This is a genomic window from Natrinema salsiterrestre (genome assembly GCF_029502005.1).
GTDB classification, from domain to species: Archaea; Halobacteriota; Halobacteria; order Halobacteriales; family Natrialbaceae; genus Natrinema; species Natrinema salsiterrestre.
Genome location: NZ_JAMQOT010000001.1, coordinates 448,756 through 900,451, shown reverse-complemented (window position 1 = coordinate 900,451; position 451,696 = coordinate 448,756). Strand labels below are relative to the sequence as shown.

The 451,696-nt window shown below is 65.2% G+C and carries 441 protein-coding genes, 2 tRNA genes and 2 pseudogenes (2 of these 445 running past the window's edge); 231 read left to right on the top strand and 214 right to left on the bottom strand.

Translation table 11 applies throughout. The features are described from left to right. The 3 genes from pyrH to NDI89_RS04480 form a co-directional block, all read left to right on the top strand. Positions 1-201, top strand: partial view of a UMP kinase gene (pyrH, locus tag NDI89_RS04490; RefSeq protein ID WP_277520312.1) — the 3' portion only. Its footprint begins 525 nt before the window's first position; the window shows 201 of its 726 coding nt (coding positions 526-726); its start codon lies beyond the left edge, outside the window; the stop codon is at positions 199-201. Then, the gene (lysS, locus tag NDI89_RS04485) at positions 198-1,904 is read left to right on the top strand and encodes a lysine--tRNA ligase (protein ID WP_277520311.1); all 1,707 of its coding nucleotides are present in this window, start codon (positions 198-200) and stop codon (positions 1,902-1,904) included. Before pyrH ends, lysS begins: the two co-directional genes overlap by 4 nt. Positions 1,905-1,966: 62 nt before the next feature. Continuing rightward, a complete protein-coding gene (locus tag NDI89_RS04480; RefSeq protein WP_277520310.1) occupies positions 1,967-3,808 on the top strand; it encodes a site-2 protease family protein in 1,842 nt (613 codons plus the stop codon). Positions 3,809-3,877: 69 nt separating this feature from the next. Here the strand turns inward: NDI89_RS04480 and NDI89_RS04475 are convergent, their stop codons facing one another. Continuing rightward, positions 3,878-4,402: a PadR family transcriptional regulator gene (locus NDI89_RS04475; RefSeq protein ID WP_277520309.1), complete on the bottom strand. Its 525-nt coding sequence runs from the start codon at positions 4,400-4,402 to the stop codon at positions 3,878-3,880. 178 nt (positions 4,403-4,580) lie between these two features. Between NDI89_RS04475 and NDI89_RS04470 the strand changes: the two genes are divergently transcribed. After that, the gene (locus NDI89_RS04470; protein ID WP_277520308.1) at positions 4,581-6,113 is read left to right on the top strand and encodes a heme-binding protein; all 1,533 of its coding nucleotides are present in this window, start codon (positions 4,581-4,583) and stop codon (positions 6,111-6,113) included. 44 nt (positions 6,114-6,157) lie between these two features. On the opposite strand, the gene NDI89_RS04465 is transcribed toward NDI89_RS04470, so the two are convergent. From NDI89_RS04465 to NDI89_RS04455, 3 genes are all read right to left on the bottom strand, one after another. Beyond that, a complete protein-coding gene (locus NDI89_RS04465; protein ID WP_277520307.1) occupies positions 6,158-6,346 on the bottom strand; it encodes a hypothetical protein in 189 nt (62 codons plus the stop codon). A 270-nt stretch (positions 6,347-6,616) separates the two neighbouring features. Further along, a complete protein-coding gene (locus NDI89_RS04460) occupies positions 6,617-7,000 on the bottom strand; it encodes a DUF5611 family protein (RefSeq protein WP_277520306.1) in 384 nt (127 codons plus the stop codon). Between the two features lie 196 nt (positions 7,001-7,196). Beyond that, complete coding sequence (locus NDI89_RS04455; RefSeq protein WP_277520305.1) at positions 7,197-8,234, bottom strand: DUF7093 family protein; 1,038 nt, start codon at positions 8,232-8,234, stop codon at positions 7,197-7,199. A gap of 212 nt (positions 8,235-8,446) precedes the next feature. On the opposite strand from NDI89_RS04455, the gene NDI89_RS04450 reads away from it, so the two are divergent. Further along, entirely contained in the window at positions 8,447-8,743 is a 297-nt protein-coding gene (locus NDI89_RS04450; RefSeq protein WP_226004404.1) for a DUF6432 family protein, read from the top strand. Positions 8,744-8,782: 39 nt separating this feature from the next. Further along, on the top strand, positions 8,783-9,874 hold the full coding sequence (ygfZ, locus tag NDI89_RS04445; protein WP_277520304.1) for a CAF17-like 4Fe-4S cluster assembly/insertion protein YgfZ: 1,092 nt from the start codon (positions 8,783-8,785) through the stop codon (positions 9,872-9,874). Between the two features lie 65 nt (positions 9,875-9,939). On the opposite strand, the gene NDI89_RS04440 is transcribed toward ygfZ, so the two are convergent. Together NDI89_RS04440 and NDI89_RS04435 are read right to left on the bottom strand one after the other, a co-directional pair. Beyond that, a complete protein-coding gene (locus NDI89_RS04440) occupies positions 9,940-10,755 on the bottom strand; it encodes a TrmB family transcriptional regulator (RefSeq protein WP_277520303.1) in 816 nt (271 codons plus the stop codon). 393 nt (positions 10,756-11,148) lie between these two features. Next, a complete protein-coding gene (locus tag NDI89_RS04435) occupies positions 11,149-11,466 on the bottom strand; it encodes a DUF7344 domain-containing protein (RefSeq protein WP_277520302.1) in 318 nt (105 codons plus the stop codon). A gap of 179 nt (positions 11,467-11,645) precedes the next feature. On the opposite strand from NDI89_RS04435, the gene pdhA (NDI89_RS04430) reads away from it, so the two are divergent. Further along, positions 11,646-12,773, top strand: a complete 1,128-nt coding sequence (gene pdhA, locus NDI89_RS04430; RefSeq protein WP_277520301.1) for a pyruvate dehydrogenase (acetyl-transferring) E1 component subunit alpha — start codon at positions 11,646-11,648, stop codon at positions 12,771-12,773. Between the two features lie 77 nt (positions 12,774-12,850). Next, positions 12,851-13,354 carry a hypothetical protein gene (locus tag NDI89_RS04425; RefSeq protein ID WP_277520300.1) on the top strand — a complete coding sequence of 168 codons (504 nt, stop codon included), beginning with the start codon at positions 12,851-12,853 and terminating at the stop codon, positions 13,352-13,354. Positions 13,355-13,365: 11 nt separating this feature from the next. On the opposite strand, the gene NDI89_RS04420 is transcribed toward NDI89_RS04425, so the two are convergent. After that, the gene (locus tag NDI89_RS04420; protein ID WP_277520299.1) at positions 13,366-13,884 is read right to left on the bottom strand and encodes a gamma carbonic anhydrase family protein; all 519 of its coding nucleotides are present in this window, start codon (positions 13,882-13,884) and stop codon (positions 13,366-13,368) included. A gap of 190 nt (positions 13,885-14,074) precedes the next feature. Between NDI89_RS04420 and NDI89_RS04415 the strand changes: the two genes are divergently transcribed. Next, positions 14,075-14,920 carry a helix-hairpin-helix domain-containing protein gene (locus NDI89_RS04415; protein ID WP_277520298.1) on the top strand — a complete coding sequence of 282 codons (846 nt, stop codon included), beginning with the start codon at positions 14,075-14,077 and terminating at the stop codon, positions 14,918-14,920. Between the two features lie 43 nt (positions 14,921-14,963). Here the strand turns inward: NDI89_RS04415 and NDI89_RS04410 are convergent, their stop codons facing one another. After that, positions 14,964-15,233: a hypothetical protein gene (locus NDI89_RS04410; protein ID WP_277520297.1), complete on the bottom strand. Its 270-nt coding sequence runs from the start codon at positions 15,231-15,233 to the stop codon at positions 14,964-14,966. A gap of 153 nt (positions 15,234-15,386) precedes the next feature. On the opposite strand from NDI89_RS04410, the gene NDI89_RS04405 reads away from it, so the two are divergent. Then, positions 15,387-16,031: a metallophosphoesterase family protein gene (locus NDI89_RS04405; protein ID WP_277520504.1), complete on the top strand. Its 645-nt coding sequence runs from the start codon at positions 15,387-15,389 to the stop codon at positions 16,029-16,031. A 48-nt stretch (positions 16,032-16,079) separates the two neighbouring features. Here NDI89_RS04405 and NDI89_RS04400 read toward each other — a convergent pair whose 3' ends face one another. Then, positions 16,080-17,435, bottom strand: a complete 1,356-nt coding sequence (locus NDI89_RS04400) for a glutamine synthetase family protein (RefSeq protein WP_277520296.1) — start codon at positions 17,433-17,435, stop codon at positions 16,080-16,082. Positions 17,436-17,561: 126 nt separating this feature from the next. Here NDI89_RS04400 and lrp point away from each other — a divergent pair, with 126 nt between their 5' ends. Next, a complete protein-coding gene (gene lrp, locus NDI89_RS04395; RefSeq protein ID WP_226004394.1) occupies positions 17,562-18,026 on the top strand; it encodes an HTH-type transcriptional regulator Lrp in 465 nt (154 codons plus the stop codon). A gap of 316 nt (positions 18,027-18,342) precedes the next feature. Here lrp and thsB read toward each other — a convergent pair whose 3' ends face one another. Further along, positions 18,343-20,010, bottom strand: coding sequence for a thermosome subunit beta (gene thsB / locus NDI89_RS04390; RefSeq protein ID WP_277520295.1), 1,668 nt, complete (start codon positions 20,008-20,010; stop codon positions 18,343-18,345). 451 nt (positions 20,011-20,461) lie between these two features. On the opposite strand from thsB, the gene NDI89_RS04385 reads away from it, so the two are divergent. Next, positions 20,462-21,214: a hypothetical protein gene (locus NDI89_RS04385; RefSeq protein ID WP_277520294.1), complete on the top strand. Its 753-nt coding sequence runs from the start codon at positions 20,462-20,464 to the stop codon at positions 21,212-21,214. 116 nt (positions 21,215-21,330) lie between these two features. On the opposite strand, the gene NDI89_RS04380 is transcribed toward NDI89_RS04385, so the two are convergent. The 3 genes from NDI89_RS04380 to cysK all read right to left on the bottom strand — a co-directional run bounded on the left by NDI89_RS04380 (position 21,331) and on the right by cysK (position 23,260). After that, a complete protein-coding gene (locus NDI89_RS04380) occupies positions 21,331-21,645 on the bottom strand; it encodes a HalOD1 output domain-containing protein (RefSeq protein WP_277520293.1) in 315 nt (104 codons plus the stop codon). Between the two features lie 209 nt (positions 21,646-21,854). Next, entirely contained in the window at positions 21,855-22,184 is a 330-nt protein-coding gene (locus tag NDI89_RS04375) for a DUF7577 domain-containing protein (RefSeq protein ID WP_277520292.1), read from the bottom strand. 134 nt (positions 22,185-22,318) lie between these two features. After that, positions 22,319-23,260: a cysteine synthase A gene (gene cysK / locus NDI89_RS04370; protein ID WP_277520291.1), complete on the bottom strand. Its 942-nt coding sequence runs from the start codon at positions 23,258-23,260 to the stop codon at positions 22,319-22,321. Positions 23,261-23,389: 129 nt separating this feature from the next. Here cysK and NDI89_RS04365 point away from each other — a divergent pair, with 129 nt between their 5' ends. Both NDI89_RS04365 and NDI89_RS04360 read left to right on the top strand, forming a co-directional pair. Then, on the top strand, positions 23,390-24,139 hold the full coding sequence (locus tag NDI89_RS04365) for an SIMPL domain-containing protein (RefSeq protein WP_277520290.1): 750 nt from the start codon (positions 23,390-23,392) through the stop codon (positions 24,137-24,139). A gap of 135 nt (positions 24,140-24,274) precedes the next feature. Next, entirely contained in the window at positions 24,275-25,462 is a 1,188-nt protein-coding gene (locus NDI89_RS04360; protein ID WP_277520289.1) for an ABC transporter substrate-binding protein, read from the top strand. A gap of 207 nt (positions 25,463-25,669) precedes the next feature. Here NDI89_RS04360 and carA read toward each other — a convergent pair whose 3' ends face one another. Then, entirely contained in the window at positions 25,670-26,749 is a 1,080-nt protein-coding gene (gene carA, locus NDI89_RS04355) for a glutamine-hydrolyzing carbamoyl-phosphate synthase small subunit (protein WP_277520288.1), read from the bottom strand. 102 nt (positions 26,750-26,851) lie between these two features. Between carA and NDI89_RS04350 the strand changes: the two genes are divergently transcribed. Beyond that, positions 26,852-27,265, top strand: a complete 414-nt coding sequence (locus NDI89_RS04350; protein ID WP_226004385.1) for an Lrp/AsnC family transcriptional regulator — start codon at positions 26,852-26,854, stop codon at positions 27,263-27,265. A gap of 18 nt (positions 27,266-27,283) precedes the next feature. On the opposite strand, the gene NDI89_RS04345 is transcribed toward NDI89_RS04350, so the two are convergent. Then, complete coding sequence (locus NDI89_RS04345) at positions 27,284-28,795, bottom strand: amidase (RefSeq protein ID WP_277520287.1); 1,512 nt, start codon at positions 28,793-28,795, stop codon at positions 27,284-27,286. A gap of 92 nt (positions 28,796-28,887) precedes the next feature. Between NDI89_RS04345 and NDI89_RS04340 the strand changes: the two genes are divergently transcribed. Further along, positions 28,888-29,166 (top strand): hypothetical protein, encoded by a 279-nt coding sequence (locus NDI89_RS04340; protein ID WP_277520286.1) that lies wholly within the window; start codon positions 28,888-28,890, stop codon positions 29,164-29,166. An 11-nt stretch (positions 29,167-29,177) separates the two neighbouring features. Here NDI89_RS04340 and NDI89_RS04335 read toward each other — a convergent pair whose 3' ends face one another. The 3 genes from NDI89_RS04335 to NDI89_RS04325 all read right to left on the bottom strand — a co-directional run bounded on the left by NDI89_RS04335 (position 29,178) and on the right by NDI89_RS04325 (position 30,989). Continuing rightward, entirely contained in the window at positions 29,178-29,402 is a 225-nt protein-coding gene (locus NDI89_RS04335) for a ribbon-helix-helix domain-containing protein (RefSeq protein WP_277520285.1), read from the bottom strand. Positions 29,403-29,599: 197 nt separating this feature from the next. Further along, positions 29,600-29,770 (bottom strand): hypothetical protein, encoded by a 171-nt coding sequence (locus tag NDI89_RS04330; protein ID WP_277520284.1) that lies wholly within the window; start codon positions 29,768-29,770, stop codon positions 29,600-29,602. Between the two features lie 499 nt (positions 29,771-30,269). Beyond that, positions 30,270-30,989, bottom strand: a complete 720-nt coding sequence (locus tag NDI89_RS04325; protein WP_277520283.1) for a PHP domain-containing protein — start codon at positions 30,987-30,989, stop codon at positions 30,270-30,272. Positions 30,990-31,031: 42 nt separating this feature from the next. Between NDI89_RS04325 and NDI89_RS04320 the strand changes: the two genes are divergently transcribed. The 5 genes from NDI89_RS04320 (at position 31,032) to NDI89_RS04300 (ending at position 36,047) form a co-directional block, all read left to right on the top strand. Further along, positions 31,032-32,003 (top strand): diacylglycerol/lipid kinase family protein, encoded by a 972-nt coding sequence (locus NDI89_RS04320; RefSeq protein ID WP_277520503.1) that lies wholly within the window; start codon positions 31,032-31,034, stop codon positions 32,001-32,003. A gap of 83 nt (positions 32,004-32,086) precedes the next feature. Next, the gene (locus tag NDI89_RS04315) at positions 32,087-32,647 is read left to right on the top strand and encodes an NUDIX hydrolase (RefSeq protein WP_277520282.1); all 561 of its coding nucleotides are present in this window, start codon (positions 32,087-32,089) and stop codon (positions 32,645-32,647) included. Positions 32,648-32,900: 253 nt separating this feature from the next. After that, positions 32,901-34,271, top strand: coding sequence for a glycosyltransferase family 4 protein (locus NDI89_RS04310; RefSeq protein WP_277520281.1), 1,371 nt, complete (start codon positions 32,901-32,903; stop codon positions 34,269-34,271). 1 nt (position 34,272) lies between these two features. After that, a complete protein-coding gene (locus tag NDI89_RS04305) occupies positions 34,273-34,995 on the top strand; it encodes a class I SAM-dependent methyltransferase (protein ID WP_277520280.1) in 723 nt (240 codons plus the stop codon). After that, positions 34,992-36,047, top strand: a complete 1,056-nt coding sequence (locus tag NDI89_RS04300) for a prenyltransferase (protein WP_277520279.1) — start codon at positions 34,992-34,994, stop codon at positions 36,045-36,047. The genes NDI89_RS04305 and NDI89_RS04300 overlap by 4 nt, the downstream gene beginning before the upstream one ends. A 458-nt stretch (positions 36,048-36,505) precedes the next feature. Here the strand turns inward: NDI89_RS04300 and NDI89_RS04295 are convergent, their stop codons facing one another. From NDI89_RS04295 to NDI89_RS04285, 3 genes are all read right to left on the bottom strand, one after another. After that, on the bottom strand, positions 36,506-37,000 hold the full coding sequence (locus tag NDI89_RS04295) for a hypothetical protein (RefSeq protein ID WP_277520278.1): 495 nt from the start codon (positions 36,998-37,000) through the stop codon (positions 36,506-36,508). A 661-nt stretch (positions 37,001-37,661) separates the two neighbouring features. Further along, positions 37,662-37,928, bottom strand: coding sequence for an ArsR family transcriptional regulator (locus NDI89_RS04290; RefSeq protein ID WP_277520277.1), 267 nt, complete (start codon positions 37,926-37,928; stop codon positions 37,662-37,664). Between the two features lie 78 nt (positions 37,929-38,006). Then, the gene (locus NDI89_RS04285) at positions 38,007-38,264 is read right to left on the bottom strand and encodes an ArsR family transcriptional regulator (RefSeq protein ID WP_277520276.1); all 258 of its coding nucleotides are present in this window, start codon (positions 38,262-38,264) and stop codon (positions 38,007-38,009) included. Between the two features lie 255 nt (positions 38,265-38,519). On the opposite strand from NDI89_RS04285, the gene NDI89_RS04280 reads away from it, so the two are divergent. Next, the gene (locus NDI89_RS04280) at positions 38,520-38,978 is read left to right on the top strand and encodes a helix-turn-helix domain-containing protein (RefSeq protein WP_277520275.1); all 459 of its coding nucleotides are present in this window, start codon (positions 38,520-38,522) and stop codon (positions 38,976-38,978) included. Here the strand turns inward: NDI89_RS04280 and NDI89_RS04275 are convergent. Further along, complete coding sequence (locus NDI89_RS04275; RefSeq protein WP_277520274.1) at positions 38,975-39,703, bottom strand: class I SAM-dependent methyltransferase; 729 nt, start codon at positions 39,701-39,703, stop codon at positions 38,975-38,977. The two genes, NDI89_RS04280 and NDI89_RS04275, sit on opposite strands and share 4 nt — an antisense overlap. Beyond that, on the bottom strand, positions 39,700-40,770 hold the full coding sequence (locus NDI89_RS04270; RefSeq protein WP_277520273.1) for an alkaline phosphatase family protein: 1,071 nt from the start codon (positions 40,768-40,770) through the stop codon (positions 39,700-39,702). The genes NDI89_RS04275 and NDI89_RS04270 overlap by 4 nt, the downstream gene beginning before the upstream one ends. Positions 40,771-40,999: 229 nt before the next feature. Between NDI89_RS04270 and NDI89_RS04265 the strand changes: the two genes are divergently transcribed. Further along, complete coding sequence (locus NDI89_RS04265; protein ID WP_277520272.1) at positions 41,000-41,317, top strand: DUF7853 family protein; 318 nt, start codon at positions 41,000-41,002, stop codon at positions 41,315-41,317. 72 nt (positions 41,318-41,389) lie between these two features. On the opposite strand, the gene NDI89_RS04260 is transcribed toward NDI89_RS04265, so the two are convergent. Further along, a complete protein-coding gene (locus NDI89_RS04260) occupies positions 41,390-41,710 on the bottom strand; it encodes a DUF7977 family protein (RefSeq protein ID WP_277520271.1) in 321 nt (106 codons plus the stop codon). A 111-nt stretch (positions 41,711-41,821) separates the two neighbouring features. Continuing rightward, a complete protein-coding gene (locus tag NDI89_RS04255) occupies positions 41,822-42,847 on the bottom strand; it encodes a zinc-binding dehydrogenase (protein ID WP_277520270.1) in 1,026 nt (341 codons plus the stop codon). Positions 42,848-43,088: 241 nt separating this feature from the next. Here NDI89_RS04255 and NDI89_RS04250 point away from each other — a divergent pair, with 241 nt between their 5' ends. Together NDI89_RS04250 and NDI89_RS04245 are read left to right on the top strand one after the other, a co-directional pair. Continuing rightward, positions 43,089-43,697 (top strand): MogA/MoaB family molybdenum cofactor biosynthesis protein, encoded by a 609-nt coding sequence (locus NDI89_RS04250; RefSeq protein ID WP_277520269.1) that lies wholly within the window; start codon positions 43,089-43,091, stop codon positions 43,695-43,697. Position 43,698: 1 nt separating this feature from the next. Continuing rightward, positions 43,699-44,442, top strand: coding sequence for a 5-formyltetrahydrofolate cyclo-ligase (locus NDI89_RS04245; protein WP_277520268.1), 744 nt, complete (start codon positions 43,699-43,701; stop codon positions 44,440-44,442). Between the two features lie 474 nt (positions 44,443-44,916). On the opposite strand, the gene NDI89_RS04240 is transcribed toward NDI89_RS04245, so the two are convergent. The 4 genes from NDI89_RS04240 to NDI89_RS04225 form a co-directional block, all read right to left on the bottom strand. Beyond that, on the bottom strand, positions 44,917-45,249 hold the full coding sequence (locus NDI89_RS04240; RefSeq protein WP_277520267.1) for a DUF7126 family protein: 333 nt from the start codon (positions 45,247-45,249) through the stop codon (positions 44,917-44,919). Next, positions 45,246-46,163 (bottom strand): glutamine-hydrolyzing GMP synthase, encoded by a 918-nt coding sequence (gene guaA / locus NDI89_RS04235; RefSeq protein WP_277520266.1) that lies wholly within the window; start codon positions 46,161-46,163, stop codon positions 45,246-45,248. Before guaA ends, NDI89_RS04240 begins: the two co-directional genes overlap by 4 nt. After that, a complete protein-coding gene (pyrG, locus tag NDI89_RS04230) occupies positions 46,163-47,842 on the bottom strand; it encodes a CTP synthase (RefSeq protein WP_277520265.1) in 1,680 nt (559 codons plus the stop codon). Before pyrG ends, guaA begins: the two co-directional genes overlap by 1 nt. A gap of 156 nt (positions 47,843-47,998) precedes the next feature. Further along, on the bottom strand, positions 47,999-48,424 hold the full coding sequence (locus NDI89_RS04225) for a hypothetical protein (protein ID WP_277520264.1): 426 nt from the start codon (positions 48,422-48,424) through the stop codon (positions 47,999-48,001). 135 nt (positions 48,425-48,559) lie between these two features. Between NDI89_RS04225 and NDI89_RS04220 the strand changes: the two genes are divergently transcribed. Beyond that, on the top strand, positions 48,560-49,474 hold the full coding sequence (locus tag NDI89_RS04220; protein WP_277520263.1) for a PH domain-containing protein: 915 nt from the start codon (positions 48,560-48,562) through the stop codon (positions 49,472-49,474). A 571-nt stretch (positions 49,475-50,045) separates the two neighbouring features. Beyond that, positions 50,046-50,588: a hypothetical protein gene (locus NDI89_RS04215; protein ID WP_277520262.1), complete on the top strand. Its 543-nt coding sequence runs from the start codon at positions 50,046-50,048 to the stop codon at positions 50,586-50,588. A gap of 188 nt (positions 50,589-50,776) precedes the next feature. Here the strand turns inward: NDI89_RS04215 and infB are convergent, their stop codons facing one another. Further along, entirely contained in the window at positions 50,777-52,576 is a 1,800-nt protein-coding gene (gene infB, locus NDI89_RS04210) for a translation initiation factor IF-2 (protein WP_277520261.1), read from the bottom strand. A 280-nt stretch (positions 52,577-52,856) separates the two neighbouring features. On the opposite strand from infB, the gene NDI89_RS04205 reads away from it, so the two are divergent. Then, the gene (locus tag NDI89_RS04205) at positions 52,857-53,102 is read left to right on the top strand and encodes a PRC-barrel domain-containing protein (RefSeq protein ID WP_226004359.1); all 246 of its coding nucleotides are present in this window, start codon (positions 52,857-52,859) and stop codon (positions 53,100-53,102) included. A gap of 4 nt (positions 53,103-53,106) precedes the next feature. Continuing rightward, positions 53,107-53,565 (top strand): NOB1 family endonuclease, encoded by a 459-nt coding sequence (locus NDI89_RS04200; RefSeq protein ID WP_277520260.1) that lies wholly within the window; start codon positions 53,107-53,109, stop codon positions 53,563-53,565. A gap of 66 nt (positions 53,566-53,631) precedes the next feature. Here NDI89_RS04200 and NDI89_RS04195 read toward each other — a convergent pair whose 3' ends face one another. Together NDI89_RS04195 and NDI89_RS04190 are read right to left on the bottom strand one after the other, a co-directional pair. Beyond that, positions 53,632-54,753, bottom strand: coding sequence for a CPBP family intramembrane glutamic endopeptidase (locus NDI89_RS04195; protein ID WP_277520259.1), 1,122 nt, complete (start codon positions 54,751-54,753; stop codon positions 53,632-53,634). Between the two features lie 64 nt (positions 54,754-54,817). Then, the gene (locus NDI89_RS04190) at positions 54,818-56,113 is read right to left on the bottom strand and encodes a glucose-6-phosphate isomerase (RefSeq protein WP_277520258.1); all 1,296 of its coding nucleotides are present in this window, start codon (positions 56,111-56,113) and stop codon (positions 54,818-54,820) included. A 158-nt stretch (positions 56,114-56,271) separates the two neighbouring features. On the opposite strand from NDI89_RS04190, the gene NDI89_RS04185 reads away from it, so the two are divergent. The 4 genes from NDI89_RS04185 to NDI89_RS04170 all read left to right on the top strand — a co-directional run bounded on the left by NDI89_RS04185 (position 56,272) and on the right by NDI89_RS04170 (position 59,888). After that, entirely contained in the window at positions 56,272-56,724 is a 453-nt protein-coding gene (locus tag NDI89_RS04185) for a response regulator (RefSeq protein WP_277520257.1), read from the top strand. Positions 56,725-56,791: 67 nt separating this feature from the next. Then, positions 56,792-57,265, top strand: coding sequence for a DUF5812 family protein (locus NDI89_RS04180; RefSeq protein ID WP_277520256.1), 474 nt, complete (start codon positions 56,792-56,794; stop codon positions 57,263-57,265). Positions 57,266-57,375: 110 nt separating this feature from the next. Beyond that, positions 57,376-58,260: a protein translocase subunit SecF gene (secF, locus tag NDI89_RS04175; protein WP_277520255.1), complete on the top strand. Its 885-nt coding sequence runs from the start codon at positions 57,376-57,378 to the stop codon at positions 58,258-58,260. Continuing rightward, positions 58,257-59,888, top strand: coding sequence for a preprotein translocase subunit SecD (locus tag NDI89_RS04170; RefSeq protein WP_277520254.1), 1,632 nt, complete (start codon positions 58,257-58,259; stop codon positions 59,886-59,888). The genes secF and NDI89_RS04170 overlap by 4 nt, the downstream gene beginning before the upstream one ends. Positions 59,889-59,909: 21 nt before the next feature. Here the strand turns inward: NDI89_RS04170 and NDI89_RS24040 are convergent, their stop codons facing one another. The 3 genes from NDI89_RS24040 to NDI89_RS04160 form a co-directional block, all read right to left on the bottom strand. Next, positions 59,910-60,017: a DUF7563 family protein gene (locus tag NDI89_RS24040; RefSeq protein ID WP_425607745.1), complete on the bottom strand. Its 108-nt coding sequence runs from the start codon at positions 60,015-60,017 to the stop codon at positions 59,910-59,912. 141 nt (positions 60,018-60,158) lie between these two features. Continuing rightward, positions 60,159-61,055: an acyltransferase gene (locus tag NDI89_RS04165; protein WP_277520253.1), complete on the bottom strand. Its 897-nt coding sequence runs from the start codon at positions 61,053-61,055 to the stop codon at positions 60,159-60,161. A gap of 114 nt (positions 61,056-61,169) precedes the next feature. After that, entirely contained in the window at positions 61,170-61,379 is a 210-nt protein-coding gene (locus NDI89_RS04160) for a hypothetical protein (protein WP_277520252.1), read from the bottom strand. 128 nt (positions 61,380-61,507) lie between these two features. On the opposite strand from NDI89_RS04160, the gene NDI89_RS04155 reads away from it, so the two are divergent. Beyond that, positions 61,508-62,614, top strand: a complete 1,107-nt coding sequence (locus tag NDI89_RS04155; RefSeq protein ID WP_277520251.1) for an aldo/keto reductase — start codon at positions 61,508-61,510, stop codon at positions 62,612-62,614. A 34-nt stretch (positions 62,615-62,648) separates the two neighbouring features. Here the strand turns inward: NDI89_RS04155 and NDI89_RS04150 are convergent, their stop codons facing one another. Beyond that, positions 62,649-62,918 carry a hypothetical protein gene (locus tag NDI89_RS04150; protein ID WP_277520250.1) on the bottom strand — a complete coding sequence of 90 codons (270 nt, stop codon included), beginning with the start codon at positions 62,916-62,918 and terminating at the stop codon, positions 62,649-62,651. 270 nt (positions 62,919-63,188) lie between these two features. Here NDI89_RS04150 and NDI89_RS04145 point away from each other — a divergent pair, with 270 nt between their 5' ends. From NDI89_RS04145 to NDI89_RS04135, 3 genes are all read left to right on the top strand, one after another. Further along, a complete protein-coding gene (locus tag NDI89_RS04145) occupies positions 63,189-63,356 on the top strand; it encodes a DUF7560 family zinc ribbon protein (RefSeq protein ID WP_277520502.1) in 168 nt (55 codons plus the stop codon). Between the two features lie 212 nt (positions 63,357-63,568). Then, complete coding sequence (locus NDI89_RS04140; protein ID WP_277520249.1) at positions 63,569-63,823, top strand: hypothetical protein; 255 nt, start codon at positions 63,569-63,571, stop codon at positions 63,821-63,823. 189 nt (positions 63,824-64,012) lie between these two features. Continuing rightward, a complete protein-coding gene (locus NDI89_RS04135; protein WP_277520248.1) occupies positions 64,013-64,198 on the top strand; it encodes a hypothetical protein in 186 nt (61 codons plus the stop codon). A 9-nt stretch (positions 64,199-64,207) separates the two neighbouring features. Here NDI89_RS04135 and NDI89_RS04130 read toward each other — a convergent pair whose 3' ends face one another. The 3 genes from NDI89_RS04130 to NDI89_RS04120 form a co-directional block, all read right to left on the bottom strand. After that, positions 64,208-65,647 carry a ribonuclease FAU-1 family protein gene (locus NDI89_RS04130; RefSeq protein WP_277520247.1) on the bottom strand — a complete coding sequence of 480 codons (1,440 nt, stop codon included), beginning with the start codon at positions 65,645-65,647 and terminating at the stop codon, positions 64,208-64,210. Beyond that, entirely contained in the window at positions 65,644-66,021 is a 378-nt protein-coding gene (locus NDI89_RS04125; protein WP_277520246.1) for a DUF7532 family protein, read from the bottom strand. The genes NDI89_RS04130 and NDI89_RS04125 overlap by 4 nt, the downstream gene beginning before the upstream one ends. Before the next feature lie 73 nt (positions 66,022-66,094). Beyond that, entirely contained in the window at positions 66,095-66,904 is an 810-nt protein-coding gene (locus NDI89_RS04120; RefSeq protein ID WP_277520245.1) for a formate/nitrite transporter family protein, read from the bottom strand. A 169-nt stretch (positions 66,905-67,073) separates the two neighbouring features. Here NDI89_RS04120 and NDI89_RS04115 point away from each other — a divergent pair, with 169 nt between their 5' ends. Further along, positions 67,074-68,096, top strand: a complete 1,023-nt coding sequence (locus NDI89_RS04115) for a PrsW family intramembrane metalloprotease (RefSeq protein WP_277520244.1) — start codon at positions 67,074-67,076, stop codon at positions 68,094-68,096. A gap of 46 nt (positions 68,097-68,142) precedes the next feature. On the opposite strand, the gene NDI89_RS04110 is transcribed toward NDI89_RS04115, so the two are convergent. Next, complete coding sequence (locus NDI89_RS04110) at positions 68,143-69,066, bottom strand: NAD-dependent epimerase/dehydratase family protein (RefSeq protein ID WP_277520243.1); 924 nt, start codon at positions 69,064-69,066, stop codon at positions 68,143-68,145. 75 nt (positions 69,067-69,141) lie between these two features. Then, on the bottom strand, positions 69,142-69,747 hold the full coding sequence (locus tag NDI89_RS04105; protein WP_277520242.1) for a riboflavin synthase: 606 nt from the start codon (positions 69,745-69,747) through the stop codon (positions 69,142-69,144). A 136-nt stretch (positions 69,748-69,883) separates the two neighbouring features. On the opposite strand from NDI89_RS04105, the gene NDI89_RS04100 reads away from it, so the two are divergent. The 3 genes from NDI89_RS04100 to NDI89_RS04090 all read left to right on the top strand — a co-directional run bounded on the left by NDI89_RS04100 (position 69,884) and on the right by NDI89_RS04090 (position 72,052). Then, a complete protein-coding gene (locus NDI89_RS04100) occupies positions 69,884-70,138 on the top strand; it encodes a DUF7533 family protein (RefSeq protein ID WP_277520241.1) in 255 nt (84 codons plus the stop codon). Positions 70,139-70,382: 244 nt separating this feature from the next. Then, entirely contained in the window at positions 70,383-71,459 is a 1,077-nt protein-coding gene (locus NDI89_RS04095; RefSeq protein WP_277520240.1) for a DUF7972 family membrane protein, read from the top strand. Positions 71,460-71,611: 152 nt separating this feature from the next. Then, entirely contained in the window at positions 71,612-72,052 is a 441-nt protein-coding gene (locus tag NDI89_RS04090) for a hypothetical protein (RefSeq protein WP_277520239.1), read from the top strand. A 232-nt stretch (positions 72,053-72,284) separates the two neighbouring features. Here NDI89_RS04090 and NDI89_RS04085 read toward each other — a convergent pair whose 3' ends face one another. The 3 genes from NDI89_RS04085 to NDI89_RS04075 form a co-directional block, all read right to left on the bottom strand. Then, positions 72,285-72,704 (bottom strand): desampylase, encoded by a 420-nt coding sequence (locus NDI89_RS04085; protein WP_277520238.1) that lies wholly within the window; start codon positions 72,702-72,704, stop codon positions 72,285-72,287. Continuing rightward, on the bottom strand, positions 72,701-73,681 hold the full coding sequence (locus NDI89_RS04080; protein ID WP_277520237.1) for an ABC transporter substrate-binding protein: 981 nt from the start codon (positions 73,679-73,681) through the stop codon (positions 72,701-72,703). Before NDI89_RS04080 ends, NDI89_RS04085 begins: the two co-directional genes overlap by 4 nt. A 92-nt stretch (positions 73,682-73,773) precedes the next feature. After that, a complete protein-coding gene (locus NDI89_RS04075; RefSeq protein WP_425607749.1) occupies positions 73,774-74,118 on the bottom strand; it encodes a DUF7718 family protein in 345 nt (114 codons plus the stop codon). Between the two features lie 160 nt (positions 74,119-74,278). Here NDI89_RS04075 and NDI89_RS04070 point away from each other — a divergent pair, with 160 nt between their 5' ends. Then, the gene (locus NDI89_RS04070; protein WP_277520235.1) at positions 74,279-74,569 is read left to right on the top strand and encodes an HVO_A0114 family putative DNA-binding protein; all 291 of its coding nucleotides are present in this window, start codon (positions 74,279-74,281) and stop codon (positions 74,567-74,569) included. Between the two features lie 176 nt (positions 74,570-74,745). Here the strand turns inward: NDI89_RS04070 and NDI89_RS04065 are convergent, their stop codons facing one another. Beyond that, positions 74,746-76,662 (bottom strand): molybdopterin biosynthesis protein, encoded by a 1,917-nt coding sequence (locus NDI89_RS04065; RefSeq protein WP_277520234.1) that lies wholly within the window; start codon positions 76,660-76,662, stop codon positions 74,746-74,748. Between the two features lie 209 nt (positions 76,663-76,871). On the opposite strand from NDI89_RS04065, the gene NDI89_RS04060 reads away from it, so the two are divergent. Then, positions 76,872-77,999, top strand: coding sequence for a serine hydrolase domain-containing protein (locus tag NDI89_RS04060; protein WP_277520233.1), 1,128 nt, complete (start codon positions 76,872-76,874; stop codon positions 77,997-77,999). 84 nt (positions 78,000-78,083) lie between these two features. On the opposite strand, the gene NDI89_RS04055 is transcribed toward NDI89_RS04060, so the two are convergent. Continuing rightward, positions 78,084-79,406 (bottom strand): molybdopterin molybdotransferase MoeA, encoded by a 1,323-nt coding sequence (locus NDI89_RS04055; RefSeq protein ID WP_277520232.1) that lies wholly within the window; start codon positions 79,404-79,406, stop codon positions 78,084-78,086. 677 nt (positions 79,407-80,083) lie between these two features. On the opposite strand from NDI89_RS04055, the gene NDI89_RS04050 reads away from it, so the two are divergent. The 7 genes from NDI89_RS04050 (at position 80,084) to NDI89_RS04020 (ending at position 88,001) form a co-directional block, all read left to right on the top strand. After that, a complete protein-coding gene (locus tag NDI89_RS04050) occupies positions 80,084-80,446 on the top strand; it encodes an Hsp20/alpha crystallin family protein (RefSeq protein ID WP_277520231.1) in 363 nt (120 codons plus the stop codon). Between the two features lie 76 nt (positions 80,447-80,522). After that, positions 80,523-82,169: an ABC1 kinase family protein gene (locus NDI89_RS04045; protein WP_277520230.1), complete on the top strand. Its 1,647-nt coding sequence runs from the start codon at positions 80,523-80,525 to the stop codon at positions 82,167-82,169. A 121-nt stretch (positions 82,170-82,290) separates the two neighbouring features. After that, a complete protein-coding gene (locus NDI89_RS04040) occupies positions 82,291-83,367 on the top strand; it encodes an enolase-like domain-containing protein (RefSeq protein WP_277520229.1) in 1,077 nt (358 codons plus the stop codon). 63 nt (positions 83,368-83,430) lie between these two features. Continuing rightward, a complete protein-coding gene (locus tag NDI89_RS04035; RefSeq protein WP_277520228.1) occupies positions 83,431-85,422 on the top strand; it encodes an AAA family ATPase in 1,992 nt (663 codons plus the stop codon). Between the two features lie 194 nt (positions 85,423-85,616). After that, a complete protein-coding gene (locus NDI89_RS04030) occupies positions 85,617-85,991 on the top strand; it encodes a translation initiation factor IF-5A (RefSeq protein ID WP_277520227.1) in 375 nt (124 codons plus the stop codon). Further along, positions 85,991-86,881 (top strand): agmatinase, encoded by an 891-nt coding sequence (gene speB, locus NDI89_RS04025; RefSeq protein ID WP_277520226.1) that lies wholly within the window; start codon positions 85,991-85,993, stop codon positions 86,879-86,881. Before NDI89_RS04030 ends, speB begins: the two co-directional genes overlap by 1 nt. Positions 86,882-87,464: 583 nt before the next feature. Beyond that, positions 87,465-88,001, top strand: a complete 537-nt coding sequence (locus NDI89_RS04020) for an 8-oxo-dGTP diphosphatase (protein ID WP_277520225.1) — start codon at positions 87,465-87,467, stop codon at positions 87,999-88,001. Positions 88,002-88,005: 4 nt separating this feature from the next. Here NDI89_RS04020 and NDI89_RS04015 read toward each other — a convergent pair whose 3' ends face one another. From NDI89_RS04015 to NDI89_RS04005, 3 genes are all read right to left on the bottom strand, one after another. Continuing rightward, entirely contained in the window at positions 88,006-88,521 is a 516-nt protein-coding gene (locus NDI89_RS04015; RefSeq protein WP_277520224.1) for a PIN domain-containing protein, read from the bottom strand. Further along, on the bottom strand, positions 88,521-88,811 hold the full coding sequence (locus NDI89_RS04010; protein ID WP_277520223.1) for a UPF0175 family protein: 291 nt from the start codon (positions 88,809-88,811) through the stop codon (positions 88,521-88,523). Before NDI89_RS04010 ends, NDI89_RS04015 begins: the two co-directional genes overlap by 1 nt. Positions 88,812-88,910: 99 nt before the next feature. Then, the gene (locus tag NDI89_RS04005) at positions 88,911-89,885 is read right to left on the bottom strand and encodes a quinone oxidoreductase family protein (protein ID WP_277520222.1); all 975 of its coding nucleotides are present in this window, start codon (positions 89,883-89,885) and stop codon (positions 88,911-88,913) included. A gap of 246 nt (positions 89,886-90,131) precedes the next feature. Here NDI89_RS04005 and proS point away from each other — a divergent pair, with 246 nt between their 5' ends. From proS to gltB, 3 genes are all read left to right on the top strand, one after another. Beyond that, positions 90,132-91,613 carry a proline--tRNA ligase gene (gene proS / locus NDI89_RS04000; RefSeq protein ID WP_277520221.1) on the top strand — a complete coding sequence of 494 codons (1,482 nt, stop codon included), beginning with the start codon at positions 90,132-90,134 and terminating at the stop codon, positions 91,611-91,613. A gap of 108 nt (positions 91,614-91,721) precedes the next feature. Next, positions 91,722-92,240 (top strand): hypothetical protein, encoded by a 519-nt coding sequence (locus NDI89_RS03995; RefSeq protein ID WP_277520220.1) that lies wholly within the window; start codon positions 91,722-91,724, stop codon positions 92,238-92,240. Between the two features lie 541 nt (positions 92,241-92,781). Next, positions 92,782-97,341: a glutamate synthase large subunit gene (gene gltB / locus NDI89_RS03990; RefSeq protein ID WP_277520219.1), complete on the top strand. Its 4,560-nt coding sequence runs from the start codon at positions 92,782-92,784 to the stop codon at positions 97,339-97,341. Between the two features lie 133 nt (positions 97,342-97,474). Here the strand turns inward: gltB and NDI89_RS03985 are convergent, their stop codons facing one another. Genes NDI89_RS03985 through NDI89_RS03975 form a run of 3 tightly spaced genes read right to left on the bottom strand, consistent with a single transcriptional unit; the run spans position 97,475 to position 98,744 of the window. After that, positions 97,475-98,095: a peroxidase-related enzyme gene (locus NDI89_RS03985; protein WP_277520218.1), complete on the bottom strand. Its 621-nt coding sequence runs from the start codon at positions 98,093-98,095 to the stop codon at positions 97,475-97,477. Positions 98,096-98,145: 50 nt separating this feature from the next. Further along, a complete protein-coding gene (locus NDI89_RS03980) occupies positions 98,146-98,556 on the bottom strand; it encodes a GIY-YIG nuclease family protein (protein ID WP_277520217.1) in 411 nt (136 codons plus the stop codon). Continuing rightward, the gene (locus NDI89_RS03975) at positions 98,553-98,744 is read right to left on the bottom strand and encodes a hypothetical protein (RefSeq protein ID WP_277520216.1); all 192 of its coding nucleotides are present in this window, start codon (positions 98,742-98,744) and stop codon (positions 98,553-98,555) included. Before NDI89_RS03975 ends, NDI89_RS03980 begins: the two co-directional genes overlap by 4 nt. On the opposite strand from NDI89_RS03975, the gene NDI89_RS03970 reads away from it, so the two are divergent. Next, a complete protein-coding gene (locus tag NDI89_RS03970; protein WP_277520215.1) occupies positions 98,743-99,732 on the top strand; it encodes an NAD-dependent epimerase/dehydratase family protein in 990 nt (329 codons plus the stop codon). The two genes, NDI89_RS03975 and NDI89_RS03970, sit on opposite strands and share 2 nt — an antisense overlap. Here NDI89_RS03970 and NDI89_RS03965 read toward each other — a convergent pair whose 3' ends face one another. After that, positions 99,733-100,818 carry a M48 family metalloprotease gene (locus NDI89_RS03965; protein WP_277520214.1) on the bottom strand — a complete coding sequence of 362 codons (1,086 nt, stop codon included), beginning with the start codon at positions 100,816-100,818 and terminating at the stop codon, positions 99,733-99,735. A gap of 179 nt (positions 100,819-100,997) precedes the next feature. Between NDI89_RS03965 and NDI89_RS03960 the strand changes: the two genes are divergently transcribed. After that, entirely contained in the window at positions 100,998-102,059 is a 1,062-nt protein-coding gene (locus NDI89_RS03960; protein WP_277520213.1) for an NAD(P)-dependent glycerol-1-phosphate dehydrogenase, read from the top strand. 27 nt (positions 102,060-102,086) lie between these two features. Here the strand turns inward: NDI89_RS03960 and NDI89_RS03955 are convergent, their stop codons facing one another. After that, positions 102,087-103,958: a S9 family peptidase gene (locus NDI89_RS03955; RefSeq protein WP_277520212.1), complete on the bottom strand. Its 1,872-nt coding sequence runs from the start codon at positions 103,956-103,958 to the stop codon at positions 102,087-102,089. 143 nt (positions 103,959-104,101) lie between these two features. Here NDI89_RS03955 and NDI89_RS03950 point away from each other — a divergent pair, with 143 nt between their 5' ends. Continuing rightward, positions 104,102-105,163 carry a glycosyltransferase family 4 protein gene (locus NDI89_RS03950; RefSeq protein WP_277520211.1) on the top strand — a complete coding sequence of 354 codons (1,062 nt, stop codon included), beginning with the start codon at positions 104,102-104,104 and terminating at the stop codon, positions 105,161-105,163. 66 nt (positions 105,164-105,229) lie between these two features. Further along, positions 105,230-105,640 (top strand): HIT family protein, encoded by a 411-nt coding sequence (locus NDI89_RS03945; RefSeq protein ID WP_277520210.1) that lies wholly within the window; start codon positions 105,230-105,232, stop codon positions 105,638-105,640. Between the two features lie 50 nt (positions 105,641-105,690). On the opposite strand, the gene trpB is transcribed toward NDI89_RS03945, so the two are convergent. Both trpB and NDI89_RS03935 read right to left on the bottom strand, forming a co-directional pair. Beyond that, positions 105,691-106,842: a tryptophan synthase subunit beta gene (gene trpB, locus NDI89_RS03940; RefSeq protein WP_277520209.1), complete on the bottom strand. Its 1,152-nt coding sequence runs from the start codon at positions 106,840-106,842 to the stop codon at positions 105,691-105,693. A gap of 139 nt (positions 106,843-106,981) precedes the next feature. Continuing rightward, positions 106,982-108,673: an NADH-quinone oxidoreductase subunit D gene (locus tag NDI89_RS03935; RefSeq protein WP_277520208.1), complete on the bottom strand. Its 1,692-nt coding sequence runs from the start codon at positions 108,671-108,673 to the stop codon at positions 106,982-106,984. Between the two features lie 231 nt (positions 108,674-108,904). On the opposite strand from NDI89_RS03935, the gene NDI89_RS03930 reads away from it, so the two are divergent. Beyond that, entirely contained in the window at positions 108,905-109,813 is a 909-nt protein-coding gene (locus NDI89_RS03930) for a phosphatase PAP2 family protein (protein WP_277520207.1), read from the top strand. 92 nt (positions 109,814-109,905) lie between these two features. Here the strand turns inward: NDI89_RS03930 and NDI89_RS03925 are convergent, their stop codons facing one another. After that, positions 109,906-111,237, bottom strand: coding sequence for a cation:proton antiporter (locus NDI89_RS03925; protein ID WP_277520206.1), 1,332 nt, complete (start codon positions 111,235-111,237; stop codon positions 109,906-109,908). Between the two features lie 34 nt (positions 111,238-111,271). Beyond that, a complete protein-coding gene (locus tag NDI89_RS03920) occupies positions 111,272-111,766 on the bottom strand; it encodes a cation:proton antiporter regulatory subunit (protein WP_277520205.1) in 495 nt (164 codons plus the stop codon). 215 nt (positions 111,767-111,981) lie between these two features. Between NDI89_RS03920 and NDI89_RS03915 the strand changes: the two genes are divergently transcribed. Beyond that, positions 111,982-113,640 carry a potassium channel family protein gene (locus NDI89_RS03915; protein ID WP_277520204.1) on the top strand — a complete coding sequence of 553 codons (1,659 nt, stop codon included), beginning with the start codon at positions 111,982-111,984 and terminating at the stop codon, positions 113,638-113,640. Between the two features lie 260 nt (positions 113,641-113,900). Here NDI89_RS03915 and NDI89_RS03910 read toward each other — a convergent pair whose 3' ends face one another. Further along, positions 113,901-114,704 carry a hypothetical protein gene (locus NDI89_RS03910; RefSeq protein WP_277520203.1) on the bottom strand — a complete coding sequence of 268 codons (804 nt, stop codon included), beginning with the start codon at positions 114,702-114,704 and terminating at the stop codon, positions 113,901-113,903. 293 nt (positions 114,705-114,997) lie between these two features. On the opposite strand from NDI89_RS03910, the gene NDI89_RS03905 reads away from it, so the two are divergent. Next, on the top strand, positions 114,998-116,587 hold the full coding sequence (locus tag NDI89_RS03905) for a sulfatase (RefSeq protein WP_277520202.1): 1,590 nt from the start codon (positions 114,998-115,000) through the stop codon (positions 116,585-116,587). 75 nt (positions 116,588-116,662) lie between these two features. On the opposite strand, the gene NDI89_RS03900 is transcribed toward NDI89_RS03905, so the two are convergent. Beyond that, complete coding sequence (locus NDI89_RS03900) at positions 116,663-117,403, bottom strand: DUF7847 domain-containing protein (RefSeq protein ID WP_277520201.1); 741 nt, start codon at positions 117,401-117,403, stop codon at positions 116,663-116,665. Positions 117,404-117,572: 169 nt separating this feature from the next. On the opposite strand from NDI89_RS03900, the gene NDI89_RS03895 reads away from it, so the two are divergent. The 3 genes from NDI89_RS03895 to NDI89_RS03885 all read left to right on the top strand — a co-directional run bounded on the left by NDI89_RS03895 (position 117,573) and on the right by NDI89_RS03885 (position 121,957). After that, complete coding sequence (locus tag NDI89_RS03895; RefSeq protein WP_277520200.1) at positions 117,573-117,869, top strand: Hsp20/alpha crystallin family protein; 297 nt, start codon at positions 117,573-117,575, stop codon at positions 117,867-117,869. A gap of 89 nt (positions 117,870-117,958) precedes the next feature. Further along, entirely contained in the window at positions 117,959-119,290 is a 1,332-nt protein-coding gene (locus tag NDI89_RS03890; protein WP_277520199.1) for a hypothetical protein, read from the top strand. A 93-nt stretch (positions 119,291-119,383) separates the two neighbouring features. Beyond that, a complete protein-coding gene (locus NDI89_RS03885) occupies positions 119,384-121,957 on the top strand; it encodes a heavy metal translocating P-type ATPase (protein WP_307729229.1) in 2,574 nt (857 codons plus the stop codon). Positions 121,958-121,967: 10 nt separating this feature from the next. Here NDI89_RS03885 and NDI89_RS03880 read toward each other — a convergent pair whose 3' ends face one another. Beyond that, positions 121,968-122,501: a TIGR03668 family PPOX class F420-dependent oxidoreductase gene (locus NDI89_RS03880; RefSeq protein WP_277520197.1), complete on the bottom strand. Its 534-nt coding sequence runs from the start codon at positions 122,499-122,501 to the stop codon at positions 121,968-121,970. A gap of 108 nt (positions 122,502-122,609) precedes the next feature. On the opposite strand from NDI89_RS03880, the gene NDI89_RS03875 reads away from it, so the two are divergent. Both NDI89_RS03875 and NDI89_RS03870 read left to right on the top strand, forming a co-directional pair. Beyond that, a complete protein-coding gene (locus tag NDI89_RS03875) occupies positions 122,610-123,842 on the top strand; it encodes an MFS transporter (protein WP_277520196.1) in 1,233 nt (410 codons plus the stop codon). Positions 123,843-124,023: 181 nt separating this feature from the next. Beyond that, positions 124,024-125,484, top strand: coding sequence for a lipase maturation factor family protein (locus NDI89_RS03870; RefSeq protein WP_277520195.1), 1,461 nt, complete (start codon positions 124,024-124,026; stop codon positions 125,482-125,484). A gap of 16 nt (positions 125,485-125,500) precedes the next feature. On the opposite strand, the gene NDI89_RS03865 is transcribed toward NDI89_RS03870, so the two are convergent. Beyond that, positions 125,501-125,887, bottom strand: a complete 387-nt coding sequence (locus tag NDI89_RS03865; protein WP_277520194.1) for a DCC1-like thiol-disulfide oxidoreductase family protein — start codon at positions 125,885-125,887, stop codon at positions 125,501-125,503. A gap of 110 nt (positions 125,888-125,997) precedes the next feature. Here NDI89_RS03865 and NDI89_RS03860 point away from each other — a divergent pair, with 110 nt between their 5' ends. The 6 genes from NDI89_RS03860 (at position 125,998) to NDI89_RS03835 (ending at position 129,824) form a co-directional block, all read left to right on the top strand. After that, the gene (locus tag NDI89_RS03860; RefSeq protein ID WP_277520193.1) at positions 125,998-126,192 is read left to right on the top strand and encodes a hypothetical protein; all 195 of its coding nucleotides are present in this window, start codon (positions 125,998-126,000) and stop codon (positions 126,190-126,192) included. Positions 126,193-126,338: 146 nt separating this feature from the next. After that, positions 126,339-126,635, top strand: coding sequence for a hypothetical protein (locus tag NDI89_RS03855; protein WP_277520192.1), 297 nt, complete (start codon positions 126,339-126,341; stop codon positions 126,633-126,635). A gap of 119 nt (positions 126,636-126,754) precedes the next feature. Continuing rightward, positions 126,755-127,615, top strand: a complete 861-nt coding sequence (locus NDI89_RS24035) for a S8/S53 family peptidase (RefSeq protein ID WP_425607744.1) — start codon at positions 126,755-126,757, stop codon at positions 127,613-127,615. A 79-nt stretch (positions 127,616-127,694) separates the two neighbouring features. After that, complete coding sequence (locus NDI89_RS03845) at positions 127,695-128,945, top strand: hypothetical protein (RefSeq protein ID WP_277520190.1); 1,251 nt, start codon at positions 127,695-127,697, stop codon at positions 128,943-128,945. 127 nt (positions 128,946-129,072) lie between these two features. Then, on the top strand, positions 129,073-129,426 hold the full coding sequence (locus tag NDI89_RS03840; protein WP_277520189.1) for a toxin-antitoxin system TumE family protein: 354 nt from the start codon (positions 129,073-129,075) through the stop codon (positions 129,424-129,426). Further along, positions 129,423-129,824, top strand: a complete 402-nt coding sequence (locus NDI89_RS03835; RefSeq protein ID WP_277520188.1) for an HVO_A0114 family putative DNA-binding protein — start codon at positions 129,423-129,425, stop codon at positions 129,822-129,824. The genes NDI89_RS03840 and NDI89_RS03835 overlap by 4 nt, the downstream gene beginning before the upstream one ends. 433 nt (positions 129,825-130,257) lie before the next feature. Here the strand turns inward: NDI89_RS03835 and NDI89_RS03830 are convergent, their stop codons facing one another. Beyond that, positions 130,258-130,521, bottom strand: coding sequence for a helix-turn-helix domain-containing protein (locus NDI89_RS03830; RefSeq protein ID WP_277520187.1), 264 nt, complete (start codon positions 130,519-130,521; stop codon positions 130,258-130,260). A gap of 222 nt (positions 130,522-130,743) precedes the next feature. On the opposite strand from NDI89_RS03830, the gene NDI89_RS03825 reads away from it, so the two are divergent. Further along, positions 130,744-131,187 (top strand): hypothetical protein, encoded by a 444-nt coding sequence (locus NDI89_RS03825; RefSeq protein WP_277520186.1) that lies wholly within the window; start codon positions 130,744-130,746, stop codon positions 131,185-131,187. Between the two features lie 161 nt (positions 131,188-131,348). Here NDI89_RS03825 and NDI89_RS03820 read toward each other — a convergent pair whose 3' ends face one another. Further along, on the bottom strand, positions 131,349-132,791 hold the full coding sequence (locus NDI89_RS03820) for an HNH endonuclease (RefSeq protein WP_277520185.1): 1,443 nt from the start codon (positions 132,789-132,791) through the stop codon (positions 131,349-131,351). Positions 132,792-132,919: 128 nt separating this feature from the next. On the opposite strand from NDI89_RS03820, the gene NDI89_RS03815 reads away from it, so the two are divergent. Beyond that, positions 132,920-133,285 (top strand): 4a-hydroxytetrahydrobiopterin dehydratase, encoded by a 366-nt coding sequence (locus NDI89_RS03815; RefSeq protein WP_277520184.1) that lies wholly within the window; start codon positions 132,920-132,922, stop codon positions 133,283-133,285. A gap of 465 nt (positions 133,286-133,750) precedes the next feature. On the opposite strand, the gene NDI89_RS03810 is transcribed toward NDI89_RS03815, so the two are convergent. The 8 genes from NDI89_RS03810 to NDI89_RS03775 form a co-directional block, all read right to left on the bottom strand. Beyond that, entirely contained in the window at positions 133,751-134,977 is a 1,227-nt protein-coding gene (locus NDI89_RS03810) for an orc1/cdc6 family replication initiation protein (protein ID WP_277520183.1), read from the bottom strand. Between the two features lie 350 nt (positions 134,978-135,327). Further along, complete coding sequence (locus NDI89_RS03805) at positions 135,328-135,639, bottom strand: HalOD1 output domain-containing protein (RefSeq protein ID WP_277520182.1); 312 nt, start codon at positions 135,637-135,639, stop codon at positions 135,328-135,330. A gap of 169 nt (positions 135,640-135,808) precedes the next feature. Continuing rightward, entirely contained in the window at positions 135,809-136,708 is a 900-nt protein-coding gene (gene gnd, locus NDI89_RS03800) for a phosphogluconate dehydrogenase (NAD(+)-dependent, decarboxylating) (protein WP_277520181.1), read from the bottom strand. A 113-nt stretch (positions 136,709-136,821) separates the two neighbouring features. After that, positions 136,822-139,512 carry a PAS domain-containing sensor histidine kinase gene (locus tag NDI89_RS23915; RefSeq protein ID WP_277520180.1) on the bottom strand — a complete coding sequence of 897 codons (2,691 nt, stop codon included), beginning with the start codon at positions 139,510-139,512 and terminating at the stop codon, positions 136,822-136,824. Between the two features lie 80 nt (positions 139,513-139,592). Further along, on the bottom strand, positions 139,593-140,027 hold the full coding sequence (locus NDI89_RS03790) for a hypothetical protein (protein ID WP_277520179.1): 435 nt from the start codon (positions 140,025-140,027) through the stop codon (positions 139,593-139,595). A gap of 106 nt (positions 140,028-140,133) precedes the next feature. Beyond that, the gene (locus tag NDI89_RS03785) at positions 140,134-140,598 is read right to left on the bottom strand and encodes a copper resistance protein CopD (RefSeq protein WP_277520178.1); all 465 of its coding nucleotides are present in this window, start codon (positions 140,596-140,598) and stop codon (positions 140,134-140,136) included. 99 nt (positions 140,599-140,697) lie between these two features. Beyond that, entirely contained in the window at positions 140,698-141,249 is a 552-nt protein-coding gene (locus NDI89_RS03780; protein WP_277520501.1) for a metal-dependent hydrolase, read from the bottom strand. 86 nt (positions 141,250-141,335) lie between these two features. After that, positions 141,336-141,818, bottom strand: a complete 483-nt coding sequence (locus tag NDI89_RS03775; RefSeq protein ID WP_277520177.1) for a deoxyuridine 5'-triphosphate nucleotidohydrolase — start codon at positions 141,816-141,818, stop codon at positions 141,336-141,338. A gap of 271 nt (positions 141,819-142,089) precedes the next feature. Between NDI89_RS03775 and NDI89_RS03770 the strand changes: the two genes are divergently transcribed. Next, positions 142,090-144,063, top strand: a complete 1,974-nt coding sequence (locus NDI89_RS03770) for an aconitate hydratase (RefSeq protein ID WP_277520176.1) — start codon at positions 142,090-142,092, stop codon at positions 144,061-144,063. 181 nt (positions 144,064-144,244) lie between these two features. Continuing rightward, entirely contained in the window at positions 144,245-145,168 is a 924-nt protein-coding gene (locus NDI89_RS03765; RefSeq protein WP_277520175.1) for a TIGR03571 family LLM class oxidoreductase, read from the top strand. 9 nt (positions 145,169-145,177) lie between these two features. Here NDI89_RS03765 and NDI89_RS03760 read toward each other — a convergent pair whose 3' ends face one another. Together NDI89_RS03760 and NDI89_RS03755 are read right to left on the bottom strand one after the other, a co-directional pair. Next, positions 145,178-146,101, bottom strand: a complete 924-nt coding sequence (locus NDI89_RS03760) for a hypothetical protein (RefSeq protein ID WP_277520174.1) — start codon at positions 146,099-146,101, stop codon at positions 145,178-145,180. A 67-nt stretch (positions 146,102-146,168) separates the two neighbouring features. Further along, positions 146,169-146,789: a DUF7344 domain-containing protein gene (locus tag NDI89_RS03755; RefSeq protein WP_277520173.1), complete on the bottom strand. Its 621-nt coding sequence runs from the start codon at positions 146,787-146,789 to the stop codon at positions 146,169-146,171. Positions 146,790-147,288: 499 nt separating this feature from the next. Here NDI89_RS03755 and NDI89_RS03750 point away from each other — a divergent pair, with 499 nt between their 5' ends. From NDI89_RS03750 to NDI89_RS03730, 5 genes are all read left to right on the top strand, one after another. Continuing rightward, positions 147,289-147,828 (top strand): DUF1102 domain-containing protein, encoded by a 540-nt coding sequence (locus tag NDI89_RS03750; RefSeq protein ID WP_277520172.1) that lies wholly within the window; start codon positions 147,289-147,291, stop codon positions 147,826-147,828. A gap of 15 nt (positions 147,829-147,843) precedes the next feature. Then, positions 147,844-148,443, top strand: a complete 600-nt coding sequence (locus tag NDI89_RS03745) for a hypothetical protein (RefSeq protein ID WP_277520171.1) — start codon at positions 147,844-147,846, stop codon at positions 148,441-148,443. Between the two features lie 2 nt (positions 148,444-148,445). After that, positions 148,446-148,571 (top strand): hypothetical protein, encoded by a 126-nt coding sequence (locus NDI89_RS03740; RefSeq protein ID WP_277520170.1) that lies wholly within the window; start codon positions 148,446-148,448, stop codon positions 148,569-148,571. A 249-nt stretch (positions 148,572-148,820) separates the two neighbouring features. Further along, on the top strand, positions 148,821-149,984 hold the full coding sequence (locus NDI89_RS03735) for a signal peptidase I (RefSeq protein WP_277520169.1): 1,164 nt from the start codon (positions 148,821-148,823) through the stop codon (positions 149,982-149,984). A gap of 2 nt (positions 149,985-149,986) precedes the next feature. Next, positions 149,987-151,543 carry a DUF5305 domain-containing protein gene (locus tag NDI89_RS03730; RefSeq protein WP_277520168.1) on the top strand — a complete coding sequence of 519 codons (1,557 nt, stop codon included), beginning with the start codon at positions 149,987-149,989 and terminating at the stop codon, positions 151,541-151,543. Between the two features lie 44 nt (positions 151,544-151,587). Here NDI89_RS03730 and NDI89_RS03725 read toward each other — a convergent pair whose 3' ends face one another. The 5 genes from NDI89_RS03725 to NDI89_RS03705 form a co-directional block, all read right to left on the bottom strand. Next, complete coding sequence (locus NDI89_RS03725) at positions 151,588-152,808, bottom strand: serine/threonine protein kinase (RefSeq protein WP_277520167.1); 1,221 nt, start codon at positions 152,806-152,808, stop codon at positions 151,588-151,590. A gap of 84 nt (positions 152,809-152,892) precedes the next feature. Beyond that, a complete protein-coding gene (locus NDI89_RS03720) occupies positions 152,893-154,569 on the bottom strand; it encodes a protein phosphatase 2C domain-containing protein (protein ID WP_277520166.1) in 1,677 nt (558 codons plus the stop codon). A 2-nt stretch (positions 154,570-154,571) separates the two neighbouring features. Then, the gene (locus NDI89_RS03715) at positions 154,572-155,840 is read right to left on the bottom strand and encodes a protein kinase domain-containing protein (protein WP_277520165.1); all 1,269 of its coding nucleotides are present in this window, start codon (positions 155,838-155,840) and stop codon (positions 154,572-154,574) included. A gap of 82 nt (positions 155,841-155,922) precedes the next feature. Continuing rightward, on the bottom strand, positions 155,923-157,131 hold the full coding sequence (locus NDI89_RS03710; protein ID WP_277520164.1) for a vWA domain-containing protein: 1,209 nt from the start codon (positions 157,129-157,131) through the stop codon (positions 155,923-155,925). 187 nt (positions 157,132-157,318) lie between these two features. Continuing rightward, the gene (locus NDI89_RS03705) at positions 157,319-158,284 is read right to left on the bottom strand and encodes a double zinc ribbon and FHA domain-containing protein (protein ID WP_277520163.1); all 966 of its coding nucleotides are present in this window, start codon (positions 158,282-158,284) and stop codon (positions 157,319-157,321) included. Positions 158,285-158,661: 377 nt separating this feature from the next. Here NDI89_RS03705 and NDI89_RS03700 point away from each other — a divergent pair, with 377 nt between their 5' ends. Next, positions 158,662-159,936, top strand: coding sequence for a zinc ribbon domain-containing protein (locus NDI89_RS03700; RefSeq protein WP_277520162.1), 1,275 nt, complete (start codon positions 158,662-158,664; stop codon positions 159,934-159,936). Between the two features lie 141 nt (positions 159,937-160,077). Here the strand turns inward: NDI89_RS03700 and NDI89_RS03695 are convergent, their stop codons facing one another. The 4 genes from NDI89_RS03695 to NDI89_RS03680 form a co-directional block, all read right to left on the bottom strand. After that, complete coding sequence (locus NDI89_RS03695; RefSeq protein ID WP_277520161.1) at positions 160,078-160,512, bottom strand: BAR domain-containing protein; 435 nt, start codon at positions 160,510-160,512, stop codon at positions 160,078-160,080. A 123-nt stretch (positions 160,513-160,635) separates the two neighbouring features. Next, complete coding sequence (locus NDI89_RS03690) at positions 160,636-161,865, bottom strand: MBL fold metallo-hydrolase (RefSeq protein WP_277520160.1); 1,230 nt, start codon at positions 161,863-161,865, stop codon at positions 160,636-160,638. 269 nt (positions 161,866-162,134) lie between these two features. Beyond that, positions 162,135-163,424: an MFS transporter gene (locus tag NDI89_RS03685; RefSeq protein WP_277520159.1), complete on the bottom strand. Its 1,290-nt coding sequence runs from the start codon at positions 163,422-163,424 to the stop codon at positions 162,135-162,137. Positions 163,425-163,427: 3 nt separating this feature from the next. Continuing rightward, the gene (locus tag NDI89_RS03680) at positions 163,428-164,540 is read right to left on the bottom strand and encodes an MBL fold metallo-hydrolase (protein ID WP_277520158.1); all 1,113 of its coding nucleotides are present in this window, start codon (positions 164,538-164,540) and stop codon (positions 163,428-163,430) included. Between the two features lie 88 nt (positions 164,541-164,628). Here NDI89_RS03680 and NDI89_RS03675 point away from each other — a divergent pair, with 88 nt between their 5' ends. Then, positions 164,629-165,363 carry a helix-turn-helix domain-containing protein gene (locus NDI89_RS03675; RefSeq protein ID WP_277520157.1) on the top strand — a complete coding sequence of 245 codons (735 nt, stop codon included), beginning with the start codon at positions 164,629-164,631 and terminating at the stop codon, positions 165,361-165,363. A gap of 29 nt (positions 165,364-165,392) precedes the next feature. Here NDI89_RS03675 and NDI89_RS03670 read toward each other — a convergent pair whose 3' ends face one another. Further along, entirely contained in the window at positions 165,393-165,716 is a 324-nt protein-coding gene (locus NDI89_RS03670; protein WP_277520156.1) for a DsrE family protein, read from the bottom strand. A 142-nt stretch (positions 165,717-165,858) separates the two neighbouring features. Here NDI89_RS03670 and NDI89_RS03665 point away from each other — a divergent pair, with 142 nt between their 5' ends. From NDI89_RS03665 to NDI89_RS03650, 4 genes are read left to right on the top strand one after another with little or no spacing between them, the layout of a single operon-like run. Next, positions 165,859-166,644, top strand: coding sequence for a cysteine desulfurase family protein (locus NDI89_RS03665; RefSeq protein ID WP_277520155.1), 786 nt, complete (start codon positions 165,859-165,861; stop codon positions 166,642-166,644). Continuing rightward, on the top strand, positions 166,568-166,975 hold the full coding sequence (locus NDI89_RS03660; RefSeq protein WP_307729225.1) for an aminotransferase class V-fold PLP-dependent enzyme: 408 nt from the start codon (positions 166,568-166,570) through the stop codon (positions 166,973-166,975). Before NDI89_RS03665 ends, NDI89_RS03660 begins: the two co-directional genes overlap by 77 nt. Before the next feature lie 53 nt (positions 166,976-167,028). Further along, positions 167,029-167,577: a class I SAM-dependent methyltransferase gene (locus NDI89_RS03655; RefSeq protein WP_277520153.1), complete on the top strand. Its 549-nt coding sequence runs from the start codon at positions 167,029-167,031 to the stop codon at positions 167,575-167,577. Between the two features lie 39 nt (positions 167,578-167,616). Beyond that, positions 167,617-168,426: a nucleoside phosphorylase gene (locus NDI89_RS03650; RefSeq protein WP_277520152.1), complete on the top strand. Its 810-nt coding sequence runs from the start codon at positions 167,617-167,619 to the stop codon at positions 168,424-168,426. Positions 168,427-168,966: 540 nt separating this feature from the next. Here NDI89_RS03650 and NDI89_RS03645 read toward each other — a convergent pair. The 4 genes and pseudogenes from NDI89_RS03645 to NDI89_RS03630 form a co-directional block, all read right to left on the bottom strand. Continuing rightward, a pseudogene (locus NDI89_RS03645) lies at positions 168,967-169,424 on the bottom strand (MBL fold metallo-hydrolase); the annotation flags it as partial. A 93-nt stretch (positions 169,425-169,517) separates the two neighbouring features. After that, complete coding sequence (locus NDI89_RS03640; RefSeq protein ID WP_277520151.1) at positions 169,518-169,940, bottom strand: SHOCT domain-containing protein; 423 nt, start codon at positions 169,938-169,940, stop codon at positions 169,518-169,520. Positions 169,941-170,042: 102 nt separating this feature from the next. Further along, complete coding sequence (locus NDI89_RS03635; RefSeq protein ID WP_277520150.1) at positions 170,043-170,384, bottom strand: hypothetical protein; 342 nt, start codon at positions 170,382-170,384, stop codon at positions 170,043-170,045. 53 nt (positions 170,385-170,437) lie between these two features. Next, on the bottom strand, positions 170,438-170,716 hold the full coding sequence (locus tag NDI89_RS03630) for a WNWW family protein (protein ID WP_277520149.1): 279 nt from the start codon (positions 170,714-170,716) through the stop codon (positions 170,438-170,440). 367 nt (positions 170,717-171,083) lie between these two features. On the opposite strand from NDI89_RS03630, the gene NDI89_RS03625 reads away from it, so the two are divergent. Together NDI89_RS03625 and NDI89_RS03620 are read left to right on the top strand one after the other, a co-directional pair. Beyond that, a complete protein-coding gene (locus NDI89_RS03625; protein WP_277520148.1) occupies positions 171,084-171,485 on the top strand; it encodes a 30S ribosomal protein S6e in 402 nt (133 codons plus the stop codon). 31 nt (positions 171,486-171,516) lie between these two features. After that, positions 171,517-171,954 (top strand): DUF7112 family protein, encoded by a 438-nt coding sequence (locus NDI89_RS03620; RefSeq protein ID WP_277520147.1) that lies wholly within the window; start codon positions 171,517-171,519, stop codon positions 171,952-171,954. A 15-nt stretch (positions 171,955-171,969) separates the two neighbouring features. Here NDI89_RS03620 and NDI89_RS03615 read toward each other — a convergent pair whose 3' ends face one another. The 9 genes from NDI89_RS03615 to NDI89_RS03575 form a co-directional block, all read right to left on the bottom strand. Then, positions 171,970-172,101 (bottom strand): hypothetical protein, encoded by a 132-nt coding sequence (locus tag NDI89_RS03615; RefSeq protein WP_277520146.1) that lies wholly within the window; start codon positions 172,099-172,101, stop codon positions 171,970-171,972. Positions 172,102-172,120: 19 nt separating this feature from the next. After that, on the bottom strand, positions 172,121-172,621 hold the full coding sequence (locus tag NDI89_RS03610; RefSeq protein ID WP_277520145.1) for a helix-turn-helix transcriptional regulator: 501 nt from the start codon (positions 172,619-172,621) through the stop codon (positions 172,121-172,123). A 338-nt stretch (positions 172,622-172,959) separates the two neighbouring features. Beyond that, the gene (locus NDI89_RS03605) at positions 172,960-173,421 is read right to left on the bottom strand and encodes a FlaD/FlaE family flagellar protein (protein ID WP_226004261.1); all 462 of its coding nucleotides are present in this window, start codon (positions 173,419-173,421) and stop codon (positions 172,960-172,962) included. Between the two features lie 167 nt (positions 173,422-173,588). Further along, positions 173,589-175,316 carry an archaellar assembly protein FlaJ gene (flaJ, locus tag NDI89_RS03600; RefSeq protein WP_277520144.1) on the bottom strand — a complete coding sequence of 576 codons (1,728 nt, stop codon included), beginning with the start codon at positions 175,314-175,316 and terminating at the stop codon, positions 173,589-173,591. Positions 175,317-175,320: 4 nt separating this feature from the next. After that, positions 175,321-177,000, bottom strand: a complete 1,680-nt coding sequence (locus NDI89_RS03595) for a type II/IV secretion system ATPase subunit (RefSeq protein ID WP_277520143.1) — start codon at positions 176,998-177,000, stop codon at positions 175,321-175,323. A 2-nt stretch (positions 177,001-177,002) separates the two neighbouring features. Continuing rightward, complete coding sequence (arlH, locus tag NDI89_RS03590) at positions 177,003-177,731, bottom strand: archaellum protein ArlH (protein WP_277520142.1); 729 nt, start codon at positions 177,729-177,731, stop codon at positions 177,003-177,005. Next, entirely contained in the window at positions 177,728-178,192 is a 465-nt protein-coding gene (gene arlG, locus NDI89_RS03585) for an archaellum stator protein ArlG (protein ID WP_277520141.1), read from the bottom strand. The genes arlH and arlG overlap by 4 nt, the downstream gene beginning before the upstream one ends. Before the next feature lie 3 nt (positions 178,193-178,195). Beyond that, positions 178,196-178,624, bottom strand: a complete 429-nt coding sequence (gene arlF, locus NDI89_RS03580; protein ID WP_277520140.1) for an archaellum stator protein ArlF — start codon at positions 178,622-178,624, stop codon at positions 178,196-178,198. Positions 178,625-178,661: 37 nt separating this feature from the next. Then, positions 178,662-179,759, bottom strand: coding sequence for a FlaD/FlaE family flagellar protein (locus NDI89_RS03575; protein ID WP_277520139.1), 1,098 nt, complete (start codon positions 179,757-179,759; stop codon positions 178,662-178,664). 451 nt (positions 179,760-180,210) lie between these two features. Between NDI89_RS03575 and NDI89_RS03570 the strand changes: the two genes are divergently transcribed. The 6 genes from NDI89_RS03570 (at position 180,211) to NDI89_RS03545 (ending at position 185,107) form a co-directional block, all read left to right on the top strand. Next, positions 180,211-180,798 (top strand): archaellin/type IV pilin N-terminal domain-containing protein, encoded by a 588-nt coding sequence (locus NDI89_RS03570; RefSeq protein ID WP_277520138.1) that lies wholly within the window; start codon positions 180,211-180,213, stop codon positions 180,796-180,798. Between the two features lie 25 nt (positions 180,799-180,823). Further along, complete coding sequence (locus tag NDI89_RS03565) at positions 180,824-181,342, top strand: hypothetical protein (protein WP_277520137.1); 519 nt, start codon at positions 180,824-180,826, stop codon at positions 181,340-181,342. Then, positions 181,339-183,363, top strand: coding sequence for a hypothetical protein (locus tag NDI89_RS03560; RefSeq protein ID WP_277520136.1), 2,025 nt, complete (start codon positions 181,339-181,341; stop codon positions 183,361-183,363). The genes NDI89_RS03565 and NDI89_RS03560 overlap by 4 nt, the downstream gene beginning before the upstream one ends. Further along, a complete protein-coding gene (locus NDI89_RS03555; RefSeq protein ID WP_277520135.1) occupies positions 183,360-183,758 on the top strand; it encodes a DUF7500 family protein in 399 nt (132 codons plus the stop codon). Before NDI89_RS03560 ends, NDI89_RS03555 begins: the two co-directional genes overlap by 4 nt. A 125-nt stretch (positions 183,759-183,883) precedes the next feature. Beyond that, entirely contained in the window at positions 183,884-184,309 is a 426-nt protein-coding gene (locus tag NDI89_RS03550) for a DUF5807 family protein (RefSeq protein ID WP_277520134.1), read from the top strand. 102 nt (positions 184,310-184,411) lie between these two features. Continuing rightward, positions 184,412-185,107, top strand: coding sequence for a hypothetical protein (locus NDI89_RS03545; protein WP_277520133.1), 696 nt, complete (start codon positions 184,412-184,414; stop codon positions 185,105-185,107). 48 nt (positions 185,108-185,155) lie between these two features. Here NDI89_RS03545 and NDI89_RS03540 read toward each other — a convergent pair whose 3' ends face one another. The 3 genes from NDI89_RS03540 to NDI89_RS03530 all read right to left on the bottom strand — a co-directional run bounded on the left by NDI89_RS03540 (position 185,156) and on the right by NDI89_RS03530 (position 187,586). Next, entirely contained in the window at positions 185,156-185,626 is a 471-nt protein-coding gene (locus NDI89_RS03540) for a carotenoid biosynthesis protein (protein WP_277520132.1), read from the bottom strand. Between the two features lie 106 nt (positions 185,627-185,732). Further along, positions 185,733-187,007, bottom strand: a complete 1,275-nt coding sequence (locus NDI89_RS03535; RefSeq protein ID WP_277520500.1) for a DHH family phosphoesterase — start codon at positions 187,005-187,007, stop codon at positions 185,733-185,735. 111 nt (positions 187,008-187,118) lie between these two features. Continuing rightward, positions 187,119-187,586 carry a universal stress protein gene (locus NDI89_RS03530; RefSeq protein ID WP_277520131.1) on the bottom strand — a complete coding sequence of 156 codons (468 nt, stop codon included), beginning with the start codon at positions 187,584-187,586 and terminating at the stop codon, positions 187,119-187,121. A gap of 209 nt (positions 187,587-187,795) precedes the next feature. On the opposite strand from NDI89_RS03530, the gene NDI89_RS03525 reads away from it, so the two are divergent. Beyond that, positions 187,796-188,254, top strand: coding sequence for a universal stress protein (locus NDI89_RS03525; RefSeq protein ID WP_277520130.1), 459 nt, complete (start codon positions 187,796-187,798; stop codon positions 188,252-188,254). A 102-nt stretch (positions 188,255-188,356) separates the two neighbouring features. On the opposite strand, the gene NDI89_RS03520 is transcribed toward NDI89_RS03525, so the two are convergent. The 3 genes from NDI89_RS03520 to NDI89_RS03510 all read right to left on the bottom strand — a co-directional run bounded on the left by NDI89_RS03520 (position 188,357) and on the right by NDI89_RS03510 (position 190,476). Continuing rightward, positions 188,357-189,376 (bottom strand): DHH family phosphoesterase, encoded by a 1,020-nt coding sequence (locus tag NDI89_RS03520; protein ID WP_277520129.1) that lies wholly within the window; start codon positions 189,374-189,376, stop codon positions 188,357-188,359. A gap of 144 nt (positions 189,377-189,520) precedes the next feature. Next, positions 189,521-190,102 (bottom strand): GNAT family N-acetyltransferase, encoded by a 582-nt coding sequence (locus NDI89_RS03515; protein WP_277520128.1) that lies wholly within the window; start codon positions 190,100-190,102, stop codon positions 189,521-189,523. A 2-nt stretch (positions 190,103-190,104) separates the two neighbouring features. Then, positions 190,105-190,476: a universal stress protein gene (locus NDI89_RS03510; protein WP_226004243.1), complete on the bottom strand. Its 372-nt coding sequence runs from the start codon at positions 190,474-190,476 to the stop codon at positions 190,105-190,107. Positions 190,477-190,623: 147 nt separating this feature from the next. Here NDI89_RS03510 and NDI89_RS03505 point away from each other — a divergent pair, with 147 nt between their 5' ends. From NDI89_RS03505 to NDI89_RS03490, 4 genes are all read left to right on the top strand, one after another. After that, positions 190,624-192,063: an ATP-binding protein gene (locus NDI89_RS03505; protein ID WP_277520127.1), complete on the top strand. Its 1,440-nt coding sequence runs from the start codon at positions 190,624-190,626 to the stop codon at positions 192,061-192,063. 72 nt (positions 192,064-192,135) lie between these two features. Further along, a complete protein-coding gene (locus NDI89_RS03500) occupies positions 192,136-192,531 on the top strand; it encodes a DUF2237 family protein (RefSeq protein ID WP_277520126.1) in 396 nt (131 codons plus the stop codon). A 55-nt stretch (positions 192,532-192,586) separates the two neighbouring features. Beyond that, positions 192,587-193,018, top strand: coding sequence for a hypothetical protein (locus NDI89_RS03495; RefSeq protein ID WP_277520125.1), 432 nt, complete (start codon positions 192,587-192,589; stop codon positions 193,016-193,018). Between the two features lie 72 nt (positions 193,019-193,090). Beyond that, positions 193,091-193,915, top strand: a complete 825-nt coding sequence (locus NDI89_RS03490; RefSeq protein WP_277520124.1) for an MBL fold metallo-hydrolase — start codon at positions 193,091-193,093, stop codon at positions 193,913-193,915. Positions 193,916-193,948: 33 nt separating this feature from the next. On the opposite strand, the gene NDI89_RS03485 is transcribed toward NDI89_RS03490, so the two are convergent. Continuing rightward, positions 193,949-194,953, bottom strand: a complete 1,005-nt coding sequence (locus NDI89_RS03485; protein WP_277520123.1) for a DUF5787 family protein — start codon at positions 194,951-194,953, stop codon at positions 193,949-193,951. Between the two features lie 156 nt (positions 194,954-195,109). Here NDI89_RS03485 and NDI89_RS03480 point away from each other — a divergent pair, with 156 nt between their 5' ends. The 6 genes from NDI89_RS03480 (at position 195,110) to NDI89_RS03455 (ending at position 199,334) form a co-directional block, all read left to right on the top strand. Further along, complete coding sequence (locus NDI89_RS03480) at positions 195,110-196,342, top strand: translation initiation factor IF-2 subunit gamma (RefSeq protein ID WP_277520122.1); 1,233 nt, start codon at positions 195,110-195,112, stop codon at positions 196,340-196,342. 4 nt (positions 196,343-196,346) lie between these two features. Beyond that, positions 196,347-196,739 carry a type II toxin-antitoxin system VapC family toxin gene (locus NDI89_RS03475; RefSeq protein ID WP_226004236.1) on the top strand — a complete coding sequence of 131 codons (393 nt, stop codon included), beginning with the start codon at positions 196,347-196,349 and terminating at the stop codon, positions 196,737-196,739. Next, on the top strand, positions 196,740-197,309 hold the full coding sequence (locus NDI89_RS03470) for a DNA-directed RNA polymerase (protein ID WP_277520121.1): 570 nt from the start codon (positions 196,740-196,742) through the stop codon (positions 197,307-197,309). It begins immediately after the preceding gene. A gap of 2 nt (positions 197,310-197,311) precedes the next feature. Further along, on the top strand, positions 197,312-197,509 hold the full coding sequence (gene spt4, locus NDI89_RS03465; RefSeq protein WP_006180733.1) for a transcription elongation factor subunit Spt4: 198 nt from the start codon (positions 197,312-197,314) through the stop codon (positions 197,507-197,509). Positions 197,510-197,514: 5 nt separating this feature from the next. Continuing rightward, a complete protein-coding gene (locus NDI89_RS03460) occupies positions 197,515-198,084 on the top strand; it encodes a GTP-dependent dephospho-CoA kinase family protein (RefSeq protein ID WP_277520120.1) in 570 nt (189 codons plus the stop codon). 596 nt (positions 198,085-198,680) lie between these two features. Continuing rightward, on the top strand, positions 198,681-199,334 hold the full coding sequence (locus NDI89_RS03455; RefSeq protein ID WP_277520119.1) for a helix-turn-helix domain-containing protein: 654 nt from the start codon (positions 198,681-198,683) through the stop codon (positions 199,332-199,334). Here NDI89_RS03455 and NDI89_RS03450 read toward each other — a convergent pair. The 5 genes from NDI89_RS03450 to NDI89_RS03430 form a co-directional block, all read right to left on the bottom strand. Then, positions 199,317-199,766: a DUF6114 domain-containing protein gene (locus tag NDI89_RS03450; protein WP_277520118.1), complete on the bottom strand. Its 450-nt coding sequence runs from the start codon at positions 199,764-199,766 to the stop codon at positions 199,317-199,319. The genes NDI89_RS03455 and NDI89_RS03450 overlap by 18 nt on opposite strands. Beyond that, on the bottom strand, positions 199,763-200,536 hold the full coding sequence (locus tag NDI89_RS03445) for a DUF6230 family protein (RefSeq protein ID WP_277520117.1): 774 nt from the start codon (positions 200,534-200,536) through the stop codon (positions 199,763-199,765). The genes NDI89_RS03450 and NDI89_RS03445 overlap by 4 nt, the downstream gene beginning before the upstream one ends. Positions 200,537-200,732: 196 nt before the next feature. Then, entirely contained in the window at positions 200,733-201,539 is an 807-nt protein-coding gene (locus tag NDI89_RS03440; protein ID WP_277520116.1) for a hypothetical protein, read from the bottom strand. 147 nt (positions 201,540-201,686) lie between these two features. Then, the gene (locus NDI89_RS03435; RefSeq protein ID WP_277520115.1) at positions 201,687-202,682 is read right to left on the bottom strand and encodes a fumarylacetoacetate hydrolase family protein; all 996 of its coding nucleotides are present in this window, start codon (positions 202,680-202,682) and stop codon (positions 201,687-201,689) included. Beyond that, positions 202,679-203,527 carry a cyclase family protein gene (locus NDI89_RS03430; protein WP_277520114.1) on the bottom strand — a complete coding sequence of 283 codons (849 nt, stop codon included), beginning with the start codon at positions 203,525-203,527 and terminating at the stop codon, positions 202,679-202,681. The genes NDI89_RS03435 and NDI89_RS03430 overlap by 4 nt, the downstream gene beginning before the upstream one ends. A gap of 87 nt (positions 203,528-203,614) precedes the next feature. Between NDI89_RS03430 and NDI89_RS03425 the strand changes: the two genes are divergently transcribed. Continuing rightward, positions 203,615-204,700, top strand: coding sequence for a geranylgeranyl reductase family protein (locus NDI89_RS03425; RefSeq protein WP_277520113.1), 1,086 nt, complete (start codon positions 203,615-203,617; stop codon positions 204,698-204,700). A 6-nt stretch (positions 204,701-204,706) separates the two neighbouring features. Here the strand turns inward: NDI89_RS03425 and NDI89_RS03420 are convergent, their stop codons facing one another. Continuing rightward, positions 204,707-205,267 carry a DUF8173 domain-containing protein gene (locus NDI89_RS03420; protein WP_277520112.1) on the bottom strand — a complete coding sequence of 187 codons (561 nt, stop codon included), beginning with the start codon at positions 205,265-205,267 and terminating at the stop codon, positions 204,707-204,709. Positions 205,268-205,376: 109 nt separating this feature from the next. Between NDI89_RS03420 and NDI89_RS03415 the strand changes: the two genes are divergently transcribed. After that, positions 205,377-206,807 carry an MATE family efflux transporter gene (locus NDI89_RS03415; RefSeq protein WP_277520111.1) on the top strand — a complete coding sequence of 477 codons (1,431 nt, stop codon included), beginning with the start codon at positions 205,377-205,379 and terminating at the stop codon, positions 206,805-206,807. Positions 206,808-206,897: 90 nt separating this feature from the next. Continuing rightward, positions 206,898-207,104: a dodecin family protein gene (locus NDI89_RS03410; RefSeq protein WP_277520110.1), complete on the top strand. Its 207-nt coding sequence runs from the start codon at positions 206,898-206,900 to the stop codon at positions 207,102-207,104. A gap of 116 nt (positions 207,105-207,220) precedes the next feature. On the opposite strand, the gene NDI89_RS03405 is transcribed toward NDI89_RS03410, so the two are convergent. After that, a complete protein-coding gene (locus NDI89_RS03405; RefSeq protein WP_277520109.1) occupies positions 207,221-207,628 on the bottom strand; it encodes a hypothetical protein in 408 nt (135 codons plus the stop codon). Positions 207,629-207,794: 166 nt separating this feature from the next. Between NDI89_RS03405 and NDI89_RS03400 the strand changes: the two genes are divergently transcribed. The 4 genes from NDI89_RS03400 to NDI89_RS03385 all read left to right on the top strand — a co-directional run bounded on the left by NDI89_RS03400 (position 207,795) and on the right by NDI89_RS03385 (position 210,092). Continuing rightward, positions 207,795-208,454, top strand: a complete 660-nt coding sequence (locus tag NDI89_RS03400) for a helix-turn-helix domain-containing protein (RefSeq protein ID WP_277520108.1) — start codon at positions 207,795-207,797, stop codon at positions 208,452-208,454. Between the two features lie 91 nt (positions 208,455-208,545). Next, complete coding sequence (locus NDI89_RS03395) at positions 208,546-208,827, top strand: 4a-hydroxytetrahydrobiopterin dehydratase (RefSeq protein ID WP_277520107.1); 282 nt, start codon at positions 208,546-208,548, stop codon at positions 208,825-208,827. A 496-nt stretch (positions 208,828-209,323) separates the two neighbouring features. Next, entirely contained in the window at positions 209,324-209,542 is a 219-nt protein-coding gene (locus tag NDI89_RS03390) for a MarR family transcriptional regulator (RefSeq protein ID WP_307729224.1), read from the top strand. Then, a complete protein-coding gene (locus NDI89_RS03385; protein WP_277520106.1) occupies positions 209,529-210,092 on the top strand; it encodes an HTH domain-containing protein in 564 nt (187 codons plus the stop codon). The genes NDI89_RS03390 and NDI89_RS03385 overlap by 14 nt, the downstream gene beginning before the upstream one ends. Positions 210,093-210,208: 116 nt before the next feature. Here the strand turns inward: NDI89_RS03385 and NDI89_RS03380 are convergent, their stop codons facing one another. Further along, entirely contained in the window at positions 210,209-210,670 is a 462-nt protein-coding gene (locus tag NDI89_RS03380) for a VOC family protein (RefSeq protein WP_277520105.1), read from the bottom strand. Between the two features lie 75 nt (positions 210,671-210,745). Beyond that, positions 210,746-211,108, bottom strand: a complete 363-nt coding sequence (locus NDI89_RS03375) for a cupin domain-containing protein (protein ID WP_277520104.1) — start codon at positions 211,106-211,108, stop codon at positions 210,746-210,748. An 83-nt stretch (positions 211,109-211,191) separates the two neighbouring features. Here NDI89_RS03375 and NDI89_RS03370 point away from each other — a divergent pair, with 83 nt between their 5' ends. Genes NDI89_RS03370 through NDI89_RS03360 form a run of 3 tightly spaced genes read left to right on the top strand, consistent with a single transcriptional unit; the run spans position 211,192 to position 214,127 of the window. Continuing rightward, positions 211,192-212,085: an ABC transporter substrate-binding protein gene (locus NDI89_RS03370; RefSeq protein WP_277520103.1), complete on the top strand. Its 894-nt coding sequence runs from the start codon at positions 211,192-211,194 to the stop codon at positions 212,083-212,085. A gap of 42 nt (positions 212,086-212,127) precedes the next feature. Continuing rightward, complete coding sequence (locus NDI89_RS03365; protein ID WP_277520102.1) at positions 212,128-213,150, top strand: ABC transporter substrate-binding protein; 1,023 nt, start codon at positions 212,128-212,130, stop codon at positions 213,148-213,150. After that, entirely contained in the window at positions 213,147-214,127 is a 981-nt protein-coding gene (locus NDI89_RS03360; RefSeq protein WP_277520101.1) for an ABC transporter substrate-binding protein, read from the top strand. Before NDI89_RS03365 ends, NDI89_RS03360 begins: the two co-directional genes overlap by 4 nt. 121 nt (positions 214,128-214,248) lie before the next feature. Here NDI89_RS03360 and NDI89_RS03355 read toward each other — a convergent pair whose 3' ends face one another. Continuing rightward, entirely contained in the window at positions 214,249-214,725 is a 477-nt protein-coding gene (locus tag NDI89_RS03355; protein WP_277520100.1) for a DUF7344 domain-containing protein, read from the bottom strand. 204 nt (positions 214,726-214,929) lie between these two features. Between NDI89_RS03355 and NDI89_RS03350 the strand changes: the two genes are divergently transcribed. Together NDI89_RS03350 and NDI89_RS03345 are read left to right on the top strand one after the other, a co-directional pair. Further along, positions 214,930-215,565 carry an HAD family hydrolase gene (locus NDI89_RS03350; protein ID WP_277520099.1) on the top strand — a complete coding sequence of 212 codons (636 nt, stop codon included), beginning with the start codon at positions 214,930-214,932 and terminating at the stop codon, positions 215,563-215,565. 153 nt (positions 215,566-215,718) lie between these two features. Further along, positions 215,719-215,916 (top strand): hypothetical protein, encoded by a 198-nt coding sequence (locus tag NDI89_RS03345; protein WP_277520098.1) that lies wholly within the window; start codon positions 215,719-215,721, stop codon positions 215,914-215,916. 35 nt (positions 215,917-215,951) lie between these two features. Here NDI89_RS03345 and NDI89_RS03340 read toward each other — a convergent pair whose 3' ends face one another. Beyond that, positions 215,952-216,215: a glutathione S-transferase N-terminal domain-containing protein gene (locus NDI89_RS03340; RefSeq protein ID WP_277520097.1), complete on the bottom strand. Its 264-nt coding sequence runs from the start codon at positions 216,213-216,215 to the stop codon at positions 215,952-215,954. Between the two features lie 146 nt (positions 216,216-216,361). On the opposite strand from NDI89_RS03340, the gene NDI89_RS03335 reads away from it, so the two are divergent. Beyond that, a complete protein-coding gene (locus NDI89_RS03335) occupies positions 216,362-216,694 on the top strand; it encodes a hypothetical protein (protein ID WP_277520096.1) in 333 nt (110 codons plus the stop codon). Between the two features lie 159 nt (positions 216,695-216,853). On the opposite strand, the gene hemA is transcribed toward NDI89_RS03335, so the two are convergent. The 4 genes from hemA to NDI89_RS03315 form a co-directional block, all read right to left on the bottom strand. Beyond that, positions 216,854-218,200: a glutamyl-tRNA reductase gene (gene hemA / locus NDI89_RS03330; RefSeq protein WP_277520095.1), complete on the bottom strand. Its 1,347-nt coding sequence runs from the start codon at positions 218,198-218,200 to the stop codon at positions 216,854-216,856. Beyond that, positions 218,200-218,856, bottom strand: coding sequence for a precorrin-2 dehydrogenase/sirohydrochlorin ferrochelatase family protein (locus tag NDI89_RS03325; protein WP_277520094.1), 657 nt, complete (start codon positions 218,854-218,856; stop codon positions 218,200-218,202). Before NDI89_RS03325 ends, hemA begins: the two co-directional genes overlap by 1 nt. Positions 218,857-218,884: 28 nt before the next feature. Next, positions 218,885-219,985 (bottom strand): siroheme decarboxylase subunit beta, encoded by a 1,101-nt coding sequence (ahbB, locus tag NDI89_RS03320; RefSeq protein ID WP_277520093.1) that lies wholly within the window; start codon positions 219,983-219,985, stop codon positions 218,885-218,887. A 212-nt stretch (positions 219,986-220,197) separates the two neighbouring features. Then, complete coding sequence (locus NDI89_RS03315) at positions 220,198-220,617, bottom strand: DUF5778 family protein (protein WP_277520092.1); 420 nt, start codon at positions 220,615-220,617, stop codon at positions 220,198-220,200. A gap of 157 nt (positions 220,618-220,774) precedes the next feature. On the opposite strand from NDI89_RS03315, the gene uppS reads away from it, so the two are divergent. Continuing rightward, positions 220,775-221,707 (top strand): polyprenyl diphosphate synthase, encoded by a 933-nt coding sequence (gene uppS / locus NDI89_RS03310; protein WP_277520091.1) that lies wholly within the window; start codon positions 220,775-220,777, stop codon positions 221,705-221,707. On the opposite strand, the gene NDI89_RS03305 is transcribed toward uppS, so the two are convergent. Continuing rightward, a complete protein-coding gene (locus tag NDI89_RS03305; protein WP_277520090.1) occupies positions 221,704-222,309 on the bottom strand; it encodes an undecaprenyl diphosphate synthase family protein in 606 nt (201 codons plus the stop codon). The two genes, uppS and NDI89_RS03305, sit on opposite strands and share 4 nt — an antisense overlap. Positions 222,310-222,471: 162 nt before the next feature. Here NDI89_RS03305 and NDI89_RS03300 point away from each other — a divergent pair, with 162 nt between their 5' ends. Beyond that, positions 222,472-223,797 carry a DUF92 domain-containing protein gene (locus NDI89_RS03300; RefSeq protein ID WP_277520089.1) on the top strand — a complete coding sequence of 442 codons (1,326 nt, stop codon included), beginning with the start codon at positions 222,472-222,474 and terminating at the stop codon, positions 223,795-223,797. Between the two features lie 116 nt (positions 223,798-223,913). Beyond that, positions 223,914-224,894 carry a hypothetical protein gene (locus tag NDI89_RS03295; protein ID WP_277520088.1) on the top strand — a complete coding sequence of 327 codons (981 nt, stop codon included), beginning with the start codon at positions 223,914-223,916 and terminating at the stop codon, positions 224,892-224,894. Between the two features lie 16 nt (positions 224,895-224,910). Here the strand turns inward: NDI89_RS03295 and NDI89_RS03290 are convergent, their stop codons facing one another. Beyond that, entirely contained in the window at positions 224,911-225,114 is a 204-nt protein-coding gene (locus tag NDI89_RS03290; RefSeq protein ID WP_277520087.1) for a hypothetical protein, read from the bottom strand. Between the two features lie 71 nt (positions 225,115-225,185). Next, positions 225,186-226,676 (bottom strand): DNA primase DnaG, encoded by a 1,491-nt coding sequence (gene dnaG, locus NDI89_RS03285; protein WP_277520086.1) that lies wholly within the window; start codon positions 226,674-226,676, stop codon positions 225,186-225,188. A gap of 842 nt (positions 226,677-227,518) precedes the next feature. Here dnaG and NDI89_RS03280 point away from each other — a divergent pair. Continuing rightward, positions 227,519-228,847, top strand: a complete 1,329-nt coding sequence (locus NDI89_RS03280; protein WP_277520085.1) for a hypothetical protein — start codon at positions 227,519-227,521, stop codon at positions 228,845-228,847. Between the two features lie 85 nt (positions 228,848-228,932). After that, positions 228,933-230,141: a PQQ-binding-like beta-propeller repeat protein gene (locus tag NDI89_RS03275; protein ID WP_307729222.1), complete on the top strand. Its 1,209-nt coding sequence runs from the start codon at positions 228,933-228,935 to the stop codon at positions 230,139-230,141. Here NDI89_RS03275 and NDI89_RS03270 read toward each other — a convergent pair. Further along, entirely contained in the window at positions 230,132-230,938 is an 807-nt protein-coding gene (locus NDI89_RS03270; protein WP_277520083.1) for an ArsR/SmtB family transcription factor, read from the bottom strand. The genes NDI89_RS03275 and NDI89_RS03270 overlap by 10 nt on opposite strands. Positions 230,939-231,113: 175 nt before the next feature. On the opposite strand from NDI89_RS03270, the gene NDI89_RS03265 reads away from it, so the two are divergent. The 6 genes from NDI89_RS03265 to NDI89_RS03240 all read left to right on the top strand — a co-directional run bounded on the left by NDI89_RS03265 (position 231,114) and on the right by NDI89_RS03240 (position 240,288). After that, a complete protein-coding gene (locus tag NDI89_RS03265; RefSeq protein ID WP_277520082.1) occupies positions 231,114-231,395 on the top strand; it encodes a DUF3311 domain-containing protein in 282 nt (93 codons plus the stop codon). Beyond that, on the top strand, positions 231,392-232,867 hold the full coding sequence (locus tag NDI89_RS03260; RefSeq protein ID WP_277520081.1) for a sodium:solute symporter family protein: 1,476 nt from the start codon (positions 231,392-231,394) through the stop codon (positions 232,865-232,867). The genes NDI89_RS03265 and NDI89_RS03260 overlap by 4 nt, the downstream gene beginning before the upstream one ends. A gap of 51 nt (positions 232,868-232,918) precedes the next feature. Next, entirely contained in the window at positions 232,919-233,575 is a 657-nt protein-coding gene (locus NDI89_RS03255; RefSeq protein ID WP_277520080.1) for a DUF6517 family protein, read from the top strand. Positions 233,576-233,734: 159 nt separating this feature from the next. Further along, positions 233,735-235,909 (top strand): bacterio-opsin activator domain-containing protein, encoded by a 2,175-nt coding sequence (locus NDI89_RS03250; RefSeq protein WP_277520079.1) that lies wholly within the window; start codon positions 233,735-233,737, stop codon positions 235,907-235,909. A gap of 113 nt (positions 235,910-236,022) precedes the next feature. Then, complete coding sequence (locus NDI89_RS03245; protein WP_277520078.1) at positions 236,023-236,925, top strand: HFX_2341 family transcriptional regulator; 903 nt, start codon at positions 236,023-236,025, stop codon at positions 236,923-236,925. Between the two features lie 699 nt (positions 236,926-237,624). Further along, positions 237,625-240,288 carry a valine--tRNA ligase gene (locus NDI89_RS03240; RefSeq protein ID WP_425607743.1) on the top strand — a complete coding sequence of 888 codons (2,664 nt, stop codon included), beginning with the start codon at positions 237,625-237,627 and terminating at the stop codon, positions 240,286-240,288. Between the two features lie 62 nt (positions 240,289-240,350). On the opposite strand, the gene NDI89_RS03235 is transcribed toward NDI89_RS03240, so the two are convergent. Continuing rightward, complete coding sequence (locus tag NDI89_RS03235) at positions 240,351-241,064, bottom strand: DUF1405 domain-containing protein (protein WP_277520077.1); 714 nt, start codon at positions 241,062-241,064, stop codon at positions 240,351-240,353. A gap of 191 nt (positions 241,065-241,255) precedes the next feature. On the opposite strand from NDI89_RS03235, the gene pdxS reads away from it, so the two are divergent. Further along, complete coding sequence (gene pdxS / locus NDI89_RS03230) at positions 241,256-242,164, top strand: pyridoxal 5'-phosphate synthase lyase subunit PdxS (protein WP_277520076.1); 909 nt, start codon at positions 241,256-241,258, stop codon at positions 242,162-242,164. A gap of 339 nt (positions 242,165-242,503) precedes the next feature. On the opposite strand, the gene NDI89_RS03225 is transcribed toward pdxS, so the two are convergent. The 4 genes from NDI89_RS03225 to NDI89_RS03210 form a co-directional block, all read right to left on the bottom strand. After that, positions 242,504-244,027: a DUF7289 family protein gene (locus tag NDI89_RS03225; RefSeq protein WP_425607742.1), complete on the bottom strand. Its 1,524-nt coding sequence runs from the start codon at positions 244,025-244,027 to the stop codon at positions 242,504-242,506. Between the two features lie 124 nt (positions 244,028-244,151). Next, complete coding sequence (locus NDI89_RS03220; protein ID WP_277520074.1) at positions 244,152-244,493, bottom strand: hypothetical protein; 342 nt, start codon at positions 244,491-244,493, stop codon at positions 244,152-244,154. Between the two features lie 4 nt (positions 244,494-244,497). Then, positions 244,498-245,376 carry a homoserine kinase gene (locus tag NDI89_RS03215; protein WP_277520073.1) on the bottom strand — a complete coding sequence of 293 codons (879 nt, stop codon included), beginning with the start codon at positions 245,374-245,376 and terminating at the stop codon, positions 244,498-244,500. Between the two features lie 131 nt (positions 245,377-245,507). Further along, positions 245,508-248,555 (bottom strand): methyl-accepting chemotaxis protein, encoded by a 3,048-nt coding sequence (locus tag NDI89_RS03210; RefSeq protein WP_277520072.1) that lies wholly within the window; start codon positions 248,553-248,555, stop codon positions 245,508-245,510. A 477-nt stretch (positions 248,556-249,032) separates the two neighbouring features. On the opposite strand from NDI89_RS03210, the gene NDI89_RS03205 reads away from it, so the two are divergent. Next, the gene (locus NDI89_RS03205) at positions 249,033-250,376 is read left to right on the top strand and encodes an ABC transporter substrate-binding protein (protein ID WP_277520071.1); all 1,344 of its coding nucleotides are present in this window, start codon (positions 249,033-249,035) and stop codon (positions 250,374-250,376) included. A 273-nt stretch (positions 250,377-250,649) separates the two neighbouring features. Here NDI89_RS03205 and NDI89_RS03200 read toward each other — a convergent pair whose 3' ends face one another. Further along, a complete protein-coding gene (locus tag NDI89_RS03200) occupies positions 250,650-251,198 on the bottom strand; it encodes a DUF6149 family protein (RefSeq protein ID WP_277520070.1) in 549 nt (182 codons plus the stop codon). Positions 251,199-251,489: 291 nt separating this feature from the next. Here NDI89_RS03200 and NDI89_RS03195 point away from each other — a divergent pair, with 291 nt between their 5' ends. The 5 genes and pseudogenes from NDI89_RS03195 (at position 251,490) to NDI89_RS03175 (ending at position 255,123) form a co-directional block, all read left to right on the top strand. Beyond that, on the top strand, positions 251,490-252,728 hold the full coding sequence (locus tag NDI89_RS03195; RefSeq protein WP_277520069.1) for an NAD(P)/FAD-dependent oxidoreductase: 1,239 nt from the start codon (positions 251,490-251,492) through the stop codon (positions 252,726-252,728). A gap of 207 nt (positions 252,729-252,935) precedes the next feature. After that, positions 252,936-253,163: pseudogene (locus tag NDI89_RS03190) on the top strand (DUF7979 domain-containing protein). Between the two features lie 75 nt (positions 253,164-253,238). Beyond that, the gene (locus NDI89_RS03185; protein ID WP_277520068.1) at positions 253,239-253,649 is read left to right on the top strand and encodes a DUF7124 domain-containing protein; all 411 of its coding nucleotides are present in this window, start codon (positions 253,239-253,241) and stop codon (positions 253,647-253,649) included. A 542-nt stretch (positions 253,650-254,191) separates the two neighbouring features. Further along, the gene (locus tag NDI89_RS03180; RefSeq protein WP_277520067.1) at positions 254,192-254,728 is read left to right on the top strand and encodes a DUF5815 family protein; all 537 of its coding nucleotides are present in this window, start codon (positions 254,192-254,194) and stop codon (positions 254,726-254,728) included. 29 nt (positions 254,729-254,757) lie between these two features. Beyond that, on the top strand, positions 254,758-255,123 hold the full coding sequence (locus NDI89_RS03175; RefSeq protein ID WP_277520066.1) for a hypothetical protein: 366 nt from the start codon (positions 254,758-254,760) through the stop codon (positions 255,121-255,123). A gap of 24 nt (positions 255,124-255,147) precedes the next feature. Here NDI89_RS03175 and NDI89_RS03170 read toward each other — a convergent pair whose 3' ends face one another. Further along, positions 255,148-257,583, bottom strand: a complete 2,436-nt coding sequence (locus NDI89_RS03170) for a PAS domain S-box protein (protein ID WP_277520065.1) — start codon at positions 257,581-257,583, stop codon at positions 255,148-255,150. A gap of 267 nt (positions 257,584-257,850) precedes the next feature. Between NDI89_RS03170 and carB the strand changes: the two genes are divergently transcribed. Both carB and NDI89_RS03160 read left to right on the top strand, forming a co-directional pair. Beyond that, positions 257,851-261,027, top strand: a complete 3,177-nt coding sequence (gene carB, locus NDI89_RS03165; RefSeq protein ID WP_277520064.1) for a carbamoyl-phosphate synthase large subunit — start codon at positions 257,851-257,853, stop codon at positions 261,025-261,027. A 138-nt stretch (positions 261,028-261,165) separates the two neighbouring features. Further along, positions 261,166-262,320 carry a beta propeller repeat protein gene (locus NDI89_RS03160; RefSeq protein ID WP_277520063.1) on the top strand — a complete coding sequence of 385 codons (1,155 nt, stop codon included), beginning with the start codon at positions 261,166-261,168 and terminating at the stop codon, positions 262,318-262,320. A gap of 64 nt (positions 262,321-262,384) precedes the next feature. Here the strand turns inward: NDI89_RS03160 and NDI89_RS03155 are convergent, their stop codons facing one another. The 3 genes from NDI89_RS03155 to NDI89_RS03145 all read right to left on the bottom strand — a co-directional run bounded on the left by NDI89_RS03155 (position 262,385) and on the right by NDI89_RS03145 (position 266,662). Then, positions 262,385-263,626, bottom strand: a complete 1,242-nt coding sequence (locus NDI89_RS03155; protein ID WP_277520062.1) for a TrkA C-terminal domain-containing protein — start codon at positions 263,624-263,626, stop codon at positions 262,385-262,387. Continuing rightward, the gene (locus NDI89_RS03150) at positions 263,623-264,849 is read right to left on the bottom strand and encodes a potassium channel family protein (RefSeq protein WP_277520061.1); all 1,227 of its coding nucleotides are present in this window, start codon (positions 264,847-264,849) and stop codon (positions 263,623-263,625) included. Before NDI89_RS03150 ends, NDI89_RS03155 begins: the two co-directional genes overlap by 4 nt. 145 nt (positions 264,850-264,994) lie before the next feature. Further along, entirely contained in the window at positions 264,995-266,662 is a 1,668-nt protein-coding gene (locus tag NDI89_RS03145; RefSeq protein ID WP_277520060.1) for a hypothetical protein, read from the bottom strand. Between the two features lie 195 nt (positions 266,663-266,857). On the opposite strand from NDI89_RS03145, the gene NDI89_RS03140 reads away from it, so the two are divergent. Together NDI89_RS03140 and NDI89_RS03135 are read left to right on the top strand one after the other, a co-directional pair. Then, positions 266,858-267,640: an ABC transporter ATP-binding protein gene (locus NDI89_RS03140; RefSeq protein ID WP_277520059.1), complete on the top strand. Its 783-nt coding sequence runs from the start codon at positions 266,858-266,860 to the stop codon at positions 267,638-267,640. 189 nt (positions 267,641-267,829) lie between these two features. Next, on the top strand, positions 267,830-268,072 hold the full coding sequence (locus NDI89_RS03135; RefSeq protein ID WP_277520058.1) for a DUF8015 family protein: 243 nt from the start codon (positions 267,830-267,832) through the stop codon (positions 268,070-268,072). Positions 268,073-268,244: 172 nt separating this feature from the next. Here the strand turns inward: NDI89_RS03135 and NDI89_RS03130 are convergent, their stop codons facing one another. Then, positions 268,245-268,616, bottom strand: coding sequence for a cupin domain-containing protein (locus tag NDI89_RS03130; RefSeq protein WP_277520057.1), 372 nt, complete (start codon positions 268,614-268,616; stop codon positions 268,245-268,247). 187 nt (positions 268,617-268,803) lie between these two features. On the opposite strand from NDI89_RS03130, the gene folP reads away from it, so the two are divergent. Then, positions 268,804-271,395: a dihydropteroate synthase gene (gene folP, locus NDI89_RS03125; protein ID WP_277520056.1), complete on the top strand. Its 2,592-nt coding sequence runs from the start codon at positions 268,804-268,806 to the stop codon at positions 271,393-271,395. A gap of 112 nt (positions 271,396-271,507) precedes the next feature. On the opposite strand, the gene NDI89_RS03120 is transcribed toward folP, so the two are convergent. From NDI89_RS03120 to NDI89_RS03110, 3 genes are read right to left on the bottom strand one after another with little or no spacing between them, the layout of a single operon-like run. After that, positions 271,508-275,260 (bottom strand): UvrD-helicase domain-containing protein, encoded by a 3,753-nt coding sequence (locus NDI89_RS03120; protein WP_277520055.1) that lies wholly within the window; start codon positions 275,258-275,260, stop codon positions 271,508-271,510. Next, positions 275,253-276,311, bottom strand: coding sequence for a hypothetical protein (locus NDI89_RS03115; protein WP_277520054.1), 1,059 nt, complete (start codon positions 276,309-276,311; stop codon positions 275,253-275,255). The genes NDI89_RS03120 and NDI89_RS03115 overlap by 8 nt, the downstream gene beginning before the upstream one ends. Next, the gene (locus tag NDI89_RS03110; RefSeq protein WP_277520053.1) at positions 276,304-278,565 is read right to left on the bottom strand and encodes a hypothetical protein; all 2,262 of its coding nucleotides are present in this window, start codon (positions 278,563-278,565) and stop codon (positions 276,304-276,306) included. Before NDI89_RS03110 ends, NDI89_RS03115 begins: the two co-directional genes overlap by 8 nt. A gap of 195 nt (positions 278,566-278,760) precedes the next feature. Here NDI89_RS03110 and NDI89_RS03105 point away from each other — a divergent pair, with 195 nt between their 5' ends. The 3 genes from NDI89_RS03105 (at position 278,761) to NDI89_RS03095 (ending at position 283,204) form a co-directional block, all read left to right on the top strand. Further along, complete coding sequence (locus tag NDI89_RS03105) at positions 278,761-279,933, top strand: MFS transporter (protein WP_277520052.1); 1,173 nt, start codon at positions 278,761-278,763, stop codon at positions 279,931-279,933. Positions 279,934-280,467: 534 nt separating this feature from the next. Continuing rightward, complete coding sequence (locus tag NDI89_RS03100) at positions 280,468-280,872, top strand: CBS domain-containing protein (protein ID WP_277520051.1); 405 nt, start codon at positions 280,468-280,470, stop codon at positions 280,870-280,872. Between the two features lie 277 nt (positions 280,873-281,149). Beyond that, positions 281,150-283,204, top strand: a complete 2,055-nt coding sequence (locus NDI89_RS03095; RefSeq protein WP_277520050.1) for a histidine kinase N-terminal 7TM domain-containing protein — start codon at positions 281,150-281,152, stop codon at positions 283,202-283,204. Between the two features lie 26 nt (positions 283,205-283,230). On the opposite strand, the gene NDI89_RS03090 is transcribed toward NDI89_RS03095, so the two are convergent. The 4 genes from NDI89_RS03090 to uvrA form a co-directional block, all read right to left on the bottom strand. Then, positions 283,231-283,596 (bottom strand): hypothetical protein, encoded by a 366-nt coding sequence (locus tag NDI89_RS03090; protein WP_277520049.1) that lies wholly within the window; start codon positions 283,594-283,596, stop codon positions 283,231-283,233. 90 nt (positions 283,597-283,686) lie between these two features. Further along, complete coding sequence (locus tag NDI89_RS03085) at positions 283,687-284,703, bottom strand: DUF7972 family membrane protein (protein WP_277520048.1); 1,017 nt, start codon at positions 284,701-284,703, stop codon at positions 283,687-283,689. Positions 284,704-284,785: 82 nt separating this feature from the next. Next, entirely contained in the window at positions 284,786-285,202 is a 417-nt protein-coding gene (locus tag NDI89_RS03080) for a DUF7994 family protein (protein ID WP_277520047.1), read from the bottom strand. A 118-nt stretch (positions 285,203-285,320) separates the two neighbouring features. Beyond that, positions 285,321-288,284, bottom strand: a complete 2,964-nt coding sequence (uvrA, locus tag NDI89_RS03075; protein WP_277520046.1) for an excinuclease ABC subunit UvrA — start codon at positions 288,282-288,284, stop codon at positions 285,321-285,323. Between the two features lie 340 nt (positions 288,285-288,624). Between uvrA and NDI89_RS03070 the strand changes: the two genes are divergently transcribed. Continuing rightward, positions 288,625-288,858, top strand: coding sequence for a DUF7385 family protein (locus NDI89_RS03070; RefSeq protein WP_277520045.1), 234 nt, complete (start codon positions 288,625-288,627; stop codon positions 288,856-288,858). Positions 288,859-288,980: 122 nt separating this feature from the next. Here the strand turns inward: NDI89_RS03070 and NDI89_RS03065 are convergent, their stop codons facing one another. Then, on the bottom strand, positions 288,981-289,253 hold the full coding sequence (locus NDI89_RS03065; RefSeq protein WP_277520497.1) for a HalOD1 output domain-containing protein: 273 nt from the start codon (positions 289,251-289,253) through the stop codon (positions 288,981-288,983). Positions 289,254-289,512: 259 nt separating this feature from the next. On the opposite strand from NDI89_RS03065, the gene NDI89_RS03060 reads away from it, so the two are divergent. Together NDI89_RS03060 and NDI89_RS03055 are read left to right on the top strand one after the other, a co-directional pair. Beyond that, positions 289,513-290,019 carry a hypothetical protein gene (locus NDI89_RS03060; RefSeq protein ID WP_277520044.1) on the top strand — a complete coding sequence of 169 codons (507 nt, stop codon included), beginning with the start codon at positions 289,513-289,515 and terminating at the stop codon, positions 290,017-290,019. A gap of 119 nt (positions 290,020-290,138) precedes the next feature. Beyond that, positions 290,139-291,068, top strand: coding sequence for a ferritin family protein (locus tag NDI89_RS03055; protein WP_277520043.1), 930 nt, complete (start codon positions 290,139-290,141; stop codon positions 291,066-291,068). A 35-nt stretch (positions 291,069-291,103) separates the two neighbouring features. Here NDI89_RS03055 and NDI89_RS03050 read toward each other — a convergent pair whose 3' ends face one another. Then, positions 291,104-292,210 carry an aminotransferase class V-fold PLP-dependent enzyme gene (locus NDI89_RS03050; protein WP_277520042.1) on the bottom strand — a complete coding sequence of 369 codons (1,107 nt, stop codon included), beginning with the start codon at positions 292,208-292,210 and terminating at the stop codon, positions 291,104-291,106. A gap of 313 nt (positions 292,211-292,523) precedes the next feature. On the opposite strand from NDI89_RS03050, the gene nirK reads away from it, so the two are divergent. Further along, positions 292,524-293,582 (top strand): copper-containing nitrite reductase, encoded by a 1,059-nt coding sequence (gene nirK, locus NDI89_RS03045; protein WP_277520496.1) that lies wholly within the window; start codon positions 292,524-292,526, stop codon positions 293,580-293,582. Between the two features lie 270 nt (positions 293,583-293,852). Continuing rightward, on the top strand, positions 293,853-294,644 hold the full coding sequence (locus tag NDI89_RS03040; RefSeq protein WP_277520041.1) for a hypothetical protein: 792 nt from the start codon (positions 293,853-293,855) through the stop codon (positions 294,642-294,644). 20 nt (positions 294,645-294,664) lie between these two features. Here the strand turns inward: NDI89_RS03040 and NDI89_RS03035 are convergent, their stop codons facing one another. Then, on the bottom strand, positions 294,665-294,904 hold the full coding sequence (locus NDI89_RS03035) for a hypothetical protein (protein WP_277520040.1): 240 nt from the start codon (positions 294,902-294,904) through the stop codon (positions 294,665-294,667). 186 nt (positions 294,905-295,090) lie between these two features. Here NDI89_RS03035 and NDI89_RS03030 point away from each other — a divergent pair, with 186 nt between their 5' ends. From NDI89_RS03030 to NDI89_RS03020, 3 genes are all read left to right on the top strand, one after another. After that, the gene (locus tag NDI89_RS03030; protein ID WP_277520039.1) at positions 295,091-295,240 is read left to right on the top strand and encodes a DUF7557 family protein; all 150 of its coding nucleotides are present in this window, start codon (positions 295,091-295,093) and stop codon (positions 295,238-295,240) included. Between the two features lie 145 nt (positions 295,241-295,385). Beyond that, complete coding sequence (locus NDI89_RS03025) at positions 295,386-295,802, top strand: universal stress protein (protein ID WP_277520038.1); 417 nt, start codon at positions 295,386-295,388, stop codon at positions 295,800-295,802. Positions 295,803-296,026: 224 nt separating this feature from the next. Beyond that, positions 296,027-297,277 carry a digeranylgeranylglycerophospholipid reductase gene (locus tag NDI89_RS03020; protein WP_277520037.1) on the top strand — a complete coding sequence of 417 codons (1,251 nt, stop codon included), beginning with the start codon at positions 296,027-296,029 and terminating at the stop codon, positions 297,275-297,277. Positions 297,278-297,326: 49 nt separating this feature from the next. Here NDI89_RS03020 and NDI89_RS03015 read toward each other — a convergent pair whose 3' ends face one another. Continuing rightward, positions 297,327-298,967 carry a potassium channel family protein gene (locus tag NDI89_RS03015; protein WP_277520036.1) on the bottom strand — a complete coding sequence of 547 codons (1,641 nt, stop codon included), beginning with the start codon at positions 298,965-298,967 and terminating at the stop codon, positions 297,327-297,329. A gap of 175 nt (positions 298,968-299,142) precedes the next feature. Here NDI89_RS03015 and NDI89_RS03010 point away from each other — a divergent pair, with 175 nt between their 5' ends. Then, a complete protein-coding gene (locus NDI89_RS03010; RefSeq protein WP_277520035.1) occupies positions 299,143-299,940 on the top strand; it encodes a ZIP family metal transporter in 798 nt (265 codons plus the stop codon). A gap of 35 nt (positions 299,941-299,975) precedes the next feature. Here NDI89_RS03010 and NDI89_RS03005 read toward each other — a convergent pair whose 3' ends face one another. Beyond that, the gene (locus NDI89_RS03005) at positions 299,976-300,443 is read right to left on the bottom strand and encodes a phosphopantetheine adenylyltransferase (RefSeq protein WP_277520034.1); all 468 of its coding nucleotides are present in this window, start codon (positions 300,441-300,443) and stop codon (positions 299,976-299,978) included. Positions 300,444-300,713: 270 nt separating this feature from the next. Beyond that, a complete protein-coding gene (locus NDI89_RS03000) occupies positions 300,714-301,028 on the bottom strand; it encodes a hypothetical protein (protein ID WP_277520033.1) in 315 nt (104 codons plus the stop codon). Between the two features lie 93 nt (positions 301,029-301,121). Between NDI89_RS03000 and NDI89_RS02995 the strand changes: the two genes are divergently transcribed. Continuing rightward, positions 301,122-301,463, top strand: a complete 342-nt coding sequence (locus NDI89_RS02995; protein WP_277520032.1) for a hypothetical protein — start codon at positions 301,122-301,124, stop codon at positions 301,461-301,463. Positions 301,464-301,711: 248 nt separating this feature from the next. Here NDI89_RS02995 and NDI89_RS02990 read toward each other — a convergent pair whose 3' ends face one another. Beyond that, on the bottom strand, positions 301,712-302,452 hold the full coding sequence (locus tag NDI89_RS02990) for an SDR family NAD(P)-dependent oxidoreductase (RefSeq protein WP_277520031.1): 741 nt from the start codon (positions 302,450-302,452) through the stop codon (positions 301,712-301,714). Positions 302,453-302,555: 103 nt separating this feature from the next. Here NDI89_RS02990 and NDI89_RS02985 point away from each other — a divergent pair, with 103 nt between their 5' ends. Together NDI89_RS02985 and NDI89_RS02980 are read left to right on the top strand one after the other, a co-directional pair. Continuing rightward, positions 302,556-303,008, top strand: a complete 453-nt coding sequence (locus NDI89_RS02985; RefSeq protein WP_277520030.1) for a universal stress protein — start codon at positions 302,556-302,558, stop codon at positions 303,006-303,008. Positions 303,009-303,157: 149 nt separating this feature from the next. Then, a complete protein-coding gene (locus tag NDI89_RS02980) occupies positions 303,158-303,622 on the top strand; it encodes a universal stress protein (RefSeq protein WP_277520029.1) in 465 nt (154 codons plus the stop codon). 64 nt (positions 303,623-303,686) lie between these two features. On the opposite strand, the gene NDI89_RS02975 is transcribed toward NDI89_RS02980, so the two are convergent. Next, entirely contained in the window at positions 303,687-304,118 is a 432-nt protein-coding gene (locus NDI89_RS02975; RefSeq protein ID WP_277520028.1) for a hypothetical protein, read from the bottom strand. A 140-nt stretch (positions 304,119-304,258) separates the two neighbouring features. Here NDI89_RS02975 and NDI89_RS02970 point away from each other — a divergent pair, with 140 nt between their 5' ends. From NDI89_RS02970 to NDI89_RS02915, 12 genes are all read left to right on the top strand, one after another. After that, the gene (locus NDI89_RS02970) at positions 304,259-305,236 is read left to right on the top strand and encodes an ROK family protein (RefSeq protein WP_277520027.1); all 978 of its coding nucleotides are present in this window, start codon (positions 304,259-304,261) and stop codon (positions 305,234-305,236) included. 165 nt (positions 305,237-305,401) lie between these two features. Further along, complete coding sequence (locus NDI89_RS02965; protein ID WP_277520026.1) at positions 305,402-306,892, top strand: LVIVD repeat-containing protein; 1,491 nt, start codon at positions 305,402-305,404, stop codon at positions 306,890-306,892. Between the two features lie 60 nt (positions 306,893-306,952). Beyond that, complete coding sequence (locus tag NDI89_RS02960; protein ID WP_277520025.1) at positions 306,953-307,318, top strand: NifU family protein; 366 nt, start codon at positions 306,953-306,955, stop codon at positions 307,316-307,318. 157 nt (positions 307,319-307,475) lie between these two features. After that, positions 307,476-308,045: an amino acid-binding protein gene (locus tag NDI89_RS02955; protein WP_277520024.1), complete on the top strand. Its 570-nt coding sequence runs from the start codon at positions 307,476-307,478 to the stop codon at positions 308,043-308,045. Beyond that, positions 308,045-308,992, top strand: coding sequence for a homoserine dehydrogenase (locus tag NDI89_RS02950; protein WP_277520023.1), 948 nt, complete (start codon positions 308,045-308,047; stop codon positions 308,990-308,992). Before NDI89_RS02955 ends, NDI89_RS02950 begins: the two co-directional genes overlap by 1 nt. A 378-nt stretch (positions 308,993-309,370) precedes the next feature. Beyond that, positions 309,371-310,636, top strand: a complete 1,266-nt coding sequence (gene tuf, locus NDI89_RS02945) for a translation elongation factor EF-1 subunit alpha (RefSeq protein ID WP_277520022.1) — start codon at positions 309,371-309,373, stop codon at positions 310,634-310,636. Next, the gene (gene rpsJ / locus NDI89_RS02940) at positions 310,637-310,945 is read left to right on the top strand and encodes a 30S ribosomal protein S10 (protein WP_004215311.1); all 309 of its coding nucleotides are present in this window, start codon (positions 310,637-310,639) and stop codon (positions 310,943-310,945) included. Positions 310,946-311,157: 212 nt separating this feature from the next. Beyond that, positions 311,158-311,856 (top strand): rhomboid family intramembrane serine protease, encoded by a 699-nt coding sequence (locus NDI89_RS02935; protein WP_277520021.1) that lies wholly within the window; start codon positions 311,158-311,160, stop codon positions 311,854-311,856. A gap of 99 nt (positions 311,857-311,955) precedes the next feature. Next, positions 311,956-312,027, top strand: a tRNA-Ala gene (locus tag NDI89_RS02930). A 354-nt stretch (positions 312,028-312,381) separates the two neighbouring features. Continuing rightward, complete coding sequence (locus tag NDI89_RS02925; protein WP_277520020.1) at positions 312,382-312,870, top strand: hypothetical protein; 489 nt, start codon at positions 312,382-312,384, stop codon at positions 312,868-312,870. A gap of 130 nt (positions 312,871-313,000) precedes the next feature. Further along, complete coding sequence (locus tag NDI89_RS02920) at positions 313,001-313,747, top strand: hypothetical protein (protein WP_277520019.1); 747 nt, start codon at positions 313,001-313,003, stop codon at positions 313,745-313,747. Positions 313,748-314,385: 638 nt separating this feature from the next. After that, a complete protein-coding gene (locus NDI89_RS02915; RefSeq protein ID WP_277520018.1) occupies positions 314,386-315,501 on the top strand; it encodes a hypothetical protein in 1,116 nt (371 codons plus the stop codon). A 56-nt stretch (positions 315,502-315,557) separates the two neighbouring features. Here NDI89_RS02915 and NDI89_RS02910 read toward each other — a convergent pair whose 3' ends face one another. The 5 genes from NDI89_RS02910 to NDI89_RS02890 form a co-directional block, all read right to left on the bottom strand. Continuing rightward, entirely contained in the window at positions 315,558-315,950 is a 393-nt protein-coding gene (locus NDI89_RS02910) for a ribonuclease HI family protein (protein ID WP_277520017.1), read from the bottom strand. A gap of 81 nt (positions 315,951-316,031) precedes the next feature. After that, a complete protein-coding gene (locus NDI89_RS02905; protein WP_277520016.1) occupies positions 316,032-316,802 on the bottom strand; it encodes a hypothetical protein in 771 nt (256 codons plus the stop codon). A 180-nt stretch (positions 316,803-316,982) separates the two neighbouring features. Next, positions 316,983-318,161 carry a PH domain-containing protein gene (locus NDI89_RS02900; RefSeq protein ID WP_277520015.1) on the bottom strand — a complete coding sequence of 393 codons (1,179 nt, stop codon included), beginning with the start codon at positions 318,159-318,161 and terminating at the stop codon, positions 316,983-316,985. A 243-nt stretch (positions 318,162-318,404) separates the two neighbouring features. Next, the gene (locus NDI89_RS02895; protein WP_277520014.1) at positions 318,405-320,072 is read right to left on the bottom strand and encodes an FG-GAP repeat protein; all 1,668 of its coding nucleotides are present in this window, start codon (positions 320,070-320,072) and stop codon (positions 318,405-318,407) included. A gap of 231 nt (positions 320,073-320,303) precedes the next feature. Further along, positions 320,304-321,032 carry a hypothetical protein gene (locus NDI89_RS02890; protein WP_277520013.1) on the bottom strand — a complete coding sequence of 243 codons (729 nt, stop codon included), beginning with the start codon at positions 321,030-321,032 and terminating at the stop codon, positions 320,304-320,306. Positions 321,033-321,573: 541 nt separating this feature from the next. Here NDI89_RS02890 and NDI89_RS02885 point away from each other — a divergent pair. Continuing rightward, positions 321,574-322,128, top strand: a complete 555-nt coding sequence (locus NDI89_RS02885; RefSeq protein ID WP_277520012.1) for a hypothetical protein — start codon at positions 321,574-321,576, stop codon at positions 322,126-322,128. Positions 322,129-322,166: 38 nt separating this feature from the next. Here the strand turns inward: NDI89_RS02885 and NDI89_RS02880 are convergent, their stop codons facing one another. After that, a complete protein-coding gene (locus NDI89_RS02880; RefSeq protein WP_277520011.1) occupies positions 322,167-323,180 on the bottom strand; it encodes a tyrosine-type recombinase/integrase in 1,014 nt (337 codons plus the stop codon). Between the two features lie 1,564 nt (positions 323,181-324,744). Between NDI89_RS02880 and NDI89_RS02875 the strand changes: the two genes are divergently transcribed. Together NDI89_RS02875 and NDI89_RS02870 are read left to right on the top strand one after the other, a co-directional pair. Continuing rightward, entirely contained in the window at positions 324,745-325,860 is a 1,116-nt protein-coding gene (locus NDI89_RS02875) for a lipid II:glycine glycyltransferase FemX (protein WP_277520010.1), read from the top strand. Positions 325,861-326,099: 239 nt separating this feature from the next. Beyond that, positions 326,100-326,819 carry a helix-turn-helix domain-containing protein gene (locus NDI89_RS02870; protein WP_277520009.1) on the top strand — a complete coding sequence of 240 codons (720 nt, stop codon included), beginning with the start codon at positions 326,100-326,102 and terminating at the stop codon, positions 326,817-326,819. Positions 326,820-326,863: 44 nt separating this feature from the next. Here NDI89_RS02870 and NDI89_RS02865 read toward each other — a convergent pair whose 3' ends face one another. After that, complete coding sequence (locus tag NDI89_RS02865; protein WP_277520008.1) at positions 326,864-328,384, bottom strand: ATP-binding protein; 1,521 nt, start codon at positions 328,382-328,384, stop codon at positions 326,864-326,866. A 220-nt stretch (positions 328,385-328,604) separates the two neighbouring features. Between NDI89_RS02865 and NDI89_RS02860 the strand changes: the two genes are divergently transcribed. The 5 genes from NDI89_RS02860 (at position 328,605) to NDI89_RS02840 (ending at position 332,482) form a co-directional block, all read left to right on the top strand. Beyond that, the gene (locus tag NDI89_RS02860) at positions 328,605-329,681 is read left to right on the top strand and encodes a WD40/YVTN/BNR-like repeat-containing protein (RefSeq protein WP_277520007.1); all 1,077 of its coding nucleotides are present in this window, start codon (positions 328,605-328,607) and stop codon (positions 329,679-329,681) included. Positions 329,682-329,752: 71 nt separating this feature from the next. After that, positions 329,753-330,079, top strand: a complete 327-nt coding sequence (locus NDI89_RS02855; RefSeq protein ID WP_277520006.1) for a 30S ribosomal protein S24e — start codon at positions 329,753-329,755, stop codon at positions 330,077-330,079. Beyond that, complete coding sequence (locus tag NDI89_RS02850) at positions 330,080-330,214, top strand: 30S ribosomal protein S27ae (protein ID WP_222917139.1); 135 nt, start codon at positions 330,080-330,082, stop codon at positions 330,212-330,214. A gap of 71 nt (positions 330,215-330,285) precedes the next feature. Further along, positions 330,286-332,094 (top strand): bifunctional N(6)-L-threonylcarbamoyladenine synthase/serine/threonine protein kinase, encoded by a 1,809-nt coding sequence (locus NDI89_RS02845; RefSeq protein ID WP_277520005.1) that lies wholly within the window; start codon positions 330,286-330,288, stop codon positions 332,092-332,094. 97 nt (positions 332,095-332,191) lie between these two features. Next, the gene (locus tag NDI89_RS02840) at positions 332,192-332,482 is read left to right on the top strand and encodes a DUF5808 domain-containing protein (RefSeq protein ID WP_277520004.1); all 291 of its coding nucleotides are present in this window, start codon (positions 332,192-332,194) and stop codon (positions 332,480-332,482) included. A gap of 55 nt (positions 332,483-332,537) precedes the next feature. Here the strand turns inward: NDI89_RS02840 and NDI89_RS02835 are convergent, their stop codons facing one another. Further along, positions 332,538-334,208, bottom strand: a complete 1,671-nt coding sequence (locus NDI89_RS02835; RefSeq protein ID WP_277520003.1) for an NADH-quinone oxidoreductase subunit D — start codon at positions 334,206-334,208, stop codon at positions 332,538-332,540. An 83-nt stretch (positions 334,209-334,291) separates the two neighbouring features. Here NDI89_RS02835 and NDI89_RS02830 point away from each other — a divergent pair, with 83 nt between their 5' ends. After that, the gene (locus tag NDI89_RS02830; protein WP_277520002.1) at positions 334,292-334,942 is read left to right on the top strand and encodes a helix-turn-helix domain-containing protein; all 651 of its coding nucleotides are present in this window, start codon (positions 334,292-334,294) and stop codon (positions 334,940-334,942) included. Between the two features lie 127 nt (positions 334,943-335,069). Then, a complete protein-coding gene (locus tag NDI89_RS02825; RefSeq protein ID WP_277520001.1) occupies positions 335,070-335,621 on the top strand; it encodes an XTP/dITP diphosphatase in 552 nt (183 codons plus the stop codon). Between the two features lie 16 nt (positions 335,622-335,637). Here NDI89_RS02825 and NDI89_RS02820 read toward each other — a convergent pair whose 3' ends face one another. The 6 genes from NDI89_RS02820 to NDI89_RS02795 form a co-directional block, all read right to left on the bottom strand. Continuing rightward, on the bottom strand, positions 335,638-336,768 hold the full coding sequence (locus NDI89_RS02820) for a guanosine monophosphate reductase (protein WP_277520000.1): 1,131 nt from the start codon (positions 336,766-336,768) through the stop codon (positions 335,638-335,640). Positions 336,769-336,901: 133 nt separating this feature from the next. Next, complete coding sequence (locus tag NDI89_RS02815) at positions 336,902-337,381, bottom strand: DUF7384 family protein (RefSeq protein WP_277519999.1); 480 nt, start codon at positions 337,379-337,381, stop codon at positions 336,902-336,904. Between the two features lie 167 nt (positions 337,382-337,548). Then, positions 337,549-338,652: a putative sulfate/molybdate transporter gene (locus tag NDI89_RS02810; RefSeq protein WP_277519998.1), complete on the bottom strand. Its 1,104-nt coding sequence runs from the start codon at positions 338,650-338,652 to the stop codon at positions 337,549-337,551. Positions 338,653-338,737: 85 nt separating this feature from the next. Next, positions 338,738-339,637, bottom strand: coding sequence for a dihydrodipicolinate synthase family protein (locus tag NDI89_RS02805; RefSeq protein ID WP_277519997.1), 900 nt, complete (start codon positions 339,635-339,637; stop codon positions 338,738-338,740). 106 nt (positions 339,638-339,743) lie between these two features. Continuing rightward, positions 339,744-341,369, bottom strand: coding sequence for a methyl-accepting chemotaxis protein (locus NDI89_RS02800; protein ID WP_277519996.1), 1,626 nt, complete (start codon positions 341,367-341,369; stop codon positions 339,744-339,746). After that, positions 341,362-342,021 (bottom strand): heme NO-binding domain-containing protein, encoded by a 660-nt coding sequence (locus tag NDI89_RS02795; RefSeq protein WP_277519995.1) that lies wholly within the window; start codon positions 342,019-342,021, stop codon positions 341,362-341,364. The genes NDI89_RS02800 and NDI89_RS02795 overlap by 8 nt, the downstream gene beginning before the upstream one ends. A 255-nt stretch (positions 342,022-342,276) precedes the next feature. Here NDI89_RS02795 and NDI89_RS02790 point away from each other — a divergent pair, with 255 nt between their 5' ends. The 5 genes from NDI89_RS02790 to NDI89_RS02770 all read left to right on the top strand — a co-directional run bounded on the left by NDI89_RS02790 (position 342,277) and on the right by NDI89_RS02770 (position 348,311). Next, on the top strand, positions 342,277-343,317 hold the full coding sequence (locus NDI89_RS02790; protein WP_277519994.1) for an AIR synthase family protein: 1,041 nt from the start codon (positions 342,277-342,279) through the stop codon (positions 343,315-343,317). A 427-nt stretch (positions 343,318-343,744) separates the two neighbouring features. Further along, on the top strand, positions 343,745-345,106 hold the full coding sequence (gene thiD, locus NDI89_RS02785) for a bifunctional hydroxymethylpyrimidine kinase/phosphomethylpyrimidine kinase (protein WP_277519993.1): 1,362 nt from the start codon (positions 343,745-343,747) through the stop codon (positions 345,104-345,106). Then, positions 345,103-346,077, top strand: a complete 975-nt coding sequence (locus NDI89_RS02780) for a TIGR03560 family F420-dependent LLM class oxidoreductase (RefSeq protein ID WP_277519992.1) — start codon at positions 345,103-345,105, stop codon at positions 346,075-346,077. The genes thiD and NDI89_RS02780 overlap by 4 nt, the downstream gene beginning before the upstream one ends. Positions 346,078-346,173: 96 nt before the next feature. Continuing rightward, positions 346,174-347,595: an APC family permease gene (locus tag NDI89_RS02775; RefSeq protein WP_277519991.1), complete on the top strand. Its 1,422-nt coding sequence runs from the start codon at positions 346,174-346,176 to the stop codon at positions 347,593-347,595. Next, complete coding sequence (locus tag NDI89_RS02770; RefSeq protein WP_277519990.1) at positions 347,595-348,311, top strand: universal stress protein; 717 nt, start codon at positions 347,595-347,597, stop codon at positions 348,309-348,311. The genes NDI89_RS02775 and NDI89_RS02770 overlap by 1 nt, the downstream gene beginning before the upstream one ends. Positions 348,312-348,326: 15 nt before the next feature. Here the strand turns inward: NDI89_RS02770 and NDI89_RS02765 are convergent, their stop codons facing one another. After that, complete coding sequence (locus NDI89_RS02765; protein ID WP_277519989.1) at positions 348,327-349,121, bottom strand: universal stress protein; 795 nt, start codon at positions 349,119-349,121, stop codon at positions 348,327-348,329. A 104-nt stretch (positions 349,122-349,225) separates the two neighbouring features. Here NDI89_RS02765 and NDI89_RS02760 point away from each other — a divergent pair, with 104 nt between their 5' ends. Both NDI89_RS02760 and mutS read left to right on the top strand, forming a co-directional pair. Continuing rightward, entirely contained in the window at positions 349,226-349,555 is a 330-nt protein-coding gene (locus tag NDI89_RS02760) for a tRNA-binding protein (RefSeq protein WP_277519988.1), read from the top strand. 107 nt (positions 349,556-349,662) lie between these two features. Beyond that, positions 349,663-352,359, top strand: a complete 2,697-nt coding sequence (gene mutS, locus NDI89_RS02755; RefSeq protein WP_277519987.1) for a DNA mismatch repair protein MutS — start codon at positions 349,663-349,665, stop codon at positions 352,357-352,359. A gap of 81 nt (positions 352,360-352,440) precedes the next feature. On the opposite strand, the gene NDI89_RS02750 is transcribed toward mutS, so the two are convergent. Beyond that, positions 352,441-352,635, bottom strand: a complete 195-nt coding sequence (locus NDI89_RS02750) for a hypothetical protein (RefSeq protein ID WP_277519986.1) — start codon at positions 352,633-352,635, stop codon at positions 352,441-352,443. A 198-nt stretch (positions 352,636-352,833) separates the two neighbouring features. Here NDI89_RS02750 and NDI89_RS02745 point away from each other — a divergent pair, with 198 nt between their 5' ends. The 3 genes from NDI89_RS02745 (at position 352,834) to mutL (ending at position 358,041) form a co-directional block, all read left to right on the top strand. Then, entirely contained in the window at positions 352,834-354,789 is a 1,956-nt protein-coding gene (locus NDI89_RS02745; RefSeq protein ID WP_277519985.1) for a PAS domain-containing protein, read from the top strand. A gap of 95 nt (positions 354,790-354,884) precedes the next feature. Continuing rightward, a complete protein-coding gene (locus NDI89_RS02740; RefSeq protein ID WP_277519984.1) occupies positions 354,885-355,685 on the top strand; it encodes an SDR family NAD(P)-dependent oxidoreductase in 801 nt (266 codons plus the stop codon). A gap of 139 nt (positions 355,686-355,824) precedes the next feature. Then, complete coding sequence (mutL, locus tag NDI89_RS02735; RefSeq protein ID WP_277519983.1) at positions 355,825-358,041, top strand: DNA mismatch repair endonuclease MutL; 2,217 nt, start codon at positions 355,825-355,827, stop codon at positions 358,039-358,041. Between the two features lie 52 nt (positions 358,042-358,093). Here the strand turns inward: mutL and NDI89_RS02730 are convergent, their stop codons facing one another. Both NDI89_RS02730 and NDI89_RS02725 read right to left on the bottom strand, forming a co-directional pair. Further along, positions 358,094-359,416 carry an MFS transporter gene (locus NDI89_RS02730; protein WP_277519982.1) on the bottom strand — a complete coding sequence of 441 codons (1,323 nt, stop codon included), beginning with the start codon at positions 359,414-359,416 and terminating at the stop codon, positions 358,094-358,096. A gap of 152 nt (positions 359,417-359,568) precedes the next feature. Beyond that, positions 359,569-359,952 (bottom strand): DUF7522 family protein, encoded by a 384-nt coding sequence (locus NDI89_RS02725; RefSeq protein WP_277519981.1) that lies wholly within the window; start codon positions 359,950-359,952, stop codon positions 359,569-359,571. A gap of 157 nt (positions 359,953-360,109) precedes the next feature. Between NDI89_RS02725 and rtcA the strand changes: the two genes are divergently transcribed. After that, on the top strand, positions 360,110-361,186 hold the full coding sequence (rtcA, locus tag NDI89_RS02720; RefSeq protein WP_277519980.1) for an RNA 3'-terminal phosphate cyclase: 1,077 nt from the start codon (positions 360,110-360,112) through the stop codon (positions 361,184-361,186). A gap of 143 nt (positions 361,187-361,329) precedes the next feature. On the opposite strand, the gene NDI89_RS02715 is transcribed toward rtcA, so the two are convergent. Both NDI89_RS02715 and NDI89_RS02710 read right to left on the bottom strand, forming a co-directional pair. Then, the gene (locus tag NDI89_RS02715) at positions 361,330-361,614 is read right to left on the bottom strand and encodes a type II toxin-antitoxin system RelE family toxin (RefSeq protein ID WP_277519979.1); all 285 of its coding nucleotides are present in this window, start codon (positions 361,612-361,614) and stop codon (positions 361,330-361,332) included. Next, the gene (locus NDI89_RS02710; RefSeq protein ID WP_277519978.1) at positions 361,604-361,900 is read right to left on the bottom strand and encodes a ribbon-helix-helix domain-containing protein; all 297 of its coding nucleotides are present in this window, start codon (positions 361,898-361,900) and stop codon (positions 361,604-361,606) included. The genes NDI89_RS02715 and NDI89_RS02710 overlap by 11 nt, the downstream gene beginning before the upstream one ends. A gap of 403 nt (positions 361,901-362,303) precedes the next feature. Between NDI89_RS02710 and NDI89_RS02705 the strand changes: the two genes are divergently transcribed. The 4 genes from NDI89_RS02705 (at position 362,304) to NDI89_RS02690 (ending at position 366,299) form a co-directional block, all read left to right on the top strand. Beyond that, positions 362,304-362,528: a hypothetical protein gene (locus tag NDI89_RS02705; RefSeq protein WP_277519977.1), complete on the top strand. Its 225-nt coding sequence runs from the start codon at positions 362,304-362,306 to the stop codon at positions 362,526-362,528. A 667-nt stretch (positions 362,529-363,195) separates the two neighbouring features. Continuing rightward, positions 363,196-364,155: a bifunctional 2-dehydro-3-deoxygluconokinase/2-dehydro-3-deoxygalactonokinase gene (kdgK1, locus tag NDI89_RS02700; RefSeq protein WP_277519976.1), complete on the top strand. Its 960-nt coding sequence runs from the start codon at positions 363,196-363,198 to the stop codon at positions 364,153-364,155. A gap of 163 nt (positions 364,156-364,318) precedes the next feature. Continuing rightward, positions 364,319-365,563: a PGF-CTERM sorting domain-containing protein gene (locus NDI89_RS02695; protein ID WP_277519975.1), complete on the top strand. Its 1,245-nt coding sequence runs from the start codon at positions 364,319-364,321 to the stop codon at positions 365,561-365,563. Positions 365,564-365,759: 196 nt separating this feature from the next. Continuing rightward, positions 365,760-366,299, top strand: coding sequence for a GNAT family N-acetyltransferase (locus tag NDI89_RS02690; RefSeq protein ID WP_277519974.1), 540 nt, complete (start codon positions 365,760-365,762; stop codon positions 366,297-366,299). Between the two features lie 19 nt (positions 366,300-366,318). Here NDI89_RS02690 and NDI89_RS02685 read toward each other — a convergent pair whose 3' ends face one another. Then, positions 366,319-366,606, bottom strand: coding sequence for an amphi-Trp domain-containing protein (locus NDI89_RS02685; RefSeq protein WP_277519973.1), 288 nt, complete (start codon positions 366,604-366,606; stop codon positions 366,319-366,321). 175 nt (positions 366,607-366,781) lie between these two features. Here NDI89_RS02685 and NDI89_RS02680 point away from each other — a divergent pair, with 175 nt between their 5' ends. Both NDI89_RS02680 and NDI89_RS02675 read left to right on the top strand, forming a co-directional pair. Beyond that, complete coding sequence (locus NDI89_RS02680; protein ID WP_277519972.1) at positions 366,782-367,060, top strand: amphi-Trp domain-containing protein; 279 nt, start codon at positions 366,782-366,784, stop codon at positions 367,058-367,060. Between the two features lie 22 nt (positions 367,061-367,082). Beyond that, positions 367,083-367,973 carry a universal stress protein gene (locus NDI89_RS02675; protein WP_277519971.1) on the top strand — a complete coding sequence of 297 codons (891 nt, stop codon included), beginning with the start codon at positions 367,083-367,085 and terminating at the stop codon, positions 367,971-367,973. A 21-nt stretch (positions 367,974-367,994) separates the two neighbouring features. Here NDI89_RS02675 and NDI89_RS02670 read toward each other — a convergent pair whose 3' ends face one another. Continuing rightward, positions 367,995-369,293: an RNB domain-containing ribonuclease gene (locus NDI89_RS02670; protein WP_277519970.1), complete on the bottom strand. Its 1,299-nt coding sequence runs from the start codon at positions 369,291-369,293 to the stop codon at positions 367,995-367,997. A gap of 210 nt (positions 369,294-369,503) precedes the next feature. Here NDI89_RS02670 and NDI89_RS02665 point away from each other — a divergent pair, with 210 nt between their 5' ends. Beyond that, positions 369,504-371,579: a sensor histidine kinase gene (locus tag NDI89_RS02665; protein WP_277519969.1), complete on the top strand. Its 2,076-nt coding sequence runs from the start codon at positions 369,504-369,506 to the stop codon at positions 371,577-371,579. Positions 371,580-371,671: 92 nt separating this feature from the next. Here NDI89_RS02665 and NDI89_RS02660 read toward each other — a convergent pair whose 3' ends face one another. Further along, positions 371,672-371,965, bottom strand: coding sequence for a DUF7562 family protein (locus tag NDI89_RS02660; RefSeq protein ID WP_277519968.1), 294 nt, complete (start codon positions 371,963-371,965; stop codon positions 371,672-371,674). Positions 371,966-372,097: 132 nt separating this feature from the next. Between NDI89_RS02660 and NDI89_RS02655 the strand changes: the two genes are divergently transcribed. Beyond that, complete coding sequence (locus NDI89_RS02655) at positions 372,098-372,577, top strand: RNA-binding protein (RefSeq protein ID WP_277519967.1); 480 nt, start codon at positions 372,098-372,100, stop codon at positions 372,575-372,577. A gap of 53 nt (positions 372,578-372,630) precedes the next feature. Here NDI89_RS02655 and NDI89_RS02650 read toward each other — a convergent pair whose 3' ends face one another. The 6 genes from NDI89_RS02650 to NDI89_RS02625 form a co-directional block, all read right to left on the bottom strand. Continuing rightward, positions 372,631-372,771: a hypothetical protein gene (locus NDI89_RS02650; protein WP_277519966.1), complete on the bottom strand. Its 141-nt coding sequence runs from the start codon at positions 372,769-372,771 to the stop codon at positions 372,631-372,633. After that, positions 372,768-372,959 (bottom strand): hypothetical protein, encoded by a 192-nt coding sequence (locus NDI89_RS02645; protein ID WP_277519965.1) that lies wholly within the window; start codon positions 372,957-372,959, stop codon positions 372,768-372,770. Before NDI89_RS02645 ends, NDI89_RS02650 begins: the two co-directional genes overlap by 4 nt. Positions 372,960-373,542: 583 nt before the next feature. Further along, positions 373,543-373,809, bottom strand: a complete 267-nt coding sequence (locus tag NDI89_RS02640) for a hypothetical protein (RefSeq protein ID WP_277519964.1) — start codon at positions 373,807-373,809, stop codon at positions 373,543-373,545. 255 nt (positions 373,810-374,064) lie between these two features. After that, positions 374,065-374,370, bottom strand: coding sequence for a HalOD1 output domain-containing protein (locus tag NDI89_RS02635; RefSeq protein ID WP_277519963.1), 306 nt, complete (start codon positions 374,368-374,370; stop codon positions 374,065-374,067). A gap of 65 nt (positions 374,371-374,435) precedes the next feature. Further along, entirely contained in the window at positions 374,436-375,227 is a 792-nt protein-coding gene (locus NDI89_RS02630; protein ID WP_277519962.1) for a TrmB family transcriptional regulator, read from the bottom strand. Between the two features lie 99 nt (positions 375,228-375,326). Continuing rightward, positions 375,327-376,094, bottom strand: coding sequence for a DUF1028 domain-containing protein (locus NDI89_RS02625; protein ID WP_277519961.1), 768 nt, complete (start codon positions 376,092-376,094; stop codon positions 375,327-375,329). 191 nt (positions 376,095-376,285) lie between these two features. On the opposite strand from NDI89_RS02625, the gene NDI89_RS02620 reads away from it, so the two are divergent. Then, positions 376,286-376,648, top strand: a complete 363-nt coding sequence (locus tag NDI89_RS02620; protein WP_277519960.1) for a cell division protein SepF — start codon at positions 376,286-376,288, stop codon at positions 376,646-376,648. Positions 376,649-376,860: 212 nt separating this feature from the next. Here the strand turns inward: NDI89_RS02620 and NDI89_RS02615 are convergent, their stop codons facing one another. Continuing rightward, the gene (locus NDI89_RS02615; protein ID WP_226004048.1) at positions 376,861-377,055 is read right to left on the bottom strand and encodes a cold-shock protein; all 195 of its coding nucleotides are present in this window, start codon (positions 377,053-377,055) and stop codon (positions 376,861-376,863) included. Positions 377,056-377,493: 438 nt separating this feature from the next. Between NDI89_RS02615 and NDI89_RS02610 the strand changes: the two genes are divergently transcribed. The 4 genes from NDI89_RS02610 to NDI89_RS02595 all read left to right on the top strand — a co-directional run bounded on the left by NDI89_RS02610 (position 377,494) and on the right by NDI89_RS02595 (position 382,380). Further along, positions 377,494-379,881, top strand: coding sequence for a rhodanese-like domain-containing protein (locus NDI89_RS02610; RefSeq protein WP_425607748.1), 2,388 nt, complete (start codon positions 377,494-377,496; stop codon positions 379,879-379,881). Next, entirely contained in the window at positions 379,882-381,126 is a 1,245-nt protein-coding gene (locus NDI89_RS02605) for a Coenzyme F420 hydrogenase/dehydrogenase, beta subunit C-terminal domain (protein ID WP_277519958.1), read from the top strand. It abuts the gene before it with no gap. Between the two features lie 130 nt (positions 381,127-381,256). After that, positions 381,257-381,916 (top strand): helix-turn-helix domain-containing protein, encoded by a 660-nt coding sequence (locus tag NDI89_RS02600; RefSeq protein ID WP_277519957.1) that lies wholly within the window; start codon positions 381,257-381,259, stop codon positions 381,914-381,916. 89 nt (positions 381,917-382,005) lie between these two features. After that, entirely contained in the window at positions 382,006-382,380 is a 375-nt protein-coding gene (locus NDI89_RS02595; RefSeq protein ID WP_277519956.1) for a VOC family protein, read from the top strand. 37 nt (positions 382,381-382,417) lie between these two features. Here the strand turns inward: NDI89_RS02595 and NDI89_RS02590 are convergent, their stop codons facing one another. Next, positions 382,418-383,623, bottom strand: a complete 1,206-nt coding sequence (locus NDI89_RS02590; protein ID WP_277519955.1) for an MFS transporter — start codon at positions 383,621-383,623, stop codon at positions 382,418-382,420. A gap of 352 nt (positions 383,624-383,975) precedes the next feature. Between NDI89_RS02590 and citZ the strand changes: the two genes are divergently transcribed. Further along, positions 383,976-385,124 (top strand): citrate synthase, encoded by a 1,149-nt coding sequence (citZ, locus tag NDI89_RS02585; RefSeq protein ID WP_277519954.1) that lies wholly within the window; start codon positions 383,976-383,978, stop codon positions 385,122-385,124. A 110-nt stretch (positions 385,125-385,234) separates the two neighbouring features. Here citZ and NDI89_RS02580 read toward each other — a convergent pair whose 3' ends face one another. Both NDI89_RS02580 and NDI89_RS02575 read right to left on the bottom strand, forming a co-directional pair. Further along, entirely contained in the window at positions 385,235-385,612 is a 378-nt protein-coding gene (locus tag NDI89_RS02580; protein ID WP_277519953.1) for a DUF8060 family membrane protein, read from the bottom strand. Beyond that, positions 385,609-386,661 (bottom strand): DUF7490 domain-containing protein, encoded by a 1,053-nt coding sequence (locus tag NDI89_RS02575; RefSeq protein ID WP_277519952.1) that lies wholly within the window; start codon positions 386,659-386,661, stop codon positions 385,609-385,611. The genes NDI89_RS02580 and NDI89_RS02575 overlap by 4 nt, the downstream gene beginning before the upstream one ends. A gap of 113 nt (positions 386,662-386,774) precedes the next feature. Here NDI89_RS02575 and NDI89_RS02570 point away from each other — a divergent pair, with 113 nt between their 5' ends. Beyond that, positions 386,775-387,191: a gamma-glutamylcyclotransferase family protein gene (locus tag NDI89_RS02570; RefSeq protein WP_277520495.1), complete on the top strand. Its 417-nt coding sequence runs from the start codon at positions 386,775-386,777 to the stop codon at positions 387,189-387,191. A gap of 257 nt (positions 387,192-387,448) precedes the next feature. Continuing rightward, positions 387,449-388,660 carry a threonine ammonia-lyase gene (ilvA, locus tag NDI89_RS02565; RefSeq protein WP_277519951.1) on the top strand — a complete coding sequence of 404 codons (1,212 nt, stop codon included), beginning with the start codon at positions 387,449-387,451 and terminating at the stop codon, positions 388,658-388,660. Between the two features lie 33 nt (positions 388,661-388,693). Here the strand turns inward: ilvA (NDI89_RS02565) and NDI89_RS02560 are convergent, their stop codons facing one another. The 4 genes from NDI89_RS02560 to NDI89_RS02545 form a co-directional block, all read right to left on the bottom strand. Continuing rightward, a complete protein-coding gene (locus NDI89_RS02560; protein WP_277519950.1) occupies positions 388,694-389,383 on the bottom strand; it encodes a YqjF family protein in 690 nt (229 codons plus the stop codon). A 127-nt stretch (positions 389,384-389,510) separates the two neighbouring features. Next, a complete protein-coding gene (locus NDI89_RS02555) occupies positions 389,511-390,605 on the bottom strand; it encodes a sensor histidine kinase (protein ID WP_277519949.1) in 1,095 nt (364 codons plus the stop codon). Between the two features lie 242 nt (positions 390,606-390,847). Next, positions 390,848-390,991, bottom strand: a complete 144-nt coding sequence (locus NDI89_RS02550; protein ID WP_277519948.1) for a hypothetical protein — start codon at positions 390,989-390,991, stop codon at positions 390,848-390,850. After that, positions 390,988-391,182, bottom strand: coding sequence for a hypothetical protein (locus NDI89_RS02545; protein ID WP_277519947.1), 195 nt, complete (start codon positions 391,180-391,182; stop codon positions 390,988-390,990). Before NDI89_RS02545 ends, NDI89_RS02550 begins: the two co-directional genes overlap by 4 nt. A 403-nt stretch (positions 391,183-391,585) precedes the next feature. Between NDI89_RS02545 and NDI89_RS02540 the strand changes: the two genes are divergently transcribed. The 6 genes from NDI89_RS02540 (at position 391,586) to NDI89_RS02515 (ending at position 394,924) form a co-directional block, all read left to right on the top strand. Next, entirely contained in the window at positions 391,586-391,903 is a 318-nt protein-coding gene (locus NDI89_RS02540; RefSeq protein WP_277519946.1) for an RPA12/RPB9/RPC11 RNA polymerase family protein, read from the top strand. A 421-nt stretch (positions 391,904-392,324) separates the two neighbouring features. Further along, positions 392,325-392,618: a hypothetical protein gene (locus NDI89_RS02535; RefSeq protein WP_277519945.1), complete on the top strand. Its 294-nt coding sequence runs from the start codon at positions 392,325-392,327 to the stop codon at positions 392,616-392,618. A 62-nt stretch (positions 392,619-392,680) separates the two neighbouring features. Further along, entirely contained in the window at positions 392,681-393,070 is a 390-nt protein-coding gene (locus tag NDI89_RS02530; protein WP_277519944.1) for a Rid family detoxifying hydrolase, read from the top strand. A gap of 7 nt (positions 393,071-393,077) precedes the next feature. Next, positions 393,078-393,323, top strand: a complete 246-nt coding sequence (locus tag NDI89_RS02525; protein ID WP_277519943.1) for a DUF7981 family protein — start codon at positions 393,078-393,080, stop codon at positions 393,321-393,323. Positions 393,324-393,370: 47 nt separating this feature from the next. Beyond that, positions 393,371-393,451 (top strand) — tRNA-Ser (locus tag NDI89_RS02520). 771 nt (positions 393,452-394,222) lie between these two features. Continuing rightward, positions 394,223-394,924, top strand: coding sequence for an SOS response-associated peptidase (locus NDI89_RS02515; protein ID WP_277519942.1), 702 nt, complete (start codon positions 394,223-394,225; stop codon positions 394,922-394,924). A gap of 38 nt (positions 394,925-394,962) precedes the next feature. Here NDI89_RS02515 and NDI89_RS02510 read toward each other — a convergent pair whose 3' ends face one another. After that, a complete protein-coding gene (locus tag NDI89_RS02510; RefSeq protein WP_277519941.1) occupies positions 394,963-396,597 on the bottom strand; it encodes an ABC transporter permease in 1,635 nt (544 codons plus the stop codon). 211 nt (positions 396,598-396,808) lie between these two features. On the opposite strand from NDI89_RS02510, the gene NDI89_RS02505 reads away from it, so the two are divergent. From NDI89_RS02505 to NDI89_RS02495, 3 genes are all read left to right on the top strand, one after another. Continuing rightward, positions 396,809-397,354, top strand: coding sequence for a gluconate 2-dehydrogenase subunit 3 family protein (locus NDI89_RS02505; protein WP_277519940.1), 546 nt, complete (start codon positions 396,809-396,811; stop codon positions 397,352-397,354). Continuing rightward, entirely contained in the window at positions 397,351-398,988 is a 1,638-nt protein-coding gene (locus NDI89_RS02500; protein WP_277519939.1) for a GMC family oxidoreductase, read from the top strand. The genes NDI89_RS02505 and NDI89_RS02500 overlap by 4 nt, the downstream gene beginning before the upstream one ends. Positions 398,989-399,053: 65 nt before the next feature. Then, positions 399,054-399,803, top strand: a complete 750-nt coding sequence (locus tag NDI89_RS02495) for a dolichyl-phosphate hexose transferase (protein WP_277519938.1) — start codon at positions 399,054-399,056, stop codon at positions 399,801-399,803. Positions 399,804-399,884: 81 nt separating this feature from the next. Here the strand turns inward: NDI89_RS02495 and NDI89_RS02490 are convergent, their stop codons facing one another. From NDI89_RS02490 to prf1, 9 genes are all read right to left on the bottom strand, one after another. Then, on the bottom strand, positions 399,885-402,095 hold the full coding sequence (locus tag NDI89_RS02490) for an ArnT family glycosyltransferase (protein WP_425607747.1): 2,211 nt from the start codon (positions 402,093-402,095) through the stop codon (positions 399,885-399,887). 21 nt (positions 402,096-402,116) lie between these two features. Next, positions 402,117-403,250: an extracellular solute-binding protein gene (locus NDI89_RS02485; protein ID WP_277519936.1), complete on the bottom strand. Its 1,134-nt coding sequence runs from the start codon at positions 403,248-403,250 to the stop codon at positions 402,117-402,119. A gap of 25 nt (positions 403,251-403,275) precedes the next feature. Further along, on the bottom strand, positions 403,276-404,442 hold the full coding sequence (locus NDI89_RS02480) for an alpha-1 4-glucan-protein synthase (protein WP_277519935.1): 1,167 nt from the start codon (positions 404,440-404,442) through the stop codon (positions 403,276-403,278). A gap of 7 nt (positions 404,443-404,449) precedes the next feature. Continuing rightward, positions 404,450-405,628 carry a lysylphosphatidylglycerol synthase transmembrane domain-containing protein gene (locus NDI89_RS02475; RefSeq protein ID WP_277519934.1) on the bottom strand — a complete coding sequence of 393 codons (1,179 nt, stop codon included), beginning with the start codon at positions 405,626-405,628 and terminating at the stop codon, positions 404,450-404,452. A gap of 113 nt (positions 405,629-405,741) precedes the next feature. Further along, positions 405,742-406,671: an NAD-dependent epimerase/dehydratase family protein gene (locus NDI89_RS02470; protein WP_277519933.1), complete on the bottom strand. Its 930-nt coding sequence runs from the start codon at positions 406,669-406,671 to the stop codon at positions 405,742-405,744. Positions 406,672-406,772: 101 nt separating this feature from the next. After that, the gene (locus NDI89_RS02465; RefSeq protein ID WP_277519932.1) at positions 406,773-406,919 is read right to left on the bottom strand and encodes a hypothetical protein; all 147 of its coding nucleotides are present in this window, start codon (positions 406,917-406,919) and stop codon (positions 406,773-406,775) included. After that, positions 406,919-407,110 carry a hypothetical protein gene (locus NDI89_RS02460; RefSeq protein ID WP_277519931.1) on the bottom strand — a complete coding sequence of 64 codons (192 nt, stop codon included), beginning with the start codon at positions 407,108-407,110 and terminating at the stop codon, positions 406,919-406,921. The genes NDI89_RS02465 and NDI89_RS02460 overlap by 1 nt, the downstream gene beginning before the upstream one ends. 357 nt (positions 407,111-407,467) lie before the next feature. Further along, positions 407,468-407,983, bottom strand: coding sequence for a hypothetical protein (locus NDI89_RS02455; protein ID WP_277519930.1), 516 nt, complete (start codon positions 407,981-407,983; stop codon positions 407,468-407,470). 219 nt (positions 407,984-408,202) lie between these two features. After that, positions 408,203-409,462 (bottom strand): peptide chain release factor aRF-1, encoded by a 1,260-nt coding sequence (gene prf1 / locus NDI89_RS02450; protein WP_277519929.1) that lies wholly within the window; start codon positions 409,460-409,462, stop codon positions 408,203-408,205. A 189-nt stretch (positions 409,463-409,651) separates the two neighbouring features. Here prf1 and minD point away from each other — a divergent pair, with 189 nt between their 5' ends. Both minD and NDI89_RS02440 read left to right on the top strand, forming a co-directional pair. Then, positions 409,652-410,539, top strand: coding sequence for a cell division ATPase MinD (gene minD, locus NDI89_RS02445; RefSeq protein ID WP_277519928.1), 888 nt, complete (start codon positions 409,652-409,654; stop codon positions 410,537-410,539). Positions 410,540-410,848: 309 nt separating this feature from the next. Then, entirely contained in the window at positions 410,849-411,382 is a 534-nt protein-coding gene (locus NDI89_RS02440; protein WP_277519927.1) for a DUF8159 domain-containing protein, read from the top strand. A gap of 68 nt (positions 411,383-411,450) precedes the next feature. Here the strand turns inward: NDI89_RS02440 and argS are convergent, their stop codons facing one another. The 7 genes from argS to NDI89_RS02405 form a co-directional block, all read right to left on the bottom strand. Next, complete coding sequence (gene argS, locus NDI89_RS02435) at positions 411,451-413,229, bottom strand: arginine--tRNA ligase (protein ID WP_277519926.1); 1,779 nt, start codon at positions 413,227-413,229, stop codon at positions 411,451-411,453. 84 nt (positions 413,230-413,313) lie between these two features. Next, positions 413,314-413,991, bottom strand: coding sequence for a uridine kinase (gene udk, locus NDI89_RS02430; RefSeq protein WP_277519925.1), 678 nt, complete (start codon positions 413,989-413,991; stop codon positions 413,314-413,316). A 79-nt stretch (positions 413,992-414,070) separates the two neighbouring features. Next, the gene (locus tag NDI89_RS02425) at positions 414,071-414,607 is read right to left on the bottom strand and encodes an NUDIX hydrolase (protein ID WP_277519924.1); all 537 of its coding nucleotides are present in this window, start codon (positions 414,605-414,607) and stop codon (positions 414,071-414,073) included. A 25-nt stretch (positions 414,608-414,632) separates the two neighbouring features. Beyond that, complete coding sequence (locus tag NDI89_RS02420; RefSeq protein ID WP_277520494.1) at positions 414,633-415,790, bottom strand: pyridoxal-phosphate dependent enzyme; 1,158 nt, start codon at positions 415,788-415,790, stop codon at positions 414,633-414,635. A 1-nt stretch (position 415,791) separates the two neighbouring features. Next, entirely contained in the window at positions 415,792-416,751 is a 960-nt protein-coding gene (locus NDI89_RS02415) for a succinylglutamate desuccinylase/aspartoacylase family protein (RefSeq protein WP_277519923.1), read from the bottom strand. Between the two features lie 244 nt (positions 416,752-416,995). Then, positions 416,996-417,832 carry a proline dehydrogenase family protein gene (locus tag NDI89_RS02410; RefSeq protein ID WP_277519922.1) on the bottom strand — a complete coding sequence of 279 codons (837 nt, stop codon included), beginning with the start codon at positions 417,830-417,832 and terminating at the stop codon, positions 416,996-416,998. Positions 417,833-418,013: 181 nt separating this feature from the next. Then, a complete protein-coding gene (locus NDI89_RS02405) occupies positions 418,014-420,311 on the bottom strand; it encodes an amino acid permease (RefSeq protein ID WP_277519921.1) in 2,298 nt (765 codons plus the stop codon). 532 nt (positions 420,312-420,843) lie between these two features. Between NDI89_RS02405 and NDI89_RS02400 the strand changes: the two genes are divergently transcribed. The 6 genes from NDI89_RS02400 (at position 420,844) to NDI89_RS02375 (ending at position 428,527) form a co-directional block, all read left to right on the top strand. Then, positions 420,844-422,226, top strand: a complete 1,383-nt coding sequence (locus NDI89_RS02400; protein WP_277519920.1) for an aspartate aminotransferase family protein — start codon at positions 420,844-420,846, stop codon at positions 422,224-422,226. 22 nt (positions 422,227-422,248) lie between these two features. Next, positions 422,249-422,638, top strand: a complete 390-nt coding sequence (locus tag NDI89_RS02395; RefSeq protein ID WP_277519919.1) for a Rid family detoxifying hydrolase — start codon at positions 422,249-422,251, stop codon at positions 422,636-422,638. A gap of 273 nt (positions 422,639-422,911) precedes the next feature. After that, a complete protein-coding gene (locus NDI89_RS02390; protein ID WP_277519918.1) occupies positions 422,912-424,192 on the top strand; it encodes an amidohydrolase in 1,281 nt (426 codons plus the stop codon). Positions 424,193-424,333: 141 nt separating this feature from the next. Then, positions 424,334-424,981 carry a DUF8102 family protein gene (locus NDI89_RS02385; RefSeq protein WP_226003969.1) on the top strand — a complete coding sequence of 216 codons (648 nt, stop codon included), beginning with the start codon at positions 424,334-424,336 and terminating at the stop codon, positions 424,979-424,981. Positions 424,982-425,368: 387 nt separating this feature from the next. Further along, the gene (locus tag NDI89_RS02380) at positions 425,369-427,009 is read left to right on the top strand and encodes a BCCT family transporter (RefSeq protein ID WP_277519917.1); all 1,641 of its coding nucleotides are present in this window, start codon (positions 425,369-425,371) and stop codon (positions 427,007-427,009) included. Between the two features lie 156 nt (positions 427,010-427,165). Next, positions 427,166-428,527: an aminotransferase class III-fold pyridoxal phosphate-dependent enzyme gene (locus tag NDI89_RS02375; RefSeq protein ID WP_277519916.1), complete on the top strand. Its 1,362-nt coding sequence runs from the start codon at positions 427,166-427,168 to the stop codon at positions 428,525-428,527. Positions 428,528-428,882: 355 nt separating this feature from the next. On the opposite strand, the gene ilvA (NDI89_RS02370) is transcribed toward NDI89_RS02375, so the two are convergent. Beyond that, positions 428,883-430,115, bottom strand: a complete 1,233-nt coding sequence (gene ilvA / locus NDI89_RS02370; RefSeq protein ID WP_277519915.1) for a threonine ammonia-lyase — start codon at positions 430,113-430,115, stop codon at positions 428,883-428,885. Further along, positions 430,112-431,440, bottom strand: coding sequence for an amidohydrolase (locus NDI89_RS02365; RefSeq protein ID WP_277519914.1), 1,329 nt, complete (start codon positions 431,438-431,440; stop codon positions 430,112-430,114). The genes ilvA (NDI89_RS02370) and NDI89_RS02365 overlap by 4 nt, the downstream gene beginning before the upstream one ends. 111 nt (positions 431,441-431,551) lie before the next feature. Between NDI89_RS02365 and NDI89_RS02360 the strand changes: the two genes are divergently transcribed. Next, positions 431,552-432,529, top strand: a complete 978-nt coding sequence (locus tag NDI89_RS02360; protein ID WP_277519913.1) for an NAD(P)-dependent oxidoreductase — start codon at positions 431,552-431,554, stop codon at positions 432,527-432,529. Positions 432,530-432,531: 2 nt separating this feature from the next. After that, the gene (locus NDI89_RS02355; protein ID WP_277519912.1) at positions 432,532-435,681 is read left to right on the top strand and encodes an FAD-binding and (Fe-S)-binding domain-containing protein; all 3,150 of its coding nucleotides are present in this window, start codon (positions 432,532-432,534) and stop codon (positions 435,679-435,681) included. A 15-nt stretch (positions 435,682-435,696) separates the two neighbouring features. On the opposite strand, the gene NDI89_RS02350 is transcribed toward NDI89_RS02355, so the two are convergent. From NDI89_RS02350 to NDI89_RS02340, 3 genes are all read right to left on the bottom strand, one after another. Further along, positions 435,697-436,365 (bottom strand): DUF502 domain-containing protein, encoded by a 669-nt coding sequence (locus tag NDI89_RS02350; RefSeq protein WP_277519911.1) that lies wholly within the window; start codon positions 436,363-436,365, stop codon positions 435,697-435,699. Between the two features lie 103 nt (positions 436,366-436,468). Next, positions 436,469-437,755, bottom strand: a complete 1,287-nt coding sequence (gene gdhB, locus NDI89_RS02345) for a glutamate dehydrogenase GdhB (protein WP_277519910.1) — start codon at positions 437,753-437,755, stop codon at positions 436,469-436,471. Between the two features lie 63 nt (positions 437,756-437,818). Continuing rightward, on the bottom strand, positions 437,819-439,000 hold the full coding sequence (locus NDI89_RS02340) for a M24 family metallopeptidase (RefSeq protein WP_277519909.1): 1,182 nt from the start codon (positions 438,998-439,000) through the stop codon (positions 437,819-437,821). A gap of 206 nt (positions 439,001-439,206) precedes the next feature. On the opposite strand from NDI89_RS02340, the gene NDI89_RS02335 reads away from it, so the two are divergent. Together NDI89_RS02335 and NDI89_RS02330 are read left to right on the top strand one after the other, a co-directional pair. Then, positions 439,207-439,752: a CDP-2,3-bis-(O-geranylgeranyl)-sn-glycerol synthase gene (locus NDI89_RS02335; protein ID WP_277519908.1), complete on the top strand. Its 546-nt coding sequence runs from the start codon at positions 439,207-439,209 to the stop codon at positions 439,750-439,752. Positions 439,753-439,931: 179 nt separating this feature from the next. Next, the gene (locus tag NDI89_RS02330) at positions 439,932-440,372 is read left to right on the top strand and encodes a hypothetical protein (RefSeq protein WP_277519907.1); all 441 of its coding nucleotides are present in this window, start codon (positions 439,932-439,934) and stop codon (positions 440,370-440,372) included. Positions 440,373-440,443: 71 nt separating this feature from the next. On the opposite strand, the gene NDI89_RS02325 is transcribed toward NDI89_RS02330, so the two are convergent. Continuing rightward, complete coding sequence (locus NDI89_RS02325; RefSeq protein ID WP_277519906.1) at positions 440,444-441,403, bottom strand: alpha/beta hydrolase; 960 nt, start codon at positions 441,401-441,403, stop codon at positions 440,444-440,446. A 184-nt stretch (positions 441,404-441,587) separates the two neighbouring features. Between NDI89_RS02325 and pyrE the strand changes: the two genes are divergently transcribed. Beyond that, a complete protein-coding gene (gene pyrE / locus NDI89_RS02320) occupies positions 441,588-442,112 on the top strand; it encodes an orotate phosphoribosyltransferase (protein ID WP_277519905.1) in 525 nt (174 codons plus the stop codon). Between the two features lie 25 nt (positions 442,113-442,137). Here pyrE and NDI89_RS02315 read toward each other — a convergent pair whose 3' ends face one another. Beyond that, positions 442,138-442,779: a ribulose-1-phosphate aldolase gene (locus tag NDI89_RS02315; protein ID WP_277519904.1), complete on the bottom strand. Its 642-nt coding sequence runs from the start codon at positions 442,777-442,779 to the stop codon at positions 442,138-442,140. Next, on the bottom strand, positions 442,776-443,486 hold the full coding sequence (locus tag NDI89_RS02310; RefSeq protein WP_277519903.1) for a ribulose-1,5-bisphosphate 5-phosphatase: 711 nt from the start codon (positions 443,484-443,486) through the stop codon (positions 442,776-442,778). Before NDI89_RS02310 ends, NDI89_RS02315 begins: the two co-directional genes overlap by 4 nt. A 169-nt stretch (positions 443,487-443,655) precedes the next feature. Here NDI89_RS02310 and NDI89_RS02305 point away from each other — a divergent pair, with 169 nt between their 5' ends. Both NDI89_RS02305 and thrS read left to right on the top strand, forming a co-directional pair. Next, the gene (locus NDI89_RS02305; RefSeq protein ID WP_277519902.1) at positions 443,656-445,797 is read left to right on the top strand and encodes a DEAD/DEAH box helicase; all 2,142 of its coding nucleotides are present in this window, start codon (positions 443,656-443,658) and stop codon (positions 445,795-445,797) included. A 206-nt stretch (positions 445,798-446,003) separates the two neighbouring features. Then, positions 446,004-447,950 carry a threonine--tRNA ligase gene (thrS, locus tag NDI89_RS02300; RefSeq protein WP_277519901.1) on the top strand — a complete coding sequence of 649 codons (1,947 nt, stop codon included), beginning with the start codon at positions 446,004-446,006 and terminating at the stop codon, positions 447,948-447,950. A gap of 7 nt (positions 447,951-447,957) precedes the next feature. Here thrS and NDI89_RS02295 read toward each other — a convergent pair whose 3' ends face one another. After that, positions 447,958-448,083 carry a hypothetical protein gene (locus NDI89_RS02295; protein WP_277519900.1) on the bottom strand — a complete coding sequence of 42 codons (126 nt, stop codon included), beginning with the start codon at positions 448,081-448,083 and terminating at the stop codon, positions 447,958-447,960. A 24-nt stretch (positions 448,084-448,107) separates the two neighbouring features. Between NDI89_RS02295 and NDI89_RS02290 the strand changes: the two genes are divergently transcribed. Together NDI89_RS02290 and glmS are read left to right on the top strand one after the other, a co-directional pair. Further along, complete coding sequence (locus NDI89_RS02290) at positions 448,108-448,818, top strand: phosphoribosyltransferase family protein (RefSeq protein ID WP_277519899.1); 711 nt, start codon at positions 448,108-448,110, stop codon at positions 448,816-448,818. 193 nt (positions 448,819-449,011) lie between these two features. Further along, positions 449,012-449,458, top strand: coding sequence for a methylaspartate mutase subunit S (glmS, locus tag NDI89_RS02285; protein WP_277519898.1), 447 nt, complete (start codon positions 449,012-449,014; stop codon positions 449,456-449,458). Positions 449,459-449,582: 124 nt separating this feature from the next. Here the strand turns inward: glmS and NDI89_RS02280 are convergent, their stop codons facing one another. Both NDI89_RS02280 and pdhA (NDI89_RS02275) read right to left on the bottom strand, forming a co-directional pair. Further along, positions 449,583-450,017 carry a universal stress protein gene (locus NDI89_RS02280; RefSeq protein ID WP_277519897.1) on the bottom strand — a complete coding sequence of 145 codons (435 nt, stop codon included), beginning with the start codon at positions 450,015-450,017 and terminating at the stop codon, positions 449,583-449,585. Between the two features lie 59 nt (positions 450,018-450,076). Next, positions 450,077-451,696, bottom strand: the 3' portion of a protein-coding gene (pdhA, locus tag NDI89_RS02275; RefSeq protein ID WP_277519896.1) for a pyruvate dehydrogenase (acetyl-transferring) E1 component subunit alpha. The gene runs 507 nt beyond the window's last position; 1,620 of the gene's 2,127 nt are visible here — the last part of the coding sequence; the start codon falls outside the window, past its right edge — the gene reads right to left on this strand; its stop codon occupies positions 450,077-450,079.

The following is a 451,696-nucleotide window of genomic DNA, read 5'->3' as shown; positions in this document are numbered from 1 at the left end:
ATGAACGCCGGTGCCTCGGCACCCGTCGACCTGCTCGCGGCGAAGATCATCGAGCGCTCGGGGATGCGAACGATCGTGCTCGACGGCACCGACCCGGAGCGGATCGCGCGTGCGGTCCGATTCGGCGACCACGAGGGGACGGACATCGTCCCCGAGGGTGCCGGCGCGGAACCGACCTACTGGGCGAGTGACGAAGAATGAGTTCCGACGGCGACGCCACCGAGGAGACGGCAGACGCCCCCGAGTCGGACGCGATCAGCCCCTACACCCTTCAGCGCGAGGAAGCGAGCGAAACGCGCCACGCGTTCTGGGCCGATACAGTTGCTGATCGGGTAGAAGAACGAAACCCGGACGAACCGATCGTCATCAAGGGCGGCATCTCGCCGTCGGGCGTTCCCCACCTCGGGAACGTCAACGAAATCATGCGCGGCTACTTCGTCGCCGAGGTGCTGCGCGACCGCGGGTACGAGGTCCGGCAGGTCTTCACTGCCGACGACCGCGACCCGCTCCGGAAGCTCCCGCGGACCCTCTGTGACCTCGAGGGGAACCTCGTCGACCTCGGCGAGGTCGATGCCGGCGCACTCGGCCGGAACCTGGGTGCACCATACACGGACATTCCGGACCCCTTCGGCTGCTGTGACTCCTACGGCGACCACTTCGCGACGATCATTCAGGACAGCGCGGACGCGGTCGACGTCCCGATCGACATGGTCTCGAACACCGACCTGTACGAGTCCGGCGAGTTCGAGGACGTGATCCGGTTCGTCCTCGAGCACCGAGACCGCGCACGCGAGGTCCTCTCGACGTATCAGGACAAAGTCGACGAGGACTACGTCCCGTTCAACCCGATCTGCGAGGAGTGCGGGAAGATCACGGAGACCGTGACGAGCATTGATCTGGACGGCGAGACGCCGACCGTCGACTACCGCTGTACCGACATGGACGCCGGCGATCAGACCGTCGACGGCTGCGGTCACGAGGGCACCGCGACGCTGCGCGAGGGCAAACTTCCCTGGCGCTTCGAGTGGCCCGCCCAGTGGCAACTGCTGGGCGTCGACTTCGAACCCTTCGGCAAGGACCACGCCGAGGGCTCCTGGCCGAGCGGGCAGGACGTCGCCCGCAACGTCCTCGAGATCGAGCCGCCGGTCCCGATGGTCTACGAGTGGTTCACCCTCGACGGGGAGCCGTTTTCCTCCTCGGAGGGGAACGTCATCCTCGTCTCGGACGTCCTCGAACTGCTCGAGCCCGAGGTCTTGCGCTACTTCTTCGCGAAGGACCCCGCGAAGGCCCGGGACTTCAGCATCGAGCGACTGGACCAGCTGGTCGACGAGTTCGACCGGCTCGAGGCGACGTACTTCGGCGAGATCGAGGCCGGCGAGGACGAGCAGGCCTTCGCCGACCGCGTCTACCCCTTCGTGGTCGAAGAGCCGCGGGAAGAGCGCATCCGACTCCCATACACCTTCGCCGCGGTGCTCGGGATGACCGACGATCCCGCCCTGCGCGAGGAGATCGCCCGCCGCGAGGGACACATTCCCGAGGACGCCCCCGAGTGGGCCGTCGAGGGTGCCCTCGAGCGGGTCGAGCAGGCCCGGAACTGGGCGCGCCGGACGGGCAACGAATTCGATTACGAACTCAAGCGGACTGCGATCCCGGAGCACGACTTCGATGCGGACACCGAGGCCGCGCTCGCGGACCTGGCGGATTTCATCGAGGAGGGCCACGACCCCGAGGAGATTCAGGGCGAGATCTACGAAGCCGCGAGGCGCCACGACGTCGACGTCGGTGACTTCTTCGCGGCGGGCTACCGGCTCTTCTTCGACGAGGAGCAGGGCCCGAAGCTCGGTCCCTTCCTCGCGAAGGTCGATCGAGAGTTCGTCGTCGGGCGGCTTCGCCGCGAACGCTAACCCCTCGATCGACGGCCGGACAGACAAAAGCCATTTGAGAACGCCACCCGGAGGTAGTAGCAATGGATCACGGTTCGTTCGCGTTCGTCTCACCGCCCGAAATATTCGGCTCGGAACTCGTGACGTGGGTTCTGGTCGGTCTCCTCCTCTACTGGGTCGCGATAATCGCCGTCCGGAACGCCGGCTATCTCCCCGACTACATCGGTACGCAGGGGCCGATCCTCACGTTCCACACCAAACGCGGACGAGTGCTGCTCGATCGCCTCGCTCGTCCGAAGCGGTTCTGGCGGGCGTGGTCGAACCTCGGCGTCGGCATCGCGCTGGTCGTGATGGTGGGGATGTTCGCGTTTCTCATTCAGGCGGCGATGACCGCACTCTCGACGCCACAGATGACGTCGTCCGCGGTTCGACAGCCGCGAAACGTCCTCGTCATCCCCGGCGTCAACGACTTCCTCCCGCTCGCCGCCACGCCCGGCATCGTCTTCGGACTCCTCGTCGGGCTCGTCGTCCACGAGGGCGGGCACGGCCTGCTCTGTCGCGTCGAGGACATCGACATCGACTCGATGGGGATCGCGATGCTCGCCGTCCTTCCGGTCGGCGCGTTCGTCGAACCCGATCAGGAGAGCAGCAAGTCGGCCTCCCGGGGCGGCCAGACGCGGATGTTCGCCGCCGGCGTCACGAACAACTTCGCGATCACGCTGCTGGCCTTCGCCCTCCTGTTCGGGCCGGTCGTCGGGGCCATCGGCGTCGCACCCGGCGCGGCCGTCGGCGGCGTCGCTCCCGATTCGCCCGCCGCCGACGCCGGCATCGAACCGAACGACCGCATCACGGCGATCGACGGTACCGCAGTCGAGGGGAACGACGACCTCGCCGATCGGCTCGAGGCCGCTGACGGCGAGGAAGTGACGGTCGAACTCAACGGCGAGGAAACGGTACCCGTCGATCGATCGCTGCTCGTGACCGCGGCGATGAACGACGGCCCGACGGGACTCACCGCCGGTGACGAGATCCGTGCGGTCGACGGCCGGACGATCGCGACGGAACGGGGGTTCATGGACGCCGTCGGTGACGACGAGCGAGTGACGCTGACGATCGACCCCGCGAGCGGTGACGAGCGCGTCGAACGCGAGGTAGCGATCGGCGCAGCCGTCTCGGTCGCCGCCGACGGGCCGCTCGAGCGCGAAACCGGGCCGACCGACGAGACCTTCGTCATCACCCGCTTCGACGGCGAGCGCATTCACAACTACGGAGACCTCGCGCCCATCCTCGAGGATAGCGAGCCCGACCAGCAGGTCGAGGTGGCGGGGTACTTCGGCGACGAACGCGAGACTTACACCGTGACGCTCGACGAACATCCGCGAGCCGATAGCGGGTTCCTCGGAATTCAGGGGCAGCCGGGAACGTCCGGCGTCGCGATGAACGATATCGGCGTCCAGCTCTATCCCACAGGCGAGTATCTGGGACTGCTCGGCGGCGAGGGCGAGACCCGGTTCGGTCCCATTACCGACACCTTCCTCGGAAAGATCGGGATCGCGATCATGCTGCCGGTCCTCGGGGTCAGCGGCGCGATGCCGTTCAACTTCGCCGGCTTCACCGGCGGGATCCAGAACTTCTACGAGGCACAGGGGGCGCTCGGTGCGTTCGGCGACGGGACCGTCTTCCTGCTGGCGAACCTGCTGTTCTGGACCGGCTGGATCAACATCCAGCTCGGCTTTTTCAACTGCATCCCGGCGTTCCCGCTCGACGGCGGGCACATTCTCCGGACGAGTACCGAGGCGATCGTCTCCCGGTTACCGATCGACGCGACCCGCGGAATGGTCCGCGTGGTGACGACGGCGATCGGCGTGACGATGCTCGTGAGCTTCCTCATGTTGCTGTTCGGCCCGGAACTGTTCGCGGGCTGATCGGAATCGGCCGACCGTGTGCGACGAGCCAGGCGCCATCTTTTCGAGACGGCCCGTCACCCTCTCCGACTACTCGTCCGTCTCGATCCCGTGGCGGTCGTAGAACTCCTCGGGCGTCTCCTCGATGCGTTCGAACTCGGTCTCGAAGTAGTGCTCGTAGTGGCGGACGACCTGTTCGACGACCCAGCGGCTGAACTCCTCGTCGAAGCGCCACTCGCCCTCGATCTCGGGGATCTCGAACCGATCGTCCGTCGAGAAGGCCGCGTAGACGTGGCAGAAGCCGAGGATCACGTCGGCGAAGTCGCGGGCCTTCTCCGACCCGCTCTCGCGGCGCTCCTCGAGTTCCGCGCGGCCGTCGTCGGTGAGCTCGAAGTACTTCCGGTCGGGCTCGTCTTCGCGTTCGATGCGTTCGGTCCAGCCTTTCTCCTCGAACTTGTAGAGGATGGGGTAGACGGAGCCGTAGGAGGGTTCCCAGTGACCGCCGCTGATCTCGCGGATCTCCTTGAGGATCTCGTAGCCGTAGCGGGGCTTCTCCTCGAGGAGCTCGAGTACGAGGTAGGCGATCAGCCCTTTCGGCGGCCCGCTCTTTCGCATACGAGTGGTGGGTTAAACGGACGGATGTAAAGCGTTTCGGTCACGGTAGAAATCGACGTTCTGATGGCCGGAGACGACGGATCCGACGGGTTCCCGGAGACGAGTCGACGCCAGCGGGCGCGACCGGGAGCCGACCGAAACCCGGCCCTTCTTAGCGATCCCGCTCCAACCCGCGCCCATGGAACGACGGCGACCGCCACAGACCGACGAGGGCTGGTACGTCCTGCACGATTTCAGGTCGATCGACTGGGACGCCTGGCGAGGCGCACCCGAGCGACGCCGCTCGCGGGCGATCGACGAGGGTATCGACTATCTGACCTCCTGCGAGGCCGTCGCGGACGCCGAGGCGGGCGATTCGGCCGTCTTCTCCGTGCTGGGCCACAAGGCCGACCTGCTCGTCCTCCACCTCCGACCGACGCTCGCGGATATCGACACGCTCGAGCGGCGGTTCGAGCACACCGCACTCGCCGAGTTCACCGAACGATCGGATTCCTACCTCTCGGTGACGGAGGTCTCGGGGTACATGTCGGAGGAGTACTTCGACGAGGACAGCGAGGTCGAAGACAGCGGCATGGAGCGCTACATCGAATCCCGTCTGAAACCCGAAATTCCCGACAGCGAGTTCCTGAGTTTCTATCCGATGGACAAGCGCCGCGGGCCGGAGGACAACTGGTACGATATGCCCTTCGACGAGCGCGCGGAGCACCTGTCGTCCCACGGCGAGATCGGCAAGGGGTACGCCGGGCGGGTCACGCAGATCATCTCCGGCAGCATCGGTCTCGACGACTTCGAGTGGGGCGTCACCCTGTTCGCCGACGACCCGACCGACGTGAAGGAACTCCTCTACGAGATGCGCTTCGACCCCTCGAGTTCCCGCTTCGCCGAGTTCGGCCGGTTTCTCTCGGCGCGCCGGTTCCCGTCCGAACAGCTCGGGGCCTTCCTCGCCGGCGAGGCGGTTCCACGGGAGGGAGGCGCTCACGGGGAGCACGGACATCCACACGGGACCGACTCCGAAGGCCATCACGGCGGTTCCGACGGCCATCACCACGGCGACGACGCGGACTCGAGCGACCGCGGCGACGACGGGGCCGACCACGGACACGGCAGCGATGACGAGGACCTCCGCAGCGAGCTCGAGGACATCGGCGTCTACGCGGGCCAGCCCCACGGCGAGGACGTCCACGCGGTCGTGCTCTACTCCGCGGCCGACCCCGACGAGCTGTTCGAGGAGGTCGACGGTCTGCGAGGGAACTTCGATCACTACGACACGCACGTGAAGACGGCGGTCTACGAAGTACGCGACGGCGGCGACGACGCGGAAACCGCCGTCGTCAGCCTCTGGGATACCGAACGCGCGGCGAGTACGGCGGCCGGATTCCTCGCCGACCTCCCCGAGATCGTCCGGCAGGCGGGCGACGACGAGGACGATTCGTGGGGGACGATGGGGATGTTCTACACCGTCGAACCCGAGCATCGGACCGACTTCGTCGACACGTTCGGCGATGTCGCCGGCGTCCTCGCGGACATGGACGGCCACCGCAAGACCGACCTGCTGGAGAACCGCGAGGACGAGAACGACATGTTCATCGCCAGCCGGTGGGACTCCCGCGAGGACGCCATGGCGTTCTTCCGGAGCGACGCCTTCTCGGAGACCGTCGAGTTCGGCCGCGACGTCCTCGCGGACCGACCGCGACACGTCTTCCTCGCCTGAGAACGCGCCGGCCTTTTCCTGTCGGCTCGAGGCGATACCCGACTTCAGAGCCGACCGGAGTCGGTCGTCTCGTCGTAGAAGAAGTAGGCGGCGATCCCGGCCAGTCCGAACGCCAGCGTCACGAACGGCCACTTGTCGGCGTCCCGACCAGTCATGTGCGCGTGAATAGTGACGAAGATCGCGAACCCGATATGAGCGACGAGCGTCGCGGCGAGAAACGACTGTGCGTCCATTGTCGCGATGTTCGACGCCTCGAGCAAAGCCGTTACGAAGCCGACCGAAAACGTCGTGGCCGGGAGGACGGCTCGAGCAACGCGAGAGCCGTTCGACTCGGGGAAGGGCAGGCGGTTACCAGAGACGACCGCGAGCGAGGCCGAAGGCCGAGCGAGCGGGCCGACGACCGATGTGGAAGGCGCTCTCGAGCGCCTGGAACGGAGGGAGGAGTGCTTTTGATCGAAATTTTGCCGAGGGCCGCCGAAGGCGGCCCGCAGAGCAAAATTTCGTTAGAAGTCGTGATCCGGATCGTCTTCGACCGTCCGCTTCATCGATTCGCGACGGGACTTGGCGTCGCGACCGGTCGCCTCGAGCAGGAAGTCGTTCTTCGCGTCGACGGCCTCGCCCGCGGCCTCGAGTTCGTCGGGACCGAGCTCGGTGGGGTCGCGTTCGTAGAACTCGACGCCGAGCTTGTCCTTCTTGCCGGAGTATTCGACGGTGCCGACGACGACTTTCTCGAAGACCGGGTTGTCGGGCTCGCCGATCACGTGGAGGTCGTTGCCCTTGTACTCCTCGGTCTCCGTAATCGGGCCGAAGTAGTCCTCGACGGTGGCCTCCATGTCCGGAATTCGCTCCTCGAGATATTCACCGCGACGCATCTTGTACTCCTTCATGGCTCGAAGAAACACGGCGGAGTGTTTACCTCTTTTCATAGCCGACGTTTCGGGTGTCTGATGGGTCCTCGGGCGGGGGAGACCGCCGATCCGGTCCGTTTTCGCTCGGGGGTCGGATCGAAAAGCGAGAGGGCGTCGACGGGCGGTGGATCCGAACGCACCCGCCACGAATCATCGCTGACTTCAGTCCGCTGCGTTACTGTCGACGTTCGCGCTCGCTGAGATAGCCCTTCCGGCAGTCGGGGCAGATATCGCCGCTGCGAAGCGAACTCCGATTCCCGGGGGCGACGTACTCACACCGCGGGCAGTAGAACTCGGTCGGGACGTCGTCGGCCGGTCCGCCGCTGCTCTCGGCGGGTGTCGGTGCGGACGCGGCGCGCTCGATACCGGTTCCCGAGTCGGCGTCGGTCGCGGGGTCTGACTCGGCGTCGCGCGGGGGATCCGCGGTCACTGACCGCGCGTCCGTTGCGGCCCCGGTCGTCGCTTCCGTACCGCCGGGAGTTCCGGTCTCGGTGCCGCTCGTCGTCTCGTCGTCCTCGAGCAGGACGGCGTCGTCGTCGATCTCCGCCGGATCGGGACCGCCGGTGCCGGCGTCCGGCTCGGCGTCGGCCGCGTCGTCCGGCCAGGTGGTCGGCTCGGACTCGCTGCCGACCGGCGGGCCGACGTCGTCGGAGTCGGGCCACTCGCCGTGATCGCGATCCCGGTCGGGTGAGTCCTCGTCGTCCTCGAGGATTTCGCCGTCGTCGGTGACGGGGTCGGCGGCCTGGTCGCTCGGGAGGTCGATCCCGCCCGCATCGCCGTCAGCCTCGGTTTCCGGGGCAGCGGCGGTCGTCGAGTCCGGGTCCGGGATTGCGGACGGTTCGGTCTCGGGCCCCGTCGACTCGGTGTCGTCCGCGTCGATGAGTTCGGCGTCGTCGCCGTCGGGCGTCTCGGCGACGGCGTCGTCGGCATCGATGAATTCGGTGTCCCCGTCGGGATCGCCGTCGGGCGCGTCGGACTCGAGCGGTGGTTCGGGCGGTTCGGTATCGGGCTCGTCGGGGATCGAGTCGGCGTCCGTTCCGGCGGAGAGGCTGGTGACCTCGGTGTTCTCGCTGATGACGTGTTTCTCGCCACAGCGGGCACACTCTTCGTACTCCTGGACGGTAACGACGACTTCACTGCCCCGTTCTTCGCGCTCGCGTTCGACCTCGGCCTCGCCGAAGTCGTGTCCGAGCAGCGAACATCGCAGGACCATTGTGCGACCGTACCGACCCAGTGCATAAAAAACGTGCTGCCTGTTCGCCTCAGTCGCGTTACACTCTCGCGAACCGGGCGGTTCGATGACGATGCGCCGATCGGTGTTCGGCTCGCCGAACCGTGGTCGGACTCGTTCTCGAGTCCGGGGTGGCCGTGGACGGTCCGCGGAACGGCAAACGTCAAATCCCGGGTGGTCGAATGGACATACAGATGAGAGCAAAGCGGGAGTACCGGAACCGGGAGGGGACGGAGGTAGCGGTACTCGACGCGCTGGTCGATCGCGCCGACGACGGAATGACCGTCTTCGAGCTCCGGGCGGCCGTCGAGGTCGATATCGACGAACTCGAGACGGCGCTGTCGACGCTCAAGGAGGACGACCTGATCGTCGTCGAATCGGGATCGGAGACGGTGATCAAGCCCGCCGAGCGCGTGGTGCCCGACGAGCCGACCGACGAGGACGAGGACCAGTCGTTCGGCGAGTGGATCCGCGAGCGGATCCCTTTTTGAATCGAAACGCCTGAGAGGGTCAGGCCCCAGGGAGTAGGCATGAGCGTCATCGAGTCCATCCACGAGGATCACGGGGCCACGTTCGGCGAGCGCGCCGACCGGCGGATCGTCGAACACTACGGACGGCCGGAGCGAACGCATCGGGCCGTCCGCAACGGCGTCGGGTTGCTCGAGTTCGCCTACGGCGTGATCGTCGTGGAGGGCGACGACCGCGTCGAGTACGTCGATAACGTGGTATCGAACCGCGTCCCCGCGGAGGACGGACAGGGATGTTACGCCCTCGTCCTCGATCCACAGGGCGGAATCGAAGTGGAACTCTACGTTTACAACGCGGGCGAGCGGCTCCTGCTCTTTACCCAGCCCGAAAGCGCCGAGCCCCTCGCCGATGAGTGGTCCGAGAAGGTGTTCATTCAGGACGTCGATATCCGGGTCGCGACGGACGACTACGCGGTCTTCGGGATTCACGGGCCACACGCCACCGAAAAGATCGCGAGCGTGCTCAACGGTGCCGGCTCGCCCGACGAGCGCTATTCGTTCGTCCGCGGGACGATGGGCGACGAGGGCGTCTCCGTCATCCGGACCGACGCGCTCACCGGCGAGGAGAGTTACGAGGTGATCTGTGCCGCCGCCGACGCCGCGGCCGTCCACGACACGCTGCTCAATCAGGGGCTCAACGCCGCTCCCTTCGGCTACCGGACCTTCGAGAGCCTCGCGCTCGAGGCCGGATCGCCGCTCTTTCACACCGAACTCGAGGGGACGCTGCCGAACGTGCTCGGACTGCGCACGGCCCTGGACTTCGAGAAAGGGTGCTACGTCGGTCAGGAAGTCGTCTCGCGCGTGGAAAACCGCGGCCAGCCGAGCCGACGGCTCGTCGGATTGACCCTTTCGGGCGAGGCCGTCCCCGACTCCGGCGCGGCCGTCTTCGACGGCGACGCGTCGGTCGGGGAGGTGACCCGCGCGGGCGAGAGCCCGATGCTCGGGGACGTCATCGCGCTCGCGATCGTCGACTACGGGCTCGAGAGCGACGAACTGACGGTTCGAGTCGGCGGCGACGAAGTCGGTGCGACCCTGACCGACCTGCCGTTCGTCGACGGCTCGGATCGGTCGGATCGGCTGCCACAGTATCGGTAGCTCGGTCGCGCCGCGACGGCTCGCTCAGTACTCGCGTCGACGACGCCGTGACCGAGGCGTCGGAGTCACTGCCCCGGATCCTTGATCTGGGGTAGTCCCGCCGTCACCAGTCGGCGGAGCAGGACGACGATTCCGTTCTCGAGGCCGCGGGCGAAGACGGCTTGCTCTTTCGTCTGACTCCCGGGCGTATTCGGGTAGAACGACCCGATCAGGAGCGTCTCGCGGTCGACGAGCAGTATGCGACTGATCGCGACTTCGTTGTCGCTCTCGGAGCCGGTGAGCCAGCCGAGACCGGTTTCGAACACCCGGGTCGTCGAGGTCTCGGTATCGAGCGTGTCGATGATCGTTTCCGTCTGTCCGCCCAGGACGACCGAGATGTCGTTCCGTGCCGCCGTCCGCAAGCTGTCGAGGAGCGTCTCGGAGAGAATGTCCTCGTCGACGACGAGCAACGCGATCTCGGACTCCGCCTCCCTGATGAGGTCGATCGTTCGCGACTCGATCGCCTCGTGGCCGGTCAGCGACCAGACCTCCTGTACCTGATCGTCCTCCTCGACGTCCTGTACTTCCGTGTTCTCGAGATGCGTCTCGAGGGTCGTGATCCGATCCTCGTACTTCTGTCGCAGGGTCTGCGTCGCCTCGTCGATGCCGACGGCGCGGTACACCTGCGGACTCGTGTGCTGTACCTCGACCAACCCCTGTGACTCGAGGACCCGAATCGCATCGTACACTCTCGTCCGCGGGACCTCGGAGATCTCATGGATCTCCTTTGCCGTCCCGCTGGGAAGTTTGTTCAACGCTATAAAACAGCGAGCTTCGTACTCCTGGAGCCCGAGGTCCTGCAACAGGCTAACCGCTTCTTGTGATGTGTCGTTTGCTGTCATGGCCCAACCACGAATTCGGTAGTCCGAACATGCGGTGTAGAGCGCGCGGGTGCAAAAGCATTCGTGTCGAAATTCGGCGCCTCCCGTTATATTTCCCGGCGACTCCCTCGATAAATACGGCTTTCACTCGGATTATCACACAAGCTACTTGGCGGCACGGTCAATAGAGAGGAGTGGCGAGTCCTGTTAGGCCCAACCACGCGGGACTCGCCGATTCTACTCGTCCGATAGCGACCGCGATACCGATCGCGTGTTCCGTGATCGCAGTTCCTCCGAGGCGTTCGAAGTCGATCGACGATTGCGCGAGGTCGTTGACGCCGTCGGAAAACCGGGGAGAGCGGTCGTTGGACACGAAGTGAGATACCCGCGTGACGTACTCGACGGGCGGGTCGCTTAGTCCGATCCGAACGTCACCACCGCCTGGTGATCGGACAGCTGCTCCAGGATCGGGCGGACGTCCGAGAAGCGAGGTCCCGTTTCCACGGTGTCCGTGCCCGGGGTCCAGTCGATGAGGCCGTAATCGTCTAATTTCGGGAGGTGGACGTGAACGAGTTCGATGCCGGCCGCGGCCCGGCTGGCACCCGCACCCGGAGACACGTCGATAGCGACCGGCGACTCGCCGCGCCTGCTCTCGTCTACGAGATCGAACAGTATCCGTCGACGGTGTTCGTTCGCTAACGCGTCGAATAGATCATTGTTTGGTTGTGACATACCATAGTATGTCCGTCCCGATATCAATCAATACGGGGCATTTTCACTCTGACGTTGTGTTTTGATTAACTGAGTGAATAACCGCGGTCGATCGACCCGGGTTCGCATTCCCCTCGTCGAGTGTCGATCGACGCACATTCGGAGCTACTGTTATATAGGGGGAAACCAAGGAACAATCCATGTCAGGAGACGTCCTCGAGCGGGGACTGCTCGATCGAGCGCCGGACGATCGGATTCGGATACTCGACGCCGACGGGACGGTCGTCGCTCCCGAACTCGAGCCGGCCCTCGAGACGGAGACGCTGCGGTCGATGTACCGGGATATGCGGTTCGCTCGGCAGTTCGACGAGCGGATGATCAGCCTCCAGCGGCAGGGTCGCATGGGGACGTATTCGTCGTTGGCGGGGCAGGAGGGGTCACAGATCGGGTCGACGTACGCGCTCGCGGACGACGACATGCTCTCCTTTCAGTACCGGGAGCACGGGGCGCTGGTCGCACGGGGGCTCCCGTGGGAGTACCTGCTGTACTGGATGGGCCACGAGGACGGCAACGCCGCGCTGACCGACATCGAGGTCTTTCCGCTGAACATCTCGATCGCCAGTCACATTCCGCACTCGGTGGGCTGGGCGTGGGCGGCGAAACTGAACGACGACGACCGCGTCGGGGTCGTCCACTTCGGTGACGGCTCGACCTCCGAAGGCGACTTCCACGAGGCGATGAACTTCGCGGGCGTGTTCGATACCCCGAACATCTTCTTCTGTAACAACAACCAGTGGGCCATCTCGATCCCGCGCGAGCGGCAAACGGCGAGCGCGACGATCGCCCAGAAGGCCGACGCCTACGGCTTCGAGGGCGTGCAGGTCGACGGGATGGACCCGCTCGCGACCTACGTCGTCACCGCGGCCGCCCGGGAGAAGGCGCTCGAGGCGGCGGACGACGGACCGCGGCCGACCCTGATCGAGGCGGTTCAGTACCGCTACGGCGCACACACGACCGCGGACGACCCCAGCGTCTACCGGGACGACGACGAGGTCGAGGAGTGGCGCGAGCGGGACCCCATCGACCGGTTCGAGGCGTACCTCCGGGAGAAGGGTGCGCTGGACGACGACTGGATCGACACGATCGACACCGAGATCGATGACACGCTCGCGACGCTGGTCGACAGGGCCGAGGCGGTCGAGGGAGACCCCAGCGAGATGTTCGAGTACGTCTACGCCGAACCGACCGAGCGACTCGAGGAGCAACGCGACTCCCTCGCCGATCTCCGGGAGCGACACGGCGACGACGCGTTGCTCGAAGACGAGTAACGCGGCCGGAGCGCGTATAAAGGCAGCAGCGGGACAGGCGAAGCGCTATCCGGGCACCGTCTCGAGGTGCAGTCGATATGCAACTCGAGCAGCCGTCCCGGAGCGGGTCGGCGACCTGGAACGGCACGGTACCGAGCGCGATCGACGCGCGGGTGCTCGGGCTGGTCGTCGTGACGGCCGGCCTCGCGGCGTCGATAAACGTCTCTTACGGTGGACTCCCGATGGCAGCCGCCGCGTTCGCGCTGCTCGCGGGCGGCGGCGTCGCCGGCCACCTGCTCGGGGAGCGGAAACTCCGACGACTCACTGACGGCCTCGTCGAGCGGTGGGTCGACGCCGGCGGCGAGATCGACGGCGTCACCCGCTCGTCGAACGGGATGCGGACGGAGTGGCGCGTCCACACCCCCGACGGCGAGATCGTGATCGGGGGCATTGCACTGGTGCCGATCGCCCGACTCTCGGTCGAGTGGCAGGGCGTCGGCGATACGATGGCCGCCAGCGAGGCGTCGGCGAACATCGATCGCGTCGCCGAGAGTCTCTACCGGGAAATATTCGAGATCGGCTCGGCGACGACACGGTCGTAACTGCTCCCGACTCACTCGAACAGTTCGTCGTGGCGCTGTGCCAGGTTCGTGTACTCGCCCGACGCGAACGCGTCGTGGATTGCCGCCGCGTCGATTCCCGTCTCCTCGAGCGGCGTGATTTCCGCGGGAACGCCGCGGACGAACGATTCGGGCGGGATCGAGTACGCGTCGGGGACGACGGTCCCCGCGGCGACGATGCTTCCGCTCCCGATCGTCACGTCGGTGTTGACCGTCGTGTTGAATCCGACCAGCGCTCGCTCCTCGACGGTCGTTTCGTTGAGAACGGCCCCGTGTCCGATCATCACCTCGTTCGCGAGTTCCGAGGCGTGAATCGTCGCGTTGTCCCCGACGTGCGTCTCCCGACCGATTCGGACGGGACCGATGTCGCCGCGGAGGACGACGCCCGGCCAGACGCTGGCGTCCGCCCGAATATCGACGTCGCCGACGAGGGTCGCCTCTCGGCTCACCCGCGCCGTCTCGTCGATCGTCGGTCGCTCCCCCTCGAACTCGTAGGTTCTGCTGTCGACCATGCGTGGACGGACCACGAACCCGTTCATAATACTGAATCACGATACTCGTGACAGTCACCCTCGAGGGGATGCTCCCGAACGGAATCGGAGCCGACTACGCGCCCTCTAGCCCGAATATTGCCATTAAATACCATCTGAAGGTATGCAAGCCCACACATTATACCGTGTCGAGCCGGACGACTAGCCGAACATGAGTCAGTCAGAATCCCCCATTCGAGCGATGTTCGACGCACAGCGAACCGCGGTCAAACAGAGCCAGCAGCTGTTCAAGCACGGGATGGCCACCCAGCGAAACGTCGATACGATGGCGCTCACCGGCCTCAAAGGGCAGGCGTCGCTCCAGCGCCAGCAGCTCGCGCTCGCCCAGGCGGCAACGCACGGCTACGTCAGCGCGACGGCAGCGATGCTGCCCAGCGACGACGCTCCCGAGGCCCACCGAACCATCGACGAGACCTTCGATCAGCTGCAGTCGACCCACACGGAGTTCTACGACGCGCTCGAGCGCGAAGTGGAGCGGGACGTCGAGTCCGCCAACGAGCTCTCCGAGGAGTTCGTCGACGCGCTCGACGAGCAGACCGACCAGCTCCTCGAGATGACGCGATCCGTCGAGGATCAGGCCGTCCAGAACGTCGACGAGTTCTCCGGACAGCTCCGCGAGCAACTCGAGCGGACCCAGGAGCTGCAGGATCAGCTCGAAGACCGGCTCGAGGACCAGACCGGTGACGTCGAGACCCTGCTCGAACGACAGGCCGAGCAGATCGAGCAGTTCCAGCAGCAACTCGAGGAGCAGGCCGAAGCGGTCACTCGAGAGATTCCGGTGCAGGGGACCGACGAACCACACACGAAGATCGAGACCGATGCGGAGCACACGCTCGAGGCCGTCGAGGGAATCGACGCTGACGTCCGCGAACAGCTCTCGGAGGCCGGCATCACGACGATCCAGGACCTCACGCGCGCCGGGGCCGAGAACGTCGCCGAAGCCGCCGACATCTCGGAGAGCCAGGCCGAAGAGTGGATCGAGCAGGCCGAAGCCTAAACCGGTTCACCGAGCGTCGCGATCGTCCGTTCACGACGACAGCTCAGGACTCGATCTTGTCGACGATCTCGCGGGCCTGTTCTTTCGCTTTATCCTCGTCGACGTGCTCGTCGATCAGGACGCTCGTGACCTCCCAGTCGTCTTCCCCTTCGACCTTGCCGGTACGGACTTCGCTGCCCTCGGACACCGACTCCGCCGGCTGCTCCGCCCAGTCGGGCGTTCGGATCTCGTCGTACCGGTCGGGATCGCGAAACCGGACGTGGGTGTAGTCGTCTTCCGTCTCTACTTTGTTGATATCGGGCGTATCAGCCATGTCTGGTTCTCGGCCGTCAGTCCGTCTAAATACCATCCTTGAATGTGCCCGGACGATTTCGGTCGGGACGGCGGCCCCGTCTCGCTGCAGATGCCCGGCGAGCCGCCAGCCCTCGGCGAGACTACTATGCGAGTCGAACCCCTCCGTGATCGCATGCTCGTCCTCGGCGATGCCCACGCGTCCGATCCCGATCGATGCGAGATTCTCCTCGAGCTCTACCGGACCCTCGAGCCCGATCGGGTGCTCCAGCTCGGCGACCTCGAGCACTACGACCTGCCGGCGCCGACGTGGTTCATCGCGGGGAACAACGAGGACTTCGACGTCATCGACGCGCTGCGGTCGGGGAGAGATCTCGACGAAACGAACAACGTCCACCTCCTCGCGAGCACGGCGGCCGCGGTCGACGGGCTCCGCGTGGCCGGCCTCTCCGGGAACTTCGCCCCGACGAGGTACGACCGGTCGCGGGCCGAGCTCACGGGGGAGCGTCGCCGTCACTTCACGCGCGACGACGTCGAGCGGGCGGCTGAGCTCGAGGATATCGACGTCTTCCTCACGCACGAGGCACCGAACGGCCTGCTCTCTTACGGGTACGACCCCGGCTGCGAGCACGTCGACGACCTGCTCGAGGCGATCTCGCCCGACCTCTGTCTGGTGGGTCACCATCATCGCCACCGCGAGGCCGAGATCGCGGGGACGAGGGTCGTCAGTCTCGCGCCCGCCTGGGAGCGATACTACACGCTCGAGCCGGCAACGCTCGAACTCGAGAGTCACGAGCACGACCTGTCGGAAACCGACTGAACGAACGGAAGAAAACGACCGAACTGCTCTCGTCGACGGCGGGTCTCCTCAGAACGTCTCGAGGTAGCGGTCGAGTTCCCAGTCGGAGACGTCGACGAGGTAGTCCTTGTATTCCTGGCGCTTGGCCTCGACGAACTTGGCGCTGACGTGGTCGCCGAGCGCGTCGTAGATCGCCTCGTCCTCCTCGAGGGCGTCGACGGCCTCGCCGAGGTTCGACGGCAGCGTGTCGATGCCGTACTCCTCGCGCTTCGCCTCGTCGAAGTCGTAGATGTTCTCCCGGACCGGGTCCGGACAGTCGAGGTCATTTTCGATGCCGTCGAGACCCGCGTGGATCATGACGGCGAGCGCGAGGTAGGGGTTACACGATGGATCCGGCGAGCGCAGTTCGACGCGCGAGGCGGCCGGAACGCGGGCCGCCGGCTTGCGGATCAGCGCCGAGCGGTTGCGGTCGGACCAGGCGACGTACACAGGCGCTTCGTAGCCGGGCACCAGCCGCTTGTAGCTGTTGACCGTCGGGTTCGCGATCGCCGTGATCGCCGGCGCGTGCTCGAGGATCCCCGCGGTGAAGGCGTGGGCCTCCTCGCTCAGGTTGAACTCGTCGTCCTCGTCGTGGAACGCGTTCTCGCCGTCCTCGGTGAACAGCGAGAGGTGCGTGTGCATCCCCGAGCCGTTGATGCGCGGGATCGGCTTGGGCATGAACGTCGCGTGGAGATCGTGCTGGGCGGCGATCGCGCGAACGACGGTCCGGAAGGTGCCGACGTTGTCGGCCGTCGTCAGGGCGTCGTCGTACTCGAAGTTGATCTCGTGTTGGCCCTGTGCGACCTCGTGGTGGCTCGCCTCGACCTCGAAGCCCATGCTCTCGAGGCCGTAGATGATGTCGCGGCGGACGTCGCTGGCGAGGTCTTTCGGCGCGAGGTCGAAGTAGCCGCCGGCGTCGTTGGTCTTCGTCGTCGCGCGGCCGTCCTCGTCCTCCTCGAAGAGGAAGAACTCCGGTTCGGGCGCGGCGTTGACCGTATAGCCCATCTCGTGGGCGCGGTCCAGCGCGTTCTTGAGAACGCGGCGCGGATCGCCTTCGAAGGGCTCGCCCGTCGAGGTATCGTAGACGTCACAGATCATGCGGGCGGACACGCTCTCCTCCTTCTGGCGCCACGGGAGAATCGCGAAGGTGTCGGGATCGGGCTTGAGCCGCATGTCCGACTCCTGAATGCGCACGAAGCCCTCGATAGAAGACCCGTCGAAGTAGATCCCTTCGGCGAAGGCCTTCTCGGCCTGTCGAGCCGGCACGGAGACGTTCTTGACCGTTCCCAGAATGTCCGTAAACTGCAGTCGGAGGAAGTCGACGTCCTTCTCCTCGATCTCGTCCAATACCGCCCGTTCGGTGTCAGTAAGGTTGCCGCTTGTCATCTTTCTCGTCGTCGTATTCTCGGAACCAGCCTACTAAAACACTGCTGTTCCGAGCAAATCTTCGCTCTCCGCGACCAAACTGTATATTCGTAAACTTCTAAAGCGATCAGTGAGTGGGTATATGTGATGACGTACGAAAATCTCGACGCAAAACTAGTGAATGCACTTCTCGGCGACGGACGAGCGAGCCTCCGCAGCCTCGCCGAGGACCTCGACGTCTCCGTGACGACCGTCTCGAATCACCTCTCGGATCTCGAGGAACAGGGCGTGATCGACGGCTACACGCCGAAAGTCGATTACGATGCGGTCGGCTACGACGTGACCGCGGTCATTCAGCTTCAGGTCGAGGGGAACGCCCTCCCCGACGTCACCGACACGCTGCGCGACCACCGCCAGATGACCAGCGTCTACGAGGTCACCGGCGACTACGACGTGATCGCCATCGGCAAGTTCGAAGACACCGACGGCATGAACGAGCAGATCAAACAGCTGCTGACCGACCCCGATATCAAGGCCTCGAACACGAGCGTCGTCCTCAACGCCGTCAGCGAGAACGAACAGTTCGAACTCGAGGTCGACGAGAACGCGTAAACAGATTCTCCGTTTCGGACGATACTCCCCCTCGAGTAGTGATATCACCGGATTTTCCGTCGCGACCACGCGCGGTGACGAGCAGAAATGGTGGCCCGTCGTTTCTGTAAAGATAAGCAGAGTAGTTGGCGCTCACCGAATCGCCTCACGGGGTTCGTATCGGCGAGCGAGTGGTTCGAAGAACCCGAGCGACGCCGTTCACCGAGCGCGGCGGAGCCGCGCTCGGGCCGACGAGCGACCGTCGGGAGCGAGGAGTGCTTTTATACTAAATTTTGCCGAGGGCCAGCTGCGCTGGCCCGCAGAGCAAAATTTAGTCTCACATCATGCCGCCCATGCCGCCGCCCATGCCGCCCATGCCGCCGGGGGCACCGCCGGGGCCGCCTTCGTCGTCGCCCTTGTCGGTCGACAGGTCGCCGGCGGAGATGATGTCGTCGATTTTGAGGACGAGGTTGGCCGCTTCGGCGGCGGACGTGATAGCCTGCTCCTTGGCGTGAGCCGGCTCGACAACGCCGGCCTCGAACGTGTCCTCGACGTCGCCCGAGAAGACGTTCAGGCCGGCGGTGATCTGGCCGTCGTCGTGAGCGGCGCGCAGATCGACCAGCGTGTCGATCGAGTCCAGTCCCGCGTTTCCGGCGAGGACGCGCGGGACGAGCTCGAGCGAGTCGGCGAAGGCCTCGACGGCGAGCTGCTCGCGACCGGAGACGGAGTCGGCGAAGTCGCGCAGGCGCGAGGCGAGCTCGACTTCGATCGCACCGCCGCCCGCGAGGACGCGGCCGTCGGAGACGGTCTGTGCGACGACGTCGAGCGCGTCGTTGACGCCGCGCTCGAGTTCGTCGACGACGTGGTCGGTCGAGCCGCGGAGCAGGAGAGTGACGCCGTGGGCGTCCTCGCCCTCGACGTAGAACAGTTCGTCGGCCTCGTCGCGGGTGACGTCGCCGAAGCCGAGATCCGCTTCGGTCGCGTTCTCGAGGTCGGAGACGATCGACGCGCCGACGACCTCCTGCAGGAACTCGAGGTCGGACTTCTTGGCGCGGCGCACGGCGAGGATACCCTCTTTCGCGAGGTAGTGCTGTGCGAGGTCGTCGATGCCCTTCTGGCAGAAGACGACGTCAGCGCCGAGGTCGGCGATGCGATCGACCTTCTCGCGGAGCTGTTTCTCCTCGCGGTCGAGGAACTGCTGGAGCTGGTCGGGGTCGGTGACGGAGACCTCGGTGTCGACGTCGGCCTCCTCGACCTCGATGGCCTCGTTGAGCAGCAGGATGTTGGCGTCCTCCGCCGAGCGGGGCATGTTGTCGTGGACGGGGTCCTTGTCGATGATGCCGCCCTCGAGGAGCTCGGACTCGCCGGCGCTGCGGCCGGTCTGGGTCTCGATGTTGAGGAACTCGAGGTCGACGACGTTGTCGCCGTTCTCGTCCTCGACGGTGACCTGCCGGATGGCCTCGACGATCAGCTGTGCGAGGTGCTCCTTGTTGACCTCGGTGCCCTTGCCGGTCATCGAGGTCTCGGCGGTCTTCCGGAGGAGTTCCTCGTCGCTCGTGTCGATGTCGGTCGCGATGTCGTCGATCTCCTCGCGGGCCTGCTCGCTGGCGAGGTGGAAGCCCTTGATGATCGCCGTCGGGTGGATGTCCTGCTCGAGGAGGTCCTCGGCGTTCTTGAGGAGTTCGCCGGCGATCGCGACGGCCGTCGTGGTGCCGTCGCCCGCTTCGTCCTCCTGGGTTTCGGCGACTTCGATGATCATCTCGGCCGTCGGGTTGTCGATGTCCATCTCCTTGAGGATGGTGACGCCGTCGTTGGTGATCGTCACCGATCCCATGGAGTCGACGAGCATCTTGTCCATGCCCTTCGGACCGAGCGTCGACTGGACGGCTTCAGCGACCGCACGGGCGGCGCTGATGTTGTAATCCTGCGCGTCCTTGTCCTTGACGCGCTGGGAGTCCTCGCTCATTACGATCATCGGCTGCCCCTGCTGCATTCGCTGACTCATAGTCGGTCGATTGATTGATTGTGATTCTACATAAACGTTTCCCAATCGCTTCCGATCACGAGCGCGGTGTGACGCCAGAGAAAGAGACGGAAAACGCCATACTGCGCAGTGATCGTGACGGACTGCGTCGACCGAATTCGATCGTCACTCGTTCCCAGTCGGTTGGCGATACGGTGCTTTTATATTGATGTGGGATGGGAACAGGTACCTCGGTGACGACCGAACCCGGCGGGCACGGTCGGTCCGATACGCGGCGATTCCGCTCGGGAGGGACGAGCGAGACGGGACACGACGACCGAATCCGCCGACCGTAGTCAACTCGGAAACGATCGATTTGTCCACGCGAAACGATCCTCATCGCGAATCCGGTCGACAGTCACGAGCCCTGACTCGGTTCCGAGTGAAGACAACAGAAGGGTTATGCCGGTAGTCACGTATTACCACTCGAGCAATGGACGAGTCCCCGTCCCTCGCCGAATCGTTCGACGACCCCCGTATTACGCCGCAGTTCTGTCGGCGGCTCTCCGCACCGGCCGGCGATCTCGTGCTCGTCGGCGTCGTCCACGACCATCCCGCGAGCATCGCGCGCGTCGAGCGCGTCCTCGACGCGGTCGAGCCGGCGACGCTCGCGCTCGAGTTACCGGCCGTCGCGCTCCCGCTGTATCGCGTGTACGCCCGAAAGCGAGACGCGGACGACGCGACGTCGCCGCGCTTCGGCGGCGAGATGAGCGCGGCGATCCGCGCCGCACCCGAGGCCGACCACGTCGGTATCGACGCGCCGAACCTGTCCTTCCTCCGGCGGCTCGTGACGCGGTTGGTCGCGGACCGCGCCTCGCCCGCGACGGCCAGACGCGTCATCGCGAGCGTCGGCGGGGCGACCCGCGAAGCGCTCGCCTGTCGGGTCGCCGCGACGCTGACCCACGCGACCTCGATGACCGTCGTTCCCGGCGACCGGGTCGAGTACGACTGCGATCCGGAGGATTCGCCGGAGCGACAGGCCGCACACGAGCGGTCCCACGTCGCCGGCGTTCAGGCACTGCTCGGGAGCGTCGATACGGACGGCTCCGCGTTAGCCTACAGAGACGACACGCGCGAGCACTGCATGGTCGAGCGGCTCGAGGCGGTTCGGTCGGACCCAGGCGACGTCGTCGCGGTGGTGGGCGTCGATCACATCGACCGCCTCGAGGCGGAACTCTCGACGTAACGGGGGGAGAGTCTCGACGACTGATCGGCCGGCAGCGATCGCGCTCACGGAGACGTAGCGCGGAGCCGATCGCAGACGGTTGTCCGATCGGCGTACGAAGAGTGTCAGTCGTTCCGCTAGCGGTGTGTCGGCGGTTCGATCAGGATCTCGCCGTCGCCCCGGACGGTCACGTGGTGACCGCCGACGACGAACGAGAGCGTCCCGCCGGCTCGAGGCGTGCCGTCGTGTCGCGGTCGGAAGAGCGAATTCAGAGCGTCCGGATCGACGGTGTCGTACAGCGAGACGCGGCTGTCGGTCACGTCGACGCCCATGCAGTCGGCCAGCGCGTGGATCACGGTCGTACTGAGCGTCGCCGGCCCCTCGGGGTCGTGAGTAGCCCGATACAGGGGTGGAGAGCGGGACTGCGAAGCGGGGGGTGCGTATCCGGTCATAGCTGGTCGTCCCTTCCCACTCTCTATTTGAAGACCAAAAGCGTAATCGTTGATTACTGCCGGTATTATTCAGATCGAGTGGATATACTGCTCAGGATAGAAGAATATCGAGGAGAATGAAACGAATCACGAACGTACCCATCCCACTGTGACGCTCGGCGCGCGTGACCGCAACGATCCCGCCCGCTATCGATCCGTCCGAACACTCGTCACTGCCGCAACCCGGAGATACAGTTCCAGCAGTACGTGAACGTCTGGTCGGCCTCGTTTCGCGCGCCGCAGTGCGGACAGCGGACCGTCTCCCCGTCGAACTCGAGTTCGCGATCGATGTCGGCCTGGTCGGTGTCGCGGATGTCGTCGCCACCGCGGGGGTAGCGATCCGGACCGGGCGAGGACCGCATGCTCGCCCGATTCGGGTCGGCGAACGACGGGGTTCGGTCGCCGTCTCCGTCGTCGCGCCGAGCGTACAGGTAGTACAGTAACAGGTGGAGCAGGGCGAACAGCGCGATGTAGCCGACGAGCCAGCCCCAGAGCTCCATCATCGTGTCATACGTTCTCGAGGCACTTGGATATTCCCCGATTCCCACGATGGAGAGAGTCAGGCCGATCGGAACTATCCCCGTGGTTGGAATTCGGGGCAGCGGCGGCCGCAGTCGAGTCAGGCGATCTCGCGCTATTCGAAATCGTAGAGATCCGTCGAGAGGTATCGTTCGCCGGTGTCCGGGAGGACGACGACGGTCAGTTCGTCCGGGTGGTCGGCCGCGTAGTCGGCACCGGCAGCCAGTGCCGCCCCCGCCGAGATGCCGACCAGCACCCCTTCGCTGCGGCCCAGTTTTCGAGCGGCGTCTTTCGCTTCGGACGCCTCGACGGAACGGGTTTCGTCGACGAGCTCGGTCCGGAGGATATCGGGGACGAATCCGGGGCCGATCCCCTGAATGTCGTGTCCGTCGGAGCTGAGCTCCGAGAGGGTGGGCGACTCGGCGGGCTCGACCGCGACCGACGTGAACGCGGTCTTCCCCCGCTCTTCTTTCACGTACTCCGAGACCCCGGTGATCGTGCCGCCGGTCCCGACGCCCGCGACGACCGCGTCGACCGCGCCGTCGGTGGCCGTCCAGATTTCCGGTCCCGTCGTCTCGCGGTGAGCCGCGGGGTTGGCTTCGTTCTCGAACTGGGACGCCAGAATCGCGTTCTCGCGATCGGCGGCGATCTCCGCGGCGCGCTCGTTGGCTCCGCCCATCCCGTCCTCTGCGGGGGTGAGCTCGAGGTCGGCTCCCAGCGCTCCCAGGAGCTGCCGGCGCTCGGTCGACATCGAGGACGGCATCGTCAACACGCAGTCGTACCCGCGCGCGGCGGAGACCGCCGCCAACCCGATCCCCGTGTTGCCGCTGGTCGATTCGACCACCGTTCCGCCCGGCTCGAGCGCGCCGTCTCGTTCGGCGGCGTCCAGAATCGCCCGCGCGATCCGGTCTTTGACCGAGTAGGGGTTGTGCGACTCGAGCTTCCCGTAGCAGTTGTCGGCGAAGGCGTCCAGTCGGAGCAGGGGCGTCTCGCCGATCAGTTCGTCGACGCTCTCGGCGGCATCGATATCGGCCGCGGGTTCGACAGTTCCGTCCATCGGTTCGTACACGCGGGGCGATCGAACTACCAGTTCTCCCGAACCGATTCGGTTCTCGGGACGCTCGAGGGTCAAATAGCCGTTTGAGCTTGGGAGAGGCTTTTTTCCGCTCGTGACGGTCTATCAGGTATGGATCGACGACAGTTCCTCGCGGCATCGACGGTCGGACTCGCGACGGCGGTCGCGGGCTGTGCGGCGAGCCCGCTCAGCACCGACGACGGCGACTCGAACCCCGACGGTAGCGAGAGCGCCGGTCGGGGAGAGATCACGGTCAGCGCCGGCGGCGAGGTGGAGGCGGAACCGGACCGGGCGATCGTCAGCGTCGGCGTCGAGGCGAGCGGCGGGAGCGCCGAGGCCGTCACCGACGAACTGGCGACGGGAGCCGAGCGGCTCCGCGCGGCGTTCGACGACCTCGAGATCCCCGAGGAGAACGTCGAGGAAGGCCAGTACCGGATCTCCCCGGTCCGCAGACGCGACGGCGGCACCGACGGATTCGAGGGGACCCACTCGTTCGAGGTGACGCTGACCGACGTCGACCGCGTCGGCGAGGTCGTCGACGCGGCGGTCGCGGCGGGCGCGGACGACATGGGCTACGTGAATTTCACGCTACAGGAGGAGACGCGGGCTGAGCTCCGAAAGGACGCGATCGACGCGGCGCTCGACAACGCCGACGCGGAGGCGGCCCACATCGCCGACAACCGCGGCGTCAGCCTCGAGGGGACGACGGCCGTCACGAGCGGCGATGTCCAGGTCCATCCGGTTCGACGGGAGGCGATGGCGAGCGGCGACGCGGCGGGCGGCGCGCCGCCGACCGAGATCGACGCGGAGCCGGTCACCGTCAGTGCCAGCGTGACGGTCACCTACGCGTTCGCCGGGTGATCGCGGCGGCGTCGAACGCGGCCCTCAGCCGGCCGACAACTCGCGGCCGATTCCGTCACGGCCGGCGAGTCGACGCGCCGATTCGGCGCGCGAAAAACCGAACCGATTATGTATTCTTAGGCTCGCCTAAATCTCATGTGGAACGATTCGAACGACGCTCCCACGCTGAAACGCCGTGATTACGTGAAGTACGGCGGTATGATCGCTGGCGGTAGCCTGCTCGCTGGGTGTACGGACGAAAGCGGATCGGATGCCGAGCCGGCAGAGACGTCGACGTCGAGTTACACCGCCGACGTGGCGCCGGTCGGGACGGTCGGTCTCGAAGAGCCGCCGGAGGACGTGTTCACACACTTCCCGTGGTTCGCGGACATGGCGAGCGCCGTCGGGCGGGGAGAGAGCATCAACAACGTCTGGTGGGACGGAACCGCGTCGACGCTGGAGTACTTCACCGCCGAGTTCGACGAGTTCGAAATTCCGTGGAAGGACGAGACTGGATCGTACGGCTTCTCGAAGGAGCAGTTGTACGAACTCGACAGCGACCTCCACCTCGTAGATCCCGCCTGGGTGACGACGCAGGACGACTGGGACGAAGACGACGTCGACGAAGTCGCGACCCACGTCGGCCCGTGGGTCGGAAACTACTACAGTAACTTCCACTCGACGCCGCCCGAGACGTGGGCCGATCGGTACCAGTACTACTCCCTGTGGGAGCTGTTCGAGCGCGTCGCTACGCTGTACGGGGAACAGTCGCGATACGAGGCGCTCACCTCCGTCCGGGACGATCTACTCGGAACCATCGAGGAGGGCCTTCCGCCGGAGTCGGACCGACCGACGGTAGCGTACCTCTCCGTCTCGACCGACCTGTCCGCCATCTACCTGCTCCGTCTGAACGCTCCCGGCTACTTCAACGCCCACACCCGACCGCTCGGCGCCGTCAACGCGTTCGGGGACGAGCAGTGGGACGGCGCGTTCACGGAAGTCGATATGGAGGCCCTGCTGGAGGTCGACCCTGACGTGTTACTCGCGCTGTGGACCGTCACCTCGTCCGTCGACTTCGAGGAGATGACGCGGAACCTCGCGGACGACCCCGTCGGAAGCGAGTTATCCGCCGTTCGGAACGACCGCGTGTACGCGCAGGGGACGCGGTGGCAGGGGCCGCTGATGAACCTCTTCCAGCTGGAAATGACCGCCAAGCAGTTGTACCCGGAGCAGTTCGGCGCGTGGCCGGGCTACGAGAACGGCGACGTATACCCGGCGTTCGGTTCGGACGAACAGCTGTTCGACCATCAGCGGGTCGCGGACATCGTCGACGGCGACATCTAACCGACGAACGGCCATGAGTTCCGACGGTCAGTACGCACGTTTCCGGTCACCGGGTTTCGGCTATCGCCGTCCGGAACGAGAACGGCGAGTTGCTGTATACGGTCCCGTACTCGACACCGCGTTTCGATCGGTACCGAACGGTCGAGAGCCGGTCAGGAGAGCTGTCCGAACGGAGACGATTACCGACCGCGAATCGAGGACGGCCGATCAGTCGTCGGCCGGAACCGCTTGCGTGTCCGCTCGCCCGGAAGCCATGGCGAGCACGTCGTCGAAGAAGTCGAGGGTGTCGTGGGGACCGGGGTTCGCTTCGGGGTGGTACTGGCGCGTGATGACGTCGTACTCGATGCCGTCGATCCCTTCGGGCGTGTCGTCGTTGACGTTGATCTGGGTGACCTCGAGGTGCTCGCCGGGTTCGGCGACGGTGTAGCCGTGGTTCTGGGTGGTCATGACGACCTGGTTGGACTCGAGGTCGAGGACGGGCTGGTTGACGCCGCGGTGGCCGAAGGTCATCTTCTCGGTGGTGCCGCCGAGCGCCTCGGCGACGATCTGCTGGCCGAGACAGATGCCGGCGACGGGCGTGTCCTCGACGAACGCCTCGACGAGCGCGATGGCCCCCTCGAAGTTGACCGGGTCGCCGGGACCGTTCGAGATGAAAAGGAGGTCCGGGTCGACGGCCTCGACGTCGGCGGCGGCGGCATCGTAGGGGAACACGTGGACGGTCGCGTTCCGCTCGAGCAGCGAACTGATGATCGAGCCCTTCGCGCCGCAGTCGATCAGGGCGACCGTCTCGCCGTCGTTGTCTTCGCCGTGGACGACCGGTTCGTCGACGCTGACCTGTGCGCCGATGTCCGTGTGGTCGCTCATGGCCTCGCACTGCTCGAGCTCGGCCAGCGCGTCCTCCTCGGTGACGTCCTCGCCGACGGCGATGCCGCACTTCATCGCCCCGCCGTCGCGGATGTCGGTGACGATCTCGCGCGTGTCGAGGTGGTCGACGGCCGGGACACCTTCGCTCTCGAGCCACTCGACGACGTCCTCGGTGAGTTCCCTCGCGACGACGCCGCGGGGGTGGACGCGGTCGTCCTCGAAGCGCTCCTCGCGGACGCCGTAGTTGCCGATCAGCGGGTAGGAAAAGGTTAGGATCTGTTCCTCGTACGAGGGGTCAGTCAGACTCTCTTCGTAGCCCGTATAGGCCGTGGTGAATACGATCTCGCCGCGGGCGGTTCCCGAGGCACGACCACGACCCTCGATCACGTGGCCGCCTTCCAGTGCGACGTAGGCTTCCGTCATTACGAACTACGTATCGGATGGACCATCATAAGTGTTGTCTTCGAAGCTGAGTTACGATTTTCGTAATCGGTAAGTGCGGGTTCGCCGTAGGTACGCATCTCCATGGACGAACTGGACCGACAGATCCTCGATATCCTCCGGCGAGACGCCCGGACGCCGTACACCGAGATCGCCGACGAGGTGGGGACGAGCGAGGGGACCGTCCGCAACCGCGTCGAGCGCATGATGGACGACGACGTCATCGAACGCTTCACGATTTCGACTCGCACGGGGAACGTCCAGGCGATGCTCGAGATCAGCGTCGCGGTCGACGTCGACACCAAGGAGGTCTCCGAGCGGATGGCCGAGTGGGACGAGATCGACTTCGTCTGGATGGTCTCCGGGGAGCAGGACATCGTGCTGGTGGTCGACGCCGCGGACACGCGCGGGGTCAACGATCTCATCACGAAAGCCCGCGATCAGGAGGAGGTCGTGAGCACGAAGACGCGCCTGATTCTCGACGAAGAACTCGGCTAGGATGAGGGGCCGAACGCGTTACTCGAGCTTCCCGAACCGATCCGGCGGCCGCCGGTCGTCGGTCGCTCGCTCGAAAGCGTATGCCAGCTCGAACAGCCGGGGTTCGGCGAATGCCCCGCCGAGCAGTTCGAGGCCGACCGGCAGCCCGTCGTCCGTGAAGCCGGCCGGGACGACGATCGACGGCAGCCCAGTGTGGGCGGCCAGTTCGCAGTTCATCTCTTCGAACGGCTGGTGGTCGGGAATTGCGACCGGTGGGACCCTCGACGGCGGATACAGGAGGGCGTCGAGGTCGTGCTCGACCAGTTTCGAGAGCGTCGTCTCCCTGAGCCGCTCTCGTCGCTCGAGCCGCCGGAGGTACCCCAGATTCTCGTCCAGCGACCCGGCGTCGACGTCGAAGATGCCGGCGGCTTCGATTCGGGACTCGATCGCGGGCGCGACCGTTCCCGTCTCGACGATTTCGGCCAGCGAATCGTAGGGCGTCTCGTCCCCGAGTTCGGATAGGTACGCATCGAAGTCCCGCGCGAACTCGTACTGCAGCACGCGAGCGCTCGCGAGGCGGTCGAGGTCGACGACCTCGACGGGGTCGACGATCGTCGCACCGGCCGCTTCCATCGTTTCGATGGCGTCCTCGATGACCGTCGTGATCGCCTCGGCGTCAGTCTCCGACCCGTTCGCCTCGTTTCGAAGGCCGAAGAACTGCCGGGCGACGCCGATGCGCGCGCCCTCGAGCCCGTCGTCGTCGAGGTGGGAGACGTAGCCATCCGCGGGGACCTGATCCACACCTCTGGCGGTGACCCGGTCCGCCGGGTCGTAGCCGGCCATGGCCTCGAGCAGCCGCGCGGCGTCCGCGACGGTTCGAGTGATGGGACCCGGCGTGTCCTGAGTCTCGCTCAGCGGGACGATACCCGTCCGGCTCACCAGCCCTCTTGTCGGACGGACCCCGACGAGGTCGTTGAACGCGGGCGGCGACCGGACGGACGAGCAGGTGTCGCTTCCCGTTCCGACGGCGGCGAGGTTCGCGGCGACGGCCGCCGCAGTGCCGCCGCTGGACCCCGCCGGCCGCCGCTCGAGGTCGTAGGCGTTCCGCGTCGCGCCGCCGAGCGAGCTGATCGTGTCGACGCCGAACGCGAACTCCTGTAAGTTCGCCTTGGCGATGATGACGGCACCGGCGTCGCGGAGCTGTTCGACGACGAACGCGTCCCGTGGCGGCGTCGACTCGGCGAGCGCTACCGACCCCGCCGTGGTCGGCATATCGTGAGTGTCGTGGTTGTCTTTGAGAACGACCGGCACGCCGTGGAGCGGGCCGACGACCCCCTCGCTCTCGTAGCGCTCGTCGAGCCGGCGTGCGCGCTCGCGAGCGTCGTCGTTGACCGTCAGAATCGCGTTCAGATCGTCGTCGTAGGCGTCGATGCGCGCCAGATATCGGTCGACGAGCGCTTCGGCCGTGACGCGCTCGTCCGCCATGGCCGCGTGGACGTCGGCGACGGTCGCCTCGAGGAGATCGAACGAGTCTGTGGGCTGTGTTGACATGGAATGTGGTGGGTCCGTACAGGGTAGTTCCGAACCAGGACCCTGAATCTGTCGCCCGGCGGTATTTGGGTGCGGCCGTCCTTGACGGACCGATGGCAACCCGGATCGAACTCAGCGACTGGGACGCGGTGGTCGGGGAACTGCGCCGATTCGGCGAGCCCGGGGACGTGACGGCCGGCGACGATCGAATTCGGCTCGAGTTCGGCTCCGCAGCGCTCGCGGTCTCGCGGGCCGGCCGCGTCAGCACGGGAATGCCGCTCCACGACTTCGAGCACCGAGGGGCGGTCGAGCTCGTCGTGGATCACGATGCGGGATCGGTCAGGATCGAAGCCGACGACGTGAGCTACACGTTCAGGCGACCCGGCGGGTGAGGGCGTCGATATCAGGGTGTGCGTTTCCGATCGAGCCGCTCGAGAACCTCGTCGCGAGCCTGCTCGTCGGTGAGCTCGCGGAGGCGCGCTCGTCGTTCTTTGCGGACGATCAGGTGTGCGCCGTGTCGAAGGGCTTCGGACCGCGAACTGAACGCGCCCCGTTCGACCAGCGCGTCGAGTTCGGTTACTAGCTCCGGCGGGAGCGATACCGGAACGGACGTTCTATCACGGCTCATGGATGTGCAAACGTCATCTGATTCAATAAACCCGTTCTCGCTACCCATCGGGATCGAGTCTGATCGGTTCAGGCTCTCGAGCCCCCGCTTACGAACCGACCGCTCGAGATCCCCCCAGTGGCCCCCCTCTCCCAGTGGTGGTTCCGAACGGGCCTCGAGCGGCCGGCTGGCCGCCGGGGACTCGAGCGCGAGGGCGGCTACTCCCCGCTACTGTCCTCGAAGGGGTCCGGCGGGAGGGAACAGCCGCAGGGTTCGACGGTGCCGGTGTCGGGGCCGGTGAGGACGGCGAAGAGGACGGGGTCGCCGCAGTGTGGGCAGTCCCGGAACGGGGAGGAACTGTCGTCGGTGGGCTCGAGGTCGACGTTCATCGGCGGTCACCTGTGGGTTGTGGCGATCGCTGAACTGGGCTCGAGGGTCGTTGCGGCTGGCGATTCGGCTGTCGTGCGGGACGTTTATATCCCGGTAGAATGTACGGAATCATGCTTTCAACTCCCTCTCGGGATTGAAAGCCAGTCTCGGGTGGGCTCAGCACCCGGGACGTTTCAGTGGCGTCCCCGCGGAGACCGGCTTCCGGTCTAACCATTGACTCGTTGTAACTTATATCTACTGCTAACGGTGTAGAATAGAACTGATTGAGTTCGCGAATCGGGATTGCTTCTACTTGAGAAGTGATGACTGAACAGTAAGTATCCTGCTCACGCTGGCAACACGGAATTGCCACGCCCTCCCCAGCCGATTCGCTCGGTCACTCCGTTCCCTCGCTCATCCCTCGCGCAGTGTCGTCGGCCGTCCTCGCGGCGCTCGGCCGGCCGACAGCGCGCGCCACCGCAGGGCGGTTCGTGGGTCGGCCTGATCGCGGTCGGTCCCTCAGTCAGCCTCTTCCTCCTCGCCCGGCGGTTTGCCCACGCCGGGGGTCGGCCGTTCGATCGCGTCGATCACCTGCTTACGCTCGTGGATCTTCCGGTAGGCCCGGCGGAGCAGGCGGTCGCTCCCCGAGCGGGAGACGCGTGCGCTCACTCGGCCGTCGCGGATCGCGTCGACGATCGACTCGGGGGTGAGCCGGTCCGCCTCGACGACCGTGTACGCCCGGCCCACCTCGAAGGGGTAGTGGGCGTCGCTGCCGCCGGTCAGCGGCAGGTCCCGTTGCTTCGCCAACTCCTCGACGAGGGGCTGGGAGCGCGGGTGCTTGCCGTTGACCTCGATCGCGTCGAAGGGGACGTCCTCGAGTTCCCGCACCGTGCTGTTCCGGAACGGGTGGGCGACGATGGCGGCGCAGTCGCGGTCGTGTGCCAGTGCGACCGCCTCTTCGGGGGAGAGCGCGCCGGGTTTCGTCGCCGCGGGCGGGTCGGGGCCGACGACGAGGACGTGGCCGCGGTCGGTCGTGATCTCGATCCCCGGCAGCGTCTCGACGTCCGGAGACGGGTCGAACGCGGTGTAGTAGTCGTGGTTGGTCGTCGCGACGCCGTCGAGGTTTCGCCGCTCGGCCATCGCGGTGAGCAGCCGAACGCCCAGCGGGTCGTACCGATCGCCGAGCGAGCGCCGGCCGTGGAAGAATCGCGTGTGCGCGTGGAGATCGACTCGGTACATACCGGGGCAAACGCCGGCCAGACCCTTTTGGATGCGGCCGGCATGGGCTGTAGTATGTCACCCCCCGAGGCGAGCGATCGCGTTCTCGTCTGCAACCCCGTCAGCGGGAGCGGGGACCACGTCGACGACGTCACCGCGCTCGCGGCCGACCACGGGTTCGAGGTTCGAACGACCGAGCAGGGCGGCGACGCGAAGCGGTTCGCCCGCGAGGCCGCACCCGAGGCCGACCTGATCGCCGCGGCCGGCGGCGACGGCACGCTCAACGCCGTCGTCAACGGGGTCGCAGGGGCGGATGCACTCGAGACGACGACCGTCGCCGTGGTCCCCGCGGGCACGGGCAATAATTTCGCGACGAATATCGGGGTTCAGGGGCTCGAGCACGCTTTTACCGTCATCGAAGACGGCCGCCGACGGGAGATCGATATCGGCACGGCGAACGGTCGGGTGTTCGTCAACTCCTGCGTCGGCGGGATCACCGCCGAGGCGAGCAGCGAGACGACGACGGAGAGCAAGGCGGAACTCGGCGTGCTCGCGTACGTGAAAAACACCGTCGAGACCCTCGGCGAGTTCGACTCGCTCCCGTTGCGGGTGGAGACGGCCCCGCGGCCGAACGGCGAGCGGGCGCGGGCCTGGGAGGGCGAGGCGCTGTTCGTCCTCATCGGGAACTGTCGGCGATTCACCGGCGCGCGAACCGCGCAGGCCCACGTCGAGGACGGCCTGCTCGAGGTCACGATCGTCGAGGACGCCGCGACCGCGAACCTGGTCGGCGGCGCGGCGCTCGAGGGGCTGTTCGGACAGGAGAGCACGCACATCGTCCGCCGGCGGACCCCGTCGCTGGCGATCGAGAGCCGCGAGGAGTCGGTCGCGTACAGTCTTGACGGGGAGATGCTGGAGACCGAGACGCTCCATCTCGAGACGACCCCGAACGCCCTCGAAATCGCGGTCGGCGAGGACTATCGAGCGGATCCGGACGATGGGGAGCTGTGGCCTCTCGAGACGCCCGCGGACCAGTAGGTCGTCAACCCGCCGTCAGTATCGATTCGAAACGGTCGGGACGAGACGATACTGGTTTCAAGAGTCACCGTAATTGTGGTGGTATGAGCACGCCGGAGGAGGACCTCCAACACGAGAACGCCGGACAGGACGTAATCGCCGTCGACGCCGACGACAACGAACTCGAACTGGTCAATCGGCTCGACGCCCACACTGGCGACGGGATTCGCCACCGGGCCTTCACCTCGATCGTCTTCGACGGCGAGGGGAACGTGTTGCTCGCCCAGCGCGCGCCCGACAAGCGCCTCTGGGGGACCTTCTGGGACGGCACCGTCGCCTCCCACCCCGTCGAGGGCCAGAGTCAGGAGGAAGCGACCCGCGAGCGACTCGAGGAGGAACTCGGGATTACGCCCGACCAGTACGACGATCTGGAAGTGACCGACCGCTTCGAGTACAAGCGCTACTTCGAGAACGCGGGCGTCGAACACGAGGTCTGTGCCGTCCTGCAGGTGACGCTGACGGACCGCAGCCTCGATCCCAACGAGGAGGAGGTCGCCGGGCTGATGTGGGTCCCCTACGAGCGGCTCCACGCCAACCCCGAGTGGTACCGCCAGCTCCGACTCTGCCCGTGGTTCGAGATCGCCATGCGGCGGGACGTCCGATAGCGAGCGACGCGAACTGGAACCCGATACCGAAATATATTTTTGCCGACACCACGTCCGACGAGACAGTACGGACCCGACGTCCGGCCGTCGGCTCACGTTCCACTCGAAACGCGGTTCTGGGCGCTGAGACGGTGACTTTCGGTCCCGGAGCCGACGCCGATTCCGATCGTTTTTCGAGACCGAACGGTATCTAACAACAGTACACGAACGGGAGGTTTATGAGGGAGTGCTCACACATGCAGGATAGACTGCGATGGTCACTGGTACGCTCAGACGTCTTCTCCGGGGGAGCCTGCTCACCTCGTCCGCGTCGGCAGGTGGCTCGACCGCCACGGGAGCGACGGCGGAGTCGAAGCCGTCGGCGGAGGCCGAGGGACTCCCCGACGAGCCGCTCGACGTCTGCCTCTTGAGCTATCGATCGAACCCGTATTCGGGGGGACAGGGCGTCTATGTGAAGTATCTGAGCCGTGCCCTGACCGACCTCGGCCACTCCGTCGACGTCATCTCGGGGAAGCCCTACCCCGAGCTCGACGACGACGTCGGACTGGTGAAGCTGCCGGGCGAGAACGTCGTCGACGAACTGGACCGGCTGGGCCAGTTCGAGCCCGCCTACCTCCGAGATCCCCTCGCGCTCTACGAGTGGCTGAGCGCGCTCACCGGCGGCTTTCCCGACCCCTACGTCTTCGGCCGGCAGGTCGTCGACTACTTCGAGGAACATGAACCCGAGTACGACATCGTCCACGACAACCAGTCGCTCTGTCACGGCCTCAGAACCCTCCGCGAGCGGGGCCACCCGGTCGTGGCGACCGTCCACCATCCGATCACGGTCGACCGCGACGCCGCGCTCGAGGCGGCCGGCGGCCGGGGGGAGCGACTGCTGATCCGCCGGTGGTATCGCTTCCTCCGGATGCAACGCGAGGTCGTCCGGGACCTCCCCCACATCCTCACCGTCTCCGAGTCGGCCAAGCACCGCACCGTCACTGACTTCGGGGCCGATCCGGAGTCGATCCGCGTCGTCCACAACGGGATCGACACGGACCTGTTCGAGCCCGTCGAGCGAACCACCGACCGCCCGCGCGTGATGACGACCGTCAGCGCCGACGTCCCGCTGAAGGGTGCTCGACACCTGCTCGAGGCCTTCGCGGCCGTCCGCGAGGAGATCGACGCCGAGCTGGTCGTCGTCGGGGAGTTCGACGAGGGCGGCGAGTGCGACCGGCTGATCTCGACGCTGGGCATCGCGGACGCGATCGAGACGCACAGCGAGATCAGCTACGAGCGAATGGTCGAGCTCTACGGCACCGCGGACGTGGCAGTCGTCCCGTCGCTGTACGAAGGGTTCGGGCTGCCCGCCGGCGAGGCGCTCGCCTGCGGCGTTCCGGTGGTGGCGACCACCGGCGGCGGGCTTCCCGAGGTGGTCGGCGACGCCGGCGTCCTCGTCGAGCCGGGCGACGCCGACGCGCTGGCCGAGGCGGTTCGGGACCTGCTCGAGGACGACGAGCGCCGCCGCCGACTCGGTGAGCGGGGACGGGAACGCATCGTCGAGGAGTTCGACTGGGAGCGGGCCGCCCGCGAGACGGTTCGGGAGTACCGGAACGCCATCGAAACGCGCGCGGGGGAGGGCTGAGATGGAGACGATCGATTTCGACCGGCTGCCGCTGACCCCGGACGTGCGCGTCCTCGACGTCGGCTGCGGCGAGGGCCGCCACGTCCACGCCGCGGCACTCGAGAACGTCGCCGAAGTCGTCGGGCTCGATCTCGGGCGGGAGAACCTGGTCGCGGCCCGCGAGGACCACGAGCAGTACATCGCGCCGGAGTCCGACGTCCCGGTGACCTTTCTCTCCGGGGACGCGTTGCGCCTTCCCTTCGAGGACGGCGCGTTCGACGTCGTCTGCTGTACCGAGGTCCTCGAGCACCTGCCCGACTACGAGTCGGCCATCGACGAGCTTCGGCGGGTCTGTGCGCCGGGTGGCACGCTCGCGGTGAGCGTGCCTCGAGCAGGCCCCGAGCGGATCTGCTGGGCGCTCTCCGACGAGTACCACGAGGTGGAGGGCGGCCACGTCCGCATCTTCGACCGCGAGGAGTTGCGGGCCGCCATCGAGCGGCGCGGGTTCCGGCGGGTCGACGGGCACTTCGCCCACGCCCTGCACGCGCCCTACTGGTGGCTGAAGTGTCTCTGGTGGGACCGCGACGAGCGGGGAGAGTCGCCGCTGCCCTTGCGGGCCTACGACCGCTTTTTGGAGTGGGACGTGCTGGAATCGCCCCGCCCCGTCCGACTGCTCGAGCGGGCGCTGGACCCAGTGGTCGGCAAGAGCGTCGTCTACTACTTCGAACTGGAGGGGCGAGCGTGAGCAACGTCTCGTCGGGACGGTCGCTTTCCGACTGGGGGCTCGAGCCCGCAGTGAACTACATCGAGCGCGTGCAGCGCTCGGACGGCCTGATTCCGTGGTACCCCGACGGCCCGGCGGACCCGTGGGATCACGTCGAGAGCGCGATGGGGCTGTCGGTCGCGGGCCGCGAGACGGCCGCCCGCCGCGCGTACGATTGGCTCGCCGACGCCCAGCACGACGACGGCGGGCTGTGGGCGACCTACGGCGAGGCCGAGCCGGGCGACGGTGCCCACGCCGGCGACGAGCCGCGCAAGGAGACCCACCGCAGCGCCTACGTCGCCGTCGGCGTCTGGCACCACTACCGCTGTACCGGCGACCGGGCGTTTCTCGAGGCCCTGTGGCCGACCGTTCGCGACGCCCTCGAGTTCGCGTGCGTTCGGCAGGCCGCGACCGGTGAAATCTACTGGGCCGTCGGCGCGGACGGCGAGGTGTACGAGGACGCGCTCGTCGCCGGCTGCGCCTCGCTCTACAAGAGCCTGGCCTGCGGGGCGGCGATCGCGGCCGAACTCGGCCACGGGGACGAGCGCGAGCGCTGGCTCGAGGCTCGCGCCGACCTCGGCGCGGCGATCCGCGAGCGGCCCGATCGGTTCGACCGCACGTGGGAGAGCAAGTCCCGCTACGCGATGGACTGGTTCTATCCCGTTCTCTGCGGCGTGCTGACCGGCGAGCCGGCACGACAGCGCCTCGAGGCCGGGTTCGATCGGTACCTCGAGGACGGGCTGGGCTGTCGCTGCGTCGCGGACGAGCCGTGGGTGACCGTCGCCGAGTCCTGCGAGCTCGTACTCTCGTTGGCCGCGGTCGGGGAGCTCGAGCGGGCGCGCGAGATCTACGAGTGGCTCTTCCAGTGGACCGACGACGAGGGCGTCTTCTGGACGGGCTACCAGTTCGAGGACGAGGAGTTCTGGCCGGGCGACCGGCCGACGTGGACCGGCGGGGCGGCGGTGTTGGCTGCAGATGCGTTGTCGGGACTGTCGGGGGCTGCGGGGCTGTTTACTGAGCCGGTGTTCGAATGAACTGATTCGAGCGGGTGTGTCCTGATGTGCCTGAAGGAATAGAATTGCGACAGGGGAATCTGGAACTGATCACTGATCGTTTCCCGACTCACGTCTGTGTCGCCAAATAATTACAGCGGCCAACCCTCACCTCCGTGCGAAAATATCCAGCTGAACCACATGAATCGAGGGTTCGAGTAACTCATAATTCAATATCTCAGTCAGTATTCGATGCTGGAACTCTATTTATCAGAACCGTCTATCCGCTTAGAATCCAGTAAGTCAGCGATCAGGTAGTGAAACCGGAGGCGGTAGCGGGGGACGAGAAGTGTGGGCAACGCGTCCCGCTACCCCCGTGGGAGCACGTAATGGTCACGTGCACCCAGTCCGAGGACCACCTGCCGTCAGTGTCGGTGCCAGAAATAATCCAAGGTAACTGGATCAGGATTGCTCCTAATCCAGTAACGTGGTTACGCCGGTCACTCTGCAGACTGGTAGACGATGTTCGTCTGTTCTGTATTCTGGTCGACGTACTTACTGTCGTCTGCTTTCTGCGTAGTACTGGTCGACTGGGTTGCCGTCTGATGCGTATCGTCCCATGAATCCGCCGTCTGTGTAGTTTTCAGGATCTGGTCACTATCCTGATCAACGTCATATGCGTCCTCGGCGGACTGGTATGCTTCAGCATCCTGATCGCTGTTCTGGTTCACGTCGTCGAACGAATCACCGTGCTGTTCGACCGTGCCTTTTTGATAGATGTCCTGGTAGACATCGTCCTCATCTGCTTCCTGTCCTGCGCCTAAGTATTGGTCTGCACTCTGATCGACATCCCAAGAATTCCAGTCCGCGTCCTGAGTGATGTCGTCCTCTTGCTTAACCTCCTGATCGGCCTCGTCAAGGGCAGCTGCACTCCCGGCGAGTACCAGACTGCCTATTAGTGCCACGGTTAACAGCGTTGCGATTGTACGTTTCATACTTTTATGCACCGGGAACGTACCAAGAAGACGGCGTCACCACCAGATTGGACCGCTGTGGGACGCCCCATTATTGGGACGCGATCACCGTCCTCCGTGTACGTTACCCGGATGAGAGTCCCGACAGGGGACGTATTAGTCGGAAACCATCGTTTCGCGACCTACAGTACGTTTCTGATATAAACGACGACTGAAGCCGAATCTAATACACAGATACAGCAAACACTGTAGAACGGTGATTTTTGATCTACGAATCGAATAGCGACCGATATATTAAGACCTGGGAATATGATGTCCAAAGAAATAACTATTGGTAATGTAATGGGCGAAACAGTATCAAACTACCCTCCAACGGTTTAGCACATACGATATAAAATTGGGATATTAATCACGAAACTGTCTACCGTCATGCGGTACAGGAGAGTAGAGAAATACTATTTTAACAGGTAATAGATAAAATACCGAGAAAAATGAGTTCACATATATTCAGTCAAATAAATCAGTCTTCGTATGCTTCGTCATCATCACGGTCGATAAGATGGTCCTCCGATTACCGAAGTAGTGCTTCTCGGGCAGCCAGTACGTTTCGCTGGGCCAAGTACGAAATATACCGTTCGGCAAGCCGAAAAATAGTATTCCGAGGGTCGTGGGTCCGAATTCGTTACGGTGATTCGAGTTCGTCACTCTCTAACTCGCCCTCGAGATAAGCACGACCCTGATCCGTAATTCTGTAATAACCCCGGTCGTCGTCGACTTTTCGGAGGAGTCCGTGATCTTCTAAGACGGGAAGACGGCGTTTCACTGTCGGATGGGAGACGCCGTCGATGTTGTACGAGACCACCGCTGGTGGCATTGCTATCCCCGTTTCCTCGAAGAACTCGAGCAGGGCGGGATCGGATTTCGTCATCCACGATACCAGCGGGCGCATTTAGCGGTCAACTCTGGTTTGGCTCGAGAATCCGATCGTCGCTCGGCAACTGCATCCATTTCTCTGGACGACGCGCTGTCATTCCTCGTTCAGTTCTAGTTCCTCAGCGTCGAGTTCGCCTTCGAGATACTTCTGACCCTGCTCACTGATCCGATACAGGCCCCGGTCTTCATCATAATACTCGACCAGTCCACCATCCTGCAACGCCCGCAGTCTGCGCCGTACGTGCGAGATCTTGTAATCGATGTTGGCCTCGACAGTGGATGGATTCGCGATGAGAGGTCGGTTTCCCTCGTTGAGAAGGAACTCGAGGATCGCGTCGTCGGCCCGCGTCATCCAGTCCACCCGTGGCCGTCGCATTCGATCGTGAACACACGAAACACCGTGTTAGAACGCTCGATTCGATAGTATTTGTACGCTGTTTACCGTCTTCTAGTACTGTGTTTGATGCACTAGTTCTAAGTGGTGTCCACTCATTATCTGAACCAACGGAAGCCGAACGGACCCACAGCTACCCGAATCGGTCCTCGAAGACGCGGACCCGGTGTCCCAACCACCGGCCCGCGTGGCTTCCGTTACCCACAGAAAGCCATGTCAGACGACGATTCGCGGAGCCTTGAACCCCCCGCTCGAGCAGCCGAATCACCCCACGACGAACACCCACCTGACCGCCACACCTGGATCGAACTCACCGGCTTCCAGCGCGACTGTCTCGAGGCCGTCGCCCGCCGCGAGCGCGACGGCTACGCCGGGTACCCCTCGGGGATCAAGTGGGCCCTCGAGCGCTGGTATCCGGCAGTGGGCCGCGCCCGGCTCGAGCCGAACCTGCGTGCGCTCGTCGGCCGCGGCCTCGTCGCACCGCGGGACGACCAGAGCGGCGGCGTCCCCGCCTATCGCCTCACCGATGCCGGGCGCGCGCTGCTCGGTCGGCAGGCCGACCGGCTCGCCGTCTTCCGTGGCGCTCAAGCCGAGGGCGACGACGCGATGGAGGAGGGGGGCGCTCGAGAGAAGCAGATGGATCGACCGACCGAAACTCGAGACGACCCCTAGCGCGGTCGCCGCGCGATCCCCGTATCGCAGACCACGCACGACCGAAGCCCGTTCGTTTCCGCAAACTGATCGAACAGCCTCGAGAGCCGCACGTCGTGACTCGCGAGCACCCCGCCGGAGGCCAGATGCGACAGCGCCGTCTCGTACTCGAAGCGCATGTGCGGCAGCCGATGGTCCGAATCGTGCAAGAAGAGGTCGACGGGGCCGACCTCCTCGAGCAGCTCCGGCAGAACCTCCCGCGCGTCGCCCCGATGCAGGTCCCATCGGTCGCGACACCGATCAGGAATCAGGTGGCCGTACGCGAACGGCCCCGGCGGCCCGCCCGGTAGATCAACCGCGTGCAGCGTCCCGCCGCCGTTCTCGCACAGCGCGGCGAGGATGTGCGCGTCGAACGAGCCGAACAACACGCCGGTCTCCACGACGGTCTCGATTCCCAGCGCGCGACAGACGACGTAGAGCGTTACCCCGTCGCGCCAGTGGGTCGTGTCGGCCGCGACGCCGGCCGCGTGGATCTCGTCGACCCGGTCGGCGTAGCCGTCGTGGAACCACTCGAGGTCGTCGTACTCCCGCTCGTACCCTCGCAGTTCGGCGGCCGACGCCGGGAGCACCTCGGCCAGCCGGTCGGCCCGCTCGCGCGTCTCCCGGCCGTAATCGAGCCGGCGGCGCTCGAGCCCCAGGCGGGCCTTCCGAACGGCGTAGATCGCGTCCCGGAACGAACTCGTCACCGATACCCCAGCGCCTCGAGGCGCGATTCGATTTCGGTGCCGTCCGTCGCGGTCCCGTCGTCGGTGCCGGTCTCGCGAACGCCCTCGGGAAGGGGGGGCTCGCAGGTCCCCCGATCCCGCCCCTTGCGGACCACCCATGGGACCCGCCGGAGCGAGGGGACCGGCGTTCCGGGCGGGTGCGACCAGACGCCGTACTCCCCGATCGCGTTGCCGTGATCGCTGGTCATCGCGACCCGTCCGTCGCAGTTCGCGAGGAGTCGCGCGACGTCGTCGAGCACCCACTCGAGGTTGTCCCGGTAGGCAGCCCAGACCGCGTCGGGGGCGAGCTCGCCGTTCCGCAGTTTGATCCAGGGGTCGTTCATCGAGTCCGTATCGTCGTCTTCCTTGGCTTCGGCCTCCGCTAACGCCTCGAGCGCCTCGCGTTCCGCCGGCTCGAGGTCCTCGAGGTCGATTTCCTCCTCGTCGTCCCCGTCGGTGAACTGCCCCCAGTGTTCGATGTCGGCCGAGCCGAAGAACCACCCCGGCTGCGATCGGAACGGGGCGTGGGGTTGCATGTAGTGGACGAGCACGCGGTCGATGCCCAGCTCCGCTCGCGCCCGCCAGATCGCGATCGCGGCGTCGGTCAGCGAGTCGGGCGGGATCGTCGAGATGTCGTCGTCGACCCACTCGTCGCGCCAGGCCTCGTGGAAGACGCCGAAGTCGTCGGCCTCGAGCGGGAGCACGTCGTCGGAGGTGATCAGAATGTGTTCGCAGGACTGTGAGGAAAAGGGGTTGCCGGTGACGTAGGCGGTGCGAGCCATCTCCTCGCGGTACTCGGGCGCGAAGGTCCGGTCCATCCACTCGGCGGACTGCGAGCCGACCGACCACAGCGAGTCCACGCCCTCGGGGCCGGGCAGCGCGTCGTGGCCGGCCGCCGCGACCTCGCGCATGAGATCGAGGCGGCAGCCGTCAAGCACGCAGCAGACGTCCCACTCGCGCTCCCAGATCGACGTGGCGGGGACGAGTCGTGAGAGCGCGTGTCCGATGCGTCCGGTCGCGATCTTCCCGGATAACGTCGCGAAATCCATCAGCGTCGGCTCCTGTCAGCCCACTGGGCGCGATTCTGTTAGTAGCTTTTGATCGCCGGGCGAACTGTCCACCGGCGCGAAACGAAGCGCCGTCCCCGACGCGGTTCCCGTATCGCCCCGCCGGCGTCTCCGACCGACCACCGCAAGTATGACATGCGGTAACAAGGCTTATTATGCAGCTGTTCGTAGCGTTGGTTGAGGACCGACGAAACAGGTCCAGACTGACGAAATGAGCTCCTCACCACCGGAAACCGAGACGTACGAAGTCACGCTCTCCAGAGACGAGCAGTGGGTCGTTCACCACGTCCTGTCGAACCGCCTCGACGAGGCGCTCGACGCGGACGAAACACCGCCGGAGTGGGTACTCGAGGGAGTCGAGACGCTCGAGACCGACGGCGACACGGACCGACTCACTGCCCCGCAGGCCGACCGCATCTACGACGTGGTAGCCGCGTACGTCGACCGGGAGGAGACACCCGACCGGGACGTCGCTCCCGGCTCGTCCGTGCTCGACCAGCTCGAACGCGTTCGCAACGCCGAGGCGTAGCTCGCCGGTTCGATTTTTTCCGATCCGTTCGCTGCCGTAGCGTCGGCCTCGAGTCCGAACGTCACTCGCCGGTCAGGGCCGCGTCGTCGCCCAGACGGCCGTAATCGCCAGCAAGAGTGCGGGTGCCAGCGGGAGAATCAACAGCGCGAAGCGATAGCCCTCCGCGCCCGGCGGAACGAGATAGATCGCGATCGGGGCGACGATAAAGGCGAAAAACAGGACGCCGACGAGGATCCAGCCCCGCCAGTCGAACTCGCGGTCGACCGTCGCGGGATGGGCCGGTCCGCCACCCTCGCTGCCGTCGGCCGGCTCCTCGTCCCCCCGTTCACCGCCCGAATCGGCGTCGAAGGCCGATGGATCGTGGACGTACCCGCCGTCGTCGCTCGAGCTCACAGTCGGATCGTTCGAGCGCACAGTAAAAGCCCTCACGGTTGGCCAACCCCTGACTGCCGCCGATCGGCTCGGTCGTCGGTCGGTTCGCGGGCCGGCCGTCGATCGGCCCGACTAGAGTTCGCTGTCCGGCCGGACGACGACCTTCCCGAACCCTTCGCGATTTTCGATGATTTCGTGCGCACGCGCGGTCTCGCTCATCGGCAGCTCCTCGCGGATCGCCGGCTCGAAGGTGCCGTCCCAGACGAGTTCCATGACGTCGTCGACCTGGCCGGGCGTGGCCATCGTCGAGCCGATGATCTGGAGCTGGTTCCAGAAGATGCGCGGAATGTCCGTCTCGGGGTTGCCGCCGCCGGTCCCGCCGCAGGTCACGAGGCGGCCGCCCTTGGTGAGGCTCTTGAGCGAGTTCTGCCAGGTGGGCGCGCCGACGTGCTCGACGACGACGTCGACGCCGCGGCCGTCCGTCTCCTCGAGGACCCAGTCCGCGAAGTCCTCTTCCTCGTAGTTACAGACGTGGTCCGCGCCGTGCTCGCGGGCGTAGTCGAGCTTCTCAGCCGTGCTGCCGGTCGCGTAGACCTCCGCGCCGGCGTAGTCGGCGATCTGGAGCGCCGCGTGGCCGACCCCGCCGCTCGCGCCCAGCACGAGCACGTCCTCGCCGGCCTCGAGCTCCGCGCGCTCGATGAGCATCCGCCAGGCGGTCTGGAAGACCAGACAGCTCGAGCCGGCGACCGACCAGTCGACGTGATCGGGGACGGGAATCAGGTTGTCCTCGGGGACCGCGGCGTACTCGGAGTGGACGCCCGTGACGTGTTCGCCGATGATGTGAAAGCGCGGGTCGAGCGTCGGGTCGTCCATCCGGAGATCGCCGACGCCGGCCGAGACTGCGACGTGATCGCCCTCCTCGAAGCGGGTGACGTCCTCGCCGACGTCCTCGACGACGCCGGCCCCGTCGCTGCCCGGAATGTGGGGCATTTCGAGGTCGATTCCCGGCATCCCCCGCCGCGTCCAGATGTCGAGATGATTGAGTGCGGCCGCTTTGATGTCGACCAGTACCTCGTCCCGCTCGATCTCGGGGTCGGGATACTCGCCGTACTCGATGACGTCCGTGTCGCCGTGCTCGGTGATCTTGACCGCGTCCATGCGTAGACGAAGGAGAGACCCGCTGATAACAGTTGGTGAGACGGATCGTACCACCGCTATCGCGGTCCGCTTCGCTCCGCACTCGCGGCTATCGACTCGTCCCGGCACCGTGAGAGCGACCGAAGCGCCTGCAAGCGAGGTCGAACGAGAGACGACGCTGCATCCGACGCGAATCGGGAGCGACGATAGCGGTGCCACTCGATGCCGGACCGTTTTCCCGCCGGCGCCTCGAACGAGAGGTATGAACGAAACGGACGCGGGCGATGAGACGACCGCCAGCGCGAGCGAGACACTCTGTACCGGCGTCGTCACGATCGCGTCGGATCGGAGCCTCGAGACCGACGATTCCGGCGCGGAAATCACGAGCGCACTCGAGGCCGGCGGCCACGAGATCACGGTGCGAGAACACGTGGTCCCGGATCACGACAACGTCCAGTCGATCGTCTCGCGACTGATCGATCGGACCGACGTCGACGTCGTGATCACCGCCGGCGCGACGGGGGTCGAACCGACCGACATCACTATCGAGGCCGTCGACCCCTTGCTCGAAAAGGATCTCGACACCTTCAGCGAGCTGTTCACCGTGTTGTCCCACGAGCAAGTGGGAACGAGCGCTCTCACCACCCGAACGCTCGCCGGGATCACCGACGGAACGCTGGTCTTCTGTCTGCCGGGCCGGGCCGACGCCGTTCGGCTCGCCCTCGAGGAGATCATCCTGTCGGAAGCCCCCGAACTGATCGAACTCGCACGGGGGGACGAGCCGGACGTCGAGGTCGGCCAGGGCGGGGAAGACAGCGAGGACGGTGACGCGAACCCGACCGAAACCGACGCGGCCGACGGAGGTGTGTGACGTGGGGCCCGTCGACGACGATCCTGACGAAACCGACGGCACCGACAAGCAGTCTCTCCGCGAGCGCGTCTGGGACGACCTCGAGGAGAGCGGCGTCGCCCGGTTTCCGTTTCCGCCCCACGGCCGAATTCCGAACTTCGCCGGGGCGAGCGAGGCCGCCGACCGGCTGGCCGAGCAAGCCGAGTGGGAGGCGGCGACGGCGATCAAAGCGAATCCCGACGCGCCGCAGCTCCCCGTCCGGCGGCGAGCCCTCCGCGAGGGAAAGACGGTCTACATGGCCGTGCCGCGGCTGCGAGACGAGAAGTGCTTCCTGAAACTCGATCCCGAGGAACTCGAGGACTACGACGCGGCGACGACCGTCTCCGGCTCGTCGAAACACGGCGAACAGGTCGGACCCGACGAGATCGACCGCGTCGACATGATCGTCTCCGGCAGCGTCGCGATCACCGACGACGGCGGTCGGATCGGCAAGGGAGAGGGGTACAGCGACCTCGAGTACGCCGTGCTCAGGGAACTCGGACTCGTCGACGACGCGACGCCGGTCGCGACGACGGTCCACGAGCGCCAGCTGATCGACGAGCCGGTCGCGATCGGGCGCCACGACGTCGCGATGGATCTCGTCGTCACGCCCGAGCGGGTGAGACGCCACGACGACAGCGACCAGCCGTCCGGGATCGACTGGCGCCTGCTCACGGCCGAGCGACTCGAGGAGATTCCAGTACTCCGGGCGCTTCGAGACCGATAGCTGCGGTTCGCTCGCGACTCACAGTGTCGGCGGTCGAACTCGCGATGCGGGAGCGCTCGACAGAAAGGGGTCCATCCCCGGCACGCGGCGAGTTCCGCCGCGTGCCGAATGCCAGATTGCAGGGTGCGACGCGAGCGGGTGGGAACGCCCGCGTCGAGGCAAATCGGTTGGCAGTGGTGGGGAAGGGTGCTGTGGTGGGTTGCTGGAAGTCGCGGGAGCAGGTGGTGGTGGTGGATGCCGTTGGTGGGGTCTGCCCGCCGACCTCCAGTAGCCAGTACCCGCCGATCCCACTTGAACGCGGGTGATGGTATACGTGCCTTACGCCGAATTCCACCGAATTCAATCCGATTTTATTTGGCCGAAAAACCGCCCGAGAACGTTTATACCGGCTGTATGGTGCTCGAAACGGGAATCAGGTCGGAGACGCCGTCCGGGGACTCGGGTCACTGCTGTCCCGTCCACGGGCCGGGTCCGTCAGTCGACGAGTTCGTCGGCGACGACGGTCGCGTCCATCAACTGCGGATCGATCGCGATATCGAGTTGCCCTTTGACGAACTCGGGGACGGTCCGCCGGGCGTAGACGACGGTCCGTACGTCCTCGTTCAGGTCGCAGACGATCGGAATCGTCGTCGCCTGCCCGACGTCGGTCAGGACGTACAGGTCTGCCTCGACGACGCCCGCTTCCTCGAGTTGCGGGCGGGAGATGACGCCGTCGATCCGGCTCACGTCGACGCCCTCGTCCTCGAGTGCTACCGCGATGCCGTCCTCGTCGGGGCCGGCGACGACTGCGGTCGTGTGCACACTCATTCGTACTCGATGGTCGCGGGCGGTTTGTGGGTCACGTCGTAGACGACGCGGGCGACGTTCTCGTGGGACCCCGTGATTCGGGACTGGATGCGCTGGAGGGTGTCCCAGTCGATCTCCTGGGCGCGGGCGGTCATGCCGTCGCGCGATTCGACCGAGCGCACGGAGACGACCCAGCCGTGGACGCGGTTATCGCCCTTGACGCCCGTCGCCTTGCCGATGACGGCCGCGAGCGCCTGCCAGGGCTCGTACTCCTCGAGTTCCTCTTCGACGACGTGGTTGGCCTCGCGAGCGACCTCGAGTTTCTCCTCAGTGATCTCGCCGATGATCCGCACGGCCAGCCCGGGGCCGGGGAACGGCATCCGTTCTGCGACGAGTTCGTCGAGTCCGAGGTGGCGCGCGACCTCGCGGACCTCGTCCTTGTAGAGGTCGCGAACCGGTTCGACGATGCCCTCGAAGTCGACGATCTCGGGGAGGCCGCCGACGTTGTGGTGGGATTTGATCCCGCCCTCGCTCTCGATGCGGTCGGGGTAGATCGTCCCCTGGACGAGGTAGTCCGCGTCCGCGTCTTTGGCTTCGCGCTCGAACTCCCGGATGAACTGCTCGCCGATGATCTCGCGCTTCTCTTCGGGATCGGTGGTTCCGCCGAGCGCCTCGAGGAACCGGTCTTTCGCGTCGACGATCCGCAGCGAGTCCATGTAGTCGAACGTCTCGCGGATCTGGTCGGTCTCGCCCTTCCGCATCAACCCGGTGTCGACGTAGACGGGCGTGAGTCGGTCGCCGATGGCCTCGTAGGCCAGGGCGGCGGCGACCGAGGAGTCGACGCCCCCCGACAGGGCGATGACGGCGTTCGCGTCGCCGATTTCGTCGCCGATCTCTGCAACTGCGTCCGGAACGAACGTGTCTGTGTCTACCATCAGTGAGTTACCTCGGTTTCGGTGTCAGCGTCTGCATCCGCGGCCTCGTCCTCGTCGGCGGATTGCTCGAGGACGGCTTCGACGAGCCCGAGGAACGGCGGGCTCGGTTGCCCGGGTCGGGACGTGTACTCGGGGTGGAACTGCGTCCCGACGAAGAACGGGTGGTCCTCGAGTTCGAGGATCTCCATTCGGTTACCCGCGGTGCCGGAGAAGACGAGCGGTTCGTCCTCGAAGGCGTCGAAGTATTCGGGGTTGACCTCGTATCGGTGGCGGTGGCGTTCGGAACAGGACGTGTCGCCGTAGAGCTCGTAGGCCAGCGTCTCGGGCTCGATCACGGTCGTGTGCTCGCCCAGCCGCATCGTCCCGCCCATGTCCTCGACCTCGTATTGTTCGGGCAGGATGTCGATGACGGGGTGGGGCGTGTCTTCCTCCATCTCCGCGGAGTGAGCGCCCTCGAGTTCCAGCACGTTCCGGGCGTACTCGACGACGGCCATCTGGAAGCCCAGACAGAGCCCGAGGAACGGAACGCCGTTCTCGCGGGCGTACTGGACCGCTCGGATCTTGCCCTCGGAGCCGCGCATCCCGAACCCGCCGGGGACGATGACGCCGTCCATCCCCTCGAGTTGGCCGTCGTAGCCTTCGCTCAGTTCGTCGGCCGCCACCCAGTGGACGGTGACGTCGCTGCCGACCTCGAAGCCGGCGTGCTTCAGCGACTCGTGGATCGACATGTACGCGTCCTCGAGGTCGTACTTGCCGACCAGCGCGATGTCGATCTCGCCGGTCTTCTCGGTGGTGACGATGTCGCGCCACTCGTTCGTTCGTTGACCCTCGGGGAGCGCCTCATCGGCGAGCCCGAAGTGCTCGAGGACGTACTGGTCGAGCCCCTCGTCCTCGACCATCAGCGGGACGTGATAGACGTCCTCGACGTCCGGGTTCGAGAACACCGCTTCGGTGGGAATGTCACAGAACAGCGCGATCTTCTCCTTGGTCTGGGGATCCAGCCGATCCTCGCAGCGGCCGACGATCACGTCGGGCTGGAGCCCGATCGAGCGGACCTCCTTGACCGAGTGCTGGGTCGGTTTGGTCTTCTGCTCGCCGTTCTTCGAGTAGGGAACGAGGGTGACGTGTGTGAAGAGGACGTTCTCCTCGGGTTCCTCGTGGGCGAACTGGCGTAGCGCCTCGAGGTAGGGCATCCCCTCGATGTCGCCGACGGTGCCGCCGACTTCGATGATACAGACGTCGGTACCCTCGGCGGCCTCGCGGATCCGGCGCTTGATGTCGTCGGTGATGTGGGGAATGATCTGGACCGTCTTACCCAGGTAGTCGCCCGCCCGTTCCTTCTCGATGACGTGCTGGTAGGTCTTCCCCGTCGTGATGTTGTGGTCCGAGGTCATGTCGATGTCGAGGAACCGTTCGTAGTTCCCGAGATCGAGATCGACCTCGCCGCCGTCCTCGAGGACGTACACCTCCCCGTGCTGGTAGGGGTTCATCGTCCCCGCGTCGACGTTCAGGTACGGATCGATCTTCACCGCGGTGACGTCGAACCCGGCGTTTTTGAGGAGCCGGCCGGTGCTCGCGGCCGTGATCCCCTTCCCGAGCCCCGACATGACGCCGCCGGTGACGAAGATGAACTTGTTCCCCAGCGAGGGGTCATAATGAGTGTCCGATTCCGTCGGCATACCGAGTGTGCGCGCGACCGCTTGAAAACGATTTCGGGACCGCACTGCCACCGACAGCGGTTGTCATTCCCCGTCGGTGGGGTCGCCGCCTGCCGTCTCCCGCTCCGGGAACACGCTCGTCCGATCGGAGGCGGTGTCCGCCGAAGCGTGCGCCGGTCAGGGCTCCTCGTCCATCGATTCCTTGCCGTAGCCTTCGTCGTCCTGAGACGCCTTTCCCTCGGCTTCCCCTTCCTCGACCTCGAGGTCCTGCACCTCGACGATCTCGGCCTGCGCGACGTTCTCGATGCCGCCGCCCATGCGCAGCTGGATCGTCTGCCCGGGGAGGTCCGGGTCGTCAGCGTCGGTCGGCTCCTTCGGGACGGAGACGGCCGTGACCCCGTCGATCGTGAGCGACCGGCGCTGAATCGGATCGTCCTCGTGCTCGACGGTGTCCCACGTCTCGACGTCGAGGTCCGCCATCTCCTCGCCGAAGTAATCGTCTGCGTCCGGGTTGACCGTGTCTTCGGTCTGGGACTCGCCGGTCGTCCTGTTATCGTCGAACTGTACCTCCTCGTGTTTGTACTGCCGGAGCTGTACGAGCATCGCGGAACCCACCACGAGCAGCGTGTTAATGCTTACAGGTACCCGGCAGGACCACCGAGTCTCGAGTTCCGTGACTGTTTAGGGAGTAACAACACCGGATTTATTTTATACGCAGAAACCGAAGTCGCGAACACAGTGGCATCGCACGAACGACGCACGCGCATCGAGATCGGCGAGCCCGATATCGGCTTTCAGGCCGGCTTCGGGTTCTACCTCGGGATCGTCGTCACCGGGATCGTAGCGGTCGCGGGGGTAGTCGCCGACGCGTCCACCGCGACGCTGCTCGGGGTGCTGCCGAGTACCGTAACGGCCGTCGCGATCGTCGGCCACATCTACGCGAAACGCGCGTACGGTCTCCCCGAAGCGATCGGGGGGAGCCGGTGGCGACGGCTGGCCTGTTACGCGCCGGCGGTGGCGTTCGTAGCCCCGTTGTTTATCTCTTCGATCGATACCTCTGCTCCACTCGTCACCGCCACGATCGTCTTCGCCCTCCTGACCGCCGTTTCGGGGTTCGGACTCGAGCAGATGGCCAAGAACCGCTACCTCGATGCGATCACGGCGGACAATCCGGCCGCGACTTGGACGTGGTACAAGACCGGCATCCGGAACGACGAACGCGTGATGAGCGCGTTCATGATCGCCACGATCATCATCGGACTCGGGATGGCGGTGACCGGCAGCGTGGTCGGACTGGTTTGGGTGGTGTACGGAACTATTTTCCTGCTCTCGGCACATTCCGACTTCGGCGGTGATTGGTACGATTTCGACCCGAACGACCGGTGGAACCCGCCGGAAATACGCGCCCACGAGGCCGGCCTCCGCATCGACAAATCGTACCGGAAGTCGTTCGTCCCGTGGAACGCGATCGACGACGTTCGATTGACCGACGACGAACTCGTCCTTGAACGACGCCGGTTCGGCCGCCATTCTCGATGGTTCGACATCCGCTGTGACCGGTCGGGGATCGACGACCCCGAGGGCGTGCTGGCGGATCTCGAGCGGGTTCGGTGTCGAACCGGGAATACCGCTGTCGGACACCGATCGGTCTAGTGTCAATCCGGTTCACTCGAGAGAACAGCGAGGCAGGCGATCATCACTGATCGGTCCGCTCTGCCCTTCGGTTTCCGGCTATCCCGAGTTCTGCAATTAGTTTGATAAGCACCCGGTCTTCACAGTTCAGCATGGATCTCACGAGTGGTACTCGACGGGTCGAGTGCAGTGGTAGCGAGACGCGTGCTCTCGAGGCGAACGGTCACAGCGATGGCGAGAGCGTCGACGGCGTGAGACTATGACGGAGCCGAAACCGATCAGTCGGCGTGAATTCACGGCCGCTATCGGAAGTGGCGGAATCGCAGGTCTCGCTGGTTGCACCGGCGGTGGAGACGATCAGTCGACTGCTGACAGTTCGTCCTCGGTTACCATACACGGATTATCAGAACTAAGCGGTTAGAGGAGCTGCGGTCAGGTGAGGTTTAGAGTGGAAAAGTAGGGGGTTTGGGGCGGATTCTAACCGACTTGTGTTACAACCCGACTTCTCGCCCAGCTTCATTTTCGTCTTTTGTGTTTGACAGAACCGAGACAGTATGGGAGCACTTATGAAACTATACCATAACGAGCTACTGTGAATAGACGCCAATTCCTTGCCATTACTGCCTCATCCAGTACAATCGCTGTTGCAGGTTGCTCAGGTGGTTCTACATCTGACAACGACGGGACGGGAACCCCAACCGACGAGAGCACTCCGACCGACACGGAAACAGCAACTGAAAATGAAACTGAAACTACGGCGGAGACGACGACAGAGGAAGACAGTCCGACGGCAACTGGCGAGCCTGACGACGAAGTTGCTGACGGCGTGATTGAGACGCTTGCTGACTATGAGTATGTTGCAAAGCGCCCAGATGAGTTCGTTGGGACGGAGATTAGCTGTGACGGACTCGATGGCGACCTGCGGTACTACAATGAGTACGGCGAGGATTACTCGGCGTTCCGTGCGCTGTTCGAAGAGGGAACTCGTCCGTTTATGCTGAAGACTGACGATGATGACTTTATGGATACTGCACAAATCGAGTTCTCGGGGACTGTTGAGAAGATTGAAGACCTTCAGAAAACGCCCGTCATCTATGTCGAGAATGTGATGATTGAGTACTGGCGGAATAACTAAATATACTAGAACATCTCCGAGAGTTCCGAACACCCTGCGAGACCGCTTATCGCTCCTGTACTAAGAGCGAGCGCCTGCCGACGGGATGGCGTCAAGCGGTGTATCCTGTCGGGCGCTTCGTCCCGATCATCAGTCATAAACGAATTCGAATCGGGAAGGCGGATATAGATTCTGGGTAGATTACGGGCCTACTTCCCCCAGAAGGGGTCCCGACTGCGCTGCTTGTCGAGGTACATGTTCAGCGCCTCGAGCTCGTCGCCGGGGATCTCGCTCGCCAGTTCCTGCTCGAGGATCTTCGCGTGTTTCTCGGGGATCTCGATCCAGAGTTCGTCGTCCTCCTCGATCTGGCGGCCGACGGTGGGGCCGTCGATGGCGACGGAGACGCGGTTGCCCGCCCGGGCCTCGTCGACGTCCTCGCCCTGTTCCTGAATGCCCTTGACCTGGCCGACGCGGTCGGGCTCGTTCCCCGCGAATTTGACGACGTTCGCGTTGTTCTGGATCGTTCCCGAATTCACCTCGACGCCGACGACCGCGGGGTCGTTCTGGCGGAAGGTGTGATCCGGGAGGATCCGGAACCGGGCGGGCCGGGTGATGTTGTCGAGGATGGTGTCCTGCTGGGCCTGCTCGATCCCCTCGACGTACTCCTCGTACTCCTCGATGAGCTGGTAGATGACCTCATCGGTGAAGATCTCGACGTCCTCGATCTCCGCGCGCTGGTGGGCGTCCTCGAGGGTGTCGACGTTGAACCCGAGGATGGCCTTCTGTTTCCCGTCCTCGGCGGTCGAGGCGACGGAGACGTCGCGCGGGGCGACGTCGCCGACCTCCGCACGGACGATCGGAACCTCCGCGTCATCCAAGGCGTCGGCCATCGCCTCGAGGCTGCCGAGGGTGTCGGCCTTGACGACGACCCCTTCTTCGGCGGTGTCGACGGCGATACTCGCGAGTTCGGCCCGGACTTCCTCGATGACCTCGTCGACGTCGCGGTCGCGAACGACACGGACCGGCGCGCCGGCCATCGCGTCGGCGAGCTCGGGCGCGGCGACCTTGATCCCGGTCGCGGCCGACACCTCGTCGACCTTTTCGAACCGGCTCTCGGTCCGGATCTCGGCCAGCGGCCGCGGCTGGAGCAGCGCGCGGACGTCGGTGACGATGGGTTCGTTCTGGCCGCCGACGACGATCCGATCGTCCGAGCGGATCGTCCCGTCGTACAGCACCGTATCGATCGTCGTTCCGAACCCTTTCTCCTCTTTGACCTCGAGGACGGTGCCCACGCCGGGGCCGGCGACGTCGATCTCCATCTCCTCTTTCATGTAGCGCTGGGAGAGCCCCATCATGACGGTCAGGAGGTCCGGCACGCCTTCGCCGGTCATCGCCGAGACGGGGACGACGCCGACGTTGCGCTGGAAGTTCTGGACCCGCCAGTAGAGGTCGGCGGAGAACCCCTCGTCGGAGAGGTTGCCGATGATCTCGTAGAGGCTCTCGTCGAGGCGCTCGCGCACGCGGTCGGACTGGGACTCGTAGGTGTCGTTGATCGGCGCGTCCTCGTTTGGGTTCCACCCGGGGACGGTGTCGATCTTGTTCGCCGCGACGATGAAGGGGGTCTCCGAGCGCCGGAGAATGTCCAGGGCCTCGAGGGTCTGGGGCTGGAAGCCGTCGTTGACGTCCACGACGAGGATGGCGATGTCGGCCAGCGCGCCCCCGCGGGACCGGAGCGTCGTAAAGGAGTGGTGACCCGGGGTGTCGATGAAGAGGAGGCCGGGGAGGTCGAAATCGTCCGGGTCGACGAGATCGCCCGCGATCGTGGAGATGATGTCCAGCGGCACGGCGGTCGCGCCGATGTGCTGGGTGATCGCGCCTGCTTCGCCCTCGATGACCGCGGAGCCGCGGATCTTATCGAGGAGACTTGTCTTGCCGTGATCGACGTGTCCGAGGACGGCGACGATCGGCGTTCTGAGGGATGTGGGGTCGCGTGTATCCGTGTCCGACATGATGAACCACCCGAGAAGGTCTTACCTAAATCGTCCGTAGCGCCGTAGTTAAACCCATCGTCATCCGCGTTCGGGAGCAGAGGCGAAGCCGGCGATCGAGACGGCGGCGGATCGGTCGCCTCGAGCGGCCGTTGTTGGAGGAGACGAATTCATTTTAACTCATCGTGTGACGTTCCTTTCACCACGACCCGTATTCCGACCGGTCGATACCGGCCGGGTTTCGCCGGCCGTGCGCGAGATCCCCGTGGTTTTTAATACCGATTAGTAAGAACGGGTATGCATGAGTGATATACTCGCTGAAAACCTCTCGGGGAAGTCCGTCATGGGGTCCGACGGCACCGAGCTCGGACTGCTCTACAACATCACCATGGATCTGAAATCCGGCAAACTCCACGATCTCGTCATCGAGCCCGACGAGGAACTGTCCCGGCGCGCCGTCGATTTCGACCGCAACGACGGCGGTCGCTTTCTCGTTCCCGTCAACCGCGTCCAAGCGGTGAAAGACTACATCGTCGTCCAGCGCTAACGGTATGTACGTTCTCGACTCCTCCGCTTTTATCCACGACTTTCACACGACAGAACAGACTGCGACCATCCCGCTCGTCCGCGAGGAACTCGAGGACGAGAGCGCCTATCGCTATGACGCGATGGAGGGCTCCGGGATGCACATCCACATTCCGAACGACGACACCACCGAGAAGGTCGAGCGCGCGGCTCGCGAGTCCGGCGATCTCGACGTCCTCTCGGAGACCGACGTTCGGCTCGTCGCGGCGAGTTTCGAACTCGACGCCACCCTGGTGACCGACGACTACGCGATGCAAAACGTCGCGGAGAAGCTCAACGTCGCGGTCGAGGTGATCGCTCGGGAGGGAATCGACGAACAGCGCCACTGGCAGTACCAGTGTCAGGGCTGCGGGCGGGAGTTCGACGAGGAGAAGGATCGGTGTCCGATCTGCGGCTCCGAACTGGCGCGGAAGAACCCCTCGTAGCCCGCGGTCGCGTTCGATCGCGGGTGGTCGTTTAGTCGAATACCGTTGCGACAGTCGATCGATCAGTCAGCCGTACGTAAAGTAGAGGTTCGCGAAGAGGAGCGCGTTGTACACGCCGTGGATCAGGGCCGGGACGAGGAGGTTGTCGGTCCGCTCGTAGATCGTACCGAGGACGAGCGCGAGTCCGAAGATGGTGCCGAGGCTGGCGATCACCGCGCCCAGCCCGGCGGTGGCGTACGCGAGCACGTGGACCGCCGCGAAGATGACGCTGGCCACGGCGACGGCACCGGGCCGCGAGAACGTCTCGTACAGCGATTTCTGGATCACGTTCCGGTAGAGCAGCTCCTCGAACGGACCGATGATCAGGATCGCGAGCGGGACCAGCACCAGCATGAGCTCGGGGTTGTCCTGTGCCCGCTGGGTCGTCGAGTGCTCCGCGCTCTCCACGCCGGTCGACTGCATCAGCGTGGAGATCACGAACAGCGTCCCGAAGAGCACGAGCAGTCCCCCGACGGTCCAGGCGACGTCCCGCAACGTCGGCCGGCGAACGTCGATAAACGACAGATCGCGATCGGTTAATGCGAGGTAGCCCGCGGTGACGAGCACCGTTCCGATAGCCATGCAGACCTGGGTGAAGACGGTGTTTTCGATCTGCGAGAGCGGCTCGAGGAGCGGCACGACCGGAATCGCGAGGACGACGACCACGATCGGCGTGGCGAGGAGCCCCGCGAGACCGACTGCAGACAGCATGAGCGCCTGCAGACTCCGGCGTTTCAACCCGGCGCTGTCGATCCCGAAGTAGTCCGCGACCCCGATCGCGGCGGTAAACCCCGCCGCGACGAAGGCGACGAACACGATCGGAACCGACACCGATACGGTCGGGACGGCCGCGGGTGCGGTGATTCCCTGATTCAACGCGTAGCCGGCGAGCAGGACGACGGCAACGCTCGAGCCGGCGGCGACCGCGCCGCCGATCCGGCGCTCGAGACCGCCGTGGCGTCGGACCAGAAAGGTGAACACGGCCGCGAGGGCGAACGCCGCTCCGGCGAGGACGATCGGGTCGTCGACGCCGCGTCGGACGGGGACGAGCATGGCCACCATCGTGATTCCGGCGAGCACGGTCCCGATTCCGGGAACCGCGTCGGACGCGACCGGGCCGGCGTCGTCGGCCCGTGCAGTCTCGGTCATACGTGTGTGTTCGTCTGAGGACGCATATGCGCACCGCAACCGGACGACCGGGACTCGCGGACGACTACCGTTCGATGCGGAGCTCCGTCTTGTCCGCGACCGCCTCGGCCTCCTCGAACTCGCCGCCGCCGAGGAGCCCGCGGGTCGCGTTCTTCGCCCACTCGACGGCCGGCTGCTCGAACGTGTTCACGCCGTAGAGTTCGCCCGCGAGCACGCAGGCCGCTTCCATCCCGTACAGGAGCCCGCCGAGTTCGTACTCGTCGACGCGCTCGAGTTCGACGCGGACGTTCGGCCGACCGGCCGCCGCGAGGCTGGCCTCCGTGGCTTCGAACTCGGCCTCGAGCAGCTCGCCGAGCGTCGCGTCGCCCAGATAGGCGAGATCCTCGACGTCGGTGGCCGGAATCGATCGATCCGTGCCCTCCTGCGTGGTGACGAAGGTGACGAGCTTGTCCCGCGGGCCCGCTCGGTAGAGTTGCAGTTGCGAGTGCTGGTCGGTGACGCCGAGCGCCCGTACCGGGGTCTGCCCGAGGTCGTCTTTGCCCAGGCTCTCCGCCCACAGCTGGGCGAACCACTCCGCGGACGTCTCCAGCGACTCCGCGTAGGGCATCACGGCGTTGATCCCGGCTCCGCGCTCGTCCAGCGCGTAGGTCGTCGCGCCGTAGGCGTAGGCCGGGCAGTCGAACAGCGAGCCCGACAGCGTCTCGCGCTCGGCGGCCGCGCCCGCGAGCAGCGCCTCGAGGTCGTGCCCGCAGACCGCGGCGGCGACCATGCCGACCGCCGACAGGGCGGAGAATCGTCCGGGGACGCCGTCGGGAACCTTCAGCGACGGCAGATCGTGACGGTTCGCGAGGTCGCGGAGGGGGCCGGCCTCGCCGGTCGTGACGATCGTCCGCTCGGTCCAGTCGACGCCCGCGTCCTCGAAGGCCTCGCGGACGACGAGGAAGTTCGCCAGCGTCTCCGCCGTCGTGCCCGACCGCGAAACCACGTTGATCGCCGTCTTTTGGAGGGGGAGTCGCTCGAGGTGGCTCGAGACCCACTCGGGATCGACGTTGTCGAGGAAGACCGTCTCGGTGTCCGACTCCAGGGCGTTCGCGATCGTCGCCGCGCCGAGCGAGCTGCCGCCGATTCCCACGGTGATCAGGGCATCGGCGTCCGCGACCGGCTCGACGGCCGCTCGAATCTCGTCGGGATCGGTCCGCTGGGGGAGGTTCAGCGCCTCGTAGCCGTGTTCCTCGTTCGCCATTCCCGCCTCGATTCGCTCGTGGGCGGCCGCGACCTGCTCGTCCAGCCGTTCGAGGGACTCCCTCGAGACGCCCGGCGACGCGACGGACGCCAGCGCGTTCCCGATGTCGACGTTCATACGGGAGCACGCGACCGCCCGGGGTAAATGCGTTCCGTGATCCGTCCCGAATTCACCTGTAATCCGTACGAACCCTCCCGCGTTCGGCGGAGTCTCCCCCGACCCACCACGTGTGTAGGGATCAGCCTTACGCGCCCGTTTCGCCTACCGTGGAACGCATGTCCAGTCATACGCCGTCCGAACCGATCGACGTCTTGCTCGTCGAAGACAATCCGGGCGACGTTCGTTTGACGCGGGAAGCGTTCAAAGCGGTCGACAGCGAGATCGAGTTCCACACCGTGACCGACGGCAGAGAGGCGACGACGTACTTCGACGTCTGCGAGACGGACACCGCGAGCACCGATCCGGACCTCGTGCTCCTCGATCTGAACCTCCCGCGAGTCGACGGGATCAGGGTTCTGGAGCTCCTCCAGAACGAACTCGACTACCCGCCACCGCCGATCCTCGTCCTCTCGAGTTCGAGCGCGGACGAGGACGTCCGCAGGAGCTACGACCGCGCTGCCAACGCCTACCTCACGAAACCCGACGGCCCCGACGAGTTCGACGACCTGGCGCACGCGATCGAGGACTTCTGGATCGAGTCGGCCCACCACCCGCCCGCCCCGTCGTAACGCCCGCCGGAGACGGTGTCGGGCGAAAGCCGAAACCCGGAAACCGATCCGCCCGCTACGATCGCCCATGACCGAAAAGACGGGCACCTTCGTCGTCACCCACGCCGAAGCGGAGTCGGCCGTCGTCCGCGACGTCGAGACAGCACAGGTCCACACCCTCGGGTCGAACCCCGGCCTCGAGGTCCACGACGTCCTCGAGGCGACCGTCGCACCCGAGCCGCCGATGGAGGTCACCTGGGAGGTGATCGACGTCGACGACAGACGCGCGATCGAACTGGTCGACAGCGACCTCGAGCCGACCACGCACGAGAAAGAACTGGCGGCCGAGAGCGACGTCGGCGACCTCGTCCAGGAGGAGCGTGCCGGAACCGGCGAGATCCACGTGTTCCGCCTCCCGGAGGGAGAGGCCGAACCCGCGGCCCGGGACGTCCTCGACGACGAGGAGACGCTCGCTCGCGCGGCCCGGCTCGAGGCGGTCCGCGTGGAAGTACGGCGCTCGGCCGACGACGGCGTGTTGAGCGTTCGCTACCTGCCGGATTGAACGGTATCGATTACGAGACGGACGTGCTGTCGCCCCGCGATCGTGGGACACTGACTCGTATTGGTCGAATTGAGAAGGCTTACTTCGGGGGACTCCGAGTGGTCCGATATATGGCGTATTTCGACGTACCGGAGATCGAGTACACCCGGTACAGTAACCGCCAGCTCGCGGCGGTTCCGCTGGCGGTCCTCGCGGTAGCATTGCTCGTTCTCAGCGGTTCGTTTCTCGTGTACGGCACGCCGGTCCCGCTGGGAATGGACTTCGCCGGCGGGACGGAACTGACCGTCCAGACGACGACGCCGGAAGGCGAGATCGCGGCGTCGTTCGATCAGACTCCCGAATCGGTGACCGGGACGGGGACCGAAAACCAGTATATCGTCCGGTTCTCCTCGACGGACTCCGCGGCGCTGACCGATCAGGCCACGGATTCGGACACCGGACTAGAGCCGGACGGTGACGCCGAAATCGTCCAATCGGTCTCGTCGACGTCGGCGAGTTTCGGTGCGGGGAGCCAGCAGACGGCGATGCTCGGATTGGTCGTCGCCTTCGTCGGGATGAGCGCCATCGCGTTCCTGCTCTTTCGGACGTTCGTCCCGTCGATCGCGATCGTCATCTCGGCGTTCTCCGACCTCGTGATCCCGCTGGCGTTCATGCGCCTCGTCGATATCCCGCTCTCGCTTGGGACGGTCGCCGGTTTGCTGATGCTGATCGGATACTCGGTGGACTCGGACATCCTGTTGAACAACCACGTCCTGCGACGGAGCGGTGACTTCTACGAGAGCACGTATCGCGCGATGCGGACCGGCGTCACGATGACCGTCACGTCGATGGCCGCGATGCTCGTCATGGCGGTCTCGGCATACGTCTTCGGCATCGGCCTGCTCGCCTCGATCGGTATCATTCTCTTCGTCGGCCTCGCGGCGGACCTGATGAACACCTACATGTTGAACCTGTGCCTGCTTCGCTGGTACAAGTTCGAGGGGGTGCGACGATGAACCCGATCGCCGCGGTCAAATCGAACTGGCGGATCCTCCTGCTCGTGGTGTTCGTCAGCTTCGCCGTCGTCGCCCTGTTCGTCCCCGGCGGTATCATGGCCGACGACAGTCTCGGCGGAAACGAGAGCGTCCAGGAAAGCCCCACGAACCTCGAGTTCGGGCTCGGACTCGAGGGCGGCACCCGGATCAGGGTGCCGGTCACCGGGATGACCGCCGAGGACATCGCGTCCGACGCGGTCAGCGAGGAGGGGCAGGTCGATCAGGAGCGACTCGAGGAGATCGAGGGGACGGTGGAGCAGGAACTCGATCTCGATCCGGCCAACGCGAGCGTGGACGTCCAGGAGGACGGGACCGTCACCGCCGAGGTGTTCACCGGCAGCGTGACGCAGGCGGAGTTCGCTGCAGCGTTGCAGTCGGCGAACGTCGACGCGTCGGAGGACGATATCCGTGACGGCGTCACGCAGTCGACCCGCGATCAGATGATCGAGACGATCCAGACGAAGATCAACGCGGCGGGGCTCTCCGGCGGGACGGCCTACGAGCAGACGACGGCGACCGGCGAGCACTACATCGTCGTCGAGGTGCCCAACATGGGCGCCAACGAACTCCGGAACATCCTCTCCGAACGCGGGGTCGTCGAGGTCGTCGCGTACTATCCCGGGGAGAACGGGAATCAGACCAACGAGACGGTGCTGACGGGCGACGACATCGCCACCGTCGACCCGCCACAACAGCGCGAGCAGGGAGACGGATACGTGGTCCCGATACAGGTCCGGGAAGAGTCCGCACAACAGTTCCAGGGGCGAATGAACGACATCGGATTCACCAGCGACGGGGTCGGGATGTGTAACCTCCGTGGTGACGGCGAATCCATCAGTTTCGATCACGAGGGTGAACAATACTGTCTCCTGACCGTCGCCGATGGCGAGGTCGTCGATGCTCACAGTATGGGCGACCGGGGCGGCAACGGACTCGCGACCAATATGAGACAGGGGACCTGGGCAGACGATCCGACGTTCCAGATGGGCGCACAGAACCAGCAGGACGCCCAGTCGCTCTCGGTCAACCTCCGCGCCGGGAGCCTGCGCGCGCCGCTCGACTTCAGCGAGAGTCAGGTCTACTCGATCGAAGCGGCCCACGCCGACCAGTTCAAGCAGTACTCGCTGCTGATCGGGCTGCTCTCGGTCGTCACCGTCAGCGGCGTCGTCTACGGCCGATACACCGACACGCGCGTCGCCCTCCCGATGATCCTCACCGCCGTCGCGGAGGTGGTGGTCCTGCTCGGGTTCGCGGCGGTGATACGCATGCCGCTGGATCTCTCCCACGTCGCCGGGTTCATCGCCGTCGTGGGGACCGGGGTCGACGACCTCGTGATCATCGCCGACGAGGTGATGGACGAAGGCGACGTCAGCTCGGAGCGGGTCTTCCAGTCGCGGTTCCGCAAGGCGTTCTGGGTCATCGGTGCCGCCGCGGCGACGACGATCGTCGCCCTCTCGCCGCTCGCGGTGCTGAGTCTGGGCGACCTCCAAGGGTTCGCCATCATCACGATCCTCGGCGTGCTCATCGGGGTGCTCATCACCCGACCGGCCTACGGTGACATCCTGCGACGGCTGCTGACAGATCAGTAACCGGCGGCTCCGAGCAGTATTTTATCGGTCGTTCCGACACCGCGGACACCAGTCTACGGTTCCGTTCTCACCGTGTGCCCGGACGAAATCGTACGACACGGCGCTCTCACAGGTAGTACAACGCGGCATACACTCACCACGGCAACGCACTCGGTGGACGGTAAATAGCGAACAGCCTGCGATCGCAGCCGTCGCTCGAGGCCCTGACCCAGTCCGTCTGACGGTTACAGGTAGCCGGCTACCCGGTATCGGCAGCGGCCCGCCGCGATGTTACTCCCGCTCGAGATCGCGCTGGAACTCGTCGAAGACCTCGAGGTCGTCGGGGAGGTCGTACTCGAGACGGCGCTCGTCCTGTCGGTTGGTGCCGGCGTCGTCGACGGGCGTGGCGACGTCTTCCCAGCCGGGTTTGATCTTGACGCTCTTGGCGGGCATCCCGATGGCGATGTGGTGGGCGGGGACGTCGTGCTGGACGATGCCGCGCGCGCCGACGATGGCGTTTTCGCCGACCTTGCAGCCGGCGCGGACCATCGCGTCGTAGGTGAGGCGGACGTCGTCCTCGACGACGGTGTGGTAGTTGCGGACTTCGGTCTGGTCGACGACGTCGTGGTCGTGGCTGTAGATGTGAACGCCGTCGGAGATCGAGACCCGGTCGCCGATCGTGAGTTTCCCGCGGTCGTCGAGATGGACGTCGTCGTGGATGATCGTGTTGTCGCCGACCGTGATGTTGTGGCCGTAGGTGAACGAGATGCCCTTGAAGAAGCGGCAGTCGTCCCCGCAGTCCTCGAACAGGTGGTCCGCGAGCATGCGGCGGAACCGGAGCGCGAATTCGACGTTGTCCGCGATCGGGAGGCTGTCGAACTGCCGCCAGAGCCACTGGATGTGTTTCGAGCGGCGGAACTTCTCCTCGTCTTTCTCGGCGTAGTATTCGCTCTCGAGGGTCGTGTTGCAGGGATCGTAACTCTGCAGACGGACGCGTTCGGCCGGCGAGACGGACTCGCCGCTCTGCCAGCGTTCGTACGCCTCGCGGTCTCCCGAGAGATCGATCAGGACGTCTTCGACGACCGAGCAGGTGTCCTCGTCGCTCGAGAGCCGTCGATCGACCTCGTCGATGAACTCGCGCATCCCCGATTCGGCCTCCTCGGGGAGCGACACGTACCGCTTTGTCATACCCCGAGGTATTGCCCGCCGAGTTGATAGGGGTTCGGTTGTGCGTTCCGGGTTGCCGGACCCGCTCGCACGCGGGTTACCCCTGGTTCCAGAGGGCGAACCCGCGGTATCGGCTCACTCGCGCTCGGACTGCCAGGTCGAGAGAATGAGTGCGGGCAACGCGAGTGCGCCGACTACGAGCAGCGCGCCGGCGACGACGGTTCCGACCGTGACGCGGTTGACGGGCGTCTCGAGGAACCGCGTCGCCCAGGCCCCGAGCACGACGACGGCGAGGAGGACGACCAGCAGGAACCGGCTGTGGTTTCGGGAACGGGGATCCGCCATACGGATACGTGTCAGCCACACCCCAAGAACGGTTCGACTCGGACCGGTCGGCGCGATCCCGAACTCGTTCGGACCGGCCGCTCGAGCGTTCCGCACGCCATAAGTTCCCCCGCTACGAAGGGGTCGATATGCAACACAGCGAACTGGGCGACTCGGGCGTCGAGGTCAGCGAGGTCGGCTTCGGCGCGTGGGTCGTCGGCACCGACTGGTGGGGCGACCGGTCGGCGGACGACGCCATCGAGATGGTCCAGTACGCCGTCGATCAGGGGATCACCTACTTCGACACGGGCGACGTCTACGGTCACGGCGACAGCGAAGAACTGCTCGGGCGGGCGCTGGCCGACGTCCGCGACGAAGTCACCATCGCGACCAAGGTCGGCTACGATTTCTACAACAACCCGCAGGCCGGCCACGGCGAACTCCCCAAGGAGATGGACCCGGAATATCTCCGAGACGCCGTCGAGAAGAGCCTCGAGCGCCTCGACGTCGACTCGATCGACGTCCTGCAGCTTCATAACGCCGACGTCGACGAGATCACTCCCGACGTGCTCGAGTTGCTGGACGAGCTCGAGGAGGAGGGGACGATCGACGCGACCGGCCTCGCGCTCGGTCCGTCGATCGGCTGGCTCGCAGAGGGCGACCTCGCGATCGAGGAGGAGTTCGACTCCGTGCAACTGGTCTGGAACATGCTCGAGCAGGAGGTCGGGAACCACTTCCTCGAGACGATCGAGCGAACGGGTTCGTCGACCAGCCTCATTCCCCGCGTCCCGCACTCCTCGGGAATCCTCAACGAGCAAGTCACCCCCGACACCGAACTCGGGGAGGGCGACCACCGCGGGTTCCGTCCCGAAGAGTGGTACGAGACCGGCTGGGAGAAACTCGAAAAATTGCGCTTTTTGGAGCGCGCGGAGCCACGCTCCGCGGCTACCTCGAGCGAGCGAGGCTCGCGAGAGCGAGACGGCGAGCGTACGATGGGACAGGCGTCGATCGCGTGGCTCCTGAGCCACGAGTCCGTCGCGACCGTGACGCCGACCTTCCGCACGAAAGGCGACATCGACGAGTGGACGGCCGCCAGCGACGTCCCGAAGCTCTCCGACGAGGAGATGACCCGCGTTGCGGAGCTCTACGAGACCAATTTCGGCATCGACCGCGACGACGGGATGGACGCGCTGCGCTCGTCCGTCGACGGCGACGACATCGAATCGGCCGGACTCGACAAGCTCGCCGCGGACTGATCGGACCGGGCTCGAGCAGACCGAGGTGAGCGGCTCACTCCGCTTCGGAGTCCGCGAACCTGAACTCGAACCCCAGTTTCCCGTCCGTCTTCACGTTCACGCCGCCGAGCCGGTCCGAGAGCTGTTCGCGCGCTCCGGAGCTCGGTTCGACGGTGACGGAGACGCTGTTGCTGTCGGCGTTGTACGTGATGTTTCCGACGGTGACGTCGAACTCGAAGAACTCCGGAACCTCGTCCCTGAGTCGCGCTCGCACGTCTTCGACCTCCGACTGAACGTCGGACATCTCGTCGTTTAACGTGCTCATTTGTATTGCTAGCAGTTACCACTGCTTAACGATTGACCTGTATTTCGCAACCTGCGAGAGCACTGCGGGGGAGTGAGCCGGACGAGCGCGATGGTCGCCTATATATACGTCCTCTATATCTGGGTCGTCCCCCTAACGGGAAGCGGACCGAACGGTTCTATCGTCGGCTGGATCCCGTCGCGGAATTCGCCGAGACTGTTCGGCGAGTTCACCGCGCCGACGGAGGACGACAGTGAGCCGGCGAGCACCCGAACGAACCCGAACCCCACCATGAAACCGTACGAATTCACCTGCCCGGACTGTCGTCGAGAGATCACGGTAACCGAACCGATGCGCGAGGCGACGCTGGCGAACGGCTGTCCCGTTTGCGGACGGTCGGTAGCCGAGGACCACTTCACGAGCGCTCCATCGCAGGCGGAACACGCAGATCCCGTATAGCGGAGCCGACGGCAGTGCGTTTCCCGACCGATCTCGCACCTACCGGCGCTTCTGATACGGCTATCCACCGGTTCGTGTATCGTGGCGACGACCAGTCGCGCTCTCGAGTCTCGAGCAGCGACTCGACCCCGGATACGGGGCACAGCTGAGACCAGCACACAGCGCGAGCCGTCGGCCAGAAGAGCTATGCGACGGTCAGCGCGTCTCCGGGTATGACCCTTCACCGCCGGACCCGTCTCACCGTCACTGCGGCGGCGCTCCATCCCGGGACGACCGTTCGCTACCACTATCGAACCGGGACCTCGCTGGCTACCGTCGTCGAGCGAACCGACCGCCACGTCGCGTTCATCGGAACGGACTGCGACGGTACCTTCACGCACGGCCAGATCGAGCGACTGATCGACGACGGGCGTCTCGAGGTCGTTCTCGACGACGAGGTCCACACGCCGGATAACCGGTCGGAGTGAGATCACAACTGCCGACGCTCGTCTGTCCGTCCGGTGCTGTTCGATCACGCTATTCACGAATGATAGAGGATGCAGTCGGTTCGTTCATCTGTCGTCCGGTAGAGAGAGTGAGTAGACACGGACGAATATTCGAACGAGGAATCGGTAAAATACATATAGATACAATACAGTATAATATTCGTGAGCTACTTGTTCGTTCCCGGCGGAATGGGTCCTCCCGAACTGCTCGTATTCTTCGTCATACTCGCCGTTTTTTTCGCGGTTCCGATAGCGATTATCGTCAGCATATACGAACTGTTCGCTGGAAGCGGTGACGATGAGCGGGTGAGGGAACTCGAGCGACGCGTCGAGGAACTCGAAGACGAGCGCTCGTAGCGACCCACTCTACTTCGAGAGGGCGCGCTCGACGGCCTCCGCAACGTCCATCGCTTTCTCGGCCAGGTCCTCGGCGACCAGCCCGTCGTCGACGGCGTCCTCGAGTTCGTCCGCGTCGACGATCTCTACCGTTCCGTCGCCCCGCCGGATGACGTCGACGTAGAGGTCGACGTAGCGCGCAGTGTCCGGGAAGAGTTCGACCGGCGTACAGACGTTGACGTACGTTCCCTTCGCCGCGCCGCTCGCGTCCTTGTACGTCGTCGGATACCACCAGCGCCCCTCGCGGAACTTCGTCACGGCGACGTCACCGGACTCCTTCGGCGCGCCGAGCGCGTCGTAGCTCCCGCCGGCGCTCATCGAGCGCTCGAGGGTGACCTTCCCCTCGGGGTCCCAGTCGGTGATCTCACCGCGACCGAGCGAGACGAGTCGCCCGTCGGGTTTGCCGTGGCCGATCTCGAGGCGGTCGCCGCTGGTGGGGCCGAACTGGTGTGCGACTGCGGCGAAGGGAAACGCGCCGTCGTCGCTGTCGGCACCCGCACCGACCGAGCCGTAGACGGCCTCGGCGAAGTCGACCGCCGGGCTCGCGGCCCGATCGGCCGCCTTCGTCCGGTGGTGGCCCGGCATCGTCGTCTCCACGCGCCGTCGAACGCCGTCCAGCGCGAACCGGGTCTCGCGGCCGAACCAGCACCACTCGGTTCGCCGGGGCGCGGCGAGCAGCCCCGGTTCGCCGGGGTCGTCCGGCGCGTCGGCGAGGGCGTCCTCGAGCGCCCGCGCTCGATCGACGGCGGCCTCGAGCGCCGCGCCCATCGCCTCGAGGTCGGCGTCGGCGGCCGCGTGCTGCCACCGAACGCCCCACCCGTCGGGTGCCTCGACGGAGAGCAGGTCGGTCATGCCGACCAGTTCCTCGCCCCGCGTACCGCGAAGCGCCGCGGAGACGCCGGTCCGGTCCTGCGAGAGCGTACAGAGCCCGCCCTGGATCTCGATCGTCGGCCGGACGCGCGGCCGGTCGTCGTCCCACGACGGGGCGGGTTCGTGGACCTGTACTCGGTACCGGTCGCCGGCGTCGACGTACCCGTCGGCGTCGTCGTAGTTGAGGTACCCGCGCCGTCCGTCGCCGAGGTCGACGACCGCGCCGCTGCCGCCGCCCGCCTCGAGAACGTCCGCGTCGAAGACCGCGCCGCGAGGAACGTCGTCCGCCCAGCGGAAGCTATCGATCGCGAGGCCGGCGAGTTCGCCGGCGACCGTCTCGACCGCGTCTCCGTCGCCCGAGAGTTCGACCCCCTGCCGGTCGCGGGTCGTCTCCAGCGTCACGTCGGCCGGCGCGGCGTCGAACGATTGCTCGAAGCGCTCCCGGATCGGCTCGGAGGCCTGCACGATCTCGCAGCCGGCCTCGCTCAGTAGCTGCGTGAGTGCCGTCGTGTAGATGCCGCGGACTCGAGCCGTCGTCATCGCAGGACTTCGCGGTCGGCGGCGAAGCGCACCCGGTCGTCGATCGTCGGCCCGAGCGTCAGTTCGACGTGTCCTTCGTCGAGAATGCGGCCATCCTCGACGTAGACGCCCCACGTCTCGAAGCGCAGCCATCCTCGCATCTCGTCGGCGTGGGTCGTGAGATCGGCGTAGTCGACGTCGTGTTCCGGGTACTCCGAACTCGAATGTGCCATGTCCATGTCGGAGTAGACGGTGTCGTGCTCGTCGAAGAAGGCCTCGAGCGCCGCCGCGTCCTCGGCGACGGCCTCGACGACTGCGTCCGAGGCTGCCCGGAGGTCGTCGGTCTCGAGGCCGACGTCGCGAAGCGCCCGCTGGGTTCGCTGGTCGAAGTGCATACGCGCCGGTTGGGCCGGGAGACGTTTGATAATTCCGAGTTCCCGCTGGCCGCTCCGGGCAGTCGACTCGCAGTCAGCCGCCGCCGCGAACGACGTGTCCGTATTTCAGCAGGCCGACGAAGACGACGCCACCGACGGCGTTGCCGGCGGTCGCCAGCGTGAGGAATTTCACGTAATCGAGTACCGACACGGTAGGCGAGACGAACACGCCGAACAGTACCTCGACGTTCCCCGCGATCGAGTGTGGCAGGTGGAGGATGCCGATCGAGGCGGTCACGAGCCAGATGATGAGCAACCGGCTCGTCGTCTCCTGTGCCGCGGTGATCAGCCACGCCAACAGCCCCATGAGCCACCCCGCGAGGATGGCGGCGACGAACAGCCACCTGAGGTCGTGATCGACCAGCTTGTGGGCGATCGTCCCGAACGCCTCCGGCGCGGCGACCCCGAGATTGGGCATCAGCGTCACGATGAACGCGGTGAACACGGCACCGCCGACGATGTTACTGATCCAGACCAGCCCCCAGACGCGAACCAGGTTGCTCGCGGACGCGCGGCCGTCGAGTACCGGCATCACGGCGAGGGTCGTGTGTTCGGTGAACAGCTCCGAGCGCGCGATGATGACGAAGATGAATCCCACGGCGTAGGCGCTCGCCAGTAACAGCTCCGTGCCGAGGTCACCGTAGCCGCCCTCCGAGAGCGTGAGCAACACTGCCATCAGTAGCGGCCCGAAGCCGATGTCGAGACCCGCCGAAAATCCCGATAGCAAGAGCCCGGTCGGTTCCCGTTCTATCTCGTGGAGCCCGGATTCGATGAGCGACTCGAGGATGTCCGGCGCGGGGGTCTGATCGCCGGAAATCGGTGGTTTTGGATCTGATTCGCCCATGTTACGTTTGTCCGTCGTCCGCGATCTCGAGCGTTCGGTTCTCGGACCCGATCATACGGGACCTACGGAGCAAGGGTGGAAAAAACGTGTTGCGCTCGACCGGCACGAACGGCCCGACCGAGTCGCCGGATGGGGAACCTATACCGGGCGGGCGCGTATACATGTGACCATGCAGCGAAGGCGCGACCCGGTCGAACGGGCCGAGGAGCGAACCGGCGATGGGTCGACTGACCTCTACGACGTCTCGACGTGGGAACCCCGATCGATCGTGGATCTGTTCGCGTACACGATCTACAACGCCGCGAGCTACGGCTTTCGGGGGATCGTCCTGTTGATTACGATCGCGATCACGCTCTCGTTGCTGATCTCGCCCGCGACACTCGTCCGCGAGGATCCGTTCCTCGCCGTCTTCTTCGCGCTCTCGGTGGTTCCCGCGGGATTGCTCGCGGCGTACATCTGGTACGCCGATATCACGACGAGCGAGCCGCTTCGGTTGCTCGTCGCGACCTTCCTGCTGGCGATCCTGTTCGCGACGTTCGCCGCGGTCGTCAATTCCGTGACGCGGCCGATATTCGGTGCCGGATTCGTCGGGAGTCTCCTCTTTTTCTACCTCATCGTGGGCCCCGTCGAGGAGACGGTGAAGCTGCTCGCCGTCCGGGTATTCGCCTACCGGAGCACGAGCTTCAACGCCGTCATCGACGGCGCGGTCTACGGGGCCGTCGCCGGGCTCGGGTTCGCCGCCATCGAGAACGCGATCTACATCAGCCGGGTCGTCGGCGAGGCGGATCCGGAAGCGGGCGTGTTCGTCACCGCCGGCGGGATCGCGACGGTCCGAGCGCTGGCCGGACCCGGTCACGTGATCTACTCGGCGATCGCGGGCTACTACCTCGGACTCGCCAAATTCAACCGCGAGTACGCCGGCCCGATCGTCATCAAGGGGCTGCTCGTCGCTGCCTTCGTCCACGGCACCTACAACGTCACCGTCGGGATCGCCCCCGGTATCCTTACCGAGGTCCTTCCCGTCGGATACGGCATCGCGTTCGTCTGCTACGTCGTCCTCTACGACGCAGCGATCGGCTTCTATCTCTACCGCAAGATCTCCCGCTACCGCCGGCGGTATCAGACCGCCACGAGCGACGTGGACGGCGATTCCCGGCCGGAGCTGACGGAGTTCGAGCCGCCACAGCGCTGACCGTCGGTCTCGATACCGATCGTCCCCTGTTCGAAGCGACGTGGTCTCACACCCAGATCGGTCCCGACGACTCGTCCGTACCGCCGTCGTGCCACGAATAGGCCGGCGTCCAGTCGAGCAGCGCGGCGGCCTTCGCGTTCGAGAGGGCCGACTCCCTGCCCTCGAGGTCGCAGTCGGCCGGCAGCTCGCCGCAGACCGCCTCGACGAGTTCCGCCGTGGGCCGCCCGAGGTAGTTCTCGTCGGCGACCGCCAGCACCGCTTCGTGACCCTCGTGATCGCTCGCGAGCGCTGCCTCCACCGTGCGGGCCACGTCGCGGACGTCGACGTAAGAACCGAAGTTGCCGCCCGTCGCCTCCTCGGAGAGGTCCGCGCCGTCCTCGGACGGCCGCGCTCGATCCCCGTCCGGCGAGAAGATCGTCGCCGGCCGAATCGTCGTCACCGAGATCCCGTACCGGCGCGCGGTCGCCCGTGCGGTCTCCTCGCCGCAGACCTTCGAGAGCCCGTAGGGATCCTCGGGACGCCGGTCGTGAGTCTCGTCGATCGGCAGGGAGTCGGGCGTCCACTCGGTCTCGGAAAACAGCGCCCCGTACGTCGCTTGCGAGGACGTCCAGACGACGTCCGTCTCCGCTCGGCCGGCCGCGACCAGCACGTTGTACGTGCTCGTCACGTTGTTCTCGAAGAGCCGCGTCCCGGGCGTAGCGCGAGGATCGGACATCGCAGCGAGGTGGACGACCGCGTCGGGATCGACCTCGTCGATCGTCTCCCAGGTCGGCCCCTGTTCGGTCAGATCGACGGCCCGGAACTCGGCGTTCGCCCGCACGCCGTCCGGCCGCTCGAGGTCCAGCCCGACGACGTGGACGCCCCGATCCGCCAGTCGATCGACGACCCACGAGCCGACGTCGCCGGTCGCGCCCGTGACGATCGCGGTGTCTACGTCGTGGTCGAACTCGGGCGTCCGTGATTGGGACATAGCGGCGATCCAACGTCTATCCACTAAACAGTGGTTCCGAACACCGTTCGCCGAAACGCAGCCGCAAACGGGTCATCAGTCGAAGCGCGCCTCGAGCAGCCGTTCGACGTACTTGGCGAGGACGTCGACCTCGAGGTGGATCGGATCGCCGGGCTCTTTCTCCGAGAGAGTGGTCAGGTCGTAGGTCGTCGGAATGATCGCGACGGTCACCCGCCCGTGTTCGGCGTCCAGATTCGCGACCGTCAGGCTGATGCCGTCGAGCGTGATCGAACCCTTCTCAACGACGTAGCGGTCGTACCCCTCCGGCAGGTCGAATTCGAAGAACCAGTCTTCGTCCACCGATTCGACGTTCCGAACGGTCGCGACCGCGTCGACGTGGCCCTGCACGACGTGGCCGTCGAATCGGCCGTCCGCCGGCATCGCCCGCTCGAGGTTGACGGCGTCGCCCGCCGCGAGGTCGCCGAGATAGGTTCGATCGACGGTCTCCGTCGCGAGGAAGACCTCGAACCGCTCGCCCTCGACGAACGCCTCGACCGTGAGACACGCGCCGCTGACGCTGATGCTCTGGCCGTGCTCGAGTCCCGTCGCGACCTCGTCGGCGGCGATCTCCAGCCGGAGGCCGTCGTCGGTCCGCTCTCGAGCGACGATCTCGCCGGTCTCCTCGACGATTCCCGTGAACATACCTCGACATACCGGCCGACGAATAAAGGCGCTCCGAATCCGGGACGCGTTCCAGTTCCGTGACGTAGCGCCCTCGAGCCGCGGGCGATCGCTGGCAGTCGTCGTCCTTTTGACAATCCCGGTGCTACTCCACCGTATGACCGGCATCATCGATACGATCAAACTCGCGGGTACCCTGGTCTTCGCCATCCCCGCCGCGCTCGCCGGGCTCGATTTCCTGTTCGTTCGCGGAGAGACGGCGGTCGGCGCGGCGCTCATCGGGCTCGCGATCGGGCTCGTCGCGATTCAACACTTCCTGACGATGCCGACCGATGTCCCGGAACTCCTCGCCAAGCGGGTCGTCAGAACGGTCGCCGAAGAGCCCGAGTCCGAGCCGGACGACGATCGGTAGCGCCGGGAGGCATCGCTCGTCGGTCGTCGCGGTCTTTCGGGCCGAATTCTGGACCGCTCGAAACGAGCTCCCGACAACCGGTATCGTCCGCGAGCGGTCGCTACAGTCCCGAAGCGACGGCCGGCCGGACATCTCTCCCGGAACGGCGGGCCTTCCTCCTCTCGCGGCGAGTCCGGTCCGGAAAGTACGGCGAGCGACACCCGGTAGTAGCTATTTACCCGTCGAGACTGTCGGCCATCTACCGATGACCGACGGCGAGTCACTGCTCCGCTCCGCCCGGGATCGCGTCGGCCCCTCGAGCCGGCGAATCGACCGCTCGAGCGAGAACAGAGTCAAGCGGTGGGTCCTGTTCGACGGGAACCGCGAGCGGGTCGCGGCCGCGTTGCTCGCGGCCGTCTTCACCGTGTTGCTCGTCATGAGCGGGCTCTGGCCGCTCGAGTATCAGGACCTCCTCAGCGAGACGACGATGGTCCAGACGGTGTTCAACACGTTGCTTTCGGGCACGATCCTGCTCGTTTCGATCGTCGTCTCGATCGCCGCGGTCGGCATCTCGCAGGAACTCACCTCGCTGGGCGATCAGTCCGAGCGCGTCGACACGACGATCGACTTCCAGGGCCAGCTCGAGGCCCGGGACATCGTGGACGTGAGCCCGGCGCGGCCGGGCCAGTTCACCGCGGTCGTTCTCCGGTCGATCAAGGAGCGAGCGGACGAGTTACAGCGCCTCGAGGGGGCGGCGGGCCGGGAGTACCGCGAAGAGGTAGATCGGCTACAGGCCGATATCCACGCGAACACGGAGGAAGTCTTGACGACCCTCGCTCGAGTCCCGAACGGCTCGACCGACGAACTCCTCACGGGACTGAACTACGACTCGTCGTGGCAGCTCTACCAGGCGCGGCGGATCCTCGCGAAGTACGGCGAGGAGCTCACCGCCGCCGAGAAGCGAGTTATCGAGGACATCATGGACACGCTGCACACGCTCATGGTCTGTCGGGAGTACTTCAAGACGCTGTACTACAAGCTCGAGCTCTCGGACCTCTCGACGACGCTGCTGACCGTCTCGCTGCCGACGATCGTCTTCATTACCTACGTCCTGCTCGCGCTCGATTCGGGGCTGTTTCCGGACGTCACCGTCCTCGGCTACACGCCGCTAACCGTCTTCATCAGTTTCGCCTACACGATCGCGCTCGCGCCCTACGCCGTCCTCACGTCCTACGTCCTCCGGGCCGCGAACGTAACGAAACGCACGCCCGAGGAAGGGCCGTTCGTGCTGGACGCGACTCGAGAAACGGCGTACGATAGAGAGGGAAGCGACGACGGTTGAAGAGACGGATCCGTCTCGCGACCCGATCGAAACCGGTGAGGCGCGGACGACGATTCTCCGTCGGATCGCGGACCGGAAGCGTACGTTTACGGTCTCCAAGCCGTTACCGTTCGGTATATGATCGCCGACGCCGACGAAACGGGGGAGTCGCGATGACGGGGACCGATTCGGACGAATCACCGGCCGATCTCCGCGAAGAGGCCGCCGAGTACGAGGAAATCGCGGACGCGCTCGAGGACCTGCTCGCGGAACTGCGCGACGAGGAAATCAAAGACTCGCGACTCGAGGGACTGTTCGACGAGGTCAGCTCGAGCGACCCGAACATCTGGAACATCGTGAGCGCGTTCATCGACGTCGAGGACGGCGAGGCGATGATCACGGACGAGTCCAAGCTGGCGCGAGGGAGCTGGGCGCCGGAGATCGTCGAGGGCTGTGACACGATGATCACGCTCGACATCGAGTACGGAATGATGCCCGACGAGTTCACGTACACCGCCGGCAAGGAGCTGCAAAAGCGGATCGAGGAGTTCCGGGAAGAGGCTGCGGACGCGAGAGCGAGGGCGGACGAACTCGAGGACGCCGACGACGAGTGACACCGACTGCTGCGGGAGTCGCTTCGGTATCCGTTCGAACGACGACCGAACGGAGTCCAGTCACACTGTCACTCCGTCGCGACTGTCACTCGCGACCTGCGAAAGAATGACATTCGACGAGTGCCAACCGTCGAGTGACGGGAGCCGGCAACCGTCCGCGTCGCCGGGAGCGGGGGCACCCGGTACGACGCGCTTTTGCTAGTGGATGTCGTCCTGCGAGACCGGTCTCCGATCAGTCGACGACGACCCGTTCCCGCTCGAACTCTCCGTCAGTACCGTCCGCCTGCCACCGCCACGATCCCACCTCGAACGGCTCGAGCGAGACGATCACGTACGACCGATCCGGCCACGCGGCCTGCGCGGCGTCGGTCGCGCTCGGACGGGGCGGGCCACGAGGGTGGGAGTGGTAGAAACCGACGATCTCCTCGCCGCGGTCCTCGAGCCGGTCGAAGATCGCCAGCTGGTCCTCGGGATCGATTTCGTACCGCGTCCGCGGCGTTGCGGCGACGTTTTCGGCCGGATACTGCGAGCGGACGCGGCTCTCGCCGTCCGGTTCGTACTCCCCGCCGAGGACGCCACAGATCTCGTCGGGGTCGCCCTCGCGAGCGCGCTCGAGGATCGTCTCTCGAACGGCGGTCGGCAGGACGATCACGGGCTCGAGTCGACCTCGGCTCGGGACTCGGTGTCGGCGGGGTCGCGGTCCGACTCGACCCCCTCGAGCGCCTCGAACGGCACTGCGACGTCCGCGGCCGGTCCGTCGAACAGCTCCGGCCGGACGATCGGTGCGAGCGCCTCGAGCGTGTCGACGAGCCGCGGGCCGGGCCGGTTGAGGTAGTGGTCGCCGTCCATCGCCCAGACGCGGCCGTCTTGAACCGCGGTGAGGTCGTCCCACCCCTCGCGCTCGGTGAGATCCGTTCGGTTCTCCGCGATCTGCTCGAGGTCGAACCCACAGGGCGCGACGATCACGACCTCGGGATCGTACGTCCGAATATCGTCCCACTCGCGGGGGCGCGAGCGATCGCCGACGTCGGCCAGCCCGTACTCGCCGCCGGCCCAGTCGACGAGTTCGGCAGTCCAGTGACCCGCGATCATCGCGGGATCCGTCCAGTCGAAGATCGCGATGCGGGGTCGGTCCTCGGCGGGGACGTCCGCAGTTCGGTTCCGAACCGCATCGATCCGCGACTCGAGCTCCCGGCGCACCTCGCGGGCGCGTTCCTCGCGGTCGACTGCGCGGCCGATCCGCTCGAGATCGTCCAGCACGTCGCCGACGCTGTGGGGATCGGTCGGCACGATCTCGGGATCCGCCCGAATTCGGTCGACGGCGTCCTCGATGACCGCCACGTCGACCGCACAGACGTCGCACATCCCCTGCGTGACGATCACGTCCGGGTCGAGTTCCTCGAGCGTCTCGATATCCACGTCGTAGACGCCGTCCTCGGTGTCGGCGGTCTCGAGGACCTGCTGGTCGATCTCGCCGCTCGAGCCCGACGCGTCGATTCGCGAGCTGGTGACGGCGGGCACCGATGCGGCGCTCGGCGGATAATCGCACTCGTGGGAGACGCCGACCGGCTCGCAACCGAGTGCGGCGACGGTCTCGGTCGCCGAGGGAAGCGTCGTGACGATTCGCATGACTGCTCGTAGGAGGCGAGCGACCAAAAACAGCGGCCTCGATCCTTTGAAAGAGTTTCGGCTAATTAACCGTTCTATCTATCCTCACGGAGTCACAGGCCGTAAGCATCGTCGTAGCTTTTCGCGTAGCGCCGCCAGTTCTCACGAAGTTCTTCTTCGGCTTTTTGCCAATCCCATTCGACTGGCTCTTTCGGTTGGTCACGGCGGTAGAGTCGATCGAAGTGCGTGAATCCATGTGCTGTATCGACGCGCGCGATCTCGACGTTTTCTCTCGTAGAGAGACTGTAGTAGACCGTGACTGCGAACGCCTCGACGTCGTCCAGTGAGGGAGATGCGGACACACGGAGAGAAAACTCATGGCCTTGAAATGAGGCGAGCTTGTATCCGTACTCTTGCGCCGTTTCTTTAAATAAGCAAGTGCGATGTGGATACTTAATCTTAGCCCCAAAGGATATTTATCGGGGAGTAATAGGATGAGGTGAGAGCCGCAGAGAATCATACAAGGGCAAACATGTATTGAGGTTCAGTACAACGGTATCACATCCGATAGCTTCCACAATGTCTGTTCACCGTTCCACGGAAGAAAAACGCGCTCGCATGGCACGAGCGCTTGCAAAAGAGGGATTCGAGGACGTCTACATCCTCGACGCAGAGAGTGCCACTGAGGTTTTAACACCGAAGCGGCGCGAACTCCTCAGCCGTCTCATCGAGGACGACGACGTTCGGTCCGTTCGTTCACTCGCCGAGGACGTGGATCGCGACAAGGGTGCCGTAAGCCACGATCTGGAACTCCTCGCCGGACACGATCTCGTCACGTTCGAGCGCAACGGCAAACGAAAGGTTCCCAAAGCGAAACACCAGACCGTAGTTGTCGAACCCCTTCTCTGAGAGACGCAGCCTCCCTTTTCATACATCTCCGCCGTTCTCACGGAACTTCGGCTATAGTAGTCCCCGCAACTATTTACACACTGATCGCACAGCTATCGTGCGATCGGGTGTGCAATGACTTGCAATGACGACTATAACACCACAAAGGTAGGATCATCGAACGATGTTCTTCACCGTTATCGCTGTACGGACGACTCGTCCTCGAGCGCTCGCTCGAGCTCCCGCACCCCCTCCTTCCCCGTCCGATCGGGGTTCGCGAGGGCGCGCACCGGCTGCTCGCCGAGGGAGACGAAGCCGAGATCGAGGCGGTCGGCGGTCTCGCGCAGCCCCAGGCCGGCGTCGGCATCGCCCGCGATGACCTTTCGGGCGGGGCTCTCGTGGGCGCGGAGCCCGAGGTCGAAGCCGTCGATCGCGTCGACGATCTCGCGGCGGTCCGTTCCCCGTTCCTCGGCGAGGTCGGCGACCGCACCGCCGAGGCTCGAGCGCAGCCCGGAGTCGGTCGTCCGATTGACGAAGCGGAGGTCGCGATCGACCAGGTCCGCGAGCCCCTCGATCTCGTCGGGATTGCCGGCCCGGACGACGAGGCCCCACTCGCGGTCCCATTGGCCGATATTGTCCGCCTGGACGTCTCTGTCAAGCGGGCCCGCGACCACCGCCACGTCGGGGACGCCCTCGCGGAGCCGTCGCAGGCCGGGTCGGCTGCCGACCGCGAGGTAGCGCGGGTTCTCGAGGCCGTCGAGGACTCGCGAAAACGCGGGGTCGTCCTCGCCGACGCCGAACAGCGTCGGCGGCCGGACGTCGGGCGAAAACAGGGTGACCGTGACGGACTCGCCTTCCTCGAGGTAGTCCGTTTCCGGGCCGATTTCCACGACGCCGTCGGCGTCGGCGAGGCTCGTCGTCGCGCCGCTGCCCTTGTCGACGGGGTAGACGAGCGTCTCGCCGTCGCCGTCCCCTTCGGCGGATTCTCCGCCTCCGTTTCGGGCCGTCTCCGACGGCCCGCTCTCGACCAGCCCGACGGGCATGAGCCGGTGGCGACCCTGGTCGTGGCGCTCCTCTCGAGCCAGGCGTCCCGTGACGGTCGCGGCCGCGGGTTCGGGACGTCCGGCGGCCTCGCGGATCGCCGGCGCGACGAAGGTCCGGAAGACCATCATCGCGGAGACGGGGTAGCCCGGCAGGCCGACGTACGCGCTGTCGTCCAGCCGCCCGATCAGCATCGGTTTTCCCGGCTTGATGCTCACGCCGTGTAACAGTAGCTCCCCCTGCTCCTCGATGACGCGGTAGATGACGTCGACCGCGCTCGCGCTGGTCGAGCCCGAGGAGAGCACGAGGTCGCACTCCGCGGCGGCCTCGCGGAGGATTCGCTCCATCTCGTCCCGATCGTCGCCGGCGTGGGGGTAGAGGACCGCCTCGCCGCCGGCGTCCTCGACGCTCGCTGCGATCGTATAGCTGTTGACGTCGTAGATCTCCCCGCGCTCGCTGTGGAGGTCGTCGCCCGGCCGGACGAGTTCGTCCCCCGTCGAGACGATGCCGACGCGCGGTTTCGCTCGAACCGGGACCTCGTCGACCCCCAGCGCCGACAGCAGACCGATGTCGCGGGGCGTGATCGTCGTGCCGGGACCGAGCGCGCGCTCGCCGGCGGCGACGTCCGCGCCCGCGAACATGACGTTGTCGCCGGGTGCGACTGACGTCCGAATCAGGACCGCATCGCCGCCAGCGTCGGTATCGGTTCGCTCCACCGGAACCATCGCATCGGCGCCGTCGGGCATCACCGCGCCGGTCGAAATCTCCGCCGCCTCGCCCGCCTCGAGCGCGACGTCCGGCTCCGCACCGGCGTGGACCTCGCCGACGATCTCGAGGCGAGCGGGATCGGCCTCGTCCGCGCCGAACGTGTCCCGCGCCCGGAGGGCGTAGCCGTCCATACTCGCCCGGTCGAAGCCGGGGACGTCGAGCTCGGCGTCGAGTCGTGCCACGAGCACCCGACCGCGCGCGTCCTCGAGGGACACGCGCTCGATACCCCCCTCGAGCGAGAGCGAGTCGATCGCCTCGCGCGCCTCGTCGGGGGACGCGAGATCGCGAAACTCCTTGCGGTTCATAGCGGACCTTCGGACGCCGGGGCTATAGTAGTCGTTGAAACGATCACTCACCGCTCCCACTCGAGCGGCCAGCGCGAACGGTACTGGCCGCTGATTCGCGAGCGGGAGTGCGATGACGTTCGACGACTACTCGAGAAACTCGCCGCGTCGTGGCTGTGATATGTTCTCGTACGGCAACCATTAAGCACCAGCCCGAAGAGTACCGACCCATGTCACGAATTTCCGAAACGGACCGCGAGCGCATCGCCGCCCTCTTCGATCGCCACCTCGAGGTCGGGCTTCACCACGGGGCGCAGCTGGCCGTCTACGTCGACGGCGAGCCCGTGATCGACCTCGCGGGCGGCGTCGAATCGCCGGACGGCCCGGATGAGACTCGCGAGACGCGTCACATCCTCTTCTCGAGTACGAAACCCTACGCCGCGGTGACCCTGCACTCGCTCGTCGAGGAGGGGAAGCTCGACTACGACGACCGAGTGGTCGACCACTGGCCCGAGTTCGCCGACGACGGGACGGAAAAGGCCGAGATCACCGTTCGACAGGTGCTCAGCCACACCGCGGGGCTCAATCAGGGCGAGATCGACGACCGACCCGACCTCTGGGGCGACTGGGACGCCGCGGTGGAGAAACTCGAGGAGATGGAGCCCAACTACCCGCCCGGTGAGGTGCCGGCCTACCACGCCCTCACGTTCGGCTGGCTCGTCGGCGAGCTCGTCCGTCGGGTTTCGGGCACGCCGATCGAAGAAGCCGCCGAAGAGCGCGTGTTCGACCCGCTCGGGCTGGACGACACCGGGATCGGGCTCCGGGAGGACGAGGACGACGACGTGGCGACGCTGGTCGGCTTCGAAGCGTTCGACCGCTGTCGCGATCCCGGGGAGGGACTCGGCGAGAACGCCGAGGTCGCGGCCCCGTTCAACGCGGAGGAGATCCACCGCGCCGTGATCCCCGCCGCCAACGGGATCGGCACCGCCGGCGACATGGCCCGGTTCTACGCCTGCCTCGCCAACGGCGGCGAACTCGAGGGCACTCGGGTTCTCGAACCCGAGACCGTCGAGCAGCTGGCGCAAGTACAGGCCGAGACGGACGCGGACGGCACGATCGGTCGCGAGGGGCGATTCGCGCTCGGCTTCTGGAAGGGCGGCACGACGGTCGCGCCGTACGGCTCGCTCTCGCCCGATCACGTGTTCGGGCACGCCGGTCTGGGGAGTAGCGTCGGCTGGGCCGACCCCGAGGAAAATATCGGCTTCTCGTACGTGACGAACGGGGTTCGCGAGGGGTCCTACGAACACGTCGCCCGCGTGAACGGGCTGGCGGACGCGGTTCGGCAGGCGCTTCGGTAGTCCGGGTTCGATCACCGGACCGTAGTCGCGGCTCTCCATTCTGCGCGTCACGAGGTCGCGAGGAAAACACGACGCTCGTCACGGTCAGCCGTTCGGTTCCCAGTCCTCGACGTTAACCGTCTCGCCGGCCGGAATCCCCTCCCGGTCGTCGTCGACGACCACCCAGCCGTCGGCCAGCGCGACGCTCGAGAGCACGCCCGAGCCGCTCGCTCGCGTCGGAATCGCGGCGTATCCCGGTTCGCTGTGATCGTCTCCGTCCCTCTCGTCGCGCGCCTCGAGTTGTACCCGCGCGAACGTTCGCGTCCCGGGTTCGCTCGGAATCTTGCGCTCGAGTCGGGCCCGCGTGGTGGGGTGTGGATCGGGCGTGGTTCCCTCGAGCCAGCGCAGGACCGGCCGGAGGAACTGGACGGCGTTGACGATGCAGGCGACGGGATAGCCCGGTAGTGCGAGCACCGGGGTGTCCTGAACGACTCCGAGACAGACGGGATGGCCGGGCTTGAGCCCGACGCCGTGGACGACGACTTCGCCCAGCTCGTCGATCACCTCCGGCAGGAGGTCGCGTTCGCCCACCGAGGAGCCCCCTGTCGTGACGACGACGTCTTTCGTCAGGTCGCGCTGGATGGCGACCCGAAGCGACTCGGGATCGTCGGTGACGACGTCGCGGTAGGTCGCGCGAGCGCCCCAGCGCTGGGCCAGCCGCGAGACGGTGAGCCCGTTGGTCTCGACGACTTCGCCGGGGTCGGGATCCCCGTCGACGAGTTCCTCGCCCGTCGGGATCACCCCTACTTTCGGCTGTTGGGCCACCGCGACGCGCCCGTAGCCGGCCGAGCGCAGGAGTCCGAGATCCGACGGGCGAAGTCGGTGGCCCGCCTCGTAGAGGTGCTGGCCCTCCTCGATGTCCTCTCCCACCGGTGCGACGTTTTCCCCCTCCGCGACCGCGTCCTCGACCTCGAGCTCGCCGACCGAGTCGACTTCGGTGACTCGTTCGATCATGACGACCGCGTCGGCTCCCTCGGGGAGCGCGCTGCCGGTGTGGACCCGCGCGGCCGTTCCGGGATCGATGCGGTCGGCGGTGGCGTGCTCGTCCCCGTCGAAACCGCCCGCGGGTTCGGTGATCCGCAGCACTTCGGGCGATCGATCGCTGGCCCCGAACGTGTCCGCGGCCCGAACGGCGTAGCCGTCCATCGCCGCCCGCCGGTAGTGGGGCACGTCTCGAGCGGACGCGACCGGCGCTGCGAGGACGCGGCCGTCCGCGCGGTCGACGTCGACGGTTTCGGTCCCGCAGGGCACGTCCGAATCACCGTCCCCGGTCCCCTCGACAGTCTCCCTGAGAATGCGGCGCGCCTCGTCCACCGGCGTCCGTACCTTGAACCCGGCCTCCGTGCGCTCGCGGTCGGCTCCTTCCATACGAGGATGCGAGTCGCCGGACGGCAAAAACGTGGGGGAACCCGCGGTTCGACCGTCCGACTCGAGGGGGCAGCTTGCGGTGGCGCGCGCTGTCGGCGAGGCGCTTCCGATGGTCGCGCCTCGGAAGCGAACGGAGAGCGAAGCGATCCGTGAGCAGGCCGTCTGAGCGCCTCGGAAACGAGCGGTGACCGACGGGAACCGCGAGTACAGCGAAGGCGGCCGATGACACTGCGCGAGGGATGAGCGAACGGAGTGAGCGAATCGGCTGGGGAGGGCGTGGTGACCCCCTGGTGCCACGATGGCGGACCTGTCTACTTTCTTCTGGGGTGGTTTATTACTCGGTTGTCCAAAATAGATCGTTGTACTCGAGGACGGATTCGGCTCGAGAGTGATGGCAACGAAAGCGTCCAACTATCGCGGCAACACGGAATTTCCACGCCCTCCCCAGCCGATTCACTCATTCACTTCGTTCATTCGCTCATCCCTCGCGCAGCATCGTCAGGTGGCCTCGCTCGGCCACCTGACAGCGCGCGCCACTCAACAGTGGCCGGTCGGCTCGACGTGATATGGAATTCCCGCTCTGCGAGGCAGCCGGTGAGAGCCACGGATCGCTCGCAGGCCGTCGACGGATCGCCGCGACCGCGGGGTTTTTCGTATCGGCGTTCGAACCCGTATCCATGTCAGCGCTCCGCGACGCGTTGCGGGACCTCTCCGAGGACGTCTTCTTCGATCTGCTCGAGAGCGAGGACGCCTATTTGCTCGTACTCGACGTCCCCGGCGTCTCCGCCGAGTCGCTTGACCTCGCGATCGAGGACGGACGGATCTTCATCGACGCCCACCGCGAGAAAGAGCCCACCGGCGACTACCAGTACGTCGAGGAGAATCGGTCGCTGTTCCGCGACGTCGACCTCCCGCTCCCCGAGGACGCATCCGACGCGAGCGCCGAGGCGACGGTCACCCGCGGCGTCCTCGAGTTGCGGCTCCCGAAACGCGGTGCCGGCGGGGAGACGACGATCGATATCGTCGACGAGGACGGCTAACACGGGGTGACCGAGACTGGCTTCACTCCGCGCCTATAAGCGATTCGCCATCGTCGCGTGGCACTTCCTCCCGCTATTGCTCGCGTTCGCCCGTGATCGCCGCCGGTTCCTCCTATTCGGCCGTCCCCGGCGAGTCGATCCCGAGACCCACCGCCGTCGGGCCGAACTGTTGCTCGAGTCGCTGTTGACGCTCGGGCCGACGTTCATCAAACTCGGTCAGTTGCTCTCGACCCGGCCGGACGTGCTCCCGCCGGCCTACATCGAGGTCCTCTCGTCGCTGCAAGACGACGTGCCGCCGGCGGCCTGGCCCGGCGCGAAAGCAGTGCTCGAGGAGGAACTCGGACCGGTAGAGGAGCGGTTCGCGGAGTTCGACACCGAACCGATCAGCGGTGCGAGCTTGGGGCAGGTCTATCGAGCCCGCGTCGACGCCGAGACCGAGGCGACACGCGCCGATACGGGTCGGGCGGGCGGTCACGACGTCGCCGTGAAGATCCGTCGACCGGGTATCGAGGACCTCGTCCGGGCCGATCTGCGAGTCATCAAGTGGTCGCTTCCGATCCTGTTGTACTTCGTCGACGAGGCCCGCTCGTTCTCGCTCGAGAACCTGGCCGACGAGTTCTCGAAGACGATCCGCGAGGAGATGGACTACGAGCGGGAGGCGGCGATGCTCACCGAGATCAAATCGAACTTCGCGGACGACGATCGGTTTCGCATCCCCACCGTGATCGAGAGCCACTCCGGGCCGCGGGTGCTCACGATGGAGTACATCGAGGGGACGAAGATCAACGACGTCGAGGAACTCGAGCGCAAGGGGATCGATCGAACGGAGATCGCGGAGAACCTCGAGCGATCGTACCTGCAGATGATCATCGAGGACGGCGTCTTCCACGCCGATCCGCACCCGGGAAACCTCGCGGTGACCGACGACGGGAAGATCGTCTTCTACGACTTCGGGATGTCCGGACGGGTCGACTCCTTCGTGCAGGACAAGATCGTCGACTTCTACATCGCCGTCGCCAATCAGGACATCGACGGCATCCTCGACGCGCTCGTCGAGATCGGGACCCTGAGCCCCGACGCGGATCGAGGCGTGATGGCCGAGGTGATGGAGATCGCCATCCAGGACGCCCGCGGCGAGGACATCGAACAGTACCGGGTCAACCAGATCGTCGGACAGATCGAGGACTCGATCTACGAGTTCCCGCTTCGCCTCCCCAAGAACCTCGCGCTCGTCCTCCGCGTCGCCACCGTCGTCGAGGGCGTCTGCGTCACACTCGACGAGGACTTCGATTTCATCTCGACCGCGACCGGCTTCCTGACCGAGCGGGGCTATCGCGAGGAGACCGTCCGCCAGTACGTCGACGAGACGGGAAAACAACTCCGTCGGACGGGCGAGTCCCTGACTCGAATCGCGCCCAAGGCCGAACGCGCGCTCGACCGGCTCGACCGCGACGACCTCTACGTCCGCATCGGCCTCGAGGACGAGGAGAACGTCTTCGACAAACTCGCGAAGCGACTGGTCTACGGGATGTTGCTCACCATGTCCCTGTTCTCGACAGGCGTCCTGTACGCCCTTGAGGCGCCTCGGGGATCGATCGTCGCGGCGGTCATCGCGGTGATCGTGCTGATTCAGCTCTACCGATCCTTCCGCTCCCCGAAATCGATCGGTGCGAAGCCCCAGTTCACGCGACAGAACCTCCGACAGCGTCGCGGCGAGGAGTAGCGACGACCGCTCGTTGCAGCCGAAGATCGATCGAACGGAGGGATATCTCTCGGGCCGTCGATAGCGGACGGCCAACGGTAGCCTCCAAGCCTCTTTGCATCCCGGACCCGAACCGACCGGTATGGAGTACGATCGGATCGCGGAGCTGCCGGTAGCGATCGACGAGGTGTCGACCGAACGCCTCGAGCGCGAGACCTCGAGCGAGTTCACGCGCGTCACGACCGAGTTCGCGCTGTCCGGTCCCGGTCCGGACGGCGAGCGGGTCGTCGGCCGCGGCGAGGACGTCACCTACGAGGCCGCCGATCACGATGCGCTTGTCGAGTCGGGCCTTCCGGATCTCACCGGCGAGTACACGATTGACTCGTTCTCGGCCAACCTCGAGTCGGTCGATTGCTTCCCGTCGAAGCCCCCGGAGCGCGAGGTCTTTCGAAATTATCGCCGCTGGGGCCTCGAGAGCGCCGCGCTGGACCTGGCGCTCCGGCAGTCCGCCACCGATCTCGGGAGCGCACTCGGTCGATCCGCCGACCCCGTCCGGTTCGTCGCCAGCACCCGGCTCGGCGAGCCGCCGACGACCGACCGGCTCGAGTCCCTTCGCGGAACGGTCTCCGACCTCGAGTTCAAGCTCGACCCGATCCCGGCGTGGGACGACGATCTCGTCGCAGCTATCGACGATACAGTGGGGGCGGAGACGGTCCGAATCCTCGATCTGAAAGGGCAGTACGAGGGCACGGACGTCGACGTGCCGGCGGATCCGGCGCTCTACGAACGGGTCCTCGGGGCGTTTCCCGAAGCCGTCGTCGAGGATCCGGCGCTGACCGACGAGACGCGGCCGCTGTTCGACGATCCGGCCGTTCGGTCCCGCGTCTCCTGGGACGCCCCGATCCACGGGGTCGCGGACGTCGAGACGCTGCCGTGGGAGCCCGATTGGCTCAATATCAAACCCTCGCGGTTCGGCTCGCTCGAGTCCCTTCTCGAGACGCTCGCCTACTGCGACGAGCGTGACATCCGCCTGTACGGCGGCGGCCAGTTCGAACTCGGCGTCGGGCGCGGGCAGATCCAGCTGCTGGCGTCGCTGTGCTATCCCGACGGCCCGAACGACGTCGCACCGCGGGCCTACAACGATCCCGCGGTCGGGGGCGGGCTGCCGGAGAGCCCGCTCGAGCCGCCGGCCGCGCGGGACGGGTTTCGGTGGTCGTAACGGGAGTCGGGATCGCGACCGAGACCAGAATCGTTTTGTCGGATTCGTATCACGTGCTGTGTAATGGTTGCATTACTGACTGTCGCACAGACTGGAGGGTGGAGCGGGGTCGTTCCGGGACCGGACGCGCTTCTGGCCGTCGTACTCGCTTTCGGGACGCTCGCGGTCGTTCTCCGAACGGTATCCTGGGTGGCGACCACCCAGATCGATCGTCTGTTGCTCGGCTCGGCGTACGTCGTCGGCGTCGTCGGCGTCGTCGCGACCGGCGATCTCGCGCTCGCGTTCGCACCGCCGACGGCGACGCTGGCCTGGCTGTTCGTCGGGAATCGGAGCGGTATCGCGGGCGTTCGCAGCCAGTCCCCGGGCGACGGAGCCGGGAACGAATCGGGGGGAAGCGAGGGGGAGGGCGACGACACTGCCCTCGACGCGGACGACCTCAATACGGACCCGCCGGGACACGACTTCTCGGACGTCGGCGGGATGGACGACCTCACGGACACGTTACGCGATCGGGTGATCGACCCGCTGACTCGCCGTGACGTCTACGACCGCTACGGAATCGGTGCGGTCAACGGCGTCCTGTTTCACGGGCCGCCCGGCTGCGGGAAGACGTTCGTCGCGAGCGCGGTCGCGGCCGAAACCGACTACAATTACATCGAGGTCACGCCCGCCGACATCACGAGCAAGTACATCGGCGAGGCCGCCGACAACGTCGCAGAAGTGTTCGACGCCGCTCGCGAGAACGAGCCCTGTCTGGTGTTCATCGACGAGATCGACGCGATCGCCAGCGATCGATCGGGCCGAATGGCCACGAGCGAACAGCAGATGGTCAACCAGCTCCTGACCGAACTCGAGAGTCAGGACGACTCGGAGATCGTCGTCTTCGCGGCGACGAACTACCTCGACGACGTCGACGACGCCATCCTGCGGTCGGGCCGGTTCGACGAGCGGGTCGAGGTGCCGCCGCCGGACCGGCAGGCCCGCCTGGAGATCCTCCGACTCGAGCTGGCCGACGCGCCGGTCGCCGACAACGTGAGCCTCGAGGCGATCGCGGACGCGACCGCCGGCTACGCCTCGAGCGACGTGACGATGCTCGCCGACGTCGCGATCCGCCACGCCATCGCCGCCGAGACGTCGGTCAGGCAGTCGCATCTCCGGCAGGCGGTCGACGAGATCGACACCAGTATTCCGGGCTGGCTCGACCGCTACGAAGATCGGTTCGACGAGGATCTCGGCCGGTCGTCGACCGAGGACCCGGTCTCTTTCGACGACCTGCCGGGGATGGACGATCTCACGGCCGCGATCGAGCGGCGGCTCTTCGATCCGATTCACAACGCCGACGGGTACGAACGCTACGGCATCGCGCCCGTCGACGGTGCGTTACTGTACGGTCCGCCGGACGCGGGGAAGACGACGCTCGCCCGGTCCATCGCCGCGGAACTCGATCGGCCGATCGTCGAGATCAGTCCGGATCGGTTCCGCCGGGAGGGCGTCGACGACCCGGCCGACCGCGTCGCGGAGATCATCGAAGACGCGCGTTCGATCGCACCGAGCGTGCTGATTCTGGACGATCTCGACGAACTCGCACCCGCGTCGGGCGGGTCGAGAGCGATCCGACGCGTCGCCACGCGGCTGGCGACGCTCCTGCCGACGCTCGAGGACGACGTGCTCGTCATCGGGACCGCGCGGGCGGTCGAGCGGGTGAACGTCGACGTGCTCCACGCGGGGACCTTCGACGAGCGGATCGAGGTTCCGCCGCCGGACGGCAGGACCCGCGCTGCGATCCTGGCCGACGCGCTCCCGGACGGGATCGTCGCGGAAGACGTCGATCTCGATGCGGTGGCCGACGCGACGGAGGGGTTCAGCATTCGGGACGTTCGTCACCTCGCGGGCCGGGTCGGCCGCGAGGCCGTCCGTCACGAGGAACAGATCACCACCGACCGCCTCGTCGACGAGGCCGAGGCGGTCGAGGCGACCCTCGACGACTGGAACGGCTCCCGACTCGATGGACTGAGCACTGAGACCATCCCCGACGGGTCCGGTCAGCATCGATAACACGGTGACGGCATGCCTCACCGCCGTGATCCGTCCGTCCGGGACCGCTTGCGCTCGGGTGACGATCCGGCCACCGATCGACGGGTAACTACCGATCTCTCCGCGACGCCGGCCGAGCGAACCCGCAATCGGCCTGAACTCGCCGGAGCGCGCATTCCAAACGGTTTATGCACGTCGATTGATTACCCCGGGACATGGCGAAACAGCAGACCGAAGTTCGCGAGCTCCAGGAAGGAAGCTACGTAATGATCGACGACACGCCGTGTAAGATCAACTCCTACTCGACGGCGAAGCCGGGCAAACACGGCAGCGCGAAGGCCCGCGTCGAGGCCGAGGGCGTCTTCGACGGCCGGAAACGGTCCCTCTCCCAGCCGGTCGACGCGAAGATCTGGGTCCCGATCATCGAGCGCAAACAGGGCCAGGTCGTCTCCGTCGACGGCGACGACATGCAGGTCATGGACCTCGAGACCTACGAAACGATCACGATGCGCGTTCCCGAGGACAAAGACGTCTCCCCCGACGAGAACATCGAGTACCTCGAGATGGAAGACCAGCGAAAGATCGTCTGATGTTTCCCGGGGCGACCGACGGACGCGAGGGGACCGACGCGGGAGGATGCGAGCCCGACCGTGGAGGCGACACCGACACGCGAGGGCGCGAGCCCGACCGTGGAGGCGCGAACTTCGTGGTCGTCGGTGCGCCCCTGGACGCCACGACGACCTTTCAGCCGGGGACCCGATTCGGTCCCGCGCGGATCCGTTCTTTTGCCGAACCGTTCGACGATTACGACCACCGGACGGACCAGCACTTCTCGACGCTCGGCGTCGTCGATCGGGGCGACGTCCGCGCGTGGCCCGACGTCGAGGCCTACCTCGAGTACCTCACGAGCACCCTGCGGGAAGCCGTCTGGAACGATGCCGTCCCGCTCACGTTGGGGGGCGAACACACCGTCTCCCTCGCGGGCGTCCGGGCGGTCGAACCCGAGGTCTTCGTCTGTCTCGACGCCCACCTCGATCTGTACGACGCCTACGACGGCGAACGGCTGTCCCACGCCGCCGTCACTCGCCGGATCCTCGAGGACGTCGACGCCGTCGAAGAGGCGATCGTCCTCGGCGCCCGCACCGGCAGCGAAGCCGAGTGGGAGCGAGCGGCCGCCGACGACGTGACCGTCGTCCCGCCCGAGGCGGTGAGCGAGTGGACGCCCGGCGACCGACTCGCGGACCGCGATGTCTACCTGAGCGTCGACGTCGATGCCGCGGATCCCGGCTACGCGCCGGGGACCGGAACGAAGGAGCCGTTCGGCCTCGAGCCCCGGGAACTCCGCGACGTGGTCCGCGCAGTCGCACCGTACGCAGGCGGGTTCGACGTAGTCGAAGTCAACGACCGCGACGACGGGCAGGCGGCCGCGCTGGCCGGGAAACTGGTTCGCGAGTTCGTCTTTTCGAACGCCGACGGGTGACACGCTGTTTCTGGGCGAACGCTGCGGTGGCGCGCGCTGTCGGGCGACCGAACGATAGTGAGGTCGGCCGCCGAAGCCGTGCGAGGGATGAGCGAGTGACCGACGGGAACGAGCGAATCGGCTGGGGAGGGCGTGGCGATTCCCTGTTGCCACGATAGCAGAACGCGTTGTCTCCGTCTCTTTTGAGTCATATCCAGCTGTCTCATTCTCATGTGGTAATTATAATAATATGATGGTTTTACAAGCCTGCTGTCCTGGCTGTATGGAATTACCACACCCTCTCCAGCCGATTCGCTCACTTCGATCGCTTATCCTCCGGAAGACGCTGTGCGTCTTCCGAGCCGTCGCTCGTTGTACTCGTGACGACCTCGCACGGCTTCGGGCCGCGGTTCGCTACCGCGTGTCGGCTGCTCAATCAGTAGCGATACGTCGCTCCCCCGTACTGCTCAGTCCAATCGGAATGTATGACCTAATCTGTGGCTCCCTGAGGTCGCTCTTTCGAGACCAACGCTCGCATACTAGATAGATCCGTTCGATTCGAGCAATAACCCACGTTTTTTGTCCTCCAAACGAACTGCTGAATATGATCGAAGCGACGCTGTGTTTCCCGCTTCGGGGTGATGATGACCCCACGACTACCAACGAATCCGATGGCGAGGTCCTCCTCATCGAGAAACGCCGCGGACTCGGCGAGGGCTGGTACAACGGCCCCGGCGGCAAGTGCGAACCCGGCGAGACGCCGCGCGAATGCGCCGTCCGCGAAACCCGCGAGGAGGTCGGCCTCGAGGTCCGGAACCTCGAGAAAGCGGGCGAACTCACGTTCCGCCTCGACGGCGAGACGCACACGTTCTGTCACGTGTACCGGACCCGGTCGTTTACCGGCGAGCCGACGTCCTCCGAGGAAGCCCACCCCGAGTGGGTCTCGGTCGAGGACGTTCCCTACGACCAGATGTGGGAGGACGACCGGCTGTGGCTGCCGGGGGTCCTCGAGGGGAACACCGCGGTCGGCGAGTTCCGATTCGAGGGCGGGGAGCCGCTCGACGAAGCGGATTTCGTCGATCACGACCTCGAGTGGGGGGCCCCGCTCGAGACCGATCCTGACGAGAAATCCGCAACGTAAATCGCTACTCGGAACGAATAGTATCCAATTTTTCGAGAATCTTTGCGTAGAGATCCGGTGAGCAGTACCATCCCTTATCCAACATCGTTTCGAGCGTCGTTCGAGCCTCCGAAGTGGAAATGTAGCCGTCTTTGACCAGTGACAGAATTAAAAAGGCCGTTCCGCGCGTCGAAACGGCTTCCGCCTGGGCGACGGCACGGCCGTGTTGTTCGTCCATCACTGCGACCGCATCACGATCCGCAGCGAGTGCGATCACTGCCCGGTCAGCATCGCTCAGCGCCTGATTCGTCTCGAGGCGTTCGAAGAGCGGAGTCGGCTCTATTTGATCTACCTCGAATAAGCCGTCCTCGATGTGCCGTTGAATTCGCCGAGCGTCAGGATACGTTTCCTCGAGTCCGTCGGTAACAACCTCGTCGTAGACGCGTTGGGGGACGAGTCGCGGTTCTTCGAGTGCCGATAGATGTGAGAGACGTTCCGCCTTCGCGAGATAGATCAGTGGCGTTGCGTCGAACACCCACATTAGAGATCCTGGAGGTCCGATTCTAGCCCCTCATCGTCGACCCATGTAATGTCTCGCTCGCGCGCCAACTGCGAAAACTCCCAGACGGACATATCGGCGAGTTCGGCCGCCCGCGAGAACGTGATTTCTCCTGCCTCGAGCCTCTCCAGTGCTTGATCACGACGCCACGTATCGAGTCCCTCTGCAAGGAGTTTTCGAACACCGGTACTCCGGTCCAACCGTTCTGATTCGAGATAGGCCTCGAGGTCCTCCTCGAGATCGTCCGGAACGCGAGCCGAAATCGTGCCCATATGTATGCATAGTTTGCATTGTATACAAACGTTGTGGACGGTGGACAGTCTCGTGGGAGAGTGCAAGCTGGACGGATGGAAAAAGAATTTAAACCTGTTTCAGGGCTTCAGGACGATCTTCCCGGAGCTTTTCCGATCCTCGATGTACTGGTGGGCCTCGGCCGCGTCCTCGAGGTCGAACGACTGCCCGAGGATGATCTCCAGTTCGCCGCTCGCGAAGCCCTCGGTCAGTTCGGGGATGGCCTTCATGACTTTGTTCGGTGCTCGGAAGGCGGCCTGCCCGAGGTGGAACCCTTTGATCGTCTTGTTCTCGAAGAGCAGCCGCCGGTTGCTGACCTCGGCGGGGACGCCGCTGGCGACGCCGTAGGTCACCATGCGGCCGAAGTGGGCCATCGCGTCGAGGCTGCGATCGAAGACGTCGTCGCCGACGCTCTCGAGGACGAGGTCGACACCTTGGCCGTCGGTTTCCTCGTCGACCGTCTCTCGGAAGTCCGTCTCGGTGTAGTTGATCGGGTGGTCACAGCCCAGCTCGGCCGCGAGGTCGAGCTTCTCTCCCGTGCTCGCGGTGCCGAAGACCTCCGCGCCGGCGTTCGACGCCAGCTGGACGGCGGCGGTGCCGACCCCGCCGGCCGCGGCCTGGATCAGGACGGACTCGTCGTCCTCGAGGCCGCCCCACTCGAAGAGGCAGGCGTGGGCGGTGAGGAACTGGACGGGGAAGCCGGCGGCCTCCTCGAAGCTCATCGCGTCGGGAATCGGGAAGAGCATCTCGGCGTCGGCGGTGACGTACTCCGCGTAGCCGCCGCCGTCGAGCATCGCGACGACGCGGTCGCCCTCCGAGAAGTCCTCGACGCCGTCACCGACCGCTTCGACCGTTCCCGCGGCTTCCATGCCGGGGACGTAGGGCGCTTCGGGGCCGCCCGGGTACTGGCCCTCGCGCTGCATGATGTCCGCGAAGTTGATTCCGGCCGCTTCGATGTCGATTCGGACTTCGCCGGCGTCTGGCTCCGGCGTCGGGACGTCGACGACGGATAGCTCGTCGCTCCCGCCGTAGGCCTGAACTTCGATTGCTTTCATATCGGCCGTATATAAATGGCTCAGCCGTATAAAGGTGTGAAAACCGGAGAAAACCAGACAAACGTTTCAAATTTACTCGCGGAGAATCCGCGAATAAGTAGCGAGCGCCGCCGACAGTAGTTCCCGATTCGGTCTCGAGACTCGCTGATAGCCGTTCGAACGGCCGGACGAGTGTCGTTCTCGAGTATCACGAGAGCCGGCCGTCCTTCGTGCCCTTTAAGCCCGCGCTGCCTGCATGTCGACACAATGAGCGACGAGAGTCAAGAACTCGGGATCACCGAGTCGAAATCGCACAAACCCGGCGAGTGGTACGCCGAAGTCGTCCAGAAGGCGGATCTCGCTGACTACGCCCCGATGGGCGGGTTCATCGTCACGAAACCGCGCGGCTACGCCCTCTGGGAGGCCATTCAGGACGCCCTCGACGGCTGGTTCAAGGAAACCGGCGTCGACAACGTCTACTTCCCGATGTTCATCCCCGAGAGCTACCTCGAGCGGGAGAAAGACATCGTCGAAGGGTTCGATCCGGAGGTCGCGTGGGTGACCCAGGGCGGTCACGACGAACTCGAGGAACGGCTGGCCGTCCGCCCGACGAGCGAGTCGATCATCGCGCCGTTCATGGCCGACTGGACGCGAAGTCACCGCGACCTGCCGATGCGGCTCAACCAGTGGTGTTCGGTCGTCCGCTGGGAAGCGACGGAGACCAAGCCGTTCTTCCGGACGAAGGAGTTCCTGTGGCAGGAAGGCCACACCGCCCACGCGAGTAACGAGGGCGCGTGGGAGGAGGTCTGGACCCGTCTCGGCCAGTACGAGCGCGTCTACGAGGACGTGCTGGCGATTCCGGTCCTCCGCGGCAAGAAGCCCGAACACGACAAGTTCCCCGGTGCCGACACCACGACGACGGTCGAGGCGCTGATGCCCGACGGCAAGTCCGTACAGGGAGGAACCAGCCACAACCTCGGGCAGAGCTTCGCCGAGGCGTTCGACATCACCTTCGCCGACGAGGACGAGGAAGAACAAACGGCCTACACCACCTCGTGGGGCCTCTCCTGGCGTGCGATCGGCGCGCTCGTCATGACCCACTCCGACGATCAGGGACTCGTGCTCCCGCCGACGGTCGCACCCACGCAGGTCGCGATCGTCCCCATCTGGCAGGAGGATACCAAAGACGACGTCCTCGAGTACGCCGAGGAGATCGCCGAGGATCTCGAGGACGCCGGCGTCCGCGTCGAACTCGACGACCGCGACGGGCGCAATCCCGGCTTCAAGTTCAACGAACACGAGCTCAACGGGGTGCCGCTGCGACTCGAGATCGGTCCCCACGAGGTCGACGACGAGGAGGTCACGCTGGTCCACCGGCCGGACAACGCCGAATCCGTCGAGGACCGCGACGAGATCGTCGACGCGGTCGACGAGCACCTGGACGACATCTTCGACAAGCTCTACGAGGCGGCCGAGGAGACCCTCGAGGACAACGTCCGCGAAGCCCACAGTCCGGAGGAGATCCTCGGGACGATCGGCAAGCACGGCGGCTACGTGAAGACGCCGTGGTGCGGCGACGAGGCCTGCGAGGAGGTCATCAAGGAAAAGATCGCCGCCGAGATCGTCATGCAGCCGCTGGCCGACGAGGGCGGCTCGACGGCCGGCGAGGTTCCCGAACCTGAGCACGACGAGTGCGGCGTCTGTGGCGATCCCGCCGACGAGATCGCGTACTTCGCGAAGTCGTACTGAGCCTCTCCCGAACTAAACGATTTTGCGACGCGGCCGATCGATTGCATCCGGTCGAACGGATGAATCAAAAGGGTTCCGTTGTTCTCCTATATCTTGTCAGCTATACATATGGAAGCGTCATCAGCGCTGTTTTCCGACGTCCAAACGGTCCTCGAGATAGCTGGCATCGTCGGGATTCTCGTAGCGGGCCTCGGCTACTATTTCCGATCGCGATTGATCGAGTCCAGACGAACGGTTCTCGCTGGCTGTCTCTTCATGGGTACGCTGTTTCTTTTGATATGGATCGAACGACAGCTGCTTGTCGATCCCGATGTGAACGATCTGATGTCCGCGTTCGCCGGTCCGCTCGATGGTCTGCTGTTCGTCGCGACACTCGTCGTATTTTGGCTACTGTTGGCCGGAATGACACTACCGGCACTGTGGTTGTTCGTCCGTGAGCTGTCGGTCAGTCCAACGCTCGGGCTCTTCGCCGTCACGTACAACGTCTTCTGGGCGATGTTCACTGTCAGCCACGAGAGTAACAGTCTCATCATTCACTTCGGCCTCGTCCTCCCCGTCATTCTCGTCGGCACTCTGTTGCTCGCGGGACTCGAGTTCGGAGTACTTCGGATCGTAGGGCACTCGTAAATCGCCATATGACGGTGGAATCAGTTGGTCACGCATTGTTCGATGTCGGAAATAGAACACAGCAGGGCGATACGAGAAGTCAGAGACGAACGCCCTGGACACGCGAGACGGAGGACGGCGATCCGATCGAGCCGTCGATTTTTTCGAACCGAGTGAAATATCAACTAATCCCCCCGGACCGACCGGTCTCGACCGATCGATCTCGGGTGACCGTTTCACACAACCCTAATCGTTTAGCCCGAGATTGTTTACCTGTGGGAACGCATTAGAACCATGTGGTGTTCACTCTGGTGGGTGAACACTACGTGCCTCTGACATTTCCCCGCTACCGGGAAGTTCCCCTTTCCGGACGGGGTTCGACGTGTAGCAGTGACGGACGTCTTTCTCCGAGACGGGTCCCGATTGAGACCAGCGACATCTCTTCCGCTGAGACAATCGTGATTAAGGGTTTTCAATATACCTTATATTGGTATATATGTGTTAATAATACGCTTAGTCATAATGGATTAGCCTCTTATACTGGTTCCGGCTAGGTGCGTGTATGTCACAGCCACATATAGCGTCATCAACCGAGCGGACCGAGGGGCTCGCCGACCCCGGGGACGCGCGGTCTAACTGTGGTGTCGGTGTCGTCATGGACCTCGATGGGGTGGGAGGGCACGACATCGTCGCCGACGGACTCGAACTGCTGCGGAACCTCGAACACCGCGGGACGACCGGAGCCGAAAAGAACACCGGCGACGGTGCCGGAATCATGCTGCAGACGCCCGACTCGTTCTTCGAGAGCGTTCTCGAGACCGATCTCCCCGAAACCTATGCCGTCGGCTCGCTCTTTCTTCCACAGGATCCCGAGGCGCGCGAAGAACTCGTCTCGCTGGCCGAGGAGACGTTCGACACCTACGACCTCGACGTCCTCGAGTGGCGGGACGTTCCGACGAACAACGACGACCTCGGGAAGACCGCCGTCGATTCCGAACCCGACGTCTACCAGGTCGTCGTCGCGCCCGACGACGATATTTCCGGCGACGACTTCGACCGTCGCCTCTACGTCGCTCGACGCGCCCTCGAGAACGCCGTCGAGAACGCCGATATCGAGAACAGAGAGCGCTTCTACGTCGTCTCTCTCGACTCGAAGACGGTCGTCTACAAGGGGCTGCTGAAGGGCGTTCAGGTCCCCGCGTACTACCCCGATCTCACCGACGAGCGCATGGAATCGACGTTCGTGATGGTCCACGAGCGCTTCTCGACGAACACGCTCGGCGCCTGGCACCTCGCCCATCCCTACCGGAACATCATCCACAACGGCGAGTTCAACACCATCCAGGGCAACATCAACTGGATGCGTGCCCGCGAGACGGACATCGAGAGCGAGGTCCTGGAGGACCTCGAGGCGGTCAAGCCGATCATCGACGACCCAGACCAATCGGACACGGCGAGCGTCGATAACGCGCTCGAACTCCTCATGCAGGACGGGCGCGACCTCGAGCACGCGCTGCGGATGCTCGTTCCCGAGGCCTGGCGCGGCGACGACGCGATGGACGCGGACCGCAAGGACTGGTACGACTTCCACGCCTCGCTCGTCGAGCCGTGGGACGGCCCCGCGCTCGTCGCGGCGACGGACGGCGAACGCGTCGGCGCAGTGCTGGACCGCAACGGTCTCCGCCCCTGCCGATACGACGTGACGACGGACAACCGCCTGATCATGGCCAGCGAGGCCGGCGCGCTCGAGACCGACCCCGAAGACATCGACGAGCGCGGCCGCCTCCAGCCCGGCCAGCTGTTCCTCGCCGACCCCAACGAGGGGCGGGTCATTCCCGACGAGGAAGTCTTCGACGACCTCACCGACGACCGCTACGGCGAGTGGGTCGCACGGGAACAGGTTCACCTCGACGACATTCAGACGACGAACGACCGCACGCCCCGGCGGGCGGTCGACGGTCTGCGCGACTATCAGGCCACCTTCGGCTACACCCACGACGAACTCGAGAACCTGATCGAGCCGATGACCCAGAAGGGGAAAGACCCCGTCGGCTCGATGGGCGACGACACGCCGCTGTCGGTCCTCACCGATTTCAACCGACCGCTGTTCTCCTACTTCAAACAGCTGTTCGCACAGGTCACCAACCCGCCGCTGGACTACATCCGCGAGGAACTGGTGACTTCGATGGAGAGCCGGCTGGGCTTCCAGCGCAACCTGCTCGACGAGTCGCCCGAACACGCTCGCCAGCTCGTGCTCGACTCGCCGATCCTGACCGACGCCGAACTCGAGTCGGTCCGCGACTGCTCGGCCAACGGTATCACGACCGCGACGATCGACATCACCTACGAGCCCGAGAGCGAGGAGCTCGGGACGGACCTCCGGGCCGCGATCGAACGCGTCCGCGAGGACGTCGTCGAGGCGATCGAGGACGGCGACCACGACGTCATCGTCCTCTCGGACCGGAGCGTCGACGAGGACCGGGTCGCGATCCCGAGCCTGCTGGCGACCGGCGCCGTCCACCATCACCTCGTTCGCAATGGGCTGCGAAACCACGTCGGGCTCGTCGTCGAGTCCGCCGATCCGCGGACCGTCCACCACTTCGCGACGCTGGTCGGCTACGGCGCCGGCGCGGTCAACCCGTACCTCGCCTACCAGACGATCGAGGACATCACCGCCGGCCCCGACGGCGCCGACACCGAGGTCGCGATCGACGCCTACGTCGGCGCGGTCGAGGACGGCCTCCTGAAGATCATGGCCAAGATGGGCATCTCGACCGTCGAGAGCTACCAGGGCGCCCAGATCTTCGAGGCCGTCGGCCTCGAGTCGGATCTCGTCGAGGAATACTTCGAGGGGACCGAGAACCGCACCGAGGGGATCGGCCTCGCGGAGATCGAGGAGGACCTCCGGGAACGCCACGCGACCGCCTTCGACGGCGACGACGTGGAATCGGACCTCGACCGTCACGGCGAGTTCGAACACCGCTCGGACGGGATCCACCACCAGTGGAACCCCGACACCGTCGGCGCGCTCCAGCAGGCCGTCCGCTCGAACGACTACGAGCGCTACGGCGAGTTCGCGGAGAAAATCAACGACCAACAGCAGAACCTCCAGACGCTTCGGGGCCTGCTCGAGTTCGACTCGGACCGCGATCCGGTCCCGATCGATGAGGTCGAGCCGATCAAAGACATCGTCCAGCGGTTTTCGACGGCAGCGATGAGCCTCGGCTCGCTCTCGCCGGAAGCCCACGAGAACAACTCGATCGCAATGAACCGGTTGGGCGGCAAGAGTAACTCGGGCGAGGGCGGCGAACCGCCGGAACGGTTCGACACCGAACGCGAGTGTAACGTCAAGCAGGTGGCGTCGGGCCGCTTCGGCGTCACCTCGACGTACCTCTCGAACGCCGACGAACTCCAGATCAAGATGGCCCAGGGCTCCAAGCCCGGCGAAGGCGGCCACCTTCCGGGCTCGAAGGTCAACGAGATGATCGCCCACGTGCGCAAGTCCACGCCCGGCGTGGGACTGATCTCGCCGCCGCCGCTGCACGACATCTACTCGATCGAGGACCTCAAGCAGCTGATCTTCGATCTGAAGGCGGCCAACGAGGAGGCAGACATCAACGTCAAGCTCGTCTCCGAAGCCGGCATCGGCACGGTCGCCGCCGGCGTCGCGAAGGCAAACGCCGACGTGGTCCACATCTCGGGCCACGACGGCGGCACCGGGGCCTCGCCGCGCACCTCGATCAAGAGCGCGGGCCTCCCCTGGGAGCTCGGCCTCGCCGAGGCCAACCAGATGCTCTGCGAAACCGGCCTCCGCGACCGCATCCGCGTCTCAACCGACGGCGGGATGAAGACCGGGCGCGACGTCGCCGTCGCCGCCCTGCTCGGTGCCGAGGAGTACATCTTCGGGACCGCCTCGCTCGTCACCGGCGGCTGCGTGATGGCCCGGCAGTGTCACAAGAACACCTGCCCGGTCGGCGTCGCCACCCAGCGCGAGGACCTGCGCAAGCGGTTCCCCGGCGAGCCCGAACACGTCATCAACTACATGACGTTCATCGCCCAGGAGCTGCGCGAGATCATGGCCGAACTCGGCTTCGAGACCGTCGACGAGATGATCGGGCAGGTCGACGTCCTCGAGCAGCGCACCGACGTCGACCATCCGAAAGCCCGGAAGGTCGACCTCTCCGAAGTGCTGGCCGACCCCGGCAGCGACGTCCGCCGCAAGATCCGCGAGCAGGACCACGAACTCGAGGACCAGCTCGACCGCGACCTCATCGAGGCCGCGGCCGACGCCATCGAGGATCAGGATCCCGTCTCGCTCGAGACGGACGTGACGAACGTCGACCGAACCGTCGGCGCGATGCTTTCGAACCGCATCACCAGCCGCTACGGCGAACCCGGGCTGCCCGAGGACACGATCAGCATCGACGCGGAGGGGACCGCCGGCCAGAGCTTCGGCGCGTTCCTCGCCAGCGGCGTCTCGATGCACCTCGACGGCAGCGCCAACGACTACGTCGGCAAGGGCCTCTCGGGCGGGAAGCTCACGATCCGGACGCCCGAGACCGCCGCCTACGACCCGACCGAGAACGTCTCGATCGGCAACGTCGCGCTCTACGGTGCGACCGACGGCCAGATGTACGTCAACGGCGTCGCCGGCGAGCGCTTCGCCGTCCGCAACTCCGGTGCCAAGGCCGTCGTCGAAGGCGTCGGCGACCACGGCTGCGAGTACATGACCGGCGGCGTCGTCGCCGTGCTGGGCGAGACGGGCACGAACTTCGCGGCCGGCATGTCCGGCGGCGTCGCCTACGTCTACGACCCCGACGACGAGTTCGAGGCCAGGGCCAACACCGGCATGGTCTCGCTCCACGACGAGCTCGAGGAGAAAGACGAACGGATGCTGCGCCGACTCGTCGAGAATCACGTCGCCTACACCGGCTCCGAGCGCGGGCAACTGCTGCTCGACAACTGGGAGCGCGCGCTCGAGGCCTTCGTGAAAGTCATGCCCGAGGCCTACTACGAGGCGATCACCGAGCAAGGGAGCGACGACGTGCGCAACGAACTACCCGGTGCGCCCGACGTGGCGGCCGAGGCCGAATCGGCCAGCTTCGCGGCGAGCGACGACTGACGGCCGTTCCTCTCGAGCGGTCGCGATCGGAATTCGTTTCTCGAGGCCGTTTCGACGTTCGATAGCGAAAACGGTCGCGACCCGAACGACTACCGGCGTCAGAAACGGCGGAGAGCGAGGCAGGACTCGCCGGTCACTCGCGACCGAGCGTGTGGAACTCGTCGTTGGGCCGCATCTCGGCGAACGTGGCCATGCGATTGCTCATGTTGTAGTAGGCCGTGACGGCCGCGATGTCCCAGATCGCTTCCTCGCTGAAGCCGGCGTCGCGCAACGCCTCGAGGTCCGCCGGTTCGACCTCGGTCGGCCGTTCGGTGAGCGTGACCGCGACGTCGAGCATCGTTCGATGGGCCTCGCTGATGTCGGCTGTCCGGTAGTTCGCGATCAGCTGATCGGCCAGCGTCGGGTCCTCGGCGTAGATCCGAACGAGCGCCCCGTGGGCGACGTTGCAGTAGTAGCAGTGGTTCACGCCCGAGACGGCGACGATTATCATCTCGATCTCCTCGCGCTCGAGGGCCGTGTCTTCGACGAGCGCGTCGTGATACTGGAAGAACGCCCGGAAGTGCGAGGGTTTGTACGCGAACGCCGAGAACACGTTCGGCGTGAATCCGGCGCGGTCGGTCTCTTCTTCGATACGATCCTGGAGGTCTTCCGGGAGATCGTCGAACGCCGGCACGGAGAACCGCGCCATCGCGTCGTCGCTGAGTTCGGGCTCGGGATCGGTCGCTGACTCGCCGTCGGAACCTGAATTGGCCATGGATACCGTTTCACAGGCATCCCTAATAACTCGGGGGCGAACGTCGGGCGCTATCCGTCGACGATGCCGCCCGTATCGACCGCCGCATCGAGAACGGAGTCATCGGTCGAGACCGCGAGGAGGTGCGAGCCGCAGTCACAGTTCGACGCCCCGAAGTCGGGAACCGGCGTTCCGGGAAGCGATCCCGCGAGTTCACACTCCCGGTCGGCGTCGGGGAACGTGATCGCGGTCTCGAGTCGGGCCGCCGGATCTCCGAGCAGGTAGTCGACGTGCCAGTGACGGGTCTCGCGGTCGCCGGCGGCGAGTTCGCGGTGGCGATCGATGCGGGCGAAGCCGCCGGGACCGAACGCGCTCCCGACGTAGGCGTACGTGCCAGGGGTGAAATTCCGGTCTCCGAGCGCACCGACCTCGATAGTCGTCGCCTCCGTCACCTCGATCACGAGGACGTACGTCCCGGTCATGCGGCACAGTCGGGACAGCGGCGGTAAAACGAGGGTGATTTCGATCGGTGCTCGTCGGCGATCGGCCCCAGTCCGTTTAACTCGTCCTCCTCGTGATCGGCAGCAGGACCGCGTTCTCGGCCGTTCGTCACCGGGTGAAACCGGTCCGTCCGCCAGCGTTTTGCCCCGCAGGCGCGACGGTCGAACATGGACAATACACTCGTTCTCGGCGGCACTCGCTTCATCGGCCGCCACCTCGTCGACGACCTGCTGGACCACGCATACGACGTGACGATCTTCACACGCGGCAATCGCGAGAACCCGTTCGCGGACGACGACCGGGTCGACCACATCGAGGGCGATCGCACGAACGATACCGCGCTCGAGGCGGCGGCGACGACCGCCGATCCCGACGCCGTCTTCGACTGCGTCGCCTACCACCCCAAGGACGTCCGCGCCGCCACCCGCATCTTCGCGGACTGCGAGGCCTACGTCTACGTCTCGAGCGGGGCGGCCTACGGTCGCGAAGTAATCCCGAAGCGCGAAGACGAGACGCCGCTCAATTCCTGTACGGCCGATCAAGCGACCGACGACTCCTTCGAGACCTACGGCAACCGAAAGGCAGAGGGCGACCGGGCAGTGTTCGCAGCGGCCGAGGACGGGATCCGCGCCATGGCGGTTCGACCGCCCATCGTCTACGGCCCGCACGATTACACCGAGCGGCTGGACTGGTGGATCGACCGGGTGAACCGCTTCGACCGCGTCGTGATCCCCGGCGACGGGACGAACCTCCGACACCGCGTCTACGTCGAGGACGTCGCCAGCGCCCTGCGGATCGTCGCCGAAGGGGGGACGGCCGGCGAGGCCTACAACGTCGGCGATCGGCGGCTCGTCACGCTCGAGGAGATGGTCGAGTTGATCGCGGACCGTCTCGACACCGACGTCGATCTCGTTCACGCCGGCCCGCGCGAACTCGCGGCCGGCGAGATCGAACTCGACGACTACCCGCTCTACCGGACGTATCCACACGTCCTCTCGACCGGGAAACTCGCCGCGCTGGGCTGGGAGTCGACGCCGCTCGAGGAGGCGATGGGGCGGTCGGTCGACGCACACCTTGACAGCGACCGGGACGATGACGACACCGGTCCCGATCGGAAGGCCGAGGAGCGCGTTCTCGGGATTCTCGAAACGCTCTGATCAGGACGCCGGTTCCCGGAGCCGCTCGAGCCGCCGCGCGGTCGACGGGCTCGCTGCGAACCGTTCGTGGAATCGACCGCGATCGTCGGCCAGATCGTCGGTAGCCTCGTACGCCCCCGCGAGTTCGTCGACACCGACCGATCGAGCGGCGCGACGATCGGCGGCGAACTCGTAGCGCCGGAGATATCGCGCACAGAGCGGCCAGCAAACGACGAGAACCGCGAGTGCAAGCCACAGGGATAGCCAGACGGTCGCGGTCAGGAACGATCCGAACAGGAGCGCCAGGATGAGGGCCTGTCGCTCGGGCAGTCGACGTTCGCCCGCCGCTTGCAGTCGTGCACACAGCGCCGTCAGTTCGTCGTCCGTGAGAACGTCGACGGCGTAGTCGGTGGCGTACGCTCGCCGATTCCAGAACGGTCCGTCGACGTAGAGGCCGGCGGTCTCCGTTTCGCGGCCCGGAAACACGCCGGCGACCGTCGCGGTCAGATTCGCCCGGTCGGCCGCGGCCTCGAGCCGCCGTCGCTGCTCGCCCGTCGGCTCGGAGAGTCGCTGTGAGAGCCGAACGTTGTACTGTATCCAGACGGAGACGCCGACGGCGAGGACGGCAAAGAGGATCGGGATCAGGAACGGACTCGGATCGGGCAGGCGGAGAAGGACGACGAGCGGGGCGAGCGTACCGAGACAGAGTACCGCTATCGCGAGGAGGTATTTCGCGAGCCGACCGACCGCAGTCGCGGCCGATATCTCGAGATCGCGGCGCTCGCGGGCGTACGGAAAGACGCCGAGGTACGCGACGAGGACCGCGACGATCGTTCCGGCCCCCGTCGGTATCCAGGCGAGGGGTGCGGCCAGCCCACCGGAGAGTGCCGGATGGAGCGTCGAGAGGGTCGCCTCGGTCGTCTCGACGAGACCGGACAGTGTGAGGCCGACGATGGCCGTACAGCCGACGATACCCAGCAGCCGGTACGTCCCGCGCGACTGATGACCGTCGTCACCGTGGCGTCGAACCGTGTACGCGCCGTACAGTCGGCCCGCGACGTGACCGGCGACGAGCAGGGCGAGCCAGAACGCGACCGTCGCGATCATATCTCCCGGATAGGGTTGGAATTTTTATAATCTGTCGAATCCGCCGTTACGGAAGCGAGTGGGTAGCGACGGGAAGCGGGCGCTCGAGCCCCTCGTATCGGGACCGATCGCCGCGAATTCCCGGCGATCGGCGCGCCGACGAGGAAAAGCACATGTCCCGGGGGTGTGTGGGAACGGGTATGTTCGAGAAGTCGACGTGGATCCGCCTTCCGCGAAACGTCGTCGTCGGCCACGGCGTCCGGGACGAGGTCGTCGACGTAGTCGACGATCTCCACCTCCAGGGGCGGCCGCTGTTCGTCACGAGTCCGACGCCCCGAAAAGTCGCGGCAGATCCCATCGCGGCCGATTTCGAGGCCGCCGGGATCGATCCCGCGATCGTCACGATCGAGAAAGCGACCTTCGACGCCGTCGAACGGGTGATCGAGACCGCCGAAGCCGAGGAGGTCTCCTACCTCGTCGGGATCGGCGGCGGGAAGGCCATCGACATCGCGAAACTGGCCAGCCACCACCTCGAGATGGGCTTTCTCTCGGTGCCGACCGCGGCGAGCCACGACGGGATCGTCAGCAATCGCGGCTCCGTCCCGGACGGCGATTCCCGCCACAGCGTCGCCGCCGAACCGCCGCTCGCGGTCGTCGCGGACACCGGGATCCTCGCCGATGCACCGTGGGAGCTGACGACCGCCGGCTGCGCCGACATCATCTCCAACTACACCGCGGTGATGGACTGGCGGCTCGCCCAGCGGCTCAAAGACGTCGAGTACTCCGAGTACGCCGCCGCGCTCTCGGAGATGACCGCCGAGATCCTCGTCGACAACGCCGATCTCATCCGCCCGGGGCTCGAGGAGTCGGCCTGGACCGTCACCAAGGCGCTCATGTCTTCGGGCGTCGCGATGAGCATCGCCGGCTCCTCGCGACCGGCCAGCGGGGCCGAACACCTCTTCTCCCACCAGCTCGACCGGCTGGCACCCGAGGCGGCCCTCCACGGCCATCAGGTCGGCGTCGGCTCGATCATGACCGCCTACCTCCACGGCGGCGATCGGGGCATCTGGCGCGACATCCGCGACGCCCTCGCGAGTATCGACGCGCCGACGACCGCCGCGGAACTGGGGATCGACGACGAGACCGTACTGGAGGCGCTGACGACCTGCCACGAGATTCGCGACCGGTACACGATCCTCGGCGACGGGATGAACGAGCGGGCCGCTCGAGACGTGGCGACGAAGACCGGCGTCATCGACTGATCGCCGAGCGGGATCGCGAGCCGCCGATCAGACGTGTTCGTCGAGGAAATCAGCGATCTCGGAGTACGCCTCGATGCGGTTCTCGAGCTTCGAGAAGCCGTGGCCCTCGTCCTCGAAGATCAGTTTCCGGACTGGAACGCCCTGTTCGGCCGCCTTCTCGGCGATCTGTTCGGCTTCGCCGACCGGGACGCGGGGATCGTTCTCGCCGTGGAGGACGAACAGCGGCGCTTCGATCCGTTCGACGTTATTGATCGGTGAGATCTCCTCGAGGAACTCGCGGTCCTCGGCGAGCGAGCCGTACTCCGCCTCGCGGAGTTCACGCCGCCAGTCGCCCGTGTTCTCGAGGAACGTGACGAAGTTGGCGATCCCGACGACGTCGATCCCGGCGGCCCAGAGGTCGGGGTACTCGGTCAGCGCGGCGAGCACCATGAAGCCGCCGTAGGAGCCGCCCTTGGCGGCGATTCGATCGGGATCGACGGCCGGGTGATCTCGCAGCCACTCGACGCAGGCACGGATGTCGGCGACCGAATCCATCCGGTTTTCGACGTCGTCGAGGCCGGCGTAGTCGGAGCCGTAGCCCGACGAGCCCCGGACGTTCGGTTCGAAATAGGCGTAGCCCCGGTCGAGGAAGTACTGCTTGACGCTCGAGAACGAGGGGCGGCGCTGGCTCTCGGGACCGCCGTGGATGTCGACGATGACCGGCGTTGCTCCCTCCTCGTGGTCGTCGGGAAGGGACAGAAAGCCGGGCACTTCGAGTCCAGCGTGGGACTCCTCTGGAGTCCCACGAGCGGACGGGCTTCGCCCGTCAACGCCGAAGCTCTCGACGCTGACGAGTTCGGAGCCGCCGAACGACTCGCGAGGGATGCCCGCGGTGGGCGCGTTCGTCCACCGGTTCGCGTCGCCGCTCTCGAGGTCGACGACGAAGACGTTCGTGTTGACCGTATCGCCGGACGTCGAGAGGGCGAACCGCTCGGCGTCGGGGTCGAAGCTCACGCCGCCGGAGATTCCGCCCGGCAGGTCGGGCTCCGGAAAGGTCTCGAACGCCGTCGGGTCGTCGGTGTCGAACTCCCCGACGGTCAATTCGGTGTAGCCCTCGACGTTCCGCGAGCAGACGAACCGGCCGGTGTCGTCGTCCAGCGCGATGCCGTCGACGTTCCATCCGTCCCCGTCGATTACGGTCGCCACGTCGCCGCTGTCAAGATCCAGATAGGCCAGATAGAGGGTGTCCGCCTCCCCCACGTCGGTTACGAGATAGATCCCCTCGCCGTCGGGTGCCCAGCTCGCGCTCTGGTAGCGGACGTCGCCTTCGTGAGGCGTGAGGTGCTCGAGGGCCGGTTCGTCGGCCTCGAGGTCGAGGACGTACAGATCCTGGTCGAAGTTGGAGTAGGCCTGCGAGACGAGCAGGCGGGAATCGTCGGGGCTCCAGCCCGACAGCGAGAGCCAGCCGTCGCCCTCGTAGACGAGCTCGGCTTCTTCGCCGGTCTCGTCGCGCCCCTGCACGTAGACGTCGAAGACGGACTCGTCGCGGCGATTCGACGTGAAGGCGAAGCGCTCGCCGTCGTGGCTCCAGCCGCCCCAGCGGTGTTTCGCGTCGGGCATCTCCGTGAGGTTCTCGATCGCGCCCGTCTCGGCGTCGAGGCGGAACAGCTGTGCCCGTTCGTTGCCGCCCTCATCCATCCCGAAGATCAGTTCCGGCCGCTCGGGCGACCACGATGCGAAGCTCACCTGCTCGTCGTAGAAGGTCCGCTGCTCGGGCCAGCCGCGTGGCTCCTCGAGGGTCCAGACCTGCGAGGTTCCGGTCGTGTTCATCAGGAAGGAAAGCCGTTCCCCGTGGGGTCCGAACGAGGCCCCGTAGGCGCTGCGGACGTTGAGATAGCGCTCGATGTCGTAGCCGCTCATGACTGGGCCGTACGGACTCGAGGGAGTAGTCGTTTCGGTCCGTTCGATCGCCGATTCGGGAGTTGTCGGGGAGGTGCCTTCGGTCCCCGCGGTCGACCGAAACAGGGAGGGTTTTTACCCTCCCGCTCGCATTCTGCGAGCAGATGCACGTCGCGTTCGTCTCGTTCGAAACGGCTCATCACCGCGACACCGAGACGAACCGGCGGTTTCGGACCGTCCTCGAGCTCCTCTCAGAACGCGGTCACGACGTTCACTGTTACTGCGCGGGGTTCTGGGCGGGGGAGGAGGCCACCTTCGAACGCGACGGAATCACCTATCACGCGGTCTCGAACGCCATCGAGGCCCGGGGTTCGTTCCTCCTGCGGCTGCCGTTCGTCCTCGCGGCCGCGAATCCGGACGTGATCCACGTCAGCGCGGAGCCGCCGAGTCAGGTCACCGCAGCCAAGTGGGGCGCGAGGCTGTCTCGCTCGCCGCTCGTCCTCGAGTGGTACGGCGACGGCGGCGTCCTGAATACGCGATGGAGCCGGTTCGCCACGGGTCGGCCCGACCGGATCGTCACACCGTCGGAGCTGGTCGGGACGTGGGTCCGGGAACTCGGCGCGAACGGCGAAATTGTCGAGACGATTCCGAATCCGATCGACTGCCAGCGGATCCGGGACGTCGAACCGGGCGCGGACGTCGACGTGATCTACGCCCGCCGGCTCGACGACGGTGCCAACCTCGAGAGCCTGCTGTTGGCGCTGGCCGAACACAGAGGTCGCGACTGGGAGGCGAAGATCGTCGGCGACGGTCCCGAGCGGGAGGCCTACGAGGAACTCGCGAGCGACCTCCGGATCGCGGATCGCGTGACGTTCGCGGGCGATCTCGATCTCGAGGAACGGATCGCGGCCTATCGCGGAGCGCACGTCTTCGCGCAGACGGCCGACCACTGCGTCTTTCCGACGGAGATGCTGTGGGCGATCGCCGCCGGTTGTGTGGGCGTCGTGGAGTACCACGCGAACTCGAGCGCCCACGAACTCGTCGAGGGCTGGGACCGCGGGTTCCGGACGACCAGCGAGGACGAACTCGCGGCGGCGATCGTCGAGGCGGGCGACCTCGAGCACCGCACGTACGACGAGACGTTCGAGGAGTACGACCGGTCGGCGGTGGGTGAGCGGTACCTCGAGCTATACCGGACGTTACAGGACGAACGCGGCGTTCTGTAGGAATCCGACACCGACCGGTCCGTCGGTCGGAGATGGATATATGTCGGTCCGGAATAGAGTTCGGCTATGGACGATGACTGCGAGTTCTGCCAGATCGCGGCCGGGGATCGATCGGCACACGTGCTCCACGAAGACGACCGAACGATCGCGTTTCTCGACGAGAACCCGGCCGTGACGGGCCACAGCCTCGTCGTTCCCCGGATTCACGAAGACGACGTCGTGATGATCGACGAGTCGACGTCGGCGGCCGTCTTCGAGACGGTTCGGACCGTCGCGCGCGCACTGGAGACGACGCTCGAGCCGACCGGGTTCAGCGTGTTCCACACGAGCGGGCCGCTGGTCGGGACCGTCGATCACGCACACGTCCACCTCCTGCCCCGGTTCGACGACGACGACGTGACGCTGTCGCTGTCGCGCGACCGCCTAGACCCGGACGAGGCGGCGGATCTTCGAAATCGGGTTCGAGAACAGCTCTGACTGCGACGCGAGGTCGTGTATCGATCGCGACTCGACACCGGGATCGCGGCTCAGAGATCGAACTTCGCGGCCGCCGTCTCCATGTCCTTGTCGCCGCGACCCGAGAGGTTCACGAGGATGGTGTCGTGCTCGCCGGCCTCCGCGAGCTCGATCGCGCGAGCGATCCCGTGGCTGGACTCGAGCGCGGGGATGATCCCCTCGGTCTCGCTCAGTTCGCGGAAGGCCGCGAGCGCCTCGTCGTCGGTGACGCCCGTGTATTCACAGCGGCCGACGGCCCGAAACATGGCGTGTTCGGGGCCGACGCCGGGGTAGTCCAGTCCCGCCGAAACGGAGTGGACCTCGACGTCGTCGTCGATGACGCGCGTCTTCATTCCGTGGATGACGTCGTCGGTCCCCTTCGCCAGCGGGGCCGCGTGTTTGCTCGAGTCGGCTCCCTTCCCGCCGCCTTCGGCGCCGTAGAAGTCGACGGGATCGTCGCGGAAGGCGTGGAAGAGGCCGATCGCGTTCGAGCCGCCGCCGACGCAGGCGACCGCGGCGTCGGGCAGGTCGCCCGTCCGCTCCTGCATTTGCTCGCGGGCCTCCCGGCCGATGACGCTCTGGAAGTCCCGGACCATTCGCGGGAACGGGTCGGGACCGACCACGCTGCCGACCAGGTAGTGAGTGTTCTCGACGTTCTCGGCGAAGTCCTCGAGGGCCGCGTCGACGGCGTCGGCGAGCCCCTCGTCGCCGCGGGTGACCTCGTTGACCTCGGCTCCCATGAGCCGCATCCGGAAGACGTTCATCTCCTGTCGCTCGACGTCCTTCTTGCCCATGTAGATCTCCGTCTCGAGGTTGAGCAGGGCACCGACCATCGCGGTCGCGGTGCCGTGCTGACCGGCCCCGGTCTCGGCGATGAGGCGGTCGCGACCGGCCCGCTTCGCGAGCAGGGCCTGCCCGAGACAGTTGTTGATCTTGTGGGCCCCGCCGTGGAGCAGATCCTCCCGCTTGAGGTAGATGTCGGCCCCGTAGCGCTCGCTCAGGTTCCGCGCGTAGTACAGCGGCGTCGGTCGCCCCGCGAACTCCTCGAGCAGGCCGCGCAGCTCGGACTGGAACTCGTCGGCGTTCGCGACGTCGTCGTAGGCCGTCGCGAGCTGCTCGAGCGGCTCTCGAAGCGGTTCCGGTACGTGTCGCCCGCCGTATCCCTCGAATCCTCCGTTTTCCATACGCCGGTGAATTGCCCGCTCACCGTCAAATAGGTTCGTGCTACCGGCACCACCGGCCCGACACCGCCGCACCCGATCGGCGAACACCGTGACGAGTACCTCGCAGAGATCGGCGATGACTAGCTCGAGACGGCTCCGTTCACCGATCGACGCTTCCGAGGACGATATCGAGACTGCCCAGCGACGCGATCAGGTCGGCGACGTACTCGCCTTCGGACAGCTCCGGGAGCGCCGAGAGGTTGTGGAAACACGGGCTCCGGATCTTGAACCGGGCGGGCGAGTTCGAGCCGTCAGCGCGGATGTAGATCCCGAGTTCGCCCTTCGCGCTCTCGACGGCGCGGTAGGTCTCGGTCCCGGCGTCCGGTTTCAGCGTTCGGGGGACGTTGCTCTGGACCGTCCGCTCGTCTTCGGGCCACTCCTCGAGCAGGTCGAGACACTGCTCGATGATCTTCGCGGACTCCTCGACCTCGCGGAGGCGGACGAGGACGCGCGCGTGATTATCGCAACTGTCCTCGGTGACGACGTCCCACTCGAGGTCGTCGTAGTAGCCGTAGGGGTCGTCCCGGCGGATGTCGTACTCGATACCGGAGCCGCGGGCGACGGGTCCGGTCACGCCGTAGCTCTTGGCGACTTCCGGCTCTAAGATGCCGGTGTCGATCGTGCGGACCTGAAAGATCTCGTTGCCGGTCAGCAGGTCGTGATACTCGTCGACCTTGGCGGGGAGTTCGTCGAGGAAGTCCCGACACTTCTCGATGAACTCCTCGCGGGGTTCGGGGAGGTCCCAGCAGACCCCGCCCAGCCGGAAGAAGTAGAACATCATCCGCTGGCCCGTGAGGTCCTCGAGGATGTCCTGAACGACCTCGCGGTCGCGCATCCCGTACTGGAAGATGGCGGTGAAGTCGCCGTAGACGTCCAGCGCGAACGTCGAGACCGCGAGGAAGTGACCGAGCATGCGCCCGAACTCGGTGGCCATCGTCCGCAGGACCTGCGCGTACTCGGGGACCTCGATGTCGGCGATGTCCTCGATCGCGCGTGCGACCGCCCACTCGTTGGGGAGGTTCGCCGTGTAGTCCCAGCGGTTCGAGTACGGGATGATCTGGTGGCGATACGTGCCGTTCTGGCACATCTGCTCCTCGCAGCGGTGGAGGTAGCCGATGTCGGGGTCGACGTCCACGACCGACTCGCCGTCCAGCACCGTCTCGAGGTGGAGGACGCCGTGGGTCGCCGGGTGGTGGGGCCCGATGTTGAGGAACATCGTGTCCGACTCGGCGACGCGGTGATCCGCCTGAATCGGGTTCGCGTGTTCGGTGTAGCTGACGACCTGCGGTTTGTCCTGGTCGTAGTCCAGCGCGAGCGGGTGTCCCTGCCACGATTCGGGGAGGAGAATGCGACGGAGATCGGGGTGGTCCGCGTACTCGATCCCGACGAGGTCGTAGGCCTCGCGCTCGTGCCAGTCGGCCGTCCGGAAGACGGGTTCGGCGGACTCGCAGACGGGATCGGAGGTCGGCAGCGGGACGACCAGCGTCACCTCGTGGGTCCGCCGGTCGTACTTCGTCATGTGGACGATCGACTCGTAGCGGTCCTCGTACTGCTGGGCGGTGAGACAGGAGAGGTGATCGAACCCCGCTTCGTCGCGCAGCAGCGAGACCACCTCCTGGACGTCGTCCGGACGGATCACGAACGCAGGCGCGTTCTCGTGGTCGTCCCGGCCCATCGCGTACTCGCCGAGGAGGGCCTCGAGTCGGGCCTCGTCGACGCCGTCCTCGCGGCGGTGGTCGTACTCCGGATCGATGCCGATGCGTTCGCGCTCGGGTTCCGAATGCTCACTCATTGGACACCCTCCTAACGCCAGTCGGTGGCGCGTCCCGATACCCTACAGGTGACGCGGAAATGAGGGTTTTCCCGCGTTAGCGTGACTGTCTCCCGAATCGAAACGCCGCTCGCAGATGGGATTCACGGCTCGTGATCGGCCTCGACGCGACACGCGTGCCCGGGTCGATCTCCGTCGGACGGCTCCGCTCGAGCGGAATCGTTTATGTGGTCGGTCGCACGTAACGTGCATATGGCTCGAGGAATCGGCTGGTTCGACGCGTTCCGCGAGGTCGCCCCGGAGTGGGTCGTCGTTGTGCTCGGGCTGGTGACCCAGCTCGGTGACGTCTGGTTTCTCAGCGCCCTCGTCGGGGCGCTCTACGTGTTCGAAACCGGAAATCGCGACGGGATCGCCGCTATCGCCGGGCTCCTGCTGGCGGGGCTCTCGCTCATTACGGGACTGAAACACCTCTTCGCGCTCCCGCGGCCGGAGCGCGTCCTCGTGGAGGTCGGGGCGCTCCCGGAGGCTCTCCACCCGCTGTACGAGGCCACTGCGACGGCGACCGGCTACGGCTTTCCGAGCGGTCACGCCCTCATGTCGACCATCGTCTACCTGAGTCTGGCCGAGTACAGCGGCGTCAGTACGCGCCGCCGTCGATACCTCGGTGCCGCGGGGCTCGTGACGGCCGTCTGCCTCTCTCGAGTCGGCCTCGGCGTCCACTATCTCGTCGACGTCGTCGCGGGCGTCGGCGTCGGCGTGACCTTTCTCCTCCTCGCGTGGGGGCTCCTGAACCGCTATCCGACCCACCGCGGTACGCTCGGGTTCAGTCTCGCAGTCGTCGTCGGCGCGGCTGCCCTCGTTCCGAGCGGGATGGACGCCGACGCCCTGCTCCTCTTCGGCGCGTCGCTGGGCGCGCTCGCCGGCTGGCAGCTCGCCGCCCTCGCTCGAGCGCTGGACGCGGGCCGCGGCCCGATCCGGGAGGACCGCCCGCTCACCGCGAGAGTCGCCGTAATCGCCGTCGCTCTCGTCTCGCTCGTCGCGCTCATCGGTCTCTTCTGGCCCACCGTGATACTCGCCGGCAGCGGCGCGCTCGGGCTGGTCGTCGCCGCGGTCGTCGCCGCCTCCGAACGCTATCGATCCGGGCAGGCCAGCGGTATCTGAGCACATTCGTCCGCTCGTTCCCGAGAGGCGCACCTCCGAGTCGGGGATGAGGGGGCGACGGATTCCCGTTACCGGGGTTCGGCGCTGACCGCTCAGTCAGTAGCCGGCGGGGGAGTTCCGCTGCGGGCCCGTTCGAGCAGCGACACGGCGACGGGTTCGATGCGGCTCGAGTACTGCATGAGCGACGTGCCGAGAATACTCATCACGAGGACGTAGCCGACGGTAAAGGCGTAGATCGTCTGGGCCGTCTCCGCTGCCATGCCGCTGCCGGCCCCGGAGAGGGCGAGGCTCGCGATGATCAGCGAGAACTCGCCGCGGGTGGTCATTCCGAACCCGACCCGGAGCGAGCGGCGGTCGTCGAGGCCGTATATCCGTCCGCCGAGGTAGCCGCTCACGAGCTTCGTCGGCGTCGTCACGATCACGGCGGCGACGATCATCCCGAGAATCGAGAGCGTGAACAATCCCGGATCGGTGACGAGCCCGATCCAGAAGAAGAAGATCGCCGCGAACGCGTCTCGAAGCGGCTCGAGCAACTGCTCCAGGTCGTGGACGTGATCGGTCGAAGAGAAGGCCATGCCGACGAAGAAGGCGGCGACGGCCTCGCTGACGCCCAGTGCGAGCGCGATCCCGGCGACGAGGATCGTGACGCCGAGCGCCCGGACGACGACGAACTCGTTCGTGTCGGCGTCGAGAAAGCGCTGAAAGAAGCCGGTTCCGAACGCGACGAGCCCGAGCAACGCGACGATGAACCCGACCGCGATCCCGATCTGTCCCGCGGCTTCCCCGACGTCACCCCCGCCCAGAACCAGCGCCGACACGATCGCCAGATAGACCGCGATGAACAGGTCCTCGTAGACGAGCGTGCCGAGCATCGGTTCGGACTCGTCGTTGGCGATCCAGCCCAGGTCGATCAGCGATTTCGTGATGATCGCGCTCGAGGAGATGTAGACGATGCCCGCCGTCAGGAAGGCCGCGAGGAAGCCGCCGAAGACGAGATAGCCGAACACCAGCCCGATACCGAAGTTGATGACGAGATCGACGGACCCCGCTTTGCCGATCCGGTCTTTGCTCGCGATCAACCGGTTCAAATTGAACTCGAGGCCGAGGAAGAACAGGAGGAGGACGATCCCGATCTCCGCGCCGACGACGATGAAGTCGGTTTCGCCGAGCGCGAGCCCGCCGACTGCGGCGAGGAGATCGACGCCGCCGATCGCCACCTCGGGAACGGTGACGGCGACCCCACCGATCCCGACCTCGCTGCCGGCGAGCGCGGGGAGCTCGCCCAGTACGTTCGATCCCAGCAGGACGCCGACGACGATGTAAAACGGGATGACCGACTGATCGATCCGACTCGAGAGGATACCGGCGAGGGCGACCGCGGCGAAGAGGATGCCGACGTCCACGAGCGCGGTTTCAGTCGCCACTACCGCTCACCTCGGACGGGAACATTTGTCGCAATCACTCGTCGAGTCCGGCACCGAGCAGTGTTTCGAACTGGGCACAGTCCTCGCGGTCGCCGATGACGACCAGCGTGTCACCGACCTCGAGGACCGTCTCCGGCGTCGGCGGCGAGATCAACTCCTCGCCGCGCTGAATGGCGACGACGGAGATGCCGGTCTCGTCGCGGATGTTCGCCTCAGCGAGGGTCTGGCCGGCGACCTCGGCGGTCTCGGAGACGCCGTACCACTCGAGGTAGGTGTCGTCGGCGAGCATCGTTTCCACCTGTTCGGCCTGCACCGGCTGGAAGTACGCCCCTTCCAGAATCGTGCCGATCTTTCGGGCCAGGCGATCGGACGCCTCGAACACCTTCTCGCTGTCCGCGTCGGCGTCCGCTTTCAGGTACACTTCCCGTTTCCCCGTGTTGTGGGTCACGATGACGAGGCGCTCCCCGTCATCGAGTTCGATCTCGAACTTCTTTCCGACGCCAGGGAGGTCGCTCTCGTAGACGGTCATACGTCATCAAAGCGAGGGCGCGACAATAAATGGCGTGTCCCGTCGACCGATCGCGTCCGTTTCTGTCGGTGACTCTCCCGACGCCGTCAGCGAACGTGTTACGGGCGTCGTACGCTCCCGATCGAGAGCCGACGCATATTTAAAAGAAAAAGACCGGATAAAACCGGCCACTTAATCTATCAGAGGCGCTATCGACGGTGACTGGAGGACACCAAATGCGCGAACTTCGGGACATCGAGGGACTGCACCCGCGCGATCTGACGCAACGGCAACGACTGTTAGTGGTATTCGTGGTCGGTCTCGCTTCGGTCGTCCTCTTCTACACGGTCGTCTACAACTGGGGAATGCGAGCGCTCGAGAATCGCCCCCAGTCGATCTTCCGGTCGTTCCAGACGGTCGTCGAGACGATGACGACGACCGGCTTCGGAGCGGATGCGCCCTGGGAAACGCCGGTGATGAACGTTCTGATGGTGTCGATCCAGGTGACGGGCGTCATCATCGGGTTCGTCACGCTGCGCGTCTTGGTCATCCCGCTCTTCGAACGGACGCCGCTGGACCTCTCCGACCGCCTCACGACCAAGAACGACCACGTCGTCATCGCGGAGTACCAGCACGATACCGAGTTGCTCCTCGAGGAACTCGAGGAACTCGATATCGACTACGTCCTCATCGAATCCGACGAGGAGGAAGCGAAGCGGCTCTCGGACGACGGCTATCAGGCTATCCATGGCGATCCCGAGGAACGGGCTGACCTCGACCGCGCGACGATCGAGCGAGCGTCGCTGCTCATCACCGACGCCGGCGACGAAACCGCGAGTATCGTCCTGACGGCGCTGGAGGCCAACGAGGACCTGCGGGTGATCAGTTTCACGGAGTCGACGCGCCGCAAGGCGGCGCTCGCCGAAGTCGGTGTCGACCGTAGTATCGCCCCGCACGCGCTGATCGGCCAGCGGCTGGCGGAGAAAGCGACGACGCCGGTCACGGTGCCCGACCGAGCCGACGGCGACGAGGTCGACGTCCGGGAGATCCTCGTCCGGCGGGATAGCCCGCTCCACGGCGTCAGAGTGCGCGACTCGCCGGTCGTGAACCACCCGAACCTGACGCTGGTCGCCGGGTGGTTCGACGGCGAGTTGCACCTGCCGCCGTCACCCGACGACGAACTCACGCCCAACACCGTGCTGGTCGTCGCCGGACCGAGGAGCGAGATCGACGAAATCACGGACGAGATCGCGGGCGCCCGGTCGCGGCGCATCCGGGCCCCCTCGAAACTCGTCGTCGCCGGTTTCGGCGAGGGCGGCACCGCGGCCGTCGACGCGCTCTCGGCGGATGTCTCGGTGACGACGATCGACGAATCGGCGGAACGCGATCCCGACGTCGTCGGCGACGTCACCGAACCGGAGACGCTCACCGAAGCCGGCATCGACGACGCGTCGGCCCTGATCGTCACCGTCGGCACCGATTCGACCGCACTGATGACCATCGCCATCGCCCGCTCGCTCTCGAGCGACGTCGAGATCCTCGCGCGTATGACCGATAGCGAGAAGACGAGGGCGGCGTTCAGAGCGGGCGCTGACTACGTTCTCTCCATCCAGCAGGTGTCCGCTCGACTGGTCGCGGCGGAGGTCCACGGCGAACAGGTCATGTCGCCGACGAATCAGATCCGCCTGATTCGGTCCGACGCGGCGCCGTTCGCCGGTGAGTCGCTGAAGGACGCCCGTCGCAATCCCGAGCGGGGATGGACCGTGATCGGCGTCTCACGCAATGGAACCGTCCATACCGACGAGCAGACCACTATCGAAGCCGACGACAAAGTGATCGTCGCGGGGAGCGACGACGCGATTCAGGAGTTCGAGCGAACGGTCACCACCTCGTGACTGCAGGGCCACGCCGCTGCAGCGATTCCCCGTGGAGTGTCTTGGCTGCGGGTTCGACGAAGGGGCCGGATACGTGAGCTGTCTCTCCTCGACTGACGAGAAGAGTGAGGAGGAGACGGAACGTTCACCCGGGAGGGAACGGTGGAGTCGGAGACGTCTCCGAACCGTCCCACTCCGTTCGGATTGATCACGACAGTCCGGTTCCGTCGGTCGGTGACCGGTGCGAAACTCGGAGCGGAGTCCGTACTCTCGCCGGCGAGTCAGCGGTCACTCTCGTCGGACTCGTCGTTCCCCGTGGCGTCTTCCTCCCCCGCGGTGTCTCCGCCGTCCGATTTGGAATCGGACTCACCCTCGTCGGGCGGCTCGACTTTCATCTCCGAGGCGTCCTGCGCGGGACTCTCTTCCGGCTCCGTATCCGCAGTCTGGGTCGGCTGGGCCTGTTCGGGCGTCGGCCCCGTCGCCTCGCTGGTTTCGTCGGCCATCGCCGAATCCGAGACGTCGATCTCGGTCCCCTCGGCGTCGGTCTCGCGCCGTGGATCCGTCTCTTCCGACTCGTCTAGTGTCGGTCCCGACTGGGTCGGGTCTTCGTCCGGCTCGTCGGTAAAGTTCGGTTCCGAATCCGCCTCCGACGCGGCGTCGATCCCCCGTTCGTCGGAAATCTCGCCGTCGGCTCCGATCTCGGACTCTCGGCCGGAATCGACCCGCTCGGCGGCGGCACTGGCCTGATCCGACATCTCCTTCCCCTCGGTTCCGCCTTCGACGTCCGGGTGACTCTCCCGCGACGACTCGTCGCTCGAGCGACGCCTGTGAAGGCCGAACCCGACCAGCCCGCTGCCCGCGATCGCGAGCGGAATCGCCCGCGATCGGTCGGCGGCCAGCGAACGGATCGCGGCGGCGAGCAGGAGCCCGCCGCCGAGCAGCGACACCGTTTCGCTCCCGATCGCATCGGACGCCACTGTGGCGATCCGTCCGGTCGGTACATCCATCGATTCGAGGTCCTCGATCTCGGTGACTTCGCCCAGTGTACTCTCCGTCGGCGCGTCGGTCTCGTGGTTTGCAGTCATGGAAACCCTCCGAGCGACAGTGCCGGTGCCTGTGCTCGAGTCGCCAGCGGTCGGGCTCGGGAGCCACCGGGACACCGGCGTCCGCTCACGACGTGTACGATCGGCGGCCGGATGAAGATTCGACCGGCAGGAGACGACCCGGTACGACGCCGGCGTCTCCGCCGTCCGCCGAGCGATATCGGATAGTACCGCAATCGGGCGTCTTCGACGCGAAATCGGCGGGTGAATCCGAATAGGGGCCTGCATACTCCGGGCCGATGACCTTCCCTGTCTGCCGTGGAAGTACGGTACCAATGTCGGACGCTAACGGACGTGACGACGAGTCACATAGTACCGTGCGGAACGTCGTTCTCGTGGTTCTCGATACCGCCCGGGCGAAGAGCGTCGGGATGCAGTCGCTCCCGACGGATCGCCCCGCGTCAGGTCCCGCCCGCGCCGGGACGGGAGCCGCCCCGGGCGGGCGAACGGCCTCGAACGACGGATCCGCGGACACACACCCGATGCCGACGCTCTCGCGGCTCGCCGAGGACGGAACTGCGTTCGAGAACGCGTTCGCGACCGCCCCCTGGACGCTGCCCTCTCACGCGTCGTTTTTCACGGGCACTTACCCCTCCGAGCACGGCACGCACGGCGGCCACACGTATCTCGACGACGAGTTGCGAACGCTCCCAGAGGCGTTCGGCGACGCGGGGTTTCAGACGGTCGGCGTCTCGAACAACACCTGGATCACCGAGGAATTCGGCTTCGACCGCGGATTCGAGCACCTCCGCAAGGGGTGGCAGTACATTCAGTCGGACGCGGACATGGGCGCCGTCGTCCGCGGCGAGGACCTCAGGGAAAAGGTCGCAGCGACCCGGAACCGACTCTTCGACGGCAACCCGTTCGTCAACGCCGCCAACATCCTCTACAGCGAACTCCTGCAGCCGGCCGGCGACGACGGCTCCGACCGTTCGGTCGGCTGGATCGCCGACTGGCTCACGAGTCGAACCGACGACCGCCCGTTCTTCCTGTTCTGTAATTTCATCGAGCCCCACGTCCGGTACGACCCGCCGCCGGAGTACGCCGAACGGTACCTTCCCGAGGGTGCTAGCTACGAGGCGGCGACCGCCATCAGGCAGGATCCCCGGGCCTACGACTGCGAGGACTACGACATCTCCGACCACGAGTTCGCGCTGCTCCGGGGTCTCTACCGGGCCGCGCTCGCATACGTCGACCACCAGCTCGGCCGGCTCCGCGCCGCGCTCGAGGCCGCCGACGAGTGGGAGGACACCCTCTTCGTCGTCTGCGGCGACCACGGCGAACACATCGGCGAGCACGGCTTCTTCGGCCACCAGTACAACCTCTACGACACGCTGCTCAACGTCCCGCTGGTCTGTCACGGCGGCCCGTTCACCGACGGGGGACGACGCCGCGACCTTGTCCAGTTGCTCGATCTCCCCGCGACGCTGCTCGAGACGGCCGGCGTCGACGACTCCGAACTCTCAGAACAGTCATCGAGCCGCTCGCTCCATCCCGACTCCACTGCGGCGTCCCGAGATGCGGTCTTCGCCGAATACGTCGCTCCTCAGCCCTCGATCGACCGGCTCGAGGCTCGCTTCGGTGAGATCCCCGATCGCGTCCGGGCGTTCGACCGCCGGCTCCGAGCGGTTCGCACGGCCGACTACAAGTACGTCCGCGGCGACGACGGGTTCGAGCGGTTGCACCGCGTTCGGACCGATCCGTTCGAACGGACCGACATCAGCGACGCGGAGCCGGCGCGAGTTCGAACGCTGCGGCGGCGACTCGAGGACCGATTCGAGCCGCTCGCCGAGGCCGACGCGTCGGACGAACTCGAAATGCGCGAGGGGACGAAAGAGCGGCTGGCGGATTTGGGGTATCTCTGAGCGTTCGACGGGATTGCGCTCGAGAACTGTCGACTCGGTGCGGCGCCAACCGCGGTCGAGTCGAGTTGGCAGCGGTTACCAGCTGGACGAGCTAGCCTGTTCGCCACCGTCGGCGAGTTGCCGATACGCGCCGACCAACACGGCGATCTGAACCATCGTCAGCGATCCGAACATGATCGCCGATAGCACACCGCCGACCGTAGGGGCGAACATACTGGTGAGAGTGGTAATGAGATACCCGACGACAAACACGCCAAATACGATGACACCGAGACCGAAGAGGTGAAAGCGATTTCCGGACGTGAGCTCCCAACTCCGCTTGAGTGACTCGATGACGCCGGCGTCTTCGATGATCACCACGGCGTTGGCGAAAATCAGACTCACAGCGAGAAATATGCCGGGGACCAAGAAGAATATCGATCCGATCCAGACCGCCAAGACGGTGATGATCCCGACGATGAGCGTTACACCGACGGTTCGGACGAGCCGCCGGGTGTGGTCGGCCGTCGGAATGCTATCGATGTCCGCGTAGATCGCTCGCATCGCCACGACACTGAGCACGGAGCCGACGACAACTAACAGCACGAGCAGCCCGCCGCTGATCGAAATCGGAAGGTCGAGAGCGAACGGCAAACTCCGCAACACTTGTTCATTGGCGGCTGAGTCCGGGAGTAGTCCGATGAAGAACGACTGGAAACCCACCTGTGCGGCGAATTGGAAGAGGACGTACGTGGTGAGGAGCACGGCCCCGCCACGCGTTGTTAGTCGGTCGAACCCGTAACTGATCGCACTCCAAATATTGAGTTTAGAGCTCATAGGATTGAATCAATGCTAACATCATATATTACTGTTGTTTCGACGGGTTTGGTCAGTTGATCGATTCGGATCGTCTGATCGATCGTACCGTCCGACGATTTGGTCGAGCATATCAAACGTACACGTATCCATGCGGGGAGGTTTCCGACGGCGGTCGGAACGGGCTCCCGTGTCCTCGAGTGACTCCTCCGACGCGGCGTCGTTTCCGTTCCCGCTCCAGATCGAGTACGACGGGCCGGCCGACAGGCTGCGCGTCGCCGTCGACGTCGACCCCGCTCCCCTCGAGGACGTGACGGTCGAAGTCGGCTCGCGCCGCCTCCGGATCGCGGTCGACCGCGACGACGGGACCGCCGAGCGGACCCTCACGCCGCTTCCCGCCGGGCTCGTGGTCGGTGACGACTGCGAGGCGGTCTACAACAACGGCGTGCTCAGCGTCTCGCTCGAGACCGTTCCTCGAGGGTGGTAGTCGGAGTGTCGCCGTCGGGGCCGTGCCTGCAGCACGTTTTTGCTCGCCAGTCCGATAGGATGACTCGAGCAGGTGCGGGGGTTCGACCAATGGCTACTCAGGACGCGCGTTCCGGCGACGGCTTCCTCTCGTTCTTTCGGCGCTATACCCAGACGTGGGTTCACGCGGTCGCAGCAGCAGGACTGACCGCGTTCGGGACGCTCACCATCTTCCACCGCTGGTTCATCGTCCTCGCGCTCGCCTCGTACGTCGTGCCGCCGATCGTGCTGTACGTCTGGGGAACCCCACCGGACCGAACCGACGGCGAGTCCGCGCCCGACCGAAGCCGCGACGCGACGACGGACGATCGACCGCCGGAGACGAACGCCGGGTCGCTCGAGGGCACTCCCACCGGGAATCTCTCCGAGACCGATGACACGCCGGCCGGTAGCGATACGATACCCGACGGAGAGCGAACGGACGTCTCGCCCGACCTCGACGATGCAGGTCTGATCGAGCAAGAACCCGAGGAAGACCGACCCGTCGGCTGGCAGCTCGTCGACGTCCCGACCGAAGCGACGCTCCGGGACGTCTGCGTGACCGAAGCCGGAGCGGTCCACGCGGTGGGTGAGGACGGACTGGTTCTCACTGGCGAGGCCACGGGCGGCGGCAACGGAACCGAAGCGTGGGCGATCACCCTCGAGGATGGGCCGGCCGCCGAGGGTGAGGAGCTTCACGGGGTCGACGCGACCGCCGAGGGCGAGGCGATCTGGATCGCGGGCGACAGCGGTGCGGTGGGTCGGCTCGAGGCCGACACGGGACTCCACACTGACTATACCGCCCCCGCCGACATCACCGACAACTGGCTGGGGGTCGCCGTCGGCGGGGCGAACGACGACGAGACGGTGTTGCTGATCAACGGCTCCGGCGCAGTCCTCCGGGGCCGCTACCGCGACGGCGCGATCTCGTGGGACGACCCGGTCACGCCGGGGAGCGGCTCGAGCCTGAGCGGCGTCGCCCTCGCCGACGCGTCGGTCGGCTACTGCTGTGACACGAACGACGGGGTCTTCGAGACGACCGACGGCGGGACGTCGTTCGATCGCGTCGGCCTCGAGGATGCCGGTGGCACGCTCGAGACCCTCGCGACGCTGGGACGGGGCGACTGTCTGGTGAGCGCTGACGACGGCGTCGTGCATCGCTACGGTGGGTCGACGTGGACGCCCGAACGGGTCGGCGAAGGGGCGATCTGCGGCCTCGCTCGACGGGAGGGGGAGACGATCGCCTGCGACGCGGACGGCGTAATCTACGAGCGAACCGCCGCGGGCGACTGGGACGACGTCGAGACGCGCGCGCCGGAATCGCTCATCGCCGTCTCGGTCGATCCGGACGGAAATCGGGCGGTTGCGGTCGGCGAGGACGGGACCGTCGTCGAACGCTCGTGACGCGACCCGTCTCGCGGCTCGAGCGGACGCGGGGTGGCGGCCAGACGATCCCGGCGGCTCGCAGTTCGGCGAGCAGTCCGATCGGTCACTGTTATGGCCGTCGAACCCACAGCTATCACTGTGAGCGATCGACACGCGGGGAGCGATCGGGACGACCGCTGTCGGCTGTGTGGGACGCCGCTCCGGGAGACCGACGGCGAATCACCGTCGGCCGGCTTCTGTTCGACCGGTTGTCGAGACGTGGCCGCCGAGTTCGGAACGAACGCCGACAGCGGGCCCGACGACGGAACCGACGGAGTCACCGTCGCGGACGACTCCCGTCCCGGGGACCGACCGACCGACCCGCAGGCGACCGCTGCGACGGACGGCGAGGAGCGACGAAACGGGACCGCCCGGACGTTCTTCCGGATCGACGGGATGCAGTCGGCGATCGACGAGACGTTCCTCGAGTCCGTCGCTCGGGGCCGCGACGGCGTGACCGACGCCGAGGCGAGTTACGTCACGGAGACGGTCCGGGTGGATCACGATCCCGACCGGCTCTCGACGGCCGAGCTCGAGGACGCGCTGAGTACGGTCGGCTACACGGCGTACTTGCGAGAGGAGGCGACCGCCGACGAGGAAACGGGCGGCACCCGGCGCTCGCGGGAGATGACCGGGCTCCGGAAACGGCGGTCGGAGGACATGCTCGAGATGCGCTACGTCGTCGGCGTCGTCTTCGGGACCTTCCTCCTGTTGCCGTTCGTGGCCGTCCTCTACCCGATGTTCCTGACCTCGTTTACCGACTGGGGCGCGATTTCGCACTTCGAGGGCGCTTTTACCGGCTTCAGCGGGCCGCTGTATCTGCCGCTCTTTCTCGTCGGAACGGGGGCGATCCTCTATCTGACCGGGGGTCCGCTCCTGCGGGGCGCGTACGTCAGCCTGAAGCTGCGACGACCCACGACGGACCTGCTCGCGGCGCTAACCATCGTCAGCGCGTACGCCTACAGCGTCCTCGTCTCGGGACTCGGACGCAGCGATCTCTACTTCGATCTGACGATCCTCGTGGCCTCGCTCGTGATGGGGGCGATCTACTACGAGGCGACGGTCAAACGCCGGGCGACGGACCGGTTGACCGACCTCACCGTCTCGCAGGTCGATACGGCTCGGCTGTACGCCGCCGACGGATCGACGACGGAGATCCCCGTGAGCGACCTCGAGTCGGACGATCGGCTCCTCGTCCGCGAGGGAGAGCGAATCCCCGTCGACGGCCGGCTGGCGGAGGGCGAGTGCGCCGTCGACGAGGCCGTGGTAACGGGCGAGTCGCTTCCGGTGACGAAACGCGAGGGCGACGAGCTGGTCGGCGGGTCGGTCGTGACGACCGACGCGGCGATCGTCGACGTCGGCGAACGGACGACGAGCAGTATCGAGCGACTCACGCGGGTCGTCTGGAACGTCCAGAGCGCGGACCACGGCGTCACGCGGCGCGCCGACGAGTTCGCCGCGACCCTCCTGCCGGTCGTCCTCGCCGCTACAGTCGCGGTCGGCGCGGGCTCTCTCCTGACCGGCGCGAGCGCGACGACGACCGTCCTGGCCGCCCTCGTGACGATCATGGTCGCGAGCCCGTGGGCGCTGGGCTTCGCGACGCCGTACTCCGTCGCCGCGAGCCTGCAGGAAGCCCTGGAGCGCGGGATCGTCGTCTTCGACGAGACGGTCTTCGAGCGGCTCCGCGCGGTCGACGTCGTCGTCTTCGACAAGACCGGGACGCTCACGACCGGCGAGATGACTGTCCGCGAGGCCGACGCGCCCGACGACCTCCTGGCGGCGGCGGCCGCCCTCGAGCGGCGGGCCGCCCACCCCGCTGCGGCGGCGATCACGGCGGCGTTCGACGGTAGCACGGACGAAGACGGTCGGCCGGCTCGAGCGGACGGCGGCTCGGCCGCGGCCGATGGACTGACGGTTCGAGACTTCCAGGCCCACGCGACCGGCGTCGAGGGCACCGTCGACGGCCGGTCGATACTGGTCGGTCACCCCGACCTCTTCCGGGAGCGGGACTGGGCGCTCGAAGACGGCCTCGAGTCGCGGATCGATCGGGCGCGCGAGGCCGGTCGGCTCCCGGTCGTCGTCGGTCGAGACGGGGCCGCGGAGGGGATCGTGATCGTCGGGGACGAACCGCGAGCGGAGTGGGACGAGACGGTCTCCGCGCTGTCCGACGACGGAATCGACGTCGTCGTCCTGACGGGCGACGACGGGACGGCGGCCGACGCCTTCGCTCGGCATCCGGGCGTCGATCACGTCTTCGCAGGGGTCTCGCCGGACGGGAAGACGGCGGCGGTGGAACGGATGAAGACCGACGGTCGCGTGGCGATGGTCGGCGACGGAACGAACGACGCGCCCGCGCTCGCCGCGGCCGATCTGGGCATCTCGCTGGGCAGCGGTACCGCGCTGGCCGCCGACGCGGCCGACATCGCGATCGTCGACGACGACCTCGCGGCGGTCGAGAAGGCGTTCGCGCTGGCGAGGGCTGCACGCGGTCGGATCAGGCAGAATATCGGTCTCGCGTTCGTCTACAACGCGATCGCCATCCCGGCCGCCGCACTCGGTATCGTCAACCCGCTGGTAACGACGGTCGCCGTCGTGGCGGGGGCGCTCCTCATCGTCGGCAACGCGGAACGGTCGCTCGTCGACTGAGCGGTCGTTCTCACCCTTCGTTTGCAGTCGCCGCCTCGTCCCCGAGCGCACCCCAGGAGACGGTTCGGCCGACGCGGATCGAGAGAAGCGGGCGCGACTCGAGATCGTGATCGGCGTACTGGTCGTACTTCGACTCGAGAGCGCGGACGGCGTCGAAGCGGACCGATGCGTCGGGGTGGTTGGCAGCGATATCGGGCTCGAGGATTCGGGCGCGACCGCGGACCTGTACCCACGCGAGGCGCGACCAGTCCTCGCGGTAGCGATCGACGAGCAGCGTTACCGTCGGATTCGACCGAATGTTCCGCACGCGCTGGAGTTCTCGAGTCGACTTCGGTTTCTCGTCGATCGCCGATACGAGCCGGGTGTGGTCGCCGTCACCGCTGTTCTCGTGGACCGACCCGTTCGCGGCTGCCGACTCTGGCGAAGCGCTTCGCTCGAGGAACGCGAAACAGATCGGGACCGCGTGCGGTCGCCCCGCGTCGTCGACGGTCGCCAGGGAAGCGACGCGGGCTCGCTCGAGGAAGACGTGCTCTTCGGGCGTCACGGGCTGATATACGGCGGCGCGGGGGAAAGGGGTAGCCCTAACGTCGCTGTGGTGGAGTCGTTCCGGTACGACAAACTACTCGGGCCAGCGTCACCCATCCACGTTCGGATGACTGATCGGATGAGTCGCCGCCGCGCGTACAGCGCCGTCGTGGTGGGGACGATCGGCTACACCTGCCTGATGTTCATCTGGTTCTCGCTGCCGGCGTATCTCTCGACGATTATCGACGAACTCGGGCTCTCGGGCACGCAGGCCGGCGTGGTCGCCGGGGCGGTGCCGCTGACCTACATCCCGATCGCGCTGTTTACGGGACTGGTCGTCGACCGCGTCGGACCGGGCCGGAGCCTCGCGGCCGGCGTGTTGATCTACGGTATCGCGCAGGTCGGTCGCAGCTTCGCGGTCGGCTTTCCGTCGCTGCTCGCGGCGACGCTGCTGATCGGCGTCGGTGCGACCGCGATCACGTTCGGATTACCGAAACTCGTCTCGGTGCTGTTTCCGCCCGAGGAGACCGGCCTCCCGTCCTCGATCTACCTCGTCGGAGCGTCGGCCGGCACGGCGAGCGTCTTCGCAGTCGGCCGGCCGATTCTGGGACCGCTCCTGGGCGGCTGGCGGGGCCTCTTCCTCTGGAGCGGGATCGTCGCGATCGGCTACGGCCTCCTGTGGTTCGTCGTCGCGTGGCGATTGGGAATCGACGCGCGCAATCGCGCGGCCAACGACGCCGATGCGGCGGACTCGTCGCTCTCGCTCGCTGCGATCCGCCGGGATCTCACGCTCGTGTTGACACACCGCGAACTGCAGCTCGTGGTCGTCGTCGGCACGATGTACCTGCTGATCGCCCACGGCATGCAGGGGTGGCTCCCGACGCTGCTCGAGGCCCGGGGCTATTCCCCGGACCGGGCGGGACGGACGACGAGCCTGCTCGTCGCCGCCAACGTCGTCGGGGTGTTGACGGTCCCCGCGGCAGCCGATCGGTTCGGCGCTCGCCGGACCGCGCTGTCGGTCTGCGGGCTGGTCGCCGGGTTCGGTATCTCGGGCGTGATCGCGACCGATATCGGCCTCCTGTTGCTCGGGAGCGTCGTCGTCACCGGGTTCGGCTTCGGCGGGCTCTCGCCGCTCATACGAGCGATCCCGCCCGAACTCGAGGGTATCGGCGCGCGACTGACCGGCACAGCCGTGGGTTTCATCTTCGCCGTCGGCGAGATCGGGGGCTTCCTCGGTCCGGTCCTCGTCGGGACCTTGTACGATCTCACGGGTTCGTACGCGCCCGGTCTGGGGATTCTCGCCTCGGGCGGACTGGTAGTCGCTGTCGCCGGCGGTGTCTTGCGGTTTCGGTACGGTTGATTGACGGAGTCTTACCGAGGGGCGGACGTAGCTATTTGCGGTTCCGTTGCCCGACCCCGTTCTTGCTTGTGACGCAATTCGTTTCCTATCGTGCACCCACAGACACTCGCGAGTAGCCACATCGAAACCGGACGCGGACGACGCGTCACTCCTTTGTCCGTTCGCGGAGTCACACCCGCGTATGTGGCAGGGGGAGAGCTACTGGCTCGTTCGGGTCGTCTTCCAGCGGGGGCTCGCGCTGCTGTACCTGCTCGCCTTCCTGGTTGCAGCCAACCAGTTCCGACCGCTGGCCGGCGAAGACGGGTTGTTGCCCCTCGAGTGGTACGTCGACGGCGTCTCGTTCCGGGAGCGACCGAGCCTCTTCTATCTCGTACCGACGGATCGGGCGATCGGGATCACGGCCTGGATCGGCGTCGCGCTATCTGCGCTGGCGCTGGTGGGGGTACCGTACTGGCTTCCGACGGACCTCGCGACGCCCGCGTCGATGGTCCTCTGGGCGACGCTGTGGATACTCTATCTCTCCTTCGTGAACGCCGGCCAGACGTTCTACGGCTACGGCTGGGAGTCGATGTTATGCGAGACCGGCTTCCTCGCGATCTTCCTGGGTTCGGGGCCGGTCGCACCGCCGTTCGTCGTCATCGTCCTGCTGCAGTGGGTGCTCTTCCGCAATATGTTCGGTGCGGGGCTGATCAAGCTCCGCGGGGACGACTGCTGGCGGGACCTGACCGCGCTGGACTACCACTACGAGACCCAGCCGATCCCGAACCCGGTGAGCTGGTTCGCTCACCACCTCCCGGATCGGTTTCACCGCGTGGAGACCTTTGGCAACCACGTCCTCGAGTTGCTGATCCCATTTCTCTACTTCGCGCCGCAGCCGCTGTCGGCGCTGGCCGGGCTGGCGACGATCGGCTTTCAGGGCTGGCTCGTGGTCACCGGCAACTTCGCGTGGCTGAACGCGCTGACGATCGTGCTGGCGATTCCGACGTTCAGCGACGGCGTGCTCGCGTCCGTGCTCCCGATCTCCGCGCCCGCGACCGCCCCGACGCCGCTCTACCTCGAGGCCGCGGCGATCCTCCTCGCCGTCCTCGTGATCGCACTGAGCGTTCGCCCGGTCAAGAACATGCTCTCGGAGCGCCAGCTGATGAACACCGCGTTCGATCCGCTCCACCTGGTCAACACCTACGGCGCGTTCGGCTCGGTGACGCGAGACCGGTACGAGGTCGTCGTCGAGGGGACCACCGAGGACGAGATTTCGCCCGAGACCGAGTGGCAGTCTTATCGCTTCAAGGGGAAGCCGACGGATCCCGAACGTCGGCCGCCGCAGGTCGCGCCCTATCACCTCCGCCTCGACTGGCAGTTGTGGTTCGCCGCCATGTCGCCCAGCCCGCGGCGGAGCCCCTGGTTTCTCCGGTTTCTGGTGACGCTCCTCGAGGCCGACGACGAGACGCTCGATCTCCTCGCCGAGGACCCCTTCGACGGGGAGCGGCCGACGCACGTCCGCGCGATCCGGTACCGCTACCGGTACACGACGCCCGAGGAACGCGCCGCGAGCGGTCGCTGGTGGTCCCGCGAGCGCGTCGGGACCTACGTCCATCCCGTCACGCTCGAGGAGTTGCGGGGTCGCGGGCCGCGATCGCGGTAATTCGGGCGGCGTACGCTCAGCCCTCGTCGGATCCCCGGCGCGCCGGCGGCGTCTTCGAGAGGTACGTCCCCCAGCGGTCGCGGTTGTCGGCGATCCACCGATAGGATCGTTCGCGGAAGCGCTCGTAGTCCTCGAACTGTCGGAGGAACTCGACGACGTCACCGGCGGGCTCGGCCACGTCGGTGCGGACGACCGCTTCTTCGAGCGAGGCCCCGCAGGAATAGACGCCGTCGTCGGCCACCAGGTGCGAGCACTCCTCGTAGTTCTCGGGCAACCGCTCGCGCAGGTCGTCGGTGAGGTCGCTGAAGCCGACGATGCGGAGGGCCGTCCGTTCGTCGAAGAGGTCGGCCCACCACGTACAGAAGCCGCAGTCGTCGTCGTAGACGAGTATCGCGTCGGTCATACTGGTGTCAACGGGCTCGAGATACAAACGCTTGGCTCGAGCGTGGCCGGTGAGAGCTACAGCCGACTCGAGCGGCGGGATACTTGGGTCGGGGCGACGAACGGACGTCCATGGAGCGGTTCGTCCAGCTGATCGTCGCGGGCGGCGTCGTCCTCGTCGGCGCGCTCTGGCTCGCGGCGCTGGTCGAGTACGGATCGGTGGTGTGGTTCGGCGGCGTCGTTCTCGCACTGCTCGGAACTGGTGCTGTCCTCGCCGGGATCGTCAGCCAACTCGAGTCGGTCGGAATACCAAGTATCGACATGTGAGTAGTGTTCTGCCGATCAATACGGTTCGTGAACTCACGTTCAAAAGCAACAGTAGGTCTAATATCGTTCGCGACGTAACTGCGTGTAGAGACACCGGCGCTCGAGCATCACAAAGGTTTAATTGTTCAGTGGAGGAACCGATATCCATGCCTGAATACGTCGATCCAGCTGTCGAGCAACTCCGCGAGAGTACCGCGGAAACGCCGGTAACGCTGCTGATCGGCGCGGCTGAGGATCGATCGGAACTCGAACGAGCCCTCTCTCGATTTGACGTTACTATCGACAGCACTATTGGCAGGACTGCACTTCGAGTGCAGACGGCGGAGGCCGTCGTTGATGACCTCTGTGAACTCGACGCCGTTTCGTCGATCGAAGTAGACCACGACGATGTCGAGGTCCTCCACGAGGGAAACGCGAATTCCCGCCAGCGTGTGATTCGATAACCGAATTGCGCCGCTTCGTTTTCGAATCGTATCTCCACACGCTCAATGCGGCGGCATCGGAGAACGGCGGATCGCTTATCCGAGTCGGTGTCGTCGATTCGGTATTCTCGCCGTCACCGGTGTTGAAATCCGCGTTTTCTATCAACCGCCGCGAGAACTATATTGCAACTGAACTCGGTGATACGACGGGGCACGGCTCAGATGTTCTCGAAATACTCGGCTATTTTGCCCAGAACGCGGAGTTCAACCTCTATCGAGTAATCGCTCGAAACGGGAAAGCGAAACGGAGCAATATAGCCGACGCGGTCGCGGATGCGAGTCAGCACGGAATCGACCTCCTGAACCTCTCCGTCGGCGTCTTTCACGCGCGAGATGAGGACCACGACTGCGGCGGAAACTGTACGATCGCGAGTGAAACGAAGCTGGCGATCGAAGCCGGAACGACCGTCGTCGTCGCAAACGGAAACCGCGGTTCGGACGATACGAAGGCGTCACACTTCCCTGCCCTGATCGACGAATCGATCGGTGTCGGTGGGTTCGTTTCGCGCTGTACTGCACCCCTTCTGGATCATCGCGACTCGGGCCAATATTGGATTCGGTCGTCCGAACTGGACGGTCCGTATTGCGGTCAGAGAGGGTGTGAATCGTCGCGATCGTGCTCCGAGCATCGATTCGAACAGCCCTGGCGAGGGAACGTTTCGTTCCACAACGCTGCACCGGACGTTCTCGCTCCCGTCCATACCCCTGTTAGAACCGATACCGGACCGCTCTTGCAGAAGGGAACGAGCTTCGGAACGCCGGTCGTCGTCGGACTTCTCGCGTGTATTCTCGGCGACCTTCTCGAACTCGGTGCCCGTCCCTCTCCGTCAGCGATTCGAAACGCTGTCCGTACTGGAGCGACCGAAATCGACGAGGGACCGATTCCGAAATTCGACGCCCAAGAGACGTGGTCGCTTCTCGAGACTGAGCGGTACGAGTAGGGTAATCGGTTCATCGGTGATCGGTCAGTTCGATTCCGGTCGCCAGAACATTATTCAGACCAGTGGCGAATGCTGAGCTATGAGTAGCGCGGCCCGGTCGCTGTCGGAACCGCAGGTGCTGGCCCACGCGAAGCGGCGGCTCTTCCCCGCGGACGACGAGTCGACCGCCTACGCGGTGGCCGACACCCAGTTCTCGAGGGACGAGTGGCTCCCCGGCCGTCCAGTCGACGCGGCCGTCCGGGACTGTCTGGCGCCGTTCAACCACGTGCAGATCGGCGGCGGCTATCCGGATCTGGTGGGCGTTCGAACGCTCGAGTCGGATCTCCTCGCCGTCGAGCGCCTCGGCGACGAGCCGCCGCTGATCGCCATTGAGGCGAAGGGGGTGACGAGCGACGGCGTCGATACCCAGCGCGGGATCCTGCAGGCCTACGACCGGCTCCACGAGGCCAACGCGGCCTACCTCGCCGCGCCGGCGGCGTCGATCTCCGAGACCGATCGGACGCTCGCGCGGGAGCTGAACGTCGGCGTGCTCGGCGTCGATTCCGCGGGGGACGTGGACCCGCTCGAGATCCCCCGCGTCGTCGGCAATCGGACGACGACGGAGGCGACTGCGCTCCGGTTTCAGGCCGGCGCGCAGGGAGTCGCGGACGCGTCGTTCGGCCTGAACCATCCGAAGAACTACCTCGGCTATCCGCTGGCCCACTACGCGGCCGGGGACACCGAGACGTTACTGTCAGAGTACAAGGTCGTCAGCGCCGTCGATAGCGCCCGGCAGGGAGCCGAATTCCTGGGGTTGATTCGGGACGGCATTCGTTCCGAGGGCGTCGAACTGACCTCGCTCGGCGAGGAAGTCGTCCGGTTCGCGACGGCGCGCTACGGGTCCGTCGAGGCGGCCCTCGAGGAGTTCGAGACCTGGTACCGATCGGGAAAACGGTTTATTGATTTCGCGCCGGCGTGGGGCCAGCTGGCCCGCCGCGTGCTGTTCGACTACGAGGCGACGGAGCTGCTCGTCCGCGAAATCCAGCACATGCACGAGGACGGGATCGCGGAGCCGTCGCTCGTGGACGTCGTGGAGTACCTCCACGAGTTGCACCCGTCGTTTACCGTGGAGTTGTTCATCCGCGGGACCGACGGCGTCCGAAGTCGGGTTCTGACTGCGGACGGCGAGCTTCGACCCGCGGCGCTCGAGGACGGATCAGTCTACCACTCGCCGACGGTGTTTCAACTGAAGGCGATGCTGTACCACTGTGGGATACTCACCGAACGTGGAGCAGAGCCGAGTCGGCTCGAGCCGCTCGAGGACGTCTGGGCGCTTCGGGAGCCGGTCTGAGTTGGTTTGTTTCGGAGTACTCGAGACGCCACCGTGCAAAAGCGACTGGAGGTAGCCACCGCCGGGTGTGACTGAATGGACTCCCGTTACATTTTTGCCGTTGGTTAGCGAACCAACGCAGTAGCGGATGGCACCAGTTGCCGACGATCTCGACGGGTACAGTCGCTCGCACGTGTACGAAGATGGGACGCTCGTCCGGCTGTCGATTCGCCGCACGGATGACGGCGCGTATCCGTCGGGGTGGCGGTATACGCTCCACTATGGGAGACTCACGTCCGGGCCGGGGACGCTCGAGGACGGCACGCTCCGTCGATATGACAACGCTCACGAGGACACGAAAGGTCACGAACGGCACATCGCGCCGGATCCGGAACCGCAACTGATCGAATTTCCTGGGATGGCGGCCCTGTACGAGCAGTTCTGGGACGAAATTCCGAAGCAACGGTTTGGACCATCCGAAAACGAGGGTGAGAGGTTATGACAGATACCAACGTACTTCTGGTCACGATCGGGGATGCAGAGTCGCTCTACGAAGAGGGACGCGAAGCGATTCGAACGCTTCAGGGCGGTGACCCCGTCGACCAACCCGCGATAGTAACGTTTACGAACGAACAACAGCTGAGCGACGTGCTCAACGAACGCACGTACACGCTCCTGCGTGTCATCCGCTCTGACGAACCCGACAGCATCCGCGAGACCGCACGTCTCGTCGGCCGCGACGTGAAGAACGTCTACGAGGAGGTGACGACCCTCGAGGCGCTGGGGATCATCCGCTTCGACGAGGACGACCAATCGAAGCGACCGGTCTTCCCCTACGACGACCTCATCATCAGTCCGTTCGCACACGACGACGGCGATACGGCACCCGCGACACCGTAGCGAGTTCTGTTGTTTCGATCTGTTTCGCGCTCCTCGCGATATCACCGTGCGAAAACACGTGTCGCTACCCACCGCTGGGTGGGACTGAAAGGGGCTTCCGCGGTCGGCGAACCCGGACGACGTAAGCACCGCAGTCGAACGGAGTGAGACGAGGAGCGCAGCGAGTCCTGGGAGCCGAGCGCGGAAGGGGCTTTCAGAGTGTTTTTGGGAGGAATAGCGGTGGTTAGACAGAGTCGACAACATCATGAAAGCCCCGACGCCGCTCGAGAACTGCGACTCGCTGCGGTCCTCGGCCTTCGGCCTGCGGTCCTTGCGTCGTCTCGCCTCTCGAGCGGCGTCGCCCCTTTCAGTCCCACCCAGCGGTGGTTTGCTGCACGAGCTATCGCGGCCTCAAGTGAGAATGGGAGCAAGCACGTGGGAATCAGTGTGGTCGTTACTCGTCGGTTGCTTCGAGATCGTCGGCGTCGAGTTCGCCCTCGAGATATTGCATGCCGAGATCGTCGATCTCGTAGTAGCCGCGTTCGACCCGGGTGACTAATCCGTAGTCGACGAGGACGGAGAGACGACGATTCACGTGAACGCGAGATTTGTCGATGTTCTTCGCGATGACTTGCGGCGAGAGAAGCAATCCCGAATCGAGAATCTCGAGAATCCGCTCGTCGGTGGGTAATTGCATCCACTCCCCGGGCTGTCGCATTGTTTCTGGGTGGCAAAACAGACGCTTACGATTATCGATACGGCAAAAATAGGATATCAAACGGCATCTATTGGGATACTAATTAGTAACAAAACTTATCAGCGATCGACCTGTAACTGTTCGCACACGGGAATGTCTGTGGAGTGAGAGACTCCGCTGTAGAAAGCGGCCGGTGTCTGGGCACCGAGCCGCCGCAGCTCCCGTATTCCAGCTACGGAAGCCATGTCCGACCACAATTCGCGGGACCTTGAAGGCCCCGACCGATCAGTGGCATCGACGTCGAACCCTCGAGTCCGCACCGATGGCGGAACACAAAACGATATCGTCCGCGATTGCCTCGCGGCGATCGACTACCTCACGCGCACCTTGCTCTCGGCCATCCGAGACGCGGAGACGGACCTCGAGACCACGACCCACGAAAACCGTCGCGAGGCCGCGCGTCACGTCCGCGGGATCAGAGCGGAGGCCAGCCAAGTCGGCCTGTTGCTGGTCGGCTCCGAGGCGGTGATTCCCTATCGCCCGGGGGACGACCCCGACCGCGGTTCGTCGCAGACTGATCGCCCGCGCTCGTTCACGACGTCCTATCTCGGGCCGGACGCGGAGGCGCTCGAGCGGGAACTCGAGCGCCAGCGCGGGGAGAGTGGTGATGGCTGTGCTGAGGACTGACCTCACCACCGCGGATAGGGTTGAGTGTTCACATTCGAATTGTCACCGAGCGTGGATCCCGATAGAACCGTTACATACAGCGTAAGGCGTTACACGTAGTGTAACAACGGACCGAGAAACGCGTTCGACTTCCGCCTGTACAGCTATTCTGAGTCGAACAATTACGCCGATTCGAACCCGTGCCGTTCCCGATGCGTGGCGAGGAATTTCGCGTGCGGACGGCGGTCCTCGTCCGCCGGCAGCGTCAGCGAGTCCCCTTCGAGCGCCGCGAACTCCTCGTAGCCCTCGAGATCCGGACGATCGGCGACCAGCACTCGGTAGTCGTCGGACACTGCGAGCCAGCCGGTATCGAACGCCCAGTGGTGGAGCCGACAGAGGGCGAGGCCGTTCCGCACGTTGTCGCGGCCGTTCGCCCGCTTCGGATAGATGTGAGCTGCCTCGATGTCGATCGTCCCGTTCGGCGATTCACGCGATTTCCCGCAGATCGCACACTGGCCGTCATAGGCGGCCGTGACCGTCTTCGGGAAGGCGCTCGAGCGGACCCGTCGCTGAACTTCGGTGAACTCCTCTTCATCGTCGGTGAGGGCCGGTTCGTCGGCTTCGTCTTCTCCGACCCCCTCGGAAACCGACTCCGAGAGCGCCTCGAACTCGGCCGGCTCGAGCCCGAGCCGCTCCATCGTGAACTGGTAGACCATCCGCCCGTCCCGCGAGACGTACTCGGCGGCGACGACGTCGACCAGCCCCTCGTACCGGAGCTCGTCGCTGTCCGCCGACTGGTAGAAGAAGTACACCGGAACGGTCGATTCCTCGGCCTGCTCGAGGAGCGCACTGTTCGCCCCGGTCATCTGCTGGTCGCCCTTTTCGGGGACGCCCTCCCCGATGTAGGTGAAGCGATCGCCCTCGATCTCGTCGCCGTAGGGGCCGTCCTCGCGAGCCTTCACGATGACGTACGCCAGCTCCCCGTCGTCGTCCGTTCGCGGACTGATTCCCTTGATGTACGAACCGAAACTGGTGTCGAAGGCGTCCTCGAGGTCGGTCTGCGCGTAGAATTCGCCCCGATCGAGACCCGGATACGCCGAGGACCGACGCCGCGCCAGTTCCCGGCCGCTGTCCGTCAGGGAGTTCATCTCGTCGGAGCGCTCGACGTAACCCAGACTCTGCAGCCAGCCCCTGTGCTGGGCGGGGCCGGACGGATCGGTCCAGTCGAACTCGGGATGGTCGGCCCCGATCGCGTCGCCCAGTTCGGCGTCCGTCTTCGGTCCGTCGAGGAGCGCCTCGAGTATCGTATCGAATCCGCGGACGGTACTCGAGAGCAGGTCGTAGAGCACCGCCGGATCGGTCTCCGAGAGCCACGCCATTCCCTGCCGGGTGAGCCGAACGCTATCGCCGTCGCGCTCGAGCAGTCCGATCCCTTCGAGGAAGGTCAGGCGACGCCGAATGCCGTCGTCGCTCGTCGCTCGCGTGTTCGATTTTGTCCACTGGAGAACCGCCTCCTCGCTCGGATTCTCGGTGAGGACGTACGTGCAGAATTCCTCGAGGACGTCCGTGTAGTTCCCCGCACCGCCGAAAAACCGAACCGCGATGTTGCGTTTGTCCCCTCCCATCGGTGAAATTCTCTGTCTCCCCCGTTGTGATGACGGCAATATAAAACGAGTGGCACGACCGAATACGAACCACGGCACCGGGAGTCACCACGCAAATCTTCACGTCGCTCGCGGTCGTACCCCGACCCATGTCCGAGCAAGCGCTCGCCGATCAGGAGTGTGAGGCCTGTACGAGCGACGACGAACCCCTCGAGCCCGACGAATACGCCGACTATCAAGAGGAAATCCGCGACGACGTCTGGACGGTCGTCGACGACCATCACCTCGAGGGAACCTACGCGTTCGAGGACTTCCGCGACGCCCTCGAGTTCACGTACGAGGTGGGCGAGCTGGCGGAGGAGGAGTGGCACCATCCGGATATCGGACTCGAGTGGGGCGAGGTGACGATCGAGATGTGGACGCACAAGATTGACGGGCTCCACAAGACCGATTTCGTGATGGCCGCCCGGATGGATCGCATCTACGAGGAGTACGAGCCAGAGGGGGACGCGTAGCGCGGTCGGTCGGAGGACTCGGCCGCTGCTGAAGCAATCAGCGCTCGCGTAGTCTCTTTAGGAACCGTTCGCCTACCGAGACACCACTGGTTCAAGTGAATCAGAACGGGTGGGAATCGGGACGGAGACACACCACGGTTACATCTGAACGAGCGAGTTCCGTCGGGGGAATTTCGATCGAGGTCTCGACCCACAGACACCACCACTACATGTGAACACGCGGCACCATCATCGTTCGATAGCCGGAGTGGAAGAGAGGCGAGTGACTGTCCGAGACACCACGGTTTCGCGTGAAGTCGCTCGCCAGTCGTGTGACCAGATCGGGAACGACGTCCGTTCGGAAGTGTGATACGGTGACACCTCACCGATACAAGTGAAACGGCGGTCCGGCGTCGTGTCGCTCGCCGTTCACTTGCAACGGTGGTGTGGGTGGTCACGGACTGACGCTGAGTTCGGAAGACGTCCTCAGACGACGCTGTTCATCCGCGCGATGTCCCGGATCGTCTCGATCTCGTCGTCGAGGTAGAGCACGTCGGCCATCGCGTCGACGGCGCTCGAGAAGGGAACGTCGAGTTCGTAGCTGTAGTAGTTCCCGCGGGAGCCGCTTCTGTTTTCCTTCGCCGAGAGGATGCCCAGCATCCGGAGATCGGAGAGGTGGTTGTGTACCGATCGCTGGGCGAGCGAGTCGGTTCCCGACGATTCACAGAGCGCCTCGTACTCCTGGTAGAGTTCCCGCGTTCGGCAGGGGGTCGACTCCTTGGCGGCTTTCGAGACGACCGCTAGGAGGGCGAGGCGGCCGTGGGTGGTCAGCTCCCGCATCCCTTCCTCGACGCGCTCTTGTTCGAGTTTGGATCGCGCCTGATCGACGTGGTGTTCCCGGATGGCGTCGTCGTCGTTGTTCTCCGCCACCTCGCCGGCCAGTCGGAGCAGGTCCAGCGCCTGCCGAGCGCTCCCGCTGTCGCGAGCGGCGAGCGCCGCACAGAGGTTCAACACGCCGCCGTCGCAGCCGTCCTCGGTGATCGCGACCTCGGCTCGCGACTCGAGGATGTTGGTCAGTTCGGACGCCTCGTAGGGCGGAAACTGCAGCTCGCGCTCACAGAGCGTGTCCTGGACGCGGGGATCGAGCTGTTCGCGGAACTTGAAGTCGTTGCTGATGCCGATGAGGCCGACCTTCGTCGTCTCGAGGTAGCCGTTCGAGCGGGCTCGCGGGAGTTCGTACAGCAACTCGTCGCGGTCGCCGATGGAGTCGATTTCGTCGAGCACGATGACGACGGTTCCGCCGAGTGCCTCGAGTTCGCTGTAGAGTTTCTTGAAGACGGTCTGCTGGGGATACCCGGTCGTGCTGATCTCGGCGCCGGCGGGGCGGAGCGTGTTGACTAACTCGACCGCGACCTGGTACGACGAGTTGAGCGTCTTGCAGTTGACGCTCAGCACCGAGAGATCGACGTCGTCGTACTCGGTGACGTCTTCCTGCAGGACGTCGAGGAGGAAGTCGGTGACGGCGGTCTTCCCCACGCCCGTGTTCCCGTAGAGGAAGACGTTGTTCGGCTCCCAGCCGTCGATGATGGGCTGGAGCGCGTCCATGTACGCCTCGATTTCGTCGTCCCGCTCTTCGATCCGTTCGGGTTGGTACGACTCCCCCAGCGCGTCCTTGTTCCGGAAGATGTTCTGCTTCCGCTCGAACCGAGGCATGTCCGTATCAAGAGAGATGCTATATTTAAAGCCACTCTTTCATCTGATGCAAGTGAACTCAGACACACCACTATTTCATGTGAAGACTAGTCTAGTAGTAGTGTCGGAGAGAACAGTCCGTACTTTCATCTAAAGCGGTGACATTTTGAGCCGTACCATGGACTCGGACCGCGCGTGTTCGATACACAGGTGCAAACTGGCAGTCGGTATCGATCAGTTGCTCGAGAACGGGCCGCTCCGCCACCTCATCTCTCGCATCTTCACTTGTAACAGTGGTGTGTGTCTGTGGGATCCAGTGATCCCTGCGGACCAATCCGGTGCTCGCCGGTTCCGACCGTTCTGGATCAGCCCTACGTCGACGGCTCGCCGCCAATGAGATCGCCAGAGGAGTCGTCGGCCGAAATCCGTCTCCCCTCGAGCGCGACCGTGATTTCGTCGTCGACGGCCGCGACGGAGATCGTATACCCGTGATAGGAAAATTCGAGGCTCGAGAAGCCGTCCGAGTCGGGAAGCGAGTCGAGGAGGTCGGGGTCGATCGCGTCGTACAGCGGGTCGAGCTCGAGCGGATCGGTGTCGGTCGCCCGGGCGACGAGATCGATGACGGCCATGCTCAGTTTGTCATCGGCCGAAACGGAAACTGCCGTCTGCTCGAATGATTTCATAATTCCTGCTGCGAAGGCGGGAATAATGAAGCTGACTCAACATTTCACGCGATTGCATCTGGATAAAAACATATTCTGTCTATAACGAATGTCGGGTCGTGCGGGTGAATGTGCTCTCGCATCACTGCCGAGACACCAACACGCAGGCCGTGTTGGCCCCGAGCGGCCGTTACTCGCGCCGCGGGACGTCGTGTCGACCGAAACCGTACCGGAGTCGGTTCGCCAGTCGCCGCGAGAACCGGCCGTCGTCGGCTCGCGAGCCGAACCGTTCGGACAGCGCGGTGTAGATCAGCGGCAGGGGCACTTCCTGCTCGAGACTCTCCTGGACGGTCCACGTGCCGGTCGAGCCGCCTTCGATCCGATCGGCGACGGTGCCCAGGTCGGTTCCCTCCTCGCGGAAGGCCTCCTCACACAGTTCGAGCAGCCAGGACCGGATGACCGCACCGTTGTTCCAGACGGAGGCCACGTTCTCGAGGTCGAGATCGTACCGCCCCTCGTGGAGCAGTTCGAACCCTTCCCCGTAGGTCTGCATCAGGGCGTACTCGACGCCGTTGTGGATCATCTTGACGTAGTGTCCGGAGCCCGCCGGTCCCATTCGCTCGTGTCCGTCGGGGCCGGTCGCGACGGCGTCGAAGATCGGCTCGAGTTCGTCGTAGGCCCACTGGGGCCCGCCGACCATCAGCGAGAACCCCAGCTCGGCACCCGCGGGGCCGCCGGAGGTCCCGCAGTCGAGATACGCCGCGGGGCAGGACTCGGCTCGCCGGACGGAGTCCTCGAAGTTGGAGTTCCCGCCGTCGACGACGATATCGTCGCCGTCCAGCCGGGGCTCGAGTTCCTCGAGGGTGACGTCGACCGCCTCGCCGGCGGGGACCATCAGCCAGATACGTTTGTCCGATCCCAGCCGGTCGAGGAAGTCGTCGATCGAATCGGCGGGGACGGCCCCGGCATCGGCCGCGGTCGCGACGGCGTCTTCGTCCAAGTCGAAGGCGACGACGTCGTGGCCCGCCGCGAGGCTTCGGTCGACGACGATCTGTCCCATCCGTCCGAGTCCGATCAGGCCCAGTTGCATGGATAGGCGTGCGCCGGCCGCTGTGGTAGTGGTTGCGATTCCGTGCCGGAGACGGTTGCGGCCGAGACGCGACCGCTCGCCCTGTCTGACGGGGAATTCGACCCCGCCTCGAATTACGGTCCGTCCGCTGGCTCCGATATCGCTGCATCCGTCGCGTCTCCCCCTGTGGCGTCCGTCGACTCCGGTGGGGCAGCCTCGAGGACGATGTCGACGCGACTGCCGCCCAGCGGCGACCGTGCGAACGAGACGCTGCCCCCGTAGCTGTCGACCATCCAGCGGACCAGCCAGAGGCCGAGGCCGCTGCTGTGGGTCAGTTGCGTGATGTCGCTCTCGCCGGTAACGACGTCGATCTCGGCGGGCGGAATGCCGGGCCCGTCGTCGTCGATCGAGAGCCGGATCCCCTCGTCGGCGCGCTCGACGGTGACTTCGACGGTCGGTGCCGCTCCCGTGTGCCGAACCGCGTTCTCGAGCAGGTTGTCGACGACGAGTTCCAGCCCGGGGTCGGCCCAGGCGCGGCAGTCGCCGGTCGCGGAGACCGAAATGGTGGCATCTCCGATCTCGACGGTGTCGATAGCGTCCTCGACAGTTGCGGCGACGTCGACCGGTTGGAGGTCGCCGTCTCGGTCGAGGGCGTACTGGATAGCGCGGGTCTTCTCGCTGGTTCGGGCCAGATCGGTCGCGGTCTCCCGTAACGTGGTCGCGGCGGCCGTGAGATCCCGGTCCTCGAGCCGGTCACAGAGGAGTTCCGCGTAGCCGATGACGACGGTCAGATCGTTGCGGAGGTTGTGTCGGAGAACGCGGTTGAGAACCTGCAGGTACTGTTCGCGCTCCTTGCGGCGCGTGATGTCCCTGACGGCGCTGACGATCCCGCGGAACGTCCCGTTCTCGACCTCGGTCTCGCTGCGGGGCAACAGCGAGCACTCGATCTCGACCGGAAACCGCTCGCCGTCGGCGGTGACGTAGGTGGCCTCGAAGGCGTCGCGGTCGCGCTGGGGATCCGAGAGCATGTCTTCGAGGCGGTCGCTCGCGCGATCGGACGAGTCGTCGTCGAAGATGAGCGAGACGGGTTCGCCGAGGAGGTCCTCGCGGTCGTACCCCAGACGCTCGGCGAGCGGGTCGGTCACCAGTGTGAAACGGGCGTCCTCGTCGAGCGCGTACACCATCCCTTCGACGGCTTCGAGGACCTGTTCGTGTCGCAGGAGGTCCTCCCGTCGATCGGCTCGCTCGAGCGCGGCGGTCGCGCTCGCGGTCAGCAGTTGCGCGAGCTGGACGTGACGGTCGTCGAACGCGCCGGTCACTGCCGAGCCGACGTTGAGGATGCCGTGGTCCCCGATCGGGATGCACATCGCACCCCGGAACGACTCGTAATCGTGGACCGTACTGCGTGGGTCGGTCCGCAAGTCGTCGAACACGATCGGCTCCGACTGCCGGAAGGCCTCGCCCATTTTGCTCTCGTAGGTCCCCGCTCGCCTCCGCTCGTCGAACAGATCGCTGACCGTTTCGGACGCGGCCGTCAGGACCAGTTCCTCGGCGTCCGGATCGTAGAAGCGGACGGTGACGATTTCGAACCCGAGGACGCGCTCGGCGGCGTCGACGACGACCTCCGCGACGGCCTCGCGCGACTCACAGGAAAACAGCGCCTGCGTCGTCTCGAGTAACTCCGTAACGACGTCAGCGCGGCGGTTTCGTTCGGTCACGTCGCGGACGACGCAGACGAACGAGACGTCGTCGCTGTCGGTCGATTCCAGCGGGCTCACCCTCGCTTCGATCGGGACGGTCCCGCCGTCGACTCGCTCGAGCTCGGCTTCGATCGTCTCGTGACTCGCGTCGCCGGCCGTCAGCGACATGGCAACGCCCATCCAGTCGTTCCAGGTGGCGTCGTCGACGAACGACGAAGCGTGCATCCCGACGATCGTTTCGGCGTCCGTCCCGACGAGGTCGGCGAAGGCATCGTTGGCGTGGACGAACCGCTGATCCGAGTCGATCACGAGCACGCCGTCGTCGATCGTCTCGACGATCGCCTCGCAGCGCTGCAGATCGGTTTCCCGCTCGTGGCGCTCGGTAACGTCGGTCGCGTACACCGAGAGACCGCCTTCCGTGGGGTCGACCCGAAGCCGCACCCATCGCTCGACCGACGGAGCGTACGTTTCTCGGGAGATCGTCGTTTCCTCCGCCAGCGCGCGACGATACTGCGTTTCCAGTGTCGACCCGATGGCGTCGGGTACCGCCTCCCAGAGCGAGGTTCCCACGGCCGCGTCGCGTGTCAGCAACTCCTCGGACCGATCGTGTACTGCGGTCAGTTCGAAGTCCTCGTCGACGGCGAAGTGCGCATCGTCGAACGTCTCGGGGATCCGCTGGCCGGATGGCCGTGCCTGCTCGCGGTCGCGCCGGCGTGACCGACCCTCGAGGGCGGACGGCGTAGCCGCGAATCCGGTCGTCGAGTCGTCCGTCGCGTCGCCGGTGGGTGCGACGGCCGCGACGCGGTCGGTGACCGTTTCGTCGGCTTCGCGGACGACGTACTCGGTCGCTCCCGCGCGCGTCGCGGCGGCAGCGGCGGCCCCGTCGGCCGTCGCTGTCGTGTAAATAATCGGTACCGATGACGAAGCGTCGCACGCCGCGGCGACGGTCGCGACGCGATCGGTCTGGGACCCGTCGACGACGACACAGCCAGCGGGAGCCGTCTCGAGATAGTCGACGACCGCCGTTCGATCCGCTAAAACGACCACGTCGAACGCCGCTTCGAGGTCGTCGGGCGGTGTCGGGTCGTCCCCGACGAAGACGACGGGCCGACCGGAACTGGTCACTGTCGGGCCAACGGAGGAAGCGGCTAGTGATTAATGTTGTGGCAGTTCGCCGCGAAGCCGGCGGCGATCGGCACTGTCCCCTACGCGAGCGAGTCCTCGAGGTGTGCCCAACCGATCGCGTCGAGCACGACGATTCGGTCGTTGTACCGGACGTAGACGCCGTTGTACTCGTCCCCGTCGGCGTCGTAGTAGGGTAACGTCTGTCGAACGCGGTCGACGACAGACCAGGCACCGTCCCGGTCGAGTGTAATGTGTTCCCATTCCTCGCGCGCGCCGTTGCGGATCGCCCGGTCGAGCGCTCGTCGCGCGCCGGGAATCTCGCCGAGGCGCTGTGCGGATGCGTCGACGACCGTGGCGTCGTCCGGAACGTCATCCGGGCAGATGACGCGTGCACCAAGGTCGGCTTTCGATCGTGATCTCGCGGCTCCCTTGCGTTCCGAACGCAGTACGTAGCCGGCGACGGCGGCAGTCCCCACGACGAAGAGCGACAGTGCCATATCTTTGCCCCGAATCATTAGCGAGTACGTTACAGTAACCGACTAAGTATTTTTCGCAAGAACGTTCGTTTCTGAGAGGTTCGCCCCCGAACTCGGTCGTCGTCGCGGGAAACCGTCACCGTTCTCACACGAGTGCGCCGACGTTGGCCGACAGCAACCCGGCAACGACCAGCAACCCGATCGCCACGATCGCCGCCGCCCGAAACACCGGCAGCGCGTCGCGAGCCGGTTCGCGGATCTTCTTCCCGGCGAGTCCCGTTTCGAACCGTTTCGTCCCGATCTCGACGAGTGCGGTCAGCACGAGCCAGAGCGCGACCATCGCGAGCACCAGCCGCCCGCTGGTCGAGCCGACGAGCGTCCCGGTGGTGTAACCGGTCCCCGCGAGGTGCCCTCCCGTCAGCAAGAGGAGCAGCGAACTCACCCGCGACACCGTCGTGAGCTTCCCCGAGATGACCTCGAGCGGATGGGTCGTGTTGAACGCGCCGTCGCGCACGAGCGGCAGGACGACGGCGGCGACGAAGCAGACGCTGCCGGCCCAGAGGGCGGCAACGACCAGATGGATCGTTCTGGCGGCGAGCTCGTCTATCATACGGGGTCGCTCGGCCACCGACCGTATCAGGGTTCCGACTTCTGGCCGCGAGACAGTCAGGGACGCCGTCACTTTCCGGGGGACGCTTCCGTTTTCCGGTCACTCGAGCCAGTCGGGCGTCCACTCGACCAGTCGCCGCCGGAACAGTGCGTAGAGCAGCGAGACGGCGACACAGGCGGCGATCACGGCGGTGAGCCCGCCGTCGAAGGCGAGGAGCGCCGGGACCGCGAGTACGATGCCGAGGGCGGCGTCCTCGGGAGCGCCGTCGTAGCGGATCCACCGCCGCGGACGGATCCATCGACCGCGAACGTGGTTATAGACCGCGCGCTCGGTGCGTTCCGTCCAGGGGTCCATTTCGGGGCCGCCCCCGATCGCGTCGCTCGCGGCGTGGAGCCAGGCGGTCCCCGCGAACGCGGCCAGCACGAGCGTGAGCGGCGAGGGGAAGAGAGCTGCGACGACGACCGCGGGGACGGCGACCGCGAGCCCGGCCACGGGGAAGTGGAGCGTCCGCCGATGCGTGAGGACGAGATCGAAGTCGGGGGCGATGCCGCCGAGAATCGCACCGATCCCGAGTACTGCGGCGAACTCCGGTGCGAGGACCGCGACCGGTGCGACGGCCGCGAGCCCGGCAAACACGTGGGTGGTCGCCATCATCGATGTGTCGAGAATACGGGACGGACCGGCAAAACGGTACGCGAACCGGCACTCGAGTCGAGGGAGAGGGAGGCGACCGTCGCCTACTCGACGTTTTCGCCCTGATAACTCCCGTCGTAGACGTCCTCGTGGTTCGCCTCGGCGAAGACCAGCTGGGCGATCCTGGCACCGCGCTCGATCTCGACGTCGTGGTGGACCTGCAACAGCCCTTCGCCCCGTCCTTCGTAACCGGCATCCCACACCGCGGTATTGAGCATACAGGAGTTCCGCATGAGCGACGAGCGGGGGTAGACGAAGCCGACGTGCCCCTCCGGAATCGCGATCCGCTCGCCGTAGCGGACGACGTAGGACCCCTCGGGCAGGTAGTACGTGTGGGGATCTCTCTCCTCGAGTTCCTCGAGCGGGCGGGCTACCCGCTCCCCGATCTCCTTCCCGTCTCGGCCGATGCGCCCCGGCTCCAGTTGCTCGAAGACGACGTCGGCGGTCAGATCGACCCCGTTGGGCTGGATCTGCGCGTCGGTCGTCGGCGAGACGTGGTCGGCAACGAACGCACCGGAGCGGAACATGTCTGTTGTCGCAACGCCGCGGCGACGATAAAAGCGTATCCGTTCGACCCGGTTCATCAGTTCGGTACCATTCAACATGCCGGTATCGCGTCGGACGGGCCCGACGCGACCGGACAACGGTCATATGACGGGGACGTATCCCGTTATCGACGAACGATCACTCACTCGGCAATATTTACTCGAAACCTTCCGTTTCCGAGGCCCACGCGGGGGGCGTGGCTCACAGAAACACGCTGGATTTATCAGGACGGAAAGCCGAGTTCTGGGTGCTATGGGACAGACTCTCACCGAAAAGATTCTCGACGACCACCTCGTCGAGGGCGAACTCGAGACCGGCGAGGAGATCGGGATCGAGATCGACCAGGTACTTACCCAGGACACGACCGGGACCATGGTCTGGCTCCAGTTCGAAGCCATGGGGCTGGACGAGATCCAGACCGAGATCGCAGCGCAGTACTGCGACCACCAGACTTATCAGTTCGACTTTAAGAATACCGACGACCACCGTTTCCTCCGCTCTGCGGCCGGCAAATACGGCGCTCACTTCTCCCGACCCGGTAACGGTATCTGCCACAACGTCCACCGCGAGAACTTCGCGGCCCCCGGCAAGACGCTGCTGGGCTCGGACAGCCACACGCCCACGCCCGGCGGCCTCGGCGAACTCGCCATCGGCGCCGGCGGGATCGACGTCACCGTCGCCATGGGCGGCGCGCCCTACTACATCGAGATGCCCGAAGTCGTCAACGTCCGCCTCGAGGGCGAGCTCCCCGAGTGGGCCACCGCGAAAGACGTCATCCTCGAGATGCTCCGTCGCCTCTCCGTCAAGGGCGGCGTCGGCAAGATCCTCGAGTACACCGGTCCGGGCGTCGAGACCCTGACCGCACCCGAGCGGATGACCATCACCAACATGGGCACCGAGCTCGGCGCAACCACGTCGATCTTCCCGACCGACCACCAGACCGAGGACTACCTCGAGCGCGTCGGCCGCGGCGACGAGTACGTCGAGCTCCAGCCCGACGACGACGCCGACTACGACGACGAGATCGTCGTCGACCTCTCCGACCTCGAGCCGCTGATCGCACAGCCCTCGATGCCGGACAAGGTCGTTCCCGTCAGCGAAGTCGAAGGCGAGTCCGTCGAGCAGGTCATCGTCGGCTCCTGTACGAACGGCGGCTACGAGGACATCCTCCCCGTCGCCAAGATGCTCGAGGGTCGCGAGACCTCGATGGAGACCGAGACGATCGTCGCACCCGGCTCCAAGCAGGCCTCCGAGATGCTCGCCCGCGAGGGCTGGGTCGCGGAGATGATGGCCGCCGGCGTCAACTTCTCCGAGGCGACGTGCGGTGCCTGTATCGGCATCGGTCACGTTCCCTCCTCGGATTCGGTCTCCCTGCGAACCTTCAACCGCAACTTCGAGGGTCGCTCGGGGATCGAAGACGACAACGTCTACCTCTGCTCGCCCGAGGTCGCTGCCGCGGCCTCCCTCAAGGGCGAAATCGTCGATCCGCGCAACCTCGCCGACGAACTCGGCGACCTCGAAGCGCCCGGCGTCGAGCTTCCCGACGAGTACGACGGCTCCAAGACGGACCTCATCAGTCCCGACGAGGCAGTCGACGACGAGCTCATCAAGGGCCCGAACATCGGCGACGTCCCGCTCAAGGACCAGCTCGACTCGGACATTCAGGGCGAAGCGCTCCTGAAGATGGAGGACAACATCACGACCGACCACATCATCCCCGCGACGCAGGACATCCTGATGTACCGGTCGAACGTCCCCAAGCTGAGCGAGTTCACGCTCAGCCGCGTCGACGAGACCTTCGCACAGCGAGCACTGGACGCCGACGGCGGCTTCCTCGTCGCCGGCGAGAACTACGGCCAGGGTTCCTCGCGAGAACACGCCGCTCTCTGTCCGATGTACCTCGGTATCGAGGGCGTCCTCGCACAGAGCTTCGCGCGCATCCACCGCGCGAACCTCTTCAACTTCGGGATCGTCCCGCTGACGATCGACGAGGACACCTACGAGAACATCGATCAGGGCGACGACGTCGAGATCGTCGACGACGTCTACGACGCCGTCACCAGCGGACAGGAGGAGTTCACCGTCCGCATCAACGGCGAGGACGAGTACACGGCGACGCTGGACGCCTCCGAGCGCGAACGCGCAATTCTCGCCGCCGGTGGCAAGCTCGCCTGGACGAAAGAGCAGGCCGAAGGCGGCAGCGGCGCGGCGCCCGCCGACGACTGATCGGACACCGCCGACTCGGCAGCCGATTCGAATTTTCGCTTTTTCGCTCGCCGGCGAGTGACGACGCTCTCGATCGGATACCCGTCTCAATCGGCCGTCGACCCGTCTCTCGGGCATCGCTACCGACGACACCGATCGCAAAACGCCATCGTCATACCGCTCCGTCCGATAGCACGACCGAATGCCCGACGGTGGACACGCGAACGCCGGCTATCGCCGCCTGTTCGATCGCGACGGCTTGACCTTCGGTGCCGGCTTTCCGCTCACGGGAGCGAACCGCTTCACGCCGAACGTCGGAGACGAGTTACGACTCGCCCGACACGCCGAGTCCGTCGGATTCGACGGCCTCTGGGCGCGGGACGTCCCGACCTACTGGCCAAAATTCGGCGACGCCGGCCAGACGTTCGACACCTGGCCGTGGCTCTCCCACGTCGCCGCCCACACCGACGACATCGCGCTCGGCACCTCGAGCGTCGTCCTCACGCTTCGCCACCCACTTCACGTCGCGAAATCCGCGGCGACGGTCGACCGACTGTCGGACGGTCGACTGGTCCTCGGCGTCGCATCCGGCGACCGCGACCCCGAGTACCCCGCCTTCGACGTCGACCAGGGGGAGCGCGGGGACCTGTTCCGCGAGAGCGTCGAGGCCCTCCGAACGGTCTGGCGGGAGGACTTCCCCGAACTCGAGGGGCGATGGGGATCGCTCGAGGGGGACCTCGACGTCGTCCCGAAGCCGACGACGGAGACGCTGCCGCTGCTGCCGACCGGCCACGCCCGCCAGTCCCGCGAGTGGATCGCCGAGCACGGCGACGGCTGGCTGTTCTATCACCTCCCCGAATCGACGCTCGAGAGCTACCTCGCGGACTGGCGCGAGGCCGCGGGCGAGAAACCGTTCTCGATCGCGGTTCGCGTCGAACTCGCGGACGATCCGACGGCCGGTCCGGAGCCGCTTCACCTCGGGTTTCACGCCGGCGTCGAGTGGTTCCGGGAGTACTTCGCCCGCCTCGAGGACTACGGCCTCGATCACGCGATCGTCGGGATTCAAAACGACGACAGGGAAGCCGCGCTGTCGACGTTCGCCGACGAGATCATCGATCAACTGTAGCTGCCCCGCCTACGGACGACGCCAGACGCCCTCGACGCGAGTGCTGGCTCCGCCACACTCGAGTTCGAGGACGGCACCGCTCGGCGATCTATTTCCGCCGCCGGGACTCGCGGGCGGCCCGGTGTTTCTCAGGACGATTTCGACCGTGCCGTGATCGATCGGGACCGGCGACTCGAGCGCGATCTCGAGCGTCTCGGGCGTTCGCCGATCGATCGTCGCCGCGTGCTCACTGCCGTCGATCGCGACCGACGCCGACAGCCCGTCCGCGCCGGTGAAGTCGAGCGCGCGGGTCGTCTCGATGCGACCGTAGTCGAACCGGAGCCGCTCGAGTGGGGCCCCGTCGGTATCGACCGAGGAGAGTGACCACACGTGTTCGAAGACGCCGCCGCCGGTCTGGGTCAGCTCGAGCCGAGCCGAGTCGACCGCGATCTCGGGTCGCTCGAGGGCGAGTTCGCGTTCGGCCTCGACCGTCGTCTCGTCACCCGTAGCCTCGATCCCGATCGTTCCCGTGACGGTTTCGCCGCCCGCTCCGTCGCGTTCCGGATCCAGTCCGACGGTAACGTCGGCGATTCGTTCGCCGGGACCCAGCCGCTCGTTCGCGCTCTCGCGACGGATCACCCGGTCGTCGGAAACGGGGTCGCCGTCGGCCGACCGGAACCGGAAGTGCTCGACCGTGAGCGTGACCGCGATCGGTTCCGTGAGCTGATTTATGACGTCGAACGCGGTGGGCGGCCGCCGAGGATCTCCCTCGAACAACACCCCGCCCTCCTCGACGCCGTCCGCAGTCAGCCCGAGATAGGCGTTCGCATCGCCGGCGGTCCGAACCTGTGCGTCTCGCTCGAGCTCCGCCGTCGAGAACCCCATCGTCTCGATCGCGAGGACGCCACTCGAGCCCGTAATCATCGCCAGTGCAGCGCGTCTCGTCCGTTTCATTCGTGTTGTCTCTGGTGTCGTGGGGGCCGTGACGGGGCCCGACCGGAGCCGTCGTACTGTCGTTCGATCACTCGTCCGTCGGCCGATCCCGGTACTCGAGCTCCACGCTCGGGGGCTGCTCCGTGATCCCGAGTCGGTTCCGTCTGGCGTAGTACCGGTGTGCGAGCGCGGAGACGGCGAACGTGACGATGACGAAGACGCCCCACGCGGCCGCGGGGAGCTGGCTGAACGGCAGCAGGTCGAGCGTCGACGTGACGAACAACAGTCCGGACAGCGCCGTCAACCCGAGGTAGTAGTCGCTCCAGGGAATCTCGCGGCCGCGGACGACGTCCATGTAGATCTCCACGTCTTCCAGTGCCGGCGTCGGCTCGATCGTTCCCCGGTCGCGATCGAACTCGACGACGCCCGCTTTGTCCATTTTCGGGAGGTGGGACTGCTGGAGGGCAGTGTAGACCCGCTTCCGATCGGTGCTCGAAACGTCCTCGAAGGCGAGCCCGTCCTCCCATGCGGCGATCTCCTGTGAGAGGTCGCCGATATCGAGCCGCGCGTCCTCGCGCATGAGCGTGTGCATGATGTGTCGCCGTCGCTGGTTCGCCAGGAGCTCGAAGAGTTCGTCTTCGGTCAACCGCTCCCGGTCGGGCTGCGATACGTCGATCTCCCCAGATGGTTCCGCTTGGCTGACCCCCATTCGATTGCTACCTCCACACTTTCGCAAATAAGTCTATTGGTTACTTTCATATCTTAAATTAAAATTACACTTCGAAGTGCCGTATTCCTGCTCGGAACGATGGGTCGTTATCGCGCTGTTGATCGACAGTATTAGCAAATTGACACGAAAATATCGGCTCAGACTGCCGTTGACTGGTAGTCAACTGTTCGCAGACGACGGTCGGGTCTCGGTCTCGAGTCGGTTGACCGCGAGTCAACGGCGGTTGTACCGACGTCTCCGGTTGACTGTTCCGCACCGACAGCGGTCAACCGATCCGATACGCCGTCGCCCGTTCGGTACGCGATCGGTTGACCCGACGGTAACGTCTCACGGACTCGAGTCCACGTCTGTATTACAATACCCCGTCCCGGTCACGGATCTCTCGTGATCCCCGCAGCGGGGATCGGGGCGAGCGCCGAGCCGCCGTCCGAACGCGGCCGTGTGATCGCCCGCGAGCGACACAACGGAGAATCCAACCATGCAACGACGCAAATTCGTTATCGGAATGGGAGCACTGGCATCGGGAACTGCTGCGGCCGTCGGATCGGGCGCGTTCTCGAGCGTGACCGCGTCGCGAGACGTCGACGTCGAAGTCGCCGACGACGCTTCAGCCTACCTGCGCCTCGAAGGCGCGGGTGGCGCGAACTCGGAGTACGTGACGGGCGACGGAAACGGCGGGACGCTGACGATCGACCTCAGCTCGAACAACCCCACCGACGCGGGCGGTGACGGCGTCAACCCGGACGCGATCACGGAGATCGACGGGCTGTTCGTCATCGAAAACCAGGGGACTCAGGAGGTCGACGTCGATCTCTCCAAGACGGGCGACAACGCGAGCCGCGTCTCGTTCTACCCCGACGGCGAGGCCTACGACGGCGATTCGCTGGCGACCAGTCCCGTCACGTTAGGTCCCGGCGATAGCACGACCGTCAGCGTCGAGGTCGACACGGAAGGCAGCGGGCTCGGCGACGGCGACGAGCTGCTCGACTCGGTGACCGTCAGCGCGACGGCGAACTAAACGGAGTAGAACGATATGGAACGACGAAAATTCGTACTCAGTGCCGGCGCGCTCGCCGCGAGCGGTGGCATCGCCCTGGGAACCGGGGCGTTCAGTACCGTCGAGGCCGAGCGAGACGTCGGCGTCGCGGTCTCCGACGACTCCAGCGCGTACCTCGGCATCGAACCCGGCGACGGACCGAACGGCAACTACGTCGATACGACGGACAGCGACGCACTCGCGATCAATCTGACCGGCGACAACGACAACATCGGCTCCGGTCTCGCCGGCGGCGAAGGGTTGAACGCCAACGCCGTGACCGGGATCGCGGACCTGTTCAAGATCCAGAACCAGGGCACGCAGGAGGTTCAACTCGAGGTCGCGCCGCTGGCGTTCGCCGACGCTGACTTCGCTAACTTCGACGGCGTTCTCGGCGTCCTTCTGGTGCCACAGATCGGCGGCGTGGCGCTCGATTACGACATGTCGTGGACTCCGCCGGTGAACCTCATCTCCCTCTCGGAGCTCTCGCCCGGCGACGAGATCGACTTCAGCCTGGCGGCCTTTGCGATCCCCGAAAGCGCGGTGGACTCGGTCGAGATCAGCGACGAAATCGAAATCACTGCGGAGGAACTCTGACAATGACGAACGACACACCGACACTCGGCGACTACGAAGCGGTCGCGGACGTCGATTTCGACCTCGACAGCGAGGAACTGGATCGGGACGCGATCAACGCGGAGCTCGAACGGCTCTTCAACAGCTAACCACACCCACTACGGGGCCGTCGACGGATCGAACCCCTTCGGGGATCGGTTCTCGGAGGAAGCCGATCACCTCACGTTACCGGACTCCGTCCTCGACGAGCGTCTCGAGCACCGAACGTGGCGTACAGGACGCACGCTTCGCATCCTGTTAGCCGGGACGCTCCCGTCGAAAGTGCTATTGGTATAATTAACCAAACTCTTATGGATACATATTTATATGTGAGTTTATCTCGTTGATCTAGTGGAAAAATGATTCGTCGGGGGGTCGGATGGACACTGCGAGGGCTCGTCCTCGTTACCGTTCTCGCGCTGGTCGCGGGGCAACTGCTCGGACAGCCGATACTGCTCAGTTTCGTCGAAACGGGGAGTATGGAACCGACGATCGACACGGGTGACGGATTCATCGCCGTTCCGAGCGAAGTGAGCGGCGAACCGGAGCCGGGCGACGTCATCGTGTTCGAGGCCACGGAAATCCAGGGCGGCGGACTGACGACGCACCGTATCGTCGAAGAGACGCCTCGCGGGTACGTCACGCGCGGGGACGCGAACCCGTTTACCGATCAGGACGGCGACGAGCCCCACGTACAGGACGCTCAGATCGTCGCGACCGCGTGGCGAGTCAACGGCGCGGTCGTGACGATCCCTCACTTCGGGACGGCCGTCATGTCGGTGAGCGACGCGTTCCGTGGTGTTCAGACGACGCTGGCAGCTACGTTCGGAACGCGGAACCTCCTCGGAAACTCGGGCCTGGCGGCGGTACTGCTCGCCCTCTCGAGCGTCCTCTACGTCGCCGAGACGGTCCGCGAACGGCGATCGACGTCGTTCGAATCGCGCCTCGGGAGAGACGACGGCGGCGACGGAATCGATCCGCGAGTGCTCTCGGCCGGGTTCGCGCTGCTGGTCGTCTCCGCGGGAGGGGCGGCGATGATCGCGCCGGCGGGGACGCAGTCCTACGACGTGATCAGCGCGGAGTTCGAGTCGGAGCAACCGCTCGTGATCGAACGGGGAACGACCGACGAGATCCCGTATACGGTCTCGAACGGCGGCTTCGTTCCGACGGTCTCCTACGTCGAATCCGGCGCCGACGACGTGACGGTCACACCGGATCGGGCGACAGTCGGTCCACGGGACGAGACGGCGGTCACGGTCTCGATTACGACGCCCGACGAGACCGGCTACTTCCCGACGTACATCACCGAGTATCGCTACCTGTACGTGCTTCCGGCACCGGTTCTCGACGCCCTCTACGACCTCCACCCGTGGGTGCCGTTCGTCGCCATCCTCTCGTTGCTCGGCGGTGGTACCTACGGTCTCGGCCGGGTACTCGCCGGGCCGGGGGACGCTCGCTCGAGACGACTGGCCGCCCGCAGTCGGCGGTCGACTGTGCGATCGATCATTCGGAGGCTCTACTGAGAATGAGTGGACGTCTGACCGAGACGGACGCCGGCACGGTGGACGACGAGCGCCGACTGCGCTCCCGCGTTCTGTTGGCGGAGTATCGGACGGCGATCATCGTCGCCCTCGTCGTGCTGGTGGCACTGGGTGGATGGGTCAGTTACGGCGCCTACGCGACGCCGGGCGAAGAGACGTCGCGGCAACGGACGACGGCCTGGACCGCGACGGGGGACGTCTCCCACGCGGCTACGGTCACCGAACCGAACACGATCTACGACGAGGGGACGCGCCTCGAGAATGACCCGCTCTACTACACGGCCATCAGCCCGACGGTCGACGGGGAGTTCGTCGCGGGGTACGACGCGCGAACGAGCGACGACGTTCAGGTCGGGCTCACCGTCGATCTCGTGTATCGCTCCGTCGGGTCCGACAACACCACCCACTGGAGCGAGCGCGAACGACTGGCGTCGACCCGCGAAGCGAACGTGCAACCGGGAGAGAACGTCACCGCCGCGTTCTCGGTCAACGTCAGCGAGATCACGGCCCGAGTCGACGAGATCGAGTCCGACCTCGAGGCCAGCCGTGGCGACACGGAGATCGAACTCGTCCTCGAGCGAGAGATCGACGGCACCATCGCCGGCGAACGGCGATCGACGGCGGACAGCTATCGGCTCACGATCGATGCCGATAGCGGAACGTATGAAATCGAGGACGGGGAGTCCTACGACGAGACGCACGAGGAGTACGAGACCGAAACCGTCCCCGCCTCGGTCAGTCCGATTCGGAGCGTCGGCGGGCCGCTGCTGGTCGTCCTCGGCATCGGCGGACTCGCCGGACTCGGATACGTCTCTCGGCGCGTTCCGACCCCGACGACCGCCGAGCGGGAGTGGCTCGCGTACCGTGACGACCGCGCCGAGTTCGAGGGGGTGATCACGACCATGCGGCTGCCCGACGCCGCGCTCGAGGGGCCGCGAGGGGAACTCGAGACGCTGTCGGCGCTGGCCGAATTCGGGATCGACGTCGGATCGGCGATCGTCTTCGATCCGGAGCGGGACCTGTACGTCGTTCGCGGCGACGGGATGGTCTCGGTCTTCGAACCGCCGGCGAAACCGCCGGCGGCCGAGGCTGCCGACGATCGAATTTCGTTTGCCGACGATAGCCCCCAGTCGTCGGTAACTGACGGCGAACCGATCGTCGAGAGCGGGAGCGACCGGCCGGCACTCTCCGACGCGTCCGACACCCCACCAGTGACCGACGAACGGGCGGCGACGACCGACTCGACGGCAGCGTCGGCTACCGACCCGGACGAAGCCTCATCTGCCGACTTGGCGGCCACCTCGCAGGTCGATCCGAACGAAGCGCCGGCTCCCGATTCGGGGGCCATGTCGGAGTCGGACTCTGCCGTCGAAATCGACGACGACGACCTGCTCGGACTCGCCGGGTTACGGGAAGAAGACCTCCTCGAGCCCGCGCCGCTCGGCTGGGAGTCTCGGTCCGAGAACGGATCGAACCCCGACGAAGCGACTGCGAGTGAGCCCGGCGGAGCGACCGCGAGCGACTCGACCGGGGACGACTGAACCGGAGCCCTCCCGGAGCGGTACTCTCGGCGAAAATAGCCGGTTCAGTCCTCGGAGCGAAACACGACGTGACAGCCGTAGTCGGGCGAGACCGGCGAGATCCGATCGCCGTCGGCCAGCCGGACCGACGCCGGCGGATCGGGGCGCGGAAGGGGTGCGTCGGCGTCGCGCCGGCGCTCCCGGCCCTCTCGAGAGAGCACGTACTCCCACGGCCCCTCTCGCCGAACGAAGGTCCCGTTGAGACTCCGGTCTCGAAGCTGCCAGCCCTCCTCGTCGCACTCGAGGGCGGCGTGTTCGGGACAGAGGTATCGCTCGTCGTCCGGGAACACGACGGTCGGCGTCCGTCGGTCCGCCGCCCAGCGGCCGAGGGTGTCCCCGGGACGAACGCGAACGGCGCATCCGGACGGCTCGTGGACCAACTCGGCGGCTCGATCCGGGACCTCGAAGAACGGGACGAGCGCGTCGTAGAGGCCGCCGGCGTCGTCGAACCGGTCGCGGTAGTCGGGTGCGGTCGCGCGACGGATCGGGTCGCTGAGAGCCGCCGGGCAATTCACGCCGCGAGACCGGAGATCGACGGGCTCCCGGCCCTCGTTCGAATCCGCCTCCGCGTTCGCCGTTCCGGTCACCAAAACGGCGAGAAACCGCCCGATGGCGTACACGTCGGACCACGGGCCGATCGGGTCCTTGCGACCGTCCGTTCGCGTCTGTTCGGGCGGTTTGAACGAGTCGCGACCGAAGCGGACGTCGGGTTCTGCCTCGATCGACACCGCGGCGTTCAGATCGATCACCGCGGGCTGGCCGGACCGGCGAACGAGCGCGTTACTCGGCGTCACGTCGAGATGCGCGACGCCGTTCCGGTGGAGGAACTCGAGCGCCTGGCAGACCGGACCGCCGAGTTCGCGAACGCGCTCGAGGGCGGATTCCGGATCCGTCTCGCGGTCCACGACGTCGTCGACCGAGCCGCCCCGAATCAGTTCCGTCGCGATGTACACCGTGTCCCCGTCGACCGCACCGTCGACGAACTGCACGAGCGATCCGGGAACCGGTCCCCCCTCGAACCGGCGGAACCACTGGAGCTCCCCCCGGAAGTGCGCCCGAACCTGCTCCGGGTCGTGCGAGCCGTCGTTCTCGCACTTGAGTGCGACCTGGATCTCTCGCTCGCGGTCGGTCGCGCGCCAGACCGTCCCGAGACCGCCGGCGGCGAGTCGCTCCTCGAGACGGAACCGATCGTCGACGATCGTCCCCGTCCGCTCGCCGTCCGTCATCGCGCTTCGCTCCGGTGCCGGATCGCTGGCCGCTCGCGGCGACTGCCCGTTTCGACGGTCGCGGACGCGGGACCGATCGCGCGACTACGTGGAGAACCCATTGAAGGGCCTCCCGTCGGTCGAGTCGCTCCAGCGCGTCCGGTTCTGGGCGTGATCGACCGACGAGAAGAAGCGAAACGTGATCGGGTCCTCCTTCCGCGGATCCTCGAACGTGAACGCCATTCCCTCTTCCAGCCGGGTCGTCTCCTCGAGGTCGCCGTCGGCGGCGGCGCTCGGGTCGAACCCGTGCTCCCGGTGCAGATCGGCTCCCTCGCTCGAGAGCAACACCGTCCACGTCCCGTCGCCGGTCTCCACGAACGTCCCGACGGCGCTGATATCGCGGACCTGCCAGTAGCCGTCGTCGTCGCACTCCAGCCGGACGTGGTGGGGTTCGACGGACGCGTCGTCGTCGACGACCAGACCGATGTTCGGGCTCCCATCGCCCCCCTCCGTCGTCCGGCCGATGGTGACGCCGTCGACGATCTCGAAGATGGTCTCGTCGCCCGCGATCGTGACCGCGGCCGTCGGCGGGTCGCCCTCGCCGGCCGAAACCACCTTCGCCGTTCCACCGTCCCCTGACGATCGGCTCGAGCCGCCGGACGAGGCGTTCGCCTCGCTGCCGGCTCGCGTGGTCCCGCCGCTATCGCCGGAGTCGGTCGCCGACCCGGACTCGGCGGCCCCCTCGGGCGGATCGATGATCGTCTCCTGATTCGTCAGCTCACGAGTGTCGGTGGCCGCGCCGCGAAGCGGCGGCGAGTCCGGCGACGGCGTCGTCCCTCGGTCCCTGGCAAGCGTCAGGGAGAGGTTGTCCTTGCCGCCGCGGTCGTTGGCGAACGAGACGAGCTGCTCGACTCCCTCCCGGAGATCGTCGGCCCCGAGGACGATATCTCGAATCTCGTCGTCCGTGACCAGCGACTCGCGGATCTCTTCGCGAGCGGCGTCCATGTCCGTCGCCTGCTGGTACGTCTCCCGAAGCGAGCGGTTGTCCGGGAACGCGTCGACCAGGCCGTCGCTCGTAAACAGGATGATGTCGTCGCGGTAGATCTCGGTGGAGCCGAACTCGACGTCGACGCTCGGCTGGCCGTGCGCGGAGCCGCCGACGACGTTCGTGATCGCCGTCGCGTCGGGGTGGATGCGGGCGTACACCTCGTCGTCGATCTCCCCCTTCTCGAGCAGGTCGTTCGTGACGGCGTGATCCCGTGTGAGCTGTTTCGTCTCCCCGTGGCGCTCGTTGATGACGTAGATCCGGCTGTCGCCGACCCAGCCGTAGTGGAGGTGGCCGTCGACGTAGACGCCCACGACGAGCGTCGTCGCCGGTCGGCCGCCGATGCTCTGGGCGAACTCCTGGATGTGCTGGTGGGCGGCGTCGATCCCCTCCTGGATCGCGGTTTTGATCTTCCCTTCGGAGACGGCCCCGTTCGGGTCGGCGTCGGCCGTCGGCGGCGTCGGGTCGTAGGAATCGATGCCGAACCGTTCCGGGACGTCCGTTCCGGGACCGAGGAGGGCGTCCGTGAGCCACTTCCTGACGACGGTCGTCGCTAAGAAGGCGGCGACGTCGCCGCAGTCCTCGCCGCCGACCCCGTCGCCGAGGACGAAGATCCCGACCGGCCGTTCCGTCTGCCGGTGTTGGTTCTCGAAGACCGCCGTCGCGATCCCGTCCTCGTTGATTCCGTCGCGTCGTTGCTTCCGCGCGCCGATATCGATAGTGCTCGCGTGTTCCATAGTCATTCCACGGGTTGGTGATCGAACTGGAAGTAGAACCGCTCGGGGTAGGACGGACTGACCAGCGCGATGGTGTCGCCGCCCTCGAGCGACGTCGACGCCTCGAGGTCGTCGGGAACCGACTCGCCGTGGCGTCGCTGGCGCTCCTGTCCGGCCTCCGACAGCAGGAGGTGCCACTCCTGTTCATCGTGTTTGCTGATGTAGGTGCCGTTGAGACTGGTGTCGATCACACGCCAGTTCCCCTCCTCGTCGGTGTCGAACCGACAGTGCACGGCCGAGAGGGCCTTGTGTCGGTCGTCCTCGAGCATGATCGAGGGCCGGGGTCCGTCGGGGGTCACCCTGCCGATGGTGTCGCCCGGACTGATCGTCCACCGCTCGTCGCGGCCGAGCCAGTGGACCGACGCCTGCGCCGGCATCGTCGCGTCGCGCTTCTCGAGGGATCGCTTGAGCACGGACGCGTTCGGATATCGGTCGACGGTATCGTGCTGGGTGGAGAGTCGGATGATCTCGTCCATGTACGGCGCCGTCTCGATGCCAAAGTCCGAGGGGGCGACGCCGTCGTCGTCGGGGACCCAGCCGACCTTGAGGTAACACAGGATCTTCCCGATGGAGTAGACGTCGCTCCAGGGGCCCTGGCGCTGTTCCGACCCCTGATTCAGTTCCGGCGGTTTGAACTCCCCCGGGACGGTCGAGTCCGCGTTCGACTCCCCCGCCGCGGAACTCGCGGCGCTCTCCGTCGTGAACTCGGCGCCGCCGCGTTCGGGGACGAACCCCTTGGCCGTGGTGAAGTCGATGATCTTCGGGTTCCTGGTCCCGTTGATCATGATGTTGTCCGGCTTGAGGTCACGGTAGATGAGGTCGTGATCGTGGAGGAAGGAGAGCGCGTCGCAGATCCCGATGCCGATCTCGCGGACCTCGTCGTCGTCGGCGATGGGATCGTCGTTCTTGACGACGGTCCCGAGCTCCTCGCCGTCGATCGCCTCGATGACGAGGACCGGCATTCCGAACCCGCGTTCCGTCCGGTAGTACCCCATGATGTTCGGGTGGCCGCCCGCGTCGCGGATGTCCTCGAGGACGTCCCGCTCTCGCTCGAAGTACTTGTCGACGAGGTCGTCCGGCGCGTTCCCGTCGTAGTTGGGGTGTTTCAGTGCGACCGACTGTCCCGTGTCGGTGTCGGTTGCGGCCCACACGACGCCGAAGCCGCCCCTCCCGAGCTGTTCTCGAATCTCGTATCGGCCGGCGAGTTCGTCTCCGGCTGTTGGCTCTGACATTTTGGTTGGTACTTAGTGTCTCTCTGTGTCCGATCGTCCGCGGACGGTATCCGCCGCCACCGGTCGATCGCGTCGACCGCTTTCAGTCGAACCGGCCGGCATCGTAGACGACTGTCGTGTTCTCCTGGATCTCGCGGACCTCCTCCTCGTCGCCTTCCTCGATTCTCGTGACGTTCTCCCGGAGCGCGTCCGTGATCTCCGTCTCGCCGGTGATGACCTCGGTCTCGTCGATCAGATCCTTGACCTCCTCGATCTCGTCTTCGTCGTCGGCGTGGGCGATGCGGGTGCGGAGATCCGTCTCGCGGTAGGAGAGGGTGACGTCCTCGTTCTGGGTCGCCAGTTTCTCCTCGTCGTCGGTGTAGCTGACCGAAATGTCGCTCGATGCCGACGCCGACCCGGCCTGCAGGTCGACGTTAGCGATCGTCGCGGTCGTCCCGAGTTCGCCCACGGGAGCGTCCATGGTCAGGACGACCTTCTGTTGCTCGCGGTCCAGCAGATCCGGCAGTCCGATGATCGCACTCCCCCCGGCGTGCTCGACGTCGACTTCCTGAACCTGCGGCAGCCGGCGGTAGACGTCGCCGACCTCACAGCCCTCCTCCAGATCGATCACCAGTTCGGGGTTGTTCGCGACGACCGTCGAGGCCTCCTGGACGACATCCCCGAAGAACGATCGGATGTCCATCGGGTTCTCCACGTGCGCCCACTGGCCCTGGGAGTGCTCGCCCAGCGTCCGAATGATCCCCTTGTCGTAGTTCGAGCCGATCCCGGCGGAGTAAATCGACGTCCCGCCGTCCGCGGTCGCCTTCGCCAGCGGCTCGAAGTCCGGCTCCTCGAGCCGGATGTCGCGGCCGTCCGAGAGCAGCAGGATCCGCTTCGCGATTCCCTCGCCCTCGTCGAGGCCGCGCAGCGACTTTCGCGCCTCCTCGAGGCCGGCGTAGATGTCGGTCCCGCCGCGGGTTTCGATTTCGTCGAGCTTCGCCTCGGCCTCGCTCCGTTCGATGTCTCCCCACCGGGTCGCTTCCATGATGACGTCGACTTCGGTATCGAACGTGACGATGCTCAGGTAGTCCTGATCGTTCAGGAGCCCGAAGACGAGGTTCGTCGCGTCGCGAACCTGATCCATCTTCTTGTAGGACATCGACCCGCTGCTGTCGATACAGAGCGCGATGTGTCGCTCCGTCGGTTCGTCGGTCCCGTCGTCGTCCGGTTCGATAGTGAGTTCGCAGGTAATTCCGCCCCCGTTCTCCGGCACGTACGGTCGATTCAGTTTCGTTGAGAAGTCGGTCGTCATTGCGGTAACTAATCATACCTCTCAGGATGATCTGATAACTTTTTCGCTGGTATCTAATGTCAGTTGATACGAAACCGACTCGACACGGGCGTGGAAAAAACGGGGTCCCGTTACGCGACGCTGACGCATCCGACCGGGAGAATCCGCGACTATCGCGGCGAACGCGGCCGGCTCGAGCCGTCGGTCGCTACGACAGTTTCACGTCGATCTCCGCGCGACCGGCGAGTTCGAGCGTGTCGCCGTCCTCGAGCTTCTCCTCGGAACCGTCCATGGCAGTTCCGTTGCGCTTCGTCCCGTTCGTACTGACGTCGGTCACGTAGACGCCGTCGTCTTCGACCGCGAACTCGAGGTGCTCGCCCGAGAGGTACCTCGCCTCTTCGCGGCCGCCGCTCGCCGAGACGAGGTCCGCGAGCCACTCCTCGTCGCGTCGACCGAACACGTCACCGTCACCGAACGTGTAGGGTTCGCCGTCGATCTCGAGCGTCACTTCGGTCGGGACGTCGTCGGCGTCGTCGTCGGATGCCTCGTCATCGCTCGCGTCGTCGTCTGCGGTTTCATCGTCGGCGTCGTCGGCTTCGTCATCGCCGATCTCGTCGTCGACGGCCTCGTCAGCGGCTTCCTCGTCGTCGGCGTCGACGCCCCCGCTCTCCCGGATCGCGTCCAGATCCGTCCCGCAGCTCGGGCAGAACGACTCCTCGTCGATCGAGTTCCCGCAGTCCGGACACTCGGTAAGCTCCACCGACTCGTCCGCCTCGCTCTCGTCCGCTTCCTCGAGTTCCTCCCCGCAGTTCGGGCAGAACGCCGCCGACGCGTCGACCGTCGAGTCACACGACTGGCACTCGATCGTCGCCGGCTCGTCTTCTTCCGGCGTGTCTCCGTCGTCTTCGGCTTCCCCGTCGGCATCCGTTTCCGCTTCGTCTTCGTCGTCCGTCTCTGCCTCCTCTCCTTCGTCGTACTCCACCTCGAGGTCGTCTTCGTCATCGGCTGCGTCGTCGGCGGTCTCGGACTCCTCGTCGGAACTATCAGCGTCGTCACCACTCGGCGCTTCGTAATCGGGATGTGGCGTGTTACAGTTCGGACAGAATCCGCCGTTCGGGGACGGATCGAACGTCGTTTCACACGAGACGCAGCTGAATTCGGTTTGTTCTGCCATGGTATTCAGCGCACTTTCTCAGTCATAATAGAAAAAAGTATGCCAGAACTGGCGTGTTTTTTCTCCGGTTTCGGGGCGATGTATCGGACGCACGAAGTCTCTCCACTCGCGGACGACACCCGTAAACATCAAAAACACAACTATGGGCTGGCTGGGAGAACGGGTGCAGTGTGTCGCTCGGTCGGTGGTGACGGTGGAGGGAACGAGGGGAGAAACGCGATTGGTGGCTGTGCACCCGCCGATTTCGGTGCCGATGGAATCCGGCCCGTCGTACTGATCTCGTCACGGGAGTTCCTCGCTCCGCTACCGGTCTCAACAGACACTACAATCAAAACAAACGCTAAGTATTTACGTCAAACAGGAGATGTCGGGATACAATGCGCCCCCCGAACGGATCAGGTACCGACCACGAAACACTCGTTCTCCTGGAACTGGTCGCGGTTCCCATCGCGTTGCTGGCGACGTTCTTCACGCTCGCTCTCGCCGAACTCCTCGCGGTCGCGATTAGCATGGCGATCGACGCCGCGGGTGTCGGTGGCGCCGTTCTCCCGGTCGTCAACGTCGTGATCGGACTCGGGACGCTGCTGGTTCTCTTCGGGGCGGGCGGACTCCTCGTCGTCGGCTATCGCTACTGCTTCGACTCGTGGTTCGACGAAGTCAGCGCGCTTCCCGTGTTACTCGTTCCGGGTATCGGTATCGCCGTTTCAGTCGGGTACTCGATCTGGACCGCCGGTTCGATACGGCTCTCTTCGTGGCTCTTCTTCCCCATCGCTATCTCGGCGTACGCGCTGGCGTATCGGACGATCGCGATCGATTCGCTCCGCCGAGACCGCGAACGCGACGGTCTGGTCGCCGGTGCGCTCACCGGATTCCCGGTCGTCGTCGTGCTGCTCGACCTCGCCAGCCGAATGATCGGTTCGGGACGACCGATCGCGCGGACGCTGGACCCGGTGGCAGTCGGCGGGGGTACCCCGACGGTGCGATCGGTCGTGATCGCCGTTCCGCTCCTCGTCACGGCGCTCTACGGTATCGAGACGCTCTACAGTCGACAATCGCGATGGGACGGGCCCGACTGGTCGGTCCCGGTCTCCCGAAACGCGATTTCGTCCCGTACGCCGTCCGCCAGATCCCTGCCGAATCCCAGAGACGCGATTTCCGATCTCACGTCGCGCGTGCGATCGGACTCGTCGGGTCGCCAACCCACCGGCGCGGGTGCCGGCCGAGCCTCCTCGAAGAAGGCCCGATCCTCCAGCGACGTCGTTCCCTCGAGCCCGGGAACGGGATCCGCTCCTCGCAGCGGGTCGACATCGAACGACGCCTCCAGCTCGACCTCGTCGGCCGAACGTGCCGCGGGCACGTCGGCGGACGACGGGCCGTCCGCGAGCTCCACCGACACGTCGGACGAGGACGATTCGTCTCCGACCACGCAATCCGAAGGCGCTGGCACTGACGACTCATCGCCCGCCGACGCTGTTAACTCGGCGGCCGACTCGAGCAGCGACGGTTCCGGCTCCGACACCCGGATCTTCGTCGACGACTTCGATCAGTACGTTCCCGATGAGACGCCGGTCGAGACGTGCCCCGACTGCGAGAAGGAGATCCCGTCGGACGGCGTCTACAACTTCTGTCCGTTCTGCGGTGGCGACCTGTGATCGATCCGGGATTCCGGTACTCGTCCGATTCGCGGCCGTGAGTACGGCCCCGGTTCCACTGGCCGCGTTTCCCCCGAGCACTGCCGTCCGAATCGCGCACGACGACTCCCTCGAGCGGCCACTCGCCGACTCACACGCCGATCAGCCGTCGTCCTCGGCGCGCTCGCGTAACCGGCGTTTCTGCTGGCGCTCGGTCACGTGATCGACGCCGTCGGCCAGCTCCGCTCGCACGGCGTCCTCGAAGGCGTCGACCTCGTCGAGGAATTCCCCCGAAAACTCCTCGACCAGTTCGAAGGTCCACTGATCGCTGATCGCACCCGCGGGGAGGTGGTCGTCACGGAGTTCGTTCGCCCGCTCCTCGTGACCGGCGTCCCGAAGCCGGTCCTCGGCGTCACCCATCCGGTCCATCGCGTGGCCCAGCTGGTGGTGGAACTCGAGCAAGGTGCCGTAGGCTCGATGGACGTGTTCGATTCCCAGTTGGAGTTCGTGGAGCGCGGCCTGTTCGGCGTCGCTCAGCGCGAGCTCGTCCGGATCGGTCTCCGTGTCGGGGCCGGCGCTCGGATCGGTATCAGTCACGAACCCGACGACGGCAGCCCGGGGGAAAATCCTCTCCGTTGAATCTGCCGGACCATCGGATAGGCGGAATCGACTGCAGTATCGGACGTGATGGAGTCCGTAATCGGCTCCCGCTCCCCGTCGTCAGAGCTCGAGCCGCGCGCCGAGCTCGGGGGCGGCCGCGTCGTACCCGTCGGCTCGGAGTTCCTCGGCGAACGCCTCGCACCGGTCGCCGTGGTTGACCAGCACCCGCGTGTCCTCGTAGGACTCGAGGAACGCCCGGACGCCGTTCCGATCCGCGTGCGCGGAGAAATCGTACTGCTCGACCTGGGCGCTGACCGGCATCACCCGGCCGTCGATCTCGGCGCTGCCGGTCTCGAGTAGCTCCCGACCGGGCGTCCCCTCGACCTGATAGCCGGTCATCGCGATCTTGTTCGTCGGGTGCGCCCGGATCGCGGGGACGTAGGTCATCGCGGGACCGCCGTGGAGCATCCCACTCGTCGTTATGATCGCCGTGTTCTGCTCGGCGATGCGCCTGCGCTGGCCGTCGCGGCCGGTGACGAACCGGGCGTGGGATTTCGCTCGCCGAAGCGCGTCCGCATCGCGGACGAACTCGGGATGTCGCAGCAGCATCTTCGTGATTTGTTTCCCCATCCCATCGACGTAGCAGGGAATTTCCTGTCGCTCGCAGAGCAGTAGCATCTCCTGTGTGCGTCCGATGGCGAACGCGGGGATCACGACGGTGCCACCTTCCCAAAGCGTCCGCTCGACGCTTTCGACGAACCGTTCTTCAACCCTCGGTCGGTCCTCGTGTTCGACGTCGGAATAGGTGCTCTCACAGATCACTACGTCGGCGTCGGGTCGCGCAGTCGTCTTGGACACCAATTGTTGGTCTTCCGTGTGGAAGTCCGCAGTGTAGAGCAGTCGCGTTTCCCCGTCATCGACGAGAACGTGGGCTGAGCCGGGGATGTGGCCCGCGTCGAAAAACGTCACCTCGTGGCCGGCTACCTCGAACGTCTCGCGATAGCCGTGTGTCTTCGAGACCTGCGTGACTCGCTGAACGTCCGTTTCGGTGAAGGGACATTGCATGGTCCCGCCGTGCAGTTTCAAGGTGTCCCGCGCGAGCGTCAGTGCGAGCTCGCGCGTCGGCGGCGTCCAGTGAATCGCCGGGCGGGCGTCGCCGCTGAGCAGCGAGGGGATCGCCCCGACGTGGTCCAGGTGGCCGTGACTCACCACGATCGCGTCGGGAGCTGCGTCGCCCGGGAACTGCGGCGGGTTCCCCGATTTCATTCCGTAGTCGAGCAGGAGGCGATCGTTTATCAGGATCGCGCTCCGGCCGACTTCTCCCGCACCGCCCAGAAACCGAATATCCATTAGCGACTGATAGTCGCTCGTACCGTTTGACAACGTCGAATCGTGCCGCCTCGGTCGAGAGCCGACCGCTCACTATCGCCGGTGGAGAGGAACGAAACGAGGATGACAGCCTACCGCCTCCGCGTCAAGTTCGATCCCGACCCGATGTCGCTGTGACGAGACATAGTCGTCGGCTCGGACCGCTCGTTCGACGAGTTGTTCGAAGACGTGCAACTAGTCTAGGGAAGTCCGTGAAGAAACAACTGGGGCGTCGTTCGAAAACGGGGGCCTCAATCCTCTGGTGTGACGTGCCCGGGTGCTTCCCGGGCCGGAGCCGGAGGCTCGTGAGTGCCGAAGTCGGGATGGGTCTCTTCCATCCACAGGAACACGACTGCCCCCGAGACGAACATCAGGATCGCAGTCATGTAGAACGCAGCTTCGGTGTTCACGAACTGCATCGTGAGGCCGATCAGGATAGCCCCGACGCCGTAGCCGGAGTCGCGCCACATCCGGTAGACGCCCATGCCCGCCGACCGCCAGGTCGGATGGGCCGCGTCGCTCGGGACCGTCATCAGGTTCGGGTAGAGCAGCGCCATCCCGAGACCAGAGACGCCGGCCAAAACGGCCCACGGGAGGTAGCTGTCGACGAATACCATCCCGAGGACGCCAGCACCGGCGATGAACATCCCCACGACGACGGGTGGGCGGCGACCGATGCGGTCGGCGAGGCCGCCGGTCCCGATCTGGAGGAAGTACATCGCGCTGTGAACGCCGACGACGACGCCGACGGCCTCGATCGCGAGCCCCTGACTCGTGAGATACAGCGGGACGGCGATCCAGAACAGCGTGTCCACAAAGTTCTCGATGTGGCCGGCCTGCGCCGCCGCGAACAGCGTCTTGTCGCCGTAGGTCGCGCGCTTCAGGACGTCGACGAACGGGAGATTCGCGTCGTGGTGCTCGTCGTCACCCTCCTGCTGTGCGAGCTGGACCGTCTCCTTGATCAGGAAGATCGAGATGAGGAACGCCAGCACCACCACGATGGCGAGGAAGTAGAACGGCTCGGGCCGGAGATTCCACCGCCCGGCGATGACGCCAGTGATCCACGCGCCCGCTGCGACGCCGGTGTAGCCGAACGCCTCGTCGATGCCGACGGCGAGCCCGCGCTGGTCGGTGCTCGCGAGGTCGATCTTGGCATTGATCGCCATGCTCCAGGTCAGCGCCTGGTTGATCCCCAGCAGGACGTTCCCGACGGTGATCCAGCTCCAGCTCGGCGCGTAGATGAGAATCACCGGGATCGGCAGCGCAGTGAGCCAGCCGAGAACGAGCACTGGCTTGCGGCCGTACTCTTCGCCCCACTTGCCGGCGTAGAGGTTCAGCAGCGCCTTGACGAAGCCGAAGGAGACGACGAACGAGCCGATGACGAAAAACGACTCGACGCCGAGTACCTCCTCGCCCAGCACGGGGACGACCGTACGCTCAGAGCCGATCGTCAGCCCCGTCGCGAACACCAGCAGAACGTGCAGCGAGAACTGTCCGAGGTGCTCGCGAATGCCCTGCGTCAGGTCGGTTTGCCCACTCATCGATTACTCTGCTGCACAGCGGTTAGGGCCCAGTTCGAGTTCGGACAGTTCCTCGTCGGGGACGTCCTCCTGCCCGACGTTCGTGCGCTTGACGCGCTCGAAGTTCGGCGGATGGTCCGGGATGTCCGAGGCGAGCGTCTCGATGAACTCCTCGCGTTCACGACTAAGATCCGCGTTTTGCGCTTTGACGTCACCGAGTGTCGCAGTCACCGGTGGCTCAGGTGATCCGGGATCGTGTGCCGGGAGGACGACGGCGTCGTCCGGCCGATCCAGCAGGCGCTGGAGGCTCTCGTAGAGCGTGGCCGCATTCCCTTCGACGTCGGACTCTTCGATACCGGCTTCGACGCCGAGTTCGACGCGGCCGACGCTCTCGTGGAAGAGCGTATCGCCCGTGAGCAGGGCCTCGCCCTCGAGATCGAACGAGACGCTGCCCTCGCTGTGTCCCGGCGTGTGGATCACGTCGACGTCGACGGTCCCGACTCCGATCGTCGCTTCGTCTTCGACCGGGGTCGCGTCGATCGCGAGCGCGTCCTTCGGGTGGAGGTAGTAGGGAACGTCGTGCCTCTCGGCGAGTTCCGCACCACCGGAGACGTGGTCGGCGTGCGCGTGCGTGTCGAAGACGCCGACGAGGTCGGCGTCGTGCTCGTCGAGGATTGCATCGTACTCGTCGAGGTAGTGGGAGGGATCGAACGCGGCGGCCTCGCCGTCCGAAATCAGGACGTGCGAGAGACAGCCCTTCCCGGGACGGGCGACCTGAACCAGCGTCCCGTCGAGATCGGTCTCGACGGGTGCGCGTCGATGGACACGGCTCCACCCGTTCATCCCATCGGTGAGCGTCGCGGCGTCGTAACCCAGCTCTCGCAGGACGTCCGTCGCCGTCTGCGAGACGACTCCCGCGGCGCAGACGGTGACGATCTCTTTCTCTTCCGGCAGGTCTTCGAGGGCATCCCCTGCCGTTTCCGGATCGTCCTGTAGTTCATCGTAGACGTCGACGTTGACGCTATCCGGGATATGCCATTCGTCGTAGTCCGCCCGGTGCCGAATGTCGAGGACGAGAACGTCGTCCCCGTCGGCCTGCAATCGTCCACTGAGTTCGTCCGGAGTCACTTCTGTCATCGGTGTTCTCCGATAAGAGGCATATCTGCATATGGGTAGTGCCGGTCATGACCGGCACAGCTATTGCGATAGAGATCGAATAGAGCGTATGAGCCTGTACGAGGCCTCGTTCCGGGTGAAACACGAGTGTCCCTATCGGGAGATCTCGGAACGGCAGCCGGACCTCACGATACGCGAGTGGTATCTGAGCGACTGCCAGGTGCTCGAGATCACGTCCTCGGAAACTCCGACGGACGACCTGCTCGAGGAGATCGACAGTCTGGGAACGGTTCTGCACCGATCCGTCGACGACTCCGGGTTGCACGTCGTTACGCAGGCGTGTCTCTGTTCGCTAGAGGGGTCGATCATCGACCGATTCGAGGAGTACAACTGCCTGTACCAGCCGCCGACGATCCACCGGCAGGGCTGGGAGCACTACTCGGTGATCGCGTTCGACGAGGGCGACGTCCGAGCGCTGATTCGGGACCTCGAGTCCGACCGGGACATCGAGGTCCTCTCGAAGACTGCCATCGAGGAACAGCAGATCCCACACAGCATGTTGGCCCCCGTCGATCAGCTCTTCGAGGATCTCACCGACCGACAGCTGGCGGCGCTCCGGTTGGCCCTCGAAAGCGGGTACTACGAACAGCCCCGGAAGACGTCACTACGCGAGTTGGCCGAGCGGACATCCGTTGCTCGCTCGACGTACGAGGAACACCTTCGGAAAGCTGAGAACAAACTCCTCACGAACACGGGCGAGTTCTTGCGGTTGGTGGCGGCGACGTCCACGGGAGACCCACTGCACGTCGAGCAACCACGGGCGCCCGAACAGAGCACCGACTGACCACGCTACGAGTCAACGCCGTCGTAGCGTCAGCCGATGGTCAGCACTTCGTCGGCGTCTTCGACGATGCGAAGGCAGTCACCCATCGTCGAACGGGGCCTGAGGTCGTCGGGGTCGATGTCACGAGAGTCGAGGCAGGTACCACAGGCGAAGAGGTCCCCGCCGTCTTGCGTGTACTTGCGTATGACTCCGTGTGGGTTGAACTTCTCGTGCTCGAGGTCGGGCGCTTCGACGCCATCGCCCAGCAGGAACACCTCGACCGTGTGCTCCGCATCGAGGGCGGTGTTCGCCAGTCGAAATCCGTTCCAGACGCGCTCGGTGTCGTTCGTCTCGATGATGATTCCGAGATGCATGCGGAAGCTGCGGTAGGTGGTAACTTGAGTCTCAGTGATGATTCCTCTCTAGAGGGAATCCAGTCGACCAATTATGGTGGTAGGTCACCTCAGACCGAGACTGAAGCGCTCTAGAGTCGATGTTACGCCTTCGCAACCACTAATGATCTACTTGGACCACGCCGCGACGACGGAACCGCGCGAGGAGGTTATCGCCGCAATGCAGCCGTCTCTCGAAGATCACTACCGCAATCCATCGGCGGTCTATGCGACCACCGAGGCTGACGCGGTTCACAACGCACGAACAGCAGTCGCTGATCTCCTCGGCACGAGTGCTCGAAACATCGTGTTCACGGGCGGAGGAAGCAAAGCGGACAACCTCGCACTCAAAGGGGCCGTCGATGCGGCTGACGGGCAACACGTCGTCATCACGACTATCGAACACTCAGCGGTGGTCGAGACGGCCAACTGGCTGGAAGAACACGGTATCGACGTAACGCGGGTGGCTCCCGGGCGGGACGGCCGCGTCGATCCAGTCGATGTCGCACATGCGATTCAACCGGACACAGCCATCGTCTCTGTCATGCACGCCAACAACGAAACCGGGGTCATCCAGCCGCTGAAAGCTATTGGTGAAATCACTGACGAACGCGACGTGTTGTTCCACTCGGATACGGTCCAGTCCGCGGGGAAGATTCCAATCGACATCGATGAACTCGGACTCGACTTGGCGAGCCTCAGCGCGCACAAGTTCTATGGCCCGAAAGGCGTGGGCGCACTGTACGTCCGTGACGGTATCGAACTGGAGCCGATAATCCACGGAGGCGGTCAAGAACGAGGGTTCCGCAGCGGAACCGAAAACGTCCCAGGGATTGTTGGGATGGGCAAAGCTGCTGAACTTGCCGGAGGACCTGGCAGAACGGAGAGAACGTCTAGCCGAACTCCGTGACGAACTCGTCGCGACACTCCAGACCGAAACCGGTGCAACCCTCGTCGGTCATCCCGATCGGCGACTCCCGGGCTACGCGATGATGGGATTCCCTGAATTGTCGGGGGCGGATCTCGTTCAGGGATTCGCTGACCGCGACATCGCGGTGTCGAGCGGGTCTGCGTGCCACTCCGGTGATCGGTCTCCCTCTCGGGTCCTGATGGAGATGGACATCGATACGAACCTGGCATTTGGCGCGGTTCGGTTCTCACTGGGCCGTGACACGACGAGCGAAGACGTCCAGTACGTCAAAGATCAACTCGGACGCGTTCTCGAGGAGGCCAGGAGATGAGCGACGTAGAGAGTTTCGTTCGATTCTGTGAGAGCGAGTTCGGGACGGCGGTCATGGACCGCGAGGCCGCGTACGTGAAACAGCACGTCGGTACGGACGACCGGATTCTGGACGTTGGATGCGGCATCGGCTCGCTCGAAGAACGCTTTCCCGATCACGAAATGATCGGGGTAGATCGCTCGGAGGCGATGATCCGGGCAGCACGGGATCGAGTTTCTGCACCGCTTGTTCTCGGCGATGCGACCGCGCTCCCTATCGCAACCGCGTCCGTTGATGCTGTCGTCTTCGTCTCGACGCTCGAATTCATTCCCGATAGCGATGCTGTGCTAGCCGAGGCGACTCGTGTCCTCGCGTCTGAGGGTGTCCTCGTGGCACTCGTGTTGAACACACGTTCCGAGTACGTTCGATCGAATCTCCAGCGAGGAGGTTCCTACTTCCAGCGGATGGTCCACCGGGATTCTGAGGCGTTGACAGACACGATTCTGGAATACGTCGAGGGCGAGCAGGAGTTCTTCTTGGGTATCTCTGACGAGCACGTCTTCGAGACCACAGACCCATCGAACGCTGCGATCTCAGCGGTCGTTGGGACTCCGACCGAGTGACCACAATATCCTTGCCTGAGTTCTGTGAACACGAACGATATGACTGACCCGTCCGACCCGGACACGTCTCCGCTTTTCGAGGCGAAAGATTTCGACGAATCATCTGTGTTCGCGCCGGAAGCGCTGCTGGAGAACGCCCGCCGGCAGAAGCATCTCCCGGAACGATCCGTTCCGGAGATCTGTATCCTCGATCCGGACGGAGACATCGTGCGCCAACTGACAGCCACTGGAGAAGCACGTAACGATGAAGCGTGGCCCGGCTATCACACCGACCTCTATCGGTTCGAACGAAACGGGGAGGAATTCGGTATCGTTGGCTGTGCAGTGGGGGCCTCGTTCGCTGTCCTCGTTGCAGAGCAACTGTTCGCCGCCGGCTGTCGATTCCTCGTCAGTGTAACCTCCTCGGGACAGATTGTACCGAAGGACGACCCGCCTTACTTCGTTCTTATCGAACGTGCGCTCCGGGACGAAGGGACGAGTCATCATTACCGATCCACGAATCGCTACGCAGCGCTCGATGACGAACTCAGTGCTGTGGTCGAAGAGGCGTGTGAAGAGGTATCCCGTCCAGTGTATACGGGGGCAACGTGGACGACTGATGCCCCGTTCCGGGAAACGGAGGCTGCAATCGAACGTGCTCGGTCAGAAGGAATCCTCGCCGTCGAAATGGAAGCAGCAGCGCTGTATACGTTCGCGGACGTTCGGGATCGCCCGGTAGTTTGCCTCGCGCACGTGACCAACCAGATGGGGCAGATTGAGGAGGACTTCGAAAAAGGAGAAGCGGACGGAAGCCAAGACGCGTTAGAGGTAATCACCACGACCGCTACCGCCTGGAGATCGCTGAATTGAGTGTTTAATCGCCCGCCCCGAATCCTGTGAATACAGCACGGCTTCTTCCTGTTCAGTGGGCTGGTTCTGGCTAGTTCGAGTGACTTCCGGGTCGCCGTTACACCGCTCTCCCGAAGCTGTCGGTCTTCTGAGTACAGCCTCTGAGTCGGTCACGCAGAGTTCAGCCGGTCAAGAGTCTGCCACGTCAGAAACTGCGAACTCACCGGTAATTTGCTACAGAATTAGTCGATCTCCCTCGCCAGTCGAGCGCGGCAACTGAGCGTGATTCGGACGCGGCTGCTACACGCCGTCAGGCGGCCACCGAGAAAGCCTCGACCGGTCGTTCTCCCACGCCACCAGCTCGAGAATCGACGGGACGAGCGAGAGTCGCTGCTCGAGGACGTTCACCGGATGGCTGTCGTGGAACACGGCCGGTTTCCGAGCGATCGTCTCGTCTCGATAATCAAGTTGGAAGTGACACTTCCCGAGGTCGGGGTGGGTTTCGTCCTGGTGCCACCTGAGCGAGTAGTGCCGTCCCCCGTCGATCCACTGAATCTCGTAGGGATCGTGCTCGGCGTCGAAGAACGTGATCTCGTAGCCCGCAGCCTCGAAGGTGTCCCCGTAGCCGCGGGTCTCGGACACCTGTGCGACGCGAGCGAGCTCGGCTTCGGTAAACGGGCAGTCGTAGCTCCCCCCATGGAGCTTCAGCGTGTCGCGGGCCAGCACCACCGCGAGGTCGTACGTCGGCGGCGTCCTCAGAAATCTTCGATTTCTGATGGGCTCACGAGAGCGGAGCGCTCGTGAACGTCCAGTGGATCGACGGCCGAGAGGAGCGCCGGGACGGAACCGACGTGATCGAGGTGGCCGTGACTGACGACGACGGCGTCGGGGTCGACGTCACCCACCGGAAACGTTGGCGGGTTCCCCGAATCCATGCCGAAATCGAGTAGCAGCGTGTCGTCGACGAGAATCGCGCTCCGGCCGATCTCGCGTGCGCCACCCAGCCACTGGACGTCCATTAGCGAGACGTTCGGCCTCGGTCGGCTTGCCTCCGTTGGTTCGCTACGACCGGGCGAGGGGTCCAAAAACGGGCTTGGGGCCGGACGTCGATGTTACCGATCCCGGAGCCGACGCCGATCGCTCGGACCGTCGCGAGCACCGGAGCGGTTCGGCCGGCTTCGACCACGGCGTTCGTCCGAACTGAGTAGTCGCTCGAGTTCCCGTTCGAACTCCGCGTCGGTGAGCTCGCCGTCGACGTACCGCGAGCGGAGGCGTTCTTCCGGGTCGGTCTCGTCGGTGGAGCGCCGCGGCGCGTGCGTCCCGTCTTCGGTCGTCGACCCGCTATCGAGTACCGAAACCAATCCGATGACGGCCAGGACGAACACGCAGAGGACGGCGAGCGACGCGATCATCGAGAGGACGGCTGTGACGACCCAGAGACCGATTCCGACGATCGTTCCGACGACGCTCAGGACGATCCCCGCGAGTACGAGTGCGCCGAGTGCTTTCAGGAGGACGGAGCTGAGACGTCCCATACGTTCCGTTCGTCGGACGATCACAAAAGTCACGCGTGACCGTAGTAGCGACCGTCACGATTCGCCGGTTTTCAGGCGAGTCGACGGATCACGACAGCGGCGTCAGGACCCGTTCTGCAATTCGTCCGCGCCGGTCGTCCGAGCGGCGGTCCGCTCGGTCAACCCGATGAGGTAGACGTCGAGCAGACAGATCAACAGGATCGCGAGCGGGACCGCCACGTCGGGATAGCTCACTGCATCGAACTGCAGGGCGGTCACGACGAACGGATCGCTCGGCTCGAGGGCACCGGACAGCGATCGCGCGCTCAGGAACGCGAGCGCGAGGCCGTACAGGACGAACCAGATTCCGCCGCGCTTCCACTGACCGAGGTAGCAGTGGCCGAGGCCGGCGACCAGCGCCGAGAGCGGATACGCCGGCCAGACCGGTCGCGACAGCTCGCTCATCGGGCGGGCCTACGTCACGGAAGACAATTTGCGTTGCCATCCCGACCGGTGGGTTATTTCCGGTACTGGTTGATTCCGAACCGATCGTAGCCGCCGTACGCGAGCTCGAGCGACCCGATCCACCAGTTCCACCGCTCCGGCGGAGGCCCCTCCGGGGCGTCCGACAGCTCGTCGATGACGAGGTCGTTCGTCAGGGTCGCTCCCACGTCCCGCTGGTACTGGCCCGAATCCGCGAGATCGACGGCCTGCCGAACGACCACCCGCGACTGCCCCATCGTCCCGCCGAACTCCTCGCGCAGGCGAATCTCGAGCCGCCCCGGATCGATGAACACGGGTTTCCGTAGGCGTTCTACCTACTTGACTGTTCGAGCGGAACGCGTGTCGAAACGATACTGAGCCGGTCGGCCGGGAGGACGGCTCGAGCAACGCGAGAGCCGTCGGACTCGGGGGAGGGCAGGCGCTCGCCCAATACGACCGCGAGCGACCGAAGGGAGCGAGCGGCCTTTTTTGGTCGAGATTTTTTGCGTGAGGGTGAACGCAGTGAACCCGAGCGGAAAAAAGGTCGGTGCGAGTGCTTTTGATCGACCTTTTACCGAGTGACGAGCGGCCGGGAGCGCTAATAGCGCTCCCGGCGCGCTCAGAGCGCAGAGTAAAAGGTCGATCGATGATCTTTTGACCGACGGCCGTCTTCCGTCGGGCATGGCAAGTTTCACTGTCGTTGTCGGCGACCCGGAGTCCGGGTTGGCCCACCAGCTCGAGGCGGAGGAACAGGACGCGAACCGCTTTATCGGCAAGTCGATCGGCGAGGAAGTCGACGGTGGCGCGGTCGGCCTCGACGGCTACACGCTCGAGATCACCGGCGGCTCCGACGAGGCCGGTCGCCCGCTCAACCGGGACGTCGCGGGGGCGAACCTGAAGGAAGTCCTGATGAAAGGCGAGCAGACGGGCTACAAGCCGTCGCGTGACGGCGAGCGCCGCCGGATCACCGTGCGAGGCCGCGAAGTGTCCGACGCCGTCGCACAGATCAACGCGTCGATCGTCGAGCGAGGGAGCACTGACGTCGACGAACTGCTCGCCGACGGCGACGGCGACGACGAGTAAGTCGTCGACCGCCCGTTTTCATTTCGTTTCAATGACTGATAGAATCGCGAGCGACCATCCCTCGGTGCAGACGGTCCGCTCGACGTGTACGGAGACGGCGACCGGCGTCAAACTCGAGGTGCCGGCCGAGGATCGCGAGGCGTTCTCGACCGACGAAGTCGTCCGCGTCGTTCTCGACGGTGACGAACTGTTCGCACGAGTCGAACGCGCCCTCACGGGCGATGCGTTGTCGATTCCGGGGATCTACGACACGCCGGACCTGGCTCGAGACCCGAGCGGCGCGACCGATCGGTTGGCCGAGTGGACCGCGGAGCACGACGTCCCCGCGGGCGGATCGGTGTTGATCGACGTCGTCGAACCGGCCTTTCTCTACGGGCTTCGCTCGCCCGGCGAGACGGCCTACTACGACGCCCGCGAACCGCCAAGCGACAGCCTGAGCGACATCGCGGAGACCCTCGACGACGAATAGCACCGGCGCACAATTTCACCGCGTCTCACCGACGGTGGCCCGGGCTGCGTCGGCGGCTGCGTCGCTGCAGGGATCGGTTTCGAGCGGCCGGTGTCGCAGTCCGTCGGGTGCGGGGTCGAAAACGCGGTCGCTGCTCGCGTCGATCACGGAAGAAATACGCAGCCGTTCAGAGGCGCGGCAGGAAGGCGTACAGCAACAGGCCGAAGGCGAGGTGTTGGACCATCGTCCGTTCGACGGTCGCGCGGACGTACTCCTCGTCGTCGATGGAGTACTCCTTGGTTCGGACTTTCGCGTGCATCGAGAGCACGTCCTCTTCCTCCAGATTGTGCAGGCTCGGGTAGACGGTCCCCGGACTGAGCTGGGCGCCGAAGAGGTGGGTCAGATCCGAGAGGAGCTCTTTCCCGTGGGTTTCCTCGTGCAACGCGATGAGCATCAGGAGGATCTCGTCCAGGTTCTCCTTGATGATGGCCTCGTCGAACTGGACCTCGTCGGTCGGGAGCGCGCTGTTTACCTGCTCCATCAGCTCGTCGAGTTCGCGCTCGACGTCTTTCGTTGCATCGTCGGACGATCCGAGCGAGATGTCGTACGATTCCGACTGGTTGTCCGCAGTCGCCGCTTTCGACAGTTCGTCGAGCACGGAATCGGTGTTTGTTGTGTCCTTACGCATTTCGATCACCAGATGGGTTCGTGATCGATCCCGGTTCGTGCTCCCCAACCACGTATTGCCGACGCACTGCCGAACGCGGGCTCGTTCACGACTACTGATTCCCTGACGCTGGGGGATATTAAGGGACAGGGAACCGAACAGTCTCCCAAATATATAAATCAAATGCCGATGAATGACATAATAACTGACTACTCGTCGACTCGTGTCCTGATCTCGGAGAGTGACTATAGGAAGGTTGCATATGTGCAGGGAAACACTGATAATGATCGAAATACTCCAGTTATCGGGCTGGTACCAAAGGCCTTGATAACTGTTGTGGCCTCGTACCGAATATATGGTCAGTGTGTCGACGGGCCGTCGCGGATGATACTGACCATCTCGTTGGGTTCGTCGGCCTCGTCTTCGTCGTCGTCGATCCGCCGTTCGACCCGGCGTTCGGCCATCCGCGCGATCATCACGTGTTCTTCGAGGTCGTCGCCCCGAATCGTCGCGATGTACTCGAGGCTCTGAGCGTGCGCGCTGAAGAGCGTTCCGCTCAGGGACTCGAGGGGGTACTCGAGGGTGGTCGGTTCGTCGTACCGCTTGTTGTGGATCTCTCCCATCGAGAGTCCGCGCAGGTACGAGACCATCTGCTCGCGGACGAGGGAGCTGATCCATCCCAGGTCCTCGTAGTAGCGCAGGCAGTTCAGCGCGCCCGTCGTGCCGAAGGTTTCGCCGAGAAAGCGGGCCCACTGGATCGTGGCGTCGGTGCGCCCGGCCGATCGTTCGAGCGTCTCGAGGTAGGGCTTTGAGTCTGACATGAGTGGCCGGCGGAACCGGTCTATTGGTGTTCCAGTCGTCCAGCGGTCAAGAAGATTCGCGTCATTACGAACGGTGAGTCGTCGGAGAATCGGACTCGTCCGGTGGCGATCGACGATCAGCGCGATTCGGGCGAGTTCCCTCCCACTTCGGGACGCTGTCGGGGGAATCAGACGCTGATGACCACGTTGACCACGTACTGTGTGACGACGGCGACCACTGCGCCGAGCCAGGTCAAGAAGACGAAGTGAACCAGGGCGCTGATCATGTGGCCGCGGTCGGTGAGCCGGATCATGACAGCCGAGAGCCCGGCGTTGATGATGATCGTCAGGATCAGCAGGAACTCGATGGTCCGGATGTTGTACTGTTCGGTATTGAGTATACTGCCGGCGATGTCGCTCTGTTCGCCGAGGTTCATCTCGCTCGTGATGTCCATCATGATCTCGACGACCTCGAGGCCGACGAAAAACGAGAAGACGGCCGAGGCGGTGATCCCGTAGAGGACGCCGATGAGCGTCATCGTCGCCTGCTGGCGTTGTTCGCGGACCTTGAGTACCTCGTTTTGGTTCTCGCTGATGACCTGTCCGAGCACCTTCGGATCGCCGCCCATCTGGCGGCCGACGACGTACATATCGCCGAACTTCTGGATGAGATAGGAGCCGGTTTCGGCGGCGAACAGTCGCCAGGAGCGGATGTCGTCGATCCGCATGTTGAGTCGCTTGTAGAGCGCGTCGATGTTGTCCGTCAACGCCCCGAAATCTTTCCGGCGCAGGCTCTCGAGGACGCTGCCGGTCGAGGTCTGTTTGACGCTCTCGACCGCCCCGAGCGCGCGAATGAAGCTGGGGAACTCCCCGTCGCGAACCTTGACCTTCTGTTCTTCCTGGCGCATCCGCCAGCCGGGGAGGAGCAGCGGCGTCACGGGAATCGCGGCCATGATCGGCAACGGGGCGCGGTCGGCGATGGGCGGAACGTATCCGAGCATGGCGGCTATCATGACGATCCCGAGAACGATACTACAGCCGATACCGATGGCCATCGCTCGCGGGATCCGATTCAACGGGCCGGTCCCTTCGGTCTCCTCGATGTACCAGAGGGGGTCGTACGGCGAGATGACGTGGATCGCGTAAATGAACGCCACCTGAACGATCGAGAACATGACGATGGTCCCGCCGATGAGGAGGGTCGGGTTCGTGCCGATCAGGATCGGCAGGACGATCGCGAACACGAGGATGAACGCCACCGACAGCATCATCGACATGTACAGCTCCTTCATCACGTCGAGTTTCGCGAGGTCCGCCTCGTATCGGGTGACGAACTGCTGGATAATCGTGTCCTGTTCGTCCATCAGGAAGTCGCTGATCCGCTGGCCGCCGCCGACCGTGTACGCGAGGCGCTCCAGGAAGTCCGTCAGGAGGGGGCTCGTCGTCTGTTTGGCCCGGAGCCGGCAGGCGTCGTCGAGGCTCTGGTTCCAGGTGTCGACCATCGCGACGAGATGGCCCATCTCCTCAGCCAGGGCGTCGTACTCGTCTTCCTCCGCGAGGGTGCGGAAGATCTCGACGCGGTTGATGTTCGTCATCGAGAGGACGGTGATGTGGGTCAGGAACAGGTGAAAGCGCTGCCGGATCTGCTTTCGCTTGCGGTCCTGGGCCAGCTTGGGATAGATGATCGCGACGACCATCGCCAACAGTCCCAGCATGACGACCGGGAGTCCGACCATCAGGGAGAGCCCGAGGACGAGGACCGCCACTCCCGAGCCGACGAAGAACGCGAACGCGGGCGCGATAATGAGCAGCAGATACCGCGACGCGGACATGTCCATGTTCGCGTACGCCATGTTGAGCGACTCGAGCAGCGATCGAGCGCTCATATCCGGCGCTGACTGGGAGTCGGTCGACATGGTCTCAGGCGAATTGATCGATCCCGCTGATCCGAATGGGCAGTCCCTCGAGACCGTCGCGCTGGAAGTCGGCGATCGCCTTGTTGACCTCGTGGTAGCCCAGCACGTCGGCGTCGATGAGCTGTCGGATGATCTCCGCCCGGCGGTCGAGTTCGTCGTAGATCTCGCGGGTGTCCTGATAGCCCAGCAGCGTCGCGATCTGTTCCTCGAGGACGAAGGAGTTGTTCCGCCCCGTGAACGCGACCTCGTCGTCGCGGGGGTCCCACTTGAACGCCTGTCGGGTGACGACGCCGCCCTCGTAGTCGGAGTAGCCTTCGATCTCCTGGACCGAGGTCACCCGACGGAGGACGTCGTCGCCCTGCTTGACCCGATTCTGGAACAGGGCGACGTCGCAGTTGTCCATGAACGTCTCGGGGACGTTGATCGGGGCTCCGGTAAAGCGCTGGATCATCGAGACGATGTCGCTGGCGTGGAAGGTCAGCATGACCGGGTGGCCGGTCTGGGCGGCCTGGAACGCCATCTGTCCCTCCGCTCCGCGGACCTCACCCACGACGATGTAATCCGGGCGCGATCGGAGCGCGGCAGCGACCAGGTCGAACATGTCGACGTCGGCCGACTCGTCGCCGGATCCCTCGCGGGTGAGCAGCTGCTGCCAGGTGTTGTGCGGCGGGACGACTTCGGAGGTGTCCTCCGCCGTGTAGATCTTCGCGTCCCGCGGAATGAACGACAGTGCCGCGTTCAGCGTCGTCGTCTTTCCCGAGGCCGTCTCGCCGACGACGAAGACGGTCTGCTCGTTCTCCAGACAGAGCCACAGGTACGCGGCCAGTTCCGGACTCAGGGTACCCCACTTCGTGATCTGGAAGACCGACAGCGGGATCTCCTCGCCCTGCCGGATGGTCAGCGACGGGCCCTGGACGGAGACGTCGTCGGAGTAGATGATGTTGATACGCGAGCCGTCGGGCAGGGTCGCGTCGATGATCGGGTCGGAGTCGCTGACGGGGTGGTTCATCCGTTCGCCCATGTTCCGCAGCCACTGTTCGAACTCCTCGGGCGTCCCGAAGTCGACCGTCGCCGAGATCATGCCGTACGTGCCGTGATCGAGGTAACACTGTTTCGGCCCGATCACGTGGATGTCCTCGTTCGCCGTGTCGACCATCACCGGTTCCAGCGGCCCGAGTCCGACGATATCGCGCTGGAGCTGGTAGCGCAACCGGGTGAACTGGTCCTGCGAGAGCGAGACCTTGCTCCGCCCGAGCGATTTGAGCCGCCCGATCGACTGGCCGGTGATCCCCGACCCGACTTCGACGACTTCGTCCAGCAGCTCGTCCAAGTGCTCCTCGAACTCCTCATCGTCGCTCGGCGCCGGTCGGGTGACGCTCTTGTCGAGGATGCGCTGTCGGAGCTGGTTGTACAGGGCCTTGTCCTCGTCCTCGAGCGTCGGCTCGACGCAGTAGTAGGTCGTGTCGATCCCCATGTCGCCGTGGACGTGACAGAAGATCGGCGACTCCGCTTCGTAGATGACGTTCGGCCGATCGGACTCCCACTCGCCGCTCGGCTCGTCGATGAGCTTCGGATACTCGCCGTACTCCTCGGAGAACCAGTCGAGGTGTTCCCGCAGGTGGGGGTGCTCGGCCGCCAGTCCGTCCAGTTCGCTCTCGAGTCGTGCAGTGCCGAAATCTGACATCGTTACGCCACCGTCCTGCTGACGATCGAGACGCCACGGCCCTGCTGGACGCTGAAGCCGATGGAGTCGTCGACCGGACTTTTCATGTTCTGGAAGCGCCGGACCAGGATCTTGCGTCTGATCTCCTGGCCGACCGTGTTCGTCTCGATCTGGAAGTAGATGTCGGCCACGTTCCGCAGCGGCCGCAACGCGTCGTCGCGGACGCTCGTCGGGTCGACCGTCAGCACGACGGACTTGTCCCGCATCGTCACCTGCCGCAGGAACGTGACGAGCCGCTGGATGACGTGGTCCTCCTCGCCGTCCTTGCTTCCCGCTTCGTAGTTCGGATCGTTCCGCAACAGCGCGGAGAGCGTATCGACGAAGACGACGTCGGCCTTCCAGAGCGTTTCGGCGCTCGTGAGTCGGCCGAGCAACTGGCGCTCTTTGCCCTCGTTATGGGTATCGACGTTCGCGTGCAGGAACAACAACTGCTCGTCGAGCAGGAGGTCGACGACGTCGTAGGACAGCGAGTTCATCTGCTGGACGAACTCCCAGGACTTCAGTTCCGTCGAGACGTACGTGACGTACGCGTCCTCCGTCGCCAGTCCGTAGGAGAACCGTTGCGAGATCGCACTCTTTCCCGCACCGTCTTGGCCTTCGATAAGCATGATACTCCCCGCTGGAATCCCGCCGCCGATGGCGTTGTTCACGCGATCCCGTCCGGTCAGTCCGATGGAGTGATACTCGGTCATGGGACGTAGAATTCGAACACCTCCTTCGCGCCGTTGGTCGTCACCTGCACCCTGTGTTCTTCGCCCGTCGCGAGCGACCGGTCGATCTCGATCGCGGCGACCGTCCCGTCTCGCCAGGGACCGCCGCCGTCCTGGACCGTGATCGCGAACTCGTCGCTCGAGACGTACGAGCCGTTGACCAGTATGTCGAGGCCGGTGCCGTCGGTCGCGAGCGTCTTCTGGCCGGTGTTTTTGACGAGGAGCGTGATGTTCTCGGCACCGTCGGAGTTGTACACTGCCCCGCTGCCCGGATCGCTGATGATCTCGATATCGGTCTCGATCTTGTCGGTCATCTCGCCGCTCTTCGTATCGACCGAGTTGCTGATCTCGTTGACGTTGGTGACCAGTGTCCCGGCGACGCCGGCGGCGACCAGCATCGCGGCGATGAACAGGATCAGCGTCGAGACCGAGTCGCCGGCCATCGATTACAGCACCTCCGTCGCCGCGATTCCGTGTTCAGTCACGATCTTCACCCTGTTCGGCCGCTCGGTCGAGACCGTCACCGTCAGCGTCTCGCCGGGCTGCCACAGCTCCCGATCGGCGGTTCCGTTCACGCTCGTCTCGTAGGACTCCTGATAGACGCCGTCGAGCAGGAGATCCGTCTCGGAAACCGAGAGCACCGTCGACCCAGTGTTGTTCACGTCCATGGTGAAATTCCCGTTTCCGTTCGCGTCGTAGCTCGTAGACGCGATCTCGATCGCCGTGTTTCGCATCTCGAGCGCGCGATCGTCGTGGTTCTCGATCGCGGTCGTCCGCTCCTCGTAGGCCGTCTGAAACACCGGGTAGGCGATCCCCGCCGCGACGAGCACGCCCACGAAGATGATCGCCGTCGCACCACTGGTACTGAATCCCACGTTCGATCACCGTCCTCCGTCGTCGATCCGCGTCACGTCAGCTCCCCGTTTCGGCGTCCGGCTCGATCTCCCGTTTCGTCTCGTGGATCTCCTGCAGCTTCATGATGTACGTGTAGCTGTCGGCGTGATCCTCGGCGGTCAGTTCGTCCGGCGTCGCCCCGGGGTCGACGTGGATGTCGAGATCCGGGCCGCTCAGCATCGCCTCGAGGTGTGCTTTGACCTCCTCGTCGATCCACCCGATCTCGGCGTAGTAGGAGATCGCGCGCAGCGTCGCCGCCGGACCGGCCGTCCGGACGAGTTCGGTCAGCCACTCCAGGACGATGATGTCCGTCGCGTACGTGTTCGCGAGGCTCTCGAGGGTGACGTCGGACCCACCGTCGTCGTCCGAATCCGCCTCGGTATCCGGCCCGTCGACGCTTTCGGTGGCCTGCACTTCCACGGTGGTGTCGTTGCGCGCTTCCTCACTGGTATCGCCGTCGCCATCGTCGAACGCGATCGTTTCACCGCCGGCGTCGCCGCCGGCCGTGTCGGCCCCCGCCGCCGTCGCGTCTTCGATAGCGCCCTTCAGGTCGCCGAACGAAACCGTCTCGTCGCCGCTCGTCGACCCGCCGTCGGCGACCCCGATCCCGGGTTGCTCGTCGGCCGCCGGATCGTCCTCACCGAAGACGCCGAACCCGTTTCGTTCCTCGCCCGCCCCGGTAAACGGGTTCACGTCGTCGGTCAACATGTCGTAGACCCCGAGCAGCTGACGAACCGTGTCGTTCATCTCCTCGACCTGGTCCGCGACCTGCTGTTGGGAGTCCCGAACCGAGCCCAGCTCCGTGCTCTTGTCCTCGAGTTGCTCCTCGAGTTCGTCGATCCGATAGTAGAGGTCGTCGAGCTCTTCCTCCTCGGCCGACGACGACCCGCGGCCGAACAGGCCACCGCCGCCGCTCTCATTCGCCTCGGACTCGGCGGTGTTGCCGCTCTCCGTCTCGTCGGCCGTTGTCTCCCCTCCCGCCTGTCCGTCGGCCGCATCGTCACCCTGGGCTTCCTGTTGGCGGCGTTGCTGCTCGCGCTGGCGGCCTCGGCGCCCGCCGCTATCGCTCAGGAAGTCTTCGAGGAAAGTGCGGAGGGAATCGAGTCCGAAATCCATGTTACGTCGTTGCGTTCTTGGTTCGACGTCTCGCCGCGCTCCACCGGTGCCGGCGGCGATCTTCGTCGGACGATGCAGTCATACTACTCCCCTGTAGTGGGGGTGCTCCTATAGATGTCCGCTCGAGTTCCGCCGCCGAATCGGCCCGCGTTTCGAATCGTGAGTCGAGTCTCGATACGCGGTCTGAGGTGATACGGAGCTTGATAGTCCGACTAGGCGATGTGTCGGTCGGGGTGCATCCCCAGATACTGTGATGCCAAACCACTCGCCTCACGCCGGAGTTCGACGGGACACGACTGTTGGCCCGTCGCCACGCCCATCGAGGGAGCGACGGGCCCAGCCCGTCGAGCCGGCTGCCGGCGCTCACGCGGGCGTCTCGAGGACCCACGGTGGCGCACGACGTCGCGACGGGTTCGGACGGGCGAGGACGGCACTCAGGGTGTACACATAAATGTTCGAAGCAATTACAGAGAGAGACGAGCGCGGTCAGGTCGGTATCGGTACCCTGATCGTCTTCATCGCGATGGTGCTCGTCGCAGCGATCGCAGCAGGCGTATTGATTAACACGGCCGGGCTCCTCCAGAGCCAGGCCTCGAGTACTGGCGAAGACACGCAGCAAGAAGTTGCGAACCAAATTAGCGTAGTGGATGCAGTCGGTACGACTGGTTCAGACGGTATCACCGAGATACGAATGACTATTAAGAAGTCCGCTGGCTCTAACGCTATCGACCTGACATCTGCAACAGTGCAGTACACGAGTGATACTACTTCTACAACACTCGTGCATGACGATGACTCCGCATCTGCTTCCGCCTTCACGACAGAAGCAGTTGGCGTTGGTGGTGGAACTCAGGACAACTCTCTTACTAGTAGCGAACAGCGTGTTACGCTCACGATTGATGTGGCATCTATCGAAGGTACCTCACTTGCAACTGGATCTGACGCAACGCTAAGTATTGTCGATCAGTCCGGTGCAACGACCGTCTACGGCGTTACCGTGCCGAACACCTTCGGTAACAAAGACTACGTCATCGTCTAATAGGGATCACCTACCCTCGATTTTTATGGACATAGATCACCAGTGCGTCGTCGTTACCGCGCTTTGCATACTACTCGTTACGCTCGCGGCCGGACCGCTGGTGCCCGCAATCGACGCGACCGAACCCGCCGACGAATCCGTCGATCTCTACACGTCTTTCGCCGGGAACGAAGAGAGCGTCTCCGTCGACCGACAGTTGTTCGTCTCGCCGACGCAGGTTCACGCCGAAAACGTCTCGCTCGAGCAAACGAACTCCTCCTCGCATCGACTCGAGATCCCCGACGCGCTGGTCTACGTCGAAACCGGCGCGGAACCGGTCGTATTGACCTACCGCGTTTCGGTTCCCGAACTGAAGTACAACGGGACGACAACCAGCAGCGTCGCCGCTGGAACGGAAAAATCAGTTTCCCTCTCGATCCCCGATGAACAGGTCCAGGGGACCGAAAACTCGAGCGTCGAGGCCACAATTACCATCACCGCCGAATCGGGCGACAACGAGTTCCCGGTGACTACGGAGACTATCCAACTCGAGGTGCCCGAATGAGCACGGCCCATCGCGTCCGCGAGGAATTGACGGGGCTCGAGGTCGACCGAAAGGTGCTGGTTCGACTGCTGTTCGGCGATCGGACCGGACTCACGATCTACCTCGGTGCGCTCGCGCTGTTCGCCCTCTACTGGCGCGTCGACATCTTCATCGTCGACACGTTCGCCATCGGGAACGCGCTCGTCGCCGTCTCGGAGGGCCAGCTCCACATTACGCAGGCCGTCTACGGCCCGACGGATCCGTCGACGCCGGGGATGAACATCGTGGACGGACGGCTCTATGCGCGAAACTACGGCCAGGTCGTCTTCGCGCTGCCGTTCCTCTTGGGGCTCGAGGCGATCGCGCTGGTCGCGGACCCGCGAATCGCGATCGCGGCGGTGTGGAGCTTCCTCGTGCTCGCCTTCTGTATCCAACTCGGCCATCTGTTCGGGCGCGGCCGCCTCGCGACGCTGACCGGCTGTGCGCTCGCGTTCGGCCTCTTTCAGGCGAACCTCGCGACGGCGACCGCCCTTCCGCCGCGATTCTTTCCACTTGTCGCGCTACAGGTGAGCACGATGGTCGCGGCCGGGTTCGTTCCGGTCGTCCTCTACCGGCTGTTCGCCCGCGCACACGGGCGACGGGTCGCGATGGCCGCCGGGATCACCGGCGTCGTGCTCGTCCCGATCGGCTTCTGGGCGTCGATCCCGAAGCGACACGCGTTGACCGCGCTGCTGGCCCTCATCGCGCTGTATGGCTTCTACCGAAGTCGCGTCGCCATCGCCGACGGCGACGAGGGGGTCGCGTTCCGAGCGCTCGCCTACGCGACGGTCGGCGCGACGGCCTGGATCCACGCCCCGGAAGCGCTGGCACTGTTCGCCGTGCTCCTGCCGCTGGATCTGCTGACGGCTCGCTCGAGGGATCCGCGCACGCTCGGGATCATCGGCGGCGTCTTTTTCGTCTCGCTGCTGCCGTTTTTCGTGACGAACACGCTCATCTCCGGAAATCCGGTCAAACCGCCGCGGCTGCTGTCGGCGTACACCGGCGGCGACGTGCTGGTCGACAACGTGGGAACCGGCGCGGGCAGTGCCGAACCGACCGGCGGGGAATCAGCCGACGGAACGGCCTCCGGCGATGGCGGCTCGAGTAGCGAAACGCCCGAGGGGACGAACAGCGAAACGGCCGAGGGAACGAGCGGTGACTCGACTACCCGCCCCACGGGCATACTCACCCGCCTCGTCGGCGGAGCGATCGGGTTGGCGTCAGCCGGGATCGACGGTGCACTGGACGCGCTGGACGTGTTCGGCGGCGTGCTTTCTACCGGATTCGACGCGCTTGATGCCAATCGCCTCTCCCACGTCTTTCTTCGAAGCGGACGTATTCCGGGCGTCGACTACAGTCAAACCGGCGGCCAGACCGTCGAGCTGACCATCGCCGAGTCCGCACCCGTCCTCGGTGCGCTCGTCGCGGCTCCAGTCGTCGCTGTCAGACGGATCGCACAATCTCACTCCGTCCGGCGGCGACTGCGCGACCCGCTCACGCAGACGGACGTCTTCGCCGTCTGCTACGTCTGCCTCTTCAGTCTCATGTACCTCTCGCGGCTCCCGCTCCACTCGACGATCACGGTTCGCTACCTCGCTCCGATCGTTCCCGTGCTGCTCTACGGCGTGTTCCGCCTCGAGCCGATCCGACGGATCGCGAACCGAGAGTTCCGTTCCCTCGCGTTAGCGACGTTCGGGTTCGCGGTCGTCGGCGTCGCCGTCTCGATCGCCGTCTTCAGCGCGGTCGACTGGTCCGTCGGAACCGTCGTCCAGACGCATGCAGTCGTCAACCTCATCGTCGCCGGCGCGCTCGCCGCGTGGATCGTCGTCGCGACGCGGACCGACAGGTGGGACCGCGTCGGCGCGCTCGCGCTCGCGCTGGCCGTCGCCGCGATGGCCGTCTTCCTGCTCCTCTCGGGGCTGGAGTACTTCGGCACCGGGCGACAGTTCGCGCTCCCCATCGCGGACCTCCTCGAACAGCACATTCAGATCAGAAACTCATGACCGAAGACAGCCACGACACCGACACGGTCCTCGAGCCCGACGACCTCGAGCTCGAGGGCGATCACGTCCGGGAACTCGCCGAGAATCAGTACGTAATCAGGGCGGGCAGCGACGAGCAGAACGCGGATCACCTCGTCGACGGGGACACGGCGGGTCCACTGACGGAGCCGTCGGTCGAGACGAACGGGGGTGCGCTCGCCGATGCGAGCGAACCCCACGGCGTCGATATTACGCTCAAGACCGATGGCGAAATCGCCCACCATCGCGCGACCTCACACGACGTCCGCGAGGTGTTCGTCGATCTCCTGACCTGGTACGCCGGCCAGCTCGACGACGACATGTCCCCCAGTGAGGCGCTGCAGGTCATGCTCGCTGCGTCCGATCTCGACGTGTAGGGCGGCCTCCTGGGGTACCAGCGCGTGCGGACCCGCGAGACCGTCACGCCCCGCACTCGAGTCGACCCTCGAACAGGGAGACGCGAATACCGCCCTTTTTCCACGTCGAGCGAGAATCCGACGCCATGAGTAACCCACGCGAAGCGTTTCTGGCGGGCGAACGTCTCGATGATGTCGCGCTCTTTCTGGCCGACTCGTACGTGTCGGACGACCGGCTCGAGCGGTTCGGCGATCGCGTCGACGACGGGACGCTGATCGTCGTCGACGGCGAGCGGGGTCGAGGGGCGTTTCAGGCGGCGACGGGAACCGGTGCGATGGAGTTCGCAAAGTCCGCGATGAGCACGGAGGGTGAGATCGACGGCGACCTGACGGGCGGCCACTGTCCGGACGCCTCGGACGACGAGGACCACGCGATTCAGTTCGTCTTCGCGTTCGCCGAAGCACAGAACGAGGAAGTCGGCGGTATCTACGCCGAGGCGGCCGTTATCCACGCCTACGCGCAGTGTACGTGCGGGACGGCGTTCTCGGATCGGTGGAACGTCACCGAATGAGTGCGGTACGACGACGACCCGTTCGCTCTCGACCAGTGTCAGAGGACTGTCAGTCTCGAGGAAGGCATACTCTTTTGCGGCCCAGCGGTCTAGAGTGACACCATGAGTTCGACCGAAACCCCGTACGAGACCGGCCGCGGGTTCGGTCTCTCGAGCCGCGAAGCGCAGGTCATCGGCGGCGCGAGCGCCCTGATGGCCGTCAACGTTCTGTTGATGTACGTCCTCGTGGTGACGCCGCTCGCGTCAGTCAACGACTACCTGTTTTCGTTCCCGATTATCGGCGCGATCGCCTACGGTGCGGCGATCATGGCCGGCCAGCTGGTCGCCGAGCGGGGCGTCGAGGGCGGCGACATGGGCATCGCGTTCGTCGGGATGGTGATCCTGCAGTTGGCCTTCGGTATCTTCGGGGCCGGGGTGCTTCGCTTCGCGCCTCGAGAGTCCCAGCTGACGATCCTCGCCGTGACGGCGATCGTCGTCGCCCTGGTGACCGCCGTGATCTCGGCGTACGTCTACGCCCGGTCGAAGACGTTCGAGCACTGGGGATCCTACGCCAACTACGCGTTCATCGGCGGCGTCGTCGCGATTTTGATCGGGACGTTCGTTCCGCCGGTGTTGCTCGCCGGCTTCGTGCTGATCTTTCTCGGCTTCCTGCTCCGACTGGGCTGGGAAATCTGGAAAGTCCGCGACCGGCGCAGCGAATCCGTGGCGCTGCAGACGATCGGCGTTTACATCGCCGTTGCCGGGGTGTTCGTCCACGTGCTCCAGCTCGTGATGCGGTACTTCGCGTCGCGGCAGTGATCGGGTGGCTCGAGCGAAAGCGGACATGCCCACGGGAACGACGACGAGTCAGAGGAAGGCGACGGCGAGCGACGCCGTGAGGCAACTGATGACGAACCACCCGGCGAAATTCCACCAGGGGACATCGCGATACCGGGGGCCGGGGAGGTCGTCCGTGTAAGTCCAGTGGCCCTCGGCGACGCCTCGGTGGTCAGTAAGCACGTCGTAGGCGGTCGCGAGCGCGCCAGCGGCGACGACTGCGGTCCAGCCGTCGGTAACGAGGAGTGCACCGCGAAACGCGACGTAGATCGTCCCGGTCCACCCGAACAGCACGTAGAGCGGGACGCCGGCGACTTTCGGGCCGATGTGGTGTTCCAGCCAGTCGAGGCCGATGACGATTGCCTCGCCGGTGAACGCGACGAGTGCACCGCCGCCGAAGAACGCGACCGTCGCCGATAGCGGCCACGTGACTGTGGCGTGAACGAGCGCGAGGACGCCCACCGCGGCGGCCAGTCCGGAGAAAAGGCGTTCCTGAGACATACGGAACTATCTCTGGTACGAAATGAAAAGAACGCTGAATCTCTGTTCGCGTGGTCGACGAAAAAGCGGCGTAAGTCGGACGAATCCGACTGCTGTCCCGGGCCGATCAGTCGTCGCTCGGTTCCGCGTCGCCGTCGGTCTCCTCGGCCGCGTCCGCGATGACGTCACGAAACGCGTCGAGAATGACGCGTTTCGTCACGGCACCGCGGGTCGTCCAGTGGTTCGCGTAGTCGAGCATGTCGTCGTAGATGTCGGGCTTGCAGCCCGCGGCCTTCGGGTGGCCGCCGCCGTTTACTTTCCCCGCGACCTCGTGGCACCGTTCGAACTCGTCGGTGCCCCGAATCGAGGCCGAGCCGGCGGGTTTGACGATCACCGACGCGTCGGCACCCTGCTCGCGCATCGCTTCGGCGACCTCGTTCTGCGAACAGCGACCGTAGGTGATGCCGACCGTGTAGCCGCCGATCTCGCGAAGCTCCGCCCGGCCGACCGCCTGATCGATGAGCGCCTCCTTCTCGACGCGGCGCTCGGCGATGTAGTCCGTGACCCACTCGGGCAGGTCGACGCCGTACTCCCGGACGACCTCGACGTACTCCGCGGGATCCGTCCAGTAGGCGTAATCCGCCAGATCGTCGCTGCGCGGATCCTCGCGCAGCCAGAGGTCGTGATCCCGGGTGACGGCGGCCAGTTCCTCGTACATCGGATCGAAGTCGTACTCGAGCGAGCGAAACACGACGTCCGCGCTGCACTCCTCGTCGGAGTCGCCGATCACGAGATCAGCCCCGGCGTCGCGGACTGCCCGCGCGACGTCGTCGCCCCACTGGTGGTGGTCGTACCACGACACGCGGTCGGCCGTTTCGAGCGCGGCCGCGAGTTCGTCTTCGACGTACTCGTAGCGGTCCGGTGCGAGATCGCAAATGAAGATATCGATCCCCTCGTCGCCGTACTCGGCGACGCGAGCCATTGCGTCCTCGACGTCGTGGGGGCTCGCGGGCACGAGCGCGACGTCGTGCGGCGTCGGCTCGGGTTCCTCGAGGGGGTCGTCGTCTCCCGCCGCGATGACGACGTTCTCCTCGTCGGCGTCGTCGGTCGCGTCGGCTACCGGGTCCGGCTGACCGTCGGTGTCATCCGCGTCAGCCTCCGCCTCTTCCGGTTCCGGGACGTTCTGTACGTCGCCGTAGGCCTCTCGAATCAGGGCGACGCAGGCCAGTCCGTCGGCGTCAGGATCCGCGATGACCGCGACCTCGGCCCCCTCGAGCGCGGCTTCGGTCTGTTGCTCCTCGAGGTCCTCCTCGAGCTCGTCGGGCAGGAAGAAGCCGGTTCCCGGAAGGACCGATTTGCGGGCGAGCGACAGATCGTCGCTCCGAATGAGTTCGTCGTACATGATACGTGCTGCGTGACCGTGGGGGAAGTAATCGCCGGTATCGCGAGCGGAGAGGAGGGCGTCGAATCGGCGGATAACCGCCATCGATTCGACGCCGATCTGACGACGCCCTCAGGCGTTGGCGGCCAGGGTTTCCCCGTCGTCATCGTCGTCCGCCGGTGCGAGTTGCCGCACCGTCAGGACGGGCACCGGTGACGTCCGGACGATTCGCTCGGCGACGCTGCCGAGCAGGAGCCGATTCTCGCCGTGGCGACCGCGCGTCCCCGTCGCGACCAGATCGGCGTCGATCTCGCGGGCGTACTCGCAGATCTCGGCGGCGGGGCGACCCTCGCGGGTGGCGGTCGTCACGTCCCCGTCCGCCCGCTCCTCGACGGTAGCGACTGCGGCCTCGGCGGTCGTCTCGAGGGCGGTGCGGAGCTCCTCTCGGAGTTGCTGGGGCGAGGCGTCGACCTCGCTGGCGTCGATCACCGAGAGCGCGTGGACCTCGGCGTCGAACCGGTCGGCGAGATCGAACGCGACGTCGACGGCCCGTTTCACGCTGTCGGAGCCGTCGGTGGCGACCACGACCGTATCGAACATGAGAGACCGTTTCGGGCCGGAGAGCAAAAACCGGTCGGTCGATGACCGATCGACCGATCGCCGAAACGGGCCGATACCGGGTTCGATTCCGGGAGTCCCGTCGGCGATCGAGGACTCGGATCGCGTCGCGAACGGTTGTCGCACGCGGCCGTCGACGGTCCGGACCGGTCGGGACAGCCTTTTTACGGCCGCCCGCAAAATCTCCGATTATGGACGACAGCGAGCCGTTTACCGTCGACACCGTTCTCGCACCGGTCGACGGGAGCGACGAGTCAGCCACCGCCGTCGAGTACGCCGTCGCCGTCGCCGACCGCTACGATGCCACCGTGCACGCGCTGTACGTGCTCGGTCGCGGCGTCGTACGGGGGCTAGACGCCGGGACGGTCGAGGACACTGACGTCGCGGAGCACACGCAGGGGTTCTTCGACGACATCGGACGGATCGCCGACGAGGCCGACGTTCCGCTCGCCACCTCCGTCGACGACGGCTTCTCGCAGACGCGGAAGACGCGCCACCCCGGCAACGTCGTCCTCGATACCGCCGACGACATCGACGCCGACTTCATCGTCCTTCCCCGGGAACCAGTCACCGAAACCGAAGCCGAGGTCCTCGAGAAGGCCGCCGAGTACGTCCTCTCGTACGCGAGCCAGCCCGTTTTGTCGGTGTGATCGCGGTCCGTCTCGCGGGGTGCTCGAGACGCCGTCGGCGACGGCCGTCCGCGGGACCGCACGCCGAGCCGATATCTCTCCTCTCCGTTCTCGGCGGTACCGTCACGACTGTTCGTTGTCCTGGAGGTTGAGCCCTGCAACGAGCCGAGCGGTGACGATCTGTTCGACGATCGCGATCAGTTGCGTGTCGTCACCGATAGCATCGGCGAAGATCCCGAGTTGGATCTCACCGCCGGCCATCTCCCGGTGCCCGCCGGCGCTCCCCACGTCCGCGAACGCCTCGTGGAGGACGTCCCCGATGTGAACTCGCGTATCCGTCGAGCGCGCGCTCAGATGGATGCTCTCGTCGACGATACCGTACACGACCGCCGTCTCGACGCCCTCGAGCGTGGCGAGATAGTCCGCCGCCTGCGGGAGGGCGTCGCGCTCGCTCGTCCGGCCGACGTGCGTGATGAGGACCGACCCACGCACCGTTCGGTTCCCGATGGCCTGCGCGATGGCGTCGACGGTCGCGCCGGTCACCGAGGGTGTCGATAGCTGTCGCAGCAGATTCAGGTCCGCGGCATCGTGGAGCGACCCCGCCGCAGCGTACTCCTCGTGCGTCGCCCCCCGGAGAAACCCGAGCGTTTCGCGACGGATCGCGAACAGGAGCGCGGTCGCCAGCGTGGCGTCGAGGTCGATATCGAACTCCCCGACGTACTGGGTGAGGATCGTCGCCGTGGCACCGATCGTCTCCCGGTGATCGACGAACCGTGCGTCGATGGCCTCCGCCGGGTGGTGGTCGATGACGATGTCGACCGGGGTCCCCTCGGGGACCCGATTGTTCGCGCCGGGGGTCGCGTGGTCGACGAACGCGAGCAACGAGTCCTCGGACCGGTTTCGGACCCGTTCCGGATCGAATTCGGTGAGGTCGATATCGAGGAGATTGATGAACGCCCGGTTCTGTTGGTGGGAAATGTCCCCGCTGTAGAGGATGCGCCGATCGTCGATCCCGACGGCCGCGGCGATCCGCCCGAGCGCGAGCGCGCTCGCGAGGCAGTCGGGATCCGGATTGTTGTGGCACACGATCGTGAGCTCCTCGGCCGGCGTCAGGACGTCTCGAAGCGACTGCGCGTCACTCATGATTCGTGATACCGTCTGGGACCCCCTCCCGTACAAGCCTACTGGACGTGCTCTCCGTTTCGCTCCGCTGCTACCGAAATCGACCGCCGTCAAACCGGTCTCGACTACCACGCTATTGGTGACACGTACCGCTCGGAAACGGGATCAGTGCTCGTCGCTTCCCTCGAGCAGGATCGCCATCTCCTGTTCGAAGCTCTCGGTGCCGGTGGACTCGAATCCGACCCGCTCGTAGAGGGCGATCGCCGGGTTGTTCCACCGTTCGACGGTCAGCCACACGTGGTCGATGCCGATATCGCTCGCGTGACCCAGTAGGTTCTCGAGCAGCGTCGTCCCGATGCCCGCTCGCTGGTAGGCCTGCAGGACGAAAATCGCCAGCTCCCACTCGATGTCCGATCTGTGCTCGATCGCGGAGAGGTCGTCGGTGTCGGGGACCAACATCGCGTGGGCGATGACGTCGTCACCGTCGCGGGCGACGACGTTGACGCTGTCGTCGCCGATCGCCTCGAGCCAGGTTCGGATGCGCTCCTCGCCGGTCGGCGGGATCCCCTGTGCGCGATCCGTGGGATCGAACTCGGCGTACATCCCGACGACTGCATCGAGCGTCTCACCGGTGAACGTCTCGGGTGCTCGGATCTCGATCGATCGCCCGTCCCTGTCCTCGATCGTCGTCGGCGGCGAGGGGAACGGTCCGGACGGTTCGTCGGGATACTGACGCGTGCCGACCATCGTTATCGCACCAGCTTGACGGTGGTCGGCGCGTTCAACAGGACGAACTCCGTGATCGGACCGAGCTGAATCTTCCCCATCGGGCTCAGGGTCCCGCCGCCGATGACCAGCTGGTCGAACTCGCCTCGCTCCGCGTAATTGACCAGCGCGCTTCCGGGATCCCCCTCGAGCGTTTCGACCTCGACGTCGCTCATGTCGGCCTCCTCGAGCGAGTCGAGGGCCTGCTGGTACATCTCGTCCTGCGAGCGTTTCGATTCGGGTTTGTCGACGACGACGATCGTCAGGTCGTCACCGACCTCGCGGGTCCGCTCGATGGTCCGTCGGAGCGTCTTCACCGACTCGTCGCTGCCGCCGAGACCCAGCAACACGTTCATACGAGTGCTTGTGAGCCGACACACGAAAACGGTTGTGCCGGTTTCCGGGATCGAAACGGGGACTGTGGTCCGGTTGGGGACGCCCGACTACCGCAGACGTTGTGCAGGACGACGCTGTTAAGAACGTGTAGTCAGTAGGTTCACGGAATGACTGATGCGGCGCTCGATGTCGTGGAATTCCTGCTCACGACGAGCGTGTATTCGGACGACCGGACGCTAGACGAGAACGATCTCCCGCCGGCGTTCCGCCGGGTCTACTGGACCGGCGGCGTCGACGACGACAGCGGGAGCGACGACGAGAGCGGGGGAAGCGGCGGCAGTACTCGCAAACCCGCCGGGATCAGTCGTCCCCTGTCGGTCACGACGAGTACCGCACGGGATGCGACCGGCGTCGATCGCCCCTGGGAGGCCGTCTCCGACCTGATGTTCACGGAACGCGACGAGTTCTCCGGGACGATCACCCTCGCCCAGCAGGACATGGCCGAGGAGTGGTTCGCCGAGCGCGTCGACGACGACCGGCTGCTCGAGAACCCGACGCTGGCGAAGCACTTCGCGAATCACGACGACTACGCGTTCGACGTCACTCACGAGGAGGCTCGCGAACGGAACCGGCCGATTCAGGCCGATCGGGTCTGGATCGACGGCCTGCTCAACGAGTACTTCGACGAGGAGGACGACGAGGAGATGCTCGACCTCGTGGACGTCCGCGCCCCCGAAGAGGTCGACATGTCCCTCGACGACCTCGTCCTCACCGAGGACCAGCAGAACGAACTCAACAAGATCTCGAAGGCCATCGAACACCGGGACTACCTCGCCGATATCGGCCTGCGGGAGATCGGGAAACTGCTGTTCGTCGGGCCGCCCGGAACCGGGAAGACGTCCACGGCGCAGGCGCTGGCACAGGACATGGACCTCCCCTTCGTCGAGGTCAAGCTCTCGATGATCACGAGCCAGTACCTGGGCGAAACGGCGAAGAACGTCGACAAGACCTTCGAGGTCGCCAAGCGACTGTCGCCCTGTATCCTCTTCATCGACGAGTTCGACTTCGTCGCCAAGACGCGTCGGAGCGACGAACACGCCGCGCTCAAGCGCGCCGTCAACACCCTCCTCAAGAGCATCGACAACATCTCGCTCATCGACGACGACGTCCTGCTCATCGGGGCCACCAACCACCCCGACCAGCTCGACGACGCCGCCTGGCGGCGCTTCGACGAGATCATCAACTTCCCCAAACCCGATCACGGCATGCGGGCCGACATCCTCGGCCTCATCACGCGGACGATGGAGATCGACGAGTTCGACCCCCAGCTCATCGCCGACGTCACCGAGGGGCTGACCGGCAGCGACCTCCGGATGGTGCTCCGGGAAGCGGTGCTCGAGGCGCTGACCGAAGACCGGACGACGCTGACCCAGGAGGACCTCCTCAACGCCGTCGAGGAGTTCGAGGAGCGCGATACGCTGAAGAACATGGACATGATGGAGGGCGACCACGACGCGCTCGTCGCCGGCGGCGATCTCGACAAGGCCAGCGACGGGGGACACTCGCACGATCACGACCACGATCACGACCACGAGCACGACCACTGAGCCTCCCGACGGGAAATCTCGTCTCGTCCGTCCGACAGCACCCGTTTCCACCTGACGCACCTCGCACTACCCATGCCAGACGACCGGAACGTGTACGGCACCGAACTCGAGCCCTGCGGCACCGACCCGACCACGGGCTACACCCGGGACGGCTGCTGTCGGCGGGTCGAGGCCGATCGTGGCCGACACGAACTCTGTGCCGTCGTGACCGAGGAATTTCTGCGATTCAGCCGGGCGCGGGGTAACGACCTCACCACGCCCAGGCCGGAGTTCGAGTTCCCGGGCCTCGAGCCCGGCGATCGGTGGTGTCTCTGTCTCGGACGATGGGTGGAGGCTGAAGAGGCCGACTGCGCGCCGCCGGTCGTCCTCGAGGCGACCCACGAGGCGGTCCTTCGGGACGTCGATCCGGACCTGCTCCGAGAGCACGAGTACGACGGGACCGACGGCAGCGATCCCGGGACCGTGTAGGGGTCGATCCGCCCGCGGGGAATACCCTTTATGTGACGGCTGCCAATCACCCCTTATGAGCAATGGCGCGCCACAGGGGGACGCCGCGGACGCGTTCGCCAGCCGGGCACGGTCCGAACACGGCGAGTCGATCCGCGATCTCGTCGTCTTCGGCGATGCCGTCCGGGGCGACGACCGCGGCGTCCACACGTCGGTCGAGGTACTGCTCGTCCTCGAGGATAGCGCGGAGCGAAGTCGAGGGAAATCGGAGATTTCCCGACCTTCGGGAGACGACGTCTCCCGAGACTACGCGAACAGTCGAGCGGCGGAGCCGCGAGACGAGGACGACGAGGAGACCGAACGGCGACTCGAGGTGCTGGCCGAGACGGTCGGGCTCGAGCACGGCGTCGTCTTTTCCGTTCACGTCTTGCCGGCCGATCGGTTCGACGCGAACTCGGACCACCCGTTCGTTCGGCGCGCACTCGAGGAAGGGCGGTCCTATGTGTAGGCGGCGAAGACCGGACGCCTTCGATCCGCTGTCGGTTCGGTCCGCGGACGGTAGCAGGAGGGAATCGCAACGATGCGAGTAACCCTGCTCGGAACCGGGGACACGACCGGGACGCCGACAGTGGGCTGTGACTGCGATACGTGTACGGCCGCACGCGAGCGCGGCGTCGAGCGCACGCGGTTCTCGGTCCACGTCGAGAACGAGCGGACCGACGAGTCGCTGCTGATCGACTTCAGCCCCGACTTCCGCTACCAGTTCCTGCGCGACGAGGTTCCCTTGCCCGACGCCGCCGTCGTCACCCACATTCACTTCGATCACCTCGACGGCCTGGGGAACGTCTTTCGCGTGGTCGACGACCTCGAGGTCTACGCGGCCGACGAGACCGATCCCGAGACCGGCAAGAGCGTCGCCGAGACGGTTCGGGACGACTACCACTACCTCGACCCCGTCACCGTCGTTCCGACGACGCCCCTCGAGACGGTCCGTATCTGCGGGCTCGACGTGACGCTGGTGCCGGTCGAGCACCCACCGCTGGTCTGTTACGGACTCGCCGTCGAGGATCCCGAAACGGGGACCAAGCTGTCGATCACGGGCGATACGAGCTACGATATTCCCGAGGAATCCCGCGCGGTACTGGCCGACGCGGACCTCCTGCTGGCCGACGGGATCGTCCCGGCGAGCCTCTGCGAGTACCATCCGCTCGGCGGTCGGCACGAAGACCCCGACGGCGTCCCCCGGACGTTCGGCACGAAACACATGACTCGAGAAGGAGCCCTCGCGCTGGCCGAGGAACTGAACGCAGCTCAGACGCGACTGGTCCATCTCGCGCACTTCTACCCCGCCGACGAGGCGTTCGAGGAGCCGCTGGCGATCGACGGCGAGCAGTACGTGTTGTAACGGTTCGACCCCCCCCTCGATCGCGGGATCCGGTCAGCCGAACTGATCGAGTCCGGACTGCCGTCGGCGCTTTCCGCCCGGATCGGCGATCCAGGGGGTTCGGCGGTCACGTTCCGCCTCGAGATCGACGTCCGTGACCGAATCCGAGTCCGGTCGGTATCCCGGACAGGACGACCCACATTCCGACCCGGCGTCGACGATTCGGTCCTTCCACTCGCAGTACGGGAGCGTCGCGTCGCTCGCGTCGTCCGGGCGACACGCGGCACAGTCGGGAAACCCGTACGTCCGCCAGCCCTTGCCGTAGGCCCGCTCGGCGAGCCGGCGGCGCGCTCGAGCCTTCGCCTCGGCAGACACGGTGGCGATCTCGGTTCGGCCGGGATGGGACTCGAGGGGTTCGATCCCCCGACCGTCGACGGAGAGCGACGTCGGCTCGCGTATCACCTCGATCTCGAGGGACCCGCCCGCGTCCGACGCCTCGCGGTGAACGCGCCAGACGCCGACCGCCTCGGGGATCCGATTCAGGTGGGCGCGCGTCACGTAACTCTCGGTCGCGAGGACGACTTCGTCGACCAGCGCGAGGCTGACGTCGGTTCGCAGCTGGGCTTCGAGGTCCCCCGGCCGCCCGAGATCGGGCTTGTTCTCGATCGCGACGAGCCGGTCGTACCAGTCGGGGTAACGGGCGACCTGTCGGACGTACTCGCGGCTCGCGGTCGCGCTGGCGCTGTGATCGCGTTCGAAGAAGCCGATCTCGAGTGCCCGCTCCGTGGCGCTGCGAGCCCGCTCGGGATGACAGTCGAAGGCGTCCTTCCAGTAGCGGGCCTGCCCGGTGCCGACGGCCGACTCGATTGCGGCGTCCGGAATCGTCTCGCTCGTAATCGCGATGCGGTCCTCGAATTCGAGGCCGGGCTCGACGCAGAGTACGTCCAGAACTCGCCCGCCGGGATCGGCGACGCTGCCGCCGAGCTGTCGGGCGACGATACCGTCGCGTCGCCGCTCGAGGCGGGCGCACAACTCGAGTTCGAACGCGAACTCCGACACGGTCACAGGGTAGGCGGGAATCGAAATAAGTCGTCGGGTTCGGCGGGCTCGTTCGTCGGCCGACGTCCCGCACACTGCGTCAGTCGAGACAAGGGATAGCTCGCAACCTTTATCAGTCGCACAGCGGAATCACTACGCAAGATTACTCATCGTCTTATGGTAGGAAATCGACAACCGGAGGTGAACATCGGACTCGTCGGTCACGTCGACCACGGCAAGACGACGCTGGTGCAAGCGCTCAGCGGCTCGTGGACGGACCAGCACAGCGAGGAGATGAAACGCGGGATCTCGATCAGGCTCGGCTACGCCGACGCGACGTTCCGCCACTGCGAGGGGCTCGACGAACCCGAGTGTTACACCGTCGAAGAGGAGTGCGCGGACGGCACGCCGAGCGAGCCGCTCCGGACCGTCTCGTTCGTCGACGCCCCGGGGCACGAGACCCTGATGGCGACGATGCTCTCGGGCGCGTCGCTGATGGACGGGGCCGTGTTGGTGGTCAGCGCCAACGAGCCCGTCCCCCAGCCCCAGACCGAAGAGCACCTGATGGCGCTCGACATCATCGGCATCGACAACATCGTCATCGCCCAGAACAAGGTCGACCTCGTCGACCCCGAGACCGCCCGAAACAACTACGACCAGATCAAGGAGTTCGTCGAGGGAACGGTCGCGGAAGACGCGCCGATCGTCCCCGTCTCCGCGGGTCAGGAGGTCAACCTCGACTTGCTCATTCAGGCCATCGAGGAGGAGATCCCCACGCCGGATCGGGACCCCGACGCCGATCCACGGATGCACGTCGCCCGCAGTTTCGACATCAACAAACCCGGGACGACCGCGAAGGACCTCGCCGGCGGCGTCCTCGGCGGCAGTCTCGTGCAGGGGGAGCTCGAGGTCGGCGACGAGATCGAGATCCGACCCGGCCGCGAGGTCGAGGAAGGCGGGAAGAGCGAGTACGTCCCGATCGAGACGAGCATTCGCTCGCTACAGGCCGGCGGCGAAACGGTCGACACCGTCACGCCGGGCGGCCTGCTCGGCGTCGGAACCGGACTCGACCCCTCGCTGACGAAGGGCGACGCCCTCGCAGGTCGGATGGCCGGCCCGCCGGGCACGCTCCCGCCGACGTGGAACGAGTTCACCATGGACGTCGACCTGCTCGAGCGGGTCGTCGGCGCGGAGAGCGGCGAGACGGTCGACGAGATCAGCACCGGCGAACCGCTGATGATGACCGTCGGCACGGCGACGACCGTCGGCTCCGTCACCAGCGCCCGAAGCGGCGAGTGCGAGGTGAAACTCAAACGACCCGTCGCCGCCGACCCGGGAACCAAAATCGCGATCAACCGCCGCATCGGCGCGCGCTGGCGGCTGATCGGCCTGGGAACGCTCACGGACTAAGGCGATGAGCACGCGGACGCGGGTCGCCCTCGACACGAGCGCGCTCATGATGCCGGTCGAACTCGACGTTCGGCTGTTCGAGGAACTCGAGCGGCTCCTCGATTCGTTCGAGCCGACGATTCCGCAGGCGGTCCTCGAGGAACTCCGGCGGCTCTCGGAGAAGGGCGGCCAGGAGGGGACGGCCGCGACCGTCGGCCACGATCTGGCGACCGAACGCTGCCTCGTCGTCGACACGGAGGCGTCGTACGCCGACGACGCACTGGTCGAACTCGCTCGCGAGGGGAACGTCGACTACGTCGTTACGAACGATCGGCCGCTGCGCGACCGAGTGCTCGAAGCGAGCAGACCGGTAATTGCATTACGCGGGAGAAACAAGTTAGCGATCACTCAACCATAGATGTACAAACGGGTTAGACTGAAGGACACAGTAGAAGTACCGCCGGAAGAACTCGGCGACGTTTCGCCGGATCGAGTCAAACGACTGCTCCAGGACAAACTCGAGGGGCGGATGGACGAGGAGGTCGGGAGCGTCGTCTCCGTCACCGAGGTCCACGATATCGGTGAGGGGACGGTGCTGCCGAATCGACCGGGCGTCTACTACGAGGCCGAGTTCGACGCCGTCACGTTCGATCCGCAGATGCAGGAGGTCGTCGACGGCACCGTCGTCGAAGTCGTCGAGTTCGGTGCGTTCGTCGGCATCGGCCCCGTCGACGGGCTGCTCCACGTCTCACAGATCAGCGACGAGTACCTCGCCTTCGACGGCGAGAACCAGCAACTCGCCTCGAACGAATCCGCGCGCTCGCTCGGCGTCGAGGACGCCGTCCGGGCCCGCATCGTCACCAAGAGCATCGACGAGCGCAACCCGCGGGACTCGAAGATCGGCCTCACCGCGAAACAGCCGGGGCTGGGCAAACACGAGTGGCTCGAGGACGAGCGCGAGAAGCGCGAAGCGACCGCAGGTGAATAACCATGGCATCCGATCGCCTCGTCTGTCGCGAGTGTCACCGGGTCAACGAGCCGGATAACGAGACCTGCGACGCCTGCAACTCCTCGTCGCTGACCGAGGACTGGGCGGGCTACGTCATCATCGCCCATCCCGAGGACAGCGAGATCGCGACGGAGATGCAGATCACCGAACCGGGCGCGTACGCCCTGAAGGTTCGCTAACGCACGTGACCCGCGACGACAACGATTCGGCGCCCGCCGAGGACGACCAGCTACTGGTTTTACCCGACGATCTCCGCCACGAACTCAAGGAGCCGATGGGACCGATCGAGACCGACGCCCGGCGACTCCTCGAAGCCGTCGACGGGCCGCTGATCGCCGTCGGCGACGTCGTCACCTACCACTTCCTGCAGGCGGGCCGCCAGCCGGACGTGGCACTCGTGGACGGCCGGACCAAACGCAGCGCCGTCGACGAGGAGATCCGCGAGGCGGTCACCGCCGGTGCGAGCATCGAGGTACGGAACCCGCCCGCGGAGCTTTCGGCACCGGTCGTCCGTGCACTTCGGCGCGCGCTCGCGACCGACGAGCCGACGACGATTCTGGTCGACGGCGAGGAGGACCTCGTCGCGCTGCCGGCGATCGTCGCCGCGCCCGAGGGCGCGAGCGTCGTTTACGGCCAGCCCGACGAGGGGATGGTCCACGTGACCGTCACCGACGACCACCGAACGGAGATGCGAGCGTTGCTCGAGCGCTTCGAGGGCGACACCGAGCGGTTCTGGAATCTCTTGGACGAGTAGGTGGCCGGCTCGGACTTCGTTACCGGCCGGTCAGTCCGTTTCGACTGTCGTTTCGAGCACCCACGTGCGGTCGGAGGCGGTCGTTGTATCCACGATTGGGTCCGGATAGTCAGGCGCGAGTTTCGCTCGAGCGGTAATTCTAGTCGCCACGTTCGGCCGAACGGGGGCCCGACGACGGCCGTTTCAGTGACTTGGACCGATGCCGTCGCCGATCCTTATTTAAACTCTGAGCTATAGACGGAATAATACTTTTATGCACGGTCGATGAGTCAGTATCTGTGACGGAACCGACCGGACGGAGGCGAGTACGCTGGGACGCTCACGTCGAGTCGTAGCGTGGGATCGACACGGGCCAGTTCGTCTACGCGACTCGCAGCGAGCGTCGCTCTCGAGACCCGAGATACCCGTCGGCAGACGGACCAGTCGAGATTCATGATCGACGAAACGACACCGGATACCAGTCAGAAACGTACTCCCGAGACAGTTCGGTGCACCACGAACGGTACCGCAGCGAGAGGAATGATGGCTTCGGATCCGACTCCGAGACTCGACGAGAGGGCATTGTCGGGATCCCGAGACCGCAGCTGGGTCGAACGATGAGGTACGTCCGACTCGAGCTAACGCCACCGACCGGTGCCGTCCATCCCGCCGGGCAGCGACTGGCGACCGAACCCGGCCTCGAACGATCGGAAATCGTCTACGTCGATTCGTTCCCGGACGGGACCGGGATCCTGCTGTATCGACTCCGCGGAGACAGCGAGACCCTCGCGTCACGGGTCGAGGACCATCCGCTCGTCCTCGATTGGGATCTCTTCGAGGGTGCGGGTTCGGACCTCTACTGTTACTTGTACCTCGACTCCGGCGAACCGGCCTCGAAACTCATGTCGCTCGTCGGCCAGGACGGGCTCATCGTCGAAACGCCGATCGAGTTCGCCGGGGACGGCTCGCTTCGACTCACCGTCGCGGGAACGGACGAGATGATCCAGGACGCGTATCGGGCGATTCCCGAGGGATTCGACTACGAGATCATCAAAACCGGTGAGTACGATCCGACGTCCAAGTGGTCGATATTCGACCTGACGACGCGACAGCAGGAGGTGCTCCGAACGGCGGTGGAAATCGGCTACTACGACGTTCCGAAGCGGGCGACCCATCAGGATATCGCGAACGAACTCGACTGTGCGACGAGTACCGTCGACGAACACCTTCGCAAGGCCGAATCCGCGGTCTTTTTATCGCTCTTGGGATAGGGAGTCGACGGCCCCGCGACAGCGCGACCGGAGTCGGCTCAGAACTGACTCGGTTTCCGGCGACGGATCGTCGGCCGCGCCGTCGGCGGGAACCCATGCGAGACAGAGCGAACCGCCCACCATTCCGAGAACCGTTCCGAGTCCGAACCCGCCGAGCGCGCCGAATATCGAGGCGACTGCGAACAGGATGCCGACCGCGCCGAAGTAGTCCGCACGCTCCGGCCGGCGGAGCGAGAGGATACCGGACAGCGACACGAGGAAAGCGGAGGAGAGCCCGACGAGGACGTATGGAGTCGTTCCCATCCCGAACCGGAACGCGAGGGTTAGCGGAACGACGGCGATGACGAGCCCGGCGATCGTCAGTATCGTTCCCCCCCAGAACGGCCGCTCGTCCCGCCACACGCTGACTCGGATCAGACGTTCGTCGTTCATCGTCCGTTATCTGCGACGGCAGCCCTCACGGAGCTGTTATCCGCGGAGGTATTACCTATGGCACTACTATTTGTGGATTCATTTCCGTTGGAACTATCTCTCCCAGACTCGTTACCGCCGGAACTGATATCGTCGGATTGGTTACCGCTGGAACCGTTACCACTAGACTGGTTACCGTCGGAACTCCCCTCCGAGAGACACTCGACGTCCGGTGCGTCGACGCCCGCATCGTCGGGATTCGTCTCTACGTCGACGTCCAGCTCGTCCAACGACAGGTAGGTGATGTACTGGTTTTCGGTCTGAATCGAACTGTTCTCGATGGTGATGTTCCGGGCCGAAATCCGCATTCGATCCCGATCGTCGTCGTATTCGACGACCTGTTCCCCGTCGAACGAGAGATCCCCTTCGAGATACGTAAAGCGCTGGGTGAGCCCCTCGAACTCCATGCTGTCCGCTCGTATCGACACTCTGACCGTGTCGTTCGCGACGGGCATCTCGAGGTCCTTGAACAGGTGGAGCCCCTCGATCGTTCCGTTGTCGATGCGCGTCTCGCTGACGGGGTACTGCTCACAGACCCCGTTGTCCTCCATCGTCGAGTACTGCTCGAACCCGTTGCCCTCGAGTTCGTCGAACGCGACGGTGAACCCGCCGGTATCGCTCATCGGGACGGCGACACTTGTCCCGGTGGTCGCGAAGCCCCCGACGACGCTAATCAGCAGGACGTTCGCGCCGAGGAAGGCGACGATGAATTTCTTGCGATCGGTTGGCACAGGTGCTCGGACGTTTCATACATATATAATTATAATTTTGTACGTATATGGCCGGACGTATAAGTAGTCGGACACCGCCACGTCGGCGTGCGGTCCGTGCTGGCGGTGTGTCGGACTGTCGGATCGGCTACTGAGTTTCGTCGGGAGGTGGCCGTCCCGCCGCGGTCGGTAGCAATCAGCGGCTGGCGACCGTTTGCTATCGGGGTTGCACGATCGCCGCCTCGGACGGCTCGCCCGCTAATTCGATCGAGTCGACGACCGACTCGGTCCCGGTCTCGTTCGCTCCGGTCGAATCCTCACCCCCTCCGCCGGTGTCGTCCGTCGTATTTCCGCTTTCGCCGTCCGACTCAGTCGCGTTCTCCGTGGGCTCGTCCGACTCGGTCACGTTCTCGGTAGAATCGTTTGACTCGTTCGCCGGACCGTCAGTTTCCGTCTGCCCTGCTGTCGTTTCGGCGTCGCCGGTCGAAGCCAGGTCGTACTCCTCTTCGAAGAATTCGATGAACCCCTCACTGACGCCCATCTGCCGCAACACGTCCAGGAATTCGTTCCCCGGCAGCAGGATCGTGACCACGTCCGCCTCGCCCTGTCCGAACACGATATCGGTCCACGGGCCGCGGACCGAGGTGTTCTCGAACTGAACGCCCTTGAGCTGCAGCATCATCGTCTTCTTTTCCGTCGATACCCTGTCGAAACACGTCTGATTCCCGTTGATAAACTCGGACTCGATCTCTATGAACCCCTCTCTGGCAGTGGTTCCGTTCCCGGTCGACGATACGGTCGCCGACTGCGTCCGGAGGTCCGTCGTGTTCTGCTCGTAGGCGTTCATCGAGACGTTTTCGGCCGGTGCGGTATTGAGACACTGGTAGCGATAGGGGTCGTCCTGTGCGAGAGACGTGGGTGATGCCGGCCCCGAACTCGACAGAGTGGCGTATGCCCCGGCGGGGAGGCTCACGACGATAACGATACCCAGACAGACGGCCGCGAGGGCGGATCGACTGATCATATCCGAGTACGGTGTTCTCTAACGAAATGTCACTCACTCCGATATGTATTGCCGGGGCTATTTCCGGGCGTTTATCCGTGGGTTCCGATTCCGCTAACAGCGAACTCGAGGCCGGAACCGCCACCTCCCGACGCGACGACACGGCCGTCAGTCGACGACCGTGTGTTCGAGGACGCCGATCCCCTCGATCTCGAGTGCGACGGTGTCTCCGTCCTCGAGCCACTGCCCTAATTCGAGGCCACAGCCCTCGCCGACGGTGCCGCTGCCGATGACGTCGCCGGGGTGGAGCGTCTCGGACTGGGAAATGTGCTCGATGATGTCGGCGAAGGAGTGGTACATCTCGTCGACGGTCCCCTCGGACCAGACTTCGCCGTCGATCCGGGCGATCATCGGGGCCTCGAGCACGTCGATGTCGTCGCGGGGAACGACGTACGGCCCCAACCCGTTCGCGAAGTCCTTGCCTTTGGCCGGCCCGAGCCGCCCCTCCATTTCCTTGCCCTGGATGTCGCGAGCGCTGAAATCGTTGAAGATCGTGTAGCCGGCGATGTGCTCGTCGGCCTCCTCGGCGGGAATGTCGCGACCGCGTTTCCCGATCACGGCCGCGATCTCGAGTTCGTAGTCCATGATCTCGGAGTAGTCGGGCCACTGGATCGTCTCGCCGGGGGCGACCACGCTGTCGGCGTTGCCCTTGTAGTAGACCGGCAGGTCGTACCAGACGTCCGCGATCTCGCCGTCCATGCTGTTCCGAACGTGCTCTTCGATCGCCATGCAGTCCCGCAGCGAGTTGGGCCGCGGTAGCGGCGCGAGCAGCCGGTACTCGCCGGGCTCGTACCGGAGCTTCGCGCCGCCGGGGCCGCGTTCGGCGTTCGTTTCCGCCGCGTACTCGAGCGCCTCTCTCGCCTCCGCGATCGCCCGATCGCCGCGCTCGAGGAAGGCGATCATCTCCGGCGGGACGTGCGTCCGGGCGAGGTCCGCGGGTGCGGGCTCGCCCTCGTCCGCGAGCGCCGCGCCGTAGGCCGCGGTGAGATCCACGAGCGTCGCTTCGCCGGCGGGAGCGTCGTCGGACGCGCTCGACTCGTCGACGGCGCCGATGCGTTCGACGGGGCCGACGGGTGTGTCGACCTCGAAGGTGGCGAGTTTCACGCGCCCTCACCCCCGTTCGCGGCGTCAATCAGGTCGGTCCCATCGCCCTCGAGCATCGCGACCGGCCGCACCCACCCCGCACTGCCGTTCTCGATCTTGATCGGGAACGCGACCAGCGGAATATCGGTCTTGCGGGGCAACTCGTCGAGATTGGCCATCTTCTCGATCTGGCAGTACTCCACCTCTCGACCCGCGAGGTGGGCCGGCCACAGCTCGTCCTCGTCGCCGGAGTCGACGTAGTTCTCGCCCATCGTCGCGAAGGGCTTATCGAAGCCGTAGGCGTCAGTCCCGATCACCTTGATCCCTCGTTCGACGAGGAATTTCGTCCCCCCGGCGCTCATGCCGGGGAACTCGGTCAAGTACTCCGGCTGGCCCCACAGCTCGTCGGCACCCGTCTGGATCAGGACGATCTCGCCCGGCGAGAGGTCGTGGTCGAGGTCGGCCAGGGCGTCCTCGAGGTCGGCCGCGGAGATTTCGCTCCCCGGATCCATCCACCGGAAGTCGAGCACGACCGCATTTCCGCGACACCACTCGAGGGGGATCTCCTCGATCGTCTTCGCCGGCTCGCCGTCGACCTCGGGGCCGTAGTGCCACGGCGCGTCGAGGTGGGTCCCGGCGTGGGGGATGACCGCGAGATCCTCCCAGGCCAGCCCCATCCCGTCGGGGAAGTCCTCGGCGTCGACGTCGTACCCCTGATCCCGGAGGGTTTCGGCGAGCCGTTCCGCGCCCGCCTCGTGATCGAACGCGTCGATGCTCGGCGGTGTCGGCTCGCTCGGAACGCCGTCCTCGAGGCCGATACTCAGGTCGATCAGCGTGGTCTCGTCGGCTGTCACCAGGCCGCACATAGCTGTCACGACTATCGGATCCCATATAGTTGTGGCTCCGAGACAGTCTCGAGAAACTATTTACCGAGCGGTGTGAACGTGACGAGCATGTACGATTTCGTCGTCGTGGGCGTCGGGCCGCCGGGCGCGCGCTTCGCCCGCCGAGCCGCCGAGGAGGGGTACGACGTGCTCGCCCTCGAGAAGGGGCGGGTCGGCGAGCCGCTGGCCTGTTCGGGCCACGTCAGTACCGACGTCTGGGAGTTCACGGGCGAGGGCGCTCGCGAGGAGCTGTTCCAGAACGAGATCTACGGCGCGCGGTTCCACGTCGACGGGCCGCACAGCGACGCGTACCCGTTCTACAAACGCGAGGTCGCCTCGAACGTCATCGATCGAGTGGGGCTGGATCGCCACCTTGCGGATCTCGCTCGCGATGCGGGAGCAGACGTTCGAGAGGAACACACGGTCACGGGCGTCACCGAACACCGCGACCGCGTCGCGATCGTCGCCAGCGGCCCCGAGGGAACCGTCGAGTTCGAGGCGAAGATGGTCGCCGGCTGCGACGGCCCGCGCTCGAGGGTTCGGGAGGAACTCGCCCTCCCCGAGCCCGAGGAGTTCCTCCACGGCGTCCTCGCCTTTTCGGACGAAGCGGACCACGAGGATTTCGTCGACGTTCACCTGACGCCGCCGACGTTCTTCGCGTGGCGGATCCCGCGCGGCGAGGCCGGCGTCGAGTACGGTCTCGCGGCACCGCCGGGCGTGCAGGTCACCAAACACTTCGAGGAGCTGATCGACGGTTACGAGATCGACGTCGCCCACCGCTGTTCGGGCGCGATCCCGATCGGCCCGCCGGACCGGGTGACGACTCGCCGCGCGTTCCTCGTCGGCGACGCGGCCGCCCAGACGAAGCCCTTCACGGGCGGCGGGATCCTCTACAGTATGACCAGCGCGGATCACGCCGCCCGCGAGATCGACCCCGATCGCCCGACTACCCTCGCGGCCTACGAGCACGCCTGGCGGGACGACTTAGAGCGGGAACAGCGACTCGGCCGCTGGATTCGGCGCGCGTACTCGTTGCCCGAACCCGTCCAGCGGATCGGGTTGGGTGCGCTATCAGGCGAGATCGGCGTCCATATGGACCGGCCGACGTCGCTGGTCTCGATGGACCACCTCAAAGCGTTGCTCTCACGGGCGTGAGTCGTGTTACTCCATGGAATCCATGACGACCACTCCCAATCCGATACTACTGATTACGAACCCGGCTATCGATCCGAGGACGGGAACCGCACCGACGAGCGCCGAGACGACGATCGCGACGCCCAGTGCGAGCGGCCAACTGTCGCTCGCGAGTCTGCCGACGGCGAGATAGCCGTACACTCCGGTGACCAGTGCTAGAAGAGCGAAAATCAGCAGCAGCGGAATCGCGAGAACGATCCCGATTCCCGTAATCGCCAACACGAAAGCGACCCCGATCACGGCGACCAAACTGACGACGCCGGAGACGAACGCGGCCCCGGGTTGCTCGAGCACGCGATCGGTCTGTCGGCGCGTCCCGTCCGGTGCGATCGCGATTAGGAGTCCGCCGATAACGAGCGTAATCACTGCTGCAGTGATCGACTGGACGTACCACGGCGTGCTGGCTGCCGTTTCGGCACCGATACCCGCGGGTTCCCGCTGGGCGAGCACCGCCCACGATTCGGCGAGCAGGAACTCTACCGTTGCAAGTACCGTCGTCGGAAGGCGAAGCGAGGCGAGTGGTGACACGTTTTCAATCTGTACATTTCTCGTATAAATTTTGCTGATCGGTTCTCTCGGGGCTGCTGCGGTCCATCGAACGACAGATCGAAGGCGGTGGTCCCGAAACGAGCGGTCGATGACGGATCGGCAGTCGGCCGCGCTCGCGTTCGTCGCGGGACTCCTCGAGCGCTGCGGGATCGTCGACGCCGAGCGGTTCCGCCCCATCGCCGAGCTGGCGTGGCCCCGAATCGTCACCGGGTTCGCGATCATGTCCAAGCAGACGGCCGATCTCGCGATGGTCGGGATCGCCGTCGGGACGGCGGGCACTGCGGGGCTGGCGTTCGCGCTCGGGTACTGGCAGATCGTGACGCTGCTGGGACTCGGCCTCGCGGGCGGCACCGTCACGCTCGTCTCGCAGAATTACGGCGGCGAGGAGACCGGCCGCGCGTCGCTGGCCGTCACCCAGAGCGTCGTGCTCGCGACCGCGATTTCGCTTCCGGTCGCAGGGGTCTTTCTCGCCGTCCCCGACCGTCTGATCGGGCTGCTCGGCGCGGGTCCCGATGCGCTCCGTCACGGCAGCGTCTACCTCGTCTACGTCGCGCCGGCCGTCGTCTTCGAACTGCTCAACCTCATCGCCAGCCGGACGTACACCGGCGTCGGCGACACGTTCACCGAGATGGTGGCCCGGGCCGGCGGCGCGGTACTCAATATCGTCCTCAGCGGGCTGCTGATATTCGGGTTCGGTCTGGGTGCCGCCGGTGCCGCGATCGGGACGACCCTCGCGAGCGGGTTCGTGACGGTCGTCCTCGCGTGGGGCATGCTCGGCCGGTCGTACGGTCGGCTCGGCATGGAACCCAGTCCCGTCCCGATCACGCGAGGCGGGCCGTGGCTCGAGCCGACGCTGCTCCGCCAGTTGATCGAGATCTCGCTGCCGGAGATCGGTCGGCGGCTCGCACAGGGGGTCGTCGTCTTCCCCCTGCTCTGGATCGCCGCCTCGTTCGGGCCGGTCGTCGTCACGGCCCTCGAGGTCGGCCGCCGGGTCCGCGCCCTGATCAACAGCGTCAACTGGGGGCTGTCGCTGGCCTCGAGCTCCCTCGTCGGACAGCATCTCGGCGCGAACGAGGAGGAGGTTGCCGGGGGCTACGGCGCTGACATCATCCGGCTCTCGACGGTGATCTACACCGGAATCGCGGTTCTCGTCGTGCTCTTCGCTCGACCGATCGCGGCGGTGTTCGTCACCGGCCCGTCGGAGGCCGCGCAGGCCGCGGCGTTCGTCGTCGTCGGAGCGGTCAGTTCGATCGCATACGGTATCGACGGCGCCGCTGCAGGGGCGCTGCTGGGTGCCGGCGACACTCGCTGGCCGTTCGTCGCCTCCCTGCTCGGCCGCTACGCCTTCGCCCTCCCGGCGGCCGCGCTGGGGCTGGTCACGCCGCTGGGCGTCGGCGGACTCTACCTCGCGCTCTTCCTCGAGACGGCCGTCCCGGGCGGGATCAATTACTGGCTGTTCCGAACCGGCCGGTGGAAGGCGGTGAGCCGTCGGTATCGGCCGTCGTCGGAGCCGAGCTAACTCGCGACAGCCGACGGGAAACGAGGACGCCGAGCAAGCACACCCTCGGCCAAGGACTATGCACTTCGCCGGTGTCCGTAGGCGCGCATCATGAGCGAAACCGCCAAAGTAATCAAACTGGTCGGTAACTCGACCGAATCCTGGGAAGACGCCGCACAGAGCGCGCTCGACGACGCCGACGAGACGCTCGAGGGAATTACGGGAATCAAAATCGAATCTCAGACCGCGGACGTCGAGGACGGCCGGATCGAATCGTACACGACGACGATCCACGTCTCGTTCGGCCTCCAGCGCTAGGGTCTCGGGCTGCTGTTCGGCGCGCACCAGCGACCCGACTCCGAAGGTCGCCGCGCGGGTATCGGTCGGCGTCCGGGCAGGTGACACCTCGAACGGCCCCTTCGGACGGGTAGCCGTTAGCCGTCCGTGCCGACGATTCCGCAGGCGATCGCTTCGGGTTCGACCAGCTCCTCCCCCTCGATGGCGTCGGGATGCAACAGGAGAATCGTCTCGTCGGGCATCTCGTCTTCGACCCGAACCCGCCGACCCAGCACCTCCTCGAGGTCGTCGACGTCGTCGATGTCGGACTCCCGCTCGACCAGCTGTTCGGCGTTGGCCCGCGAGAGAACGAAGACGAGCGCCCCCGGTTCGAGGTGTTCGCTCTCGGCCGCCTCGAGCAGGGTCGCGAGCGCGTCCGCGGAGACGTCCTCGAGCGATCGGATCGTCACCCGTTCCGTGTCCGATCCCGGCGCTTGCTGTGACTGCGTACGGATGCGGGTGGTCAACTCCTCGAAGTCGGTCTCGGCGTCGATACGCGAGCTCATACTGCGTGTTCGGTGGGTGTCGCCCTTGACGGTGTGGCCGGCCAGTTCCGGTCGTCGACCGGTCCGGTCGAGAGCCCGACTCGAGTCCGGCGGCCGGTATCACCGATCCCGACAGTCAGGGCCGTCGCAATAGCGGTTTTTACGCGTCGACGGTGTACGAAGCCCGATGTCGACGATAGCCGATCTCCGGCTTCCGGCGGCCGACTCCGTGCTGGCGACCGCGTTCGAGCGCGCGCCGGAGGCCACGTTCGAACTCGAGTCCTCGGTATCGAAGACGCGTCCCTCGCTGTGGGTCGCCGGCGTCGATCGCGAGACGGCCACCGACGCCTTCGAGGCGGACCCCTCGGTGGACGAGGCCGACCTCCTCGTCGAAACGGGATCGCGGCTGTTGTACGACGTCACCTTCACCGAGGGGACGGGAACGACCCGGCTCTGGGACGACCTGCTCGCGAACGGCGGCTCGCTGCTCGAAGCGCGGGCGAGCGACGGCTGGTGGCAGGTGACGGTTCGCTACCGCGACCGCGATGCGCTGTGTGACGCGTACGATCGGCTGGTCGATCGGGGGATCAACGCCGACCTCCGGCGCGTGACCGACGTGACCGACGTCGACGATCACGAGACGCGCCTGACGCCCGAACAGCAGGAAGCCCTCGAGGCGGCCCTCGAGTACGGCTACTTCGAAATTCCTCGCGGCGTTTCGATGGAAGAGCTGGCCGAGGAACTGGGGATTTCCCATCAGGCGCTCTCCGAACGGTTTCGACGGGCCTACGAGACGCTGGTCGATGCCGAACTCCAGCCCCCGGGGGAGCGATCGCGACTCGAGTGACCGCGGATCGCCGTCCGAGCGATCGCTGAGTGCCGTGATAGGACGGGAACACGGCACAATGGTTATTTGATTGGATTGCGTTCGCCCCCACATGGCTGACCGACTTTCCGACGCGGAGATCGACGACCATCTCCCTGACAACTGGGAACAGGACGACGACGAGATCGTGCGAATGTACGAGTTCGACGACTACCTTCGCGGCGTCAACTTCGCACAGATGGTCGGCGAAATCGCCGAGGCGCAGTTCCATCACCCCGAGATCATCATCCGATACTCCGGCGTCGAGATCCGGCTGACCTCCCACGAGGACGGCGGCATCACCGACAAGGATATCGAAATGGCGGAACTGATCGAGTCCGAACGCAACGCCTGAGTCCGAAATTCGGACCGTTCAGCGGACGTTCGACCGACTTCACGACCGACGATAGCGGCGTCGCCGGCCCGCCTCGAGGGGTGCGTCCAGTGACGAGTTCGTCCGTTCGGTGCCGCGCTCCGGACCCCTCGTCTCGGCCGGAGCGACCGGTCCATCCGCGACGTGGGCGGAGAGCGCCTCCCACTCGTTCGATACCGCCGGTCGGTCGCAACGTCGAAATCGATTGCCCGATCGAATCATTGGTCGTGCGAGATATGCTGGCCACCGCAACCGGCCCGTCCCGACGGTATTACAAGCCCCGTCTAAAATCGATGTACGGTATTCCTAATCACAACGCAATTTAAATACACCTTTATATCCGGGTCCGCTCGAATGGCCGTCGATGCGATCGCGTTGCCCCGTCGATGCGCTTCCGTATCGACCACACCGCGGGGGAAGGTGATGGGTGATAACGTGGCCCCCTCCATATTTATATGCTCACCTGTGGCCGGCTTCTATGATGTTTACGAGCGAACAACGGCTATCCGTTCCGGACGAACTCGCATCCTCACGGGCGAAACTCGCGTATCTGTCCCTTCTCGCCGGCGGCGACGCGAGGGTGACCGATCTACAGCGGACGCTCGGACCGTCCAAACTCACGCTCTTTGCCGTTCTCGAGTCCCTCGCCGCGACGGACCTCGTCGAGCGCACGGAGGGTGGCTATGTCTGCACGTGAACCCGGCGTACCGCTGCTCGTCGATTCCGGTTCCCGGGGGCACGTCCACATCGACTGCTACGTGCGATCGGCTATCCCGACCGGCGTCTCCGAACAGATCACGACGCTCGTCGAGCGCCTCCGAACGCTCCGGGAATGCGGCTGCGTCGACGAGGTGGACGTCTCCCGATGGCCGCCACGACACTCCGTCGCGGCGGAGACGGAACCGACGTGCGACGAACTCGTGGCCGAGTTCGAACGGTGGGCCGACCGACACGGCTATTCGCTCGAGCCGGGGTTCCGTCGGCGAACGGTCCCCCCGTCACCGCTCGGCGTCGACGCCGAGGCGCGCGAACGGGTGCGAGTGCCGCTCGTAGCGCTGGCGCTCTACGAGGAGGACGGCGACGCCGAGGTCCTTCGCGGCGTCGTCCCGTGTACGGAACTATCGTACACGGACGACGAGTGCACGTATACCGTCGACGAGTGGCTCGCGACGGTCGAAACGCGGGCACTCGACGAGCCCGTCCGTAGCTCTCAGATCGATCGGAAACCGCTGCTGGAGGGGCAGTGAGGGAAACGTCGATCCGAAGATACCGGTACGACGGCCGCTTTCCGGCCGATTCGTGGTGAACAACTGTTCGCGAGTCCCGCCGGCCGCCGATTTAATTCCCACCGGCCGAATTCGATCTACCCGAGATCTTCGGCACCGCTCGAGTCCGCCTCCTCCACGACGTCGTGCGTGAGCAACGGTCGCGATCGGTCGCCCTCGGGGGCCTCGTAGGTGACGACCTCGAGGAGATTTCCGTCGGGATCGAGGACGTAGAACCCCTCGAACTCGCCCCAGTCGTAGGGTCCCTGGTTCGGAAACTGTCCCTCGAGGGCGTCGATCAGTGAATCGTAGGTCTGCCGGTCGGTCTCGAACGCGAGATGCGCCTTGTCGAGGGGATGGGCGAGCCCTCGCTCGTCCCAGTTCTCGGCGCGGCCCGTTTCGGCCAGCGTCACGACGGTCTCGCCGGCCCGGAACATCGCGTGGTCGCCCTCGAAATCTGCGGGCGGTCTGAGTAGGTCGAGCTCGAGGGTCTCCCGGTAGAATTCGTAACACGGGTCGAGGCTGTCGACATCGACGTTGATGTGGTCGACGGCGTCCATGGATGCCAGTACGACGAGGACGTTCAATATACTGGTCGTGACCCCCTCCGGCGCGCGGTGGTTCCCGCGGGGCTCTCACCCCCGATCGACCGCCGACGCCGTCCGTCGCCAGTCGGGCTCTTCTCGCGGCGGTGCGAGGACGCCGATGCCGATCGCGTCGTCAGCACTCCGGTTTTCGGCACCGTGTCGCTCGTTACTCGAGAACATGTAGGCGTCGCCGGCCTCGAGCGCGTACTCCGTGCCCTCGACGATCGCGACGAGTTCCCCGTCGGTGACGAAGCCGAGCTGCTCGTTCGAGTGGGAATGCGACGGCAACGTCGCCCCCGGTTCGATTCGCCAGTAGATCATCCCCGCCCGTTTCCCTGCCGGAAGCGGCGCGAGGTGGACCCCGTCGGCGACCTCCTCGAACTCCGCACGGGCTGTCGATAACTGTTCCATGGGAACGGGGGTCACTCTCCACGGAATCACAGATAAACGTATCGTGAAAACGTTTTAAGCATCTCAACGGTGTGGCGTGTCCCATGTTAGCAGACCGTGCTGTCAGGGTGTTCCACCTCCCGTTCTCGTTCGTGTTACCACAGAAGGTAGCGACCGAACGAGGCTACTTCCGCGACGAGGGGCTCGCGGTCGACCTGGTCGAACGGGACAGACGGGACGTGTCCGTCAAGTACATTCCCGCGGCGGAGACGCTGACGGGCGAGTACGACGTGGATCTCTACCCCATCTGCAAGTGGGAGAGCATCCGCCGGACGTGGACCATGGGCGACGGCCGGGTGGTCGCGAACGGGACCTTCGCCGATCTCCCGTACACGGTGTTCACGCGCCCCGACACCGACGTCGAGACGCCGGCCGACCTCGCCGACGTTCCGGTCGGCGTCAACCGCCGGACCGGCCAGGAGTACACCGCCCGCAAAGCCCTCGAGGACTACGTCTCCCCGGCGGAGATCGACCTCGTCGGCTGCGGAATGCCGACGGACAGACTGCGGGCGCTCTCCGAGGGCCGCGTCGACGCGGTGACGCTCATCGATCCCCACAGCACCCTCGCCGATCACCTCGGCTTCCGGCGACTCCTCGAGTACGACAACCACATGGGGATCGTCGGCAGCGACGACGTCGATCGGGACGTTCTCGAGGCGTTCCTCCGCGCTTACGGCCGCGCGGTCGACGATATCAATGCCGAGCCCGACGCGTTCCGCGGCACGTATCTGGAACTGCTCGAGGCCGATGCGGCGGTCGCACCCGAGCTGTTCGAGGACGTCGACGTGGACGCGGTCCGCGAGGAGCTCACCGTCCCGCGGTACGAGGTTCCCGACCCCGTCGATCCCGCGGAACTGGACGACCACCTCGAGTGGATGCAGTCCCGCGGACTGATCGACGAGAGCGCGGCGATCGACGACATCGTCGCGCCGCTGTGATCGCCTCTCGAGACACCAGATTCCCCCAACCAGACGACAGCCATGACCACCATCGACATCGGTTCCCAGCAGGCCGCGATCGACGAGTTTCAGGGCGACCCGGGCGATCGAGCCGTCCTGCGCGCACGATTCGAACACAACGGCAGCCCGCGGTACATGCTCTATACGATCAAACGGTTCGGCTACGATCACGACCGCGGGTTCCATCTCGACTTGCAACTCGTCTCCGACGAACTCGACGAGGGCCGCGAGACCGTCGAGGCGAAACTCCAGGAGGGCGACGCCGATCTGATCGACATCGATTACATCTCGACGGCCCGCGAGCGGGCCGCGGGCGCGCCGATCGTCGCCGTCCACCCCTACGGCCAGACGGTCGGCGGGCTGGTCGCGCCGACCGACTCGCCGATCGAGGGGCTCGCGGATCTCTCCGGGCACCGAGTCGGCGTCGTCAGACGCCTCGACAAGAACTGGATCCTCGTCCGGGCGGCCTGCCGCGAGTTTCACGGCTTCGACCCCGACGAGACGGCCACACCGGTCGAAGCCGGCTCGAAGGTCGAACTCACCCGGCTGCTCGAGGACGGCGAGGTCGACGCGATCCTGCAGTTCTGGCAGATCGTTCCGGAGATCGTCGAGACCGGGCCCTACCGCGAGGTCCTGCCGATGTCGCGGCTCGTCGACCGCCTCGCGGACGCCGGGATCGATACCGACGCCGATCGGCCGATCCCCGTCTCGACGTTCCTGACGAGCGAGGCGTATCTCGACGCGCATCCGGACGCAATCCGCGGGTTTCAGGGTGCCTTTCGGGACGCCGTCGAGCGGCTGCAACGGGACGACGAGCTCTGGGATGAGATCGGCGAGCGACTCATGTACGAGAGCGACCCCGCGGTCGTCCGCGCCGTCCGCGACCGGTGGCGCGAGATGGTCGTTCCCGACTGGGACGAGACCACCGTCGCGGGGATGGAACGGTTGTTCGACCACCTCAGATCCATCGCGGGCGCGGACACGCTCGGCATCGACGACCTCCCCGACGGGCTGTTCCGGACCGACCTCGAGGTGGAGGCGTGACCGCGACCGATCCGGTCTCCTTCCAGCTCAACTGGGAGCCAAACGGCTTCCAGTCGCCGTACTTCCTCGCCCGCGAGGACGGGTTCTACCGCGAGGAGGGCCTCGAGATCCAGTTCGTCGAGGGCCACGGCTCGCCGTACGCGGCCGAACGCGCCGCCCGCGGCGACGCGGACATCGCCCTCGCCGGTGCGAGCGCCGTGCTGGCGAAACAGAGCGAGGGGTTCGACCCGCTCGCGGTCGCCGCGGTGACCCAGAAGACGCCGGCGGCCGTCTACACCCTGCGGGACGTCTTCGGCGAACCGCTCTCCGAACCCGAGCAACTCGCCGGTCGGACCATCGCGCCCTCCGCGACGAAGACGCGGATCCTCACCGCCCAGTTGCTCGAGAACGCGGGCATCCGGGACGAAGTCGAACTCCACGACGTCGATCCGCACACGCACCACCGCGTCCAGCACAAGGTGATCGACGGGACGGTCGACGCCGCGGTCGGCGTGGTCACCAACGGGATCGAAATCGGCCGGGAGCACGATCGAACGCCCGACGAGCTTCCGATCGGCGAGTATCTGGATATCTACGGGATGACGCTCGTCACCGGTCCCGAATTCGCGGCCGAGCGAGCGGAGACGGTTCGATCCTTCCTGCGAGCGACCGCCCGGGGCTGGGCCGCCGCGACTCGGGACCCGGAGCGTGCGATCGACGTTCTGGTCGACAGAAACGCGACGCTCGAGCGCAATCGAGGGATCGAGCGGCGCAAGTTCGAAACCGCCGCACACCAGTTACAGTTCACGCCGCACGTCCGAACGCACGGGTGGGGCGCGCAGGATCCGGACCGCTGGCGTCGGCTCGGCGAGACGCTCTCCGAGACGGCCCTGCTCGACGGCGATATCGATCCGGACGCGGCGTGGACCGACTCGCTCCGGCCCGACGACCCGGTCGTGACCGAGTACGCCGATCGAGTTCGATCGACGACGGAGTAACGGCTCCGGGAATCGGTCGACGGGCGAAACGAGTCGAGCGCCTCGGGGCCGTCCGAGAATCAACGATTCTCGGGACGACGAGAGACCGTCGGTCTCTCGAAGCACTTGACCTCGAGGCGGTTCACCGGTCGCACGACGATGCGGCTTCCAACTCGTCGCTCTCGCGTCCGTCGTCCGTCTCGGCACACGGGTCGAGTGCGGCACACGTTTCGAGAAGGGGTTCGATGCGTGTCGGCGGGCAGTCGAGACACAGATCGCCGCGTCGCCGGTCGTACGAAATGACGTCGGCATCCTCCAACATCGGGATGTCGACGTGGACGAGCGAGAGCTCGACGTCGTCGTATCTGACCTCGGCACGATCGTCCGGAACCGTTCGTTCCAACCGGGTCACGACGCGTTTCGCGAGCGTCTCGACGTCTCGATGGTCCGCGGCGTCCAGACAGTAGAGAACACACCGGCGACGCCGGTTACTCAGTATCCGTAACAGTTCGTCGAGATCGGCCGCTCCGTCATCGCCCATCTCCGAACCGATGCGGGTTTGGTCCTCGAGGCCGCTGTGCCGGTGATCGCCGCTGGCGTCCGAATCCGTCTCGACCATGCCAGTAGGAGGGCGTACTATCCGGTTATATATTCGGGGTGGTATCCGATGGGTTATTTATAGGTCGCTCACCGCTCGATAGTAGCTGAGACGAGGATGGGTCGGACTGGACCGGTAGCCGATCCGTACGCGGGGGCTGGCTCTCCGCTTCGCCCGCTGAACGGCGATAAACATTTACTCGAGAACCGCATAGACCTTCCTCCGATGGACCTCGAGCGTGAGTACGACTTCTGGCTGCTCGACCTCGACGGGACGCTCGTCGACGTCGAGTGGGCCTACACTCGCGACGTGTTCGACCGGGTCGGCGACCGGCTCGGCCGCGAGTTCACCGACCGGGAGGCCGATATCCTCTGGAACGGCCTGACCGGCTCTCGGGACCGGCAACTCGAGGAGTGGGGCGTCGACCCCGAATCCTTCTGGGAGGCGTTCCACGACGAGGAGGATCCGCTGGTGCGGGCCGAACAGACCTATCTGCACGAGGACGCCGCGTTCGTCGCGGAGCTCGACGCCCCGGTCGGACTGGTCACGCACTGTCAGGAGTTCCTCTGCGAGCCGGTCCTCGACAACCTCGGAATCCGAGACTGGTTCGACGCGCGGCTGTGTTGCACCGAGGAGACGGGCTGGAAGCCCGATCCGGGACCCGTCCAGCGGGTGATGACCGACCTCGGTGTCGCTCACAACGGCCATCTGGGCGTCCTCGCCGGTGACGGTGCGAACGACGTCGGCGCGGCCTGGAACGCCGGTCTCGATGCGATCCACGTCGAACGGGTCGGTCACGAACGGCGGGGTCAGTGTGTGCTCGGCGATTACCGCGTCCGCTCGTTCGACGAGTTATACTGAGTGGGTGACGACAGCTCGGGTCGAGCGCATCCCGCTGGAGCGAGACGGAGGGCCCGGAGTCGCGTTTTCGAGTACGCACCGAGGGCGATACTCGAGTCCCGCTCGAGACCGGATCAAAAGGGCTTCACGGGTACGGCCGGAGATCGAGTTACGATGAAGTACTGTCTCGACTGCGACTGGCATCTGAACGCGGCCGAGGAACCGTCACGACGGAACCGCTCCCGGGCGGCGATCGATCACCACGTCGACACGGGGCACGCGATCGACTCGACCGAGTCGATCGTTCGTCCGACCGCGCCGGCTATCCCCGGTGCGGTTCTCGTCCGCGATCTGATCCCGTCGAACGACTGATCGGCCGCATTTCGACCGTCGGGTCGGGGACGTAGCTACGAGTAGTGTTCCTCGAGGTAGTCGACGATTTCGTCGCTCTCGTAGAGGGATTCTTCGCGGTCGGTATCGACGAGAAACGGGATCGCATCCTCGCCGCCGAGATCTATCATCGCCTCGTGGGTCCAGTCGTTGCGCACGTCGCCGCCCTCGTGGCCGGGTCGCCGGGGATTGTGAATCACGTACGAGACGCCGAGATCGGTCAGTTTCTGCCGGACGTCCGCGCTGTGAGGACAGCTCTCCGCCTGGTAGAGTTCGAGCATTCGATAGTCCCGACTACACTACCGACCCTAAACGTTGGCCCGGTAACTCCCGTTGGCGGCTAGTAGTAGCCCAGTCGCCATAGTCACGCTTTCTTACCATTTTTTCGACAAGAAAGCTTATGCCGGGATGTTCGACTTATCGAAGCATGGCACGCGACACATCGGTCGAGAACCGAGCTGACGCGGCTGCAACGGATAGTGCGCTTCCCAACCTCGTGACGATCGTCGGACGCGGCGTTCCGTCGAACTACGAGATCGCCGTCGACGGCGATCTCGAGATGCTCGCCGACGATCCCGTCGCCGAGGGAACGGTCGTCGCCGGCGGCGTCGCCGAGGGTGCGATCGACGTCGGCGTCCAGCGATTCCGCTTCTCCGGCCAGATGGCGAACGTCCGGCTCGTCGACTGGAACGGGACCGAAGCGCCCGATTCCTCGAGCGTCCCCACGGTCCACGTCGAGTACGGCGCGCCGAATCGATAATACGGCTTCGACGCGGCTGACTCTGCAGTGAGTGCGGCGGCTCTGCGACGTTCTATTCGGCCGCGTTGCGTAACTGCAGAACCCGATACCGAACGGTACGCTGACTATCGAGTCGAATCGTCCGAAAATCGGTCGTATCGCTCGAGCGTCGCGCTCCGATCAATCGTCGTCGGTCGCGCCGATCCCCGCCTCGCCGTTCGCGCCGGTGACGGCTGTGGGCGGTGCGAATGCGCCGTCCTCCGCGTCGAACTCCGGATTGAACAGCTGGAGTGCAGTGTGGATCGTACTCCAGTCGTCTTCGGCGGCCGCCTCCCGCAGACTCTTCGTCGGGGGAGCGAGCAACTGGTTGACCAGCGAGTCGGCCATCGATTCGACGACCTCGCGCTGGCTCTCGGTCACCTCGCCGTCGAAGTGTGACAGCGCGGTGTCGACCTCCCGTTCCTTGATCCGCTCGGCCGATTCGTACATCGCCGCGATCGCCTCGTCGGCGCGGGCCCGCTTGTACTGTTCACAGAGCAGGTCGAACTCGCGATCGATAATCGCCTCGACCTCGCGAGCGGCGTCGGCTCGCTGCTCGCGGGTCTCGTCGGTGATCGACTCGAGGTCGTCGAGATCGAAGACGCACACCGAGGGCAGCGCGGTCGCCGTCGGGGCGACGTCGCGGGGTTGCCCGAGGTCGACGACCACCTGCTCCGGCTCGGCTCCGGTCGCGTCGCCGTCCGCGAGATGGCGACGCTCGAGTACCGGTTCCTCGCTACCGGTCGCCGCCACGACGACGTCGGCACGGGTCGCGACGGTGTCGAGCGCCTCGAGCGGCACGGCCCTCGCCGTGACGCCGGTCTCGTCCGTAACGTCGTCGACGAGATGGTCCGCGTGGGCGACGGTTCGGTTGGCGACGACGAGTTCGTCGACGCCGGCCGCGGCCAGACTGCGCGCGGCGAGTTGCCCCATCTCGCCGGCCCCGACGACCAGAGAGACCGCTCCCTCGAGGTCGATCTCTTTTGCAACGCGTCGCGTCGCAGCCGAGCCGAGCGACACGACACCTTCGTTGATCGCGGTCTCGGTACGGGCCCGCTCGCCGACGTGGATCGCCTTCGTGACGGCCGACTCGAGCATCGAGCCGATGCCGTCGGCGTCGCGGGCGTCCTCGTAGGCGGTCCGGACCTGACCGATGATCTGATCCTCGCCGAGGATCACTGATTCGAGCCCGGCGGCCACCCGAAGCAGATGCCGGAGACTGTCGTCGTGGTCGGTCGTCACGATGGCTTCGTCGTCGACACCGGCGAAAAACTCCTCGAGGGCGGCGCGGCCGACGGCGTGGTCCGAGCCGACGACGTACGCCTCGACCCGATTGCACGTCGAGAGGACGTACGCCTCCTCGATGTCGGGAACTGTCAGGAGTTCCGCGACCGCGGCGTCCTGACTCTCGGGGCTGACGGCGGCCAGCTGGTCGACGGTGCCACTCCTGTGGGTCACTCGCCCGGCAGTCACGACCCCGGTCGACATCACGGCTGATCCCCCTCGGTTGCCAGTTCCTCGCCGAGCACGTCCTCGATCACTTGCGGACAGTTGGAAGTACCCGTACGTAAAGCTGTCCAAACATCCGGAGAATTGACGACGTCCGTAACGATCTCCCGGCGTCGGTCGACCGCCACGTCACGCGCCTTGAGCTCCTCGCGAAGTCCCGCACAGACCCGTGCCATCTCGCCGGCCCCGTCGAGCGTCTCCTCGAGTTCCTGCCGGAGATGCTTGCTCAGCGCGGGTGCCGTCCCGCCGGTCGCGACCGCGACGGTCACCGGATCCTCGCGCACGGTTGCGGGAACGACGACGCTGTCGGCCTCGCGCTCCCCCGACCGATCCGCCCGATTGACGAGGACGCCTCGGTCGCGGGCCGCATCGGCGACGGCCTCGTTGATCGCCTCGTCGTCCGTCGCGGCGACGACCAGCGCGGGCGTCGTTCGCTCGAGCCACGCCGGGACCTCGTCGGCCGTCGGTGCGGCACGAATCAGTTCGGCCTCGCCGAAGTCCCGATCTGCGAAGGCGGGGCTGACGACGACGACCTGCGCCTCGCGGGCGAACCGTCGCGCTTTCCGGGCTCCGACCGGACCGCCGCCGACGACGAGCACCGTCGCGTCCGTGAAATCGTGCAGTAGTGGGATCATTGTGGTCGGTCGAGTCGACTATCCGATGTCACCGCTCTCTCGTGTTCGCGTCGGCGCGCTCTGCCAGCCGAATCCCGGTCTTCTTCAATATCTGCGTCGAAAACAGCGAGTCCCAGTCCTCGTCGGCCACGTCCCAGTGCTCGCTCATGGTCTCGCGAACCCGTTCGATGCGCCGCTGGCTCTCCGCTTCGCTGCGACCGTGGGTCATCGCGAAGAAGTTGTACGGCCAGACCCCCTCGTGGCGCGGCCGGCGGTAACAGTGCGTCACGAACGGCAGCGAGGCGACGTCGGGGCCGACCTCGGGAACGACCTCGTCCGGGACGTTCCAGACCGTCATTCCGTTCTCCGTGTAGCCCAGCGCGTAGTGGTTCGGCACGACGCCGATCCGCCGAATCTTCCCCTCGCGATCGAATCGGGCGATCGTCTCGAGCACCCACTCGACGTCCCGCCCGACCGCCTCGGCGACGTCCGCGTACGGCGTTTCGGTCGGGGGGAAGCCGTCCTGGATCTCGAGGACGAGGTCCCGTTCGGCCGGCGAGAGCGCGGACTCGTCGGTCGGCGAGACGTCCGGTCCGAGTTCGGTACAGTCGATTCCGGCGGCGTCGGGGTCCCCGTCGCCGTCGAACGGCCCGTCGACGTAGAACTTGGCTTCGACGCGGAACTCCTGCTGTTTGGGCAGGTTGTACGTTGCCTGTCCCGTTTCGGCTTCGATTTCGGCCAGTACCTCCTCGATGCGGTCGCTCGCGGTTCGCGCCTCGCCGTCGGCGACGCTCACGACGAACCAGACGTTCAGGTGCGGATGTTCGCGCTCATAGTTGTGGGCCACCTCGCGGCGGTCGTTGACCCGCTCGACGATCTCGTCGAACCGGTCGTCGGGGGCATGCATGGCGACGAGCGTCGCCGCGCCGCCGATCTCCTGGGCGTTCACGAGCGACCCGAATCGGGAGAGGACGCCCCGCTCGTCGAGGTCCCGAACGATCTCGAGCAGTTCCGACGCGTCGATGTCGACCCCGCGGTCGCGCATGGCGTCCGCGGCCGGCTCGAACGGCCGTTCCACGACGGGAAATCCGCCCTGAAAGGCGTTGACGACCGCCCGCTCGCGTTCCGTGAGGTCGACGTCCGTGCTCATACGAGGCTCTCGGGACTGCCACAGTATAAGCAGACCGGAGACGGTTCCCGAACGCCGTCCGGTGTCCGCTCGAATGCCCCCGACGAATCCCGGCGAATCCCGCTGAACCCCGTCGACGATCGTCTACCCGCCGATTCACGCGGCGACAGCGGTTCTCGTCCGGGCGGTACCGACGGGACGAGGACGGAGCGACAGCCCTCGCCGCGTCCGAACTAGTCCTCCCCTTCGACGCCGGTCACGTCGAAGCCCAGTTCCCGAACGTCCTCGAGAATCGCTTCGTGGTCCGCGCTCGCCTCGTAGTAGATGACGATGTCGAAGCTGCCCTCTCGGAGCAGTTGCTGACACTCCCAGACGAATTCCTCGTCCTCGAGGGTCAGGCCCTGATGCTGATTCGAGGAGAAGTCGGGGTCGTCGTTGCCCGAGTAGACGTAGCAGTCGGTCGGGTCGTGCCCGGAGTGCTCGGCGATGACGTCGCCGACGTCGATCGTCGCCTGCATCATCTTGATGTCTTCCTGCCCGTCGTAGTCGGTGTGGACGACCGCCCCGTTGAGGGCGATGTCGCCGGGCTCGAGCAGTGCCTTGGTGCGCTGGTAGAGATCCTCGTCGAGCGCGTCGGAGTTCGCGTCTGCCATTGTCGGGTTCGAGCACCGCCGGACTCATAGCCGTCACGATTCCGAGAGCGCGCACGACCCGTCGTTCGACGGGAATTCATCGGGAGCGCCCCGCTCCGTTTCGATGGCACTTCATCACACACAAGACACATAGTCGCCGCTGACTTTACGTCGAGTAATGAAGCGGTGGCTCCGTCAGCGCGTCGACGCGGCATACGAGCGCCTGCTCTCCAGGGAAATCTCCGGCGCACCGACCCACGTCGCGGTGATTCAGGACGGGAACCGACGGTACGCTCGGAGACAGGGCGACGACGCACACGACGGGCACCGCGCCGGTGCCCAGACGACCGAGCGCGTGCTCGAGTGGTGTCAGGACATCGGCGTCGAGGAACTGACGCTGTACGCGTTCTCGACGGAGAACTTCGAACGCCCGGCGGAAGAAAACGAGGCCCTGTTCGATCTCCTCTGCGAGAAACTCCGCGAGTTCGCGGAGGCCGATCGCGTCCACGAGAACGAAGTCTGTATTCGCGCGATCGGCGAGACCGACATGCTCCCGGAGCGGGTCCGGGATGCGGTCGACTACGCCGAGCGCCGGACTCGAGGCTACGATCAGTTCGTCCTGAACATCGCGCTCGCGTACGGCGGCCGGTCGCGGCTCCTCAACGCAACCCGCGGGGTCGCCGAAGGCGTCGCTGACGGCGATCTCGAGCCCGACGACATCGGCGTCGAGGACATCGAACGCCGCCTGTACGATCAGCCGGTGCGCGACGTCGACCTCATCATTCGGACCGGCGGCGACGAGCGCACCTCGAACTTCCTCCCCTGGCACGCGAACGGCAACGAAGCGGCCGTCTTCTTCTGTACGCCCTACTGGCCGGAGTTCTCGAAAGCCGACTTCCTCCGGGGAATCCGCACGTACGAATACCGCGAGGAATCCTGGCGGCGGACGCGGGCGCGGCGTGCGCTGGCCCTGCTGGGCGCCATCAGCGAACCGGAGCTCGCCGAAGCCCGCTCGGTCGTCGACCGCTTTCGCGACTCGCTTCCGTCGACCGAACGACCCGACGCCGAGGAGCTCGAGACGGGCGACTCGAGCAGCCGGATCGCCGACTAGCGACCGTACCGTCGCGATCGATTGCAGTATTCCCGAACCGCACGCAGAAAGTCCCGCTTGCGGAAGTCACGCCAGTTCACGTCGGTGAAGTACAGCTCCGAGTAGACCGACTGCCAGATCATGAAGTCCGAGAGGCGTTCCGCGCCGGTCTTGATCACCAGGTCCGGCTCCGACGGGAAGACGAGGTGCTCCTCGACGTGCTCGTCGTCGATCTCGTCCGGGTCGAGCTCGCCCGCATCGACGCGTTCGGCGAGCGTCTGGACCGCGCTGGTGAACTCGTGTTTGCCGCCGAGACCGATCCCGATCCGGATCGGTGCGTCGGCTCGCGCCCTGTCCTCCGGTCCGCGAACGGCGATCGGCCGCGGCGCGTCGATCGTCTCGAGTTCGCGCTGGAGGGGCGGCACCGCCGCCGCGTCGAGCACGCTCACGTAGACCGTGATCTGTGAGGCGTACTCGACGGCCCACTCGAAAAAGCGGGTGAGCGTCTCGTAGGCTCCCTGTTCCAGCAGGTCGCGCTCGGTGATCACGAGCGCGACGTGATCGGGCGGGTCGGCCTCGTGACGGCGGATTCGGAGGGCCAGATACCGTTCGTACAGTCCCACGCTCGTGACTTTCCCGGCCGACAGTATACCGGTTACGGGTCCAACCGTTCGACACCGGCGTAGACGATAAAATACCGTTTCAATCGCCTGAAGGTGGTGAAAATCGGCTCGAGGCTGGTTCACGAAGCTTGAAGTAAACGCCACAGAAAAGCATCGATAATCGTGACTGCACCCGTTCGGCGAGCCGGCGTGTTCGCGATCCTCTGTACGCTCTCGCTCGCCGTTCCGCTCTTCGGTCCCCGGGTGGGTGCCGCGCTCGCCGGTGTCGTCCTGCTGGGTGCCTACGTCGTCACCGACGGCCCCGTCTTCGATCTCCTCGCGTACCCCGGCGATTACGAAGACTCGCGGCTCTACGGCCTCATCACCTTCGTCCTCGCGGGGGTCGCCCTCGGTCTCATGGCGACCGCGGCGTCGATGCCGGTCGCCGTCTTCGTGGGGACGATACTGCTCGTCGGCTACGGCAACTTCGGCGAGCAACTCCTCCGACTGCGAACGGACGATTCGGTCGTCCGCGTCGCCGGGTTCTGCCTCGCGGCGACCGCGGCGGCCGTCGTCGGACAGGTGCTCACCCACTGGCTCCTCGGGACCGCCGTCGCGTCGATACTGCCGACGCTCGTCTTCCTGGCCGCCAGCGGCGCACTGCTCGCCGCGCTCCTCCGCGACGTGCTGTTGCGGTCGGACGATCCGATCGTCGTCCTCTCGGTCGGCCTCCTGCTCTGGCTGCTCGCGGAACTCGAGCCGGCCACCGGTGCGACCGAGGTCGGCCTCGCACTCGCGATCACGGTCGGGTTCGGGTACGCGTCGTACGCCCTCGAGACGGCCTCCGTCGCGGGGATGCTCACTGGGGTGTTACTCGGGCTGCTGACCATCGTCCTCGGCGGCTACGGCTGGTTCGTCGTCCTGCTGTCCTTTTTCGCCATCGGCGGCCTCTCGACGAAGTTCCGCTACGACCGCAAGCAGGCCCTCGGCGTCGCGGAGGACAACAACGGCGCGCGCGGGAGCGGCAACGTCCTCGGGAACGCCGCCGTCGCGCTCGTCGCAGTGCTCGGCTACGCCGCCAGCGACGCCGGCCTCCTGCCCCGCGAGCCCGAACTGTTCCTCTTCGCCTTCGCCGGCTCGATCGCGACCGCGATGAGCGACACCCTCTCGAGCGAGATCGGCAGCGTGTTCGATCAGCCGCGACTGATCACGACCCTCGAGCCGGTCGATCCCGGGACCGACGGCGGCGTCACCTGGCAGGGCGAACTCGTCGGCATCGCCGGGGCGAGCGTCGTCGCCGGCATCGCGTACGGGCTCTTTCCGCCGGTCGACTTCGTCGGTGCGGCGATCATCGCCACCGCCGGCGTCGTCGGAATGACCGTCGACAGCCTGCTCGGCGCGACGCTCGAGGGCTCTCTCCTGGGGAATCAGGGCGTGAATTTCCTCGCCACGCTGTCGGGGGCGCTCGCCTGCGCGATACTGGTGCTGTCGGTTGCCATGCTGGGCTGAGCGACCGGCTCTCCGACGTACGCCGAGATCTATCGCGATTCCGCCGCCGCCATCGCCGCTTTCCGAACCGGAAAACGCCGACCCGGTTTTTATTCGACCGACCGAGATGGAAACCTATGGTCTCGAGACGATCGATCGTTCGAACGATCACGGGAGCGGTCGCCGGAAGCATCGCGCTCGCCGGTCGCTCGCTCGCAGGGACTGCGCAGTCTGCCCGACGGAAGCGAGCACGGCCCGCGAGGACCGTCTCCGCCCCGACCACACTATCCGTCAGTGCAAACCGGACCGCGATCGGCGCTGCCGGGGTTCCCGGGAGACTCGAACCGTACGTTAGGCTCCTCGATCAGCGGCTCGGTGCCGTCTCGCTCGCCGATATCGACGCCGTAACGGGAACCGGCGGAATCGCCGGCGACCGACTCGTGGCGGGGACGGTGATCGCGACGGGCTCGTTCGATGCCGATGCGATCCGGTACGAACTCCGCGAGCGGTCGTTCGCGGCCGCCGGTTCGCGGGCGAATTTCGAGCGGTTCGTCTCCGGCGACGGACGAGTCGCGGTCGGACACCGAGGGTCGACTATCGTTCTCGGGTACGGCCCCGGAACCGCTCTCGAAACCGTCGACGCCCGTCTCGGCGTTCGCGAGGCGACCGCGACGAGCCGCGACCGCCGAACCACGCCCGCCGCAACCCGTCACCTCGAGCGAGTGCTCGACGGCGACGCGATCACCGCGGTCGCCCTCGGTCCGGCGAGCAGCGACGTCCTGTCGACCGTCCTCGCGGCGGAATCGAGTCCGTTCGCGCCCCTCGTCGGCGCCGTCGATGCGATCGGCGCGGGAGCGACGGTTCGCGAGGAGAGCGACCGAACTGTCCTTCAATACGGCCTCGTCGGCGATCCGGATCGACTCTCAACCGATCGCGTCCGTGCCGCGCTCGACGACGCCGATACCGGCGTCGACACCGTCCGCACCGGGTCACTCGAGCGCGACGGCCGGACGATCGTCGTCAACGCCGACTGTTCGACGGACCGGCTCGTCGACGCGAATCTGAACGCGTTCCGGATCGATCCGTCGACGGTCGATCGACGCCGTCGGACCGACTGAGCGCGGTGCCGTCCGCTCAGTCGTCCGCGGCGGAGAAGGATCCCCTCGAGGAATCAGTGGTCGATCGGTCGTCCGATCGATCGCGTTGCGGTTCGGGGACGGCGATCTCGAGATCATCGTCGGCTCGCGACTGCGCGGCGGCAACGGTCGTCGTCGCCCAGAGGGTCAGCAGTGCCCAGCCACCGAGGAGCGCGAGCGCAGCCGTTGGCGGTGGTGTCATTGGGAATCGCTCGGCACCGAACGTATATCAACGACCCGGACCGGTACCAGCCGCTGGGAATCGGTCGTCGCTCAGCCCGCGTTCGGCGGTCGCTCGGCGATATCGTCGACCGCGTGGATCTGCACGCCGGTCGGCCGTTTGGTGAACTGCCCGAGGGACCGGGCGATGATCCGGTCGACGCCGCGATCGGCCGCCAGATCGAGCAGCCGCTGGCCCAGAATGTCGTCCAGGACGACCGTCGTCGGGACCGTCTCCAGGGACTCGAGGGCGGCGTCGGCGTCGGACGCGACGCTCTCGTCGATCGGCTCCGCGTCCGCATCGAGGAACCGAACGCGGTCGGTACCGTCTCTGATGATGGCGTTCGCGTGACCGTAGACGGTTTCGGGACCGCGATCGGCGTCTCCCGCGGCGTCGGACTGTCGCTCCGACGCGGTGCCGTCGTGCTCGGCCGACTCCCCGTCGAACTCGTCGGCGGAGCGGGTCGGTGACTGCGCGTCGGTCGCGTCCGCTCGTTCGGTCTTCGCTTTCGCCGTGTGTCCGTCGCCGGACTCGGCCGCCGTGGCCGTACTACCCGTTTCAGTCGCCACGCGCTCCGTCCTCGAGTCGGCGGTCGACGCCTCCGCACCGTCCGAATCCGAGTCGGACTGTTCGGGCTCCTCGTCGATCGTCTTGGGGGAGGCGGCTCTGGGCTCGGACGGCGGCGGTGCCGGCGTCGTACTGCCGTCCGTCGCGGCGACGGCCTCGCGCGGTTCGTTCAGCTCCGAGACGGTCTCGTAGGGGACCTTGTTGCGAAGCGCGGCGAACAGCTCGTGGTGGTCTAAGTCCTCCACGGAGTTGTCGGCGGGGGCGAACGCGACGTAATCGATGTCGCCGACCTGGGCGAGCTCCTCGAGGATGAGGTCGCCGCCGCGGTCGCCGTCGAGGAAGGCGGTGACCGTCCGGTGACGGGTCAGTTCGGCCACCGCGTCGGGGACGTTCGTCCCTTCGACCGCGATCGCGTTCTTGATGCCGTACTTGAGCATGGTGAGGACGTCGGAGCGGCCCTCGACGACGATGATGGCGTCGCTGTCCGTGACTCGAGGGCCGGCCGGCAGTCCCTCGTACTCGGTGATGTCCTCGACGCGGACGTGCTGGCGGACCTCCGCGAGGATCTCTTCGGAGGACATTATCGTGTCGTCGAACCCCGTTCGGAGCAGTTCCTTCGCGCGGTCGACGACTTCCTTCCGCTTCGCCGCTCGGACGTCCTCGATCTCGTCCACCTCGAGGTCGGCTCGACAGGGACCGACGCGGGTGATCGTCTCGAGAGAGGCGGCGAGGGTGGCGGTTTCGACTTTGTCGAGGCTGGTCGCGATGGTGACCTGGCCGTGGGACTGGCCGCCAGTACTTGCGATTTCGACGTCGATACGGCCGACTTTCCCGGACTGGCGGAGATCGCGGAGATCGAGGTCGTCGCCGAGCAGGCCTTCGGTCTGGCCGAAGATCGCGCCGACGACGTCGCTCCGCTCGACGACCCCGTCAGCCGTGACGGTTGCGTGAATGAGGTATTTCGAAGTGTCTTCCATGGGAGATCTGTCCCCGGGAGGGGGCGGTGACGCGGGAGCCGCGTACAGAGACCGGTTTATATACGATTTCGTCCGTGGGGGGCAAATAGCTGTTGACCGCCGCGGGTGTTGCTCGCGGTCCGAATCCGATAACTCGAGCGCCTGTCTGCCTCATGGACACCTTCGTTGTATACTGATTGAATCGGGTCGGGTTTATTACTCCCCATCGACCGCGTAATCGTTTCCAAAGCGTTTCTCTATCGGGCGTCGTCAATCGCTTGCGGTGGCGTTCTCGCCCATCTGGGGATTTCGAGTATCAGAACAGGAACTGCGGTTCGGAGGCGATGAATTCGAGACACGCGTCTATCTCATCGACAACGGCATGTCCTACCAGAGCACTTCGCCTACTGACGACAGTGTGTCGTTAGGCAGCTACGCAGACCGGACTCGAACCGGCGCCGCCCTCGTCGATGTCGAGTACGACAAGCGTCGGGACGGGAGTGACGGGTGATTGCGAGATGGTATGTCTCACCGCGAGTCCACTCCTCGATGCGTGGACGACAACCGGCATCTCTTGGAACAGATTCCGGTCGGATATCACAAGTTCCGAAACCGCGAGATTTCCTCGGTCCGTACGAGCGGCAGTCGAATAAAAGCCCTCGAACGAACCGAATGCATTACGAGTAGCCCGTATTGTGTTTCCCTCCTGTCCCGTTCTCAGACGCCAGCCTATAGAGACGACTATAGCGGAGAACTGATCCCGGTGTCTTCAGACGACCTATGTCTTAAACCGATGTTTATTTGTTTAAATAATATCCAATACCGATAATTATATCTATCAAAAATTCAATTTTCTATGATGTATGCGATCGCAAAAACTCTCCAGGCGAAGTGTCTTGAAGACGATTGGCAGCACCGCGGCCGTCGCAAGTGCTGCTGGGCTCGGTAGCGCGGAGACCAGACAGGGCACGACGGAGACACCCTTGGAGCCGCCGTACGACTTCGAGTACAAAACAGTAGGAGACGATGTCCGGGATGCTGTCGGCCACCTGTGGTGGTTGCTGTCCGTCGATCGCGACAGAATCGACGAGCTGTTGACGAAATCGCCCGCGAGCACGAAAGCAACTCAGCGGAAACAGGAAGCAGTCGACGAGCTGCGTTCGACCTACAAGGTGGAACTCGAACGGGACGAACAAAACGAGCGAGAGCTCACGTACCACCTCGCTGACCCCACAGTCCGTCCACTACAGGAGACTGAGACCGGACTGGACACGATGGCGATGGACGAATCAAACAGCGGAAAAGATGCCGGCAAAAGTGTTGCCGAAAGTGTGAGTGCTGGCTTGCGGCAGGAGGCTGAGCCGAAGATCCAACCGATGCACGCCGGGTCGATCCACGAGAATATGGCTGTCGCTGCAATCGAGGGCACGGACCTCGATATAGATACTGAGAGATGGAACGTTGACTACAAAGAAGCATCAACCGATCCCGACAACTGGGATCAAAAATGTAAAGTCTGTTCTGACGATTGGATGTCTCTGGGCGATAGATTCGATTTGGTCGATATCTCCCCTGATACGATTGAGGAGGAGGTCCGGAAAGCGATCCGAGACATCGACGATTCGGCGAGCCCCCATCACATGTACGTTCCGGGAGGAGAGGAGTTCGAAGTCGACGGACTTCTCCGCAGAGTCTTGCCGCCAGGTATCTCCCTGCTCGAGGTAGAAGTCACAGGGGCAGCACCACGGGATGCCCAAGAGCACTGGAAAAGGGCAGATACTCTCTTCACCGATGTCGACGAGCTTGGGGCATCCTTCCACTTCCTGCAGGATATGTCTCAGCCTCTACACACCGGCGCGATCGGCCCGCAAGTACTGGACACCCAAGGTACGATCCATGAAGCGTACGCGAAGTTCGTACGCGACAACTGGGAAGACGCCGACGATACATCAAAGGATCTCATCGACGAATTCAATAGGGGAACAGAGAGCCCACAGTGGGATGGTTCGATGGAAGAAGCTTGCAAGACGGTGGCGAATGATTCGTCGTATTATTCCGAACAGGTCTACGAGACGATCGTCAATAACGGCCCCAACAACCGTGACGACTGGGACGACATCGTCGAACATTCGACGTACTCCGGTATGTGGTTCACCGGGGCCTACTCTCGCGGAGCGATCAACCAACTGTAGCCACGACCCGATGCGGTGACGTCTTGGATCGCCTGACGATCACCACATCAGAATACAATAATAAAATTAATATTGTAATCTAAATATGAAAAGAAGAGATTTCCTGTCGGCAGCGATTGTCGGCGCGAGTACACTCTCGGGTTGTCTCTCAATGCTCTCGTCGTCACACTCGGACACGCCCCTGCCGGACGTTCCCACAGGAGCGTGGACACAGTACGGAGCAGACGAAGCGAATACGTTCGCAACGAACGTATCCGCTCCATCGCAGGGGAATTTGGCATGGACGTCGGAGGTCTTCACACGCTGGCAACCTGTGGTTTCCGACGGAACAGTATACATAACGAATTTCGACCCCAGCAACGACGGGAGTGCGATCGCACTCGACGCACAGGACGGCACCGAACAGTGGCGAACCACACTCAACGCTAGCGGGGACCACGGGACTGCTGTCCTCAACGATCGATTTTTCGTAGCGTACGATACAGAACTCGTTGCACTCGATCCTCAAACGGGCGAGCGGATATGGACGGAACCAACAAACGGACCCGATTCGTCGGAACTGCTCGTCGCAGACGAAGCCACCGGGACCGTACTGGTTGCTTCCACCGGTGGTATCGAAGCGTTCAGGGCAGCGAACGGGGAGAAACGCTGGGAAACCGACACGGTACGCCAACTTGCCCGTTCGCCTGCAGTGTACGACGGGCGCGTGTTCGCTGTGGGGAAGGTGGATGGAGCGCCGTCTCTCGTCGCCGTCTCGCTAAAGGACGGCACGGAGCGCTGGCGGAGCGAACTCACGTCCGCATTCGAGATCGCCGCGCCCGTCGCGATCCAGGACGGAGTGATCGTCTCCGACGACCAAACGCTCGTCGTCTACGACAGGGAAACCGGCGACCGTCGCCGCGAACTCTATTCGTTTGACGAGACCGAAGATGTAATCCCTCAGTCGGTTGCCGCCGACGACGGTACCGTGTTCGTTACCAGCGAGTCCGGCGCCGTCGCAGTCGACAGCGAAACCGGAACGGAACGATGGCGCCGCAACGCTCCAGTGTACAATCCGGGGATCTGTGTTGGAACCGAAACGGTCGTGTTCCCGATCGACGACCCCGAATTCTCACCCGGGACGAAGACGATCAGCGTGTTCGATCGCGAATCGGGAGAGATGCGCTGGCACCACGTATTGGATTGGGCCCACAGCATGACGGTACCACCGGTACTGGTCGATGGGGCCGTATTTTATACGACCAGCAGCATCCGCGGTCTCGCGGCCCTCGGTGACGTACCCGATCAGCGGTAGGCCGGCCGGTACCAGTACCAGTAGCAGACCACTGCGAGCAGGACGGCCAGCCCACCGAGGAAGAACAGCAGCCCCGGCGGGACCGTCTCGAGCACCGCTTCCGCGGCCTCCGCGCCCCCGTCGCTGGCGTTCTGGACGCCCTCGCTGCCCCCGTCTCGTGCCTGATCGGTCGCGAGTGCATCCCCGCTGCCGCCGTCGTCGGCGCTCGTCGTATCGTTTTCACCGACATCGGTGACCGTGTAGTCGTCGGCCTCCTCCGTCGTTTCGGTCGTCGAGCCGTCACTGGACCCGCTGCCGTCCCCGCCTCCTGCCCCGTCAGACTGTGCGCCGCTGTTCGCCGACATCGACCCGCTCGGGCCGAGCCACCGCGTGAGGGTGTACTGGACCAGCAGGCTTCCGCCCGCGAGCGCGCCGATCCCCCCGATCAATCGCGAGAGCGCTTCCTTCAACCGCGTCGCCCGAGACTCGTCGCTCGTCACGATCAGGGGTCCGTCGGTCGTCGAGTAGACGCTCATCTCGTTGCCGCGGGAGGAGTACCACGTGTCGACGACCTCGACGAGCCCCGCGTCCTCGAGCTTCTCGAGGTGGTAGCGGACGTTCTGAATCGAGGAGTCGATCGCGTCGGCGACGTCGCTGGGGGTCCCGGGGTCGTCGTCGAGCCGCGAGTAGATCTGTCGGGCCGTCGTCGACGAGAGCGCGCCGAACACCGCGTCGGCGTCCTCGCCCTCGAGGTCGACGACGCGCGGCTGGCCCTCTTCGACGGCCGTCTCGGAGCGAAAGGGGAAGAGACGAGCCATAGTGGGTTCGATTCATATTCGCTGACAAACACATATACGCTTTTTCCTCGGTGAAAGAGCGACTTTAGCTATCGAAACCGCGTTACGGAAGCGCGGCTCCGCATCGATGAATAAATCTCTTCGATATCGACCTTCGAATAGTAAGAATTACCCACCTCGGGACGAAGGATCGGACATGCGCCGGAACGAACTGGGGCTGTGGGTCGCGGTCGGTGTCGTCCTCGCCGGACTCGCGATCCCGTGGTTCCTGTGGGGCTCGGCGATCGTCGTCGCCGGACTACCGATCTGGCTCTGGTGGCACGTCGGCTGGATGGGGGCGGTGTCCGTCGTGTTTTGGGTCTTCACGCAGCGCGCCTGGGGAATCGGCATCGAACGCGATGGTGGCGGTGACGCATCCTCGAGTCCGGACCGCGCCGAGCCGACTCGAGAGACGCGACCGGAGGGTGAGTCGCCGTGAGCGTCGCGCTCCAGTTGGGTATAATCGTCGGCTACCTCGTGATCGCGCTCGCGGTCGGCCTGATCGCCTACCGACTGACCGACCGCACGGCCGAGGACTTCTACCTCGCGAGCCGAACGCTCGGAACGGTCGTCCTGCTCTTTACCACCTTCGCGACGCTGCTGTCCGCGTTTACCTTCTTCGCCGGCCCGAACATCGCCTACGCGCAGGGTCCCGAGTGGATCCTGGTCATGGGCCTCATGGACGGTATCATCTTCGCCGTCCTCTGGTACGTCGTCGGGTACAAACAGTGGCTGCTCGGTCAGCGCTACGGCTACGTGACGCTCGGCGAGATGCTGGGCGATCGCTTCGGTTCCCGATGGCTCCGCGGCCTCGTCGCCGTCGTCAGCCTGCTGTGGCTCTTCCCCTACGTCATGCTCCAGCAGGTCGGGGCCGGCACCGCGCTCGAGGCCCTGACCGACGGCGCGGTCCCCTACGCCGCCGGGGCCGGGCTGATCACCGCGTTCATGATCCTCTACGTCGTCGTCGCCGGGATGCGCGGGATCGCCTGGACCGATACGCTGCAGGGCACGTTCATGCTCGTGACCACCTGGGTCGCGCTCCTGTGGGTGCTCGCGGCCGTCGGTGGCCCCGGCGCTGCGACCGAGGCGCTGGCGTCGAACCCGGACACTAGCCAGTTCCTCTCGCTCGGAAGCGGCTACTACACGCCGCAGTGGATGCTCTCGACGGCGATCGTGATCGGCTTCGGCGTCGCGATGTTCCCGCAGGTCAACCAGCGCTTTTTCGCCGCGGGATCCGAAACCGTCCTCAAGCGGTCGTTCGTCCTCTGGCCGATCCTCTGTGTGCTCCTCTTCGTCCCCTCGTTCATGCTCGGTGCGTGGGCCGCCGGCCTCGAGGTGGCAGTTCCGGAAGGTGGCAACGTCCTGCCCGCCGTGCTCGCCGAATTCACTCCGACCTGGTTCGCCGCGCTCGTCATCGCCGGCGCGATGGCCGCGATGATGTCCTCCTCGGACTCGATGCTGCTGTCGGGGTCGTCGTACTTCACGCGAGACCTCTACCGACCGTTCGTGGAGCGGGACCTCTCCGACCGGCGGGAGGACCTGCTGGCCCGCGGTGGCGTCGTGGTCTTCGCGAGCGCGGCGTTCGTCGCCAGCCTGCAGCGACCGGCGACGCTGTTCGAGCTCGGCGACGCCGCGTTCAGCGGCTTCGCACAGCTCGCACTACCGGTCGTGCTCGCACTCTACTGGCGCACGATTACGCGTGCCGGCATTACCGCCGGCGTCCTCGTCAGTCAGCTGTTCTACATCTCGAGTCTCTTCGTCGCCGTCGTTCCGGGCTCGTACCTCGGCTGGTCCGCCGGTCTCGTCGGCATGGGCCTCGGCCTCGTCGTCACCGTCGTCGTGTCGCTCGTGACCTCGCCGGCTGCCGCCGAGCGCCGCGCAATCTATTTCGACCAGCCGGGTGCGGACTGACCGGACCGGAAACCGCCACGCTGAACGGCCCCGATCGCATACGCGCTGCCAATGGCTATCGAGCTGCCGCCCGCGCTCGCCGACGACTGGCATCGCCACGGCGGCCGAACGGACGAACGCAGCCTCTCTCTGGCGACGATCACCGCCGAGACGACCGTCTTCGAACACCGAGCGACCGGCGACGCGCTCGAGCGGCTCCGCGACGACGGCGAGATTCCGGCACGATCGCTGTTCACCGTGGACCTGCGATTCTCCCCGCCGCTGTCCGTCGTCGGGCTCTCGGCGGCCGACGCGCTCGAGACGGCCGCCCCGAACGCTCGCGAGGGGTTCGTCGAGACGCTCGAGGCGGACGGTATCGCAGTCGGCGACGAACGTGCGAGCGAGTTCATCGACCGGCCGGACGGTTCTATCGGCCATCTCACCGTGTTCGAGATCGCGTATCCGACTGATTCTGGGGTAGCGGCCGACGGCGGGACTGATACCGACACCGACCCCGCGACGATCGACGCCGAAGCCCACGTCGCCGTCTGGCCCGCCGGCGACGCCTACGTCATGGCCGGCGGCGTGTTGCCGCTCGAGGCCCCCGACGGCGCGGACGTGCTCGCGGCCGCACTCGACGTCGATCCCGCCCGCGACCGCGAGGCGGTCGTCGACCTGTTCCGGGGACTCGACCTCGAGGGTCGGGACGATTCCACGGAGCCGGAGTGATTTCGTACTGCGCCGTCCGGACTGACAGCGGATCGGCCCGTTGACCGCCCGCTGCTGCCGTGCAGTCGACCGAAACCGGCCCAGTTCGTTCTCTTCCGCGAGATGTTCGAAATAACACATTACCGGTGTGTTTATACCGGGGTGATTGTTGGGTATGCCATGGGCAAGCACTGGCATTGGAACGAACCCGATCCGATCGCAGACGGCGGCGACGTGATCGACCGGTTGTGGCCGAGTTCGACGGTCGACAGCGGAGCGTACGAACTCGACTCGCAGTATCGGTTCGCCGCCGTCGACGACGGAATGACCGCGCTGACCGGCTACGAGCGAGACGCCTTGCTCGGCGAGCACGTTTCGATGGTGTTTGCCGAGGACACCGCTGACAGCGTCGAGGAGCTGGTTCGAACGCTATCGTCGATCGGTCCCGGATCGACTGACACCGACTCCGAGACGGGAGACCAGACAGTGCCACCGGCCGAGGCCGCCATTACGCTCGAGGCCCCGCTCGCGACGTCCGGCGGCGAATCGCTCCCGTGTACGCACCAGTTTCGACGGCTCGAGGATCCCGCGGAACCGGATCGGATCGCCGGAACCGTACGGGCAGCCGCCAGTTCCTCGACTGAATCGTCCTCTCCGGACCGCGAACCCGCCGATCGCGCGCCGACTACTGCTGCGGCTCCTGACCGGACGGCTGATCAGTCGACGGCTCGGACGCCCGCGCCACGCGAGCTACTGGTGCACCACGCGGGCGGGTTCTACACCCTCGACACCGACTGCCGGTATACGTTTCTCAACGACCGCGCCGCCGAGTTGCTCGGCGTCGACGACGATCGATCCTACCCCGTCGAACCGACCGAATCCGTGGACGCGGAATCCGTTCCCTCGCCCGCGTCGCCGTTCGATGCGGCTCACGACCGCGCGCTGTCCCTCCAGCGCCCGATCGCCGTCGAGGAATATCACGAACCGACGTCGTCCTGGCTCGAGGCGCGCCTGTTCCCCACCGAGATCGGGCTCGCCGTCCACCTGTCCGACGTCTCTCACCGGAAGGCGTACGAACGGACTCTCGAGGCGGAGAATCGACGCCTGAAACGGGAGCTCGAGTGCCAGCGCGACCGACGGACCACCCTCGAAGGGGTCACCGACGTCGTTCACGAGATCACCGCCGCCGTCGTCGAGGGATCGACCCGCGAGGAACTCGAACGGGTAACCTGCGAAACGCTCGCCGGGTTTTCGGAGTACGAGTTCGCGTTCGTGGCCGCAGTCGATGCGAAGACCGGCGATATTCGGAACCGCGTCGAAGCGGGTGTCGACGGATACGTCGAGGCGATTCCGCTCTCGACGGACCCGGACGACCCGGCGGGCCGGGGTCCGTTCGGTCGGGCGATCCGGACCCAGTCGATGCAGGTCTCGACGGACGTCTTCACCGATCCGGACTTCGAGCCGTGGCGGGACGACGCCCGCGAACACGGCTACCGGTCCGCCGCTGCGATTCCCATCACCCACGAGGGAACGCTGTACGGCGCCCTCGGGCTGACGAGTGCGAATCCGGCGGTCTTCGAGGGAGACACCCGCGACGTCATCGGCCAGCTCGGCGATATCCTCGGCCACGCCATCGCCGCTCGCGACCGGAAGCGCGCGCTCGTCAGCGACGATCTGATCGAACTCGACTACGAGATTCGAAACGCGTTCGAACTCTTCGACGCCCCGCCGACTGACGAACGAATCCGATTCGACCGAGTCGTCCGAATTGCCGAGGACCGGTTTCTCGAGTACGGAACGACGACCCCCGCGGCGCTGCCGGCCTTCGAGCGGCTCGTCGACCAGGTGCCGCACTGGGACGAGGTGACCGTCCTCGACGAGTCTGACGACACCGTCACCTTCGAACTCAAGATCACGTCGCCGCCGATGTTCTCGGCCGTCGCCGACCACGGCGGGTACGTCGAACAGGCCGTCCTCGAGGACGGCGATTACACGATGACGGTTCATCTCCCGCGGCGGACGGACGTCCGCGCCGTGACCGCGGCGATCCAGCAGGTGTATCCCGGCGCGGAAAACGTCGCCAGGCGGCAGATCACTCCCGCTACCCAGTCCATCGATCGGATTCAGGACCACCTCTCGCAGGCGCTGACAGATCGACAGCGAACGGTGCTCGAGACGGCCTACTACGCCGGCTTCTTCGAGTGGCCCCGAGTGAGCACCGGCGAGGAGATCGCCGACCGGCTGGAGATCTCTCCCGCGACGTTCCACGAGCACCTCCGCGCCGCCCAGCGGAAACTCGTCGTGACGGTGGTCGACAGCCCGGGATCGATCCTGCGAGACGCGGCCGACGAGTGAGCGCCGACTGGCGCAGTTCGTCTCAGTCCTCGACGCTCGAGCCCGCCGCTCCGATCATCGGTCCCGGCCGACGATTCGAGGGGTTTTGTACCGGCCCCACCTAACTGTCGCCCATGCAAACACACATCGTCCCGGTCGGGTTCGACTACGACCGGCTGATCGCGCCGCTGGTGCGCGATCAGATCGACGTCGACAGCGTCATTCTCCTCGAGGGGGCCGTCGGCAGCGAGGCCAACGTCGAATACTCGCGCCATCTCTCGAAGAAACTCGAGACGGACTTCAAGAACTTGCTGGGTGCCCAGACGGAGCGGTTCGTCCTCGAGGACGTCTACGATTACGACGATGCCTTCGAGCAAGCCTACGAGCTCATCACCGCGGAACTCGATTCGGGCAACGAAGTCTGGGTCAACGTCGCCGCGATGCCCCGGACCGTGAGCTTCGCCTTCGCCAACGCCGCCCACTCGCTGATGGTCGAACGCCAGGAGGACCGCGAGGGGATCCACACCTACTACACCGCTCCCGAGAAGTACCTCGAGACCGAACTCGCCGAGGAACTGCGCGAACAGATCGCGCTGCTCGAGGACCTCAGCACGGACGAGGACGGACTCGAGGACGACCGGATCGAGAGTCGCCTCGAGAGCGCACGCGACCTCCTGGACGAGTTCGACGAGCGAGGGACGACCATCGGCGCGAAGGAGATCGACGGCAAACACATCGTCGAGTTGCCGGTCGCTTCCTTCTCGAACGTCAAGCCCTTCGAGGAACTCATTCTCTACAAGCTCGGGGAAGACGGCGAGTTCGACTCCGTTTCGGAGCTCGCGGAGTCGCTGGCCCGCGAGCTGAACGAGGAGTACACCGACAGCTTCCGATCGAAAGTCATCTACAACGTCGATCGGCTGGGTCCCGGCGGCAAAGGCTATATCGAGCGCGAGGAACACGGCAAGTCGTATCGTACCCGACTCTCCCGGATCGGCGAACTGTGGGTGCGAGCCCACTCCGACGACACTGGGAAGTAAACGACCCCACCCTATCCCCTCGGCGCACTGCGTCTCGGTCCTCGAGGTGGGGCTTTGATGTGGAATATCGAACCTGGCTCACCGTACCGAGCGCCAGCGTTGCTCCGCGTACGTACTGCGAAAAGACACGCTCGCAGGATCGGTTCACCCACACAAAACTGCCAGGAAGTCAGCGATCGCACCTGACGCTATCGATTCGGGGTCTTCCGGACGACGGGAGCTGTCGCTCGACAGTATTAGAGAGACGGGGTAGGTCCGTCAACGGTAACACACGTGGAAACCACGCGAGCTGAAAGGTGTTGCCAGACCGTGCCGTCTACGTGCCATTCGCTGCTATCGCTACAAAAGGCCTCCGGTACGCGAGTCCAGCACGTATCGTCGGGTCGTCCCCGCGGGTCGTCACTCGCAGCGGGACTCGAGCGCGTCCGTCCGAAACTCCGTATCACGACGAAAGGGCTATCACGGGCGCCGAGCCAAGTGACGGATATGCCAGTCTCCGTTGCAGCCGGGTTCGTCCGCTACGACGCCCCGTTTGGCACCGTTTTCGTAGGGGCGCTGTAGCCCCACATCTCTACCCCGTTTCGACGGATGTATTGTCGCCGACCAGTATTCACCGAGCAACGACCGCTCTATGGACGATACGTACCCCCACTTCCGGACGACGACGCACCGATCACGCCCGCGACGGGCGGTGAGAGCATGAGCATGGACGCGCCCGAGCACGAAGACGAACCCAGCCTCGAGGGCGGCTACGACCCCGAAACGGTCGAATCCCGCTGGCAGCAGCGCTGGATCGACGCGGACGTCTACGCCTACGACGGCGACGAGAAACGGGACCCGAACACCGTCTATTCGATCGACACGCCGCCGCCGACGGTCTCGGGCAGCCTACACATGGGTCACCTCTACGGCTCGACGCTGCAGGACTTCGCCGCGCGGTTCCAGCGGATGCACGACGGCGACGTGCTCTTTCCGTTCGGGTACGACGACAACGGGATCGCGAGCGAGCGGTTGACCGAGTCCGAACTGGACATCCGCCATCAGGACTACGAGCGCCGGGAGTTTCAGGAACTCTGTCGCGAGGTCTGTCAGGAGTACGAGGACGAGTTCACGGAGAAGATGCAGGACCTCGGGACCTCGATCGACTGGAACAACACCTACAAGACGATCGAACCCCGCGTCCAGCGGATCTCGCAGCTCTCATTCCTCGACCTCCACGAGAAGGGACGGGAGTACCGCAAGAAAGCGCCCGCGATCTGGTGTCCCGACTGCGAGACGGCCATCTCGCAGGTCGAGATGGAAGACGACGAGCGCGGCTCGCACTTCAACGACATCGCGTTCGAACTGGCTAGTTCGGACGCACCGCGCGAGGAGTTCGTCATCTCCACGACGCGACCGGAACTCATCCCGGCTTGTGTCTCCGTCTTCGTCCATCCCGACGACGAGGACAATCAGGATCTCGTCGGCGAGACCGCTCGCATTCCGATCTTCGGCCACGAGGTGCCGATCATCGAGGACGAGCGCGTCGACATGGAGAAGGGAAGCGGCGTCGTCATGTGCTGTACCTTCGGCGACCAGAACGACATCGAGTGGTACCAGGCTCACGACCTCCCGCTTCGGGTGGCCATCGACGAGTCCGCGACGATGACCGACCTCGCCGGCGACTACGAGGGCATGTCCACCGAAGAGGCCCGCGAGGCGATCGTCGAGGACCTCGAGGACGAGGGCTACCTGCGCGACCGCCGGGAGATCACCCACGCGGTGCAGGTCCACGAACGCTGCGACACCGCCGTCGAGTACCGCGTCTCCAAGCAGTGGTACGTCGAGATCCTCGACCACAAGGAGGAGTACCTCGAGGCCGGCCGGGAGATGGACTGGTACCCCGAGAAGATGTTCTCCCGTTACGAGCACTGGATCGAAGGGCTCGAGTGGGACTGGCTGATCTCGCGCCAGCGCGACTCGGGGATTCCGTTCCCGGTCTGGTACTGCGGGGACTGCGACGAGCCGATCATGGCCGAACGGGAGGCGCTGCCGGTCGATCCGTTGAGCGACGAGCCACCGGTCGACAGCTGCCCCGAATGCGGCCACGGCGAGTTCGTTCCGGAAGAGGACGTCTTCGACACGTGGGCGACCTCCTCGCTGACGCCGCTGATCAACGCCGGCTGGGACTGGGACGCCGAGAGCGAGTCGTTCACGATGGACAACCCCGAGCTCTACCCCTTCGACCTGCGGCCGCAGGGCCACGACATCATCTCGTTCTGGCTGTTCCACACCATCGTCAAGTGCTACGAGCACACGGGCGAGGTACCCTTCGACGCGACGATGATCAACGGCCACGTCCTCGACGAGAACCGCGAGAAGATGTCCAAATCGCGGGGCAACGTCGTCGAACCCGACAAAGTGTTGTCCGAGTATCCCGTCGACGCCGTCCGGTTCTGGGCCGCCAGCGCCGCCGTCGGCGACGACTTCCCGTATCAGGAGAAGGACCTGACCGCCGGCGAGAAACTCCTGCGCAAGCTCTGGAACGCCTCGAAGCTCGTCGACACGCTCGCGCCCGCCCACCCCGACGAGCCCGCGGAGCTCGAGGCGATCGACCGCTGGCTCCTCGCCGAGCTGGACGACGCCGTCGCGGATCTGACCGCCCACCTCGAGGACTACGAGTTCGCGAAGGCCCGCGACCGCCTGCGGACCTTCTTCTGGAACACGTTCTGTGACGACTACCTCGAGATCGCCAAGACCCGCGAGGACAACCCCTCGACGCAGTACGCGCTGCGGACCGCGCACCGAACGTTCCTCGAGCTGTGGGCCCCCTTCCTGCCCCACGCGACGGAGGAGATATGGCAAGCAGTCTACGTCAACGACGGCGCAGACCTCGACGAGAGCAGCATCCACGTCCGCGACTGGCCCGCCCCGCAGGGCTACGAGGCCGACCTCGAGGCCGGCGAGACCGCCATGGAGGTCATCTCGGCGCTGCGACGCTACAAGAGCGAGAACCAGCTGCCGCTGAACGCCGATCTCGAGTCGGTGGCCGTCTACGGTTCCATCGAGGGCTTCGAGGACGCCATCCAGCACGTGATGCACGTGCAGGAGCTCACGGTGCTCGCGGAACAGCCGGAGATCACGACCGAGGTCGCCGAGATCGACCTCGATTACTCGACGCTCGGTCCGAAATTCGGGTCGAAGGTCGGCGAGATCGACGCCGGCATCGAGAGCGGCGAGTACGAGATCGACGAAGAGGAAGGCGTGCTTCGAGTCGCCGGCGAGGAACTCGCAGACGAGCTCTTCGAGGTCGAACTCGAGCGCACCTACTCGGGCGACGGCGAGATGATCGAGACCGAGTCGGCGGTCGTCATCCTCGAGTAGCGACCCGCGGTCGACGGTTCGATCGGGTTTTACCGTTCTCGGAGACGCGTGCCGGTCCGTTTTCACTCGCTCGCGGCGCGTCGTCGCGTCGGCTCGCACTTTTTGACGCGAGTCGCGAGCGCGAGAAACAGCGCCAGCAGGACGAACGTCACTTCGCCGGCGGCGATTACGCCGAGCGCGTCGGCCGCGAGGAACACGGGCGTCTCCCGCGCGACGGGTATGATCGTGTGGTGGGGTTCTCCGACGATGGGGACGAAGTAGTCGACGATCAGGTTGCTCCAGTACCAGACGGCGGCGACGGCGACTGCCCACACCGGGAAGTCGCTGATCCGGTGGAGGACGAAGGCCTGGACGACCATCGCGAGGTGGCTCCAGAAGAGGAACTGGTACATCGCGGGATGGAGGTACGCGTAGGAATCCGCGAACGCGAGCAGCGTGTACGGCGTCCAGAGGCCGAGGACGATGTTCCCGAAAAAGGCCAGCGCGGTGAGCCACGGTTGCTCGCGACCGAGTTTCCACGCTCCGATCGCCAGCGCGACGAACAGCGTCGCGAGCGGACTGTCCGGCACCCAGGGCCACAGCGCGGGTGCAGTTCGAGAGAACTGCGCCGAGTAGTACCAGAACCCGAAGGCCGTCCCCACGAGGTTGATCGCGACGACGAGCCACGCGAACCGGAGTCCCAGGTCCTCGAGCGTCGTCGGTAACGGGGCGAGGTACGACGGGAGCGAGTCGTCAGCGGGCTGCTCGCGGTCTGCCATCCGAGACGACGCGGTCATTGTCCGGCGCGACGGACGGAATCCGCAAAACAGTAGCGGTTATCGATGCGAGCGACGGTTCCCCGGCGTCCCGTTCGTCTCCGCCGCACCAGCGGTGACTGGTTCGGGGGCTTCGCCGGACGAGTTCGACTCTCCCGGCCGAACCGTCCCCAAAGAACACGCGTAAGTGCGGCGACTCCTAAGCGCGCAGTATGGCCGACAACACCGATCTCGAGGAACTGCGACGCGGGACCGATCTCGTCAAGCGCGGGTTCGCCCGCATGCAGAAAGGCGGGGTAATCATGGACGTCGTCGACGAGGAGCAGGCTCGCATCGCGGAGGAAGCGGGCGCGGTCGCGGTGATGGCGCTGGAAGCCGTTCCGGCGGACATCCGCAAGCGCGGCGGCGTCGCCCGGATGGCCGACCCCGCCGACGTCGAGGAGATCGTCGACTCGGTCTCGATCCCCGTCATGGGGAAATCCCGTATCGGCCACACGAAGGAGGCCCAGATCCTCGAGGCCGTCGGCGTGGACATGATCGACGAGAGCGAGGTGCTCACGCCCGCGGACGACGCCTACCACATCGACAAGCGCGACTTCACCGCGCCGTTCGTCTGTGGCGCGCGCGACCTCGGCGAGGCGCTCCGCCGGATCGACGAGGGCGCGGCGATGATCCGGACGAAGGGCGAGGCCGGCACCGGCGACGTGAATCAGGCGGTCCACCACCAGCGGACGATCAAGGGCGCGATCCGAAAGCTCGAGGGCATGAGCCACGAGGAGCGCGAGGCCTTCGCGCGCGAGATCGAGGCCCCCGCGGAGCTCGTTCACGAAACCGCCGAGATGGGACGGCTCCCCGTCGTCAACTTCGCTGCGGGCGGTATCGCGACGCCCGCCGACGCTGCGCTCATGATGCACCACGAGTGCGACGGCATCTTCGTCGGCAGCGGGATCTTCGGCGCGGAGAACCCGCCCGAGATGGCCGACGCGATCGTCCAGGCGACGAACAACTGGGACGAACCCGAGACGCTCGCGGAGATCTCGAAGAACCTCGGCAAGGGGATGAAAGGCGACGCGAACGCCGACCTCCCCGAAGACGAGAAGATGCAGGGTCGCGGCGTCTAACTGACACACGACCTGTGCCCGTTTTCTGATGCCCCAGAACTGCGACTGATCAGCAAGCACGCTCGGTTTGTGCGTCTGCCGTGTCCCGACTGCCGTTTCGTCAGTGCCGTACGGTCCGCTCCCGGACAGCGTTTCCACGAGCCTATCGACGGTACCGGCAACCGTCCGACGGGCGAAGACCGACGTTCTCCCGCGGATACACGGCTGACGTGGCGGACCGTCGCAGAGAGGCCGTAGTACTACCGGGTCGTCCGCGTCGAACAGTCGGATCGGTGTCGACTGCGGATCGATCGTCGAACTCGAGCTCGGAGACGACAGCGGAGGGGCGGTGACGGCGAGTCAGTCGTCGAGTTCGAGGTCGGAGGCGGTGAACTCGGCGTACCTGACTGGTGGCCCGGCTCCGGGAATCAAATCGAGTTGCTCGAGGCTGCCGTCGTGGCGAATCTCGACGGCGACGTCGTCGATTTCGACCTCCTCGCCGACGACGGTTCCCACGATGGTCGGCGTTCCGCCGATGTCTACGGTCGAGTCCGGCGCGTAGATCAGCGCCCTGATTTCGGGGGTACCACGGACCATCTGTACGGTGGCTTCCGAGGAGAAGACGAGTCGCGTCCCCGCGGGATCGGATTCGTTTCCGATCTCGGTGTTCCCCCCGACTTCGAGGTCCGTGTCGGCGTAGATCGTGAGGTCGTTATCCCCCTCGACGTCGAGGTTGCTGGTACCGGACGATAGGTCGAACGAGTCCCGGACCACGACGTCTATGTCACCGTTGGACGTGTCGAAGTCGTGGCTGCCATCGATCTCGTCGACGCAGTGAACCCCGGGCTCGGTGACGTCCTCGTCTATCGTCTCGAACTCGTCGCACGCTTCGAGAGCATTGTCGATTTCCTCGTCAGCCGAGGGATAGTCGTAGTTCTCGTCGGATACCGTTCCATTGACCATCCACTCGTCGATGGTACCGGCGTTCACGTCCCCGTCGATCGGGCGCGCGCCCGTGCTCTCGTCGAAGCCGGCTGTGACTGTTTCGCCGATGACGGCGCTGTCGAACGCTCTGCTGTGCCCGGCCGGGTTGATCAGTCGAATCCGAACGCGCTGTGCCTCCCCCTCTTCGCATCGCTCTATCACGCTCCCCGTGATCGTTTCCTCGAGTTCCCGCTCCCATGCGCCGCAGTACTCGCTCTCAATATCGATCCGAACCGCGACGCTCCCCCGATCACTGTTCCATCGGTCGTCGAGATCAATCCGTTTCGGGGCGGCTGTCCGTCGGACGGTTCCGTCGACGGTAGTTCCGCCGACTCGGTCACCAGCAAGGTGAACGATTGGGAACGTTAGCGTCCCCTCACGGTATTCGATGCCGGGTGCGGAGACCATCGTGGATCCGGTACCGTCAGACCGCCAGACGCCGCCTCCTTGATAGGCGATCTCGGTATCGTCGTTAGAATACAGCAACGCTCCTAACTGCTCGTCGTATAGCACCTCAGTTTCTCCCGAATCGTTGGTGTACGTAACGTTCACACGGCCGGTATCGCTCCGCATCTCTACGTGGCCGTGGTCGAACGGTCCGAGCGAAACGTCCGACGGACCGCGATTAGTGGCGACAGTTGTCGTACTGTGTGCGAACTCGAGCATCGATTGTTCGGCGTATTCGGTTTCGATGGTCGTCTGCTGCGTGTGGAGACCGGCTGAACCGAAAACGAGTATCCCTACGCTTGCAGCGGTGACCGCTCCGATGAGAAGGACTAACCCAAGTACGTGAGCCTGTCCCCGGTCGCTGGTACTCCCCGTCGTCAAACACGACCCGTTTCTCACCGAGCCGTCGTTTCGTCTCTCACCTCTCCAGCCGCATCGAAACTGGTCCCCCATTTGTAAGCGGAGACCTGAAATTCATCGATAGTTATAGGTCGAATACGCTAGGTATATGCCGTATAACGGCACCGTAGGTAGCGTCTACCACGTTTGACTGTCCGAAATTTCGAGGCGGTGACGGTCAGTTATTGAGTTCCAACCGAGCACTCGCAACGACCGCGAGGACGACGAGGTACGCTCCTAGCGCGCCGATCCCCGCCGAGAGGAGACGCGACGGTGCGACGATGACTCCCACGCCGGCGATTGCGAACGCGCCTGCGAGACTGACTGCTTGAACGGCCGGTCGCTCCCAGTAGTGACGGACCGTCTCGCTGTGACTGAACGCAACGGCCTCGAAGGCGAGCGTTCCGAGGCCACCGATCGCGAGAAACGAGACCGAGAGCGGTGTGCCCGCGACGGCGAGACCGCCGGCGAACGCTCCCAGCGCGACGACGGCGAGGATACCGTCAGACGTCAGGCCCATGGACTCAGCGATACAGCGTCGCGCCCTGCCCGATAGCGGTCTGATACGCCCGACTCTCGACGCCGGCCGCGTCGAAGGCGTCGACCATAGCCGAGGCGATCGCTCGCTGGTCGCGCCGGTGACAGACCGCGAGGATCCCCGGCCCCGCGCCGCTGACCGTCACGCCTGTCGCGCCCGCCTCGAGGGCGGCCTCGCGAACGCCCTCGTAGCCGTCGATGAGCTTGGTGCGCTCGGGCGTGACGATCTCGTCGGTCATCCCTTTGCCGACGAGTTCGGGATCGTCTCGCGTCATGCCGACGGTTAGCGTCGCGGCGTTGCCGACGGTCGTGACGACTTCGTCCATCGTGGCCGAGTCGGGGACGATGCCGCGTGCGTCGCGCGTGGACACGGAGATCTCGGGGAGACAGGCGACGACGGGGACGGACGCGTCGACCTGCGTGACGTTGTCGTCGGTGGCGACGGTGAAGCCGCCGAGGAGAGAGGGCGCGACGTTGTCCGCGTGTGCTTCTCCGGAGACGAGCGCCTCGCCCTCGGCGGCGACGGGGACGAGTTCCTTTCGGGAGCGGCCGCGATCGTAGAGGGCGTTCAGTGCGACGGCGGCGGCGGCCGCGCTCGCGGCCGAGGATCCCAGTCCCGAGGACGGACGAACGCCCTTGTCGATCCGGATGCGTGCCGGGGCGTCGAGCGCCTCCGCGACCGCGCCGACGGTGTTCTTCTCCGGGTCTTCCGGGATGTACTCGCTGCCAGCGCCGGTCACCGTAATCGTCGTCTCCGGGGCGCGTTCGACCCGGACGACGTCGGCGGGCGTTCCGAGAGCGAGGCCGAAGACGTCGAAGCCACTCCCGAGGTTCGCACTCGTCGCAGGTGCCCGCACGGTAAGCATGTCGAATCCTTCCCAGACGGCAGGCAAAAAGGTAGCGAACGACACCGGCGATATCGCACACCGAACGGCCGTCGCCGGTCCGACGCGAGCCGAACCGCCAGCGGTCAGTCTATCTGGAATTGCCGGTCCAGTTATTCGTCGTTCGTCGTACCGAACGTGAACACGTCATCGCTGTCGGTTCCGTCGTCATCGCTGTCGGTTCCGTCGTCGTCCGTGTCGGCGTCGTCCCCCTCGTCGACGGGCTCGAGCGGTTGAGCGGCCGAGTCGTCGCCCGCGTCGTCAGTGTCGTCTTCGTCGCCATCGACGGGCCCGAGCGGCTCGGCGGCCGGTTCGTCGTCCGTATCGGCGTCGTCCTCGTCGCCGACCGGTCCGAGCGGTTGAGCGGCCGGTTCGTCGTCCGCGTCCGCTTCGTTCCCGTCGTCAACCGCCCCGAGCGGTTGAGCGGTCGACTCGTCGCTTTCCTCGGCCTCCGCGATCGCGTCCGTCGTATCGGTTTCGACGTCCCCGATCGACGCTGCCGCACCGGAAGCGTCGTCCTCGCGTTCCTCGATGCCGAGGATCTCCTCCGCACCGATTTCGTCGTCTCGACTGTCGGTCACCGAATCGCCCGCCGGTTGGCTTTCGACGGCGGTATCCGCAGCCGAACTATCCTCGCCTTCGAGCGCGTCATCGCCCGGCTCATCCTCGAGCGTGAGCGTGTCCGCCGAATCATCCTGATCGCTTTCGGCGTCCGCATCGAAGGTAATCCCGCCATCCTGATCGGCCGCGTCGGCGTCCGCATCGATTTCGAACTGTGACCCGGTCGCGTCCACGTCCGCGTCGAACGTTCCCTCGAGTTCGATCTCCGCCTGATCGATGTCGGTGTCGAACCGATCGAGCGCTTCGGACAGCTGTGACGCCTGTTCGGAGAGGCTCGAGGCGGACTTCGTGACCTCGGTCAGTGCAGTGGTCTGCTCTTCGGCGGCGGCCGCGACGTTTTCGGCTTCCGACGTCGTCTCCTCGGAGATCGTCGCCGCGTCGTCGACCATCGCGACGACCTCCTGCGTGGAGGCCGCCTGCTCTTCGGTCGCCGCGGAGATCTCCTGGACGCCCACGTTCGTCTCCTGGGCGAGTTCGGCGATCCGCTCGAGTGCGTTCACCGCGTCCTGGACCTGCTCGCTCGCGTTCTCGATGTCGGTACTCGTTCCCTCGACCTCGGCGGCGGACTGCTCGGTCCGTTCGCGGATCGCCTCGAGCCGGTCCTCGGCCTCGTCGGCCGCGTCCGCGACGTCCTCGGAGAGCGCCTTGACCTCCTTCGCGACGACGGAGAACCCTTCGTCCTCGCTGCCGCCCGCGGAGCGGGAGGCCTCGATGTTGGCGTTCAGCGCCAGCATGTTGGTCTGGCGGGCGATCTCGGAAATCGTATTGATCAGTTCGTCGATCTGCTGGACTTCCTCTTCGAGCCGGCGCATCTCGTCGACGGCGTCGCCGGCCTCGACTTCGATCTCGTCCATCGCGGTGATCGCCGCCTGGGCGGCTTCCTGCCCTTCCTTCCCGGTATCGACGGTCCGTTCGGCGATATCGGCGACCTCGTTCGAGGACGCGGCGATCTCCTCGGTCGTCGTCGAGAGGCCGCTCATCTCCTGGTTGACCGACTGGAGCGACTCGTTCTGTCGGTCCGCGCCGTCGGAAATCTCCTGAATCGACTCCGTGACCTGCTGGGAGGCAGAGCGGACCTCCTCGCTCGAGGCGGTCACCTGCTCGGAGGCGGTCGCGACGTCGGTCGCGAACCGGTTGAGCTCGGCGATGGTCTGCTCGATCTCGTCGAGCATGTCGTTGAAGTCCTCGCCGATCTGTTGCATCTGCTCGTTGTCGCTTTCGACGTTCGCGCGCGCGGTGAGATCGCCGTCGGCAGCGCTGGCCATGACCGCACAGTACTCGGCGGCTTTGTCCTGGAGGTGGTCGTTGATCTCCTGGACGCGTTCGCGCTCGCGTTCGGCCTCCTCGCGGGCGGCTTCGGCCTCTTCGATCTGTTCGCGGAGTGCGACGCGCATCGAGTCGAAGCCCTCGTAGAGCCGGCCGATATTGTCGATCCGCTTGGTTTCGAGGTCGACCTCAAGGTTCCCCTCCTCCATCTGGCTGGCCTTGTCGGTGAGTCGGTCGATCGAGACGGCGGTGTTTCGACCGAGGACGGCACCGATCGCACCGATCATGAGAATTCCGAGGAGCGTCGCGATGTTACCGTACTCGTTGATCGTGGTGACGAACCCGAGCGCCTGACTGGCCGGCTCGTGGGTCACGACGACCCAGTCGGTTCCGAACACGCGGGCGGAACTCGTGACGTATTCGTCCTCACCACTGCTCCCGAAGCCGTAGGCGTCGTTTTCGAACGCCAACGCCGATGTATCGGTTCGCTGAGTGGTCGCCCCCTCGGTTCGTGCCGAAGTGAGCAGGTCGGTGTCGCCGGCATACGTGTGGCCGAAGGTCCCGTGACCGTGATCCGCTTCTTCCCCGTGGTTCGCTTCGCCGCCGTAGTCGGCGTTGTCGAGCATGATCTCGTCGTCGCCGTCGACGATCATCGTCGTCACACCCGTCCCGTCCTGAAGCTGGTTCGCGTACGCCTCGAGGTCGGCGGTGTAGACGACTGCTCGGTCCTCGTTTTCGGCCGAGAGCTGGACGTAGCTAATCACGGTGGTGTCCTGGCCGAACTCGCCCGCTGTGATGTAGGCGTCGGAAACCCACGGGACGTTCGCGGTGGCGTTCGAGTACGCGTCGCTGGGAATGTTTTCGAGTTCGCTCGTCGACGCGCCGCGGTACGCATCGTTGGTACTCGCGGTTATCGTCCCGTCGCTCACGTCGACGTAGGAGATATCGAACGTGTCGGCGTCCAGATGCTCTTCCCAGTCGAGGAAGCGTTGTTGGATCGCTGCCGGATCGTCACTGGCAACGACGTCCGACCGGGTCATCATCCCGATCGTGTGTTCGTTCTGTTCGTTCCACATCTGCACGCTCTGTGCTTCTTGCCCGGCTGCAGACGCGTGTTCGGTCTCGACTCGATCCTCCACCTGGTTCGAAATTGCCCCCGTTGCACCGTATCCAATCAGGCCGACAGATAACCCGAGTATGAGCAACGCGATCCCGAATTTGACCGCGTACCTGCGTCGGATAGCTTTCGGCACCAATCGTCGAGCGAAATCCATGGATAGAAGACGCGTACGTTCGTCACTACATAAATTGTCAGCCACGGTTATCGGAGCTGATAATCGGGGGACGGTGGAGCATCTTTGCTCACAGCGGGGCCCTATTTTCATACAGTCATTCAAAAATTAGTATGATGACAACTATCCGTGGTACGGAACCCGTCCACCTTCGCTACGGCCAGTAGTGAGAAGACGGCTGCGAAGTAACGTTCGACAGACGAACTGGCCGGCCAGACGCGCGACGACCGAGTACGTCAATCCGATGGGGACCTGTCGTCAGGTCGGACGATACCGCTGTCGACCGTTTAGCACGTCGCGGTCCTCGAATCGGTTTCCGACGTCCGTGTCGCGACGACAGTCGCTTCTCTCGTGGTCGCGGCTGTGATCTCCGACACTCGCCATCATTTAATTCAGTGGTAACCCTTTGGGACCTATCCGCAACTGTTAACCAGTCTAAGCCGGGACAGTCTGGATAGAATGTATGAGAGCAATGGTATTTCGTCTCAACCGGACGATCCGTCCGGGAGCAGTGGTCTGCGGACCGGGATCGGACGGCGACGACTGCTCAAGACGACGGCGGGCGGGGCGGCGGGCGTCACCTTAGCGGGGTGTATGGATACTGTCGGTTCCCTCGGGGGGAGCGGCGGCAGTGAGGAGGCGGTCACGATCGGCGTTCTGGCACCGAACCCGGACAGCGACTTCATCGGGCGATCGATCGTCCGCGGCACACAGGTCGCCGTCGATGAACTCAACGAGAACGACGGCATCGACGGCAAAGATGTCGAACTGGTCGTCGGCGACACGAATGGCAGTCCCCTCGAGGCCCGCCGTCAGTATCAGCGACTGGTTCTCGAGGAGGGGGCCGACGTCACGGTGGGCGTCTTCGCCAGCGAGGCGCTCATGAACATCATGGACGACATCGCCGAACAGGAGACGATCCATCTCACGTCCGGCGCGGCGACGACGGCGGCGAGCCGACTGGTGAAAGAGCAGTACGAGGAGTACAAGTACCACTTCCGTGCGGGTCCGAACAACGACTACGATCTCGGGCGGATGCAGGTTGACTTCGTGGACGATATGGCCGCCGATATGGGCTGGAACTCCATTGCCGTCCTCGCGGAGGACTACGAGTGGACCGAACAACCGTGGAACGTGTACCAGAATCAGCTCGCCGATACGGGGATCGATATCGCCATGGAACGACGATATCCGCCGGCAACGGACGATTTTTCGGCGATTTACGACGAAGTCGAGGAGCAGGGAGCGGATGCGGCCTTTATCACGACTGCCCACACCGGGACGGCCGCGCTGCTGGACTGGGTCACCCCCGAGCCGCGGCCGTTCGCCTTCGGCGGGATCCACGTCCCGATGCAACTCCCGTCGTACTACGAGGCGACGAACGGTGCCTGCCGGTACGGTGTCACTCAGAGCAGCGCGACCGCACAGAGTACGCGTACCGAGAAGACTCAACCGTTCGTGCAGCGATATCAAGACACCTTCAACGGAGCGAATCCCGTTTACACGGGCTACCACTCGTACGATGCGGTCGCCATGTTCGCCGAGGCCGTCAGAACCACTGGCACGCTCGACTCCGAGGAACTCGTCGGGGCCCTCGAGGGCATGAGCTTCACCGGTAGTTCCGGCACGGTCGAGTTCTACGACCGGGACCACGACTACCCCCACGATCTCGTGTACAACAGCGACGATCCCGACGTCGTGTACCTGCAGTGGCAGGAAGACGACGACGGCGACGGAGTACAGGAGATCATCTGGCCCGAGTCGCAGGCGACGGCGGAGTACGCCAAACCGCCCTGGCTCTGAGGAAATCGCCCGCGTTTCCGCCGAATCACTACGTATTGCGTCGGTGGATTCCGAGACCGTCCGCCAGTCGTCGGCTACGGCCTCGAGCACACCACCACCCGTCACGAACCGACGCCGCCGCGAGCAGTCAACGCCTCCGCGTGCGATGCCCGCCGCTCCGGACCCGAACTCGGCGTGGGACGTGTCGCCATCGGAATCGAGGTCTCGAGTCAGTCGACGAGCGCGTGTCTGGCCCTGGCGTCACCCACAATCGAGCGGTCGCTCCCGCCCTCGTCAGTCGGAGTCGGTCGATTCGCGACCGCCCACCACGAGCTCGCCGTCTTCGGTCTCGACGTAGACGTCGTCGGCGAAGCCGCCCTCCGCGTGGGGATGGTCGGGATTCTCGAGCTTTTCGGGAGTCGATGGTGCCTCGGGAAGCCCCTCCGGTGGCGCGAACTGGCCGAGCGGCTCGGCGATCGTGACGTCCCACCGATCGAAGAACTCGCCGTAGCGGTCGTAGTGCTCCTCGAGTTCGTCCGCCGGGAACTCCATCATCTCGGTCCAGCCGTGGTTGTAGAAGTCGAAGTTGGCCTGGATGTGCGTGATCTCGCGGGCCTCGGCTTCGGAATAGCCCTCCTGGAGCGCCCGCAGGTAGGCGTCCATCGTCGCGTCGAAGAGCCCGTCGAGGTGGGCTTTCCGATCGTCGGCGTGGGCCGGATCGGCCTTGCCGGTGAAGATCTTGGTGTGGAGTCTGACGAGTCCCGACTTGGCGACCGAGCGGATTCCCGGCGTCTCGAGTGACTTCCGGTAGGCGAAGTGCTTGGCGTTCTGACGGAGTTTCATGCCTCTGCCTTGGGAGTAGACACTGAAGAACGGTTCGGACAACGATGGTAGTCAGCACGTCTCTCGGTCTCATATATCGTGAAATGGGGTTCGGTACCCGCCTTTGAGACTCGGCGTCGGAGATGGCAGCAAACGTTGCTCTTTCGAGAAACGGTGCCGAAATATCCGTCTGCAGTACACATTAGTGAACATATTCGGTGTTTAGTTTACGATCGTTGTATCATAGCACCCGGTCCGGCAAGATAGACGAGATAGCAACCCACTTTAACCCGCATTACGAACGATCCGGATATGACTCAGTACGTCATCATCGGTGACGGGATCTCGGGTAGTTCGGCGGCCGAGACCCTCCGGGAGGAAGACCCGGATGCGAAGATTACCGTCATCACCGATGAGGGGGAGCCACTGTATAATCGGATTCTCATCAAGGAACACGCGAAAGGAAAACTTCCGGAAGCCCCCATCTCGATCCACGACGAGGACTGGTACGCGGACCGAGACATCGAGCTCTCGCTGAACACCTATGTGACGAGCGTCGACACCGACGGGAAGGTCGTACACACGCACGAGAGCGGCGAAATTCCCTACGACAAACTGCTCGTCGCGACCGGCGGGACGCCGACACAGCTCCCCGTCGAGAACAGCGACGCCGATGGGATTCACCATTTCTGGACGTTCGAAGACGCCCGCGGGATCCGCGAGCACGCGGAACGCGCGGACAAGGGGGTCATCGTCGGTGCCGGTCTGCTCGGCATCGACTTCGCGGCCGTCTGTGGCGCACAGGGTATCGAAGCCGACTACCTGATGCGTGGCGACCGATGGTGGCGATACGCGCTATCCGAGGACGGTGCGGAGATCATGCACGAGGGCATGCGAGAGGTCGGCGTCGAACCCGTCTTCGACAGCGGCGTCGATCACTTCGAGGTCGACGACGATAATCACGTTACCGCCGCGGTCGATCCCAACGGCGATCGCTACGAATGTGACTTCGTCGGGGCCGCGATCGGGCTCACCTTCAACACCGAGTTCCTCCGCGGAGCCGGCATCGAGCAGGACAACGGGATCGTCGTCGACGAGTACATGCAGACGAACGTCGACGACGTCTACGCGGCGGGCGACCTCACCCAGTTCTACGACGTCCTGCTCGGCGAACGCGGCCAGAACGGCTCGTGGGGCTCGGCCAAGGAACAGGGTCGCGTCGCCGCGGTCAACATGGCCGCCGACGAGGAAGCCGAAGGGTTCCAGTGGGTCTCTTCGTACTCCATCACGCACTTCGACTTCCCCTTCCTCTCCTTCGGGCATCCGACCCTCGGCGACGAACATGCCGAGCGCCGCTACAGCGACACCGAGTGGCGGCGCATCGCGTTCAAGGACGGCAGGATCGTCGGCGGCGTCCTCATCGGCGATCTCTCGCCCCAGAGCAAGTTCAAACAGCTGATGCGCGAACAGCGCGTCGTCGCCGATCAGGCCGACGTCCTGCTCGAGCAGTCCGTCGATCTCGACGAGCTCGCACCACCCCAGGAGCAGTAGTTCACAGGACCCGCGGCACCGGTCGAACGGTTCGTTTCTCCGCTTCGTCGCGTCACTATCCCCACCGTCTCGCAGTGTTCAGTACCGATTGTCTGTTCTCGATACTGTCTCCATCGCGATATCGTCGGATTCAGTGACTGACTCTCGACCGTGGTCGTCCCGTTCGCGCGGCGGAACTATTAAGACAGTGTGAGGCATTCGGTAACAATGAACATGGCAGCGAGCGAACTCCGCCGCCGGTCGCTGGCCCTCGAGCGCGTCGAGTCGGTTCCGGCGAGCGCGACCGTTCGGCACGTCGATTAGCTCGATTTGGAGACGTATGAAGCGTTCTACGACGCCGTCACGGGCGATCACCGCGTATCGGATCCAACGCCTGATCTCGAACCGGGCGAAGTCATCGTCTTCACGGACTACTACCGCGTCGAACGGGAGTGAGACGGTCGGTCCCGCCGTCCGTTGAGCGCTGCCCGTATCGAAGTCGTTTTCCGGACTGCACGCGTTCGATGACGTATGAACGGCGATAGCGACATGACGCTGGCGTTCGAGCTCGAGGCGCTCAAAGAGGTCGCCTCGCCCGAGCGCGTGTTCGAGGACGCCAGAGGCTGGACAGAGTACATCGGCGTCGTCTCCGAGAAACCGACCTACGTGGTGACGAACTTCACGCGGAAGAACCGCATTCGACAGGACTTCTTCTCCGGCCCGCGCGGGAAGGCCGAGAGCCTCGAGGGCGTCAAAGATCAGTTCGACACCGACCGCTACGTCTACATCGGGGCCAGCGAGGAGGACGAACAGTTGGCCGACGAGGTCGGCTGGGAGTACCTCGCCGTCGAGGACGCCGCCGAGGCGGCCGACTGGATCCTGGCGACCCGCGCCGACGAGGACGAGGACGACGCGGAGCAGGTCCGCGACGACTGGCCGTAAGCCACAGCGGCTCGTTCTCTGGCCACGATTCTCGTCGTCCAAACGCTTCCCCGTGTCGGAGGCGGGACTTCTTCTCCCTTCGGTACCCATAGAATCGCTGACTGGGGCACCGACGCGAATATCCGTCGCGATAGATAACTAAACAGTAAATTTTATTCTTATATCATAATTTGTAAAAATATGTTCGAAATATCGAAAGAAATGCTGTATCCGATCATCGGTATCCCGCTACTGGCGTTTGCAGCGCGTCTCCTTCTGGTGTCCGGCTTGGCTGGCGGGCCGGGAGGGCTCCTCGCGCTCGCGGGCCTCGTTCTCATCGGACATATGGCAATTTTTGGTGACGATACGACTCCATCCGCTCGGAGGAACTGTTCCGAGTGTGGTACACGGAACGAACCCAATCGCGAACGTTGTAAGCGCTGCAACGTGTCGCTCGGTGCCGATAGCGATACCTGACTCCGAATCGGCTGCCGAGCGGACGTATCACAGGTCGGTTTCCCCGATTCGTCGCCCTTATGCCCGGTCCAATCGAACTACCGGCAATGGTAGAACCCACCGCGTCGGGTTCCGGCGATGGTCATCGACTCGAGCTTCCCTGCGGGGAGTCCGTCGACCCCCACGAGATCGATCTGGGGATGCGCGAGTACACCTGTTCCTGCGGCGAGACCCACGCCGTCGTGACGGACGTCCACCCGCCGTCGCGCTTTTTCCCGGAATCGCTCGTCGCCGTCCTGCAGGAGACGATCGACACCGACGACGAGTTCGAACAGTTCGGGACGCCCCACCTGATGGGGGTCGTCCTCGAGGAGTTCCCCGAGGACGTCGCCGTCCACGACGCGAGCGACGACGGTGCCGTCGGCTACACGCTGTTGTGGATGACCGCGTTCGACGCCAGACGGCTCCACGAGATCGTCGTCGAACTCGTCGTCGAACTCATGGAGCACGCGGTCAGTCACGCCGACGACGACACCGCCGTTTCGGAGTTCGAATCCCAGATGCTCGAGTTCGACGTCGCGGAGTTCGTCGAGCAGTACCGACGAGAACGGGAGTTCGAGAGCGAGCACGACCAGCCGATCTAGCGGCTCGATTCGGTCGGCTCTCGGTAGCGTTGCTGAGCGGATTTTCATGCGATCCCCGCCACCACCTGCCGGTCGCGTCGTCGCTGAACCGCACGGAACTGCGTGGAAACCGGCCGTTCCAGCGCTTCGCGGTCGAGTCGCTCCCGCTCGCGTTCGTCGGTACCGCCTGCTTCAGGCTACTGACCGCACCCCAACTGCAGTCGCTCTATCGCGCCGTCTTCCCCCAGATGGCCCGTACGACGGGCGGGGAACTCCCGATGACGCGGCTCGGTTGGGCCCAGATCGCCACGCTATTGGTCGTCTCTGGGCCGTTCATTTGCTATCGGCTCTCCCACACCGAACTCGGTCGATCGCTCACCGCTGTCTTCGAGCCCGAGTCAGGGAGGCGTCGATGAGCGTCTTCGTCCCGTTCCCCTCCGTTACCGTCGGTCCTGAACTGCGGTAGTCGCGACGCCAGACCCGTGCTCGTCCGCCGTCGAGATATCGAACCGGAGCCCGCCCGCGTCGCTCTCACCGACGGTGATCGCCCAGCCGTGGGCGTCGACGACCTCGGAGACGATCGCGAGCCCGAAGCCGGTACCGTCGGGGGACGTGCTGTACCCCGACTCGAGGATCGCGTCCCGCTTGCTCGCCGGCACGCCCGGGCCGTCGTCGGCGATCGCGAACCCGTCGTCGGTCGCCTCGATCGTGATCGTGACGTCGGTCCCGGCGTGCTCGAGGGCGTTCCGGAACAGGTTCTCGAAGAGGACGAGCAGACGGTCCTCGTCGGCCTCGACCGTGGGCAACGGGTCCGTCCGGACGAGATCGAGGGTCGGGTCGACGGTCCGGTGAGCGTGGTCGACGACGTCGTCGAGCTCGATCCGTGCCGTGTCGGTCAGCCGTTGCCCGCTCCGCGCGAGCGCGAGGACGTTCTCGATGAGGTCGTCCATCCGGTCGAGCGCCCACCCGATCTCCTCGCGGTATCGTTCGCCCTCGCTGTCGACGTGGGCCTCGAGATTCTCGAGGTGACCCGCGGCGAGCGTGAGCGGGTTCCGGAGGTCGTGGGAGACGGTACTCGCGAAGGCGTCGAGCCGGTCGTTCTGGCGCTCGAGTTCGGCGGTGCGGGTGGCGAGTTCGTCCTCGCGGCGGGCGCGCTCGAGCGCGGCTTCGACGTTGGCCGCGAGGATCCGCGCGAGGGTGATCGTCTCCGGGTCGAAGTCGTTCGGCGTCGTCGAACTGATGATGAAGATCCCCTCCTCGCCGAGCGGGATGTGGGCCTCGCTGCGGATCGGCGTCTCGGGATTGCGAACGTTCCCCGCGCGGCGGACGTCGCCGTGAACGATCGTTTCGCCGGCTTCGAAGGCGTCCCAGGCGATGCTGTTGCCGGGCCCGATCGTCGGGACCGTGCCCAGCAGCGCCTCCGTCTCGTCGGTCATCGCGACCGGAGCGAGAACGCCGCGTTGCTGTGATGGATCGGTGCTCGGATCGGCCGCGGCGCTCTCCTCGCCCTCCGGGACGGGGCGAGAGGTGGACTTCTCGTACAGGTGGATGCTGTTGATATCGAGCGAGAGCGCGTCGCGGGCGATCTCGGTCGCGACGCGGGCGACCTCTTCGGCGCTTTCCGCGGCCATGAGCCGTCTGGTCCCCTCGTGGAGGCGGCGGATCCGTCGCTCGCGCGCCGTGCGGTCGCTGATATCGCGGATGGCACCGACGCTGCCGGTGAACGTGCCGTCCTCGAGCAGCGGTGCGACGTTGTTCTCGACGAGAAACGCGTCGCCGTCGAGCGGGTCAAACTCCATCTCGAAGGTCCCCCACGTCCGATCCTCGTCGGCGAGAATCCGGGACAGCGTTTCCCTCGCCCGTCGGACGTCCTCGGCCGACATGTAGTTCGCGGGCCGAGTGCCGACGAGGTCGGTGCGAGTCGTCCCGAGGGCGTCCGCCATCGCGTCGTTGGCCATCTCGATCCGCCCGTCGTCGTCGAGGATGTACATCGGGTCGCCGACCGTATCCACGAGGGTTCGGTAGCGCTCGAGTTCGCGTTCCCGGCGTTTCTGCTCGCTGATGTCGGTGTAGATCACGTACTCGTAAACCTCGCCGTCGATTTCGACGGCGAAGCCTCGCAGGAAGAAATCCCGTCGTCCGTCGGCGGTCAATCGCTCGACGGCGGCCGTCACGACCGTCTCGAGGCCGACGCTCTCGGTGATACACACCGGTTCGTCGTCGTCCGGCACGAGCAGGTCGTCGATCGATTCCCTGGCGACGTCCGTCCGGTCGTACCCGAACGTCGCCTCGAATTCGGGGTTGACGTCGACGACCCGTTCGGATTCGGCTGCCCTGACCAGGATCGTCGGATCTGGACTGTGTTCGAAGAGCGCGGCGTACCGGTCGCGTTCGGCCCGAAGCGTTCGTCGCTCTGTCGTCGGCCGCGATCGGTCGACGTCCGCCCCCGCTTCGGTCGCCCGCACCGGGTCGTCGGTTGCCATCCGAACCTGCGCGAGTAGCCGTTCGATCGAGTCCTCGAGTCCCTTCGGAACGTATCCCGACAGACCGGCCGTTACGGCGTCGCTGGCGAGTCGCTCGTCGCCGGTAGCAGTGTAGAGCAGGAACGGGAGGTCAGCGGTATCGTCGGTTCGAAGCCGTTCGTAGAGTGCGAGCGCATCGGTCTCTGGAAACTGATATTCGATGACGACACACGCACGGTCGTCCGCGTTCGCGAGCGCGTGACGGAGCTCGGCCGGCGTCGCGACTGGGTCGACCGTGAGTCCGTCGGCGGCCGACTCGAGTCCGTCGACGGTTCGTCGGCGGTCTTCCGGGTCCGGGTCGGCGTAGATGACGGTAGTGGGCCGCTGGAAACGGATAGATCCGGACGCAGTCATCTAGGTTATCCGAAGAGACGGAACGAGTCGACATAAGATGTGTGGCCACGGAACGCGGTTATATCCGGCCCCAACGTCGGATTCCTCCGTTCCCACGCCGTGGGTGAAATCCACAACCAACCGCTGGGAGCGGCGGCTATCCGGGGAACTCGGGGTGATTCGGAGCGGTTCCTGCCGTCTGGAGTTCGAATTTCGAAAAGCCGTTTCGAGATTCGTACTGTATCGTGGGGCTTATTACGATGTGCGAACTCCGATTCGACAAGACAAATGAGCACGGACACCGCCACAGACGCCGAGACGGGCGACGGGCGCACGATCCTGTTGATCGGGAGCGGCCCGATCCAGATCGGACAGGCCGCCGAATTCGACTACTCGGGCGCGCAGGCCTGCCGAGCCCTGCAGGAGGAAGGCGCTCGCGTCGTCCTCGTGAACTCGAACCCGGCGACGATCATGACGGATCCGGAGATGGCCGACGAGGTCTACATCGAGCCGATCACGACCGACGCCATCGCCGAGATCATCCGCGAGGAGAACCCGGACGGCGTCATCGCCGGACTTGGGGGCCAGACCGGCCTGAACGTCACCGCCGAACTGGCCGAGGAGGGCGTCCTGGAGGAGTACGACGTCGACATCATGGGCACGCCCCTGGACACGATCTACGCGACCGAAGACCGCGACCTCTTCCGCCAGCGCATGGAGAAGATCGGGCAGCCGGTCCCCGCGTCGACCACGATCTCGCTCGAGGAGGGTGAGTCGGTCGCCGACATGACCGAGGAGGACCTGAAGGAACGCGTACAGGCCGCCGTCGACGAGGTCGGCGGGCTGCCGGTCATCGCCCGAACGACCTACACGCTGGGCGGTTCCGGCTCCGGCGTCGTCGGCGAGATGGACGAACTCCTCCGCCGCGTTCGCAAGGGACTGCGCCTCTCTCGCAACAGCGAGGTGCTCATCACCGAGTCGATCGCCGGCTGGGTCGAGTACGAGTACGAAGTGATGCGCGACGCCGACGACTCGTGTATCATCATCTGCAACATGGAGAACATCGACCCGATGGGGATCCACACGGGCGAGTCGACGGTCGTCACGCCCTCCCAGATCGTCCCCGACGAGGGCCACCAGGAGATGCGCACCGCCGCGCTCGACGTCATCCGCGAACTCGGCATTCAGGGCGGCTGTAACATCCAGTTCGCCTGGCGCGACGACGGCACCCCCGGCGGCGAGTACCGCGTCGTCGAGGTCAACCCGCGCGTCTCCCGCTCGTCCGCACTCGCGTCGAAGGCGACGGGGTATCCGATCGCCCGCGTGACCGCCAAGGTCGCGCTCGGCAAGCGCCTCCACGAGATCACGAACGAGATCACGGGCGAGACGACCGCCGCCTTCGAGCCCGCCATCGACTACGTGGTGACGAAGGTCCCGCGCTGGCCCATCGACAAGTTCGACGACGTCGACTTCGAGCTGACGACGGCGATGAAATCGACCGGCGAGGCGATGGCCATCGGCCGCACGTTCGAGGAGTCCCTCCTCAAGGCGCTCCGCTCGAGCGAGTACGAACCCGACGTCGACTGGGCCGAACTCAGCGACGCGGAACTCGAGGAGCAGTACCTCGTGCGCCCGTCGCCCGACCGCCCCTATGCGATGTTCGAGGCCTTCGAACGCGGGTACTCCGTCGAGGAGGTCCAGGAGCTGACGGGCATCTTCGAGTGGTACACCGAGCGGTACAAGCGCATCGCGGACTCGACGCTCGCCGCCCAGGAGGGCGACTTCACCGAGGCCGCGATCGCCGGCCACACCAACGCGACGATCGCGTCCGCCGCCGGCGCTGACGTCGACACCGTCGAGACGGACGTTCCCGGCCGCACCTACAAACAGGTCGACACCTGCGCGGGCGAGTTCGAGGCCGAGACGCCGTACTACTACTCCTCGCGCAAGTCCGAGTTCGAGTCCGGCCCGCTGCTGGGCGACGCCGCCGCGGGCGAACTCGAGGTCGACCGCGACATCGAGAGCGTGATCGTCGTCGGCGGCGGCCCGATCCGTATCGGGCAGGGCGTCGAGTTCGACTACTGTTCGGTCCACGCGGTCCGCGCGCTGCGCGACCTCGGGATCGACGCCTACGTCGTGAACAACAACCCCGAGACCGTCTCGACGGACTACGACACCTCCGACGGTCTGTTCTTCGAACCCATCACCGCCGAAGAGGTCGCCGACGTCGCCGAGGCGACCGGTGCCGACGGCGTGATGGTCCAGTTCGGCGGCCAGACCTCCGTCAACATCGGCGAACCGCTCGAGGACGAACTCGAGCGCCGCGGGCTCGACTGCGAGGTCATGGGGACCTCCGTCGAGGCGATGGACCTCGCGGAGGACCGCGACCGCTTCAACGCCCTCATGGACGAACTGGGCATCGCCCAGCCCGAGGGCGGCACGGCGGTCTCGGAGGAAGAAGCCCTCGAGCTCGCCCACGACATCGGCTACCCCGTCCTCGTCCGCCCCTCCTACGTGCTGGGCGGTCGCGCGATGGACGTCGTCTACGACGACGAGGAGCTGCAGACGTACATCGAGGAAGCGGTCCGCGTCGCGCCCGACAAGCCGATCCTCGTGGACGACTTCCTCGAGGACGCGGTCGAGCTCGACGTGGACGCGGTCTCCGACGGCCGCACGATACTCATCGGCGGCATCATGGAACACGTCGAGAGCGCGGGCGTCCACTCCGGCGACTCGGCCTGCATGATCCCGCCGCGCTCGCTCGACGAGGACACGCTCGAGCGCGTCCGCGAGGTCACCGAAGATATCGCGTCGGCGCTGAAGACCAAGGGCCTGCTGAACGTCCAGCTGGCCGTCCGCGACGGCGAAGTGTACGTGCTCGAGGCCAACCCCCGTTCCTCGCGTACCGTCCCGTTCGTCTCCAAGGCGACGGGCGTCCCGATCGCCAAGCTCGCGGCGCAGGTCATGGCCGGCGAGACGCTCAGCAGCCTCGAGGTCGACGAGCAGATCCCCGATCACACCTCGATCAAGGAGGTCGTCCTGCCGTTCGACCGCCTGCCGGGCTCGGACCCGCGCCTCGGGCCGGAGATGAAGTCCACCGGCGAGGTCATGGGCACGGCCAGCGAGTTCGGTACGGCCTACTGGAAGGCCCAGCAGGCCGCCGACAACGCCGTCAGCGAGGGCACCGCGGTGGTCGACCTCGACGTCGACGGCTTCGAGAACCACTTCGAGGTGGCCGACTTCGACGACGTCCCGCAGGCGATCCGCGAGAACGAGGTCGACTTCGTCGTCAGCCGCGACCGCGACAGCCTCGAGATGGCCGTCGAGGAGGAGATCCCGTACCTGTCGACCGTCGCCAGCGCCGAGGCCTACGTCGAGGCCCTCGATACCTTCGACGGGGAACTCGAGGTCCAGTCGGTCTCCGATCGCCCGAAGCACGCCGCCGAGTGGGGCACGTCCGAGTAACCCGCGTCGCAGGCTCGGACCCGATCGTCGCCCCCTCGGATCGTCTCTTCGTCGAAGTCTCGAACCGCTAGCTATAGCCATCTACAATATCTCGTGGTCTTTTATCGGCTCGAGCGGTATCGCGGGTGTCGAGTACCCATGACTCAACGAACCCGACGCGACGTCCTTCGGCTGGCGACCGCATCGACTGCTGCCGGCGTTCTCACGGTCGGTTCGGCGGCGACTGCGCAATCGAACGACACCGAGTGGCAGCAGGTCGAGTCGCCGACCGGGAAGTCGCTCAACGACGCGGTCGACACCGCCGCTGGCCCGTTCGCGGCCGGTGCGAACGGCGACGTCGTCGCTCGAGTCGGTGGCGACTGGCAGAAAGTCGTCGACTACGGCCCGCAGGCGCGGAGTCGTCGCCTGACCGGAATCGATGCCACAGACGACGGCAGAGCGGTCTGGTTCGTCGGCGGGAGCGGCGTCATCGGCGAGTACGACGTCGAAACGCGAACGCTGACCAACTACTCCGCGCCGAACGGCAAGACGAGCACCTGGGAGGACTGCGCCGTCCGCGGATCGGCCGGCGAGAACGAGCGCGTCTACTTCGTCAACGGCTCGGGCGAACTCCTCGTCGGGGTCCGCCAGGACAGCGGTGCGATGCAGTACAACGAGGTCGTCAAACCCGGCGGCGGGTCGACGATCCCCGGCATCGATTGCTACGATCGCGAGGCGGGCCACGTCGCCACGACGAGCCAGTTCGTCGGCGAGACGACCGACGGCGGCGAGACGTGGGAGCAGATCGGTATCGGCTTCGCCGGCGGTGCGTTCTTCGACCTCGCGAGCCAGGGCGAGCGAGACGTCAACGTCGCCGCGGGATCCGGGATCATCTACCGCTACGACGGCTTTCGCTGGACGCCTCACGTCGTCGACGACGACCGACGGGCCATCCGCGCCGTCGACCGCGACGGCGAGGGCGGGCTGGCGGCCGGCGACGGCGGTGCGATCTACGAGCGCCAGTCGGCGGGCCAGTGGACGGCCTACGAAACCGATCTCGAATCGAAGCTGTCGGGCGTCGCGAGCGGCTCGACCTACGACGTCGCGGTCGGCGACGGGGGGACGATCCTCGAGCGAACGGTCGGAGGTCCCGACTCCGGCGGTGGCGACGGCAACAGCACCGATACCGGCGACGGAAACGGCTCGAGTTCGACGAACGCGACCTCGACCGTTTCGATGGACGCGTTTTCGGTCGAATCGCTCTCGGTCGAGAACTACGCGAACGGGGAGTGGATACCCGCTTCGGAGCGGTAGGATCGTCGCGGGGGGTCGCGAAGCGCAATCGACTCACCTGCGACCGTCTCGATCGAACTGTGATCTACTCCCCGTCGTAGGTCAGCGCGTCCCGATCCGCGGTGGTATCGGAGTCCCAGTCGATAGCGCTGCCGGCGGCCGGTGGCGTCTCGCTCTCGGCGACCGACCGGACGCCGCTCGCCGCGTCCAACTTCCGGAGGGTGTCGGGACGCCCGATCGCAAACAGCTGCTCGCCGGCCTGAATGACTCGGTCGCGCTTCGGAATCGTGTCCACGTCGCCGCCGACCGCTCGAACCGCGATGATCGTCGCGTCGAGGGCGGCGACGGAGACGCCGACGAGCACGCTCTCGGCGGAGACGTCGAATACGCTCATCGTCTCGTCCCCGCGGCGGAGCATCGCGGCGAACTCCCGATCGGCGTGTGAATCCGCCGCCAGCGTCATCAGGCGGTAGTCGACGGCCGGATCGACTTTTTTCGCGACCGCCTCGTCGGTGGCGACCGTGGTCACGTCGTCGACGCTCGCCCGGAGCTCGGCCGTCCCGAGTCGGGTTTGTCCCCCGTCGCTATCGGTCCGCCAGAGCTGGACGGTGTCGCCGGCCGTCGCACTGAACGGCGGATCCGCTCGCACGGCGACCGCCGCGGAATTCGGCGGGAGCGTCGGTCCGATACCGGCGGCGCGCTGTCCCACCGCGAGGAACTCGACGGTGCCGTCGGCGGCGAGGTCCACGTCGACGTAGCCGACGTCGTGGTCCTCCTTGAGTCGAGCCGTGAGCTGCGATTGCAGGTCCCCGACCGTCAGGCCGCGCGGAAACTCGAGGGTCTCCCCCGCGATCGCTCGCTTCGTCTCGTCCCGGACGGGGTCGTAGCCGTCGATGTCGTCGATCTCCTCGGGGAGCGTCACGGTGATAAACCGACCGACGGCACGGACGATCGGGTTGAAATCCGGCTGGAACATCCCCCAGTTGAGCCGTTCCGACGTGCCGATGCTGTCGCCGGCGTACCGGCCGCCGTACGACGCGATCCCGGCCGTGACGAACACCGAAATGTTGAGCAGCGCCTCGCTGACCGTCAGCGGGTCCCCGGTGTTGCCGATGAACTGGACGAAGATGAGCCGCGTGTTGAGGTAGATCGCGACGGCACCCAGCCCGAGGATCAGCGTCGGTCCCTCGGGGAACTGCGTCCGCGCTCTGACGCGATAGACGAAGGCCGAAATCGCCGTCACGACGCCCGCGAGAAGCGCCAATCCGCCGATGTGAACCACCGCTTCGACGACCGGATGCCCGAACAGCGACGCGGCGAGGCTCACGCCGCCACCTCCTCGAACGCCTCGAGTCGGGGACGCTTGCCGACGACGATCAACGAGTCGCCGGCGTTCAGTTCGGTCACGCCGCGCGGTGCGACGATGCGTTCCGAGAGCCGCCGGATCGCCAGGACGGCGACGCCGTAGTTGTCCCGGATCCGCGCCGCGCCGATGGTGTCTCCGACGAGCGCGCTTCCCTCACCGACCGTCACCTTTCGGAACCCGTTCCCGTCCCGTTTGAGCACGCCGATGGCTTCGTACTCCCGCTGTTTGCCCCGCGAGTGGACGGTGATCCTGGCGAACTCGGTCGCGATGACGCGCCGCGCCTCGTCGAGGGGTACCGCCACCGTCACACGCCCCTCTCCGCCCGTCGTCGTGGGTGCTTTCAACGTCGGAGTTGGCGCATCGAGGTCGGCCGGTATCTCGTCGCTCTCTTCGTCTTCCGGCGGTTCCGTCGAGTCTTCGACGCCGATCGTGTGCGCACCCACGACCGGCCCGGTGACCTCGCCGTCCGGCAGCGCGATCGTTACGATGTCTCCGCGTGCGATACCCGTCGGGAGGAGCGTCCGAATCGAGACGGCCCGTTTCCCGGCCGGAACGCGACGCGAGAGGCCGGCCGCACTCGGCGCGGCGGCGATCTGGGCCCGTCCCTTCCGATCGATCGTGACGGAGACGTCCGCCAGTTCGTAGTCGGTGAGCAGCCGCTCCTCGAGGCGGGCTTCCAGCTCCGCGAGCGGGAGGTCGGCCGGGAACCGCCACGATCCGGTGTAGATCTCCTCGCGCACGTCGTCCGGGAGGGGCGGGTAGCCCTCGACGTCGTGGACGTCCCCGATCGGGCGGATGCGAATCTGACCGTACGAATCGACCCGTTCGGCCAGATCCGTCGAGAGTTTGCTCTCGCGAAGCGACTTGAGCGTGAGTTTCCGCGGCGTCGCCGTTCCGAGTTTGTCGCCCTGACTGTGCGCCCAGAGACACGCCATCAGGACGACCAGCACGGCGACGATGCCGGTCCAGCTCTCGGCCAACGCGGGATCCATCAGCCCCATCAACCCCCCGGAGATACCGGCTAACCCGGCGCCGAGGACGACGACCCCGAGTCCGGGGACCGTGACGTTTGTAAAGTATTTGAAACCGAAGCCGATAGAGAACGCGATGAACGCCGGAAATATGCCCGCGAGGAGGCCGAGATACACCCCGACGAGGATCTCCGAGACGGGTATCGAAGTCATGACCAATAGTCTGTGATCCCGGCTGTATAGAAATACGGGTTTCGAGCGTCCCGCCGGAGTGGTCGTGGCCCTCGCTTCTGCAGGTCTATCGCCGGTCGGAACGCGGCCTCTGCGTGGTAGCGATCATCTCTTCGGCCTCGTCGACTCACTCGAGTGCGTACCAATCGAACCGCTCGACGGCGTAGCGATAGGAGACGTACGGGGCAGCGAGCCCGCCGATCAGGACGGTCCACGCGCCGACGGCGATCGCGCGGGCGGAGACCGTCAGTTCGGGCGTCGGCGACCACGCCGACACCGTCGCGATCAGTCCGGCGATCGCCTCGGGGGCCTCGAGGTACAGGACGGCCGCGGCGACCGCGGGGAGGAGGATCGCGAGCGAGTAGACGAGGAACGCCGTCTTGCTCGGCATCACGGCCTCGCGGTTGTTGGTCACGTTGACGCTGCCGAACCGCGGAAACAGCGAGCCGATCCCGGACGCGAGCGCCGGCGTGAGGACGGTTCCGACGAGTGTTCCGGCCGCGAGGGCGGCGGTCCGCTCGAGCGAGAGCGGGCTGACGAGCCCCATGACGAGCGGGAGGACGAGTGCGAACGGGAGGCCGATCAGCGCGCCGGCCAGTAGTCGACCGCGAATCGCCTGTCGGCCGGTGATCGAGGACGTCACGACGGCGGGGAGGGCGGGTCCGAGATCGCCGAGGGGGTTGAGCGTGAACAGGGCACCGGCCGCCCAGACGACGTACAGGGAGAACACCGCGGCCATGAACGGGGGTATCGTCCCCAGTTCGATGATCTGCTGGACGAATCCGAGCGCGCCGAACAGCGGGTAGCCGACGTACGCGAGTCGGATCGGGGCGCGTTTGCTCCGCCGAATCGCCGTTACCGTTACCGTCCGGACCGGTCGCGAGACCCTCCCCGAGAGGAGGCCGCTCAGTCGATCGGACGAGGTCTCCTCGTCGAGTTCCTCGTCGTCGGTGCGCGCCGGGTCCGCGAACCAGTGGCGTCTCGCGGACGGGATTCCGACTGCCATCGCGAGCCCGGTGACGAGCGCCGAGCCGACGACCGCGCCCGCGATTCCGGTCGGCGACGGATCGATACCGGGAATCCCGAGCAACAGGAGGTGGCCGGGCCAACCGAGCGGGCTGGCCTGTAACGCGGAAAACAGCGTCCCCGTGATCGCGTCGAGCCGTCCGGTCGCGATCGCACCGAAGTACGCGAGCCAGAACGCGGCGAACAGCACCGTTCGATACCGGGCGATCGGCTCGTAGACGGTGATCAGGTGGCGGATCCAGACGCCGACGGTGAATCCGACGGGAACGGCGGTAGACAGGACCAGCCCGATCAGCAGCGGTGCGACGATCACGGGGAGCACGGTCCCCGCACCGTACGCGAACGCGGCGGCGACGAGTACCGTCGGCACCGCGAGCCAGAGGGCGAAGAACGCGATTTCCGCGGCCACGACGCCGACGACGGTGTTCCGAACCGACGCGGACAACAGGATGAAGGCGGGTTCGTCCACGTTCGCGACCGCCGTTACCGTCCGCATGACTGCCATGACGACGAGAAACACCCAGAACAGTGCGACGCCGCCTGTAGCGATCTCCGTTACCGTCGTCGCGACGTCCGGAGCGAGCGCCCCTGCGGCGGCCCGTTCACCCAGTTCCGGAACCACGAGCAGGCCGACCGCGGTGACCGGGCCGAGCATGAACAGCCCGGCTACCGCCATCAGGAGGAGCTTGGTCCGGTTCCCGGCGACCGCTCGAGCCGTCCGCCGAACCTCCGTTCCGGCGATGCCGGCAGCGATCGGAACGCGCGTCACTACCGATCACCGCCGTTCGGTCGCGAGATGTCGTGGGAGACGGGGTGCATACTCGGATCCGCGGTACGCTGCCAGTAAACTGTTTGGATGTCTGTCATTCGTTCCGACCTGTCGAAAGCGGTCTCACCGCGAGAGGCGTCGAAATGAGATACAAAAATGACATACCTTTACTTGGAATCGATCGAAGGAGACCCCATGAGCCCTGTCGACGCCCCCGCCATCGAAACCGACGGACTGACCAAACGCTACGGCGAGACGACCGCCGTCTCGGACCTGACGATGGCCGTCGAGCGCGGCACGGTCTACGGGTTCCTCGGGCCGAACGGCGCGGGGAAGACGACCACGATGCGAATGCTGACGACGCTGACGAGGCCGACTGCCGGGACTGCCCGCGTCGCGGGTCACTCGATCGCGGACCGCGAGTCGGTCACCCCGCACATCGGGTACCTGCCCGAGGACCCGCCGGTCTACGACGAGCTCTCCGGTCGGGAACAGCTCGAGTACGCCGCCGGCCTGCGGGACATGCCCGACGACGCGGCCGGCGAGCGCATCGACTCGCTGCTCGAGCGCTTCGACCTGCTCGAGGACGCGAACAAGCGCATCGAGGACTATTCGAAGGGGATGCGCCAGAAAGTCGGCGTCATTCAGGCGGTCCTGCACGAACCCGACGTGGCCTTCCTCGACGAACCCACGAGCGGGCTCGATCCCCGCGCCGCCCGGACGATGCGCGACACCATCGCCGACCTCGCGGATCGGGAGATGACGATCTTCCTCTCGACGCACATCCTCCCCGTCGTCGACGAACTGGCCGACGAGATCGGCGTCCTCCACGACGGCGAACTCGTCGCCGAGGGCGACCCCGAGACGCTCAAATCCCGCGCCGAAACCGGCGACGCCCGCAGCTTGGAGGACGCCTTCCTCGAGATCACCCGCGACCCCGGCGAGGACGGGCTGGCGACGGAACGCGCCACGGAGTGAGAGCTCCGTCGAGTTCCACTGGTCGGTCGAACCGGTTCCGAACGCCACGGACGAGATCGAAGACCACGACGCCGTGTTCGACGAAACCGTCTGAAAACGCTCGAACGGAACGTAGCTCTCTTCTGTGGCCCTTGATTCCACTATATTTTAGTGGATCGCGATCATACGCACGTCCGGAGGTGAGAATCGATGATCCGGAGAGACGTCACTGGAATCGAGACGGTTGCGCGAGTCGCCGATCGCCTGTCGACGATCGACCGATACGATCTCCTGCTCGGTCTGATTCCGGCGGCCTTCGCCGTCGCCTGGCTCGCCGGTTATTTCCTCGATCTCTCCGCCCAGACGACGCTTCTCGGCGGTGTCGCCATCGCGGCTATCGCCTTGTTCGACGGGCTGTACTTCCGGCCACCGAGCGGACTGCAGGGTGCGTGATATTCGTCGATTGCGTCCTCGAGTCCCCCAGAAACCGGTGTGGCCGTTTCGGATAGACGGCGTGTCGGTTTTGCAGTCTGTTAGCTATCGATGGCTGGTCACGCGCTGGACGTCGAGTGCCGATATCGTTCTCGAGAGCCGGCCGAGACACGGGCGCGATCGAATCGCCGGCTCAGGGATCGAAGACGCCGCGCTCGAGTCCGTCCCGAACCGGTTCGTGTTCGGCGTCGGTCGGCGGCGGGCTGGTCGTGAGCAGGGCCTCGAGCCGCTCCGCTTCGTCGGCCCGGATCCCCCGGTCGACGCCGGCTTCGACCACGACGACGTCGTCGGGACCGACGATGTGCTCCGTCTCGCCCTCGCGAACGACGCCGGTCCCGGAGCGGACGCAGATCGCGACGTCGCTGTCGGGTGCGTGGACCGGGATGAACTGCCCCGGCTCGAAGTAGCCGAGAACGACCTTCATGCGGTCGCTTCGGAACACGGGCCGCGTGCCGAATCTATCCTCGTCGTACGCTCGGTCGGTGTCGAAATCGGTTGCTGGCATGGGTGGTCTCCTTCGGGCGATTTAGGTTCGCCTAAAGGCGTGATCGAACCGACGGGCTCCGACGTGGTCGGTGTTCTCCCGAACATATAGGGCGTCGCCGACGGACGGCGGCGGTACGCGACCGGGCGAGCGAGGGAAACGAAACGGAACGGAATACTCTAAAACGATCGGCCACTCTGATACCCATATGGAGTATCACGAGGCGGCGGACTTCCTTTTCGATCTGCGGCGGTTCCGCCCGAAGCCGGGTACGGAGTCGACGGCCCGGCTGCTGGCCCACCTCGAGGACCCCCACGAGGACGTCGACTTCGTCCAGATCGCCGGCTCCAACGGCAAGGGGAGCACGGCTCGAATGCTCGAGCGGACCCTGCGGGAGGCCGGCTACTCCGTCGGCCTCTACACCTCGCCGCATCTCGACGACCTCCGCGAGCGGATCCGCGTCGACGGCCGGAAGATTCCGCGAGGGGCGGTCTGCGAGTACGTCGCGGCCGCTCGAGAGTACGTGACGGAGCGCGGTGCAGACGGGGAATCCCCGACCTTCTTCGAGACGATGACCGGGATGGCGCTGTGGCAGTTCGGCCGCGAGGACGTCGACGTCGCCGTCCTCGAGGTCGGCATCGGCGGCAAGTACGACGCCACGAGCGTCGTCGATCCGGTTGCCAGCGCGGTGACGAGCGTGACCCTCGAGCACACGGGGATTCTCGGCGACACCGTCGAGGAGATCGCCTGCGACAAGGCCCACGTCGCCCCCGCTGACGCACCGCTCGTGACGGGCGTCACCGGAAGCGCGCTCGAGGCGATCCGCGACGTCGCCGGCGACGTGGTAACTGTCGGAACCCGGACGGACGAGGGGGACGCCGACGGGTCGCAGCCGGCGGTACGAGTCGCCTACGACGGACGGACGAACCACACCGAGGCCGCCGTCTCGATCGACGCCGACGGCTGGGACCTCGAGACGCGGATCCCGCTGCTGGGCGAACACCAGGCCGAAAACGCCGGCATCGCGGCCGTCCTCGCCCGACAGGTCGGCGACGTTTCGGACGCGGACCTCGAACGCGGGTTGCGCAGCGCTCACTGGCCGGGCCGCTTCGAGGTGCTCGACACCGAGCCGCTGGTCGTGTTGGACGGTGCACACAACCCGGGTGCCTGCGAGGGCCTCGCCGAGACGCTCGAGACGTACGACTACGACCGTCTCCACCTCGTCATCGGCGCGATGCACGACAAGGACCACCGCGAAATGGCGGCGATGCTGCCGACCCCTGACACCGTCCTCGCGACCGAACCGGGCCTCGAACGCGCCGAGGATCGGGACGTCCTCGCAGAAGTCTTCACCGACGCCGGCGCGGGAACGGTCCGCACCGAGGCCGCGGTGCAGGACGCCCTCGCCACCGCCCTCGCGGACGCCGGGAGCGACGATTGCGTGCTCGTCACCGGCTCGCTGTACGCGGTCGCGGAGGCCCGGTCGCGGTGGACTCGCACCGACGTCCCGAAGCACATCCGCGACCTCTCGGACGCCCGCGACGCGCTCGAGGAGGCCAACGTCGCCGCGGACGACGTCGAGCGACTGGACGGCGACGCCGTCCATCGGGTCGTCAGAACGACGCTCCGAGACCCGCAGGCGACCGTGGTGAAGGAGGAACTGCTGCGCCTCGGCGGTGAGTGTGCTCTCTCCGGGCTCGAGCGCGACGAGGAAACGGTCGACGTCGTTCTGATGGGAACCCGGGCCCAGTTCGACGCGCTCGTCGAGGCCCTCGACGATCGGTCCCGACCGGACGGACTCGCGGACGTCGCTCGGGCGTTGCGGGACACGCTCGCGCTCGATACCGACGACGGAGGTACCATCGGCGACGAATCGAGCGCCGACGGCGACGGGACGGACGTGAGTCCGGACGCGCCCGATCGATCCGCCGGTCCGTCCGCCGCTCCCGGCTGGACGGCCGCCGACTCGAGCGGCCCGGACTACCCCTGGACCGACCGGACGGCCGTGATGGGGATTCTGAACGTCACGCCGGACAGCTTCCACGACGGCGGCGAGTACGACGCTCTCGAGGACGCGGTGGCCCGGGCGGAGGCGATGGTCGAGGCGGACGCCGACGTGATCGACGTCGGCGGGGAATCGACCCGGCCCGGGGCGGACCCGGTCTCGGTCGAGGAGGAACTCGACCGCGTGGTTCCGGTCATCGAACGGATCGCCGACCTCGACGCGCTGATTTCGGTCGACACGCGCAGAGCCGCCGTCGCCGACGCCGCGCTCGAGGCAGGGGCCGATATCATCAACGACGTCTCGGGGCTCGAGGATCCCGAGATGCGGTTCGTCGCCGCCGAGCACGACGCCGGGCTGGTGGTGATGCACAGCATCGACGCGCCGGTCGTGCCCGACCGCGATATCGAGTACGACGACGTCGTCGCGGACGTGATCGACCAGCTCTCCGAACGCATCCTGCTGGCCCAGAAGGCCGGGCTCGACCGGAGCCAGATCATCGTCGACCCCGGCATCGGGTTCGGCAAGTCAGCCAGCGAGAACTTCGAGCTCCTCGACCGGATCGACGAGCTCCACGCGCTGGGCTGTCCGGTCCTCTTCGGCCACTCTCACAAGTCAATGTTCGCACAAGTCGGCCGCGATGGCGGCGAGCGACTCGAGGCGACCGTCGCGGCGAGCGCCCTCGCGGCCGACCGCGGGGCGGACCTCGTCCGCGTCCACGACGTCCCCGAGAACGTCGCCGCGGTCCGGACGGCGCTGGCGGCACGCGATCCGGACCGGTTCGCCTGGGAGTCGTAGGTGTCGTCGAAGTCCGGGTTTCGCAGCCGTCTCGCTCGTCGTCCGTTCCTCCGTGACTCAATCCGTACGGAGCGGGACGCATCCCTCCGCCTGCCCCGAGTTCGGATCTCCGTCAGTCGTCACCCGCCGCGTCGCCCTCGGGCGAGTACTCCTCCGGTCCACACCCGAGCGATCGATGCGGACAGTACTCGCAGTGGTCGCCCGGCGTCGTCTCCGCGAACGACGGCTCGTCGACCGCCGCGAGCGTCTCGAGCACCGAGTCCCACGACGGGAGCTCGTCCGGCTCGAGGAGGTCGACGCGAGGGCCGTCGACGTCGCCGACGTAGACGTAGCCGACGGCCGCGATCGGCTCCTCGAACCGGTCCTCGCAGGCTCGCAGGTAGAGCGACAGCTGGACGGCGTCTTCTGGGTCGATCCGGCCCGCGGTGGCCTTGTAGTCGAGGACCGCGAGCCCGCCGTCCGGGAGCCGCCTGATCGAGTCGACGTAGCCGACGACGTCTCCCGTCACGCCGGCCACGTCCGAGAGGGAGAACGGCAACTCCGCGGCGACGGCGTCCAACTCGGCGACCGGCCGATCGACCCCGGGTGCGCTCGCTTCGAAGTAGCGGTCGATGCAGGCGAGGACACCCTCGCGGTGTGCGAGCAAGTCGCGTGCGGTGAGCTGGCGCAGGGCGGCCTCGCGCCACGCCTCTCGGGTCCCGTACTCGCGGTGGAAGGCCTCCTCGGCGACGTCGTGGAAGACCGTGCCGACGATTCGCGACGCCGAGTCGTCGGGTGTCGACGCGCCCGCCACGTCCGTCCCGTCCGCCTCCATCGACTCGAGCGGATCGTCGATCGCCCGAACGACGTGATCGAGGTAGTGTTTTCGGGCGCAGGTGTCGTGGGTGTCCATCGCGGAGTAGCTGTGGCGCATCGCGACGGGGAGTTCGGTCGCAGTCGCGAGCGTCTCGACGGGGAACCGGACCGTCTCAGTCGCCAGCGCGGAGGAGCGACGGCCGCTGGGAACCCGCGTCGCTGTCCCCGCTCGATCGTCGGATTCGTCCTTGGGAACCCCCGCGCTCGCGGCATCGGCGGCCGGCAACAGCGTGCCGTTCCGGAGCAGCCGGCCCAGCCGGTGGACCGTCTCGATCGCCTCGCGCGTCTCGAGGGGCTCGACGGGCCGATCCTCGTAGTCGGCGTAGTAGGTGATCGTGCCCGGACTCTCGCCGGCCGAGGCGGCGATCTCGTCCGTCCGATCGACCACCGTTTCGGGATACGTCTCCCTGACGTGCTCGAAACTCTCGGTCAGCGACGACCAGAGGTCCATTCGCTGACCGGTCACCGACCACTCGATGTCGCTCGCGAGGCAGGCCTCGGCCGTCGACGCCGCGAGTTCGTCGTCCGCGCCGTCGTATTCGTACTCGGAGCCGAACACGAACAGGTGGTTCTCGGCCCGCGTGAGCGCCACGTGGAGCACCCGCCACTCCTCGCCGACCCGTTCGGCGGCGAGGTCGGCGAGCAACGGCGACTCGATCTCGTCGTCGAGCGTCGCAGCCAGCAGTCGGTACCGGGCCCGTTCGACGTAATCCCCGTCGACGCACCACTCCTCGTCCGAGAGGTAGGGGACGAGAACCGTGTCGAACTCGAGGCCTTTGGCCTGGTGGACCGTCATGATATCGACGCTGTCCGCGGATCGCGTCCCGCGAGTCCGGTCGCTCCCTCCGCTCCGGAGGGTCTGTTCCAACGCCTCGACGAACTCGGCCGACAGCGACTGGACGACGCCGTCGGAGTTGTACGCCTCGACGAACCGCTCGAGCCGGTCGAACTGAGCGCGCTCCTCGCTCGAGCAAAACCACTCGATCCGGGTGAGTTCCCGGAACCGACGAATAACGCCCGAGAGCGGGTAGACGTCCCGAACGCGTTCGAGTTCCGCGAGGTGATTTCGGACCGTCTCGACCCGGCCGGGCTGCTCGAGCTCGAGCGCAGCCGGATCGGCGTCCGTTACGGCGTCGTACAGCGAGCCGTCGAGCCGCTGGAGCGTCGCGAGGTCCCCCTCGGTGAGCCGGTAGCGATAGAGCAACACGCGGCGGAGATGGGCGTCCGCGTCCGGGTCGACGAGTACTCGGAGATACGACAGCACCGTCCGAATCCCCGGTGCGATCTCGCCGCGTGGCGATCCCGATATTTCGTAGGGGATCTGCAGGTCCCGCAGGTCCGCCGCGACCGCCTGTGCGTGGCGGTTGGTCCGGACGATGACCGCGATGTCGCCCAGCGACCGCCGGGGAACGTTTTCGGCCTCGCCGTTGAGCAGCCGCGAGACCGTCGTCGCGACCTGTTCGGACGTCGACTGGGGGACCGCCTCGCTCTCGACTTTGACGACGCGATCCGGCGGCTCCTCCTCGTCGTAGGTGCCGGCCGTCCGACCGTCCTCTCGCAGCGTTTTCGACGACTGCGGCCCGTAGTCGCAGGCGTTGGTCAGGTCCAGGATCTCCTGTCGCGAGCGGAAGTTGAGCTCGAGTTCGATCGCCTCGTGGTCGTCGTAGGCGTCGGCCAGCCGATCCAGCCCCTCGCGGTCGGTCCCGCGCCAGCCGTAGATCGCCTGATCCTTGTCGCCGATCGCGAGCAGGTCCGGCCGGTCGGGGCCGTCCGTGAGTTCGGTGAGCAGCGAGAACTGGGTCGCGTCGGTGTCCTGGAACTCGTCGCAGTAGACCTGCGTCCACTGGTCCGTGATTTCGCTGGCGACTCCGTCCTCGTCCAGTAACCCGGTCGCCGTCCGCACCAGCCCGTCGAAGTCCATCGTCCGCTCGGCCTCGAGGTGGTCGTGATAGTCGGCGTAGACGTCGGCGTAGTGGCGGGCCAGCCGGAGGAACTCGACGTAGTGTTTCAGCCGACCGAAGGGCGTCTGTTCGATCCGGCTCGTGGCGGTGCCCCAGATTTCGTTGCCGAACAGGGCCCGCGGCAGGTGTTTCGTCGTCCGGTCGTCCAGCGACAGCGCTTCGATCGTGTTCGTGACGCACTCCTGGAGCACCCGGAGGTAGCGATCGATGTCTCGGACCAGCTCGTCCTCGCGGAACGCGTCCGGCGCTTCCGCGATCTTCTCGCGACAGTAGGAGACGAGCTTCCCGTAATCGACCAGCGACTCCCGGGCCGTCTCGAGGTACGACTCCCGATTGAAATATCGCAGCGCCTCGTTATCGAAGGACAGGTCCTCACCGGCGGTCCGCTCAAGCCACAGAACGAACTCGTTGCACAGCTCGAGGGTGCGAACCGGCGGCAGCCCCGACTGCAGGTCGTCGGGCGTGATGTCTTCCTGGCTCATCGCCTGAACGAACTGATCGACCGCGTCGACGAGATCGGTCGGCGAGCCGTCGTTGCGGGTCGACGCGGCCGCGAAGTCGTAGTCGTTCTCTGCGAGCAGGCGGCCGATGATCCGACGGCGGTCTCGTTCGGTCACGACGTCGAACTCGGGCGAGTAGCCGAGGTAGTAGGCGTACTCGCGGACGAGCCGGTAACAGAAGGAGTGGTAGGTGTAGACGTCGATCGCCGCCGCCGCGTCGGGATCGAGCCGCTCTGCGACCGCCGTTCGGATGCTCGCGGCGGCTTCGTTCGCGAACGTCAACACGAGCACGTCCTCGGGATCGACCTCGCCCCGTTCGATGGCGCGCTCGATCCGGACGAGCATCGTCGTCGTCTTCCCGGTGCCGGCACCCGCGTCGACGGACGTACAGGCCGCTCGGCTGTCGATGACCGCCTTCTGGTTGCCTTTCGGCTCGATCTCGTCGGCCGACGCGAGACCGGCGGTCGCCGCCGTGTCGAACGCGTCCGCGTCCGGATCGGCTCCCGGCTCGAGTTCCCGCCCGCCGTCCCGCCGCGATTCGTCACCCATCGAACCGCACCTCCCCGGCGATGTAGTCCTGACAGCAGACGGTGTAGTCACAGGTCGGACAGGCGTGTTCCGCGATCCGATCCCATCGGTCGGACGGGTCGAACGGGCCGGAAATCAGGCCCGAAGCGACCCGCGCGAGCCGGTCGTCGACGGTTTCGTTTCGATGATCGTGCGTCATGCCGTAGGTGTGGTGATCGACGTAGACGTCGGTGAGATCGACGCCCTCGAGGCTCGTTTCGACGGTATCCCGGACCCAGTTCACCGCCGTCCCCGAGCGATCGGCCAGCGGAATCTGGACGTAGCGACAGGTCCGGTCGCCGAGCTCGAGGCGGTCCCGGAGGTCGCGGAGCCCGTCGAGGACGACCGCAGTTTCGAAGAGCGAGCCGATCGGATCCGGCTCGAACGCGTCCGAATCGCCGTCGAAGTGGTCGGTGAAGAGGTCGGCGACGTCGCCCTCCCACTCCGAACGGTACCGCAGGCGGCCGAGCGGTGCGAGCGTCGGCACGAACCGGACGCCGACGAGCGACGAGCCGTCGCCGCAGACGTAGTCGACCGTCGCGTCGATCGTCACCGCCTTCGCCTCCCTCTCGAGTGCGGGCTCGGTTCCTTCGTCCCGCTCCGGGAGCTCGACCGTACTCGAGAGCGGCAGCTCCGGTCCGATCAGTTCGCCGCCGACCGCATCGGCGTCGAGTCGCTCGACCCCCGCGGCGTGGTCGGTGCCGACTCGATCGAGGTAGGCGTCCAGCGTCGCCTCGAGGACGCGTCGCTCGTGGCGGCGCTGAGTAACGGAGTGGAAGGATTCGTCGTACTCCGACCACAGCGTCGCGAGGCGATCGCGCGCAGCGTCGCCGAGCGACTCGCGGTCCGTCTCGCCGCTCCGGAGCGCGTCGCAAATAGCGCTCCGCAGGAGGGCGACGCGGTCCTCGACGGCGCTGTCGTCGTCGCTGCCGTCGAGCCCGTGGACGTGAGCGAATTCGTACCGCCGCGGACAGTGAAGCGCCGTTCGAAGGCCGTCGACGGCGAGGCGTGGTGTCGCCGCGCCGTCACTCATCGCGAACCACCTCGCCCGCGGCGAACTCGAACTGCGAGCGGACCGCGTCGGCGAGTTCGTCGTCGATATCGCCCGCTTCGAGCACGACCGCGATCTCCTCGAAGAGGGCTTCGGTCTCCCCGAGATCGGCCTCGCCGCCGGTGCTGGCCTCCCGGAGCACCCGCTCGAGTTCGCCGCGGGGCTGGGCCAGCAGCGCCTCGAGCGCGTTCGTCTCGCCGTGGATCGCCGCGCCGGCCGTCGCATCGACGTCTTCGAAGCCCAATCCGGGCGTCGATTCCACGAGCTTCAGGTAGCGCGATTCGTCGTAGGTCCGGCGCAGACCGCCGGATCCCCGTTCGTACGAACAACAGTAGAGGGTGCGTTCGGCCGCTCGAGCGGCGAGCGCGAGGCGACGGCGGGCCCGCTGGGCGTGGTAGGTCTCGAAGGGGTCGCCGACGGCAGCCGCGTCGACCGTCTCGAACGTCCCCGTGATATCCGCGATCGACGGATCGGTGACCGCGGGATACGCCCCCATCTCGCGGAGCCACGCGCTCGGAAAGAGCTGCGTGAGGAACTGCTCGCCCGGGTAGGTCTCGTCGATCAGGTCCAGCAGGAAGACGGCGTTGCGGGAGTCGTACTTCAGGTCGTCGACGGCACAGACGGTGACGCCGCCGGTCGGCGGCCGCGTTTCGACCGCGTGGACGTACGGCGCGTCGTACTGGATCGTCCGCCGGAGCATCCGGCGCAGGCCCTGCCAGTCCGGCCCCACGAGGTCCGTCTCCTCGACGAATCGCGCGATCTCGAGGACGCGCCGAACGCCCGCGTACTGTTCGCGGGCGTCGATCCAGTCCTCCTCCCCGGCGATTCGTTCCTTCAGGTTCGTTCGCCGGATCCAGCGCTCGAGCGATCGACGGACGCTCGAGCCGGCGGTTTCGGTCAGCAGGTCGGGCGAGAAGTCCGGGACTCGAGCCCGAAGTCGGTTCAGCGAGACGTCCCGCGGATCGCTCGACGCTCGGTGGTCTCGAATGGCATCGGCGGCGTCGATCTTCGTGAGGGCGTCGCCGTCGCGCTCGCGTTCGCACTGGAGCGTCGCGACCGCATAGAGTTCGTTCACCGCCGGGTCCTCTGCCAGCGAGGGCGTGCCGATCGTCGCCGTGGGGACGCCGGCGTCGCGGAGTCGTCGTCTGGTCTCGGGAACCCGCTCGATTCGCGGGACGGCGACGGCGAACTCGTCGTAGGACCAGTCGCGGCGGTCGGACAGCGACTGGATTTCGGTCGCGACCGCTCGGACCTGCTCGCGGGCGGTTTCGGTGCGGATGCGTCGAGCGGTGCCCGTCGGATTCGCGTTCGCTGCGTCGGCGTCGTCTCTGGAGCCGTCGGTTCGGTCCGGGGACTCGCCCGCGGCGAGGAATCGCGTGATAGCCCGATGTGGCGGCGTTTCCGCGGTTTCGTCGCCGGATGCGGGATCGAGGGATTCGACCTCGAGGCCCGCGTCAGTCGCCACCTCCTCGATCGGACCCGGCTCGACGCGCGTCCGCTCGACGCTCGCGTGGCGCTCGCCCAGACAGACGAGGTCGGCCTCGCCCGTGAGCGCCCCGAGATACCGGCGGTCGAGGTCGCGGTACTCCTCGAACTCGACGGCGAGGACGGCGTCGAAGGAGGCTGTCACGCGGGCTCGGAGGCCGTCCGCGTCCGCTTCGAGCAGGTCGACCGCTCGCGGGATCACGTCCGCCCGTTCGACGTAGCCGCGATCGTCGATTTCGCCGTGAAACCGGTCGTTCATCGCGTACAGGAAGGCCAGACAGTCGTGGACGTCGGCCGCGAGGTCGTCGAGGCGAATCCGCTGTCGGGTCGCCTCGAGCAGCAGCTGGCCGACGTCCCGCGAGAAACTCTCGTGGGCGCCGGCGCGCTCGAGATACTCGGGCACCGACCGGCTCGCGCCGTCGATCACCAGCGAGATGAGCTCGATCCGTTCCTCGTACTCGAGGCGGTCCAGCGTCGGATCGAACTCCTCGATGGTCTTCGACGCGTGTTCCGGAACGGACTCGATCCGGGGCGAGCTGGGGCCGCCGTCCGCCTGCTCGACGTCGGCTAGGGCCTCGGTCAGCGACTCGAGGCCAGCCGGATGCCGCTTCAGGACCAGCACGTTCCGCGGCCCGTGTTCCGCGGCGAGGGCGGCGTACTCGGCGGCGACGGTCGCGAAGACGTCGGTGCTGGGCGCGGGAGCGGGGAGGAGCTTACAGGTTCCGTCGAGCGCGGGCGAGGGAGACGCCATCGGTTGTACGTCACCGAGTATGACGCAATTGCTATTTAAATGTGGGCACAGCGTGCGACCGATCGGTCGCTCCGCTCGACACCCGGAGTGCGTCGTTTCGAGGATCGGTCGGGGATCGCGTGCTGTCGGTTCCGTAACCGTCGCGGACGACCGCTATCGAAACCGCTTTTCGGACGGTGCCCGAACGACCCGTAAGTGAACTGGTCGTACAGGAATACGGTTCTCGTTCTCTGTACCTGCGCGTTCTTCGTGACGGTGACCGCCCGACTGGTGATCAGCCCGGTCGTTCCCGACATCGGCGAGACGTTTTCGGTCAGTACCGGCGCGGTCGGGCTGGCGCTGACGGGCATGTGGGCCGCCTACGCGCTCTCGCAGTTTCCGAGCGGACTGCTCGGCGATCGATTCGGCGAACGGGCGATTATTCTGGCCGCGATCGGCGGAACGGCGGTCGCGAGCGCCTTCCTCGCGGTGTCCCCGACCTACGTCGCGTTCTTGCTCTTCGCGATCGTCCTCGGCGGTGCGGCCGGACTCCACTACAGCGTCGCGACGACGCTGCTCACCCGCCTGTTCGACCGGACGGGACGCGCGATCGGGATTCACGTCTCCGGCGCGCCGATCGCCGGCCTCGCCGCGCCGATACTCGCTGCCCTCGCCGCCGACCGGTACGGCTGGCGCGCGGCCATCGCCGTCGGGACGGCGGTCGGGGTTCCGATCGTCCTCGTCTTTTTCCTCCGAACCCGGCCGACGGAGCCGCGCTATCCCGAGCGACGGATGCGTGACCAGATCGATCCCTCCCTCCTCTCTCGGTTGCTGACCCGTCCCAGCGTGACCTACACGACCGCGCTCTGTGCGATGGGCGCGTTCACCTGGCAGGCGACGGCGTCGTTCCTCCCGACCTTCCTCGAGGTCGGCTACGAACTCCCGGGAACGACGGCCGGGCTCCTGTTCTCGCTGTACTTCCTCGTCAATGGGGGCGTTCAGCCGCTGATCGGCGCGTTGTCCGACCGCTACTCGCGCGACGCCGCCGCCGCGATCACGATGTCGTCGGGAGTGGTCGGCTTCGCGGTGCTAGTCGGCGGTCGGGAGCTCCCGGCGGCCGTCGCCGGCGTCGTCTGCGTCGGCATCGCGATGACCTGGGGTGCTCCGCTGCAGTCGCGGTTCATGGACGTCCTCTCCGACTCCGAGCGCGGCCTCGGCTTCGGACTCGTCCGGACCGTCTACATGACCCTCGGCGCGACCGGCAGCGTCGCCGTCGGCTCGGCCGCCGATCTCTTCGGCTGGGCCGTCGCGTTCGGGCTGCTCTCGGGGATCATGGCGCTCTCGCTGGTGATCATCGTCACGAACGCCGTCCTCTCGCTGGGCTACTGACTGCTGAGTCGGAGCCGAATCCACGCTGTCAAACGTCTCTCGCGAGGAGCGGTCTGTAGCCTCAAGACGAGCGAGAGACGTCTCGTCCCGGACTGACCACCGATATGCGGTGGCGCGCGCTGTCGGCCGCCCGAGTGCTATCGAGGGCGGTCGACGACGCTGTGCGAGGGATGAGTGAGCGAACGTAGTGAGCGAGTGAATCGGCTGGGGAGGGCGTGGCCGTTCCGTGTTGCCGGCAGAAGCGGACCACACCTCTCCGTTCCTTCCCACTTTGCAGCCCTGCTCCAACCCTGCTCGTTATTTCCGTACCCGTAATGGACGACCGTCTCACGGGCACCGTTGGATAGATGTGCCCAAACAGACGATAATCCATTGCTCGACCCGCGAACGTCGGCACACCCGTTTCGACGCTCCGTCACGACCGACGTCGTTCGGTCGGAGGGCCGACGTAGTCGCGTGCTCGGGACCCTCGGGTCCTGTCTCGAACGGATCGGGTTCGATAATCATTATAACGGCTCCCGAGTACTGTGATGTATGGAGGATATTTTCGTGGCTCGAGTCATGTCCACGTCGCTGCACACGGTGGCGCCGGACACGCTCGTCGAGACGGCGGGACAGGTAATGCTCGACAACGAGATCGGCTCGGTCGTCGTCACCGACGACGACAACCAGCTGCAGGGAATCCTGACGACGACGGACTTCGTCCGGATCGTCGCGGAACAGAAGCCGAAAGATCAGACGCCGGTCTCCAAGTACATGAGCGCCGACGTCGTGACGGCCTCGGCACAGGACGGGATTCGCGACGTCGCTGACCTGATGGTCCAACGCGGCTTCCATCACGTTCCCGTCGTCGACGAGGACGAGGGCGTCATCGGGATGGTGACGACGTCCGATCTGGCGTCGTACCTCTCGAGCGAAGAGACGCCGTCCCCGGAGTAATTCTCGCGGTTCGGACCTCGTACCCTCTTTCGGAAGCGAATGGGTCGAGAGCCACCGCTGGACCGCATACTGTCGCTCGAGACGGGTTTGCTGTCTCGTCAGTGCACGAAGGAAGCGGTGCGCCCGCGAGGGCGGCGGGACGGGGCGGCTTCCCGGACGTCGATCGAAACTGAACGGTGGTGAAACCGCCCAGTAGCTCAGTATCGCTTCGTGGATTGGCCGGAACATCCTTCCCACTTCCCGTTTCTGTTGTACGTATCTTCCATAGGCCAATTCAATGAGTTCCCCATTATTCCAGTTCACCCCCTATACCGTCCCGTTTATCGTCGGCGCAGCAGTCCTCTTGACGCTCGCCGGCTATTCGATCAGGCTCGGCCGGGCGAACGGATTCGACAAGACGCTGCTCGCGTTCACCGCCACGATGGCGAGTTCGGCCCTCTGGTCGCTAGCACGTGCTATTCAGCTTTCGACGCCCGCGATCGAACTCAAACAGGCAGCCCTCGGGGTGCTCTACCTCGGCTATTTCGGGGCCGCGATAGGGCTCCTCTGTTTCGCACTCGCGTTTACCGGCCGAAAACACCTCGTCACGAGAAAGACGGTGCTCTTGCTCTCGATCGTCCCGCTTATCGGAACTGCCCTCGCATCGACGAACTGGTACCACGGGCTGCTCTGGACGCTAGAACCCGACCCGGTCGGCGACATCCTGTATATTGATCGCTCCTTTCAACCGCTCTTCCTCGTGTTCTTCCTCTACAATTCGGCCTCGTCGATATTTGCCACGATGATGCTCGTCAAATACTCGTTTACGTCGAAAGAACTCTACCGCCGACAGACGCTTGCGGTGTCTCTCGGGGCTCTATTCCCGATCGTCGCCGGTATTCTCTACGTCCTCGAGGCGTATCCGCTTCTCCCGCGACAGGTCGACCTAACCCCGATCGCGTTCGCGATCACTGGCCTCTGTTTCGGGTACGCGATATTCAAATTCAGATTCCTCGACATCGTCCCCATCGCTCGAGATTCGGTCGTCGAGAACATGCGTGACGGATACGTCGTCCTCGACACTGCCGACCGGATCGTCGATCTCAACCCTGCCGCCCACACCATCTTCCAGCGCGGCGACGAGATCATCGGCGATCACGTCGACACCGTCCTCCCGGCGGTCGAATCGCTCGTCGCGGAGCACGAGCACGGGAGCCACGTTCAGACCGAACTCACGGTCACGACCGACGATGACGACCGGTTCCTGATCGCGACCGTCTCGACGCTATCCAAAGACGAGAACCGAATCGGGCGGCTGTTGACCCTCCGCGACGTGACGGACCGACACGCCGTACAGAAGCGTTACCAGGAACTGATCGAGAACGCGACGGATATCATCTTCGTCCTGAACCCCGATGGGACGGTCACGTTCGCGAGCCCGTCGATCACCCGGCTGTTCGGCGTCTCGCCCGAGTCGATCGTCGGCGAGGACGCCTTCGAGTACATACACGACGAGGATACGCAGGCGGCCCGCGAGGCGTTCGATCGGGCGCTGTGCAACCCCGATGCTCAGCCGCGAGTCGAATACCGACTTCCCGACGCCGCCGGCGAGTGGCGCGTCGTCGACGTCGTGGTACGAAACCTCGTCGAGAATTCCTACGTCGAGGGCATCGTCCTCAACGCACGGGACATCACCGAGCGCAAGGAACGAGAGCGCGAACTCCAGCGGACGAACGACCAACTCGAACAGTTCGCCTCCGTGATTTCCCATGATCTGCGAAATCCGCTCAACGTCGCCAGCGGGCACCTCGAGGTCGTCCGCGAAACCGGGTCGACTGACTCCCTCGACGAGATTGAACACTCGCTCGACCGCATGGAGACGATGATCGAGGACGTGCTCACGCTCGCCCGGCAGGGGAAATCCATCGGTGAACCCGAACGGCTCTCGCTCGAAACCGTCGCCCGCGACGCGTGGGTTCACGTCGATACCCGCGACGCGGAACTCGTCGTCGACACCGATCGAACCGTCGACGGCGATCCGGATCGGCTTCTCCACCTGTTCGAGAATCTCTTTCGCAATGCGATCGAACACGGGGACGGCGACCTCACCGTCACCGTCTCCCTCGAGGACGACGGATTCGCCATTGCCGACGACGGCCCCGGCATTCCGGAGACACAGCGGGAGTCCGTCTTCGACTTCGGTTACACGACCACCGATAGCGGGACCGGCTTCGGGCTCGCGATCGTCGCGCAGATTGCCGACGCCCACGGCTGGGATGTGTCCGTCGGAGAGAGCGAGAGCGGCGGGGCACGAATTTCCGTGACTGTCTCGGATCCTCTCGCCGTAAACTGAACACCGACGACGAGTACTCGATGGACCTAGCTCGAGTCACCGTCAGCGGCGGGTTCGAACCCCTCGTCTTCGGTCATCCACCGAACCGTCTCGTCGAGGTGATCCCGTAAGGCTCGGCTCTCCGTCGGCGTCAGCTCGACGTCCGCGTGGGCCGTGCCGTGGTCGCCCGCCATCGCGTCGATGCTCAGCACGAGCCGGTGCCCGTCCGCCGACTCTGGTCGAACGGAAACGTCCGCGCGATCGGGATAGTCCCGCGGCGGTCCCAGTTCGAGGCCGATTTCCCCGCGGGTGACGCCGATCTGGACGCGCTCGGCGTGCTCGAGGTCGAACGAGTCGGTCCGGTCCTCCTCGATCGGCGTCGGCTCCTCGGATCGACTGTCGTGTTCTCCCATACCACACAGTTGGACGGCGGTCCTCTTGGATGTGTTCCCGGCTCGTTCTCCCGGACCACGTTGACCGAGCGAGGGCACCAGTGACGACCGCTACTCGCTCGAGGCCCGCGGGACGAACGGACCGAAATCCGCCGTTCGCGCGGCGATGGTCGCGATCCGGAGGGCGTAGCTCAGCAGGACCATGAACGGGAGGAAGACGAGCACGACGCCCGCGGCGGCGATCGCCAGCAGGAGCCAGTCGTTCGCGACCGCGGCGGCGATCCGCCCGTAGGAGACGAGCAGCAGGCCGCCGCCGACCAGCGTGGGGAAGCCGACGTAGAGGAGCATCCGCGAGAGGACGGCCAGTTCGTGCTGGACGTACAGCGTCTTGAACGTCTGCCGGGCGATCGCGAGGTAGCCGAGCAACTCGACCAGGTCCTCGAGGGGCTCCGTCTCGTCGAAGGCCTCACTCCACTCGTCCCGGAAGGTCCGCGCCGCGTGGTAATGGTTCCCCTGATGGTGGCCGAGCACGGCCGACAGCGCCTCGAACGTCCCGAACTCGGCGTCCTCGAGCGCAGCCGAGACCGTCTCACCGTCCGATTCGAAGGTCTCGATGAACCGCTCGATTTCGGTCCGTTTGTGGGATTCGGCGTCCGCCGCGAGCGCGCCGGGAAGCTGCCGCGCGCGGTCGACCGTCGCCGTGACGATGAGGTTCAGGAAGGCGGCCGGCGACGCCGGACTGACGCCCGATCCAGTTAGTTCCTCGACGTCCCGTTGGAAGTCGGTCATCCCCTCGAACCGGGTCCTGAGATCCGGCGTCCAGCCCAGTTCCTGGGAGAGCACCAGCTGGTTGATCGCCAGCACGATCGTGATGAACGGCAGGGTCCCGCCGACGAGCGCGCCGTACAGTGTTACCACGGCTTCCGCGTCGGTCACCGGGAACAGCCCGGCGACGTACAGCGCGACGACGGCGGCGTACAGACCGCCCGTCAACAGCCCGGCGATCACCAGCCGGTGGCCGTCGAGCATCAGCCAGCGCCTGATCGGTGACTCGGTTACCTTCTGGTAGGTCAACTGGCTCTCCTCGCCGTTTGCAGTCGTGGAGAGCTCCCGGTCTCGAGCGCTCATATCGGTCGGACGACGCCGGCGCTGAAAAGGTCGGGCACGTTACCGACGCGTATCGAACCGGAGGAAAAACGCGATCGAACCGCTACTCGACGGCGAACATCTCATCGTCCAGGTATCGGCCCCCGGTCCAGCACTCGAGGGCGAACCACGCGAAGTATGCGAGGACGAAGATCGTCCCGGCGACGGTGAGCAGCCACGGGCCGCTGGCGACCGCGAACCCCCGGAGCTGCGAGAGGCCGAACCCCCCAGAGCCGACGGCGAGTATCCCGATCCCGACCGCGGCGAGGCGAGGCCAGCCGACGGTTCGGCCGCCGACGACGACTCGTTCTCGAGTGCCCGCGAGGAGCAACGCGATACCGACGGCGGTCAGCCACCCGATCAGTACCAGTGTGGTCGAGCTTCGAAAGCCGCCACTGATCACGAAGAGACCTGCGAGCAGAAGCGTGGCGACGCCGCCACCGGCGAAGCCGCGGCGAACGACGGGTTTCAGTCCGCTCATCGCTCGCACGGTTCTCCGGGATCGCAGTTAGTCGTTCTCACTCGCCGCGAGAAGCGGGACGGTCGTCGCCGGTACTCGAGCGAGACCGCGGCTCGGTCGTTCGCGCGACCCCCGCCGATCAGTCGTCGTCCATCGGCGCACTCACGGGCTCGACGCGCTCGCCGCGTGGGCCCTCGAGGTCGATCTTCGGCAGCAGATCCCGAAGGTAGCGTCCGGTGTGGGAATCCTCGAGCCGGGCGACGTCTTCGGGCGTGCCCGTCGCGACGATTTCGCCGCCGTTCTCGCCGCCTTCGGGGCCGAGGTCGATGATGTGGTCGGCGTTCTTGACGAGGTCGAGTTCGTGCTCGATGACGGCGACGGTGTTGCCGTTGTCGGTCAGCCGGTGGAGCACGTCGATGAGCTTGCGCTCGTCCTCGCTGTGCAGTCCGGTCGTCGGTTCGTCGAGCAGGTACAGCGTCTCCCCCGAGTCCTTCTTGCCGAGTTCCTCGGCGAGCTTGACCCGCTGGGCTTCCCCGCCCGAAAGCGTCGTCGAGGGCTGGCCGAGCGTCATGTAGTCGAGGCCGACGTCCTTCAGGAGCTTGAGCCGCCGGCGGATCTGGCTCGAGGACTCGAAGAAGTCGTAGGCCTCCTCGACGGACATCTCGAGGACATCGGCGATGGTCTCGCCCCTGTAGGTGACGTCGAGCGTGGCGTCGTTGTAGCGAGCGCCGTCGCACTCCTCGCAGGGGACGTAGACGTCGCTGAGGAAGTTCATCTCGATCTTCACCGTTCCCTGACCGCCACACTCCTCGCAGCGGCCGCCCTTGACGTTGAAGGAGAACCGTCCCTTCTCGTAGCCCCGCTGTTTCGCGAGCTTCGTCGACGCGAACAGCTCCCGGATGTAGTCGAAGACGCTGGTGTACGTCGCGGGGTTCGACCGGGGCGTGCGGCCGATCGGCGACTGGTCGATCAGCCGGACGGTCTCGATCTGGTCGAGTCCCTCGAGGGCGTCGTGGTCGCCCGGAATCACGCTCGTGTTGTCGTTCATCTGGCGAGCGAGGCCCTTGTAGAACACCTCGTGCATGAGGGTGGACTTCCCGGAGCCGGAGACGCCCGTGATGGCGGTGAAACAGCCGATCGGGATGTCGACGTCCAGATCCTTGAGGTTGTGCTGGCGCGCCCCGCGGATCGTCAGCGCGCCCTCCGGGTCGCGGCGCTCGTCGGGCACCGGAATCTGGCGCCGGCCCGAGAGGTAGTCGCCGGTGACGGACCCCTCGGTGTCCGTGACCTCCTCGACGGAGCCGTTGGCGACGACCTCGCCGCCGCGCTTGCCGGGACCGGGCCCCATGTCGATGACGTTGTCCGCGCGGCGCATCGTCTCCTCGTCGTGTTCGACGACGAGCAGGGTGTTCCCGAGGTCGCGCAGCTCCTCGAGCGTGTCCAGCAGTCGGTCGTTGTCACGCTGGTGGAGCCCGATCGAGGGCTCGTCGAGCACGTAGAGGACGCCGACGAGGCCGGAGCCGATCTGCGTGGCGAGGCGGATCCGCTGGCTCTCGCCGCCCGATAGGGTCGAGGCCTCGCGGTCGAGCGTGATGTAGTCGAGGCCCACCTCGCACATGAATCCGAGCCGGGCGCGGATCTCCTTGAGGATCTCCTCGGCGATCACCTTCTCCCGCTCGGTGAGATCGGCCTCCATCGCCTCGAAGTGATCGCGGGCGTCGCCGATGCTCATCGCGTTGATCTCGGTGATCGAACTGTCGTCGACCAGCACCGCGCGGCTGGCGGGCTTCAGGCGGGTCCCGTCACAGGCCGGACACTCCGTGACCGACATGTAGTCCTCGATGTGCTCGCGGGTCGAGTCCGAGTCGGTCTCGAGGTAGCGCCGCTCGAGGTTCGGAATGACCCCCTCGAAGCGCTTCCGTTTCCGGCGAGTGCCGTTCTTGGTGCTTCGCTTGAACACCACTTCGCCGTCCGTCCCGTAGAGGAACGCCCGCTGGACGTCTTCCTCGAGCTCCTCGAAGGGGGTCGACAGCGAGACGTCGAAGTGTTCCGCGACGGCGTCGAGCCGGGTCTGGTAGTACGACCGGTTGTAGCTCCAGGGCTCGAAGACGTGTTTGAGCGGCTTGGACTCGTCCTGGAGGACGAGGGCCTCGTCGACTTCCTTGGTCTCGCCCAGGCCCTCACACTCGGGACAGGCGCCGTGGGGCGAGTTGAACGAAAAGGAGCGGGTTTCGATCTCGGGGATATCGATCCCGCAGTGCGTGCAGGCGAGGTCCTTCGAGAACTCGACGACGAAGCGGTCGTTTGCCTCGGTCTCCTCGCCGAGCGCACCGGTCCGGCGGGCTTCCTCGCCGAGGTCCGCGGCGACTTCCTCGGAGGCGTCCGGGAGGATCACCTTCAGGACGCCCTCGGCCTCGTCGAGCGCCGTCTCGACGCTGTCGATGATCCGCGGGCGGTCCTCCGCGCTGACCTTCACGCGGTCGACGATCACGTCGACGGTGTGGTCGAAGTTCTCGTCGAGGTCGGGATCGTCCATCGTGAGGTCGTACTCCTCGCCGTCGATCTCGACGCGAGCGTAGCCTTCCGAGACGAGCTCCTCGAAGAGGTCCTCGAAGGCGCCCTTCTGGTCGCGGACCACGGGTGCGGCCAGTTTGGCCTTGGTTCCCTCCGGGAGCTCGAGAATGCGCTCGACCATGTTTTGCGCGCTCTGCTCGCCGACCTCGCGGCCACAGTCGGGACAGTGGGGCGTGCCGACGCGGGCGTAGAGGAGTCGCAGATAGTCGTGCAGCTCGGTGACCGTCCCGACGGTCGACCGCGGGTTGTTCGCGGCGTTCTTCTGATCGATCGAGATCGCCGGCGAGAGTCCCTCGACGGTCTCGACCTGGGGCTTGTCCATTTGCCCCAGGAAGTTCCGGGCGTACGCGGAGAGGCTCTCGATGTAGCGGCGCTGGCCCTCGGCGTAGACCGTCTCGAACGCCAGGGAGGACTTCCCCGAGCCCGAGAGGCCGGTGACGACGGTAAACGCCTCTCGCGGGATCGTGACGTCGATGTCCTTGAGGTTGTGCTCCTCCGCGCCGCGGACTTCGATGTAGTCCTTGCTCATCGTTCGATCGGGGATCGGGACTGTCTCTCCTGTCGATACGGTTCCGGATTCATTGTATCTGAGTCAGTGGCCGGAAGGACTTAACGAGTCTGAAAGCCCAATGTCATGGGGCAAGTTGACGCTTCACACCGGAGTCGCCCGCGGTGTCGTCGATCGCTCGAGTCTGCGTCGGGTCGCCCGTCTGGGAAACGTCACCACGGAGGTGCACCACCGCGCCATTCACCGGCCCCGTAACGATCGGTTCGTTCGACCCGGTGAACACGCTCGGCGGGCGGTCCGCATCGCCGATCGGGCCGCTACTGTCGCCTGTTTTTATGGGTACTGGGTCAGAAGGGTGCGTATGGACGACATCGACCTCGAGGAACTCGTGGCATCGCTGACGCTCCGTGAGGAAAACCAGGCGATCAAGAGCTACCAGAACACGGTCGCAGTGTCCTGTCCGGCCTGTGACGCGCGGTTCGACGACCTCATCGTGTGCAAGGAGAACCCGACGAGTCTCAACCTCTCGAAACAGCTGGACCTGTGCGTGGGGTCGGCGGACGATCAGGCGGTCATCTTCACGCACAAGAAGTAACGGCCCGGCACCGTCGAGTCGGTTTCGCCCGACTATCGGAACGGTGACCGCGGCTATCCGATACACGTTCGCACCGAACAATGCGGGCGCTCCCCGCGTCGTCTCCCTTCGTGACGGAGCGATCACTCCGTCTTCACGAACTTCGCGTTACCGCCCTGTTCGACGGTGATCCGATACGTTTCGTAGCTGAATTCGACCGCCATCTGTGAGTCCGGAGCAGGTGGGTTAGAAAAGAGTTCGTCGAGCATGCCATCCACACAATCATACATCGCCGGCAACTCGGTCGTGTCCTTGTTCTCAATGTCTGCGATAGCGTTTATGAGCGGTACAATCGGGTTTTCGGCGTCCGTGTCCAGTTTACGATGAACGATCTCCCGCTCGGTGTGATCTGACACAGTATCATCGCCTATCACGAACCACCGGTATAGTGACTGGTGTACGAAATAGTGAATGACTGTCCGTAATAAGGCATCAGACGCGAACTCGAGCGCTGTATCCCACCGAATGGCTCCGCGGTATCGGACAGAGCGACGGTTTCCTCGATACCTGCGTTCGGTGTATTGAGCGAGACGATCGTCGGATCGAGACCGCCCGCGCGACCCGGTTTCCGTAATCGGACCAAAGTGACTTCGGCCGGCAGTCCGAAGGCCACCCATGAGCGAGGACGCCGCGGAGACACTCGCGGTCGACGATGTCGTCGAATACTGCCGGACGCAGGCCGGACTGCTCTCGGGGAGCGTCGAGACGATGGGCGAGGAGGCCGACGAACTCCTCGACGAGATCGACCAGGAGATGGCCGAGATCCGATCGCGCCTCGAGACGCTCCCGGAGGAGGTTCCCGGGACCGAAACGCCGTCGACCGCGGACGTCCCCGACGCGAGCGAGATCGACGTCGCGGCGATCGAGGAACTGCAGGAGGAACTCGAGGAGAAACAGCTGCTCGTGGAGGCCAAACAGGCGCGGATGCAGGCGTTTCAGGAGCTGGCCGCCGACTACACCGAGCTGGCCGAGGAGCTCGCGTCGAACGCGGTCGACGAAGCGGAGGCGCTGACCCGCGTCGTCGAGTTCGAGGCCGACGCCGACGCACCGGCGTACTTCGACGACGAACGCCGGACGATGGTCGAGATGGCGGCCGAATCGGCCGATTCCGGAGCCGAATAACGGAGCTGGCCGGACGGGAAACGGGGTGATGTGGCCGACGGAGCGGTCGTCGTTCGAGCCCGATACGCTAGTGATACTCACCCGAACCTTCATTGTGGAGAGTGTTGTCGGTCCAACACATGGCGATCGACTACGGCGACCGCGAGAAGTCCTACGAACTCTACCGCAAGGGCAAGCGAGAGGGAACGTGGGACCCGGACGACTACGACCTCGAGGGCGACCGGGAGGACTGGGCGCAGTTCTCCGAGGCCGAACAACGGCGGTTCCTCATGACGTGTTCGGGGTTTTACGACGGCGAGGAGGACGTCACGCGAACGCTCGCCCCGTACATGATGGCGCTGGACGCCCTGCCGAACGAGGAGATGCCGTTCGACACGGTCCAGGAGGAGATGTACCTGGCCCAGCAGGTCTACGAGGAGGCCAAGCACACCGACTTCTTCAGCCGGTACTTCGAGGAAGTTTTCGGTACCCAGGACACGGCCCCGTACCGCGAAGGCGGCTATCAGGAGCAGGGGTACAGCACGGACGACCTCTACGATACCGCAGACGACCTCACGGCCGCAATCGACGGCGGCGACCGGACTGAACTCGTCTACGCGCTCGGTGAAGCCTATCTCAACTATATGGGCATCGTCGAGGCCCAGCTCGCCCGCGGCGGCTACCTCAGCTTCGACCAGATGATCGAACTGAAAGCCGAGGAGATGGGACGGGACGTCGTCCTCGAGTCGTTCCAGGCTGCGATCGGCAAGGTCCGCCAGGACGAGACGCGCCACATCGAGAACGGCCGCTGGATCCTCCAGCAACTGGCCGAGGCCGAACCCGACATCGTCGCGGACGTCTACGAACCGCGCATCGAGGCGTACGTCGAGAACCGACTGCTGGCGGATCCGCCCTTCGACGACCAGCCGTTCGACGGCTACGAGCGGAAACCGATCGCCAAACAGATCACCCAGTACTTGCAGGACACCGTCGACTACATCGGTGCCGACCGGTTCGAACGGTACGGTGACGTCAGGGCGACCCTCGAGGAACGGATGGCCGCCGACTGACGCGGCCAATCCGCCGGCATTCGCTTTCGAAGCCGCTACAGCGCCTCGAGCAGCGCGTCCACGTCCTGCCGATCGTTGAACGCGTGGATCGACGCGCGGATCGCGTCCGGTGCCGGCAGAGGTCGAACGACGATCCCCTGCTCAGCGAGTCGCTCGACGGTCTCCTCGGGATCGTCGGCGGCGATGGTGACCAGTCCGGAGTCGTACTCCCGAGGACTCAGCAGTCGCTCGTCCGAAATCCCGGCTTTGAATCGGTCGGTGAGGGTCTCTATCCGGTGCTGAACCGCGTCGATCCCGACTTCCTCGAGCACCCCGATCGCCTCCGTCAGCCCCGCGTAGGGTGCGGGGCTGGCGGTGGCGACCTCGAACCGTCGCGCACCGGCCGCGTACCGGTAGTCGCTTTCGTTCTCGTCTTCCACGCTCCGGTAGCCGATCGCAGCGGGGACGAGGTCCGCTTCGACGCCGTCACGGACGTACAGGAACCCCGCCCCGAAGGGGCCGAGCAGCCACTTGTGGCCCGCCCCGACGACGAAGTCGGCACTCCACTCGCGGACGTCGACCGGCACCTGTCCCGGTGCCTGCACGGCGTCGACGAGAACCGACGCCCCGGCGTCGTGGGCGATCTCGACGACGTCCGCGATCGGCAGTCGCGTCCCGTGCGTCCAGGTGAGCGAACTCACGCAGAACAGGGTCGCAGCGTCGGCCGCGGCGTTCACGTCCGCGAGATCGAGCCGCCCGTCCTCGGTCTCGAGGACTCGCACCTCGACGCCGTGCTCGCGCTCGAGTCGCTGCCACGGCAGGATACCCGCGGAGTGCTCGAGGTCGGTCCGGACGACGACGTCGTCCTCGTCCCAGTCGAACGCGCCCGCGACCCGGTTGATCCCGTCGGTCGTGCTCTGTGTCAGCGCGATCTCGCTCGGCGCGGCCCCGAGCAGGTCGGCGACGGCCGCTCGCGCCTCGTCGTAGACGTCGAACGCTGCGGGATACATCCCCTCCCCCGTGGGGGACTCGTACGCGTGGTGCTCGAGCGTCGATTCCGCCGCTTCGACGACCCGACGCGGGCTCGGTCCGCCGGCACCCCAGTTGCAGTAGACGCCGGACTCGAGAGCCGGTATCGTCTCGCGGAGTTCGCTCGGTTTCATTGTGCAGTCGTTCGTGCGGTCCCGTGTTCGTTCTGACGGTTGCCCAATTGTCGAGCGGTTACTCTCGTATCGGTAACTCGATAATTCGATATCAGTCGGCGCTTTCCCCCTCGCATTGATCCGTCTTAGGGCCGCTATTTCGGCCGAAAAAGTACAGCATTCGACGTGGTACTTAAACACCCACGATATAGGGGGAACGATCAGATCGCTTACCACTACCCGAGAATCATCGACACGCCTGAACGTATGTCCCCCCTACTACCGAGTGAGGAGAAGACCAATGACCCAATCCAACCTCACCCGACGACGGGCGATGCAGGCGATCGGGGCGACCGGCGCGGTGGCGGTGGCCGGTTGTCTCGGTGGCGACACGGGGGCGAACAGCGCGGAAGCCGACCAGTCGGCGGCTGAGGACGAGGGGCTGCCGGCGGCGAAAGACGTCGACGTCGATCGGATCGCGCGGGACCCGACCGATATTCCAGCGCCGGTCGACTGGAACGAGCCCCGCGAACACGACATCACGATCGAGACGGTTCGGCAGACGGCCGAGATCGAGCCGGGGGTCACGTTCGAGTACATGACCTTCGAGGGGCAGGTGCCGGGGCCGATGATCCGCGTGCGGCGGGGCGACCGGGTGAACCTCACGTTCGAGGTGCCCGAGGACCTGAACGCGGCCGCGCACAACATGGACTTCCACGCGGTCTACGGCCCCGGCGGCGGGGCCGACGCGACCACGATCGCGCCCGGCGACGACCCGACCCAGATCAGCTTCACGGCCGACTACGCGGGGGTGTTCATCTACCACTGTGCGATCCCGAACATGGACCAGCACATCAGCAGCGGCATGTTCGGGTCGATCCTCGTCGAGCCCGAAGAGGGCCTCCCCGAGGTCGACCACGAGTACTACCTCGGCCAACACGAGATCTACACCGACGGCGACGTCGGCGAGAAGGGCCACCACAGCTTCGACTTCGACGCCATGCTCGACGAATCGCCCACCTACGTCGTGTTCAACGGCCAGGCCTACGGCTTCGCCCCCGACGGCGGCCAACCGATGCAGGCCAACACGGGCGAGACCGCCCGGGTATACTTCGCCAACGGCGGGCCGAACCTGCTGAGCTCGCTCCACCCCATCGGGAACGTCTGGAGCCGCTACTACCGCGACGGCGACCTCCTGAGCGACCCCGCCCACAACGTCGAGACCGCGCCCGTCGCCCCCGGGACGACCACCGCGGGCGAAATGGAGTTCCCCGTGCCCGGCCCGGTCAAAATCGTCGATCACGCGCTGACGCGTGCCGCCCGCCGGGGCGCACTCGGCGTCGTCAACGTCGAGGGCGAACCCACCGAAGACCTCTACGACGAGGACCCGTGAGCGGGACCCGCCCGCCCCTGACTCGCCGTTTCCCCTTCTCACTCGTTCCCGTTCTCACTTCCGCCGAGCGACTCGAATCGATGCGTTTCGTGTCGTCCCCGTACCCCCTCGAGACCGGCTGTTTCTGGAGACCGTCGTCTTCGTAGGCGAGCCACTCGCACCAACCGGCGATATCGCTCGGCGGCGACCGACCGGCCCTCACTCGAGCCCTTCCCGACCGACAGTAACAGGGGTGTATATTTTTACCAGTTCGGCCGCCAGTGTCACCCGATGGTGTTCGCACCGATTCCGTCGATTGCGTTCGATGCCAGCGATCCGGCTGCGACGGTCGCGATCGGGCGGCTGTTCGCGTATCTCGCGATGGGCATCGCAGCGGTCGTGTTGCTCTACTACGCACGGATCTACGTCCGCGAGGTGCTCGCCGTCGACGCGGGGACCGAGCAGTGGTATCTCCTGACCGGGATCGGTGCGGCGATCGTCTACGCCGTCGCCGGCGTCGGCTCGCTCCTGCTCGAGCCCGACTGGATCCGCCGGTTCGTCGACGGCGCGATCCTCTTTTTCATCCTCTTTCTCGCGCTTGCGATCCGCGCGATGTACCACGATCAGCCGGCCGGAGGGAATCGGTCTCGGCTGTTGCCCGCGTGGGCCGATTACGTCGTCATTGCCGGCTTCGTCGCCGCCTGGTGGGGGACCTTTCTGGTCGAGACCTCCTCGACCCGGCTGGTGGTCGCGGTCGGCTGGGTCGTCACCTCCGCGTGGGCGGTCCTCTACGGCGTTCGCGCCGTCCGCGTCCACGAAGGGACGACGTTCGCCGCGCTGACCCGACACCTGCTGCCGGCGATCGTCTGCGTCACCGCGGTCATCTTCGTCGATCTGCTGACGAGCTACGCGGCCGGCTACGGCGCGCTCGCCGACGCCGCCTGGCTCGTCGGGACGACGCTCGTGGCCGCCTTCCTGTTCAACACCGCCGTGGCGATCCGCCAGCAGGGCGGCGAACTCGAGCGGCTCTACGACTGGACGACCTGGCGAGAACAGTCCCTCGACGACCGGTCGCTCGAGTGACCCGTCGCTCCGGTCGGCACTCAGAGCGTTCCGCGGAGCACGACCTCGTTGTCGATCCGCTCGAGCATGTCTTCGGTGACGACGTAATCCTCCTCGTCTTCGCCCTCCCAGCCGACGGAGGCGAGCAGTTGTTCGGCCACACTGGGGTTCGGATCGACGTGGGCCGTTCCGTCGTCGACGGTGGCGACGATACCGAGCTCCTTCCCGTCGGGGTCGACGACCGTCTTGCCGACGTCGTCGTCGGTCAGTGGCGCTGTCATCGCCGATCCCTACGACGACGTGCGGGGTAAGCGAACGGCCGTCCCGTGCCGGTGGCAGTCGGGATCGGCTTCCGTCGCTGCCGATCAGCGGCGACCGGACGCGGCTGCACACTCGTCCCGTGACTATTTGACGCTGGCTCCCGACGGTACAGCCGACGCGTACCGATCGCGCTCCGAGGTTCACCCATGACACAGAGACTCGAAATCAGCGACGACCTGATGGACCGACTCGACAGCCACTGTGAGGAGGGTCAATCGCCCGAGGAACTCGTCGAGGAACTGGTCTCGATGTACGAGACCGAGGGGGCGTTCCTTCAGGAAGGCTACTCCGAGTAACGCGGATGGAGCTCGCACACCCGTCCCACTGAGATTTCTGGAGCGGCGGCGGAGCGAGCAGTAGCGGAGCGTTCGCGGAAGCGACTTCGACCGAAACGTGTGATAGAGGATGACACTCAAGTAGTTGCCCGCCGTATCGGTCGGTATGCACTTGCTGGTCGCGCTCGACGACTCGGAGCCGGGGTGGGCGGCCCTCGAGTTCGCGTGTACGGAACATCCCGACGACGAGATCACGGTCGTCCACGCCGTCGATCCGACCGACAGCGGCTATGGTGAGGTGGCACATCTCGGACCGGACGTGTTACTCGAGCGCCAGCGGGAGGCGGCCGAAGAACTGCTCGCGGCGGCCGAAGATCGCGGGGCGGAGTACGGCTGTGAGTTCGAGACGGAGGCGATCGTCGGCCAGCCGTCCGACGCGATCGTCGACTACGCTGCGAGCAACGACGTCGATCGGATCGTCGTCGGGAGCCACGGTCGGACCGGGTTCTCGAGGGTGTTGCTCGGCAGCGTCGCGGAGCGGATCGCGCGACAGGCGCCCGTTCCGGTGACGATCGTTCGGTAGCGGCCGGTTCGGGTCGTCACCGATAGGCTCGAGTTTGCCGAGGCCGCCGAACGCGGCGAGGGGACGGACGCGTTCGGTGTCCCCGTCTCGAATCTCAGGCAGTATCGACCGGCTGAACGCGAGACGCCGTCTCGTCAGTTCCGGGCCGGAATTCAATACGCTCCGGCCCGTCCGCTCGAACGTAACTGGACAAACTAATTAAGGTCCACCACAGTCTCGATTACATGAACGACCGCTACGACGTAGTCATCGCCGGTGCCGGTCCCGCCGGCGCACAGTGTGCCCGCGACCTCGCCGCCAGGGGGTACGACGTCGTCGTCCTCGAGACCGAGGGCGAGGACGAGTTCCCACGGCAGAGCAACAAGTCCACTGCGGGTACCTTCCACTCGATGATGGGCGCGTTCGGAATTCCCGACGACGTGGTCATGCAGTACACCGACAGCGTCGTCCTCGAGTCGCCGACGGAGCACTACGTCCGCGACCAGACGGGTGCGGTCCTCGAGTTCGCCGATTTCAAGCGCTACCTCGTGAAAGACGGTCGAGACGACGGCGCGGAGTATCGGTTCGACGCCCGCGTCACCGCGCCGATCATGGAGGGCGGCGAGATCACCGGCGTCACCTACAACGGCGACGAGGAGGTCTACGGCGACATCGTTATCGACGCGACGGGTCCGAGCGCCCCGCTCGCGAAGAAACTCGACGTCGTCGATCTCGAACGCGAGAACCACGCTATCGGTATCGAGTACGAGTTCGAGGGCATCGACGTCGACCGCCCCGGGTTCGCCGACCTGCGCGACGCCATGATGTTGCGACTCGACCACGAGATCGCGCCCGGCGGCTATTCGTGGATCTTCCACACCGGCGAGGACACCGCCAAGGTCGGCCTCTGTTACATCCAGAACGGGAGCCACGCGCGGTACGGCCGCGACGACTTCACCATCGACGACTACCTGTCTCACTGGCTCGACACCGACCCGCGGTTCCGGGACGCCACCCAGATCGAGGGCAAACAACACCGCGGCTCGGCCCACATCCAGCTGCCCGGCGAGCTCCATACCGACCGGTTCATGGCCATCGGCGACACCGTCCCGACCATCGACCCGCTCTGGGGCGAGGGGATCAACAAGTGCATGCAGTCCGGCCGCGTGGCCGCCATCACCGCCGATAGCGTTCTCAAGCACGACGGCATCGAACCGACCGCAGAGAACCTCGCGGTCTACGACACCCTCTGGCACCGCGACGTCGCGCCCAACGCGAAAACGCGGCTGCTAATGACGCAGCTCCTCTATCTCGCGCCCAACGACCGCTACGACAGACTCATGCGGGACCTCCAGCGGCTCGACGACGACACGCTGGCCGAAGCGAACAAGGGCAACGTCCGGGCCATCACGCAGCTGCTCGAGCTCGGGGACGCGCCGCTGGTCGCCCGACTGGCGAAACAGCAGCTGGACCTCGATCTCGGCTCGCTGGTGTAACGACCTCGGCTCGCTGGTCCGAGTCATCCGGCGAACGCGACACCGTGTTTCAGGCGAGAAACGCCTCCTCGAAGGATCGGACGCTTTCGTCGGTTCCCGCCAGGACGACCTCGTCGCCTTCTTGGACCGTGAACGACGCCGGATCGAACTCCGTGATCGTCTCGCCGTCCCTGACCGCGGCGAGGACGGTACAGCCAGTTCGCGAGCGAACGTCGGCGTCGACGACCGTCCGTTCCGCCAGCCGCCCGGCGGGGAGCTTCACGACGTCGATCTGTCTGTCAACGGCCAGGACCTCCTCGTCTTCGAAGACGGTGGAGGCCAGCATTCGGCCGCTGACCGTCGCCAGCGACTGAACGTAGTCGGCACCCGCACGGTACAGTTTCTGGACGTTTTCCGTGTCGTTCGCCCGGACGATGACGTCGACCGACGGGTTCAGATCCCGCGCGACCAGCGTCGCGAAGATCGCGGTCGTATCGTCGTCGAGGGTGACGATCACCGCGGACGCGTCGTCGATACCGCCCTCGCGGATTGCCGCCGGATCGCGGGCGTCACCGACGACGTCGACGCCGTCCTTGTCGGCGCTGTCGAGGACGGTTACTCGCGTGTTCGTATCGGCGAGGGCAGCGCCCGCCGTCGCGCCCGCCTCGCCGTAGCCGGCGAGCAGCACGTGTTGGGCCGAGAAGGGCTGGACCGTCGACATCGCTTCCGCTCGAAGGGTTTCGATCCGCTCCGGCTTCCCCGCGACGAGTAGCCGCACCCCCGCGTCGAGCTCGCGGCCGGGCGGAATCGGACTCTCGAACTCGCCGTCGATCCAGGCGCCGATTCCGTCCACGCCGAACCGTTCGCGCGGCTGGACGTCGTCCGCGGTCCGTCCGCAGAGGTCGCTTCCCTCGGCGATCGAGAGCTCGACCAGCTCCAGATCGTCTCCGATTTCGACCCCCTCGTCGACCGCGGTCGTCACGGCCGTCGGCACTCGATGGGCGAGGCTCTCGCCGAGCAACTGGCGCGGCGACAGCACCTCGTCCGCGCCCGCGATTTCGTGATACTCCGCGAGGCGCTGGTCCTCGACCAGCGTCACGATCTGCACGTCGGGGCTCGCCTCGCGCGCCGAGAGGACGATACTCGCGTTCGTATCGTCGGCCGAATCGGTCACGACCGCCTTCGCCCGTTCGATTCCGGCGTTCTCGAGCACCGTCATCGATTCCGGATCGCCGTGGACGACGCGATAGTCGTCCTCGTGAAGCGTCCTCGCCCGCTCCTCGTCGGACTCGACGATGACGTACTCCTCGCCGCGGGACTCGAGCTCCTCGATGAACGCCTCGCCGCGGGACGTGTACTCGCAGATGACGACGTGGTTCTCGACGGTCGGGGCGCTCGTCGGTGGCGTGACCGCCAGCGTGTTTCGGAGCCACGGCACCGCGAAGACGTCGACTGCGGTGAGGATCAGTCCGATTCCCATGAGCTGTAGTCCGATCGTCAATATGTACATTTGCGGCGTCGTCCACCCTGCATCCTCGCCGTAGCCGGTCGTCGTGAACGACTGAAAGACGATGCCAAGCGATCGAAAGAGCGGCTGCGGGTCGTTTTCCCACGTTGCCATGCCGTAATTGTACAACAACGTGGAGCCGATGGTCGTCACGGCCACCAACAGGAAATAATGACGGGTGCGGTGAGAGCTCCACAGTGACATACGCGACCTAACCGACGGACGGCTGTTGATGGTATCGGTCGAGATGAGGGCCCTCGGAAATCTCAGTCGGGCTGGCGTACTGTGCCTCCGTCATATGGCGGGTTTTGTCGGAGTGAACCGCGCGCAACGTCCGCTTTCGTCGTCGATTTATACGCGCAGTTCGATACGTCAGTAGATGGCGCTGCTGGAGAACCTCCTGTTAGTGTTCGTCGCCGGCCTGATCACGGCGCTGGCGACGGGGATCGGCGCGCTCCCGTTTTTCTTCTTCGAGGGGATCAGCGACCGGCGAAACGTGATTCTCTGGGGGTTGTCCTCGGGTATCATGATTTCGGCGTCGACGTTCGGTCTCATCGATGAGGGGCTGGCCGAGGGGACGCCCCTCGAGATCGCGGTCGGCATGGCGGCCGGCGTCGCGCTCGTGGTCGTCGCTCACGACGTGCTGATGGACTCCGATATCGATCCGAAGCAGTACGAGGCGGCCGATTTCAAGAAGCTCGTCCTCATCCTCGGCATCCTGACCGTCCACAGCTTCCCCGAGGGCGTGGCGATCGGCGTCTCCTTTGCGGACCTCGGGCTCGAGGGCGGGACCCAGTTCCTCGGCTTTACCGTCCCGGTGCTGGCGATCTTCATGACGATCGCGATCTCGATTCACAACATTCCGGAGGGGACCGCGATCTCGATCCCACTGCGCTCGATGGACGTCGCCAACTGGAAACTGGTCTGGTGGGCCGTCTTCTCGAGTCTCCCCCAGCCGATCGGGGCGGTCCTCGCGTTCGGCTTCGTCCGCTACGCCCGCGAGTTCCTGCCCTACGGCTTCGGCTTCGCCGCCGGCGCGATGATCTACCTCGTGCTCACGGAGTTCGTCCCCGAGGCGCTGGACATCGGGGAGCGGTTACCGAACGGCGGCAAGCCCGAGCTCGCGGGCGGTATCGTCGTCGGGATTCTCGTTATGGTGCCGCTGACGTTCGTCTAGTCGATCCGCCGATCGCGGCCGCGGTGCTTTGGTCCCTACTCGAGCACGCGCCCGTGCTCGTCGATCTCGCCCTTCACGATCCGCGTCGAGGAAATCCGCTCGCCGTCGTCGGCGTAAACGTAGGGGGCGACGATTCCGGACAGCGGCCCGAACCCCCGTTCGCGCCGCCGGTCGTTGATCGCCTCGAGTTCGGGGGCCGTCTCCGGGGAGACGACCAGCGCGTCGATCGACGGCTCGTCGGTCGCGATGCCGTACTCGGTCTCGAGGGTGCGGAGTTCGACGTCGCGATCCCACTCGTCGAGGTCCGCGATCATGTCAGTCATCGCCTGCATCCGCTCCTCGAGCGACGGAACGGGGCGCGGCTCGTGGCGCGTCTCGACTGCCAGTTCGTCACTGGTCAGCGCGACGACGACGCCGTCCTCGCCGAACCGAAGCGCGTGTTCGACCAGGGTGCGATGCCCGTCGTGGAGCGGCCCGAACGTGCCGGCGACTGCGATTCGCATACGCGACTCGAGGGCGAGGACTCTGTTAAGCGTGGTGTGAGATTTCGTGCTTCACACCTCGGTCCGACCGCCTCGTTTCCAGCGACGGATCAGTTGGCGAAGAGCAGGTGGCGCCACCCCATCGCGACCGGGAGAACCATACCGATCGCAGGGGCCGATGGCAGGAAAAGGTGCGGCCAAACGTCGTCGATCCGTCACACTCGTTCGGGCGACCAACTGCCGTCGACCTCGATGTATACCACTCCTCGGTAATCAGACCGAAACTCGTAATTACGCCCAGTCGTGGTCCTCGATGCCTTCGTAATGTTTCAGTCGACTGTCGATTTCCCAACCCTCCCAGCCACAGTCGTGGTAGAGGACGTCGGCGAGTTTGTCGAAGTTGCTCTTGTCGAGTTTGATACCGCGGTTCCCGCGGTAAATGATATACGGCTCACTGCGAAGGTCGGCGTAGACTTCGCGCGCAGTGGGGTAATCGCCGTTAATCGCTGAGAGATCGAGGAGCGCTTCCTCCGTGATCGGTGTGCCCCACTTGTGTTTCGCTATCATCGTTGCCAACAGGGAGCATTTCACCGACGGCTTCTCCATAATCGAAGAACAAAGTCGACGCCAAATAAATGCTGTTAATGGCCGTTAACGGTAGTGGAAATACTTATACACGCACAGCTTGTCTTTCTCTGTATGAGTAGCATGGATCACGCGGCTGACCGCGAGGAGAAGAAGGAACTCCGCAGAGAGCACCCCAGCGGGTGGCTCTACCTCACGCAGCACGACGCCATCCCGATCCTCGTCGATGCGTTACTCGATCTTCCGCCGAACCGCGAGTTCAACAAAACTGAACTCGCAGAGCACGCCGGCGTCACACGCCAAACTGTCGGCAACTACACCGACCTTCTGCTCGAGGTCGAACTCATCGAGGAGGTTCCGAACACGTCTCCACGTCGGTACCGGGTCGCAGACAGCAACGTCATCCGAGAACTCTTCGAGTTGAACAGCGCGCTCAACAACGTCGGCGACGAGTAGCAGTTAGCGGAGTCCATAGGGGAAAATTCACATCGCGCTGCGGCTCGAGAGTTCGTGGCCGCGGCCTGTTATACCTGCTCGGGCAGCCAGCCGCCGTCGACCTCGATATTCTGCACCCACCTTTTTACTGCGTCGGGGGCCCTCGCGGTGCGTCGCGCACCGCTCGAGACCCGCTCCTTGCAAAAATCTGGACCAAAAACGCCCCGCGGCGCGTCGCGCCGCGGCTCAGCAGACCGTAGCGGAGCCGCCTATACTCGCTCGGGCAACCAGCCGCCGTCGACCTCGATATTCTCGCCGCTGACGTACTCGCTGTCCGGATCGACGAAGAAGTACAGCGGCGCGATCAGGTCGTCGAAGCTCGCCGGCCGGCCCCGCGGCAGCTCCTCGGGGAACTCGTCGGAGTTCTCGACGACGTACGGGGAGATCGCGTTGACCGTGATCCCGTCGTCCTGCGTGTCCGCCGCGAGCATGCGCGTGAACATCAACACGCCCGCCTTCGCGACGAAGTAGGGGAAGTTCTTCGGGCTGACGAGTCCCTGCCCGCTCGAGGCGTACCCGATATTCACGATCCGGCCGTACTCGCGTTCCCGCATCGCCGGCAGTGCCCGCTTCGAACAGAGGGCGGTCCCGTTGAGGTTGGTCTCGAGGACCCGATTCCAGGTGTCGAACTCGATATCCGCCCAGTGGGCGGGGGCGAAGTCGCCGACGTTGTTGACCAGGACGTCGACCGTCCCGAGTTCGGATTCGACGGCCGCAAAGAGGCCGTCGACGCTCTCGGGGTCGGTGACGTCGCCTTGAACCGTCATCGTCGCTTCGGCACCGCGCTCGCGGGCGTCCTCGGCCGCGTCGCGGGCGGCGTCGGCGCTCGTGTGGTAGTGAACCGCCGTCCGCGCGCCGCAGTCGGCCGTCGCCAGCAGGAGTTCGCGGCCGACGCCCGTCGCGCTCCCCGTGACGAGCACCGTCCGTCCCGAGAGGTCTGGTTCCTCCATGCGTCTCCTCTGGTCGACTGTACGCAAAAACCATCCGGAACTAAAACACCGTTGATTGTTTCGAAGACGTGGATTTACAGGATCCCGAGTCAATAGTTACGCTATGACGCTGAAAACTGTCCTGCTCGCCGTCGGACCGGGCGATGCCGATCGAAGCGAACAGCTGGCCGAAGCGGTCCTCGAGGTAGCGAAACCCGCCGATGCGACCGTCGTTCTCGCACACGTCTTCACCGACGACGAGTACGGCGAGGTGCTCGACCGACTCGAGTTCGACAGAACGGTCGACGAGATCGATCCGGACGCGGTCGCGGGCCGGCACTCGACGATTCAGGACTTGCAGGCGATCCTCGACGAGCACGACGTCGACTACGAGGTCCGGGGTGCCGTCGGCGAACACGGGCCCTCGATCGTCGATCTGGCGACGAGCACCGGGGCGGACCGGGTCGTCGTCGGTGGCCGCCGCCGATCGCCGACCGGCAAGGCCGTCTTCGGTTCGACGGCACAGGAGGTCTTGCTGTCGGCCCCCTGTCCCGTCACGTTCGTCCGCCACGACTGACTGACCGAATCGTCCGATACTGTCACCACGCAGATCAATCGGTCGCCCCCGTCGCTGCGATGGCGACCACACCGCGGCGACTGCCGGCCGTTTCCGCAATACTGCAACGACGAGAATACTTAAGCGGATGGCCCCACCACTGTGACGGTATGGCAATCGATACGGTACTTCTCGCAGTCGGACCGATGGACTCAGTGCGCGCGCCGGAACTCGCTGAAACCGTTCTCGAGATCGCCGACCCCCTCGGTGCCAAAGTCGTGATCGGACACGCCTTCACTGAAGACGAGTACGAGGACGTCCACGACGACCTCGGCTTCGACGCGCGCGTCGACGACGTCGACCCCGATGAGGTCGCCGCCGAACGCGCACCGGTCCCGGAACTCGCCGAACGCTTCGAGGAGGCCGGCGTCGAGTACGAGATCAAGGGCGCGCTCGGCGAGGTCAGCACCAAAGTCGTCGACATGGCCATCGACGTCGGCGCGGATCGCATGGTCGTCGGCGGCCGCCGGCGCTCGCCGGCGGAAAAAGCGGTTCTCGGCTCGGTCTCGCAGGAAATTATCCTGCAGGCCCCCTGTCCGGTCACGTACTTCCGCGACCTCGACGTGATGGAGTAACGAACGCGACGCCGCGCGACCCTCTCCGTCCGCTTTTTCCCTCTCTCCGTCTCCGTGCGTCCGTCTACGATTCGTCAGCGCGGTGCTTCCACTCCCGCTCCTGCCGTCGCTCCCGGACGTGACGCTCGCCGTCGGCCAGGTCCCGGCGAACGCGTCGCTCGAGCGACCGCGTTTCGGCCAGTAGGCCGTCCTGAAAGTTCTCGAGGACGTCGTAGGACCAGCGGTCCTCGTCGACGACCCCCTGGGGGAGGAGTTCGGTTCGAATCGCGTCCGCGAGGTCGTCGTGACCGGTCGCCCTGAGCAGTTCTTTGGCGCGGTAGAGGTGGTCCATCCCGTGACCGGTCGCGTGATGAAACTCGAGCAGGCTCCCCTGGGCGCGCTGGACCCACTCGAGGCCCAGCTCGACTTCGTGGAGCGCTTCGCACTCCGTGTCGGAAAGCGCCGGCACTGACTCCGACTCGCCGTCGGGATCGAGGGGCGTATCGTCGATGGCCATGCGCTAAACTATGCCATGGAATGGCATACGTGTGTCGCCGAGACCGCCGGCTACCGCGCCCGCAATGCATCGAGATTGCTACTCGTCCGTGAGTATAATCTGGGTAGTTAAGTACGACGACGGTCGTCCCTAGCATAGCAATGGCTTACTACGCGGGCGTCGATCTCGGCGCGACCAACGTTCGGGCCATCGTCGCCGAGGCCGACGGGACGGCGATCGGTGTGAGTCGCCGATCCACGCCGCGCGGGCCGACGGGTATCCACGTGACGGAAGGGGTGCTCCGAACGCTCCGCGAAGCGTGTGGCGACGCCGGAATCGATCCGAAGGGAATCACCGCCGCGGGAATCGGCTCGATCGGGCCGTTCGATCTCGCCGAAGGGGCCGTGATCGATCCGGCGAACCTTCCCGACTCGATCGATCGGATCCCGCTGACCGGCCCCGTCTCGAAACTGATCGGCAGCGACGACGTCTACCTCCACAACGACACGATCGCCGGCGTGATCGGCGAGCGGTTTCACGCCGATCGGAACCCCGACGATATGGTCTACATCACGATTTCTTCGGGGATCGGTGCCGGCGTCTGCTGTGACGGCGAAATAATGCACGGCTGGGACGGCAACGCCGGTGAAGTGGGCCACTGCGTCGTCGATCCCCGCGGCCGGCTGACCTGCGGCTGCGGCCGCGAGGGCCACTGGGAGGCGTACTGCTCCGGCAACGCCATCCCTGACTACGTCCGATTACTCGCCGAGGACGACCCGACGATCACGACGGAGCTCCCGCTCGAGGGGCCCGATTTCACGGCGAAAGACGTGTTCGATCTCGCGGGCGAGGACGAACTGGCGGATTACGCGATCGAACAGCTCGCCCACTGGAACGCGATCGGCGTGACCAACGTGATCCACTCGTTCGCACCGATCGTCGTCTCCTTCGGCGGGGCCGTCGCGCTCCACAACGAGGAGCTCGTCGTCGACCCCGTTCGCGAGCGGGTCGCGGAGATGGTGATGACGAACGTCCCCGAGATCCGCGTCACCGACCTCGGCGACGACGTCGTCGTCGAGGGCGCGCTGGCGAGCGCCCTGACCGACGGGACCGGAGATCGACGCCGACTGCGGGGCTGAACCGCTCGCCGGTCCGGCATCGAGCGAGCGCCGATCGCCGGGCGAGATATCCCGTGTCCGCGACCCGATCCCGGTCGCGTTCCGGTTCGGGTGCGTCCCGACTCCGGTCGCGAGTTCCGAGGCGAGTGACTACCTCTATGTACCTGCACGCCTCCTGCTATCTCTATGGAGCGGAGAGCGTTCCTTCGAGCGAGCGGTGTAACTGGCGTCTCCCTGTCACTGCCGGGCGCGGCCGCGGCGTCCGGATCGAGTGGCGCGACCGCCCAGGGGACGTACGAACCGCTCGGGAGAGTCCCGATCACCGGTGCCGCGGAAGCCGTCGTCGGTGACGACGGCCGGATCGCATACGTCGCGGCGACTACCGGCTTCGCGTCCGTCGACGTGAGCGATCCCGCCGAGCCGACGCTGCTCGCCGAGGAACGCGACATCGAACTCGAGGACGACGTCCTCTCCGAGATTCTCGACGCGACCGTCGACGGGGACCGACTGGTCGTCGCCGGGCCGGCCAACCCCGGCGTCGGACCGATGGGGTTTCGCTGCTACGACGTCAGCGATCCCGCAGACCCCGTCTCGATCGGTGGCTTCGAGACCGGCTACCACATCCACAACTGCTATCTCGACGGCGAGTCGCTGTACGTCGTCGCGAACACGCCGGAGGAAAATCCCCTCGCGATCTACGATGTCGGCGGCGAGGAGATCGCCCGGGTCGGCGACTGGTCGCTGGTCGAGTACGCACCCGGCTGGAGCGACGTCGACTGGTTCTACCGCTACCTCCACGACGTGACCGTTCACGACGGCATCGCCTACCTCGCCCACTGGAACGCCGGGACCTATCTCATCGACGTCAGCGACCCGACTGCCCCGGAATACGTCTCCCACGTCGCGGAAACCACGCTCGAGGAACAACGCGAGATCGACGACTGGGAGGCGGCCGTCTACGGGTTGCCCGGAAACGATCACTACGCGGCGGTCGATGACGCCGGCGACCTCATGGCGGTCGGACGGGAGGCCTGGGCGGTCGACGGGGAAGACCCCGACCGACCCGGTGGAATCGACCTTTACGACGTGAGCGATCCCGAAGACCCGGTTCGACGCGGATCGATCGACCCGCCGCGAACGACCGACGAGACTCACGGCGCCGGGGCGTGGACGACGTCGCACAACTTCGAGTTCCGCGACGAGCACCTCTACTCGTCGTGGTATCGCGCGGGCGTGAAGATCCACGACGTCTCGGATCCCGCCTCACCCGAGCAGATCGCCTGGTGGCGCGACCCCGAGAAGACGGGGTTCTGGACGGCACGCGTCGCCGAGCCCGGTGAAACGTTCGTCGCGAGCAGTACCGAGGCGATTCCGAACACGTCGCTCGAGGGGGCGCTCTACACCTTCCCGATCGAAGCGGGCGAGCAGGCCGACCCGCCGTCGCTTCAGGATCCCGCCAGCTGGACGACGGATGGAGACGAGACGGACAACGGAAACGAATCCAACGCCAGCGACGGACCCGCCGATGGCGACGATACCGGCGGAAACGAAACCGCGGGGGACGGATCCAGCGGCGACGGGGATTCGATCTCCGGATTCACCGGTCTCGCAGGGGTCGTCGGCGGCGGGGTCGCGCTCGAGTGGCTGCGCCGCCGCAGCGGAAACGTTCAGGATTAATTCGACGGTTTTCGGCCGTGCGACCGAACTTATTCACCGTTCGAGTTCCTAGCACGACTCATGACTGACTCCGAGGGCGAGCCGTCCCTGAAGGAACGCGTCGAGCAGTTCATGGCACGGGAGATGCCGATCATCCAGATGCACGGCGGGACCAGCGCGGTACGGTCGGCCGATCCCGAGACCGGCGAGGTCATCATCGAACTCGGCGGCGGCTGCAAGGGCTGTTCGGTCAGCGACGTGACGACCGGCAACATCGAGGCCGAACTCATCACGTGGCCCGAGATCGACGAGGTCACCGTTCGCGTGCCCGACGCGCGCGACAGCCTCGGCGGCCCCGACCAGCCCGAATCGATCATGGGCGTCGATCGAACTGAAGGCGGCCGCGGCGACTGGGGATCGTCGAATCCGGGGAAGGACCATCTCTAAATCCGCGCGGCTGCCGCCGGGTCGGCCGGCCCCCATCGTTTGGTCCTCGTTGACAGGGTTGGAGAGTTTTGGGAAGTCCTATATCCTTTTAGGCGCCCACTACGGACATCGCATATCATGACGACGAGTAGACGCCTGCAGGCGGGAGGTGCCGGCGATGGGTGACGCGCCCGACTCCGGCGACGAGGACGAGCCCGACGCCGAGACCGACGGCGGGCTCCGGGCCTATACCGTCCGACTCGAGCTCGTCGACGAACCCGGGGAGTTGCTTCGCGCGCTCGCCCCGATCGCCGACAACGGCGGCAACCTGTTGAGTATCCACCACGAACGCGGGAACATCACGCCGCGCGGCCACATTCCCGTCGAGGTCGACCTGGAGTGTCCCCCCGACCGGTTCGACGACGTCGTCGAGGGCCTCCGCGGTGCCGGCGTCAACGTCATTCAGGCCGGCGCGGAGCACTACGGCGAGGAGATCAACGTCGTACTCGTCGGTCACCTCGTCGAGACCGACCTCTCGAACACGCTCTCGCGGATCGAGGACGAGGCCGACGCCGTCGTGCTCGACCTCTCGCTCGCCGCGCCCGAGGGGACCGGCGGCATCTCGAGCGCCCGCGCCCGACTCGCGATCGACTCCGGCCGGTCCGAGGAGGCGCTCGCCGCGATCCGCTCGATCGGAACGGACAAGGAACTGACCGTCGTCGAACCGCTGCTCGGAGGTGACGCCTGATGAAACTCGCAATTCTCGGTGCCGGTGATGTCGGCCGCTCGGTGGCCGACCTCGCGGGCGAATACGGCCACGACGTCGTCGCGCTCGCCGACTCGAGCGGCGCTGCGGTCGATCCGGCCGGAATCGCCGTCGAATCCGTTCTCGAGCGCAAGGCCGGCGGCGAGGCCGTCGGTTCCAGCGACCCCGAGGACGTCTTCGAGACGGAGTACGACGTCCTGGTCGAAGCGACGCCGACGACGCTCGGCGACGCCGAACCCGGCTTCACGCACGTGAAACGTGCGCTCGAGGCCGACCGCCACGTCGTGCTCGCGAACAAGGGGCCGGTCGCCGAACGCTACGAGGAACTGCGCGCGCTCGAGGACGAGCACGCGGGTTCGATTCGGTTCGAGGCGACGGTGGGCGGCGCGATCCCGGTGCTCTCGACGGTCGAGGACTGCACGCCACAGGCGGTCACCGCGGTGCGGGGCGTGCTCAACGGGACCGCGAACTTCATCCTCACCCGGATGGCCGCCGAGGGACTCGACTACGAGCACGTTCTCGCCGAGGCGCAGGACCTCGGCGTCGCCGAGGCCGATCCGACGTTCGACGTCGACGGCACCGACGCCGCGCTCAAGTTCGTCATCCTCGCGAACGTGCTGGCCGACGGCGGCTTCGCTCTCGAGGACGCGACGGTCGAGGGCATTCAGGACATCCCCGGGAGCGCGCTCGATCTCGCCGCCGAAGACGGCCGCACCATTCGGCTCATCGGCGAGGCGACCCGCGACGGCGTCCGCGTCGGTCCGCGGCTCGTCCCCGAGAACGGCGCGCTCGCCGTCACCGGGACCCGCAACATCGTCCAGATCGAAACGCGACACGCCGGCTCGCTCCACTCGAGCGGCCGCGGTGCCGGCGGGCCGGAGACGGCGACGGCAGTCCTCTCCGACGTCGGTCGACTGCCGCCGTTGTAACCCGCCTCGACTCTCGCTACTGAAGATCGTCCTGTCTCGTTTTGAGTACCGCTCGTCGTACCACGTCCGTTCGGTACGTACCCGACGGATTCGCGGGTCGATCCGGTTGCCGACGACCGACCGAGATGTCGTCGGGGAGACTGCCTGACGGCGTGTCGCCCGAGCAGTCGACCGCGAACGTCCGGAGCTACGACTCGCTCAGGCGGTCCCGGGAGGGTCTCGGGCCCGATCTTCCCGCTCGATCGACCGACCGTGCCGTGGTAATCCTAGCCAAACCGCAAGCGGGCGTCGGGATCGGCTGAATACGCTTTCGAAATGGTTTTAACCGCAACGAGCCAAAGGGACCGATATAAGCGCCTCAGCGCGTGAGCTACAACAATGAGCGACCAACACCAGAACCTGGCCATCATCGGTCACGTTGACCACGGCAAGAGTACGCTCGTGGGACGACTCCTCTACGAGACGGGGAGCGTACCCGAGCACGTCATCGAACAGCACCGCGAAGAAGCGGAGGAGAAGGGCAAGGGCGGCTTCGAGTTCGCCTACGTCATGGACAACCTCGCCGAAGAGCGAGAGCGCGGTGTCACCATCGACATCGCCCACCAGGAGTTCTCGACGGACAAGTACGACTTCACCATCGTCGACTGTCCCGGCCACCGTGACTTCGTGAAGAACATGATCACGGGCGCATCCCAGGCGGACAACGCCGTCCTCGTCGTCGCAGCCGACGACGGTGTCGCGCCCCAGACCCAGGAGCACGTCTTCCTGGCTCGAACCCTCGGTATCGACGAGCTCATCATCGGCATCAATAAGATGGACATCGTCGACTACAAGGAGTCGACGTACGACGAGGTCGTCGAGGAAGTCAACAAGCTGCTCCAGCAGGTCCAGTTCAACACCGACGACGCCTCGTTCATCCCGATCTCGGCGTTCGAAGGCGACAACATCGCCGAGGAGTCCGACAACACGCCGTGGTACGACGGCGAAATCCTGCTCGAGGCCCTGAACAACCTGCCGGAGCCGGAGCCGCCGACGGACGCGCCGCTCCGACTCCCGATTCAGGACGTCTACACCATCTCCGGTATCGGTACCGTCCCCGTCGGACGTATCGAGACCGGTCTCCTGAACACCGGCGACAACGTCTCCTTCCAGCCCAGCGACGTGGGCGGCGAGGTCAAGACGATCGAGATGCACCACGAAGAGGTGCCCAAAGCGGAGCCCGGTGACAACGTCGGATTCAACGTCCGCGGCATCGGCAAGGACGACATCCGACGCGGTGACGTCTGTGGCCCCGCCGACGACCCGCCGAGCGTCGCCGAGACGTTCCAGGCTCAGATCGTCGTCATGCAACACCCCAGCGTGATCACGGCCGGTTACACGCCGGTCTTCCACGCCCACACCGCACAGGTCGCCTGTACGATCGAGTCCATCGACAAGAAGATGGACCCCTCGAGCGGCGAGGTCGCCGAGGAGAACCCCGACTTCATCCAGTCGGGTGACGCTGCCGTGGTCACCATCCGACCGCAAAAGCCCCTCAGCATCGAGCCGTCGAGCGAGATCCCCGAACTCGGGAGCTTCGCCATCCGCGACATGGGTCAGACCATCGCCGCCGGAAAGGTCCTCGAAGTTCACGAGAAACAATAAATGCAGCAGGCACGCGTTCGACTCGCGGGCACGAGTCCAGACGACCTCGACGACATCTGCGACGACGTCCGCGAGATCGCGAACAACACCGGCGTCAACCTCAGCGGTCCGATCCCGCTGCCGACGAAGACCCTCGAGGTCCCGACCCGGAAATCGCCTGACGGCGAGGGCACCGCGACGTGGGAGCACTGGGAGATGCGCGTCCACAAGCGCCTGATCGATCTGGACGCCGACGAACGCGCACTCCGCCAGCTCATGCGCATTCAGGTACCGAACGACGTCTCGATCGAGATCGTCCTCGAAGACTAATCGCTCATCGAGGCCGGCTCGACCGCGACCGGTATCCGAGCTACTGATCGTTTTTGTAGTCTTCGAGTCCCGTTCCCCAGTGATAGCCGTGGCGCTCGAGGCACAACCGAGAGTCCGGAGTCGCGGCTCCGATCGTCCTCCCACCCTCGGCAACTTCCCACCGGCTCCAGACGGTGCCGGGACTTTTGTCCCTCGCCGTCACAGCTACCCGTATGGCAGGGCGCTCGCGATCACAGCCGGAGACGTACCTGCGGTCCGATTCCGGGCGAGAGGACGGGTCTGAGCCCGGCTCGAGCAGCCCGATTCTCGAGCTGCTCTTCGTCTTCGCCGTCGTGTTCGTTGTACAGGGACTCGCGATGTTCGCGGGCGTGATGGGCACATTCTTCGTCCTCGCACCGCCGCTGACGAGCGACCCGTGGACGATCGTCACGAGCGTCTACGCCCACAACGGACTGGGGCACCTCCTCTCGAACACGCTCGCGCTGATCGTCTTCGGCTGGCCTGTGGCGCGAGCCACGACCCGCCTTCGGTTTCACGCCTTCTTCGCGATCACCGGTGCGATCGCCGGGATCGCCCAGATCGTCCTCACGGGCGTGCTCGCGGCGATCCCGCTCGTCCCCGTCGCGCCGACGCCGGGCGTCCTCGGTGCCAGCGGTGCCGTCTTCGCCCTGCTGGGCTATCTCGTCGCGTCGAATCGACTCTCGAGCGGGCTCGCTTCGGTCGTCGACCTCCCCGACTGGCTGTCGATCCTCCTCTTCGTCGGCCTCGCGATCGCGGTCACGTCCGCGACCGCTTCGCCCGGCGTCGCGCTGATCGCCCACTTCACCGGCTTCCTGGTCGGGGCAGTCGCCGGGCGGGCTCGAGCGCTCGCCGTCGGTTCGGAGTCGGAACCCGGCAGGTCTGCTCGGTGACTTCGGTGGGGCTCGGCTCGAGTCCACACCGTGGTGCGGTGTGCCGATCCGTCCCCGAAACACAAGCTACAAATAGAAACCCGGGTTAGGAACGTGCGAGGGCTCGTAGATCAGTGGTAGATCGCTTCCTTCGCAAGGAAGAGGCCCCGGGTTCAAATCCCGGCGAGTCCACTCCTTTCTCGCTTCGCTCGAAAGGACAGCACAGCGGCCGCCTTCCGAGTTTTCTTTAAGAGTCCTCGAGTCTTGACGAGGACCCATTTGACTCCGCGTCGTATACCTCCCCTGGTCACAATCGAACCTGTAGGGGACTCAGCCCCGACTGTATTGTGCGATTCGTCTTGAAGGACGTGTGACAGCCAATTAAGTATTTTCCTCATTTGTACGGCCATCGTGGGATCGATTGCGTCGGGCTCAGCCTGAGTTGGCCCTGACTGACAAACGTTAATATGACTCAAGACGTTCTTCGCATTCTAATTTCATACAAATATAATAGGTAATTATTGTCCTCTGTAGAGTACCATCCCTGTGGTCTGGAGAATCCCAACAATACCGTCTGAAAAAGAGGAAGAGATATTTGGATTATATAAAAACACAGAACAAACAGAGATAACGGATTTCGAACGAGAAGGTGAGAAACTACGAAAGATATTCTCAAACTCTCAAATAGAGGCTCCAGGTGATGAGAGTGGCGTTATCAAATTATTCTGGATGGTACATCCCTATCTTCGTTTTGACGACGTCACTCACATTTCAGAAGATTTTCCAGACGGAAAAGCAATCCTCAATGATGAGTATGTGTTGATAGAATTTGAATATCAATTTAAGAATTTCATATACCATGGTCATAACCCAAAAAGATGCGATTTTATAATTTGTTGGGAATACAAGGATTATGATCCGAGAAAGGAAGAGTACCGTAAGAGGCTGAAACAAACCCTTGAACACTGTACCATCATACCCTTAAGAGAAGTGTTGATAAACAACGTTAGGTACGCTATCAACGCCAATTTCTAACATAGTCAAAGTCTGATCTGTCGGTAGTTTCAGTTCATACTGAGTCGAACAACTGGATCTTATTTTACATATTTTGATAGTTAAGGTGAAACCGAATGTTTACTTGGGATGAAGACGTCAATCTGCCAAAGTGGGAGTAATAAGCGCGATTACGACGAATCCGCTTATCTACGGTAGCATAACCGCTCTCGTCGGCGTCGTCACCGGCGAATACGTCAGACGACGCCACCAACAGAAAAAGGAAGCGCGAGAGTGGTACGGCGAAGCCAAGGGGTACCTCTCTAACCTCCAACAGGCCGCGCGGAAGGCCACCGCTTACCGAGATGGCGTGAACCACGACACCCTCCACGAACTCCTTAATGGTCTCGACGAGGAGATGATGAGGCACGCCAATGACGATCGGAAGCGAGTCGACGATGAGGCCCGAGTCGAACTCGCTGTCATTGCCGCCTACACAACTGGTCTCGCCTCACTCTCCGAGAAATCCTTGAACACGAACGCGCTCGACTTCATCAAGCGCGTCCAAGGCCATGCCATTGAGGATTACGACGGCGACTACGATATGGACGACTTGGAAGCCCTGTTCTCGGGGTTCGACTTCGGCGAATTCGCTAAGACAGACAGGAACGTGGATATTGATGAGCAAGTAGCCGAGCGGCTTCGCTCCCGGTTCAGCGACGAGTCGCTTGAGGCTGGATACCCGACATCTATCGAAGAAGCGCTCAACATTCCAATTGAGGAGACCGAGGACGCCTTCGAAACCGAGGGTTTTCTGAACACAGTGGTGGATGACTCACTGGAGGCATTCGTCAATATGGTAATCGATCTGGCGAAGGAGACTCACGAGCGGATGGATGCGCGACAGGAGCGGCTTTGACTAATCACTCTCGCCGCAACTCTCCCTGGAACTGCGGTTCAATGATCTACTGGTTGCATCCTCTGTATTCATCGCGGCAATTACCGAATTACCTCGAGTTTGATAGAAGCCGCGTGGTACATTCGCGCTATATTGTTAACATCGGCTGCTGACAGACTCCCTTGATTTTGGCAGAGTTGGATAGGGAGATTCAGTTCACATCAATTCGGTTCCAGAGGGTTCTGCCAGTCTTTTTTATTACTACAAAACGTAATATCAATACTTCTGCACAAGTCGACGGTGAAAATTTTGTCATCAAAATTCGCAAATGGCTCTTCTTATCTACGTATTTGGTCTTCTTGTACGACCGTCAAATACGTTAATTGGGTGAGAACTCTATATTGAATACGAGCCTGGGTGACCCATATCGGAATTTCTTGCTGCACTTAGGCTCTATGGGATTGAATATCACGTGAAAGGTGTCCCTCAAATCCCAATGGACGGAACTTTTAAGTGATGGTAATTCAAACAATAATATAAGTTGGCGCAGGGTACTACCTCCTGAGACTGTCTCTCAGTGGGTGAACCATACTCTGCGTTTCCTACCTCACGGTAGGACAGCCGCCATCTGATTTCACCGTTTGGCGGCTGAAGTCGCCATGTCCGCAAATTCGATATTAGATATATTTGGAAGCAAGACCAAATCAATAACCAACAAATACAGCGAGAGGATCAAAGACTCCTCTAAAGTCAACACGCTCCTCGGTTGTTTGGAGGACCGAGAAAGTCTATTTAGGAAAGACCGCACTCTCAAAGCAGACTACGTTGGTCCAAGTGCTAAACTTGCGGTCCACCAGAACAGTAATTCCTTCGAGCAGCGGCCTACTACTCAGGCCGATGGTTGTAATCCAGAACCGCTTGATGATTCTGTCGAAGATCACTACCGTCTCTATGAGCCAATAGCCGATTCTGCTGAAAGAGTGAGTAAGCCTCGCCGTTACTTGGACGAGGAAACGCAAGGGCCAAAATCAGCGCGTGAAGCAGTGAAATCCTACGTGGAGGCCCGACATGGAGAAAACGTCTCTGCTGAGAAAAACGGCTTCAAGAAGACACGAAATTGGCGAGCCAACCGTCAATATCGTATAGGGAAAGAGATGGACAGACAATTACTCCGCAATTATGATAATCCAACGACGGTTCTCCTTTCACTTCGGGTTTCCCCTGGCGACAGAGGGCGTCTGACGCTTCTCAGTGGACTTCATGATGCGATCAATCCAACCTTCGAACAACTCCGCTACCGGCTGCAGAGGAGTGCTGATGCTCCTCTCACGGCAAGTGAATGGGAGTATTTTGCTGTACTCGCTGGAACAGAGAAACGAGCAACTCCCCATCTCCATATCTACGTTTACTGTGATGGCGACGTGTCTCGTAAACGGTTCTCCCCAGTTGTGGAGAAATTCGTAGGGGAGTGTCCCTACGCTCCTGACGATATGCGTGGCAACTCACCAAAAGACGGTACAATTTCCGTTCGGGGAAACGAAGATGACATGATTCCACGGATGTCGGATACGCCTGCGGAAAGCCAGGGTGCCACTTACGTCTTGACGCAACTCCCCCACCTTCCACCGGTTGATGAAATGGCTCAGGACGAACTGTTGCATTCCTCGACGGTTGATGCTTGGAATGGCAATGCGTTCCGGAGGAGTTCATACACAGTTTGGGATGATGATGATAAGCCGTCTCTTGATGAGATTTCAGATATTCGACCAACGTAATCTGCTTCAGATAGCATTGGCGAAGAATCTACTCTGAAAATACAAACTTCAGGGTTCTAATCCTCATCGAGAGCAGCATTAGCGAGAGAATCTGCGCGTTCATTTTGCTCTCTCACTTGATGGTAGATATGGAACGACTCAAATTCTTGTTTAAGTTCCATGACCTTCTCATGAAGTGGCTGAAGATTCTCAGCGTTCACACTATAGTCACCAGTAACTTGTTTCACAACGAGTTCTGCATCGCCCTCGATCACAACATCTGCACACTCAAGTTCAACAGCATGCTCGAGACTTGCGATTAACGCTTTATATTCTGCTTCATTATTAGTACATTCCCCAATATACTCTTTCCCTTCTATTTCCTCAGATCCAATCTCAATATAGTACCCGATTCCAGCCGGTCCTGGATTATTACGGCATGCTCCATCGAACTGTATAGATGCTGCCATAATCCTTGTGGTAAGTGTTCATGAATGTAGTTTTCGATTTCCTGAATAGACTGTTGGATTCGGTATGATTCGGATCTGTAGTCAAGACTCTCCTATGGGCTCAGAAGAATCGTCGCTTTTCGTCTCGGACCGTTTTTCATTTTTAATTGATTGTGCTCTCTCTAACTCGGCTTTTATTTCACTACCAGCCTGACGAAGTAGTTTGAGTGCTGCTCCGCTTAATGTGGTATGGTTTATTTCTGCATACCAATACCAGAGTTTTGGATAATATATCAAACTCCAGAATAGGTCAATAGCGTTGGTGAACTTATAGATTATAGAGGAAACCTGAAGATGCTTAAAATATACAACGATAGTGGTCCCAGCAAACAACCATGCCATTGCTGATGCAGTCCCAACGCCAGCGAAGACGAAGTAAATTCCCCAGATGAAAACTAGACCAAGTGGGGAATCGATATTCGGCTGGGCTTCAAGAGAGGATGCAGCAATTTCGACACCGACGATTCCAATAGCGATCCAGAGAAGAGCAAATATTGGATCCAAGAAAGCCCAAGCATAAGTTGACGACCGATTGAGGCGCTCAGAGATCCACCGGAGACCGCGTACCAGCGGGACAATTAAGATTACTGTGGCGGTTAGCATGATACTTTTTGAGGCAACCCACGAGAGTAATGCTGATTCGTCTCCCCCGATTGAAAGAGCAGTTGTTACCAAAATCAATAGAGAAAGTCTGGTAAGTACTAAACCGAATATTCCTGTAAAGAGGGAGACCCATAACCCCTTCTTCGCTGTTTCGTGAAGTTGGTCCGCGTCAAGTCGGAGTAGATCTGAGATTTCGTCGGTTGCTGGCACATGCGAAGTTCAGTTGTACTAATAAATAATATTCTGGTACTCTATTGTGGTTTCGTCTGAGGGAATCTTTTATCAACTCTACGTTAGAGAGAGTCGAATTACGGCGAGTTGAAACGGGCTCCAAATACCTAACTACCTCTGTTTAGACGTCATCGATCCCTATGCGGCTACTATAGATACTTAAACATCGTTGAGAAGATCTTCCTTCTTTTCTCTGTATTCATCTTCCGATAGTACTCCCTGCTCATAGAGTTCATGTAGTTTATCTATTTTATCTAAATTGTCCTTCTGGTCTTCTGTAGAAACTGCGTCTTCGGTGTCTTTAGTGATTCTATCCCGGATAAACTGAGAAGCACTTCTGCATTCTCTCTTTCCGGGCTGGAGAATCGCTATATGATACGTTTGGCCAGGAGTCTGGAGAGACAACCGTTTGGTTACCATCCCTACGTCGAGATCAACACTTGTGATACTATCAAAGGGAATAGACCGCTCATCATTTCCAGTTATATACCCCGGTATCTTGATCGCAATTCGCTTATCGGTGATTGCTGTATAAATATAACTAAGAGAAGTTGATCGTCGATTTCTGTTAACTCCATATTTTGTTTCCCCGGCACCGCTTCCTTCCACATCTAAGTCCCTTCCAGCAAGCAGGAAATGAATTTTCTCACCCTCATCAAGAAGATCTTGGATCTTCTCTACCCGCTTTTCTGTAACGTAGTCTCCCTGTGGTTTACAGTCAAGATCAATGTCTGGTCGACCTATTGCTTCAAGATGATCAGGCAGGGGAACAGTAGTTGAATTGTAGAGGTACTGAGTCGCATTCACAAATTCATCGTTATTTGTGGATTTTCGAGAAATATAGAGGGTGCATGATTGATCCTCATTTTTCACTTGAAATCTCCTCTCTGTAAGTTTAGTTCTTACTGATACATCAGATATATCAGGATATGAAATAGATATCTTGGAATCACCTGTCTCTTTTCCAACGACTGCAATAATTTGGCTCTCAGTGAACGCTATTATAGTAAGAAAGTCCTGATCCGGCTGAATGCTATTACCTTCGGCTTTGATCCCCTTCTTTTTATTGAAGAAAATATATTCGATATCGGAATCAGATATATTTTCTTTAAACATCATATCATGGAGATAATCATCGTTACTGAGAAGATCGTCTTCAGAATATTTCGATGTAGTCCTCTTTCGATTATGACCTTCCTTTTCTTTGGTCGCTTCTACGTTTTCCTTCCCCTGTTCAATCCCTTTCTTGAATTCTTTTTGTGCTTCATCCTGCTTTTTTGTTATCAAATCATGGAGTTTACTTATAAGTCCCTTGGAGTCGCCCTTACTGTTATCCATAGGATGCTATCAGACGGCAGTAATATAGTATCTTCTGAAATTATCTATTCTCTATATGCCGTAATATGATTTAGCGTGAGATTGTCAGTCAGAACAGTGGAGTAAGTTCACTTTCAGAACAGGGGTCAGTTCGATAGAAATCGAACCTCTCCTTCCATGGAAAGATTGAGCAACTCAGATGAGATTCAGTTTGATATAAATTTCTCCTCGATTCAGCGGTAGCCTCGGCCGGAAGGAGATCTCTTATTCCGATAGTACTTCTGCGGTTTCTGTTCCAACCAGTGGAGTACCGTCAGTCCTCTTCGCTACCAGTTTCCCCTTAAAAGTTCCCTCTCCAACATCGATCTTCTCTATTGGAAAATGGAACAGGAAATCGTTTCTCCCATCGTTATTCACATCTTCTATATGACCATTCTTATGGGCAGGGCTTGCCCCTTCACTATTAGATACCGAGACGTTCTCAGCATTACCGAACCTTACTGAACTCTCATCAAGGTATTTTGTCGGGTCAAAATCATCTGTTTGAAGGACAGCAACAGGTAGGAGTCCTTTACTATTTTTATTAATAATATTTTGGTCACTATCTGGCTTAATCTCGATCTCGATTTGAATTCGATTCTGGCCAAACACATACGCAGAACCAGCATAGTACCCAAGTGGATCCTCGTCACCGGTAGCCCCTATGATAGCAGTCCTTCCATTCGTTGCTACTGATGCACCGAATTGATCAATACTGTCGCCATCATTTGCGGCGAGTTTTGTCTCCTGAGACCATTGTCCATCCGAGCGAGTGAATATGTACGCTGACCCAGCACTCTCTCCGTTTGGATCGTCGTCGTCGCGGGCTCCAATGAGACCAATATCCCCCTCTAAGGCTACCGCCCAACCAAAGGAGTCATCTGCATCCCCATCGTCAGCGCTGAGTTTTGCTTGCTGAGACCAGTTCCCAGAAGAGCGAGTAAATACATATGCCGATCCTGCCCTGACTCCATTAGGATCTTCATCACCTTCGGCCCCAATGAGTGCTGTTTCACTATCTAACGCTACAGAATAGCCAAACAAGTCTATACTGTCTCCATCATCAGCAACTAATTTCTCTTCTTGAATCCAATCCCCATTAGAACGAATGAACACATATGCTGATCCAGCACTGTCTCCGTTTGGGTTCTCGTTGCCTTGAGCCCCGATAAGGACGGTATTTCCGTCTATCGCTACTGAACTACCGAAAATATCGTCCTGATCACCATCATTTGGGGTGAGTTTTGTTTGCTGACTCCAGTTACCATTGGATCGAGTGAATATATATGCTGATCCACTGAGATCACCGTTTGGGTCCTCATCGTGAGGGGCTCCGATAACGGCAGTGTCATTCTCCAATGCTACTCTTTGCCCGAACCAATCACGACTATCCCCGTCATTAGGGACTAATTTCGCTTGCTGGTTCCAGTCTCCCCCGGAATGAGTGAAAATATAGGCTGATCCAGCACGCCGTCCATTCGGTTCTCCATCACGTGAAGCCCCGATGAGCGCGGTGTCGCCATCCAGTGCTACAGAATAGCCAAAGAAGTCACCGTTAATGTCACCAGTAGTGAGTTCTGCTTGCTGAGTCCAACTTCCGTTTGCATAACTGAAGATATATGCTGACCCGTGACCAGGAGCACCTATAAGAATGGTATTTCCATCCAGCGCGACTGAATTACCGAAGGCATCGCCGCTTTCCCCGTCGTCAGCGATGAGTTTTACTTGCTGAGGCCAATTTTCATTTCCTGCTTGTGATGTAGCGCCAACTTTGTCAGTAATAACTGATAATCCACCATTGACGAATAGTGCTGTCATAATTCCGCTCAAGAATGGGCGGCGCCCAGTGTTCAGACTACTATCAATCCGTTCCGAAATATCGTCGTACCCCATATATCTGCAATATCATATCTGGACATTTAGTATGGATGAAATTTATGGGTGGAAACACATTGTTTACACAAAACAGCGATCTCGAGCATCACTTTCTATACATAGGGAGACGGTGGGCTACGTTAGTCTTAGGCCGAAATGACGCTAAGGCGGAACTGCTGAACAGGGTTGATGAAAGCGCTCCACTCACAATAGACCCAGTTCAATAGGAACTGACTTTATGCGGCTATTTCATTCCCCAACGCTAAAATCATCAAGTGCGAATTGACTTCCACCTGTTTCATCTAAGAAGGCTCGTTTCTCGTCTTCTGGAAGTTGATAGAGAATCCATGTATTGAGTCGTTCTTTGTGAAATGTGTGGAGAAACTCATCTATTTTATTTAACTCTCTTGCTCGAGTGGCTCTCCCTGGGTCCATCTGAATAAGTTCTTCTTCATAGGCTAATGACTTCAGCGTGTCACGAAGAGATACTGAATTTGAGGCTTGACTAACTCCCGAGAAATCATGCGTGCCAACAGAGGTGTAGATTCGCCACTCTATTCCGTCAGTTAGAATGCCATATGATGCGTCAAATGCACCAGTACTAAGATATGAGCGAAGTTGTTCTTTCCCTTCGAAAATTCGGTTTACTGGTTTTACTTCGCCTATGATCTCTACATCTGTATTCGTAATAAGAAAATCAGGATACGTCTCTTGTTGTTCCCCTCCTCTCGGTTCAGGCTGATATTCAAGTCCGGCCGCATTAAGCAAAGGCCGTACAAGATTATGGCGTGTGAAGGCTTCTGGCTTAAATCCTATATCAACTTCCTCAGGCTGAAGGGGTTTCTTGCCAAAGATTATCCCCCGTCGTTCACTTCGCGTAGATCTCTCGGACAAGTTCTTAGCAAATCGTAATATCGCCCTTGTAGCCCTCCCCTCAGAAGGATATCCATCTATAGTAGTAAGATTGCGATCAACCATAGCGATCGTTTCTATCGGGATACTAGATAGTCCTATCTATCTAATCCGCTACGATCGATTAGTCAATTCCTCTCGCGACTCTTCCGGTAAACGCTTCCAACAGTGGCCACAAATCTGCTCTTGGGTCGTTGGTTCGCTCTTTAGAGCGTCCTGTAATGGTTCAACCTCCATCCCTCTTGAATAATCAAAATGACTACAAACACTTCTCGGGCCAGAACAGACATCACCTGTGGCCATATCCGTCTCAATTACTAGAAGGTGATGCTTGTATTCCTTTTCTTCAGTTCTAAACTCCTGGCTATTCCACTTCGAGTATGTCCCAGTACGAATGCAGACAAAGAAATGACTTTCACGTTCTTCGGGGGGTACGCGATCAGTTAGGAACGAATCTTCAGTAGTTTCCTGGTCAAATTGCATGTTCTTTACGAATCCTTTCTTCACTAAAAGGTGTTGGGGGGCAATGATGGTCTGTCTCCTTCTCCAGATGTTCGAATTCCAGCAAATCGAACAACGGATATGATTAAGAGATAGAGAACATCATGTGACCGAAGAATTGACCCCACCTGATTGGCTAAAGGTGCTACTCGCGCTATACGAGAGTCAAATCGCGACAATTGATCTTCCTATTCAGGGCTCACTCGCAGTTGATCCAAATAATCCAGCCTACTCCGAAACCGATTTGGAGGTAGACGAATTTAACGAGGCTATGTCATTTTTGAGAGATACAGGATTAGTAGAAATACCTCAATCAGATCACTACATCATCACTGGAAAAGGGTTCAGTGTGGTGCATGATTGGAAACAACGTCAGCAGCAGACAAGGGCAGAGACTCAAAGATCAAAGCGGCAAAACAATGTCAACCGGATAATTGGATATCTTACTCTTGGCTTAGTAGCAATATCTGCTATCAATGCTGTTGCTTCGTCGGTAGCAAGCATCAACAGCACAGGTGTATTCTTTGGGTTCAGTTACGAATCATGGTCAATAATAGTAGCCCTCCTATCTATTCTCGTCGCGATTGGAATAGGTATTGAGGCTGTTCAAAGTGGGATATTGAATCCATATAACCCGGAAGAAATCCGAGAGGATTCATGATTGAGTCCTCTATACCATGTTTTGAGTGGCTCTAAACCCTAAATATTAGATAGGTGGCTTTTACGATTCTTTCGTTTTTCCTCTTTACTTCGGGCATCATAATGTAATTCAAGTGTCTCAATGGAGACATTCATCCGTTCAGAAGCGATTTCAACCGGAACATCCCGATTTAGATGTGCAGTGATTGCTCCTCGACGAACTGGATGTGGTGATATTGATGAAGGACATTTAGAGAAATTATCACGGGAAGTCGCCTCGCAGTCTTCGATCACTTCCCCGTGTGGACAGTCATTGGAATAGTAACACGGCCGAGTGACACGGTAGACATGGCTCTGGATAGTATTGATATGTGCACGGCCGTGTTGCGTGGCGATCAATGGCTTCCGCCCGTACTCATCTTCAACGTCGGGCCGATTCTTCTTGATATAATCACTGAGTGCATTAACGAGGTCAGCATCAACGATGTTGATGTGACGTTCGCCGTTGTCTCCGAGTTTGAGGGGAGTCCCCTCTCGGTTCTTTACCGTCAGTGTACCTGAATCGGGATACCAGTCCTCAACGTCCAATGAGTGGAGACTGCTCCTTCTCATCCCCGTATGCCACAGGATATGAAAAATAATGTGGCGCATTGATGCGTACTCGAACTGAGAGAGGTAGTCGATAATCTCCTCAGCCTGTTCTGCTTCAATATGGACATCTCGCGCCTTCTCCTCGTCAGAGAGTTGGGGAATGATGATCTTGTCGGCAACGCCCGATTCGACGGCATCATTAGACTCACACCACCGGATGAATAGCCGGAATGTCCGCAAGTGCTGTTCCAGCGTCACCGCGTTAATTCCGTCATTGTTCACCCGCCAGTTCTTGAAGTGTTCTGCCTCCCGGCCCGACATTTGATTCATATCGTCAAAGTCGGTCTCGTCCGCCCACTCGAGGAACCGCTTAAGTCGGTACCGAAGGTTCCGAATAGTGGACTGTGTTGCGTCGAGTTTTCGCGATTCGATATACTGTTCTACTGCTGTTTCGGGTGCAAGGGGTTCGAGATCGTGCTCCATTGTGATCACGAATCGCGTTAGACACAGCGAGGGTGAGATGGCGTGGCGACCGAGTCGGAGTCGCAACAATTTCCTTGAGGCCCCGGTTGCCGGCTTCTCCGCGCAGGCGGAGAGCCGGCAGCACGCCAGTCGCAGCCCCGGTACGGCGCTTCGCGCCGCATGCCCGGAACGTCTGGCCTCGGGTCTCTATCCCGGCGAGTCCACTTCTTTCGCTTCTCTCGCGTGACTCCCGGCGAGTCCGTCTCAGTGGCCCTATCTCTCGGCGGGCGCTAAAAGAGGAGTCGCAACTGCGTCTGTCGGGCGTTGTAATTTTCTATTGATAGAATAAACCAGGGCCGCGAAATCGAATAGTAGCGGATTTACCACTCGATCGCCGCCGTTCGGTGATTTCTCGAAAGGATAGGGGTGGTCGGAGTGAGCGCCGAAAACCGTCTCGGAATCGGCGAGCTGTTTGAGCCGAAGAGAAGACGACCGAGGCAACCGAGGACGACGGTCTCACTCGCGAACAGCGTCAAGACATCGCCGAAACGATTGCGACGAGGGCAGTGACGTTCGAAGTCGAATCCGAAATCGTCGTTGATCGGACTAACAGTGTTCGTGTCTTTCAGCAGAAGTGTGAGCTGGCAGGTAGGTGGTGGTGGTGGTGATTTCTTGCCAGCCCCGTTTCGATCTACGTTCTCCTCTCCAATAAATCACGCACTTTCCGGAACAATATGCGGAAATTATATTCCACCCCTTGCTCCGAGAAATCCGACATATCAGTGACCGACGCACTACCAGAAAGGAACTGCAGAGTTCAGTATACGGTTGATCTAGAGTGGGTGACTGATTTTCTCAGTCTGAACACGCTGAGGTCGTTTTACGGTATTTACGCTTACTATCGGTTAGTAGAGTGATCGTGGATGGAAGAAGCAACTCAAGAGGAAGTCGAAAAAGCGATTTCAAAACTTGAACGGAACAAAAACACTGACGGAATCAGTATCGTCGACCGACAACTACCCTACTGGCTAGCAACAAACTGATGGAAATAGCTCTTGCAGGTTTGGCTTCTCGAGAACGCTGGCGGATGGCCAGCGTTAGACTTCCCATCCTCAGGTGGTATGTCACGAGGGTGGGTCTGAGACCAGGGTGTTCGACAGTACGGCGGTCGACTTCACGCTGGAACGATCTCAGCTGTGGCGAGGATCCGAATGTCTCGGGTCGGACAGATTCCTTCAGTCGTGGCTGAATCAGTTCTCCCCCGCCACTCGTTCTTTTGAACTGTGATCAAATAAACAGGCCACCTAACGGACTTCATACAAATAGTTAATATTAGTTCTAGAAAATAATCAAAATTCTATATTAAAAAGAGAGCCGATTGGGATAGTTACCCGTTTAGTCCCGCAATGATCGCTCCCGCCGTGCCAGTGAAGTAGCGGTATGTTCGCGGCTTTGTACGTCTTATCTCCGAGGATTGTACGGTCAGAGCGTCCGTGGGGCCGGCAGACTGAGAAGCTGTTACCGTCACGGTACCGGGACGGAATGGACGGACTACCAAATAGGCCCCCGCTATTATTCGCGGGCAATGGCACAGAAGACCGGCGGCTCCGGTCGCTCGAGCGTCCATCGGATCGGGTCGCTGTTCTCGAATCGGGTCGGCCGATCGGTGAGAAACGGGGGATCGGATCTCGAGGTGGACGTGGTCGATTCGATTCAGGACCTGCGGAAGGACCGATGGAACGGGATCGTCGAGCGCTCGAGTCGCGGCAGCGCGTTCCACCGTTACGAGTGGCTCGAGGCGATCGAGACGGGGCTGGGCTACACCCCGAAGCACCTGGTGGTCACCAAGGACGGGAACGCGATCGGGGGGATGCCGAACTTCGTGGTGGAGATCGAGAAGACGCCGTTCGATCGCCTCTCGTCGCTCTATCCCGGGTTCGGCGGGCCGGTGGTCCCGACGGACACGAGCGATGCGCTCGAGCGCATCGTTCAGGCCGTCCCGACGCTCTGCCGGGGGAGAACGATCGTCCATCAGATCCGCGGGCTGGACACGAGTTACCTCCGATACAACGATTTCCTTCAGTCGCGCGGGTACGAGCCGTATCGGCGAGAGTGTCGGTTCCGCCTCGATCTCACCGCGGGGCACGACGAGATCCTGGCGAACATGAGCCGGACTCGCCGTCGCGGGATCGAACGCGGGCGGGACGGCGACTACGAGATCGTCGAGGAGGAGATCACGCGAGAGAACCTGCAGCGATTCCATCGAACCTACGAACGCGTCATGGACCGCGTCGGCGGGGAGGTGTATCCGTTCTCGTTCTTCGAGGCGCTGCAGCCGATGGCGTCGCGGCTCCTCTTGCTGACGATTCGCATCGACGGCGAGTACGCGGGCGGGATGCTCGAGTTACTCGACGAGGAGCGCGATTCGGTCCACGGGTTCTTCGCAGCCATCCCGCAGGAGTACTTCGACGATCACGCGTCGGAGCTCCTCTACGACCACGTCTTCCAGTGGGGGATCGACCACGGCTACGACACGTACGACTTCGGCAGTACGACCACGGACTTCGAGGACGGCGTCTACCGATTCAAGGAGGGGTTCGGCGGTCGGGCCGTGCCGGTCCTCGTCTGGGAACGGGGATGCAGTCCCCTCTGGCCGCTGGTAAAGGCCGGACGGGCAATGTACTGGCCCTACTACACGTGATTCGGGTCGAACCGGTGCCGCCGAACTCGTCTCGGTTACCGCGGGTGCAGCGTCCGCACTGCTAATGACTGCTCCAAACATCGGATGCTAATACTTTTTCTGATACTTTTCCAGTGACAATAGATGCAGACAAATATTTTTCTATCGATTTCTAACTTCTCGAATTCAGTTACCGTTGTTATTTACTCCGCAATGAACGGTCACAACTGTTATCTTGGGGAAGTGTGCAATTTAGGCGCATGCGAAGTGTGACATACACACTCACACCGACGCGGGGATACTTCGACCGGGGTGCAGAACGCCTCCGTGAGCGCGGCGTGACGTTCGAGTCGATTCTGGACATCGATCGGCTCGAGGACGGAACGATCATCACGCAAAAGGTCGTCCGCGGGGACCGAACGGCCGTTCGAGAGGCGCTCGAGGAGACGGGAGAGGCGGTGGTCGACTACCAGCTCACTGACACCGACAGAACGACCATCCTCCAGTTACATTATCGTCCGAGCGAGCTCGTCGACGAGTTGCTCGGGATCCACCATCGACACGCGGTATTGCTCGACTATCCGCTCGCGTATATCGGACCGGAAAACCGCAGCCTTCGCGTCGCAGAGATCGGCCGCGAGACGGCGTTACGCCGCGTTCTCGAGGAAACGCGGGCGCTCGTCGACGTCGAAATCGAGCGGCTCGGTAACTACGACCCGTCCGAAGAACGGGCCTTCGCGGACCTGACAGAACGCCAGCGCGAGGTGTTACGCGTCGCAATCGAGGAAGGGTACTACGAGGAGCCGCGACAGGTGACGTACGAGGACATCGCCGGTCGACTCGACTGTTCGACGGGGACCGTCGGCCAACACCTCCGTCGGATCGAGGCTCGGCTCATGTCGACGCTCGTCGCCGGCAACGAACGGTGTTCGGAGACGGACCGCGATCGAGACCCGGCCCCCAGTCGATCGGTTCGATAACCGTCGGTTCTACCCGTCTGACCTCGAGCTCGAGTCGACACGACTCACTGCGTCGGCACCGATGTGGGCTCTCTCTTCGTGTCCGTCACGTCCGGGAACGACAGCCGAACGGTCGTCCCGCCCTCGTCGGACTCGGCAAAGGACAGCTCGCCGCCGGTCGATCGCACGATCCAGTTGACGAGCCACAGTCCGAGCCCGGAGCCGTGATCCAGCGCCGTCTCGTGGCCCTCGAGTATCGCCCGTCGTTCCGTCGCCGGGATCCCCGGTCCGTCGTCGGCGACGGTAAACTCGAGACGGGATTGGGACTCGGTGTCGACGGTATGGGCGGTGATTTCGACGGTCGGGGTCGCGGCGGTGTCGTCGCGGCCGTCCCCATCAGTGGCCACGTCGATATCGGAACTCGAAGCGTTCGCGGTGTTGTGCTCGATCGCGTTGTCGACGAGTTCGTCGAGGGCGTCGACCACGACGTCCTCGATGGACAGCATCGTCGACCCGCGTCCCGGGTTCTCGATCCGTGAGACGATACGAGCGTCCGGATACGCCGCACGCGCCCGGTCAGTGACTCGCCGAACCGCCTCGCTGGCGTCGATCAACTCGGCGTCACCGTGTCGATCGAGGGTTCGTTCCACGCCGCGGGCCTTGTCCGCCGTCGTGAGCAGGTCGTCGATCTCCGCACGGATCGGGGTGATGTGTCGCTGCTCGAGTTCGGGATTCCGGTCGCCGATCAGGTTCGCGTGGCCTCGGATAACGGTGAACGCGTTTCGGAGATTGTGTCGGAGTACCCGGTTGAGGACCTGAATACGTTGCTCGCGATCCCGCTGATCGGTGACGTCGCGGACGACGACGACGTATCCGTCCGCGAGTGCGCTCACCGTCACGCTCTGGGGAAACGTCGTCCCATCGGTTCGCGTGCCGGTAAGCGTGCCCCGCCAGTAGCTTCGATCGGACAGTGCGGGAACGACTTCTCGTTCGATTCGTCGTCTCGACTCGTTCGTATACACCGTCCACCATTGCCGTCCTTCGAGCGTCGCCTCGTCCCGATACCCGTACAGCGAGGCGTACGCCTCGTTGACGTACACGTGGCGGCCGTCGACGACGACTGCGATTCCATCCATCGAGGCGTCGACGGCCCGCGAGAGCCGTTCGTTCTCTCGGGAGTGCGTCGAGAACTCGACGTACACGTGTCCGAGAACGGCCCCGAAGCCCAGCCCGACGCTCAACGCGTTTATCGCCGGCTGAGCGAGCCCACCGGAAAACCCCATCCGTAGCGAGAGGAGAGAGATACTACTCAGGCAGAAGAGCGCACCCAGCGCCCCACAGCTGCAGGAAGTGACCGTGACGATCGTCGCGCGTTCGGTCCCCGACTCGTCGTCGTGGCTTCGAAGCCCGTACCAGACGAGCCCGACGCCGATCGTCGTCGGGACGGCCGCTTCGAGTACCAACAGCAGGGAGGGACCGCCAAACGTCAACCCGTATGCTCCGACGATGGCGAGCAGCCCGAACCCGACCAGTGAAACGGTCCGTGTTCGAGCACGGCCGGCCGCTCGGCGAATGGTGCCCCCCATCGAACCACTCGTTGATCGGTCCACCGCTCTCATTAATGAATTGGCACCGAAATTGACACGACCGGCCGCGAGTCGGAAACTGCCAGACGTGAGCACCGGGACGGACAGACTCGCACGGCGACGTCCGCCCCGACCGATTCGACGGTCGCAGTCGATGGATCGGATTCGGGTCGATCCGTCGCGGCCGACCGTATATTTACTCGCCGCCCGAACGTCCCGTATGGCGACGGTGATCATCGCACTCGCCGACCGCCTGCTCGTCTGCACGGGCGACGGACCCGCGTCCGACGGGTGGACGACTGCGACACGACTCGAGGAAACGGATCCCGTCTGCATCGCAACAGCCCCCGACGAACCGTCTCGGTACGTCGTCGGAACCGTCGACGACGGTCTGTTCCGGAGCACCGACGGCGGCGATTCGTTCGACCGACTCGAGACCGAGTTCGTCGCCGAGGAGCGGTCGACGACGGGAGATGACGGGACCGGAGTCCCCACCGAGCGCGATCGCGTGACGGCCGTGACGATCAGCCCGCACGATCCGTCGATCGTCTACGCCGGCACCGAACCCAGCCGAATCTACCGCTCGCGCGACGGCGGCGACTCCTGGACCCACCTCGAGGGACTGGTCGACCTGCCCTCCGAGGACGAGTGGTACTTCCCGCCGCGTCCGGACACCCACCACGTTCGGTGGCTCGAGGTGGATCCGTTCGATCCCGAGCGGCTCTACGTCGGGATCGAGGCGGGCGCGTTCGTGTACACCCCCGACGGCGGTGAGACCTGGCGCGAACGGCCGCCGGGATCGCGCCGGGACAACCACAGTCTGGCGACGCACTCGGACCGGGAGGGCCGGCTCTACGCCGCGGCCGGCGACGGCTACGCCGAGAGCGACGACTGCGGGGAATCGTGGCGACGACCGCAGGACGGCCTCGAGCACACGTACTGCTGGAGCGTCGTCCCGGATCCCGGCGACCCGGACCGGGTGCTCGTCTCGAGTGCCAGCGGCGCGTCGTCGGCTCACACCGTGAGCCGCGCGGCGTCGTACGTCTACCGCCGCGACGGGGGCGACTCGTGGGAACGGCTCGAGGACCGTGAACTGCCGACCGGCGAGGGCGTCGTCAGAACGGTGTTCGCGACCACGGGAGAGCCGGGAGTCGTCTACGCGGTGAACAATCGGGGTAGTTTCGGAACCCGGGACTTCGGCGACTCGTGGGCGCGGGTCGATATCGACTGGCCGACGGGACTCGAGACGCGGACGCCGCGGGGACTGGTCGCGTCGTCCGCCGTTCTCGATGAGTAGCCCGTTCAGGTGGGCGGCTTCGAAATCCTTTTAGGCGCTACACGGGGATAGTAAGGTAACTGAGTGATATCATGGACGTCGACATCATCTCCGAAACGGAGAACCCCATGTTGCATCGAACTGACGTGACCTTCGAACTCGTCCACGAGGACGCCACGCCCTCCCGGCTGCAGGTTCGCGACAGCCTCGCGGCGAAGCTGAACAAGGACGCCGACGAGGTCGTCATCCGCAAACTCGACACCAAGTTCGGGATGCGCAAGACCGTCGGTCAGGCGAAAGTCTACGACACGGCCGACTCCGCTCGCGACGTCGAGCAAGACCACATGCTCGAGCGAAACAAGATCGGCGCAGAAGAGGAGGCCGAGGCCGATGCGGAACCCGAAGCGGAGGAAGCATAGATGGCGCGACACGAGCTCTACGGCGACGACGGCAGCACCGAGGGGGAACTCTGTCCCCGCTGCGGTGACGTCTTCCTCGCCGACCACGGCGACCGCAAGCACTGCGGGAAGTGCAGCTACACCGAGTGGGAGTAACCCCCGACCGATGGGCGACGTGCCGACCACGGACGTGGCACGTCGAACGCCGCTAACACCCGTTTTCAGCCGTGACTGATACCGTTCGCATCCTCGGGATCGAGGGCACCGCCTGGGCCGCCAGCGCAGCTGTTTTCGACGCCGAGCGCGACGACGTGTTCATCGAGAGCGACGCCTACCAGCCCGAGAGCGGCGGGATTCACCCTCGCGAAGCCGCCGAACACATGCACGACGCGATTCCCCGCGTCGTCGAGCGGGCCCTCGAGTACGCCCGCGAGACCCACGACGGCCCGGCGACGGACCCGCCCATAGACGCGGTCGCCTTCTCCCGCGGCCCGGGGCTCGGGCCCTGCTTGCGCGTCGTCGGCACCGCCGCTCGAGCGCTGAGTCAGGCTCTCGGCGTGCCGCTCGTCGGGGTGAACCACATGGTCGCCCACCTCGAAATCGGGCGGCACACGTCGGGCTTCGACTCGCCGGTCTGTCTGAACGCCAGCGGGGCGAACGCGCACCTGCTGGCCTACCGCAACGGACGCTATCGGGTGCTCGGAGAGACGATGGACACCGGCGTCGGCAACGCGATCGACAAGTTCACCCGCCACGTCGGCTGGTCCCACCCCGGCGGGCCGAAAGTCGAGGCGGCCGCCGAGGACGGCGAGTACGTCGACCTTCCCTACGTCGTCAAGGGGATGGACTTCTCGTTTTCGGGGATCATGAGCGCCGCGAAGCAGGCCTACGACGGCGTCTCCGCGAGCAACGCGAGCGGAGGCTCGTCGGACGAGCGTAGCGAGTCCGACGGTAGCGTGCCGATCGAGGACATCTGCTACTCCCTGCAGGAGAACGTCTTCGGCATGCTGACCGAGGTCTCCGAGCGGGCCCTGTCGCTGACCGGCAGCGACGAACTCGTCCTCGGCGGCGGCGTCGGACAGAACGCTCGCCTGCGCGAGATGCTCGCGGAAATGTGCGCCCAGCGCGGTGCAGAATTCCACGCGCCCGAGCCGCGATTCCTGCGGGACAACGCGGGCATGATCGCCGTGCTCGGTGCGAAGATGTACGCGGCCGGCGACACGCTCGAAATCGAGGAGTCCCGCGTCGACCCGGACTTCCGTCCGGATCAGGTGCCGGTCACGTGGCGCGCGAGGTCCGAGCGAAGCGAGGACCTCGGAACGGCGAGCGGTGACGGACGGAACCGCGAGCAGACGGACGAGCCCGAGCTCGCGGCCGGGCGCGGCCAGGGTGCCGACGAGAGCCGGGTTCGCGGTGCCGAAGCGGTGGTCGACCTGGCGCCCGACGCCGGCCGCGTCACGAAGCGCCGCGAGTCGAAAACGTACCGGCATCCCGAACTCGACGATAGACTCCGCCGCGAGCGGACGACCCTCGAGGCCCGGCTGACCGGTCTGGCCCGCCGCGAGGGGGTTCCGACGCCCGTGCTCTCGGACGTCGATCCCCGCGAAGCGCGACTCGAACTCGAGTACGTCGGCGACCGGGACCTGCGGGACGGGCTGTCGGTCGAGCGGGTCCGCGACGTCGGCCGGCACCTCGCGGCGCTCCACCGGGCCGGGTTCGTCCACGGCGATCCGACGACGCGGAACGTCAGGGTCGGGCGTACGGGACGCGACGCGTCCCGGGACGAGCGAGCGGCCGACGACCGCGAGGGAGCCGGTGACCGGACGTATCTCATCGACTTCGGCCTCGGCTACCACACCGACCACGTCGAGGACTACGCGATGGACCTGCACGTCTTCGATCAGAGCCTCGTCGGCACCGCCGACGACCCCGCCCCGCTTCGCGAGGCGGTCCGGGAGGGATATCGCGAGGTCGGCGAGGAACGCGTCCTCGAACGGCTGCGGGACGTCGAGGGACGCGGCCGGTACCAGTCGTAACGCCCTCGAGTCCGTCGTTCACACGACGGCAGTCGGCTGATCGCAGCCGTCGTCGCAGCACACAATTACTTTATCAGGGGAGGACGTATCACCTGCCATGGCAGACAAGCCGACTTCCGGTGAGATCCTCGGGGTACCGTACAATTTCGAACGACCGAGCATCGGTCGCATGCTCTCGTCGTACTGGCAGCCCGGCGAGGGGATGCTCGTCGAGAAACCCTTCGGCGTCGGCTACACCCTGAACCTCGCCAACTGGCGGTCCTGGATCGTCGTCGCCGTCGCCGGAGCGCTCCTCTGGCAACAGGAGACGGGAGCGTCGGAGGGGACCGAGGACGTTGCGGACGAACCCGTCGAAGTCATCGTCGACGACGGCGACTCGGACGACTGAGCGGCACCGATCGATCGCTTTCTCGCGGATGGCGGCGGAGTCGGCAGCCCGGCGATCAGCGGTCGACCTCGCCCATGATACAGTCGAGACTGCCGATCGACGCGACGAGATCGGCCACGTATTCGCCGCGCGCGAGCTCGGGTAACGCGGAGAGATTCGAGAAACAGGGGCTGCGAATTTTGAACCGGGCCGGCGTCTCGGTCCCGTCCGCGCGGACGTAGATCCCGAGTTCGCCTTTCGCCCCCTCGACGGCGCGATACGTCTCCGTCCCGGCCTCGGGTTTGAGCGTTCGGGGCACGTTGCTCTGGATTTCGCGCTCGTCTTCGGGCCAGTGTTCGAGCAGGTCGAGACACTGCTCGACGATCTTCGCTGATTCCTCGATCTCACGCAGTCGGACGAGCAGCCGGGAGTAGTTGTCACCGTCCGGTTCGGTCACGACGTTCCACTCGAGATTGTCGTAGTAGCCGTAGGGATCGTCGCGGCGGAGGTCGTAGTCGATGCCGGAGCCTCGTGCGACGGGGCCGGTACAGCCGTACTGTTTGGCCGCGTCGGGCTCGAGAACGCCCGTGTCGACGCACCGTCGCTGGAAAATCTCGTTGGTGACCAGCAGGTCGTGGTACTCCTCGATCTTCGCGGGGAAGCTGTCGAGCACGTCACGAACGCCGGCGATGAACTCCTCGCGGGGCTCCGGGAGGTCCCAGGCGACCCCGCCCAGTCGGAAGTAGTTGAACATCATGCGCTGGCCGGTCAGTTCCTCGAGGACGTCGAGGACGAGTTCGCGGTCGCGGATGCCATATTGGAAGGCGGCGCAGAACTCCCCGACGATGTCCAGCGCGTAGGTGGCGATCGCGATGAAGTGCGATGCCAGCCGCGAGAGTTCGGCCCCCATCGTTCGGACGACCCGGGCGTAGTCCGGCACCGCGAGGTCGGCCAGGTCCTCGGCGGCGCGGGCGTAGGCCCACTCGTTCAACAGCCCCGAGGACACCCAGTCCCAGCGGTCGGGGTAGGGCATGATCTGGTGGCGGTACGTGCTCTGTTGGCACATTTGTTCTTCGCAACGGTGGATGTAGCCGATGTCGGGGTCGACGTCGACCACCGTCTCGCCGTCCAGTACCGCCTTCACGTGGAGGACGCCGTGGGTCGACGGGTGATGCGGCCCGATGTTGAGGAACATCGTCTCCGACGCGGCGTCGCGCTCGTCGCCCGCGATCGGGTTTTCGTGTTCCGAGAGGGTGACGACCTGCGGTCGTTCCTGATCGTACCCTCGCGAGAGCGGATGCCCCTGCCACGTTTCCGGCAGGAGAATCCGCCGGAGATCGGGATGGTCCTCGTACTCGATGCCGACGAGGTCGTAGGCCTCGCGCTCGTGCCAGTCGGCCGTCCGGAAGACTGGTTCGGCGCTCTCACTGACCGGGTCGTCGATCGGCGTCGGCACGACGACGCTCGCCTCTCGAGTCGGGTCGGCGTAAGACGTCAGGTGATAGATCGTTTCGAACCGATCGGGATACTGCTGGGCGGTCACGCACGAGCAGTGGTCGAACCCCGCGTCGTCGCGCAGTGTTTCGAGGACCGATTGCACGTCGTCCGGACGGATCACGACCGCCGGCGCGTTCTCGTGGTCGTCGCGATCGAGGACGGCGTCGCCGAGAAGCGCCTCGAGGTCGCGCTGCCCGCTCGGATCGGCGTTCTCGCTCGGCCGCGACTCGAGCGTCGACTCCGGTGACATACCCGACTATTCGCACCCCGCGGGCGAGTCGATTCTGCGACAGCCGCTAGGCTATTTATATATCCGCAACCGAACGTTCGGCCGTGAAGACGGTTCGGCTCACGCTTCGGTACGACGCCGAGACGATCCATCCGATGCACCGGTTCGTCGCCGACAGCGACGCCTTCGACGCCTACCGGATGGTCCACGGGAATTTCTCGGGAACCGACGATAACGCCTTCATCTTCCACGTCGTCGGCGATCCGGACGTCTACGAAGCCGCCCTCGAGGAGACCGATCGGGTGAGCGACTACGAACTCACGCGGACCGGCGACCGGACGTTCACCGTCTACGTCCGCGACGTACCCGAGGGCGTCGACGAACGGCTCCTCGACCTCTTCACGGAGGGGAGCCTCGTGGTGTTACCGCCGATCGAGTACCGGTCCGACTGGACGGTTCGGTTCTCGGTCGTCGGCGAATCGGCCGATCTCCGGCGGGCGCTCGAGGGCGTCCCCGCGGGCATCGAGACGGCCGTCGACCGAATCGGACAATACGACGGAAGCGACGCCGCCGTCGGCGCGTTGACTGCACGCCAGCGCGAGGCGGTGCGGGTCGCTCGCGAACTGGGCTACTTCGAGGTCCCCCGGTCGGCGAGCGTCGAGGACGTCGCCGAGGAACTCGGCTGTGCGCCCGGAACGGCCGCCGAACACCTCCGGAAGGCGGAGGAAACCGTGATGGACGCCCTCGAGCTCTAGGGGGCTGAATCCGTTCGGCCCCCTATTCCTCGAGCGGCGGCGCGAACGCGCCGACGACGCGACACGGCTCGCGGATCGACAGCGGCCAACCGACGCCTATTTTCCGCCCGCGAACCCCGCCTCGTACATGGCCATTCGATTCGTCACCGGCAACGAGGGGAAGGTCCGCGAGGCGCGGGGCTACCTCGACGGAGTCGAGCCCGTCGAACAGGTCGAGTACGACTACACCGAGGTTCAGAGCGACTCCCTCGGGGAGATCGCGGCCCACGGCGCCCGCGAGGCCTTCGAGGAGTTAGGGAATGACGAGCCGGTGCTGGTCGACGACGCGGGGCTGTTCGTCGACGCGCTGGGTGGGTTTCCGGGCCCCTATTCGGCGTACGTCGAGGACACCGTGGGAGTCGAACGGCTCTGGCGGCTCGCGGAGGCCGAAGAGAACCGCCGCGCGCAGTTCCGAACTGTCCTCGCGTACGCCGACGAGAACGGCACCGAGTCGTTTGCGGGCTCGGTGTCCGGCACGCTCGTCGCACCCCGCGGTGAGGGCGGGTTCGGCTACGACCCGATCTTCGAGTACAACGGGCAGACGATGGCCGAGATGAGCACGGAAGAGAAGAACGCGATCTCCCATCGCGGACGCGCGCTGGGGGAGTTCGCGGAGTGGTTCGCCGGACGCGACGAGTAGCCGAATCGAGCGACCGTCAGTCGTCGCTTTCGGCGGTCGTGCTCGCCGTTTCGTCGTCCGCCGCCAGCTGGGATTCGGTGACCGCCTTCGCTTCGGTGTCGACGCTGACGCCCTCCCAGTCCTGATCCGCGTGGTACCCCTCCCGCTCCTTCGCGCTGGGTGCGACGCGAATGAACTCGGCCTTTTCGCGGGCGTCGGGGATCGTCAGCCCGCCACAGTAGGAGAGGCCCGACTGAACCCCGGCGCAGAACTCCTCGACGACGTCGGCCACGGGCCCCTTGTACGGGGTCAGGGCCTCGACGCCCTCGTCGGCGCGGACGTCGGCGTCCTTGTCGTCGCGCTTTTCGGCCGAGGTCGTCGTCGCCATCCCCCGCGAGCGCTTGTACCGTGCGCCGTCGACCTCGACGACCGCCCCCGGCGCTTCCTCGGTGCCGGCGAAGAGGCTCCCGAGCATCACCGTGTCCGCCCCCGCCATCAGCGCCTTCACCGCGTCACCGGAGGTACGGATGCCGCCGTCCGCACAGATGGTGACGTCCAGCTCCTCGGCCGCGGTCGCACAGTCGTCGACCGCGGTCAGCTGCGGGACGCCCGCCCCGGCTACCTTTCGAGTAGTACAGTGAGAGCCGGGGCCGATACCGACTTTCACGCAGTCGGCTCCGGCGGCCGCGAGGTCCTCGACGCCCGCCGGCGTCGCGACGTTGCCGGCGACGAGGTCGGTCTCCGGGAACTCCGCCCGGAGGATTTCAACGGCCTCGAGCGTTCGCTCGAGGTGGCCGTGAGCGACGTCAACGACGAGCACGTCGACGCCGGCTTCGATCAGTTTCCGACAGCGCCCGACGTAGTCTTCGTCGATCCCGACGGCAGCGCCGACCCGTTCGTCGGCGGCGGCTACCCGTGCGACCTGTTCGGCCTGTTCGTCCGGCGTGAGGAACCGGTGCAAGACGCCGAACCCGCCGACCCGCGAGAGCTCGATCGCCAGTTCGGCCTCCGTGACGGTGTCCATCGCGGCGGAGACCAGCGGCGCGTCTAGCTCGACGTCCGGCGTCAGGCTCGTCGAGAGGTCGACGGTACTGCGGCTATCGACCGGTGATCGGTTCGGTACGAGGAGCACGTCACCGTAGCTCAGCCCGGTACGTAGATCGTTCATTTCCCGTACGATAGAGGAGTCTCCGGCAAATAAGAGTCACGCCCGCAGGGGCCTGAGCACATCCGGTAGCAGCCTCGTATCGCTATCGCGGCCGGCGCTGTGGGTATCCTCGCGCTTCAGCGCGGGGAGGATGTCACGCTCGCGGATCCCGATCCGGTCCCGGATACTCGCCGCCCTCGACGACATCGTACAGGCTCGCGGGGTCGAACAGGCGAGCGAACGCGTCCGGCGGGCGGATGCTGACGGATACGCGAGGCTGGAGCGTGAGCCCGGCTCTCGCCGATCGAAGCCGCTCGTCGTAGGATAGCAGGTGCGCCGCTCCGCCCTGATAGGCCGACGCCAGCGCCGGATGGTCCCCCTCTGGCTGGTCGACAGCGACCCGCTCGTCCTCGAGTCGCTCCCGGTGGTCGGCGGCCAGCTCCGCGTCGACGAGTCGCGCGACGAGTCGCTCCGTCTCCTCGAGCAGCGGGTCGCTCGCGATCAGGTCGACCCACGAGTGACGCCGGACGTGATCCAGCGCTTCGCGCGCCGCGCCGCCGACGAGGAGGTCAGCCGCGAGGACGTCGGCGTCCGCGACGACTCTGGCGGGGTTCGGTTCGTCACGATCCGGCATCGTCGTCCCCCCGGAGCGCCTCGAGTTCGCTTCGAACCCGCTCGAGATCGCCGTCGTACGCCGCCCCGCGGTCGAACAGGTCGTCCCAGCTCGTAGCCATCGGTGGCGGTTGGTGCTACGGCATCAAAGGTGGTCCGGCTCGAGTCCGCCGGCGAAACATCCGGTGGTCACGACCGCTGCGAGAGCAGCCAGAACGCGATCGTTCCGAGGACGAACGCCACGCCCACGTTGACTGCCAGCCCGATGATCCCGACGCCGAGGACGACAGCCAGCGCCCGTCTGCCGGTGATCGGCTCGAACGCCGCTCGAGCCAGTTCGAGCGCGACGACGACGAGCAAGACGCCGAGGACGGCCATCGGAAACGCGGCCAGCAGGGCACCGGTGGCGACCAACGCGAGCGCGAGGTAGCCGATTCCGAGCAGTACGTTCGCCCCGCCGGTTCGCGCGCCGAAGGCGTACTTACCGGCGAGACCGCCGCTCCCGTGACACATCGGCACGCCACCGAACGGGATCGCCGCGAGGCAGGTCACGCCCATGCTCGTCGAGAGGTCGTCGGCCGAGACGTCACGATCGTAGAGGTCGCCACAGAGCAGAGCCGTCGCGATCGCGGCGTTGCCCACCGTCATGCCGAGCTGGGCGACGGTTCCCTCGAGCGCGGCCGCGGTGATCGACGGCGACCCGGCCGGAAAGACCCCGATCTCGGGAATCGCAGGCGTCGGAACGCCGGCCGTCGCGACGGCCGCGACCCCGCCGAGCCCGAGCACGACGAGGACGCTCGCCTGGCGGTAGCCGACGATTGCCAGCAGGCCGACGACCGCTAGGCCGCCCGCCGCGACGGGGAGGTTCCCCAGCGAGAGGTCGACCGCTGCCTCGAGCAGGAGCAGCCCCACGGCGAGTTGCACGCCGCGGATGACCGGTTCGCCGACGACCCGCTGGAGTCGACCGACGAGCCCGAGGTGGCCGACTGCGAGCAAGACGCCGCCGGCGACCAATCCGGCGGCGGCGAGTTCGGCGTATGACAGTGTCCCGACGATCGCTAATCCGATCAGCGCCTTCATCGGTTCGACGGAGAGCGGCAGCCCGTAGTACAGCCCCCAGACGATCTGAAAGACGCCGAAGCCGATCAGGACGTGGGGAAGCGAGACGCTCGTCGTCGCCCCTAACGCCACGATCAGCGGTAACACCGTAACGGAATCTCCTAGCGCACCCGTCAGTTCGCCCGCGGAAAATTCGAGGTCGGACCCCGTGCTCGAGCGGAACGAGTACGCCATCTACTCCCGGTAACTCCGGAACGAACTTGACTCTTGGCGGTAACTGGGGACGGTTTCTCTCTCCCCTCGTTGTGGCCGATTTCGGTTACGTCGGTCGATCCGAATCCGCCTCGCCCGTCGCCTCGAGCGCGTCGGCGAGTACCGACTCGAGGGCCCCCCGCGCCGCCTCCGCGAGCGGCCGGAGCGGTCGTCGAGGCGAGCCGACCGGCTGGTCCCGTGTGGCCAGCGCAGCTTTGATACCCGGAACGCCGTAGGTCGACGTCACGGCGCGGTTGAGTTCGACGAGATCGGCGTTCAGGGCTCGCGCGGCGTTTCCCCGACCGGCGTCGTGCAGTCGGTAGATCTCCCCCGCTCGTCCGGGAACGACGTTCGACAGCGCCAGCACGCCGCCGTCGGCACCCGCGGTGAGCCCCGCTGCGTAGATGCTCCCGCTGCCGACCAGCACCGCGAACTCCTCGTCTTCGGTGAGGCGGACGAGTCGCTGGATGGCCTCGAGGCTCCCGCTCGAGTCCTTGATGCCGGCGACGTTCTCGTGGCCGGCCAGCGAGGCGACCGTTTCCGGCGCGAGCGCGTGGTCGGTGAATTTCGGAACGCTGTAGAGGTAGATCGGGATCGGCGAGTCGTCCGCGAGGTCGCGGTAGTAGGCGGCCAGGGCCTCCTCGTCCGAGTCGTAGTACGACGGCGTGACCACGAGCGCGGCGTCCGCACCGGCCGCGGCGGCTCGTTCGGTCGTCTCGAGGGTCGGCTCGAACCCTTCGCGACCGGTGCCCGCGAGCACCGGGAGTTCGGTTACTTCGGCGACGGTCTCGACGACGCGAATCCGTTCGTCGGTCGTCAGCAGCGGGGCCTCGCCCGACGATCCGCAGGGAACGAGGAAGTCGACGCCGCGCTCCTCGAGCCAGGCGACGAGGTCGCGGAGTCGCGTGCGGTCGACGCGTCCCGACGAATCGAACGGCGTGACGAGCGGCACACCGGTACCGTTCATGAACGGAGAAAAGGCGGCACGGGTCAAAATACTGGGCGTTTCCGATACCGATCTCCCACCCGGGCCGGAGTCGACCAGACGGCCGAGACGCCAGTACCGGGTCTCGCTAGCGGGTCTCGCTCCCGCCGCTTCCGTCGCCGATCGTTTCCGGCGTCGACGTCGCGGTCGAGACCGCGTCCGGATCGACGTCGTCGGCGGTTCGGGCCTCGGGGAGGTCGTAGCCGCCTTCGGTGACGTAGCGCTCGAGTTGCGCGTTCAACTCGCCGGCCTGTTCGGTGAGCACCGTCGCGCTCCGGGCGACGTGGGAGAGCGCGTCGGCCTGAGCGGACGCTCGGCGGGCGGCCCTCGCGGACGTCGTCGCCGTCTTCTCGCTCGTTTCGGCGGCGGACTCGACCAGCACGACGACTTCCTCCGTTGCCGAGGCCTGCTCCTCGGTCGCAGCGGAGATCTCCTGGACGCCGTCGTTCGTGTCGCCCGCGAGCTCGGCGATCCGTTCGAGGGCGTTCGCGGCCGCCTCGACGTCGGCGACGCTGTCCTCGATGCGGCCGCGGCTGGTTCGCACCTCGTCGGCCGCCGACATCGCCCGGTCCCTGAGGCCCTCGAGGCGCTCCTCGACGGCCTGGACGGAGTCGTAGACCTGTTCGGAGAGGTTCTGGATCTCGTCGGCGACTGCACCGAACCCTTCGCTGCCGCCGTCGCCGGTCCGGGTCGCCTCGATGTTCGCGTTGAGCGCGAGCATGTTCGTCTGCTCCGCGATGTCGCTGATCGACTCGACGAGGTCGTCGATCTGCTCGGCTTCCGCCTCGAGCCCCTCGATCTCCTCGAGCGTGCGTTCGGTCTCCGCGTCGATCACGGCCATTCCCTCGATCGCGTTGCCCGCGGCCTCGCTCCCTTCCTGGCCGACTCTGGCGGTCCTGTCGGCGGTGTCGGCGACCTCGGAAGCGGTCGCGGCGATCTCTTCGATCGTCGTCGAGAACGATTCCATTTCGGTCGCGACGGTCTGGAGCTGATCGTTCTGCTCCCTGTTGTCCGCGACGACCTCGGTGAGCGCCTCGCTCGTGCGCTCGCCCTCCGCCCGCACCGTCTCCATGCTCGTTTTGAGCTCGCGACTGTAGGTGACGGTTTCGCCGGAGAACGATTTCAACGTCCCGAAGGTGTCCTCGATCTCCGCGAGCATCGCGTTGGAGTTGCCGGCCAACTCGTCGATCGCGTCGTGGGTCCCGCGTTGCTCGAACCGTCGGGTGAGGTCGCCCGCGGCGACCGCTCGCGTCGTCTCGGCGTGTGCCTCGACCGTGCTCTCGAGTTCGTCCAGCGATCGGTCAGTCTGCTCGCCCGCCGCGAGTCGGTTCCGAATCCCGGCGAGCGCGTCCTCGAGCGCGCCGAACTCGTCGTCCCGATCCGTCGCGAACGAAACGTCGTACTCCTCGTTCTCGAGACGGGCGGTCCGGTCGGTCACGTCGGCGATCCCCTCGCGGAGCTCGTCGCGCTGACGCGGTGCGGATCGGGCGTCCGAGACGGCGGCGATCGCGGCCGCGCTCCCGCCCGTCGCGACGACGCCGGCGATTCCGACGCCGAGGGGCGCGGTCGCCAGCTCCCCGAGTGCGACTGCGGCGACGGCGACGACGACCAGTCCCGCCAGCGCGATCGCGACGCCGAACCCGATCGGCGTGTCGGACTGAATCGCCGTCGGGAGCGCCGACGTGTCGTCGGTGGCTGCCGTCGACTCAGTCATTCGTTCCCCCGCTGGGAGCGTCGGCCGGTGGTTCGGACTCGAACTCGAACCCGGTTTTCGATTCGGTCTCGGTATCCGACTGCGGATCTCGTTCGCTTTCGGCGTCTCTGGCCACGTTCCGCCGGATGTCGAACTGGCACTCCTCGGCTCCCTCGTGCATACAGGTTCGCTCTTCCGCGATCAGTTCCTCGTCGAAGCGCTCGGCGACGCCCTGGATCGCGCCGCGGGCGACGTCACACAGCTTTCGGTCCGAGTCGTAGGTGATCCGAACCCGGTTCTCGTCGATTCGTTCCGATCGGATTCGGGGCGTCGTCAGCGTCGTCATGTCCCGCGTCCGCAGCGACGTGTGGAACTGCTGGATGTTCGCGATGAGTTCCAGTCCCTCCCACTCGTCGTCGATGTGGAGATCGTAGGTCTCGAGCAGCGCCGGGACGACCCACTCTCCGTACTGGGTCAGGATCGTCCGCGGACTCTGGTCGGTGAGTTCGCCGGCGGTCCGCGCGATCTCGTAGACGTCGCCGTCCGGATAGACGGTGACGGGCACGTAGACTTTCTCCTCGATGTCGGCCTCCGCTTGCACTGCGAGCCAGGCGTCCTCGCCGTAGGTATCGACGACGAACGCCTGCAGGGTCTTCAGAATTATCCCGTGCATGGTGCCCCGCTGCCCCCGCTTTCTCCGCTCGGAAGTGGACCGAATATATCAGTATTCACGATTGTCAAGTTACGTTGTAACTACTGCCCAATAGTCGTCTTACCCACATTGTTGGGTACGTAACCGATCATGTGAGGTGGGTGCACAACGCGGGACCCGTATATATTATCACACATATATGTTTAATTATGTACTGGGGATCGATTGTACCGACGAATCACCACGGATAAGACGACCGACCCGGTTCCAGCGAACGTGAGCGATCTCGGAAAAATCGATCGGGCGTTCTTCGACCGCCACATCGCACCGAATCTGGGTGCCGACCGCGACGACGTCGCCCTCGGTCCCACCCACGGCGTCGACTTCGGCGTCCTCGATATCGGCGGGCGAGCGCTGGTCACCGCCACGGATCCGGTCTCGATCCTCCCCGCGCTGGGCCTCGAGCGGGCGGCCCGCTTCGCGCTCGACCTCATCCTCGCGGACGTGGCCGTCAGCGGCGTGGCCCCGTCGCATCTCTCGATCTGTTTCACCCTCCCCGAGGGGCTGACCGACGACGAGTTCGCGACGATCTGGGAGACGATCCACGCCGAGTGTGCGGACCTCGGCGTTTCGATCATCACGGGGCATACGGCCCGCTACGGGGACATTTCACACCCATGGGTCGGCGCGGCCACCGCGATGGGCGTCGGCGATCACGACGATATCGTCCGTCCCGACGGAGCCCGTCCTGGCGATCGACTCCTCCTGACGAACGGCCCCGCAGTCGAATCCGTCGGCCTGCTGAGTACACTCTACGGCGATCGAATCGACCTCCCGGACGACGCGATCGCCACCGCTCAGAACCGCCTCGAGGAAGTGTTCGCCGTCCGCGACGCCCTCACGGCGGCCGCCGCGGGGCCGGTGCGGGCGATGCACGACGTGACCGAAGGCGGCCTCGCGGGCGCGCTCAACGAGATGGCCGACGGCGCTGGCGTCCGGTTCGAGATCGATCGCGACGCCGTTCCGATGCGCCCCGGCGTCCGCGAGGTCTGTGCGGCCCTCGAGTTCGACCCCTGGGCGGCGACCAGTTGCGGGTCACTGCTGATCGCGGTCGATCCCGACGGCGTTGCTGCTGTTCGAGGAGCGCTCGAGGATCGGAACACGCCGGTCGCCGAAATCGGGCGCGTCGAAGCCACGGGAGACGAGGGCGGAGCGGTGGTCGTGGACGGGGACCGGCTCGAGCATCCAGCCGTCGATCCGTCGTGGGCGGCGTACGCGGAACTGGCGGCCGGGGCGTCCGACGACGCCGATTTGTAACGACGCCGAGTGGCCCGTTTTTCGACGGACTCGAGCTGTTTCGGTCCGGCCGGCCGGTATGCGGTGGCGCGTGCGGAGTCGCGATGAGTGATCAGCGAATCGCGACTCGAATCCACGCGAGGGATGAGCGAGTGAACACGGTGAACGAGCGAATCGGCTGGGGAGGGAGTGGTACTCATTACAGCCACGTCAGTGGGAAAGTCACGGCCGATTACTATCCGTCTACTCGTGCTGGCAACACGGAGAGCCACGCCCTCCCCAGCCGATTCGCTCACGCCTCCGGCGTTCGCTCATCCCTCGCGTGGGTTTGAGCCGCAGTTCGTATCCACTCACTGCGGCTCCGCACGCGCCACCGCCGGTAGAACGTGGCGGATTCTCACCGTGGCTGACCATCACCGCTTAGTATAACCCGAGAATACCCCCTCCTATGAGAACACCAGCACCCGACGGCCGGCCGGTCGCGCTGACGATCGCGGGCAGCGACTCCGGCGGCGGCGCGGGGATCCAGGCAGATCTCGCCACGATGGCCGCTCACGGCGTCTTCGGCACCTCGGCGATCACCGCCGTCACCGCCCAGAACACCCGCGGGGTCGAGTCCTCGCACGTCTTGCCGCTCGAGGAGATCGAGGCGCAACTCGAGGCGGTCACCGACGATTTCGCGGTCGGCGCGGCGAAGACCGGGATGCTCGCGACGACCGAGGTCATCGAAACGGTCGCGGACCGCGCCCGCGGGTTCGACTTCCCGCTGGTCGTGGACCCCGTCATGGTCGCGACCTCCGGCGACCGGCTGCTCGAGCCCGAATCCGAACGCGCCTACGAGGACCTGCTCGGCGAGGCGACGCTGGCGACGCCCAACGCCGACGAGGCGGAGGTCCTGACCGACGTCGCGGTGACCGACGAGGAACGCGCCCGCGAGGGCGGCGAGGCGATCCTCGAGACGGGTGTCGACGCGGTTCTCGTGAAAGGAGGCCACGTCCCGGGAGAGACAGTCACAGACGTGCTCGTCACCGACGACACCGTTCGGACGTTCGAACACCCGCGGGTCGGCACCGACGCGACGCACGGCTCCGGCTGTGCCCTCGCCGCCGCGATCGCGGCCCGCCTCGCGAAGGGTGAGTCCCTCGAGGTCGCAGTCGAGGGGGCGACCGACTTCCTCGCCCGCGCGGTCCGCTACTACTACGACGTCGGCGAGGGCCACGGCGCGGTCAACCACATGGTGTCGCTCCGAAACGAGGCAACCCGGGAGCTGACCGCCGAGGAAGTCCAGGCCGTCGTCGACCGGTTCGTCGACGCCGACGTGTCGGCGCTCGTTCCCGAGGTCGGGATGAACGTCGCCGGCGCGACCCCCTACGCCGACTCCGTCGCCGAAGTCGCCGCCGTCGAGGGGCGGATCACCCGAACGCTCTCGGGCGTCCAGCCGAATCGCGGCGTTCGCTTCGGAGCCTCGAGCCACGTCGCCCGCTTCCTCCTGTCGGCGCGGGAGTTCGTCCCCGAGCTTCGGTTTGCCGTTAACTGCCGGTTGGACGCGGACGTGGAGGGAGCGCTCGAGGCGCTCGAGTGGCCCGTCGCCGAGTACGATCGTCGGAAACAACCCGACGAGATCAGGGAGACCGAGGGGAGCACGATGGGCTGGGGAGCCCGGCAGGCCTTCGCCGACCGGGACGAGCCCCCGGTCGCCGTCGTCGACCGCGGCGAGGTCGGCAAGGAGGCGCTCGTGAAACTCGTCGCCGCCGATCCGGAGACGCTCGCGGATCGAACGCTGGCGCTGGCGACCGAGGTAGCGAAATGACTGTCACCGACCTCGACGTCGGAATCGTTCTCCCGCAGTACGGGACCGACGTCGGAACGGTTCGAGACACCGCACTCGAGGCCGAAGCGCTCGGTTACGACGCGGTCTGGCTCGAGGACCACTTCCAGTCGTGGATCGGCGACCCGCGGCGTGCGACACAGGAGTGCTGGACGACGCTGAGCGCGGTCGCCGAGGCGACCGACCGGGTACGGCTCGGCAGCCTCGTCACCAGCCAGTCGTACCGTCATCCGGCGCTGCTCGCGAAGATGGGCGCGACGGTCGATCGGCTGAGCGACGGGCGGCTCGAGCTGGGACTCGGCGGCGGCTGGTACGCCGACGAGTACGACCGCTTCGGCTACGAGTTCCGGGAACCACCGGCCGAACGGCTCCGGCGTCTCGCCGAGACGATCGAGATCGTACGGGGGCTCTGGACCGAGGAGACGTACAGCCACGAGGGCGAACACCTCGACGTCGACCTCGAGGACGCGTTCTGCGAACCCCGACCCGTCCAGGATCCCCATCCGCCGATCTGGATCGGCGGCGGCGGCGAGGAGTTCACCCTGCGCTACACCGCCGAGCTCGCCGACGGCTGGAATTACGGAACGCTCGAGCCGGACGGGTTTGCGGAGAAACTCGATGTCCTGCGGGAGCACTGCGAGAGCGAGGACCGCTACGACGAGATCCGGAAGTCCGCCGAGCTGTTCGTTTTCGTCGGCAAGACGACCGCGGCGGCCGAGGAAAAGCGCGAGGCGTTCCGGTCCGAGTTCCTGCCCGACGACCCTGCCGACCCGCGGGAGTTCTTCCTCTCGGGATACCTCGAGACGGCACCGACGGGAACGCCCGACGAGGTTCGCGACCGCCTCGCGGAGTACGTCGATGTCGGGATCGAGGAAGTAATGCTCGCGGTTCCGAACGCGGCCGACGACGAGGACGAGAGCCTGTCGCTGCTGGCCGCGGAACGAATCGAATAGCTCGCTCGAGACCGTTCGCCGGTCGCAGTATCGTTCCGACGACAGTCATCGAACGTAACAGTAGTACTAACACTCTGGCGCGAGTCATGTTATCGTATGGACAGCGGCCCGTCGTCGGTTGGTGGAACCAACATCGAGGGCGAGTCCCCGCAGGTCGAACCGACGGTCGAGACGGACGACGCGACGATCACCGACGACGCCGAACTCGAGCGGACCCTCGGGCTCACCGGCGGCCTCGCCATCGGGATCGGAACGATGATCGGCGCGGGTATCTTCGTCTTTCCGGGGCTGGCGGCCGGGCGGGCCGGACCGGCCGCGGCGGCGTCGTTCGGCATCGGTGCGGTCGTGGCGCTGCTGGTGGCACTCCCGACGGCCGAACTCGCGACGGCGATGCCGAAAAGCGGCGGCGGCTACTACTTCATCTCCCGCGGCCTGGGCGCGCTCGCCGGGGCGGTCGTCGGGCTGTCGCTGTGGTTCGGACTGGTGTTCGCGACGGCGTTTTACCTCGTCGGCTTCGGCTACTACGCCGTCGACACGCTCGCCGAAGTCGGGATCGCGGTCGGCGACGGCCTCGTCATTCCGCTGGCGCTGTTGTTCGGCGCCGGCTTTACCGTGTTGAACGTGACGGGGACGGAAAACGCGGCGAAGCTCCAGAACGGAATCGTCGTCCTGTTGCTCTCGATCCTGGTCTTCTTTCTCGGCTACGGCGGCCTCGATGCGGTGGGACTGATCGGCGACTCGGCAGCTCCCGAGCGGTTCGCACCGTTCGGTACGATGCCCGTATTGACGACGGCGGCGCTCGTGTTCACGTCGTATCTCGGCTTCGCGCAGATCGCGACCGTCGCCGGCGAGATGAAAGATCCCGGCCGAAACCTGCCGCTGTCGATCGTCGGCTCGGTGCTCGTCGTCGGCCTCCTCTACGTGGTGACCATCTTCGTCGCGACCAGTGCGTTCGGGGCCGATCAGCTCTCCGAGTTCGGCGAGACGGCGATGGTCGACGTCGGCCGCCACTACCTCGGCCCGATCGGCGCGTTCGCGATCGTCTTCGGCGGGCTGCTCGCGACGATGTCCAGCGCCAACGCGTCGGTTCTCAGCACCTCTCGAGCCATCTACGCCGTCTCTCGCGACGCCCTGTTACCGCGGCGGGCGAGTCGCATCAACCTCCGGTACGGGACGCCACACGTCGCGCTGGGGCTGGCCGGCGGGCCGATCCTGGTCCTGGTCGCGACCGGCCGCGTGGAACTCCTCGCCGAGGTCGCCTCGTTCCTCCACCTCATCATGTACGGACTGATCTGCGTGGCGCTGCTCGCCCTGCGCCGGGACGAGCCGGCGTGGTACGACCCCGATTTCCGGGTGCCGGGCTACCCGGCCGTTCCGGCGATCGGTGCGGTCGCCAGTTTCGCCCTGATCGGGTTCATGCAGCCCGTCTCACAGCTCACCGGAATCGCGATCATGGTCGCGGCGGCCGGCTGGTACGCCTATTACGCTCGCGACGTGACACTGAAGGGGGCGCTCTGATGACGCGCGTCCTCGTGCCGCTGGCGATACTCGAGGGGGAATCGGTCTCGGCCGGGCTGACGACGCTGCTCGCGCCGCTGGACGTGACCGTGCTGGGATACCACGTCCTGCCCGAGCAGACGCCGCCGGACCAGGCGCGACTCCAGTACGAGGAGCGGGCGACCGACGCCCTCGTCGACCTCACGGCGGAGTTCGAGGCGGCCGGCGGCCGCGCCGATCACCGCCTCGTGTTCACGCACGACCGGGAGCAGACGATCGATCGCGTCGCCGCGGAGACGGGGGCGGACGCCTACGCGATCACGGGCGTGACCGGGCCGATCGATCGCCTCCTCGTGTCGCTAACGGGCGACGTCGCCGTCGATCGGCTCTGCTCGTTCGCCGCCGAACTGGTCGGCGACCGCGAGATCGGCGTCACGCTTTTTCTCGCGACCGACGACGAATCCGGCGGCCGGGAATCACTCGAGGCGGCCGCCCGAAGCCTCTCCGAGCGCGGTATCGACGTGGAGACCGAACTCGCCGGTGACCAACCCGCGCTCGAGGCGCTCGTCGAGGCCGCGATCGGCCACGACGCGATCGTCATGGGCGAACGGGCGCCGTCGCTCCGGTCGCTCGTCTTCGGGGAGGAGGCCGAACAGGTCGCTGCGGAATCCGTCGGGCCAGTGCTCGTCGTTCGGCGGGTGGAGGAACGCGACGATACGGTCGAACGCCGCGACTGACCGTCCGGCCGGTCGCTATTCGCCGCCCTCGCCGTCGACCGTTTCCTCCCCGCTCTTTCCGTCCCCCGTTTCTCCACCGCCCGCCGCCTCGAGGTACTCCCCCCGAACCACGAGCACCGGATCGACCGTCCGGCGGGCCAGCCGTTCGGCGCGGTCGCGGAAGACGAAGCGACGAACCGACGGGCGGCTCTCGCCCGCGACGAGGAGATCGTGGTCGGCTGCGGCCTCGAGAACGGCGTCCGTCGGCGAGTCGTCCACGACGACGGTGCCGTCGATACGGTCCGCATCGACGCCCGCAGCGATCAGCTCCGACCGCGCCGTCTCGAGCAGCTCCGCCCCTGCAGAACGTCCGTCCTCGTCCGATGCGGCGTGGAAGAGGGTCAGCTCGAGGTCGGTTCCGGTGAGGATCGTGGAGAGTAGTCGAGCGATGTGCTCGACGGTGACGTCGCTCCGGATCGCGACGAGCACCGTCTCGAGGACGGGTGCCGGGTTGAGCAAGAGGACGGCGTCGCACGAGTCGTCGACCGCGACGCGTTCGAACGTCTGCAGTCGGTCGTGGGTGAACGCGACTCGCGTCGTGACGTCACAGCCGGCGTCTTCGAACACCGCCCGGAGCTCGTCGACTTCGGCCCGGACGCGGTCGCCGTACTGCTCGCGCGCCTGATCGGTCCCGGTCTGGTCCGGGAGTTCGCGATAGGCGAGCAGGACGACCGGAATCGAGGCGAACGCGTCGACGATGGTCGCCGGTACGCTCTGGCCCTCGAGGACGTCGACCGGGATCAGCACGCGATGATCGCGAGGATCGGACATGGCTGGAGTCGGTGGCTCTTACCACGGCGCGCGTCATATACCTCTGCCGGACGCGTCGACTCGGGAACCGACACCTAATTTTCGGTGCGGGGATATCGGGGCACATGGTCGAGAGTCCGTTCGACGTGGAGATCGAGGTCGGCGAAGTGATCGAGGCCGAATCGTTCCCCGAAGCCGAGAAGCCGGAGATGACCAAGCTGTGGATCGACCTCGGCGACGAGGAGATCCAGTCCGCCGGCCAGTTGGATCACCACTACGACGCCGCCAATCTGGTCGGTCGGCAGGTACTCTGTGCAACGAACCTCGGATCGGTGCGGATCGCCGGCTTCAAATCCGAGGCGCTGACCGTCGGCGTTCCCAGCGATGAAGGGTATCCCGTGTTAGTGTCGCCGGACGACGACGTGTCGGTGCCGCTCGGCGGAACGCTGTACTAGGTCCGGCGGCCGGCGACCGATCGAAGCCACGCGGTCGTCGGTGAGCGATCGACTACTTTCACTGCGGATCCCGCAGGGTTTTTGCGGTGGACGGACAGTCACCGAGTATGACCGAGGCGACCGGTATCGTCGGAGAGTTCTTCTCCCTGAAAGAGGGAACTGACGCCGACCTGTTGGCGATGCAGTGTGGCGATTTCTACGAGTTCTTCGGCGAGGACGCCGAACGGGTCAGCGACGAACTCGATCTCAAGGTCTCCCAGAAGTCCTCCCACGGCTCCTCCTATCCCATGGCCGGCGTGCCGCTCGACGACCTGACGCCCTACCTCAAGGCCCTCGTCGAACGGGGCTACCGCGTCGCCGTCGCCGACCAGTACGAGACGGAGTCCGGCCACGCTCGCGAAATCGTTCGCGTCGTGACGCCTGGCACCCTCCTCGAGACCAGCGACGCCGACGCCCAGTACCTCGCGGCGGTCGTCGACGGCGGCGGGAGCGCCGGCGGCTCGAGCGGGGACGACCCCGAGTACGGCCTCGCCTTCGCCGACGTGACGACCGGCCGATTCCTCGTCGCGGACGCCGCCGACGCCGACGACGCGCTGACGGAACTGTACCGGTTCGATCCCGTCGAAGTGCTGCCGGGACCGGACGTGCGATCCGACGACGAACTGGTGACGAAAATCAGAGAGCGGGTCGACGCGACGCTCACCCTTCACGAGACGGAGTCGTTCGCGCCCAAGCGGGCGGATCACGCGGTCCGCGAGCAGTTCGGTACCGAGACCGTCGACCGGCTGGCGGTCGGTGAGCCGACCGTCGCAGCGGCCGGAGCGATCCTCGCCTACGTCGAGGAGACCGGCGCGGGCGTGCTCGCCTCGATGACCCGGATTCAGGCCCACCACGGCGACGATCACGTCACGCTGGACGCGACAACCCAGCGCAACCTCGAGCTCACCGAGACCATGCAGGGCGAGCGCGACGGGTCGCTGTTCGACACGATCGATCACACCGAGACCAGCGCCGGCGGCCGGCTGTTGAAGGAGTGGCTCCAGCGACCCCGGCGCTCGCTTGCGACGCTCGAGGAGCGCCAGGAAAGCGTCGCCGCGCTCTCGACGGCGGCGCTCGCCCGCGACGAGCTTCAGGACGCGCTCGACGAGGCGTACGATCTGGCGCGACTCGCGTCGAAGGCGACCCACGGCAGCGCGGACGCGCGGGATCTGCTCGCCGTGGGGGAGACGCTGGCGGTCCTGCCCGCGGCGGCCGATATCATCGCGTCGAATCCGGAGCTCGCCGACTCGCCGCTCTCGGAGATCGTCGACCGGCCGGACCGGGACCTCGCACGGGAGTTGCGGGAGACGCTCGCAGAGGCCATCGCCGAGGAGCCGCCGTCGACGGTGACGCAGGGTGAACTCCTCCGGTACGGCTACGACGACGACCTCGACGAGGTGATCGATCGCCACGAGGAGATCAAATCGTGGCTCGACACGCTCGCCGACCGCGAGAAGTCACAATACGGCCTGAGCCACGTGACCGTCGACCGAAACAAGACCGACGGCTACTACATTCAGGTCGGCAAATCCGCCGCCGACGGCGTCCCCGATCACTACGAGGAGCTCAAGACGCTGAAGAACTCCAAGCGCTTCACGACCGACGAACTCGAGGAGAAGGAACGCGAGATCCTGCGCCTCGAGGAGCGACGCGGCGACCTCGAGTACGACCTCTTCGAGGAACTCCGCGACGAGGTCGCCGCGCGGGCCGAACTGTTGCAGACCGTCGGGCGGGCGCTGGCGACGGTCGACGCGCTGGCGAGTCTGGCGACGCACGCGGCCGAGAACCGCTGGATCCAGCCGGAGCTCCACCAGGGAGACCGACTCGAGATCGAACAGGGTCGGCACCCGGTCGTCGAGCAGACGACGGAGTTCGTTCCCAACGATGTCCGTATGGACGGAGATCGGGGCTTCCTCGTCGTCACTGGACCCAACATGTCCGGGAAGTCCACCTATATGCGACAGGTCGCCTGTATCGTCCTGCTCGCCCAGATCGGGAGCTTCGTCCCGGCGAAGAACGCCGATATCGGCGTCGTCGACGGCATCTTCACCCGCGTCGGCGCGCTGGACGAACTCGCGCAGGGGCGCTCGACGTTCATGGTCGAGATGAGCGAACTCTCGAACATCCTCCACACCGCGACCGAGGACTCGCTGGTCATCCTCGACGAAGTGGGACGCGGCACTGCGACCTACGACGGCATCTCGATCGCGTGGGCCGCGACGGAGTATCTCCACAACGAGGTCAAGGCCAAGACCCTCTTTGCGACCCACTACCACGAACTGACCGGGCTCGCGGAGAACCTCCCCCGCGTCGCCAACGTCCACGTCGCGGCGGACGAGCGGGACGGGGAGGTGACCTTCCTCCGGACCGTCCGCGACGGTCCGACGGATCGGAGCTACGGCATCCACGTCGCCGATCTCGCCGGCGTGCCGGATCCCGTCGTGGACCGCTCGAGAGACGTCCTCGAGCGCCTGCGCGAGGAGAAGGCGATCGAGGCCAAGGGGGGTGCGTCGAGCGAGCCCGTTCAGGCGGTGTTCGATCTGGGGAGCGGGACGATGCAGACGCAGGGGCAGGCTACAGAGCGGCCACAGGAGCAGGCGGCGTCGACCGATGGCGGGCCGATGGAGCCAGACGCCGAGGCCGAATCGGTCGATCCCGAAACCGAGGCCGTGCTCGCGGACCTCGAGTCGCTCGACGTCAACACGACGCCGCCGATCGAACTCGTCTCGAAGGTGCAGGAGTTACAGGAGCGACTCGAGGAGTGACCGCGAGCGGGTCGGGAACCGGACTCGAGCGGCCGCCCTCCGGCGCCGATCGCTGCGTCCGGGCGGTTCGTTGCCGGACCGTCAGCACAGTTCGCCCAGATCCCGCCACTCGGAGAGATGAGTGAGCTCGAGTTGGATCTCGCGGCCACAGTCCTCGCAGTGGAACGTGACTCTTCGATACCCCGGCTGGAACTCCTCGGACTCGCCGTGGTCGTTGCACTGGATCCGAATTCCGCGTTCCGTCCCGTCCGGGATCTCGACGGTGTAGGTACTCATATCGTGGACCACTCCGTCGCCGCGTTCGACGTGGAACGGACCACCGGACGGGACTTAGCTCTTTCACCGGGCCGGGAGACGGGGCCACGACGGCCGCCACTGGCCGAGCGGTGCGCTCAGGGACATCGACTCGAGTCCCGACCGGTCCGAACCGGCCCGAAGGTTCTTTCCATCCGATACGAAACATGGCATGACTCGATGACAGTCGAGAACGGGGACGGCGACCGGCAGCGGGATCACCGCCACCACGAGGCGGTCCTCGACCTCATGCGCGAGGAGACTGTCGTCGACGGGGACTTCGACGACGCGGTGCGATCGATCACGGAAACGGCCGCTCGAACGGTCGGCTGCACGTTCGCCAGTATCTGGCTCTTTGACGACGGCGATCACGTCCGCTGCGTCGATCGGTACGACAGTCGGACGGACGACCACACCGCCGGGACGGAGTTGCACGCCGCCGCGTATCCGACGTACTTCGAGGCGCTCCGAACGCATCGCTCGATCAGCGCCGTCGACGCGCGTTCGGATCCGCGGACGCGGGAACTGGCGTCCGACTACCTCGAGCCCGCGGGGATCGACTCGCTCCTGGACGCGACCCTCCGAGCCGACGGCGACGTGATCGGAATGGTCTGTCACGAACAGCTCGGAGAGTGCCGCGAGTGGACCGACGCCGAAGTCCAGTTCGCCGGCGACGTCGCGGACGTCGTCCATCGAGCCCTGCGGAATCACCGCCGGGCCGAACGGCGACGGGAACTCGAGGTGAGACGGTCGCTCCTCGAGGCCCAGCAGGAGGCGATGCCCGAGGGGGTCCTCGTCGTCGGCGACGACGGGGACGTGCTCTCGTGGAACACGAAATTCCGCGACCTGTGGGACCTCCCGCGGGACGTCCTCGAGGAGTCCCGTGACGGGGCGGTCTTCGACCACATCCGTCCACAGCTCGCGGAGCCGAATTCGGTCCTCGAGCCCGACGGGACCCCGGTCGATCGGGCGACGGAAACCGGTCACGACGAGGTCGTCCTCGAGGACGGACGGGTGTTCGAGGTGTATTCGACGCCGGTTCGGGGCGACGACGACGAGCAGTACGGCCGGCTCTGGCTCGTTCGCGACGTCACCGACCGAACGGAGCGCCAGGAGGAACTCGAATTAAAGAACCGAGCGATCGACGAGGCCCCGATCGGGATCACCCTCAGTGCGCCCGACGACGACAACCCCGTCATTTACGCGAACGAACAGTTCGAACGGCTAACCGGCTATGCGCGCGACGACGTCCTCGGTCGGAACTGTCGGTTCCTCCAGGGGGATCGGACCGAACGCGAACCGGTCGACGAGCTGCGCGCGGCGATCGAGGCCGAACGACCGAGCACGGTCGAACTGCGCAACTACCGCAAGGACGGAAGCGAGTTCTGGAATCGCGTCACGATCGCGCCGGTCGCGAACGACGAGGGCGACGTGACGAATTACGTCGGCTTCCAGCAGGACGTCACCGAGCGAAAGGAAGCGACCCGGCAACTCCGGGTGTTACATCGGGTTCTGCGTCACAACCTGTCCAATCAGATGAGTATCATCCGGGGGACCGCCGAGCAGCTCCTCGACCAGCCGACCGCCACCGAAGGTGCCGCCGAAACGATCATCGAGGAGACGGATCAGCTGCTCGGATTCACGGACAAACACCGATCGATCGTCCGCCTCCTGAGCGAGCGTCCGTCGTCGGAGCCGATCGATATCGAGCCGCTCTGCCGCCGATTGGTTCGAACCGTCGGGGCGGACTTCCCCGACGCCGAGCTCGCGCTCGAGGGAGAGCCGGAGGCGACGGTCTCGGCGATCCCAGACATCGACACGGCGATTCGGGAACTCGTGGAGAACGGACTCGCCTACAGCGATCGATCGCCGGCGACGGTCGCGCTCCGCGTCGATCGTCGGCCCGAAACCGTCCGGATACGGATCACGGACAACGGCCCCGGCCTCCCCGAGGAGGAGGCACAAATTCTCACTGGCGACCAGTCCGTCGAGCCCCTCTACCACGGGCTCGGAATGGGGCTCTGGCTCGTCTACTGGATCGTAACGCTCTCGCGGGGCACGATCACCGTCGAGGAGACCGGTCCGGACGGGACCACGGTCCGCCTCGAGTTCTCCCGGGTCGACGACCGCGAATGAGCGACGCCTGTGGATCCGACAGGACCGCGCGATCGGCCGAGGGCGTACGTGTCGGATCGGTACAACTATGGTTCGGTAGGCGACCAGTTAACACGATGCACGAACCGGACTTCGACGTTTCCGACAGGACCGCTATCGTAACGGGTGCGAGTCAGGGAATCGGGCAGGCGATCGCCGAGACGCTCGCGGCGAGCGGTGCGAACGTCGCGATCTGTTCCCGATCGATGGACCGCGTGGGGCCGGTCGCCGACGGGATCAACGAGGACGACGATGCAGGCGCGGCGCTCGCCGTCGAGTGCAACGTCCGCGAGCGCGATCAGGTCCAGAACCTCGTCGACGAGACCGTCGACGAGTTCGGCGACGTCGACATCCTCGTGAACAACGCCGGCGGGGAGTTCGTCGCGCCGTTCGAGGACATCTCCGCCAACGGCTGGCAGACCATCGTCGACCTCAACCTCAACAGCACCGTCCACTGCACGCAACTCGCCGGCGAAGTCATGCGCGAGGGCGACGGCGGCGTCATCATCAACCTCTCGAGCGTCAACGGCCAGCACGCCGCGCCCGGCGAGAGCCACTACGGCGCGTCGAAGGCGGCGATCATCCGCCTGACCGAGACGCTCGCCGTCGAATGGGCCGAGGACGGTATCCGCGTCAACTGTATCGCCCCCGGCCTCATCCAGACGCCCGGCGTCGCGGAGACGCTGGGCATCGACAGCGAGGACATGCCGCCCCGCGAGGAGACCGACCGCCGCATCGGCCACGCCGAGGAGATCGCGGATCTCGCCCAGTTCCTCGCCAGTCCCGCGGCCTCCTTCATGAACGGCGAGACGGTGACCGCCAAGGGCGTCCCGCGGGCCGGCAACTCGATGTCGCAGGACCTCGGCCTCGAGGACTGAGGGATCGACTATCGACCCATCGCTTTTGTGACAGCCGACGTCGCTATCCGGGACGTAAGACCTAACCAGCCGCCATCGCTACGAGTACGTAGCACATCAGGCGCGTCGGTGCGGATTCTCGTGCCGACGCCATCCCACTATGAGTGACGAGAGCACCCCATCCCAGCACGACACCGACATCCACCAGCTAGACGAGGACACCGTCGCCCGCATCGCGGCCGGCGAGGTCGTCGAGCGACCCGCCAGCGCGGTGAAGGAACTGGTCGAGAACAGCCTCGACGCCGACGCCTCGAGCGTCGACGTCACCGTCGAAGCGGGCGGTACGGAGCTGATTCGCGTCGCCGACGACGGGGCGGGGATGTCCGAGGCTGACGTCCGGGCGGCCGTCCGCGAACACACGACCAGCAAGATCGACGGACTCGAGGACCTCGAGTCGGGCGTCGCGACGCTCGGGTTCCGCGGCGAGGCGTTGCACACGATCGGCTCGGTGTCGAAACTGACGATTCGCTCGCGGCCCCGCGGGGCGGACGGTGCGGGAACGGAGCTCGTCTACGAGGGGGGCAACGTCGTCTCCGTCGAGCCGACGGGCTGTCCGGAGGGGACGACCGTCGAGATCGCGGAGCTCTTCTACAACACGCCCGCTCGCCGGAAGTTCCTCAAGACGACGGCGACGGAGTTCGCCCACGTCAACCGCGTCGTCACGCGCTACGCGCTCGCGAACCCCGACGTCGCGGTCACGCTGACCCACGACGGCCGCGAGGTCTTTTCGACGACGGGGCAAGGTGACCTCCAGGCCGCCGTCCTGGCGGTCTACGGCCGCGAGGTCGCGTCGGCGATGATTCCGGTCGACGCCGACGGCGACGACCTCCCGCCGGGCCCCCTCGAGTCCGTCTCCGGGCTCGTCTCCCATCCCGAGACGAACCGCTCGAGTCGCGACTACCTCGCGACCTACGTCAACGGCCGCGCGGTGACCGCCGACGCCGTGCGAGAGGGGATCATGGGCGCGTACGGGACCCAACTCGGCGGCGACCGCTACCCCTTCGTCACCCTCTTCCTCGAGGTCCCCGGCGGCGCGGTCGACGTGAACGTCCACCCGCGCAAGCGGGAGGTGCGATTCGACGACGACGACGCGGTCCGCCGGCAGGTCGACGCCGCGGTCGAGCACGCCTTACTCGAGCACGGGCTACTCCGATCGCGAGCCCCGCGCGGCCGATCGGCACCGGGGGAGGCTCGAGTCGATCCCGGTGATCGCGAGACCGAGAGCGAGGACGATTCGCCCGGCACGGAGTTCACGACGCTCGAACACGGCGCAGAAACCCCTTCGCCCGCTCACGGATCGGAGGGCGGCGAACGTGACACGGGAACCGGAGCCGATGCCCCGGAATCGACCGAGGGATCGGACGACGAGTCGTCGACCGCCGACCCCGCAAACGAGGCTTCGGGTGCCGATTCGAGCGGTTCGAAAGCCGCCGCGGCCGATCGAGCCTCGAGCGCTCCGTCACGGTCGAGTACACCCGAGCGGACGACGACGAACGCGACGTCGACGAGCACTGATACGGCCTCCGACGCGAGCCGCAGTCCCGACGCCGATTCGGCGGCGATCGGCCCGGACTCGGGCCGACACGATTCGGCCGGGGACGGCGACTCGAGGGTCGATTCCGACCGCGCCGCCACACGGAAGTTCGATGCCGCGTCCGAACAGCGGACGCTGACCGGCGAGGCCGCGACGGGCGAGCGATCGGCGTTCGACTCGCTGCCCTCGCTCCGCGTGCTCGGCCAGCTCCGCGACACCTATCTGGTCTGTGAGACGCCCGACGGGCTCGTCCTGATCGATCAGCACGCAGCCGACGAGCGAGTCAACTACGAGCGCCTGCAGGCGGCCGTCGCCGACGACCCGACCGCACAGGCGCTCGCGGAGCCCGTCGAACTCGAGCTGACCGCGGCCGAAGCCGAGGCCTTCGACCACTACAGCGAGGCGCTCTCGCGGCTCGGGTTCTACGCCAACCGGGTCGACGACCGCACGATCTCCGTGACGACCGTCCCCGCGGTCCTCGAGGAAACCCTCGACCCGGACCAGTTGCGGGACGTCCTCGCGTCGTTCGTCGCCGGCGACCGCGAGGCGGGTGCCGAGACGGTCGACGCGATGGCCGACGAGTTCCTCGGGGACCTGGCCTGTTATCCGTCGATCACCGGGAACACGTCGCTGACCGAGGGCTCGGTCGTCGACCTGCTCGAGTCGCTAGACGACTGCGAAAACCCCTACTCCTGTCCCCACGGACGGCCGGTGATCGTCCGGTTCGACGAGCGCGAGATCGAGGACCGGTTCGAGCGGGACTACCCCGGACACGACGGGTAGAAACGCGCCCGGGGACCGATTTGGATCGTCGACAGGGTGCAGTCGTGAATCGTTACTCGCCGCTCACTCTCTCGAGACTCGCTCCGTCCGACTCCGGAGTTGCCGCACCGTCGTGTCGATAGAGCCAGAGCGTGCAGACGAACGCGATCACGCCGGCGACGGTGGCGAGCCCGAACGCGATCCGGTATCCGGTCTCCGTGTACACCCGGACGCCGCCGACGAGCTCGCCGGTCCAGTAGGTGTCGAGGATCCAGCCCATCACCGTCGGGAAGATCGCTGCGCCCAGGAAGGCCGCGCCGTTGGCCGTCCCCGTCGAGATGCCGCTCGCGCTGCTCGGATGGCGGTCCTTGACGACCGAGTAGCCGAGCACGAACGTCCCGAGCATGACGCCGGCGAGCAGGAACACGGCCCCGACGACCACGAGCGGCGGGTTCCCGACGACCGCGATGATACCGAGACAGACGGTGTAACACGCGCCGCCGGCGACCATCAACCCGACGCGGCTCTCGAGCCTGTCGGACAGCCAGCCGATGGCGGGCGGGCCGACCATCAGGCCGACGCCGCCGAGCAGGGTCAGCGTGGAGGCGGTGGTCACCGAGACGTCGTAGGTCTGGACGACGTATGGCACGCCCCACAGCCCGAACAGGGTGAGGTTCACGCCGGTCGTACAGAACAGCATGACGCTGACGACCCAGATCCAGCGATCGCGGAGGACGCCCGCGAGATGGCCCTTGAGCTGTGCGTTCGTGAGCGTCTCCTGTCCGGGGACGCCCTCGATGCGCTCGAACCCGGCGTCGACCGGCGAGTCGCGGACGAGCGCGAACACGAGGGCGGCCATCACGAGGCCGACGGCGCCGATCCAGCCGACGGTCGAGCGCCAGCCGAACGCCTCGACGCCGAGCGCGAGCGGCGTCGTCGCGAAGACGCCGCCGAAGCCGGCGACGGCGAAGGTCGCGCCGCTCATCGTCGCGAACTCGTCGGCGCGGAACCAGTTGGCACAGAATCGGAGGATACAGACGAAGATCACGCTCCCGCCGAGCCCGACGAGCCCCCGAGCGAGCGTCGCCGTGAGATAACTCTCCGCGAGCGCGAACCAGACGACGCCGAGGTTCATCACTACCGCGCCGGTCGCGGCGGTCACTCGCGGCCCGACCCGATCGGCGAGGACGCCCGTCGGAATCTGCATGACGGCGTACACCCAGAAGAAGACGGCGTGTAGGGTCCCGAGTTGTGCGCCGGTCGTCCCGAACGCCGCCATGAGGTTCTCGGAGAGCACGGCGGTCGAGAGCCGGTTCACGTTTACGAGCAGGAAGAGGGTTCCCATCGTCGCCCAGAGGAGCCATCGCCGCCGGAGCGGATCGCGCCAGAGTCGCATGTCCGTTCTACTCCCCAATCGAACACCGAAAAGGTTCACCAAGCGGAAACGAGGGTATCCGATTCGCAACTGGAGCGGACGATTCGTGGTCGGTCTCGACGCCGTCGCGGACGTCCATCCGGCCCGAAACGTCCGTACGGTGGACGGACGCGTCAGCCGCCGTCGGAGGCGGCATCCGACAGGTGGGGGATGGTGCCCGCGTGATCCACGACTTCCAGCAGCGGGAACGGCTTTCGCCGATCGAACGAGGCGAAGATCCCCTCGTATCGGGAGGACGGAAACAGGAAGACGATCGTCTCCTCGTAGAGAAGCAGTTGGCACTCGAGGTCGCCGATCTCGACGGCTCGTTTGAAGTCGTCCGCCGAGACCTGATTCGCGACGAGGTCCCTGTGCGCGCGATCGAACTCCCCACCGTCGTACATTCGGTCGACGTCATCCCGTATGAACTCGATCTCGTAGTCCAGCGAGCCGAGCGTGGCGACGACGCGCAACTCAGCGCCCTCTATATTTCCGAACACTTCAACGAGATCGGACATAAACTGAGTTACTGTTCGTCGCATAGATAAATGGTCGGATGCTGACGATCCGCTCGCGGACGTGCGAACGATTCTCACCTCCGAGCATCCGACTCGAGGCGACCCGTCGCGACCCGTCGTCGGCACTGGTAGGTGACTCGAGGCGCTATCCCTCCCCATGACGACGCCTCGCGAACTCGACGGCTCGAGCGCCGGCGGCCAGTTCCTCCGGACCGCGCTCGCGCTGTCGGTCCTCGAGACCGAGCCCGTTCGCCTCGCGAACGTCCGCGGCGATCGATCGACGCCCGGGCTGCGCCATCAACACCTCGCGGTCCTGGAGACGATGGCCGACCTGTGTGACGCCGAGGTCTCGGGGGCCGAACTCGGGTCGGAGACGGTCGTGTTCGAACCGGGACTCGAGCCCGCCGACAGTGAGCGCGGCCGCGAGCACCTCGCGGGCGGCAGTTACGCCGTCGACATCGGAACGGCCGGCAGCGTGACGCTGCTGTGCAACGCCCTGTTGCCGCTGGCGACGGTCCTCGAGTCCCCGCTGTCGGTGACGGTCAGCGGCGGGACGGACGTGGCGTGGTCGCCGCCGCTGGACTACCTGCGGTACGTGAAACTTCCGCTGGTTCGTCGCTTCGGCATTCAGGCCGCCTGCGAGGTCGATCGGCGCGGGTTCTACCCCGACGGCGGCGGCACCGTGACGCTCCGACTCGCCCCCTCGAGCCTCGAGCGAATCGACCTCCTCGAGCGCGGCTCGATCGAGGGACTCCGACTCTACTCGACCGAGTCGGAATCGCTCGCTGATCGGGACGTTGCATACCGACAGGCGGAGGGCGCGCTCGAGCGACTGGACGAGGTGTCCGAGCTCGAAGTGACGGAGCGTTGCGAAAGGACCGTCGCGAGTCCGTCGCCCGGCTCCGCGCTGGTCCTCTGCGTCGACCACGGGACCGGGATCGCCGGCTTCAGTGCCCTCGGCGAGCGCGGGAAGCCCGCCGAGCGCGTCGGCGAAGACGCCGCGGACGCCGCGAACCGCTTTCTCGAGGGGACGGCCCCGGTCGATCGGCACATGGGCGACCAGCTGCTCGCGTTCCTCGCGATCGCGGGCGGGAAGGTGCGCGTGCCGAGCGTGACGGAGCACGTCGAGACGCGGTGTGAACTGCTCGAGGCCTTTGGGGTGGATGTCGGGCTCGAGCGGGACCGCGAGACCGCGGTCGTCTCAGTCACGTCGCCGCTCAGTGTCAGAGAGTAGGTCGGTATTCGTCGCGCACGCCGTGCTCATTCACGTCACCGTGACCGTCGAGTCACACCGTGCCGACGTGGTGGTCTACTCCATCGAGCGAGCGGAGACCTGCCGCATTCGGTCTGCGAGAGACAGTATTCTGAACTCGAGTCCTAATCATCGGCAGTGTACGCCCCGCTCCGATGTTCGATCCGGTGAATCTCGAGGATCGATACATCGTGATCGAGGACGCAAGCGAGGCGATACTGTCCGACACGGCATTTGGAAAACGGTCCGCCAGTCAACGGCTCGAGGAAGTCGTCCGGCTCTCGCCAGTCCGAACTGACGACCTCATCGAGCTTCGTAACGATTCGATCTTGGGTATGTGGCTCGAGTCCATCGAACTGGTCGGCGGCGCGCGGCGTGAACTTCCACGTCCATTCCTCGTCACTCGTCATCCTCGTCTCCGCCCATCATTTCGACGACGTCTTCGCGAGAGACCAACTCCGCGCTCCCGGACCGCAATTCGTGTTCGCTCGCCGCGATCTGCTTCCATCCCTCTCGAGAGAATTCGGGATGGGTCACCGCGTCGCGGGCCGCGTACCGAAGGAACTCGCTTCGGGAATTGAACCCCTGTTCCTTCCACGTTGTGTCGATGTCCTCGAGAAAGGCTTTGCTCAGCCGAAGGTTGATCTGAACCATCTCCGGGCCGTTGTCACCGGCTCCGGTATCTGCGTCGGACATATACGAACGCTTTACGCACGTATATGAATAAGCTTTCCCTATAACCACATCGCCGTAGACCGCCGTACACAGTAATTTCCGAGCCGGATAGTTTCAGTCCGGCGTGATTCGAGCCCACGCTACCCGTTTCTTCCCTTGAAAATAGCAGTAGTTATAAGTACTAACGTAGTGACAAGCAGAATGGAAGCCGGCTCCAAACGCGCGAGCGGAGGGGGCGTGCCCGAAACGCCCCGGGTGCTAAGGACACCCGAGACTGGCTTCCAATCCCGACCACGGGATTCGAAAGCCATGACCGCGTACATCCTACCGGGATATAAACGTCCCGCACGACGGTGGAATCAACACCGACGACTAGCGACGGCTCCGGCTCGAGCCTGCGCCCACGAGCCACGTGGAGGACCCAATGAGTGACGACGGTGATGGGGGCGGTGACTCGAGCGGAGCCGACCGGTCCGAGCCCGCCGAGACGGGCGAGGCGCCCGAGCCGTGGGTGCTCTCGCTCCCCAACTGCCCGGTCTGCGGCGAGTCCGTCACGAACGTGACCGTCACCGGCCCGCGCAGCGGCACCGCCGAACCCTGTGGCTGCTCGGTGCTGCCGGGCACCATCGATCGGACGCCGCGACACTGACGCGGCCTCAAGGGATCGGGTTCCCTCGCGTCTCGTCCTCGAGTCGCGGCGGCAAGCCGGACGGTCGACAGCGATCGTCGGAATCGCGAGGCTCGAGGCCACTGGGGGGAGGCTTCGAGCCCCGCGACGACCGCTCCGTCGGCAGTGCGCTATTCGACCGTTCGGTCCGCAAACGCGACTCGAGGGGGTCGATACTGGCGAACGGCCAGCGAGGGCTCGAGATGAACCGACCAGATCAGGAACGCGATTCCCTCACACTGGCAACACGGAGAGCCACGCCCTCCCCAACCGATTCACTCGCCCACTACGTTCGCTCGTTCATCCACAGGAAGACGCTTCGCGTCTTCCACGCCTTCGTTCACAAGCTCACGAAGACCTCGCACGACTTTGTGCCGCGGTTCGCTGATAGCGAACCGCGGCCCAGCGCGCGCCACCGCAGGTTGGATCCCAATCGGGAGTACTACCGCACACACTGTTTCCCCTCGCTCGTGCGATCGCCACGGATTTGAACCCGATTCCGTGACCGAATCGACCGCCGCAGGCGGGGTCGATCGAGCGCACCTGCGCGTCGTCGACCGCCACAACTTATAGTATTGCCGACCGTTGTGCCGCGTATGACCGACGGAGAGACTGCCGTTCGCTGTCGATCGATCCGGGGGGTCGAGCCGTGAGCGAAAGCGACATCGTCACGTTCGGCGAGACGATGCTGCGGCTGTCGCCGCCGAATCACGAGCGCCTCGAGAACGCAGACGAGTTCGAGGTGCGCGCCGCCGGCGCGGAGAGCAACGTCGCGATCGCCGCGAATCGGCTGGGCGCTTCCGCGACGTGGCTCTCGAAGGTCCCAGAGACCGCGCTCGGACGGCGCGTCGTCGGCGAGCTTCGCGGCCACGGTATCGACGCCGACGTCGTCTGGAGCCACCGCGGCCGGCAGGGGACCTACTACCTCGAGCACGCGGGCAAGCCCCGCGGGACGAACGTTATCTACGACCGGGAGAACACGGCCATCGCGACGGCGGAGGCCCGGGAGTTCGACATCGACCGCATTCAGGACGCGAAGGTCTTCTTCACGACCGGGATCACGCCCGCGCTCTCCTCGACGCTCAGAGACACGACGCTCAACCTGCTCAAAGCGGCCCGGAAGGGGGGGACGACGACCGCCTTCGACTTCAACTATCGGCGCAAGCTCTGGTCGCCCGACGAGGCCCGGGAGACCCTCACGAAGCTGTTCCCCGGAATCGACGTGCTCGTGATCGCCGCCCGCGACGCGCGGACCGTCCTCGGGTTCGAGGGCGACCCGCGACAGCTCGCGCACAAGCTCGGCTCCCAGTACGACTTCACGACGGTCGTCGTCACCCGCGGCTCAGAGGGCGCGGTCGGCTGGCACGACAGCGTCGTCCACGACCACGACGCCTACGAGACCGACACGCTCGACCCGATCGGCACCGGCGACGCCTTCACCGGCGCGTTCATCGCCCGCCGGCTCGACGGCGACGACGTGCCGACCGCCCTCGAGTACGCCGCGGCGACGGCGTCGCTCAAGCGGACGATCCCCGGCGACGTCGCACTCGTGACCGCCGACGAAGTCGAGGAAGTCGTCAAAGACCAGGGCGAGGATATCTCGCGGTAGTTCGTCGGTCCGACGCAGAGGAGCGTTTCTCGAGCGGAAATCTACAGTCATTCAGGGCACGACGATACGGGGACAGCTCCTGGTTCCGGTGACCGATTCCCGGGACGATTGGACGGATCTGCCAGAAGGACCTTTACGTGCCACTGTCACCGGACGAGTGCAAATGAATCGAATCACAGCCGTTGCACTCGCCGTCCTCGTCGCGACGGCGGCCCTCCCGGCCGCCGCCGTCGGCGCGGGTGCGAGCGCAGCATCGCCCTCCCAACAGAGCGAGAGTAGTGCCTACGCGGGCACGCACGTCGAATTCGACACCTCGAGCAACGCGGTCACCGAGTATCGCGTCGACGGTGAGACGGTCTTCGAGAACGTGAGCGTCGCCTCGCAGAGCGACCACGAGAGTCGAACCAGTATCGGTGCGGACATCGGGATCGACGCCGTGGCGAACCTCTCCGGAGTCGGCCTCGATATCGCCGCACAGTCCAGCACGCGCGCCGAGATCGCGACCGAGGGGTCCGCCTCGATGGCGGCCCACGATAGCGAGCGCGGGATCCTGACCGTCGACGCCGGCGACGAGGCGCAGTACGTCGAAGCCGAACTCGGAGCCGACGCGACGGCCGAGGCGGAAAGCGACGACCGCGTCGTCGTCGACAGCGGCGAGCGCACCGGTGCGTTCGTCGTGGTCGGCGACGGCGAGGTGGCCGTCAACGAGAACGACGACGTGACGGCGGACCTGAAAAGCGACTCGAAGCTGGTCTTCCGCTCCTACGCGGACGGCGAACGCGACGAGAACGCGAAAGCGCAGGAACGGATGATCGCCAACGGCACGGCGACCGCCGAGGTCTACGCCGAGGAACGCGACGGCGAACGCGTCGCCGACGTCGCGACCTACGGTCAGGACATCGCGGTCGAGACGTCCAACGAGAGTCGGGATCGACTCGAAATGACCGTCGAACGCTCCCAGAGCGAGGGCACGGTCGTCATCACGAGCGTCTCCGAGGCCGCGATCGACGGCGTCGAGAGCGCCGACGACCTCTCGGTGACCGTCGACGGCGAGGCCGCCGCGCAGGCGTCCTCGCGCAGCGACCTCGAGGGCGCGATCGGGAGCGATCAGTCCCGATACATGGTGACCCAGTCGAGCGACGCGTCGGCGAGCGCCGACGTGCTCGTGGCGGTCAACCACTTCTCGGAGCGACAGCTGTCGATTCAGGACAGCGACGACGATGGCGGCAGCACCGACGACGGTGGAGATAGTACGGACGACGGTGGAGATAGCACCGACGACGGCGGAGACAGCACCAACGAGAGCACCGACGGGGGCGACAGTAGCGGCGACAGCATCCCCGGCTTCGGTGCCGGTGCAGCGCTGATCGCCCTGCTGAGCGGTGTCGCCGCTCGCGTCCGCCAGTAAGGCACCCTGTCCCGCTCTCTCGACCCCTGTCGAACGGCACGCTGACCGATCTTCGTTTCGCGCCGCTGACGAGATCCCGAGTAGACACCAGTCACCGATACGACGGATCACAGCGCCGGCTTCATCGCGAACCGAACGTAACGGATCGATAGCGGTCGGGCATCGCTTTTTACCGGCCGCTGTGATACCGTTCCACGTGACTCGAGTCGTCCGACGAGCGACGGTCGACGACGTCTGGGGCATCCACGAAATCGCCCGCGAGAGCTGGCACGCCGCCTACGACGACGTCCTCGGATCCGAGCGGGTCGACGAGGTGGTCGACGACTGGTACGCGTTCGGCGATCTCGAGTCGTCGATCACGGATACGAACGGGCGCGACGACGCCGCGTTTCTCGTCGCGACGAACCCGCCGATGCCCGAGTCCGGGGACGAGACGGACTATTACGGCTTCGCTCACGCAGTCCCCTGGCCCGAAGATTCGTCCGTGGCGTTCCTCGCCCGCCTCTACGTCGAGCCCGACAGCTGGAACGACGGGATCGGCACTGCGCTGCTCGAGGCCCTCGAAGCCGAGCTCTCGGCGGGGTTCGAGCGGCTCCGACTGGCCGTCCTCGCCGCCAACGATATCGGAATCTCGTTCTACGAATCGCGCGGGTTCGACCGCGTCGGGACGCGATCGTCCGATCTGGGCCCGGGCTTCGAGGAGCACGTTTACGAGACGTCGCTTTCCGAACGGTAGTCGAGCACCTGCGGACGGATCACTCGATTTCCAACCGGTCGCTCTCTCCCTCTCCCTCACTGCCGTTCTCGTCCCATTCGAGTTCGAACGCGACGCTCAACTCGCCGGACCCGTCTGCCGGTCCCTCGCGTTCGGCTTTGACCTCGAACGTCGGGCGATCCGGCGGATCCATCGTCACGGACTCGGAACCCGATTTCAGCGTGACCGGGTCGCCTCGCTCGAGCGTCTCAGCGACGCTGCGGAGATACGAGGCTATTTCTTCTCGAGTCTGGCCGCTCTCCGATTCGAACAGGACTTCTTCGGGCATACAGAGCTCCAGTACACTGTCTGCACGCATAAGTGCGTTCTCCGCAGGAACTGTATCAGTCCCGTATCTGATGAGCCACTCCGATAGTCAGTAGGGGAACCGAGACGGACCGCGAGAACGTTCAGTGTCCCTACAGCCCTCCGAATTTATGGTCCCCGTCGGAATAGCAGTCCGCATGGGCGAACTCGAAACCGAAGAACAGCGGTCTCGGGCGGAGATCGCTACCGATCTCCGCGAGATGGCCGACCAGTTGGACAGCGACGGTGATCTGACGCTGGAACTCGGCGGAACGCGAGTGCGACTCGACCCGACCGAGCCGGTCACGTTCAAACTCGAGGGCGAATCCGACTGGTCCGAGGGGGACACGGAAGCAAAGCAGAGCATCGAGTTCGAACTCGTCTGGTGGCGAGAGGCGAAGACTGCCGAGGAAGGGACGTTAGACGTTCAGGAGTAAGTGGAGGGTCAAGAGCTCCGCCATGTACACCCAGATCCTCTTTCCCACTGACGGCAGCGAGGGCGCATCGGTCGCGTTCGACCACGTCCTCGACATCGCTGCCGCTCACGATTCGACAGTGCACGTCCTCAACGTCGCAGACACGACGAGAGACAGCGTCGTCCGGATGCGAGGCGACGTCGTCGACGTACTCGAGCGGGAGGGCGACCGAATCGTCGGCGATGCCGTCGACCGCGCCCGGGAACGGAACGTGAACGCGGTCTCCGAAGTCCGTCAGGGGACCCCCTACAGTACGATTATCGACTACGCGGACTCGCGCGCCATCGATCTCGTCGTTATGCCGACCCACGGCCGCCGAGGTCTCGAGCGGTTCCTGCTCGGCAGTACGACCGAGCGCGTCGTTCGACGGGCGGACGTCCCCGTGTTGACACTCACGCCGGACGGCGAGTCGGTCACCTATCCGTATCGCGATGTGCTGGTGCCGACCGACGGGAGCGACTGTGCACGCGAGGCGCTCACGGTCGGGGTCGAGATCGCAGATGCGGAGGACGCGGCGCTCCACCTCCTGTCCGTTATCACCACGACGAGTCTCGGCGTCGACGTCCGGAGCGATATCCAGCTGACGACGCTCGAGGAGAGTGCCAGGACCATCCTCGAGGGCGCAGCGTCGTTCGCGGGAGACGCCGGCGTCGACCCGGTTTCCGAGACGATCGAAGCCGGCCCGTCGATCCACGACGCGATCTGCGCGTATATCGACGGACACGATATCGACCTCGTCGTCGTCGGCACGCACGGCCGGACCGGCTTCGATCGATACCTCCTCGGGAGCGTCACCGAACAGCTCGTTCGGACGTCGCCGATTCCCGTACTGACAGTCCGAGAATCGCAATCGGAAGCGGAAGACCGGAGATAGAGCGGCCCATCGACGAGACCGCTACAGCGTCTTGTCGGCCTCGCTCTCGTCGACGACTTCGATGCCGCGGTTGTTGACCGCGTCCGGATCGAGGCCGACCTCCTGGAGGAAGGTCTTGTACTCGCGCTCGCACTGCTCGGCGTCTTTCTGCTTGTCGCTGGCCCGGTCACAGAGCTCGATGAGGTTCTCCGGGACGTCGTTCTGGTAGACGATCCAGTGGTTGATCAGGTCCGAGAGCCGGCGGATGGGGCTCGTGAAGTGGCCGTAGATCTCGAAGTTCAGCGCGTGGTGGCCGCCGAACGGGTCGTTCATGTACCGCGCCCGGGGCATCACCTTCATCACCGCCCACTGGATCTTGTCCAGCTGGCGGCCCGGGGCCTCCTCGAGCGTCGCGTTGACGGCCTTCCGCGGGTCGTCCCAGGTGCTGCCGGGGATCGAGACCCCGTCGAGGTCCTGGATCTCCCGGAGGGCTTCGGACCACTCGTCCGGGCTGGGCTGGGGGTGGACCCGGTACATGGCCTCGACGCCGCGGTCCCACATCAGGACGTGCGTGACGGCCTTGTTGGCCTTCAGCATGCACTCCTCGATGATGGTGTGGGCCCGATCGCGGGTCGGGTTCAGGACGAGGGAGCCGTCCTCCTTGCGCTGTTCGTGCATCTGCTCGGCGAGGTCGTAGACCAGCGCGTTCTCCTCGTGGAGGGGCGCGTCGGAGTCCTCGAGGCGGTTTTCGGCCTGCGTGTAGGTGAGCCGCTCGTCGGACTCGATGACCGACTTGTAGATCTCGATGTTCTCGTAGGAGAGGTTCTCCTTGTCGAGGTGCATCTCGACGGTGTGGGCCAGTCGGTCCTCGTTGGGAACCAGTGAACAGACCGTCTCGGCCAGCACCGGCGGCAGCATGTGGACCGTGTAGCCGGGAAGATAGACTGTGTTTCCGCGCTCGACGGCCTCGTCCCACATCGCCGTGTCGGGGTTGACGTAGTGGGTCACGTCGGCGATGTGGACCCAGAGGACGTACTCGTCGTCGCGCTCCTCGATCGAGATCGCGTCGTCGAAGTCCTGCGCGTCGACCGGGTCGGTCGTCCACGTCGTCAGATCGCGCAGATCCTTTCGCTCGTCGATTTCGTCCTGAATCTCTTCCGTCACGCCCTCCGTTCGGGCTTCGGCCTCCTCGAGGACCTCCGGCGGAAACTCGTCGCGGAGTTCGAACTTCTCGAACAGCTCCTCGCGCTTGTTCTCGAGATGGCGCGCGAGTTCCTCCGAGACTTCGACTGGGCCTTGGCCGTCTATCGTACCGGCGTCGGCCTGTGCGTCGTCACTCATGGCGATGGCTACGGACGTGAGGGTGAAAGTCGTGTCGGGATGCGAATCGAATCGGCTCGAGGCGCTGGCGACCGGGTTCCGGCCGGACGGCCGGACCGTGTGACTTATATGTCGGTTTCGTATTGCGAAACGCAAGCCGGTTTCGGGCGTGTTGATGGCCGAAATCAGTATACGCTCGGGTCGGAATATCCAGATGACTCTCACCCTGACATGACCTGGCAGTACACTCCCGAAATCCTCCCGTACGTCGGTCTGCTCTTCCTGTCGATGCTCCTCGCGGGTGGGCTGGCCGTCTATACCGCCGTCGCGTGGACGGGGGGCACGGACGAACCGACCGTCCGTGCGTTCGTCGGCCTGAACGTCGGCTGTGCGCTCTGGTCCGGTGCGTACGCCATGCAGTTGCTGAGCGCGGGCGTCCCGACCAAACTGTCGTGGCTGGCGGTGTCGTTCGTCGGGGCCGTGCTAGTGTCGCTCTCGTGTTTCTCGTTCGCCGTCGCCTACTCCGGCAACGAGGGATTGCTGTCTCGACGAACCCTCCTCTTGCTCGCCGTCGAACCGGTCGTCGCCTTCGTCCTGTTCACGACGCAGTATGGGAACCTGTACACCCAGCGCGTCGACACGGTCGTCGTTTCGGATCTCGTCATGATCGATCGGACGTTCGGGGTCATGGGGTACGTTCACATCCTGTATCTATACGGCCTCCTCGCGCTCAGCGCCGGGTTTCTGCTCAGAACGATCTACCGGTCGAACCGCGTCTACAGGGCGCAGGCCGGCGCGGTGTTGCTCGGCATCTTCGTTCCGCTGGCGGCGAACGTCGTCTGGTTCCTCCGGCTGGGACCGGTAGGGAACCTCGATTTCACCCCGGTCGCGTTCGTCGTCTCCGGACTCGTGTACGCCGTCGCGATCTCCCGCCACCAGCTCCTGGATATCGCTCCGATCGCCCGCACTGCGGTCGTCGAGAACATGCGCGACGGGTTCCTCGTCATCGACGAAACGGACCGCGTTCGAGACGTCAACGCCGCCGTTCGAAGGCACGTCTCTGACGGCGACCTCGAGTCGATCGTCGGCCGCGATATCGGAGCGGTGTTTCCCGAAGTCACGTCCATCATCCGCGACGATTCGCGGCCCGCGCACACCGAAATCGCCGTCGATACCGACGACCAGCGCCGCCTGTTCGACGTTCAGGTCCAGCGGCTCTCGAACGACCACCGGTTTCGACTGCTCCTCCTTCGGGATGTGACGGACCAGCACGCCGTCGAGCAGCGATACCAGGCGCTCATCGAGAACGCGTCCGACCTCATCACGGTTATCGACGACGAGAACGTCATTCGGTACCAGAGCCCGTCGATCGCGAACGTACTGGGGTACGACCCGTCGGCGCTCGAGGGTCGATCCTACGGCGAGTTCGTCCACCCCGAGGACCGGTCCCGAATCGGAGAGGCGTTTCACGACGACCTCGAGGAACCGGCCGCGACCGGTCGGGAGGAGTACCGGATCAGGGACGCCGACGGCGAGTGGCGAGACGTGGAGACGGTCGGCCGCAACCTGCTCGACGATCCGTTCGTCGAGGGCATCGTGCTGAACACCCGCGACGTCACCCGGCGCAAGAAGCGCGAGCGCGAAATCCGGCGAAAGAACGACCAGCTGGGGGAGTTCGCGGGCGTCGTCAGCCACGACCTCCGGAACCCGCTCACGATCGCACAGGGGTATCTCGAGGCGGCCAGAGAAGACGTCGACTGCGAGTATCACGACGACATCGAACTCGCACACGACCGCATCGAAACGATCATCGAGGACGTGCTCCTCCTGGCCCGCGAGGGACAGGCCATCGGCGAGACCGATCGCGTCGACTTCGAGCGAGTCGTCGACCGGGCGTGGACGCACGTCGACACCGGGTCCGCGTCGCTGACGGTCGCGGGCGACCGGCCGATCGTCGCCGACGAGGACCGGTTACTCCAGTTGCTCGAGAACCTCTTCCGAAACAGTGTCGAGCACGGCGGCGGGACCGTCCACGTGCGGGTCGGAACGATCGCGGACGGATTTTTCGTCGAAGACGACGGCCCCGGGATTCCCCCCGACGAGCGTCAGGACGTCCTCGAGTACGGTCACACCACGGCCGACAGCGGAACCGGGTTCGGGCTCGCGATCGTCAGTCGGATCGCCGAGGGCCACGGCTGGGGCGTTCGCGTCACCGAGGGAACTGACGGGGGAGCCCGGTTCGAATTTTCGATGGACGACTCGCCCGTGACGCCCCCGCTGGACGGGAACGCGCCCGCCGACGGCTAGTCGCGGCGAACGCGAACGGGGGTCGCCCGCTCGTCTTCTACCGCCGACACCGCCGGTCGGTTCGCTCGAGACCTCGAGACGCGTGGCCCCGTTCAGGACTCCTCCTCGAGCGTGCCGTACCGCTCCTCGACCGCCGAGAGATAGCCCGCGAGGAACGCGTCCCGGTCCCGCCTGCCGGCCTCGAGGTCAACCAGCAGTTCCTCGAGTTCGCCCCGCGGGTGGTGACAGAGGTCGCTGTGACAGGACTTGCAGAGGTGTTCGAAGGTCTTGTCGTCGCGGTCCCAGCGGTCGCCGTGCTTGTCGTACTCCCGAGCGTCGTCGCGCGGGCGCTCGGTGCCACAGGCGAGACAGGTGACCGTTTCCGTTCGGGTCCGGGATGGCCACATACGCGGGCAGACGGCGTGGGGAAACTTAGCGATTGGCACACCCTCTCCCGACGCTGACGGTCAGGGCGACCGACTCGCGGGATCGGTCGCCGGAACGGGCCTTTTATTTCCGGACCGCTCGTTCTCCCGGACATGCAGGTCAAATCTCGCCATCATCTCCGCAGCGACGCGGTATCCGAGCTGGAGGATACCCTCGAGGAACAGCTCGGCGTCTCGCCGGCGGGCGACGCCTACGAACGCGTCGAGTTCGAGGAGACGGACTGGGAGGTCGTCCTCATCGACGGCGAACCGCAGGTCGCGTACTTCGACGAGGAACCGTTCCTGACGGTCCGCGGAGCCAACGCCTACGATCCCGAGAAGCGACTCGTTACGGTCGATGCGGGGGCCGTCTCGTTCGTCAGCGACGGCGCGGACATCATGCGTCCGGGAATCACCGAGGCGACCGACGACGTCTCGCCGGACGACCTGGTCGTCATCGCGGAGGAGTCCCACGGGAAGGTGCTCGCGGTCGGCCGCGCTCGCGTCGACGGCGCGGACATGGTCGGCAGCGAGGGGAAGGTCGTCGACTCGCTGCACCACGTCGGCGACGAACTCTACGAGTTCGCCGGGTAGGTTTCGAACCGACCGCGGGGTGACGACCGCAGTCGGCTACTCGCGACCCCCTCTCATTCGATCCGCTCGCCGTCGTCGGTGACCGCGAGCAGACAGTCGTCACAGAGCCACCAGCCGATCAGCGGATCGCGGAGCGGGAGCACTGCGCCACAGTCGGGACAGCGCTTGGACCCCTCGGCTCGAGGCCCGGTCATTCGTCCCCCGTCCCCAGTCCGCGGTCGGCGGGGTCGCAGGTGAGCAAGACCGGATTGACCGAGCAACCACAGGGGTAAGCAGTGCCCCTGTACAGCCTGCTCGAGGTCACGATACTGACCGGCTCGCCGCAGTTCGGACAGTCGGGACGCGACGACCGGCGGTCTGCGAGCGGGTCGTCGTCAGGCATGGGGATCGCGCCTCGAGGCCGGCGTCGAAGCTGGTTGCGGCTGGCGATTCGGCTGTCGTGCGGGACGTTTATATCCCGGTAGAATGTACGGAATCATGGCTTCGAATCCCTTAGGGGGATTTGGAAGCCAGTCTCGGGTGCTCTAACACCCGGGGCGTTTACGCACGCCCCTATCGGAGACGTGGCCTCCAACTTACTCGTCACTGCATTGTTACTTATAGCTATTGTTTTCGGTATTGGATTTATTTCTCTGGTTCGACCGGGGGACGGTACGGAACCCGTTTGACGGTTTACGAAGCGCGTTCACACAGCTGCGTACAGAGCGATCGGTGAAAGAGCGGCTCGATAGGGGTGACCGGAAACGACATTTCAACTGCTTCCGTGGGTGTGACCCCTTGTGATTCGATTCTGGAATCGACGTGTACTGCAACCCAGATGTCTCCTTCTCGTAAGAGTTCGTAGTCGGGTTCCGGAGTCTCGATAGTCATGCTGATCGTACATCAGGTGTACTACTATAGTTTGTTAGCCACTCGATTCTAAGATGTCTATCATCTATCGAATATCCCAACAGAGCTAGAACGGGTTATGCCGATGTCCACCGGTCATTTAGATAACCAAGAAGGTACACAATCACTGCAAGCCCAATCAGGTATGGGAGGTACTCGAAGGATCTCGTCACCGGATAGTCCGTACCTAACCAGAGGTCGACGGTATAGGCACCCCATCCGACGCCTGTGAGAACGAGAACTCCAACGAGGGACATCTGGAGGAGTGTGACCAAATAAGACACAAAGCCTTCCGATTTGTCTACGGGGTCGTCTCCCTGTTTGCCTATCTCATCACCGCTCATACTTGTTCAGAGACATATGGCCCGTATAATACTTGTTGTATTCTAAGTTAGACTAGTGATCGAATTGTTGGTGGATTTGTGCCGCTATACAGGGATGAGCCGGAATCTGTTGCTACGTCCTTCGGAATGTTACAGCTGGGAAAATGGAGGTCTTGGAAAACACGGATTAAACTACCATATGAACCGACAGGTGCCTCCGCCGTACTGAACGGAAACGATGTGTGCGTAGTAACCGCGAGGAGATCGGTAGCGACCTCACTGGCGACTGATCGTCAACTCCTCACCGTCGATCCGTACCCGATAGTCGCCGATCGGGAACGACAGGATAACGTGCCCTTCGCCGTCGACGAGCGCGTCCAGCGCTTCGGGATCGACGAAATCGTACAGCGTAGCGCCGAAAACGTCGGAGAATTCCATCGGATCGACCGCTTCGAGGGTTGCGAGGGCGGTGACTGTAGCCGTACTCGCTGCCGTGGCCGACCAATCGTACGTTCGCCGGAATAGCACCTCGCGCGAGTTGGTGGACCGCCCGCCCCCGTCTCGCTCTCGTTCCCCTCCCATACTCTTCGCACAGCGTCTCCGGAGATAAGTCTAGTGTGATTTTCTGGGTGAATGACTGGATCGCCTTACGACGGCCGGTTCCCGTCGAGTCGCCAGGTGAAGATCGCCCGGAGAACGACGACGAGACTGTTTCGCTCGCCGGACCCCCAGATCGCCGTCTCCTCGATCTCTTCGGTGGTGGCGGTATCGTCCACGAGCGCGCTCACGAGCGCCGTCTCTTCGTCCGTGATCAGAAGGCTTCCGGCGGGCGTCTCCTCCCACTCCCAGAGGGTTTCGAATAGTTCGGCTTCCGGTACCGATTCCTGGATTCGATCCTGAACGTTTTCGGAAATCCCCGCCAAGTAGATCTCGACGCCGCGCTCCGTGACAGCTCGAAGCTCGTCGAGGTGCTCGTCGGAAAGCAATTCGTCGGTAGTCATGTAGACGATCCGCTCGTCAGCGTCGGCGATGAACTCGTCGATGCGGGACGACACCGCCTCCCGTCCGGTAACCGTCCAGACGCCGAACTGCTCGCGCTGTGGCTGGGCGGGGCCGATCTCGTCCAGACACTCCGCGAGTTCGGTAATCGTGTTCTCGCGCTGGATGTTGAGCAGTCGGACGATCGTTTCCTCGGAGATCACGGTGAACTTTCGCGGCGTCGTGTGCTGGATATCAATTAATCCCAACTCGTGGAGTCGCTCCGCCGATTCGTACACCCGAGTCCGGGGCACACCGCCGATTTGCGTGACGTCCTGTGCGGTTCCCGTCCCGATCCGTATGAGATTGATGAGCGTTTGCGCTTCGTACGCGGACAACCCGAGGTCTTGCAACCGATCGAGTGCTTTGGCTTCGGCCTGCTCCTCCTCGAAACTCACCATGGTAACGATTGGCTTGCTGGAGACAAAAAGGCCTGCTAGTTTCGAGCCCTCTCTTCCAGTTCTCCGGTGCCGAACCGGAGCACCCCCTCCCCGAGCGAGCTACCGGTCCGCGGATTCCGCCAGCGAGTCGGCTTCGTACGCGCCCTCGTACTGCGCGAGGGTGTCCCGATACCCCCGCGTCGCGAGGTCGTAGGTCTCCCGCAGAGCAGCGATCGGCGTCTCGGTCGCGTCGATCCGCAGGTCGTTGTACGGCGGTTCCACGACGTGAGATTCGGTCGTCTCGACGACCACCGCCGCGCTCTGGACCGACAGCTCCTCGCGTTTGTCCCCGCCCTCGAGGTCGCCGGCCGCGAGCGCGTCGATCAGGCGCTTCGCGAGCGGGTCGGTGTCGGTATCCTCCGTCACGGCGCTCGGGCCAGTCGACGGATCCACGGTATCGTGGACGGCGGTCGCCGCGTAGGCGTCGTCGGTCGCCTCGAGCACGCTTTCCCCGGTCAGCATGTTCCCCGCGACGGTGTAGTGGTCGCCCTCGCGGTGGCCGTACCACTCGACGCACTCGTCGCCGGAGAAGGCGAAGGTCGCCTCGCTATCGACGCCGTGGAGCTGGCGTTGTGCTGCACCGTCGTCGGCGGTGAGAAGTGCCTCGAGGGCGTCGTCCACGGCCAGTCCGTCCTCGAGATAGGCGATCCCGCGCTCGCCGAGGTCGACGTTGACGAGACTCTGGGTCGCGACGGCACCGTGTTCGCTGACGAACGGACAGAGCGTCCCGACGCCCGGCAACCGCGTCGTGACCGCGACGCCGAACCGACGGTGCCGGTCGCCGGCCTCGGTCTCGTAGTCTTCGCGAACACAGATGCTGAACGTCATCGCTCGCTCGTACGTCTCACGAAATCAAAAGTCTACGGAGGACGGGTGCGGCTCGGCGATCGACGACCCGCCGTCGCGTCCCGATCGACCGGTTCGATCGCGGTCGCGAGCCCTCGGATTTCCGGACGGTATCGGGGACGGGACTGTGTCTGACGTAAGAACTATACTGGCGGCGGCGGTGGATACCGCCAATGGGACTCATGAGCAAAATTCTCGGCGGCAATCAGTCCAGATCGGTCGATGATTACGCCGAACTGAACATCGATGACGTCTCGACGGCCTCCGCCGAGGCGGCGATGCAGGTACACATCGCGGAGGTCAGCGGTCAGAACGATGCGATCGATATCAAAGACGCCGTCTACGACGGCGACATCGTCGTCGCGGACATCACGCGGTTGCGAACCGAGGACAGCACCGTCGAACACATCGTCGACGAACTCCGACAGGTCGCTCGAGAGGTCGACGGCGACATCGTCCGGAAGGGAGACGATCAGATCCTGATCGTCCCGACCGGCGTCCGCATCAGCCGCGAAAAACTCGGCCAGAAGCTCTAGATCGGCCCTCCGTCTCCGTCGCGGTCTCCGTCCGAGCGCCGCGTGCCGCTTCGGCGGCCGGAGACCGCTCGTCGCCGAGTATCCGTCGAATTCTGTACGACACTCACGGGAGCGGTGACTGCCCAGGCGAGTCGCTGTCGCTGGTGTGAGCGTACTGTGTCGATAAAAACTGTGAGTCGAGCGTCGCTAGAAGCGACGAACTGACGTCGAACTTACTGTCGGACGACGTTCGTTGCGCGCGGACCCTTGGGGGCCTGCTCGATGTCGAATTCGATGTCTGTGCCTTCTTCGAGGTCCGGACCGCCAACATCTTCCATGTGGAAGAAAACGTCGTCGTCCGCGTCGTCCGTCGAAATGAAACCGTAGCCGCCTGTGTCGTTGAAGAAATCAACGTTACCTTCTGCCATTACAAACAAACGTAGGGTCGATTCGGGGATAAGGCTTCCGAGGGTCGTGGTACCACGACCGTCGGCGTCCGTCGTTCCCCCGCTTCGATTCGGCAATTATTGCTGTATTCTGCGACAATCCGCACCGAAAGCGGCTCTCCGGGCAGGACCTCCCATGGGCTCGGTCCGTCTCGAGCGACCAATAAAGGCGGTTCATACGAAGGGTAAGTACACTGTCAGTAACCCCGACGGCCGCCTGCCGTCGTTCGGGAGCTACGGTATTGCTTACCCGTACGCGTAGCTGAAAGGGGTCTCGGCCGCTATCGCCAGCTACGATATGACCGAGACAGTATCGGATATCCGACAGAGCGGTGGAAGTCGGGTTCCGCTCGAGCCGCGATTGGACCGGGATACCGACTATCACGACGCGGGTGATCGCTCGTGAGTACCGCGCTCGACATCGTCTCGCCGTCGTGGCTCGAGGCCCATCGCGACGCGGAGTCGGTGGTCGTCGTCGACGTCCGCGAGGAACGCGACTACGAAGAACTGGGACACCTTCCGGGTGCGGTCAACGTCCCGGCCGATCGGTTTCGCGATCCGAGCAGCGTCGTCGACGGCAAACTACCGACCGCCGACGACTTCGCGGCCCTCCTATCCGCGGCCGGCATCGAGCGCGACGACACCGTGGTCGCCTACGGCGATGACGGCGGCGCGCTCGCGGCTCGGTTTCTGCTGACCGCCCTCGTCTACGGCCACGAGGGCCGCCTCTCGCTGCTCGATGGCGGCCTCGAGGCGTGGCGCGACGGCGAGGACGGATCGCTCAGCACGGACCGTCCGTCTTCCGATCCGACTCCCTATGAAGCGAAGCTACGAGCGGACGCCCCGATCGCCGACCGCGAGACGGTCGAAGCCGCCGTCGAGGGCGACGCCGTCGTGGTCGACACCCGTACCGCCGCCGAGTACGAGCAGTCGCGGGTTCCGGGTGCCGTCCACCTCGATTGGGAGGACCTGCTCGAGGAGGGTCGACTCAGAAACGAAGCGACGCTCGAGGAACTGCTCGCCGAGCACGGGCTCACGCCCGACGAGCGGATCGTCCTCTACTGCAACACGGCGCGGCGACTCAGTCACACGTTCGTCGCGCTCCGACACCTGGGCTACGAGGACGTCTCGTTCTACGAGGGGAGCCTGACCGACTGGGTGCGCGCCGAAGCGCCCGAGTGGGATCCCGTCGAGTTACAGGCGCAGGTCCGCCACTACGCGGACAACGGGGGATTCGAGGCGATGGTGGACGACCTGGGCGAGGACGTGCTCGGCCGCCTGAAGCTGATCGGACTCTACCACCAGAAGCAACGGGGGTACTTCATGCTGCGGACCCGCTCCCCTGGCGGTATCCTCACCGCCGAGCAGGCCCGCACGATCGGCGAGGTGGCCGACGAATTCGCCCGCGCTCCGGAGGAGTACGGTGGCCCCGACCAGAACCCCGTCTTCGGCGACGGCTACCTCGACGTGACGACGCGCCAGGACGTCCAGATGCACTGGATCGAGATCGCAGACGTCGCCGAGATCTGGGACCGCTACGACGCGGTCGGGCTCTCGACGATGCAGGCCTGCGGGAACTCGGTGCGAAACGTCGTCGGCTGTCCCGCGGACGGACTCGATCCCGCCGAGACCGTCGATATCCAACCCGTCGTCGAACGGGTGAGTCAGCGATTCCTCGGCGATCGACACTACGCGAACCTCCCACGGAAGTTCAAGGTCAGCGTGACCGGATGTCACGAGGACTGCGCCCGCTCGAGCATTCAGGATCTCGGGCTGACGCCCGCCCGCAAGGACGGCCGCGACGGGTTCGTCGCGCGAGTCGGCGGCGGGCTCTCCGACGGCCCCCGGGTCGCGAGCGACATCGATCTGTTCGTCGAACCCGATCGGGTCGACGACCTCGTCGCCGCGATGGCCGACCTGTTCGCGGACCACGGCAGCTACCTCGACACCGCGGTCAACCGCCTGCGCTTCCTCGTCGCCGAGTTCGGCCCCGAGGCGTTCCGCGAGGAACTCGAGTCCTACGCCGACTTCGCGTTCGAGGAACCGGACGAGACCCTGACGACGGACTACCGTGGCGATCACGTCGGCGTCCACGAGCAGGCCGACGGCCGCTCGTACGCGGGGCTGAACGTCCCGACGGGCCGAATGGGTGGCGACGAGTTCGCCGCCCTCGCCGCCCTGAGCGACGAGCTGGGAGGCGGCGAGCTACGCCTGACGCCGAACCAGAACGTCCTCGTGCCGCATCTGACCGACGACGGCCTCGAGCGTCTTCTCGAGGACCCGCTCCTCGAGCGGTACAGCCCCGATCCCGGTCCCTTCACGCGCGGGATCGTCACCTGCACGGGGCGGGAGTTCTGCAACTACGGGATCATCGAGACGAAGAACCGGGCGATCAGGTGGGCCCGAGAGTTGGACGACTGGGCCGAGGCGGCCGGGATCGCCGACGACCACGAGGCGATCCGGATCCACATGTCGGGCTGTTCGGCCTCCTGTGCGCAACCGCAGCTGGGCGACTTCGGGTTGCGCGGGGAGGTCTACCGAGACGACTACGACTCCGGGCGAGCGGCCGACCTCGGCCTCGGCGGCGACCTCGGGAACGACGAGTTCATCGACTGGCTCGTCGGAAAGATACCGATCGACGACGTCCCCGGGGTGGTCAAAGCGACGATGCTCGCCTACGACGCCGACAGCGAGCCCGGCGAGTCGTTCACCGAGTGGACTCGCCGCACGTCGAACGCGGACCTGCGAGAGATCGTCACTGACGGGCCGGCGCGCGACCCGCCCGCCATCGAAACGGAGGTGAGGTGAATGAGCGGCACACACGAGCCGGGCGTCCCTCAGCGGGGCGTCAAGGGCGTCGGGAGCGATCCGCGCGAGCAGGACCGCGACGTTGCCGAGGCCCCCGGCAAGATCTGGTTCCGCGATCTGGACGAGGCCGTCATCGAGGCCGACCGCTGTATCCAGTGTGCCTCCTGTGTCGCCGCCTGCCCGTCCGACTCCATCGGCATCGACGAGGACGAGGGCCGACCCACCCTCGTCAAGATGTGTACCGGCTGCTCGCGCTGCTGGGACTTCTGTCCCCGCAGCGGGCTCCGGTACGAGCGCCACCTCGAGCTCGCGCGGGAGGAGCGCGCCCTCGAGGAGCCGGCTACCTACGCGGCGCGGGCAGACGGGGAAGCTGCGGCCGCCGGGCAGGACGGCGGCGTCGTGACCGCACTCCTCGCGGAACTGATCGAGGTCGGCGAGCTCGACGGGGCGATCGTCGCTCGAGAGCGCGAGGACGAGCCGCTCCGCGGCGAGGCGTTCCTGGCGACCTCGCGCGAGGACCTGCTCGCGGCCGGCGGCAGCATCTACACCCAGACGATGGGCCTGGGGCGGATCGAGGCGCTGCTCGCGGAGGGCGATCTCGGGTCCGACGATCCCGAGCTCGCGCTGGTCGGCACCCCGTGTATGATACAGGGAGCCACCGCGCTCGACCGCTACGACCACGATCCCGCCGATCCAATCGCGCTCACCGTCGCCCTGATGTGTACTCGTAGCTTCGAGCACGGCCGCCTGCTCTCTCGGCTCGAGTCGTTCGACGTCGATCCCGCGGCCGTCGAGACGCTCGACATCGGCGAGGGACGGCTCCGCGCGGTCGACGAGACCGGCGAGACGCTCCTCGAGGCGGACGTCGACGCGTTCGACGCGGCGGGACTGCGCGGCTGCGACGAGTGCGCGGACTTCGTCGGCGACGCGGCCGACATCAGCGTCGGCAACGTCGGCAGCGACGACGGCTATACGACCGCGATCGTCCGCACCGAGACCGGCGAGGCCGCCTGGACGCGGGCGGCGACTGCCCTCGAGACGACGGCGATCGATCGGCCGACGGCCCTCGAGACGCTGGCCGACTGGAACCGCCGACGCGCGGAATCGATCCTTCCGCGGGAGTTCGACCCCGAGGCGAGTGTCGGAATCACCTACGATGCCCACCGCGAGGCGTACGACGGGACGGATCGCGAGCCAGAACCGTTGAACCCGGCCCGCGTCCACCAGTACGAGGAGTGGTGTTGAGGGACCGGCGGGGGCCTGTCGTACCGCTCCCGTCGTCGGTCCGCTGATCGCTGCGCCACCCGTGCGAAGAATTTTCATCCCGCGGGAATTCTCGGCCCCTGTTATGCCGCGTGTCATCGTACGGACCGATATGACGGGCTTTCGTGCAACGGTCGTCGTCGACGAACCGGGGGACTGTCCGGTGGCCGACGTCTCCGCGCGTGCCGACGAACCGGTCGACTCCGTCTCTCGGTCGTCGCAGGCGACGGCGGACGGAACGGTCGTCGAGGAGTTCGGCGTCTCCGCCGACGCCTCGATCGAGGGGGAGTACGACGTCGAGTTTACCCCGGTCCAGTCCAACGACCGGGAGTCGATCTACCGATTCGAACGCGATGGCACGGCCGACTGCGCCTGCGAAATCGTCGAGCGAACGGGAACCCCGCTCTCCTCGGTTCGCGCCCAGAACGGCTCGCTGCTCCTCTCCTTTCGCACCCTCGAGCTGGCCGAAATCGCGGAGATCGTCGACGAACTGCGCGCGTATTTCGACGGCGTCATCGTCGAGGAACTCACCCAGGACCACGAAGATAGCTCGGCCGATCCGGTCGTCGTCGACAGGGACGCGCTCACGAGCAGACAGCGGGAGATCCTCGAGACGGCCCACGAGATGGGCTACTTCGACTACCCGAAGGGGGCGAACGCGACGGACGTCGCCGAGGAGCTCGGCGTCGCCCGGTCGACGTTCACCGAACACCTGGCGGCGGCCCAGACGAAGCTGATGGACGCGATCCTCGCGGACGACCGACGCCAGTAACGTGCCGCCCCGTCGCGGCGACACCGGACCGGACGAGCCGCTTCGAGCCGCGCCAGTACTCCTTTGACGGCCGGCGTTCTTTACGGGCCATGGACGTCATTCACACGGCTCTGTGGGTATCGGACCTCGAGCGGACGCGCGAGTTCTACGTCGATGCGCTCGGACTGGACGAGAACTGGTCGTTCACCGCCGACGACGGCGTCGAAAACGTGTATATCGGCGGCGAACACGGCGAGTTCCAGTTCAAGTACGACCCCGAGGGCGGACCGGAAATCGATTCGGGATCGATGGCACACGTCGCGGTCGGCGTCGACAGTACCGACGAGACCTTCGAGCGACTGGTCGAACGGGCGGATCCGCCGGTCCACGAGGAGCCGACGACGATGGACCACATCGGCGTGCGCGTCGCGTTCGTCGAGGACCCGGACGGTTACGTCGTCGAACTCGTCGAAGAACTCGAGTAACGCACCGAGGACGCGGCGGGAGCTACCGGTGCGGTCGTCACGTTTCGGTCTCGGTTGCGGCGGGGTCCGCGACGGTCGGTTGCGTCCGAACGACCCGGATCAGGAGGCCGGCCGCGATCGTCACGACGGCGGCCAGGAAGAGCCAGGAGCCGCGGTAGCCGACCGTATCGGCGAGGTAACCGAACGTCGGCGGGGCGACGAGTGCGCCGCTGGTGAGCGCGAGCTGGCCGCCGGCGGTCGCGCCGCCCATCTCGTCGGCTCGAACGAGCGTCGCCATGACGGAGTAGTAGACGCCGGTGTAGCCGAGAACGAAGAAGCCGAGGGCGGAGAACGCGATCGCGGCACCGAGTTCGGTGGTCGTCGAGGCGACGACGACGAACATGGCGGCGCTGCCCAGCGACTGCGCGACGAGCAGTAATCCGATTCTGACGCGGGGTTCCCCGGGCAGGACGTCGCTCAGCCAGCCGGTCAGTACGCGGCCGACGCTGCCGAACAGCTGGACGAGCGCGAGGACGACGCCGGCGAACCCGACGGACGCCCCGATCGACTCCTCGACGTAGAGCACGGTGTACCCGGTCGTCGTGAACAGGGCTGCGCCGAGAAAAAGCCCGGCAGTCGTCAACACGACGTACGGCCGGTTCGAGAGCAGCGCTCGGAAATCGGGGTAGTCGGCGGCACCGTCCCCGCTGTCGCTCGCGTAGAGCAGGTAGAAGCCGATGGCGACGGCGACGCCGACGCCGGCGGCGACGAGAAAGCCGGCCTGCCAGAAGAACAGGCCCGCGAGGCCGGTGATCAGGAGCGCGCTGATGCCGCTCCCGCCGGTCACCCCGACCTGCTTGATCCCCATCGCGAGGTTCTGGCGGCCCGGTTCGATGGCGTCGAAGAGCGCTTTGTTCGTCCCGGGCATCGCGATTCCGTACGTCGAACCCAGAACGAACACGGCCGCGAGCAACAGCGCGTACGTCGGCGCTCCCGCGACGAGGACCGTCCCCGTCGCGAGTCCGACGAGGCCGAGCGTCAGCGTCAGTCGTTCGCCGAACCGATCGGTCAGCGCCCCGAGCGGGAGCAGAAAGAGCGCGTAACCGAGGGTGAGCGTGGTGACCACGAGTCCGACCGAGAACCGGGAGAGTCCGAACGCGTCGCGAAAGAACGGCGTCGCGGCGAAGATCGTGTAGTAACAGATGCTCGCGGAGATCTGCCACGTCGTGACGAGCAGCACCGTCCGCCAGTAGGACCGATCCATTACTCGGTGTGCTTTGGCGAAGTGGTTCAAAAAGGATGGCGGCGCGACGTCGCGATTGCAGTCGAGACTGAGTCCGTCGTATCGTTTTCCTCGTGGACGTCTTCTCGGGTTTCACTGCGAACCGTCCGCAGCGTCCGTTCGGCCTTCCGACCGGATACCGCACTCGGACGAATCTCAACGAAAAACGATTACAGTAACCGGCCCGGGCATCGACTGACTATGTGTTCGTTGGAAGAGCAAAATACCACCCGTACGTGTTCGCGATAGCGGCAAAATGAACACATCCGATGTGTCGACCGGCGGCACCGGCCAAACGATAATACTTTTCCATTGGCGTCCGAAATCCACGACTATGTCTGACGACCTCAAGAAAGGGCTCGAGGGCGTGTTGGTTGCCGAATCGGAGCTCAGCTCGATCGACGGTGACGCCGGTCGGCTGATCTACCGCGGCTACACGATCGAGGATCTGGCTCGCGGGGCGAGCTACGAGGAAGTGCTGTACCTGCTCTGGCACGGTCACCTCCCGACCGAGGACGAGCTCGAGCCGTTCACGGACGCGCTCATGGACGAGCGCGAGGTCGACGACGACGTGCTCGAGACGATGGAGAAACTCGCCGGCGCCGACGAGCGGCCGATGGCCGCGCTCCGGACTGCCGTCTCGATGTTCTCGGCCTACGAACCCGAAGACGACGCCGATCCCGAGGATCTCGACGCGACGCTTCGGAAGGGGCGTCGCATCACGGCCAAGATCCCGACCGCGCTCGCGGCCTTCGAGCGCTACCGACTCGGCGAGGAGCCCGTCGATCCCAACCCCGATCTCGGTCTCGCCGCCAACTTCCTCTACATGCTGACCGGCGAGGAGCCCGACGACATCGCCGCCGAGACCTTCGATCAGGCCCTGATCCTGCACGCCGATCACGGGCTGAACGCGTCGACGTTCACCTCGATGGTCATCGGCTCGACGATGGCCGACATCTACAGCGCCGTGACCGGCGGCATCAGCGCCCTCTCCGGGCCGCTCCACGGCGGCGCGAATCAGGACGTCATGGAGGTCCTCATCGAGATCGACGAGAGCGGACTGGACCACCGCGAGTGGGTCGAGCAGGCGACCGCCGAGGGCCGGCGCATCCCCGGCTTCGGCCACCGCGTCTACAACGTCAAGGACCCCCGCGCGGCGATCCTCCAGGAGCGCAGCAAGGAACTCGCCGAAAACGGCGAGGACAAGTGGTACAACTACACGACCACCATCGAGCAGTTCCTCACCGAGGAGAAGGGCCTCGTCGAGAAGGGAATCGCCCCGAACGTCGACTTCTATTCGGGCTCGGTCTACTACCAGCTCGGCATCCCGATCGACATGTACACGCCCATCTTCGCCATGAGCCGCGTCGGCGGCTGGATCGCCCACGTCCTCGAGTACCAGGATGACAACCGCCTCATTCGTCCGCGAGCCCGCTACACCGGGCCGCAGGATCAGGAGTTCGTCCCGCTGGAAGACCGGTAACTGCCCCCGATTCGCGTCCCTCGATTCCTTTTTCGTCACTCGTCGGCAGACGCCGTCCGCGACTCGAGCGACCGCAATCGAACCGCAGTGTGATGGGGTCTCGCCGACGGTCAGTCGCTTTCACCGCTCAGCTCTCGGACCAGTAGCGACACGCCGATCAGGGACGTCAGCAGGACCGCGAGGTTGAACGCGGCGCGGATGACCGGCTGGTATTTCGGATCGACCCAGAGGTCGATGGTCGCGCCGACGCTTCCGTAAAACCGGATCAGCGCGAAGACGGCCAGCAGCGAGCAGACGCCGAGTCCGCCCCAGGCGAGATAGCGGCGAATCGTCTCGGAGCGGGGATCGATTCCGGCGGTGACGTTCGATTCGGCCGGTGCCGATGACGTCTCCTCCTCCTGCTGGTCCGGCTGATCGGTCGTCCATCCGTCCTCGATGTCGGTCGTCGTCTCGGTCTCCGTCGGTGTCGATGTGGGTGTGTCAGTCATTGGGACCTCCGTGTGAGTGCGAGCGTCGCGAGCAGTGCAGCGACGGCGACCGCGATGCCGAAGCCGGGCGTTCCGTCGGCGCTCGAGGCCCCGCCATCTCCGGAATCGTCGCCTGCGGCGCCGTCGTCCGCCCGTCGATCCGAACCGCCCTCGAAGTCGCTCACCTCGAGTCCGCCGTCGCTGGCCGTTTCGTCGACGGACAGCGACCCCGGCCCGAGATTGGCGACCGCGCGGTTCGTGCCGACGATGGTGCCGTCCCGCCAGAGTACCGCGTCCAGGTAGTAGTCGTACTCCTGGGGAACCTCGAGTTCGACCGTCGGCAGCGCGGTCTTCCCGGGTTCGATCGCCGAGAGGTCGACGGTCGCGTCGTCGGCGACGACGTTCGACCCCGACTGGCGAGCGGTCACCTCGAGTTCGAGATCGGATTCGGTGTCGTCGCCGGTGTTCGTGAGGTAGCTGTCGACCTCCAGCGTCGCCGTGTCGTCGGTGGTCGACGCGATGGAGTAGCCGATCGCCGGGACGTCGGCCAGACTCCCGCCGGCGCCGCCGCCGAAGCGGTGGAACTCGACGTCGGTGTCGGCGTAGGCGGGCGTCAGCGCATCGACGCCGTCGACGGAGCGGCTGGCGGATTCGGTCCGCGTTCCGTCCCGATAGACGAACGTCTCGATCTCGTAACTGCTCTCCCGGGGAATCGAGAGCCGATCCGAGACGACGACCTCGGCGTCGTCGTCCATCGTCCGGACCGCTCGTTTCGTGGTGTTCTCCACGAGACCGGTCTCCGTGTCCGTCGCCCGGTGGACGACGGTCACGTTCTCGGCAGGGTTGCCGCGGTGCTCGAGGTGCGTATCGACGGCGAGCGTGGCGGTGCCGCCGGTGACCTCGTCGGCGCTGATCGTGATCTCAGTCAGCGACACGTGGCCGGCGGGCTCGACGTCGGCCGCCGTCTCGGAGTCGGCGGGGTCGGATACGGCCCCGGCGAGGGCGAGGGTCGTGACCGCACCGATCACGACCACGAGCGTCGCGACGGCCAGGAGGGACTCGCGGTTCATGATAGATTCCTCTAATGTTCCATATAAGTGCTTTGTGTAATTCGCGCGGAACGTTCGGCCGACAGCGCGACCGAAGCACTACGAGCAAGGGGCCGGACCGAAAACGGGCTCGCGTGTTCGTCTTCGTCTACGGGACCCTGACCGAACCGGAACGGCTCTCGACCGTCCTCGAGACGACCCGATCCGACGCAGCCGACGCGTTCGTCGGTGCTGCGACGCTCGAGGGTCTGCACCGTGTCGACGGTCGGTACCCGACGCTCGCGCCCGGCGGCAGCGTCGACGGCCGACTGCTCGCGGTCGACGAGACGGCCCTCGCTCGACTCGATCGCTACGAGGGGGTCGGTACGGGACTCTACGTCCGAGTCGCGGTCCCGGTCGCGACCGGCGTCGCGGCGGAACCGTGCCGGATCTACGTCGGTGAGCCGGACGAACTCGGGGTCGACGTGACCTGGCCCGGGGACGGATCGTTCCGCGACCGCGTTCAGTCGTTCGTTTCGCGAACTGCCGTCGTCGGAGAAATACGCGAATGACGCCCGTCTTTCCCGCGTCAGACACCACCGCTACCACCGCGCTGTCTTGCGGTTTCACTTTCGCCGCGGGTGCATGAGATTTATATACTCCCGGTCCCCTTCTCCAGTTGCACGTCACACGCCGTGCATTCCCTGTATTCCCTGTCGTGCTGTCCAGGTTTGACGGCACATCGCTGTCGGGGTCGGGTGGGGTCAGCCGATGGCCCTTCCCAGTCTCCGACAGTAATCCTTACACTGTCCGGTGAGTAGACGGCAATATGCTCGAACTCGCCGATATTCTCGAGGCGCGCGAGCGGGTCCGGGAGACGTCCCGACACACGCCGCTCGAGCACTCCCACACCTATTCGTCGATGACCGGCGCCGATATCCGGCTGAAACTGGAGAACTTCCAGCGGACGGGCGCGTTCAAGATCCGGGGCGCGACGAACAGGATCGCGACGCTCTCGGAGGACCAGAAAGACGCGGGCGTCGTCACCGCGAGCGCGGGCAACCACGCGCAGGGCGTCGCGCTCGCGGCCACCCGGTCCGGCGTCGATTCGAAGATCGTCATGCCCGAACACGCGCCGATCTCGAAGGTCAAGGCGACCAAAAGCTACGGTGCGGAGGTCGTCCTCTCCGGGCGAGACTACAACGAAGCCGCCGAGCGAGCCCACGAGATCGAACGCGAGGAGGGCCGCACCTACGTCCACGCCTTTGACGACGAGTACGTCATGGCCGGGCAGGGCACGATCGGCCTCGAGATCCTCGACGACTGCCCCGACGTGGAAACCGTCGTCGTCCCCATCGGCGGCGGCGGCCTCATCAGCGGCATCGCGACCGCGATCAAGGAGCAGAAACCGGACACGCGCGTCATCGGCGTCCAGGCCGAGGGCGCTTCGAGCGCCGCGACGTCCCTCGAGAAGGGCGAACGGGTCTCCCTCGACGGCGTCGATACCATCGCCGACGGCATCGCGACCCGCAGCGTCGGCGAGCAGACCTTCCCCCACATTCAGGAGTACGTCGACGAGGTCGTCACCGTCTCCGATCCCGAGATCGCCGTCGCTCTGGTCTACCTCCTCGAGCGCTCGAAGACCCTCGTCGAGGGCGCGGGCGCGGTCGCGCTCGCCGCCGTTCTCTTCGAGCACTTCGACTACGAGGAAGGCGAGGTCATCGTCCCCGCGCTCTGCGGCGGCAACATCGACCTCAACACGCTCACCAACGTCATCGTCCGCGGCCTCGTCGAAACCGGGCGGTACCTGAAGATCAGGACCGTGCTGAAGGATCGACCGGGCGCGCTCGAGGACCTGCTGGACATCTTCACCGCTCACCGGGCGAACATCTACGCGATCCACCACGACCGGACCTCCCGCGAGGTCGAGATGAGCGACACCGAAGTCGAGATCGAACTCGAGATGCGCGGCCCCGACCACGTCGACGCCTTCCTCTCGGATCTCCGCGAGGCGGGGTACGAGGTCGACGTGCTCGCCTGATCTCGGGGACGTCGGAACGTGTCGGCGGGACGGTTACAGCCGGTTGCTCCGCGATGCGACCACGTCGAGGCCCGGACTGTAGTAGTACACCGGGTCGGCGTCCGGTCGGTCGAACCCGTGTGCCGACCACAGCGTATTCGTCTCGATTTCCGCGGCGGCCGGATACAGCGTCCAGGGGTCGTGATCGACGTCCGTGTATCGAATCGAACCGTCCTGCGCCTCCGTGTAGAACCGATAGCGCTCGACGAGGAAGGTCCCGAACGGATCCTCGGGTGCCGAGAACGGCTCGCCGGTCGGCCAGTACGTCGCCTCGTAGTGAGCCGGCCGCGAACCCGGATGACGACGGCGGCTACTGAACTTGACCCGTCCGTCCTCCCACGCCAGCGAGATGCGCGCGTAGTAGTACGGCAGGTGGTGAAAGACGCGGGCACCGAGTACGCTCGCGATGCCCTGCGCGTCGAGGCTGAAGAAGTAAACGCTGGGAACTCCGTCGCGGGTGACGTACGTTCTGACGTTGAGCTCGGGAAGCCGGATACCGAGCGATTCGGGAACTCCCTTCGGTCGGACGGCGACGTTGGCGAACGGAACGATCGAGAGCCACGCCGAGCCGTCGTACTCGTCGGGGTCCAGCCCCTCGGGAAGGTGGGCGTCCATCACGGCCGGCTCGACCGGCCAGTTCTCGAACAACAGCTGCCGCCACCCCATCTCGAGCGGAAGGACCATACGAACACGTGGGATTGCGTCCGAATATCTGTTTGGACCCGGCCGCTTCCGAATCGCGAAGACGCGGAGGGGCAGAGCAGGCGTCGATCTCGTTCGAAACGGCGCGTGGCCGATCTGGGCGCGATCGTCACTCGGTACGATCGCGTTCCGCAGGTAAGGTAAACGAGACCGTCGCTCCGTCGTCGAGGTCGGACTCGACCCAGATCTCGCCGCCGTGGCGTTCGACGATGCGCTTACACAGCGCGAGACCGATCCCCGTCCCGGCGTGTTCCTCCTGACCGTGGAGGCGCTGGAACATCTCGAACACCCGGTCCGCGTCCGCCGGGTCGATCCCGATCCCGTCGTCGCTGACTGAGATCAGCCACTCGTCCCCCTCGAGCGTCGCGGCAATCCGCACTCGAGGGGCCTCCTCGCCGCTGTACTCGATTGCGTTGTCCAGCAGGTTCTGGAAGACGTGCCGGAGCTGGCTGGCGTCGCCCGTGACGGTCGGCAGCGACTCGCTGGTGATGTCTGCGTCGGCGGTCTCGATCCGAATGCCGAGATCCGTCAGCACGTCGTCCAGCACGGCCTCGAGATCGACCGGTCCGCTCGGGTCGTCCTGGGTTTCGATCCGCGAGTACTCGAGCAAGCCGTCGATCATCTCCCGCATCCGTTCGGCTCCATCGACGGCGAACTCGACGAACTCGGCGGCGTCCTCGTCGAACTCGTCGCCGTAGTTGTCCTCGAGCAGTCGCAGGTAGCTCGTGACCATTCGTAACGGCTCCTGCAGGTCGTGGGAGACGGCGTACGCGAACTGCTCGAGGCGCTCGTTGGACTGCTCCAGCCGACGCTGGTACTCGTATCGGTCGGTGATATCGAAATGTGCGACGGCGACGTACCGTCGATCGCCGTCGGTAAACGGTGCCGCTCGCATGAGGAACCACCGTCGCTCGTCGGGCGAGTGACACGGATATTCGAATTCGATCAGCTCCCGTTCGCCCGCGAGGATCTCGGATAACCCGACGGCGGCGGCCCGTCCGGGTTCGGTTTCCGCTCGCTCGGCGATCTCGAGGTAGTCGGTGCCGACGAAATCCGGTCGGGGTTCGATGTCGTTCGCCTCGCCGAACTGCTGCCACGCCTCGTTCGTGTGCAGGATCGTCCCCTCCTCGTCGAGGATCGCGAAGTTGATCGGGAGCGTATCGACCGCCGCGGGAACGACCGCCTCAGGATCCGGGGGGTCCATGATTCCTCCACGCTGACGAGGGTGTTTTCGACGGGGCGAATTCGAGCAGGTCGCCGGGAGTCGTTCGGACGCGACGGTCGGACATGGATTTGATTCTGTGATCGGCCGCTGACCGTTCCGCGATCAGTCTCTTCGTTCCGCTACGGGAGGAGACAGTGCAAAACCGCTCGAGTACCCGTTCGGGCTAAACGCGTATAAGCTGTGCATTCACCCGGATCGTCACACAAAGACGCGAGTGGTGGTTATTCCGCGACTCGCTCGCCGTTCTCGTCGACCCCGAGCTCGCAGTCGTCACAGAGCCACCAGCCGATCAGCGGATCGCGGAGCGGGAGCACTGCCCCGCAGTCGGGACAGCGCTTCGACTCTGCGACTCGAGGCCCGGTCATTCGTCCCCCGTCCCCAGTCCGCGGTCGGCGGGATCGGTCGTGAGGAGAACCGGATTGACCGAGCAGCCACAGGGGTAGGCGGTGCCCCTGTACAGCCTGCTCGAGGTCAGGATGCTGACCGGCTCGCCGCAGTTCGGACAGTCGGGCTGGGACGACAGGCGGTCCGCGACCGGGTCGCTGTCGTCAGGCATGGGGATCGCGCCTCGAGTCCGGTTTTGACGTTGACGCTACTCGTGTCGGGCGATTCGGCTGTCGTGCGGGACGTTTATATCCCGGTAGAATGTACGGAATCATGCTTCCTGAAACCCTGGTCTGGGTTTGGAAGCCGCGTCTCGGGTGTGTCAGCACCCGGGGCATTTGTACGCTGCCCCCGTTCCGGAGACGCAGCCTCCGATCTAATCGTCACTGCGTTGTAACTTATACCTATTGTTTTCGGTAGTGGATTTATCGTCGCGGCTCGAGTGAAATCCAGTTCGGAGTCGGGTCTCGAGGCCGAGCGGTAGCGGTCGCAAAGAGGAGGAGCCGTCTCGAGATAGCGGGTCCGACGGATCGGAAGTTAACACATATATCCGGCTACCGTGTCTCTTCGTTTATATGCAATTCTGTGGCGAGTGTGGTTCGATGATGCACACGGAGGGCGACATGTGGGTGTGTCGCTCCTGTGAGAACGAGGAGCCGCGGGACTCGCAAGCGGAATCAGCGATGGCGACTCAGGACGGACAGCGGGACGACGGGGCACCCGCCGTGGCCGACGCGACTCAGGGCTCCACCGAGACGATGCAGGAGCCCTGTCCGGCGGACGACTGCGACAGCGACCGCGCCTACTCCGAGATGATGCCGAAGCCGGGCGGCTCCTACGAGGTTCGGCTGTTCACCTGCGTCGAGTGCGGCCACAAGTGGCGCGGGTCCTGACCGCACATCTCGCGATTTTCCCGGTTACCGATTCACAGACCGCCACATCGGGCTCTCAACTCTCGGCGCTACTCGGTCTCACGCGGATCCACGCATCGACTTCGTTTGTCGCCTGCGTCTTCGCGCGGCGTTGTCGCGCGAACGGTCCGAGGGGCCTCCGGTCCCTCGCTATTCACGAAGCTCACGCGCAGCTTCGTCTCGCGGTTCGCCGGCGGCGAACCGCGCCACGGCCCGCCGATTCGGGGAAACGGTGACTCCCGTATCGACTGCCGATCTACTATCTCGAGGACCGTGTCGCTAACACGGCACTCGCGACAGGTCCGTGTGCGAACCGCGACTATCACACACTCGTTCGACGAGCCTCGCCAACTAGTTAGCGAGATAACAAGAGTAATGAAGAGGTGGGTATCAGTTCGAACCGATGTTAGAGTGGATCGGGGGTGGAACGAGAGCGCTGGATCTTTCGATTCCCCTGTTCGGTCTCGTTCTGTTTCTCGCGGTCAAATGGCGGTTCGATCCGCACAGAAGCTGGTATTACTTCGTCGCAGCGCTCCTCTGCTGGGTCGGCTTCGATCTCGTCATCGGTTTGTATAGCGGAACGCTCGTTTCGATTCCCACCTCGATTGGGTTGTCGACCGCGATTCTGTTCTGGACCTGTTGTATGACGTTCTTCGGATTGGCATTACTGACTGTCTGGCGGGATCGGACGGCCTGAATCGTCCCATCGCGACCGCGACTTCGCCCGCTTTTAAGCCGCCTCGGCGCGAGGTGTCGGGTATGAAGAGAATCATCGAGACCGACGACGCGCCCGCCGCGGTCGGTGCCTATAGTCAGGCGACCAGCAACGGTTCGCTCGTGTTCACCGCCGGCCAGATCCCCATGACGGCCGACGGCGACCTGCTCGACGACGAACCCATCGAGAACCAGACGAACCAGGCCCTCTACAACCTCGACGCCGTCCTCGATGAGGCCGGCGCGAGCTACGCGGACGTCCTCAAGGTGACCGTCTTCCTCGCGGACATCGACGACTTCGACGCGATGAACGAGGCCTACGCCGACTACTTCGACGACCAGCCGCCGGCCCGCAGCGCCGTCGAGGTCGCCGCGCTCCCGAAGGGTGTCGGCGTCGAGATCGAAGCCATCGCGAGCGTCGAGCAGGACGAGTGAGGGACGCGTGAGCGGCTACCCGTCCGGGCGGATGGGAATCGACCCGCGAACCAAATCCGCGTTCCTGTGGGGGCTCGTCGGACTCCTGTCGTTCCTGGTGCTCGTCCAGGGCTACGCGCTGCTCGTCGACCCGCTCGTGACGATCACCCAGGCGCTGGCGCTCGCATCGCTGGTCGGCGTGAGTGCCGGAGCGGGCGCGTACCTGCTCGAGCCCCGACTCGCCGCGCGGGCGGCCGATCGCGGGGAGAGATAGGCGTATCTCGTAACAGTTAAACGACGGACGCGGTTAGGATGACCTGAGCCAGGATGGCCGAACGGTAAGGCGCACGCCTGGAAAGCGTGTTCCCTTTGGGATTCAGGGTTCAAATCCCTGTCCTGGCGTTTCTGTCGAAATCGACCGACGAGCGATGCGTAGCTGAGCGAGTCGCGATTTCGACGAAACGCAAACGAGAGGATGTGAACACGCGAGTCGCACGCGGCCGAACGGAGTGAGGCCGACCGTCTCGCATCTGTTCAAATCCCTGTCCTGGCGTATACCGTCACTGTAAGTCAGTGAACGCATTCGCCGCGACTGCGCGGCGAATGCGTGTAACCGTTACAGTTGACGGTATATTCTGTCGAAATCGACCGGCGAGCGATGCGTAGCTGAGCGAGTCGCGATTTCGACGAAACGCAACAAGTGGATTTGAATCGGGGAGGTCGCGCACAGCGAACGATCCGAGCGCCCACGTCCGACCGCGGTTCGAATCCCTGTCCTGGCGTTTTCGTGATTCCGACCGGGACGTCCCGAAGAGACGGCTCTCGATGCCGCCGCTGGTCGAAGGTAACGTCAACAGGGAAGGGTAGGGGGAGGAGCGTGTCAGCGCTCGAGTTCGACCGGGGAGTCAGTCGAGATCCAGCAGCGGGGGTCATCCGGATCTCTGAGTTCGAGACTGCCGCTTTGACACACCACCATTTCGTATCGGTTGTCCATGATGACCCCGCTATCGACTCGTCCGGGATCGGATATCGTAACGGGGCTCGTACCGGTCGCTCGGACCGGAGTAACGACATCATACTACTGTAACCGGAGATCGTTTCGTCCGGTATTTCGCGCTATCGCGACCGACCGCGACCGGACACTCCTTTGGTCCGGCAGCCCGAAGTCCGACTATGTGCGGTCGCTATACGCTCGTCGCCGAGCAGGACGACCTCGAGGAGCGCTTCGACGCCCGGTTTCGGGACGCGGCGTTCACCCCTCGCTACAACGTGGCTCCCGGACAGGAGCTGCCGGTGATCACGAACGAGGAGCCGGAGACGTTCCGGCACCTCGAGTGGGGGCTGGTGCCGTCGTGGGCCGACGACGACAGCGGCGGGCTGATCAACGCGCGGGCGGAATCCGTCGGCGAGAAGCCGAGTTTTCGGGAGGCGTACGAACGCCGGAGATGTCTCGTTCCCGCGGACGGGTTCTACGAGTGGGTCGAGACTGCGGACGGGAAACAACCGTACCGAGTGTGCTTCGAGGACGACCGCGTGTTCGCGATGGCTGGCCTCTGGGAACGGTGGGAGCCGGAGACGACCCAGACCGGCCTCGACGCCTTCGGCGGCGGGGTCGACGATGAGACCGACAGCGGGCCGCTCGAGACGTTTACCATCGTCACGACCGAGCCGAACGACCTCGTCTCGGACCTCCACCACCGGATGGCCGTGATCCTCGATCCCGAGTCCGAGCGACGGTGGCTGTCGGGCGACGATCCGGGGGAGCTACTCGAGCCCCACTCCGCCGCCGGAATGCGCGCGTATCCCGTCTCGACGGCGGTGAACGATCCGGCGACGGACGATCCGTCGCTGATCGAGCCGCTCGAGAGTGCGTAAGTGGATCGTCGGAGCGGAGATCGACCGCTGAAAGCGACTCAGAGCCCTTCCCTGCCGCCCTGGGAGAGGAGTACGAGCAGTGAGAGACCGGAGACGCCGAGCAACAGCAACGCGGGGATGACCGCGTACTGGAAGAACGCCTCGCCCTGTGCCTTCCAGATGATCGTCACGAGCGTTTCGAACCCGGTCGGCCGGAGGAGCAAGGTCGCGGGGAGCTCTTTCATCGTCGTCAGGAAGACGAGGGCCGCGCCGGCGGTCACACCCGGGGCGATGAGCGGCAGTGTCACCTTCCGAAACGTACGAAGCGGCGTCTCGCCGAGCGTCTGTGCGGCCTCGACGAGTTTCGTGTCGACCTGCAGCGTCGTGGTTCGAACCGAGCCGACCGCCTGCGGCATGAATCGCACGACGTAGGCGAACACTAACAGCGGAATCGTCTGGTGGAGTTCCGGCAGTATCGTGAGACTGTACTGATCGAGGAGGGCGTCGTAGCTCGTCGCGAACGAGACGAGCGCGAGGCCGAGGACGATGCCGGGCACCGCGAAGCCGACGTACGTCGCCCGCTCGAAGATCGTCGACAGCGGCGACTCGTGTCTGGCGGCCACGTACGCGACCGGCACGGCGACGAGCACGGCGACGAGTGCGGCCCCGCCGGCGACGAGCACGGAGTTGAGGGCGTACTCGAGTTCGAACGCCAGCGAGGGCCGCGCGTCCGGATCGGCCGTCACGAGCCAGAGCCCGAGAATCCAGAGGGGGACCAGCAGCGCGATCCCCGTCACGCTCGCGGGAATCAGCGTCGCCGGCCACCGCCACCGACCGAGTTCGACGACCGGGTCGCTCGAGCGTTCCGAGCCGTCGCCCTGAACCGTTCGGTTCGGTCGGACGTACCACTCGAGGACGAGGACGACGACGACGATGGCGAGCAACTGGAGCGAGAGGAAGGACGCGTAGTCCACGCCGAAGCTCCTGTATTCGACGTAGATCTGCTGGGTGAAGACCGGGAGCCGCATGATCGCCGGCGTGCCGAAGTCCGAGACGGCGTACAGCGCTGCGAGCAGGCTGCCGGCGACGACGGCGGGGCGGACCTGCGGGAGCGTCACGCGGCGGAAGGCCGACCACGTATCGTGGTTCAGGGTTCGGGCGGCGTCGAGAAGCGTCGTGTCGAACGAGAGCAGGGCCGCACGCGTCGTCAGGTAGACGTACGGGTAGGTGTAGAGGGTGATGACCAGCGTCGCACCGGGGAGGCCGTAAATCTCCGGGAGCGTCTGAATGCCGAGCGGCTCGAGAATCGACTGGAACTCGCCTCGCGGACCGAAGGCGGAGACGAAGGTGAACGCACCGATATAGCTCGGGACGACCAGCGGGAGGGCGGCGACGACGGACCAGAACCGGCGGAAGGGGATGTCCGTCTGGACGGTGAGCCACGCCAGCGGAACGCCGATCAGCGCCGAGGACACCGTGACGCCGGCCATTAGCAAAAGGCTGTTCATTACGACTGTCGCGGTCTGTGGACGGACGAGCATCTCCCAGAGCCGGGCCGTGTCGACGGTCGTCGCCGTGAACACGAGATACGTGAGCGGGAACAGCATACCCACGGCGATGACACCGGACAGGAGCAACAGCCCGAGCGGCGGTCCGTCGGTCGTTTCGGGTCGTCGTGAGCGGAGCGATCTCATAGGTGAGTCAGCGGTAGTAGTACCGGGTGCGCAAGCGGTGGGGCGTGTTCGGTAGTCGGTCGGACGCGACGGAATAGTTGGCGATTCTCCTCCGGGCGTCCGGATTCGCCGTGATGGACGACCCCCCTTCGCGTTCGACCGGTACTACGCCTCGATATCGAATCGTCCCGTTCCAACGAGTATAAGGTTTAGGTTCACCTAATCCGCTCACATGGAGCTGACCAGGCGAGACGCGGTCGCCGCGCTGGCCGCACTCGGGGCCGGTGGGACGCTGTCGGGCTGTGTCGCCCCGCCCGGTTCGACCCCCGAGAACGACGGCGGTTCGGCGGCCGACGTCGATACCGAGCGGATTCGCGAAACGATGGTCGCGGCCGCCGAGGTCGTCTATCCCAGCGCGGTCACCGGTACGGCGTCGTTCGTCGACGCGTTCCTCGAGGGACGACTCGAGGATCGATCGCATGCTGTGGCCCTGGACGCGACGGTCGCGGAACTGAACGACCTCGCCGAGAGCTGGTACGACGACCCCTTCCCGACGCTTGCACCGGACGATCGGGATCGATTCCTGCGCGAAGTCGGTGCGGACACCGCCGCGGAAAACCCCGACGGGAGTGCTCGCGAACGGATCCGCTACTACGTCGTTAACGACCTCCTACTGGCACTGTACACCTCGCCGACGGGCGGGGAACTGGTCGGTCTCGAGAACCCGCAGGGCCATCCGGGCGGCCTCGAGAGCTATCAACGGGGGCCGGACGCGTGAGCGGGACTCGTCCGCCCGCCGAATCCGCGGAGACCGCCACCGATGCGGACGCCGACCGGACGCCTGTCGCGGACGCGGACGTCTGCGTGATCGGCGCGGGACCCGCGGGGGGGATCGTCGCGGATCGGCTCGCCGAGGCGGGTCGCGAGGTCGTGATCCTCGAGGCGGGGCCGCGGTTCGATCCGGCCGACAGGCTCGCCAGACAGGAACGGGCGATCAGACCGTCGTACGATCGGCAGGACGTCTGGGACGGCGACGCCGAACGCGACGCGTACTCCGCGTCGGGCGACCGACAGTACCCGCTGAACCGCGCCCGGGTCAAGGGCGTCGGCGGGTCGACGCTCCACTGGCAGGGGATGGTCATGCGCCTTCACGAGGCCGATTTCAACTCTCGGAGCGTCCGCGGGGTCGGCGCGGACTGGCCGATCGACTACGAGGACCTCCGACCGTACTACGCCCGAGCCGAGCGGGAACTGGGGGTCGCCGGGGCCGCCGACAACCCCTTCGCACCGCCCCGCGAGGAGCCGCATCCGATGCCGGCGTTCCCGCCCTCCTACAGCGACTCGCTGTTCGCCGAGGCCTGCGACGAACTCGAGATCGCGATGCACTCCGTGCCGAACGCGCGCAACTCGGAGAGCTACGGCGACCGCAGCGCCTGCGTCGGCTACGGCACCTGTCGCCCGGTCTGTCCCTCCGGCGCGAAGTACGACGCGACCGTCCACGTCGAGCGCGCCGAGCGCGAGGGCGCGACCGTGATCGATCGCGCACCCGTCCAGCGCCTCGAGCACGACGCCGACTCGATTTCGGCGGCCGTCTACGCCACGCCGGACGACGAGCGCCACCGGCAGGAGGCCGACGCCTTCGTCGTCGCCTGCGGCGGCGTCGAGACGCCCCGCCTGCTGCTCCTCTCGGAGTCGAGTCGCTACCCCGACGGACTGGCTAACTCGAGCGGCCTCGTCGGCCGGTACTTCATGGAACACTCCTTCGCGGGCACGTTCGGCGTCCTCGACGAGCCGACCCGGCAGAACCACGTGGGCTTCCTGACCAGCGAGTCCCACCAGTTCTACGACGACGCCGACGCGGAGTACGCGCCCTTCAAACTCGAGTTCTTCAACTTCGCCGGCCCCTCGCCGGTCGGCATGGCGCTGACCGGCGACGACTGGGGCGACGACTTGCTCGAGCGGATCCGGGGCGACTACGGGTCCCACATCGCCATGGGCGCGCTGATCGAACAGCTCCCCCGCGAGGACAGCTACGTCGGGCTCGATCCCGAGCGGACCGACGATCGGGGCAACCCCGTCCCCGACGTTCACTGGACCGTCGGCGATCGAGCGCGCCGGACGATGGAGCGGGCGAACGAGATCCAGCGGGAGGTCTTCGAGGAGCTGGGTGCCGAGATCGAGTGGCAGCAGGGTCCCGAAAACACCGTTCCGACGAACCACCACATGGGTACGACCCGTATGGGAACGGACCCCGCCGAGAGCGTCGTCGGCCCCGACCTGCGGACGCACGACCTCGAGAACTGCTGGATCGCCTCGAGCAGCGTCTTCCCGACCGGCGGCGCGATGAATCCGACGCTGACGATCGCGGCGCTCGCGCTGAAGGCCGCGGATCACGTCCTCGAGTCGGCGTAACTACCGACCGCCACTGATTTAGGCGAACCTAAAAATATAAATACGGCGGGCAGAGAGTACCGCCAATGAGTAGCGGAGAGCAGACCGAGACGACGGCCGAACGCGAGGAGAAGGAGTACACCTTCGACGACATCAGCGTCGTCATGGGGACCTACAACGAAGAGGAAGCGATCGGCAAAGTACTCTCAGACATCGAGGACGTCACGGACGGGAAGGCGGAGGTCGTCTGCGTCGACGGCTCCTCGGACCGCACGCCCGAGATCGCTCGCGAGCACGGTGCCACGGTCATCGAACAGGAACCGCAGGGGTACGGCGTCGCCGTCCGCGCGGCGATCCTCGAGCCCGACCGTCCGATCGTCGTCACGACCGACTGCGACGACACCTATCCGATGGAGCAACTGCCCGAGTTCCTCGCGCTGATCAACGACGGCCACGACGTCGTCAGCGGCGATCGGCTCTACCACGGTGCCGACGCGATGCCCGGGTTCAACCGCTTCGGCAATCAGGTCTTCGCGGCGGCAGCGAGCGTCCTGATGGGCACTCGCGTCCACGACACGACGACCGGCATGCGGGCCTACCGCCGCGACGTGGTCGAATCGATCGAGTGGACCGAGAACACCGGGCTCTCGGCCGAACTCCTGATCCGCCCGCTGATGCGGGGCTACGACGTGCGCGAGCACCCCATCGAGTACCGCGAGCGCGCCGGCCAGACGAAGCTCGATCCGCTGCAAGGCGGCCTCGAAATCGCGCGGTCGATCGTCAAAGTCTCGCTCGAGGAGCGGCTCCGCGAGCTGCCACACCGCCCGTCGCAGTAGCGGTCGCGGTCATTTTTCGACACTCCGGAGTCGTGTTCGGCGGACGCGTCCGCAGACCCGAACTGACATCGTCGTCACCGATCAGTCCGCTCGAGGCGCCGGCTCGAGTCGCGTTTCGAACGTCTCCCACTGGCTGTGGGTCTCCGGCCGGTCGGGGAGATAGGTCCCCTCGGTGCCGCAGTCGGTGACGAGCCGACAGCCCGTCCGTTTGGGGGGCCAGATCGCCTCGACGCCCTCCTCGGTCGGACGGACGGTCACCTCCTGCCGGTAGGTGTACGTCGCTCCCGTCGGCTGGACCTGGGTGATCGTCAGCACGATCTCGTCGGCCCCGTCGAACGATACCGTCTCGTTCGGCGATCGGTTCAGCGCGACGCTCCCGCGGGCGTCAGTAGCGTTCTCCCCGCCGTCGCGGCCGCCCGCCGCGTCGCCCTCGAGTGACCACCCGACCGACAGTTCGCTGTCGGGGTTGGCGACGGTGTAGCTCGCGACCTCGCCATCGTTCTCGAGGCGAACGCGGACCCGATCGACGCGACTGGCGATTCCGACGGTGGTGGTCCCCTCGAGGCGCTCGCCCGACCGGATCGAGAGCGGTTCGATCTGGGCGACGATCTCGTCGTCGGGCGTGGCCGTCCATGCGCCCCGGTACCTGTACTGGTAGTAGTCGCGGTTCGGATAGGCGTCGAGGACGGCGAAATCGCGTTCCGGGGAGCCCTCGAGCGCGTAGACCACCTCCCCGTCGAGGCCGCCGTCGTTCCGAAGGGCCTGGAACGGGTGGTTCTGCCACTGGCCGTAGGGTGCCGGCAGGACGATCAGCGCGTTCTCGAGGTCGCGGTCCTCGAACGGCTCGTAGGCCGACTCGAACCGCTCGGTGTGGGCGGCGTTGCGCTCGACCGGAGCCGAGAGGAGGGCGGCGTTGGCCGCGCCGGCGACGAGGACGCTCACGAGCAGGGCGGCGAGGACGAGGGCGCGGGCCGTTCGCGGCGACGCGACGGCGGCGATCCGGCTTCGGAGCGCGGCGTCGCGACACCGCCGGAACCCGACGGCGACGGCGAACCCGGCGAAGATTGAGAGGGGGACGAGCAGGTCGAAGTGATAGAACGGGCCGAACTTCGAGAGCAGCCCGGTGGTCGGATCGGCCATCCCGGCGTGGACGTTGTAGTTGCCCCAGAACGCGAAATTCCCGAGCGTCACGGAGGCGAAGAGCGCGGCCATCAGCAGGCCCGCGGTTCGATCGCTCCGGCGCTCGCTGTCGGCGTCGCGACCGGGGAGCCAGCGCCACAGCGCGACTGCCGTCCCCAGCAGCGCGGTGCCTGTTCCCAGCAGGCCCGCGGTGAACCACCGGGTGGCGAAGTACCAGAGGGCGGCACCGTTCGCTTCGAGGGCGACGGCCGGCGTGTACTCCAGCGAGTGATCGAGGAGTTCGCGGTGGCCGAACCCGGGCCCGTCGAGCGGGGCGAACGCGGCGTAGGGGAAGGTGAGGGGCGACCCCGTGACGCGAGCGTTGTACGCGAGCGTCAGCCCGACGAGAGCCAGTCCGACCGCGGCGGTCGCGGCGTTCCGTCGAACGGCGTCCGGAAGCGGTCGGAATCCCCGCTGCCACCAGCGGTCGCGAGCCGATCGCAGCACGGACCAGCCCGCGTGACAGATGAATGGGAGCGCGAACAGGACGGCGGTGTACGGCCGCGCGAAGAAGGCGATCCCGATCGCCGCTCCCGCCGAGACGGCGTCGCGGAGTCGCCCCGTGCGGACGCCGCGGAGGTACCACACCGCAAAGAGGAGATTCAGAAACGTCGTCGGCGCGTACGGCAGAAACACCGACGACGTCAGTAGCGTCATGGGGGCGGCGGCGAAGACGGCCGCAGCGACGACGCCGACCCATCGGTCGAACACCATCGATCCGAGGAGGTAAACGAGCGCAGTGTTGCCCACCGCGACGGCGACGAGCGTCACCCGCGGCTCGCCGAACAGCGCCATCGAGACGGCGTACATCGCGGGGATGACCGGCGAGTACTTCGAATAGAGTCGGCCGCCGTCCTGAACGAAAAACCACGGCCGGAACGCGTCGGCGAGCTCGCCGGCGTGCATCTCGAGTTGCCCCTCGAGTAGCAACGCGGCCTGCAGCAGGTAGACGCCCTCGTCGTCGTTGCTCGAGTGATAGGGAAAGAGCTCGGTCGCGAGTATCGCCACTGCGAGGCCGGCGAGACAGACGACGGCGAGTGCGGCGAGGTGGACGCGACGGACTCGGTCGGGACCGTACTCCGACGACCGAACGCGGCGAAGCGAATCGCGGATCACGAGGAGAGTGGGGACAGCTTAGATGCTGATCCCGTCGATGCTCCGCATCAGGTCCACCGTCGGCTGAAGGTCGGACAGTTCGGTCAGGTCGATGTCCTCCGGGACGTTCAGCTCGTCGATCGACGGCAGATCGCCGACCGGTTCGGCCTCGGGGATCAGCGGGTACTCGAACGTCTCCACGGCGAAGAACTCCTGAGCTTCCGCCGAGAGCAGGTGGCGGATGAAGTTCTCGGCCAGATCGGGGACGTCCGTGCTGTCGATGACGGTCGCGCCCGCGACGTCGAAGGTCGCGCCCGCGTCGCCCTCGGTGAACGTCGTGGCGATCGGCGCGTCCGGCGATCCCTCGAGCACTCGCTGGATGTAGTAGTGGTTCGTGAAGCCGGCGTCGATTTCGCCGTCTGCAACGGCCTGACAGACCGCCAGTTCGTCGGGATAGGCCTGGATTCCGTTGTCGACGACGCTCTGGAGCCACTCGCGGGTCTCCTCTTCGCCCTGGAGGATGCGCATCGCGGTGACGAACGACTGGCAGGAGCCGTAGGAGGGGGCCCAGCCGAGGTCGCCCTCGAAGTCGGCGTAAGCGTCGATGCTCGTCGGCAGGTCGCTCTCGGAGTATTCCTCCGTATTATACGGGATCGTCCGAATTCGACCGGAGGTGCCGACCCACTGATCGGTCCGGAACTCGCTGGGGACCATCTCGAGGACGTCGTCCGACAGCGATCGAGACAGCCCCTCGTTCGCGACCTCGCCGAGCGCGGCGGAGTCGACCGTAAAGAAGACGTCCGCGTCGGTCCCCGAGCCCGCTTCGACCATCTGGTTCGCGAGATCGGCGGAGCCGCCGTAGCGCGGTCCGACGACCTCGAAGTCGTCGTACTCGTCGACGAGGCTGCTGATGAGCGTTCCGACGAGGAACTCGTTTCGACCGGAGTAGATGTGCAGTTCCCCCTCGAGATCGGGGAGCTCCGCCATCGGCGTCCCGCCGGGCGTGCCCCGACCGGATCGCCCGGAACCGATCTGATTGAAGACGTTGCCGCCGTCTTCGTCCTCGTCTTCGCCGCCGATGAGACCCGTACAGCCGGCCAGCCCGGCCGTACCGATCGCCGCCGAACCGGCGAGGAACGTTCGCCGTCCCGTGGAATCGTATTGCTTCGTCATGTGTTTTAGGCTAACCTAAATATACTTATAAGCGTCGATTCTCCACAACCGTTGCGGTGCGCTCGAGCGCCGAGAGGCACTCGAGCCAGTCGCGCATGTGCTCGCCGACGTAGTTGAAGAACGCGCCGTTGTTGTACTCCTCCCAGTCGCCCCCGGCGAGTTCGTCGGCCATGGCCTCGAAGACCTCGGCGTAGTCGTCCGCGTCCGACCCGACGTCGTCGACGATCCGCCAGAGGTGTTCGTTCAGCTCGAGGCCCGGAACCTCGTTGTTGAGGTCGTCGAACGTGCTCCGAGGGGCCTTGTTGTGCTCACAGAGGGGCGCGCCGTTGTAGATCCGCTTGCCGAGGACGTCGCAGGCGCGCTTGAGGAAGACGCCCGACCAGATGTCGTCGAACCGGCCGACCTCCCACTCGTTGTCGTCCATCGGGAGCTGGTAGAAGGCCGGGATCACCTCGCGTCGGAAGGCGAGGTTCATCGAGCAGACGGTGAGGTAGTTGCGCCGCGCGGCGACGAAGTCGTCGCCGAAGTCGTCGCTCGAGGTTCGCGTCTGGGCCTGGCCCTCGAGGTCGCCGTCCATGAGGATGCGGACGGCGTCCAGATCGGGCACGTTGGTCCACAGGCCCTGCGAGGCGACGACCTCGCCGCCCCCGATCTCGGTCGTCCCGGTCTCGACCGATTCGTTCATCGCCGAATAGGGGTAGCCACGCGGGTAGAGACCGTGTTCGTCGGCGTTCTGGTAGAGGACGTTGACCCACTGCTCGTCGGAGGAGACCGCCTCGATCTCGCCCTCGAAGGCGATGTTCTCCATGTGCGTCCCGAAGAAGTCCTGATCCTCGTGGGGAAGCGTGTCGTCGTCGATGAAGAAGCCGTACTCGAACTCGTCGTGGGCCCACATGTAGAGCAGGCCGAAGCTCGTCTCGGCGTGGCTCGCCGCCGGGACGATGTGGCCGTACTCGGCGACGTCGTGCTCCGCGTACCACTCCTCGCGTCGACTGCCGTCGAAGACCTCGCCCGAAACGCCCTCCTCCTCGAGCATCGCTTCCATCTCGTCGGTGTCACAGAAGTCCTCGGTGACGAGCACGACGTGCAGCCGCGAGAGGTCGAAGCCGTGATCGCGCGCGTTCGCGAAGTACGACCGCATGCACTCGTACTCTCGGATCGTCGGGACGACGACGCAGATATCCTGACTCATTGCTCCGCTATCTTTTAGGCTCACCTAAAAACGTGTCGGTCTCCCGCGTCGCGTCCTGGCTCGCATCCGCCGCGTCCGAAAGCGAGACCCCCAGCGAGGCGACCGAACCGGCCCCGCCGACCAGCGTGACGCCGTTTTTCAGCGCGTGATCGACGATCGCAGCGGCCAGTGCCGTACTCGCGCCGAGGGGAGTCAGCCCGACGACGAGCGCGGTGAACGCGGCCTCGTAGAGGCCAACGCCGCCCTGGGACAATGGCAACACCTTCGCGAGGTTCCCGACGCTGACGGCCAGCGTTCCGACCGCCAACAGCGTGGCGACGCCGAGCCCGCTGCCCAGCGCCGCGAGGACGAGGACCGCTGTGAGCACGTCCAGCGCCCATATCAGTAGACTCCCCGCGCCGATGGTCGCCACCGCTTTCGGCCGGCGAGCGACGACCTGAACGTCGCCCGCGAAGCGAAGCGCGGCCTCGAGACCCGACTCGAGGCGCGGCCGACCGGCGACTCGCGCCCGAAGTCGTCCCCCCAGTCCGTGATCGGCCCGAGCGGACGTGACGACGACGAACCCGACGCCGACGGTGGCCGTGCTGACCGCCGCGGCGGCGACCAGCGCGGTCCGAGCGCCCCCGGCTTCCGAGACGATCTCGAGCGGCCCGGCGGTGCCACCCAGCGCGAGCCACGCCGTCGCGACGCCCGCGAGCGCGGCGATGGTCGCCAGATCGAACACCCGCTCGACGGCCAGCGACGCGAAGCCGGTTGTGTAGGGAACGCCCCGGCGATCGTTCATCACGTACGCACGGACCGCGTCGCCCGCTCGCGCCGGAATCGCGAGGTTCGCGGTCTGGCTGACGAAGACCGCCAGCGTCGGGAGGACCGTCCCGCCGCGGTATCCCATCGCGGCCAGTACGTCGCCGTATCGGCGTCCCCGGAGCGGCCACGAGAGCGCGTAGACGACCACCGCAGCGCCGAGAACGAGCGGATCGGCGTTCGCCATCTCGGCCCCGACGGTCCGGATATCGATCTCTCGAAGGGCGACGACCAGTCCCAGCACCACGAGCACCGTCCCCGCGATCGTCAGTCGGCGGCGAGTGACCGCGCCCGCGAGGCCGCCGCTCGCCGATCCGTCGCTCTCCGATCCCGACCCGCGGTCGGCGTCCTGCGAGCTCGAATCCTCGCCGCCGTCGTTCATTGTCGAACCATCTCGAGCCCAGATATTTAAGCCCACCTAAAACGCGTCGGACCGGGCTCGATGGTCGCTCTCGAGGCCGTTTCCTGCGACGAAAAGAAACGAGCTGTCCGCGCTCAGCGGAGTTCGTCGATGATCTCCCGCGTCGACCGGCGGACCGCCTCGTCGCTCGAGAGCCGGGGTTCCCAGCCCAGCGCCGAGAGCTTCTCGATCGAGAGGCGCATCTTCGGGACGTCGCCGGTCCAGCCCCGGTCGCCGCCGGTGTACTCGTGGTCGGGGTCGACGCCCAGCTCCTCGGCGACGATGGCCGCGATCCGGTCGACCGAGGTCGTCGTTCGCGTGCCGAGGTTGTACGTGTTCATCGCGTCGTCGGCGTGTTCGACGACGTGCAACATTGCGTCGAGACAGTCCTCAAGGTGCAGATAGGACTTCTCCTGTCGGCCGTCGCCGAGAATCGTCAGGTGCTCGGGGTCGTCCCGAAGCTTCTCGATGAAATCCGGGATCACTGCCCCGCGGAGCCGCGGCCCGACCACGTTCGCGAATCGGAAGTTCCAGACCGTGAGATCGTGGCTGTGCGCTCGCGCGGAGAGCAACCCCTCGTCGGCCAGCTTGCTCGCCCCGTAGGCGCTGATCGGCTCGAGGGGCGCGTAATCCTCCGGCGTCGGCCGCGGGGCCTCGCCGTAGACCGTCGACGAGGAGGTGTAGGCGATCTCGGTCACGCCGGCGTCGGCCATCGCCTCGAGGATGTTGCGCGTCATCCGCGTGTTGTCGTCGAACTGGCCGTGAGGCCGGTCCGTGTCGACGTGTTTCGACGCCGCGAGATGGAAGACGAGATCGATACCGTCGAGGTGGCCCTCGAGGGCGTCGGGATCGGTGAGATCGGCCTCGAGGAAGTCGGCTTCCTCGGGTACGCGGTCGCGGTCGCCGTTCGAGAGATCGTCGACGATCGTTACGCTCGCGCCGTCCGCGAGCAGGCGTTCGGTCAGATGCGACCCGATGAAGCCGGCACCGCCCGTGACGAGTACGTCTCGGCTCGAGATGGACATGGGCGGTGGTTCAGCGACGGGGTGGTAAGTAGTTGCGTTTCGATCTCGGAGACAGCTCGATTCGAACGGAACGACGAGTCAAACGGCACCCGCGCTAGCGGTTACCGGTCGGTGACGCGTTCGCCGTTCTCGTCGACCCCGAGTTCGCAGTCGTCACAGAGCCACCAGCCCACAATCGGGTCGCAGAGTGGAAGTACCGCCCCACAGTCGGGACAGCGCTTCGACTCCGTGACTCGAGGCCCGGTCATCACTCGCCGGTCCCCAGCCCGCGGTCGGCGGGGTCGGTCGTGAGGAGACCCGGATTCACCGAGCAGCCACAGGGGGAGACGGTGCCCCTGTACAGCCTGCTCGAGGTCACGATGCTGACGGGCTCGCCGCAGTTCGGACAGTCGGGACGCGACGACGGGCGCTCCGCGAGCGGGTCGCCGTCGTTAGACATGGTGATTGCGCCTCGAGACCGGCGTCGGAACCGAAGCTAGTTGCGGCTGGCGATTCGGCTGTCGTGCGGGACGTTTATATCCCGGTAGAATGTACGGAATCATGCTTCCGGAAACCCGTGTGTTGGGTTTGGAAGCTAGTCTCGGGTGTGCCACCACCCGGGGCGTTTGCGTACGCCCCCGTTGGAGACGTAGCCTCCGATTTAATACTCTATTCGTTGTTACTTATAACTATTGTTTTCACTGATGAATAGATGGTGGGCTGAGCGAGCAGCGCCAGATGATCCGCCGAATTCCGGTTGAGAAATAGAACGTCGGTATTCAACTCGGAGACGCTCATACACGAGTCATATCCGCCATTAGAGGATGCTACCACCGCCAAAGATCCCATCGTTGTTCTCACGGAATTCAGACGGATCTTTGCCGAAGTTCTCCGTTCGCTTGTGGATGAACACGACCTCCTGTTGATTCATCCCGAATCCAGAGGACCCCTCGTATTCGTTTTTGAGCCGACGCCAGCCATCCAGATCCTGGATTCCACAGGTACAGACGATGACGTATGGATATTCCTTCAGATACTCGTTGATCTGTCCATCAAGTTTGTTTCTCTGACTGTTTGTAAGGTCGCGCTTCAGTTCGATGCCGACGAGATCGTCGACAACGACATCGGCTTTCGCCTTCCCTCGCTCGGTCGATACGGGAAGTTCTCGTTGTTGACCCATTCCACCGCCTCCTTGCCTCTCGTTGAGTTCATAATCGAGGTAATCCTGAAGTTCGCTCTGAAAGTCCCGTTCATGTCCATACGCCTTCTCGGGAATCCACGCTTCTACGAGGTCAATAACGAGATCGAACGTTTGCTGATCACCGCCCATCATATGTCTCATTCTATACAGGAAGGGGAGACACTTGAAACCTTCAGAATTTATTATTAATATATGGGTTCATATAACACGGTACAACATTCACTTGAGGGGGAACCGGTAGAAAATTGGTTTTTGATGGCCTGATTAATCGAATTACACGTGCTGCATCTGTACTGATCATCCCTCGAGATCAAGGTCGATACCGACGAACAAAACCGGAGAACGGCAGCGTTAGACGCCCGTCGAGTACCGAAGCAGGCCCGCAAACCCGCCGAAGGCGTTCAGCAGCTGTTCGCCCTTCTCGAAGTCCGTCGAGATGAACTTGGTCTCGGTCCCGCGCTGTTCGGCGATCTCGATGAGATGGTCGATCGCGTCCTCGCGGGCGTCCTCGCTCCCCTCGACGTCGGTCCCGCACTCGGTACAGGTGTGGGTCGGCGTCGACTTGCGGCGGTCGACGACCTCGCGCTCCGTGGTGTCGCACTCGGGACACTCGTAGGTAATGACGTCCTTCCGGAGGTCCTCGCTGATGAGGAGGCGGTCGACCGATCCCATCATCAGGTTCCGGCGGGTCTGCTCGAACCCGTAGGTCGCGAGGTCGCCGGCGTTGAGTTCCTCGAAGAACTCCTCCATCACCTTCTTGTCCTTCATCACCTCGGCGTCGGCCAGCGCGTCCTCGGCGTTGTCGACGAGGTCTTTCAGGCCGGATTCGTCGGTGTAGGCGACGTCGAACTTGCCCAGCACCTCGTCCTGCAGTTCGTGGTGGAGGTAGTCACCGTCGAGGAACTCGTCTTTGGTTGGCGAGGGACCGCCGACGAGGATGCCGTCGATTTCGTGGCGCTGCGGGACGAACAGGTCGTTGGCCATCCCCGCGACCTCCTGATAGAAGTTGTCGATGGCCTCGAGTCGCAGGCGGGCGAATCGCTGGGCGGACTGGCCACCCTTTCGCTGCTTGCCGGGGACCAGCGAGGAGGCGGACTTGACCGGCTCGATGCGTTTCCCCTTCAGCCAGCCGACGTTGGCCTCGCGGCGGTCGAGGACGATCAGGCCGTAGAGGCCCTTGTCGGCCAACATCTCCTCGAGGGGCTCCGTCAGGAAGTCGGAGTCGCAGTGATAGCGGAAGGACTCGATGGGCTGGGGCGGGCTCTCGAGGACCTTGGTGACCATTTCGGTGCGGCCGCCGCCGGAGTCGACGGCACCCGAGAACAGCACGATGCCGTTGTCCGGCGGGTAGGTGTCGTAGTAGCGCAGCCGGTCTTTGATACTCGTCAGCGCGTCCTGGACGGCCGTTCGGGTCTGCTTCGATTTGATGTTGGCCGCTTCGCTGTGTTCCTGGGTGACGTGCTGGACGACGTCACTGATCTGTCTGTCGTCGGGGATGTAGATCGTCACGAGCTGCGTCCCGGAGCCGTCGTAGTCCTTGAGGTCCTCGATGACCTTCCGGAACTCGTACTTTTTCCGGTCTGATTGCTCCTGCGCGCCCTCCTGGCTCATTAGCCGTATAAAACGGGGCTGTGGGTAAGAATCCTTTGACACACCCGTCGACGTGAGACCGGGTCGGCCGGTCCGGCATACGGACGGGAACACGTTCGACGCTGGTCAGACATCTGTCGTCCGGTCGACACGGACCGTGTGGTGACGATTTAAGGTGTTCCCGTTCCACTGTTCGGACAGTACCCGAGTATGTCCCACGAGACGGTCTATGCTATTTCGAGCGGGAAGGGCGGCGTCGGCAAGACGACGACGACGGTAAACCTCGGCACGGCCCTCGCGGAGGCCGGGGAGCGCGTCGCGATCGTCGACGCCGATCTCGGTATGGCGAACCTCGCCGGGTTCGTCAGCCTCTCCCCCGACTCGACTACTCTATACGACGTGTTAGCCGGAGACGCATCGATCGACGACGCCACCTATCGACTGGCGGACAACATCGTCGCCGTCCCGAGCGGCACGAGCCTCGACGAGTACGCCAAGACCTCCCCGGAAGGGCTGCGCGAGGTCGTCGAGGAGCTGCGATCGCAGTTCGACTACGTCTTTCTCGACGTCGGCGCCGGCATCAGCCACGAGACCGTCCTCCCGCTGGGGCTCGCCGACGCCGTCGTCCTGGTCTCGACGCCCGAACCCGCCGCCGTCCACGACACCAAGAAGACCATCGAGCTGACGGACCGATCCGGCGGCGAGGTCGCCGGCCTCGTCCTCACCAGGACTCGCCCGGACGGCGACGTCTCCCACGAGGAGATCGCCGACCGCCTCGAGGTGCCCCTGCTCGGAACGGTTCCCGAAGACCCCGCCGCCCGCGATAGCGTTTACGCCGGGACGCCGCTAGTCGTCTTCGAGCCCGAGGGGCCCGCCGCGACCGCGTACCGTCGGATCGCAGCGGACTTGACCGGCGTCGAAACGTCGGTCCCGGCGGACGACGGGGCCACTGACGACGGAACTGCGTCCACCGGCTCGACAGGGGCAGACGCCGACGCCGGGACCGATTCGGCCGGCGGAAACGACGACGCGACCGAACGAGAAGCGGCACACGACGACGTTTCGAGTGCGATCACGGAAGCCGAGTCGGATTCCTGAGTGAGGTCCGCGTCGACGCGACCGCGCCCGAAACGTGACGGTAAGTGGTTCCTTCTCCCGTCGGTTCGCACCCCGATCGACTCCGTCCCTTCGAACGCGGTGATTACCGCCAGTTAGAGACTGTCAGCGGGGGCTGACCGTCCGTCCGGTCTCGAGGCCGTTTCGTGTCGGAATGGGGCCGTTTTCGACCCGTTTGTCGGTCCCTTCCGACCCGGTTTCGCCGACGTTCGTCGTACGAAACGGTCGATCTCGGGGACAGAAACGATAACGAACTGATTACTAATCATGACTGTTCTCGATGGGTGATCCATGGAGCGACGAAAGATCCTCCTCGGCAGTGGTGCAGCGCTCGCAACCGTGCTCGCGGGTTGTTCCAGTGACGAGACCGGCGACGAGTCGGGACCGAACGGCGACGATTCCGACGAATCGCTCAACGACAACGACAATACCGACGACAACGGCGATACCAACGAGACTGACGGCGACGCGGACGTTCCGGGGCTCGACCGTGACAAGCTGAAACTGGACAGCGACAAGATGTCGGTCGAAGACGTCAACAAGAACGGCAAGGAGGTCGACGTCGTCGCGACGACGACCACGACCGATCCCGACACGCTGAAGAAGGAGCTGCACTCGCTCGCGGAGACCATCGCCGCGGCGATCACGGACGCCGAGAAGTTCAAAGCCGAAGTCGACAGCGTCACGTGGGTACTCGAGCAGGACGGCACGCAGGTGATGTCGTTCTACGTCGACGTCCAGTGGGCGCTCGAGTACATCAACGACGAGATGAGCGAGGACGAGTTCATCGAGACCGTCCTCGATACCGCCGACGAGACGGAGTAAGTACCGGAACGGTACACAGACGGTCTGTTCTTTCGATCACGGCGACGGAGAGCGCCGGGTCGCCGAGCTTACATCGACCGGGGCGCGGCAACGCCCAGGATCGAGAGGGCGTTCGCGACCGCGTGCTTCGAGGCCGCGACCAGCGCCAGCCGCGCCTCGCGGACCTCGGGGTCGACGTCGTCGGCGAGGACGGGACACTCCCGGTAGAAGCCGTTGAACCGATTGGCGAACTCGCGCGTGTACGTCGCGATCTGATGGGGCTGGAGGTCGTCGGCCGCCTCGTCGACGACCGCCGGAAACCGCGCGATCGTCTCGAGCAGGTCCCGCTCGGCCTCGGTCTCGAGCAACTCGGCGTCGACGGCCGTCTCGACGTCGTCCATGCCGGTCTCGGGGTCGATCCCGGCTTCCTCGAGGATGCCACAGCAGCGCGCGTGGACGTACTGGACGTAGGGTGCCGACTGGGCCTCGAAGTCCAGCGCGCGCTCCCACTCGAAGGTGATCGCCTTCGTCGGCTGTTTCGAGACGATGTCGTAGCGGACCGCACCGATCCCGACCTGGTGGGCGATGCGCTCGATATCGTCGTCGTCCAGCTCGTCGTCGCGGATGCGGTCGTCCAGCCGGTCCTCGACTTCCTCGCGGGCGCGATCGATCGCCTCGTCGAGCAGGTCGTCGAGGTCGACGCCGGTTCCCCGGCGGGTGCTCATCTTCCCCTCCGGCAGGTTGACGTACGAATAGAGGACCTGTCGGAGCTGGTCCGTCTCGTTGCCCAGCAACTCGAGGGTCGTCCGGACCTGTTTGGCCTGTAACTTGTGGTCCTCGCCCAGCACCGTCACCGCGCGGTCGTACTCGTCGAACTTCCACTCGTGGTGGGCCAGGTCGCGGGTTGCATACAGCGACGTGCCGTCCGAGCGCAGGAAGACGAGGTTCTTGTCGATGCCGTGGTCCTCGAGCTCGAGCTGCCAGGCGTCCTCCTCGTAGATCGATTCGTCGAGTTCCTTGAGACGATCGACGAGGTCGTCGGTCGCGCCCGAGCGCATGAACCGCGTCTCCTTGACGAACTCGTCGAACTCGGCGGGCAGGCGGGCGAGACACTCGGTCATCCCGCCGAGGACCTGGTCGACGACCTCGCTGACCCGCTCGTAGGCCTCGTCATCGCCGGCCTCCAGCCCCTGCATGATCGACTCGATCTCGGCCTCGGCCGCCTCGACCTCGTCCTCGGGAGCGTTCTCGAGGTAGGCGTTCCCTTTGCGGTAGTAGCGCACGAGGTCGTACTCGATGCGGTCGCGCTCGGGCGGCTCGTCCAGGTCCTCCTCGTCGAACGTCTCGTAGGCCCAGGTGAAGACGGCCATCTGGCGGCCGGCGTCGTTGACGTAGTAGTGGCGGTCGACGTCGTAGCCGGCGAAATCGACCAGATTTGCCACTGCGTCGCCGATGATCGGGTTCCGGGCGCGGCCGACGTGGACCGGCCCCGTCGGGTTCGCGCTCGTGTGCTCGACGACGACGCTCGTGTCGCGGTCCGGCAGGCGTCCGTACGTCTCGTCGGTCGCTTCGTCGAGCGTCTCGGCGAGATAGGCGTCGCTCGGCAGGAAGTTCAGGTACGGTCCCTGCGCCTGAACCTCGGCGACGTAGGTCAGCTCGTCGGCGTCGATCTCGTCGGCGATCCGCCCCGCGACCTGCGGTGGGGGCGCGCCCGCTTCGTCGGCGAGGCGAAAGGCGACGCTCGAGGCCAGGACGCTCGCGACGTCCTCCGGCGGTTCTTCGATTCCCAGATCGTCGGTCGGAAAGTCCAGCGTCGAGAGCGCCCCCTCGAGGGCGTCCTCGACCTCCGCGCGCAGGGAGAGGAACATACCCGCCCGTATTCAGGGCTCGAGTAAAGGAATGTCGGGTTTCGTCTCGCCGCCGTCGGGATCGCCGCTCCGACGCGACGGCGCTCAGTCCGTCGACTGGTCGGTGAAGGACAGTTCCCGGTCGGGGGCGTCGGATCGGGGCGAGTCGTCCGGCAACTCGGCCTGGACCTTCTCGATCAGCAGATCGAGCGCCATGCGATTCGCGCCTTCGGGAATGATCACGTCGGCCTGCTTCTTCGTCGGGGCCACGAACCGCTCGTGCATCGGTTTGACCGTCTCGAGGTACTGGTCGATGACCCCCTCGAGGTCGCGCCCGCGCTCGATGACGTCCCGTTCGATCCGACGCAGAATGCGGACGTCGGCGTCGGTCATCACGTACACCCTGAGATCGAGCAGCTCGCGGATCACCTCGTCGTGCAGGGCGAGGATCCCCTCGAGGACGATGATGTCGGACGGCTCGACGGTGACGCGCTCGTCCGTGCGGTTGTGTACCTCGAAGTCGTACTGGGGCATCTCGATCGACCGCCCCGAGAGCAGGGTCTCGAGTTGCTCCCGGAGCAGCTCCCACTCGAACGCGTCGGGGTGGTCGTAGTTGATTTCCTCGCGCTCTTCGAACGCCAGATGGGAGAGGTCCTCGTAGTAGTTGTCGAGCGGGATTCGGGTAACGGCCTCGCCGACGGTGTCCGCGACCGTGCGCGCGACCGTCGTCTTCCCGGCTCCCGTGCCGCCGGCGATCCCGATGGCGAACGACGGTGTGCTCATCGTCCGAATCTGGACTGGACCGCTAATGAATCCCCTGATCCCGGGGCGTCGGCCCGTCCCCGTCGGCGAGCCGCGGCACTCACTCGAACAGCGCGGCGGCCTCGCGGAACCGCCGCTCGTGAACGGGTCGGAACGTCTCCGCCGAGGCATCGAACTCGGCCGGCGTCCAGAACCGGGCGTCCGTGGCGTCGCTGTCGGCGACCGGCTCGCCAGCGGTGTCGGCTCGAGCGGCGACGTAGTGGACCGTCACGACGTGTTTCCCCTCTCGAGGCGGCATCGCCGACGCGCTCAGGATCTCGAGGTCCGCCGGGTCGACCGCGACGCCGGTCTCCTCTTCCAGTTCGCGTGCGGCCGCCGTCGCGGGCTCTTCGCCGATCTCCATGTGGCCGCCGGGAATCGTCCACTCCCCCACGCCCGGCGGGACGCCGCGCTCGACGCAGAGCACGGCGGGGTCCCGACCCGATCGGTCGACCACTGCGACGCCGGCGCAGGGGACCGGGTTGTGCCAGACGACCGTCTCGCAGTTCGGACAGCGCCTGCGCTCGCGCTCGTCGAACGTGACCGTCTCGAGGCGGGTGGCACAGTCGGGACAGAACGTCGGCGGTCGGCTGACCATCTATTCGATCACTGTCGCGGAGGGTTCAAAGCGTTTTGAATCCGCTTCCGGTCAGCGGGACCACGACGTCGTCGTCGGCGTCGACCACGCCGTCCTCGCGGTACTGCTCGAGCGCCGCCGGGGCGACCGCACAGGTCGGTTCGACGTAGAACCCGTTGCGGTGGAGTCGATCCAGCGCGGTCTCGATCGGGTCCGAGCCGAGCGCGATCGCGTCGCCGTCGGTTTCCTCGATCGCCTCGAGGATCTCGGTGCCGCGGGCGGGTTCGGTGATCTGGATCCCGTCGGCGATCGCCGTTCCCTCGCCCTCCTCGTCGGTGGTGTCGCCGCCGAGCGCGCCGACGATCGGCGCGTACCCGGCCGCCTGTGCGCCGAGTAGGCGGGGCATTCCGTCGACGATGCCGGCCTCGTTCAGCAGGGAAAATCCGCGGTAGGCGCCCAGGAAGAGCGTCCCGTGGCCGACCGGGAGCACGACGGCGTCGGGGACGGTCCACCCCTGCTGGGCGGCCACTTCGAACGCGAACGTCATCGTACCGGCGTAGAACGCGGGGTTCCAGGCGTGGCTGGCGTACCAGCCGTCGCCGTCCTGCCTCGGGGCGTCGCCGTCCTCGGCGTCTCCACCGCCGGTATCCGAGCGGCCTTCGACGGCGTCGAGACAGGCCCTCGTGACGTCCTCTCGAGAGCCCTCGACGCGGACGGGACGGGCGTCGGCCCGCTGGATCGCCATCAGTTTGGACTGTTTGACGTCCGCGGGGACGTAGATGTCCGCGTCGATCCCCGCCCGGGCCGCGTAGGTCGCGATCGACGCGCCCGCGTTCCCCGACGAGTCTTCGATGACCTTGTCGACGCCCAGTTCGACGGCTCGAGAGAGGGTCGTCGTCGCGCCGCGGTCCTTGAACGAGCCCGTCGGAAAGACGTACTCGAGTTTGAACTCCGCGTCCCAGTCGGGCGCGTCGACCATCGGCGTAAAGCCCTCGTAGAAGGTGACGTGCTGTTCGATCGGGAGGAACTCGAAGAACGTCCACAGGCCCTCGCTGGTGTCGAGACTGTGCAGCGGGAGCGGATCCCCGTTCGGGTGGGGGCGCGCGGTGAACTCCAGCGCGCGGCCGCAGGCACAGCACCACGGTTCGTCCGGCCCGGCCTCGTAGACGGCCCCGCAGTCGGGACAGGTGAGATCGGACGCCATCTCAGTACTCACCGACGTCGGTCCCGACCGAGCAGACGTATTCGCCCGTTGCGACCTGGGGAAGCCGGCGCGCCCGCCAGAAGATCCCGTCACTGTCGGCGGTCACCTCGGCCTTCCGTTCGCCGAAGGGAGTCGTCACCTCGAACAGCGGCTCTCCGGGCTGGACCCGGTCGCCGAGTTCCTTCCGTAGCGTCACGAGCCCGCCTTCGGGTGCGCCGTACTGCTCGAACCCTCTGGCGCGGGTCTGCGTCTCGAGCGGTTGGTCGCCCTCGAGAAAGTTGTAATATCGGAGCACGTTCCACACGCCCTCGACGCCCGTCCGAATGCTCGTCTCGTCCCAGCCGACGGCGCCGCCGAGCTCCGGGTCGACGGTCGGGATGCCGTCGTCGGGGGCTGCACGGGCGAGCTGCCCGTCCGGTCCCTTCTGATCGAGCACGTAGCCACAGCCGAAGGCCTTCGCCAGCTCGAGACACTGGTCGTGGAGCCGGTGGCGCTTCCCACAGCGGACGCGGACCTCGTCCAGCATCCGACTGGTCGACCCCTGATGGAGATCGAGGATCAGGTCCGCTCGGGTTGCGGCGTCGAACGTCGCGGCCGCGATCCGTTCGGTCGAGGTCCCGCTCTCGTTGCCGGGATAGGCGCGGTTCATCTTCGTGTCGTCGATCGGGTTGCGGTGTTCGGCGACCTGAAACGCGTGATAGTTGACGATCCCCACGATGAGGATCGTTCCCGAGATCTCGGCCGGATCGAGTTGCGGCACGACGCGCTGGATGACGCCGACGCCGTTGAGTTCGTCGCCGTCACTGGCCGCCTGCATGTAGAGGGTCTTCCCCGAATCGCTGCCGTTCACCACGGCAACGGGCAGTCCAACGGGACTCCCATCCCGGGTCTCCCCGACCTCGAGACGGCCCGTATCGATCTCTCCGGGCCCCGCGCTCGCCGTTCCGAGCGTCGTCGTCATGTCCCTCACGATGAACCCGTTCGCCTTTATACTATCCTTTGATCTCGAGCAGCGGGCACTCGATTCGGGGGACGGGGGATCGGTTACTCTCCCTCGTCCGGTCGGAATCGATATCCGAGGCAGGTCGTCCGGATCGCGGCAGACTCCCTCCGAGTGAGGACGCGGATTTCCCCTCGCTCATCGTTCGTAACGTCTCGAGGACGGCTCGTACGACGCCACTCTCGAGCCGGGTCGACCGGTGTCCTCACCTGCCGAGCACGGCGCGAAGCGCGAACCAGAGGTTCTCCCGCCGTTCCATGACCCGCCGGTAGAAGTAGGACTTCCAGCGGTCGCCGTAGGGGACGTACTGATAGACGTCGTACTCCTCGGCCAGTTCGTACTGGGCGTCCTCGCGCACGCCCATGAGCATCTGGATCTCGAAGTCCGTCCCGTAGCGCTCGTGGAGCGCCTTCGCGTGGTCGATCATCGCCGGATCGTGGCTCCCGACCCCGATCCCGCCGTCGTAGTGTTCGAACGCGTACTCGAGCAGCGATCGATACTCCCGATCGACGCGCGCCCCGTCCGAATACCCGATGTCGGCCGGCGGATCGTACGCGCCCTTGACGAACCGGACCTTGCCGGGGACGTCGGCGAGGCGTTCGACGTCCCCCCGCGTCCGCTTGAGGTTCGCCTGCACGCAGAGCCCGAGGCCGCCCCCGTACTCTCGAGCGAAGTCCTCGAAGGCGTCCAGCGTCGCGTCGGTGGTCGTGTGATCCTCCATATCGATCCAGACGAACACGTCGTGTTCGTCGGCGGTGTCGACGATCGTCTCCAGTTCCGTCCGGAAGACGTCCTCGCCGAGGTCGAGTCCCAGCTGGGAGGGTTTCACCGAGATGCAGGCCCCGAGGCCGGATTCCGAAATATCGGCGACGAGCTGTCGGTATTCGGCGGTGTCGTCGGCGACGGGGCCGCGCTCGTCGTAGTGTTCACCCAGCAGATTGCAGATCGCGTCGACGTTGCGGTCGTTCAGGTGGCGGACGTGCTCGAGCGCGACCGCCGGTGATTCCCCCGCGACGAACTGGTTTGCGATAGGTGGGATCATGGTTGCAATATATGTCGCCACCCCCTAAGGATATTACTCCGTTTTTCGGACGACCCTCGCCGTCGATAAACGGGTGGGGAGCGGTTGCGACGGTAACGGATGGGGAGCGGTTACGACAGAAACGGGCGGAGAACGGTTACAACGGCATCGAGCCGATACCCGGCGAGATCAGCTGCGGACGTCAGTCGTCGCTGTGACCGAACAGGCGCTCGCGCACGGTCCGCTTGCGGGCCGTTTCCGCGAGCAACACCGAACAGTCGATGTCCTCGAGGACGTCCAGCACCAGCGAGCCGCGGACGATCCGGGAGAGCAGGCCCTTGCCGGTCGCGCCGATCACGACCAGCGTGGCGTCGGCGGCCGCAGCTTCGATCGCGGTCTCGACGTCCCGTTCGTCGACGACCAGTTCGGCGTCGGCCAGTCCGTGTTCGGCCGCCCACTCCTCGAGGAACTGCTCGCCGTCCTCGAGGGACTCGTCCTCGGAGAGGGCGTGCAAGAGCGTGACCTCGGAGTCGAACTCCTCGCGGAGCAGCCGGACGACGTCCGCACCCAGTACCGAGTCCGGACCGCCGGCGGTCGGCAACAGGATGTGCGACGGGTCGAACCCTCGCTCTTTCAACACCAGGAAGTCACAGGGGAGATCGTGAGTCAGCTCGTCGATTCGCGACTCGGCGCGGCCGTGGGAGGTCGGCCCCCAGCCCATCACGACCTGATCGGCGTCGAAGGTCCGGGCGGCGTCGAAGACCTCCTCGAACGAGCGGTGTGAGAGCACCGTGTGCGTCTCGACGGGTGCGCCGAACGTCTCGGCGTCGGTCCGCGCCTGCTCGAGTAGCTTCTGGGACTCGGCGTCGATCCGTTCGTTCTGTTCGGCGCGTTTGAGCGGGGTCTGGTCGGGGACCTGGACGATGTGGACGGCGTGGACCGTGCCGCCGCGCTGTTTCGCGATGGCCCCGCCGAGGGTGATCAGGTCCTTCTCCGTTCGGGGGTTCGACAGCGGCACCATGACGCGGAAGTCACCGCCGTTCGTCCCCGCGGCGGGCGTTTTGGCGGCGTCGGGGCGGACCGAGTCGGCCGCGGCCACTGCGGCGTCGGGCATCTCGTCGGAGCGGTCGAGGATCCAGCCGGCGAAGACCCCGGCGCTCTCGACGCGCTGGCGGGCGTACAGCAGGTACCAGGCGGCCGCGAAGACGACGAGCCCCGCTGAGAGGACGATGACGAACGGTTCGATGTACGCGATCAGCGCGAACGACGAGATCGTCCCGATGATCGGAACGAACGGATACAGCGGCACCTCGAAGTCGGGGTCGTAGTCGGCGGGTTCGGCTTCCCGCATGACGATCAGCGCGATGTTCAACAGCCCGTAGACGATCAGGTGGAGCACCGAACCGGCCGTCGAGAGGATCTCGAGGTTGCCAAAGAGGAGGAAGGCGATGATGAGCGAGCCGGTAATGAGAATCGACTTGTAGGGCGTGCCAAAGCGGGGATGGATGTCGTTGACCGACGGCGAGATGATCTTCTCCCGGCCCATCGCGAAGTTGATCCGCGACGACGAGAGGATCGACGCGTTCGCGCTCGAGGCCGTCGCCAGGAGCCCGCCGAGCAGCAACAGCCCCCAGCCGAGCGCGCCCAGACTGAACCCGAAGACGCTGTACTGGCCGAAGAGTAATTGAGCGGCTTCGACGACGGCCGTGTCGTTGTTCGCCACCAGTTCGTTGGGAACCGCCGCCAGCAGGACGAGGAGGAACAGGGCGTAGACGACGGTGACGATGACGACCGAGCCGATGACCGCCAGCGGGAGGTTACGGCCCGGGTCTTTGATCTCTTCGGCGACGGACGTGATCTGGACGAAGCCGAGATAGGAGACGAAGACGATGGCGGTCACCGGGAGCACTTCGCTCGTCGTTCCCGGGGGCGCGAGCGGTCGCAGCGACTCGAGATCGGCGTTCAGGAGCCCGACGATAGTGAACACGCCGAGGATGGCGAGCAGCGTGAACACGATCGCGATCTGGAGTCCGCCGGTCTCCTTGGCACCCATGTAGTTGATCGCGATGAAGAGGACTGCGCCGACGAGCCCGATCGTCTGGGCCGCCGATATCGTCACCGGACCGAGCGCGAGTGCGGGGGCGCCCACGAGCTGATTGACGTACTCGCCGAACCCGTACATGTAGAACGCGGACGCGAACGCGAGCCCCAGCCAGTTGGCCCAGCCGCTCACCGACCCGAACAGCGGGCCGAGCGCGCGATTGATGTAGAAGTACGCACCGCCGGATTTCGGCATCGCCGTTCCCAGTTCCGAGGCCGACAGCGCCGTGAACAGCGCGGTGACCCCGCCGATCACGAACGTCAGCGCGGCCAGCGGCCCCGCTCGAGCGACCGCGGTGCCCGGCAACACGAAGATACCGGCACCGATCATCGTGCCGATGCCGATCGCGATCGCGGAGAACAGTCCGAGGTCCTTCGCGAGTTCCCCGTCGTCGCTCATGCGAGGGGTCCTCCGTCGTCTCCGATGTCAGCGGCGCGGGGAGCCGATATCGTCTCGGTCGAACCGAGAGGGAACGGGCGTTCGCCCTCGTAGCACCGCCTCGCTCGGTGTTCCTGTCGGCTGATCGCGTTCGGTACCGACGACCGTGGCGGACCGCGGGCGCGATATCGGGCGTTCATTGATTCTGATTTGAGTCGGAGACGGTGATAAACTCCCTGATTGAATTGCGGGATCGTTATTTTCGTGAAATTATATTGGCGATCGCAAAGAATTGGCGGCGTCCATTGTTCGGATCCGGAGTCGATGTCGGAACACCGGCGGAAACACTGTCCGGGACGACGAACGACCGCCCTGCGGATTCGCCGTTCTCCAACCCTCGAGCGAGCCGTTCCGGACGCCGACGGGACCGAAACGGAGCGAGTTCTCGCTCTCCCGTACTCGGGTTCGACGCCCGTTTGTATTCAGTAATTGTATACAGGACTCATGAATACTGTGGACAAGTTATTTATGAGTGTTCCACCTGCTCCTACGCATGACGGCAGGACCGCCGATAGACGAACTCCACTTCGAGGACGCACCGACCGTCGACTCAGTTCCCGGCCCGAACACCCGAGCGCTGCTCGAGAAACAGCGCGAGATCGACAGTAGTGCGGTCGCGTACCCCGACGACATCCCGATCGCGTTCGAGGAGGGCAAGGGCGCGACGGTACGGGACGCCGACGGCAACACCTATATCGACCTCTTCGCGGGGATCGGCGTGCTCAACGTCGGTCACTCGAACCCCTACGTGCTCGAGGCGGTTCACGAGCAGGCGGACAAGTTCGTGCACACGGTCGACTTCCCGACCGAAGCGCGCCTCGAGCTGATCGAGAAACTCGACGAGATCGCACCCGACGGCCTACAGGGCCAGAACAAGGTCGTCTTCGGCGGCCCGACGGGCAGTGACGCGATCGAAGCCTCGATCAAACTCTCCAAGTACAACACCGGCGGCGACGGGCTGATCGCGTTCCGCGGCGGCTACCACGGCGCGACGACCGGCGCGATGAGCGTCACGTCGAACAAGAAGTTCAAAGAACACTACACGCCGCTGCTCTCGGACGTCGTCCACGCGCCCTATCCGCACCCGTTCCGACAGGACAAGGCGCCGGAGGAAGCGGTCGATCACGCGCTCGAGGAGGTCCAGGCGATCGTCGAGGATCCCTACGGCGGGCTGGCGAACCCGGCCGGGATCATCGTCGAACCGATTCAGGGCGAGGGCGGCATCGTCACGCCCCCGAAGGGCTTCCTGCAGGGGCTGCGCGACATCGCCGACGACAACGACGTCACGCTCGTCTTCGACGAGATCCAGAGCGGGCTCGGTCGCACCGGTCAGTGGTGGGCCAGCGACTGGGAGGGTGTCACCCCCGACGCGATGACCTCCGCGAAGGCGCTGGGCGGGGTCGGATTCCCCCTCTCGGCGACCATGTATCACGAGGACCTCGACACGTGGGGATCGGGCGACCACGCCGGTACCTACCGCGGCCACGTCGTCGGCATGCGAGCCGGGACTCGCGCCATCGAGTACATTCAGGACCACGACCTGCTCGCGCACGCTCGCGATCTGGGCGAGTACATCCAGAGTCGCCTCCGCGAGGCCGGCGACGGGAACGAACACCTCGCCGACATCCGCGGCAAGGGCCTGTTCATCGGCGCGGAGTTCGTCGACGCCGACGGGAAGCCCGACGGCGATCTCGTCGACGCGATCCAGCAGTACTGCTTCGAGCGCGGGGTCCTGATCTGGACCGCCGGTCGTCACGGCAACGTGCTCCGGTTCCTGCCGCCGCTCGTGCTCACGCACGAACTGGCAGAGACGGCGCTCGACGTCGTCGTCGAAGCGATCGAAGAAGTGACGGCCGAAGCGAAACGGACGGCCTGAGACCGACGGCGATACGAATCCCATGTCCGACACCGATCCCATCGAGACCGACGACGCACCGAACACCGACAACCCCTACTCGCAGGGCGTTCGCGCCGGCGACACGCTCTACGTTTCGGGGTACGGCCCCGTCGATCCCGAGACGGGTGCGGTCGTCGACGGCGATATCGACGCACAGACTGACCGGGTACTCGACAACATCGCCGCCGTCGTCGACGAAGCCGGCGGCGACGGCCTCGCGGACGTCGTCAAAGTGACCGTCTATCTGACGGACCTCGAGGACTACGAGCGAGTCAACGAGGCCTACGGCGCGCGATTCGGAGCGGACCCGCCGGCTCGAGTCTGCGTCGAGGTCTCGCGGCTCCCCGAGGACGTCCGGGTCGAACTGGACGCGACCGCGTACCTCGGGTAACCGTCCCCGAGCGGTTCGAAGCCGCGTATCGTGCTATTTATTACCGCCCTCAGTCTCGGCTACCGGTCTCGCATCGAGTCGAACGGACTGTACGCGATGGTGCGCAGCACCGTCCCGGTCTGCGGCGAGACGACGGCAGTCCGTCCGAGGCGTGCCCGGCAGCGTTCCGAGACATCGGAACCCGTCCGGGAGGGGGAATTACATCGATCGTGACCAACCAGTATACGAATATTGACTACGGTTAAGTATCTCGCAGGCGTAGCACCGGCACGAATGTCCTACGACGTGGGGTCCCGATTGAGCGATCTCCGGCGGGCGTTTCACCGCCATCCGGAACCAGGGTGGCGAGAGTTCCGGACGACAGCGCGCGTCGTCGAGGAGCTCGAGCGGATCGGCGTCGACGAGATCGCCGTCGGTCGCGACGCGCTAGCGACCGACGAGCGGATGGCCGTCCCTCCCGAGTCGGAACTCGAGCCGTGGCTCGAGCGAGCGCGGGAGGCGGGGGTGCGCTCGGACATCCTCGAGCGCACGGCCGGCGGCCACACGGGCGTAATCGCGGTCCTCGAACAGGGGCCGGGCCCCTGTATTGGGATCCGCGTCGATCTCGACGCGATCTCGATGCGGGAGTCGTCGGAGAGCGACCACCGGCCGGCGGCGGACGGGTTTCGCTCCGAGCACGACGGCTACATGCACGCCTGCGGCCACGACGCCCACGTCGCGATGGCGCTGGGGACGCTCGAGGCGGTCGCGGACAGCGAGTTCCAGGGGACGCTGAAGGTGTTCTTTCAGCCCGCCGAGGAGATCTCCGGCGGCGGGAAGGCGATGGCCGAGAGCGGCTACCTCGACGACGTCGACTACCTCCTCGCGTTGCACATCGGGCTCGATCACCCGACGGGCGAGATCGTCGCGGGGATCGAGAAGCCGCTGGCGATGGCCCACCTCACCGCGACGTTCGAGGGCGCGAGCGCCCACGCGGGGAAGGCACCCAACGAGGGAGCCAACGCCATGCAGGCGGCGGCGACCGCGATCCAGAACGCCTACGGCATCCCGCGGCACAGCGACGGGTTGACGCGGGTGAACGTCGGCCAGATCGAGGGGGGAACCGCGAGCAACGTCATCGCCGAGGAGGTCACGATCGAGGCCGAGGTCCGCGGCGAGACGACCGCGCTGATGGAGTACACGCGAACGGAACTCGAGCGGGTCTGCTACGCCGCGGCGGAGATGCACGACTGCGACGTCACGCCGCGAGTGATCAGCGAGTCACCGAGCGTCGACAGCCACCCCGCGCTCCGCGATCTCGTCGGGAACGTCGCGTGGGACGTCGACGGCGTCGAGCGAGTGATCTCCAGCGAGGAGTTCGGCGTGAGCGAGGACGTGACGTACCTGATGGAGCGCGTCCAAGACGACGGCGGCTTCGCCTCGTACGTCCTCGTCGGCACCGACCACCCGACGAGTCACCACACGCCGACGTTCGATATCGACGAATCGAGCCTCGCGATCGGGACGTCCCTGCTCTCCGAGACGGCGATCGAACTCTCCCAGCGGCCGGTCTGAGCGACGGTTCGATACGAGCGGCAACGCTCCGACACACGGTCCGGTCCGCCGTGAACCGCCCCTCGAGGGCCGAAGGTATTCGACAACGATCACGTTCGAGAGAACGGAAACGTTAATTCGCACTCGCCGTATGTGTGAGGTATGAGCCAGGACGACGTGCCGGAGTCGCTACGGGCGGCGGCGGACTCGGACCGGCCGCGCGGGATTCTCACGCCCTCCGACCGCGACTTTCTGCTCGGTCGGAAGACGGACTACACGGATCACTCGAAGAAACAGAAGCGAAACCGGATTCGACGACGGGTTCGCAACGCGATCCTCGATTTCAGCATTCTCTTCGAGTACATGGAACAGCGCGATCGGGAAACGGTCTTCGACCCCGACGACGAGGACCGCGACGCCTACACGCAGGGGATCACCGACATGCTCGCGTTCCTCCACCTCGGGACGATGGGGTATCACACGCCGTTCAAGGACATGCTCTCCGAGGGCGTCGGCAAGGCCGAACAACGACTCGCCGGCTCGAACTACCGGATGGTCAACGTCGAGTTCAACGTCGAACCGGTCGGCCAGATCGACGTCGACGAGGTCGTCGCGAAGCTCGAGAACGAGGAGTTCGCCCAGCTCACGGACGAAGAACTCCGCGCGTTCGTCCGGCTCCTGACGATGTCCGAGGGCTTCTCACCGGAAGCGGCCCGCGAGGAGATCAAAGACCGCGTCGACGAGTTCTCCGAGCAGGTGGCCGAGAGCGCCGACTCCCGGGAGCAGACGCTCGAGGAACTGACGAACTGACCCGCCGTATCGATTTTCGATTACGACTCGCCGCCGTCCGGAGCCGGCACGCCGCCGGACCGATCGACGAGCCGCCTCGTTTCGGCCCGCTGTAATCGGATATCGAACCATCTCGGATATTGTCAGTTGCCGCGGGAAGTGGTGTATTATCGTCTTTTTGTTCGATTATCTGGGATACAGTAATCGGATGATAGTTATATTGGCGATAACCGCGTGATACTCCATCGAACATCAAATAAACGCAATCCGTGGATAGTCTCGCAGAGTGAGAAACACTTATTGTATACGCTGTCAATGGTGGCGGTATGCCATCACGCAGCATGGCGAACGGTAGGTGGAAAGGCGGTCAATCAGTGCGCCGTCACCCGGTTTCAGGGGTGAGACCGAATGAGTGACGCGGAGCAGGGGATGGTCGACGAGTTCTTAGAGGAGATCGACCCGATCGTCTTCGCGTTCGGCGCGTTGCTGACCGCCGGCGTGATCGTGGGCTTCTTCGTCAATCAGGCGCTCGTCACGGAGACGATCGGGACCCTCTACGAATGGGTGGTCACGTACCTGAACTGGGCGCTGTTGGTGATCGTGTTCCTGATCGTCCTCTTCCTGTTGTTCCTGATCGTCGGTCCGTGGGGGAAAATCAAGATGGGGGACTCGGACCCGGAGTACAGCTTCCTGTCGTACTTCGCGATGCTGTACTCCGCCGGATTCGCCGCGGGCGTCGTGTTCTGGGGCCCGACGGAGGCGCTGTTCTACTACGATAACCCCTCGCCGCTGTTCGGAATCGAAGGCGGGACGAGCGAGGCGGTGCCGTACGCGATCCAGCAGACGCTGTTCCACTGGGCGCTTCCCCAGTTGGCGGTGTTCACGATTATGGGGCTCGCGATTTCCTACTTCGCGTACAACTACGAGGACGTCCCGCTCCGAGTTTCGTCGGCGCTGACGCCGATCCTCGGGAAGGAGAACCTCGACGGTCCGGCCGCGAAAGTCGTCGACATCCTCGCCGTCTTCGCGACGATCGGCGGCGTGGCGACGTCGCTCGGTTTCATCGGAAGTCAGTTCATCGCCGGTCTCAATTACCAGTGGGGGATCGACCTCGGGAACGTCGGGATCCTCCTCGTGGTGACCACGATGACGCTTCTGTTTACCGTCTCGATGGTGCTCGGCGTCGACAGGGGGATTCGCCGGCTGTCGAACTTCAACATGATCCTGTTCGTCATCCTCATGGTGGCGACGTTCATCCTGGGGCCGACCCTCTTCTTGCTCCTGTTGGGTTCGCAGGCGATGGGCGGCATGATCGCCGACTTCACGTCCATGAGCCTCTACACCGGTACCGGCTCCGACGGCGGGACGGGGTGGATGAACTCGTGGACGGTCTTCTACTGGGCGTGGGCGCTCTCGTGGTCCCCGTTCGCCGGACTGTTCATCGCCCGCATTTCCAAGGGCCGAACCGTCCGCGAAGTCGCGTTCACGGGTATCGGCGCGACCTCGGCGGCGACCATTCCGTGGTTCACCGTCGTCGGCGGAACCGCGCTGCAGTACCACCACACCGGCGTTGCGGACTTCAGTCCCGTTATCAACAACTTCACGCCGGAGATATCGGGCTTCATCCTCTTCGACGCCTTCCCGCTCGGGACGGTGTTCATGATCGCGTTCATGATCCTCGTCACGACGTTCTTCATCACGTCGGCGGACTCGTCGACGCTCGCCGTCTCCATGATGACGACCGGCGGGAAGGCGAGACCCTCGACTATTAACCGCGTCTTCTGGGGGGTCGTCCTCGGCTTGACCGCCGCGATCCTCATGATCCTCGGCGGCGAGGGCGGGACGAGCGCGCTTCAAGACGCGGTCATCATCACCGGTGCGCCGTTCGCCTTCGTCTGCTTCGCCGCGATGCTCTCGCTGATCAAGGACTTCGGCTCGAGCTACGGCCGGGTGCTCCTGCAGGACAAAACCGTCCTCATCGGCTCGAGCAAGAAAACCGAACCCGAGTCGCCCGGTCCCGGCGGCCCGGTCGAAAGCGACGACGACTGATCGCGCCGACGCCCTCCACCTCGTGGCCGACGAACCGCGTCGGCCGTCATGCTGTCCGTTTTCTCGCGCGGAGAGCGACGCTCCGCAGCCGTTCGTCGCTGACATCCTCGCCAATCTATAACAAGTTTTAATGTACGAGATACACATAAACTGTGTATGGATAGGGACACGGCGGAACCCGACGCGGCCGCGCTTCCGGGTCCGAACGCGCAGCAATGGGTCGATTTCCACCAGGAGTACTCCGCGCCCAGCGAGTACTCCCACGAATTCGTCTGGGACGTGACGCGGGACGCCGACGGGCCATTCGTCACGGACGTCGACGGGAACGTCCTCCTCGACTTCACCTGTCACATCGGCGCTGCTCCGCTGGGGTACAACAACGAGAAGGTGCTCGGGAAGCTCCGCGAGTTCGATCTCGTCGAACCGATGAAGATCGCGGGTCAGGACATGTACTTCGGTTCCGGTCCGAGCCCCGACGAGGCGGACGTCCCCGGCTCGAGTCACCTCATGGAAAAACTGACCGAGGTCTCGAGTCAGTACGGCATGGACACCGTCTTCCTCTCGAACTCCGGCGCGGAAGCGATGGAGAACGCGATGAAGATCACCCACGACCACCGAGCGCCCGCGAAGTACGGCGTGGCCTTCGGCGGTAGCTTCCACGGGCGCACGCTCGGGACCCTGTCGCTGACGAAGTCCAAGGAGGTCTACACGCGTCACTACCCCGAGATCAGCGGGATCGAGACCGTCCCCTTCTGCGCCGACCGCGGCTGCGACGCCGACAGCTGCGACTGCGGCTTCTTCGCGGGCGGCGGCTCGCAGCTCCGCAACATGCTCGCCCCCGAAGGCGGCCACGTCAACCCCGACGAGATCGCCTTCCTCACCCTCGAGCCGATTCAGGGCGTCGGCGGCTACCGGTTCCCCAGCGAGGCGTTCATGGAAGAAGTCGCGGCCGTCACGGACGAGTACGACATCCCGTTGGTCGTCGACGAGATCCAGTCCGGCGTCGGCCGCACCGGTGAGATCTGGGCGTCCGATCACTACCCCATCGAACCCGACGTCATCGCCAGTGCGAAGGCGCTGCGCGTCGGCGCGACGATCTCCCGCTCGGAGGTCTTCCCCAGCGAAAAGAATCGCCTGGGATCGACCTTCGGCGGCGGCGACATCCTGGGCTCGATGATGGGCGCGTTCACCCTCGAGGCCATCCGGGAACACGACCTGCTGGACAACGCGACCCGTCGGGGCGAGCAGGCCAAAGAGCTCCTCCGCGACGACGTGCCCGAGTACGTCGAGGACGTCCGCGGCACGGGCCTGATGCTCGCCGTCGAGTTCGACACCCCCGAGCGTCGGTCGGCGGTGGTCGAGGCGGCCCTCGAGCGCGGCCTGCTGACCCTCGGGTGCGGGAAGAAGACGATCCGGCTGCTCCCGCCGCTGGACTCGACCGAACGCGAGATCGAACTGGGGATCGGGATCTTCCTCGAGGCGATCGAGGCGGTCGGCCCGAGCGCGAAAGTGGCCTGATTCGGTCCTGCGTTTTCGGATATCAATTTCCGTTTTTGCGGTGGCTCAAGCGGCTCCGATGGGAGAGTGTGGCGTAATTCGGCGGGTCCTATAGCAGACGGATTTCAGGACGATATCGGCCCGTCAGCGACGCAGCAGAGCTATTCAAATTAAAAATCCTACTATTGTGGCGGTGTCGATGAGCCCAGTTACAAGCTGACAGCGAACACGAGTGTCCTGCTCGTACTGGCAACAGGCAATTACCACGTCCTCCCCGACCGATTCGCTCAGTCACTTCGCTCCTTCGCTCATCCCTCGCGCTTTTCGAACCGCGACTCCGTCGCGGTTCAGCGCGCCAGCAGTATACAGAACGTAGTCAGTTCAGTGACCGTTCGACGACCGAAACGCCCTCGAGCGCGTCCAGCGCTGCGAGCACCCCCTCGAGATGCTCGGGGCCGCTCCCCTCGAGGCCGATCGTCACCGGCGTCCGATTCGGGTGATCGACCGACGTTCGACGGGCGCGCTCGAGGACGTCCAGTTCGGCACCCTCGGCTGCGACGGTCTCGACCACGTCGCTCACTGCGGTCGGCCACCCCTCGAGCGCGAGCCGCGCTTCGGTATAGCGCTCGAGCTCGTGGAGACCCGTTCGGGTCAGTTCGGCGTGGTCGGTGAGGTTCACGTTGCCGCCGGAGATCACGACCCCGACGTGTTCCCCCTCGAGATCTGTCCGGTCCGAGAGGGCGGCAGCGAGCGGCGCGGCACCGGCGCTCTCGGCCACGGTCTTCGCTCGCTCGGCGAGCAGGGTGACTGCAGCGGCGATCTCCCGGTCGCTCACGCTCACCACGTCGTCGACGACCTCGCGGGCGATCTCCACGGTCGTCTCGAGCATGCGGGTGTCCGCGATCCCCTCCGCGACGGTGTCGACGTCGTCGAGTTCGTGGATCCCCTCGCCCTCGAGCGACGGCTTCGCGTGTGCCGCGCCCTCGGGTTGCACGCCGATGACGCGCACGTCGCGCTCGGCGGCTTTCAGCACGGTCCCGATGCCCGAGATGAGCCCGCCGCCGCCGATGGCGACCAGCGCGGTGTCGATCTCGGGGTATTGCTCCAGCAACTCCAGACCGATCGTCCCCTGCCCCGCGACGATGGCCTCGTCGTCGAAGGGGTGGACGAACGTCTCCCCCGTCTCCGCGGCGCGCTCGAGGGCGTACTCGTAGGACCGCTCGTAGATGTCGCCCTCGACGACCACCTCGGCACCGTACCCGCGAGTCGCCTCGATCTTCGCGGCGGGCGTGACCTCGGGGACGACGATCGTCGTCTCGACGTCGAGGAGGTCGCCGGCCAGCGCCACGCCCTGTGCGTGATTCCCCGCGCTCGAGGCGATGACGCCGGCGTCGCGCTCGTCGGGAGACAACTGTGCCATCGTGTTGTACGCCCCGCGGATCTTGAACGAGCCCGTCCGCTGGACGTTCTCGAGTTTGAGCCCGACCGAGGCCGCGCCGCTCAGCTCGGCGAACGTCCGCGAGGTGTCCAGCGGCGTCCGGTGGACGACGCCGTCGATGCGCTCCCGGGCCGAGTCGATCTCCTCGAGAGTGACGCGGGCCCTGCTCATTCCCCGGCCTCCGCGCGTTCGACGTCCGCCATCTCGTCGACCTGCGGGACGGGATGCCGGTGCTCGAGTTCGCGAATCGTCCCGACCAGCGCGTCGACGCCGTGTTGCAGGCTCGCCTCGTCCACGTCGAACGTCGGCGTGTGGTGGCTCGTCGGGTGGTCGGTCCCGACGATCATGTACGTGGCGAGCCCGCCGTCCTGTTGGACGCGCTCCATCAGGAATGTCGCGTCCTCGCTCGCGCCGAAATCGGCGGCCGGCAGCACGTGCTCGATCCCCTCGACGCCGCCGGCGATCTCGCTCACCAGCGCCTGCAGTTCCGGATCGCTGTCGGCCCGCGGCGACTTGCTGACGACGTCGACGTCCGCCCGGCAGCCGTGCATCTTCGCCGCCGACTTGATCGTGCGCTCGAGTCGCCGCTCCATGAACTCCATCAGTTCGGTCGTCTCGCCCCGCGCTTCGGCCTCCATCTCGGCGCGCTCGGCGATAACGTTGCTCGCGGTCCCCGCCTCGGCCTTGCCGATGTTCACCCGGGTCATCCCGTCGCTGTGCCGGGGGATGCCGTAGGCGTTGACGATCGCCGTTCCCATCGCATGCATGGCGTTGGCCCCCTCGTTGGGTGCCTTGCCCGCGTGCGCGGAGGTGCCCGTGATCGTCGCGTCGACGTGGCACATCGCCAGCGGCTTCTCGATCCCGGCGACGACCTCGCCCGTCGGGTGGTCGAGGCCGACGTGGACCGCCAGCAAGTAATCCAGGTCGTCGGCGAACTCGCTTTTCGCCATCGGGCAGCCCCCGCCGCCGGTCTCCTCGGCGGGCTGGAAGAAGACCACCAGCCGTCCCGAGAAGTCGCTCTCCGCGATGGCCTCGAGGACGGCCAGCCCCCAGGTCATGTGGACGTCGTGGCCGCAGGCGTGCATCGTCCCCTCGATCTCAGAGCGGAAGCCCTCGTCGACCGGGTCGTGCTCCTCGTCGGTCGATTCCTCGATGAACAGCCCGTCGATGTCGACGCGCAGGCCGATCGCCGGCCCCTCGCCGCGATCGAGGACGGCGACGGCTCCGGTGTTGCCGCCGGTCATCCGCTCGAGGACGGCCTCGTCCGCGCCGCGCTCGCGAGCGCGTTCGACCCACGGTCCGAGGTCGTCGTCGGTGACGGCCATCCGGTCGGCGGGGTCGTAGGCGTCCGGGCCGACGGCCAGTTCGTCGACCCCGATGGCCCGGATCTCTTCGACGAGTCTGGCCGTCGTGAGGAATTCGCGCCACGCGGGCTCGGGGTGGCGGTGGAAACTCCGGCGGAGGCTGACGAGTCGGTCCCGTACTGGCTCGGTCATGCGAGTCGCTGACGCGCCCCAGCAACTTAATTATACACAATCAGTGTTTACGATGGATACACAAAAAGATAAGAGAGGCCGTGACAATCGTAGGGCAACGCGGAAGCTTCCATGAGCACGGACCCAGATATCGTCGTTCTCCGAGAGGGAACGGAAGGACTGTCGATGGAGTCGTACGCCGAAACGCTGCGCGAGCGACTGCCCGAGCACACCGTCGCACTCGCGCGGACGCCGAGAGAGGAGCGCGAACTCGTGCCGAAAGCGCGGGTCGTGACCGGCATCACGATCGAGGAGGACCTCCTCGAGCGCGCCGATCGGCTCGAACTGTTCGCGTGTACCTTCGCCGGCACCGACCACGTGCCGATGGACGCGCTGGCCGACCACGGCGTGGCCGTGACGAACGCCGGCGGCATTCACGCCCCCGGCATCGCCGAGCAGACGATCGGCAACATGCTCGTCTTCGCGCGCCGGCTCCACGAGGGCTGGCGGCGCAAGGAGAACAGCGAGTGGCGCCACTTCCAGTCGCACGAGTTCACCGACAGCACCGTCACGGTCGTCGGCCTCGGCTCGATCGGGCAGGCCGTCGTAAAGCGCCTCGAGGGCTTCGAGGTGGAGACGATCGGGATCCGGTACACGCCCGAGAAAGGCGGGCCGACCGACGAGGTGCTCGGTTTCGACGAGGACGACGTCCACGAGGCCTTCTCGCGGAGCGACTACGTCGTCCTCGCGTGCCCGCTCAACGACTTGACCCGCGGGCTCGTGGGCGAGGACGAACTGGCCACGCTTCCACCGAACGCGGTCGTCGTCAACGCGGCCCGCGGCGGCATCGTCGACACCGACGCGCTCGTCTCGGCGCTGCAGTTCGAGGGGATCCGCGGGGCCGCCCTCGACGTCACCGATCCCGAACCGCTCCCCGCCGACCACCCGCTCTGGGACCTCGAGAACTGCCTCATCACGCCCCACACCGGCGGTCACACGCCGAAACACTGGGACCGACTGGCCGACATCGTCGCGGACAACGTCGACGCGCTCGAGTCGGGCGGTGAACTCGAGAACGCCGTCTATCAGCCGGACGCGGCTCGAGAGTAACGATGGCGACGCACGATTCTTCACGAGCCGACGACACCGGTAATGCTGACCCAGCACCGGATTCGCAGGCGAGCGATCCGGCGGCGGACCCGCGCGCCGAGTACGACTACGTCGGCGGCGATATCGACCGCCCCGAACTCGTCGCGGCGCTCGACGAACGCATCGACGGCGAGGTCCGGTTCGACGAGTACAGCCGGCGGCTCTACGCGACCGACGCGAGCGCCTACGAGGTGACGCCCGTCGGCGTCGTCCTCCCGCGCTCGACCGACGACGTCGCTGCAGTCGTCGAGTACTGCGCTGACAACGGGGTTCCGGTCCTCCCGCGGGGCGGCGGCACCAGCCTCGCCGGACAGGCGGTCAACGAGGCCGTCGTCCTCGACCTGACGACGCACATGGACGGTCTGCTCGAGCTGTCGGCCGACGAGCGCCGAGCGACGGTACAGGCGGGGACCGTCCTCGCGGACCTGAACGGGGCGCTCGAGCCCCACGATCTGAAGTTCGCACCCGACCCGGCGGCCGGAAACCGCAGCACGATCGGCGGCGCGATCGGCAACAACTCCACCGGCGCACACTCCCTGCAGTACGGCAAGACCGACGCCTACGTGGACGAGGTCGAAGTCGTCCTCGCGGACGGTTCCGTCGAACGTTTCGGCGACGTGACGGTCGGCCAACTCCGCGAGCGGGCCGATCCGGACGGCGACCTCCTCGAGCGGATTCACGAGGCGCTGCGCCGCGTCGTCGACGAGGAGGCCGCGGCGATCAGCGAGGTCTTCCCGCAGCTCAAGCGGAACGTCTCCGGCTACAACCTCGATCGACTCGTCGCGGAAGCCCACGGCGATCCGGAGGCGTTCGACGAAAACACGGACGAGACGGTCGAGATCGACGGCGAGCCCGACCCCGACGCGACGGTCAACCTGGCCCGCGTCTTCGCCGGCAGCGAGGGAACCCTCGGCGTGATCACGGAAGCGACCGTCTCGCTCGAGCCCGTCCCCGAAACCACCGGCGTCGTCCTGTTGACGTACACGGACCTGCTCGAGGCGATGGCCGACGTCGACACCATCGTCCGCAACTTCGATCCGGCGGCGATCGAGGCGATCGACGACGTCTTGCTCGAGCTCGCTCGCGACACCGAGGAGTTCGCCGACGTCGCGGGGAACCTCCCCGACGGAACCGAGACGGCCCTGCTCGTCGAGTTCTACGCCGAGAGCGAGGCCGACGCTCGAGACAAAGTCGCCGAGATGCTGTCCGACCGGCTCCCGGACTCGCAGGCCCCGACACCGAACGGCGGACCGACCGTCCGGGAGCCGGAAACCGGTGACGACCCCGTCCGCGCGTTCGATGCCCTCGAGGCCTACGAGCCCGCCGATCGGGCGGAGCTCTGGAAGCTCCGCAAGAGCGCCGCGCCGATTCTGCTCTCCCGAACCTCCGACACCAAGCACATCTCCTTCATCGAGGACACGGCCGTCCCGACCGAGAACCTCGCGGACTACGTGGCCGACTTCCAGGCGGTACTCGAGGAGCAGGACACCTTCGCGAGCTTCTACGCCCACGCCGGCCCGGGCTGTATGCACATGCGGCCGCTGGTCGACACCAAGAGCCCGGCCGGACTGAACCAGTTCGAGGCGATTTCCGACGCCGTCACTGATCTCGTCGTCGAGTACGGCGGCTCGGTCTCGGGCGAACACGGCGACGGCCGCGCCCGAACTCAGTGGAACCGGAAGCTCTACGGCGACGACGTCTGGTCGCTCTTCCGCGACCTGAAAACGGCGTTCGACCCCGACTGGCTCCTGAATCCCGGCAACGTCTGCGGCGATCACGACATGACCGAGCACCTGCGGTTCTCCCCCGACTACGAGTTCGACGCCGGCTTCGAGCCCGCCCTCGAGTGGGACGTCGACAACGGCATGCAGGGAATGGTCGAACTCTGTCACGGCTGTGCCGGCTGTCGCGGTTCTCAGGAGACGACCGGCGGCGTGATGTGTCCGACATATCGCGCGGCGGAGGAGGAGAGTCTGAGCACCCGCGGGCGCGCGAACATGCTCCGCGGTGCGATGAACGGCGAACTCGACGCCGAGTCGACCGATCCCGAGTTCCTGGCCGAAGTGATGGACCTCTGCGTCGGCTGCAAGGGCTGTGCGCGGGACTGTCCGAGCGAGGTCGACATGGCGAAGCTCAAGGCCGAGGTCGAGCACGCGAACCATCAGGAGAACGGTGCGAGCCTCCGCGATCGGCTCTTCGCCAACGTCGACCGGCTCAACGCCGTCGGCTCCGCGCTCGCGCCCCTCTCGAACTGGGCCGCGTCGCTGCCCGGCGCCGATACGATCGCCGAAAAGACCGTCGGCATCGCACGCGAGCGCGATCTCCCGACGTTCGCCGGCGAGAGTTTCGAAGACTGGTTCGAGGCGCGAGGTGGCTCCCGGATCCCGCTCGAGGAGGCCTCTCGAAAGGTGCTCCTCTTCCCCGACACGTACACGAACTACAACCATCCGCGGGCGGGGAAGGCCGCCGTGCAGGTCCTCGAGACGGCGGGCGTCCACGTGGCCGTGCCCGAAGGTGTCACGTCGACCGGCCGGCCGGCCCATTCGAAGGGCTTTCTGGATGTCTCGCGCGAGCGCGCCAGAACGAACGTCGAGGCGCTGGCTCCCCGAACCGAGGACGGCTGGGAGGTCGTCCTCGTCGAGCCCTCGGACGCGGTCATGCTCCAGTCCGACTACCTCGACTTGCTCACCGGGCGCGACGCCGAGCGGGTCGCGGCGAACACCTACGGCGTCATGGAGTACCTCGACCGGTTCGAACTGGCGGACGGGCTGCCGGTCGCCGATCCCGACGAGCGGGTGACCTACCACGGCCACTGCCACCAGAAAGCGACGAAGAAGGACGGCCACGCGGCGACCGTCCTGCGGGCAGTCGGCTACGAGGTCGACGCGCTGGATTCGGGTTGCTGCGGGATGGCCGGCTCCTTCGGCTACGAGGCCGAACACTACTCGTTGAGTCGGGCGATCGGGCGGATCCTCTTCGATCAGATCGACGGGAGCGACGGCGAGACGGTCGTCGCACCGGGTGCGTCTTGCCGGACCCAGCTCTCGGAGTACGACGGCTGTGATGATCCGCCGCACCCGGTGGAGAAAGTCGCGGCGGCGCTCTCGCGGTAAGCGACGGTCGTCCCGTTACTCCTCCTCGTCCGATCGATCTCCCGATGCATCGAACGGAACGGTTCGCGTTCGATCCTGCGGGCTTTCGGAGTCACCGAACCCGCCGCTCAGAACGCGTGCGAGCACCTCTTCGACGGATTCGTCGGTTTCGATGATTCGATCGGCCTCGGCTTCGACGACGAACCCCGAGGAGACGTTCGGTGCCGTCGGAATGAAGAGCACGACTCGCCCGTCGGTGGTGGTGTGTCCGGTCTTGAACGCCGGCATGTGCGTCCCGTCCCAGCTCCGCACCTTCACCGGTTCCTGCAGCGCCTGTTCCTCCCCGATCGTCGTTTCGGCGGCGATCTTCGACGCGTTGTAGAGGACGCGCAGCCCCGGCACGCGGTTCGCGACGCCGTCGATGCTCCGCGCGAAGATATCGCCGATCGTCGTCCGGGTCAGGACGCCGATCGCGACCGCCACCACTAGAAAAAAGGCGAGCGAGACGCCGATCTGGAGGATCCGGATGAGGAGCACGCGAGTCGGCTCGTTGCCGATGAGGCCGCTCAGCATGTTCGGATCGAACAGGACCGCCGGCGTGAATCCGATCGCGAGCACGTAGGCCCGGTAGACGACGTACAGCGTGACGAGTATCGGTCCGAGAAGGATCAGGCCGCTCGCGAACACCCGCTTCCACGACGCCATTATCGGAGCATGTGACCGGCGGGACATGAGCCCTTCCCTTCTCCGTGCCCGCTCGCGGAACCGATAGCGACCGCTTGTTCGTCCTGCCGGTGGCCCGGACCGACTACGGCCAGAGTCCGCGCGTCTCCTTCGCCTCGGCGATTCGGGAGAGCGCGACCACGTAGGCGGCGTCGCGCCACGTCAGCCCCGCGGCGTCGACCTCCTCGCGGACGTCGTCCCACGCATCGAGCATGTGCTCCTCGAGTTCCTCGTTGACCCGCTCGAGCGACCACTGGCGACGGTTGATGTCCTGAAGCCACTCGAAGTAACTGACCGTCACGCCGCCCGCGTTCGCGAGGATGTCGGGGATCACCGGGACGCCGCGCTCCTCGAGGATGGTGTCCGCGGCGAACGTCGTCGGGCCGTTCGCGCCCTCGACGACGATGTCGGCCTCGATCGCGTCGGCGTTCTCCGCGGTGATGACGTTGCCGACGGCGGCCGGGATCAGCACGTCGACGTCGAGCTCGAGGATGTCCTCGTTGCCCAGCGTCTCCGGGGCGTCCTGTTCGAGCACGGCCTCGGGCTCCTCTTCGTGGGTCGGAATCGCGTGCGTGTCGAGGCCGTCCGGGTCGTAGATTGCACCGTTAACGTCGCTGACGGCGACGACGGTCGCGCCCCAGTCCTCGAGCAGGCGGGCGGCGTTGGCGCCGACGCTGCCGAACCCCTGGACGGCGACCGTCGTGGCCGAGACCTCGCGGTCGTAATACTGAATGGCTTCGCGTGCGGCGATCGCCGTCGAGCGGCCGGGTGCCTCCTCGCGGCCGTAGGACCCCCCGATGACGGGCGGTTTGCCCGTGACGACGCCGGGGATCGTCTCGCCCTGTTGCATCGAGTAGGCGTCCATGAACCAGGCCATCGTCTGGGCGTCGGTGCCCATGTCCGGCGCGGGGACGTCCTTCGTCGGCCCGACGGCGTCGCGCAGCTCCTCCGCGAACCGGCGGGTGAGCCGCTCGGTCTCGTCCTCGCTCAACGACTTGGGATCGACGGCGATCCCGCCTTTCCCGCCGCCGAAGGGGAGGTCCATCACCGCACATTTCCAGGTCATCCACATCGAGAGGCCGGTACACTCCTCGGCGCTGACCTCGGGATGATAGCGGAGCCCGCCCTTGTACGGGCCGCGAACGTCGTCGTGCTGGGCGCGGTAGCCGGTGAAGACCTCGACGGAGCCGTCCTCGCGCTCGAGGGGCACCGATACCTGCTGGACCCGCGTCGGGTGTTTCAGGCGCTCGACGACGCCGGGATCGACGTCGACGTGCGTCGCGGCTCGTTCGAGCTGTCGGCGTGCGGTGACGAGCGCCGAATCCAGTTCGTCTTCGGATTTGCTCTCGGTTTCGGGCGATGGTGTTGTCATCGATGTCGTAGTGGTGTCGTAGTCGGGAGTATTGCGACGGTAATATGATCGGTGTGGGCCGCGCTACGTCGTGAACAGTTGCCGCGGGAACTCCGCGAGCGTCTCCGCACCGTCGCTCGTGACGCGGAACGTCTCGCTGATCTCCATGCCGATCTCGTCGGTCCAGATGCCGGGGATCATGTGGAACGTCATGTCCTCCTCGAGGACGGTCTCGTCGCCGGGACGGATGCTCGCGGTGTGTTCGCCCCAGTCCGGCGGGTAGCCCAGTCCCATCGAGTAGCCGATGCGGTCCTCCTTCTCGAGGCCGTACTTGGCGATGGTGTCGCGCCACGCCTTCTCGACCGACTCGCAGGTGACGCCGGGTTCGGCGGCGTCGAGCGCGGCCTCGAGCCCCTCGACGACGATCTCGGCGGTCTCCTCGAGTTCGGCGGGCGGGTCCCCGACGAACGTCGTCCGGGCCAGCGGGGAGTGGTACCGGTGGCGACAGCCGGAGAGTTCGATGATGACCGGATCGCCGTCCTCGAACTCGCGGTCGGTCCAGGTCAGGTGCGGCGTGCCCGTGTGGTCGCCCGAGGGCATCAGCGGGACGATCGAGGGGTAGTCGCCGCCGTACTCCTCGGTCCCGGTGATCAGCTGCTCGTAGATCGCGGCCGCTGCCTCGTACTCCGGGACGCCCTCCTCGATGACGTCCAGTCCCGCCTGCATCGCGTTCTCCGAGATGCGGGCGGCCTGACGCATGTACTCGAGTTCCTGCTCCGATTTCTTGATCCGAACCCAGCCGACCAGCAGCGTCGCGTCCTCGAACGCGGCCTCGGGGAGGTTCTCCTGCAATCGGGTGTAGGACTTCGCGGTGAAGTAGGCGGCGTCCATCTCGAGCCCGATCCGACCGTCGTCGACGCCCAGTTCCTCGAGGACGCCCGCCACGTAGTCCATCGGGTGGAGGTCGTGCGGCGAGTGGACGTGGTCGTCGCTGTACGCGCGGATGCTCTCGTCGGCGAGGTGGGTCGTCGCGCGCGCTCCGCCGCCGTCCATGTCGCGGCCGATCCAGACGGGTTCCGCGCGCTCGGGCGTGACCACGACGGCCTGGTGGACGTAGAACGACCAGCCGTCGTACCCCGTCAGGTAGTTCATGTTCGCCGGATCGGCGACGACGATGGCGTCGAGCTCCTCCTCGCGCAGTCGCTCTTTCGTTCGAGCGACCCGCCGCTCGTACTCGGCTTCGTCGAAAATATGCTCTCGTGGCATGATAACAGGGCCTCTACATGGGAGTCCAGCAGGAGTACTAAAAGTTTTTCGTGTATACTAGATACAGATATTGTTTACAATACGGTGTCGACCGGAGAGCGACCGGCGTCTATCGGGCCGTAGTCGCGAGCGAGTCGACTCGAGTCCCACGAATCCGCTCCCTCGAACCACCGGCGATTAAGACACGTCGGTTCGTCCCGAGCGATATGGCAATCCTCGAGACTGTCGCGATCGCGTTCTGGGCGATGTTGCCCGCCTACGTTCCCAACAACGCCGCGGTGCTGGCCGGGGGTAGCCGCCCGATCGACGGCGGCCGGACGTGGGGGGAAAAGCGAGTGCTGGGCGACGGCAAGACCTGGCGCGGCACGGCGATGGGTATCGCTGCCGGACTCGCGCTCGCGGCCGTCCTCACCGTTCTCGAGCCGAGCGTCAGCGACGCCCTGGGCTTCGCTGTCCCCGCGTTCACGCCGCTGGCCGCGCTCGGGCTCGCCGGCGGTGCGATGCTCGGCGACATCCTCGCGTCCTTCCTCAAACGCCGAACCGGCCGCCAGCGCGGCGCGATGTTCCCCGGCCTCGACCAGCTGGATTTCGTCGTCGTCTCCCTACCGCTGGTCGCGCTGCTGGACGTCGAGTGGTTCCGCGAGTGGTTCACGCTCGAGGTCATCCTCGTGGTCGTCGTGCTCACGCCCGTGCTGCACGTGACGACGAACATGATCGCGTACAAACTCGGGTTGAAGAACGAGCCGTGGTAGTCTCCCTGAGAGTCGGCTGCTACCGAGTGGTGGCGATTTCACTACCGGACGGCGATTCATCGAGCAGTATACTACGCTGAAACTCGAGGCGCTCCTTTCCGAACGGGTTCGATCTCTCGAACCGTTCCGATATAGTAACACGATCTAATAAGTATAGTTCAACGCGTAGGGTCCTCTATATGAACCTACTTACCGAATCGCGATTCCGCACGATCGAAGCGGGGCTCGCGTTGCTGGTTCTTTTCATTGCGACGATAACGTTCGCTGATCTCCCCCAACCGTACCCCGCGTGGCCCACTGTAGCGGGACTACCGGTCAATCCAGAGCTGATCTTCCCGGGGTTACTTGCCATCGCTGCGCTCATCGGTGCCGTTCGTGATGGAATCCGTGTCAGTTCGATCGTGATCGTCGCCCTCAGCGTCCCCACTGTCTGGATGGCTGCGATGGGCGTCCAGACGCTACTGTATCCCGAGCCGTCCGGAGGACTCTTCGTGACAGGCTTTTTCTCGCTCATCTTCGGCGCTGCGCTCGCTATCGCAGTTATCGTTCGAGGCGCTGCCCGTCGGATGGGACTCTCCGGTATCTCGCACTGGGTTCGTAATCGACTCGACGGCACGTGACGAGCTACTTGACGGAGACGAACTCATACAACTCGATAGCGATTTTCCGATCGAATTCGTCGATTTCGTCATTACTCGAGCGCCGCTTCGAGATCCGCGACCGCGTCCGCGTGGGCCTCGTGGGCGCGATCCAGATCCACCGGTTCCGAAATCATGCCGAAGAAGCCGTGGATCACGTCGTCGTAGTGGTGGTACTCGACGGGGACGCCGTCGTCTTCGAGTCGCTCGACCAGATTGGAACCGTCGTCACGGAGGGGGTCGAAGCCGGCCGTGATGACCGTCGCCGGCGGCAGGTCCGAGAGGTCGTGTGCGAGCTGGGGCGTCGCGTAGATGTTCCCCAGATCGATCTCGCGCTCGAAGCGGTGGTCGCGGAACCACGCCATGTCGTCGTTCGTGAGCATGTACCCTTCGCCGTTCTCCTCGTAGGCGTCCGTCTCGGTCACCTTGCCCGTGCTGGGGTAGACCAGCAACTGATAGGCGATTTCCGGGCCGCCCTGATCTCGCACGAGTAAACTCAGTCCCGCCGCGAGGTTGGCGCCGGCGCTGTCCCCCGCCACGGCGATCCGGTCGGGATCCGCGTTCAGTTCGTCGGTCGCGTCGGCTACCCACTCGAGGGCGGCGTAACAGTCCTGCAATCCCTCGGGGAACGGGTGTTCGGGTGCGAGCCCGTAGTCGACGCTGACGACGGGATATCCCGATTCAGCGGCGAGCTTTCGGCAGGTGTCGTCGTGGGTGTCGACGCTGCCGATGACCCAGCCGCCGCCGTGAATGTACAGAATCAGCGGTCGATCTTCGCCGTCGGTACCGGGATCGTAGATCCGAATCGGCAGGTCGCCGCGCGGACCGTCGATGGTCCGGTCCTCGACGGACTCGAGTTCGATGGCGGGCTCGTCGCTGACCTGCATCTCCTCGAACATCCGCCGAGCCTCCTGGGCCGACACCTCGTCGAACGACGGGGTGTCGAGGGAGTTGTAGAGTTCGAGAAACGCCTGTACGTCGGGATGTGGCTCGTCCGCTCTGCCTGGTGTCATCGTACGGTACACTTGCCCGAGGAGACAAAAAGATACCTGCAGGGGAACCGCAGCCGGCGGTACGGGCCGGTTCTCACTCGACGTAGCTGCCCTGATCGGTCGCCCGTTCGGACCGGAGTCGGTGACTCGGGTTCGGCGGACCGTTCCACACCGCTTATTTCGGTTCGGTGCGCCCTGTCGAACAATGACGAATCAGGACCTCATCGACGCTCTTCGCGCGGCCGACGCCGTCCAGTTCGGCGAGTTCGAACTCTCTCACGGCGGTACGAGCGAGTACTACGTCGACAAGTACCTCTTCGAGACCGATCCCGGTTGCCTCGAGCTGATCGCCGAGGCCTTCGCCGAGCGACTCGCAGACGACAAACTCGGCGGCGTCGCGCTGGGCGGCGTCCCGCTGGCCGCCGCGACGAGCGTCGCGGCGGGCGTCCCCTACGTCATCGCGCGCAAGCAGCGCAAGGAGTACGGTACCGGCAACCTGATCGAGGGTCGACTCGAGGAGGGAGAGGAGGTCGTCGTCGTCGAGGACATCGTCACGACGGGGACGAGCCTCGTCGAGGCCGTCGAGGCGCTCCGGGGGGCGGGCGCGACCGTCGAGCGCGCACTGGTCGTCGTCGACCGCGAGGAGGGCGGCCGCGAGAACGTCGAAGACGCCGGCGTCGAGATGGAGTCGCTGGTGACCGCCAGCGAGTTGCTGGCCGACCGGGACTGAGCGGCCGTTCGATCACTGCCGACCCTTACTGCCCGTAGGACTCGAACTTTTCGAGGACCGCCTCGAGTTGCGCGTCCGAGAGCGTCCGCGGCTCCAGCCCGGCCGCGCGCGTCTGGAGGTACAATCGGGCGAGGCTCTCGACGTGGTGGGTGTTCTCGAGTGCAGTTTCGATATCCGGAGCGGTGACGACGAGACCGTGGTTCTCGATGAACGTCGCCGTCGCGTCTGCCTCGTCCATCGCCGCGACGATGCGTTCGGCTAACTCGTCGGTGCCGTAGGGCGCGTACTCGGCGACGGGGACGCGCTTGCCCACCGCCACGATCATGTAGTGGATCGGCGGCAGCGGCTCGTGTGCGACCGCCATCGCAGTCGACCACGGCGAGTGGGTGTGGACGATCGCGCCGACGGCTTCGCGACGGTAGATCGCGGCGTGCATCGGGACCTCGCTGCTCGGGGCCATATCGCCGTCGCGCCGGTCGCCGTCGGCACCGACGACCGGGACGTCTGCGACGTCGAAGCTGTCGTACGGAACGCCGGTCGGCGTGACCGCGAAGGCGTCGCCCGTTGTGCCGTCTCGAACGCTCAGGTTCCCCGTCCGGCCGGGCGTCAGCGCAGCGAGTTCCGGGGCGTGCTCGACCACCGCCCGTCGCTGGGACTCGAGAATCACAGGATCACCTCGGGAAGCTCCGCGAACGAAGCGATCTCGTGGTCCGGCCGTCGATCCCCCCCGAGCACTTCGTCGTCGGTCTCGCCGTCGGCGTCGAACAGCACGGTCTCGAGTCCGACGGCGTTCCCGCCGGCGATGTCCGCCTCGACATCGTCGCCCACCATCACCGCCTCCGACGGGCGTCGATCGAGGCGCGACAGCGCCAGCGTGAACATGCTCGATCCCGGCTTCTCCCGACCCGTCTCTTCGGAGGTGAGAAGCAGGTCGACGTGAGACTCGAGTCCCAGCGCGGCGAGTTTCTCGAGTTGGATCCGCGTCGTGAGATTCGTGAGGACGCCGATGTCGATCCCGTCGTCGCGGAGTACCTCGAGGGTCCGCTCGACGCCGGCGTAGAGTTCCATTTCGTCGACGTACGCGTCCCAGTATGCCTCACCCAGCGCCAGCGCGTCCGCCGGTTTCGGACGGCCGACGCGGTGCTCGAGGGCCCGCTTGAAGTAGAGGTACCGCTCGTGGGAGGCCGCCGTCCCGGGAATCTCTCGCTTCACCGCACGGCGTCCCTCCTGGTAGAACGCCTCGAACGACTCGCGATCGAAGTCGTAGCCGAGGTCCCGTGCGGCCCCTCGAGCGGCGCCCTTTCCCGCCTCGTTGCACGGCGGATAGGGATAGAACGTGTTATCGACGTCGAAGAGGACGGCGTTGACGTTCATACCCTGTCATCAACGGGAACCGAAAAACGAGTACCGGTCGAGATGCAGTAGTCGGGATACCTCGAGTTACAAACATTGTGTGATCGGAAGCGAGTTCCTGTGACGTATAGCGTCCGTCCGACGGATACTAGTCGGTTAGTTTATCACGGTCGGATTCCTGACACCCGCCGTGAAATTCGTCGCGGCCGAATACGACTCCGACGCGTCCGGTGTCGACGCCGAGTTGACCGTCTGGGATCGACTCAAGGGGTGTTTCACGGCGGACGATATCGGCGTCTGCTATTATCGCTATCCGATCGTCGACCAACAGAACGACGATCTCGACCGGGAGGCCGACTTCGTCCTGCTGCACAGACGCTACGGACTCGCAGTCATCGAGTGCAAGGGGTATCGGATCGACCACGTCGAGGCGATCGAAGGGTCCCGGTGGTCGTTGACCGGAACGGCACAGGATCACGCGGCGCCGTACTCGCAGGCGCGGGATCACGGGTTTCGAATCCGATCGCCGATGATGCGCGAGCCGTCGCTGGTCGACGAGCGAGGCAACTGTCACATCGCGATGACGCCGCTCGTCGCGCTGCCGAACGTCACCCGCGAGGAATGGGAAGCGCGCGGATTCGACGATCTTCCGTCCGCTCCTCGAGTGATTCTCCGGGACGACCTCACGGCGTCGTCGCTTCGAGGGGTCTTCGAATCGTTGCCCGGCGACACCGAGCTGACGACGGACCAGTACGCCGACGCTCGCGCGGTGCTCGGCGGCGGACAGGCGATCAGCAGCGACCGTGGACCCGTCCTGTCCGAGGGCGACACGAAGGCAGGGCTGTACGAGACCGTTCGGAAGGGACTGAAGCAATTCGACGAGCGACAGGAGGAAATCGGCGTACAGACTCCCGACGGACCCCAGCAGATCCGCGGGATCGCCGGCTCGGGGAAGACCGCACTCCTCGCGCGGAAGGCGGCCGCAATGCACGCCACACATCCCGACTGGCGGATCGCGCTCACGTTCAACACCCGGAGTCTCTATCAGACGATCCGCGATTCAGTCGACCGATTCTACGCCGATTTCGGGGGCGAGGAGCCCGACTGGGACTGCCTCGAGGTGCTCCACGGCTGGGGCGGCAAGAGCGAACACGGAATGTACTACAAGATCGCGCAGGACGCGGGACGGACACCACACCACGTCGGCTCCGCGAAGGACGAGTTCGGCGACGGCGGTCCCGGCGAACTGCTCGAGGCCTGCTGTCGACAACTCGTCGACGACGAGCCGATCCAAGAGCGCTACGACGCGATCCTCATCGACGAGGCACAGGACATGGAACCCGCGTTCTACGAGATGTGCTACGAGGCGCTGAAGCCACCGAAGCGTCTGATCTGGGCCTACGATGAAGCCCAGAATCTCACGAGCCTCTCGGCCCCGAGCCCGAAACACATCTTCGGAACGGACGACGAGGGAGAGCCGGCAGTCGACCTGAGCGGGTCGTACCACGGCGGCATCCAGAAGAGCCAGATCATGCGCAAGTCCTACCGGACGCCGCGGTCGGTGCTGATGCTCGCTCACGTCTTCGGCATGGGACTCACGAGCGACCGCGGCGCCGTGCAGGCGATTACGACGCAGGACGGCTGGGAAGACATCGGATACGAAGTGCTCGAGGGAGACTTCCGACGAACCGGCGAGCCGGTGTCGATCCGTCGTCCGGCGGAGCACTCGCCCCATCCGCTGTCCGACAAACCCGAAGCGAAACCGTTCGTCGCGTTCGATTCGTTCGACGAGAAAGACGACGAACTGGCAACCGTCGCCGACGCGATCGCCGCCGACGTGCAGGATCACGGACTCGAACCGGAGAACGTACTCGCGATCCCGCTCGGATCCATCAACCACGCCCGGTCGATCGGACGGCGACTGGCCGATCGGCTCGCGGATCGGTCCGTCGACGCGAACCTCGTCTGGAACGGCAACAAGAGCGTCTTCGCGAAACAGGGCGAGGTAACGATTTCCGGGATCAACCGCGCGAAGGGCAATGAAGCCTCGTCCGTCTACTTGCTGAACCTCGAGTATCTCGAGGATCCGTACTGGCACGACAACCGAGTCAGCCCGCGTAACGAGGCGTTCGTCGGCCTCACCCGGACCCGTGCGTGGTGTCAGATCACGGGGACGGGGAACGGGGATCCGGTGTTCGACGAACTCCGGCGACTCGTCAGAACCGTCACCGACGCCGATCCGGTGGTGACGTTTCCCGCCCCGGATCCGACGGAACTCGAGAACGAGATCGGGAGCGACGAGACGATCGCCACGACGATCGACCAGTTCTGACGCGACGACACACCATCAGAAGGTTTTTACCCCGCTCGAGATAATTCGGAGTCACGATGGTAGGTGTCCGCTTTACAGGGGCTTTCGCCCGTTTCTAACCCACACCTACCGCTCGCTGTGTCCGTCCCGTTGCACAGGCGAGCGGCACACGCGGACGCCCGACCGAACTTCTCACAGAAGTTCCCCGATCAGCGACGATTACAGCCATGTCAGAATCAGACTCACAGGAACAGGTAACGGTCGTACTGCCCGACGGATCCGAACTCGCGGTCGACGCCGACGCGACGGTCGAGGACTGCGCATACGAGATCGGTCCCGGTCTCGGCAGCGACACGGTCGCCGGTAAACTCGACGGCGAGCTCGTCGCCAAGGAGGCGCCGGTCTACGACGGCGCCGAACTCGAGATCGTCACCGATCAGTCCGACGAGTACCTCGAGGTCATGCGCCACTCCGCCTCCCACTGTCTCGCGCAGGCCGTCGAGCGACTGTACGACGAAGACGAGGTCAAACTCGCGATCGGTCCCCCGACCGACGAGGGCTTCTACTACGACTTCGACAACCTCGATCTCGACGAGGAGGACCTCGCCGACCTCGAGGCGGAGATGGAGGAGATCATCGCCGAGGACTACGACATCGAGCGCGAGGACGTCTCGATCGAGGCGGCCGAGGAACGACTGGCCGACGAACCCTACAAACTCGAACTCCTCGAGGAATTCGCCGACGAGAACGACACCGTGAGCTTCTACAAGCAGGGCGAGTGGGAGGACCTCTGTGCCGGCCCGCACGTCGACTCGACGGGCGAAATCGGCGCGATCGAGTTGCTCGAGATCGCCGGTGCCTACTGGCGCGGGGATGAAGAGAACACGATGCAAACGCGCATCTACGGCACCGCCTTCGCGGACGAGAGCGATCTCGAGGCCTTCCTCGAGCGCAAGCGGGAAGCCGAGAAGCGCGATCACCGCCGGATCGGCAACGAGATGAATCTCTTCTCGATTCAGGACGTGACGGGGCCGGGGCTGCCGCTCTATCACCCCGCCGGGAAGACCGTCCTCTCGGAGCTCGAGGAGTTCGTCAAGGAGCTGAACGAAGATGCGGGCTACGACTACGTCGAGACGCCCCACGTGTTCAAGACGGACCTCTGGCACCGGTCGGGCCACTACGAGAACTATCAGGACGACATGTTCATCTTCGACGTGGGCGACGACGAGTTCGGCCTGAAGCCGATGAACTGTCCCGGCCACGCCGCCATCTTCCAGGATCACTCCTGGAGCTACCGCGACCTGCCGATTCGCTACGCCGAGAACGGGAAGGTCTACCGAAAGGAGCAACGCGGCGAGCTCTCCGGGCTCTCGCGGGTCTGGGCGTTCACGATCGACGACGGCCACCTGTTCGTCCGCCCCGAGCAGATCAAGAGCGAGGTCGAGGAGATCATGGACATGATCACCGAAGTGCTCGACACGTTCGATCTCGACTACGAGATGGCACTGGCCACCCGCCCAGAGAAGTCGGTCGGGAGCGACGAGATCTGGGACCGCGCGGAGGAGCAACTCGAGAGCGTGCTCGACTCTCACGGCCACGAGTACGAGATCGAGGAGGGCGACGGTGCCTTCTACGGTCCGAAGATCGACTTCGCCTTCGAGGACGCGATCGGCCGGTCGTGGGACGGCCCGACGGTCCAGCTCGACTTCAACATGCCCGAGCGGTTCGACCTGAACTACGTCGGCGAGGACAACGAGGAACACCGGCCGGTCATGATCCACCGCGCGCTGTACGGCAGCTACGAGCGGTTCTTCATGATGCTCATCGAGCATTACGAGGGTCGGTTCCCGCTGTGGCTCGCGCCCGAACAGGTCCGCGTGCTGCCGATCTCCGACGACAACCTCGGCTACGCCCACCGCGTCGCGAACGAGTTCGACGACTTCCGCGTCGAGGTCGACGGCCGCGACAGCACGTTAGAACGGAAGATCCGCGCGGCCCACGACGACCGGGTCCCCTACCAGATCATCGTCGGCGACAACGAGGAGGAAGACGGTAATATCTCGGTCCGTGATCGGTTCGAGGATCAGGAGTACGACGTCGAGATCGAAGCGTTCCGCAGTCATCTCGAGGCCGAACGCGACGAGCAGCGGACGGAGCCGGATTTCCTGCAGTAGCGCCTTTTCACCCGTCACCGCCGCGCTTCGCCGTCCTCGGCATCTCGTTCGAACCGATCGATCGGGACGCCGCTCGCTCGAGGAAACCACGTTCGTGCTGATCCCAGTCCGTGAATTCGATCGTAATACCCATACTTGTGGGATCGTGCATAACTGTATGAACAGAGCCGAGAAGGCGGCCCTCCAGTTACGCGCCGTCGACGTGTTGCGGATGTTGAAGCAGACGCGGACCTACGACGAACTCGCCGAGACGACGGGGCTTCCGGCCGGCGATCTCAATCGATACGTCAACGGGCACGTCCTTCCCGGAGCCGACCGCGCACGCGAAGTGGTCGACGAACTCGGCCGCGAGGCGCTCGCGGAGGAGCTCGACGCCCGTATCAGCGTCGACGACGAGGGGTACGTCGACAACTCTGCGACCGTCTTCGACCAGCCGTTCCTCGACCTGGCCGCCCCGGTCGTGGCCAACGGGTTCGATTTCGATCGGCCGGACGTCGTCCTCACTGCCGCGACCGACGGGATCACGCTCGCGGCAGCGCTCGCGAGTTACTACGGGGTTCGCTGCGCCTACGCGAAAAAGCGAAAGGAGACCGCCGTCGAGGATTTCATCGAGGCCCGCCAGCGGCTGCAGTCCGGGATCGAACTCACCTACTATTTGCCCGCCTCGGCCATCGATCCCGGCGAGTCGGTCCTCGTCGTCGACGATCTCATCCGATCCGGCGAGACCCAGGAACTCCTGTTGGACATCGTCCACACCGCAGAGGCCGACGTCGCCGGTGTCTTCGCGCTCATCGCGGCCGGCGAGGACGGGATCCGGCGCGCCCGCGAACGTACCGACGCACCGATCGGCTCGCTCGTCAGCGTCTGACCGACCGACCCGCGGTTCGATCGTCGGTGGGACGATCGAATAGGAATCTCTCTCGAGAATGGACGAATGACTCATCGGCAAGCCTGTCCGACAAAGTGTGCCGAAAAATCGCACGACGGGGACCGTGCGAACCATTAGCACATTATTAATCATTAGGTTTATGGTGGTCCCCCCAGTTTGTGGTGGTACGCACATGACGAAGACAGTCATCCTCGGCGTGATCGGGTCCGACGCTCACGTCGTCGGGATTACCATCCTGGAACAGGCGCTGGAGGCAGCTGGATTCGACGTCGTCAACCTGGGAGTCCAGAGTTCTCAGGAAGAGTTCGTCGAAGCCGCATCCGACAACGACGCCGAGGCTGTACTCGTCTCGTCGCTCTACGGCCACGCCAAACAGGACTGCGAGGGCTTCCACCAGCGGATCGCCGAGGCCGACCTCGACGTCACGACCTACATCGGCGGCAACCTCGCCGTCGGGCAGGACGATTTCGAGGAGACGCGGTCGTTCTTCCGGAAGCTGGGATTCGATCGGGTCTTCGACTCCGAGACCGATCCCGAAGACGCCATCGAGGCCCTGAAGGCCGATCTGGACATGCGCTCGACCGAGAGCGAACGGGAAGGCCAGACCGTCTCGGCCTGATCCGCGCCGGCGTTCGTCCCTATTTTCGCAGTGCGTCTCTCTCTCTACAGGATCCTTCTCGTGAAATCGCTGTTCCGAGCGGTACTCCTCGAGAGCGTTCAGCCCGTCGGCGTCGGCTCGCCGGTCATCGAACGATCGTCACCGGCACCGGCGACCGGCGGGCGACCGTCTCCGCGACGCTGCCGAGGAGAATCCGACTCGCGCCCGTCCGGCCGTGGCTCCCGACGACGATGTGGTCGACGTCGTGCTCGGCGGCGTAGTCGACGATCGACCGCGAGACGCCGCCGACGACGTGTTCCGTTTCGATTTCGACGCCGTGTTCGCCCGCCTGCTCCCGTGCCGTCTCGAGGATCCCTTCGGCCCGGTCCTCGTGGTGACCCTGTATCTCGTCGTAGTTCGCCATCGCGGTCCCTTCGATGCCGCTGACCGCGTAGAAGTCCCCCGGGTCGAGGACGTAGAGCGCAGTGATCGTCGCCTCCGGATACTCCGTGCAGGCGAACTCGAGGGCTTCGGTTGACTGCGTCGAATCGTCGACCGCGACGAGGACGTGTTTTGCCATGGGTACCGATACGCCGGCCGCCGGAATAAGTCCACCTCTCTTTCCGACGGACCGGGAGCTTACGCGGCGAGCACCCGCTCGACCGCCGCTCGAATGCTGTCCGGGCCGGGCCGATAGGATTCCTCGCGGGCCGGCAGTGGTACTGGCACGTCGTAACCCGTCACCCGCTCGATCGGTGCCTCGAGGTGCCAGACGGCCTCGTCGGCGATCCGTGCGGCGATTTCGCCGGCGAACCCGCCCGTCCGCGGGGCTTCGTGGACGACGACGCACCGCCCGGTCTTGCGGACCGACTCGAGCACTGTCTCGGTGTCCATCGGACTGATCGTCCGCAGGTCGATGATCTCGATCTCGGCGTCGAGATCGTTCACGGCGTCCTCGACGGCTCGGACCATCGCGCCCCACGCGATGACCGTCGCATCAGTTCCCCGTTCGACCGCGCGCGCCTCACCCAGTGGGACGAGCGTCTCGTCGGGAACTGGCCGCCGAGCCGCCCGATACAGCGGCATCGGTTCGAAAAAGAGCACCGGATCGGGACTGCGGATCGCCGACCGCAACAGGCCGGCCGCGTCCCGTGCGGTCGACGGAATCGCGACGTTGATACCTGGAATGTGAGCGTACCCCGCCTCGTAGCTCTCGGAGTGGTGCTCGAGGGCTTTCACTCCGAGCCCGTACGGCGCGCGGACGACCATCGGACACGTGATCTTGCCGCGGGACCGATGACGGATCCGCGAGAGGTGTTGCTGGATCTGTGCGAACGCCTGGAAGCTAAAGCCAGCGAACTGAATCTCGGCCACCGGCCGATAGCCCGCCGCCGCGAGGCCGACGCCGAGGCCGACGATACCGGCTTCGGCCACCGGCGCGTCGTGAACTCGCTCGGGAAACGAATCGAGGAGTCCCTGCGTCGCCCGGAACACGCCGCCGTCGACGCCGACGTCCTGCCCGTAGACGAGCACGTCGTCGTCCCGCTCCATCTCGGCGCGGAGCGTCTCCCGGATCGCCTCGACCATGTTCAGTCGATCCGCGCCCTCCTCGCCGCCATCGACCGCGTCCTCATGTCTCCCCTCGAGCGCGGACGATCCGCCGTCACCGCGGCTTCCCGCGACGGGAGCAACGGTGTAGCCCTCGTCCGCGACGAACGCCTCGCGCTGGCGCTCGAGGTACGGCGGCCGCTCCTCGTACGCGTAATCGAACATATCGACCTGATCCGCGTTCGACTTCGTCTCTCTGGCCGCCTCCAGCGACTCCTCGAGATCGGTTTCGATCTCGGCGTCGATCGACTCGACCGTCTCGTCGTCGAGGATCCCGCGCTCGCGGAGATACCGTTCGAACCGCAAAATCGGATCCAGCGGCTCCCACGATTCTTCCTCCTCGGCGGTGCGGTAGACGGACGGGTCGTCCGCCGTGGTGTGCATCTCCCGCCGGTAGGTCGTCGCCTCGATCAACGTCGGCACGCCGCGACGGGCGCGCTCGAGTGCCGCTTTCGTGACCGCATAGACGCCCAGAATATCGTTCCCGTCGACCTGAATCGGCTCGATGCCCGCGGCGACGGCCTTCTGTGCGAGGGTCGCGGCTCGCGTCTGTTTCGACAGCGGCGTCGAGATCGCGTACTGATTGTTCTGGCAGAAGAAGACCGTTTGCGCGTCGTAGACGCCGGCCAGGTTCATCGCCTCGTAGACTTC

Coding starts and splice junctions, on each gene's coding strand:
- lysS (WP_277520311.1), top strand. CDS start 198: ATGAGTTCCGACGGCGACGCCACCGAGGAGACGGCAGACGCCCCCGAG.
- NDI89_RS04480 (WP_277520310.1), top strand. CDS start 1,967: ATGGATCACGGTTCGTTCGCGTTCGTCTCACCGCCCGAAATATTCGGC.
- NDI89_RS04475 (WP_277520309.1), bottom strand. CDS start 4,402: ATGCGAAAGAGCGGGCCGCCGAAAGGGCTGATCGCCTACCTCGTACTC.
- NDI89_RS04470 (WP_277520308.1), top strand. CDS start 4,581: ATGGAACGACGGCGACCGCCACAGACCGACGAGGGCTGGTACGTCCTG.
- NDI89_RS04465 (WP_277520307.1), bottom strand. CDS start 6,346: ATGGACGCACAGTCGTTTCTCGCCGCGACGCTCGTCGCTCATATCGGG.
- NDI89_RS04460 (WP_277520306.1), bottom strand. CDS start 7,000: ATGAAGGAGTACAAGATGCGTCGCGGTGAATATCTCGAGGAGCGAATT.
- NDI89_RS04455 (WP_277520305.1), bottom strand. CDS start 8,234: ATGGTCCTGCGATGTTCGCTGCTCGGACACGACTTCGGCGAGGCCGAG.
- NDI89_RS04450 (WP_226004404.1), top strand. CDS start 8,447: ATGAGAGCAAAGCGGGAGTACCGGAACCGGGAGGGGACGGAGGTAGCG.
- ygfZ (WP_277520304.1), top strand. CDS start 8,783: ATGAGCGTCATCGAGTCCATCCACGAGGATCACGGGGCCACGTTCGGC.
- NDI89_RS04440 (WP_277520303.1), bottom strand. CDS start 10,755: ATGACAGCAAACGACACATCACAAGAAGCGGTTAGCCTGTTGCAGGAC.
- NDI89_RS04435 (WP_277520302.1), bottom strand. CDS start 11,466: ATGTCACAACCAAACAATGATCTATTCGACGCGTTAGCGAACGAACAC.
- pdhA (WP_277520301.1), top strand. CDS start 11,646: ATGTCAGGAGACGTCCTCGAGCGGGGACTGCTCGATCGAGCGCCGGAC.
- NDI89_RS04425 (WP_277520300.1), top strand. CDS start 12,851: ATGCAACTCGAGCAGCCGTCCCGGAGCGGGTCGGCGACCTGGAACGGC.
- NDI89_RS04420 (WP_277520299.1), bottom strand. CDS start 13,884: ATGGTCGACAGCAGAACCTACGAGTTCGAGGGGGAGCGACCGACGATC.
- NDI89_RS04415 (WP_277520298.1), top strand. CDS start 14,075: ATGAGTCAGTCAGAATCCCCCATTCGAGCGATGTTCGACGCACAGCGA.
- NDI89_RS04410 (WP_277520297.1), bottom strand. CDS start 15,233: ATGGCTGATACGCCCGATATCAACAAAGTAGAGACGGAAGACGACTAC.
- NDI89_RS04405 (WP_277520504.1), top strand. CDS start 15,387: ATGCTCGTCCTCGGCGATGCCCACGCGTCCGATCCCGATCGATGCGAG.
- NDI89_RS04400 (WP_277520296.1), bottom strand. CDS start 17,435: ATGACAAGCGGCAACCTTACTGACACCGAACGGGCGGTATTGGACGAG.
- lrp (WP_226004394.1), top strand. CDS start 17,562: ATGACGTACGAAAATCTCGACGCAAAACTAGTGAATGCACTTCTCGGC.
- thsB (WP_277520295.1), bottom strand. CDS start 20,010: ATGAGTCAGCGAATGCAGCAGGGGCAGCCGATGATCGTAATGAGCGAG.
- NDI89_RS04385 (WP_277520294.1), top strand. CDS start 20,462: ATGGACGAGTCCCCGTCCCTCGCCGAATCGTTCGACGACCCCCGTATT.
- NDI89_RS04380 (WP_277520293.1), bottom strand. CDS start 21,645: ATGACCGGATACGCACCCCCCGCTTCGCAGTCCCGCTCTCCACCCCTG.
- NDI89_RS04375 (WP_277520292.1), bottom strand. CDS start 22,184: ATGGAGCTCTGGGGCTGGCTCGTCGGCTACATCGCGCTGTTCGCCCTG.
- cysK (WP_277520291.1), bottom strand. CDS start 23,260: ATGGACGGAACTGTCGAACCCGCGGCCGATATCGATGCCGCCGAGAGC.
- NDI89_RS04365 (WP_277520290.1), top strand. CDS start 23,390: ATGGATCGACGACAGTTCCTCGCGGCATCGACGGTCGGACTCGCGACG.
- NDI89_RS04360 (WP_277520289.1), top strand. CDS start 24,275: ATGTGGAACGATTCGAACGACGCTCCCACGCTGAAACGCCGTGATTAC.
- carA (WP_277520288.1), bottom strand. CDS start 26,749: ATGACGGAAGCCTACGTCGCACTGGAAGGCGGCCACGTGATCGAGGGT.
- NDI89_RS04350 (WP_226004385.1), top strand. CDS start 26,852: ATGGACGAACTGGACCGACAGATCCTCGATATCCTCCGGCGAGACGCC.
- NDI89_RS04345 (WP_277520287.1), bottom strand. CDS start 28,795: ATGTCAACACAGCCCACAGACTCGTTCGATCTCCTCGAGGCGACCGTC.
- NDI89_RS04340 (WP_277520286.1), top strand. CDS start 28,888: ATGGCAACCCGGATCGAACTCAGCGACTGGGACGCGGTGGTCGGGGAA.
- NDI89_RS04335 (WP_277520285.1), bottom strand. CDS start 29,402: ATGAGCCGTGATAGAACGTCCGTTCCGGTATCGCTCCCGCCGGAGCTA.
- NDI89_RS04330 (WP_277520284.1), bottom strand. CDS start 29,770: ATGAACGTCGACCTCGAGCCCACCGACGACAGTTCCTCCCCGTTCCGG.
- NDI89_RS04325 (WP_277520283.1), bottom strand. CDS start 30,989: ATGTACCGAGTCGATCTCCACGCGCACACGCGATTCTTCCACGGCCGG.
- NDI89_RS04320 (WP_277520503.1), top strand. CDS start 31,032: ATGGGCTGTAGTATGTCACCCCCCGAGGCGAGCGATCGCGTTCTCGTC.
- NDI89_RS04315 (WP_277520282.1), top strand. CDS start 32,087: ATGAGCACGCCGGAGGAGGACCTCCAACACGAGAACGCCGGACAGGAC.
- NDI89_RS04310 (WP_277520281.1), top strand. CDS start 32,901: ATGGTCACTGGTACGCTCAGACGTCTTCTCCGGGGGAGCCTGCTCACC.
- NDI89_RS04305 (WP_277520280.1), top strand. CDS start 34,273: ATGGAGACGATCGATTTCGACCGGCTGCCGCTGACCCCGGACGTGCGC.
- NDI89_RS04295 (WP_277520278.1), bottom strand. CDS start 37,000: ATGAAACGTACAATCGCAACGCTGTTAACCGTGGCACTAATAGGCAGT.
- NDI89_RS04290 (WP_277520277.1), bottom strand. CDS start 37,928: ATGCGCCCGCTGGTATCGTGGATGACGAAATCCGATCCCGCCCTGCTC.
- NDI89_RS04285 (WP_277520276.1), bottom strand. CDS start 38,264: ATGACGCGGGCCGACGACGCGATCCTCGAGTTCCTTCTCAACGAGGGA.
- NDI89_RS04280 (WP_277520275.1), top strand. CDS start 38,520: ATGTCAGACGACGATTCGCGGAGCCTTGAACCCCCCGCTCGAGCAGCC.
- NDI89_RS04270 (WP_277520273.1), bottom strand. CDS start 40,770: ATGGATTTCGCGACGTTATCCGGGAAGATCGCGACCGGACGCATCGGA.
- NDI89_RS04265 (WP_277520272.1), top strand. CDS start 41,000: ATGAGCTCCTCACCACCGGAAACCGAGACGTACGAAGTCACGCTCTCC.
- NDI89_RS04255 (WP_277520270.1), bottom strand. CDS start 42,847: ATGGACGCGGTCAAGATCACCGAGCACGGCGACACGGACGTCATCGAG.
- NDI89_RS04250 (WP_277520269.1), top strand. CDS start 43,089: ATGAACGAAACGGACGCGGGCGATGAGACGACCGCCAGCGCGAGCGAG.
- NDI89_RS04240 (WP_277520267.1), bottom strand. CDS start 45,249: ATGAGTGTGCACACGACCGCAGTCGTCGCCGGCCCCGACGAGGACGGC.
- guaA (WP_277520266.1), bottom strand. CDS start 46,163: ATGGTAGACACAGACACGTTCGTTCCGGACGCAGTTGCAGAGATCGGC.
- pyrG (WP_277520265.1), bottom strand. CDS start 47,842: ATGCCGACGGAATCGGACACTCATTATGACCCCTCGCTGGGGAACAAG.
- NDI89_RS04225 (WP_277520264.1), bottom strand. CDS start 48,424: ATGCTCGTACAGCTCCGGCAGTACAAACACGAGGAGGTACAGTTCGAC.
- infB (WP_277520261.1), bottom strand. CDS start 52,576: ATGTCGGACACGGATACACGCGACCCCACATCCCTCAGAACGCCGATC.
- NDI89_RS04205 (WP_226004359.1), top strand. CDS start 52,857: ATGAGTGATATACTCGCTGAAAACCTCTCGGGGAAGTCCGTCATGGGG.
- NDI89_RS04200 (WP_277520260.1), top strand. CDS start 53,107: ATGTACGTTCTCGACTCCTCCGCTTTTATCCACGACTTTCACACGACA.
- NDI89_RS04195 (WP_277520259.1), bottom strand. CDS start 54,753: ATGACCGAGACTGCACGGGCCGACGACGCCGGCCCGGTCGCGTCCGAC.
- NDI89_RS04190 (WP_277520258.1), bottom strand. CDS start 56,113: ATGAACGTCGACATCGGGAACGCGCTGGCGTCCGTCGCGTCGCCGGGC.
- NDI89_RS04185 (WP_277520257.1), top strand. CDS start 56,272: ATGTCCAGTCATACGCCGTCCGAACCGATCGACGTCTTGCTCGTCGAA.
- NDI89_RS04180 (WP_277520256.1), top strand. CDS start 56,792: ATGACCGAAAAGACGGGCACCTTCGTCGTCACCCACGCCGAAGCGGAG.
- secF (WP_277520255.1), top strand. CDS start 57,376: ATGGCGTATTTCGACGTACCGGAGATCGAGTACACCCGGTACAGTAAC.
- NDI89_RS04170 (WP_277520254.1), top strand. CDS start 58,257: ATGAACCCGATCGCCGCGGTCAAATCGAACTGGCGGATCCTCCTGCTC.
- NDI89_RS24040 (WP_425607745.1), bottom strand. CDS start 60,017: ATGCCGCGTTGTACTACCTGTGAGAGCGCCGTGTCGTACGATTTCGTC.
- NDI89_RS04165 (WP_277520253.1), bottom strand. CDS start 61,055: ATGACAAAGCGGTACGTGTCGCTCCCCGAGGAGGCCGAATCGGGGATG.
- NDI89_RS04160 (WP_277520252.1), bottom strand. CDS start 61,379: ATGGCGGATCCCCGTTCCCGAAACCACAGCCGGTTCCTGCTGGTCGTC.
- NDI89_RS04155 (WP_277520251.1), top strand. CDS start 61,508: ATGCAACACAGCGAACTGGGCGACTCGGGCGTCGAGGTCAGCGAGGTC.
- NDI89_RS04150 (WP_277520250.1), bottom strand. CDS start 62,918: ATGAGCACGTTAAACGACGAGATGTCCGACGTTCAGTCGGAGGTCGAA.
- NDI89_RS04145 (WP_277520502.1), top strand. CDS start 63,189: ATGAAACCGTACGAATTCACCTGCCCGGACTGTCGTCGAGAGATCACG.
- NDI89_RS04140 (WP_277520249.1), top strand. CDS start 63,569: ATGACCCTTCACCGCCGGACCCGTCTCACCGTCACTGCGGCGGCGCTC.
- NDI89_RS04130 (WP_277520247.1), bottom strand. CDS start 65,647: ATGACGACGGCTCGAGTCCGCGGCATCTACACGACGGCACTCACGCAG.
- NDI89_RS04125 (WP_277520246.1), bottom strand. CDS start 66,021: ATGCACTTCGACCAGCGAACCCAGCGGGCGCTTCGCGACGTCGGCCTC.
- NDI89_RS04120 (WP_277520245.1), bottom strand. CDS start 66,904: ATGGGCGAATCAGATCCAAAACCACCGATTTCCGGCGATCAGACCCCC.
- NDI89_RS04115 (WP_277520244.1), top strand. CDS start 67,074: ATGCAGCGAAGGCGCGACCCGGTCGAACGGGCCGAGGAGCGAACCGGC.
- NDI89_RS04110 (WP_277520243.1), bottom strand. CDS start 69,066: ATGTCCCAATCACGGACGCCCGAGTTCGACCACGACGTAGACACCGCG.
- NDI89_RS04105 (WP_277520242.1), bottom strand. CDS start 69,747: ATGTTCACGGGAATCGTCGAGGAGACCGGCGAGATCGTCGCTCGAGAG.
- NDI89_RS04100 (WP_277520241.1), top strand. CDS start 69,884: ATGACCGGCATCATCGATACGATCAAACTCGCGGGTACCCTGGTCTTC.
- NDI89_RS04095 (WP_277520240.1), top strand. CDS start 70,383: ATGACCGACGGCGAGTCACTGCTCCGCTCCGCCCGGGATCGCGTCGGC.
- NDI89_RS04090 (WP_277520239.1), top strand. CDS start 71,612: ATGACGGGGACCGATTCGGACGAATCACCGGCCGATCTCCGCGAAGAG.
- NDI89_RS04080 (WP_277520237.1), bottom strand. CDS start 73,681: ATGCGAATCGTCACGACGCTTCCCTCGGCGACCGAGACCGTCGCCGCA.
- NDI89_RS04070 (WP_277520235.1), top strand. CDS start 74,279: ATGGCACGAGCGCTTGCAAAAGAGGGATTCGAGGACGTCTACATCCTC.
- NDI89_RS04065 (WP_277520234.1), bottom strand. CDS start 76,662: ATGAACCGCAAGGAGTTTCGCGATCTCGCGTCCCCCGACGAGGCGCGC.
- NDI89_RS04060 (WP_277520233.1), top strand. CDS start 76,872: ATGTCACGAATTTCCGAAACGGACCGCGAGCGCATCGCCGCCCTCTTC.
- NDI89_RS04055 (WP_277520232.1), bottom strand. CDS start 79,406: ATGGAAGGAGCCGACCGCGAGCGCACGGAGGCCGGGTTCAAGGTACGG.
- NDI89_RS04050 (WP_277520231.1), top strand. CDS start 80,084: ATGTCAGCGCTCCGCGACGCGTTGCGGGACCTCTCCGAGGACGTCTTC.
- NDI89_RS04040 (WP_277520229.1), top strand. CDS start 82,291: ATGGAGTACGATCGGATCGCGGAGCTGCCGGTAGCGATCGACGAGGTG.
- NDI89_RS04035 (WP_277520228.1), top strand. CDS start 83,431: ATGGTTGCATTACTGACTGTCGCACAGACTGGAGGGTGGAGCGGGGTC.
- NDI89_RS04030 (WP_277520227.1), top strand. CDS start 85,617: ATGGCGAAACAGCAGACCGAAGTTCGCGAGCTCCAGGAAGGAAGCTAC.
- speB (WP_277520226.1), top strand. CDS start 85,991: ATGTTTCCCGGGGCGACCGACGGACGCGAGGGGACCGACGCGGGAGGA.
- NDI89_RS04020 (WP_277520225.1), top strand. CDS start 87,465: ATGATCGAAGCGACGCTGTGTTTCCCGCTTCGGGGTGATGATGACCCC.
- NDI89_RS04015 (WP_277520224.1), bottom strand. CDS start 88,521: ATGTGGGTGTTCGACGCAACGCCACTGATCTATCTCGCGAAGGCGGAA.
- NDI89_RS04010 (WP_277520223.1), bottom strand. CDS start 88,811: ATGGGCACGATTTCGGCTCGCGTTCCGGACGATCTCGAGGAGGACCTC.
- NDI89_RS04005 (WP_277520222.1), bottom strand. CDS start 89,885: ATGAAAGCAATCGAAGTTCAGGCCTACGGCGGGAGCGACGAGCTATCC.
- proS (WP_277520221.1), top strand. CDS start 90,132: ATGAGCGACGAGAGTCAAGAACTCGGGATCACCGAGTCGAAATCGCAC.
- NDI89_RS03995 (WP_277520220.1), top strand. CDS start 91,722: ATGGAAGCGTCATCAGCGCTGTTTTCCGACGTCCAAACGGTCCTCGAG.
- gltB (WP_277520219.1), top strand. CDS start 92,782: ATGTCACAGCCACATATAGCGTCATCAACCGAGCGGACCGAGGGGCTC.
- NDI89_RS03985 (WP_277520218.1), bottom strand. CDS start 98,095: ATGGCCAATTCAGGTTCCGACGGCGAGTCAGCGACCGATCCCGAGCCC.
- NDI89_RS03980 (WP_277520217.1), bottom strand. CDS start 98,556: ATGACCGGGACGTACGTCCTCGTGATCGAGGTGACGGAGGCGACGACT.
- NDI89_RS03970 (WP_277520215.1), top strand. CDS start 98,743: ATGGACAATACACTCGTTCTCGGCGGCACTCGCTTCATCGGCCGCCAC.
- NDI89_RS03975 (WP_277520216.1), bottom strand. CDS start 98,744: ATGTTCGACCGTCGCGCCTGCGGGGCAAAACGCTGGCGGACGGACCGG.
- NDI89_RS03965 (WP_277520214.1), bottom strand. CDS start 100,818: ATGATCGCGACGGTCGCGTTCTGGCTCGCCCTGCTCGTCGCCGGTCAC.
- NDI89_RS03960 (WP_277520213.1), top strand. CDS start 100,998: ATGTTCGAGAAGTCGACGTGGATCCGCCTTCCGCGAAACGTCGTCGTC.
- NDI89_RS03955 (WP_277520212.1), bottom strand. CDS start 103,958: ATGAGCGGCTACGACATCGAGCGCTATCTCAACGTCCGCAGCGCCTAC.
- NDI89_RS03950 (WP_277520211.1), top strand. CDS start 104,102: ATGCACGTCGCGTTCGTCTCGTTCGAAACGGCTCATCACCGCGACACC.
- NDI89_RS03945 (WP_277520210.1), top strand. CDS start 105,230: ATGGACGATGACTGCGAGTTCTGCCAGATCGCGGCCGGGGATCGATCG.
- trpB (WP_277520209.1), bottom strand. CDS start 106,842: ATGGAAAACGGAGGATTCGAGGGATACGGCGGGCGACACGTACCGGAA.
- NDI89_RS03935 (WP_277520208.1), bottom strand. CDS start 108,673: ATGAGTGAGCATTCGGAACCCGAGCGCGAACGCATCGGCATCGATCCG.
- NDI89_RS03930 (WP_277520207.1), top strand. CDS start 108,905: ATGGCTCGAGGAATCGGCTGGTTCGACGCGTTCCGCGAGGTCGCCCCG.
- NDI89_RS03920 (WP_277520205.1), bottom strand. CDS start 111,766: ATGACCGTCTACGAGAGCGACCTCCCTGGCGTCGGAAAGAAGTTCGAG.
- NDI89_RS03915 (WP_277520204.1), top strand. CDS start 111,982: ATGCGCGAACTTCGGGACATCGAGGGACTGCACCCGCGCGATCTGACG.
- NDI89_RS03910 (WP_277520203.1), bottom strand. CDS start 114,704: ATGACTGCAAACCACGAGACCGACGCGCCGACGGAGAGTACACTGGGC.
- NDI89_RS03905 (WP_277520202.1), top strand. CDS start 114,998: ATGTCGGACGCTAACGGACGTGACGACGAGTCACATAGTACCGTGCGG.
- NDI89_RS03900 (WP_277520201.1), bottom strand. CDS start 117,403: ATGAGCTCTAAACTCAATATTTGGAGTGCGATCAGTTACGGGTTCGAC.
- NDI89_RS03890 (WP_277520199.1), top strand. CDS start 117,959: ATGGCTACTCAGGACGCGCGTTCCGGCGACGGCTTCCTCTCGTTCTTT.
- NDI89_RS03885 (WP_307729229.1), top strand. CDS start 119,384: ATGGCCGTCGAACCCACAGCTATCACTGTGAGCGATCGACACGCGGGG.
- NDI89_RS03875 (WP_277520196.1), top strand. CDS start 122,610: ATGACTGATCGGATGAGTCGCCGCCGCGCGTACAGCGCCGTCGTGGTG.
- NDI89_RS03870 (WP_277520195.1), top strand. CDS start 124,024: ATGTGGCAGGGGGAGAGCTACTGGCTCGTTCGGGTCGTCTTCCAGCGG.
- NDI89_RS03865 (WP_277520194.1), bottom strand. CDS start 125,887: ATGACCGACGCGATACTCGTCTACGACGACGACTGCGGCTTCTGTACG.
- NDI89_RS03860 (WP_277520193.1), top strand. CDS start 125,998: ATGGAGCGGTTCGTCCAGCTGATCGTCGCGGGCGGCGTCGTCCTCGTC.
- NDI89_RS03855 (WP_277520192.1), top strand. CDS start 126,339: ATGCCTGAATACGTCGATCCAGCTGTCGAGCAACTCCGCGAGAGTACC.
- NDI89_RS03845 (WP_277520190.1), top strand. CDS start 127,695: ATGAGTAGCGCGGCCCGGTCGCTGTCGGAACCGCAGGTGCTGGCCCAC.
- NDI89_RS03840 (WP_277520189.1), top strand. CDS start 129,073: ATGGCACCAGTTGCCGACGATCTCGACGGGTACAGTCGCTCGCACGTG.
- NDI89_RS03835 (WP_277520188.1), top strand. CDS start 129,423: ATGACAGATACCAACGTACTTCTGGTCACGATCGGGGATGCAGAGTCG.
- NDI89_RS03830 (WP_277520187.1), bottom strand. CDS start 130,521: ATGCGACAGCCCGGGGAGTGGATGCAATTACCCACCGACGAGCGGATT.
- NDI89_RS03825 (WP_277520186.1), top strand. CDS start 130,744: ATGTCCGACCACAATTCGCGGGACCTTGAAGGCCCCGACCGATCAGTG.
- NDI89_RS03820 (WP_277520185.1), bottom strand. CDS start 132,791: ATGGGAGGGGACAAACGCAACATCGCGGTTCGGTTTTTCGGCGGTGCG.
- NDI89_RS03815 (WP_277520184.1), top strand. CDS start 132,920: ATGTCCGAGCAAGCGCTCGCCGATCAGGAGTGTGAGGCCTGTACGAGC.
- NDI89_RS03810 (WP_277520183.1), bottom strand. CDS start 134,977: ATGCCTCGGTTCGAGCGGAAGCAGAACATCTTCCGGAACAAGGACGCG.
- NDI89_RS03805 (WP_277520182.1), bottom strand. CDS start 135,639: ATGAAATCATTCGAGCAGACGGCAGTTTCCGTTTCGGCCGATGACAAA.
- gnd (WP_277520181.1), bottom strand. CDS start 136,708: ATGCAACTGGGCCTGATCGGACTCGGACGGATGGGACAGATCGTCGTC.
- NDI89_RS03790 (WP_277520179.1), bottom strand. CDS start 140,027: ATGATTCGGGGCAAAGATATGGCACTGTCGCTCTTCGTCGTGGGGACT.
- NDI89_RS03785 (WP_277520178.1), bottom strand. CDS start 140,598: ATGATAGACGAGCTCGCCGCCAGAACGATCCATCTGGTCGTTGCCGCC.
- NDI89_RS03780 (WP_277520501.1), bottom strand. CDS start 141,249: ATGGCGACCACCCACGTGTTTGCCGGGCTCGCGGCCGTCGCACCGGTC.
- NDI89_RS03775 (WP_277520177.1), bottom strand. CDS start 141,818: ATGTTCCGCTCCGGTGCGTTCGTTGCCGACCACGTCTCGCCGACGACC.
- NDI89_RS03770 (WP_277520176.1), top strand. CDS start 142,090: ATGGGACAGACTCTCACCGAAAAGATTCTCGACGACCACCTCGTCGAG.
- NDI89_RS03765 (WP_277520175.1), top strand. CDS start 144,245: ATGCCCGACGGTGGACACGCGAACGCCGGCTATCGCCGCCTGTTCGAT.
- NDI89_RS03760 (WP_277520174.1), bottom strand. CDS start 146,101: ATGAAACGGACGAGACGCGCTGCACTGGCGATGATTACGGGCTCGAGT.
- NDI89_RS03755 (WP_277520173.1), bottom strand. CDS start 146,789: ATGGGGGTCAGCCAAGCGGAACCATCTGGGGAGATCGACGTATCGCAG.
- NDI89_RS03750 (WP_277520172.1), top strand. CDS start 147,289: ATGCAACGACGCAAATTCGTTATCGGAATGGGAGCACTGGCATCGGGA.
- NDI89_RS03745 (WP_277520171.1), top strand. CDS start 147,844: ATGGAACGACGAAAATTCGTACTCAGTGCCGGCGCGCTCGCCGCGAGC.
- NDI89_RS03740 (WP_277520170.1), top strand. CDS start 148,446: ATGACGAACGACACACCGACACTCGGCGACTACGAAGCGGTCGCGGAC.
- NDI89_RS03735 (WP_277520169.1), top strand. CDS start 148,821: ATGATTCGTCGGGGGGTCGGATGGACACTGCGAGGGCTCGTCCTCGTT.
- NDI89_RS03730 (WP_277520168.1), top strand. CDS start 149,987: ATGAGTGGACGTCTGACCGAGACGGACGCCGGCACGGTGGACGACGAG.
- NDI89_RS03725 (WP_277520167.1), bottom strand. CDS start 152,808: ATGACGGACGGCGAGCGGACGGGGACGATCGTCGACGATCGGTTCCGT.
- NDI89_RS03720 (WP_277520166.1), bottom strand. CDS start 154,569: ATGGAACACGCGAGCACTATCGATATCGGCGCGCGGAAGCAACGACGC.
- NDI89_RS03715 (WP_277520165.1), bottom strand. CDS start 155,840: ATGTCAGAGCCAACAGCCGGAGACGAACTCGCCGGCCGATACGAGATT.
- NDI89_RS03710 (WP_277520164.1), bottom strand. CDS start 157,131: ATGACGACCGACTTCTCAACGAAACTGAATCGACCGTACGTGCCGGAG.
- NDI89_RS03705 (WP_277520163.1), bottom strand. CDS start 158,284: ATGGCAGAACAAACCGAATTCAGCTGCGTCTCGTGTGAAACGACGTTC.
- NDI89_RS03700 (WP_277520162.1), top strand. CDS start 158,662: ATGCGCCCCCCGAACGGATCAGGTACCGACCACGAAACACTCGTTCTC.
- NDI89_RS03690 (WP_277520160.1), bottom strand. CDS start 161,865: ATGGATATTCGGTTTCTGGGCGGTGCGGGAGAAGTCGGCCGGAGCGCG.
- NDI89_RS03685 (WP_277520159.1), bottom strand. CDS start 163,424: ATGAGTGGGCAAACCGACCTGACGCAGGGCATTCGCGAGCACCTCGGA.
- NDI89_RS03680 (WP_277520158.1), bottom strand. CDS start 164,540: ATGACAGAAGTGACTCCGGACGAACTCAGTGGACGATTGCAGGCCGAC.
- NDI89_RS03675 (WP_277520157.1), top strand. CDS start 164,629: ATGAGCCTGTACGAGGCCTCGTTCCGGGTGAAACACGAGTGTCCCTAT.
- NDI89_RS03670 (WP_277520156.1), bottom strand. CDS start 165,716: ATGCATCTCGGAATCATCATCGAGACGAACGACACCGAGCGCGTCTGG.
- NDI89_RS03665 (WP_277520155.1), top strand. CDS start 165,859: ATGATCTACTTGGACCACGCCGCGACGACGGAACCGCGCGAGGAGGTT.
- NDI89_RS03655 (WP_277520153.1), top strand. CDS start 167,029: ATGGACCGCGAGGCCGCGTACGTGAAACAGCACGTCGGTACGGACGAC.
- NDI89_RS03650 (WP_277520152.1), top strand. CDS start 167,617: ATGACTGACCCGTCCGACCCGGACACGTCTCCGCTTTTCGAGGCGAAA.
- NDI89_RS03640 (WP_277520151.1), bottom strand. CDS start 169,940: ATGGGACGTCTCAGCTCCGTCCTCCTGAAAGCACTCGGCGCACTCGTA.
- NDI89_RS03635 (WP_277520150.1), bottom strand. CDS start 170,384: ATGAGCGAGCTGTCGCGACCGGTCTGGCCGGCGTATCCGCTCTCGGCG.
- NDI89_RS03625 (WP_277520148.1), top strand. CDS start 171,084: ATGGCAAGTTTCACTGTCGTTGTCGGCGACCCGGAGTCCGGGTTGGCC.
- NDI89_RS03620 (WP_277520147.1), top strand. CDS start 171,517: ATGACTGATAGAATCGCGAGCGACCATCCCTCGGTGCAGACGGTCCGC.
- NDI89_RS03610 (WP_277520145.1), bottom strand. CDS start 172,621: ATGCGTAAGGACACAACAAACACCGATTCCGTGCTCGACGAACTGTCG.
- NDI89_RS03605 (WP_226004261.1), bottom strand. CDS start 173,421: ATGTCAGACTCAAAGCCCTACCTCGAGACGCTCGAACGATCGGCCGGG.
- flaJ (WP_277520144.1), bottom strand. CDS start 175,316: ATGTCGACCGACTCCCAGTCAGCGCCGGATATGAGCGCTCGATCGCTG.
- NDI89_RS03595 (WP_277520143.1), bottom strand. CDS start 177,000: ATGTCAGATTTCGGCACTGCACGACTCGAGAGCGAACTGGACGGACTG.
- arlH (WP_277520142.1), bottom strand. CDS start 177,731: ATGACCGAGTATCACTCCATCGGACTGACCGGACGGGATCGCGTGAAC.
- arlG (WP_277520141.1), bottom strand. CDS start 178,192: ATGGCCGGCGACTCGGTCTCGACGCTGATCCTGTTCATCGCCGCGATG.
- NDI89_RS03575 (WP_277520139.1), bottom strand. CDS start 179,759: ATGGATTTCGGACTCGATTCCCTCCGCACTTTCCTCGAAGACTTCCTG.
- NDI89_RS03570 (WP_277520138.1), top strand. CDS start 180,211: ATGTTCGAAGCAATTACAGAGAGAGACGAGCGCGGTCAGGTCGGTATC.
- NDI89_RS03565 (WP_277520137.1), top strand. CDS start 180,824: ATGGACATAGATCACCAGTGCGTCGTCGTTACCGCGCTTTGCATACTA.
- NDI89_RS03560 (WP_277520136.1), top strand. CDS start 181,339: ATGAGCACGGCCCATCGCGTCCGCGAGGAATTGACGGGGCTCGAGGTC.
- NDI89_RS03555 (WP_277520135.1), top strand. CDS start 183,360: ATGACCGAAGACAGCCACGACACCGACACGGTCCTCGAGCCCGACGAC.
- NDI89_RS03550 (WP_277520134.1), top strand. CDS start 183,884: ATGAGTAACCCACGCGAAGCGTTTCTGGCGGGCGAACGTCTCGATGAT.
- NDI89_RS03545 (WP_277520133.1), top strand. CDS start 184,412: ATGAGTTCGACCGAAACCCCGTACGAGACCGGCCGCGGGTTCGGTCTC.
- NDI89_RS03540 (WP_277520132.1), bottom strand. CDS start 185,626: ATGTCTCAGGAACGCCTTTTCTCCGGACTGGCCGCCGCGGTGGGCGTC.
- NDI89_RS03535 (WP_277520500.1), bottom strand. CDS start 187,007: ATGTACGACGAACTCATTCGGAGCGACGATCTGTCGCTCGCCCGCAAA.
- NDI89_RS03530 (WP_277520131.1), bottom strand. CDS start 187,586: ATGTTCGATACGGTCGTGGTCGCCACCGACGGCTCCGACAGCGTGAAA.
- NDI89_RS03525 (WP_277520130.1), top strand. CDS start 187,796: ATGGACGACAGCGAGCCGTTTACCGTCGACACCGTTCTCGCACCGGTC.
- NDI89_RS03520 (WP_277520129.1), bottom strand. CDS start 189,376: ATGAGTGACGCGCAGTCGCTTCGAGACGTCCTGACGCCGGCCGAGGAG.
- NDI89_RS03515 (WP_277520128.1), bottom strand. CDS start 190,102: ATGGTCGGCACGCGTCAGTATCCCGACGAACCGTCCGGACCGTTCCCC.
- NDI89_RS03510 (WP_226004243.1), bottom strand. CDS start 190,476: ATGAACGTGTTGCTGGGTCTCGGCGGCAGCGACGAGTCGGTGAAGACG.
- NDI89_RS03505 (WP_277520127.1), top strand. CDS start 190,624: ATGACTGATGCGGCGCTCGATGTCGTGGAATTCCTGCTCACGACGAGC.
- NDI89_RS03500 (WP_277520126.1), top strand. CDS start 192,136: ATGCCAGACGACCGGAACGTGTACGGCACCGAACTCGAGCCCTGCGGC.
- NDI89_RS03495 (WP_277520125.1), top strand. CDS start 192,587: ATGAGCAATGGCGCGCCACAGGGGGACGCCGCGGACGCGTTCGCCAGC.
- NDI89_RS03490 (WP_277520124.1), top strand. CDS start 193,091: ATGCGAGTAACCCTGCTCGGAACCGGGGACACGACCGGGACGCCGACA.
- NDI89_RS03480 (WP_277520122.1), top strand. CDS start 195,110: ATGGTAGGAAATCGACAACCGGAGGTGAACATCGGACTCGTCGGTCAC.
- NDI89_RS03475 (WP_226004236.1), top strand. CDS start 196,347: ATGAGCACGCGGACGCGGGTCGCCCTCGACACGAGCGCGCTCATGATG.
- NDI89_RS03470 (WP_277520121.1), top strand. CDS start 196,740: ATGTACAAACGGGTTAGACTGAAGGACACAGTAGAAGTACCGCCGGAA.
- spt4 (WP_006180733.1), top strand. CDS start 197,312: ATGGCATCCGATCGCCTCGTCTGTCGCGAGTGTCACCGGGTCAACGAG.
- NDI89_RS03455 (WP_277520119.1), top strand. CDS start 198,681: ATGAGGTACGTCCGACTCGAGCTAACGCCACCGACCGGTGCCGTCCAT.
- NDI89_RS03450 (WP_277520118.1), bottom strand. CDS start 199,766: ATGAACGACGAACGTCTGATCCGAGTCAGCGTGTGGCGGGACGAGCGG.
- NDI89_RS03440 (WP_277520116.1), bottom strand. CDS start 201,539: ATGATCAGTCGATCCGCCCTCGCGGCCGTCTGTCTGGGTATCGTTATC.
- NDI89_RS03430 (WP_277520114.1), bottom strand. CDS start 203,527: ATGTGCGGCCTGGTGACAGCCGACGAGACCACGCTGATCGACCTGAGT.
- NDI89_RS03425 (WP_277520113.1), top strand. CDS start 203,615: ATGTACGATTTCGTCGTCGTGGGCGTCGGGCCGCCGGGCGCGCGCTTC.
- NDI89_RS03415 (WP_277520111.1), top strand. CDS start 205,377: ATGACGGATCGGCAGTCGGCCGCGCTCGCGTTCGTCGCGGGACTCCTC.
- NDI89_RS03410 (WP_277520110.1), top strand. CDS start 206,898: ATGAGCGAAACCGCCAAAGTAATCAAACTGGTCGGTAACTCGACCGAA.
- NDI89_RS03405 (WP_277520109.1), bottom strand. CDS start 207,628: ATGAGCTCGCGTATCGACGCCGAGACCGACTTCGAGGAGTTGACCACC.
- NDI89_RS03400 (WP_277520108.1), top strand. CDS start 207,795: ATGTCGACGATAGCCGATCTCCGGCTTCCGGCGGCCGACTCCGTGCTG.
- NDI89_RS03395 (WP_277520107.1), top strand. CDS start 208,546: ATGGCTGACCGACTTTCCGACGCGGAGATCGACGACCATCTCCCTGAC.
- NDI89_RS03390 (WP_307729224.1), top strand. CDS start 209,324: ATGATGTTTACGAGCGAACAACGGCTATCCGTTCCGGACGAACTCGCA.
- NDI89_RS03385 (WP_277520106.1), top strand. CDS start 209,529: ATGTCTGCACGTGAACCCGGCGTACCGCTGCTCGTCGATTCCGGTTCC.
- NDI89_RS03380 (WP_277520105.1), bottom strand. CDS start 210,670: ATGGACGCCGTCGACCACATCAACGTCGATGTCGACAGCCTCGACCCG.
- NDI89_RS03375 (WP_277520104.1), bottom strand. CDS start 211,108: ATGGAACAGTTATCGACAGCCCGTGCGGAGTTCGAGGAGGTCGCCGAC.
- NDI89_RS03370 (WP_277520103.1), top strand. CDS start 211,192: ATGTTAGCAGACCGTGCTGTCAGGGTGTTCCACCTCCCGTTCTCGTTC.
- NDI89_RS03365 (WP_277520102.1), top strand. CDS start 212,128: ATGACCACCATCGACATCGGTTCCCAGCAGGCCGCGATCGACGAGTTT.
- NDI89_RS03355 (WP_277520100.1), bottom strand. CDS start 214,725: ATGGTCGAGACGGATTCGGACGCCAGCGGCGATCACCGGCACAGCGGC.
- NDI89_RS03350 (WP_277520099.1), top strand. CDS start 214,930: ATGGACCTCGAGCGTGAGTACGACTTCTGGCTGCTCGACCTCGACGGG.
- NDI89_RS03345 (WP_277520098.1), top strand. CDS start 215,719: ATGAAGTACTGTCTCGACTGCGACTGGCATCTGAACGCGGCCGAGGAA.
- NDI89_RS03340 (WP_277520097.1), bottom strand. CDS start 216,215: ATGCTCGAACTCTACCAGGCGGAGAGCTGTCCTCACAGCGCGGACGTC.
- NDI89_RS03335 (WP_277520096.1), top strand. CDS start 216,362: ATGGCACGCGACACATCGGTCGAGAACCGAGCTGACGCGGCTGCAACG.
- hemA (WP_277520095.1), bottom strand. CDS start 218,200: ATGTCGACCGGGGTCGTGACTGCCGGGCGAGTGACCCACAGGAGTGGC.
- NDI89_RS03325 (WP_277520094.1), bottom strand. CDS start 218,856: ATGATCCCACTACTGCACGATTTCACGGACGCGACGGTGCTCGTCGTC.
- ahbB (WP_277520093.1), bottom strand. CDS start 219,985: ATGAGCACGGACGTCGACCTCACGGAACGCGAGCGGGCGGTCGTCAAC.
- NDI89_RS03315 (WP_277520092.1), bottom strand. CDS start 220,617: ATGGCAGACGCGAACTCCGACGCGCTCGACGAGGATCTCTACCAGCGC.
- uppS (WP_277520091.1), top strand. CDS start 220,775: ATGAAGCGGTGGCTCCGTCAGCGCGTCGACGCGGCATACGAGCGCCTG.
- NDI89_RS03295 (WP_277520088.1), top strand. CDS start 223,914: ATGGTCTCGAGACGATCGATCGTTCGAACGATCACGGGAGCGGTCGCC.
- NDI89_RS03290 (WP_277520087.1), bottom strand. CDS start 225,114: ATGACACCACCGCCAACGGCTGCGCTCGCGCTCCTCGGTGGCTGGGCA.
- dnaG (WP_277520086.1), bottom strand. CDS start 226,676: ATGGAAGACACTTCGAAATACCTCATTCACGCAACCGTCACGGCTGAC.
- NDI89_RS03280 (WP_277520085.1), top strand. CDS start 227,519: ATGCGATCGCAAAAACTCTCCAGGCGAAGTGTCTTGAAGACGATTGGC.
- NDI89_RS03275 (WP_307729222.1), top strand. CDS start 228,933: ATGAAAAGAAGAGATTTCCTGTCGGCAGCGATTGTCGGCGCGAGTACA.
- NDI89_RS03270 (WP_277520083.1), bottom strand. CDS start 230,938: ATGGCTCGTCTCTTCCCCTTTCGCTCCGAGACGGCCGTCGAAGAGGGC.
- NDI89_RS03265 (WP_277520082.1), top strand. CDS start 231,114: ATGCGCCGGAACGAACTGGGGCTGTGGGTCGCGGTCGGTGTCGTCCTC.
- NDI89_RS03255 (WP_277520080.1), top strand. CDS start 232,919: ATGGCTATCGAGCTGCCGCCCGCGCTCGCCGACGACTGGCATCGCCAC.
- NDI89_RS03250 (WP_277520079.1), top strand. CDS start 233,735: ATGGGCAAGCACTGGCATTGGAACGAACCCGATCCGATCGCAGACGGC.
- NDI89_RS03245 (WP_277520078.1), top strand. CDS start 236,023: ATGCAAACACACATCGTCCCGGTCGGGTTCGACTACGACCGGCTGATC.
- NDI89_RS03240 (WP_425607743.1), top strand. CDS start 237,625: ATGAGCATGGACGCGCCCGAGCACGAAGACGAACCCAGCCTCGAGGGC.
- NDI89_RS03235 (WP_277520077.1), bottom strand. CDS start 241,064: ATGACCGCGTCGTCTCGGATGGCAGACCGCGAGCAGCCCGCTGACGAC.
- pdxS (WP_277520076.1), top strand. CDS start 241,256: ATGGCCGACAACACCGATCTCGAGGAACTGCGACGCGGGACCGATCTC.
- NDI89_RS03225 (WP_425607742.1), bottom strand. CDS start 244,027: ATGGGGGACCAGTTTCGATGCGGCTGGAGAGGTGAGAGACGAAACGAC.
- NDI89_RS03220 (WP_277520074.1), bottom strand. CDS start 244,493: ATGGGCCTGACGTCTGACGGTATCCTCGCCGTCGTCGCGCTGGGAGCG.
- NDI89_RS03215 (WP_277520073.1), bottom strand. CDS start 245,376: ATGCTTACCGTGCGGGCACCTGCGACGAGTGCGAACCTCGGGAGTGGC.
- NDI89_RS03210 (WP_277520072.1), bottom strand. CDS start 248,555: ATGGATTTCGCTCGACGATTGGTGCCGAAAGCTATCCGACGCAGGTAC.
- NDI89_RS03205 (WP_277520071.1), top strand. CDS start 249,033: ATGTATGAGAGCAATGGTATTTCGTCTCAACCGGACGATCCGTCCGGG.
- NDI89_RS03200 (WP_277520070.1), bottom strand. CDS start 251,198: ATGAAACTCCGTCAGAACGCCAAGCACTTCGCCTACCGGAAGTCACTC.
- NDI89_RS03195 (WP_277520069.1), top strand. CDS start 251,490: ATGACTCAGTACGTCATCATCGGTGACGGGATCTCGGGTAGTTCGGCG.
- NDI89_RS03185 (WP_277520068.1), top strand. CDS start 253,239: ATGAACGGCGATAGCGACATGACGCTGGCGTTCGAGCTCGAGGCGCTC.
- NDI89_RS03180 (WP_277520067.1), top strand. CDS start 254,192: ATGGTAGAACCCACCGCGTCGGGTTCCGGCGATGGTCATCGACTCGAG.
- NDI89_RS03170 (WP_277520065.1), bottom strand. CDS start 257,583: ATGACTGCGTCCGGATCTATCCGTTTCCAGCGGCCCACTACCGTCATC.
- carB (WP_277520064.1), top strand. CDS start 257,851: ATGAGCACGGACACCGCCACAGACGCCGAGACGGGCGACGGGCGCACG.
- NDI89_RS03160 (WP_277520063.1), top strand. CDS start 261,166: ATGACTCAACGAACCCGACGCGACGTCCTTCGGCTGGCGACCGCATCG.
- NDI89_RS03150 (WP_277520061.1), bottom strand. CDS start 264,849: ATGACTTCGATACCCGTCTCGGAGATCCTCGTCGGGGTGTATCTCGGC.
- NDI89_RS03140 (WP_277520059.1), top strand. CDS start 266,858: ATGAGCCCTGTCGACGCCCCCGCCATCGAAACCGACGGACTGACCAAA.
- NDI89_RS03135 (WP_277520058.1), top strand. CDS start 267,830: ATGATCCGGAGAGACGTCACTGGAATCGAGACGGTTGCGCGAGTCGCC.
- NDI89_RS03130 (WP_277520057.1), bottom strand. CDS start 268,616: ATGCCAGCAACCGATTTCGACACCGACCGAGCGTACGACGAGGATAGA.
- folP (WP_277520056.1), top strand. CDS start 268,804: ATGGAGTATCACGAGGCGGCGGACTTCCTTTTCGATCTGCGGCGGTTC.
- NDI89_RS03120 (WP_277520055.1), bottom strand. CDS start 275,260: ATGGGTGACGAATCGCGGCGGGACGGCGGGCGGGAACTCGAGCCGGGA.
- NDI89_RS03115 (WP_277520054.1), bottom strand. CDS start 276,311: ATGAGTGACGGCGCGGCGACACCACGCCTCGCCGTCGACGGCCTTCGA.
- NDI89_RS03110 (WP_277520053.1), bottom strand. CDS start 278,565: ATGGCGTCTCCCTCGCCCGCGCTCGACGGAACCTGTAAGCTCCTCCCC.
- NDI89_RS03100 (WP_277520051.1), top strand. CDS start 280,468: ATGGAGGATATTTTCGTGGCTCGAGTCATGTCCACGTCGCTGCACACG.
- NDI89_RS03095 (WP_277520050.1), top strand. CDS start 281,150: ATGAGTTCCCCATTATTCCAGTTCACCCCCTATACCGTCCCGTTTATC.
- NDI89_RS03090 (WP_277520049.1), bottom strand. CDS start 283,596: ATGGGAGAACACGACAGTCGATCCGAGGAGCCGACGCCGATCGAGGAG.
- NDI89_RS03085 (WP_277520048.1), bottom strand. CDS start 284,703: ATGAGCGCTCGAGACCGGGAGCTCTCCACGACTGCAAACGGCGAGGAG.
- NDI89_RS03080 (WP_277520047.1), bottom strand. CDS start 285,202: ATGAGCGGACTGAAACCCGTCGTTCGCCGCGGCTTCGCCGGTGGCGGC.
- uvrA (WP_277520046.1), bottom strand. CDS start 288,284: ATGAGCAAGGACTACATCGAAGTCCGCGGCGCGGAGGAGCACAACCTC.
- NDI89_RS03070 (WP_277520045.1), top strand. CDS start 288,625: ATGGACGACATCGACCTCGAGGAACTCGTGGCATCGCTGACGCTCCGT.
- NDI89_RS03060 (WP_277520044.1), top strand. CDS start 289,513: ATGAGCGAGGACGCCGCGGAGACACTCGCGGTCGACGATGTCGTCGAA.
- NDI89_RS03055 (WP_277520043.1), top strand. CDS start 290,139: ATGGCGATCGACTACGGCGACCGCGAGAAGTCCTACGAACTCTACCGC.
- NDI89_RS03050 (WP_277520042.1), bottom strand. CDS start 292,210: ATGAAACCGAGCGAACTCCGCGAGACGATACCGGCTCTCGAGTCCGGC.
- nirK (WP_277520496.1), top strand. CDS start 292,524: ATGCAGGCGATCGGGGCGACCGGCGCGGTGGCGGTGGCCGGTTGTCTC.
- NDI89_RS03040 (WP_277520041.1), top strand. CDS start 293,853: ATGGTGTTCGCACCGATTCCGTCGATTGCGTTCGATGCCAGCGATCCG.
- NDI89_RS03035 (WP_277520040.1), bottom strand. CDS start 294,904: ATGACAGCGCCACTGACCGACGACGACGTCGGCAAGACGGTCGTCGAC.
- NDI89_RS03030 (WP_277520039.1), top strand. CDS start 295,091: ATGACACAGAGACTCGAAATCAGCGACGACCTGATGGACCGACTCGAC.
- NDI89_RS03025 (WP_277520038.1), top strand. CDS start 295,386: ATGCACTTGCTGGTCGCGCTCGACGACTCGGAGCCGGGGTGGGCGGCC.
- NDI89_RS03020 (WP_277520037.1), top strand. CDS start 296,027: ATGAACGACCGCTACGACGTAGTCATCGCCGGTGCCGGTCCCGCCGGC.
- NDI89_RS03015 (WP_277520036.1), bottom strand. CDS start 298,967: ATGTCACTGTGGAGCTCTCACCGCACCCGTCATTATTTCCTGTTGGTG.
- NDI89_RS03010 (WP_277520035.1), top strand. CDS start 299,143: ATGGCGCTGCTGGAGAACCTCCTGTTAGTGTTCGTCGCCGGCCTGATC.
- NDI89_RS03005 (WP_277520034.1), bottom strand. CDS start 300,443: ATGCGAATCGCAGTCGCCGGCACGTTCGGGCCGCTCCACGACGGGCAT.
- NDI89_RS03000 (WP_277520033.1), bottom strand. CDS start 301,028: ATGGAGAAGCCGTCGGTGAAATGCTCCCTGTTGGCAACGATGATAGCG.
- NDI89_RS02995 (WP_277520032.1), top strand. CDS start 301,122: ATGAGTAGCATGGATCACGCGGCTGACCGCGAGGAGAAGAAGGAACTC.
- NDI89_RS02990 (WP_277520031.1), bottom strand. CDS start 302,452: ATGGAGGAACCAGACCTCTCGGGACGGACGGTGCTCGTCACGGGGAGC.
- NDI89_RS02985 (WP_277520030.1), top strand. CDS start 302,556: ATGACGCTGAAAACTGTCCTGCTCGCCGTCGGACCGGGCGATGCCGAT.
- NDI89_RS02980 (WP_277520029.1), top strand. CDS start 303,158: ATGGCAATCGATACGGTACTTCTCGCAGTCGGACCGATGGACTCAGTG.
- NDI89_RS02975 (WP_277520028.1), bottom strand. CDS start 304,118: ATGGCCATCGACGATACGCCCCTCGATCCCGACGGCGAGTCGGAGTCA.
- NDI89_RS02970 (WP_277520027.1), top strand. CDS start 304,259: ATGGCTTACTACGCGGGCGTCGATCTCGGCGCGACCAACGTTCGGGCC.
- NDI89_RS02965 (WP_277520026.1), top strand. CDS start 305,402: ATGGAGCGGAGAGCGTTCCTTCGAGCGAGCGGTGTAACTGGCGTCTCC.
- NDI89_RS02960 (WP_277520025.1), top strand. CDS start 306,953: ATGACTGACTCCGAGGGCGAGCCGTCCCTGAAGGAACGCGTCGAGCAG.
- NDI89_RS02955 (WP_277520024.1), top strand. CDS start 307,476: ATGGGTGACGCGCCCGACTCCGGCGACGAGGACGAGCCCGACGCCGAG.
- NDI89_RS02950 (WP_277520023.1), top strand. CDS start 308,045: ATGAAACTCGCAATTCTCGGTGCCGGTGATGTCGGCCGCTCGGTGGCC.
- tuf (WP_277520022.1), top strand. CDS start 309,371: ATGAGCGACCAACACCAGAACCTGGCCATCATCGGTCACGTTGACCAC.
- rpsJ (WP_004215311.1), top strand. CDS start 310,637: ATGCAGCAGGCACGCGTTCGACTCGCGGGCACGAGTCCAGACGACCTC.
- NDI89_RS02935 (WP_277520021.1), top strand. CDS start 311,158: ATGGCAGGGCGCTCGCGATCACAGCCGGAGACGTACCTGCGGTCCGAT.
- NDI89_RS02915 (WP_277520018.1), top strand. CDS start 314,386: ATGTCCGCAAATTCGATATTAGATATATTTGGAAGCAAGACCAAATCA.
- NDI89_RS02910 (WP_277520017.1), bottom strand. CDS start 315,950: ATGGCAGCATCTATACAGTTCGATGGAGCATGCCGTAATAATCCAGGA.
- NDI89_RS02900 (WP_277520015.1), bottom strand. CDS start 318,161: ATGGATAACAGTAAGGGCGACTCCAAGGGACTTATAAGTAAACTCCAT.
- NDI89_RS02895 (WP_277520014.1), bottom strand. CDS start 320,072: ATGGGGTACGACGATATTTCGGAACGGATTGATAGTAGTCTGAACACT.
- NDI89_RS02890 (WP_277520013.1), bottom strand. CDS start 321,032: ATGGTTGATCGCAATCTTACTACTATAGATGGATATCCTTCTGAGGGG.
- NDI89_RS02880 (WP_277520011.1), bottom strand. CDS start 323,180: ATGGAGCACGATCTCGAACCCCTTGCACCCGAAACAGCAGTAGAACAG.
- NDI89_RS02875 (WP_277520010.1), top strand. CDS start 324,745: ATGGCACAGAAGACCGGCGGCTCCGGTCGCTCGAGCGTCCATCGGATC.
- NDI89_RS02870 (WP_277520009.1), top strand. CDS start 326,100: ATGCGAAGTGTGACATACACACTCACACCGACGCGGGGATACTTCGAC.
- NDI89_RS02865 (WP_277520008.1), bottom strand. CDS start 328,384: ATGGGGGGCACCATTCGCCGAGCGGCCGGCCGTGCTCGAACACGGACC.
- NDI89_RS02860 (WP_277520007.1), top strand. CDS start 328,605: ATGGCGACGGTGATCATCGCACTCGCCGACCGCCTGCTCGTCTGCACG.
- NDI89_RS02855 (WP_277520006.1), top strand. CDS start 329,753: ATGGACGTCGACATCATCTCCGAAACGGAGAACCCCATGTTGCATCGA.
- NDI89_RS02850 (WP_222917139.1), top strand. CDS start 330,080: ATGGCGCGACACGAGCTCTACGGCGACGACGGCAGCACCGAGGGGGAA.
- NDI89_RS02840 (WP_277520004.1), top strand. CDS start 332,192: ATGGCAGACAAGCCGACTTCCGGTGAGATCCTCGGGGTACCGTACAAT.
- NDI89_RS02835 (WP_277520003.1), bottom strand. CDS start 334,208: ATGTCACCGGAGTCGACGCTCGAGTCGCGGCCGAGCGAGAACGCCGAT.
- NDI89_RS02825 (WP_277520001.1), top strand. CDS start 335,070: ATGGCCATTCGATTCGTCACCGGCAACGAGGGGAAGGTCCGCGAGGCG.
- NDI89_RS02820 (WP_277520000.1), bottom strand. CDS start 336,768: ATGAACGATCTACGTACCGGGCTGAGCTACGGTGACGTGCTCCTCGTA.
- NDI89_RS02815 (WP_277519999.1), bottom strand. CDS start 337,381: ATGCCGGATCGTGACGAACCGAACCCCGCCAGAGTCGTCGCGGACGCC.
- NDI89_RS02810 (WP_277519998.1), bottom strand. CDS start 338,652: ATGGCGTACTCGTTCCGCTCGAGCACGGGGTCCGACCTCGAATTTTCC.
- NDI89_RS02805 (WP_277519997.1), bottom strand. CDS start 339,637: ATGAACGGTACCGGTGTGCCGCTCGTCACGCCGTTCGATTCGTCGGGA.
- NDI89_RS02800 (WP_277519996.1), bottom strand. CDS start 341,369: ATGACTGAGTCGACGGCAGCCACCGACGACACGTCGGCGCTCCCGACG.
- NDI89_RS02795 (WP_277519995.1), bottom strand. CDS start 342,021: ATGCACGGGATAATTCTGAAGACCCTGCAGGCGTTCGTCGTCGATACC.
- thiD (WP_277519993.1), top strand. CDS start 343,745: ATGAGAACACCAGCACCCGACGGCCGGCCGGTCGCGCTGACGATCGCG.
- NDI89_RS02780 (WP_277519992.1), top strand. CDS start 345,103: ATGACTGTCACCGACCTCGACGTCGGAATCGTTCTCCCGCAGTACGGG.
- NDI89_RS02775 (WP_277519991.1), top strand. CDS start 346,174: ATGGACAGCGGCCCGTCGTCGGTTGGTGGAACCAACATCGAGGGCGAG.
- NDI89_RS02770 (WP_277519990.1), top strand. CDS start 347,595: ATGACGCGCGTCCTCGTGCCGCTGGCGATACTCGAGGGGGAATCGGTC.
- NDI89_RS02765 (WP_277519989.1), bottom strand. CDS start 349,121: ATGTCCGATCCTCGCGATCATCGCGTGCTGATCCCGGTCGACGTCCTC.
- NDI89_RS02760 (WP_277519988.1), top strand. CDS start 349,226: ATGGTCGAGAGTCCGTTCGACGTGGAGATCGAGGTCGGCGAAGTGATC.
- mutS (WP_277519987.1), top strand. CDS start 349,663: ATGACCGAGGCGACCGGTATCGTCGGAGAGTTCTTCTCCCTGAAAGAG.
- NDI89_RS02750 (WP_277519986.1), bottom strand. CDS start 352,635: ATGAGTACCTACACCGTCGAGATCCCGGACGGGACGGAACGCGGAATT.
- NDI89_RS02745 (WP_277519985.1), top strand. CDS start 352,834: ATGACAGTCGAGAACGGGGACGGCGACCGGCAGCGGGATCACCGCCAC.
- NDI89_RS02740 (WP_277519984.1), top strand. CDS start 354,885: ATGCACGAACCGGACTTCGACGTTTCCGACAGGACCGCTATCGTAACG.
- mutL (WP_277519983.1), top strand. CDS start 355,825: ATGAGTGACGAGAGCACCCCATCCCAGCACGACACCGACATCCACCAG.
- NDI89_RS02730 (WP_277519982.1), bottom strand. CDS start 359,416: ATGCGACTCTGGCGCGATCCGCTCCGGCGGCGATGGCTCCTCTGGGCG.
- NDI89_RS02725 (WP_277519981.1), bottom strand. CDS start 359,952: ATGTCCGATCTCGTTGAAGTGTTCGGAAATATAGAGGGCGCTGAGTTG.
- rtcA (WP_277519980.1), top strand. CDS start 360,110: ATGACGACGCCTCGCGAACTCGACGGCTCGAGCGCCGGCGGCCAGTTC.
- NDI89_RS02715 (WP_277519979.1), bottom strand. CDS start 361,614: ATGACGAGTGACGAGGAATGGACGTGGAAGTTCACGCCGCGCGCCGCC.
- NDI89_RS02710 (WP_277519978.1), bottom strand. CDS start 361,900: ATGTCCGACGCAGATACCGGAGCCGGTGACAACGGCCCGGAGATGGTT.
- NDI89_RS02705 (WP_277519977.1), top strand. CDS start 362,304: ATGAGTGACGACGGTGATGGGGGCGGTGACTCGAGCGGAGCCGACCGG.
- NDI89_RS02695 (WP_277519975.1), top strand. CDS start 364,319: ATGAATCGAATCACAGCCGTTGCACTCGCCGTCCTCGTCGCGACGGCG.
- NDI89_RS02685 (WP_277519973.1), bottom strand. CDS start 366,606: ATGCCCGAAGAAGTCCTGTTCGAATCGGAGAGCGGCCAGACTCGAGAA.
- NDI89_RS02680 (WP_277519972.1), top strand. CDS start 366,782: ATGGGCGAACTCGAAACCGAAGAACAGCGGTCTCGGGCGGAGATCGCT.
- NDI89_RS02675 (WP_277519971.1), top strand. CDS start 367,083: ATGTACACCCAGATCCTCTTTCCCACTGACGGCAGCGAGGGCGCATCG.
- NDI89_RS02670 (WP_277519970.1), bottom strand. CDS start 369,293: ATGAGTGACGACGCACAGGCCGACGCCGGTACGATAGACGGCCAAGGC.
- NDI89_RS02665 (WP_277519969.1), top strand. CDS start 369,504: ATGACCTGGCAGTACACTCCCGAAATCCTCCCGTACGTCGGTCTGCTC.
- NDI89_RS02660 (WP_277519968.1), bottom strand. CDS start 371,965: ATGTGGCCATCCCGGACCCGAACGGAAACGGTCACCTGTCTCGCCTGT.
- NDI89_RS02655 (WP_277519967.1), top strand. CDS start 372,098: ATGCAGGTCAAATCTCGCCATCATCTCCGCAGCGACGCGGTATCCGAG.
- NDI89_RS02650 (WP_277519966.1), bottom strand. CDS start 372,771: ATGACCGGGCCTCGAGCCGAGGGGTCCAAGCGCTGTCCCGACTGTGGC.
- NDI89_RS02645 (WP_277519965.1), bottom strand. CDS start 372,959: ATGCCTGACGACGACCCGCTCGCAGACCGCCGGTCGTCGCGTCCCGAC.
- NDI89_RS02640 (WP_277519964.1), bottom strand. CDS start 373,809: ATGAGCGGTGATGAGATAGGCAAACAGGGAGACGACCCCGTAGACAAA.
- NDI89_RS02635 (WP_277519963.1), bottom strand. CDS start 374,370: ATGGGAGGGGAACGAGAGCGAGACGGGGGCGGGCGGTCCACCAACTCG.
- NDI89_RS02630 (WP_277519962.1), bottom strand. CDS start 375,227: ATGGTGAGTTTCGAGGAGGAGCAGGCCGAAGCCAAAGCACTCGATCGG.
- NDI89_RS02625 (WP_277519961.1), bottom strand. CDS start 376,094: ATGACGTTCAGCATCTGTGTTCGCGAAGACTACGAGACCGAGGCCGGC.
- NDI89_RS02620 (WP_277519960.1), top strand. CDS start 376,286: ATGGGACTCATGAGCAAAATTCTCGGCGGCAATCAGTCCAGATCGGTC.
- NDI89_RS02615 (WP_226004048.1), bottom strand. CDS start 377,055: ATGGCAGAAGGTAACGTTGATTTCTTCAACGACACAGGCGGCTACGGT.
- NDI89_RS02605 (WP_277519958.1), top strand. CDS start 379,882: ATGAGCGGCACACACGAGCCGGGCGTCCCTCAGCGGGGCGTCAAGGGC.
- NDI89_RS02600 (WP_277519957.1), top strand. CDS start 381,257: ATGACGGGCTTTCGTGCAACGGTCGTCGTCGACGAACCGGGGGACTGT.
- NDI89_RS02595 (WP_277519956.1), top strand. CDS start 382,006: ATGGACGTCATTCACACGGCTCTGTGGGTATCGGACCTCGAGCGGACG.
- NDI89_RS02590 (WP_277519955.1), bottom strand. CDS start 383,623: ATGGATCGGTCCTACTGGCGGACGGTGCTGCTCGTCACGACGTGGCAG.
- citZ (WP_277519954.1), top strand. CDS start 383,976: ATGTCTGACGACCTCAAGAAAGGGCTCGAGGGCGTGTTGGTTGCCGAA.
- NDI89_RS02580 (WP_277519953.1), bottom strand. CDS start 385,612: ATGACTGACACACCCACATCGACACCGACGGAGACCGAGACGACGACC.
- NDI89_RS02575 (WP_277519952.1), bottom strand. CDS start 386,661: ATGAACCGCGAGTCCCTCCTGGCCGTCGCGACGCTCGTGGTCGTGATC.
- ilvA (WP_277519951.1), top strand. CDS start 387,449: ATGCTCGAACTCGCCGATATTCTCGAGGCGCGCGAGCGGGTCCGGGAG.
- NDI89_RS02560 (WP_277519950.1), bottom strand. CDS start 389,383: ATGGTCCTTCCGCTCGAGATGGGGTGGCGGCAGCTGTTGTTCGAGAAC.
- NDI89_RS02555 (WP_277519949.1), bottom strand. CDS start 390,605: ATGGACCCCCCGGATCCTGAGGCGGTCGTTCCCGCGGCGGTCGATACG.
- NDI89_RS02550 (WP_277519948.1), bottom strand. CDS start 390,991: ATGACCGGGCCTCGAGTCGCAGAGTCGAAGCGCTGTCCCGACTGCGGG.
- NDI89_RS02545 (WP_277519947.1), bottom strand. CDS start 391,182: ATGCCTGACGACAGCGACCCGGTCGCGGACCGCCTGTCGTCCCAGCCC.
- NDI89_RS02540 (WP_277519946.1), top strand. CDS start 391,586: ATGCAATTCTGTGGCGAGTGTGGTTCGATGATGCACACGGAGGGCGAC.
- NDI89_RS02535 (WP_277519945.1), top strand. CDS start 392,325: ATGTTAGAGTGGATCGGGGGTGGAACGAGAGCGCTGGATCTTTCGATT.
- NDI89_RS02530 (WP_277519944.1), top strand. CDS start 392,681: ATGAAGAGAATCATCGAGACCGACGACGCGCCCGCCGCGGTCGGTGCC.
- NDI89_RS02515 (WP_277519942.1), top strand. CDS start 394,223: ATGTGCGGTCGCTATACGCTCGTCGCCGAGCAGGACGACCTCGAGGAG.
- NDI89_RS02510 (WP_277519941.1), bottom strand. CDS start 396,597: ATGAGATCGCTCCGCTCACGACGACCCGAAACGACCGACGGACCGCCG.
- NDI89_RS02505 (WP_277519940.1), top strand. CDS start 396,809: ATGGAGCTGACCAGGCGAGACGCGGTCGCCGCGCTGGCCGCACTCGGG.
- NDI89_RS02495 (WP_277519938.1), top strand. CDS start 399,054: ATGAGTAGCGGAGAGCAGACCGAGACGACGGCCGAACGCGAGGAGAAG.
- NDI89_RS02485 (WP_277519936.1), bottom strand. CDS start 403,250: ATGACGAAGCAATACGATTCCACGGGACGGCGAACGTTCCTCGCCGGT.
- NDI89_RS02480 (WP_277519935.1), bottom strand. CDS start 404,442: ATGAGTCAGGATATCTGCGTCGTCGTCCCGACGATCCGAGAGTACGAG.
- NDI89_RS02475 (WP_277519934.1), bottom strand. CDS start 405,628: ATGAACGACGGCGGCGAGGATTCGAGCTCGCAGGACGCCGACCGCGGG.
- NDI89_RS02470 (WP_277519933.1), bottom strand. CDS start 406,671: ATGTCCATCTCGAGCCGAGACGTACTCGTCACGGGCGGTGCCGGCTTC.
- NDI89_RS02465 (WP_277519932.1), bottom strand. CDS start 406,919: ATGACCGGGCCTCGAGTCACGGAGTCGAAGCGCTGTCCCGACTGTGGG.
- NDI89_RS02460 (WP_277519931.1), bottom strand. CDS start 407,110: ATGTCTAACGACGGCGACCCGCTCGCGGAGCGCCCGTCGTCGCGTCCC.
- NDI89_RS02455 (WP_277519930.1), bottom strand. CDS start 407,983: ATGATGGGCGGTGATCAGCAAACGTTCGATCTCGTTATTGACCTCGTA.
- prf1 (WP_277519929.1), bottom strand. CDS start 409,462: ATGAGCCAGGAGGGCGCGCAGGAGCAATCAGACCGGAAAAAGTACGAG.
- minD (WP_277519928.1), top strand. CDS start 409,652: ATGTCCCACGAGACGGTCTATGCTATTTCGAGCGGGAAGGGCGGCGTC.
- NDI89_RS02440 (WP_277519927.1), top strand. CDS start 410,849: ATGGAGCGACGAAAGATCCTCCTCGGCAGTGGTGCAGCGCTCGCAACC.
- argS (WP_277519926.1), bottom strand. CDS start 413,229: ATGTTCCTCTCCCTGCGCGCGGAGGTCGAGGACGCCCTCGAGGGGGCG.
- udk (WP_277519925.1), bottom strand. CDS start 413,991: ATGAGCACACCGTCGTTCGCCATCGGGATCGCCGGCGGCACGGGAGCC.
- NDI89_RS02425 (WP_277519924.1), bottom strand. CDS start 414,607: ATGGTCAGCCGACCGCCGACGTTCTGTCCCGACTGTGCCACCCGCCTC.
- NDI89_RS02420 (WP_277520494.1), bottom strand. CDS start 415,790: ATGGCGTCCGATCTCACCTGTCCCGACTGCGGGGCCGTCTACGAGGCC.
- NDI89_RS02415 (WP_277519923.1), bottom strand. CDS start 416,751: ATGACGACGACGCTCGGAACGGCGAGCGCGGGGCCCGGAGAGATCGAT.
- NDI89_RS02410 (WP_277519922.1), bottom strand. CDS start 417,832: ATGATCCCACCTATCGCAAACCAGTTCGTCGCGGGGGAATCACCGGCG.
- NDI89_RS02405 (WP_277519921.1), bottom strand. CDS start 420,311: ATGAGCGACGACGGGGAACTCGCGAAGGACCTCGGACTGTTCTCCGCG.
- NDI89_RS02400 (WP_277519920.1), top strand. CDS start 420,844: ATGACGGCAGGACCGCCGATAGACGAACTCCACTTCGAGGACGCACCG.
- NDI89_RS02395 (WP_277519919.1), top strand. CDS start 422,249: ATGTCCGACACCGATCCCATCGAGACCGACGACGCACCGAACACCGAC.
- NDI89_RS02390 (WP_277519918.1), top strand. CDS start 422,912: ATGTCCTACGACGTGGGGTCCCGATTGAGCGATCTCCGGCGGGCGTTT.
- NDI89_RS02385 (WP_226003969.1), top strand. CDS start 424,334: ATGAGCCAGGACGACGTGCCGGAGTCGCTACGGGCGGCGGCGGACTCG.
- NDI89_RS02380 (WP_277519917.1), top strand. CDS start 425,369: ATGAGTGACGCGGAGCAGGGGATGGTCGACGAGTTCTTAGAGGAGATC.
- NDI89_RS02375 (WP_277519916.1), top strand. CDS start 427,166: ATGGATAGGGACACGGCGGAACCCGACGCGGCCGCGCTTCCGGGTCCG.
- ilvA (WP_277519915.1), bottom strand. CDS start 430,115: ATGAGCAGGGCCCGCGTCACTCTCGAGGAGATCGACTCGGCCCGGGAG.
- NDI89_RS02365 (WP_277519914.1), bottom strand. CDS start 431,440: ATGACCGAGCCAGTACGGGACCGACTCGTCAGCCTCCGCCGGAGTTTC.
- NDI89_RS02360 (WP_277519913.1), top strand. CDS start 431,552: ATGAGCACGGACCCAGATATCGTCGTTCTCCGAGAGGGAACGGAAGGA.
- NDI89_RS02355 (WP_277519912.1), top strand. CDS start 432,532: ATGGCGACGCACGATTCTTCACGAGCCGACGACACCGGTAATGCTGAC.
- NDI89_RS02350 (WP_277519911.1), bottom strand. CDS start 436,365: ATGGCGTCGTGGAAGCGGGTGTTCGCGAGCGGCCTGATCCTTCTCGGA.
- gdhB (WP_277519910.1), bottom strand. CDS start 437,755: ATGACAACACCATCGCCCGAAACCGAGAGCAAATCCGAAGACGAACTG.
- NDI89_RS02340 (WP_277519909.1), bottom strand. CDS start 439,000: ATGCCACGAGAGCATATTTTCGACGAAGCCGAGTACGAGCGGCGGGTC.
- NDI89_RS02335 (WP_277519908.1), top strand. CDS start 439,207: ATGGCAATCCTCGAGACTGTCGCGATCGCGTTCTGGGCGATGTTGCCC.
- NDI89_RS02330 (WP_277519907.1), top strand. CDS start 439,932: ATGAACCTACTTACCGAATCGCGATTCCGCACGATCGAAGCGGGGCTC.
- NDI89_RS02325 (WP_277519906.1), bottom strand. CDS start 441,403: ATGACACCAGGCAGAGCGGACGAGCCACATCCCGACGTACAGGCGTTT.
- pyrE (WP_277519905.1), top strand. CDS start 441,588: ATGACGAATCAGGACCTCATCGACGCTCTTCGCGCGGCCGACGCCGTC.
- NDI89_RS02310 (WP_277519903.1), bottom strand. CDS start 443,486: ATGAACGTCAACGCCGTCCTCTTCGACGTCGATAACACGTTCTATCCC.
- thrS (WP_277519901.1), top strand. CDS start 446,004: ATGTCAGAATCAGACTCACAGGAACAGGTAACGGTCGTACTGCCCGAC.
- NDI89_RS02295 (WP_277519900.1), bottom strand. CDS start 448,083: ATGGGTATTACGATCGAATTCACGGACTGGGATCAGCACGAACGTGGT.
- NDI89_RS02290 (WP_277519899.1), top strand. CDS start 448,108: ATGAACAGAGCCGAGAAGGCGGCCCTCCAGTTACGCGCCGTCGACGTG.
- glmS (WP_277519898.1), top strand. CDS start 449,012: ATGACGAAGACAGTCATCCTCGGCGTGATCGGGTCCGACGCTCACGTC.
- NDI89_RS02280 (WP_277519897.1), bottom strand. CDS start 450,017: ATGGCAAAACACGTCCTCGTCGCGGTCGACGATTCGACGCAGTCAACC.